The organism is Mesorhizobium sp. M0500, assembly GCF_040321165.1.
Classification (GTDB): domain Bacteria; phylum Pseudomonadota; class Alphaproteobacteria; order Rhizobiales; family Rhizobiaceae; genus Mesorhizobium.
Map to the genome: position 1 here is coordinate 57,672 of NZ_JAMYRB010000005.1, position 337,452 is coordinate 395,123.

General features: G+C 63.2%; 316 protein-coding genes, 2 tRNA genes and 4 pseudogenes. 146 read left to right on the forward strand and 176 right to left on the reverse strand.

Features of this window, described 5'->3' with window-relative positions; translation table 11 throughout:
• The first annotated feature begins 263 nt into the window (after positions 1-263).
• Entirely contained in the window at positions 264-941 is a 678-nt protein-coding gene (locus tag NKI70_RS11740; RefSeq protein ID WP_023676307.1) for a sugar transferase, read from the forward strand.
• A gap of 171 nt (positions 942-1,112) precedes the next feature.
• Positions 1,113-2,360, forward strand: a complete 1,248-nt coding sequence (locus tag NKI70_RS11745; RefSeq protein ID WP_502897741.1) for a polysaccharide biosynthesis/export family protein — start codon at positions 1,113-1,115, stop codon at positions 2,358-2,360.
• A 125-nt stretch (positions 2,361-2,485) separates the two neighbouring features.
• On the opposite strand, the gene NKI70_RS11750 is transcribed toward NKI70_RS11745, so the two are convergent.
• Positions 2,486-3,757, reverse strand: a complete 1,272-nt coding sequence (locus NKI70_RS11750) for an O-antigen ligase family protein (RefSeq protein WP_352697117.1) — start codon at positions 3,755-3,757, stop codon at positions 2,486-2,488.
• A 328-nt stretch (positions 3,758-4,085) separates the two neighbouring features.
• Here NKI70_RS11750 and NKI70_RS11755 point away from each other — a divergent pair, with 328 nt between their 5' ends.
• Positions 4,086-4,838 carry an SDR family NAD(P)-dependent oxidoreductase gene (locus tag NKI70_RS11755; protein WP_023676304.1) on the forward strand — a complete coding sequence of 251 codons (753 nt, stop codon included), beginning with the start codon at positions 4,086-4,088 and terminating at the stop codon, positions 4,836-4,838.
• 41 nt (positions 4,839-4,879) lie between these two features.
• On the opposite strand, the gene NKI70_RS11760 is transcribed toward NKI70_RS11755, so the two are convergent.
• Together NKI70_RS11760 and NKI70_RS11765 are read right to left on the reverse strand one after the other, a co-directional pair.
• Positions 4,880-5,461: a DUF1349 domain-containing protein gene (locus NKI70_RS11760; protein ID WP_023676303.1), complete on the reverse strand. Its 582-nt coding sequence runs from the start codon at positions 5,459-5,461 to the stop codon at positions 4,880-4,882.
• A 37-nt stretch (positions 5,462-5,498) separates the two neighbouring features.
• Positions 5,499-6,935, reverse strand: coding sequence for an aldehyde dehydrogenase family protein (locus NKI70_RS11765; RefSeq protein ID WP_031211677.1), 1,437 nt, complete (start codon positions 6,933-6,935; stop codon positions 5,499-5,501).
• A 177-nt stretch (positions 6,936-7,112) separates the two neighbouring features.
• On the opposite strand from NKI70_RS11765, the gene NKI70_RS11770 reads away from it, so the two are divergent.
• Positions 7,113-8,144, forward strand: a complete 1,032-nt coding sequence (locus tag NKI70_RS11770) for a hydroxyacid dehydrogenase (RefSeq protein ID WP_352623309.1) — start codon at positions 7,113-7,115, stop codon at positions 8,142-8,144.
• A 25-nt stretch (positions 8,145-8,169) separates the two neighbouring features.
• Here the strand turns inward: NKI70_RS11770 and NKI70_RS11775 are convergent, their stop codons facing one another.
• From NKI70_RS11775 to NKI70_RS11815, 9 genes are all read right to left on the reverse strand, one after another.
• Positions 8,170-8,655 (reverse strand): hypothetical protein, encoded by a 486-nt coding sequence (locus NKI70_RS11775; protein WP_023676299.1) that lies wholly within the window; start codon positions 8,653-8,655, stop codon positions 8,170-8,172.
• Between the two features lie 103 nt (positions 8,656-8,758).
• Complete coding sequence (locus NKI70_RS11780; RefSeq protein ID WP_352697119.1) at positions 8,759-11,590, reverse strand: nitrate reductase; 2,832 nt, start codon at positions 11,588-11,590, stop codon at positions 8,759-8,761.
• A 3-nt stretch (positions 11,591-11,593) separates the two neighbouring features.
• On the reverse strand, positions 11,594-11,923 hold the full coding sequence (gene nirD, locus NKI70_RS11785) for a nitrite reductase small subunit NirD (RefSeq protein ID WP_023676297.1): 330 nt from the start codon (positions 11,921-11,923) through the stop codon (positions 11,594-11,596).
• A gap of 65 nt (positions 11,924-11,988) precedes the next feature.
• Complete coding sequence (gene nirB, locus NKI70_RS11790; RefSeq protein ID WP_023676296.1) at positions 11,989-14,439, reverse strand: nitrite reductase large subunit NirB; 2,451 nt, start codon at positions 14,437-14,439, stop codon at positions 11,989-11,991.
• A 19-nt stretch (positions 14,440-14,458) separates the two neighbouring features.
• Positions 14,459-15,760 carry an MFS transporter gene (locus NKI70_RS11795; RefSeq protein WP_352568357.1) on the reverse strand — a complete coding sequence of 434 codons (1,302 nt, stop codon included), beginning with the start codon at positions 15,758-15,760 and terminating at the stop codon, positions 14,459-14,461.
• 58 nt (positions 15,761-15,818) lie between these two features.
• Positions 15,819-16,157, reverse strand: coding sequence for a hypothetical protein (locus NKI70_RS11800; protein ID WP_352568359.1), 339 nt, complete (start codon positions 16,155-16,157; stop codon positions 15,819-15,821).
• Positions 16,158-16,409: 252 nt separating this feature from the next.
• Positions 16,410-17,207, reverse strand: a complete 798-nt coding sequence (locus tag NKI70_RS11805; RefSeq protein ID WP_352577823.1) for an ABC transporter ATP-binding protein — start codon at positions 17,205-17,207, stop codon at positions 16,410-16,412.
• 11 nt (positions 17,208-17,218) lie between these two features.
• Entirely contained in the window at positions 17,219-18,115 is an 897-nt protein-coding gene (ntrB, locus tag NKI70_RS11810) for a nitrate ABC transporter permease (protein WP_352577824.1), read from the reverse strand.
• An 84-nt stretch (positions 18,116-18,199) separates the two neighbouring features.
• Positions 18,200-19,516 carry a CmpA/NrtA family ABC transporter substrate-binding protein gene (locus NKI70_RS11815; protein WP_352623312.1) on the reverse strand — a complete coding sequence of 439 codons (1,317 nt, stop codon included), beginning with the start codon at positions 19,514-19,516 and terminating at the stop codon, positions 18,200-18,202.
• Here NKI70_RS11815 and NKI70_RS11820 point away from each other — a divergent pair.
• Positions 19,503-19,631 (forward strand): hypothetical protein, encoded by a 129-nt coding sequence (locus NKI70_RS11820; protein ID WP_352448433.1) that lies wholly within the window; start codon positions 19,503-19,505, stop codon positions 19,629-19,631. The genes NKI70_RS11815 and NKI70_RS11820 overlap by 14 nt on opposite strands.
• 243 nt (positions 19,632-19,874) lie before the next feature.
• Here NKI70_RS11820 and NKI70_RS11825 read toward each other — a convergent pair whose 3' ends face one another.
• Together NKI70_RS11825 and NKI70_RS11830 are read right to left on the reverse strand one after the other, a co-directional pair.
• Positions 19,875-21,113 carry a CmpA/NrtA family ABC transporter substrate-binding protein gene (locus NKI70_RS11825; protein WP_352591068.1) on the reverse strand — a complete coding sequence of 413 codons (1,239 nt, stop codon included), beginning with the start codon at positions 21,111-21,113 and terminating at the stop codon, positions 19,875-19,877.
• Positions 21,114-21,115: 2 nt separating this feature from the next.
• Positions 21,116-21,715: an ANTAR domain-containing response regulator gene (locus NKI70_RS11830; RefSeq protein WP_023676288.1), complete on the reverse strand. Its 600-nt coding sequence runs from the start codon at positions 21,713-21,715 to the stop codon at positions 21,116-21,118.
• A gap of 117 nt (positions 21,716-21,832) precedes the next feature.
• Here NKI70_RS11830 and NKI70_RS11835 point away from each other — a divergent pair.
• From NKI70_RS11835 to NKI70_RS11845, 3 genes and pseudogenes are all read left to right on the forward strand, one after another.
• Positions 21,833-22,138: pseudogene (locus tag NKI70_RS11835) on the forward strand (ABC transporter permease); the annotation flags it as partial.
• A gap of 294 nt (positions 22,139-22,432) precedes the next feature.
• Positions 22,433-23,527, forward strand: coding sequence for a branched-chain amino acid ABC transporter substrate-binding protein (locus NKI70_RS11840; protein WP_352697121.1), 1,095 nt, complete (start codon positions 22,433-22,435; stop codon positions 23,525-23,527).
• A 42-nt stretch (positions 23,528-23,569) separates the two neighbouring features.
• The gene (locus NKI70_RS11845; protein WP_352454712.1) at positions 23,570-26,074 is read left to right on the forward strand and encodes an adenylate/guanylate cyclase domain-containing protein; all 2,505 of its coding nucleotides are present in this window, start codon (positions 23,570-23,572) and stop codon (positions 26,072-26,074) included.
• A gap of 247 nt (positions 26,075-26,321) precedes the next feature.
• Here the strand turns inward: NKI70_RS11845 and NKI70_RS11850 are convergent.
• The 6 genes and pseudogenes from NKI70_RS11850 to NKI70_RS11875 form a co-directional block, all read right to left on the reverse strand.
• A pseudogene (locus tag NKI70_RS11850) lies at positions 26,322-27,214 on the reverse strand (ATP-binding protein); the annotation flags it as partial.
• 143 nt (positions 27,215-27,357) lie between these two features.
• On the reverse strand, positions 27,358-27,660 hold the full coding sequence (locus tag NKI70_RS11855) for a hypothetical protein (RefSeq protein ID WP_156937525.1): 303 nt from the start codon (positions 27,658-27,660) through the stop codon (positions 27,358-27,360).
• A 191-nt stretch (positions 27,661-27,851) separates the two neighbouring features.
• On the reverse strand, positions 27,852-28,478 hold the full coding sequence (locus NKI70_RS11860) for a hypothetical protein (protein WP_352645387.1): 627 nt from the start codon (positions 28,476-28,478) through the stop codon (positions 27,852-27,854).
• 239 nt (positions 28,479-28,717) lie between these two features.
• On the reverse strand, positions 28,718-30,217 hold the full coding sequence (locus NKI70_RS11865) for a helicase HerA domain-containing protein (RefSeq protein WP_352645389.1): 1,500 nt from the start codon (positions 30,215-30,217) through the stop codon (positions 28,718-28,720).
• Positions 30,218-30,367: 150 nt separating this feature from the next.
• Positions 30,368-32,434 carry a PAS domain-containing hybrid sensor histidine kinase/response regulator gene (locus tag NKI70_RS11870; RefSeq protein WP_352568366.1) on the reverse strand — a complete coding sequence of 689 codons (2,067 nt, stop codon included), beginning with the start codon at positions 32,432-32,434 and terminating at the stop codon, positions 30,368-30,370.
• Between the two features lie 52 nt (positions 32,435-32,486).
• Entirely contained in the window at positions 32,487-38,198 is a 5,712-nt protein-coding gene (locus NKI70_RS11875; RefSeq protein WP_352697427.1) for a HAMP domain-containing protein, read from the reverse strand.
• A gap of 287 nt (positions 38,199-38,485) precedes the next feature.
• Here NKI70_RS11875 and NKI70_RS11880 point away from each other — a divergent pair, with 287 nt between their 5' ends.
• Positions 38,486-38,791 carry a hypothetical protein gene (locus tag NKI70_RS11880; RefSeq protein ID WP_352697124.1) on the forward strand — a complete coding sequence of 102 codons (306 nt, stop codon included), beginning with the start codon at positions 38,486-38,488 and terminating at the stop codon, positions 38,789-38,791.
• 223 nt (positions 38,792-39,014) lie between these two features.
• Here NKI70_RS11880 and NKI70_RS11885 read toward each other — a convergent pair.
• Positions 39,015-39,090, reverse strand: a tRNA-Ala gene (locus NKI70_RS11885).
• Positions 39,091-39,253: 163 nt separating this feature from the next.
• Complete coding sequence (locus NKI70_RS11890) at positions 39,254-39,643, reverse strand: TIGR02300 family protein (RefSeq protein WP_023676282.1); 390 nt, start codon at positions 39,641-39,643, stop codon at positions 39,254-39,256.
• A 194-nt stretch (positions 39,644-39,837) separates the two neighbouring features.
• On the opposite strand from NKI70_RS11890, the gene aroA reads away from it, so the two are divergent.
• The 3 genes from aroA to rpsA all read left to right on the forward strand — a co-directional run bounded on the left by aroA (position 39,838) and on the right by rpsA (position 44,023).
• On the forward strand, positions 39,838-41,196 hold the full coding sequence (aroA, locus tag NKI70_RS11895; RefSeq protein WP_352578583.1) for a 3-phosphoshikimate 1-carboxyvinyltransferase: 1,359 nt from the start codon (positions 39,838-39,840) through the stop codon (positions 41,194-41,196).
• Between the two features lie 273 nt (positions 41,197-41,469).
• A complete protein-coding gene (gene cmk, locus NKI70_RS11900) occupies positions 41,470-42,120 on the forward strand; it encodes a (d)CMP kinase (protein WP_352724619.1) in 651 nt (216 codons plus the stop codon).
• Between the two features lie 205 nt (positions 42,121-42,325).
• A complete protein-coding gene (gene rpsA / locus NKI70_RS11905; RefSeq protein ID WP_023676278.1) occupies positions 42,326-44,023 on the forward strand; it encodes a 30S ribosomal protein S1 in 1,698 nt (565 codons plus the stop codon).
• Between the two features lie 104 nt (positions 44,024-44,127).
• Here rpsA and NKI70_RS11910 read toward each other — a convergent pair whose 3' ends face one another.
• The 3 genes from NKI70_RS11910 to NKI70_RS11920 are packed head-to-tail and all read right to left on the reverse strand — an operon-like array spanning position 44,128 to position 47,318.
• Positions 44,128-44,835, reverse strand: a complete 708-nt coding sequence (locus NKI70_RS11910; RefSeq protein WP_023676277.1) for an SDR family NAD(P)-dependent oxidoreductase — start codon at positions 44,833-44,835, stop codon at positions 44,128-44,130.
• A gap of 57 nt (positions 44,836-44,892) precedes the next feature.
• The gene (locus NKI70_RS11915) at positions 44,893-46,473 is read right to left on the reverse strand and encodes a 5-guanidino-2-oxopentanoate decarboxylase (protein WP_352724620.1); all 1,581 of its coding nucleotides are present in this window, start codon (positions 46,471-46,473) and stop codon (positions 44,893-44,895) included.
• Positions 46,470-47,318, reverse strand: a complete 849-nt coding sequence (locus NKI70_RS11920) for a dimethylarginine dimethylaminohydrolase family protein (RefSeq protein WP_031211670.1) — start codon at positions 47,316-47,318, stop codon at positions 46,470-46,472. The genes NKI70_RS11915 and NKI70_RS11920 overlap by 4 nt, the downstream gene beginning before the upstream one ends.
• A gap of 217 nt (positions 47,319-47,535) precedes the next feature.
• On the opposite strand from NKI70_RS11920, the gene NKI70_RS11925 reads away from it, so the two are divergent.
• The 5 genes from NKI70_RS11925 (at position 47,536) to NKI70_RS11945 (ending at position 52,006) form a co-directional block, all read left to right on the forward strand.
• Positions 47,536-48,345, forward strand: coding sequence for an ABC transporter ATP-binding protein (locus tag NKI70_RS11925; protein WP_023676274.1), 810 nt, complete (start codon positions 47,536-47,538; stop codon positions 48,343-48,345).
• 51 nt (positions 48,346-48,396) lie between these two features.
• Entirely contained in the window at positions 48,397-49,191 is a 795-nt protein-coding gene (locus NKI70_RS11930; RefSeq protein ID WP_352568373.1) for a transporter substrate-binding domain-containing protein, read from the forward strand.
• 212 nt (positions 49,192-49,403) lie between these two features.
• Positions 49,404-50,069 (forward strand): ABC transporter permease, encoded by a 666-nt coding sequence (locus tag NKI70_RS11935; RefSeq protein WP_352578586.1) that lies wholly within the window; start codon positions 49,404-49,406, stop codon positions 50,067-50,069.
• Positions 50,069-50,893, forward strand: coding sequence for an ABC transporter permease (locus tag NKI70_RS11940; protein ID WP_502894420.1), 825 nt, complete (start codon positions 50,069-50,071; stop codon positions 50,891-50,893). Before NKI70_RS11935 ends, NKI70_RS11940 begins: the two co-directional genes overlap by 1 nt.
• 111 nt (positions 50,894-51,004) lie before the next feature.
• The gene (locus tag NKI70_RS11945) at positions 51,005-52,006 is read left to right on the forward strand and encodes an Ldh family oxidoreductase (protein WP_352578580.1); all 1,002 of its coding nucleotides are present in this window, start codon (positions 51,005-51,007) and stop codon (positions 52,004-52,006) included.
• A 57-nt stretch (positions 52,007-52,063) separates the two neighbouring features.
• Here NKI70_RS11945 and NKI70_RS11950 read toward each other — a convergent pair whose 3' ends face one another.
• Positions 52,064-52,336 carry a hypothetical protein gene (locus NKI70_RS11950; protein ID WP_352578579.1) on the reverse strand — a complete coding sequence of 91 codons (273 nt, stop codon included), beginning with the start codon at positions 52,334-52,336 and terminating at the stop codon, positions 52,064-52,066.
• Positions 52,337-52,579: 243 nt separating this feature from the next.
• Between NKI70_RS11950 and NKI70_RS11955 the strand changes: the two genes are divergently transcribed.
• Entirely contained in the window at positions 52,580-53,554 is a 975-nt protein-coding gene (locus NKI70_RS11955) for a complex I NDUFA9 subunit family protein (protein WP_352453681.1), read from the forward strand.
• 21 nt (positions 53,555-53,575) lie between these two features.
• Here NKI70_RS11955 and NKI70_RS11960 read toward each other — a convergent pair.
• Positions 53,576-54,949: pseudogene (locus tag NKI70_RS11960) on the reverse strand (cytochrome P450).
• 184 nt (positions 54,950-55,133) lie between these two features.
• Here NKI70_RS11960 and NKI70_RS11965 point away from each other — a divergent pair.
• The 4 genes from NKI70_RS11965 to NKI70_RS11980 all read left to right on the forward strand — a co-directional run bounded on the left by NKI70_RS11965 (position 55,134) and on the right by NKI70_RS11980 (position 62,209).
• Positions 55,134-55,703, forward strand: coding sequence for an NADPH-dependent FMN reductase (locus NKI70_RS11965; protein ID WP_023676267.1), 570 nt, complete (start codon positions 55,134-55,136; stop codon positions 55,701-55,703).
• Positions 55,704-55,761: 58 nt separating this feature from the next.
• On the forward strand, positions 55,762-58,428 hold the full coding sequence (locus NKI70_RS11970; RefSeq protein ID WP_352724622.1) for a caspase family protein: 2,667 nt from the start codon (positions 55,762-55,764) through the stop codon (positions 58,426-58,428).
• Positions 58,429-58,574: 146 nt separating this feature from the next.
• The gene (gene gyrB, locus NKI70_RS11975; protein WP_352724623.1) at positions 58,575-61,046 is read left to right on the forward strand and encodes a DNA topoisomerase (ATP-hydrolyzing) subunit B; all 2,472 of its coding nucleotides are present in this window, start codon (positions 58,575-58,577) and stop codon (positions 61,044-61,046) included.
• Positions 61,047-61,291: 245 nt separating this feature from the next.
• Positions 61,292-62,209 (forward strand): hypothetical protein, encoded by a 918-nt coding sequence (locus NKI70_RS11980; RefSeq protein WP_352724624.1) that lies wholly within the window; start codon positions 61,292-61,294, stop codon positions 62,207-62,209.
• A 99-nt stretch (positions 62,210-62,308) separates the two neighbouring features.
• Here NKI70_RS11980 and NKI70_RS11985 read toward each other — a convergent pair whose 3' ends face one another.
• The 11 genes from NKI70_RS11985 to NKI70_RS12035 all read right to left on the reverse strand — a co-directional run bounded on the left by NKI70_RS11985 (position 62,309) and on the right by NKI70_RS12035 (position 76,014).
• On the reverse strand, positions 62,309-63,829 hold the full coding sequence (locus NKI70_RS11985; RefSeq protein ID WP_352724625.1) for a hypothetical protein: 1,521 nt from the start codon (positions 63,827-63,829) through the stop codon (positions 62,309-62,311).
• Between the two features lie 92 nt (positions 63,830-63,921).
• Positions 63,922-65,319, reverse strand: coding sequence for an NAD(P)(+) transhydrogenase (Re/Si-specific) subunit beta (locus NKI70_RS11990; RefSeq protein WP_352724627.1), 1,398 nt, complete (start codon positions 65,317-65,319; stop codon positions 63,922-63,924).
• Between the two features lie 6 nt (positions 65,320-65,325).
• Entirely contained in the window at positions 65,326-65,748 is a 423-nt protein-coding gene (locus tag NKI70_RS11995; RefSeq protein ID WP_036238371.1) for an NAD(P) transhydrogenase subunit alpha part 2, read from the reverse strand.
• Positions 65,748-67,022 (reverse strand): Re/Si-specific NAD(P)(+) transhydrogenase subunit alpha, encoded by a 1,275-nt coding sequence (locus NKI70_RS12000; protein WP_352724628.1) that lies wholly within the window; start codon positions 67,020-67,022, stop codon positions 65,748-65,750. Before NKI70_RS12000 ends, NKI70_RS11995 begins: the two co-directional genes overlap by 1 nt.
• A gap of 81 nt (positions 67,023-67,103) precedes the next feature.
• On the reverse strand, positions 67,104-67,328 hold the full coding sequence (locus NKI70_RS12005) for an aa3-type cytochrome c oxidase subunit IV (protein WP_023676259.1): 225 nt from the start codon (positions 67,326-67,328) through the stop codon (positions 67,104-67,106).
• A gap of 173 nt (positions 67,329-67,501) precedes the next feature.
• Complete coding sequence (locus NKI70_RS12010) at positions 67,502-67,651, reverse strand: DUF3096 domain-containing protein (RefSeq protein WP_013528205.1); 150 nt, start codon at positions 67,649-67,651, stop codon at positions 67,502-67,504.
• Positions 67,652-67,770: 119 nt separating this feature from the next.
• Positions 67,771-68,553, reverse strand: coding sequence for an N-acyl amino acid synthase FeeM domain-containing protein (locus NKI70_RS12015; protein ID WP_023676258.1), 783 nt, complete (start codon positions 68,551-68,553; stop codon positions 67,771-67,773).
• Positions 68,554-68,703: 150 nt separating this feature from the next.
• Positions 68,704-71,025, reverse strand: coding sequence for a putative bifunctional diguanylate cyclase/phosphodiesterase (locus NKI70_RS12020; RefSeq protein ID WP_352452207.1), 2,322 nt, complete (start codon positions 71,023-71,025; stop codon positions 68,704-68,706).
• Positions 71,026-71,177: 152 nt separating this feature from the next.
• On the reverse strand, positions 71,178-74,657 hold the full coding sequence (locus NKI70_RS12025; RefSeq protein WP_352590995.1) for an indolepyruvate ferredoxin oxidoreductase family protein: 3,480 nt from the start codon (positions 74,655-74,657) through the stop codon (positions 71,178-71,180).
• 225 nt (positions 74,658-74,882) lie between these two features.
• The gene (locus NKI70_RS12030; protein ID WP_352452209.1) at positions 74,883-75,413 is read right to left on the reverse strand and encodes a hypothetical protein; all 531 of its coding nucleotides are present in this window, start codon (positions 75,411-75,413) and stop codon (positions 74,883-74,885) included.
• Positions 75,406-76,014: a CGNR zinc finger domain-containing protein gene (locus NKI70_RS12035; protein ID WP_352454730.1), complete on the reverse strand. Its 609-nt coding sequence runs from the start codon at positions 76,012-76,014 to the stop codon at positions 75,406-75,408. Before NKI70_RS12035 ends, NKI70_RS12030 begins: the two co-directional genes overlap by 8 nt.
• 140 nt (positions 76,015-76,154) lie before the next feature.
• Between NKI70_RS12035 and NKI70_RS12040 the strand changes: the two genes are divergently transcribed.
• The 4 genes from NKI70_RS12040 (at position 76,155) to NKI70_RS12055 (ending at position 80,666) form a co-directional block, all read left to right on the forward strand.
• Positions 76,155-77,060, forward strand: a complete 906-nt coding sequence (locus NKI70_RS12040) for a branched-chain amino acid ABC transporter permease (protein ID WP_023676253.1) — start codon at positions 76,155-76,157, stop codon at positions 77,058-77,060.
• Between the two features lie 204 nt (positions 77,061-77,264).
• Complete coding sequence (locus NKI70_RS12045; RefSeq protein WP_023676252.1) at positions 77,265-77,849, forward strand: TRAP transporter small permease subunit; 585 nt, start codon at positions 77,265-77,267, stop codon at positions 77,847-77,849.
• Positions 77,849-79,627 carry a TRAP transporter large permease gene (locus tag NKI70_RS12050; protein WP_352620745.1) on the forward strand — a complete coding sequence of 593 codons (1,779 nt, stop codon included), beginning with the start codon at positions 77,849-77,851 and terminating at the stop codon, positions 79,625-79,627. Before NKI70_RS12045 ends, NKI70_RS12050 begins: the two co-directional genes overlap by 1 nt.
• Before the next feature lie 16 nt (positions 79,628-79,643).
• On the forward strand, positions 79,644-80,666 hold the full coding sequence (locus tag NKI70_RS12055; protein WP_352697136.1) for a zinc-dependent alcohol dehydrogenase family protein: 1,023 nt from the start codon (positions 79,644-79,646) through the stop codon (positions 80,664-80,666).
• A 65-nt stretch (positions 80,667-80,731) separates the two neighbouring features.
• On the opposite strand, the gene NKI70_RS12060 is transcribed toward NKI70_RS12055, so the two are convergent.
• Positions 80,732-81,841, reverse strand: a complete 1,110-nt coding sequence (locus NKI70_RS12060) for a TRAP transporter substrate-binding protein (RefSeq protein WP_352469878.1) — start codon at positions 81,839-81,841, stop codon at positions 80,732-80,734.
• Between the two features lie 284 nt (positions 81,842-82,125).
• Between NKI70_RS12060 and NKI70_RS12065 the strand changes: the two genes are divergently transcribed.
• Positions 82,126-82,899 (forward strand): gamma-glutamyl-gamma-aminobutyrate hydrolase family protein, encoded by a 774-nt coding sequence (locus tag NKI70_RS12065; protein ID WP_352620718.1) that lies wholly within the window; start codon positions 82,126-82,128, stop codon positions 82,897-82,899.
• 14 nt (positions 82,900-82,913) lie between these two features.
• Here NKI70_RS12065 and NKI70_RS12070 read toward each other — a convergent pair whose 3' ends face one another.
• From NKI70_RS12070 to NKI70_RS12095, 6 genes are all read right to left on the reverse strand, one after another.
• On the reverse strand, positions 82,914-83,309 hold the full coding sequence (locus NKI70_RS12070) for a hypothetical protein (protein ID WP_352454732.1): 396 nt from the start codon (positions 83,307-83,309) through the stop codon (positions 82,914-82,916).
• A 154-nt stretch (positions 83,310-83,463) separates the two neighbouring features.
• Complete coding sequence (locus tag NKI70_RS12075; RefSeq protein ID WP_352620716.1) at positions 83,464-84,444, reverse strand: 2-hydroxyacid dehydrogenase; 981 nt, start codon at positions 84,442-84,444, stop codon at positions 83,464-83,466.
• The gene (locus NKI70_RS12080) at positions 84,441-85,463 is read right to left on the reverse strand and encodes a LacI family DNA-binding transcriptional regulator (RefSeq protein WP_023676245.1); all 1,023 of its coding nucleotides are present in this window, start codon (positions 85,461-85,463) and stop codon (positions 84,441-84,443) included. Before NKI70_RS12080 ends, NKI70_RS12075 begins: the two co-directional genes overlap by 4 nt.
• A 68-nt stretch (positions 85,464-85,531) precedes the next feature.
• Positions 85,532-86,416 (reverse strand): DMT family transporter, encoded by an 885-nt coding sequence (locus NKI70_RS12085; RefSeq protein ID WP_352620714.1) that lies wholly within the window; start codon positions 86,414-86,416, stop codon positions 85,532-85,534.
• Positions 86,417-86,613: 197 nt separating this feature from the next.
• Positions 86,614-87,021 carry a DUF2000 family protein gene (locus tag NKI70_RS12090; RefSeq protein ID WP_352620712.1) on the reverse strand — a complete coding sequence of 136 codons (408 nt, stop codon included), beginning with the start codon at positions 87,019-87,021 and terminating at the stop codon, positions 86,614-86,616.
• 64 nt (positions 87,022-87,085) lie between these two features.
• Complete coding sequence (locus NKI70_RS12095) at positions 87,086-87,220, reverse strand: hypothetical protein (RefSeq protein ID WP_352635070.1); 135 nt, start codon at positions 87,218-87,220, stop codon at positions 87,086-87,088.
• On the opposite strand from NKI70_RS12095, the gene NKI70_RS12100 reads away from it, so the two are divergent.
• Positions 87,173-87,946 carry an AraC family transcriptional regulator gene (locus NKI70_RS12100; RefSeq protein WP_352724661.1) on the forward strand — a complete coding sequence of 258 codons (774 nt, stop codon included), beginning with the start codon at positions 87,173-87,175 and terminating at the stop codon, positions 87,944-87,946. The two genes, NKI70_RS12095 and NKI70_RS12100, sit on opposite strands and share 48 nt — an antisense overlap.
• Positions 87,947-87,948: 2 nt before the next feature.
• Here the strand turns inward: NKI70_RS12100 and NKI70_RS12105 are convergent, their stop codons facing one another.
• Both NKI70_RS12105 and NKI70_RS12110 read right to left on the reverse strand, forming a co-directional pair.
• On the reverse strand, positions 87,949-88,431 hold the full coding sequence (locus tag NKI70_RS12105; protein WP_254816029.1) for a MarR family winged helix-turn-helix transcriptional regulator: 483 nt from the start codon (positions 88,429-88,431) through the stop codon (positions 87,949-87,951).
• Between the two features lie 203 nt (positions 88,432-88,634).
• Positions 88,635-89,357: an intradiol ring-cleavage dioxygenase gene (locus tag NKI70_RS12110; protein WP_352724629.1), complete on the reverse strand. Its 723-nt coding sequence runs from the start codon at positions 89,355-89,357 to the stop codon at positions 88,635-88,637.
• Between the two features lie 197 nt (positions 89,358-89,554).
• Here NKI70_RS12110 and NKI70_RS12115 point away from each other — a divergent pair, with 197 nt between their 5' ends.
• Together NKI70_RS12115 and NKI70_RS12120 are read left to right on the forward strand one after the other, a co-directional pair.
• Positions 89,555-90,622, forward strand: coding sequence for a CobW family GTP-binding protein (locus NKI70_RS12115; protein WP_352697138.1), 1,068 nt, complete (start codon positions 89,555-89,557; stop codon positions 90,620-90,622).
• A gap of 257 nt (positions 90,623-90,879) precedes the next feature.
• Positions 90,880-91,854 carry a WD40 repeat domain-containing protein gene (locus NKI70_RS12120; RefSeq protein WP_352697140.1) on the forward strand — a complete coding sequence of 325 codons (975 nt, stop codon included), beginning with the start codon at positions 90,880-90,882 and terminating at the stop codon, positions 91,852-91,854.
• An 11-nt stretch (positions 91,855-91,865) separates the two neighbouring features.
• Here the strand turns inward: NKI70_RS12120 and NKI70_RS12125 are convergent, their stop codons facing one another.
• The gene (locus NKI70_RS12125) at positions 91,866-92,318 is read right to left on the reverse strand and encodes a hypothetical protein (RefSeq protein WP_352697142.1); all 453 of its coding nucleotides are present in this window, start codon (positions 92,316-92,318) and stop codon (positions 91,866-91,868) included.
• A 166-nt stretch (positions 92,319-92,484) separates the two neighbouring features.
• Here NKI70_RS12125 and NKI70_RS12130 point away from each other — a divergent pair, with 166 nt between their 5' ends.
• The 3 genes from NKI70_RS12130 (at position 92,485) to NKI70_RS12140 (ending at position 96,103) form a co-directional block, all read left to right on the forward strand.
• Entirely contained in the window at positions 92,485-93,858 is a 1,374-nt protein-coding gene (locus tag NKI70_RS12130; protein ID WP_352697144.1) for an aspartate aminotransferase family protein, read from the forward strand.
• Between the two features lie 14 nt (positions 93,859-93,872).
• The gene (locus NKI70_RS12135; protein WP_352697146.1) at positions 93,873-95,294 is read left to right on the forward strand and encodes a glutamine synthetase family protein; all 1,422 of its coding nucleotides are present in this window, start codon (positions 93,873-93,875) and stop codon (positions 95,292-95,294) included.
• 86 nt (positions 95,295-95,380) lie between these two features.
• On the forward strand, positions 95,381-96,103 hold the full coding sequence (locus NKI70_RS12140) for a UdgX family uracil-DNA binding protein (protein WP_352697429.1): 723 nt from the start codon (positions 95,381-95,383) through the stop codon (positions 96,101-96,103).
• A 1-nt stretch (position 96,104) separates the two neighbouring features.
• Here NKI70_RS12140 and NKI70_RS12145 read toward each other — a convergent pair whose 3' ends face one another.
• The 4 genes from NKI70_RS12145 to NKI70_RS12160 form a co-directional block, all read right to left on the reverse strand.
• Entirely contained in the window at positions 96,105-97,370 is a 1,266-nt protein-coding gene (locus tag NKI70_RS12145) for a glycerate kinase type-2 family protein (protein WP_352697148.1), read from the reverse strand.
• Between the two features lie 175 nt (positions 97,371-97,545).
• The gene (locus NKI70_RS12150; protein WP_352724630.1) at positions 97,546-98,052 is read right to left on the reverse strand and encodes a heme-degrading domain-containing protein; all 507 of its coding nucleotides are present in this window, start codon (positions 98,050-98,052) and stop codon (positions 97,546-97,548) included.
• A gap of 75 nt (positions 98,053-98,127) precedes the next feature.
• Positions 98,128-99,441, reverse strand: coding sequence for a guanine deaminase (gene guaD / locus NKI70_RS12155; RefSeq protein WP_352697151.1), 1,314 nt, complete (start codon positions 99,439-99,441; stop codon positions 98,128-98,130).
• A 1-nt stretch (position 99,442) separates the two neighbouring features.
• Positions 99,443-100,660, reverse strand: a complete 1,218-nt coding sequence (locus NKI70_RS12160; RefSeq protein ID WP_352697153.1) for a urate hydroxylase PuuD — start codon at positions 100,658-100,660, stop codon at positions 99,443-99,445.
• A 140-nt stretch (positions 100,661-100,800) separates the two neighbouring features.
• Between NKI70_RS12160 and NKI70_RS12165 the strand changes: the two genes are divergently transcribed.
• The 4 genes from NKI70_RS12165 to dps all read left to right on the forward strand — a co-directional run bounded on the left by NKI70_RS12165 (position 100,801) and on the right by dps (position 104,695).
• Complete coding sequence (locus NKI70_RS12165) at positions 100,801-101,721, forward strand: LysR family transcriptional regulator (RefSeq protein WP_352697155.1); 921 nt, start codon at positions 100,801-100,803, stop codon at positions 101,719-101,721.
• Positions 101,722-101,796: 75 nt separating this feature from the next.
• Positions 101,797-102,810 carry an LLM class flavin-dependent oxidoreductase gene (locus NKI70_RS12170; RefSeq protein WP_352724631.1) on the forward strand — a complete coding sequence of 338 codons (1,014 nt, stop codon included), beginning with the start codon at positions 101,797-101,799 and terminating at the stop codon, positions 102,808-102,810.
• Positions 102,807-104,060 carry an LLM class flavin-dependent oxidoreductase gene (locus tag NKI70_RS12175; protein WP_352697159.1) on the forward strand — a complete coding sequence of 418 codons (1,254 nt, stop codon included), beginning with the start codon at positions 102,807-102,809 and terminating at the stop codon, positions 104,058-104,060. Before NKI70_RS12170 ends, NKI70_RS12175 begins: the two co-directional genes overlap by 4 nt.
• A gap of 146 nt (positions 104,061-104,206) precedes the next feature.
• Positions 104,207-104,695, forward strand: coding sequence for a DNA starvation/stationary phase protection protein Dps (dps, locus tag NKI70_RS12180; protein WP_023676226.1), 489 nt, complete (start codon positions 104,207-104,209; stop codon positions 104,693-104,695).
• A gap of 43 nt (positions 104,696-104,738) precedes the next feature.
• Here dps and NKI70_RS12185 read toward each other — a convergent pair whose 3' ends face one another.
• The 5 genes from NKI70_RS12185 to uraH form a co-directional block, all read right to left on the reverse strand.
• Positions 104,739-105,236, reverse strand: a complete 498-nt coding sequence (locus NKI70_RS12185; protein WP_352697161.1) for a hypothetical protein — start codon at positions 105,234-105,236, stop codon at positions 104,739-104,741.
• 66 nt (positions 105,237-105,302) lie between these two features.
• Entirely contained in the window at positions 105,303-106,280 is a 978-nt protein-coding gene (xdhC, locus tag NKI70_RS12190) for a xanthine dehydrogenase accessory protein XdhC (RefSeq protein ID WP_352697430.1), read from the reverse strand.
• Positions 106,281-106,342: 62 nt separating this feature from the next.
• Entirely contained in the window at positions 106,343-108,694 is a 2,352-nt protein-coding gene (gene xdhB, locus NKI70_RS12195; protein WP_352697163.1) for a xanthine dehydrogenase molybdopterin binding subunit, read from the reverse strand.
• On the reverse strand, positions 108,694-110,175 hold the full coding sequence (xdhA, locus tag NKI70_RS12200) for a xanthine dehydrogenase small subunit (RefSeq protein ID WP_352697165.1): 1,482 nt from the start codon (positions 110,173-110,175) through the stop codon (positions 108,694-108,696). The genes xdhB and xdhA overlap by 1 nt, the downstream gene beginning before the upstream one ends.
• A gap of 1 nt (position 110,176) precedes the next feature.
• On the reverse strand, positions 110,177-110,551 hold the full coding sequence (gene uraH / locus NKI70_RS12205; RefSeq protein ID WP_352697167.1) for a hydroxyisourate hydrolase: 375 nt from the start codon (positions 110,549-110,551) through the stop codon (positions 110,177-110,179).
• A 173-nt stretch (positions 110,552-110,724) separates the two neighbouring features.
• Here uraH and puuE point away from each other — a divergent pair, with 173 nt between their 5' ends.
• The 13 genes from puuE to NKI70_RS12270 all read left to right on the forward strand — a co-directional run bounded on the left by puuE (position 110,725) and on the right by NKI70_RS12270 (position 125,196).
• Positions 110,725-112,158, forward strand: a complete 1,434-nt coding sequence (gene puuE / locus NKI70_RS12210; RefSeq protein ID WP_352697169.1) for an allantoinase PuuE — start codon at positions 110,725-110,727, stop codon at positions 112,156-112,158.
• A gap of 63 nt (positions 112,159-112,221) precedes the next feature.
• Positions 112,222-113,070 carry a bifunctional allantoicase/(S)-ureidoglycine aminohydrolase gene (locus NKI70_RS12215; protein ID WP_502896636.1) on the forward strand — a complete coding sequence of 283 codons (849 nt, stop codon included), beginning with the start codon at positions 112,222-112,224 and terminating at the stop codon, positions 113,068-113,070.
• Positions 113,067-113,573: an ureidoglycolate lyase gene (locus tag NKI70_RS12220; protein WP_352697172.1), complete on the forward strand. Its 507-nt coding sequence runs from the start codon at positions 113,067-113,069 to the stop codon at positions 113,571-113,573. Before NKI70_RS12215 ends, NKI70_RS12220 begins: the two co-directional genes overlap by 4 nt.
• Entirely contained in the window at positions 113,570-114,163 is a 594-nt protein-coding gene (locus tag NKI70_RS12225; RefSeq protein ID WP_352697174.1) for a nucleoside deaminase, read from the forward strand. The genes NKI70_RS12220 and NKI70_RS12225 overlap by 4 nt, the downstream gene beginning before the upstream one ends.
• Positions 114,164-114,248: 85 nt before the next feature.
• Complete coding sequence (locus tag NKI70_RS12230; protein WP_352568401.1) at positions 114,249-116,231, forward strand: CocE/NonD family hydrolase; 1,983 nt, start codon at positions 114,249-114,251, stop codon at positions 116,229-116,231.
• Positions 116,232-116,385: 154 nt separating this feature from the next.
• Positions 116,386-117,972: an ABC transporter substrate-binding protein gene (locus NKI70_RS12235; protein WP_023676219.1), complete on the forward strand. Its 1,587-nt coding sequence runs from the start codon at positions 116,386-116,388 to the stop codon at positions 117,970-117,972.
• 16 nt (positions 117,973-117,988) lie between these two features.
• On the forward strand, positions 117,989-118,948 hold the full coding sequence (locus NKI70_RS12240; RefSeq protein ID WP_023676218.1) for an ABC transporter permease: 960 nt from the start codon (positions 117,989-117,991) through the stop codon (positions 118,946-118,948).
• An 11-nt stretch (positions 118,949-118,959) separates the two neighbouring features.
• Positions 118,960-119,787: an ABC transporter permease gene (locus NKI70_RS12245; protein ID WP_023676217.1), complete on the forward strand. Its 828-nt coding sequence runs from the start codon at positions 118,960-118,962 to the stop codon at positions 119,785-119,787.
• Positions 119,787-121,472, forward strand: coding sequence for an ABC transporter ATP-binding protein (locus NKI70_RS12250; protein WP_023676216.1), 1,686 nt, complete (start codon positions 119,787-119,789; stop codon positions 121,470-121,472). The genes NKI70_RS12245 and NKI70_RS12250 overlap by 1 nt, the downstream gene beginning before the upstream one ends.
• A 93-nt stretch (positions 121,473-121,565) precedes the next feature.
• Positions 121,566-122,405, forward strand: a complete 840-nt coding sequence (locus NKI70_RS12255; protein WP_084641081.1) for an alkaline phosphatase family protein — start codon at positions 121,566-121,568, stop codon at positions 122,403-122,405.
• Between the two features lie 133 nt (positions 122,406-122,538).
• Entirely contained in the window at positions 122,539-123,102 is a 564-nt protein-coding gene (locus NKI70_RS12260; RefSeq protein ID WP_023676214.1) for a sigma-70 family RNA polymerase sigma factor, read from the forward strand.
• Entirely contained in the window at positions 123,099-123,767 is a 669-nt protein-coding gene (locus NKI70_RS12265; protein WP_352568403.1) for an anti-sigma factor, read from the forward strand. The genes NKI70_RS12260 and NKI70_RS12265 overlap by 4 nt, the downstream gene beginning before the upstream one ends.
• Positions 123,757-125,196, forward strand: coding sequence for a S8 family serine peptidase (locus NKI70_RS12270; protein ID WP_023680216.1), 1,440 nt, complete (start codon positions 123,757-123,759; stop codon positions 125,194-125,196). The genes NKI70_RS12265 and NKI70_RS12270 overlap by 11 nt, the downstream gene beginning before the upstream one ends.
• Positions 125,197-125,201: 5 nt before the next feature.
• On the opposite strand, the gene NKI70_RS12275 is transcribed toward NKI70_RS12270, so the two are convergent.
• Positions 125,202-125,696 (reverse strand): DUF8737 domain-containing protein, encoded by a 495-nt coding sequence (locus NKI70_RS12275; protein WP_352697176.1) that lies wholly within the window; start codon positions 125,694-125,696, stop codon positions 125,202-125,204.
• Between the two features lie 81 nt (positions 125,697-125,777).
• Here NKI70_RS12275 and NKI70_RS12280 point away from each other — a divergent pair, with 81 nt between their 5' ends.
• Positions 125,778-126,686, forward strand: a complete 909-nt coding sequence (locus NKI70_RS12280) for a LysR family transcriptional regulator (protein ID WP_023680218.1) — start codon at positions 125,778-125,780, stop codon at positions 126,684-126,686.
• Between the two features lie 72 nt (positions 126,687-126,758).
• Here NKI70_RS12280 and NKI70_RS12285 read toward each other — a convergent pair whose 3' ends face one another.
• Entirely contained in the window at positions 126,759-127,781 is a 1,023-nt protein-coding gene (locus NKI70_RS12285; RefSeq protein WP_031213013.1) for a substrate-binding domain-containing protein, read from the reverse strand.
• Between the two features lie 362 nt (positions 127,782-128,143).
• Between NKI70_RS12285 and NKI70_RS12290 the strand changes: the two genes are divergently transcribed.
• The 6 genes from NKI70_RS12290 to NKI70_RS12315 all read left to right on the forward strand — a co-directional run bounded on the left by NKI70_RS12290 (position 128,144) and on the right by NKI70_RS12315 (position 134,890).
• A complete protein-coding gene (locus tag NKI70_RS12290; RefSeq protein ID WP_352452249.1) occupies positions 128,144-129,499 on the forward strand; it encodes an ABC transporter substrate-binding protein in 1,356 nt (451 codons plus the stop codon).
• 227 nt (positions 129,500-129,726) lie between these two features.
• On the forward strand, positions 129,727-130,740 hold the full coding sequence (locus tag NKI70_RS12295; protein ID WP_023680221.1) for a carbohydrate ABC transporter permease: 1,014 nt from the start codon (positions 129,727-129,729) through the stop codon (positions 130,738-130,740).
• A 1-nt stretch (position 130,741) separates the two neighbouring features.
• Positions 130,742-131,896 (forward strand): carbohydrate ABC transporter permease, encoded by a 1,155-nt coding sequence (locus tag NKI70_RS12300; RefSeq protein WP_023680222.1) that lies wholly within the window; start codon positions 130,742-130,744, stop codon positions 131,894-131,896.
• Positions 131,897-131,900: 4 nt separating this feature from the next.
• Positions 131,901-133,565, forward strand: coding sequence for a beta-galactosidase BglA (gene bglA / locus NKI70_RS12305; protein WP_352697178.1), 1,665 nt, complete (start codon positions 131,901-131,903; stop codon positions 133,563-133,565).
• Between the two features lie 27 nt (positions 133,566-133,592).
• Complete coding sequence (locus NKI70_RS12310; protein ID WP_352697180.1) at positions 133,593-134,705, forward strand: ABC transporter ATP-binding protein; 1,113 nt, start codon at positions 133,593-133,595, stop codon at positions 134,703-134,705.
• Positions 134,702-134,890, forward strand: a complete 189-nt coding sequence (locus NKI70_RS12315; RefSeq protein ID WP_352724632.1) for a hypothetical protein — start codon at positions 134,702-134,704, stop codon at positions 134,888-134,890. The genes NKI70_RS12310 and NKI70_RS12315 overlap by 4 nt, the downstream gene beginning before the upstream one ends.
• Here NKI70_RS12315 and NKI70_RS12320 read toward each other — a convergent pair.
• The 10 genes from NKI70_RS12320 to NKI70_RS12365 all read right to left on the reverse strand — a co-directional run bounded on the left by NKI70_RS12320 (position 134,887) and on the right by NKI70_RS12365 (position 142,790).
• Positions 134,887-135,126 (reverse strand): DUF680 domain-containing protein, encoded by a 240-nt coding sequence (locus NKI70_RS12320; protein WP_352590877.1) that lies wholly within the window; start codon positions 135,124-135,126, stop codon positions 134,887-134,889. The genes NKI70_RS12315 and NKI70_RS12320 overlap by 4 nt on opposite strands.
• Positions 135,127-135,192: 66 nt before the next feature.
• Entirely contained in the window at positions 135,193-135,399 is a 207-nt protein-coding gene (locus NKI70_RS12325; protein ID WP_023680226.1) for a DUF680 domain-containing protein, read from the reverse strand.
• Between the two features lie 71 nt (positions 135,400-135,470).
• A complete protein-coding gene (locus tag NKI70_RS12330) occupies positions 135,471-135,674 on the reverse strand; it encodes a DUF680 domain-containing protein (protein ID WP_352697184.1) in 204 nt (67 codons plus the stop codon).
• A 441-nt stretch (positions 135,675-136,115) separates the two neighbouring features.
• Positions 136,116-136,862, reverse strand: coding sequence for an FAD-binding oxidoreductase (locus NKI70_RS12335; protein WP_352697186.1), 747 nt, complete (start codon positions 136,860-136,862; stop codon positions 136,116-136,118).
• A complete protein-coding gene (locus NKI70_RS12340; protein WP_023680229.1) occupies positions 136,859-137,470 on the reverse strand; it encodes a molybdopterin-dependent oxidoreductase in 612 nt (203 codons plus the stop codon). The genes NKI70_RS12335 and NKI70_RS12340 overlap by 4 nt, the downstream gene beginning before the upstream one ends.
• A 133-nt stretch (positions 137,471-137,603) precedes the next feature.
• Positions 137,604-139,142 (reverse strand): DegQ family serine endoprotease, encoded by a 1,539-nt coding sequence (locus NKI70_RS12345; RefSeq protein WP_352576266.1) that lies wholly within the window; start codon positions 139,140-139,142, stop codon positions 137,604-137,606.
• 357 nt (positions 139,143-139,499) lie between these two features.
• Positions 139,500-140,225: an MBL fold metallo-hydrolase gene (locus tag NKI70_RS12350; protein WP_352590860.1), complete on the reverse strand. Its 726-nt coding sequence runs from the start codon at positions 140,223-140,225 to the stop codon at positions 139,500-139,502.
• A gap of 16 nt (positions 140,226-140,241) precedes the next feature.
• Entirely contained in the window at positions 140,242-141,408 is a 1,167-nt protein-coding gene (locus tag NKI70_RS12355; RefSeq protein WP_023680232.1) for a diphosphate--fructose-6-phosphate 1-phosphotransferase, read from the reverse strand.
• Between the two features lie 79 nt (positions 141,409-141,487).
• Positions 141,488-141,808 (reverse strand): putative quinol monooxygenase, encoded by a 321-nt coding sequence (locus NKI70_RS12360; protein WP_023680233.1) that lies wholly within the window; start codon positions 141,806-141,808, stop codon positions 141,488-141,490.
• A gap of 217 nt (positions 141,809-142,025) precedes the next feature.
• Positions 142,026-142,790: a L,D-transpeptidase gene (locus NKI70_RS12365; RefSeq protein WP_352619396.1), complete on the reverse strand. Its 765-nt coding sequence runs from the start codon at positions 142,788-142,790 to the stop codon at positions 142,026-142,028.
• A 187-nt stretch (positions 142,791-142,977) separates the two neighbouring features.
• Between NKI70_RS12365 and NKI70_RS12370 the strand changes: the two genes are divergently transcribed.
• The 3 genes from NKI70_RS12370 to xylB all read left to right on the forward strand — a co-directional run bounded on the left by NKI70_RS12370 (position 142,978) and on the right by xylB (position 146,582).
• The gene (locus NKI70_RS12370; protein WP_352697189.1) at positions 142,978-143,601 is read left to right on the forward strand and encodes a LysE family translocator; all 624 of its coding nucleotides are present in this window, start codon (positions 142,978-142,980) and stop codon (positions 143,599-143,601) included.
• Between the two features lie 9 nt (positions 143,602-143,610).
• Entirely contained in the window at positions 143,611-144,936 is a 1,326-nt protein-coding gene (locus NKI70_RS12375) for a tetratricopeptide repeat protein (protein WP_352724633.1), read from the forward strand.
• A gap of 191 nt (positions 144,937-145,127) precedes the next feature.
• Positions 145,128-146,582: a xylulokinase gene (gene xylB, locus NKI70_RS12380; RefSeq protein ID WP_352697431.1), complete on the forward strand. Its 1,455-nt coding sequence runs from the start codon at positions 145,128-145,130 to the stop codon at positions 146,580-146,582.
• 209 nt (positions 146,583-146,791) lie between these two features.
• On the opposite strand, the gene NKI70_RS12385 is transcribed toward xylB, so the two are convergent.
• Entirely contained in the window at positions 146,792-147,154 is a 363-nt protein-coding gene (locus tag NKI70_RS12385) for a nuclear transport factor 2 family protein (RefSeq protein WP_352451610.1), read from the reverse strand.
• A gap of 110 nt (positions 147,155-147,264) precedes the next feature.
• Between NKI70_RS12385 and xylA the strand changes: the two genes are divergently transcribed.
• On the forward strand, positions 147,265-148,590 hold the full coding sequence (gene xylA / locus NKI70_RS12390) for a xylose isomerase (protein WP_352568437.1): 1,326 nt from the start codon (positions 147,265-147,267) through the stop codon (positions 148,588-148,590).
• A 130-nt stretch (positions 148,591-148,720) separates the two neighbouring features.
• Here the strand turns inward: xylA and NKI70_RS12395 are convergent, their stop codons facing one another.
• On the reverse strand, positions 148,721-149,353 hold the full coding sequence (locus tag NKI70_RS12395) for a TetR/AcrR family transcriptional regulator (RefSeq protein ID WP_352697192.1): 633 nt from the start codon (positions 149,351-149,353) through the stop codon (positions 148,721-148,723).
• A gap of 93 nt (positions 149,354-149,446) precedes the next feature.
• Between NKI70_RS12395 and NKI70_RS12400 the strand changes: the two genes are divergently transcribed.
• Together NKI70_RS12400 and NKI70_RS12405 are read left to right on the forward strand one after the other, a co-directional pair.
• Positions 149,447-150,103, forward strand: a complete 657-nt coding sequence (locus NKI70_RS12400; RefSeq protein ID WP_352576282.1) for an O-methyltransferase — start codon at positions 149,447-149,449, stop codon at positions 150,101-150,103.
• A gap of 166 nt (positions 150,104-150,269) precedes the next feature.
• Entirely contained in the window at positions 150,270-150,479 is a 210-nt protein-coding gene (locus NKI70_RS12405; RefSeq protein ID WP_023680243.1) for a hypothetical protein, read from the forward strand.
• A gap of 86 nt (positions 150,480-150,565) precedes the next feature.
• Here the strand turns inward: NKI70_RS12405 and NKI70_RS12410 are convergent, their stop codons facing one another.
• On the reverse strand, positions 150,566-151,546 hold the full coding sequence (locus NKI70_RS12410; RefSeq protein ID WP_352724635.1) for a GlxA family transcriptional regulator: 981 nt from the start codon (positions 151,544-151,546) through the stop codon (positions 150,566-150,568).
• A 76-nt stretch (positions 151,547-151,622) separates the two neighbouring features.
• On the opposite strand from NKI70_RS12410, the gene bcoG reads away from it, so the two are divergent.
• From bcoG to NKI70_RS12445, 7 genes are all read left to right on the forward strand, one after another.
• Entirely contained in the window at positions 151,623-152,534 is a 912-nt protein-coding gene (bcoG, locus tag NKI70_RS12415; RefSeq protein ID WP_352451615.1) for a 3-dehydrocarnitine:acetyl-CoA trimethylamine transferase BcoG, read from the forward strand.
• A 31-nt stretch (positions 152,535-152,565) separates the two neighbouring features.
• Positions 152,566-153,195 carry an HD domain-containing protein gene (locus NKI70_RS12420; protein ID WP_352620667.1) on the forward strand — a complete coding sequence of 210 codons (630 nt, stop codon included), beginning with the start codon at positions 152,566-152,568 and terminating at the stop codon, positions 153,193-153,195.
• The gene (locus NKI70_RS12425; protein WP_352620665.1) at positions 153,192-154,265 is read left to right on the forward strand and encodes a carnitine 3-dehydrogenase; all 1,074 of its coding nucleotides are present in this window, start codon (positions 153,192-153,194) and stop codon (positions 154,263-154,265) included. Before NKI70_RS12420 ends, NKI70_RS12425 begins: the two co-directional genes overlap by 4 nt.
• Positions 154,266-154,269: 4 nt before the next feature.
• Positions 154,270-155,433 (forward strand): acyl-CoA dehydrogenase family protein, encoded by a 1,164-nt coding sequence (locus NKI70_RS12430; RefSeq protein ID WP_352640926.1) that lies wholly within the window; start codon positions 154,270-154,272, stop codon positions 155,431-155,433.
• Between the two features lie 64 nt (positions 155,434-155,497).
• Entirely contained in the window at positions 155,498-157,576 is a 2,079-nt protein-coding gene (locus NKI70_RS12435) for an acetate--CoA ligase family protein (protein ID WP_352724636.1), read from the forward strand.
• Complete coding sequence (locus NKI70_RS12440; RefSeq protein WP_023677592.1) at positions 157,569-158,351, forward strand: carnitinyl-CoA dehydratase; 783 nt, start codon at positions 157,569-157,571, stop codon at positions 158,349-158,351. The genes NKI70_RS12435 and NKI70_RS12440 overlap by 8 nt, the downstream gene beginning before the upstream one ends.
• A gap of 216 nt (positions 158,352-158,567) precedes the next feature.
• Complete coding sequence (locus NKI70_RS12445; protein ID WP_352620659.1) at positions 158,568-159,506, forward strand: alpha/beta hydrolase; 939 nt, start codon at positions 158,568-158,570, stop codon at positions 159,504-159,506.
• Between the two features lie 46 nt (positions 159,507-159,552).
• Here NKI70_RS12445 and NKI70_RS12450 read toward each other — a convergent pair whose 3' ends face one another.
• The 3 genes from NKI70_RS12450 to NKI70_RS12460 form a co-directional block, all read right to left on the reverse strand.
• Entirely contained in the window at positions 159,553-159,819 is a 267-nt protein-coding gene (locus NKI70_RS12450; RefSeq protein WP_352464611.1) for a hypothetical protein, read from the reverse strand.
• Positions 159,820-159,914: 95 nt separating this feature from the next.
• Positions 159,915-160,700 (reverse strand): DUF899 domain-containing protein, encoded by a 786-nt coding sequence (locus NKI70_RS12455; RefSeq protein WP_023677589.1) that lies wholly within the window; start codon positions 160,698-160,700, stop codon positions 159,915-159,917.
• A gap of 157 nt (positions 160,701-160,857) precedes the next feature.
• Positions 160,858-161,412 (reverse strand): autotransporter, encoded by a 555-nt coding sequence (locus tag NKI70_RS12460; RefSeq protein ID WP_352568452.1) that lies wholly within the window; start codon positions 161,410-161,412, stop codon positions 160,858-160,860.
• A gap of 99 nt (positions 161,413-161,511) precedes the next feature.
• On the opposite strand from NKI70_RS12460, the gene NKI70_RS12465 reads away from it, so the two are divergent.
• Entirely contained in the window at positions 161,512-162,258 is a 747-nt protein-coding gene (locus NKI70_RS12465; protein ID WP_352568454.1) for a GntR family transcriptional regulator, read from the forward strand.
• Between the two features lie 162 nt (positions 162,259-162,420).
• Here the strand turns inward: NKI70_RS12465 and NKI70_RS12470 are convergent, their stop codons facing one another.
• The 5 genes from NKI70_RS12470 to NKI70_RS12490 form a co-directional block, all read right to left on the reverse strand.
• Positions 162,421-164,079 (reverse strand): FAD-binding dehydrogenase, encoded by a 1,659-nt coding sequence (locus NKI70_RS12470; RefSeq protein WP_352568456.1) that lies wholly within the window; start codon positions 164,077-164,079, stop codon positions 162,421-162,423.
• A gap of 55 nt (positions 164,080-164,134) precedes the next feature.
• On the reverse strand, positions 164,135-165,121 hold the full coding sequence (locus NKI70_RS12475) for a Gfo/Idh/MocA family protein (protein WP_352484691.1): 987 nt from the start codon (positions 165,119-165,121) through the stop codon (positions 164,135-164,137).
• A 146-nt stretch (positions 165,122-165,267) separates the two neighbouring features.
• Positions 165,268-165,843, reverse strand: a complete 576-nt coding sequence (locus tag NKI70_RS12480) for a YceI family protein (RefSeq protein WP_352568458.1) — start codon at positions 165,841-165,843, stop codon at positions 165,268-165,270.
• Positions 165,844-165,911: 68 nt separating this feature from the next.
• A complete protein-coding gene (locus NKI70_RS12485; protein ID WP_352568460.1) occupies positions 165,912-166,490 on the reverse strand; it encodes a cytochrome b in 579 nt (192 codons plus the stop codon).
• 60 nt (positions 166,491-166,550) lie between these two features.
• Positions 166,551-167,441: a LysR family transcriptional regulator gene (locus NKI70_RS12490; protein ID WP_352568462.1), complete on the reverse strand. Its 891-nt coding sequence runs from the start codon at positions 167,439-167,441 to the stop codon at positions 166,551-166,553.
• Positions 167,442-167,546: 105 nt separating this feature from the next.
• Here NKI70_RS12490 and NKI70_RS12495 point away from each other — a divergent pair, with 105 nt between their 5' ends.
• Positions 167,547-168,542 (forward strand): aldo/keto reductase, encoded by a 996-nt coding sequence (locus tag NKI70_RS12495; RefSeq protein ID WP_352697211.1) that lies wholly within the window; start codon positions 167,547-167,549, stop codon positions 168,540-168,542.
• A gap of 270 nt (positions 168,543-168,812) precedes the next feature.
• Here NKI70_RS12495 and NKI70_RS12500 read toward each other — a convergent pair whose 3' ends face one another.
• The 9 genes from NKI70_RS12500 to infC all read right to left on the reverse strand — a co-directional run bounded on the left by NKI70_RS12500 (position 168,813) and on the right by infC (position 176,549).
• A complete protein-coding gene (locus tag NKI70_RS12500; protein WP_352697213.1) occupies positions 168,813-169,415 on the reverse strand; it encodes a nucleotidyltransferase family protein in 603 nt (200 codons plus the stop codon).
• 108 nt (positions 169,416-169,523) lie between these two features.
• Positions 169,524-169,895, reverse strand: coding sequence for a hypothetical protein (locus NKI70_RS12505; RefSeq protein ID WP_352568468.1), 372 nt, complete (start codon positions 169,893-169,895; stop codon positions 169,524-169,526).
• A gap of 28 nt (positions 169,896-169,923) precedes the next feature.
• Entirely contained in the window at positions 169,924-170,517 is a 594-nt protein-coding gene (locus NKI70_RS12510) for a prolyl hydroxylase family protein (protein WP_352568469.1), read from the reverse strand.
• A 10-nt stretch (positions 170,518-170,527) separates the two neighbouring features.
• The gene (gene pheT / locus NKI70_RS12515; protein WP_352576304.1) at positions 170,528-172,936 is read right to left on the reverse strand and encodes a phenylalanine--tRNA ligase subunit beta; all 2,409 of its coding nucleotides are present in this window, start codon (positions 172,934-172,936) and stop codon (positions 170,528-170,530) included.
• 106 nt (positions 172,937-173,042) lie between these two features.
• On the reverse strand, positions 173,043-174,128 hold the full coding sequence (gene pheS, locus NKI70_RS12520) for a phenylalanine--tRNA ligase subunit alpha (RefSeq protein WP_352451635.1): 1,086 nt from the start codon (positions 174,126-174,128) through the stop codon (positions 173,043-173,045).
• Between the two features lie 96 nt (positions 174,129-174,224).
• Entirely contained in the window at positions 174,225-174,626 is a 402-nt protein-coding gene (rplT, locus tag NKI70_RS12525; RefSeq protein ID WP_006201247.1) for a 50S ribosomal protein L20, read from the reverse strand.
• A 147-nt stretch (positions 174,627-174,773) separates the two neighbouring features.
• A complete protein-coding gene (gene rpmI / locus NKI70_RS12530; RefSeq protein WP_006201248.1) occupies positions 174,774-174,977 on the reverse strand; it encodes a 50S ribosomal protein L35 in 204 nt (67 codons plus the stop codon).
• A 191-nt stretch (positions 174,978-175,168) separates the two neighbouring features.
• Complete coding sequence (locus NKI70_RS12535; RefSeq protein WP_352697215.1) at positions 175,169-175,810, reverse strand: methyltransferase family protein; 642 nt, start codon at positions 175,808-175,810, stop codon at positions 175,169-175,171.
• Positions 175,811-176,012: 202 nt separating this feature from the next.
• Positions 176,013-176,549, reverse strand: a complete 537-nt coding sequence (gene infC / locus NKI70_RS12540; protein WP_023677573.1) for a translation initiation factor IF-3 — start codon at positions 176,547-176,549, stop codon at positions 176,013-176,015.
• 215 nt (positions 176,550-176,764) lie between these two features.
• On the opposite strand from infC, the gene NKI70_RS12545 reads away from it, so the two are divergent.
• A complete protein-coding gene (locus NKI70_RS12545; protein WP_023677572.1) occupies positions 176,765-177,532 on the forward strand; it encodes an alpha/beta hydrolase in 768 nt (255 codons plus the stop codon).
• Between the two features lie 2 nt (positions 177,533-177,534).
• Here NKI70_RS12545 and NKI70_RS12550 read toward each other — a convergent pair whose 3' ends face one another.
• The gene (locus tag NKI70_RS12550) at positions 177,535-178,548 is read right to left on the reverse strand and encodes a 1-aminocyclopropane-1-carboxylate deaminase (protein WP_023677571.1); all 1,014 of its coding nucleotides are present in this window, start codon (positions 178,546-178,548) and stop codon (positions 177,535-177,537) included.
• Positions 178,549-178,718: 170 nt separating this feature from the next.
• Between NKI70_RS12550 and NKI70_RS12555 the strand changes: the two genes are divergently transcribed.
• The 4 genes from NKI70_RS12555 (at position 178,719) to NKI70_RS12570 (ending at position 181,035) form a co-directional block, all read left to right on the forward strand.
• On the forward strand, positions 178,719-179,183 hold the full coding sequence (locus NKI70_RS12555; protein ID WP_023677570.1) for an Lrp/AsnC ligand binding domain-containing protein: 465 nt from the start codon (positions 178,719-178,721) through the stop codon (positions 179,181-179,183).
• Between the two features lie 258 nt (positions 179,184-179,441).
• On the forward strand, positions 179,442-179,930 hold the full coding sequence (locus NKI70_RS12560; RefSeq protein WP_023677569.1) for a DUF2852 domain-containing protein: 489 nt from the start codon (positions 179,442-179,444) through the stop codon (positions 179,928-179,930).
• Between the two features lie 100 nt (positions 179,931-180,030).
• Positions 180,031-180,789 (forward strand): M48 family metallopeptidase, encoded by a 759-nt coding sequence (locus NKI70_RS12565; protein WP_023677568.1) that lies wholly within the window; start codon positions 180,031-180,033, stop codon positions 180,787-180,789.
• Between the two features lie 3 nt (positions 180,790-180,792).
• Positions 180,793-181,035: a hypothetical protein gene (locus tag NKI70_RS12570; protein WP_352697217.1), complete on the forward strand. Its 243-nt coding sequence runs from the start codon at positions 180,793-180,795 to the stop codon at positions 181,033-181,035.
• 320 nt (positions 181,036-181,355) lie between these two features.
• Here NKI70_RS12570 and NKI70_RS12575 read toward each other — a convergent pair whose 3' ends face one another.
• Positions 181,356-181,574, reverse strand: a complete 219-nt coding sequence (locus NKI70_RS12575; RefSeq protein ID WP_023677566.1) for a hypothetical protein — start codon at positions 181,572-181,574, stop codon at positions 181,356-181,358.
• A 167-nt stretch (positions 181,575-181,741) separates the two neighbouring features.
• Here NKI70_RS12575 and NKI70_RS12580 point away from each other — a divergent pair, with 167 nt between their 5' ends.
• The 6 genes from NKI70_RS12580 to NKI70_RS12605 all read left to right on the forward strand — a co-directional run bounded on the left by NKI70_RS12580 (position 181,742) and on the right by NKI70_RS12605 (position 187,353).
• A complete protein-coding gene (locus NKI70_RS12580; protein WP_023677565.1) occupies positions 181,742-182,401 on the forward strand; it encodes a phosphoribosylanthranilate isomerase in 660 nt (219 codons plus the stop codon).
• A 33-nt stretch (positions 182,402-182,434) separates the two neighbouring features.
• Positions 182,435-183,685: a tryptophan synthase subunit beta gene (gene trpB, locus NKI70_RS12585; protein WP_352576311.1), complete on the forward strand. Its 1,251-nt coding sequence runs from the start codon at positions 182,435-182,437 to the stop codon at positions 183,683-183,685.
• Between the two features lie 2 nt (positions 183,686-183,687).
• Positions 183,688-184,527: a tryptophan synthase subunit alpha gene (gene trpA, locus NKI70_RS12590; RefSeq protein WP_023677563.1), complete on the forward strand. Its 840-nt coding sequence runs from the start codon at positions 183,688-183,690 to the stop codon at positions 184,525-184,527.
• Between the two features lie 37 nt (positions 184,528-184,564).
• On the forward strand, positions 184,565-185,491 hold the full coding sequence (accD, locus tag NKI70_RS12595) for an acetyl-CoA carboxylase, carboxyltransferase subunit beta (RefSeq protein ID WP_352634867.1): 927 nt from the start codon (positions 184,565-184,567) through the stop codon (positions 185,489-185,491).
• A 55-nt stretch (positions 185,492-185,546) separates the two neighbouring features.
• On the forward strand, positions 185,547-186,872 hold the full coding sequence (locus tag NKI70_RS12600; RefSeq protein ID WP_352472565.1) for a bifunctional folylpolyglutamate synthase/dihydrofolate synthase: 1,326 nt from the start codon (positions 185,547-185,549) through the stop codon (positions 186,870-186,872).
• A gap of 61 nt (positions 186,873-186,933) precedes the next feature.
• The gene (locus NKI70_RS12605; RefSeq protein WP_352568479.1) at positions 186,934-187,353 is read left to right on the forward strand and encodes a VOC family protein; all 420 of its coding nucleotides are present in this window, start codon (positions 186,934-186,936) and stop codon (positions 187,351-187,353) included.
• A gap of 47 nt (positions 187,354-187,400) precedes the next feature.
• On the opposite strand, the gene NKI70_RS12610 is transcribed toward NKI70_RS12605, so the two are convergent.
• The 13 genes from NKI70_RS12610 to NKI70_RS12670 all read right to left on the reverse strand — a co-directional run bounded on the left by NKI70_RS12610 (position 187,401) and on the right by NKI70_RS12670 (position 205,583).
• Positions 187,401-187,682, reverse strand: a complete 282-nt coding sequence (locus tag NKI70_RS12610; protein WP_254815949.1) for a cupin domain-containing protein — start codon at positions 187,680-187,682, stop codon at positions 187,401-187,403.
• Between the two features lie 132 nt (positions 187,683-187,814).
• Positions 187,815-188,138, reverse strand: a complete 324-nt coding sequence (gene trxA / locus NKI70_RS12615) for a thioredoxin (protein WP_023677558.1) — start codon at positions 188,136-188,138, stop codon at positions 187,815-187,817.
• A 73-nt stretch (positions 188,139-188,211) separates the two neighbouring features.
• Positions 188,212-191,724 (reverse strand): double-strand break repair helicase AddA, encoded by a 3,513-nt coding sequence (addA, locus tag NKI70_RS12620; RefSeq protein ID WP_352724637.1) that lies wholly within the window; start codon positions 191,722-191,724, stop codon positions 188,212-188,214.
• Positions 191,721-194,858 (reverse strand): double-strand break repair protein AddB, encoded by a 3,138-nt coding sequence (gene addB, locus NKI70_RS12625; protein WP_352568481.1) that lies wholly within the window; start codon positions 194,856-194,858, stop codon positions 191,721-191,723. The genes addA and addB overlap by 4 nt, the downstream gene beginning before the upstream one ends.
• On the reverse strand, positions 194,855-195,613 hold the full coding sequence (locus tag NKI70_RS12630) for a nucleotidyltransferase family protein (RefSeq protein ID WP_352568482.1): 759 nt from the start codon (positions 195,611-195,613) through the stop codon (positions 194,855-194,857). The genes addB and NKI70_RS12630 overlap by 4 nt, the downstream gene beginning before the upstream one ends.
• A gap of 41 nt (positions 195,614-195,654) precedes the next feature.
• Positions 195,655-197,166: a tRNA (adenosine(37)-N6)-threonylcarbamoyltransferase complex ATPase subunit type 1 TsaE gene (tsaE, locus tag NKI70_RS12635; protein WP_023677554.1), complete on the reverse strand. Its 1,512-nt coding sequence runs from the start codon at positions 197,164-197,166 to the stop codon at positions 195,655-195,657.
• A gap of 8 nt (positions 197,167-197,174) precedes the next feature.
• A complete protein-coding gene (locus NKI70_RS12640; protein ID WP_023677553.1) occupies positions 197,175-199,736 on the reverse strand; it encodes a sensor histidine kinase in 2,562 nt (853 codons plus the stop codon).
• Positions 199,737-199,924: 188 nt separating this feature from the next.
• Positions 199,925-201,325: an adenosylhomocysteinase gene (ahcY, locus tag NKI70_RS12645; RefSeq protein WP_023677552.1), complete on the reverse strand. Its 1,401-nt coding sequence runs from the start codon at positions 201,323-201,325 to the stop codon at positions 199,925-199,927.
• Between the two features lie 412 nt (positions 201,326-201,737).
• A complete protein-coding gene (locus NKI70_RS12650; RefSeq protein WP_023677551.1) occupies positions 201,738-202,034 on the reverse strand; it encodes an HPr family phosphocarrier protein in 297 nt (98 codons plus the stop codon).
• Entirely contained in the window at positions 202,031-202,432 is a 402-nt protein-coding gene (locus NKI70_RS12655) for a PTS sugar transporter subunit IIA (protein WP_254815942.1), read from the reverse strand. Before NKI70_RS12655 ends, NKI70_RS12650 begins: the two co-directional genes overlap by 4 nt.
• A 164-nt stretch (positions 202,433-202,596) precedes the next feature.
• Entirely contained in the window at positions 202,597-203,043 is a 447-nt protein-coding gene (locus NKI70_RS12660; RefSeq protein WP_352568484.1) for an HPr kinase/phosphorylase, read from the reverse strand.
• 31 nt (positions 203,044-203,074) lie between these two features.
• A complete protein-coding gene (locus NKI70_RS12665; protein ID WP_023677548.1) occupies positions 203,075-204,859 on the reverse strand; it encodes a sensor histidine kinase in 1,785 nt (594 codons plus the stop codon).
• A gap of 22 nt (positions 204,860-204,881) precedes the next feature.
• Positions 204,882-205,583, reverse strand: coding sequence for a response regulator transcription factor (locus NKI70_RS12670; RefSeq protein ID WP_023677547.1), 702 nt, complete (start codon positions 205,581-205,583; stop codon positions 204,882-204,884).
• A 342-nt stretch (positions 205,584-205,925) separates the two neighbouring features.
• Here NKI70_RS12670 and NKI70_RS12675 point away from each other — a divergent pair, with 342 nt between their 5' ends.
• From NKI70_RS12675 to NKI70_RS12685, 3 genes are all read left to right on the forward strand, one after another.
• A complete protein-coding gene (locus NKI70_RS12675) occupies positions 205,926-207,536 on the forward strand; it encodes a phosphoenolpyruvate carboxykinase (protein ID WP_352724638.1) in 1,611 nt (536 codons plus the stop codon).
• A gap of 79 nt (positions 207,537-207,615) precedes the next feature.
• On the forward strand, positions 207,616-208,053 hold the full coding sequence (gene arfB, locus NKI70_RS12680; RefSeq protein WP_023677545.1) for an alternative ribosome rescue aminoacyl-tRNA hydrolase ArfB: 438 nt from the start codon (positions 207,616-207,618) through the stop codon (positions 208,051-208,053).
• A gap of 131 nt (positions 208,054-208,184) precedes the next feature.
• On the forward strand, positions 208,185-208,802 hold the full coding sequence (locus NKI70_RS12685; RefSeq protein WP_023677544.1) for an alpha-ketoglutarate-dependent dioxygenase AlkB family protein: 618 nt from the start codon (positions 208,185-208,187) through the stop codon (positions 208,800-208,802).
• Here the strand turns inward: NKI70_RS12685 and NKI70_RS12690 are convergent.
• The 14 genes from NKI70_RS12690 to hisB all read right to left on the reverse strand — a co-directional run bounded on the left by NKI70_RS12690 (position 208,765) and on the right by hisB (position 220,033).
• Positions 208,765-210,378: a hypothetical protein gene (locus NKI70_RS12690; protein ID WP_023677543.1), complete on the reverse strand. Its 1,614-nt coding sequence runs from the start codon at positions 210,376-210,378 to the stop codon at positions 208,765-208,767. The two genes, NKI70_RS12685 and NKI70_RS12690, sit on opposite strands and share 38 nt — an antisense overlap.
• Before the next feature lie 91 nt (positions 210,379-210,469).
• On the reverse strand, positions 210,470-212,044 hold the full coding sequence (locus NKI70_RS12695) for a hypothetical protein (RefSeq protein ID WP_352724640.1): 1,575 nt from the start codon (positions 212,042-212,044) through the stop codon (positions 210,470-210,472).
• Complete coding sequence (locus NKI70_RS12700) at positions 212,034-212,429, reverse strand: GtrA family protein (protein WP_023677541.1); 396 nt, start codon at positions 212,427-212,429, stop codon at positions 212,034-212,036. Before NKI70_RS12700 ends, NKI70_RS12695 begins: the two co-directional genes overlap by 11 nt.
• Before the next feature lie 7 nt (positions 212,430-212,436).
• Complete coding sequence (locus NKI70_RS12705; protein WP_023677540.1) at positions 212,437-213,207, reverse strand: class I SAM-dependent methyltransferase; 771 nt, start codon at positions 213,205-213,207, stop codon at positions 212,437-212,439.
• Complete coding sequence (locus NKI70_RS12710) at positions 213,207-214,214, reverse strand: glycosyltransferase family 2 protein (RefSeq protein WP_051406152.1); 1,008 nt, start codon at positions 214,212-214,214, stop codon at positions 213,207-213,209. The genes NKI70_RS12705 and NKI70_RS12710 overlap by 1 nt, the downstream gene beginning before the upstream one ends.
• A gap of 77 nt (positions 214,215-214,291) precedes the next feature.
• Positions 214,292-215,251, reverse strand: coding sequence for a type I pantothenate kinase (gene coaA / locus NKI70_RS12715; protein WP_023677538.1), 960 nt, complete (start codon positions 215,249-215,251; stop codon positions 214,292-214,294).
• An 18-nt stretch (positions 215,252-215,269) separates the two neighbouring features.
• Positions 215,270-215,596 carry a phosphoribosyl-ATP diphosphatase gene (locus NKI70_RS12720; RefSeq protein ID WP_352645299.1) on the reverse strand — a complete coding sequence of 109 codons (327 nt, stop codon included), beginning with the start codon at positions 215,594-215,596 and terminating at the stop codon, positions 215,270-215,272.
• Between the two features lie 36 nt (positions 215,597-215,632).
• Positions 215,633-216,427: an imidazole glycerol phosphate synthase subunit HisF gene (hisF, locus tag NKI70_RS12725; protein WP_023677537.1), complete on the reverse strand. Its 795-nt coding sequence runs from the start codon at positions 216,425-216,427 to the stop codon at positions 215,633-215,635.
• The gene (locus NKI70_RS12730; protein WP_352634852.1) at positions 216,424-217,260 is read right to left on the reverse strand and encodes an arginase family protein; all 837 of its coding nucleotides are present in this window, start codon (positions 217,258-217,260) and stop codon (positions 216,424-216,426) included. Before NKI70_RS12730 ends, hisF begins: the two co-directional genes overlap by 4 nt.
• A gap of 3 nt (positions 217,261-217,263) precedes the next feature.
• The gene (gene hisA / locus NKI70_RS12735) at positions 217,264-218,007 is read right to left on the reverse strand and encodes a 1-(5-phosphoribosyl)-5-[(5-phosphoribosylamino)methylideneamino]imidazole-4-carboxamide isomerase (protein WP_023677535.1); all 744 of its coding nucleotides are present in this window, start codon (positions 218,005-218,007) and stop codon (positions 217,264-217,266) included.
• 2 nt (positions 218,008-218,009) lie between these two features.
• Positions 218,010-218,300, reverse strand: a complete 291-nt coding sequence (locus tag NKI70_RS12740; RefSeq protein WP_023677534.1) for a DUF1330 domain-containing protein — start codon at positions 218,298-218,300, stop codon at positions 218,010-218,012.
• A gap of 3 nt (positions 218,301-218,303) precedes the next feature.
• Positions 218,304-218,954: an imidazole glycerol phosphate synthase subunit HisH gene (gene hisH / locus NKI70_RS12745; RefSeq protein WP_023677533.1), complete on the reverse strand. Its 651-nt coding sequence runs from the start codon at positions 218,952-218,954 to the stop codon at positions 218,304-218,306.
• 1 nt (position 218,955) lies between these two features.
• Positions 218,956-219,429, reverse strand: a complete 474-nt coding sequence (locus tag NKI70_RS12750; RefSeq protein WP_023677532.1) for a DUF2628 domain-containing protein — start codon at positions 219,427-219,429, stop codon at positions 218,956-218,958.
• Between the two features lie 4 nt (positions 219,430-219,433).
• Entirely contained in the window at positions 219,434-220,033 is a 600-nt protein-coding gene (gene hisB / locus NKI70_RS12755; protein WP_352634850.1) for an imidazoleglycerol-phosphate dehydratase HisB, read from the reverse strand.
• Positions 220,034-220,259: 226 nt separating this feature from the next.
• Here hisB and hslV point away from each other — a divergent pair, with 226 nt between their 5' ends.
• From hslV to NKI70_RS12780, 5 genes are all read left to right on the forward strand, one after another.
• Positions 220,260-220,811 carry an ATP-dependent protease subunit HslV gene (hslV, locus tag NKI70_RS12760; protein WP_023677530.1) on the forward strand — a complete coding sequence of 184 codons (552 nt, stop codon included), beginning with the start codon at positions 220,260-220,262 and terminating at the stop codon, positions 220,809-220,811.
• On the forward strand, positions 220,801-221,343 hold the full coding sequence (locus NKI70_RS12765) for a GNAT family N-acetyltransferase (RefSeq protein WP_352634848.1): 543 nt from the start codon (positions 220,801-220,803) through the stop codon (positions 221,341-221,343). Before hslV ends, NKI70_RS12765 begins: the two co-directional genes overlap by 11 nt.
• 4 nt (positions 221,344-221,347) lie before the next feature.
• Positions 221,348-221,944 carry a DUF2585 domain-containing protein gene (locus tag NKI70_RS12770; RefSeq protein ID WP_352634846.1) on the forward strand — a complete coding sequence of 199 codons (597 nt, stop codon included), beginning with the start codon at positions 221,348-221,350 and terminating at the stop codon, positions 221,942-221,944.
• Between the two features lie 4 nt (positions 221,945-221,948).
• Entirely contained in the window at positions 221,949-223,262 is a 1,314-nt protein-coding gene (gene hslU, locus NKI70_RS12775; RefSeq protein WP_352454824.1) for an ATP-dependent protease ATPase subunit HslU, read from the forward strand.
• A gap of 182 nt (positions 223,263-223,444) precedes the next feature.
• A complete protein-coding gene (locus NKI70_RS12780; protein ID WP_352576350.1) occupies positions 223,445-224,404 on the forward strand; it encodes a DUF1402 family protein in 960 nt (319 codons plus the stop codon).
• 34 nt (positions 224,405-224,438) lie between these two features.
• Here NKI70_RS12780 and NKI70_RS12785 read toward each other — a convergent pair whose 3' ends face one another.
• From NKI70_RS12785 to NKI70_RS12795, 3 genes are read right to left on the reverse strand one after another with little or no spacing between them, the layout of a single operon-like run.
• On the reverse strand, positions 224,439-225,668 hold the full coding sequence (locus tag NKI70_RS12785; protein WP_352635044.1) for an NAD(P)/FAD-dependent oxidoreductase: 1,230 nt from the start codon (positions 225,666-225,668) through the stop codon (positions 224,439-224,441).
• A gap of 2 nt (positions 225,669-225,670) precedes the next feature.
• On the reverse strand, positions 225,671-225,985 hold the full coding sequence (locus NKI70_RS12790) for a MocE family 2Fe-2S type ferredoxin (protein ID WP_352454826.1): 315 nt from the start codon (positions 225,983-225,985) through the stop codon (positions 225,671-225,673).
• 40 nt (positions 225,986-226,025) lie between these two features.
• Positions 226,026-227,153, reverse strand: a complete 1,128-nt coding sequence (locus tag NKI70_RS12795; protein ID WP_352701749.1) for a fatty acid desaturase family protein — start codon at positions 227,151-227,153, stop codon at positions 226,026-226,028.
• Positions 227,154-227,290: 137 nt separating this feature from the next.
• On the opposite strand from NKI70_RS12795, the gene NKI70_RS12800 reads away from it, so the two are divergent.
• From NKI70_RS12800 to NKI70_RS12830, 7 genes are all read left to right on the forward strand, one after another.
• Positions 227,291-228,322 (forward strand): LacI family DNA-binding transcriptional regulator, encoded by a 1,032-nt coding sequence (locus NKI70_RS12800; protein ID WP_352724641.1) that lies wholly within the window; start codon positions 227,291-227,293, stop codon positions 228,320-228,322.
• A 309-nt stretch (positions 228,323-228,631) separates the two neighbouring features.
• A complete protein-coding gene (locus NKI70_RS12805; protein WP_352451673.1) occupies positions 228,632-229,573 on the forward strand; it encodes a sugar ABC transporter substrate-binding protein in 942 nt (313 codons plus the stop codon).
• A gap of 114 nt (positions 229,574-229,687) precedes the next feature.
• Positions 229,688-230,764: an ABC transporter permease gene (locus NKI70_RS12810; protein WP_292655972.1), complete on the forward strand. Its 1,077-nt coding sequence runs from the start codon at positions 229,688-229,690 to the stop codon at positions 230,762-230,764.
• Positions 230,765-230,766: 2 nt separating this feature from the next.
• On the forward strand, positions 230,767-231,534 hold the full coding sequence (locus NKI70_RS12815) for an ATP-binding cassette domain-containing protein (RefSeq protein ID WP_254815918.1): 768 nt from the start codon (positions 230,767-230,769) through the stop codon (positions 231,532-231,534).
• Between the two features lie 68 nt (positions 231,535-231,602).
• Complete coding sequence (gene iolG / locus NKI70_RS12820) at positions 231,603-232,604, forward strand: inositol 2-dehydrogenase (protein ID WP_352724642.1); 1,002 nt, start codon at positions 231,603-231,605, stop codon at positions 232,602-232,604.
• 23 nt (positions 232,605-232,627) lie between these two features.
• Entirely contained in the window at positions 232,628-233,422 is a 795-nt protein-coding gene (locus tag NKI70_RS12825; protein ID WP_023677517.1) for an SDR family oxidoreductase, read from the forward strand.
• A 474-nt stretch (positions 233,423-233,896) separates the two neighbouring features.
• Positions 233,897-234,988, forward strand: coding sequence for a 3-deoxy-7-phosphoheptulonate synthase (locus tag NKI70_RS12830; RefSeq protein ID WP_352724643.1), 1,092 nt, complete (start codon positions 233,897-233,899; stop codon positions 234,986-234,988).
• Positions 234,989-235,201: 213 nt separating this feature from the next.
• Here the strand turns inward: NKI70_RS12830 and NKI70_RS12835 are convergent, their stop codons facing one another.
• Positions 235,202-236,311 carry a Gfo/Idh/MocA family protein gene (locus tag NKI70_RS12835; RefSeq protein ID WP_352724644.1) on the reverse strand — a complete coding sequence of 370 codons (1,110 nt, stop codon included), beginning with the start codon at positions 236,309-236,311 and terminating at the stop codon, positions 235,202-235,204.
• Between the two features lie 152 nt (positions 236,312-236,463).
• On the opposite strand from NKI70_RS12835, the gene NKI70_RS12840 reads away from it, so the two are divergent.
• Positions 236,464-237,309 carry a MurR/RpiR family transcriptional regulator gene (locus tag NKI70_RS12840; RefSeq protein WP_023677514.1) on the forward strand — a complete coding sequence of 282 codons (846 nt, stop codon included), beginning with the start codon at positions 236,464-236,466 and terminating at the stop codon, positions 237,307-237,309.
• Here NKI70_RS12840 and NKI70_RS12845 read toward each other — a convergent pair.
• Positions 237,306-238,196 carry an AraC family transcriptional regulator gene (locus NKI70_RS12845; RefSeq protein ID WP_023677513.1) on the reverse strand — a complete coding sequence of 297 codons (891 nt, stop codon included), beginning with the start codon at positions 238,194-238,196 and terminating at the stop codon, positions 237,306-237,308. The genes NKI70_RS12840 and NKI70_RS12845 overlap by 4 nt on opposite strands.
• Positions 238,197-238,334: 138 nt before the next feature.
• Between NKI70_RS12845 and NKI70_RS12850 the strand changes: the two genes are divergently transcribed.
• From NKI70_RS12850 to phnN, 9 genes are all read left to right on the forward strand, one after another.
• Entirely contained in the window at positions 238,335-239,063 is a 729-nt protein-coding gene (locus NKI70_RS12850; protein WP_352620620.1) for an SDR family NAD(P)-dependent oxidoreductase, read from the forward strand.
• Positions 239,064-239,263: 200 nt separating this feature from the next.
• Positions 239,264-241,198, forward strand: a complete 1,935-nt coding sequence (locus NKI70_RS12855; protein ID WP_352724645.1) for a bifunctional 5-dehydro-2-deoxygluconokinase/5-dehydro-2-deoxyphosphogluconate aldolase — start codon at positions 239,264-239,266, stop codon at positions 241,196-241,198.
• A 34-nt stretch (positions 241,199-241,232) separates the two neighbouring features.
• The gene (iolD, locus tag NKI70_RS12860) at positions 241,233-243,077 is read left to right on the forward strand and encodes a 3D-(3,5/4)-trihydroxycyclohexane-1,2-dione acylhydrolase (decyclizing) (RefSeq protein WP_352724647.1); all 1,845 of its coding nucleotides are present in this window, start codon (positions 241,233-241,235) and stop codon (positions 243,075-243,077) included.
• Positions 243,078-243,121: 44 nt separating this feature from the next.
• Complete coding sequence (iolE, locus tag NKI70_RS12865) at positions 243,122-244,039, forward strand: myo-inosose-2 dehydratase (protein ID WP_352697239.1); 918 nt, start codon at positions 243,122-243,124, stop codon at positions 244,037-244,039.
• 27 nt (positions 244,040-244,066) lie between these two features.
• Positions 244,067-244,285 carry a hypothetical protein gene (locus NKI70_RS12870; protein WP_023677508.1) on the forward strand — a complete coding sequence of 73 codons (219 nt, stop codon included), beginning with the start codon at positions 244,067-244,069 and terminating at the stop codon, positions 244,283-244,285.
• A gap of 2 nt (positions 244,286-244,287) precedes the next feature.
• The gene (iolB, locus tag NKI70_RS12875) at positions 244,288-245,100 is read left to right on the forward strand and encodes a 5-deoxy-glucuronate isomerase (RefSeq protein ID WP_352568506.1); all 813 of its coding nucleotides are present in this window, start codon (positions 244,288-244,290) and stop codon (positions 245,098-245,100) included.
• A 148-nt stretch (positions 245,101-245,248) separates the two neighbouring features.
• On the forward strand, positions 245,249-245,956 hold the full coding sequence (locus NKI70_RS12880; protein WP_352568507.1) for a DUF1045 domain-containing protein: 708 nt from the start codon (positions 245,249-245,251) through the stop codon (positions 245,954-245,956).
• A gap of 79 nt (positions 245,957-246,035) precedes the next feature.
• Positions 246,036-247,175, forward strand: coding sequence for an alpha-D-ribose 1-methylphosphonate 5-triphosphate diphosphatase (locus NKI70_RS12885; protein WP_352464729.1), 1,140 nt, complete (start codon positions 246,036-246,038; stop codon positions 247,173-247,175).
• Entirely contained in the window at positions 247,172-247,801 is a 630-nt protein-coding gene (gene phnN / locus NKI70_RS12890) for a phosphonate metabolism protein/1,5-bisphosphokinase (PRPP-forming) PhnN (RefSeq protein WP_352455997.1), read from the forward strand. Before NKI70_RS12885 ends, phnN begins: the two co-directional genes overlap by 4 nt.
• Before the next feature lie 91 nt (positions 247,802-247,892).
• Here the strand turns inward: phnN and NKI70_RS12895 are convergent, their stop codons facing one another.
• The 4 genes from NKI70_RS12895 to NKI70_RS12910 all read right to left on the reverse strand — a co-directional run bounded on the left by NKI70_RS12895 (position 247,893) and on the right by NKI70_RS12910 (position 252,217).
• Positions 247,893-248,423 (reverse strand): DUF2231 domain-containing protein, encoded by a 531-nt coding sequence (locus tag NKI70_RS12895; protein WP_352472336.1) that lies wholly within the window; start codon positions 248,421-248,423, stop codon positions 247,893-247,895.
• A 153-nt stretch (positions 248,424-248,576) separates the two neighbouring features.
• Complete coding sequence (locus tag NKI70_RS12900; RefSeq protein WP_352724648.1) at positions 248,577-249,572, reverse strand: ABC transporter permease; 996 nt, start codon at positions 249,570-249,572, stop codon at positions 248,577-248,579.
• A gap of 23 nt (positions 249,573-249,595) precedes the next feature.
• The gene (locus NKI70_RS12905) at positions 249,596-251,140 is read right to left on the reverse strand and encodes a sugar ABC transporter ATP-binding protein (RefSeq protein WP_352724649.1); all 1,545 of its coding nucleotides are present in this window, start codon (positions 251,138-251,140) and stop codon (positions 249,596-249,598) included.
• A 114-nt stretch (positions 251,141-251,254) separates the two neighbouring features.
• The gene (locus NKI70_RS12910; RefSeq protein WP_352724650.1) at positions 251,255-252,217 is read right to left on the reverse strand and encodes a sugar-binding protein; all 963 of its coding nucleotides are present in this window, start codon (positions 252,215-252,217) and stop codon (positions 251,255-251,257) included.
• A gap of 606 nt (positions 252,218-252,823) precedes the next feature.
• Between NKI70_RS12910 and NKI70_RS12915 the strand changes: the two genes are divergently transcribed.
• On the forward strand, positions 252,824-253,930 hold the full coding sequence (locus NKI70_RS12915; RefSeq protein WP_352724651.1) for a LacI family DNA-binding transcriptional regulator: 1,107 nt from the start codon (positions 252,824-252,826) through the stop codon (positions 253,928-253,930).
• A 69-nt stretch (positions 253,931-253,999) separates the two neighbouring features.
• Complete coding sequence (locus tag NKI70_RS12920; RefSeq protein WP_352724652.1) at positions 254,000-255,142, forward strand: alpha-hydroxy acid oxidase; 1,143 nt, start codon at positions 254,000-254,002, stop codon at positions 255,140-255,142.
• Between the two features lie 46 nt (positions 255,143-255,188).
• Here NKI70_RS12920 and NKI70_RS12925 read toward each other — a convergent pair whose 3' ends face one another.
• The 3 genes from NKI70_RS12925 to NKI70_RS12935 form a co-directional block, all read right to left on the reverse strand.
• Positions 255,189-255,503 (reverse strand): antibiotic biosynthesis monooxygenase family protein, encoded by a 315-nt coding sequence (locus NKI70_RS12925; protein WP_352697242.1) that lies wholly within the window; start codon positions 255,501-255,503, stop codon positions 255,189-255,191.
• A gap of 647 nt (positions 255,504-256,150) precedes the next feature.
• Positions 256,151-256,227, reverse strand: a tRNA-Arg gene (locus tag NKI70_RS12930).
• A 325-nt stretch (positions 256,228-256,552) separates the two neighbouring features.
• Positions 256,553-258,040, reverse strand: a complete 1,488-nt coding sequence (locus tag NKI70_RS12935) for an ATP-binding protein (RefSeq protein ID WP_352568512.1) — start codon at positions 258,038-258,040, stop codon at positions 256,553-256,555.
• Between the two features lie 334 nt (positions 258,041-258,374).
• Between NKI70_RS12935 and rpmH the strand changes: the two genes are divergently transcribed.
• The 5 genes from rpmH to yihA all read left to right on the forward strand — a co-directional run bounded on the left by rpmH (position 258,375) and on the right by yihA (position 262,150).
• Positions 258,375-258,509 carry a 50S ribosomal protein L34 gene (gene rpmH, locus NKI70_RS12940; RefSeq protein WP_008833937.1) on the forward strand — a complete coding sequence of 45 codons (135 nt, stop codon included), beginning with the start codon at positions 258,375-258,377 and terminating at the stop codon, positions 258,507-258,509.
• A gap of 23 nt (positions 258,510-258,532) precedes the next feature.
• Complete coding sequence (gene rnpA / locus NKI70_RS12945) at positions 258,533-258,886, forward strand: ribonuclease P protein component (protein WP_352539960.1); 354 nt, start codon at positions 258,533-258,535, stop codon at positions 258,884-258,886.
• 13 nt (positions 258,887-258,899) lie between these two features.
• The gene (gene yidC / locus NKI70_RS12950; RefSeq protein WP_352568513.1) at positions 258,900-260,711 is read left to right on the forward strand and encodes a membrane protein insertase YidC; all 1,812 of its coding nucleotides are present in this window, start codon (positions 258,900-258,902) and stop codon (positions 260,709-260,711) included.
• Positions 260,712-260,855: 144 nt separating this feature from the next.
• Positions 260,856-261,494 (forward strand): CatB-related O-acetyltransferase, encoded by a 639-nt coding sequence (locus NKI70_RS12955; RefSeq protein WP_023677492.1) that lies wholly within the window; start codon positions 260,856-260,858, stop codon positions 261,492-261,494.
• A complete protein-coding gene (yihA, locus tag NKI70_RS12960) occupies positions 261,491-262,150 on the forward strand; it encodes a ribosome biogenesis GTP-binding protein YihA/YsxC (protein WP_352472343.1) in 660 nt (219 codons plus the stop codon). Before NKI70_RS12955 ends, yihA begins: the two co-directional genes overlap by 4 nt.
• Before the next feature lie 21 nt (positions 262,151-262,171).
• Here the strand turns inward: yihA and NKI70_RS12965 are convergent, their stop codons facing one another.
• Positions 262,172-262,918 (reverse strand): TetR/AcrR family transcriptional regulator, encoded by a 747-nt coding sequence (locus tag NKI70_RS12965; RefSeq protein WP_352588537.1) that lies wholly within the window; start codon positions 262,916-262,918, stop codon positions 262,172-262,174.
• A 143-nt stretch (positions 262,919-263,061) separates the two neighbouring features.
• On the opposite strand from NKI70_RS12965, the gene NKI70_RS12970 reads away from it, so the two are divergent.
• Both NKI70_RS12970 and NKI70_RS12975 read left to right on the forward strand, forming a co-directional pair.
• Positions 263,062-264,240 carry an HlyD family secretion protein gene (locus NKI70_RS12970; protein WP_352588540.1) on the forward strand — a complete coding sequence of 393 codons (1,179 nt, stop codon included), beginning with the start codon at positions 263,062-263,064 and terminating at the stop codon, positions 264,238-264,240.
• Positions 264,241-264,306: 66 nt separating this feature from the next.
• The gene (locus tag NKI70_RS12975; protein ID WP_352588947.1) at positions 264,307-265,860 is read left to right on the forward strand and encodes a DHA2 family efflux MFS transporter permease subunit; all 1,554 of its coding nucleotides are present in this window, start codon (positions 264,307-264,309) and stop codon (positions 265,858-265,860) included.
• A gap of 126 nt (positions 265,861-265,986) precedes the next feature.
• Here the strand turns inward: NKI70_RS12975 and msrB are convergent, their stop codons facing one another.
• The 4 genes from msrB to NKI70_RS12995 form a co-directional block, all read right to left on the reverse strand.
• Positions 265,987-266,487 carry a peptide-methionine (R)-S-oxide reductase MsrB gene (msrB, locus tag NKI70_RS12980; protein WP_352588543.1) on the reverse strand — a complete coding sequence of 167 codons (501 nt, stop codon included), beginning with the start codon at positions 266,485-266,487 and terminating at the stop codon, positions 265,987-265,989.
• Positions 266,488-266,661: 174 nt separating this feature from the next.
• Positions 266,662-267,219, reverse strand: coding sequence for a fasciclin domain-containing protein (locus NKI70_RS12985; RefSeq protein WP_023677486.1), 558 nt, complete (start codon positions 267,217-267,219; stop codon positions 266,662-266,664).
• Between the two features lie 204 nt (positions 267,220-267,423).
• Positions 267,424-268,128, reverse strand: a complete 705-nt coding sequence (locus NKI70_RS12990; protein WP_023677485.1) for an anti-sigma factor — start codon at positions 268,126-268,128, stop codon at positions 267,424-267,426.
• Positions 268,125-268,664, reverse strand: a complete 540-nt coding sequence (locus NKI70_RS12995) for a sigma-70 family RNA polymerase sigma factor (RefSeq protein WP_023677484.1) — start codon at positions 268,662-268,664, stop codon at positions 268,125-268,127. The genes NKI70_RS12990 and NKI70_RS12995 overlap by 4 nt, the downstream gene beginning before the upstream one ends.
• 126 nt (positions 268,665-268,790) lie before the next feature.
• Between NKI70_RS12995 and NKI70_RS13000 the strand changes: the two genes are divergently transcribed.
• The gene (locus NKI70_RS13000) at positions 268,791-270,287 is read left to right on the forward strand and encodes an amidase (protein WP_352724653.1); all 1,497 of its coding nucleotides are present in this window, start codon (positions 268,791-268,793) and stop codon (positions 270,285-270,287) included.
• A 96-nt stretch (positions 270,288-270,383) separates the two neighbouring features.
• Positions 270,384-271,277, forward strand: coding sequence for an acetylglutamate kinase (gene argB, locus NKI70_RS13005; RefSeq protein WP_023677482.1), 894 nt, complete (start codon positions 270,384-270,386; stop codon positions 271,275-271,277).
• A gap of 19 nt (positions 271,278-271,296) precedes the next feature.
• Here the strand turns inward: argB and bchE are convergent, their stop codons facing one another.
• Both bchE and NKI70_RS13015 read right to left on the reverse strand, forming a co-directional pair.
• Positions 271,297-272,835 (reverse strand): magnesium-protoporphyrin IX monomethyl ester anaerobic oxidative cyclase, encoded by a 1,539-nt coding sequence (gene bchE, locus NKI70_RS13010; RefSeq protein ID WP_352724654.1) that lies wholly within the window; start codon positions 272,833-272,835, stop codon positions 271,297-271,299.
• Positions 272,836-272,937: 102 nt separating this feature from the next.
• On the reverse strand, positions 272,938-273,414 hold the full coding sequence (locus NKI70_RS13015) for an Lrp/AsnC family transcriptional regulator (protein WP_023677481.1): 477 nt from the start codon (positions 273,412-273,414) through the stop codon (positions 272,938-272,940).
• Positions 273,415-273,554: 140 nt separating this feature from the next.
• Here NKI70_RS13015 and phhA point away from each other — a divergent pair, with 140 nt between their 5' ends.
• Positions 273,555-274,388, forward strand: a complete 834-nt coding sequence (gene phhA, locus NKI70_RS13020; RefSeq protein WP_352697248.1) for a phenylalanine 4-monooxygenase — start codon at positions 273,555-273,557, stop codon at positions 274,386-274,388.
• Here the strand turns inward: phhA and NKI70_RS13025 are convergent.
• Positions 274,383-274,883, reverse strand: a complete 501-nt coding sequence (locus NKI70_RS13025) for a MarR family winged helix-turn-helix transcriptional regulator (protein WP_023677479.1) — start codon at positions 274,881-274,883, stop codon at positions 274,383-274,385. The genes phhA and NKI70_RS13025 overlap by 6 nt on opposite strands.
• Positions 274,884-274,976: 93 nt before the next feature.
• Between NKI70_RS13025 and NKI70_RS13030 the strand changes: the two genes are divergently transcribed.
• A complete protein-coding gene (locus NKI70_RS13030) occupies positions 274,977-275,144 on the forward strand; it encodes a hypothetical protein (RefSeq protein WP_352455979.1) in 168 nt (55 codons plus the stop codon).
• 49 nt (positions 275,145-275,193) lie between these two features.
• On the opposite strand, the gene NKI70_RS13035 is transcribed toward NKI70_RS13030, so the two are convergent.
• Positions 275,194-275,955 (reverse strand): GGDEF domain-containing protein, encoded by a 762-nt coding sequence (locus NKI70_RS13035; protein ID WP_352568520.1) that lies wholly within the window; start codon positions 275,953-275,955, stop codon positions 275,194-275,196.
• A 161-nt stretch (positions 275,956-276,116) separates the two neighbouring features.
• Here NKI70_RS13035 and NKI70_RS13040 point away from each other — a divergent pair, with 161 nt between their 5' ends.
• Entirely contained in the window at positions 276,117-276,824 is a 708-nt protein-coding gene (locus tag NKI70_RS13040; RefSeq protein ID WP_023677476.1) for a pyrimidine 5'-nucleotidase, read from the forward strand.
• A 34-nt stretch (positions 276,825-276,858) separates the two neighbouring features.
• Here NKI70_RS13040 and NKI70_RS13045 read toward each other — a convergent pair whose 3' ends face one another.
• A complete protein-coding gene (locus tag NKI70_RS13045; RefSeq protein WP_352724655.1) occupies positions 276,859-277,698 on the reverse strand; it encodes an LOG family protein in 840 nt (279 codons plus the stop codon).
• A 145-nt stretch (positions 277,699-277,843) separates the two neighbouring features.
• Between NKI70_RS13045 and dapD the strand changes: the two genes are divergently transcribed.
• From dapD to NKI70_RS13065, 4 genes are all read left to right on the forward strand, one after another.
• Positions 277,844-278,698: a 2,3,4,5-tetrahydropyridine-2,6-dicarboxylate N-succinyltransferase gene (gene dapD, locus NKI70_RS13050; protein WP_352620596.1), complete on the forward strand. Its 855-nt coding sequence runs from the start codon at positions 277,844-277,846 to the stop codon at positions 278,696-278,698.
• 30 nt (positions 278,699-278,728) lie between these two features.
• Positions 278,729-279,106, forward strand: coding sequence for a DUF805 domain-containing protein (locus NKI70_RS13055; protein ID WP_023677473.1), 378 nt, complete (start codon positions 278,729-278,731; stop codon positions 279,104-279,106).
• Between the two features lie 21 nt (positions 279,107-279,127).
• On the forward strand, positions 279,128-279,916 hold the full coding sequence (locus NKI70_RS13060; protein WP_352568523.1) for a hypothetical protein: 789 nt from the start codon (positions 279,128-279,130) through the stop codon (positions 279,914-279,916).
• Positions 279,917-280,251: 335 nt separating this feature from the next.
• On the forward strand, positions 280,252-281,352 hold the full coding sequence (locus NKI70_RS13065) for a GGDEF domain-containing protein (RefSeq protein WP_023677471.1): 1,101 nt from the start codon (positions 280,252-280,254) through the stop codon (positions 281,350-281,352).
• Here NKI70_RS13065 and NKI70_RS13070 read toward each other — a convergent pair.
• Positions 281,342-282,373 (reverse strand): 2-dehydropantoate 2-reductase, encoded by a 1,032-nt coding sequence (locus NKI70_RS13070; protein ID WP_352568524.1) that lies wholly within the window; start codon positions 282,371-282,373, stop codon positions 281,342-281,344. The genes NKI70_RS13065 and NKI70_RS13070 overlap by 11 nt on opposite strands.
• A gap of 129 nt (positions 282,374-282,502) precedes the next feature.
• Here NKI70_RS13070 and dapE point away from each other — a divergent pair, with 129 nt between their 5' ends.
• Both dapE and NKI70_RS13080 read left to right on the forward strand, forming a co-directional pair.
• Positions 282,503-283,702, forward strand: a complete 1,200-nt coding sequence (gene dapE / locus NKI70_RS13075) for a succinyl-diaminopimelate desuccinylase (protein WP_352568525.1) — start codon at positions 282,503-282,505, stop codon at positions 283,700-283,702.
• A 2-nt stretch (positions 283,703-283,704) separates the two neighbouring features.
• A complete protein-coding gene (locus NKI70_RS13080) occupies positions 283,705-284,313 on the forward strand; it encodes a hypothetical protein (protein WP_023677470.1) in 609 nt (202 codons plus the stop codon).
• On the opposite strand, the gene truA is transcribed toward NKI70_RS13080, so the two are convergent.
• Genes truA through def form a run of 4 tightly spaced genes read right to left on the reverse strand, consistent with a single transcriptional unit; the run spans position 284,295 to position 287,052 of the window.
• Positions 284,295-285,050: a tRNA pseudouridine(38-40) synthase TruA gene (gene truA / locus NKI70_RS13085; RefSeq protein ID WP_352568526.1), complete on the reverse strand. Its 756-nt coding sequence runs from the start codon at positions 285,048-285,050 to the stop codon at positions 284,295-284,297. The two genes, NKI70_RS13080 and truA, sit on opposite strands and share 19 nt — an antisense overlap.
• 18 nt (positions 285,051-285,068) lie before the next feature.
• Positions 285,069-285,578 (reverse strand): GNAT family N-acetyltransferase, encoded by a 510-nt coding sequence (locus NKI70_RS13090; protein WP_352568527.1) that lies wholly within the window; start codon positions 285,576-285,578, stop codon positions 285,069-285,071.
• Positions 285,575-286,504: a methionyl-tRNA formyltransferase gene (gene fmt / locus NKI70_RS13095; RefSeq protein ID WP_352568573.1), complete on the reverse strand. Its 930-nt coding sequence runs from the start codon at positions 286,502-286,504 to the stop codon at positions 285,575-285,577. The genes NKI70_RS13090 and fmt overlap by 4 nt, the downstream gene beginning before the upstream one ends.
• 17 nt (positions 286,505-286,521) lie before the next feature.
• A complete protein-coding gene (def, locus tag NKI70_RS13100; RefSeq protein ID WP_023676950.1) occupies positions 286,522-287,052 on the reverse strand; it encodes a peptide deformylase in 531 nt (176 codons plus the stop codon).
• A gap of 103 nt (positions 287,053-287,155) precedes the next feature.
• On the opposite strand from def, the gene NKI70_RS13105 reads away from it, so the two are divergent.
• Entirely contained in the window at positions 287,156-288,418 is a 1,263-nt protein-coding gene (locus NKI70_RS13105; protein WP_352568528.1) for a DNA recombination protein RmuC, read from the forward strand.
• 39 nt (positions 288,419-288,457) lie between these two features.
• On the opposite strand, the gene NKI70_RS13110 is transcribed toward NKI70_RS13105, so the two are convergent.
• The 3 genes from NKI70_RS13110 to NKI70_RS13120 form a co-directional block, all read right to left on the reverse strand.
• Positions 288,458-288,862 (reverse strand): GFA family protein, encoded by a 405-nt coding sequence (locus tag NKI70_RS13110; protein WP_023676952.1) that lies wholly within the window; start codon positions 288,860-288,862, stop codon positions 288,458-288,460.
• 67 nt (positions 288,863-288,929) lie between these two features.
• Positions 288,930-289,892 carry a cation diffusion facilitator family transporter gene (locus tag NKI70_RS13115; RefSeq protein ID WP_352568529.1) on the reverse strand — a complete coding sequence of 321 codons (963 nt, stop codon included), beginning with the start codon at positions 289,890-289,892 and terminating at the stop codon, positions 288,930-288,932.
• A 122-nt stretch (positions 289,893-290,014) separates the two neighbouring features.
• A complete protein-coding gene (locus NKI70_RS13120; RefSeq protein ID WP_352501143.1) occupies positions 290,015-290,824 on the reverse strand; it encodes a transglutaminase-like domain-containing protein in 810 nt (269 codons plus the stop codon).
• Between the two features lie 215 nt (positions 290,825-291,039).
• Here NKI70_RS13120 and NKI70_RS13125 point away from each other — a divergent pair, with 215 nt between their 5' ends.
• Entirely contained in the window at positions 291,040-291,165 is a 126-nt protein-coding gene (locus NKI70_RS13125; RefSeq protein WP_013528464.1) for a hypothetical protein, read from the forward strand.
• 154 nt (positions 291,166-291,319) lie between these two features.
• Positions 291,320-291,633 (forward strand): annotated as a pseudogene (sugE, locus tag NKI70_RS13130) (quaternary ammonium compound efflux SMR transporter SugE).
• Positions 291,634-291,715: 82 nt separating this feature from the next.
• Here sugE and NKI70_RS13135 read toward each other — a convergent pair.
• Complete coding sequence (locus NKI70_RS13135; protein WP_023676956.1) at positions 291,716-292,144, reverse strand: DUF6481 family protein; 429 nt, start codon at positions 292,142-292,144, stop codon at positions 291,716-291,718.
• Between the two features lie 231 nt (positions 292,145-292,375).
• Between NKI70_RS13135 and NKI70_RS13140 the strand changes: the two genes are divergently transcribed.
• The 3 genes from NKI70_RS13140 to NKI70_RS13150 all read left to right on the forward strand — a co-directional run bounded on the left by NKI70_RS13140 (position 292,376) and on the right by NKI70_RS13150 (position 295,889).
• Positions 292,376-293,437 carry an LLM class flavin-dependent oxidoreductase gene (locus NKI70_RS13140; RefSeq protein ID WP_352635034.1) on the forward strand — a complete coding sequence of 354 codons (1,062 nt, stop codon included), beginning with the start codon at positions 292,376-292,378 and terminating at the stop codon, positions 293,435-293,437.
• A 133-nt stretch (positions 293,438-293,570) separates the two neighbouring features.
• Entirely contained in the window at positions 293,571-294,731 is a 1,161-nt protein-coding gene (locus tag NKI70_RS13145) for an AI-2E family transporter (protein ID WP_023676958.1), read from the forward strand.
• 156 nt (positions 294,732-294,887) lie between these two features.
• Positions 294,888-295,889, forward strand: coding sequence for an LLM class flavin-dependent oxidoreductase (locus NKI70_RS13150; protein ID WP_352634785.1), 1,002 nt, complete (start codon positions 294,888-294,890; stop codon positions 295,887-295,889).
• A gap of 156 nt (positions 295,890-296,045) precedes the next feature.
• On the opposite strand, the gene NKI70_RS13155 is transcribed toward NKI70_RS13150, so the two are convergent.
• Complete coding sequence (locus NKI70_RS13155; protein WP_352634783.1) at positions 296,046-296,669, reverse strand: L,D-transpeptidase; 624 nt, start codon at positions 296,667-296,669, stop codon at positions 296,046-296,048.
• Between the two features lie 254 nt (positions 296,670-296,923).
• Positions 296,924-297,943, reverse strand: a complete 1,020-nt coding sequence (locus tag NKI70_RS13160; protein ID WP_023676961.1) for a LacI family DNA-binding transcriptional regulator — start codon at positions 297,941-297,943, stop codon at positions 296,924-296,926.
• 217 nt (positions 297,944-298,160) lie between these two features.
• On the opposite strand from NKI70_RS13160, the gene NKI70_RS13165 reads away from it, so the two are divergent.
• From NKI70_RS13165 to NKI70_RS13175, 3 genes are read left to right on the forward strand one after another with little or no spacing between them, the layout of a single operon-like run.
• Positions 298,161-299,744: a sugar ABC transporter ATP-binding protein gene (locus NKI70_RS13165; RefSeq protein ID WP_352691417.1), complete on the forward strand. Its 1,584-nt coding sequence runs from the start codon at positions 298,161-298,163 to the stop codon at positions 299,742-299,744.
• On the forward strand, positions 299,741-301,054 hold the full coding sequence (locus tag NKI70_RS13170; protein ID WP_023676963.1) for an ABC transporter permease: 1,314 nt from the start codon (positions 299,741-299,743) through the stop codon (positions 301,052-301,054). Before NKI70_RS13165 ends, NKI70_RS13170 begins: the two co-directional genes overlap by 4 nt.
• A complete protein-coding gene (locus tag NKI70_RS13175) occupies positions 301,051-302,016 on the forward strand; it encodes a substrate-binding domain-containing protein (protein ID WP_254815861.1) in 966 nt (321 codons plus the stop codon). The genes NKI70_RS13170 and NKI70_RS13175 overlap by 4 nt, the downstream gene beginning before the upstream one ends.
• A gap of 68 nt (positions 302,017-302,084) precedes the next feature.
• On the opposite strand, the gene NKI70_RS13180 is transcribed toward NKI70_RS13175, so the two are convergent.
• From NKI70_RS13180 to NKI70_RS13205, 6 genes are read right to left on the reverse strand one after another with little or no spacing between them, the layout of a single operon-like run.
• A complete protein-coding gene (locus tag NKI70_RS13180; protein WP_023676965.1) occupies positions 302,085-302,546 on the reverse strand; it encodes a MarR family winged helix-turn-helix transcriptional regulator in 462 nt (153 codons plus the stop codon).
• Entirely contained in the window at positions 302,543-303,127 is a 585-nt protein-coding gene (locus NKI70_RS13185) for an amino acid synthesis family protein (RefSeq protein WP_023676966.1), read from the reverse strand. Before NKI70_RS13185 ends, NKI70_RS13180 begins: the two co-directional genes overlap by 4 nt.
• Positions 303,120-303,995 (reverse strand): UPF0280 family protein, encoded by an 876-nt coding sequence (locus NKI70_RS13190; protein WP_023676967.1) that lies wholly within the window; start codon positions 303,993-303,995, stop codon positions 303,120-303,122. The genes NKI70_RS13185 and NKI70_RS13190 overlap by 8 nt, the downstream gene beginning before the upstream one ends.
• Entirely contained in the window at positions 303,992-305,536 is a 1,545-nt protein-coding gene (locus NKI70_RS13195) for a 6-hydroxynicotinate reductase (RefSeq protein ID WP_352588604.1), read from the reverse strand. The genes NKI70_RS13190 and NKI70_RS13195 overlap by 4 nt, the downstream gene beginning before the upstream one ends.
• Positions 305,533-308,289: a molybdopterin-dependent oxidoreductase gene (locus NKI70_RS13200; RefSeq protein WP_352697251.1), complete on the reverse strand. Its 2,757-nt coding sequence runs from the start codon at positions 308,287-308,289 to the stop codon at positions 305,533-305,535. Before NKI70_RS13200 ends, NKI70_RS13195 begins: the two co-directional genes overlap by 4 nt.
• Positions 308,289-309,149, reverse strand: coding sequence for an FAD binding domain-containing protein (locus NKI70_RS13205; protein ID WP_352697253.1), 861 nt, complete (start codon positions 309,147-309,149; stop codon positions 308,289-308,291). Before NKI70_RS13205 ends, NKI70_RS13200 begins: the two co-directional genes overlap by 1 nt.
• A 272-nt stretch (positions 309,150-309,421) precedes the next feature.
• Between NKI70_RS13205 and pncA the strand changes: the two genes are divergently transcribed.
• Together pncA and NKI70_RS13215 are read left to right on the forward strand one after the other, a co-directional pair.
• Positions 309,422-310,021 (forward strand): bifunctional nicotinamidase/pyrazinamidase, encoded by a 600-nt coding sequence (gene pncA, locus NKI70_RS13210; RefSeq protein ID WP_352697255.1) that lies wholly within the window; start codon positions 309,422-309,424, stop codon positions 310,019-310,021.
• Between the two features lie 40 nt (positions 310,022-310,061).
• The gene (locus tag NKI70_RS13215; protein ID WP_352724656.1) at positions 310,062-311,489 is read left to right on the forward strand and encodes a sodium:proton antiporter; all 1,428 of its coding nucleotides are present in this window, start codon (positions 310,062-310,064) and stop codon (positions 311,487-311,489) included.
• On the opposite strand, the gene NKI70_RS13220 is transcribed toward NKI70_RS13215, so the two are convergent.
• The 8 genes from NKI70_RS13220 to gcvA (NKI70_RS13255) all read right to left on the reverse strand — a co-directional run bounded on the left by NKI70_RS13220 (position 311,490) and on the right by gcvA (NKI70_RS13255) (position 320,536).
• Positions 311,490-312,209, reverse strand: coding sequence for an ABC transporter ATP-binding protein (locus NKI70_RS13220; protein WP_352697259.1), 720 nt, complete (start codon positions 312,207-312,209; stop codon positions 311,490-311,492). It abuts the gene before it with no gap.
• Positions 312,202-312,930 (reverse strand): ABC transporter ATP-binding protein, encoded by a 729-nt coding sequence (locus NKI70_RS13225; protein WP_352588619.1) that lies wholly within the window; start codon positions 312,928-312,930, stop codon positions 312,202-312,204. Before NKI70_RS13225 ends, NKI70_RS13220 begins: the two co-directional genes overlap by 8 nt.
• Positions 312,927-313,889: a branched-chain amino acid ABC transporter permease gene (locus NKI70_RS13230; RefSeq protein ID WP_352588621.1), complete on the reverse strand. Its 963-nt coding sequence runs from the start codon at positions 313,887-313,889 to the stop codon at positions 312,927-312,929. The genes NKI70_RS13225 and NKI70_RS13230 overlap by 4 nt, the downstream gene beginning before the upstream one ends.
• Entirely contained in the window at positions 313,886-314,767 is an 882-nt protein-coding gene (locus NKI70_RS13235) for a branched-chain amino acid ABC transporter permease (RefSeq protein WP_352455934.1), read from the reverse strand. The genes NKI70_RS13230 and NKI70_RS13235 overlap by 4 nt, the downstream gene beginning before the upstream one ends.
• A gap of 221 nt (positions 314,768-314,988) precedes the next feature.
• Positions 314,989-316,293: an ABC transporter substrate-binding protein gene (locus NKI70_RS13240; RefSeq protein WP_352455933.1), complete on the reverse strand. Its 1,305-nt coding sequence runs from the start codon at positions 316,291-316,293 to the stop codon at positions 314,989-314,991.
• Positions 316,294-316,455: 162 nt separating this feature from the next.
• Positions 316,456-317,895, reverse strand: coding sequence for a hypothetical protein (locus NKI70_RS13245; RefSeq protein ID WP_352724657.1), 1,440 nt, complete (start codon positions 317,893-317,895; stop codon positions 316,456-316,458).
• Between the two features lie 169 nt (positions 317,896-318,064).
• Complete coding sequence (gene pncB / locus NKI70_RS13250; protein ID WP_254815847.1) at positions 318,065-319,369, reverse strand: nicotinate phosphoribosyltransferase; 1,305 nt, start codon at positions 319,367-319,369, stop codon at positions 318,065-318,067.
• A 192-nt stretch (positions 319,370-319,561) separates the two neighbouring features.
• On the reverse strand, positions 319,562-320,536 hold the full coding sequence (gene gcvA / locus NKI70_RS13255) for a transcriptional regulator GcvA (RefSeq protein WP_023676980.1): 975 nt from the start codon (positions 320,534-320,536) through the stop codon (positions 319,562-319,564).
• 183 nt (positions 320,537-320,719) lie between these two features.
• Here gcvA (NKI70_RS13255) and speB point away from each other — a divergent pair, with 183 nt between their 5' ends.
• The 4 genes from speB to NKI70_RS13275 all read left to right on the forward strand — a co-directional run bounded on the left by speB (position 320,720) and on the right by NKI70_RS13275 (position 324,046).
• Positions 320,720-321,781: an agmatinase gene (gene speB, locus NKI70_RS13260; RefSeq protein WP_023676981.1), complete on the forward strand. Its 1,062-nt coding sequence runs from the start codon at positions 320,720-320,722 to the stop codon at positions 321,779-321,781.
• Between the two features lie 136 nt (positions 321,782-321,917).
• Complete coding sequence (locus tag NKI70_RS13265) at positions 321,918-322,727, forward strand: transporter substrate-binding domain-containing protein (RefSeq protein WP_352568544.1); 810 nt, start codon at positions 321,918-321,920, stop codon at positions 322,725-322,727.
• Between the two features lie 6 nt (positions 322,728-322,733).
• Complete coding sequence (locus NKI70_RS13270) at positions 322,734-323,402, forward strand: amino acid ABC transporter permease (protein ID WP_352568545.1); 669 nt, start codon at positions 322,734-322,736, stop codon at positions 323,400-323,402.
• A complete protein-coding gene (locus NKI70_RS13275; protein WP_023722520.1) occupies positions 323,399-324,046 on the forward strand; it encodes an amino acid ABC transporter permease in 648 nt (215 codons plus the stop codon). The genes NKI70_RS13270 and NKI70_RS13275 overlap by 4 nt, the downstream gene beginning before the upstream one ends.
• A gap of 16 nt (positions 324,047-324,062) precedes the next feature.
• On the opposite strand, the gene NKI70_RS13280 is transcribed toward NKI70_RS13275, so the two are convergent.
• Positions 324,063-325,466 (reverse strand): MATE family efflux transporter, encoded by a 1,404-nt coding sequence (locus NKI70_RS13280; protein ID WP_352568546.1) that lies wholly within the window; start codon positions 325,464-325,466, stop codon positions 324,063-324,065.
• Between the two features lie 67 nt (positions 325,467-325,533).
• Between NKI70_RS13280 and NKI70_RS13285 the strand changes: the two genes are divergently transcribed.
• On the forward strand, positions 325,534-325,692 hold the full coding sequence (locus NKI70_RS13285) for a hypothetical protein (protein ID WP_352724659.1): 159 nt from the start codon (positions 325,534-325,536) through the stop codon (positions 325,690-325,692).
• A gap of 8 nt (positions 325,693-325,700) precedes the next feature.
• A complete protein-coding gene (locus tag NKI70_RS13290; protein WP_352456011.1) occupies positions 325,701-326,282 on the forward strand; it encodes a histidine phosphatase family protein in 582 nt (193 codons plus the stop codon).
• A gap of 14 nt (positions 326,283-326,296) precedes the next feature.
• Here the strand turns inward: NKI70_RS13290 and NKI70_RS13295 are convergent, their stop codons facing one another.
• From NKI70_RS13295 to gcvA (NKI70_RS13335), 9 genes are all read right to left on the reverse strand, one after another.
• A complete protein-coding gene (locus NKI70_RS13295; protein ID WP_352568547.1) occupies positions 326,297-327,883 on the reverse strand; it encodes an FGGY-family carbohydrate kinase in 1,587 nt (528 codons plus the stop codon).
• Positions 327,880-328,563: an HAD family hydrolase gene (locus NKI70_RS13300; protein ID WP_352455927.1), complete on the reverse strand. Its 684-nt coding sequence runs from the start codon at positions 328,561-328,563 to the stop codon at positions 327,880-327,882. Before NKI70_RS13300 ends, NKI70_RS13295 begins: the two co-directional genes overlap by 4 nt.
• 15 nt (positions 328,564-328,578) lie before the next feature.
• Positions 328,579-330,057 carry a mannitol dehydrogenase family protein gene (locus NKI70_RS13305; RefSeq protein ID WP_352455926.1) on the reverse strand — a complete coding sequence of 493 codons (1,479 nt, stop codon included), beginning with the start codon at positions 330,055-330,057 and terminating at the stop codon, positions 328,579-328,581.
• Between the two features lie 71 nt (positions 330,058-330,128).
• Entirely contained in the window at positions 330,129-330,899 is a 771-nt protein-coding gene (locus NKI70_RS13310) for an L-iditol 2-dehydrogenase (RefSeq protein WP_023676990.1), read from the reverse strand.
• Positions 330,896-331,900, reverse strand: a complete 1,005-nt coding sequence (locus tag NKI70_RS13315) for an ABC transporter ATP-binding protein (RefSeq protein WP_023676991.1) — start codon at positions 331,898-331,900, stop codon at positions 330,896-330,898. Before NKI70_RS13315 ends, NKI70_RS13310 begins: the two co-directional genes overlap by 4 nt.
• Before the next feature lie 51 nt (positions 331,901-331,951).
• The gene (locus NKI70_RS13320; protein ID WP_023676992.1) at positions 331,952-332,776 is read right to left on the reverse strand and encodes a carbohydrate ABC transporter permease; all 825 of its coding nucleotides are present in this window, start codon (positions 332,774-332,776) and stop codon (positions 331,952-331,954) included.
• 207 nt (positions 332,777-332,983) lie between these two features.
• A complete protein-coding gene (locus NKI70_RS13325; protein WP_031195183.1) occupies positions 332,984-333,856 on the reverse strand; it encodes a carbohydrate ABC transporter permease in 873 nt (290 codons plus the stop codon).
• Between the two features lie 114 nt (positions 333,857-333,970).
• Positions 333,971-335,281: an ABC transporter substrate-binding protein gene (locus NKI70_RS13330; RefSeq protein WP_352568548.1), complete on the reverse strand. Its 1,311-nt coding sequence runs from the start codon at positions 335,279-335,281 to the stop codon at positions 333,971-333,973.
• 214 nt (positions 335,282-335,495) lie between these two features.
• Entirely contained in the window at positions 335,496-336,407 is a 912-nt protein-coding gene (gene gcvA, locus NKI70_RS13335; RefSeq protein ID WP_352568549.1) for a transcriptional regulator GcvA, read from the reverse strand.
• 110 nt (positions 336,408-336,517) lie between these two features.
• Here gcvA (NKI70_RS13335) and NKI70_RS13340 point away from each other — a divergent pair, with 110 nt between their 5' ends.
• Complete coding sequence (locus NKI70_RS13340) at positions 336,518-336,703, forward strand: hypothetical protein (RefSeq protein ID WP_254815832.1); 186 nt, start codon at positions 336,518-336,520, stop codon at positions 336,701-336,703.
• Between the two features lie 75 nt (positions 336,704-336,778).
• Here NKI70_RS13340 and NKI70_RS13345 read toward each other — a convergent pair.
• Positions 336,779-337,452, reverse strand: a 674-nt coding sequence (locus NKI70_RS13345; protein ID WP_352724660.1) for a sugar-binding transcriptional regulator, incomplete at its 5' end; no start/stop codon positions are given.

The following is a 337,452-nucleotide window of genomic DNA, read 5'->3' on the forward strand; positions in this document are numbered from 1 at the left end:
AATTCTAAATGACGGCAAAGCTCCACAGGAGGGTATAAAGAGCGATTCGCCTAAAATCAGCCCAAAAATTGGACTAGCTTTTCCAAAATTGCCCATAATCTGTCTCTTTTGCGACATAAATGGGAAATTTTGTGCAGGACGAGTTTATTATTTAGTCAGTTCATGACGCGACTATTACAGCCGTCTGAGAAATTGTGTGTTGCGCTGCAACATTTTTTTGGTATCGTGCGGTAAACCATCCGTTCAACGTATGGAGTTTACGCATGAGGGACGTAGCCAAGCCGGCCGATGCGGATTTTTCGCAGGCCGGCGTCGATTTTCCGCCACCGATTGGCGGCCTGCTCAAACGCAGCTTCGATATTGTCGGTTCGCTGATCGGCCTGGTCGCTCTCAGCCCGCTGTTCGTAATGATAGCGCTGCTTGTCAGGTTTTCCGATGGCGGGCCGATTTTCTATGGTCACAGCCGAATCGGCCGCGGAGGACGGATTTTTCCGTGCCTCAAGTTCCGCACCATGGTTCCAGACGGCGAGCGGGTGCTTGCTGCCTATCTCGCCGCGAATCCGGAGGCCAACGCCGAATGGATAGCGACCCGCAAGTTGAAGAACGACCCGCGGATCACGCGCGTCGGAGCGGTGCTGAGGAAGCTCAGCCTCGATGAGTTGCCGCAGATCATCAACATCCTGCAGGGGGATATGAGCCTGGTCGGGCCTCGTCCCGTGGTGCGCGATGAGCTGGAGATATATGGCAATTCGGCCGTCTATTACCTGAAATCGCGCCCCGGCCTCACCGGGCTTTGGCAGGTCAGCGGACGCAACGATGTTTCGTATGACAGCCGCGTCGCATTCGACAGGCACTATGTCGAGAACTGGTCGATGTTCGAAGACATTCGCATCATCATCAAGACCGTACCTGCGGTCTGGATGTCGCGAGGCTGCTACTGACGGCCGCTTGCTGGCCGTGCATCGAGGAGCGACTGTCCAGAATTCGGGCCCAGAACTCAGGCCCCTAACTCAGGCATCGGCAGCTCATCGGGCGGGGCAAACCAGATCGGAAACGCTCAGTTGAAAGCAGATATAATCGATATCTTTTGCACCGGCATTCTCTCCAGACGCATGCGGCGAGTACGGCTTTTGACGACTTGCCTTACAATGGCGACCGGCCTGACGCTGTCGCTAGCCCTGCCACAGTTTGCCTTCGCCGACGACTATCGCCTAGGAGCACAGGACAAGCTGACCATCCGCGTGGCGGAATGGCAGACCGTCGAAGGCACGTTCCGTGACTGGTCGGCCATCAATGGAGAATACACGGTCGGCCCCGCTGGAACCTTGTCGGTTCCCTTCGTCGGCGAGATGCCCGCATCCGGCAAGACGACTTCGGAGATCGCGGCATCGCTCGGTGAGGCGCTGCAGCGCAAGCTCGCTCTGGCCGACAAGCCGGAGGCTTCCGTCGAAATGGCGCAGTACCGGCCATTCTACATCTCTGGCGAGGTGCAATCGCCCGGCCAGTATCCTTGTGTGCCTGGGTTGTCCGTGCTGAAAGCGATGAGCATTGCCGGCGGAGCCCGGCGGAACCCGGAGAGCGGACAGCGCTACGACCGCGACCTGATCAATGCCAAGGGCAATTTCGACGTACTACAAGACCAATTGGTCAGGCTGACCGTCAAGCGCGCCCGCATCGAAGCGGAACTAGCGGACAAGCCGACATTCGCGGTGCCGAAAGAGGTGGCCGACGATCCGAAGCTGCCCAGCATCGTTGCCGATGAGACGGCGATCCTGGCGGCCGACCAGAAGAAACTCAAGCTGCGCTTGCAGGCGCTCGACGATTTGAAGGCACTGCTGCAAAGCGAGATCGATTCGCTGCAGAAAAAGATCGTCAACCAGCAGAAGCAGGTTGATCTGGCGAAGGAGCAGCTCAACGGCATCGGCTCGCTGGCGCAAAAGGGGCTGGTCGTCAACACGCGGGTTTTGAACTCGCAGCAAACCATCGCCGACCTCGAGGGCCAGATCCTGGATTACGAAACGGCGATTCTCACGGCCAAGCAGTCGATCAGCAAGGCCACCCAGGACGCCATCGATCTCGAGAACACCCAGAACTCCAGCCTCGCGACCGACCGGCAACAGACGGAAGCCGATCTCAACGAGGCGACGCTGAAGCTGAATATGGAAAAGGCTTTGATGTCCGAAGCCTTGTCGGGCAGCCCCATGCCGCAATTCTACGGCAGCAACCAACCAGCGGCCTTGTCATTTTCCCTGGTGCGGGTGGTCGACGGCAAGACCAGCGAAATCACCGCCGATGAAGACACGCCGGTGCTGCCAGGGGACGTGATCAAGGTCAAACCGGCGCCCCTGGCCATCCAGTAGCTTCTTTCCACCGGAGCAAAGCACCAACCCCGCAGGCAGCGGTCTGCGGGTTTTTTGCGTTTGGGATCTTATGGTTCAGAAAACAAGGCGGCCTTCGGGCAACGAACCGCCTGGATCCGCCCGCTCTAGCCTCCCACCGCGTCCGGCTCCTCGAGATGGTTCACGGCGCTCCACCGGGAAGGAGCGACGGCCGGCACCCTCACCAGCTTGAAGTAGCTGTAGTACAGCAGGAACGATCCCATGATGTAGGGATTGAGGGTCTCGACCTCGACGAAGGATCGGATGAACAGAAGCACCATGACACCGGCAAGAATCACGGAGTCGGCTTGCCATGTCCTGAATATCAGCGCCGAGACGTGACCCCAGAGCGTGCGCACGATGATCAGCGAAAGCAGTGTCGCGCCGACGAAGCCGAGTTCCACCAAGGTCTCGATGTAGGTGTTGTGGAAGTGGAAGCCGCTTCGCGCGGCGATATAGAATTCGTTCCACAGCCGCTCGGCCTCGGAGAAGCCCTGCACCCAATAAGCCGCGTAGCCGACGCCGAGGATGGGCGATTGCTGCGCGGCATTCCAGCCCTGTTGCCAGAGGTAGGTTCGTCCGGTGAGCGTCGAATCCTTGCCGAAAAGGCCAAGGACAAAGTCCATCAGCCCGAGATTCAGCGCAATCACGGTGCAGGCGACCAGCCCGCCCGCACCGATCATGAAAATCACCCGGCGATGGCGGAGCGAAAGCAGCTTGCCGATGGAAAGCAGGGCGACCAGAGCGAGAACCGCGGGGGTAGATGCCATCGAAGTGGCGGAATGCGACACCACCAGCAGATAGCCCGATAGAAGGACAATCGGTACGATCAACAAACAGCTTATCCGGCCGCGCCTGAGAAAGGCGAGGTAGACAACGCAGAAATAGATGCCAAGCGATGCGACAAAGCCGATCTGGTTCTTGGAGCTGAACGCGCCGACGAAATTATACGTCCCATCGAGAACGTCGTAGGAATAGCTCGCGACCTTGAGCGAGTAGAGCAGGACGACGAAGATCCCGATCAGGGCGCCTATGGTCAAGGTCCGGACGCTGATGGTGCGCGCGGCAATGTAGGCGCAGGCGATATGGGAGCAATATTGGACGGCCGTCCTTGCCGTTGTGCCGGGAGCTGCCGACCAGAACACCGAGAAGCAGACATAGGTTGCAAAGGCCAGCGGAAGCCAGGCGCTGGAAGCGTGCCTTAATATCTTGCGGTAGTCGACCAGGATGAGCGGCAGCCAGACTGCATAGTAGGCCAGGATCATGGCCTGGCCGAAAATGGTCGAGTAGGAGAACGCCCAGATCGAGACGGCAACGGCAAAGCTGCCATAGACCGTGTTCTTGTCCGGATCGATCAACAGAGATTTTGGAATCTTCATCTCGATAGCGGTTTTCCGTCCTTGCAGCTCAATGCCGATTTCATGGGCCGCTCGTGGGCCGATTCGTCGGATCGATGGGAGCCTCGCCTGCAGGCGCTCGCATTGTGCAATGCAATATAACCCATCCGGCGCCGCCTGTCACCCGGATGCCAACCGGGCGCGTCGTTCCAGCCGTTCTCTCCATACCGGGCGAGACGATTTGGCCAGAAGGCAGTGCCGTACAATTGACCGGTGCTGGCCCATCATAAGCTGTTCTGAGGTTGCAAGTCCGCGCTTGAACTTGTCCGCCGTTGACTTCACATTCGCCGCCCATTGGGAGGAAGACCACATGCCGATGAGTTTCGCGGGACGATTTGCCGGACGATCTGCTGTTATCACCGGCGGCGCCTCAGGCATCGGCCTGGCCGTCGCGCAAAGGATCACTGACGAAGGCGGGCGTGTTTCGGTCTGGGATCGCGATGCCGCCCAGATCGAGCAGGCCAAGGCCATTGTTCCAGGCCTGCACAGCGTCACCTTAGACGTCGCCGACCCCATAGCGGTCGAAGCCGCCGCCGGAGAGACGATCGAAGCGCTTGGCGCGGTCGATGTCCTTGTCACCAGTGCTGCCATCACCGGGCCGAACATGACGACCTGGGAGTATTCGGTGGAGGATTGGCGCCGGGTCACCGACATCAACATCAACGGCGTCTTCTTCTGCAACAAGGCGCTGGTCCCGCATATGCTCGAACGCAATTACGGCAGGATCATCAACATCGCCTCGATTGCCGGCAAGGAAGGTAACCCGAACGCCTCGGCCTACAGCACCTCCAAGGCGGCGGTGATCGGCATGACCAAATCGCTCGGCAAGGAACTGGCCAAGACCAAAGTAACGGTGAACTGCGTCACGCCGGCGGCCGTGCGCACCGCGATCTTCCAGCAGATGAGCCAGCAACACATCGACTTCATGCTGTCCAAAATACCGATGGCGCGGTTCGGCGAGGTCGAGGAGGTGGCGGCGCTGATTTGCTGGATCGCGTCCGAGGAATGCTCGTTCACGACGGCGGCCGTCTTCGACGTCTCCGGCGGCCGGGCGACCTACTGAGGCGGGGCCGGACGCAAACCGCCCGACCGGATCGCGGCGCCTCAGTCGTGAAGCTCCCGCGAGATCGGCGGGCCGATCGAAAAATCGCTGAATGTCACTTCGAAGCCCTCGCGCTGCGGCGAACAGCACATCATGCCGACATCGACCGTTTTCGACGGCGGGAAATAGGCAAGCCGCACCGGTTTCCAGTGCTTGTCAGATGCGTCGCGATACTGGACGCGGATCGTCTCGGCATGGCGGGTCATGCGGATCCTGACCCCGTCCGGATCGGCCGGAATGCTGGCCAGCGACCAGTCGGAGGCATCGTTGGTGACGACGACGGAAAAATACATCAGCCCGTCGGTGTATTCGATGCCGGCCTTGATCCAGTGCGTCTCGCTCAGGCGGACCATAAGCCCGGCCTGATCGTAAAGCACCTCATAGTGCCCCTTGACCGTGACTTCGGCGCTGAAATCGCCCTCGACCTCACGATAGAGGAAATGGCCATTGTCGCGCCAGAAGCCGTAGAACGTCTCGCGCCAGAAGTCGGTCTCCTCACCGGTCCGTACATGCACCGTATTGTTGCCGAAGGCGTGGTGCGGCGGCGGATTGAGCCAGGTCAGGTCCGTATTCTCAGATGCCATCGACTTGCTCGCTGCCTGGCTGGTCTGCCGCCTTTTCTTAGCCGGCAAACGTGTAAGCGGTCTTCACCGTGGTGTAGAACTCTGCGGCATAGCGGCCCTGCTCGCGCGGGCCGTAGCTCGATCCCTTGCGCCCGCCGAAAGGCACATGGAAGTCGACGCCGGCCGTCGGCAGATTGACCATGACCATGCCGGCTTCCGAATTGCGCTTGAAGTGCGTGGCATGCTTGAGGCTCGAGGTGCAGATGCCGGACGTCAGCCCGAACGGCGTGTCGTTGGCCACCGCCAGCGCCTCGTCATAATCCTTGACGCGGATGACGTTGGCGACCGGGCCGAAAATCTCCTCGCGCGAGATGCGCATGGCGTTGGTGGTTTCGGTGAACAGCGCAGGCTGCAAATAGAAGCCGCGGGTTTCGCGATCGAGCCGCTCGCCGCCGAAGGCGAGATCGGCACCTTCCTGACGTCCGATGGCGATATAGTCCTCGTCCTGTTTGAGCTGGCTCTGGTCGACAACCGGCCCGATCTGCGTCTTGGCATCGAGAGCGTCGCCGACGATCAGCTTGGCCATGCGGTCCTTGAGCACCTCGACGAAGCGGTCGTGGATGCCGTCCGTCACCACCAGCCGGGACGACGCCGTGCAGCGCTGGCCGGTCGAGAAGTAGGCACCGTTGATGGCGCAGTCGACGGCGACGGCAAGGTCGGCATCGTCGAGCACCACAAGCGGGTTCTTGCCGCCCATTTCGAGCTGGAACTTGCGCATGTGCTCGACGCTGGCGGCGGCGACGCGCTTGCCGGTGCCGACCGAGCCGGTGAAGGTGATGGCGTTGAGGTCAGGACTGTCGAGCATGGCCTGGCCGACCACCGAACCTTTGCCCATCACCAGGTTGAGCACACCCTTGGGCAGCCCGGCGCGGTGCAGGATGTCGACAATGGTCCAGGCGCTCTCCGGAACGAGTTCCGCCGGCTTGAAGACGATGGTGTTGCCGTAGGCCAGCGCCGGAGCGATTTTCCAAGCCGGAATGGCGATCGGGAAATTCCACGGCGTGATGATGCCGACGACGCCGACCGCTTCGCGGGTGATCTCGACGCCGACGCCGGGCCGCACGCTTGGCACCAGCTCGCCCGACAGGCGCAACGCCTCGCCGGCGAAAAAATCGAATATCTGGGCGGCCCGCACAGTCTCGCCGATGCCCTCGACCAGTGTCTTGCCTTCTTCGCGCGCCAACGCCCGGCCTATTTCATCTTTCCGCGCGGTGATCTCGTCCGACGTCTTCCTCAGCACCGCATGGCGTGCCAGCAGGCCCGATCGGGACCATGCCGGAAATGCCGCTTTCGCCGCGGCGATGGCCTGCCGAGCATGCTCCGCGCCCCCCGATGCATATTCGCCGACCACGTCGTCGAGATTGGACGGGTTGATGTTGCGGGAGCCGGCATCGCCTACCCACTCGCCATCGATGAGGTTCTTTCGAAACGGGATCATGTTGCTGTCTTCCTTGTCGTCCTTCGATCGCCGTCTATCTGGACCACCGACCGCCGCACCGCAAGGCCGAAGAAGGCAAACTTCTCCTTCTCGACAGGCATGTGATAGGTGTCGGGGGCGGGAAAAGACGATTCTTGTGTGGTGCGACGCGGATCGCACGGGAGGTAAAGTATCATGTCCGACAGCGCCTTGCCGCTGGTGATCAGCGCACCCGAACCGCGCACGCTCGACCTGATCTTCACGCCGGCTGCGCTGGCGAAATTTCGATCGAAATACCGCATCGTCGAAACATCGCCTGAAGGTGTCGCGGCGCTGCCGGCCGATATCCTTGGCGAGGCGCGCTACATTGTCGGCCAGCCGCCGATCACGCCGGAGACGCTGGAGAAAATGAAGGCGCTGCGCTGCGTCTTCAATGTCGAGAGCAACCTTATCGACAACATGCCGTACGAGGCGCTGTTTTCGCGCGGCATCCATGTCGTCACCACCGGGCTGGTGTTTGCAGAGCCGGTGGCCGAGCTCGGCCTTGCCATGGCGCTCAACCTCGCCCGCGGAATCGTCGACGCCGATCTCGCATTTCGTCAGGGCAAGGAGCTGTGGGGCGGCGACGGCAACCGGACGGCGCGGCTTCTTTCCGGCGCGGATGTCGGCATTATCGGCTTCGGCGATCTTGGCCGTGCGCTCAACCGGCTGCTGTCAGGCTTTCGCACGCGGACAAAAGTCTTCGACCCGTGGCTGCCGCCGTCGATCCTGATCGAAAACGGCGTCGAGCCGGCCTCTCTTGACGACGTTCTGTCGAACAGCGATTTCGTCTTCGTCGTCGCTTCGGTGACCAGCGAAAACCAGGGCTTCCTCGGCGCCGAGGCGTTTGCCAGGATGCGCAAGGGAGCCGCTTTCATCCTGCTCAGCCGAGCCGGCGTGGTCGATTTCCCGGCACTGATGGACGTCGTCCGCAGCGGCCATATCGTCGCCGCCAGCGATGTTTTTCCTGAGGAGCCTCTGGCCCAGGATCACCCGGTCCGTACGTTGCCGGGGTTCCTGCGCTCCGCCCACCGGGCCGGCGCGCTTGACATCGCCTTCAAGCGGATGGGCGACATGGTGCTGGAAGACATGGACCTGATCGACCGCGGCCTGCCGCCGATGCGTTCGAAGCGGGCCGAGCGTGAGACCGTTTCGCGAATGCGTTCGAAGCCGGTCGACAAGAATTAAGCCGCCTGCCGACGGTCGCACATGCTCAGACGGTGAAGGACCAAAACAGGCAGGCCAGTGTCGCTGCGGCGAAGATGACGAAGAACAGGCTTCTCAACAAGATGTTGCGGCGCAGCTCGTTGATGAACAGATGGCATCCGACGACGCCTGCGACAAACAGGAAGCGCCAGTTCAGGAGTGCGGAGAGCACATCGCGCTGACCGAAAGCAAATCTCGCGGCGAGACATCCAACGATGAGCGCAAACAACACGATGACCGTCCAGAAGATCGCATCGGCGGCATGTGTCAGGACGATGCCAGCGAGCCTGATCGGCAGAACCATCATCAGCAGTGCGCTGAAAAAATAGATCGCCGCGAGCGGAATGAACGTCCCCGCATCGGCGACGTCGCTCAAGCGCTTGGCGCCGATCGCGCCATAGGGATAGCCATGCCTGGCCACCGCCAGGCTGAGCGCCATCAGCAAGGCCGTCAGCACGGCGGCAAGCGCGAATGAGGTCAGGGCTTTGCTCATGAGGCTCCCGTTCCGAGCGAATCGAAGTCAGAACGTTGGTAGCCCATGGTTTGTAAATTGCTAGTAAGCATCATGCAGCGGCGCGGCAGAGTTCCTCGGCGCATCACTCCGCAGCTTGCAGACGCCGCCCGTCGATAATGGTCTTGATCTCGGCGCGGCAAGAGCCGCAATTGGTGCCGGCGTGAAGGGCGGCGCCGATTGCCGCGACGCTGGTACAGCCGCCGCGTACCGCTTCCGCGATCTGGTTGGCACCGACCCCGAAACAGGCGCAGACGATGGCACCGCGGTCGACGCTGTTGCCGCCCGGCCGCCCGGCGACAATCGCCAGCCGCGCCTGCCGATCGGCATGGTCAGCACCAAGTTGTTCGACCGCCCAGCCGCGCGACACCGCTACCGGGGTAGGCGCAAGATAGAACGCGCCGACCAGCCGATTGCCTGCGAAACGGGCGAAGCGATGGTGCCCGCCGGCGATGTCGTGATAGGCGAGCGTCTCGCCTTCGAGGCCGAACAGCGAGGCGGCAAACCCGGTCCAGTCACGGCCGGACTGCAGCGCAATTTCAAGGCGCCAGCCGGCGGGGCAGCGGGCGAGGCTCCAGTAATCGGCGTCGATCGATGCGGGTCGTTCGGCAAGCACGGCGAAGCCGAAGGCAGTGGCGGCGAACCGCTGGATGCGGGCGGCAACGTTCTTCGAGGCCGGCTGACCTGAAATCGCATCGGTCGTCGGCGGGACCAGTGCATCGACACGCGCGCGGGCGGAGATCTGATCGGTCCAGTGCATCGGAACGAATACAGAGCCTTGGCGTTGGCGCACCGTCACCAGCGCGCGGACCAGCACCTCGCCATGGCCAGTCGAGACGCGCACGATGTCGGCATCGCCGATACCATAGTGCTGCGCATCCGCCGGGTGGATTTCGACGAACGGTTCGGCCATGTGCTGCGACAGGCGCGGGCTCTTGCCGGTCCGCGTCATGGTGTGCCAATGGTCGCGGACGCGCCCGGTGTTGAGGACGAGCGGGTAGTCCGGGTTGGTGCGGGTTTGTGCGGCTGGGCGGATGGCAATGAAGCGCGCCTTGCCGTCGGGCGTGTAGAAATTGCCGTTGGCGAAGAAGCGGGTGCTGGCTGAGCTATGTCCAGCCTGAACACCCCCCTCTGGCCTGCCGGCCATCTCCCCCTCAAGGGGGGAGATTGGCGGCTTTGCCGGCACCGCCTTTTCAGCAATGGCAACGATTGGCGAAACCGGTGGCGACATCCAATCTCTCCCCTTGAGGGGGAGATGGCCGGCAGGCCAGAGGGGGGTGCCTTGGCTCGGCGCTGGCCATTGGAATGGCGCCAACTCCTCATACGTCCGTGCATCAATCCCGGCGTACGCGCCTATATCAAAATCGCGAACGCCATCATTCTCGAAGCCCGACAGCGCCGCGTGCTCGGCGAAGATGTCGGCCGGCGACACATGCGAAAAAGCCTCGCCGAAGCCCATCCGCTTGGCGACTTCAGCGATGATCCACCAATCTGGCCTTGCCTCGCCGGGCCTGGCCAAAAAAGCCCGCTGGCGCGAGATGCGGCGCTCCGAATTGGTGACGGTGCCATCCTTTTCGCCCCATGCGGTGGCCGGCAGCCGGACATGGGCGTGGCGGACCGTGTCGGTCTCGCCCAGCACGTCCGAGACCACAACAAACGGGCAGGCCCTGATCGCCGCCTCGACGGCATCGGCGTCCGGCATCGAATCGACCGGGTTGGTGGCCATGATCCACAGCGCCTTGATGCGTCCGTCGGCCACCGCTTGGAACATCTCGACCGCTTTCAGGCCGGGTTTTTCGGCGACGGTTGGGGCATTCCAGAAGCGCTGCACGCGTTCGCGGTGCTCGGGGTTTTCGATCTCCATGTGGGCGGCCAGCATGTTGGCCATGCCGCCGACCTCACGGCCGCCCATGGCGTTGGGCTGGCCGGTCACCGAGAACGGCCCGGCGCCGGGCTTGCCTATGCGGCCGGTGGCTAGATGGCAGTTGATGATGGCGTTGACCTTGTCGGTGCCCGAAGACGACTGGTTCACGCCCTGGCTGTAGACGGTCACCGTCTTCGCCGTCGCGGCAAACAGGCTGTAGAAGCGGGCCAGTTCGTCCTCACTGAGACCCGTGGCAGCCGCGATGCCGGCAAGATCGAGCGCCGAGGCGGCGAAAAGCGCTTGCCCGAAGCCGGTCGTGTGCGCCGTGATATAGGTGCGGTCCAGCGCGTTGTGCTGGCCGAGATAGGCGAGCAGCCCGGTGAACAAAGCGACGTCGCCATCGGGCGCGATCGCCAGATGCATGTCGGCGATGTCTGAGGTCATCGTGCGGCGAGGGTCGATCAGCACCACCTTCATCTCGGGCCGCTTTTCCCGGGCAGCGGCAATGCGCTGGTAGAGTACCGGATGGCACCAGGCGAGATTGGAGCCGACCAGCACGATCAGGTCGGCAAGTTCCAGATCCTCGTAATTTCCCGGAACGGTGTCCGAGCCAAAGGCGCGGCGGTGGCCGGCGACCGACGAGGCCATGCACAGGCGCGAATTGGTGTCGATATTGGCCGAGCCGATAAAGCCTTTCATCAGCTTGTTGGCGACGTAATAGTCCTCGGTCAGCAACTGGCCGGAAACATAAAAGGCGACCGAACCGGGGCCGTGTTCGGCAATGGTTTGCGAGAAGGTCGAAGCGACAAGGTCGAGCGCTTCGTCCCAGTCGGTGCGGCGACCGCGGATCTCCGGGTATAGCAACCTGCCGTCGAGGTCGATGGTCTCAGCCAGCGCCGAGCCTTTGGAGCAGAGCCGGCCGAAATTCGCCGGGTGGTCCGGGTCGCCACGAACGGTTAGTTCACCGTCCGCGGCGACCTTCGCCAGCACGCCGCAACCCACCCCGCAATAGGGGCAGGTGGTCCTCACCTCGCGCGCTTCATCAATCTGCATGGTTCACGCCGCGCGGCTGGCCAGCGCTTCCAGCGCAATGAACAGCCGCTCGCCGTCGATCCGCACCGCAATGGTGCGCACCGCGCCCTCGTCCGCGCCGAGCGCCTTGCCTGTCTCCAGCGAGATCACCCAATTGTGCAAGGGACAGGTCACCGCCGTGCCATGGACGATGCCCTGGCTGAGCGGCCCACCTTTGTGCGGGCAATGGTCGTCGATGGCGAAGACTTGATCGTCGGCCGTGCGGAAGACGGCGATCTTGCCTTCGGGCGTGGCGACGCAGCGCGCGCCGCGACGCGGAATGTCCGAGAGCGTGCCTATCGATACCCAGTTCATGTGGCTATTCCTCTTTTGCGCGTGTTCTTGTCCGAAAACGCATTCCACTTTTCGGGAACACGCGCCTACTCCGCCGCCTGGGCAAAGCCGACCGAAGCCATCGGCCGGAATTCATGCTTGTCCTTGCCGGAAGCACGTTCCGACCATGGGTCGACCTGGGCGAATTTCTGCGAAAAGACGAAGCGGTCGAAATAGGCTTTGCGCTTCTCGCCATCGTCCATGATCTGACGCTTGATCTCAGCTATGCCGACGCGCTTGGCCCATTTGTAGATACGCTCGAGATAGCGGCCCTGCTCGCGATACATCTGCGTCAACGCCACGATATGCTCCAGCGCCTCGTCCTCGGTCTTGACCAGGCCGAGCACTTCGGTGCCCTTGATGTCGAGACCGGCGGCGCCGGCGAAATGGATCTCGTAGCCGCTATCGACGCAGATCACGCCGACATCCTTGCAGGTCGCCTCGGCACAGTTTCGCGGGCAGCCCGACACCGCCATCTTGACCTTGGCCGGGGTCCACGAGCCCCACATGAATTTTTCGATACGGATGCCCAAGCCGGTCGAATCCTGCGTGCCGAAGCGGCACCAGTCCGAGCCGACGCAGGTCTTCACCGTGCGCAGTCCCTTGGCGTAGGCGTGGCCGGAGACGAAGCCAGCCTGGCCGAGATCGGCCCATACCGCCGGCAGGTCTTCCTTGCGGATGCCGAGCATGTCGATGCGCTGGCCGCCGGTGACCTTGACCATCGGGATCTCGAACTTGTCGACGACGTCGGCGATCGCGCGCAATTCGGCGGCGTTGGTGACGCCACCCCACATGCGCGGCACTACCGAATAGGTGCCGTCCTTTTGGATGTTGGCGTGGACGCGCTCGTTGATGAAGCGCGACTGGTAATCGTCGGCGTATTCGTCGGGCCAGTCGCAGACGAGATAATAGTTGAGCGCCGGCCGGCATTTGGCGCAGCCGCAGGAGGTCTTCCACTCCAGTTCCTGCATGACGGCGGGAATGGTCTTCAAGCCCTTGGCCTTGATCAGCCGGCGGACCTCGTCATGGCCAAGCGCGGTGCAGCTGCACATCGGCTGGACCGCCGCGGGGTTGTATTTGTCGCCGATGGTCAGCACCATCAGCTTTTCGACCAGCCCGGTGCAGGAGCCGCAGGACGCCGACGCCTTGGTGTGGGCGCGCACGTCGTCGAGCGAGGTCAAGCCCCTGGCCGTGATCGCGCCGGTGATCTTTCCCTTGCATACGCCGTTGCAACCGCAGATTTCCGCATCATCCGGCAAGGCTGCAACGGCCGCCATAGGGTCCAGTGGGGCGCCTCCCTGGTAGGACTGGCCGAAGATGAGCGTATCGCGCATCTCGGATATGTCGGTCTGCTTCTTCTTGAGGTCGTTGAACCAGGCGCCGTCCGCCGTCTCGCCATAGAGCACGGTGCCGATGATGCGGTCGTCCTTGAGTACCAGGCGCTTGTAGACGCCGGCCGCGGCATCGCGCAGCACGATCTCCTGGCGGTCATCGCCCTCGGCGAAGTCGCCGAGCGAGAACAGCTCGATGCCGGTGACCTTGAGCTTGGTCGGCGTGTCCATGTGGACGAAAGCCGCCGCCTCATTGCCGGCCAGATGGCTGGCGGCGACGCGCGCCATCTCGTAAAGCGGCGCGACCAGCCCGTAGACCTGGCCGTTGACCTCGGCGCATTCGCCGATTGCGTAGATATCGGGATCGTTGCTGCGCATGCCGGCGTCGACGACGATGCCGCGATTGACCGCAATGCCGGCTTCCTTCGCCAGCGCCGCATTCGGCCTGATGCCCACCGCCATGACGACGAGCGTTGCGGGAATGACTGTGCCGTCGGCAAGCTCCACCCGCTCCACCTTGCCGTTGCCGGTGATCGCCTGGGTGTTGGCCTTGGTGATGACCTTGATGCCGCGCTGCTCGACGGCGCGCTGCAGGAGATATCCGGCGGCCGGATCGAGCTGACGCTCCATCAGCGTCGGCATGACGTGCAGCACGGTGACGTCCATCCCTTGCGCGTTCAGACCCGCAGCCGCTTCCAGGCCGAGCAGGCCGCCGCCGATGACCACCGCCTTGGCCCGCGACTGGGCGGCAAGCATCATCGCCCGGACGTCATCGAGATCGCGATACGTGAGCACGCCGGGCAGATCATGGCCTGGCACCGGAATGATAAACGGCACCGAGCCGGTGGCGATGACGAGCTTGTCGTAGGGCTCGGTCACGCCATGATCGGAGGTGACGGTCTTTGCCTGCCGGTCGATGGCGACGATCTTGTGGCCCTTGTAGAGGGTGATGCCGTGCTTGATGTACCAGCCGTCGCCATGGATGATGATCTCCTCATAGGCCTTTTCGCCCGACAGAACCGGCGAGAGCATGATGCGGTCGTAGTTCACGCGCGGCTCGGCGTTGAAGATGGTGACCTGGTAGCGCCCAGGCGCCTTTTCCAGGAGGTGCTCCAGCATGCGCCCGGGGGCCATGCCGTTGCCAATGATAACGAGTTTCTCGGTCATGTCCTGATCCACTCCGGTCTCACTCAGCCGCGTAGGAAAGGCCTGAAGCTTCGTCAGACGCCGTGCGCTCCATCCGCCGGATGGAAGAATGCATCCAGGCAAAGCAGGTGGCGACGATGACGAAGAGCAGCATGAAGCAGCTCGACCAGACGCCGGTGAGGTCGTTGAGCACGCCGAAGGCGATTGGCAGGATAAAGCCGCCGAGCCCGCCAATCATGCCGACAACGCCGCCGACCGCGCCGACACTCTGCGGATAGTAAGCCGGGATGTGCTTGTAGACGGCGGCCTTGCCGAGGCTCATGAAGAAGCCGAGCACACAGGCAACGGCTATGAAGGCCAGCGGGCCGATCTCGAAATGGAAGGCGATCGGCCCGCTGATACCGCGCACGACGTAGTCTGCCGAGGGGAGAGACAGAACGAGAGTCGCGACGGCACTGACAGCGAAGGTGCAGTAGAGCACGGTCCGGGCGCCGATCCGGTCGGAAAGCACGCCGCCATAGGCGCGGAAAATACTTGCCGGAATTGAATAGGCCGCCCCGATCATGCCGGCGGTCGCAAGCCCGAAGCCGTAGACGCCGATCAGGTAGCGGGGCAGCCACAGCGAGAGCGCCACGAATGCACCGAAGGCGAAGAAATAATAGAAGGCGAAGCGCCAGACCTGCAGGTTCTTGAGCGGCGCGAATTCCTGCAAGAAGCTTCTCGCGGGCGCTGCCTTGCCGGCGCGGCGCTCGCGGATGACTGGATCGTCGCCGGTCGTGAACCAGAAGACGGCGGCCATGACGACGAGTGCTGCCGCCCAGATCAGCGCGACCGACTGCCAGCCCCAGGAGAGAAGCACGAACGGTGCCAGGAACTTGGTGACCGCGGCGCCGACATTGCCGACACCGAAAATGCCAAGCGCCGTACCCTGCTTGCCGGCCGGGAAGAAGCGCGAGACATAGGCGACACCGACGGCGAAGGAACCGCCGGCGAGCCCAACGCCTAGTGCGGCGACCAGCATCTGCCCGTAGGTGTGCGCAAAAGCGAGCAGAAAGGTCGCGACCGCCGCCGCAAGCATGGTCGCGGTGTATACCAGCCGTCCGCCAAAACGGTCGGTCCAGACACCGAGCACCATACGGACGAGCGAGCCGGTGAGGATCGGCGTGCCGACGAGCAGGCCGAACTCCGTCTCGTTCAGCCCCAGCTCCTGCTTTATGCGCACGCCGATGATTGAAAAGATCGTCCACACCGCGAAGCAGACGGTGAAGGCGATGGTGGACATGGCAAGCGCCTGCCGGGGAGCGCTGTCCTGGCTGGGCGCGGCTGGGAGATTTGCGGTCATTTTCTGGCTCCGGTTTGCGGCGTGGGAGGCACCGCCCTTGTCTGTTCGTTCGCGACTGTCAGCGGCGCAGCATCGGCGAACTGGTTGAAACCGACCTTTGCGCGGTCACTTCGAGACCCTTGCCGTCAGTCTTGGCGCCGGCGGGAAAGAGGAGGAGCGCGGCGGTGAACAGCGCCGCCGTCAGCGCGCTGACGGCCAGAAAATCGCGGCGCGTGAAGTCCGCGAGGGAAGCGCCAGTTCCAATCCGTTTCGTCATCGTCGTCTCCGGTTGGGCGCCGCTTGGGACCAGCGCCGTCGATTGCGTCAAAACAAAAAAGCCGCCGGCCAGGTCTTCGCGTCCGGGGTTCCGGGAGCGCGTGTGGACCTGAGCGGCAGCTTTGCCTGTGGCGCCCGCCATTGGACGCCGTTTCACTTGGCCCTTGCGGACCCTACATTTTGGAAAGCAGGAAGCGTGCCAATTCGACAGCGCTCTTAATTATCGAATGAAATCAATATGAACCGCAGCCGCGCGACTTTTGACCAAGCTCGGCAGCGGATCAAAGATTAGTCAAAATGCCTTGCACAGCAGCATAATATTTGTGCAATGCGGTAGATTGCCCATTGCCGATGCAGATTGCCAATGATGATGACGAGTTTTCCCGCTATGGCCTTACTCCGCGGCTTCGACGAAGCGGTGGCGTTCGTAGAGGAATTTCAGCACCGCCTCGCGGCAGCGCAGGAAGGTGCGGTCGGAGGAAAGCTCGATGCGCCGGCGCGGCCGGGCCAGCGGCACGGCAAGAACCTCGCCGATGGTGGCCGCCGGGCCGTTGGTCATCATGACGATGCGGTCGGACAACAGCACCGCCTCGTCGACATCATGGGTGATCATGATCGTCGTCGAGCCGAGCCTCGAATGGATATCCATCACCGCGTCCTGCAGATGCGCGCGCGTCAGCGCGTCGAGCGCCCCGAACGGCTCGTCGAGCAGCAGGATCTTCGGCTCCATGGCCAGCGCCCGGGCGATGCCGACGCGCTGCTTCATGCCGCCCGAAATCTCGGCCGGACGTTTGTCCTTGGCATGCGCCATCTGAACGAGATCGAGATTGCGGATGATCCATTCATGCCGCTCGGCCCGGCTCTTGCTCCGGCCAAAGACCTTCGTGACTGCCAAATTGATGTTTTCGTAGACGGTGAGCCATGGCAGCAGGCTGTGGTTCTGGAACACCACGGCGCGTTCCGGGCCGGGACTATCGACCTCCTTGTCATCCAACAGAACCGCGCCGGCCGAGACCTTGGTCAGGCCGGCGATCAGGTTGAGCAAGGTCGACTTGCCGCAGCCGGAATGGCCGATGATCGAGACGAATTCGCCTTTGTCGATGGTCAGCCGGATGTCCTTCAGCACGTCGCTGACCTGGCTGCCGCGGGCGAAGGATTTGTCGATATGGTCGAGTTTCAGATAGGCCGTCATCGTCCCTCTCCTCACTTTGCCGTTGTGCCGCGGGTGACGAAGGCGCCGACCGCCGCGACCAGGCGGTCGAGGCAGAAACCGGTGACGCCGATATAGGCGAGCGCGACAATGATGTCGGGCAGCCGCGACGAGTTCCAGGCATCCCAGATGAAGAAGCCGATGCCGACGCCGCCGGTCAGCATTTCGGCGGCGACGATGGCCAGCCACGACAGGCCGATGCCGATGCGCAGGCCGGTGAAGATGTAAGGTGCCGCGGCCGGCACCATGATCTTCACGAAGAATTCGAGCTGGTTGAGCCTGAGGATGCGGGAGACGTTGCGATAGTCCTCTGGAATGTTACGGACGCCGACGGCGGTGTTGATGATCACCGGCCAGATCGAGGTGATGAAGATGACGAAGATCGCCGACGGGCTGGAATCGCGGAACGCCGCCAGCGACAGCGGCAGCCAGGCGAGCGGCGGTACCGTGCGCAGGATCTGGAACACCGGATCGAGACCGCGCATCGCCCAGATCGACTGGCCAACCAGCGCGCCGAGCGCGACGCCGACGACAGCCGCAAGGCCAAAGCCGATGGCGACGCGCTGCAGCGAGATCAGCACCCGCCAGGCGAGTCCAATGTCCTGCGGGCCATTGTTGAAGAACGGATGGGCGATCAGGTCATAGGCCTCGTTCCAAACTTGGCTTGGCGGTGGCAGGCTGGCTGTGGGCGACGAACAGGCGACCTGCCAGACGACGAGCATAATGGTGATGACGATGACCGGCGGCACCAGCGTGCTGGCCAGCTTGCCTGCGATCGCGGCCGGGTCGAAGCGGCGCCGCGCCCTGGCGGTGAAGGCGATGATTTCGGCGGGCTTGGCAGGCGCGGGGAACGGCTTCACCTTGCGGTCCTCGATGGCTTGGATAGACATTTCTCGAACGTTCCTTTGGCATTTGGCGACAAGCGGCGCCGTTGCGCTTGTGGCGACAAACGGCGCGAGCGCCGTTTGCACCGTTCAGGCCGATGCCTTGATCTTCAGGCTGTCGAGATAGGCGGACGGGTTCTCCGGATCGAAGACCTTGCCGTCGAAGAAGGTCTCGACGCCGCGCGATGAAGACGCCGGGATATCGGCCGCGGCGACACCAAGATCCTTGGCCGCTTCTCGCCACAGATCCTCGCGATTGACCTGGGCGACCAGCGCCTTGATGTCGGTGGTCGGCGCGAACTTGCCCCAGCGGATGTTTTCGGCGAGGAACCAGCTGTCGTGGCTCTTGAAGGGATAGGACACGCCGCCCTGCCAGAACTTCATGTAGAGATCGGTGCCGTTGGCGACGCGGCCATTGCCGTAATTGATGTCGCCCTTGAGGCGGCCGATGATGTCGGCAGTCGGCACGTTCATCCATTGCCGCTTGCCGATGATGGCGGCCATCTCGTCCTTGTTTTCCTTGGCTTCGCACCATTGCTGGGCTTCCATGACGGCCATCAGGATCGCCTTGGTGGAGTTCGGGTACTTGTCGATGAAGGCGGCGCGCAGGCCGAGCGCCTTTTCCGGATGGCCCTTCCACAGTTCGCCGGTGGTGGCGGCGGTGAAGCCGACGCCCTGGTGGACGAGCTGCTCGTTCCACGGCTCGCCGACACAGAACACGTCCATGTTGCCGACCTTCATGTTGGCGACCATCTGCGGCGGCGGCACGACGATGGTCGAGACGTCCTTGTCGGGATCGATGCCGCCGGCAGCCAGCCAGTAGCGCAGCCAAAGATCGTGCGTGCCGCCCGGGAAGGTCATGGCGGCCTTCACCTCCTTGCCTGCGGCCTTTTTCGCAGCGAAGGCGTCCTTCAGCTTGGAGGCGTCGAGGCCGACACCGGTGCCGGCATATTCCTGGGCGACAGAAATGCCCTGGCAGTCGTAGTTGAGCCGGGCCACGATCGCCATCGGCAGCGGCTGCTTGTTTTGAGTCACCTTGCCGGTGTGCATCAGATAAGGCATCGGCGTCAGGATATGGGCGCCGTCAATGCCGTTGGCTTCGCCGCCGAGCACCAGATTATCGCGCGTCGCCCCCCAGGAGGCCTGCTTGAGCACCTCGACGTCGGGCATGCCGAATTTCTCGAACAGGCCTTTCTCCTTGGCAATCATCAGCGGCGCCGCATCGGTCAGCGCTATGAAGCCGAGCTTGGCGCCGGTGACTTCCGGCGCGGCGGGCGCCGCATAGGCGCCGGAGGGCAGCAGCGCACGCGCCGCGGCCAGCGTTGCCGCGGTGGCCGCGCTGATCCTCAGGAAATCGCGGCGGCTGATCGCCGTTTGGGCGGAATGGCTATTGGTGCTTTTCGTCATCGTCATCTCCGGTTGGGCGCGGCTTGGGATCGGCGCCGTCGATTGCGTGTTCGACCAAAACAAAAAAGCCGCCGGCCAGGCCGCGCGCGTCCGTCCATCCGGGATCGCGTGTTGACCTGAGCGGCAGCGTTGCCTGTAGCGCCCGCCATTGGACGCCTATTCCGTGACCCGAGAAGAGTCTGCCTATTGCAACGCAGGAACCGTGCCAGTTTCGGAATGGATGACAAACATCAACGAGATCAACGACATGCCAAAATCGTCGGCGCGCCGGCCCGCTGGGCGAGCAAGCCAAAGATTGTTCATTAGCGCAGTTGCACGCACATTTTTTGTGCAGCGCACAAGAATGCCGCCGAAATGATCAGACTTCGGCGCGCGCCAATTTCTGGCCGGCAATGTAGGCGTCGATCTCGTCGGGATCGAAGATCTGGCCATCGAAGAAACCATCGGGACCGAGCACCAGGCTTGCCCCCGCCGAACCGACCGGAGTCGCGGCCTTCAGCGCGCCCTCGACCTTGGCATTGGCACCGGGAAGCGCTACGCCAAGCGGCTTCAACGCCGAGCGGTAGAGATCGGGGCGGTAGCAGTCGCGGGCAATAGCGAGGTTTTCCGGCGTGTGCGCGACATGCCCCCAGCGCACCATCTGCGTGTAGAACCACAGCGCATGGCTCTTCCACGGGAAGTTCGCCGCCTTGTTGAAGGGCAGAAAGAAGTCGCCGACACTCAGTTCGGCGCCGCCGCCGAGCGCCAGATGCCCGCTGAGGATCGGCATCTGCAGCGCCGGCGCAAGCCCGAGGAAGGCCGGCTGCGCCATAAGGGCCGCGAGTTCGTCACGGTTTGCCGGATCCTGGCACCAGCGCGCCGCGTGATGAAGCGCACGCAGCAGGGCTGAAAGCGCGTCCGGCTCTCTTTCCGCCCATGCCTTGCGCACGCCGACGACTTTCTCGGGGCTGGTCTTCCAGATGGCCGCCTTGACCGTGGCGATATGGCCGGTGCCCGCGACGACCGAGGCGCTGTTCCAGGGTTCGCCGACGCAGTAGCCGTCGATCCTGCCGGCGGCGAGTGCGTCGGCCATGAAGGGGGGCGGCACGATGACGATCTCGATTTCACGCGACGGGTCGATGCCGCAGGCGGCGAGCCAGTAGCGCAATTCGTAATTGTGCCCGGAATGCGGATGGACGACGGCGAAGCGCAGCGGATCGCCGCCGCCATTCGCCCGTTCGCGAATCAGCGCTCGCAATGCCTTGCCGGCCCGCGCCGGATCGAGATCGGGTTGGGCGCCGTGCGCGGCCATGCCGGCCCAGACCTCGTTCGAAACCGTCACGCAATTGCCGCCGAGGCCGAGCGAGAACGGCACGACCGTATCGGAGGCGAGCGGCGTCAGCCCCAGATTGCAGGCGATCGGCATCGGCCCCAGCATATGCGCCAGGTCGAAATGGCCGATGGCGATGCGGTCGCGGATGTTGGCCCAGGATGTTTCCCGGTTGAGCGTCAGGTCGATGCCTTCACGCAGGGCGAAGCCGATTTCCTTCGCCGCGACTAGGACAGCGCTGTCGAAGAGCGGCATGAAGCCAGCATTGATCCGGTGCTCGGCCGCCATTCTCAACTCTCCTCGGGATCCAGCAGGCCTGCCGCCGTTACCAGGCTCTGGGCGATCTCGGCGATCTTGCGGTTCTGGTTCATGGCGGTCTTGCGCAGCAGCGTATACGCCGCGTCCTCCGACAGGCCGCGCGACTTCATCAGGATGCCCTTGGCTCGATCGATCACCTTGCGGCTTTCCAATTCGCTGCGGGCTTCTTCCAGTTCGCGCGCCATGCGCGAAAACGCATTGAAGCGGCTGATTGCCATGTCGAGGATCGGCTTGACCCGCTCCTGACGCAGGCCGTCGACGACATAGGCCGACACTCCGGCTTCCACCGCTGCTTCGATCGAAGCCTGATCGGAGCGGTCGACGAACATGGCGATCGGCCGCTTCACCACGCGCGAAAGCTGGAACATGTTTTCGAGCATGTCGCGGTTGGGATTTTCGAGATCGATGACGATCACGTCGGGTTCGATCTCGGCGATCCGCCGCGCTATGCCGGCGACGTCATGGATGACCGTGACCTGCTGATGCCCGGCCTCCCGCAATCCCGCTTCGATTATCGAAGCGCGGATGTGGTTCTCATCGATCACCAGGACAGTGAGGGATTTGCGGATCATGCCGCATTTTGCGCAGGCGAGACGATTGTGCAATGCGGCATCGCGAGATTCACGGAAACAAAGCCGGCGTCCAGGCGCCGCCTGAGGAATTGGACGCGACGGCCAGCGTCGCGGGCGGCGGTCGGCGACAACGAACGGGCAACGCGCCTGTCCGGCGTCCGCTGCTGGCAGGTGATCACGGCGCTCTACGTTATCTCGAGCGTGCTCGTCGGCACTGCACTACATCGGCCTGATCAAGGCCGTCGCTCGCCGACCCGCTGGTGCTGCCTTGGGTGGCCGCCGCCGTCGTCGGCGGCACCTCGATCTTCGGCGGCCGCGGCGGCTGCACCGGCACAATCAACGGCGCTGATCCCCACCGCGCTGACGACGCTGCTGACGATTTTGCAGATGCCGGAAGGGGCGTGGTGGATATTGTTTGGGTAAATCGTGCTGTTTGTGACGGCGGCTTATTTGCGGATTGTGGAGGAGAGATAGGGGGAAGCTGAGGCGGGGGGCTGCTTTGACCCAATCACGACGCTCACTCCGGTCAGTGGTAACGTCCGGATTTGGCGCGCGATTCCGACCTCAGCGAACGAGTTATGACACGCCATTCCAGTGTATGATTGCTTCGCCAAATTGGGGTGTGCGCTGCAATAGCAGCCCGAGACAGCCGCGCTTGCGGAAGGGGCTGTCGGCTCTGACGGGATTGGCGTAAGCTGCAGTTAAGGGGGTGCACACATGCACCGCATCATCGCCATAGCGATCTTAGTTCTCGCGGCCGCGTTCAGCTCAGCGCGGGCGGAGGTGCTGATCGGTGTCTCGGCTGCGATGACGGGACGGCTCGCCTGGATCGGCGAGCAGGGACAGCGCGGCGCGGAGATGGCAGTGGCCGACGTCAACACGGCGGGCGGCGTGCTCGGCCAGAAGGTGAGGCTCATCTCGGTCGACGACTTCTGCGATCCCGAGCAAGCTGTGGCGGCCGCCAAGAAGCTGGTGGCTGACGGGGTCGTGCTCGTCGTCGGGCATTATTGCTCCGGGGCCTCGATCCCCGCATCAAAAGTGTACGAGGAGGCGGGCGTCGTTGAGATATCCCCAGGCTCGACCAATCCGCAGCTGACCGAACAGGGCCGTGCCAATGTCTTTCGCACCATTGGCCGCGACGACGCGCAAGGTTTCATCGCCGGCAACTACCTTGCCGATCGCTGGGGCAACAAGAAGATTGCGATCCTCCACGACAATTCGACCTATGGGAAGGGTCTCGCTGACGAGACCAGGAAGCAGCTGAACAAGCGGGGCGTGACTGAGGCCGTTTACGACGCATACATTCCCGGGAAGGACGACTATTCGGCCGAGGTCGCTACGTTGCAGACCGCCGGCGTCTCCGCCTTATATGTGGGTGGGTATCATGCCGAGGTTGCGCTGATTGCTCGCGCTGCACACGACAGTGGCTACACGGTTCAGCTCATATCCGGAGATGCTTTGGCGACCGAGGAATTTGCCCTGATCGCCGGCCCCGCGGCGGAGGGGACCCTCTTCACGTTCCCGGCGGACCCGAGGCGAAGCGCCGAAGCGGCCGCGGTCGTTGAGCAGTTCCGTGCGGAGAATTTCGAACCCGCGGGCTACACGCTGTTGAGCTACTGCGCGGTCCAGGTTTGGGCCCAGGCAGTCTCGAAGGCAGGTTCGCTGGAGCAGAAGGCCATCATTGCGGCACTGCACGAACAGGAATTCGACACCGTCATCGGCCGGGTCGATTTCGACGACAAGGGCGACCTCACGAAGCAGAGTTGGGTTTGGTACGTCTGGCGCGGCGGAGAGTACGTGCCGGTTGAATAGGGTTCGCTGATCGCCGGCGTGCCGGCTGAGATGTCTAGTCTGATGCAGACCAGTGTGGCCGGACTGTTCCGACTCGCCGAGCTTGAACGCCTCGGCATACGCGGCCGGCTGTTGCTCGCCTTTTTCGGGATCAGCGCCCTTGCGGTGCTGGCAACCGCTGCGGCGCTTTATGCCTTCCTCCAGGTTGGCGACGTCGTGGACCGAATTACCACGGATCGAGTGCCGTCGGCGCTCGCCTCCCTCCAGCTGTCGCGCCAGGCCGAACGGGTCGCTGCTGCCGCGCCATCGGTGCTGGCAGCGACAAGCAGGGCTCAGCACAGCGAGGTCTCGGCTGCCGTCGCGCTCGAGATGTCCCGCCTCGAGGCCCTGCGCACGGACCTCCGGGATGCCACGTTGGGCACAGTGCCTTTGGCCGAGATCGAGGAAGCCGCGATTGTTCTGAGGCGCAACCTGAAGGAGCTCGACTCTCTTGTTGTCGCCCGGCTCGACGTGGTCGCCCGCAAGGAGGAGCTCCTGAACCGCCTCGCCGCGACGACGACCGGAAGCCAGCGCCTTGTGGCCACCGGCATCCTAGTAATGGATTCCAGGCTCCCGCAATGGCGGGCGGTCGCGGCCGACACGTCGCTGTCGCCCGATCGACGCGCAGCGGCGATGGCCGACCTGGTCCAGGCGATTGCGGCTTACATTCCCCAGCAGAAGGCGCAGCTGGAGATCTCGGCGGTCAACGACGCGCTGGTGAAGGTCGCGAACGCGCCGACGCCGGGCGACCTGGCGTTGATCCTTTTTCCGCTACGCCGTTCGCTCACTGCTCTTGAAAAGGTTTCCACGGAGATCGACGAAAAGCTGCGGACCCGCTTCCGGCAGCGTGTTGACGAGTTCAGGGGTTTGACCGACGGCGAGGACAGCATCCCCAAGGTGCGGGAGGACGAGTTTGCTGTCCTGGCACAGGGCGAAAGGCTTCTGGCCGAGAACAATCGACTGTCGCGCAATCTCACCGCTGGCGTCGATCGCCTGGTCGCCACGGCAGATCAGGAGATCGCTGCGTCCGGTCGCGAAGCCGCGCTCGTCCAGCGCTACGGCACCGCGGTTGTACTCGGCTCCGCCTTTCTCAGCCTCCTGAGTTCGGTTCTGGTTGTCTGGCTCTATGTCGACCGCAGCCTCCTCGCCCGACTGGGGGCCGTGAGCCAAGGCATGCTCGCGATTGCGGGGGGCAATCTTCGTGCGCCGCTGCCAGCCGCGGGCAGCGACGAAATCGGGCGCATGGCCGAAGCGCTGAGACTCTTCCGGGATACTGCTGTCGAGGTCGAGGAAAAGAACCTGCGCGACGTTGCGGAAGCTCGTCAGCGGCTCATCGATGCCATCGAAAGCATCTCCGAAGGATTCGCTCTGTACGACTGGGAGGACCGGCTCGTCCTCAGCAACAGCCGCTACCGCGAATTGCTCTACACCGGTCTGGAGACCGAACTGACGCCCGGCACGACATTCGAGCAAATCATTCGCCGATCCGCTGAGCGCGGCTACATCAGGGACGCCGAGGGGCGGGTCGAGGAGTGGGTCGCCGAGCGCCTCTCGCGGCACCGCAACCCTGGCGAACCTTGGGTGCAGAGGCGAGGCGACGGGCGATGGGTCATGGTCAGCGAGCGGCGGATCAGCGCCGGCGGCACGGTCGCCGTCTATTCGGACATCACTGAGCTGAAGCAAAGGGAGGAGAACCTCGCCGAGAAATCCGTGGTTCTGGAGGCGCTTTCCAGCAAGCTGGCGAAGTATCTGGCGCCCCAGGTGTATCGCTCGATATTCACCGGCCGCCAGGAGGTCAGGATCGCCAGCCAGCGGAAGAAACTGACAATATGCTTCTCCGATATCGCCGGCTTTACCGAGACCACTGACAAAATGGAATCCGAGGATCTCACCCAACTCCTCAATCACTATCTGACGGAAATGTCGAAAATTGCTTCGGATCACGGCGCGACGATCGACAAATATGTCGGCGACGCGATCCTGATGTTTTTCGGCGATCCCGAGACTCGCGGCGTCAAGGAGGACGCGCTGGCTTGCGCGCAGATGGCACTTGCAATGCAAAAGCGGATTAGCGAGCTTGCCGAAGTCTGGCGGGACATGGGGATCGAAACACCGCTGCGCTGTCGCATCGGCATCCATACCGACTACTGCACCGTCGGTAACTTCGGCAGCGAGGACCGGATGGACTACACGATAATCGGCGGCGCCGTGAATCTCGCCTCGCGCCTGGAGCAGGAGGCGCCGCCGGGGGCCATCCTCATTTCCTACGAGACGTTTGCGCAAGTGAAGGACGCAATCGACTGTGAGGAACTGGGGCAAGTCCAGGTCAAGGGGATCGCCTATCCCGTCGCCACCTACCGCGTCATCGATCTGAAGGCCAATTTGGCGGCCGCTCGTCGTGCTGTTCGAACGGAGCTGCCGCACTTCAGGTTGGAACTTGAACCGGAGCTGATGTCCCCTGACGAGCGTGGCGATGCCGCCAATGCACTTCGAGACGCGCTGGATCGGCTTCGTCACAAGCCTGGGTAGTAGGGCTTGGTCCACAACGACCCCTCCCAATGGACACAAGGAGTGGGATGTGGGACGCCGCTCATTGGCGCTATCGATGCGAAGGCCGCAGAACGGTCGCGGTCAGTCTTCGAACTCGGGCGGAACGTCCGCATCGGAGCCGAGACTTAACATTCACGGCATCACTGGCAAGGCCGGATATGGCGCAAAACAAACTTAGCCCCCTGCATGATAAGCGGTGCTTTCCCAGAGTGAGTTCGTTCCCCCTTCACACCAAACTCCTCTGCTCCGCCTCCTCCGCATTGGGATCCCCCGGCGCAGTCGCCCAGGCGAGTTCAACCAGCGTCACCGTCCGCCTTCCAGTGCTATCAAGCTGGCAGACGATGAGGCCTTGCTCCTCGATATAGGTCAGCAGGCGCCGGGCGCGGCGCAGCGAGTGCGAGCCGTAGGCGCGGGCGATTGCCGCGTCGCTCGGGCAGGGCCAGCCCTCCTTGGCGGCGCGAGCGATCATCATGAACACGCCTTGCATGTCCTCGGGCAGCAGCGAGGCGCGCGCCGAAACGTCCTGCCAGGCGTCGTCGCCTGCCATGTCGGAGCCGAGGCCGGCGCGGGCGCGGGTCAGCATGCGGCGGAACTCGGGCAGGTCCGGCACGACGGAGGCGAGGCCCTCGATGCGGCAGCGGACGACGAACTCCTGATAGAGCACGCCGATGACGCGGAAGCCGGCGTCGGGTTGCGCCAGCACGGCGCGCAGAACCCGGTCGACGCGCTCGCGCCGCTCCGCCAGATCCTCGGCGCTGATCGGCGGCTCCACCGGTCCGGGGCGGATTTCCAGCGCCGCCGATTTTGCTGCCATCAGCTGATCGAGCAGGTCGGCGACGAGCGGCGCTGCGGCCGCACGGTTTCCGGCGGCGGCGCCGCCAGGATGATCGCGCGGGCATCCTCCAACGCCGCTTCCGGCAGCGGCATCAGGCGCGGGGTCGCGTTGCGCGGACTCGTTTCGGTCGGGCCGATGCGCAAGCCGAGCGGACGGCGCGACAGCGCCGGGCCGAGCGCCATGAACTGCCCGCGCTCGAGGTCGCGAAAGGCCTCGGCCTGGCGGCGCTCCATGCCGAGAAGGTCGGCGGCACGCGCCATGTCGATATCGAGAAAAGTCCGGCCATCGGGGCTCTGCTTGGCTTGCCGGTCACACAAACACGATAGGGTTTTTCTCGCGCCGTGCCATGCGGATCAATTCCGATAGTCCATCGGCAAATTCCCGAACCCATGCGTCGGTGCTTGATTCGATCAGCCGCAATTCGCGCTCAAGCTCGACAAAGCTCGGCTCCTCGATGACGTCTCCGACACTGCAGGCTGAAAAAAAGGACAATCCGTTCCAAGGCCGAGCCTTCGCCGAGAAGGCCGGCAATCGCCTCTCTAAGCGCGGCGACGTGGGCGATGTTTCCGACACACCAGTCGCACACCGTGACCACGTCCCAGGTGAGATTTACGCCCTCGGGATGGATCACCTCGCATTCGCCCGTTGTCGGTTCCCGCTGAAAGCGATAGCCGGGGAATTCCCGCTCCATGGTCGAAGCGCTTTTGAAAACTGCAACGTCGAGACCCATTCCGATCCTCCGGCTAGCCCCAAGCCAAAGCAGGCGCGCAGCACTACTCCGGCAGCCCCGCCACCCGCATGGCGTCGGTCACGATTCCTTGCGGGTGCTGCCGCCACGAATCGATCATAAATGGCCTCGCGCCATCAGGCGAAACACATCTAGGTTAGCGCCTACCAAGAAAACACTTGGCGTGAGCGGACTTAGCGATCGGGTAACTCAGCCCAAAGCTTCTTCGCGAAGCCCCGTTCGTCGAGTTCCCACAAGTCGTCTGCTATCTCAGCTTGGCCGTTGCGGCATCGATAGGAATAAACGGTATCGTGACCCGTCGCGACGGCTGGAACGTCTTTCGCGTTTGGATTCTGCCGACAGAACTCATCCGCACCAGGATTGTCGCGTGCCGCATTCATCTTGGTGCAGGGCAGGTTGGCGCCGACGAAGCAGACCATGACCTTGCCGTCCATGCAGCGATATTGGGCCTGTGCCCGCAGTTCGGAATCGTCCGGCGCAATTTGAGCGTCCGGAGCGAGCGCCTTGAACGCCTGGACCGTCTCGTCATGAAGCGCGGGCGAATAGTCCTGGATCGTGTCGTCGTTGTGCACCTGGCGGCACAATTGGTGCATGTCGGCAGCCTCCGCTTTCGTGACGCCGAGCGCGGCAAGGCTGAGCAGGGCTCCAACCAGCCATGCCGCAGCGCCGGTGTTTGAAAAACGGGACATTTTCATCGCAAAACCTCCTTCGAAAAATGCGCATGAAACCGCTCGCGACTTGGCGCCGCAGAGCAGACACTTGAGCAAGAGTGTCAGGATAGCGCGCAATTTGACCGCCACCAGCCAGTAGACAGTCCCACCGACGGCGGCGCAGAATAGCCACCATCAGGATTTTCTCCGCCCGGGAGACGGCATGGATGCCATCAGAGCGCATGTACCCGATCATCACTGCGACCGCCCCGGCAATCTAGAGCCGTAGCGGCTTTCTGCCGATCAGCCGCCGCGGGACCTCGATCCCGATCGCGAAGATCAGCATAGCGTACAGCGCAGCCAATGCGCCGAGCAGCGTGGCGCCAGTCTCATACAGCCAAACTCCCCTGCTCCGCCTCCTCCGCATTGGGATCCCCCGGTGCCGTTGCCCAGGCGAGCTCCACCAGCGTCACCGTCCGCCGGCCGGCTCCGTCGAGCTGGCATACGATCAGCCCCTGCTCCTCGATATAGGTCAGCAGGCGCCGGGCGCGGCGCAGCGAGTGCGAGCCGTAGGCGCGGGCGATTGCCGCGTCGCTCGGGCAGGGCCAGCCCTCCTTGGCGGCGCGAGCGATCATCATGAACACGCCTTGCATGTCCTCGGGCAGCAGCGAGGCGCGCGCCGAGACGTCCTGCCAGGCGTCGTCGCCCGCCATGTCGGAGCCGAGGCCGGCGCGGGCGCGGGTCAGCATGCGGCGGAACTCGGGCAGGTCCGGCACGACCGAGGCGAGGCCCTCGATGCGGCAGCGGACCACGAACTCCTGATAAAGCACGCCGATGACCCGGAAGCCGGCATCGGGTTGCGCCAGCACGGCGCGCAGCACCCGGTCGACGCGCTCGCGCCGCTCCGCCAAATCCTCGGCGCTGATTTGCGCCTCCGCTGCTTCCGGGCGGATTTCCAGCGCCGCCGACTTCGCCGCCATCAGCTGATCGAGCAGATCCGGCGACGAGCGGCGCTGCGGCCGGACGGTTTCCGGCGGCGGGGCCGCCAGGATGATCGCACGGGCATCCTCCAACGCCGATTCCGGCAGCGGCATCAGGCGCGGGGTCGCGTTGCGCGGGCTTGTATCTGTCGGGCCGATGCGCAAGCCGAGCGGACGGCGCGACAGCGCCGGGCCGAGCGCCATGAATTGCCCGCGCTCGAGGTCGCGAAAGGCCTCGGCCTGGCGCCGCTCCATGCCGAGAAGGTCGGCGGCGCGCGCCATGTCGATATCGAGAAAAGTCCGGCCCATGAGGAAATTGGAAGCCTCGGCGGCGACGTTCTTGGCAAGCTTGGCCAGCCGCTGGGTGGCGATGATCCCGGCCAGCCCGCGTTTGCGGCCACGGCACATCAGATTGGTCATGGCGCCGAGCGAGAGCTTGCGCGCCTCGTCCGAAACCTCGCCGGCGACGGCCGGCGCGAACAGCTGCGCCTCGTCCACCACCACCAGCATCGGGTACCAGTGGTCGCGGGCGACCTCGAAAAGCCCGCCGAGGAAGGCGGCGGCGCGCCGCATCTGGTTCTCGGCGTCGAGCCCCTCGAGATTGAGCACCGTGGAGACGCGGTGGATGCGCGCCCGCTCGCCGGCGCTCTGCAGGCCGCGCTCGGTATGCTCCTCGGCGTCGATCACCAGATGGCCAAAACGGTCGCCCAGCGTCACGAAGTCGCCTTCGGGGTCGATGATGGTCTGCTGCACCCAGGGCGCGCTCTGCTCCAAGAGCCGGCGCAGCAGGTGGGACTTGCCGGAGCCCGAATTGCCCTGCACCAGAAGCCGCGTCGCCAGCAGTTCCTCAAGATCCAGCGCCGCCGGGGCGCCTGCGCTCGTCTGGCCCATCTCGATCGCAACGGTCATGTCTCGACTCTCCTTGCGGAGAGGGCTTATCAACCGCATCACAGCCCGTCGAGCGCGCCATGGCCGGCGCTCCGTGTTGCGCACAGGCTGGATGTCGCGGACGATCGAGGATACGGAACGTACCGTTTCGATTCGATAAGGCTTGTCTCTTCAGGTCGAAAACCGGTACCCGCCTTTCACCGGCTGGGCCTGCCTGGCTTTCTGCGAGCCGGCGCGCGCGGCCGCCGCAAGAATGCTCTCCATCAGGTCCTTTTCGCGCAGCGGTTTGCCGAGCAGCGGCACGTCGGGGGGCCGGTCGGCGATCGCGTCGGCATCGGCATATCCCGTTATCATCACCGCCGGCCAATCGGACCGCAGATTCCGGGCGAACCGAATGACCTCCAGGCCCGAGACGAGCGGCATGGCAAAATCGGTGACGATGACATCGAAATCGTACGGCGCCCGCTCGATCATCGCCAGCGCTTCGGCACCGCCCCCGGCACAGGTAACCGCAAAGCCGTGTTGGCGAAGCGATTGCGCCGTCAGTTCCCGTAGTACATTGCTGTCGTCGATCAGCAGGACCGATGGATAGTCCTCGCCGGCATTCCCGACGCTGTCGTCGGCATCGGACTTCTCGGCGATTTCCACCGGGCGCTCGATTGAACGCGGCAGCCAGAGCTGGACGGATGTTCCACTGCCGACGGTGCTTTCAATGCGAAGCGTGCCGCCCGATTGCTTGACGAAACCATGCACCGTGCTCAGACCGAGGCCAGTGCCTTTGCCGACCGGTTTTGTGGTGAAGAACGGTTCTACGACCTTGGCGAGAATGTCAGCCGGTATGCCCGACCCCGTGTCCTTGACCGTGACCACGACATAGTCGCCCGCCGAAATATCCTCGGCTGCACTGCCTAGCGTTCGATTTTGCGCCTCCACGATTATCGTGCCGCCGGACGGCATGGCATCGCGCGCGTTGAAGACCAGGTTCATCAGCGCGAGCTCCAGCTGGCTGGCATCGACATGCGCCGGCCACACAGTGTCGTCGACAAGCCAATCGAAACGGATCAGGCCGCCCAGGACCGGGGCCACCAACCCGTTCATTGTATCGCCGAGCGCGGCGAGGCGCACGGCCTGCGGCCGCAGCGTCTGGCGGCGCGAGAAGGCAAGCATGCGGTTGACGAGCTCGGCGCCTTGTTTTGCCGACCGGCGTGTCAGTTCCAGAACCTGCCTGGTCTGTCCGTCGAACTCGGCATGGCGCTCGAGCAATCCCAATCCGCTGAGAATTGCGGCAAGCAGATTGTTGAAATCATGCGCCAGGCCGCCGGTAAGCTTGCCGATCGCGTCGAGGCGCTGCGACTGCAGCAGCTGGTCCTCAAGCTCGCGCCGCTCGGTAACGTCCAGCAATGTGCCGAGGATCTCGGGGTTCCGGCCGTCGGAGCCATTCGACAGGACGCCCTGGTCGAGAAAAATCCGGTAATTGCCGTCGGCGCATTGCCAGCGGAATTCGCAGGTGTAGGAGCCGGTGGCCTTGGCTGCGAGCAGGACCTCCCTCACTCTCGGCAGATCGTCGGGATGAACGCGGCTCAGGCCGAAGCCTGGATCGGCGGTCAGCCGTTCCGCAGGAAAGCCGGTCAGGCGTTCGACCCCTTCGGTGACAAAGCTGGCGCCGAACGGCGGCTCCGCCGCCCTTGCGTGGAAGCAGACCGGAAGAGAGCTCAAAATGGCATGCTGCCGCTCCTGTGCGCTGCGCAGCGCCCGCTCGGCCTCGAGCTTTTCCTTCTGCGCCTGCAGTGCCTGGGCCAGCAGCCGTTGCTCGGCAGCCGCCTTTTGCTGGATTTCGAGCGTCTTCTCATGAAGTTCGACGAACACGGCAACCTTGGAACGCAGCATGGCCGGGTCGAAAGGCTTGAACACGTAATCCACCGCGCCGGCGTCGTAGCCGCGCAGCATGTGCGCGTCTTCCTTGTTGATGGCGGTGAGAAAAATTATCGGCGTTCGCCTGGATTGCTCGCGCTGGCGGATCAATCCCGCGGTCTCGTAGCCATCCAGCCGGGGCATCAGCACGTCCAGCAGGATGACTGCGAAATCCTCCTTCAGCAGTGCGCGCAACGCCTCTTCGCCCGACTGCACGCAGACGACTTCACCGATAGGGGCCAGAACCTCGCCGATCGCCAGCAGATTGCGCTCGTCGTCATCCACGGCCAGGATGCGCGCCTTTGCCGGCCCCGCTGCCGGCGCCATGACCTCCAGCTTCCTTGCTCCGTTTCTCGACAGCTTCTGCATCGAGCGGCCGTCAGTTCACTGCCATGAGCGTCTTTTCCGGACCATGGACACGGGATCGCGAACGGCCGATCCAGACACGCAGCAATGCCAACAGCAGATCGAGGTCGACAGGCTTGGCGATGTAGTCGGAGGCGCCGGCGTCGAGGCACTTCTGCCGGTCGCCCTTCATTGCCTTGGCTGTGACCGAGATCAACGGGATATGGGCGATCGCCGGCATGCTGCGGATCTGCCGCATCGTCTCGTAGCCATCCATTTCCGGCATCATGATATCGATCAGTGCCGCATCGATATCCGGGCTCTGCTCCAGAAGCGCGATACCTTCCCGGCCGCGCTCCGCATGCAGCACCTGGATGTCATAGGTCTCGAGAACGCTGGTAAGCGAATAGATGTTGCGGATGTCGTCGTCGACGATGAGGACCTTTGCGCCGGCGAGGTCGAATTTGTCCGGCTGTTCGGCTGCCGCACCATCGTTTTCGTGGCCTCGCCCGGGGAGTGTTGCCGACATCAGGAGAGCCAGCTGCGCGAAATTCTCCGCCCGCGGAACATCCGCCAATGCCGGATGCAAGGCGAGCGACTGTTGCAGCGCTTCCGGATGAGGCGCAAAGAACAGCAGTCGCGACACCGACTGCCCGAACAGGATGGCAATCTCATCCAGCATCTGGGCGTTGTCCTTGGCCGAGCGGCCAAAGCCGAGCACAACGGCATCATAGTTGGCGATGCCGATTTCGTCCGCATTCGCTGCGACGCGGCCGATCGCCGTAACCGAGGTGACGCCGTCGCGGATCGCCTCGATCAGCGAAAGGCGGCGCTCGGGATCGGGATCGGCGATCAGGACGCGGCTCTGGACGCGGAGCTTTCTGGAATGAATATCCTGGAAGACCTTCATCAGTTCGTCCGACGATACGGGCTTGGTTGAAATGCTGGATGCACCCTTGCGGGCAAGCACCTCGATGTCTTCGGCGCCCGAGATGACATGAACGGGAATGTCCTTGGTTTTCGGGTCATGGCGAAGCAGATCGAACAACACCCAGCCGTCGATATCCGATAGTCCGAGATCGAGCGTAATCGCGTCGGGAACCAGCTTGCGTGCCAAAGCCAGCGTGCCGGAGCCTGCGGTCGACAGGACGCCTTTCAGCCCGGCCGAACGTGCAAGGCCGAGCAGCAAACCGCCGAAGGTCGGGTCGTCCTCGACGATCAGCACGACCCGATCTTCCGACGAGATCGTGTCGCGGTCATCGAGCAATTCGGAGGACGGCGGGCTCGGCTGCGCTGTCGTCGCGGCCACCTCCATCGCCGGCAGCAACGCCGCTTGCGGGGCCAAGGCCATCCGGGGTCCGTCGAATGGAATGACCAGAGTGAACGTCGAACCCTTGCCCGGCGTGCTCTCGACCCGCAATTCGCCGCCGAGCAGCCGGGCAATCTCCCGGCTGATCGAGAGCCCAAGCCCGGTGCCGCCATATTTGCGGCTTGTGGTGCCGTCGGCCTGCTGGAAGGCCTCGAAAATTAGCTTCTGCTTGTCTTGCGGAATACCGATGCCGGTATCGCTGACCACGATCGCGAGCGCCTCCATCGGTTGCGCCGAACCGTTGTGACGGCCCGTCTTTTCGGCCCGGAAATTCAAGCGGACCTCGCCTTGCGAGGTGAACTTGAAGGCGTTCGACAAAAGGTTGAGCACGATCTGCTGCAAGCGCTTCTCGTCGGTGCGGACGGTCTCCGGCAGCTCGGGGTCGACATTGATGGTGAAGCCAAGTCCCTTGTCGGTCGCCAGCTGCCGGAAGGTTCGCTCCATATGCTGGCGAAGATGCACCACGGGCATATCGTTGATATCGATCGAGACGGTGCCCGATTCGATCTTCGACAGGTCGAGGATGTCGTTGATGAGGCTCAAGAGGTCGGTGCCGGCCGAATTGATGGTGCGCGCGAACTCGACCTGCTTGTCGTTGAGATTGCCCTGCTGGTTGGTTGCGAGCAGGTTTGAAAGGATGAGCAGCGAGTTCAGCGGCGTGCGCAGTTCGTGGCTCATATTGGCGAGGAATTCCGACTTGTATTTCGAGGTAAGCGCCAGCTGCTCGGCCTTCTCCTCCAGCGCCCGCCGCGCCATCTCGATTTCCAGGTTCTTGTTCTCCACCTGCTTCTTTTCGTTCTCGAGCAGCTGCGCCTTTTCCTGCAGCTCCTCATTGGTGGCGTGCAGCTCCTCCTGCTTCTTGGTCAGTTCGGTCTGACGCGCCTGCAATTCCGAGGTCAGCAGCTGCGACTGCTTGAGCAGGCCTTCGGTGCGCATGGTGGCGGCGATGGTGTTGAGAACGATGCCGACGGATTCCATCAGCTGGTTGAGGAACGACTGGTGCGTGTCGCGGAATTCGCTGAACGAGGCGAGTTCGATGACGGCCTTCACCTCGTCTTCGAACAGAGCCGGAAGAATGATCACGTTCGCCGGCGCGGCATTGCCAAGGCCGGAGGTAACGCGCAGGAAATTCGGCGGCACATTGTCCAGCATGATGGCGCGCTTGTCGGCGGCACTCTGCCCGACAAGCCCTTCACGCAGATCGAGGCGTTGCTTGATTTCCGCCTTGCTTTCGGCGCCATAGGAGGCGGCGAGCTCCAGATAGAATTCATCCTCGTCGCGGTTGGTCACATAGAACACGCCATATTGCGCATTCACCAGCGGGGCGAGTTCGGACATGATGAGGCGCGAGATCGTGGCCAGGTCGCGCTCGCCCTGCAGCATGCGCGAGAAGCGGGCGAGATTGGTCTTCAGCCAGTCCTGCTCGGCATTCTTCAGCGTCTGGTCCTTCAAATTGCGGATCATCTCGTTGATGTTGTCTTTCAGCGCCGCCACCTCGCCGGAGGCCTGGACGCTGATCGAGCGGGTCAGATCGCCCTTGGTCACCGCCGTCGACACCTCGGCGATGGCGCGCACCTGGGTGGTCAGGTTGGCCGCGAGCTGATTGACATTGTCGGTCAGGTCGCGCCAAAGGCCGGCAGCGCCGGGCACCCGGGCCTGGCCGCCGAGCTTGCCTTCGATGCCCACTTCGCGGGCGACGTTGGTCACCTGGTCGGCGAAGGTCGCCAGCGTCTCGATCATGCCGTTGATGGTGTCGGCGAGCGAGGCGATCTCGCCCTTGGCATCGACCGTCAGCTTGCGCTTGAGATTGCCTTGCGCGACCGCGGTCACGACATCGGCGATGCCGCGCACCTGGTTGGTCAGGTTCGTCGCCATCAGGTTGACGTTGTCGGTCAGGTCCTTCCAGGTGCCGGCAACGCCCTCGACCCGCGCCTGGCCGCCGAGCTTGCCCTCGGTGCCGACCTCGCGGGCGACACGCGTCACTTCGCCGGCAAAGGAGTTCAGCTGGTCGACCATGGTGTTGATCGTCGATTTCAGCTCCAGGATCTCGCCCTTGACGTCGACGGTGATCTTCTTCGACAGGTCGCCGCGCGCCACTGCGGTGGTCACCTCGGCGATGTTGCGGACCTGGCCGGTCAGGTTCTCGGCCATCGAATTCACATTGTCGGTCAGATCCTTCCAGGTGCCGGCAACGCCGCGCACCTGCGCCTGGCCGCCGAGCTTGCCTTCGGTGCCGACCTCGCGCGCAACGCGCGTCACCTCCGAGGCAAAGGAATTCAGCTGGTCGACCATCGTATTGATGGTGTCCTTGAGCTCGAGGATCTCGCCGCGCACATCGACCGTGATCTTCTTCGACAGGTCGCCCAGCGCCACTGCCGTCGTCACCTCGGCGATGTTGCGCACCTGGCCGGTCAGGTTGGCAGCCATCGCATTGACATTGTCGGTCAAGTCCTTCCAGGTGCCGGCAACGCCGCGCACCTGCGCCTGGCCGCCGAGCTTGCCGTCCGAACCGACCTCGCGCGCCACGCGCGTCACCTCGGAGGCGAAGGAATTCAGCTGGTCGACCATCGTATTGATGACGTCCTTGATCTGCAGGATCTCGCCCAGCGCATCGACGGTGATCTTCTGGGTCAAATCGCCGGTCGCAATTGCCGTCGCCACCTTGGAGACGTCGCGCAACTGCACGGTCAGATTGCCGGCCATGGCGTTGACGTTGTCGGTCAGGTCCTTCCAGGTGCCGCCGACACCCTCGACATGCGCCTGGCCGCCGAGCTTGCCTTCCGAACCCACTTCGCGCGCCACACGCGTCACTTCGGAGGCGAAGGAGTTCAGCTGGTCGACCATCGTGTTGACGGTGTCCTTGAGCTCCAGGATTTCGCCCTTGACGTCGACGGTGATCTTTTTCGACAGGTCGCCGCGGGCGACGGCGGTCGTCACCTCGGCGATGTTGCGGACCTGGCCGGTCAGGTTGGCGGCCATCAGATTGACGTTGTCGGTCAGGTCCTTCCAGGTGCCGCCGACGCCCTTCACTTCGGCCTGGCCGCCGAGCTTGCCCTCGGTGCCGACCTCGCGGGCGACGCGCGTCACTTCGGAGGCGAAGGAGTTCAATTGATCGACCATCGTGTTGATGGTGTCCTTGAGCTCGAGGATTTCGCCCTGCACGGCGACGGTGATCTTCTTCGACAAGTCGCCCGAAGCGACCGCAGTCGTCACCTCGGCGATGTTGCGCACCTGGCCGGTCAGGTTCTCGGCCATCGAATTGACGTTGTCGGTCAGGTCCTTCCAGGTGCCGGCGACGCCGCGCACCTGAGCCTGGCCGCCGAGCTTGCCCTCGGTGCCGACCTCGCGGGCGACGCGCGTCACCTCGCCGGCAAATGAATTCAGCTGGTCGACCATGGTGTTGATAGTCGATTTCAGCTCGAGGATCTCGCCCTTGACGTCGACGGTGATCTTCTTCGACAGGTCGCCCAGCGCCACAGCCGTCGTCACCTCGGCTATATTGCGCACCTGGCCGGTCAGGTTCTCGGCCATCAGGTTGACGTTGTCGGTCAGGTCCTTCCAGGTGCCGCCGACACCTTCGACGCGCGCCTGGCCGCCGAGCTTGCCTTCTGTACCGACTTCGCGCGCGACGCGCGTCACTTCCGAGGCGAAGGAATTGAGCTGGTCGACCATCGTGTTGATGGTGTTCTTGAGTTCGAGGATTTCGCCTTTCACGTCGACGGTAATCTTCTTCGACAGGTCGCCGGAAGCGACGGCGGTCGTCACCTCGGCGATGTTGCGCACCTGCCCGGTCAGGTTCGTCGCCATCGCGTTGACGTTGTCGGTCAGGTCCTTCCAGGTCCCGGCCACACCTTTCACGCGGGCCTGGCCGCCGAGCTTGCCTTCGGTGCCGACCTCGCGCGCCACGCGCGTCACTTCCGAGGCGAAGGAGGCCAGTTGCCCGACCATGGTGTTGACGATCTTGCCGATGCGCAGGAATTCGCCGCGCAGCTGCCGGCCGTCGATTTCGACCATCATCGTCTGCGACAGGTCACCCTTGGCCACCGCGCCGATGACGCGCGCCACTTCGGCCGTCGGCTGAACCATGTCCTCGATCAGATCGTTGACGGAACGGACGCTCGATTCCCAACTGCCGGTGGCGTTGCGGACACGGCCGCGTTCGCCGATCCGGCCATCCTTGCCGACGACCTTGCTGAGGCGCTCAAACTCGCGCGTGACCTGATCGTTGAGCTCGACGATTTCGTTGAAGGTGTCGGCGATCTCCGAATCGAGGCCAGAATAGATATTGTCGATGCGAACGGAGAAGTCACCGCTCCGAAAAGCCTTCAGCGCGTTCAGTATTTGACGGTGGTCCAATTGCCTTGTGGATGCAAGCACGCTCACAGCGCCCCTCCCAGCTCACGGATTTCTTGAATGTCCTGGTGAAACTGTCCCCTGCGGCCGACACAACTCCCCGCAAGCGCAAGAACGCGGCATGCTCGATTTGGTTCCAGACGAAATTGCCGCTATGCGGCAGGAATTTCGCAGTCGCATTCACGAAATGACGAGCAACAAAGATCCATAATGATTGTATCGATCAATATTTCTGCCCAACGGAACATCTCGAAAAAACTCTCGTTGGTATAGATCGCGATAGAGCGATGCAACTCTATGGAGACACTAAGATGATGAAAATTCTCTCTGCATCCCTACTTGCTATCGGCCTGGCCACATCTGCCATGGCACAATCCATGGGCTCCGGGACCGGTAGCGCCGATGGCAATACCGGCGTCAACACAGGCACTTCCGCCGGCAACACCGGGACCGGCAGCGCAACTACCCCGAACACGATCGATCCGAACGCAACGAACTCTACCACGCCGCAGACAAACGGTATGGAGGACCGCTGCAAGGATACGGCGGGCATCGATACCGACAACAACACCCCCAGCGGCGCTATGACGTCGGATATGCAGAACTGCAACAAGTAACGGAGTTTTGCGCAGCGATCATTTCAGCCCGCTGCCTGGTCGAGTCCCGGTGCTCGCGGTTCAAACCACAGCCAGAAAAATGCACAGACCGGGCACGGGCTCACTACTTCTGAATGGATCGGCGAGCCCAAGTAGGGCGGCCGATTACAGTAGTCTCAGCTAGGTTCTGCGACGGCCAGCCCGGACGGGCGGGCGGGCGTTCTGCTGATTTCGCGGAGAGAACTGGTGGAGCCAATCGGAATCGAACCGACGACCTCTTGAATGCCATTCAAGCGCTCTCCCAACTGAGCTATGGCCCCACTCCGGCAGTTCACCGGCGCCGTTTCCGGCGAAGAGATCCGGCGCGGGTTCTAGACCGCGCCGTTAGTGAAGGCGGCTTCTAACCCCGCCTTCAGTCAATATCAAGCCTTCAAGAACCGCTTTTTCTAGGCAGCGCCGCGAAAGCCGGCGAATGCGGTTCGCTCAGACCTCGTCGTCGTCTTCGCCGACGCCGATCATGTCGGCAACGTCGTCGTCTTCTTCCTCCTCGTCGGCGAGGAACGTGTCATCCTCGTCATCGCCAAGGTCAACGTCGTCTTCGTCATCGCCGAGATCGGGAAGCTCGTCGGCCTTCGCGTCCTCGTCCGCCTCTTCGAGCGAGACGACCTCGACGCCCTCTTCCTCCTCGGCGTCCACTTCCTTCTCGGCAACTTCCTCTTCCTCCTCGAGAGCGGCGATCTTGCCTTCTTCGAAATAGGAGCGCGGATAGCTCTTGCCCGTGTAAGGCGAGACGATCGGGTCCTTGTTCAAGTCATAGAATTTTCGACCCGTCTCCGGGTCGATGCGTTTGGTGCCAAGTTCGGGTTTTGCCACAGCAAGCCTCGTCGATGAAAGTTTGGTCCCCTTAACCAGAGTTTACGGCGCTGTCAAAGCGAAAAGCCGGCGTCCCAAAAAGCTTGAATTCGAAGGCCTTCATACCAAGGGGATGACCATTTCGGTACGCCATGATAGGAGACCCCGCAAACCAGCAGAAAATGGCCGGCCGCCGGCGTTTCCAGGAAAGAACCATGTCGCACACTGCCGCCCCGAAGCAGGCCACCGCCCGCAAATCATCTGGCCTTTCAGGCGCGGCACGGGTGCCGGGCGACAAGTCGATCTCGCACCGCTCGTTCATGTTCGGTGGCCTGGCCTCCGGCGAAACCCGCATCACCGGGCTGCTGGAAGGCGAGGACGTGATGCGTACGGGCGCTGCCATGAAGGCCATGGGCGCCCATATCGAGAAGCATGGCGCTGAGTGGGTGATCCGCGGTACCGGCAACGGCGCGCTGCTGCAGCCGGTAGGCCCGCTCGATTTCGGCAATGCCGGCACGGGCTCACGCCTCACCATGGGCCTGGTCGGCACCTATGACATGGAAACCACCTTCATCGGCGACGCCTCGCTGTCGGGCCGGCCGATGGGCCGGGTGCTCGAACCGCTCCGCCAGATGGGCGTGCAGGTGCTGAAGGCGACGCCCGGCGACCGCATGCCGATCACGCTGCACGGGCCCAAGCACGCCGCGCCGATCACCTACCGCGTGCCTATGGCATCGGCGCAGGTCAAGTCGGCGGTGCTGCTGGCTGGGCTGAACACGCCGGGCATCACCACCGTCATCGAGCCGGTTATGACGCGCGACCACACCGAAAAGATGCTCAAGGGGTTCGGCGCCAATCTGTCGGTCGAGACCGACGAGCGCGGCGTGCGCCACATTTTCATCGAAGGCCAGGGCAAGCTCACGGGGCAGACGATCGCGGTGCCTGGCGACCCCTCCTCGGCCGGCTTTCCGCTGGTGGCGGCGCTGATCGTGCCGGGTTCGGACATTATCATCGAAAACGTGCTGATGAACCCGACCCGCACAGGCCTTCTGCTGACGCTGCAGGAAATGGGCGCCCGGATCGACATTCTCGACCGCCGCAATGAAGGCGGCGAAGAGGTCGCCGACCTGCGCGTGCGTTACTCCGAGCTGAAAGGCGTCACCGTACCGCCCGAACGGGCGCCGACGATGATCGACGAGTATCCGGTGCTTGCCGTGGCGGCCAGCTTCGCCGAGGGCGAAACGCTGATGCTCGGGCTGGAAGAGCTGCGCGTGAAGGAATCCGACCGGCTGTCGGCAGTGGCCGAAGGGCTGAAGCTCAACGGCGTCGATTGCAGCGAAGGCGAGGCCTCGCTTGTCGTGCGCGGAAAACCCGGCGGCAAGGGCCTCGGCCAACACCCCAACGGACAGGGCACCATCGTCCAGACCCATCTCGACCACCGCATAGCCATGAGCTTCCTGGTGATGGGGCTGGCGACGGAAAAACCGGTGACCATCGACGATCAGGCGATGATCGCAACGAGCTTTCCGGAATTCATGGGACTGATGAAGGGGCTGGGCGCGGAGATCGAGTAGCTTGATGGCAATCAATAGCCTTGGGGGTTGGGGCCAAACTGCAACGTCGGCGGGACAGCGCCCCCCTCTGTCCTGCCGGACATCTCCCCCACAAGGAGAGAGATTGGCAGCTTCGGCGCTCCGCTCAATCCTGCGACGTAGACAATTGGCGAAAGCCGCGATGGCCGCCGATCTCCCCCCAAGTGGGGGAGATGTCCGGCAGGACAGAGGGGGGCGCGAAGGATCGCCACGCCTATCTGGATCATTGCGCTTTTCGATTCCGGTGGGCGGCCAATGACCTCAACTTTCACCATCGCCATCGACGGACCTGCCGGTGCCGGCAAAGGCACCCTTGCCCGGCGGCTGGCCGATCACTACCGGCTGAACCTGCTCGACACCGGTCTTACCTATCGCGCGGTGGCGCATTCGCTGCTCCGGCTCGGCCTGCCGCTCGACAATGTCTCGGCCGCTGAAACCGCGGCTCGCCAGGTCGATCTGGCAAAGCTCGACCGCGCCGTGCTGGCGGCACACGCGGTCGGCGAGGCGGCTTCGAAAGTGGCTGTCATCCCGTCGGTCCGGCGCATACTGGTCGACAAGCAGCGCGACTTTGCAAAAACCCCGCCGGGTGCGGTGCTCGACGGCCGCGACATCGGCACCGTCGTCTGTCCCGATGCCGACGTAAAACTCTATGTCACGGCCAGCGCCGAGGTGCGGGCAAAGCGGCGGCTGGACGAAATCGAGAGCATCGGCGGCACTGCCAATTTCGATGAAATCCTTGCCGATATCGTGCGCCGCGACGAGCGCGACATGGGCCGCATGGACTCGCCCTTGAAGCCGGCCGCCGATGCGCACTTGCTCGACACGTCGGAAATGGCTATAGAGGCCGCGTTTCTGGCAGCTCAGGTGATCATCGACGACGTCCTGGCCAAGAGAAACGAAGCCTGAGCCGGGTTTTCCTGCCGCCGCCGATTGGCGGCGACAACAAGAATTCCCATATCGGGTATGAACCAGCCTGCCAGCATTCTTCATGCGCCGGAATTGCCGCTCAAGGGCGGCCAAGGGCTTTTTGCCCGGAACGCCGGCAGGCCAACGCAACGCTAACCCACGGCGCCCGCCCCGCGACAGATTGCGGGGCATTCCAGGAGAAACTATGTCAGTTGCAAATCCCACTCGCGATGATTTCGCGAGCCTGCTCGAAGAATCATTTTCCGCCGGCCATTCCGGCGAAGGCCAGGTCGTCAAGGGCATCATCACTGCCATTGAAAAGGACATGGCCATCATCGACGTCGGCCTCAAGGTCGAAGGCCGCGTGCCGCTGAAGGAATTCGGCGTCAAGGGCAAGGACACGACGCTCAAGGTCGGCGACACGGTCGAGGTCTATGTCGAGCGTATCGAGAACGCGCTTGGCGAAGCCATGCTGTCGCGCGAAAAGGCCCGCCGCGAAGAGAGCTGGGTCCGTCTCGAAGAGAAGTTCACCAAGGGCGAACGCGTCGAAGGCGTCATCTTCAACCAGGTCAAGGGCGGCTTCACCGTCGACCTCGACGGCGCTGTGGCCTTCCTGCCGCGCAGCCAGGTCGACATCCGCCCGATCCGCGACGTCTCGCCGCTGATGCACAACCCGCAGCCCTTCGAGATCCTCAAGATGGATCGCCGCCGCGGCAACATCGTGGTGTCGCGCCGCACCGTGCTCGAGGAAAGCCGCGCCGAACAGCGTTCGGAAATCGTGCAGAACCTCGAAGAAGGCCAGGTGGTCGAAGGCGTCGTCAAGAACATCACCGACTATGGTGCGTTCGTCGACCTCGGCGGCATCGACGGCCTGCTGCACGTCACCGACATGGCATGGCGCCGCGTCAATCATCCGACCGAAATCCTCAATATCGGCCAGACGGTCAAGGTGCAGATCATCCGCATCAACCAGGAAACCCACCGCATCTCGCTCGGCATGAAGCAGCTCGAGAGCGATCCGTGGTCCGAGATCGGCACCAAGTTCCCGATCGGCAAGAAGATCAAGGGTACCGTCACCAACATCACCGACTACGGCGCATTCGTCGAGCTGGAGCCGGGCATCGAAGGCCTCATCCACGTTTCGGAAATGTCGTGGACCAAGAAGAACGTGCATCCCGGCAAGATCCTGTCGACAACGCAGGAAGTCGACGTGGTGGTGCTCGAAGTCGATCCGGCCAAGCGCCGTATCTCGCTCGGCCTCAAGCAGACGCTGGAGAACCCGTGGGAGGCCTTCGCGCGCAGCCATCCGGTCGGCAGCCAGGTCGAGGGCGAGGTCAAGAACAAGACCGAGTTCGGCCTGTTCATCGGCCTCGAAGGCGACGTCGACGGCATGGTCCACCTTTCCGACCTCGACTGGACCCGTCCGGGCGAGCAGGTGATCGAAGAGTACAATCGCGGCGACATGGTCAAGGCGCAGGTGCTCGACGTCGACATAGACAAGGAGCGCATCTCGCTCGGCATCAAGCAGCTGGCCAAGGACACGGTCGGCGAAGCAGCGACGTCAGGCGAACTGCGCAAGAACGCAGTCGTCACCTGCGAGGTTATCGGCGTGAAGGATGGCGGCCTGGAAGTGCGGCTGGTCGACAGCGGCATCGAGACCTTCATCAAGCGCTCCGACCTCAGCCGTGACCGCGACGAGCAGCGCCCCGAGCGCTTCACCGTCGGCCAGAAAGTCGACGCCCGCGTCATCGCCTTCGACAAGAAGACCCGCAAGCTGCAGGTCTCGATCAAGGCGCTGGAAATCGCCGAAGAGAAGGAAGCGGTCGCTCAGTACGGCTCAACCGATTCCGGCGCTTCGCTGGGCGATATTTTGGGTGCCGCGCTGAAGAAGCAGGGCAGCTAAGCCAACACCGCGCCTCGCGCGGGTTATAAACGAAACAAAAAGCCCCGCCGGAACGATCCGGCGGGGCTTTTGCTTGTGACCTTTGCTTGCGACGGACCGCAGGCTCAGGCCCGGCCGTAGAGTGGCACCAGCGTGCCGCTGATCGCCATGTTGGCCGGCGAGGCAAGGTAGGCAATGGCCTCGGCCGCCGCTTCAAGGCTGACCCATCTGCTGAAATCTGCGTTCGGCATGTCAGCCCGGTTGGCCGGCGTGTCGAGCGTCGAAGGCGCCACGGCGTTGACCAGGATGCCGTTGCCCTTCAGCTCTTCGGCTATCGCCACGGTCATCGCGGCGACTGCCGCCTTGGCGGCGGCGTAGGCCACCTTGCCGGAGCCGCGCCGCGGATCGAGCCCGGCTCGCGCGGTGACATTGACGATGCGGCCCGGCACGGAAGATCCCAGCATCGAGCGTATCGCCGCGCGGCAGCACAGAAAGGTGGTGCGGGCATTGGTGTCCATCATCTCGGCGAAGGAGGCGGGTTCGATCTTCTCGACCGGCGCCGCGGTGAAGCCGCCGGCAAGATGCACCGATGCCCATAAATCTGGAACGCTGGCATAGAAGGCGTCGACCTTGGCAGGGTCGGCAAGGTCGACATTGTGCGCCAGCCTGACGCGGTCATGCGCCGGAAAGGGAAAATGCGCAGGCGCGGCAGCGTGGGCATTGGGCACATGGCAGATCGCGCCCTGCTCCAGCAGTTTTCCTACGACTGCGCCGCCAAGGGCACCGGTGCCGCCGGTCACCACGATATGTCTGCCGTCCAGTGTTTCCGTCATATTCGACCGCTCCGTCATTGCGCGCCGCCGATGCGGAAGGTCGCGCCTTTCGCGCGATCACTCAACCGAAATCTCGATGACGTAAGGTCGTCCAGTCGCCCGCGCGCGCCCAAGCGCGTCCGCCAAGCCGCCGATGCCGGAAATCCGCTCGGCGGCAATGCCGTAGGCTTCGGCCAATTTGCAGAAATCCGGCGGTGCCGGGGAGACGCCGACCGGCTCGACGCCGACGTCGAGCATCGAGGTTTCGATCTCGCGGTAGCCACGATTGTTCCAGACTGTGAAGATCACCGGCGCCGCAGCGTCGAGCGCGGCGCCCAGTTCCGGCAGGGTGAACTGGAAGCCGCCGTCGCCGGTGAGGCAAACGACCGGCGCCTCAGGCCTGGCAAGGACGGCACCGATCGCCGCCGGCGGGCCATAGCCGAGCGCGCCGAAGCCGGTGGCCGCGTTGAACCAGCCGCCCGGCCGGTCGTGATCGTAATAGAGGTTGGCGGCGTAGACCGGCTGGGTCGAATCGCCGACGATGATCGCGCCAGGCAGCGCATCGCGGATCGTCTCGACGGCGCGCAGTTGCGCCTGCATGGCCGGGCCAATCTCGGCAAAGGCCGCCTGCCGCGTCGCGGCGGCGCGGGCTGAACCATCATCCAATGGCGTCTCGTGCGTGCCGAGTTCGGCACGCAGCGCCTCGAGCGCCGCTCCGCAATCGGCCTGGATCGAAATCCGCGCAGGCCGGCGGGCAAGCTGGTCGGCGCCGATGTCGATGCGGATCAGGTTGGCGGGCAGGACAAAACCGCCGTCGCCATAGCCATCATAGTCGGTCGGACCGAATTCGGTGCCGGCGGCAATGACCAGGTCGGCATCGGCGATCAGCGCACGCACCGCCTTCAGGCTGGGGCTGGCCGGCACGCCGAGTGGATGACGATAGAGCAGGCCGCGCGCATTAGCGGTCTGGACGACCGGCGCTCCCAGCCTCTCGGCCAGCTGCTGCAACGGCGCTTCGGCGGCCTTGGCGCCGCCACCGGCGAGGATAAGCGGCCGGCTGGCAGACGCGCACAGCCTTGCCGCCTCTGCAATCGCCGTCACATCCGGCCCGAGCGGCGCTGAATTCCGCAGCAGCGGCACGATGCCGTTGGCCGGCATGGTCATGACATCGGTCGGGATCTCAATATGCACCGGACCCGGACGCGAGGATGAGAACAGCGCAAAGGCGCGGGCGAGCACGCCGGGCAGTTCGCCGGCCTCGGTGACACGGTGCGAAAACAGCGCCACCTTCTCCATCATGCCGCGCTGGTCCGGCAGTTCATGCAGATGGCCAAGGCCTTTGCCCAGCGTCGGTGTGGCGTTGACGCCCGAGATTACCAGCATCGGCACCGAATCGGCGCGCGCCTGACCCATGGCGGTGATGGTGTTGGTCAGCCCCGGCCCGGTGATGACGAAGGCGATACCCGGCCTGCCGCTGGCGCGCGCATAGCCGTCAGCCATGAAGCCGGCGCCCTGCTCGTGGCGCGGCGTGACGTGACGGATCTTCGATCGCGCAAGCCCGCGATAGAGCTCGACCGTGTGTACGCCGGGAATGCCGAAGACGGTGTCGACGCCGTGCGCTTCGAGCAAGGTGATGAGCGCTTCGCCGATGGTCGTCATTGTCTTAGCACCGGGCGCGTGAGGCAGGTAGGGCCGCCCTCGCAGGCAATGCACAGCGCATCGGCCTCGAATGTCGAGACCGTACAGCCGGCGGCTTGCATGGCAGCCGCCGTCTTCGGAAAACCGGCAACGGCGATAACCTGGCGCGGCGCGGTCGGCAGCACGTTCAGGCTGAGCCCATTCGAGACGAAGAATTCGTCGGCGTCGCCCTCGACCAGCCGAATGCCGCGTTCGCGCAGCATCTGGTGGAAGGCGACCGGCAGGAGGGGCGCATAGACCAGCGCCAGATCGTCTGCGAGCGGGCTGATCACCGACATCAGATGCAGGCAGGCCTCCTCGCCCTGCCAGAGCGGCAGGTCGAAGCCATAGACCTGGATGCCCTTGGGTGAAAGCAGGTTGGAGAGCTGCTGGATGCCGTGCTGATTGGTGCGCACGCCGCGGCCGACGGCCAGCGTGTTTGCATCCACCCACACGCAGTCGCCGCCCTCGACCTGGCCGGGAGCCTCGATACGGCCGAGGATGGGGATGCCCATGCGCCCGTAGGCTGCCTCGTGCAGGCCGGGCTCTCGCCGGCGCAGCGCCTTGCCCATGGCAAGGATGACCGCGCCATGGTCGGTCATCAGCGACGGATCGTGGGTAAAGACCGAATCGGCAAGCCCGTCATCGGCGTCGCTCAGCCATTCGATATCGGCGCCTGAGACAGAAATCAGCCTGGCCAGTGCATCATGCTGGGCCGCCGCTTTTTGTGGATCGAAGCCGGGGCCATAGTGCCACTCCAGCGCTTCGGCCCGACGCATGGCGCTGGCGGCGGAGCGCATCAGCACGCGCTGCAGCAGCCCGGCCATCGACTGCGACCCGTATGCTTTGCCCACTAAGTTCTCCTGAAACGCGCCCCTCCTGCCAATAGCCACTCGGCAGGCCGTGATCAATGGTCCAAAAACTGCGGTTGACGGAGGCAAGCGGAACGGTCCATCTTGAGAATCGGAACGCTGTCCAGTGACGGGTAATGGGTAAAAAATTCCAGCAAGGACTGCCTCGGCTGCTCCGCGGGGCGCCGCGACGATGACAGCGCCGGCCACCGCCCTGAAGCATACGGCGCAGAACGGCGCTGCCGAAGCCATCCACGTCGAGAACCTGCACAAGAATTTCGGCAAGCTGCATGTATTGAAGGGCGTTTCGCTGTCGGCGCGCGATGGCGAGGTGATCGCCATCATCGGCGGCAGCGGCTCGGGCAAATCGACGCTGCTGCGCTGCATCAACTGCCTGGAGAACCCGACCAGCGGCATCATCCGGGTCAATGGCGAAGAGATAAAGCTGAAGGCCGACAGCTACGGCCACACCGTGCCCGCCGACCGCAAGCAGATCGAACGCATCCGCTCCAAGCTCGGCATGGTCTTCCAGAACTTCAATCTGTGGAGCCACATGACGTTGATCGAGAACGTCATCGAGGTTCCCGTGCATGTGCTCGGCGTCAAGCGCGATGTGGCGATCGGCGAGGCGGAAAAATTGCTCGCCCGCGTCGGCCTGGCCGAAAAACGCGACGTCTATCCCGCCTATCTGTCGGGCGGCCAACAGCAGCGCGCCGCGATTGCCAGGGCGTTGGCCATCAACCCGCGCGTCATGCTGTTCGACGAGCCGACCTCGGCGCTCGATCCGGAGCTGGTCGGCGAGGTGCTGAAGGTGATCGGCGACCTGGCGCGCGAAGGCCGCACTATGGTGCTGGTCACCCATGAGATGAAGTTTGCCCGCGAGGTCGCGACGCATGTCGTCTACCTCCACAACGGGCTGGTCGAGGAAGAAGGGCCGCCGGAACAGATCTTCGGCGCGCCGAAATCCGAAAGGCTGAAGCAGTTCATCCGCAACATCAGTTAAACTGTGGGCGGACGAAAACCGGGAACAACAACAAAACTGGGAGTCATGACGATGAAGATTATTCTCAAGACCTTTGCCGCAGCGCTGCTGCTCGGCGTTGCCGCGATGGGCGTGGCCAAGGCCGATCCGGTCAAGATCGGCGTCGCCGCCGAACCCTATCCGCCCTTCGCCTCGCCGGACGCTTCCGGCAAATGGGTCGGCTGGGAGATCGAATTCATCGATGCCGTCTGCGCCGAGGAGAAGCTCGACTGCGTCATCACCCCCGTCGCCTGGGACGGCATCATTCCGGCGCTGACGACCAAGAAGATCGATCTTATCGCCGCCTCGATGTCGATCACCGCCGAGCGCGAGAAGACGATCGCCTTCTCGGACAAATATTACAACACCCCGACTGCGATCATCGGGCCGAAGGACCAGAAGTTCGGCTCAACACCGGAGGACCTCAAGGGCAAGATCATCGGCGTCCAAGTCTCGACCGTACACGCCGACTACGCCAAGAAGCACTTCGCCGACGCGGCGGAAATCAAGGAATACCAGACCCAGGACGAGGCCAACCAGGATCTTGCCGCCGGCCGGGTCGACGCGGTGCAGGCCGATTCCATTGCCCTCGACGCCTTCCTGAAATCGGACCAGGGCAAGCAATGCTGCGATCTGAAGGGCATGGTCGCGCCGGATCTGGCCATTCTCGGGCCCGGCGTCGGCGCCGGCGTCCGCAAGGAAGACTCCGAGTTGAAGGAAAAGATCAACGCCGGCATCAAGGCCATCCGCGCCAACGGCAAATATGACGAGATTTCGAAGAAGTACTTCGACTTCGACATTTACGGTGCCGACACGCAGTCGAACTGACGGCCTCATCCATGAGCGATTAACCACGCGGCCCCGATAGAGCCGCGTGGTTCGTCGAAATCCATCGACGCGAGCTTCCGCGGGCGGAGATCGCCGGCGGTTTTAGCGCCAGCAATTCGAGGGCGACGCTGATCAACGCATTTGTTCCGGCTTGGGCCGCCTCTGCCATCGCGCTTCTCTCGCCCGTGCCGCCGGGCTGGGGTGGAACGCTCATCGTCGGGCTGCTCCATACGATCGAGATCGCGGTCGGCGCCACCGGTCTCGGCCTTTTGATCGGCATCGGCGGCGCCTCCGGCAAGCTGTATGGTGGTCCGGTGGTGCGCGATCTCCTGGCAGTCTATACGACCGTCGTGCGCGCCGTGCCGGAGCTGGTGCTGATCCTTCTGCTCTATTACGCCGGCACCGACCTGATCAATCAGATGCTGACGGCAATGGGCTATCAGCGCATGGACATTAGCGGGCTGGCGGCCGGCATTGCCGTGCTCGGCTTCGTCCAGGGCGCCTATTCGACCGAGGTGATCCGCGGCGCGATCCTTGCCATTCCGCAGGGCCAGATCGAAGCCGCGCGCGCCTATGGCATGTCTCCCGGCCTGCTGCTGCGGCGCATCACGCTGCCGGCGATGCTGCCGTTCGCCATACCCGGCCTTGCCAATCTCTGGCTGATCGCCACCAAGGACACCGCCCTGCTGGCGGTCGTCGGCTTTTTCGAGCTGACATTGGCGACACGGCAGGCGGCCGGCGTCACCAAAGCCTATCTGACATTCTTTATCGCCGCCGGCGCGATCTACCTTCTGTTGACGCTGGTTTCGAATCTGATCATCGGCCGTATCGAGACATGGGCCCGCCGCGGCATGCCGTCGCTCAAGGAGGCCCGGTGATGGCTGACCCGGCGATGACTGGCGAAGCGGCGGCCGTCGAGATAGCCGCACGCGCTTCGCTGTGGCTGAAGCCGCATCGTATCGTGCTGATCCTGATCGCGCTGGGGCTGGTTTTGGCGGCGGCCGTCTTCATGCGCTGGGACTGGCTGCCTAAATATTACGGGATAGGACTGCTCGGCATCTGGCGCGCGCTGTGGATTCTTGCCGTCACTTGCACGCTGGGTTTCCTGCTCGCCGTGCCGCTCGGGCTGGCGCAGGCTGCGGGCTCGTTCTGGTTCGCGGCACCCGCCAAGGTCTTCTGCACCGTCATCAGAGGGACGCCGCTGCTGCTGCAGCTCTGGTTGCTCTATTACGGGCTGGGCTCGCTGTTTCCACAATATCCATGGATTCGCGAGTCTTGGATGTGGCCCTATCTGAGGCAGGCATGGCCCTATGGCGTCCTCGGGCTGACGCTGTCCTTCGCCGGTTATGAGGGCGAGGTGATGCGAGGCGCTTTCGCCGGCGTGCCGAAAGGCCAATTGGAAGCCGCCCGCGCCTTCGGCATGAGCCGCTGGAGGATTTTCCAGCGAATCTGGCTGCCGCAGGCCTTCTACCGCGCGCTGCCGACACTGACGGGCGAAACCGTGCTGCAGCTGAAATCGACGCCGCTGGTGGCGACCATCAGCGTGATCGATATATTCGCCGTCTCTTCAAAGGTGCGTCAGGATACCTACCTCACCTATGAACCCTTGCTGCTCCTGGCGTTGATCTATATGGCGATCACCGGCATCCTCGTCTTCACCCTGGGCAAGATCGAGGCGCGGATTCCGAACAAGATTGGTTAGGTGAATGGTGAATAGTGAATAGTCAGTAGTGAGTAGCCCGTAGTGTTACCGGCTAAGTCCCACTCACCATTTACCATTCACCCATTCCCTCAGATATCCATGGCAATCACAATGCAACTCAGTCTCGACCAGGCGACAGGGCTGTGCCGGATGGCCGCACTTGGCGCTGGCGCCAACGAAGAGGCGGCGCAGTCGCTGGCTGCCTCGATCGTCGCGGCCGAGGCGGAAGGACTGTCGATCGTCGGGCTTTCGCACTTTATCGATTATCTTGAAGCACTGGAGGCCGGCCGTATCGACGGCAACGCCGATCCGGTGATCACCAGGCCGGCGCTCGCGGTCTATCTTTCCGATGCGCGCGGCGGCTTAGCGCATACCGGTTTCGACCGCACGATCGATGACCTCGCCAAGGCGGCGCGGCTGTTCGGCGTCGCCATCTTTTCGCAGAAGAATGCTTATACGTGCGGCGCGCTCGGCTATTTCACCGGACGGCTGGCCGCGCAGGGATTGGTGTCGTTCGCCGCCACCAACGGCCCGGCCGTGCTTGCCGGCTCGGGCTCGGTCAAGCCGGTCTACTGCACCAACCCGATGTCCTTTGCGGCACCCGCCGCGGACGGGGCGGCGCTGGTCATCGACCAGTCGTCGAGCGCCACCGCCTTCGTCAACATCCGCAAGGCGGCCGAGGACGGCAAGAAGATACCCGAAGGCTGGGCACTGGATGCCAGCGGCAATCCGACCACGGACCCGGCAGCTGCCATGAAGGGCGCCATGCTTGCCTTCGGCGGCCAGCGCGGCGCCAACATCGCGCTGATGGTCGAGGTGCTGGCTGCGGGCCTGTCGGGCGCCAACTGGTCGCTCGATGCGCCATGGTTCAGCGGCGGGCCGGACAGTCCGGGGACCGGCCTGTTCGTGCTTGCCGTCGAGCCCAAGCTGCTCGATCCGGACTTCGAAAAGCGGATGAAGGATCAGCTCGACCGGCTGCGGCGGCGCTATGGCGTGCATGTGCCGGGGCGTGCCCGGGCCGAGGCCGCGGAGAAGGCGGCGGCGCGCGGCATAAGGGCGCCGAAAGCCGTGGTGCAACGCATTTCCGAATTCGCCGGGCGCTATTCGTCCTGAAGAAATTCGTTTGTCCGATGAGCGGCTGACGGGGCCGGCCGATCCGGCAGCGCGAGCCTACTTCCCGCAATGATGATCGTTGATCGCGTTCACCGCATTCGCGTCCGGTCCTACCCTGTTGTAGGAGCAGGGTTCGGCGGCCGTCGTGAACAGGTGGTTGTCATAGTAGCGCGGGCCACCGAACAGAATGTCGATGATGTCGCCGTTGGCGGGAACGTAGCGTTCGGGTTGAGCTTGGTGGTGATGCCGGTTTGCCGCGAATGCCGAGGCACCAATGCTGCAGCCTGTTGCGAAAGCCAGAGCGAAGATCGCAACGCGTTTTGTCGTCATCGGCAATATCCTCCATTCGGAATCAAATCATACATCTAAAATCGCCGACCGAACAAAGGTTCCTGTTCCTAATGGAGTTGCCGTAAAGCCGGGCCTCGGCGGCGTTTTCTGCCATTTCGAACGGATCCGGAAAATCATGCTTCAACAGTGCCGGGCGACCGATGGTCGCCCTTTGCCTTTGGCGCGAAACCGACTATGAAACGGCTTCAATCAAGCCATCTGGATAGCCCGCCGGAGCCAGCCATGACCGAAATCCTTCAGACCCCAAAGCTCGTCGTCGTTTTCGGCGGCTCCGGCTTTGTCGGTCGTCATGTCGTGCGGGCGCTGGCCAAGCGCGGCTACCGCATCCGGGTTGCCTGCCGCCGGCCCGATCTCGCCGGTCATTTGCAACCGCTTGGCAATGTCGGGCAGATCCAGCCGGTGCAGGCCAATGTCCGGGTCCGCTGGTCGGTCGACCGCGCCGTGCAAGGCGCCGACCATGTCGTCAATCTGGTGGCGATCGCGCATGAGGCCGGCCGGCAGAAATTTACTGCCGTCCACGAGTTCGGCGCGCGCGCTATTGCCGAAGCGGCGCGCGCCGTCGGCGCCGGCCTCACCCACATCTCGGCTCTGGGAGCGGACCTCCACGCGCAATCGGACTACGCGCGTACCAAGGCGCTCGGCGAAAAGGCCGTTCTTGAGACGGTCCAAGACGCCGTGATCTTGCGGCCATCGATCAATTTCGGGCCGGAGGACGGTTTCTTCAACCGCTTTGCCAACATGGCCCGCTTTTCCCCAGTGCTGCCGCTGATCGGCGGCGGGCAGACGAAATTCCAGCCGGTCTATGTCGGCGACGTCGCCGAAGCGGTGGCGCACTCGGTCGACGGCAAGGTCCAGGGCGGCCGGATCTATGAACTCGGCGGGCCGCAGGTGCTTACCTTCAAGGAATGCATGCAAGAGCTGCTTGTCATCATCGAACGCAAGCGGTTTTTGCTGCCCGTGCCATGGTGGCTGGCGAACCTCCAGGCATCAATTCTCGGGCTGCTTCCCAATCCGTTGTTGACCAAGGACCAGGTCCTGCTGTTGCGCCAGCACAATGTGGTGTCGGAAGCCGCCGTCAAGGACAACAGGACGCTCGCCGGCCTCGGGATCCAGCCACGGTCGATCGGAACCATTCTGCCCAGCTATCTCTGGCGCTACCGCGCCGCCGGCCAGTTCCAACGCAAGTCCGCCGCATAACACGAACGGACGTGCGGTTGCCTACGAGCCGCGCCGGGTGACCTGCATCGGCAGGCCGCCTTGCGGCTGCGTCGTCAGCTTCTGCACCGGCCAGGGGTGGGTTTCCGCGGTGGCGTCGAAACGGTAGCGCGACAGCATGATCGCCAACGCGATGATCGCCTCCTGCATGGCGAAGCTGGCGCCGATGCAGACGCGGGGGCCGGCGCCGAACGGCAAATACTGGAAACGATCGATCTTTTCGCGGTTTCCCGGATGGAAGCGTTCCGGCATGAAAGCGTCCGGCCGGTCCCACAATTTCCGATGGCGGTGGACGACCCACGGCATCACCAGCACCGCGGCACGCCGCGGTACGTAGAGGCCGTTCCAGGTTTCGGGTTCGATCGGTTCGCGGTTGATCGACGGCGCCGGCGGATAGAGCCTGAGCGCCTCGTCGAAGGCGGCGCGGGTGAGCGGCATGTCGTCGAGCCATTTCGTCGGGTCGGGCTCGCGCGCCAACACCGCATCGATCTCGTGCTCGATCTTTTCGCGCTCCCACGGCGCTTCGGCAAGGCAGTAGAGCGTCCAGCCGAGCGCCCTGGCCGTAGTCTCGTGGCCGGCACCGATGAAGGTGATGATGTTGTCCTAGACCTCGGCCCGGGTCAGCCCGCCCGGTCCCTCCGCCTTCAACAGCAGCGTGAGAAAATCCTGCGGCACCGTGTCCGAAGCGCGCCTCAGCCGCGCCTCGCGCATCTGCACCGTGTCGGTTACGATCTTGCGGAAGTAGGCCATGGTCTTGCGGCCGCGGATGCGGGTCAGGCGCGGCAGCCAGTCGGGCGCACGCAAAAGGTCGAGCGGATCGACCCGGCCCATGGTCTCGAACAGGCGATCGATCTCCTTGGCGAAGCTACCGGGCTCGCCCGATATCTCGCCCGAAAACAGTGTCTCGGCCAGGATGTCGAAGGTGAGCAGCGTCATGTCGTGGGCGATGTCCGACGTGCCACCTTGCTCGTAACGGGTGACGAATTCGAGCGTGCGTTTCAGCATCGGCTCGGCGAAGCCGAAGATGTGGCGCGGCGTGAACACCGGCGCCATCGCCTTGCGCGAACGCCGCCACACTTCGCCTTCGGCGGTCAGCAGGCCGTCGCGCAGGATTGGCCGCAATATCTTCTGACGCACCGTCGCCATCTTGTAGTTCTTGGCGTTATCGACGAGCACATGGCGGATGAGGCCGGGATCGTTGGCGATGACCAGCGGCCCGCCGACGCCGGTCACCGAAATCCAGGGCTCGTTATAGGTCGGCTCGCCCCACAGTTCGAGCGGATTGCGGTAGACGATGCGGATCATCTCCAGCGTCGAGGGCGGCGCTGTGCGCGGCTTCGGCGCCGGCGGGACGAAGGGGACGGGCTGACTGTCCATGGCTTGCTCCGCTGACACCTCAATGTAGTGGCGGGCAAGGCAGGCGTCCATGTGACCGGACGACAAGGCGAAGCATCCGCTCTCTGGAATGTGACCGGGGCACCGGAAAGTGCCTGCTTGCTGTGTCCGGCTGCGTGTCTTAGGTGGCAGCACCACAGATGCCACTAACCGGCGGGAGCCTGCCTTGAAGCACCAGTTGAACGTCATCATCGGCAGCACGCGGCCGGGCCGCGCCGGGCCGGTTTTCGCAAATTGGCTGGAGAGCTTTGCGCGCGAGCACGGCAAATTCGAGCCGGTGCTCACCGACATCGCGGCCTTCAACCTGCCGGTGCTGGACGAGCCGCATCATCCGAGACTGGGCAAATACGAAAACAGCCACACGAAAGCCTGGTCGAAGGCAATCGACGCCGCCGACGCATTCGTCTTCGTGGCGCCGGAATACAATTATTTCGCCGCCCCCGCGATCGTCAACGCGGTCGACTACCTGCTCAGGGAATGGCGATACAAGCCGGCCGCCATCCTCAGCTACGGCGGTGTCTCCGGCGGCCTGCGGGCGGCGCAGGCGGTCAAACCGTTGCTGACCTCCGTCGGCGTCATGCCGATCCCGGAAGGCGTGGCGCTGCCGATGTACCAGAAGCTGCTCGACGAGACCGGCGCCTTCTTGCCCAGCGAGCAGGTGCTCGGCGGGGCCAGGACCATGCTGGACGAGTTGTTCCGCTGGAGCGAAGCGCTGAAGCCGATGCGGGTCGGCTGACAACGCGAACGGCCGGGCTTGCCGATGCCGTAACTTGCTCATGCCATAAAGAGATGGAATGCTCCGGCAAATGACCGGGCCGGGGCGGTTCGATTTGCGTTTTCTGTTTGCCTTGCTGCTGATCCTCTCGACGGCCTCCGCTGCCGTGGCGGAGCGGCGCGTTGCGCTGGTCATCGCCGAGAACGACTATCGGCTGATCCGGCCGCTCGCCAATCCCGTCAATGACGGTGAGGTTATGGAAACGGTGCTGAGGAAGCTTGGTTTCGAGGTCTTCCTCGAAACCAACCGCGACCTGCGGCGCATGCGCCGGGCGCTCGACGATTTCCGCGAGGATGCCAAAGGCGCCGACGTGGCGCTGGTGTTCTTCTCCGGCCACGGCGTCGAGATCGCCGGCGAGAATCGGCTCCTGCCGGTCGATGCAGACGCGTCGTCGCTCGCTACGCTGGAAAGGACCAGCCTGCCGCTGGAGGTGATCCGCGCGACCGTCGCCGCCACCAGCAAGGTCGGATTGATCGTGCTCGACGCCTGCCGTAGCGATCCGTTCGCGGCTACGGGCGGCGAAGGCCGCGGCGCGACGGCGCTGGCAAAAGACGTCAGCGACAAGGTCCGGCCGGGCCTTGGCCGCATCGGGCGGGCAGAAAACATCCTGTTTGCCTTTTCGGCGGCGCCCGGCGAGACCGCCGCGGATGGGACGGGCCAGAATTCGCCGTTTACCGCGGCGCTGACGAAATACCTCGGCACCGAAGGTCTCGAGATCCGCTCCGTGCTGACGCTCGTGCAGCAGGAGGTCTACGACCTCTCGCGCGGTAAGCAATTGCCCTATGTCGAGAGCGGCCTGCCGCAGCTGTTCTTTGCCGCCTCGGCCAAGGAGAAATTGCCGGAGCGCGAACGCTTGTTGCTGGCCATGGCCGAGGTGACGCCCGCGATGCGCGGCGAGGTGGAAAAGATCGCCAGCGACGCCGATATGCCGCTGGCGCCGCTCTATGGCGCGTTGATCAGTTCCGATGCCGGCCATCTCTCCGCAAACAGTCTGAACACCAGGCTGCGTGAGGCAGCCGACGCCTTCGTCAAGGTGCGGAGCGAAATGCAGACGCTTGGATCCGACGATCTGCGGGTGGCAGCGTTGCGCCGGCAGGCCGAAGAGCAGCTTTCGCTGGGAGCGTTCGATGCCGCGCGTAAAAAGCTCGCCGAGGCAGCCGAGATCGACAATGTCTCGCGCAACGCGCTGAAGGCCAATTTCGTCAGCCGCACGCTCTCCGAAGCCGCGACGCGCTATCTGTCCGGCGGGGCGGCGCGCGCCGACCTCGACTACGCTACAGCCATCAGGGACTATGAGTCCGTGCTCGCGCTTTATGACGAAGCCGGACAGGTGGTGCTGTCGCTCGACGACGCCGACCGCTTGATCCGCACGCTGGACGAGCTCGGCAAGCTCTATACCACGGTCGGCAATATCGATGCGGCTGGCCGTGCCTTCGAGGCGCTGCAAGCCGATCTCGAGCGGCGGTCGCATCATGAAACCGATCCCAACGTGAAGCGCGACTTCGCCGTCAGCCACGTCAAGCTCGGCAACGTGCGGATGGCGCAAGGCAATCTGCCGTCAGCGCTGCAGAATTATGAGACCGCCAAGACCATTCTGCAGGGCCTGACCGAGGCAGAACCGGACAATCTGGAGTGGTTCGGCGACCTCGCCATGGCCGACGACAAGATCGGCAACGTATTGGCGACCCAAGGCGATCTGGCCGGCGCCGCAGAGGTCTACCAGGAAAGCCTGTCGATCAAGAAGCAGCTCGCCGCCGGAGAGCCCGACCGTGCCGAACTGCAGCGCGACCTGACCATCACCTACGATGAGATCGGTCACCTTGCCCATATCGCAGGCCAACTGGACAACGCACAGGCGGCCTATGAAGAGAGCCTGAAGGTGCGGCTGGCGCTGGCGGCGGACAAACCGGGAGACGCCGACCGGCAGCGTGACGTCTCGGTCAGCCACGATACGATAGGCGACCTGCTGCGCGAACGCGGCGACGCCGCCGGGGCGCTGGCGGCCTACAAGGAAGGTCTGGCGATCGTCAAACAACTGGCGAAACGCGATCCGGACGACACCGAGTTGAAGCGCGACCTGTCGGTCGGCAACGCCAAGATCGGCAATGCGCTGAGCGACCAGCAGAATTGGCCGGCGGCACTTTCGGCTTATCGTGAGGCACTTTCGCAGGCCAGCGCGCTCGCCGCCGGCGACCCGAACAACACCGAATGGCAGCGCGACCTGTCCGTGTGCATCGAGAAAGTCGCCGGCGTCCTGGCGATACAGGGCGACCACAAAGGCGCGCTGAAAGCCTATCTGGACAGCTACGCGATTGCGCAGAGGCTGGCCAAGCTCGATCCCGCAAATTCCGACTGGCAGCGGGACTTGTCGATAACGCTGTCCGAAGTCGCCACGCTGCGCCTCAGGCAGCGCGACGTCAGGGGCGCCCGGCAAGCCCTTCAGGACAGCCTGGCCATTCGCGAGAAACTTGCCCGGTCCGATCCGGACAACGCCACCTGGCAGCGCGACCTGGTGGTCGCCTATATCGACTACGCCCAAGTCGCAAAGGACCCGAAGGCTGTGCTTTCCAAGGCGCTCGACATGACGCTCGAGCTCGACCGGAGCGGGCGGTTGGCACCGCGCCACAAGTTCATGATCAAGTTTTTACGTGAGCGGCTGGCCAGGATCGAAGCCAGGCGCCGGTAGCCGGCTCACGCGATGGTCATTCCGTTCCGAAATGCCTGCAAACCTTGGAAAAACCGCCTTTTGCGCCTATATCTACGACATTAGAAATGCGCGATTCGAAGCCGATTTTTCGCGCTCTGCACACGGCATCAATCAGACAGGTTTTCATGAGCGACCAGACCGACATCGCCAACGGCGTTGAAGCCGAATACGGCGCCGATTCCATCAAGGTTTTGAAGGGCTTGGATGCCGTTCGCAAGCGGCCGGGCATGTATATCGGCGATACCGACGACGGCTCGGGCCTGCACCACATGGTCTATGAAGTCGTCGACAACGCCATCGACGAAGCACTGGCCGGCCATGCCGACCTGGTGACGGTGACGCTCAATCCGGACGGATCGGTGACGGTCATCGACAATGGCCGCGGCATTCCGACCGATATCCACACCGGCGAAGGCATTTCGGCGGCCGAAGTGATCATGACGCAGCTGCATGCCGGCGGCAAGTTCGACCAGAACTCCTACAAGGTGTCAGGCGGCCTGCACGGCGTCGGCGTGTCGGTCGTCAACGCCCTGTCGGCCTGGCTGAAACTGAAGATCCGCCGCAACGGCCAGATCTACGAGATGAGTTTCACGCATGGCAATGCCGACGCGCCGCTGCGCATCACCGGCAGTTATGAACAAGACAAGGTCCCCGGCACCTATCAGGGGCGCAGCGGCAGCGAAATCACGTTTTTGCCGTCGTCCGAGACTTTCACCATGGTCGAATTCGACTACGGTACGCTGGAGCATCGGCTGCGCGAACTCGCCTTCCTGAACTCCGGCGTGCGCATCGTTTTGACCGATGCCCGCCATGCCGACATCATGCGCCATGAATTGCACTACGATGGCGGCCTCGAAGAGTTCGTCCGATATCTCGACCGGACGAAGAAGCCGTTGCTCGACAAGCCGATCTCGATCCGCGCCGAGCGCGACGGCATCACGGTCGAAGTCGCCATGTGGTGGAACGACAGCTACCATGAAAACGTGCTGGCCTTCACCAACAACATCCCGCAACGCGACGGCGGCACGCATTTGGCAGGCTTCCGCGGTGCGCTGACGCGCCAGATAACCGGCTATGGCGACTCCTCGGGCCTGACCAAGAAGGAAAAAGTGGCGCTGATCGGCGATGATTGCCGCGAAGGGCTGACCGCGGTGCTGTCGGTCAAGGTTCCCGACCCGAAATTCTCCTCGCAGACCAAGGACAAGCTGGTGTCGTCCGAGGTCCGCCCGGTGGTCGAAGGGCTTGTCAACGAAGCGCTCGGCACCTGGCTCGAGGAGCACCCGACCGAGGGCAAGGCGGTCATCGAGAAGGTCATCCAGGCCGCTGCCGCGCGCGAAGCCGCGCGCAAGGCACGCGACATCACCCGCAAGAGTTCGCTCGGCGTCACCTCGTTGCCCGGCAAGCTGGCCGATTGCCAGGAGCGCGATCCGGCGAAATCCGAGATCTTCATCGTCGAGGGCGACAGCGCCGGCGGCTCGGCCAAGGGCGGCCGTTCGCGCCAGAACCAGGCCATTCTTCCGCTGCGCGGCAAGATCCTCAATGTCGAGCGCGCCCGCTTCGACCGCATGCTCGGCTCCGACATGATCGGCACGCTGATCACCGCGCTCGGCACCTCGATCGGCAAGGACGAGTTCAACGCCGACAAGCTGCGCTACCACAAGATCATCCTGATGACCGACGCCGATGTCGACGGCGCCCACATCCGCACCTTGCTGCTGACCTTCTTCTTCCGCCAGATGCCGGAACTGATCGAACGCGGTCATCTCTACATCGCGCAGCCGCCGCTCTACAAGGTGACGCGCGGGAAGAGCTCGCAATACATCAAGGACGAAGCCGCCTTCGAGGAATTCCTGATCGGCTCCGGGCTGGAAGAAGCGTCGCTTGCGCTCAGCACAGGCGAGGTGCGGGCCGGGCAGGACCTGCGCAGTGCCATCGACGACGCCTTGGCTGTCCGCCAGCTCATCAACGGATTGCACACGCGCTATAACAGAGGCGTGGTCGAGCAGGCAGCGATTGCCGGCGCGCTCAACCCGGAGATATTCACCGACCTCCGCCGCGCCAACGAGACGGCCGAGCGTGTTGCCCGTCGTCTCGACATTATCGCCGAGGATACCGAGCGCGGCTGGATCGGCCGCATGTCGACCTCGAACGAGGGCATTGGCGGCTATGTCTTCGAGCGAACGGTGCGCAGCGTCAAGGAGTTCGCGCATCTCGACCTGGCGCTGATCAATTCCGCCGACGCACGCCAGCTCGACCGCTATGCGCCGCGCCTGGCGGAAATCTACGGCGAGCCGCCGGTGCTGCGCCGCAAGGATGTCTCGGAAACCATTTCGGGGCCGCTGGCACTGCTCAATGCCGTGTTTGCCACCGGCCGCAAGGGCCTGACCATGCAGCGCTACAAGGGCCTTGGCGAAATGAACGCCGAGCAGCTCTGGGAAACGACGCTCGACCCGAATGTGCGCTCGCTGTTACAGGTCAAGGTCAATGACGCGACTGATGCGGACAGCTTGTTTTCACGGCTGATGGGCGACGAGGTCGAGCCAAGGCGCGAATTCATCCAGGAAAACGCGCTGTCGGTTGCCAATCTGGACATCTGAGCCAAGGCCGAGATACCCAGCCAGCAGGCATGAAGTGCATTGGTGCGCCTTGGCGCACCAATACGGCTGCTGCAACGCAACAAAGATCACCAGGACCGCCGGAACGGAAAGGCTTTCAAGGCATTGTAGTCGATCACAATCGCCGCAGGAGGCATCCATGGGACGTGGCATTTTGCTCTGGCTTCTCGGAGTTCCAATTCCGATCATTATTCTGATCATGCTGTTCGCACGGTAGGGAGGCTTCGATGCAGTCCACCGTAACAGCTGTCGACGTTTCCGCCCCGACGGAATCCGCTTCCACTGCTGTCAGCTGGGGGCCAATCGTCGCCGGCGCCTTTGCTGCGTCAACGCTTACCTTCATCTTGATGCTGCTCGGCTCCGGGCTTGGGCTGAGCATGGTGTCGCCATGGTCCGGCTCGGGTGCGTCAGTCACCACTTTCGCCGTTTCCACCGGCGTCTGGCTGATCGTCGTGCAGTGGCTGTCGTCGGCCCTGGGCGGCTACCTCGCCGGACGCCTGCGCACCAAATGGGTCGGCATCCACACCGATGAAGTCTTCTTCCGCGATACCGCTCACGGCTTCCTGGCCTGGGCGCTGGCGACGCTGCTCGTCGCCGGCGTGCTCGGCACGGCGCTTTCGGCCGCGATAGGTACCGGTGTCCAGGCTGCTTCGACTGTGGCATCGGGCGCGGCAATGGGCGCTTCGGCAGGTGCTGCTGCAAACGCGGGTAGCGCCTCGACTGACAACGCCACATCGTATTTCGTCGATACGCTGTTCCGCCCGGCCGATCCGGCAAGGCTCGCTGCCGCCAATCCGGAGAGCGACGCTGCGGCAACGGCGCAGGCATCGCGCATTCTAATCGCGAGTGCCGCAGCAGGCGAAATATCGGCCGACGACAAGACCTATCTGTCGCGGCTCGTGGCCGCCCGCACAGGCCTGTCCGAAGCGGATGCCACCGCTCGCGTCGATACGGTAATCGCCAGAGCGCAGGACGCCAAGGTCAAGGCCCAGCAGGTGGCCGACACCGCCAGAAAGGCAGGCGCCACCTTCTCGCTGATTGGCGCGCTGTCGCTGGTCGTCGGGGCCTTCATTGCCAGCGCGGCTGCAGCACTTGGCGGCAGGCAGCGCGACGACGAGGAAGCGATTTTCCTGACCAATCGTTGATCGGTGACTAAGCGAACTCGGTCCGCTTCGGGAAGATTACGCCCGAAGGGGACCTTGCTTTGAACTGCCGCCGCGACATTGTCGTGCGCTGCTCGCCGCCTACAGCTCAGCTTCCAGTTTGCGGCCGAGATCGACCGCATCGCGCAGCACGGCAAGGTGCGAGCGCGGCTGTACGCCGGCCGGCGCGTTGACCTCGAGGCCGCTCGCCGTCAGCGACCAGTAGAGCCTGTGCGTGAAGACGCGGCCGCCCGAGCCGCGCAGCTCGACCTGGATGTTTTCCACGCCGGGACCAAAATTTTCCGTCATCCGCCCTGAAATCGGGTCGCCGGTCAGCCAGCCATTGCCCCTGTCGAAAATATTGGTCCAGCGCGTCGCGGCAAACACCGCGCCATGATGCACCGCCCGCTGCGGCTTGCCGGAATGGCTGCGCCCTTCCTGGTAGAGCATGGTCCCGCCCGCCGCCCTGTCGGCGATCGGCGGGCATGCCGAAAACAGGCGCTCGGCGATGCCGCGCCTGAGTTCGGCGAGGTTGTAGGTCACTAGAAACTCGCTGTGGGTCAGCGGACTGCCGAGCGTGACGAAATCGCTGATCTTCCACGGCAGCGGATGATCGGCGTCGCCGACGCGAAGCTGCCGGTAGAGCTCCCATTGGCTGCGCCGGAATGCGGGGAGGTCATCGAGGCTGTCGGGCCAAGCGGAGGCATCGGCGGCCAGCGTCGCCTTGTCGACGGCGTGGATCGCCTTCAGCCTCGCTTTGTCGCGAATGGCTTCCAACTTTCTAGGCCTGAAATCGGCCCACAATATCTGCAACAGATCATAGGCGATGATCGACCCGAGGCTGTGCGAGACCAGCACGATGCGGTCATAGGCATCGTCCATCATGAGACGCTTCAGCAGCTTGAGGCCACGCTCGCGGACCAGCGCCCGCTTCTCGACCGTTGCCGCTTCGGCCCGCACATAGGCGGCGACGTCGCCGAAATAAGGCAAGCCAAACTGGTCCACCGACCAGATGACGAACGACGCCAGAACCGTGACAAGCACACCGGTCGTCCAGGAGATGTAGCCTTGCCAGGTCGACGTTGCGAGCGCCAGCGCCGCGCCGAGGACGACGATGGTGGCCAAAAGCGTGACGACATAGAGTTTGAGCACATCGCGCGGAATATCGGCCGGCTTGCGCCAGAGCAGGGTCGTCACCCAGGCAGCAAGGTGGCTTCGGGTCGTGCCCTGGGTGATGTCGGCCCAGTAAAGCTCATAGAAATCGGTGCGGCGGCCATCGACATCATAGGGCGTGGTGATCCGGCGGAGTTCGTGCGAATTGGTCCGGCTGTCGGGCGTGATCCAGCTCTGGTTGATCTTCGCACCCATCGGGTCGGCCGGATCGGGGACATGGGCATAGAACGGTGCACGGGCCGGATCGTGGCTCCATACGGCCTGGACAAACTCCCTCAACGTGTCCATGGGCCGCTGCTCGCCCATGCCGTGCACGACCACTACCGCCTGGCTGCGCTTGCGTGGCGCCTTCTCTGCTGCGGTCAGATCGGCAGCCGGCGATGCAGTAGAACCAGGGTCGGGCACCAGCACCTCCACGATGACGCCGTTAGCAAGACGACGGGTCGGCATCGTAGCTTCAGAACCGGTAACAGCCAAGAAAGAGCCCGGCGCGGAGCCGGGCTGTATTCGACGATCGGCAGTGAGTTGGCAGCGACGCCGTTTCAGTGATCCATCGCTTTGACGATCTCCTCGGTCATCTTCTTGGCGTCGCCGAGCAGCATCATGGTGCCGTCCTTGTAGAACAGCGTGTTGTCGATGCCGGCATAGCCGGAGCCGAGCGAGCGCTTGACGAACAGGCAGGTGCGCGCCTTGTCGACGTCGAGGATTGGCATGCCGTAGATAGGTGAGGACTTGTCGTCACGAGCCGAGGGATTGGTGACGTCATTGGCCCCGATGACATAGGCGACGTCGGCCTGCGCGAACTCAGAGTTGACGTCCTCCAGCTCGAACACTTCGTCATAAGGCACGCTGGCTTCGGCCAAGAGCACGTTCATGTGGCCGGGCATGCGGCCGGCAACCGGGTGGATGGCGTATTTGACGTCGACGCCGTTGGCCTTGAGCTTGTCGGCCATCTCGCGCAGCGCGTGCTGCGCCTGGGCGACGGCCATGCCGTAGCCCGGCACGATGATGACCTTTTGCGCATTCATCATCAGATAGGCGGCATCCTCGGCCGAGCCCTGCTTGACCGTGCGCTCGATGCCATCGTTGGCAATAGCTGATGTCTCGCCGCCGAAGCCGCCGAGGATGACCGAGATGAAGCTCCGGTTCATGCCTTTGCACATGATGTAAGACAAGATGGCGCCCGACGAGCCGACCAGCGCGCCGGTGATGATCAGCGCCAGATTGCCGAGCGTGAAGCCCAGGGCGGCCGCGGCCCAGCCCGAATAGGAATTCAGCATCGACACGACCACCGGCATATCGGCGCCACCGATCGGGATGATGAGAAGCACACCCAGCACCAGCGAGGCGGCAACGATCAGCCAGAACACCACCTTGGACTCGGCGGTGACGAGCAGCACGATCAGCACGATCAGCGCAATGCCCAGGGCCGCGTTGATGAAGTGGCGGCCACCGATCATGATCGGCTTGCCCGACATGCGGCCGTCAAGCTTCAAGAAGGCGATGACCGAGCCGGTGAAGGTGATGGCACCTATGGCAACGCCGAGGCTCATCTCGATCAGTGCCTGGGCATGAATATCGGCGACGGTGCCGATGCCGAAGCTTTCCGGTGCATAGATGGCGGCGGCCGCCACCATGACCGCGGCAAGACCGACCAGCGAGTGGAAGGCGGCGACCAGCTGCGGCATCGAGGTCATGGCAATGCGCCGTGCCGTGACCGCACCGGCCGAGCCGCCTATCAGCAGCCCGAGCACTATGAGGCCGAAGCGCCCGGCCGAAGGGGTTGCCAGCGCCAGCGTCGTGGCGATGGCGATGCCCATGCCGATCATGCCGTACATGTTGCCCTGGCGGCTGGTGGTCGGATGCGACAGGCCGCGCAATGCCAGGATGAACAGGATGCCGGAGACCAGATAGAGAAAGGAGGCGAAGTTGGCGTTCATAGCGGCCTACTTTTCCTTCTTCTTGTACATGGCCAGCATGCGCTGGGTGACGAGAAAGCCGCCGAAGATGTTGACCGATACCAGCATCAGCGCAACGAAGCCGAAGCCGGTGGCAAGCCCTGAGGCCGAGATGCCGACGGCCAGCAGCGCGCCGACGACAATGACGGAGGAAATGGCGTTGGTGACCGCCATCAGCGGCGTGTGCAGTGCCGGCGTGACGGACCACACGACGTAGTAGCCGACGAAGATCGCCAGGACAAAGATGGCGAAGCGAAAGACGAAGGGATCGATGGCACCGCCGGACAGCGCGTGAGCGGCGTCACCCGCCGCCTCGGTGCCGGGCGCGGCCGCCAGGTTCTGCACCGCGAGCCGCACGGCAGCTGTCGCCTGGTCGAGCTGGTCGAGGGCTTTCTGCAGAGTCTGATCCATCACGCGATCCCTCCGGTGGTCTTGGGCTTCCTCGAAGCGGCCGTTTTCTTCGCAGCCGGCTTCGCCGAAGCCTCGGCAACCATCGTCCTGGCCGGAATGGCCGGTGGTTCGACATATTGGCCCTTTGGCGGCTCCTGCTCAGCCTTTGCGAAAGCCGGATGCACGATCTTGCCAGCATCGGTCAGCATCGTCGCCTTGACCAGTTCGTCGTCGTGGTTGATGGCAAGCGTCTTCGCCGCCTTGTCGACCAGCGTCTCGAGGAAGGCATAGAGGTTCCTGGCATAGAGAAGCGAAGCGGAGGCGGCGACGCGACCGGGAACGTTGAGATGGCCGACGATCTTTACCCCGTTGGCCGTGGTCACCACCTTGCCGGCTTCGGCGCCCTCGACATTGCCGCCGCGCTCGACCGCGAGGTCGACGATCACAGAGCCGGGTTTCATCGAGGCGACCATCGCCGCCGAGACCAGCTTCGGCGCCGGACGGCCGGGGATCAGCGCCGTGGTGATGACGATGTCCTGCTTGGCGATGTGCTCGGCGGTCAGCGCCGCCTGCTTGGCCTGGTATTCCTTCGACATTTCCTTGGCGTAGCCGCCGGCTGTCTCGGCCGCCTTGAACTCCTCGTCCTCGACGGCCAGGAATTTTGCGCCGAGCGAGGCGACCTGCTCCTTGGCGGCCGGCCGCACGTCGGTGGCGGTGACCACGGCGCCGAGGCGGCGCGCGGTGGCGATGGCCTGCAGACCGGCGACGCCGACGCCCATGACGAACGCCTTCGCTGCCGGTACGGTGCCGGCCGCCGTCATCATCATCGGTAACGCCCGGTCATATTCGGCAGCCGCGTCGATCACCGCCTGATAGCCGGCGAGGTTGGCCTGGCTGGATAGAACGTCCATCGACTGGGCGCGGGTGATGCGCGGCATGAACTCCATGGAGAAGGCAGTAACACCGGCCTTGGCAAGGGCAGCGACGGCAGCGTCGTTGCCGTAGGGATCCATGATCGCGATGATAGCGGCGCCGGACTTGTAGCCCTTCAGCTCGGCGTCCATGGGCCGGCGCACCTTCAGCACGACATCGGCCTTGGCAGCATCGCCGACCTTGCCGATCGCGGCGCCCACCCGGGCGAACTCCTCGTCGGGAATGCGCGACGCTGTGCCGGCGCCGGTTTCGACAATCACGTCGAAACCCAGTGCCGCCAGCCGCTTCACCGTGTCGGGGGAGGCCCCGACGCGCGGCTCGTTCGCGTCGAGCTCACGAGGGATGAAAACCGTCTGTCCCACCGCATGATCCTTTCGGCCGGAACCCTGTTACCGCAAGACACCGACCGACCCCGGCGGCGCCTTCGACAAAGGTTGGAGGAGTTATCGGAGAATAAAGGCGCCGATGGCCAGGATCAGCACGAACAGGATAGTCCCCGAGAAGAAGCCGCCCACAAAGAAGCCGAACGCCATGGCAAGAAGCACGGCGGCGCAAAATAGCGACCCATATTTGGCCAGCATCACAAAGCCGGCATAGGTGCGGTCGTGCTCGGCATAGTCCATCTTCGCGCCTAGTTCGACAGGACCGGTCGGCGTGTGTTCAGCCATTGGAATACCCCTTCGAAGACATCTTTCAGGCACATAGCGAAAAGCCGCGTTAAGGGCAATGGCGCTATTGCCGCATCGCCGCAGCCAACAATCTCAAGCAAAACTTGAAATCGCTGCGCGAAGCGCGGCGATACCAATCACAATGGATGGCAGGTCCGCTATTGCCGATGTCGTTAGCCGGCGAGATGCGGGAACAGACCGAGCAGGCCGACAACGATCAGATAAAGGGCGACGATATAATTGAGCAGCCGCGGCATCACCAGGATCAGCACGCCTGCAATCAGCGAGATAAGCGGGGTAAGGGCGAGCGTGGAAATGGTCATATCGGTTCCTTTGATCGGATCGCTATCGAAGCGATGCTTGGCGGATGCCGGCCATGCCGACCTACCACCAGCACCCTTGCCCAGAACGCCGAAGCGACCGGAAGGCTCCATGGGCTCGTTCAGGCGGCTTCGCGAAAATACTTGGCGGTGGGCAGGATGGTCAGCGGGGCGAGTTCGCCGGCACCGGGCGTATCGAACAACATGCGCTGCTCCATTGGCGTCGAACGGAAGAACGGAAAGCGAGCGTAGGTTTCATTCTTGATCGCCAGGACATCGGCTTGATAAAGCAGCGCGAAACAGTTGATCACGCCGGCATAGGGCCGCGCATCGCCAATCGGTCGCGCCCGATAGATGCGCTTGTAGAAAGCCGCATGGTCCTCGCGGATCATGGATATGCAATAAGGCGCGCCGAAATGGAAGCAAGCCATGCCCGCAAGGCGCAGCGTCACATACGGGATCTGCGGGTAAAGCCGTGACCATTCGGCGTCCACGGCAAAACGGCTCGGGTCGATAAAGACTTCGCCGGCCGCCAGACGCGGCATCAACAAGTCCTTGTAGACGCTGAGCGCTGGTGATGTGGCGTTATCAGCAGACACGTTATGCAGGCGCATTGTGCTGACCAGCCGCCCCTCGATGTAGATTCCGAACGTATGGCAATTGGGCAGTTCGTCAAACTCGTCATGGACCTGACGGGACGCATTCTCGGGCACCAGATCGTTCATCCGATAGGAATTGTAGCGCAGCCTGTAAATGCTTTCGAAGTCCTCGCCGCTTTCACATCGTCGGTACTCCGTCCGGTCAAGCAGCGCATAAACATGTTGCGCGAAGCTGGACATGGTCTCGGACGCATCTTTCCCACCAGCGCCCGCCGCATGGCCGAGCGAACTCAACTGGGCACACATGAACTCTATTCCCCGCGATTACCGCCACCAGCCGACACTACGGACGGGTCATGAGATGTAAAGATGAAAATAAGTAGGAGCTCGTTTACCGCTCGTTAAGGTTAATAATTAATAAAATTATACTAAAATACGCGGTTTTTCAGCGCGAAGTCAGCGCCGCGGCGCCTTCCTTGCCGTCTGGATGTCCTTGGCGAAGGGCCAGACGGTGCTCGACATCGTCTCGATGCCGGACGCGCTGAGTGCCGACCCGAACAGAAAGCCCTGGACCAGGTCCGGCTTGACCTGCAATGCCAGGATCTTGAGCTGTTCGAAGGTCTCGACACCTTCGACGGTAACCGAAAGTCCCAGCGGCCGTGACAGGTTGACGATGCCCTTGAGCAATTCGAGCGACCGGCTGTTCTGAGTGACATCCATCAGGAACGAGCGGTCGATCTTGATTTTGTCGAGCGGCAGTTTGTGGAGATAGCTGAGGCTCGAATACCCGGTACCGAAATCGTCGAGCGCAATGCGCACGCCGAGCCGCTTCAACTCCTCGATATATTGGCGTGTCAGCGACTTGTCGTCGAGCAGCGCCGTCTCGGTGACCTCGATCTCCAGACGTCCGGCGGAGAGACCGGATTCAGCCAGTGCGTCGCGAACCTTCTGGATGACATCACGGTTGCGGAAATCCTTGGCCGAGAGATTGACCGACACGCTGGTCTGGGCCGGCCATTTGGCGCATTCCGTGCAGGCCGCATGCAGGACGAAGGTGCTGATGTCGGAAATAATCCCCATTTCCTCCGCCAGCGGAATAAAGATACCGGGGGAAATCGGCCCGAGATCGGGATGATCCCAGCGGCACAGCGCTTCGCAACTGGCGATACGCATCGTGCTCATCGCCACGATCGGCTGATAGACCACCCGCAATTCGTTGTTTTCCACGGCGCTGCGCAGGTCCGCCTTCATCAGCTGACGGCTGCGGAAGGCAGCATCCATGGAGGCCTCGAACAGCCGCCAACCGTTCTTGCCAAGCTCCTTGGCCTTGTAGAGTGCAAGGTCGGCTTTGACGATCATGGCGTCAACGTCGGTATCCTTGACCCGCGACAGCACCGCGCCGCCGGAGGCCTGGATGCGTAATCCGTGGCCGGCGACATCGACCTCGCCCTGTAGATTGACAAAGATCTCATCAACCTGGCCGGTCAGGTGGCTTTCATCCTCGATGCGCTCGAAGAAGATCATGAACTCGTCGCCGCCGAAGCGGCTGACGGTGATCCCTGGCCCAGCGACTGCCGCCAGCCGCTCGGCAACGGCGTAGATCAATCCGTCGCCGACCGGATGGCCGAGCGTGTCGTTGACGCTCTTGAAATCATCGAGATCGAGCACCACCAGCCCGCAGAGACGCTCGGGATCCCCTGAGGCCATGGCTTCCACCACCAACTCGTGGAAGTAGGCGCGGTTGGGCAGGCCGGTGAGACTGTCGTAGCGCGCCATGAAGCGGATCTTGTCTTCCGCCTCGACCCGGGCGGTCACATCCTCGAAAGTGACGACGCCCAGTTCCTGGCTGCCTTCGCGCGCCGAAAATTCATAGTGCTGGCCGTTGGTGAGCGAGACCAGGACCTTGCGGTCGCGGCCCTCGCGCAACGCACGCGTCAGCTGGGCTTCGATGTAACGGCAATCTTTCGGCGCCAGCATGCCGCCTGCAGCGCCGCGCATCAGCAGACCGTGGATCGAGCGGCCTAGCAGCGCATCGGCCGATTTGAGCGACATCAGGTGCGCGGCTTCGGCATTGGCCACCGCCACCCGGCCGTCGGGACCAAGCATGACAAGGCCATGCGACATGGTGTTGAGCGCGCGGTTGAAACGCTGCGCGATGCGGTTCGCCTTCTTTTCCTCCGACAGGGCGGTAAACAGGACTTCGCGGACGATGTCGGCGAACCGCTTGATCGCAAACAGAAAAGGGGCCGACATCAGACCGAGGATGATGTGGTAGATATCGCCGCGCAGGATAAAGCCAAGCGATATGGGCCATGTGGTGGTTATGATAAAAATCATAACCATGCGCGGCGACCCATAATTGCGGCCGGCAATCGACGTGACCGATGCCAGAGTGACGCAGACAGAGGCTATTTCGGCATAGTTGTCGTGGCTGTCATTTGCCAGATAGATACTGACGAAACAGAACGCGCCAAGCATGAAACCATGCATCGAACCGAAAATTATGTAATCGTTTTCGCGATCATGGGCTTCTTCCCACGTCGTCGGGGAAGGAAGTCGCCCGTATTTTCGGATGTTGCGAAGGCGCAGAGTACCGACAATGATGAGCCCAGCGGCAACTAGAAGATACGCCAAGTCCATGGTCTTCCAATAGACCAGAATGACGAGGAGTGTCTGCGCAACAAGGCCGATCGACAGCGTGAACCCGTCGCGAAACAGCGTTTCCACGAACGGAATGTAAACGTCGACCGGAATCTCGTTTTTTCGTCTCAGATTCACGCCTGGATCCCAACCCTGGGGAACCCAGCAGTGTCACATTGGCCTTAAGAAAGGTTTAGAGCAGCGGTTCGGGCTCTATTGGCGTCCATTGGTGACGCAGCGGAAGCAGGGAAACTACAGTTCAGGTAAACAAGGAGTATCACAGCGCTGAATTATTCGGCGGCTTGAAGTTGCGGCCGCAGCGGCGCCGTCGAGAGGCGGTCGAGCAGACGCTGGCGTTCGCCGGCGGCTTTTTCGGCACTGGCCTGCTTGACGTGGCCAAAGCCGCGGATGAGCGCCGGTACCGAAACAAGCGCGGCAGCAACCTCGATCTTGCCCGGCGCCAGCGCGCCGGCGACAAGCTCCAGGTCGGCTTCATAGAGGGCAAGAAGCTGCCGCTCCATACGCCTCTCGGCGCTGTAGCCGAACAGGTCGAAAGCGGTACCGCGCAGCCCCTTCATCGCCGCCAGCAGGCGGAACCCGTTCATCATCCACGGGCCAAAGCTCGATTTCTTCGGCTTGCCGTCACTGCCGCGCCTGCCCATGATCGGCGGTGCGAGATGGAATTCAAGCTTGCCGTAGCTCTGGAACTGCTTTGCGAGCTCTGCGGCAAAGGAGCCGTCCGTATAAAGCCGCGCCACCTCGTATTCGTCCTTGATCGCCATCAGCTTGAACAGGTTCTTTGCGGCAGCCTCGGTCACCACGGTCGAACCGCGCACAGCATTGGTTTCGGCCTTGCGCAGCGCCGCCAGTCTGTCGGCATAGCGCTTGCCATAGGCGGCGTTCTGATAGGCGGTCAGGAAGGCGACGCGGCGAGCAATTATATCGTCCAGCGTCTCGGCAATGGCGGCATGCTGCGTGGCCTTGCCCGGCTGGGCGAGAAGGCTGCGCACGAAATCCGGCTGGTGGGCGGCGCGGCGGCCCCAGCGAAATGCCGCGATATTCATCGCTACCGCCTCGCCGTTGAGCTCGATCGCCTTTTCGACCGCCTCCGCCGACAGCGGCAAGCCGCCATGCTGGAAGGCGAATCCGAGCATGAACATGTTGGCACCAAGCGAGCTGCCGAACAGCGCGGTGGCGGTGCGGGTGGCGTCGAAGACATGCGTCCTGTCGTCGCCCGCGGCCGTTCTTATCGCTTTCTTCAGCCGCTCGACGGGCAGCGAGAAATCGGCCGAACGGGCGAACTCGCCCGGCATGATCTCGGCAGTGTTGGCGAGGAAGATGGTATGGCCTTCGCGCACCGCGGCCAACACCTTCTTGGCACCCGAAACGACGAGATCGCAGCCGAGCACGAGATCGGCCTTGCCGGCCGATACCCGAATGGCGTGGATGTCGTCCGGCGTGCGGGCGATGCGGACATGGGTGAACACCGAGCCGCCCTTCTGGGCGAGGCCGGCCATGTCGATCATGCCGCAGCCCTTGCCTTCCAAGTGCGCGGCCATGCCGAGCACCGCGCCTATTGTGACGACGCCGGTGCCGCCGACACCGTCGATGATCGCCGCCCAGCCTTGTTCACCGAGCGTAAATTGCGCCGGCGCCGGCACCCCCGCGAGCGGGTCGGCCGCGCCGGCTATGCCTTCGGCTTTCCTGATTTTGGCGCCGTGGACGGTGACGAAGGAGGGGCAGAAACCGTTGACGCACGAGAAGTCCTTGTTGCAACTCGACTGGTCGATCTTGCGCTTGCGGCCGAATTCGGTCTCGACCGGCTGGATCGAGACGCAATTCGACTGCACGCCGCAATCGCCGCAGCCTTCGCAGACCAGCTCGTTGATGAAGATACGCTTGTCGGGATCGGGGAAGGTGCCGCGCTTGCGGCGGCGACGCTTCTCGGCGGCGCAGGTCTGGTCGTAGAGCAGCACCGAGACGCCTTTGACCGAACGCAACTCGCGCTGGACGAGATCGAGGTCGTCGCGGTGATGGATGGTGGCGCCGGCGGGAAATTCCACCTTGCCGGTATATTTGTCCGGCTCGTCGGTGACGATGGCGATGCGCTCCACGCCCTCGGCGCGCACCTGCCTTGCGATCATGTCCACCGTCAGGCCGCCCTCGTGCGGTTGCCCGCCGGTCATCGCGACGGCGTCATTGTAGAGGATCTTGTAGGTGATGTTGGCGTCGGTCGACAGCGCGAAGCGGATCGCCAGCACACCCGAGTGGTTGTAAGTGCCATCGCCCAGATTCTGGAAGATGTGCTCGCGCTTCGAGAACGGCGCCTGGCCGACCCACTGCGCGCCCTCGCCGCCCATGGCGGTGAAGCCGACGGTGTTGCGGTCCATCCACAGCGCCATGAAATGACAGCCGATTCCGGCGGCGGCGAGCGAGCCGTCCGGCACCTTGGTCGAGGAATTGTGTGGGCAGCCGGAGCAGAAGAAGGGCGTGCGCGAGGCGATGTCTGACGTGTCGGCCAGCATCGCCTGGAACTGGCGCAACTTCGCCACCCGCGCGGCGATTTCTTCCGACGGGCCGATCGTTCGCAAAATCCTCTCGCCGAGCGCGATGGCAATATCGTTGGGGTCGAGCGCGCCCTTGGCCGGGAACAGCCAGTCGCCGCGCTCGTCCTTCTTGCCGACGATGATCGGCTGCGTCGCGGTGCCGTAAAGGTTCTCGCGCAGTTGCACCTCGATCAGCGAGCGTTTCTCCTCGACGACGACGATGGTATCGAGGCCGCGAGCAAAGTCGGCGATGTGCTGCAGGTCGAGCGGCCACGGGCAGCCGACCTTGAACAGCCTGATACCGATGCGACTGGCGGCCGCTTCGTCGATGCCGATATCCTCCAGCGCCTGGCGAACATCGAGATAACTCTTGCCGATGGTGACGATGCCAAGCTTGGCGCTGCTGCCGCCCGAATAGACGATCCGGTTCAGCCCATTGGCGTGGATGAAGGCCGAAGCGGCGGCGCGCTTGTGTTCATGCAGCCGCTCCTCCTGGCCGAGCATGTCGATCTCGTTACGGATATTGAGGCCGCCGGGCGGCATGTCGAAGTCCGGCACGATGATGTTCAGCCGTTCGAGCGCGGCATCGACCGAGGCCGTCGATTCGATGTTGTCCTTGACGCATTTGATCGCCGCCCAGGTGCCGGCAAAACGCGACATGGCAAAGCCGTAGAGGCCGTAGTCGATGATCTCCTGGACGCCGGCCGGATTAAGGATCGGCACCATGGTGTCGACGAACAGGAACTCGGTGGCATGCGCGTTGGTCGAGGATTCGGCCATGTGGTCGTCACCCATCAGGGCCAGCACGCCGCCATGTTTCGACGACCCGGCGAGATTGGCGTGGCGGAACACGTCGCCGGAGCGGTCGACGCCCGGACCCTTGCCGTACCAGACCGAAAAAACGCCGTCATGGGTACCCTCGCCCAGCAATTCGGCCTGCTGCGAGCCCCAGCAGGCGGTGGCGGCGAGCTCCTCGTTGAGACCGGGCTGGAAGACGATGTCCGACTGCGCGAGCTGGTTCCTGGCCTTCCACAGCTGCATGTCGAGGCCGCCGAGCGGCGAGCCGCGATAGCCGGAGACGAAACCGGCGGTGTTCAGGCCAGCCCGGCGGTCGCGCTCGCGCTGCATCAGAAGCATGCGGATGACTGCCTGGGCACCCGACAGGAAGATGCGCTCCTTTGCCAGGTCGAACTTGTCGTCGAGCGCGACATTGTGCAGCGTCATCAGGCATTTCCTGTGCGGAGGCCGCGCCTGGTGGTGCGCGGCCAACGTCGGAGTCGAGTGCCCACAGTCTTTCTTCCCTTGCCGGGGAGGTCAAACAAAATCGAAGGTGCCAGGCGGTCCGCAACAAACGATCCGTGCGCGGCCGTGTGGCGCCACGAAACGCCTGTCGGGGAGGATGGCCGAGCATGAAAAATTCCGGCGGCGGTCAGTGCCGCTGGTGATGCATCATGCAGCCTTTGGGCAACTGGGCTTCGGTTCACCGGGCAGCTTGCCGTCGACATGGCCGGCCAAGTCCTTGTTGAGCTCGTAGACTGGCCCGACCACCAGAGGCCGGTCGGGCAGGACCGACTGGTCGAGCGAGGACGTCAGAGTGGTCGCGAAACTCTGCAGCAACTTGCCGCTGGAATCCTCGATGCGGATCGACACCGCATAGGGCTTGTCCTTGACAACGCAGGTAAGCGGCGGGCTGGTGAGCGTCACATGCGGCAGCTTCGGCCATATTTTCTGGGTGACGATGATCGGATCACCACCGGCCGGGTTCTGGAAGGAGACCACAGCGACCTGCCCCTCACCCACCGGCCGCAGCGGATTGAGGGTGATGACATAGGTGGCGATACCCAGCCGGTAGTTGAACTCGAACAGCTTCCCGGAAATGGCGAACAGCTGGTCCTTGCCGGAATCACGGCAGGCGCCGAGCGCGGCCGCCGCGAACAACGCCGCGACGACAATCATCGCGCGTGAGAATCTTCTAGACATTGGTGACCTCCCTGGCCGCGGTCCGGCGGCGATAGTGTCGGTTTGCCTTCTGGCGGTTGCCGCACACCGCCATGTCGCACCAGAGGCGGCTGGAATTGCGGCTTTTGTCGACAAACAGCCAGCTGCAGTTCGGACATATCCGCAGCCTGGCGATGGTGTCGCTACGCAGCAGCGACAGCGCCGAGACCGCAAGCGCGGCCTCGAAGGCAATCGGCGTCGCCGGATCACCGAACGGTTTTCCAGGCGTGCCGATTTCGGTGCGGCTATGAGCAAGGCCATCGGCGCAGGCTTCCAAGAATTTCGGCATATCGCCGGTCGCGATCGCACCTTTCGATACCGCGCCGCGAAACAGCCGATCGGTCGTCTCCCGGATCGACAGCACCACCGGTGCGATCTTTTCAGGCGCCGGCGCTACGAGCCGCCTGCCGCCGAGCTCGGCGGCGCGAAAGGCACTCGCGGCTTCGGCAAAGCGGGCGATCTCGGCCGGATCGTCGAAACGGTCGAAAGTTTTCTTCGGATCGTTCCGCAAAACGACGGTGTTCGCCGTATCGAGCGCCAGCATGCCACCGGTAAAGCGGTGCGGAGTCCAGGATACTGTCATATGGCGAATCTAACTGATAACTCGCGTTTGACAAGTTAGATTCCGGGTGCAACGCTCGTCACTGAGGCGATCGCCGTACTGAGAATATCGTTCGTCCCAAACCTCTGCCCCGATTGCGGGGCATGCATAGAGGGTCTTGCATGCTCTATTTCTTCCAGCAGGTTCTGAACGGGCTGCATTCGGGCGCGCTCTACGCATTGCTTGCCTTCGGCTACGTGCTGACCAACGGCATCCTGCACCGTACCAATCTTGCCTATGGCGCGCTGTTCGCCTTTTGCGGGCATACGATGATCCTCACCGCGGCGTTCGGCTATCAGGCGCTGTGGCTGACGCTGTTTGCATCGGTCGCGCTCGGCGTAGCTGCGGCATTCCTTTATGCGGCGCTGCTCAGCCATGTCCTGTCGCGAAGTATCTTCGAACCGCTGGCCGACCGCTCGCCCAACGCCATCGTGGTGACGACGCTCGGCATATTGCTGGTCTTGTCGGAAGCCAGCCGCATCGCCGCCGATACCCATGACCTATGGTTGCCGCCAATGCTGGCCCAGACCATCGTCTTCGCGCAGAATGCCAGCTTCAAGGCGACGTTGACGCTGATCCAATTGCTCGATTGCGCCGCCGTACTGGCGGCCATAGCGCTGGCTGCTTGGGGCTTCGCATATTCGAGCTTCGGCCGGAGCTGGCGCGCCGTATCCGACGATCCCAAGGCGGCTGCGATGTGCGGCGTCGATGTCCGTGCGGTGTTTCGGCGTGCGGTGCTTTTCGGCGGCCTTTGCGCGGCACTGGCTGGCGTGCTCGCCGCCTTCTACTACGGTAACATCAGCTTCGGCACAGGGTTGGTCTACGGGTTGAAAATCCTGTTCGTGACCGCAGTGGGCGGCTATCTTTCGCCTTTGCGGGCGGCACTGGGCGCCGCCGCTTTCGGCATGGCCGAATCGCTATGGGCCGGCTATTTTCCGCTCGAATGGCGGGACGGCTGGATGTACCTGTTCCTCGTCGCCATGCTTGTGCTGATCGGCGCCGGCCGCGACCAACAGAAGATCGCCTGAGCCGCACCCGACTTTGCTTGGGTGAAAGCGCCGCATGTCCTTGGACATGCAAAGGATGCGGCAGCATTTTGCCGCCCGTCATCTCACAACTGTGTTTATGCGGGCTGTCCCGTGTTGACCCGCCGGACCACGCACTGCATACCGTTGGTCCACAGCGACGCGACGGACAGGGAACCGCCGCGCTCTGACACAAGGGAGGAATGCATGGCAGGGCTTCTCGCTCTTTCCAGAACCATTGACCGTTTGAACGAATTCATCGGCAAATGGGTTTCGTGGCTGATCCTGCTGGCGATCCTGGTAAGCGCCGCCAACGCCGTCATCCGCAAGGTGTTCGACATGTCCTCGAACGCCTGGCTGGAATTGCAATGGTATCTGTTCGGCGCCGCCTTCATGCTGGCCGCCGCCTACACGCTGAAGCAGAACGACCATATCCGCATCGATATCGTCTACGGCATGTTCTCGCGCCGCGTGCAGCACTGGATCGACCTTTTCGGTCACGTCTTCTTCCTGATGCCGTTCGTGACGTTGATGGTGGTCTATTTCGTTCCCTATGTGTCGCTGTCGTATCGCAGCGGGGAGATGTCGAACAATTCCGGCGGGCTGATCATCTGGCCGGCGAAGGCGATCCTGCTGGTCGGCTTTTTTCTGCTCGCGCTGCAGGGCATTTCAGAAATCATCAAGAAAATCGCCATCATGCGCGGTCAGATGGACGATCCCACTCCGTTCATATCGGTGCATGAGCAGGCCGAGCTAGAAGCCAAGGCGCTCGTCGAAGAGGTGCGCTCGTGATCGAGTTCATCGCCCAGAACATGGCGCCGATCATGTTCGCCTCGCTGGTCGTCTTCCTGCTGATCGGCTATCCCGTCGCCTTCTCGCTCGCCGCCAACGGCCTGATGTTCTTCTTCATCGGCGTGCTTCTGTCGCCCTATTCGGGCGGCTCGATCAATCTCGCCTGGCCGTTGCTGCACGCGTTGCCGGATAATTTCTATGGCAGCCGGGTGATGTCGAACGATACGCTGCTGGCGATCCCGTTCTTCACCTTCATGGGCATCGTGCTCGAACGATCCGGCATGGCCGAAGACCTGCTCGACACGATCGGCCAGTTGTTCGGACCTGTCCGTGGTGGCCTCGCCTATGCCGTGATTTTCGTCGGCGCGCTGCTCGCCGCGACGACCGGCGTGGTGGCGGCCTCCGTCATTGCCATGGGTCTGATTTCGCTGCCGATCATGCTGCGCTACGGCTACGACCGGCGGCTCGCATCCGGCGTCATTGCCGCGTCCGGGACGCTCGCCCAGATCATCCCGCCGTCACTGGTGCTGATCGTCCTGGCCGACCAGCTCGGCCGCTCGGTCGGCGATATGTATAAGGGAGCGCTGATCCCCGGGCTCATTTTGACCGGCATCTACATGCTCTACATTCTGCTCATGTCGATCTTCCGGCCGAAGTCGATGCCGGCCCTGCCGCTGGAGGCCCGCACGCTCGGCCACGGCGTGCTGTCGCTGCTGGCGGCGCTGCTGGCGGCGGTGGTGGTTTCCTATGCGGCGTATCGCTACCTTGCGCCGAACCATGGCGGCAACGCCGATATCCTCGGCGCCACCATCGGCGTCATCTTCATCTATGTCGTGGCGATCGTCGACCAGCGCCTGAAGATCAGCCTGATGTCCAGACTGGCACAGCAGGTGATCATCGTGCTGATCCCGCCGCTGGCGCTGATCTTCCTGGTGCTGGGCACCATCTTCCTTGGCATCGCCACGCCGACGGAAGGCGGCGCCATGGGCGCCGTCGGCGCGCTGGCAATGGCGGCGATGAAGGGGCGGCTGTCGCTCGACGTGGTCAAGCAGGCGCTGGCCTCGACGACCAGGCTGTCGTCCTTCGTTCTGTTCATCCTGATCGGCGCGCGGGTGTTCTCGCTGACCTTCTACGGCGTCAATGGCCACATCTGGGTCGAGCACCTGTTGACGTCGCTGCCGGGCGGTGAAGTCGGTTTCCTGATTGGCGTCAACATCCTCGTCTTCGTGCTCGCCTTCTTCCTCGACTTTTTCGAGCTTGCCTTCATCATCGTGCCGCTTTTGGCGCCAGCGGCTGACAAACTCGGCATCGACCTGATCTGGTTTGGCGTGCTTTTGGGCGTCAACATGCAGACCTCCTTCATGCATCCGCCCTTCGGTTTCGCGCTGTTTTATCTGCGCTCGGTCGCCGCGCGCGTGCCCTATCTCGACCGACTCACCGGCAAGCAGATCGCGCCCGTCACCACAGGGCAGATCTATTGGGGCGCAGTGCCCTTCGTCTGCATCCAGGTGATCATGATCGGCCTGACCATCGCCTTCCCGCAGATGGTGATGCACTACAAAGGCACTGTCGTCGATCCTGGCACCATCAACTACCAGGTGCCGGAAACGCCTGGCATCGGCTTGTCGCCGCTTGGCACGCCGCCGGCCAACGGCGGCACTGCCCCAGCCTCACCTTCCACACCGGATTTGTCGCAGCCGCCGAGCTTCGACGAAAAGCCGCCCGCGAAACCGGCGGCGCCGGCGATCGATCTGTCGCAACCACCGAGTTTCAACTGAGGAAGGCCCGGCAGCCATGAAGGCGGTTCGGTTGGAGCGAGTGGGCAGCCTCGCCGTGTGCGAGGCCGAGAAACCGACCGCCGGGCCGAACGATCTGCTGGTGCGCATCGAGGCGTGCGGCGTCTGCGGCACCGACAGGCATCTTTTCCATGGTGAATTCCCGTGCACGCCGCCGGTGACGCTCGGGCATGAATTCTCCGGCATCGTCGAGGCGGTCGGACCTGGCGTATCCGGCTTTTCCGTCGGCGACCGCGTCACCGGCGATCCCAACATTGCCTGTGGCCGATGCGAGCATTGTCAGGCCGGCCGGGTCAATCTCTGCGGCAATCTACGCGCCATCGGCATCCATTGCGATGGCGGCTTTGCCGAATATCTTGTCCTGCCACAGAAACAGGCCTTCGTCTTGCCAGGCGATCTGAAGCCTACGCATGGTGCTTTCTGCGAGCCGCTCGGCTGCTGCCTGCATGGCGTGGACCTTGCCGCGATCAAACCAGGCTCGTCGGTCGCGGTGCTCGGCGGCGGCGTGATCGGCCTGCTCACCGTTCAGCTGGCAAAGCTCGCCGGTGCGACGACCATTATCTTGTCGACCCGTCAGGCCTCGCGGCGGGCTCTTGCCGAGCAATTTGGCGCAACGGCGACGCTCGATCCCAGCGCCTTCGATGTCATCGATGCGATCGTCGGCCGGTCGGGTTTGATGCCGGGCGGCGTCGACGTGGTGTTCGAATGCGCCGGCGTGAAAGACACTGTTGAGCAGGCGATGCGGCTGGCCAAAGCGGGCGGCACCGTCGTCGTCGTCGGCGTGATGCCGCAAGGCATGAAAGTGGCGTTCGAACCGTTCGATCTCCTATTCCGTGAGTTGAAGGTCCTGGGTTCCTTCCTCAACCCCTTTACCCATCGCCGGGCCGCCGATCTTATCGCCTCGGGGGCGATCGAAGTAGATCGGCTGATATCACGACAAGTCAGCCTCGACGAGGCGGTGGCGATCATTGCCAACCCGCCGGCGGCAGGTGAGGTCAAAGTCGTGGTGGTGCCCGGCTGATCGCAAATGAATGCACTACGGCCCCAGTGTCCCGAAAGGAACGCTGGCGCCGCGGAGCAACAGGATCAGAGCTTGCTGTTGCGCTGCTGGACCATCATGAAGGTGTCATAGTTGTACTCGGCCACCTGCGCCCAGAGATAATGCTCCTTGCGGAACGCCTTGATCGAATCCCAGATCTTCTTGAACGGCGCGTTCGAGGCTTCCATCTCGGCATAGACTTCGTTGGCCTTTTCGAAACAGGCGGCCATGATCTCCTGGCTGAATGGGCTCAACTTGGCACCGCCGGCAACCAGCCGCTTCACCGCCGCCGGGTTGAGGTAGTCGTATTTCTGCAGCATGTTGGCATCGGCCGCCTGGGCGGCAGTGTGCACCAGCGACTTGTAAGCCGGCGAAAGTTCGTCGTATTTCGCCTTGTTGAACATCAGATGGACGGTCGGTCCACCTTCCCACCAGCCGGGATAGTAGTAATAGGGCGCAACCTTATAGAAGCCGAGCTTCTCGTCGTCGTAAGGGCCGACCCATTCGGCGGCGTCGATCGTGCCTTTTTCCAACGCCGGATAAATGTCGCCACCGGCGATCTGCTGCGGAACCACCCCGAGCCTTTGCACCACTTTGCCGGCAAAACCACCGATACGCATCTTGAGGCCGGAAAGGTCGGCGACCGTTTTGATCTCCTTGCGGAACCAGCCACCCATCTGCACGCCGGTATTGCCGCCCGGCAGCCCGAACAGACCCTGCGTCGCCAGGAACTCGTTGAACAGATCGATGCCGCCGCCATGATAGTGCCAGGCGTTGATGCCGCGCGCGTTGAGCGAAAACGGAACCGCCGCTCCCAGCGCCCACGTCGGGTCCTTGCCCCAGTAATAGTATGCCACGGTATGGCAGGCCTCGACCGTGCCGGCTGTGGTGGCATCGGCGGCCTGCAGGCCGGGAACGAGTTCGCCGGAGGCGAAGACCTGGACCTGGAAGTTGCCGTCGGTCGCCTCCGACAGCATCTTGGAAAACACTTCGGCGCCGCCATAGATCGTATCGAGCGACTTCGGGAAGGACGACGCCAGTCGCCAGGTCACTTTCGGATTGGACTGGGCGATGGCCGGCGCGGCAAGTGTCGCGGCAGCGGCCGCAGCGCCGAAACCGGTGGTGCCGGCCTTGCGGATGAACGAACGACGATCCATGAAGTTCCTCCCTTTTGGATCCACTGACCGACATTCGGGACACTTCGGCGCCCGGATCGGCTTCGAGCCGACAATACACAGGCAAGGAGTCGAGTCCAGCACGGTAGCCCGGTTTGAGCGCCGCATTTCGGGGAAATTCACGGCGTTGGGCCAGATCTTGCAACTATAGTCTAAGGTCGATTAACTGGCCTACGCGACACGCCGAAACTTGCCATGGAAATGCGCCTTCGGATCGCCTATTTTGCAGGCAGATAATTCGTTGCACCCGATGGGATCCGGACCAAATGCACCAGCCGCTCGTCGCCGTATCGACCGATGTCCGCCAGTTCGACAATTACACCTGGCATGCCGCGCCACAGCAATATCTCGAAGCGGCGCTTTCGGGTGCAGGCGTGTTCCCGCTGCTGGTACCATCCTTCGCCGACCGGCTCGACTTCGACGAACTGCTTTCCGCCGTCGACGGCGTCATGGTCACCGGCTCCAAATCGAACGTTCATCCCTCGCTCTATGGCGGTGACGCCAGCGAAGCCAATGGTCCCTACGACCCCGCCCGCGACGCCACCACGCTGCCGCTGATCCGCCGGGCGGTGGAGCGCGGGGTGCCATTGCTCGCCATCTGCCGCGGCATCCAGGAGATGAATGTGGCGCTGGGTGGCACGCTGGCCACCGAAATCCAGGAACGCGCCGGTTCGCTCGATCATCGTGCGCCGGCAAGCGACAATCAGGACGAACGCTTCGCCATCCGCCAGAGCGTGGCGATAAAACCCGGCAGCTGCCTGGCCGGGGTCTTCGGCGCCGGCGACATCATGGTCAATTCGGTGCATCGCCAGGCCATCGACCGGCTTGGCCCAAAGCTGCAGGTCGAAGCGGTCGCCGCCGACGGCACTGTCGAGGCGGTTTCGGTGCGCGATGCACGGGCTTTCGCCGTCGGCGTCCAGTGGCATCCCGAATACTGGGTCAAATCGGACAGTATCTCGGTAAAGATATTTCGCGCATTCGGCGATGCGGTGCGCCTGCATCAGGCGGCGAAATCGGGTGCGCGCGCAGCCGCGGAATAGTCCTGCCGCGCTCGCTAGTTGCCGGCCGACGCCAGCGTCAGCAGCGGCAGCGCCGGCGCGTAGGATTCGTAACCATCGCCGTCGGCGACTGAGAACATGACGATCGGATCGGTGCCGTTGGCGCTGAAGGTGACCGTGCCGTCATCCTGCTCTCGCCAGAACTTCGCCTGCTCGACGCCGGGCAACACCCGGCGGCAATTTGCTGCGACCGTCAACAGCGACAGACCTTGCGAAATCTCGGCGCCGCGGCTGACCGCACAAGACCCCTCGTCGCCATGGGCTACCAGCCTGTAGTTGCCGGATGAAGGCGGTGACTCACTGGCTGCACGGCTTTCACCGCTACCGGCGTAAAACAGCTGGGCGCTGCCGAACAGCACAGCGACTGCCATCAATGCAGGAAGCGTCTTCATCCTGGTTCTCCGCGCATTTCAAGCGCGCCGGTTCGAAGAGATCAGGGAGGCGCGCTTCATCTTGCTGTCATGTCCTGTCAGGCGGACATACACCGCGAAGGGACCAGAATGATTCCGAAGGGTTAAGCTGAAGTTAATAGATATGGCAGCCCGCTTACGGCCTTGCCTTGACATTTGCCGTCTCCGGCACCGGCGTCAGCGCCTTTCGCTGCGAAAACCACGAGACCAGATTGTCGACGCACAGGTCCGCCATGGCGCGGCGGGTGTGCTGCGAGGCTGAGCCGACATGCGGCAAAAGCGAGGTGTTGGGCGCGGCAAGCAACGCCGCTGGCACATTCGGCTCGTCGGCAAAGACGTCTAGCCCGGCAGCGGCGATGCTGCCGCTGGCAAGTGCGGCGGCAAGGGCTGGTTCGTCGACCGTGCTGCCCCGGCCGATGTTGACAAAGACGCCGTTCGGCCCAAGAGCCGAGAGAATTTCGGCATTGACGGCCTTTTCCGTCGAAGCCCCGCCGGGCGCCACCGAGATCAGTGTGTCGACCGCCTCGGCGAGACCTTTCAGCGTCGGGTGATAGTCATAGGACAGGCCTTCGACGCGGCGCCGGTTGTGATAGGCAATGGGCAGCCCAAAAGCGTCGAGCCGGCGGGCAATGGCGAGGCCGATGCGGCCCATGCCAAAGATACCGACATGGCGCCCGCGCAAGGTCAGCCGGCTCAGCGGATAGTTGCCGTTGCGCAGCCAGCTTCCGTGGCGTAGCCAGGCCTCGGCGCGCGGCAGTTCGCGGATGGTATTGATCAACAGGCCGAGCGCCGTATCGGCGACCTCTTCGGTCAGCACATCCGGTGTGTTGGTGACCATGATGCCGCGCTGTGCGGCGTGGCGGACATCGACCGAATCATAGCCGACGCCGAAATTGGCGATAATCTCGAGCTTTGGCAGCGCGTCCATTAACGCGGCGCTTATGCCGCCAAAGGCGGCTATGCCGCGCACCGTAAGGCGCATCTCGTCGGTGACCAGCGACGGATCGGCGCGTTCGATCCGGACGCGGCTGAACACCCCGTCGATGCGGCCGACCGCATGATCGTTGAACTGGCCCGGCACCAGAATGGCGACAGCTTGCTGTTTGGTTTTTGTCATGCACGTTCCACCGGTTTGCCGGTCGACTGGCGCACATGCAGTTCCGGCTTGATCAGTTCCTGCGACGGCCGCACCGTCTGTCCGTTGAGTTTGTCGAGCAGCGCGCTGGCGGCGCGGCGGCCAACCTCGCGCTGGCCGTTCCAGACGGTGGTTAGCGCAGGCGTCGCGATCGCCGCCTCCTCGAGGTCGTCATAGCCGGTAACGGAGATGTCGATGCCCGGCACCAGACCAGCGCGCGCGATGCCGTTCATCAGGCCGATGGCGACGAGGTCATTCCAGCAGCAGGCCGCGGTCGGCCTGTCCTTCAGCGCCAGGAACTGCCCGGCAGCCTCGAAGCCGGCCTGCTTGGTGCGCGGGCCGGCGATGCGCCAGGACGGCCTGACCTCAAGCCCTGCCGCCTCCATGGCGTTGACATATCCCTGATAGCGGTCGCGGCCGGTCGAGGTCTGGTCGGTACCGCCGATCATTGCGATGCGCTTGTGGCCAAGCGAGATCAGATGATTGGTAGCAAGCCCGGTGCCATAGGCATCGTCGCCGCGAAACACCGGCACGTCGGCACCTTCGACGGTGCGTGCAATCAGCACTGCCGGGAGACCGTTCTCCTCGGCCATGATTATGTCTTCGGGCGGCGTGCCGATGGCCGGCGACATGATGACGCCGTCGGCGCCGAGTTGCAGAAGCGTGTCGATGAAGGTGCGTTGTTTCTCGAGCTGGTCGTAGTGGTTCGACAGGATGAAGGTTTGCCGGCTGCGGTCGAGTTCGCTCTCGATCGAACGCAATATCTCGGCAAAGAACGGGTTCATGATGTCATGGACGACGACGCCGACAATACCCGAGCGCGAGGTGCGCAGGCTGGCGGCGCGGCGGTTGTAGATATAGCCGATGGCGCGGGCATGTTCCTTGATGCGATCGCGGGTGCCGCCGGCGACCAGCGGGCTGTCGCGCAAGGCCAGCGAGACCGTGGCCGTGGACACGCCGAGCGCATCCGCGATGGTGGAAAGCTTGATCTTCTGTGCCAGCGGCCTGCGCTCCCGAAGCAATTTAAACTGTTTAAAGGCCGGCTCTTATGCCATCGATCCCGCGCAAATCAAAGTTTTTTTGCCAGCGCTTCCGCCTCCGCGTCCAGCGTCGCGCGGTTGCGCAAGCGAAGCCGGTGCTCGCGGTGAACGATGTAGAGGCCGCTGGCGACGATGACTGTGGCACCGACCAGCGTCCAGCGATCGGGAAACTGGTTGAAGACGATCAGGCCGGAGATGATCATCCAGATCATCTGCGAATAGGGATAGGGAGCCAGGGCCGTGGTGGTGGCAAGGCGATAGGCCTGCACAAGAAGCCAATGACCGATGGCGCCGAAGACGCCAAGCATCAGCAATATGAACCAGTGCCAGCCATCCTGCGGCAGCGAAGGCGAAAACGGCAGTGTCGGCAGCAGCAGCACGGCCGGCGCCAGCGCCGAAAACAGGATGAGGCTTTCCGAGGTTTCCGTAGCCGACATGCGGCGCGTCATGATGACGTAGAAACTGTTCGATAGCATCGAGCCGAGCGCAAAGAGATGGCCGACGCCAAAAACCCCGATGCCCGGCCGGGTGATGATGAGGACGCCGACAAAGCCGCTCATGATCGCCAGCCAACGCCGCCAGCCGGCCCATTCCCCTAGCAACGGACCGGCAAGCGCGGTGATCACCATCGGGCCGAAGAAGTAGATCGAGGTGGTTTCCGCCAGCTGCAGCGTCCGCAGCGCGAGAATGTTGCATATCGTCGATCCGAACAGGAGCAGACCGCGCGTGAGATGCGCCGGCAGGTTGGCGGGACGAAAGCGCAGCGGCTCACGCCATCCGTGCAGAAAGACGCCGACGATCAGCACATGGACCGCGAAGCGGGTCCAGGCGACGATCAGCGCCGAGACGCCGGCCAGCACAAGGTACTTGCTGCTGGTGTCGAGGAAGGTGAAAAACACATAGACGGAAAGCATGCACAGGATCGCCGCCGGCGATGTCGCGCTTTCGTCTTGTCTTGGGGGAGCATTCAATTTCAGGCCGGACGGGAAGCAAGGCGGTCCCTCACCAATGCGGCAATTGTCGCCTGCGGGCAAGCCAAAACAGTCTGGCACAACGACAGCCGCCGACAGGCTCAGTTTGTTTCCCAGTGGCCGACCTAGTGGCCGACGACTCAGGCGTGCATGCGGGCGCCCTTGGTGATCTTGTCGACGAGCTTCTTTTCGGCGCGAAGCGCGATGCCGACCACCTTGGCATCCTCCGGCGCAAATTCGGCAAAGACGGCGCGGTTGGCCAGATCATACCCGGTCGAAAACATATCCTCGACATAGAGCGAAACCGTCACACCACGCTCCAGCGCCCGCCGCTGGATCGCGCCGAGCGTCTGGCCGTCCGCCGAAAGCACGATGACCGGCTGGATCGACAGCGGGTTGTAGATATTGCCGGCGCGATCACGGTAGGGGTGGCCGATAATGTCGGGAAATTGCGCGACGATGCCGCTGGTCAGAAAGGCGGTGACATTGAGCTTTTGCCAGACGGGAAGATCATCCTTGAGCACGATTGCAAATTTCGTATCGAACATGCGACAGTTTCCAATCCGAAAAGGGGGCCAATCCGAGGCTGCGAGTGAAGCGATGGCGCACGATCTAGACCGGGAAGCCTTTCAGGGTCTTGGACGTTTGTGCGTGGATGCAGCCGAGAACTGCATCGTACCGGCACCCGGTGCTGCCGGGATGGAACGCATCGAGGCCCGGTTCCACGGCAATGCCTTCGATCTCCATCGCCACGACACCTATGCGATCGGGGTGACGCTTTATGGCGTGCAGCGCTTCCGCTATCGCGGCCAAACGCATCAGAGCCTGCCTGGCCAGATCATTATCCTTCATCCCGACGAACTGCACGATGGCGGTGCCGGCACCGAAGACGGCTTGCGATACAGAATGCTCTATTTGGAGCCGTCCCTGATGCTCGATTGTCTCGGCGGCGGATCACTACCATTCGTCGGGAATGCCGTGGTGACAGACCGCGATCTCCGGGCGACGCTGCTTTCGGCGCTCGGGCCGTTGAATCAGGAACTGGACGAGCTGTTTGTCGTCGATTTCATGACGCAGCTTATGCAAAGCTTGGCCCGGCACGCCGGTCAGCCGACGAAACCGGTAGCGAAAACTGCGTGGCGCGCCGCCAGCCTGGCGCGCGACTATCTGGAGGAAAATGTCGCGCGGATCGTACGTTCGGATGAATTGGAGGCGATAACCGGATTGGACCGTTATGCCCTGTCGCGGCATTTCCGCGCCACCTTCTCCACCAGCCCGCACCGGTTCCTGTTGATGCGCCGGCTTCAACGAGCCCGTCGGATGATCGAAGCCGACGAGCCACTGGCGCAAATCGCCATCGCAGCCGGCTTCAGTGACCAAAGCCATTTCAATCGGCATTTCAAAAAGGCGTTCGGCGTCACACCGGGACGCTGGTCGGCACTGACGCGACGGCCGTCAGCGGCGAACGCGTGACCTTATTCAAGCATCTTGTCCTCGATATCCAGTTCGTCATCTGGGAGCACCATTTCGCCGTTCGACAGGTTCGCCTCGACGCGGGCAAGCAGCTTGAACAGCGCTTTCTGATCCTTCTTGTCGAGACCCTTCAATGCCTGCTTTTCGGTCTTCTTCACCGACTTCTCGATGGCGTGGATGATTTCGCGGCCGGTGTCGGTGAGGAAAATATGCGCCTGGCGGGCATCGGCGGACGAGGCCCGCTTCTCCAGAAAGCCCTGCGCCTGCAGCCGGTTGATGGTCTTGGTGATGGTCGGCGGACGCACGCCGAGGCGGCCGGCAAGGTTGCCGGGCGTCTGCCCGTCCTCGCGGTCGAGCGCCAGCATGATCTGGTCCTGGCCGGCATAGAAACCATGCGCCAGAAGCCGGGCGGCGAGCGCCGTGCGCGCCAGCCGCGCCGCCGAATGCAGCCGGCTCATTGTTGCAGTCTTGTCCGCCTTGGCCATGCTCATCCCTCCTCGGCCGAACCGGAGCGGACAGCATAGAAGCAGGCCGCCGATTGGCAATGACGATCGAAAACATTCCGGCTCGGAAAATAGCTTTGCCGGCAAGCTTCGCGGTGTTCGCCGTGGCTAATGCCAGATGTTTATTTCAGTTAGATGACAAACGACTTTCCGCAATGGCTGGATGGGGACGTGACGAGGTGTTCTCAACCGGCTTTCACCGCGACCACCATCAACGCCTGATAGGCGTCCGCCATTTCCCGCAGCGCTGCCTGCGACAGCGGCCCGGCCTGCCGCGCAATGCCGTCCCGCGCGTTCGATGTATCGTGTTTGCCGGGGCGATCTTTATAAGGCGCGACGGTGGCGAATATCTGCTCGCTGAGGCTGTCGGGGAAGAACATCTGGCCGGTCATCACCGAGCGGTCGTCGGGGAAGATCTTGAAATGGATGTGGGTGGTGCGGCCGCGATACCAGCCGGGATAGATGGTGGCGAAAGAAGCGATGCCGCTTTCATCGGTTCTCTGCCAGCCGCGGAGAAAGCTCTGGCCGGACGTGTCGATATCCTGCCCGTCGCCCTGTCCGGGATAGCCGGAATAGCTGCCTTGGGCGTCGCAATGCCAGATATCGACGCGTGCGCCGGGAAGCGGCTGGCAGGCGGCGTCGACGATTTGCAGCCGCACATTGAGGCCGATGCCCTTCTTGCCCTCGGTGATATCGGCGCGTTCGAGCTTCGGGTCGAAATAGAACGGCCCTTCGGTGACCTCGGGCGTGATGGCGCAGACGCCGGCACCGGCTTCGAACAAAGCAAGCCCGGCATAGGGCGAAACCTGCCCGGCCCTTGCACCGGCGGGCAGGAATATGCCGCCAGCGGTAACCGCAACGAGACCGAGCGCCTGCCGACGGCTTAGTGGCAACGACTTGTCGGACATCTGGCGCCTCTTCAACGCGAACAGCTCCGCAAATGACCCCGCCTATCTAGGGCCCGCTGTCAGGCGGCGCCAATGAAAGTTCGGTAATGTGAGGAAAGTTCGGCAATACCAGCCCCTCTTTGGCCCACCGGTTTGCCTCGTGCAAAAGCCGAGCACACATCCTATATGGAGCCGACAATCCCTATTCGAGGCACAATATGAGCGACGCACAGACGCAGATCCCCGTAACCGTCCTCACCGGCTATCTCGGCGCCGGCAAGACGACACTGCTCAACCGCATCCTTTCGGAAAACCATGGCAAGCGCTACGCCGTCATCGTCAATGAATTCGGCGAGATCGGCATCGACAACGAGCTGATCGTGGAATCCGACGAGGAAATCTACGAGATGAACAATGGCTGCGTCTGCTGCACCGTGCGCGGCGACCTGATCCGCGTCGTCGAAGGCCTGATGCGCAGGCCTGGCCGCTTCGACGCCATCATCGTCGAGACCACAGGCCTCGCCGATCCCGTGCCGGTGGCGCAGACCTTCTTCATGGACGACGACGTGCGTTCCAAGACCAGGCTCGATGCGGTCGTGGCGCTGGTCGACGCCAAGCACCTGCCGCTGCGTCTGAAGGATTCCCGAGAGGCCGAGGACCAGATCGCCTTTGCCGATGTCGTCGTACTCAACAAGACCGATCTGGTCACCCCCGAAGAGCTGAGCAAGGTGGAGGCGACGATCCGCGCCATCAACCCGGCGGCACGAATCCATCGCACCACACGCGCCAGCGTGGCGCTGTCCGAGGTGCTCGATCGCGGTGCGTTCGACCTGTCCCGGGCGCTGGAGAACGATCCGCACTTCCTCGAGGCGCATGACGATCACGACCATCATGATCATGATCATGACCACCATCACCATGATCACGACGGCCATGATCACCACGATCATGACGGGCATCATCACGCGCATCCTTCCGACATCCATGACGTGTCGGTGCAGTCGGTGTCGCTGCGCGGCGGCGAGATGGATCCGAAGAAATTCTTCCCCTGGATCGAGAAGATCACCCAGATGGAAGGCCCGAACATCCTGCGGCTGAAGGGTATCATCGCGCTCAAGGGCGATGACGAGCGCTATGTCATCCAGGGCGTGCACATGATCATCGAGGGCGACCACCAGCGCGCCTGGAAGGATGGCGAGAAACACGAGAGCCGGCTGGTGTTCATCGGCCGCGATCTCGACGCCGAGCGGCTGAAGAAGAGTTTCGAGGCCTGCCAGGCGGCTTGATTTCCAGATCTTATAACGTTAGCGCTGCCCCTTCTGTCCTTCTCCCCTTGTGGGAGAAGGTGGCCGAGCGAAGCTCGGTCGGATGAGGGGTGCTCCAGCTTGGCATCGACGGCGCTCGTTCCAGCACCCCTCATCCGTCTTGGCGCTGCGCGCCAATCCACCTTCTCCCACAACAAGGGGAGAAGGTCGCGTCGAACCTAGCCACGCTTTCCTCCAATGGCGGCAAGGCGACCAAACAATCTAATGGAACAGTTCGCATGCCCACCGTCGCCCCGCTTGATCTCGAAGGCCACTGCGTTGCCGCCGTCTTCCTCGGCGACGTGCCGCATTTCGCGCTGGCCGACGGCGCGATCCACCGGCTCGACCATGGCCACAAGACGGTGCAGGCCAATGACGGGCTGCTCGCCGCCTTCCATGACGTGGCCAACGACCGGCTGATCACCGGCGGCGAGGACGGCAAGGTCTTTGCCGTCACCGCTGGCGGCGAGGCCGGGGAATTGGCGAGCGCCGGCAAGAAATGGATCACCAGCGTCGCTGCAGGGCCGCAAGGCGCCATCGCCTTCGCGTCGGGCAAGACCGCCTATGTGCGCTTTGCCGACGGCAAGACGAAAGAATTCGCGCATCCGCGCTCCGTCGAGGGACTGGCCTTTTCGCCCAAGGGTATGCGCTTTGGCGTCGCCCGCTACAATGGCGCGACGCTGCATTTCCCGGCGGCCGAGGGCAAGCCGGTCGAGCTCGAATGGGCCGGCGCGCATACCGGCATCACTTTCTCGCCGGACGGCGCCTTCCTCGTCACCACCATGCAGGAAAACGCGCTGCATGGCTGGAAGCTCGCGGACGGCAAGCACATGCGCATGAGCGGCTATCCCGGCAAGGTGAAAAGCCTGTCATGGGCGCCCAAGGGCAAATGGCTGGCCAGCTCCGGCGCGCCGGCGGCGATCGTCTGGCCGTTTTCGGGCAAGGACGGCCCGATGGGCAAGGCGCCGCTGGAGCTCGGCACGCGCGGCAACGCCATGGTGACCACCGTCGCCTGCCATCCGAGCCAGGATGTCGTCGCTGTCGGCTATGACGACGGCATGGTGATGGCGGTGCGCTTCGCCGACGCCAAGGAGGTGCTTCTGCGCCGGCCCGGCAAAGGCGCCATCACCGCGATGATGTGGGACAGGCAGGAGCGCCGCGTCGCCTTCGGCAGCGCTGCCGGCGACTGCGGCGTCATCGATATTTCGGCTTAGATCGAGAAAAGTTACTCGGCTCCGCAGGATACCTTGCCGTTGAGTTCAACCGGCTTGCCATCCTTGTCCGTGTCCGCCGCGGCGTCATAAATAGCCAGCGTGTATTGGCCGTCATAGACGCCTTCGTCGCTGGTCTTGGTCAGGATTGTCAGTTCGACATAATTGTAGGTGTCTGCGACCTGGTGTTCGCGGTAGATGTTCAGCCGCAATTCCTTACCGTCGAGCCAGTATTGCGTCAGGTTTGAATCCTCGAAGACCGTCTTGCGCAGACTGTCGCCGGCCGGCCGCGCCTTGATTTCGAGATCGCCGCGAAAGTTGAAGGTCGGCCCACCCATGCCCCTTGTAACGCCAGCCTCGACCTGGAATTCCACGGCCGTGTCGTCGGCGGAGCACCAGATGCCGCCGCTCGCCAAGGCCGTGCCGACCGACGACAGCAGCACTGCCGCGCAGATGATTCCCCGCATTTTCTTTCCCCAAAGGCACGAACCCTGCCCCATTGATCCCCTAAGAAGCTTCGGGGTCAAGCATCCGTTCTCTTCACCATAGTTGCTGAACCATTGTGGGGCAGCCGCGCGGCCAATTGCCGTTCCGGACACCAACTGGCTAGAGTGACGCACGAAAGAGGCGCTCATGTCGGATCATTCGAAGACTTCCATCGGTGGCATCAACACCCGCATTCGTTCGCTGCGCGAGGCCGAGGCGGAAACCTTCCGCAAGGCGCGGCCGAAATCGGCGGCGAAGGCCGGCAACGGCCTGCCCGGTTTCTTCGGCGGCGTGCCGATGCACTGGATGAACGACTGGCCGACGCCGTTCCCGATCCTGGTCGACAGTGCCAAGGGCGCTGCGATCACCGACATCGACGGCAATCGGCTGGACGATTTCTGCCTTGGTGACACCGGCTCGATGTTCGGCCATTCGCCGCCGCCGGTCGCCCGCGCCATCCGCCGGCAGGCCGGACGAGGACTGACCTATATGCTACCTTCCGAAGACGCGCTGGCCATCGGACCGTTGCTGCAGCAGCGCTTCGGTTTGCTGTCGTGGCAGATCGCGACGACGGCGACCGATGCCAACCGCTTCGCGCTGCGGGTTGCCCGCGCCGTTACCGGCCGGGAGAAGATACTGGTCTTCAACGGCTGCTATCATGGCTCGGTCGACGAGACGATGGTGCGGCTGGTCGCCGGGAAAGCGGTGAATCGACCGGGACTGGCCGGCGAATTCCGCGACCTGACCCGGGCGACAGATGTCATCGAGTTCAACGATTTGCCGGCGCTCGAGGCGGCACTCCGGGGCAACGATGTCGCCTGCGTCATCGCCGAGCCGGTGCTGACCAATTCCTGCATGGTGCTGCCCGAAGCCGGCTTTCATGATGGCTTGCGGCGTCTCACCCGTGCGACCGGCACGCTGCTTCTAATCGACGAGACGCATACAATTTCGACCGGTCCCGGCGGCTATACAAGCAAATACGGGCTGGAGCCGGACCTGTTCGTGCTGGGCAAGCCGATTGCCGGCGGCGTACCGGCGAGCGTCTGGGGCATGAGCGAAGACGTTGCCGCCCGCTATGCCGCTTATATCAGCCGGAAAGAGCCCGGCTACTCCGGCATGGGGACAACGCTGTCGGCCAATCCGCTGCAATTCGCAGCGATGCGCGCCACGCTCGAATACGTCATGACCGACGAGAACTACAGCCATATGGACCATCTGGCGCGGCGGCTCGACGCCGGGCTGACCGCCGTCATCGATCGCTATCGTCTGCCCTGGCATGTTGCTCGCGTCGGTGCCCGTGTCGAGTTCATCTGCGCGCCGGGCCCGCTGAGGAACGGCGGCGAAGCGGAAGCTGCGCACGTGCCGGAGCTCGAGGCGGCAATCCATGTCGCGCTGGTCAATCGCGGCGTGCTGATCGCACCCTTCCACAACATGATGCTGATCTCTCCTGCGACCAGCGCCGCCCAGGTGAACCGGCTGATCACTGCCTTCGGCGCGGTTGCGGCAAAGCTTACGGCGTGAGACAAGCTTGCGGCATGAAACAAGCGCCCAAGCAAAGTTTGAACCTGGTCACGACATCCCCTTCCGGCTCGACGCCCGCCGAGGCGCAGGCCTTTCTCGACGCTCATCCCGAGATCGAAGCGTTCGACATCGTGCTGACCGACGCCAATGGCGTCGGGCGCGGCAAGATCGTGCGCCGGCATGAGTTGATGAGCATCTTCGAGGGGGGCCGGCACATGCCGATCTCGATCCTCGGCCTCGACATCACCGGCGAGGATGTTCACGAGACCGGGCTGATCTGGACGACGGGCGACGGCGACCTGCGGGCGTGGCCGATCCCCGGCACACTGGTGCCGCTGTTCGCCACCCAGCCGCCGCGCGGCCAGGTGCTGATGGCGATGTACCATCTCGATGGCCAGCCGATGTCGTCCGACCCGCGGCTGGCACTCGCCCGCCAGGTAGACATCCTCGCGGCCAAGGGCCTGCATCCGGCCGGCGCCTTCGAGCTCGAATTCTTCCTGCTCGCCAACGAGCGCGATGCCGAAGGCAAGGTGCAGCCGGCGCACGCGGTGCTTGACGGACGCCGCTCGGCCAAGACGGAGGTCTATTCCGTCGACCATCTACACGGCATGGAGCCGCTGTTTTCCGACATCTACGCCGCAGCCAAGGTGCAAGGCATCCCGGCCGAGACGGTCATCTCGGAATATGCGCCCGGCCAGTACGAGCTGACGCTCAACTACCGCAAGGATGTGATGCGGGCGGCCGACGATCTCGTGATGCTCAAGCGACTGGTGCGGGCGCAGGCGCGCCGTCATGGGGTCACCGCTTGCTTCATGGCCAAGCCGATCGAGAAATATGCCGGCTCGGGCATGCATTTTCATGTCTCGCTGCTGGACGATGCCGGCAAGAATGTCTTTGCCGAAACCGGCGGCGAAAGCTGGTCTCTGCCGCTGCTGCGCAGCCTCGGCGGACTGATCCAGACGATGGCGGAATCGATGCTGGTCTTCGCGCCGCATGCCAATTCATGGCGGCGCTTCGTCTCGCAATCCTATGCGCCGGTGGCGCCGACCTGGGGCGTCAACAACCGTTCGGTGGCACTGCGTGTGCCGGCCGGCGATGCCAAGAACCGCCGCATCGAGCACCGGCCATCGGGCGTCGACGCGAATCCTTACCTGGTGGCGGCAACGGTGCTGGCCGGTGTCGTCAAAGGCCTCGACGAAGGCCTCGATCCCGGTCCCGAAACCACCGGCAATGGCTACGAATCGGCCGTCACGCGCACGACGATGCCGGTCGACTGGCGTGCCGCGATCGAGGCGGCAAGGGCGTCGACCTTCCTCAAGGGCGCATTGGGCGAAGACCTGCACCGGACGTTCGTGGCGATCAAGCAATCGGAATATCTGCGCGTGGCGCGCACGGTCAGCGAACTGGATTATCACCTCTATCTGCACGAGGTGTAGGGCATCACATCGTCGGCCATCCGCCGTCGAAGGCCCATGCGGAATAATTTCAACGGAACCTTCGGCGGGCTTTGCTCATTGCGTGTCTGATTGCAGGAGCGAACAAGGCCGCCTTAGTCATGATCGCCAGGATGCAGACAACCCCGACGCCGCACCATGCCAAGGTGCAGGCAAGACGCTTGCCTGCAAGCAAGTCTCCGGAAACGACAGAAATCGACGCCAGGACGATTCCTGAACTGCGCGAAACGGCCAAGATCTGCCGCCGCTGTCCGCTATGGCACGACGCCACGCAGACCGTGTTCGGTGAAGGCCCTGATAAAGCCAAGGTGATCTTCGTCGGCGAACAGCCGGGCGACCAGGAGGACCTGGCGGGCAAGCCCTTCGTCGGTCCGGCGGGCAAGGTGTTTGACGCGATCCTGGACGATGCCGGCGTCGATCGGCTGAAAGTCTACGTCACCAACGCGGTCAAGCATTTCAAGTTCGAGCCGCGCGGCAAGCGGCGCATCCACTCCAAGCCGAACGCCGGCGAGGTGCAGGCTTGCCGCTGGTGGCTCGACAAGGAAATCGATCTGATCAAGCCCAATCTGGCGGTGGCGCTCGGCGCAACGGCGGCGCAGGCGCTGCTTGGCAAGGTGGTGCCGATCATGAAGATGCGCGGGGCCGTCGTGGAGCGCGACGATGGCTTGCGTGTCTTCGTCACCATCCACCCGTCCTTCATCCTGCGCATTCGCGAGCCGGCGGACAAGCAGGCAGAACGCGACCGGTTCCTGCAGGATATGAGAGCGGTGAAAAAGCTGATGGCCGCCTGAGCTATTTGATCAATATAGCCCGGAGATCGTTGACGTTTGTGCCGGTCGGACCGGGTACGAAAAGGTCATCTACGGCACTGAATGCCGTCCAGGCGTTGTTGCCGGCAAGCATGGCCTTGGCATCGACGCCCGCCTTACGCATCCGCGACACTGTCGAGCCGTCGGCGAAGGCGCCGGCATTGTCTTCCGAACCGTCAATGCCGTCGGTGTCGGCGGCCAGTGCGTGGACGCCCGCCATGCCGCTGATCCCAATGGCGAAGGCGAGCAGGAATTCCGAGTTGCGGCCGCCTTTGCCTTTCGCGCGCAAGGTCACGGTCGTCTCGCCGCCCGACAGGATCAGCACCGGTTTTGCGAATGGCCGGTTGCGCGTCGCCACTTCGCGCGCGATTGCAGCGTGGACGCCGCCGACCTCACGCGCCTCGCCCTCGATGGAATCGGAGAGAATGACCGCTTCGATACCTTGGTACCCGGCTTCGGCCGCAGCCGCTTCCAGCGATACGCCGGCCGAGGCGATCAGATGTACCTCGTTGCGCGAAAAACGCGGATCATCGACGCGCGGTGCATCGGCGGCCGGCGAATTGATGTGCGCCATCACTGAAGCCGGTAATTTCATGTCATAGGCGGCGATCGACGCTAATGCATCTTCGCGGCTGCCGGAATCGGGAACGGTCGGGCCGGAAGCGACCAGCGCCGGGTTATCGCCCGGAATGTCGGAGACCACCAGCGACACCACCTTGGCTGGATAGGCAGCGGCCGCCAGCCTGCCGCCCTTGATCGTGGAAACATGTTTGCGGATGGTGTTCATCGCGGCGATCGGCGCGCCGGAGGCGAGCAGCGCCTCGTTGACAGCGACCTCATCGGCCAGCGTCAGACCTTCGGCAGGTGACGGCAGCAGCGCCGAGCCGCCGCCCGAAATGAGCGCCACGACGAGGTCGTCCGCAGTCAGTCCCTGGACCTTTTCGAGCAGCCGTCGCGAGGCCTCCAGCCCCGCGGCATCCGGCACCGGATGCGCCGCCTCGATGATCTCGATGCGCCGGCAGGCCGCGCCATAGCCGTAGCGGGTGACGACCAAACCTTCGATCGGCCGGTCCCACACTTTCTCGAAAGCCGCCGCCATCTGCGCCGAGCCTTTTCCTGCACCGATGACGATCATCCGTCCCTTCGGCCTTGCGGGCAAATGATCCTTGATCGTCCTCTGGGGATCGGCGGCGGCAACGGCGGCGTTGAAGATCGAAATGAGAAAGGACTTGGGATCGAGCGCGGTCATACTGAGCTACCACGGACGCTGTGCGAGCTTCTGCGGCGTTTGCGCTGCCCCTCACCCTTACCCTCTCCCCGTATAGAGACGGGGAGAGGGGATCGCCAGCGTTGGAGCGTTTCCCTTCTCCCCGTCACTACGCGGGGAGAAGGTGCCGGCAGGCGGATGAGGGGCAGCGCCAACGTCACGATGTTGCCTCCGGCGGCAGGACCAACTCCTGGCTATCGACGCCCAAGTAGCTACACAGCGTATCGACGACCACTCCGTGGTCCTCGCGCTCCGGTAGACCGGAGACGGCGATCACGCCGATGACGCCAGCGCCCTTGACAGTGATGGGAAAGCCGCCACCGGCCAGCACATAGTCGGCAACGTCCAGCCCCTCGCCGGGCTTGAAGCTGCGGTCGGGGCGCTGCTGCTCCAGCACAATGCGGTAGGTGCTTTTCAGGAACCGCCGCACGACGTTGATCTTGCGCCGCGCCCAGTCCGGATTGGAGGCGTTCGAGCCGGGCATTGCCGCATAGAACAACGGCCGGTCGAAAGTTCTGATATCGACGATGATCGGCAGGTTTTCCTTGAGAGCCCGGTCGCGGATCGCCGAGCCGATCTCGAAAGAGACGGCTTCATCGAAGGCCGAAAAGACAAGCGTGGCTTCCTGTTTCTTGATCAGAGCGATGTCGTCCGCAACGGCCATGTCGTTCCCCTTGTCGATCTCGCCTGTTGCTTTGGCGGATGGCTGCCGCCCGGTCAAGCCGGCCGCATACGACGGCTAAACCGCTATATCCGCCTTGGCCGCCCGGCCGGCGACATAGACCTCGCGCACGGCGCGGTCGTCGCCGAGCGTCTGCAGCAGAAACAATTCCTCGGCGAGCGTGTCCGCCGTCTCCACCCGCAGCCGCATCGCCGGCGTGGCGCAGGCGTCGAGCACGATGATATCGGCGTCGCTGCCTTCCTCCAGGGTGCCGATCTTTTCCGCAAGCGACAGCGCCTCGGCATTGCCGCGGGTCAGCTGCCAGAAGGACTGGAACGGATTGAGCTTCTCGCCGTTCAGCGCGATCACCTTGTAGCCCTCGTCCATGGTGCGCAGCATCGAATAGTTGGTGCCACCGCCGACATCGGTGGCGGCGGCGATGCGAAGCGGCTTCTCGCGGCGGCTATAGCGCTGATAATCGAACAGGCCCGAGCCGAGAAACAGGTTGGAGGTCGGGCAGAACACCGCCACCGAGCCGCTATCCGAAAGCGCATCCGCCTCGCGTTCCGACAGGTGGATGCAATGGCCGAACAGGCTTCTGCGCCCGAGCAGCCCATAGTGTTCGTAGACGTCGGTGTAGTCCCGCGTCTGCGGGTACAATTGCTGCGTGAAGGCGATCTCGGCGTGGTTTTCCGACAGATGCGTCTGCATGTGCAGATCAGGATATTCGCGGCAGAGCGCGCCCGCCATCTCCAATTGCTCGGGCGACGAGGTGATGGCGAAGCGCGGCGTGATGGCATAGTGCTGGCGCCCCTTGCCGTGCCACTCATCGATCAACGCCTTGCTGTCGTCATAGCCCGATTGCGGCGTGTCGAGCACGCCGTCCGGCGCGTTGCGGTCCATCATCACCTTGCCGGCGATGTTGAGCATGTTGCGGTCGTGCGACTCGGCAAAGAACGCCTCGGCAGATTCCTTGTGTACCGAGCAATAGGCCGCGACTGTCGTGGTGCCATGCCGCAATACTTCATCCAGGAACAGCCTGGCGATACGGCGGCCATGCTGGGCGTTCTGGAATTTTGTCTCTTCCGGAAAAGTGTAGGTGTTCAGCCAGTCGAGCAGCTCGGCGCCGAAGGAAGCGATGACCTGCATCTGCGGAAAATGCGCGTGCGCATCGATGAATCCGGGCAGCAGCAGATGCGGCCTGTGGTCGATTTTTTTTGTTCCCTCGCCCGCCTTTTTCTCGACCTCGGCATAGGCGCCCGCGGCAACGATCCTGCCGTCGCGCATCAGCAGGCCGCCATCTTGCTCGTAATGCCAGGCGGAATGGTCGTCGATGGTTTCTGGCCAGCGCAAAAACGACAGCGTGCGGCCGCGCAGGAGCGTGCTGGTCATGCTATTTCCCCGCGCCTTCGAACCAGGCTACCAGCAGTGCCCGTTCCTTGTCGGTGATCTGGGTGACGTTGGCGGGCGGCATGGCGTGGCTGCGGCCGGCCTGCAGGTAGATCTCGCCGGCGTGCTCGGCGATGCCGGCATCGGTGTCGAGCATCACGCCCTTAGGCGCGTGGTAAATGCCCGCGTAGGACGGGTCCGCCGCATGGCACATCGAACAGCGGCCAAGCACCGTATCGCGCACGGCGGGAAAATGCGCCGAGGCGACGTAGACCTGTGCAGCCGACGAGGCCCTCACCTCGCCGGTCAGCAGCTTCGGTGCCGTCGACAGCCAGATGATGACGACGAACAGGACGGCGGCCGCCAGCCAGGTCCAGGTCGGATTGCCTTTGCGCGCATGCCTGGTGTTGAAATAGTGCCGGATCAGCACGCCGATGATGAACACCAGCGAGGCGATGACCCAGTTGAACTCTGTGCCGAACGCCAGCGGATAATGGTTCGACAGCATCAGGAACAAAACCGGCAGCGTCAGGTAGTTGTTGTGCAGCGAGCGCTGTTTGGCGATCTTGCCGTATTTCGGATCGGGCTTACGGCCGGCGATCAGGTCGGCGACGACGATCTTCTGGTTGGGGATGATGACCATGAAAACGTTGGCCGACATGATCGTCGCGGTGATGGCGCCGAGATGCAGGAAAGCGGCGCGGCCGGTGAACAGGTGGGTCAGGCCCCAGGCGATGAACACCAGCACGCCGTAGAGCACCAGCATCAGGCCGGTGTCGCTGTTGCCAAGCGGCGAACGGCACAAGAGATCGTAGACCACCCAGCCGACGCCGATCGTCGCCAGCGACAGCAAGATGCCTGTAGGCACCGACATGGCAAGGACATTCGGATCGATCAGGAACAGGTCCGCCCCGGCATAGTAGACGACGCACAGCATGGCGAAGCCCGACAGCCAGGTGGCGTAGGATTCCCACTTGAACCAGGTCAGATGCTCGGGCATCTCAGCCGGCGCCACCAGATATTTCTGCACATGGTAGAAGCCGCCGCCATGCACCTGCCATTCCTCGCCGAAGGCTCCGGCAGGCATGCCCGGACGCTGGCGCAGCCCGAGATCGAGCGCGACGAAATAAAAGGACGATCCAATCCAGGCGATACCGGTGACGACATGCAGCCAGCGCACGGCGAAACTCAGCCAATCCCAGAATATCGCGAAATCCATCATGAAAAAATCGTCCCTGCCGATCCACTGACTTTACGGACTGGAGCGCAAACGGAAAGAGCCGAGCTGCACGATGACTTTCAAAAAAATTTGGAAAATACTAGGCTCGTTACACGCTGCCACATGAGAGCCACGAAAGCCGCATGGCCTATCTCGACAACATCGCCGTTTTCGTCCGCGTCGTCGAGCTCGGGAATTTATCGGCGGCTGGGCGCGACATGCGCATTTCGCCGGCAGTCGCTTCCAATCGCATCAAGGAGCTCGAGAAGCATCTCGGTGTCAGGCTGTTCAACCGCACGACGCGGCAGTTGATGCCGACCGAGCACGGCACGGTGTTCTACTCCGGCGCCAAGCAGGTGCTGGAGGCGGTCACCGAGGCCGAAGCTGCGGTCAGCGCGTTATCCGGGCAGCCGCGCGGCACCATAAAGGTGACAGCGCCGCTCGGCCTCGGGCGGCGGCTGGTGGCATCCGGCATCCCGGATTTCCACGACAGATACCCCGATATCGAGGTGCGGCTCCGGTTATCCGACCACAATGTGGATATCATGAAGGAAGGCATCGACGTTGCCTTCCGGCTGGGCATCATCGAGGATTCCAGCCTCAGGATGCGCGGCATCATGGAATGCGAGCGCATTCTGGTGGCGGCTCCGCAATATCTGGAAGCGCGCGGCGAGCCCACCGAGCCGCAGGAGTTGATCGGCAAGAAGCACGATTGCCTGATGCTGCGCTATTCCGGCGCGCGCGAATATGTCTGGACGCTGCAGACGCCGAACGGACCGCAAAAGTTCGAGGTGCACGGCCCCTACGATACCGATGATGGCGACGTGCTGACCGGCTGGGCGCTGTCCGGCCGCGGCATCATCAACAAGCCGCGCTTCGAGGTCGAGCCGTTTATCCGCGACCAGCGGCTGAAGGTGATCCTGAGCAACACGCCGCCGACGCCGGTGCAGTTCGCCGCCGTCTACCCTCATAAGAAGCTGCAGGATCCGAAGGTGCGGCTGCTGCTCGATTTCATGGCCGAGCGCTGCCAGCGGCTGATCAGGGATATTCTGGCCGGCAAATGATCGCCGGCTGGCCGGTTGCTTTCCGTCCAGCCGGCGAGATAATTCTCAAGGAATCTCGCTCAACAGGGAAAAGCGATGGCCAACGGCGCCACAATGTGTCTCGCCGTTTCACTGTCTCCGGAAGCCGCCCCTTCCCATCCGCCCGACGCCGGCTCGGACTTCAGTCTGCTGACGCGGTTCGTGCAAGAAACCGAAGCGGCCGGTCTGGATATGGTGTTGCTCGCCGATTCCGCGCCGGTTGCAGGCGGGCCGAACCGGCAAATGCGCTTCGAAGCAACGACCTTGGTGGCGGCGCTGGCGACGGTGACAAGCAGGATCGGCCTTGCCGCCGCGGCGTCGACGGTCGCCCACCAGCCCTACAACCTCGCACGCCGTTTCGCCTCGCTCGATATTATCAGCCATGGCCGCGCCGGCTGGAACGCGAGCATGTTTCCCGATCCGCGCGAGGCGGCCAATTTCAGCCGACCGGAAGGGTTTTCCGGCGACGATTTCCGCCTGCGCGTCGAGGAATTCATCGGCATCGTGCAAGGCTTGTGGAAAGGCTGGGACGCAGACGCGCTGCTGTTCGACAAAAGTGGCGGCCGCTTCTTCGATCCTGAAAAGATGCATTTGCTCGACCACAAGGGCGAATATTTTTCCGTGCGCGGGCCGCTCAACGTGGCGCGGTCGCCGCAGGACACGCCGGTGCTGGTCATGTCCGGCCTGTCCGAGCCCGACACGGATATCGCCGCCCGCACCGCCGATGTCGTCCTGCTGGATGAGGCATCGATCGAGCCGGCGAAGGCTGGCGATCTGAAGCGCCGTGCGCTTGCCTTCGGGCGCAGTCCGGAGGCGCTGAAAGTGCTGATGAACGTTACCGTCAGCGCCGAAATAACCGCCGCGCCGGACCTGTTTGCGGACGGGCTCGAAGAGTGCTTTCGCTCGAAAGCCTGCGACGGTTTCAACATCGCCATGCCGTTCACATCGGCGCTCGACGATTTCGTCGGTCTCGTGCTGCCGGAGCTTCGCCGCCGCGGCCTTGTCCGGTCCGGCTACAGCGCGGCGACACTGCGCGCCCATCTCGGGCTTGCAGGGGAGGATCGGCAATGAGCGCCGGTCGAGGCCAGATGAAGCTCGGCGCCTTCCTGTGGGCGACAGGCCACCACATCGCCGCCTGGCGCCATCCGCAAGCGGATGTCACGGCCGGCATCGACATCGATCATTACATCCAGCTGGCGCGGACGGCGGAAGCAGCCAAATTCGACATGATCTTCTGCGAGGACGCCGCCGGCGTGCGCGAGGCCAATGGCAACATCGCCAGCCAAACGTCGCGCTCGATCGGCTTCGAGCCGATAAGCCTGCTTGCCGCGCTCGCCGTCCAGACGGAGCGCATCGGCCTCGTCTCCACGGCGTCGACGAGCTATAACGAGCCTTACGGACTGGCGCGGACCTTCCTGTCGCTCGACCATCTGAGCGGTGGCCGAGCCGGCTGGAACCTCGTCACTTCGGCGAGCCAGATCGAGGCCGCCAATTTCGGCTCGACCGGACTGCGCCCACATGCGGACCGCTACGAACGCGCGCGCGAATTCGCTGCCGTGGTTACCGGCCTTTGGCGAGGCCAGGGTGGACACGAAGGCAGAAGTTTTTCGGTGCGCGACCCGCTCGATCTGCCGCGCTCGCCACAAGGTGCGCCGGTCATGGTTCAGGCAGGAGCGTCGGACGAGGGCCGCGATCTCGCCGCCCGGACCGCCGATGTGGTGTTCACTGCGGCGCAAACATTCGAGGAGGCAAAGGCCTTCTACGACGACCTCAAGGGACGGCTGGCGCCCCATGGGCGCGAGCCGGAGGACGTCAAGATCATGCCCGGCGTCGCGCCGGTCGTCGCGGCAAGCGAAGCGGAAGCCCGGGCAAAACATGATGAACTGCAGGAGCTGATACCGGACGATGTCGGCGTCGCGCTGCTTTCCAGCTATCTCAGCATATCCGATCTCGCGCGCTATCCCATCGACGGACCGCTGCCCGAGCTGCCGGCCAGCGAAGGCATGCAGAGCCGGCAGGCGCTCGTCATCGAGCAATCCCGCCGCGACAAGCTGTCCATCCGCCAGCTTGCCCGTCATTTCGCCGGCGCGCGCGGTCATTGGCGCGTCGTCGGAACTCCGGCCCAGATCGCCGACCAGCTCGAGGCACGCTTCGAGGGCGGCGCGGCAGACGGTTTCAACGTCATGCCATCCTATTTTCCCGGCGAACTCGAAGCCTTTGCCACGCTTGTCGTGCCGGAGCTGCAGCGGCGCGGGCTTTTCCGGAAGGATTATGAAGGTAGCACGCTGCGCGACCATCTGGGCTTGAAAACGCCGGCGTAAAACGACGAGCGGAACGAAAGTCGGAGATCGCCGTTTTGGGATGCTGTGCCGCGGCGATGAGGGCGTCTGCGCGCATATTCGATTGACCATCCCAAACTTCGCCCTCTTTTCAAACCACGCGGACGCAACCGCCACAGGAGCCGATCATGGATGCCATCGCCACCCGCAATGACCTGCAATCCAATGCCAAGAAAGAGTGTATCGATCTTCTCAATGCCCGCCTCGCCGACGCCATCGATCTGGCCTTGATCACCAAGCAGGCGCACTGGAACGTCAAGGGACCGCAATTCATCGCCATCCACGAGATGCTCGACACGTTCCGCGAGGAGATCGACGGCCATGTCGACACCATTGCCGAGCGCGCCGTACAGCTCGGCGGCACGGCGCTCGGCACCTCGCAGGAGGTGTCGAAGGCGACTATGCTGGAGGCCTATCCGACCGACATCCACAAGACCCGAGACCATCTAGCGGCGCTGATCGACCGCTATGCCGCAACCGCCAAGCGGGCACGCGCGGCGATCGACGAGGCGGCTGGCGCGGGCGATGCCGACACCGCCGACATCTTCACCGCCTATTCGCGCTCGCTCGACAAATTGCTGTGGTTCCTTGAGGCGCACACGCAGGAGAAGGAATAGCTCTTTTTGGACGGCGCTATTTGCTCGGCGCGCCGGGGTTCGATTAGAAATTCCTCTCGAACTTCGGCACCTCAAGCTTCACCCGGCGATTTAGCTCATCGTGTCCGCCCTGGAACGCGGTGTAGCCAATGCTGATTTTCTTGGAACGAAGCTGGAAATCTCCTGTCCATTTGCGACCAGCCCATTCGATGTCTTCCCACCGAATAAATCGAGGCGGCATGAATGGCTGCCGGATTCCTATTCCCTCGACATTCCAAAAGACTACGCGAACATAAAAGAACCAAATCCACCCGATCAGGCTCAGACCAAAGCCAACCAGTAGACCAAAAATCCAGGGAAGTTGCTCGCTCGGTGTTTCGCTGTGTCCGGCAACCACAACGACCGCGATAAAGCCCGCAAGCAGGACCGCAAACACATGCACAAACCAGGTGGCGCGGAGTGTTTGCTCGCCGGCGTGTCGCGCAGCGGGCGTTCGCGATCCTATTGTAGACGCCAAGAAAACTGCAAAAGCAGCCAGAAGAGCTATGACAAGCTGTTTCATCAATATGCGCTGCTCGTGTTTTTCTCGGCCTTACGCGCCAACTGCTCCAGTCTTTCGTTCATAGCATCAAAAAGTCTGCGACGATGATGCGGTCGACCGACCACCGCCCGGTGATTGGGAATATTTTGGCCCGTCGACGGGTAAATAATACCTCGCCAATGCCGTTATGATTTCGGCCGCGGCGAGCGCTGCAATGACTTGCGGACGCTTGTCTTTCACCGCATCGCCGCCGATCGGCGAGACGAGGCGGGCAAATTCCGCCTCGCTTCCGTCCGCCGACTTAAGGAACCAGTTCCGGAACGTCGCCTTCTTGGTTCTGGAGCCGATCATGCCGACATAGGCGGCATCCCGGCGTTTCAGCGCCTCGGCGATGATCAGGAAGTCCAGCGCATGGTCATGTGTAAGGACGACGAAGGCGGATCCAGCCGGGGCTTCGCGCACCATCGCCTCAGGCATCGGCGTCAGCTTGGTTTCGACCGCTTCCGGCATGCCTTCGAGCGCCTCGGCTCGCGTCTCGACAACGACGACATGCACCGGCAGCAAGGCCACCGCGGAGGCCAGCGCCTGGCCGACATGGCCGCCGCCGAAGATGTAAACATGCGGCAGGTGCGCCGCCTCGGCCTCCGCCTCCGCAACAAGCTTGGCCTCAAGCGCGGGGTCGACCAGCCGGATCAGCAGCTCGACTCTGCCGCCGCAGCACTGCCCGATCTCCGGGCCGAGCGCGATGTCGAGCGTGGCGACAGCGTTGCGGCCAGCCCCCTTCTCCCCGTCACTATACGGGGAGAAGGTGCCGGCAGGCGGATGAGGGGCGGCGCCAACCTCGCCAGGGCCTGCGGCAGATCGACCAAGCATCTGCCGCGCTTTGTCGGTCGCCATGTATTCGAGCTGGCCGCCGCCGATCGTGCCGAAAGTGGCCGATCCCGAGACGAGCATGAAGGCACCCGTCTCGCGCGGCGTCGAACCTTTTGTCCCGGCCACCTCAACGAAGGCGACCCGGCCGGCGCCGGCAAGAAAGGCTTTCAGGCTCTGCACTTTCGCGTTCATCATTCGCGTTCCCTATCGGGAAATATAGAGTTTTTCGGCCTGAATTGCACGTTTTCCGGGATTCAAGCGCCGGTCCTGGCTTCCCGCTTCAGCCGTTCGATCGCCATCAGCACACGCTCCGGCGTGGCCGGCGGGTCGAGGCGTGGGCAGATCTTGTGGCTGGCAACGCTCGCAACTGCGTCCGACAGCGCATGCAGCACCGACATTGCGAGCGGAAAGGGCGGCTCGCCGACCGCCTTGGAGCGGTGCACCGTCGGCTCGCCTGCTTGCGCCCAGTCGGCCAAAGTCACATTAAAAATCTTCGGCCGGTCCGACGCGAGCGGGATCTTGTAGGTCGATGGAGCATGGGTACGCAGCCGCCCCTTGTCGTCCCACCACAGTTCCTCCGTCGTCAGCCAGCCCATGCCCTGGATGAAGCCGCCCTCGATCTGGCCGAGGTCGATGGCGCGGTTCAGCGAGCGGCCGGTTTCGTGCAGGATGTCGGTGCGCTCGACGACATATTCGCCGGTCAGCGTATCGACCGAAACTTCCGAGCACGCGGCGCCATAGGCGAAATAGTAGAAGGGATGGCCCTCGCCCTTGTCGCGGTCCCAATGGATTTTCGGCGTCTTGTAGAAACCCGCCGCCGAAAGCTGGATGCGCGCCATATAGGCCTGCCTGACGAGATCGGCGAAGGCGATCTCCTGGTTGCCGATGCGCACGCGGTTGGGCAGGAACAGCACCTGGTCCCGCGGCACCTGGTATCTCTCGACGGCAAAATTGATCAACCGGTCCTTGATCTGGCGGGCGGCATTCTGCGCCGCCATGCCGTTGAGGTCGGAGCCGGAAGACGCGGCGGTGGCCGAGGTATTCGGCACCTTGCCGGTCGTCGTCGCGGTGATCTTGACCTGATCGAGGTCGATCTGGAACTCTTCCGCCACGACCTGCGCCACCTTGACATAGAGGCCCTGCCCCATCTCGGTGCCGCCGTGGTTCAGATGCACCGAACCATCGGTATAGACATGCACCAGCGCGCCGGCCTGGTTGTAGTGGGTGGCGGTGAACGAGATGCCGAACTTGACCGGCGTCAGCGCCAGTCCGCGCTTGATGAAGGGGCTGTTGGCATTGAAAGCATCGATGGTGCGGCGGCGCCTCGCATAGTCGGAACTCGCCTCCAGTTCGGCGACGATGCGGTGGATGATGTTGTCCTCGACCGTCTGGTGATAGGGCGTGATGTTGCGGTCGCTGGTGCCGTAGAAATTCTTCTTGCGGATTTCGAGCGGGTCCTTGCCGACGGCAAACGCGACTTCGTCGATGACGCGCTCGGCGCCGACCATGCCTTGCGGGCCGCCGAAGCCGCGAAAGGCAGTGTTCGATACCGTGTTGGTGTAGAGCGGCGCCGATTGCGCGTGCACCGCCGGCCAGAAATAGGTGTTGTCGCAATGGAACAGCGCGCGGTCAGTGACCGGGCCGGAGAGGTCGGCCGAGAAGCCGCAGCGCGCCGCGAACATGAAATCTACGCCCAGAATATTGCCCTCGTCGTCGAAGCCGACCTCGTAGTCGACGAGGAAATCGTGGCGTTTGCCGGTGGCGATCATGTCGTCGTCGCGGTCGGGCCGGATTTTCACGGCCCGATGATGTTTCTTCGCGGCGATAGCGGCCAATGCCGCAAACTGATTGCCTTGCGTTTCCTTACCGCCGAAAGCGCCGCCCATCCGGCGGATTTCCACCGTCACCGCGTGGCTCGGAACACCGAGCGCGTGGCTGACCATGTGCTGGATTTCGCTCGGGTGTTGGGTCGAGGAATAGATGGTGACGTCGTGGTCCTCGCCGGGGATGGCCAAGGCGATATGGCCTTCGAGATAGAAATGCTCCTGGCCGCCTATGCGCATCTTTCCCTTCAGCCGGCGCGGCGCCGCCTTGATCGCAACCGCTGCATCACCGCGCTTCAGCGTCAGCGGCGGCGTGACCAGCTTATCCATCCGTGGATCGAGCTCACCGACATCGGCGACGAACGGCAATTCCTTGTATTCGACCTTGGCCAGCCTCGTTGCACGGCGCGCCTGCTCGCGGGTTTCGGCAATGACGCAGAAGATCGGCTGGCCAAAGAATTGCACCTTGCCGTCGGCCAGCACCGGCTCGTCGTGACGGCCGGTCGGCGAAATGTCGTTCTCGCCTGGCACGTCGCTCGCCGTCAGCACGTCGATGACGCCGGGTGCGGCGCGCACCGCCGAAAGGTCCATGCTGGTGATGGTGGCATGCGTCGCCGTCGAAAGCCCAAGGCAGCCATGCAGCGTGCCGGCCGGTTCCGGCATGTCGTCGATATAGACGGCCGTGCCACTGACATGCTTGTGCGCGGAATCATGGCGCTGGTCGGTGGCGACGCCGCCGGCGATTTTTTTTGCCTTCAGGTTTGGGGTGGCGTGCTTGTTCATCATGCCGCCTCGTGCCGTGATACCTGGATCGGCGCCCGGGTGCCGGTGGTTTCGGCAAAGAAGCGCAGCAGCAGGTTGCGCGCCGCCAGCGCCCGGTATTCGGCGCTTGCCCGCATGTCGGTCAGCGGCGTGAAATCGTCGGCATACGCGGCCATCGCCGCCTCGACCGTCGCTTCCGTCCAGGGCCTGCCAAGCAATGCCTTTTCGACGCCAAAGGCTCGCTTCGGCGTTGCCGCCATGCCGCCATAGGCGATGCGCACATCCGCCACCGTGCCATGCTCGGCGAGCTTCAGGAAAAACGCGCCTAGCGCTGCTGTGATGTCTTCGTCGCGGCGCTTGGTGATCTTGTAGACGGCAAATTTCGTCTCGCTACCCGGCACCGGAACATGCACGGCCTCGACGAATTCGCCGGGCTGCCTGTCCTGTCGGCCATAAGCGATGAAAAAATCCTCGAGTGGGATCGTCCGCAGCTTGTCGCCGCGGCGCAGCGTCAGGCGGGCACCGAGTGCGATCAGCGGCGGCGGCGTATCGCCGATCGGCGAACCGTTGGCGATATTGCCGCCGATGGTGCCCATGTTGCGCACCTGATCGCCGCCGATTCGATCGAATAGCGGGCCGAGCGCCGGGATGCGTTTCGCCAGCGTCGAGAAGGCTTCGCTATAGGTGACACCGGCGCCGATCGAGACGACGCCCTTGTCCTCGGAAATCCCGCACAGACCATCGAGATTGCCGATGAAAACCGCCGGCGCAATATCGCGCATGTGCTTGGTCACCCAAAGGCCGACATCGGTCGAACCCGCGACGACAGTGGCGCCCGGCTCCTTGACGAGTACGCTGGCCAGATCGTCGGCATTGGCCGGCACGATCAGCCGCTTGTTGCCGGAGCCGATCTCGATGCGCGAACCGTCCTTCATCGCTTCGAGCTTGGCCGTGACTGCCTTGCGCTCCGCCGCCAACGGATCCTTTGCCGCCGTGCCGTAGCTGGAGATGGCACGTGCGGCGCGCATTATCGCCTCGTAGCCGGTGCAGCGGCAGAGATTGCCTTGCAGCGCCTTTTCGATGGCGGCGTCCGACGGCTCCGGCGCCCGCATCCACAGAGCATAAAGCGACATGACGAAACCCGGTGTGCAGAAGCCGCATTGCGAGCCGTGGAAATCGACCATCGCCTGCTGCACGGGATGCAGTTTTCCTGCGTCGCCGCGCAGATGCTCGACGGTCACGACATGTGTGCCGTCTAGCGAGCCAAGGAAGCGGATGCAGGCATTGACGCTTTCATAGACCAGTGTTCCACCGGAGAGCCTGCCGACCAGCACCGTGCAGGCGCCACAGTCGCCCTCGGCGCAACCTTCCTTGGTGCCGCGCAGCGAGCGGTCGAGCCGCAACCAATCGAGCAGGGTCTGGTCGGGTGCAACCGTGCTGAGCGCGACGTCCTCGCCATTGAGGATGAACCGGATTTCGTTGCGTGTCTTGATCCCGGCCATCTCAGCTTCCCCGGTAAGTCGAATAGCCGTACGGGGACAGAAGCAGCGGCACATGATAGTGCACCGGCTCGGCCATACCGAAGCGGATCGGCACATGGTCGAGGAAGGCCGGTTCCGGCAGTTTTGTCCCTTGCCGGCGCAGATAATCGCCAGCCGCAAAGACCAGCTCGTATTCGCCGGTACGGAATTCCGCGCCGGCAAGCAGCGGAGCATCGCAACGGCCGTCATCATCGGTGACGACCGTTTTCAGATGCGTCCGGGCCTGACCGTCAAGATGATAGAGCTCGATCGACAGACCGGCCGCCGGTTTGCCGGCCGCAGTGTCGAGGACGTGGGTCGTCAGGCGCCCGCCTTCGGCTTTCGACGTTTCCGCCACTGGCTGCTCCATTCCCTGAACGGTCGAACACTATTCATGAATTGTGCGCCAATTAAAGGCGATGCATAAGTCCCGGTCGAGCGGAGCGCGACAAAAACACTTTCAAAAATTTCGGGGGAATGCGCAGGCACTCCTTTCGACTATCCTGATCACAATTTCCGGCAGGAGCGAGAATGCGTTACGAACGAGACATGCGCGGCTACGGAGCCAATCCGCCGGATCCGAAATGGCCCGGCGGCGCGCATGTCGCGGTGCAGTTCGTCGTCAATTACGAAGAGGGCGGCGAGAATTGCGTCCTGCACGGCGACAAGGCTTCGGAGGCTTTCCTGTCGGAGATCGTCGGCGCCGCGCCCTGGCCCGGCCAGCGCCACTGGAACATGGAATCGATCTACGAATACGGCGCCCGTTCCGGCTTCTGGCGATTGCTGCGCCTGTTCAGCGCGGCGCAAGTGCCGGTCACCTGCTACGGCGTCGCCACGGCCCTGGCGCGTTCGCCCGATCAGGTTGCGGCGATGCAGGAGGCCGGCTGGGAGATCGCCTCGCACGGGCTGAAATGGATCGACTACCGCGACCATGCGCCAGAAGACGAGCGCCGCGACATGGAAGCGGCGATCCGGCTGCATTATGAGGTCACAGGCGCGCGGCCGACCGGCTGGTACACCGGGCGCACCTCGATCAACACGGTGCGGCTGGCGGCGGAAGAGGGCGGCTTCGACTATGCGTCGGACACCTATGACGACGAACTGCCCTACTGGTTCGAGCATGTGGCACCGGACGGGTCGGCGAAGCCGCAGCTGGTCATCCCCTATACGCTCGACGCCAACGACATGCGCTTTGCCACGCCGCAAGGCTTCAACTCGGGCGACCAGTTCTTTGCCTATCTCAGGGATAGTTTCGATACGCTCTATGCCGAGGGCAAGGCAGGACGGCCGCGCATGATGAACATCGGCCTGCACTGCCGCCTCGTCGGCCGGCCGGGCCGGGTCGCGGCACTGAAGCGCTTCATCGACTACGTCAAATCACACGACAAGGTCTGGCTGGCACGGCGCATCGACATCGCAAAACATTGGCAGGAGACGCATCCGTTCCGGTTGCCGGCGCTGCGCCCGTCGAAAATGGAATTCGAGGCCTTCGTCCATACATTTGGCGGCGTGTTCGAGCATTCGCCGTGGATTGCCGAGCGCGCTTATGAGCTGGAGCTCGGCCCGGCGCATGAAAGTGCCGGCGGCCTGCACAATGCGCTCTGCCGCGTCTTTCGCGCGGCAAGCGAGGCCGATCGGCTTTCCGTGCTCAATGCGCATCCCGACCTTGCCGGAAAACTGGCGCAGGCCAAGCGGCTGACGGCGGAATCGTCGAGGGAACAGGCTTCGGCCGGCCTCGACGCGCTGACCGACAAGGAGCGCGAGCTGTTCGCAAAACTCAATGCCGCCTACGTCACCAGTTTCGGTTTCCCCTTCATTATTGCGGTGAAAGACAAGACCAAGGGGGAGATCCTGGCCGAGTTCGAGGCGCGTATTGGCAACAGCCACGATGTCGAATTCGAAACCGCCTGCAGACAGGTCGAGCGCATCGCGCTGCTTCGTCTCAAGGACATGCTTCCGCAATAGGCTTTGGCTGCCGCGATAGGCCTTGGCGTCCGCAACAGGCTTGAATTTATGGATATGATGAAAATGGCCGAGCGAACCTATTATGCGCCGCAGGGCGGACATCCCGGCCAGAGCGAATTGCTGACCGGCCGCGCTGTGTTCACACAGGCCTATGCCGTCATCCCCAAGGGCGTGATGCAGGACATCGTCACCAGCGCCTTGCCGTTCTGGGATGGGACACGCGTCTGGGTGCTGTCGCGGCCGCTGTCGGGTTTTGCCGAGACGTTTTCGCAATATATCGTCGAGCTCGCGCCTGGCGGCGGCAGCGACCACCCTGAGCTTGACGCCGCCGCCGAAGGTGCGCTGTTCGTGGTCGAAGGCGAGCTAAGCGTTTCGCTTGCCGGCAAGAAACATAGCTTAATGCCGGGCGGCTTTGCCTTCCTGCCGCCGGCGAGTGGGTGGACGGTGCACAATGAAAGCGGCGCCGCCGTCCGCTTCCACTGGATCCGCAAGACTTATGATGCAGTCGACGGCATCGAGCCGCCGCAAGCGTTCTTCGTCAACGAACAGGAAATCGCGCCGACGCCGATGCCGGGTACCGAAGGCCGATGGGCGACCACGCGCTTCGTCGATCCGGCCGACATGCGTCACGACATGCATGTCACCATCGTCACGCTCGAGCCGGGCGCGGTCATTCCTTTCGCCGAGACGCATGTCATGGAGCACGGGCTCTATGTGCTGGAGGGCAAGGCGGTCTATCGTCTCAACCAGGATTGGGTCGAGGTCGAGGCTGGCGATTATATGTGGCTGCGCGCCTTCTGCCCGCAGGCTTGTTATGCCGGCGGGCCAGGCAAATTCCGCTATCTCCTCTACAAGGACGTCAACCGCCACGCCAAGCTTGGCAGCGCCGGCGTCGCGAGACCTACACCATGACCCGCATCGTCGCGCGGCCGCTGACCCGCGAGAATTTCGCCGAATTCGGCGACGTCATCGATATGGGCGGCGACAACCACTATCCGATCAATGGCGGCAAGGCCGAGCGCTACCATGACCTCGCCACCGCGGAAGCACGAGGGCCGAATGCGCGCGTGCTGATCTCGATGGTGCGTGGCACGCCCTATGAGCTGCCGTTGAAGCTTACCATGGTGGAGCGCCATCCGTTTGGCAGCCAGGCCTTCATCCCGCTGTCACCACGGCCGTTCCTGGTCGTCGTCTGCCATGACGGCGAGGGGGGCCCGGGCGAGCCGCAGGCCTTCATCACCGCGCCCGGGCAAGGCATCAACTATCCGCGCAATTTGTGGCACGGCGTGCTGACGCCGATCGGCGAGCCGCAGGACTTCCTGGTCGTCGACCGTGGCGGTGACGGCTCCAACCTCGAAGAGTGCCACTTCTCTCACGCCTACGAGATACATCTTCCCGATGGGAGCCGGTGGTGACCGACATTTCGCTGATCGACCGCCTGCTCGATGTCATAGAGCACGACATCGTGCCGAAGACGGCCGAGGGCGTCGCGCATGGCAACAAGTTGTTCGGCGCGGCGATCCTGCGCAAGGACGACCGTTCGCTGGTGCTTGCCGAAACCAACAACGAGACCGAAAACCCGCTCTGGCACGGCGAGGTGCACTGCCTGAAGCGCTTCTACGAAATGCCGAAGGCCGAGCGCGTCGATACCAAGGACGCGATCTTTCTTGCCACGCACGAACCTTGCTCGCTCTGCCTGTCGGCGATCACCTGGACCGGCTTCGACAATTTCTTCTATCTGTTCAGCCACGAGGACTCGCGCGACAGCTTCGACATCCCGCACGATTTGAAGATCCTGAAAGAGGTCTTCACCCTCGATCCCGGCGGCTACAATGCCGAGAATGCCTATTGGAAGAGCTTTTCGATCCGCAAATTGGTGCGCTCGCTGCCGGACCCCGAGCGCGGTCGGCTGGAAGCGCGCATCCACACAATATCAACGCGCTATGACGAATTGTCCGGCGCCTATCAGGCCGGCAAGGACGAAAACGACATTCCGCTGAATTGACGCGGATTGACCAGCCGAATTCGTTGACTGGCCCATGACGCGCTCTCACGGGCTCCATCATCTGGCGCTCCTGGAGTTCGCCCGCATGAAAATCGTCACTGAATTCCCCCGAAAGATCGTCGAATTTCCGGATATGGGGATCATCATGCCGGACGGCTGCCGGCTGTCGGCGCGGGTGTGGATGCCGGCCGATGCTGCCGACGACCCAGTGCCGGCAATCCTCGAACACCTGCCCTATCGCAAGCGCGACGGCACGATCTATCGTGATCAGCTGACGCATCCCTATTTTGCCGGCCACGGCTACGCCTCGATCCGCGTCGACATGCGCGGCAATGGCGATTCCGAAGGGCTGATGGACGACGAATATTCCGAGCAGGAATTGCAGGACGCTTGCGACGTCATCGCCTGGGCGGCGGACCAGCCCTGGTGCAACGGCAATGTCGGCATGATGGGCATTTCGTGGGGCGGCTTCAACTGCCTGCAGGTGGCGTCTAAGCAGCCGCCGGCGCTGAAGGCGGCCATCAGTCTCTGTTCGACGGTCGACCGCTATGCCGACGACATCCACTACAAGGGCGGCTGCCTGCTGATCGAGAATTTCGGCTGGGCCTCGACCATGCTGTCCTATTCGTCAAGGCCGCCGGATCCGTTGCTGGCCGGCGACAACAGATGGCGCGACCTGTGGCTGACCAGGCTGGAGAACCAGCCATTCCTGGCACCGCTGTGGCTGAAGCACCAGCATCGCGATGCCTATTGGAGGCGCGGCTCGATCTGCGAGGACTATTCCGCCATCCATGCCGCGGTGCTGTCGATCGGCGGCTGGCATGATGGCTATCGCAATACGATTTCCCATCTCGCCGTCAATATCGAGGCGCCGGTCAAGGGCATCGTCGGCCCGTGGATCCACAAATACCCGCATTACGCCGCGCCCGAACCGCGCATCGGCTTCCTGCAGGAGGCCTTGCGCTGGTGGGACCGCTGGCTGAAGGACATCGACACCGGCGTCGAGGCCGACCCCGCCTACCGCGCCTATGTCATGGACAGCGTGCGTCCGGCACGCTGGCATCCCGAGCGGCCGGGCCGCTGGGTCGCTGAATCGGAATGGCCGTCACCCAACATCAAGACGCAAGAGGTTGAGCTTATCGCTGAAGGCAACCACGCTATCGTCGCTTCGCCGCAAAGCTGCGGCCTCGCCGGCGGCGAATATTTCCCCTTCACCTTCGGCCCGGAACTGCCGGGTGACCAGCGCCCCGACGATGCGCTGTCGGTGTGCTTCGACCAGCCGGTGCTGACCGAAACGGTCGACATTGTCGGTGCTCCCGAAGTTGTGGTCAGCGTCTCGTCGGACCGGCGCCAGGCGAACATCGCGGTTCGGCTGTGCGACGTCCATCCGGACGGGGCATCGGAGCTGATCTCGTACGGCGTGCTCAACCTGACGCATCGCAACTCGCACGAATTTCCCGAAGCGCTGGTGCCCGGCGAAACCGTCAGCGCCCGGGTGGTGCTCGACCAATGCGCCTATCGCGTGCCGGCCGGCCATCGCTTGCGCGTTGCCGTTTCGAACGCCTACTGGCCGATGATCTGGCCGTCGCCGGAGCCGGTCCGGCTCGAATTGTCGGCCGCGACATTGATGCTGCCGGTACGCCCGCCGGCGACAGGCGACGAGGTCACCTTCCCCGCTCCCGAAGGTGCTGCGCCCTGGGCAACGGAGACGCTTCGGCCCGCCAATTCCGAGCGTCATGTCGATCGCGACGAAAAGACCGGAATGATTACGCTTTCCATCGTCGACGATTTCGGTGAGGTGCGCGACCTGGAGCATGGCCTCGCCAATGGCAGCATCGCCAGAGAGACATGGGCGATCCATCCCGACAATCCGCTGTCAGCCTCGGGCAAGACGCATTGGACCCAGACGCTGTCGCGAAATGGATGGTCGGTGCGCACCGAAACCTTCGCCGAAATGCGGTCCGACGCGCAAAGCTTCGTGGTTAGCGCCAGAATCGAAGCCTACGAAGGCGAAAAACTGGTCTTCGAGCGCAACTTCGAGGAGAAAATCCCGCGCGCACTGCTTTGAGCGCTTATAGCGATTGGTCCAATTGCGACGCACGATTTACGCCACGGCATGTCGCATTCGGTCTTGCTTACCGCTTTCCCTTACGGTCATTATTCTCCCGATAGAAATGAGAAAAACGACCATAAGGTCGGACCAGCAGAGTGAGGAACTCAACATGTCAAACGAACTGGAATATCTGAGCCGGCGCGTTGCGTCCGGCAAGCTGAGCCGTCGCGATTTTCTCGGCCGGGCAGCAGCGCTTGGCGTCACCGCAACCATCGCCAATTCGCTGCTATCCAGCGCTTCCCGCGCGGCGGGTCCGGTCAAGGGCGGCACGCTCAAGGCCGGCCTGGTCGGTGGCGAGTCCACCAACAGCCTCGATCCGGCGCTGTTTATGACGCAGGTGCCGTTCGCCTTCGGCAAGATGTGGGGCGAACTGATCGTCGAACTGTCTCCCGAAGGCAAGCTCGAGAACCGCATCGCCGAGGAGATCGGCTCGTCGGACGACGCCAAGACCTGGACGCTGAAGATCCGCGATGGCGTCGAGTTCCACAACGGCAAGAAGGTGACCGCAGAGGACGTGGCCGCCACCCTCGAACGCCATTCGGACGAGAAGTCAAAGTCCGGTGCGCTCGGTTATATGAAAGGCATCGAGAGCATCAAGGCCAGCGGCAAGGAAGTGGTGCTGACGCTGAAGGAGCCGAATGCCGACCTGCCCTACCTGCTTAGCGACTATCACCTGATCATTCAGCCGAATGGCGGCAAGGACAAGGCCGATGCCGGCATCTCGGCGGGTCCTTACAAGGTCACCACCAACGAGCCCGGCGTGCGCCATGGCGGCGAGCGCTTCGCCAATTATTGGCAGGGCGACAAGATGGGCCATGCCGACCAGATAGAGATCATCGTCATCAACGACGCCACGGCGCGCACGGCCGCCCTGCAGGGCGGCCAGGTCCACATGATCAACCGCGTCGAGCCGAAGATCGTCGATCTGATCAAGCGCGTGCCCGGCGTCACCATCCGCAACCATTCGGGACCCGGCCACTACGTCTTCATCATGCACTGCAACACCGCGCCGTTCGACAACAACGATTTGCGGATGGCGTTGAAGCTGGCGATCGACCGCGAGGAGATGCTGAACAAGGTGCTGCGTGGCTATGGCTCGCTCGGCAACGACTTCCCGATCAATGCATCGTACCCGCTATTCACCGAAATCGAGCAGCGCAAATACGATCCCGACAAGGCCAAGTTCCACTACAAGAAGTCGGGCCATGACGGTGCCGTCCTGCTCCGGACGTCGGACGTCGCCTTCCCCGGTGCCGTCGATGCTGCACAGCTGTTCCAGCAGAGTGCTGCCAAGGCCGGCATCACGCTGGAGATCAAGCGCGAGCCGGGCGACGGCTATTGGTCGGAAGTCTGGAACAAGCAGCCCTTCTGCGCCTCCTACTGGGGCGGCCGGTCGACGCAGGACCAGATGTACTCGACTGCCTATCTGTCGACGGCCGACTGGAACGACACACGGTTCAAGCGTCCGGATTTCGACAAGATGGTGCTGGCGGCTCGCGCCGAGCTCGACGAGGCCAAGCGCAAGGCAATGTACCACGACATGGCTGTGATGGTGCGCGACGAGGGCGGCCTGATCCTGCCGATGTTCAATCAGTTTATCGACGCGACGGGCGCCAAGGTTGCCGGGTGGGTGGATGATCCGCATCAGGAGTTGATGAACGGATATGCTCTGGCGAAGTGCTGGCTCGAAGCCTGAGCCCGGCCTTGCGGATATGTCCTCACCCATCGTGAAACTGGTGGCCCAGCGCATTGCGCTGGGCATTCTGCTGCTGTTGGCCGTTTCGGTCCTGATCTTCGCCGGCACCCAGATCCTGCCCGGCGACGTCGCGCAAGCCATCCTAGGACAGTCGGCGACACCGGAGTCGCTCGCCAATCTGCGCGAGCAGCTCGGCCTCAATGATCCCGCTTACATCCGTTATTTTCGCTGGCTCGGCGGCATTCTGACCGGTGATCTCGGCACGGCGATGTCGAGCGGTCAGGATATCGCAACCTCTATCAAGGGAAGGCTGTGGAACACGCTGTTCCTCGCCTTCTGGGCGGCGGTCGTCGCGGTGCCGCTGGCGATCATCCTCGGGCTGATCGCGGTGCGCTACCGCAATGGCTGGGTCGACAAGCTGATCTCGGGACTGGCGCTGGCCTCGACGTCCTTCCCGGAATTCTTCGTCGGCTATGTGCTCGTCTTTTTCTTCGCGGTGCAACATCAATGGTTTCCCGCCATTTCCACTGTCTATGACGGGATGCCTTTCGGCGAACGCATTCAGGCCATCGCACTGCCGGCGGCGGCGCTGACCCTGGTGGTGCTAGCCCATATGATGCGCATGACGCGCGCCGCGATCCTCAATGTCATGCAGTCGGCCTATGTCGAAACCGCCGAACTCAAGGGGCTTTCGGCCTTCGCGGTCATCCGCAGGCATGCCTTCCCCAATGCCATTGCGCCGATCATCAACGTCGTGATGCTCAATCTCGCTTACCTGATCGTCGGCGTCGTCGTGGTCGAAGTTATCTTTGTCTATCCAGGCATGGGCCAATACCTCGTCGACCACGTCACCAAGCGTGACGTGCCGGTGGTGCAGGCGGTCGGGCTGATCTTCGCCGCCGTCTACATCAGCCTGAACATCATCGCGGACATAGCGGCGATCATCGCCAATCCGCGCCTCAGACATCCGAAATGAGGGGGGCGGGTATGCTCGTCATCAAACGCATCCCCATCCCGGCATTGGTCGGCATCGTGCTGACGGCGCTGTTCGTGCTGGCAGCAATTTTTGCGCCGTGGATCGCGCCGCATGGCAATGCCGAGATCGTCAGCGACGTCCCTTGGGAACCGATGTCGGCGGCGCATTGGCTGGGCACCGACAATCTCGGCCGCGATCTGTTGTCGCGCATGATCTACGGCGCCCGAATCACCCTGTTCATCGCGGTGCTGGCGACCGCGCTGTCGTTCTCGCTCGGTGCCATCCTCGGCTTCTCGGCCGCGGTGTTCGGCGGCTGGTTCGACACGCTTCTGTCGCGTCTCGTCGATCTCCTGATGTCGATCCCGACATTGATCATGGCCCTTGTCGTGCTGTCGGTGCTGCCATCCAATCTGGTGACGCTGATCCTGGTCATGGGCGTTCTGGATTCGACCCGCGTCTACCGCCTGTCGAGGGCGGTCGCCGTCGACATCAACGTCATGGATTATGTCGAGGCGGCCAAATTGCGCGGCGAAGGCAGCGGCTGGATCATCTTCCGCGAGATCCTGCCCAATGCGCTGTCGCCGCTGGTTTCGGAACTCGGCCTGCGCTTCATCTATGCCGTACTGTTCCTGTCGACGCTGTCCTTCCTCGGCCTTGGCGTGCAGCCGCCTAGCGCCGATTGGGGCGGCATGGTCAAGGAAAACAAGGACGGCATCGTCTTCGGCATAGGCGCCGCCCTCATTCCGGCGGCGGCGATCGCAGCGCTGGCGATTTCCGTCAATCTCGTCGCCGACTGGGTGCTCAACCGCACGACAAGCCTGAAGGGAGGACGCGGGTAATGGCTGACAAGCAACCGAAGCCCGGGCAACCGAAGCCCGGGCAACCGAAGTCCGGCGTGCTGCTCGACATTCGCAATCTGCGCATCGAGGCCACGGTATACCCGCCGGGTGAGGCGCCGAAGAACATCGTGCTGGTGCACGATGTCTCGCTGACGCTGGAGAAGGGCAAGGTGCTTGGCCTGATCGGCGAGTCCGGCGCCGGCAAATCGACCATCGGCCTGTCGTCGATGGGCTACGGCCGCGGCGGCGTGCGCATCACCGGCGGCGAGGTCATCCTCAATGGCCGCGACATCCTGAAGGGCGGCAACGAAGGATTTCGCAAATTGCGCGGCCGCGAGGTCTGCTATGTCGCGCAATCGGCGGCAGCCGCCTTCAATCCGGCGCACAGGCTGATGGACCAGGTGGTCGAGGCAGCACTCCTGCACGGCACGGCGACGCGGGCCGAAGCCGAAAAGCGCGCCGTGGCGCTGTTCAAGAAGCTCAGCCTGCCGAACCCCGAAAGCATCGGCGAGCGCTTCCCCCACCAGGTCTCGGGCGGTCAGCTGCAGCGCGTGATGACGGCAATGGCGCTGTGCTCGGAACCCGACCTGATCGTCTTCGACGAGCCGACCACGGCGCTCGACGTGACGACGCAGATCGACGTCTTGGCGGCGATCAAGGATGCCATCCGCGACACGCATGTCGCGGCGCTCTACATCACTCACGACCTTGCCGTCGTCGCCCAGGTCTCGGACGAGATCATGGTGCTGCGCCACGGCCGGCTGGTCGAATGGGGCGGCACCCGCCAGATCATCAAGGAGCCGCGCCAGGAATACACCAACGCGCTGGTTTCGGTGCATGAGATCGAACACCAGGAGCAGAAGCCTGGCACGAGCCCGTTCCTGTCGGTCAAGAACATCACCGCCGCCTATGGCCGCAGTCACATCAAGGTGCTGAAGAACGTCTCGATCGATATTTTCCCCGGCCAGACGCTGGCGGTGGTCGGCGAGTCCGGCTCCGGCAAATCGACACTGGCGCGCGCCATCACCGGCCTCTTGCCGCCCGAACAAGGCACCGTCACCTTCGACGGACGGCCGCTCGCCAACCGGCTTGCCGACCGGCCGAAAGAGGATCTTCGCCAACTGCAGATGATCTACCAGATGGCCGACGTGGCGATGAACCCGCGCCAGACGGTCGGCACCATCATCGGCCGGCCGCTGGAATTCTATTTCGGTCTGCGCGGAAGGCAACGTGACGCCCGTGTCGCGGAACTGCTCGACAAGATCGAAATGGGCAAAGGCTATGTCGACCGCTATCCGGCCGAGCTTTCGGGCGGCCAGAAGCAGCGCGTCTGCATCGCCCGCTCGCTCGCCGCAAAGCCGAAGCTGATCATCTGCGACGAGGTGACCTCGGCGCTCGATCCGCTGGTCGCCCACGGCATACTGGAGCTGCTCCTCGGGCTGCAGAAAGAGGAAAACGTCGCCTATCTGTTCATCACCCACGACCTGGCCACGGTCAAGTCGATCGCCGATTCAATCGCCGTGATGTATCGCGGCGAAGTGGTGCGCTACGGCGCCAAGAGCACCGTGCTGACGCCACCCTTCGATGCCTACACCGATCTTTTGCTATCGTCGGTGCCAGAAATGGAGATCGGCTGGCTAGAGAAAGCGATCAAGGGACGGCGCATGGCCAGCGCGGGGAACTAGCGGGCCGCCCTTTGCGCCCGACGATCCTGTCCGGGCGTGGATTGAACGGCAGGCCCGCCCTGACTTTTCCGATTAAGCCGCATGGAGGCGCCCTTGGCGCTCAACACAAAACTATTGCTCATCATCCTCGACGGCGTGCCTTACCGGAACTGGCGACGGCTGATGGGCAATCTCGAAGGCTGGGTGCAATCAGGCGAAGCCCGCGTGTGGAAGATGCGCTCCGTGCTGCCGTCGACCTCGGCATCCTGCTATGCCTCGATCCACACCGGCGTGCCGCCTCAAGTGCACGGCATCCTGTCGAACGAGAACCGGTTTCGCGTCGAACAGCCGGACATCTTTTCCGAAGTCAGCAGGGCCGGCGGCAAGACCGGTGCGGTCACCCACTCCTACTGGTCCGAATTCTTTCGGGCCTATCCGTTCGACCTGGTCGAGGACATGGAGTTCGACCAGCCGGGCAGGCCGATCAGCCATGGCCGGTTCCACACCATGACCGGCTACAATGCCAGGAACCAGATGACGCCGAGCGACGTCGACCTGTTCGCGACGTTGACCATGCTGACCAGGCGCTACGGCATCGACTACGGCATCCTGCACAGCTGCACGCTGGACTCGATGGGCCACCGCTTCGGCCATGACTGCCACGAGATGGATCATGCCGTCTATGCAATGGACGCCATGCTCGCCGGCTTTCTGCCGCGCTGGCGGGAAGCCGGCTACGAGGTGATCGTCACCGCCGATCATGGCCAGACCGATCGCGGCCATCATGGCGGCCACGACGAGGAGATGCAGGATTTCGCACTTTACTACTTCGGATCCGGCGAGGGTCCGGAAGCCAATACGCTGCTCGATCAGCTGCAGCTCGCGCCGACGGTGCTTGTGCGCCTCGGCGTGCCGGTGCCGGCGACGATGAAGGCCGAGCCATTCCTGAGCTGAGCGCGCGCCCTCTTCTCCCTCTGGCAACGCTCCCGCTCTTCAGTTAGCCTCCGCAAATATACGGGCGGATGCGGTGAACCTTTTTGGGCCGATCAGCGACAGAGCAGGCAGGAGCCAGGCGGCTCGACCGGCGATGACGGCCGCGGAGACCGATCGCGCGCTTGTCGAGCGGGTCGCGAAAGGTGACCGTGCCGCCGTGCGGCTCCTGTTCATGCGCCACCACGCGCGGGTCTACCGCTTCGTGGCACGCCAGACGGGATCGGAACTGATGGCCGACGATATCGCGAACGAGGTGTTCCTCGAACTCTGGCGGCAGGCACCGGCCTTCGAGGGGCGCTCGGAGGTCTCGACATGGCTGCTCGGCATTGCCCGCTTCAAGGCGCTGTCCCTGCTGCGCAAGAAGAAGGAAGACTGGATCGACGACGATGACGCGGCCCGGGTCGCCGACGGCGCCGACACGCCGGAAGTCGTGACGATGAAGGAAGACAAGGCCGCCGCCTTGCGACGCTTTATCGATGCCATGCCGGAAGAGCACCGCACGGTGATCGACCTTGCCTATTATCACGGGCAATCGGTGAGCGAGATCGGCGAGGTACTCGGCATCCCGGTCGCAACGGTCAAGACCAGGATGTTCTACGCCCGCAAGAAACTCGGCGAAGCCCTCAAGGCCGCCGGTTACGACAGGGGGTGGCCATGAGCGCCGCTGAAAAAATGTCACGCCGCGACGAAATGGAAATGCTGCTGCCGTTTTATCTGAACGGCTCGCTGGAGGGCACCGAGCTCGAAGCCATCGAGGAATGGCTGGCGAGCGATCCGGCGGCGATGGCCGCACTAGGCGAGGCCGAGGCCGAATTCTCCGGCACCGCTGCCGCAAACGAGGCAATCCGCCCGCCGGCCGATGCGCTCAGCCGCTTTGCCAAGGCGCTCGACGCCGAGGCCGGCCCGTCCCGCGCGCCTGCGGCATCGTCCTGGCTGGCGCAAGCCTGGAGCCGCTTCATGGCGGTGCCGGTCGGCGTCGCCTGGGCCGCGGCCGCGGTGCTGCTGGCCCTGGTCGTCGCGCAATCCTTTGTGCAGACCGGCAACAGAGGTGGCGATTTCGAGATTGCCGGATCGGAAGACGACCTGGCCAAAATGCCGTTTGCACTTGTGAAGTTCAAACCGGATGCGAAGCTGTCCGACATCATCGCTTTTCTCGACCAGAACCAATTGAAGATCGCCGGCGGGCCGACCGCCGACGGTGTCTTCCGCCTCGGCGTTCCGGCCAAGACCGCCGCCGACTATCAGAAGCTGCTTGGCCTTATTGCCGCCCAGCCTTTCACCGAAGCTGCGCTGGAGGGAAGGAAACCGGCTGATGGCGGCTAAGGCGGTCATTCGATTGACGGCAGCGATGACAATCTTCGCCGCGTCCGCAATGGCGCAGACCAATGACCCGAACCTCACCCAGGCTGAGATCGACTGCCTGAACCGGGGAAATGCTGCCAACGCCGACTGCGCCAAGGATGGCGGCGCCGTGAAGGATGGCGGCAAAGCGCTGGCTCCTGGAATAACGGGCGCGGTGTTTCTTCCGGACTTGATTGTCGACCTGTTCCCCAATCCTGCCGTAGTCACCGAGGCGCCTATACCTCCTGGCAATACTGCAACCCCACCCGCCGTCGCGCCGGCAATACAGGCTGCCGCGCCGGGCGGTCCGGTCGTAGCACCCACCGATCTTGTCGCAACCGAGCCGCCGCGCGCCGTGATCGGCGATTTCGTGCCCGACGAGGTGCTGGTCACGGTCAATGGCGATGCCGGCGCGGTCCAGCAGATCGCGGCCTCGTTCGGCCTCGAGATACGCTCGCAGCGGCAGTCGCGGCTGCTCGGCAACACGCTGGTGCGCTTCGGCATTCCCGATGGCCGCCCGGTCGGCGTCGTGCTGGCGCAACTTGCCGCCGACGGCCGTACTTTGCGGCGTGAGGCCAACCATGTCTACTCGCTGCAGCAGGCGGCCAGCATCGTCAATTATGCGTTCGAGCGCATTGCGCTCGATGCCGACAAAGCCAGCGGCGAGAATGTGCGCGTCGGCGTCATCGACACCGGCATCGATGACGGCAATCCGGCGCTCTCCGGCGTCATCGCCGGGCAGTTCGATGCCATGCCCGACGTGCCGATCAAGGCGCGCGACCACGGCACTTCGGTCGATGGACTGATTGCCGGCACCGGCGCGTTCAAAGGCATGGCGCCGGGTGCCAGGATCTATCACGCCCGCGCCTTCGAGGGCGGCAAGTCGACCATGGACGTCATCCTTTCGGCGCTCGACTGGGCGGCGGAGCAGGATGTCCGCATCATCAATATGAGCTTCGTCGGTCCGAAGAACGACCTGCTCGGCATCGCCTGCCGCAATGCGCGCGCGTTTGGCATCGTGCTGGTTGCGGCCGCCGGCAATAACGGACCGAAGGCGCCCTATGGTTATCCGGCCGCCTTCGACGGCGTGATGGCGGTGACGGCCACCGATGCCAAGGACGGGCTGATGCCGCAGGCCAATCGCGGCGCCTATGTCTTCATCTCCGCTCCCGGCGTCGAGATGGTGGCGCCGAGCGGCGCCGGCTCGGACGTGGTGACCGGGACGTCCTTCGCCGCAGCGATCGTGACCGGCGCCGTCGCCAACCTGTTCCATGCCGCACCCGACCGTTCGGCCGACTGGGTCGAGAAAGCACTTGCCGCCACCGCCAGGGATCTCGGCCCCAAGGGGCGGGACAATGATTTCGGCTTTGGCCTGCTGAATACCAAGGCGGCCGAGGCGGCGAAGGAATAGCCCGCTCAAGTCGCGTTTTGCTGAGGACGTAGCAGAAAATAGAATGCGGCGATGTGCGTTATCATCAGCAGCGGTACGTAGATGATCGGGATCGCGTAGGTGGTGCCCAGTTCGCCTGCGCGTGCAGGAAGGCCGATCTGGACGGCATGGTAATAGTCGACGATGAGGTCGACCGTCCCTGCGACATTGAAGGCGACGACCAACGGCCAGAAGAGCGGGCGTATCCTCACCGTGAGCAGCGCCAGCATGGCCAGCACGCCAGTCGCGAAATCGCCGTAGGCGGCGAATACGGCGAAGTCGGTGGGCAGATTGGGGCTTACGACACCTGGAACCATGAAGACGAGCCCGAAGAAGCGGAAGCTGTGCAGCGTAGCGATGGCGCGTTGCGCCGCGACCCGGTCCATCGACCTGAGCCACGGCAAACCGTACGCGCCGAAGCAAAGCAGCCACGCGACATAGCCGAGAGCAAGATGGGTTTGGAACACCATTTCCGTGGACATTTGGCCTTCTCTCAACAGTTGATTCACGCGGCTTTAAGCCCGCTACCGCAATTCGACTATCCGGTGTAATCACAACAACCTATGAAGCAGAACTACACAGTCCGACATGGTGCGCTGGAGGGCGTCGAGGCGTTCCTGGCCGTCGCCAGGCGCCTCAGTTTCCGCCGTGCCGCCGCCGATCTCGGCGTGACGCCATCCGCCGTGAGCCAGACGGTGCGCGCGCTGGAAGCCCGCCTGGGCACGGCGCTGTTCGTCCGCACGACGCGGAGCGTTGGTTTAACCGAGCCTGGCCAGCGGTTCCTCGACCGTGCCGGCCCGGCGTTCGAAGAGCTTGTCGCGGCCGGCGAGGCCGCCCGCGATATCGGCCAGCGGCCGACCGGTCTGCTGCGCCTGTCTGTGCCCCGCGCTATCGTGCCGCTGATGTTGGAGCCGCTGATCGCGTCGTTCTGCCAAGCCTATCCTGAGATCGAACTGGAGATCGCCGTGAGCGACCAGATGGTCGATCTCGCGACCGGCGGGTTCGATGCCGGCATCCGCCTCGGCCAGCTCATCGCCGCCGACATGGTCGCGGTGCGGCTGACAGCGCCGTTCTCGTTCGTGGTCGTCGGCAGCCCTGACTATTTTGAGCGCCACGGCCGTCCCGAGCGTGTCGACGACTTGCGCCACCACGCCTGCTTACGCTTGCGCCGCTCGAATGGCAGCATCGCGCCCTGGTCGTTCATCGACGGCAACGGCGCGATCGAAGCGGTCGTCTCAGGCCCGCTGATCGCGCACGACTATTCGACGTTGGTCGGGGCTGCGATGCGGGGCGTCGGGCTGGCGCAGACACCGCGACCACTCGCCGAAGGTCTGATAGCCGAAGGAAAACTCCAGTCGGTGCTGGACAGCGTCGCCACGACGACGCCGGGTGTCTTCCTTTATCATCCCGGCAAGCGCCAAGTCCTGCCGAAGCTGCGCGCCTTCATCGATCACCTCAAATCCGCGGCCTGAGACCAGGACGCACCCGCTGGTGCTGGCCAACAGCCGCCAAGAGTCGACCTCGGCCGTTCAGAGTGATTGCCTCTAGGCCGGCGCGCCGGCGACCGATCCCCTGACCACCAGGTCGACCGGCCAGACTTCGCCGCGAGCGCCCTCCTCCAGGCCGGAAATCCGCGCCGCCAGCCGTTCGGCGATGCGCGCGCCGGCGAGGCGGATCGACGAACGCGTCGTCGACAGCGGCACCGAAAAATTTTCCGGCTTCAGCCAGGGAAAGACGTCGTCATGGGCGATCAGCGACAGGTCGCCCGGAATGGTCAGGCCGAGATCGCGCACCGCGCGCACCACGCCGAGCGCCATGATCAGGCTGGAGCAGGCGATCGCCGTCGGCGCGTCACTTTGTTCCAGCAAGCGCCGGGCGGCGCGGTAGCCGTTCTCCTCGGTCATGGTGAGCGAACAGACATGCTGATCACGAAGCACCAGGCCGCTCGCCGCAAGCGCGCGGCGCACGCCGCGCTCGCGATGGATGGCGAAGGTCTCGCGATCGTCGCCGTTGATCAGCGCCAGACGCCTATGACCGAGCTGAACGAGTAGCCGCGCCGCCTCGTGGAAGGCGCCCTCATTGTCGATGTCGGTGAACGGATAGTCGAAATCGAAGCCTTCGCTGCGGCCATGGACGATGAAAGGAATGCCGAGCGTATTGACCAGCGCCACCCGCCGGTCGGCCGGCCTCGGCGACGAGATATAGACCGCGTCGACCTGCCGGTTGGCGACAATGCGGCGGTACGTCGTCTCCTGGTCGTCGGCATCGGCCGGTGACAGCACCAGGTCGAGCTCGTGCGAACGCGCATAGTCGCCGAGGCCGGACAGGAACTCGACGAAATGCGGGTCGATGTCGACGGTCGTCCCCGTCGGCAGAACATAGCCGATCATGCCGGTCTTGCCGGTCGCCAGCCGACGGGCGCTCGGATTGGGGCGATAGCCGTGACGCTTGGCGGCATCGACCACCCGCCGGCGCGTTTCCTCGTTGACTTCGGGGTAGCCGTTCAATGCGCGGCTCACCGTAGTCTGCGAAAGCGCCAGCATGTGGGAGAGCTGCTTGAGGTTCACCGGAGGCCTCCAAACCTCAAAGCGCTTTTAATCTGAATCGAGCTGGCCGCTACGAACCGCGTTGCCGAGCGCACTGACCATACGCACGGTTCGGACCGGTTTGAAGCCGAATTTGCTGCTGCACCGCCAGAAAACTGTGCTGCAGCGCACTTTTGCCGGCACTCGGCCGCAGAAATTAAATCGATTAGTCTGGCTTTCTCTTGACTCCGGATCAATTCAGTGGCGTGATCAAAATCACCAAAGCGCTTTGGAAGACTCTACGAAAGGTTGCAGTTCCTTTCCGACTGAGTCACAGTCCTGCAGCGCCGGCGGACGGAATGGAGGTTTCGTTCGGTGTTTGTCACCACTGGGAGGGAATACCGATGAAGAAAATGCTTCTGCTGGGCGCTGCGTTTGCCACGCTTGCGCTCGCCATGCCGGCGCAAGCCGAATTGAAGTTCAAGCCGGGCGAAGATCCCCGTTTCAACTGGGCGAACTACGAAGAGCTCAAGAAAGTCGACCTCAAGGGCGAGACGCTGACGATCTTCGGACCGTGGCGCGGCGAGGACGAAGGGCTTATCCGCACCGTCCTCGATTACTTCTCCGAAGCCACCGGCGCCGAGATCAAGTACTCCTCGTCGGAGAATTACGAGCAGCAGATCGTCATCGACACGCAGGCCGGCAGCCCGCCCAACATTGCCGTGCTGCCGCAGCCGGGCCTGATCCAGGATCTGGCATCGAAGGGCCTTTTGACGCCGCTCGGCGACGACACGGCCAACTGGGTCAAGGACAATTACGGCGCCGGCCAATCCTGGGTCGACCTCGGCACGTTCAAGGACAAGGACGGCAAGCCCGGCTTCTTCGCCTTTCCGTATAAGGCCGACGTGAAGTCGCTGGTCTGGTACTCGCCGGACAATTTCGAGGAAGCGGGCTACAAGGTGCCGAAGACGCAGGAAGAGCTTGCCGAGCTCGAAAAGAAGATCATCGCCGACGGCGGCACGCCATGGTGCATCGGGCTTGGTTCGGGCGGCGCCACCGGCTGGCCGGCGACCGACTGGGTCGAAGACATCATGCTGCGCACCCAGACGCCCGAGACCTACGACAAATGGGTGAAGAACGAAATTCCGTTCAACGATCCGGCAGTGGTCAACGCCATCGACATTTTCGGCAAGATCGCGACCGACGACAAGATGGTCGAGGGCGGCGCCAAGGCGGTTGCGGCGACCGATTTCCGTGACAGCCCGAAGGGCCTCTTCTCGGTGCCGCCGAAATGCTATCTGCACCACCAGGCATCGTTCATCCCGACCTTCTTCCCGCAAGGCACCAAGATCGGCGAGGATGCCGACTTCTTCTATTACCCGCCCTACGCCTCCAAGCCCGAGCTCGGCACTCCGGTGCTCGGCGCCGGCACGCTGGCCATGATCACTAAAGATAGCAAGAGTGCCCGCGCGTTCATCGAATTCCTGAAGCTGCCGCTCGCTCATGAGATCTGGATGGCACAGGGCGGCTTCGTGACGCCGTTCAAGTCGGTCAACAAGGACGCCTATGCTAGCGACGCGCTGAAGAAGCAGGGCGAGATCCTGGCCAACGCCTCGACCTTCCGCTTCGACGGGTCCGACCTGATGCCGGGCAAGATCGGCGCCGGTGCGTTCTGGACCGGCATGATCGACCTGGTCGGCGGCAAGTCCGCCCAGGACGTCGCCACTGACATCCAGAAAAGCTGGGACGCGATCAAGTAAGCGGCCGGCTTGAGTTCCCAATGTGATGTGGTCCGGGCCTCAAACGGCCCGGACCTTATCCGGTGCTTGGCGTCGCGTCGATTGTCGTGAGTACAACGCATTCCGGCATGACGCGCGCCCAGTGACCTGCTTTCCGGCTGGTCGCGCTCCAGACAACTGAATCGGCGCATGATCCCGTCGCCAAAGCCATTCTCGACTGGCGGATCCGTGCGCAGGGGGAGGGACCCATGGCGGCTCAGATTTTTTCGGCGATATTCGTCATCATCATCGGCGTGGGCGGCTGCGTCGCCTATTTCTGGGGCGCCAACAAGGCACTCGACACGATCTTTCCGGCACGCGGCGTTTCCGGCAAGGCGGCGATTAACAATCTGCGCCGGCAGGGGGTGATCCGACCCTGGCTCTTCGTCGGCCCGGCGATGATCATCCTCACCATCTACCTGATCTACCCGGTGGTGGAGACGCTGAGGCTGTCGTTCCTCGATCGCGGCGGCGCCCATTTCGTCGGCTTGGCCAACTATCAATGGGCGTTCGGCGACCGCGAGTTCCGCAACTCGATCCTCAACAACATCATCTGGCTGGCGGTGGTGCCGGCCGCCTGCACCTTCCTCGGGCTGATCATCGCCGTGCTCACCGACAAGATCTGGTGGGGCACCATCGCCAAGAGCCTGATCTTCCTGCCGCTGGCGATCTCGTTCGTCGGCGCCAGCGTCATCTGGAAATTCATCTACGAATATCGCGGCGACGGGCAGACGCAGATCGGTCTGCTCAACGCCATCATCCAGTATTTCGGCGGCCAGCCGCAGGTCTGGATCTCGCTGCCGTTCTGGAACAACTTCTTCCTGATGGTCATCCTGATCTGGATCCAGACCGGCTTTGCCATGGTCATCCTGTCGTCGGCCTTGCGCGGCATTCCGGAAGAGACGCTGGAAGCCGCCGTCATCGACGGCGCCAACCCTTTCCAGATCTTCTGGAAGATCATGGTGCCGCAGATCTGGGGCACCATCGCCGTGGTCTGGACCACCATCACCATCCTGGTGCTGAAGGTTTTCGACATCGTGCTGACCATGACCAACGGCCAGTGGAACAGCCAGGTGTTGGCCAATCTGATGTTCGACTGGATGTTCCGCGGCGGCGGCGATTTCGGCCGCGGCGCCACCATCGCCATCATCATCATGATCGCGGTCATTCCGATCATGGTCTGGAACATCCGCCAGGCGAACAAAGAGACGGAAGGGCATTGAGATGGCCGCGTCGACCGGAAAGTCCTTTGTCAGCCGTTTCGGCGTCCACATCGCCGTCTTCATCTTCGTTGCGATCTGGACGATCCCGACGCTCGGCATTCTGGTCTCGTCGCTGCGCGACAAGGATCAGATCATCGCTTCGGGCTGGTGGAACTCGTTCACCAGTTCCAGCCAGACGGAAGCCGGCCGGCTGCCGCCAGCCTCGGCGCAGGTCGAGAAGGAGGGCAAGTTCGTCCTGCAAGGCAATATCTTCGGCGACGGCCCGGCCCGCAACATCAGCGCCTTCGGCGTCAAGTCGGCCGCGCCGACGCAATATCCCGCCGGCACGACAGCCGATCTCGGCGACGGCGTCACCCTGCAGCTCAATGCCGACGGCAGTTTCGTCATGACCTCGCCGAAGGCTTTCGAAAGCGAACGCGGCCAGCGCGTCTATTACGCCTCGTCGGCGCCGCCGAAATTCACCACCGACAATTACGACACGGTGCTGTTTTCGGAAGGCATCGGCCGCTCCTTCATGAACTCGCTGACCGTCACCATTCCGGCGACCGTCATCCCGATCCTGATCGCCGCGTTCGCCGCCTACGCGCTGGCCTGGATGCGCTTTCCCGGCCGGGCGCTGCTCATCGCCGTCATCATCGGCCTCCTGGTCGTGCCGCTGCAGATGTCGCTGATCCCGCTGTTGAAGCTCTATAACGGCGTCGGCAGCTTCTTCGGCGTGCCGTCGAAGACCTATCTCGGCATCTGGCTGGCGCATACCGGCTTCGGTCTGCCTTTCGCCATCTATCTGTTGAGGAGCTATATCGCCGGCCTGCCACGCGAGATCATGGAGTCGGCGCGTATCGACGGCGCCAGCGATTTCGAGATCTTCGTCAAGATCGTGCTGCCATTATCGTTCCCGGTGCTGGCCTCGTTCGCCATCTTCCAGTTTCTCTGGGTGTGGAACGATCTGCTGGTGGCGATGGTTTTCCTTGGTACCGAGGGCGACCAGATCGTGCTGACCGCCAAGCTCAATGCGTTGCTCGGCTCGCGCGGCGGCGACTGGGAGATCCTGACGACATCGGCCTTCGTCACCATCATCGTGCCGCTGATCGTGTTCTTCTCGCTGCAGCGCTATTTCGTCCGCGGGCTGCTTGCCGGCTCGGTGAAAGGAGGTTGAGATCATGCAATCCGCTTTGAAGGCCACCCCGAAGCCAGATCTCGCTATAGATCGCGACTGGTGGCGAGGTGCCGTGATCTACCAGATCTACCCGCGCAGCTATCAGGATTCGAACGGCGACGGCATCGGCGACCTCAGGGGCATGATCGGCCGGTTGGCCTACATCGCCTCGCTCGGTGTCGACGCCATCTGGATCTCGCCATTCTTCAAATCGCCGATGAAGGATTTTGGCTACGACGTGTCGGATTATTGCGATGTCGATCCGATGTTCGGCACGCTGGCCGACTTCGACGCGCTGACCGCAGAGGCGCATCGGCTTGGCCTCAAGGTGATGATCGACGAGGTGCTCTCGCACACCGCCGACATCCATCCCTGGTTCAAGGAGAGCCGCTCGAGCCGGAGCAATCCAAAAGCCGACTGGTATGTCTGGGCGGATGCCAAGCCGGACGGCACGCCACCCAATAACTGGCTGTCGATCTTCGGCGGCTCGGCCTGGCAGTGGGACACCAGCCGCCAGCAATATTACCTGCATAATTTCCTGGCCGAGCAGCCCGACCTCAATTTCCACAGCCGCGCGGTCCAGGACGCGCTGCTCGACGTCACCCGCTTCTGGCTGGAGCGCGGCGTCGACGGCTTCCGCCTCGATACCATCAATTTCTATTTCCACAGCCAAGGCCTGGAAGACAATCCGCCGCTGCCACCCGAGCAGCGCAACGACCAGACGGCGCCGGCCGTCAACCCCTACAACTACCAGGACCATCTCTACGACAAGAGCCGGCCTGAAAACCTCGGCTTCCTCGAACGCTTCCGCGCCTTGCTCGACGAATACCCGGCGACGGCCGCGGTTGGCGAGGTCGGCGATTCGCAGCGTGGGCTGGAAGTGGTGGCGGCCTATACGGCCGGCGGCAAGCGCGTGCATATGTGTTACTCCTTCGACTTCCTGGCGCCGGAGAAGATCAGCGCGGCAAAGGTACGCTCGGTGCTGGAAACCTTCGGCAAGGTGGCCAGCGACGGCTGGTCGTGCTGGGCCTTCTCCAACCATGACGTGATGCGTCCCGCCTCTCGCTGGGCAGCCGGCGAGCCCGACCCGACCGCCTACCTCAAGGTCATCTCGGCGCTGCTGATGTCGTTGCGCGGCTCGGTCTGCATCTATCAAGGCGAGGAGCTCGGGCTCAGCGAGGCCGAGCTCAGCTTCGAGGATCTGCAGGACCCATACGGCATCCGCTTCTGGCCTGAATTCAAGGGACGCGACGGCTGCCGTACGCCGATGGTTTGGGACGGCGCCGCCCGCAATGGCGGCTTCTCGACGGCAAAGCCCTGGCTGCCGGTGCCCAGCAAGCACCTTGCGCAAGCCGTCAATGTGCAGCAAGGCGACGACGGCTCGCTGCTCGAGCACTACCGGCGCTTCCTGGCTTTCCGCCGCGCCCATCCGGCACTGGCCAAGGGTGATATCGAGTTCATCGAAAGCGAGGGCGACACCGTCGCCTTCACCCGCCGTGAAAGCAACGAGCAGATCGTCTGCGCCTTCAATCTCGGAGCAAAGCCGGCCGAAGTCGATCTTGGCGGCCGCTCATTGCAGCCCTTGCCGGGACACGGGTTTTCGGGACAGACTGGCGCCGGCACTATCCGCCTCGGCGGCTACGGCGCCTGGTTCGGGCGTATCGACTGAATTCAAGGAAGAACTGGAGGGTACACCATGGCCGATGTCACGCTAAGGCAAGTGAGGAAATCATATGGCAATCTCAACATTCTGCACGGCGTCGACCTCGACATAAAGTCGGGCGAATTCATCGTCTTCGTCGGCCCCTCGGGTTGCGGCAAGTCGACCTTGCTGCGCTGCATCGCCGGGCTGGAGGAGATCACCTCGGGCGAGCTCAAGATCGACGGCGAGATCGTCAACGACGTGCCGCCGTCAAAGCGCGGCATCGCCATGGTGTTCCAGTCCTATGCGCTTTATCCGCACATGACCGTCTACGACAACATGGCCTTCTCGATGAAGATCGGCAAGGAAAGCAAGGCCGAGATCGACAAGCGGGTGCGCCAGGCGGCCGAGATCCTGCAGCTGACCAAATATCTCGACCGTCTGCCCAAGGCGATGTCGGGCGGCCAGCGCCAGCGCGTCGCCATCGGTCGCGCCATCGTGCGCAATCCCAAGGTCTTCCTGTTCGACGAGCCGCTATCCAACCTCGACGCGGCGCTGCGTGTCGCCACCCGCATCGAGATCGCCAAGCTCAAGGAGTCGATGCCGGCCACAACGATGATCTACGTCACCCACGACCAGGTCGAGGCGATGACGCTGGCCGACCGCATCGTAGTGCTGAAGGAAGGCCATATCGAACAGGTCGGCACGCCGATGGAGCTCTACAAGCGGCCCGGCAATCTGTTCGTCGCCCAGTTCATCGGCTCGCCGGCGATGAACATCCTGCCGGCGACGATCGACAAGACCGGCAACCCGACGGTCGTCAGCCATGTCGGCGGCCGCAAGGCAACGGTGCCGATCGCAACGCCTGCGTCGGCGAAAGGTGCTGCGGTGAGCTTCGGGGTGCGGCCGGAGGATCTGATGATTGCCACCGGCGCCGACTATTTGTTCGAAGGGACGGTCGATTACGTCGAGCAGCTCGGCGAGGTCCAGCTCGTCTATGTCGACATCGGCCGCGCCGACCTGCCGCTGGTGACCAAGCTGCCGGGCAATGTCGAGGTCAAGCGCGGAGCGACGCTGCGGGTGACGGCGGACGCCGGCGACCTGCATATTTTCGACGCGGACGGGCGCTCTTTCGCGCTCCATGAAGCAGAAGCAAAGGCGGCTTGAAGCAGGCGTTCTTCCGCCATGCAAAAAACAAGAGCGGCGGGCATGGCCCGCCGCTCTTGTCTGGAATTCCAGTTCGGCCGTTAGAGCGGTTCATCGTTTCACGGAACGCCGAACCGCTCTACCTCTTTGTTTTGACGCAATTCCGGACGGAAAACCGTTTCACACTTTTCCTGGAATTGCTCTAGTTGTTGCCGAAGAGGTTGCGGTCGGCGCCCTGAGGCGCGGACTTGGGCACATCGCCAGACGAATTCAGCAGCTTGTAGACCGGCGAGTTGCTGTCACGCACCGAATACGTCTGCGTCTTGTCGACGTTGACGGTCGACTGCTTGTTGATGTCGGTCCCGCCAACATTGTCGTTGCGGGCATAAGCGCTGCCGGCGGCAATCAAGAGAGCGGCGGCAGTAAGAACAATCTTTTTCATTTGGATACTCCTGGATTTTCGAATCAAACGGCGGGCATGCCGCCGCCTTGATGGTGGGATCGGCTGTTAGTTGTTGCCGAAGAGGTTACGGTCGGCGCCCTGGACAACCGGCTGCTTTTCAGCCTGGTCCGACGTCTTGACGGAAGCCGTGTAGGAGCTGTCGACCGAGACAGCAGGCTGGTTGGCTCCGTTGGAACCAAAGTTGTCGCTGCCCGCGAAGGCGCTGCCGGTGATGGCCAAAACGGCGGCGGCAGCAAGAACGATCTTTTTCATCTTAATACTCCTGAATTTTTCAGATCCCCGGACGGCGGATATGCCCGCCGCCCTGATGCTGGGATCGGCTGTTATTTGTTGCCGAAGAGGTTACGGTCGGCGCCCTGGACAGGCTGCTGGTCAGCATGAGCCGGCTTCTGAATGGAAGCCGTATACGAGCTGTCGACCGAAGCGGCAGGCTGGTTCGCACCCTTGGAACCAAAGTTGTCGCTGCCAGCGAAGGCGCTGCCGGTGATGGCCAAAACGGCGACGGCGGCAAGAGCGATCTTTTTCATTTTAGTACTCCAGTATCTCAGTTTTTCCGTCCGTCCAGCGGCGTGTCTTGGGAGGAATTCGCGTCGTTCGGACAGCCCCGATGTGGGAAAGGCGATGGCCAGTTTCCAATCACGAAGTTGTTTGGTGTGGACCAAGAATCTACACCTTGAAATTGTGCCAGAGATTCCCTCCGCCACAATTTTATTGCTAAATATCACGTAGATAGCCCATAGTATCGGTCTGGCTGCAAGGTGACTTGGGAGGCAGCGTTCACAGCGTCCTGCACGCATTGTCAACAGAAACGAACCGTTCGGTTCGATTTTTTAAACCGATAAAAGTCGCAGCCGAGGTTCTTTGTCGAATCGTTAACCATTTCGGCCAAACGTGGCGTCGCCGTTCTGCCTGTTTTCGGCCTGTTTATGCCGGGCAGCGAAGGCAGCAACCGGGCAAGCAGAACCGGGTCAGACCCCGTAGCGTTCGGTGCGGATGAGTGCCGCAGGCACACCGGCATCGATCAGTGCCTCGGCGGCGGCCGTCACGAATGCGTTCGAGCCGCAGACAAAGGCGAGCTTCGGCGGCGCGGGCAGCCTCGTCATGGCTTGCACCATCATCGCGGCGTCGACCCGCCGCGCATGATCTGCCGGACGGCGGGCCGGCTCGCGCGTCAGCGTCAGCACCAGGTCGAAGCCATCCCGGCGCTCGGCGAGGTCGATCAACTCGTCGCGAAAGATCACCTCGTCCCAGACCCGCGCCGAAAACACCAAGGCGGCGGCGACCAGCGATCCCCGCATCGCCCGGTGACGGACCATCGACATCAGCGGCACCACGCCCGACCCGCCGCCGACGAGCAGGAGCGGTCCGCCATCGCCGTCGGACCAGACGAAATGGCCGCCGAGCGGCCCGCGCAACTCGACCTCGTCGCCCACCGCCGCGATGTCGTGAAAGAATGGCGAGACCTCGCCGTCCTCGAGTTTTTCAATCGCCAGCTCGATGGTCTCGCCGGTCTCCGGCGCCGAGGCGATGGAGTAGGAGCGGCGCGCCTGATAGCCGTCAGGTGCCGTCAGCCTGACGTCGACATGCTGTCCGGCCCGGTAGGCGAAGGGCCGCGAGGGCTGCAGGAAAAAGCTGGTGACGCGCCGCGTGCGCTTTTGGATGCGGGTGATGGTGACCGTCTGCCAGGGCGACTGCGCCGTCGGTGCGTCGCTCATGGATCGTTCGTGTAGCGCTGCTCGCGCCACGGATCGCCATAGATATGATAGCCTCGCAACTCCCAGAAACCCGGCTCGTCACGCTCTGTGAACTGCAGCCCGTTCAGCCATTTGGCCGATTTCCAGAAATAGAGATGCGGAACGAGCAGCCGGGCCGGGCCGCCATGATCGGGGGTGATCGGCTTGCCCTCGTAAAGCAGTGCCACCATCGCCTTGCCGCCGGTGAGATCCTTCGTTGGCACATTGGTGGAATAGCCGTCGAAACCCAGCGCCAGCGTGAAGGCGGTGGGCGGCTCGATGCCGGCGTCGGCAAGGATGTCGTCGACCAGCACGCCCTGCCACGCGGTGTCGAACTTGGTCCATGCGGTGACGCAATGGATGTCGCGCGTCATCTTGGTCAAGGGCAGCGCGTTGAACTCGGCCCAGTTCCACTTCTTGATCGGCCGCGGCCCGTGCTTAAGCGTAAACGACCAATCCTCGGTGCGGACATGCGGCGTCGGGCCGGCCGACAGGACCGGGAAACCTTGCTCGAGATATTGCCCCGGCGGGATACGTGCATCCGTATCCGTCGGCGGCTTTCGTCCGGAAGAGAAGCCTCGGGTAACCATCGAGAATATCCGTTTGCGCAAGGTCCAATCGACCTTTGTCAGTTTTCTCGAAGACGCGTGCGCGGGCAACCGAAATCTTGGCTCCGGCCTGGCGGCAATGCTCTACATCGATCTTGGCAGCGCGGCGCCCGCTTCAGCCACTGGCGAAGGGGACGGCGACGAACATCTGGGCGTCGCCACGCTCGACAAGCAGCAGCACCGATTTCTTGCCAGATTTGGCAGCCTGCACAATCGCCTGGTTAGCCTGCCTGGCGTTCCTCACCGGATGCTGGTCGACGGCGACGATGATGTCGCCGGGCTGGATGCCGGAAGCCGATGCCGCCTTGTTCGGGTCGACGCGCTCGACCAGCGCGCCGTGCTGGTTGCCTGCCAGGTTCATTGCCTGGCGCACATCCGGGGTGACGTCCATCAGGCCGAGACCGAGCGCCGGTGCGCGAAGGCCCTGCTCCGTCGACGGCTGACGCCGATCGCCGGTCACCGATCCCGTTGCCATGTCGTCTTCGTTGCGCCCGACCTCGACGGAGATCTGCAGGCTTTGCCCCTGGCGCCAGACATTGAGGGTTTCCCTCGTGCCGGGCGCAACGTCGGCGACGGTGCGCGACAGATCCCTTGGATCCTTTATGTCGCGGCCGGCGAAACTGGTAATGACGTCGCCGGTCTCGATGCCGGCTTTGGCGGCCGGCGATCCGTCGCTGACCTGCGCGACCAGCACGCCGGCTGCGTGATCGAGGCCGATGGCGCTCGCCATGTCAGGCGTCACCGGCTGGATCTGGACGCCGAGATAACCGTACTGGATGGAGCCGCCCTTCATCAGCTTGGCGACGACCTTTTGCGCCTGGTCCGAGGGGATGGCGAAGCCGACGCCGACGCTGCCGCCATTCGGCGAAAAGATCGCCGTGTTGATGCCGACGACATTGCCGTTCACATCCGTTAGCGGGCCGCCGGAATTGCCCCGGTTGATCGGTGCGTCGATCTGGATGAAGTCGTCAAACGGCCCGCTATGCAGGTCGCGGCCGCGCGCCGAGACGATGCCGGCCGTGACCGTAGTGCCAAGGCCGAAAGGATTGCCGAACGCGAGCACCTGGTCGCCCGGCATGAGCTTGTCGGAATCGCCCCATTTGATGATCGGCAAGGGCTTGCCGGCTTTGACCATGAGCACGGCAAGATCGTTCTTGGCGTCATGACCGATCAATTTGGCGGGAAGCTCGGTGCCGTCGTCGAGCGTCACCTTGATCGACTGGGCGCCGTCGACGACGTGATTGTTGGTGACGATGGTGCCGTCGGCGCCGACGATGAAGCCTGAGCCGAGGGCCTCGGTGCGCGGCGCCTGTTCCGGCGGTGTCTTGGGGGCGGGCTGTCCCTGGTCATCGAAGAAATGGCGGAAATAGTCGTCGAAAGGCGAGGTTCCGCCAAAGGGAGAGGCGTCGCTCATGGTGTCCGGCTGTTGTACTTTCATGACCGTCGCGATGGTCACCACTGCCGGTTTGTCGGCCGCCACGACCGGAGCGAACGAACCGCTGGGCGCCGTCATTCCGGTGACAGGTGGGGTCACTGTTGCCGCCAGGACATCATTCAGCCTGGGAGCGAGGGGCAGGGCGAAGGGGCTGACGATCAGCGCGGCGCCCAGCAGAGCGGCGACGCGATGTCTGCGAAGGGTCTGGATTGGTGACATGGCCGTTGTCCGGGCGAGAGATTGATCGGGCGCCGCAGCGTTCCGTCACCGGAATGCTCTATCGGCGTGTCGGCCTTGCCTGTCTCGCCTGGCACGGCGGCCGACCGGATCGACAGCCCCGCATCTAGGGCGCCGATCGTGGTTTCCAGATAATATTACGAAGATTTAATTTCCGGCTGGCAGCCGCCTTGCCGGGCTGGCGCCGAAACCCGAAAACAAAAACCCGCCTTGCTGCGGGTCGTTGGGGCGAATCAGCACCATACCCAGATTACTAGCATAGCTGCCGGCACAAAGCAAGAACAAAATAGCTGCGCAAGACAAATCGCTTCAGATTTGCGCCGCCTCAGCCGAGGCCTCCTATTCGCCTTTCCGGTCGGTCCGGCTGAGATAGGTGGTGGCGATCTCGCGCATCCGCCTGCCGTCGAAGCTCGGTCCATGGCCGCCATGGCCGATCCGGATCGGCAGCTCGAGCAGGCGCTGCATCGTGCGGCGATAGGCGGCACGATCCGAATCCGGCAGGTCGTCGATCAGCATGGCGTCGTAGATGGCGTCGCCGGCGAAGAACAGGCCGTCAGCCTCGTCGAACAGCGCGATCGAATCCGGAGAGTGGCCGGGCAGATGCAGGACGCGGAATTGGCGGTCGCCGAGGTCGATCCTATCGCCCTCGTCCAGGGTCCGGGCCAGAGGCGCCGGCTGAATCCTGTAATCGGCCGCCTTCCAGCCCTTTGCCGGCAGCCTGGAGACGGCGCCTTCCAGATCATGGAACATGTAGGCGTAGGTCACCGCTTCATCCATGCTGTCGAACTGTGCGGCGCTGTGGCGCGGCCCTGCCCGCAACGGAAACTCGTGCAGCGAGCCGACATGATCGAGATGGATATGCGTGGCGACGACGAGCAGCGGCTTGCCGGACGGCGTGTCGATCTGCGGCGCCAGCGGGCAGATCCCCATGCCGGTGTCGACCAGCAGGTCGACATCGCGGCCGCGCAGATGCCAGATGTTGGCGCGCACGAATTCGTGCACGAAGGGCTCGGTCAGCATCGTCGTCTTGGCGTCGACGATGGTTTTGCTGAACCAGCTGTCCATCAGATCAAGGCCGGCATCAGACGAACGGCTTGCCGACCTTGTACTTTTGCGGGACCAGCCGCTTCAGATAGGCCATCCCCGCATCGGACAGCCGGTTGACATCCGGCAGCATGAAATCATCCGGCATATGGCGCGTCTTGCCGGCGACGTTCTTCAGCGGCACCTTCTTCAGCACGGTTTTCTTGCCGTCATATTGCAGCGCCACCGAACCGCCCCCCTCGTCGGCCACCGTGACCGCGAAGGCACCGGCATCGAAGGCCTCCTGCGCGTCCACCGCGCTGATGGCGCCGACATAGCCGCGCGGCATATAGCCGAGCGCATCGACGCGCGCCCGCTTGCCCGGCAATCCTTCGGCGAGCGCGCGCTCCAAGGCTGCCGGCAGGTCGCTGCCCGACAGCTTGACGTTGCCGTGCTGGTCGCGCTCCAGCCTTTCCGGCGGCACCAGGCTTTCGACCAGCGCTTTGCCGTCGGCGGTGCTGACGCCTTCGGAGACGGCAACGATGCAGCGCTTGTGGCGGTCGAGCGTTGCACGAACGTCGTCGATGAAGCCCGCCGCGGAGAACGGCCGCTCCGGCACGTAGACGAGATGCGGGCCGCTGTCCTGATCGAGCTGCCAGGCCGCGGACGCGGCCGTCAGGAAACCGGCATGCCGCCCCATGACGATGCCGACATAGATGCCCGGCAGAGCGCGGAAATCGAGATCGACCGAAAGGAATGCTCCAGCGACGAACTCGGCCGCCGACATGAAGCCGGGCGTGTGATCGTTCTCCTCGAGATCGTTGTCGATGGTTTTCGGCGCGTGGACGAAGGCGATCTTGCCGCCGGCGGCGTCGGTGAGGATCTGCTGCGTGCCCGAGGTGTCGTTGCCGCCGATATAGATGAAGGCATCGGCGCCGGCGTTCTTCAAGCCGTTGAGGATGAGGTCGCAATAGGCGGCATCCGGCTTGTCGCGCGTCGAACCAAGCGCGGCGCTCGGTGTCGCCGCGATCAGCCGCAGGCGGTCCTCGGGGATGGCGGAAAGATCGACGTAATTGCCGTCACGAATTCCGCGCACGCCGTGGATGGAACCAAGCACCTTGGCGCCGGGATGCCGCTTGCGGATTTCGAGCGTGGCGCCCACCACGGTCTGGTTGATGACGGCGGTCGGGCCGCCGCCTTGCGCGATGACAAAAGTTCCGGCCATTGTTCACGTCTCCCGGGCGGTGAAAATCGCAGGCACATTCGCCTGTCTTGCGGCATCGCGCAACGGCAGAGGCAGTGGGTCAGTTTGAAATCGGGCCACTCTTCGCCTGCAGCGCGATAGGATCCGTTTCGATGAGCCGAAGTGACCTGACCATACTCGCCGTCTGCGCCTTGTATTTGAGAAAGTGCGACGTGGTCAGGTGGGCCTCATAGGCCGCCTGATCGGCGTAGCATTCGATCACGCGCACCTTTTCAGGCGTGCCTTTTACTGCCACCGCATGAAGGAAAAGCACGCCCGGCTCGACGCGTACAGAAGCCTCAATCTCTTCGGCAAGCAGGGCCCTGTAGCTGCCGATCTGCTTAGGATCGATTTCCAGTTCGGCTATCCTGACAATCGGCATCAATTGCTTTCTTGCTTCTTGCAGGGACCACGCATGGTCGGCTTCTCCGCTTCGCTCGCCTCGATCAGTGCAACGATGTCGCGATCTCCCAAAACTTGTCAGTCACACGAGTGGACATGGCTGGGCAAGGCGAAGCGTCGCATGAATTCGCACAAAATGTAGTACATGGGTGTGCAGCGCTAGCCGGCAGAGTAATCGCTCGAGCCTTGGCCGCCGGTCAGACGACGACGACCGGATTCTTCTTGGAGACGCGGCTGTAGAGGTCGATGATGTCCTGGTTGATCAGGCGCACGCAGCCCGACGACATCGCCTGGCCGATGCTCCACCATTCGGGCGAGCCGTGGATGCGATAGCCGGTGTCGCTGCCGTTCTGATAGATGTAGAGGGCACGCGCGCCGAGCGGATTGTCGAGGCCGCCCGGCTGTCCGCTTTGCCATTTCACCAGTTCCGGCCTGCGGGCGATCATCTCGGGCGGCGGGGTCCAGACCGGCCATTCCTTGCCGTACTGGATGTTGGCGCGGCCGGACCAGCGGAACCCGTCCTTGCCGATGCCGACGCCGTAACGGATCGCATCGCCGCCGGGCTGCACCAGATAGAGCAGCCGTTCCTGCGAGTGAACGACGATGGTGCCGGGTTGCTCGCCGGTCGGATCGACGACGATCTGGCGGCGGAACTCCGGCTTGACCTTGAGATAGGGCACTTCCGGCACATTGAAGCCACCGTCGGTGAGCGAAGCGTACATCACGTCGGGGCTGGTGATGTTCTTGTCGACGCTGATACTCGGACGGATGGGCCGGATCGAGCCGGTGGTGACGTCGTCGAGCTGGAGCGACGGCAGATCCAGCGTCTGGCTGCAGCCGGCGATGCCGAGCAGCGCCAGCGCACCGGCGCCGGACAGCACCGTGCGACGGGAAAGCTGTATTTCGGTTTCGATTGCGTCGCCATTGTGCGGCAGCGACAGACCGTGCGGCAACTCACGCATTTACCCAAACCCTACGCTATCGGCGGGAAACACGGTCCGGCCGGATAGCAGGCATTTTCACCAATCATGGTTGAAAAAGCGTGAAGGCCGGCCGCCTGGCATTAACGAGAGGCTTTTTCGATTTTGCCTCTTTACATCTTCGCGAGGCCAAGGATTTATCCTCTTCTTTGAGCTCAAGGAGAAGAAAATGTCCTTCGAAAACTGGGCCGCTTTTGCCGCCGCCTCGGCAGTCCTTCTGGTCATTCCAGGTCCGACCATCCTGCTGGTGGTGTCCTATGCGCTCGGCCAGGGCTGGCGCATCGCGCTGCCGATGGCAGTCGGCGTGGCGCTCGGCGACTTCACCGCGATGACATTGTCGATGCTGGGCATCGGCGCGCTGCTGGCGGCGTCGGCCACCGTGTTTACCGTGCTGAAGGTGATCGGCGCCGGCTATCTGATCTATCTCGGCATCAAGCTGTTTCGCGCCGGCGGCGCGCTCCGGGCCGAACCGCGCACCGATGCGGTGTCATCGGCGAAAATGACGGCGCACGCCTGGCTGGTTACCGCGCTCAATCCGAAAAGCATCACCTTTTTCGTCGCCTTCCTGCCGCAGTTCCTCGACCGGCATGCGGATTTCTGGACACAGATGCTGATCTTCGAGACGACCTTCCTGGCGCTCGCCTTCGCCAATGCCTTCGGTTATGCGCTGATCGCGGCAAGGGCGCGCAACGTGGTGCGCAATCCAAAGGCGATCCGCATCTTCAACCGCACCGGCGGCACGCTGCTGGTCAGCGCCGGGATCGCGACAGTGGCGATGCGCTCGGGCAACTGAGGACAGACCATGGCGGTGAGCGATGCATTCGGCCTGACACTGTCTGGCGCGACGGAGGCCGGGCTCTCGTCCTACAGCCGGGCTGTTCGCGAATTGCAGTGCTTCATCGGCGATCCGGTCGGTTCCATTGACCGGGCAATCGCCGAAGATCCCGGCTTCGTCATGGCGCATGTGTTCAAGGGTTATCTCTTTGGCCTTGCCACAGAGCGCGAAGCGACGGCGGTGGCCAAGGCATGTCACGAGGCGGCGTTGCCGCTTGCCGCGACGACACGCGAGCAGGCGCATGTCGCCGCCCTTGGCCACCTTGCGGAGGGACGCTGGCACGAGGCCGCCCGCGTGCTGGAGGATATCGCCATCGAGTTTCCGCTCGATGCGCTGGCGCTGCAGACCGGCCACCAGATCGACTTCTTCACCGGCAATGCGCGCATGCTGCGCGACCGCATCGGTCGCGCGCTGCCGTCCTGGCACAGCGACATGCCGGGCTATCACGCCATACTCGGCATGCAGGCCTTTGGCCTGGAGGAAATGGGCGATTACGCGCGCGCCGAAAAACTTGGCCGCACGGCGGTCGATATCGAGCCGCGCGACGGCTGGGCCCAGCATGCGGTGGCCCATGTCATGGAGATGCAGAGCCGGCAGAAGGACGGCATTCTGTGGATGCGCGCCAATCCCGAAGCGTGGACGCGGGAAAGCTTCCTGCAGGTGCATAATTGGTGGCATCTGGCGCTGTTCCATTATGATCTCGGCGAGACCGACGAGGTGCTGGCGCTCTACGACGGGCCGATCTATGGCGAGCGCTCGACGCTGGCGCTCAACATGGTCGATGCCTCGGCGATCCTGTGGCGGCTGCATCTCGGCGGCGTCGATGTCGGCGAGCGCTGGACGGCACTCGCCGCCAACTCGTTGCCCAAGGCGAGCGCCGGCCATTATGCCTTCAATGACGCCCACGCGATGATGGCGTTTGTCGGCGCCGGCCTCGAAGCGCCGGCCCGCGGCTTGCTCGAGGCGCAGCGCGAGGCGATGCGCGGCAAGGACGACAACGCTGCTTTCACCAGGGATGTCGGCCATCCCCTGACGCTCGCCATCAAGGCGTTCGGCGAGGGCAATTATGCCGGGACGATCCGCTTGATCCGGCCGATCCGGGCAATCGCCCATCGCTTCGGCGGCAGCCACGCCCAACGCGACGTCATCGACCTGACGCTGATCGAAGCGGCATTGCGTTCCGGTGATGGCGCGCTGGCGAGGGCGCTTGCGGCGGAACGCGCGCTGGCACGGCCGGACAGCCCGTTGTCGGCACTGTTTTCACGGCGTGCAACCGCTCTCGCGGCGAATTGACCAAGGCCACATCTTGCCTTAAAAACTGCCCCGGCCAGATTTTTTCGAGCGTCGAAAAAATCTTCGCGTGTTGACCGGGGTGCGTTTCCGGCGGCACGATTGCCGGGATATCTTCGCCGCCCGTGTCACAGGACTGGGCAGGGAAGCAAGAAAGACCGTCGCCGCCAGGCATGACGGACATGGGAGGAAACATGTATCTCGGCCTCGATCTCGGCACGTCGGGCGTCAAGGCGCTGCTGATCGATGCAAGGCAGAGCATCGTCGGTTCCGGCCATGCACCGCTCGACGTGTCGCGCCCGCATCCCGGCTGGTCCGAGCAGAACCCGGCCGACTGGATCCGCGCCTGCGAAGCGGCGGTCGGCGAGCTGCGGTCAATGCATGCGAAGGAACTCGCGGCGGTCAAAGGCATCGGCCTTTCCGGCCATATGCATGGCGCCACTCTGCTCGATGCCGCCGATCAGGTGCTGCGCCCCTGCATCCTATGGAACGATACACGCAGCCACGCCGAGGCGGCCGCGCTCGACGCCGACCCGCGCTTTCGCAAGCTAACCGGCAACATCGTCTTTCCCGGTTTCACCGCGCCAAAGCTGGCCTGGGTCAAGAACAACGAACCGGCTGTTTTCGCCAAGGTGGCAAAGGTCCTGCTGCCGAAGGACTTTTTGCGGCTCTGGCTCGCCGGCGAGCATATTTCGGAAATGTCGGATTCGGCTGGCACGTCGTGGCTCGATGTCGGCAAACGAGCCTGGTCCGCCGAACTGCTCGCCGCCACATCGCTCGACGAAAGCCAGATGCCGTCGCTGGTCGAAGGCACGGCCAAGGCCGGTGCCTTGCGCGCCGAACTGGCCGCGAAATGGGGCATGCAGGCGGGCATCCCGATCGCCGGCGGTGCCGGCGACAATGCGGCTTCGGCCTGCGGCATGGGCACGGTCGGCGCCGGGCAGGCGTTCGTCTCGCTCGGCACGTCCGGCGTGCTTTTCGCCGCCAACGCGTCGTATCTGCCCAACCCGGAAAGCGCCGTGCACACATTCTGCCACGCACTGCCCGGCACCTGGCACCAGATGGGCGTCATCCTGTCGGCAACCGATTCGCTCAACTGGCTGTCGGGGATCGCTGGAAAAAGCGCCGGCGAGTTGACCGCCGAACTCGGCGATGCGCTGCAGGCGCCGGCCGGTGTCTCCTTCCTGCCGTACCTGTCAGGCGAGCGGACGCCTCACAATGATTCCGTCATTCGGGGCGCGTTTACCGGGCTTGCCCACGAATCCGGCCGCGCGGCGCTGACCCAGGCCGTGCTCGAAGGCGTCGCTTTCGCTTTCCGCGACAGCCTCGAAGCTCTGGCCAAAGCCGGCACGACGCTGACCCGGGTGACGGCGATCGGCGGCGGCTCGCGCTCGCGCTATTGGCTGAAGGCCATCGCCACAGCGCTTGGCCTGCCAGTCGATATTCCAGCCGACGGCGATTTCGGCGCTGCCTTTGGCGCGGCCCGACTTGGCCTGATCGCGGCGACCGGTGCCGATCCGCGCGCCGTCTGCGCGGCGCCGGCGACCGACGCCACGGTGGAACCGGTCGCCGCACTAAGCGATGTCTATGCGGATGCCTATCAGCGCTACCGGGCGCTTTATCCGGCGATCAGGGCTGTAACCGCGTGAGCCGGCGCTTACCCCCGTCTGGCCTGCCCTCTTTGCCACCACTTGGCATCTCTCCCTCAAGGGTGGAGATCAGCAGCATCGACGGCTATGCCAGTCTTGCAAGATCGGTGATTGGCGAAGGCGGAAAGGCCAGCCAATCTCCCCCCTTGAGGGGGAGATGCCCGGCAGGGCAGAGGGGGGTGCTTGGCCCCCGCTTTGCCGAGATTTCCTCACTGTGCCGGCACCTTGTCGAGAAAGCCGGTGACGCTTTTCAGCCGGCCATTTTCGATGACGCCGATATCGGTGCCTTCGATGACGGATTCGGTGCCGTCCGGCCCGAGGTTCCAGGAGAAACGGATGGTATCGGCGAAGCCGTCCGGCTTGCCTTTCAGCGAGAACCTGAAGCCGGCAAAGCGCTGCTGCACGCCGTCGATCAGCGCCGCGATGCCGTCATGGCCGTCGCCCCGCATGATCGGATCGCGATAGCCGACGTCCTCGGTGAAGGTCGCCTCGAGCAAGGCTTTTCTGCGCGCGGCGTCGCTCTCGTTCCAGGCGGCGATGTAGTTTTCGGCAATGGTGTTGAGATCGGTCATGGTCTGTCTCCTTCGTTGGGTGGCTTTGACATGAGCCTTTTCGACCAGCGTCAGCGCGAAACCAATTACGCCTGAGGTAATCAGGCCGAACCATGCGAGAGGAAAAGAACATGAGCAGCGGTTTTTTCGGCGACATCCAACAGATCAAATACGAGGGACCGGATTCGACCAATCCGCTGGCCTACCGGTTCTACAATCCCGACGAGATCGTCGCCGGCAAGCGGCTGGAAGACCATCTGCGCTTTGCCGTCGCTTATTGGCATTCCTTTGCCTGGCCGGGCGGCGATCCGTTCGGCGGTCAGACGTTCGACCGGCCATGGTTCCCCAAGGCCGGCGGTACCGACACCATGGAGCTGGCCAAACTCAAGGCCGACGTCGCCTTCGAGATGTTTTCGCTGCTGGGTGCGCCTTATTTCTGCTTCCACGATGCTGACGTGCGGCCGGAGGGCCGGGACTTTTCCGAAAGTGCGGCGCGGCTCGACGAGATCGCCGATTACTTCTCGGGAAAGATGAAGCAGACCGGCGTCAAGCTGCTGTGGGGCACGGCCAACCTGTTCTCCAACCGCCGCTTCATGTCGGGCGCCGCCACCAATCCCGATCCGGACGTCTTTGCCTATTCGGCGGCGACGGTGAAACACTGCATCGACGTCACCAAGCGTCTGAACGGCGAGAACTACGTGCTGTGGGGCGGCCGCGAGGGCTATGAGACGCTGCTCAACACCGACCTTGCCCGCGAGCAGGAACAGGCCGGCCGTTTCCTCAATCTGGTCGTCGATTACAAGCACAGGATCGGCTTCGAAGGCACCATCCTGATCGAGCCGAAGCCGCAGGAGCCAACCAAGCACCAGTATGATTACGACGTCGCCACCGTCTATGGCTTCCTCAAGCGTTTCGGACTGGAGAACGAGGTCAAGCTCAACATCGAGCAGGGCCACGCCATCCTGGCCGGCCATTCGTTCGAGCATGAACTGGCGCTGGCCAACGCGCTCGGCATTTTCGGTTCGATCGACATGAACCGCAACGACTACCAGTCGGGCTGGGACACCGACCAGTTCCCCAATAATGTGCCGGAGATGGCTCTGGCCTACTACCAGGTGCTGCAGGCCGGCGGCTTTAAGACCGGCGGCACCAATTTCGACGCCAAGCTCAGGCGCCAGTCGCTCGATCCGCAGGATCTGCTGATCGGCCATATCGGGGGCATGGATTGTTGCGCCCGCGGCCTCAAGGCAGCGGCACGCATGGTCGAGGACAAGGCGCTGTCCGCCCCGCTCGCCGAGCGCTATGCCGGCTGGGATTCGACCGAGGCCAAGGCGATGCTTGCCGGCAAGCGTACGCTCGAGGAGGTCGCTGAGCGCGTCGTCAAGGAGAAGATCGAGCCGCAGCCCAGATCCGGCCGCCAAGAGCTACTCGAGAACATCGTCAACCGGTACGTCTGAGGCGTACCCGGTTCGCGGCCGCATTGTTCGAACGGCCGCGGATAAAGGCGGCTTTCCGCGGGGCTGAAACCAACAAGGTTTGCCCCGTGCGAAACTTCGCCCTGCTTGCTGACCGGGCCTGGCATTTGCCTTAGCCGTGATCGAAGCCTCTCAGGTAGGCGCAGAACATGTCGGCCATGGCGTCGGCGTAGGCTTCAATCTCCGCGGGGGTTCGGGGCAACTCCGAGAACTGCTTCCCCACCGTGCTGAGCGTCGTCATGACCAGATCGCCGGCCAATTCGCGAGTCGCTTGCGCGGCGTTGGGCAACGCTTCCTGCATGAAGAGCTGGATGGTGCGGTCTCCGGACGCCCTTGCCGTCTGCGCCTCGGGCGCGTCGCGGTAAAGCGGTGCGGCGTCGTCGAGCGCCACACGCACAGCAGCCTCGTCACACTCCGAGCGGAGGAAGGCGTGGACCAGGTCGCGCAGCCGGTCAAGCGGCGGTTTCCTGATATCCTCGAGGATATCGCGCAGCAAACTGGTCGTCTGCCGCCATTCGTCGCTCTGGAGCCGGAACAGGATCGCCGCCTTGTTCGGAAAATACTGATACAGCGATCCGACACTGACGCCGGCCTTCTCGGCCACCCGCGCCGTGGTGAAGCGCTGCGCGCCTTCTTTCGCCAAAACCTGAACAGCAGCCTGCAAAATCGCAGCGACGAGCTCCGTCGAGCGGGCCTGCCTCGGCTGTTTTCGCGAGGAAATCCGCGGACTTCGGTGATCGCTCATTGAGAGCCGCGCCAATGCGATTAGTGAATGCGAATGATTAGTCGTATTTTGAGTGCCGCACAAGAACGCATTCAATTCCGACTGGAGACCGATATGACCACACTGACGACAACGCCGCTCGCGCCCCTGCTGGACCGCCTGTTCGAGGAAGCCGCTGCCGCAACGAGCCCCGCGGTGGCGGAACTCTCCGCCGAGGAGCGGAGCCGCCTCATTCGAAGCAAGACCGAATACCTCGATTTCTATGGGCGGCTAAAGGACCTCTGGCTTCCCGTCTCGCGAGAGACCGGCATGCTGCTCTACATGCTGGCACGAGGCAGCGGCGCAAGGACGATCGTTGAATTTGGAACCTCGTTCGGCATCTCGACCCTGCACCTTGCCGCAGCCTTGCGGGACAATGGCGGCGGCCGCCTGATCACCAGCGAGTTCGAGCCATCCAAGGTCGCGCGCGCGAGGAGTAACCTGACAGCAGGCGGTCTCATTGACATGGTGGAAATCCGCGAAGGAGACGCGCTGCAAACATTAAGCGTCGATCTTCCCGAAAGCGTCGACCTGCTTCTGCTCGACGGCGCCAAAGCGCTCTATCCCGAGATCTTGAGTCTGGTTGAAAGCCGCCTCAGGCCGGGCGCCTTCGTCGTTGCCGACAACGCAGATCTTTGCCCCGAATACCTCGAGCGGGTGCGCTCGACCGGGAGTGGCTACATGTCCACGCCGTTCGGCGAGGATGTTGAACTGTCGATGCGGCTTGGCTGAAGCACTGCCTGACCTGCCGGAACGATCGTGCCCAAGATGGGCGGCGGCGGACAAAACTTTGCCCGGCATCGCCCATCAATCGCCTCGCTCTTGCCTTCAAACAGCCGTCACGAACCTCCTATAGTGTGGTTCGTGGCGGGATTCAGAAAGAAGGAGGCGAAACGATATGCAGCACGAACGCGAAATCGACGCCCTGCTCTCATCTGGCGAGGCTGGATCGATCATCGACCGGCTGATGGCGCTGCCGCACCCGAAACAAGGTGCGCTGAGTGCAAACGAATGGGATCGCGCGGTCGCCAGCCGCTTCGAGACCCATCTTGCGAGACAGATGCGCTCGCAGATCGACGGCAGCAGCGACCGCCAGGACGCTGCCTGATCTACCTTTGTCTATGCATGTCGTTATCCCAAAACCGCTCCGCACCCTCGGGTCAAGCCCGTGGCCAAGCTTTTGGGCGACATGCATTATCCCCGACGCAGCCTGACCGGCGCTTCGCCGAACGCTCTTGAAAACGCTCTGGAAAATGCCGCGGCGGACGAAAACCCCGTTCGCCCGGCAATGTCCGCCATGGCGATGCGCGTGTCGACCACCAGCCGGCGCGCGGCGCCGAGGCGCAGCCTGAGGTAATAAGCGCCGGGCGTTTCGCCGATCGACTTGCGAAAGATGCTTTCCAGCGTCCGTGCCGTCACCCCGGCGCGCTTTGCCACGGCGGCGATAGTCAGCGGCTGGTCGACATGCGCTTCCATCAGCCGAATGGCTTGCGCCAGCCTGGGATCGTAGCCGTCGAGACGGCCGAGCGAGACCAGCGGTTGCGCGTCCGTCGCGGCGCGCGCCTGGTCGTAGATGAAGACGCTCGCGACATCTAGCGCCACGGCCATGCCGAGCCGCGTGCGGATCAGATGCAGCATCAGGTCGAAGGTCGGCGAGGCGCCGCCGGTGGTGAACACCGGGCCATCGATGACGTAGCGGTCGGGGCGCACGTCGACGCCGGGAAAGGCCGACGAGAAATCCTCCATGTCCTCCCAGTGGGTGGTGGCGCTGCGCCCCTCCAGCAGACCCGCGCGGGCAACCAGCCAGGTGCCGGCCTCGACGCCGCCGCAGGCGCGTGCCGCGCGCGCCGCCCGGCGCAGTCCGGACAGCAGGGCCGATGTGGCGTAGTTCTGCGTGCCGAAGCCGGCGACGACGACCAGCATATCGGTTGTGTCAGCCGCATCGAAGCGGCCGCTGACCACCACCGGCAGGCCGCATGTGGTGACCGGCGCCTCGCCTGTCACCGAGACCAGCCTGAAATCGAACAGCGTCTCACCGGCAATGCGGTTGGCGGCGCGCAACGGATCGACGGCCGACGCGACGCACATGATCGACGAGCCGGAGAATACCAGCAGCGTTACCTTGAGCGGCAAACGCTCGGCCCGAAAGATCGTCGGTTTTTCGTTTTTGGTCACACGATCTTCGTAAAACGCAAAACAGTTTCCGGCAAGTCAGGCATTCTTGCCCTACGTTCTATTGGGAGAGAGTCCGATGCCGTTAGCGATGAACCGTGAGGTTTTCATTACCTGTGCCGTGACCGGGTCCGGCGGTTCGCAGGACCGCAGCCCGCATGTGCCGCGCTCGCCCAGAGAGATCGCCGATTCGGCCATCGAGGCGGCAAAGGCAGGTGCTGCAATCGTGCACTGCCATGTGCGCGATCCCGAGACCGGCAAGCCTAGGCGCGACGTGCATCTCTATCGCGAAGTAACCGAGCGCATCCGCGCGGCAGACGTCGACGTGGTGCTGAACCTGACCGCCGGCATGGGGGGTGACATGGTATTCGGCCCGCCGGAGAAGCCGCTGCCGCTGAACGAAAAAGGCACGGACATGGGCGGCGCGAGCAACCGCATGGAACATGTGCGCCAGTGCCTGCCGGAAATCTGCACGCTCGATTGCGGCACGATGAATTTCGCCGAGGCCGATTATGTCATGACCAATACGCCCGGCATGCTGCGTGCCATGGGCGGCATGATGACGGCGCTCGGCGTCAAGCCGGAGATCGAGGCCTTCGACACCGGGCATCTGTGGTTCGCCAAGCAATTGGTCGAGGAAGAAGTGCTGAAGCCGGACGCGCTGGTGCAATTGTGCATGGGCGTGCCGTGGGGCGCGCCGGACGACCTCAACACCTTCATGGCCATGGTCAACAATGTACCGTCGACCTGGAACTGGTCGGCCTTTGCCATTGGCCGCAACCAGATGGCCTATGTCGCGGCCGCGGTGCTGGCCGGCGGCAATGTCCGCGTCGGACTGGAGGATAATCTCTGGCTCGACAAGGGCGTGCTGGCGACCAATGCGCAGCTGGTCGAGCGGGCGGTCAGCATCGTGTCGAATATGGGCGCCAGGGTCATCGGCCCGGACGAAGTCCGCAAGAAGCTGAACCTGACGAAGCGCGCACCGCTTTGAAAAGCCGGTAGCCGGTTGGGAGGAGCCGCCGATGAAGACCGTGAAATTCACCGCCATGAAGGACGGCGACCGCGAGGACTATGCGTTCCTCACCGAGCACGAGATCGACTATGCGGTAAAGACCGGCGAGCGGCTGCTCGACGCGCTCGTCCAGCTTGATGCGGGCCTCTCGGGCTACAAGATCACCCGGCTCGGCCATTCACTGCAAGCGGCAACACGGGCCTGGCGCGACGGCGCCGACACCGACTGGATTGCCTGCGCCTTGCTGCACGATATCGGCGACATCTACGCGCCCTATAACCACGACGAGTATGCGGCGTCGATCCTGAAGCCTTTTGTGCGCGAGCAATGCACCTGGGTGGTGGAGAAGCACGGCGATTTCCAGCGCCTCTATTACGCCCACCACCTCGGCGGTAATCCACACGCCCGCGACCGTTTCGCCGGGCACATCTACTTCGACGATTGCGATGAGTTTTGCGAACGCTGGGATCAGTCGAGCTTCGATCCCGACTACGAGACATTGCCGATCGATTTCTTCCGGCCCTTCGTGCTCGAAGTGTTCGCGCGCAAGGCCTATGACGCATCCGTGATCCGTGCCGGCGAGCGTGTCGCCCTCACCGACCCCGCAACAGCCCGCACAAGAACCGGAGCTTCCGCATGAGCATCATCAACAAGGCGGCCGCCATCGGCGGCGGCGTCATTGGCGCCGGCTGGGTGGCGCGGCTGCTGCTCAACGGCATCGACGTGTCGATCTTCGATCCCGACCCCGAGGCGTCACGCAAGGTCGGCGAGGTGATGAAGGGAGCGCGACGCGCCTACAAGCAGATGCTGCCCGGCGGCCTGCCGAAGGAGGGCAAGCTTACCTTCGCCAAGACGATCGCCGAGGCGGTGGCCGACGCCGACTTCATCCAGGAAAGCGTGCCGGAGCGGCTCGACCTGAAGCACCGCGTGCTGGCCGAGATCGACCTTTATGCGCCGGCCAACGCCATTGTCGGATCCTCCACCTCCGGCATCAAACCGACCGACATGCAGGTGGCGATGAAGAAGCACCCGGAGCGGCTGGTCGTCGGCCATCCGTTCAACCCCGTCTATCTGCTGCCGCTGGTCGAAATCGTCGGCGGCGAACAGACCTTTCCCGAGGCGATCGAAGTCGCCAAGGAGATGTATGCCTCGATCGGCATGAAGCCGGTGGTGATCCGCAAGGAGATCGAAGCGTTCGTCGGCGACCGGCTGCTCGAAGCGGCCTGGCGCGAGGCGCTGTGGCTGGTCAAGGACGGCATCTGCACGGTCGAGGAGCTCGACGACATCATGCGCTACGGCTTCGGCCTGCGCTGGGCGCAGATGGGCATGTTCCAGGTCTATCGCGTCGCCGGCGGCGAGGCCGGCATGCGCCACTTCATGGCGCAGTTCGGCCCGTGCCTGAAATGGCCGTGGACCAAGCTGATGGACGTGCCGGAGTTCAACGATGAGCTGGTCGAGCTGATCGCCACGCAGTCGGACGACCAGGCGCACGGTCTGTCGATCCGCGAGCTCGAAAAGATCCGCGACGACAATCTGGTCGCCATCATGGAGGCACTGTCGAAGCAGAACAAAGGCAAAGGCTGGGGTGCCGGCGCCCTGCATAAGGACTACACCAGGCAGCTGGCCAAGCTCGCGGCCAAGAAGCCCACCGCCTCCAAGGCGGCCGAAAAGGCAAAGGCTGAAAAGCCGAAGAAAAGGAAGAAAGGCTGAGACCATGGATTTTGGTCTTTCGGAGGAGCAGAAGCTCATCGTCGAGACGACGCGGGCCTTCGTCGAGAACGAGCTTTACCCACATGAGCGCGAAGTGGAGCGTACCGGCGTGCTGCGCCGCGACCTGATCGAGGAGATCAAGGCCAAGGCGATCGAAGCCGGCCTCTATGCCGCCAACATGCCGGCCGATGTCGGCGGCGCCGGGCTCGATACGGTGACCTGGCTGCTCTATGAAAAGGAACTCGGCCGCGCCAATTACGCGCTGCATTGGACCTGCGTGGCGCGGCCTTCGAACATCCTTCTCGCCGGCACGCCGGAGCAGCGCGAAAAATATCTGTTTCCCTGCATTCGCGGCGAGAAATGGGATTGCCTGGCAATGACCGAGCCGGGCGCCGGCTCCGATCTGCGCGGCATGAAGGCAACCGCCGTGCAAGACGGCGACGACTGGGTGCTGAACGGCACCAAGCATTTCATCAGCCATGCGGACCTCGCCGATTTCGCCATCGTCTTCATGGCCTCGGGTGAGGAAGGGTCTTCGCGTGGAAAACGCAAGAAGATCACCGCCTTCTTTGTCGATAAGGGCACCAAGGGTTTTACGGTGCGCGACGGCTACCGCAACGTCTCGCATCGCGGCTACACCAATGCCATCCTCGAATTCGACGATTGCCGGTTGCCGGCGAGTCAGGTTCTGGGCGAGGTCCACAAAGGCTTCGACGTCGCCAATTCGTGGCTTGGCGCAACGCGCCTGCAGGTCGGCGCCACCTGCCTCGGCCGCGCCGAGCGGGCGCTTGGCCACGCCGTCGAATACGCCGCGCAGCGCCAGCAGTTCGGCCAGCCGATCGGCAAGTTCCAGGGCGTGTCGTTCAAGCTCGCCGACATGGCGACCGAGCTGAAGGCCGCCGACCTGATGGTGTTCGAAGCCGGCTGGAAGTACGATCAGGGTACCGTCACCGACCAGGACATGGCCATGGCCAAACTGAAGGCCACCGAGATGCTCGCCTTTGTCGCCGACGAGGCGATCCAGATCCATGGCGGCATGGGGCTGATGGACGATTTGCCGCTCGAGCGCATCTGGCGCGACGCCCGCGTCGAGCGCATCTGGGAAGGCACCTCGGAAATCCAGCGCCACATCATCTCGCGGGCGCTGCTGCGCCCGTTCGGGGGCTAGAGCATGATCCCAAAAAGTGGAAACCGGTTTTTGGAAAAGATCATGCTCCAACGAAAAGATGACGATGCACAAACTTGAACGTCTTTTGCGCCCACGAACGATCGCGGTCTTCGGTGGCGCGCAGGCTGCCGCCGTCGTCGCGCAATCGATCAAGATGGGCTTTGCCGGCGAGATCTGGCCGGTGCATCCGAGCAAGGCCGAGGTCGCCGGCCGCAAGGCCTATCGCTCGGTGGCCGAATTGCCCGGTGCGCCGGATGCCGCTTTCGTCGGCGTCAACCGGCACTTGACCATCGAAGTGGTCAAGGCACTGGCCGAGCGCGGCGCCGGCGGTGCGGTCTGCTTCGCCGCCGGCTTCCTCGAAACCGAGGCCTATGACGAGGACGGCGAGCGGCTGCAGGCCGAGCTGGTCGCGGCGGCGGGCCAAATGCCAATCATCGGGCCGAACTGCTACGGGCTCATCAACTATGCCGACGGCGCGCTTTTGTGGCCCGACCAGCATGGCGGCATCAGGCTGCCAGAAGACGGTCGCGGCGTTGCCATCATCACCCAGTCGTCGAACATCGCCATCAATATGACGATGCAGAAGCGCGGCCTGCCGATCGCCTTTCTGATGACCGCCGGCAACCAGGCGCAGACCGGGCTTTCCGAAATGGCGCTCGGCCTGATCGAGGACGACCGTGTCACCGCGCTCGGCTTGCATATCGAGGCTTTCGATTCGGTAGCCGGCTTCGAAAGGCTGGCGGCACGGGCGCGCGAGCTGAAAAAGCCTGTCATCGCCATGAAGGTCGGCCGCTCCGAGCAGGCGCGGCAGGCGACCGTTTCCCATACCGCGTCGCTGGCCGGCTCGGACGCAGCGTCCGGCGCCTTCCTGAAGCGGCTCGGCATCGCTCGCATCGATTCGATCCCGGCCTTCATCGAGGCGCTCAAGCTGCTGCACGTCACCGGCCCCCTGCCCGGCTACCGGCTGTCGTCGATGAGCTGTTCGGGCGGCGAGGCGTCGGTGATGGCCGACAGCGCCGAAGGCCGCTGGGTGACGTTTCCGCCACTCACCCCCGAGCACCGCGCGCATGTCAAATCGACGCTCGGGCCGCTGGTCGCGGTGGCCAACCCGCTCGACTACCACACCTTCATCTGGAACAACGAGCCGGCGATGACCGCCACCTTCACCGCGATGGTGTCGGGCGGCTTCGACCTCAACATGCTGGTGCTCGATTTCCCGCGCCCCGACCGCTGCTCGGACACCGACTGGTGGGCGACGCTGCGCGCCTTCGAAGTGGCGCTGAAGACCAACAGCGCGCAAGGCGCGATCGTCTCCTCGCTGCCGGAGAACCTGCCCGAGGAATACACTGCCGGCCTGATGGCGCGGGGCATGGTGCCGCTGTTCGGCATCTCCGAAGCCATGGACGCCGCCCAGGCGGCGGCCTTCATCGGCTGGGCCTGGCGCGAGCCGCAGGCGCAGCCGATCGACACTTCGGCGTCCGGCGCGCCGGTCGGCGACCATGTCACGCCGGACGAGGCCGAGGCGAAGGCGCGGCTCATCGAGGCCGGGCTCCCCGTGCCGAAGGGCGAGCGCGCCGGCAACGCGGTCGAAGCTGTCATCTCCTCGATGGCGCTCGGCTTCCCGGTGGCGCTGAAGGCCCTTGGTGTCATCCACAAGTCCGAGCTCGACGCGGTCCGGCTCAATTTGAGGGATGCCGAATCCGTCAGCACCGCCGCCCACGATCTCGGCCCGCTCGGCACGGGCCTTTATGTCGAGCGCATGGTGCGCGACGGCGTCGCCGAGCTGCTCGTCGGCTTCACCCGCGACCCGATGTTCGGCGCCGTGATGACGCTCGGCACCGGCGGCGTGCTGGTCGAGCTGTTGCGCGACAGCGTCACGCTGATGCTGCCGGCGACCCGCGACGATATCGAGGCCGCTTTGCGCGGGCTGAAACTGTTCCCGCTGCTCGACGGCTATCGCGGTCGGCCGAAGGCCGATGTCGCAGCGGCAATCGATGCGATATCGGGCATTGCCGCTTTCGTGCAGCAAAACGCCGGCGAGATCGAGGAACTCGACATCAATCCGCTGATCGTCTGCACCGAAGGCAAGGGCGCCTGGATCGCCGATGCGCTGCTGGTGCTTGGAGACAAGAAGAATGTCTGAAATCATTTCGACCCGCCGCGAAGGCGCTGTCCTCGAAGTCACGCTCGACCGGCCCAAGGCCAATGCCATCGACCTGAAGACGTCGCGGCTGATGGGCGAGATTTTCAAGGCGTTTCGCGACGATCCCGACTTGCGCGTCGCCATCGTCAAGACCGCCGGTGACAAGTTCTTCTGCGCCGGCTGGGACCTGAAGGCCGCAGCCAGCGGCGACGCGGTCGACGGCGACTATGGCGTCGGCGGCTTCGGCGGGCTGCAGGAACTGCGCGACCTCAACAAGCCGGTGATCGCCTGCGTCAATGGCATGGCGGTCGGCGGCGGCTTCGAACTGGCGCTATCCTGCGACCTCATCTATGCATCGGATCACTCCTCCTTCGCCCTGCCCGAAATCCGTGCCGGCACGCTGGCCGATGCGGCGACGATCAAGCTGCCTAAGCGCATCCCCTACCATGTCGCCATGGACCTTCTGCTCACCGGCCGCTGGATGGATGTCGCCGAGGCGCATCGATGGGGCCTGGTCAACGAGGTGCTGCCCAAGGAAAGACTGGAGGACCGCGTCTGGGAAATCGCACGGCTGCTTGCCAGCGGCCCGCCGCTGGTCTTCGCCGCGATCAAGGAAACGGCCAGGGTCGCAGAATCGCTGACGTTCCAGGACGCCATGAACCGGGTGACGCGCCGGCAACTGTCGACGGTTGACGCACTCTACGGCTCGGAGGACAATCTCGAGGGCTTTCGCGCCTTTGCCGAAAAGCGCGATCCGGTGTGGAAGGGGAAGTAGTGGTATTGCAGGAATGATGGCGCTCACCCCCCTCTGTCCTGCCGGACATCTCCCCCTCAAGGGGGGAGATTGGATGTCATCATCGCTTTCGCCAATTGTCGACGCCGGAGAAAAGGCGGTTTCGCCGAAGCTGCCGATCTCCCCACTTGAGGGGGAGATGGCCGGCAGGCCAGAGGGGGGTGTTCACGCGGATTCATTGCGATCCATTCAGCGCCCATGACCGACTACAAAACCCTCATCGACGCCGAGACCTGGGCCTTCATCGAGCGGACTAACTCCTATTATCCGCCCGATACGATCGACTACACCGTCGCCGAGCAGCGCCAGATCTATAACCGGATGTGCCGCGAGTTCTTTGCCGGCTATCCCCAAGGCGTCACGGCGGAAACCACCGCCATTGCCACACCTTGGCACATTCCGATCCGCGTCTACCGCGCCCCGGCGCCGGAAGCGGCGGCGATGGTGCTTTATTTCCATGGCGGCGGTTTTATCCTCGGCGGGCTCGACAGCCATGACGACCTCTGCGCCGAGCTTTGCAGCCGCACTGGCTACGAAGTGGTTTCGGTCGACTACCGGCTGGCACCTGAACACCTTCATCCGGCCGCCTTCGACGATGCCATCAGCGCCTTCGAATGGGCGGCGGCGACTTACGAGCGTCCTGTCCTGCTCTGCGGCGACAGTGCCGGCGGCAATCTCGCCGCCGCTGTCAGTCACGCAACGCGCGGCCATGCGCGCAAGCCGATCGGCCAGATTCTGGTCTATCCCGGCCTTGGCGGCGACAGCTCCGCCGGTTCCTACGTCACCCACGCGGAAGCGCCGATGCTTACCGCGCGCGACCTCGTTTTCTACAGGGACATCAGGACCGGTGGCGAGGATCGCACCGGCGATCTCACTCTGTGGCCGCTCGCCGACGCCGAGTTCGCCAATCTGCCGCCCACCGTCGTGATCACCGCCGAATGCGACCCGCTGTCGTCGGACGGCGAAGCCTATCGCGACCGCATCGTTGCCGCGGGCGGGCGCGCCTGGTGGCTCGAGGAGCCGGGGTTGGTGCATGGCTATTTGCGCGCCAGGCACACGGCCGGCCGCGCCCGCTCGAGCTTTACCCGGATTGTCGATGCGGTAGCGGTTTTGGGAAGGGGCGAGTGGATATGGTGAGGGATGTCTTCCCGACCAGAACGGGCCTTTGTCGGCCGGTACAGCTCTATTTGCGGCGGCGTCGCCGGCCGGAAACCTGCTTCAGCCAAGGTCCTAAATGAAAGCCGCTCATCAGCAGGTACATCGGGACCATGCCGCCCAGCGGTGACGCCTCTTGCCCGGTCGAGCACATCATGTCCGGCGCGCCGCCGAGAAGCGTCAGCAGCGCCATGGTTGCGAAGGTCGGCGCGGCCGCAAAGGACAGCCAATCGGCTGCACTATGGCCGGCCGGGGTCGCATCGCCGGTGGATCCGCCTGCATGAATCTCGCTCATGTCCGTAGTCCTACATAGCGAGCGGGATGCGGTCGAACCGTGCATCCCGCTCCATCCATTTGCCCTAGCCGCATTTCCGCGACGCCAAAGACGTTCTATTCGGTGCGGTTCCGGAACGCGGCCTCTCCGGCGTCCGACACCTCGACCCACTTTTTGTCGGGAACGGCTTCGGCGCCGTAATTGTCGTGCCAGTTCCACCACTTGTACGTCGGCGTCTGCGGATAGCCCTCGGGCGAATCCTCCCAAACCTCCTGGCGGCCGAGCGGCGACAGGTCGAGATAGCTCCATACGGTCCCCATCGCCTCGTCGCCGCGGTTGTTGATGAAGTAGGTACGGAACACGCGATCGCCATCGCGGATGAACACGTTATGGCCGTGCCATTCGTCAACGCCGAAGTCGGCATCGAAGCTGTCGGTGATGGTGTACCAGGGCATCTTCCAGTCCATCCGCGCCTTCAGCCGCGCAATGTCGGCCTGCGGTGCGCGCGAGGCGTAGGCAAGCGTGGTGTCGCGGGCGTTCAGATGGGCAAGATTGCCGACCTGGTCCGCCCCCAGCGAGCAGCCGCGGCAAGCGTGGTCGGGCCAGCCGAATACGCCGGGCTCGAAGAAAGCGCGGTAGACGATCAGTTGACGGCGGCCCTCGAACAGGTCGAGCAGGCTCACCTTTCCGTCAGGCCCTTCGAACGTATAGGTCTTCTCCACCGCCATCCACGGCATCCGCCGGCGCTCGGCGGCCAGTGCGTCGCGAGCCCGGGTCACGGTCTTCTCCTTCACGAGCAACTGCTGGCGCGCGGCCTCCCACGCGTCAGGCGAAACGACCGGTGGTGTCTTCATCGCGAGCCGCGTCGTCTGCTCGCCTGTGCCATTCTGATGTGCCGTCATTGTGCATCTCCCTTGCTGGTTTGTCGCCGCAGGCGCGACGGGTTGGGTCGTGAGCCAGGATAGGGGCGATAGCGGATTGGCGAGAGTGACAAGTGTGACGCGATTCCGACGGGTCCGCTGATCACGGCCAATTTCGCCGCCGGCGACGCCCCTGCGCTCATTCGTGCCCGGACTGCTGAATGGGCCGAGCGCCGGCCAGATAGCGGTCATTGTCAAACGGCTCGGCCTGGTTGCTATCCGGACTCCACAGCTGCCGGTGGGTTCGGGTAAGATCGCCGAGGTAGACATGCAGCGCACCCGATCGCGCACCGCTCGTATTCGCAACCGCATGAACGGTATTTGACGCCATGTGCACCACGGCAGGCGCTGCGATGTCCTGCCTTTCGGGAACATCGAGTTCGCTGCCGGCAACGGGATAGATGAAGTTCGTCTCGCTGCCCTTGTAGATGCCGATCAAGGCATCCATCAGGTGGTTGTGAGGCGGGTACTGCAGGCCGGGCGACAGAGTGATGTGATAGATCGTCAGGTTCGGACTCGCATGCAGAAGCACCTCGTCGTCGTCTTCTTCGTGAGCGAGTGTTCCCGATGCGTGAAAGCGGTTGGTGTAGTCGCCCAGGACCGTCCTTACCGCTTCGAGGGGATCTGGCCCTTTCGCTGCATTGACGATATCATCGGCAACGGCGTAGAGGGGCGAGTTGGCGGGTAAAGGCATATCAGTTATCCTCCCTGAGATGCTCAGATTATCAATCTGAGATGCTCACGCTAGCGAATGCTGATGCCAGCGTCAACGGGACAGCCAGACGGACAGAATATGAAAACGACGAAGTTGACCGCCGAACCGGCGAGGCCGGCCACGGTCGAGGCGACAGCACTGTCAGCCGCCGACGTCCTTCGCAGGGAACAGGCATATGAGCAGCTGAGGAACGACATCATTGCCTGCGTGTTGCGCCCCGGCGAAGCGCTGACGGAGAAACAGATCGGTGATCGATACCAGATCAAAAAGGCGACCATCCGCGCGGCCTTGGCCCGCCTGATGCAGGAAGGACTGGTCAGGAGCGAGCCGCGCCGCGGCTACGTCGTTGCAACGCTCAGCCTGCGGGATGTCAACGAGATCTTCGATGTCCGCAGCTTGATCGAGCCGGAAGTGTTCAGGGTGGCGGCATCGAACATGACCGAGCGCGGGCTCGAGGATGTCAGGCTGGCAGCGCAAAAAGTGCTGAAGCCGGAGACGTTGCGCAGTCACGTCGCATTCCTTGCGGCCGACCGTGCCTTTCGTCTGGCCCTTGCGGAGCTCTCGGGAAATTTACGACTGGCGCATCTCCTGGACCAGATACTCGACCAGTCGGCGCGGGTTCTCCACCTCGGCTTCAAGTCCCGCGACTTCACCCAGTTGATCATCGGCCAGCAAAAGGAGCTGGTCCTTGCCTGCGAGGCAGGCGAGGTTTCCGCCATCGTCAAACTTGCCCGTTCGCAGTGCCTGTCTCTCAAGAAGCAGGTGCTCGAGGCTTTGCTTGCCGGTTCCAAGCTTCAAGACGTCAATTTGCAGCCCTTCGCCTAGAGCGGTTCCGGTTCTCCTGGAACCGGCAACCCGCTCTAACCATCTGTCTTGCCGCATTTATGCGGACGCCAAATGATTCCATTTGGCTGCAAAATGCTCTAAGGGAAGTTGGCCATTCGGTGCAATCGCCACCTTGGCGCAACGGCTGTCCCCGGCCTTGTTTTATGCCACAATCCGCGCGGCCGCCCGTCCGGCACTGCGGCCGGAAAAGATGCAGCCGCCAAGAAACGTGCCTTCGAGCGCTGCATAGCCGTGCATGCCGCCGCCGCCGAAACCGGCGGCCTCGCCCGCTGCGTACAGCCCCTCGACTGGTTGGCCGCCGGCGCCCAGCACGCGGCTGTCGAGGTCAGTCTCCAGCCCACCGAGCGTCTTGCGGGTCAGGATGCTGAGCCTGACGGCAATCAGCGGGCCATTGGCGGGATCGAGCAGCTTGTGCGGTCTTGCGGTGCGGATCAGCCGGTCGCCGAGATAGGCTCGCGCGCCGCGCAACGCAGTAATCTGCATGTCCTTGGAGAACGGATTGTCGAGCTGCCGGTCGCGGGCGCGGATTTCGCGCTCAACCTGCGCCAGTTCGAGCAGCGGCTCGCCGCCGGCCACTGCGTTCATGCGGGCGACCAGCGCCGGCAAATCAGGCTCGACGATGAAATCCTCGCCCTTCTCCATGAACGCCTTGACCGGCGCGGGCACGCCGCTGGTGGCGCGGCCGAGCACCTGGCGCCAGCTCTTCCCCGTCAGATCGGGGTTCTGCTCGGAGCCCGACAGCGCGAACTCCTTCTGGATGATCTTTTTGGTCAGGATGAACCAGGAATGATCGAAGCCGGTGCTCATGATGTGGCTGAGCGTGGCCAACGTGTCGAAGCCGGGATAGAGCGGGACCGGCAGGCGCTTGCCGCGCGCATCGAGCCACAGCGATGACGGGCCGGGCAGGATGCGGATCGCATGATCGGTCCAGATCGGTGCCCAGTTCCTGACGCCCTCGACATAGTGCCACATGCGGTCGCGGTTGATCAGCCGGCCGCCGGCGGCTTCGGCGATCGCCAGCATGCGGCCGTCGACATGATCGGGAACGCCAGTGATCATGCGTTTCGGCGGCGCGCCCATCCGCTTCGGCCAATTCTCCCGGACCAGCTGGTGATTGGCACCGATGCCGCCGGAGGCGACGATGACGGCCTGCGCCTTCAGCTCGAAATCGCCGGTGATCTCGCGCGAGCTCTTGCGGCCGCGCTCGGCATCGCTCGCCGCCAATAGGTCGCCGCGCACGCCGTCGACGACGCCGCCCGTCCGCGTCAATTCGTTGACCCGGTGACGGAATTTGAAGCGGATCAGCCCGCGTTTCTCGGCCTCGCGCACGCGCTGCACGAACGGCTCGAGCACGCCAGGGCCGGTGCCCCAGGTGATGTGGAAGCGCGGCACCGAATTGCCGTGGCCGACGGCATTGCCGCCGCCGCGCTCGGCCCAGCCGACCACCGGAAAGAATTTCAAGCCGCGCTGCATGAGCCAGGAGCGCTTCTCGCCGGCGGCGAAGCCGAGATAGGCCTCGGCCCAGCGGCGCGGCCAGAGATCTTCCGTGCGGTCGAAGGCTGCGGTGCCCAGCCAGTCCTCGAGCGCCAGCTCATACGAATCGCGGATGCGCATGCGCCGTTGTTCGGGCGAATCGACGAGGAAGATGCCGCCGAGCGACCAGAATGCCTGGCCGCCAAGCGACTGCTCCGGCTCCTGCTCGACAATGATGGCCTTCTTGCCGGCCGCAGACAGTTCGGCCGCCGCGACAAGGCCGGCAAGGCCGGCGCCGACAATGATCACATCCGCATCGTCGGACATCTATTTGGCCATGATCTCGTCCAAAAACCGGTCCCGTTGTGGGATCATGGCCGGCCTAGACTGTTTCCCAGCCTTCCTTCTCGCCGGCGCGGAAGATGGCATCGATGACCTTCTGGTTGAGCACCGATTCTTCCAGAGTGAAGACGCGGTCCTTGCCGCCCTGCGCAGCCCGCGCGAAGGCCTCGACTTCCAGCCGGTATTGCTGCGTGCCGGGAAAGCGGAACACCTGCGCCTCGCTGTGGTTCTGGTTGTGCAGCTCGACGCGGTGATGGTCGTAGAGCCCGGCGTTGAACGGTGAGAACACCTCGATGAAGCCCTTCTCGCCGTGGAAGACCATCACCTGGCGTGCCGCCATCTGCGTCGACAGGTAAAACGACAGCTCGAAGTCGCCGAAATCGGCGCGGATCGAGGAATAGATGTCGGTGCCGAACGTCTTGTCGCGCTCGATCGTCGCCTGGACGCGCAGCGGCTCCTTGCCGGTCGAAAAGCGTGTCGACACTGTCGGGTAGACACCGATGTCGGGCAGCGCGCCGCCGCCGAGATCGAGCTTGTTGCGCATGTTGTTGGGGTCGACATTGTAATAGGAGAACGCGCCCTGGACATGGCGCAGCCGGCCGATGGCGCCGTTGGCGATCAGCTCGCGCACCTTGATCCATTGCGGATGGTAGACGACCATGAAGGCTTCGCAGACCAGCACCTTCCTGGCATCGCGCAGCTTGATCAGCGGCGGAATGTCCTTGGCATCGAGCGCCAGCGGTTTTTCGACCAGAACATGCTTGCCGGCCTCGATCGCCTTGGCCGTCCATTCGACATGCTGCGAGGTCGGCAGCGGAATGTAGACGCCGTCGATGTCGCTGGAGGCGAGCAGCTCCTCATAGGAGCCGAACGCGTGGCGCGCACCGAAGCGTTCGCCCAGCGCCCGCGCTTTCGACAGATCGCGGCTGGCAATCGCGGACAGCACGCCGTTCTCCGCCTCGACGATTGCCGGCAAAAGCTGCTCGCGGCCGATCTTGGCCGTCGACAAAACACCCCATCGGAACATCAGATTTCTCCTCTCGATTGCAGGCCTGGAGGTTTGCCTGAAATCGGCGGAAAAGCCAATGCGGGAGCATGGCGGCGAACAGGGCGATCATCTGCGGCTTGTCCGGATGCCGGCGCTGCCCTTGCGGAACCCCGGTCCTGCAAAGACTATCCCCGCTTGCCGGTCAGCGTCATGTCGAAGTCGACGACGTTGGAATAAATCGGCGTGCCGACATCCATGCCGTAGCGCGACCGCAGCACCTTGCCGGTGACGTGGAATTTTATCGTGCCCGCCTTGAGGCCGCCGAGATCGGCGGTGAATTTTTCCTGAAAGGTCTTGCCGCGCGCCGTCAGCCTGCCGGTAACCAGGGCTGACGTGTCGCCGGTCCGTTTGACGCTGGTCGAACGGAACTGGATCTCCGGATTGTCGGCCGCGTCGAACACCGCGTCCGAGCGAAGAAAGGCATCGATGCGGCTTTGGCCGGTACCGACGCTTTCGGGGAAGATGGTGAAATTGACCTGGGACCGGCCGACATCGCTGTTGTCGATCAGGATACTGCCCTTGAAGCGGGCGAAGGCGCCGTCGAGCCCGCCGCCGCCGAGCTTGCCGATGGAGAAGTGGATGCTGGAACTCCCCGGGCGGATGATGTAGCTGCCGGCCGCGTCGCCGAGGGCAACGGCGGCGAAAACAGGCATGGCAAAACAAGCGGCGGCGGCCGCAAATCCGAAGATGCGCGCGTACATGGAAATGGTCCTCTTGGCAGGCAACGCTTTCTTGCGTCCTCGCCCCATCAACGAATGAGCCGTCCGCTCTATTCCCTGTCGTGATGTGACGAAGCCGTGATCATGCGCGTCAGCACGGTATCCCTCAGCCAGAAATGATGGCGCAGCGCTGCGGCGAGATGCAAAGCGACAAGTCCGATGCCGGCATAGGCGAGATACCAGTGCGTCGCTGCCCAGAAGCTTTCTGCCGTGTCCGATTCACCGAGCGGCAGATTGGGCATGACGAACAGATTGAACGGCACGCTCGGGATCTCCAGCACCGAGACCGAGACCAGCGCCCAGCCGGACAACGGCAGAGCGAGCTGAAACGCATAAAGCGCGAGATGGACCAGCGGCGCCGCACGGCGCTCGAAAGGCCCGACCGAGCGCGGCAGCGGCGGGGCCGGTCTGCCTAGGCGCCAGGCGATGCGCAGGATGACCAGTCCAAGCAGCAGGAAGCCGAAGGATTTATGCAGCTGGATCAGCTCGAAGGCGGTGCGCTGGCTGGACAGCCGCACCATGACGAAGCCGAGCACGAACTGGCCGATAAAGAGCGCCGCGATCAGCCAGTGAAGGATGATCGCCGTCCAGCCGTAGCCGGCCGTCTGGTTTTTGGGCAGTGCTGACATGGTCGGTGAACGAATGCCAGGTCGGCTTTCTTCCACCTCTCCCTTGTGGGGAGGGTTGGCTTACTCGCCGACCTTGAAAAAATCGACAAAGGCCCTGAGCGCCGGCCGCATCTGGCGGCGGCTGGGGTAATAGACGAAGAAGCCGTCGAAGCGCGGGCACCAGTCCTCCAGCACGCGAACGAGCTTGCCGGCGGCGAGCGCGTCGCGGACATAGTCCTCGAACACGAAGGCGAGCCCGGCGCCGTCGACTGCGGCGTTGGCAATCAGATGGTCCTCGTCGAGGATCAGCGGCCCTTGCACCGGTATCTCGATCTCCTCGCCGTTTTGCTCGAATTCCCAGCGGTAGAGAATGCCGCTGGAGAAGCGGAAGCGGATGCAGCGGTGAGCGGCGAGATCGCGCGGATGCTGCGGCTTGGGCATGGTCTCGAAGTAGGCTGGCGCGCCGACCACCGCGCCGCGAAGGTCTGGTCCGATACGCACCGCGATCATGTCGCGCTGCAGGCTCTCGCCCAGTCGCACACCGGCATCGAAGCCGCCCTCGACCACATCGGTGAAGCGGTCCTCGATGACGATCTCCAGCACGATGTCGGGATAGGCAGCAGCAAAGGCGCTGAGCCTTGGCGTCAGCGCCAGATGGGCGGCGGTTCGCGGCACCGTCAGCCTGAGATTGCCCGCCGGCCGGTCGCGCGCCTCAATCGCCGATTCCAGCGCCAGGTCGATTTCCGACAGCGCCGGCCTGAGGCGCTCGAGCAGTTGCGCGCCCTCCTCGGTCGGAGCGACGCTGCGCGTGCTGCGCGCCAGAAGGCGCACGCCGAGGCGCGCTTCGAGGCTGGACACCGCGTGGCTGACCGCCGATGGCGCGATTGCCAGTTCCTTGGCGGCGCCGCGAAAACTGCCGCATTGGGCGACCATTGCCAGTACCGCGAGCTGTGAAAGATGGGTTCGCTTCATTGATCTATTTCTTGGAACAGCCCGTGCAAATGAGAGCCGATTATCGAACTCGGCGCAAGACGCTATCTCTGCGGCATCACAACCATCACAACAAGGAGACACGTGATGCAAACCCGCAAGCTTGGCAATAAACTTGACGTCTACCCGGTCGGCCTCGGCTGCATGGGGATGAGCTTTGCCTATGGTGGCCAGCCGGAGGCGGAGGCGATTGCCACGCTGCGCCATGCCGTCGAGATCGGGGTCAATTTCTTCGACACGGCCGAGGTCTATGGCCCTTACGAGAACGAAATCCTGGTCGGCAAGGCGCTGAAGCCGGTGCGTGACAAGGTGACGATCGCAACCAAATTCGGCTTCAAGATCCTCGAAGAAGGCAGCGGCATGGAGCGCATGGCCGGTGTCGATAGCCGCCCGGAGCATGTCAAGGCGGTGGCCGAAGCGTCATTGAAGCGGTTGGATACGGAGGTGATCGATCTCTATTACCAGCACCGCGTCGACCCCAACGTGCCGATCGAGGATACGGTCGGCGCCATGGCCGAGCTGGTGCGCGAGGGCAAGGTGCGGGCGCTCGGCCTGTCGGAGGCGAGTGCGGCGACCATCCGCCGGGCGCATGCCGTGCACCCGATCGCCGCCGTGCAGAGCGAGTATTCACTGTGGAGCCGCGATCCGGAGGGGGAAGTGTTTGCCGTCTGCCGCGAGCTCGGCATCGGCTTTGTCCCGTATAGCCCGCTCGGCCGCGGCCTGCTCACCGGCACGATCGCCAAGCCCGATGTTCTCGGCGCCGACGACTGGCGCCGCGGGTTGCCGCGCTTCCAGGCCGACGCCATGGCGGCCAATGCGGCGGTCGTCGCCGTGCTGGAAAAGATGGCCGCCGGGAAGGGCGTGACGCCGGCGCAGCTGGCGCTCGCCTGGGTGCTGCATCAGGGCGACTTCATTGTCCCGATCCCTGGTGCCCGCAAGATCCGACATCTCGAACAGAATACGGCGGCAGCCGATATCGTACTGAGCCAGGCCGAGGTGGCATCCATCGGCGACGCCCTGTCGCCGGAAAAGGTGGTCGGCAAGCGCTATACCGAGGAGCTGCTGGCGCTGGTCAACGGGTGAACGGCAATCGACGGCGCAATCGAAACGGGGCGTTTCGGCACCCCTTTTTGACTAATACGGTGCGATGCAAAGCGTTGTGAGACCTCGGCGCGAGGCACCCCCTCTGTCCTGCCGGACATCTCCCCCTCAAGGGGGGAGATTGGCAGTTCCCGCGCCCTCCCCGCCCTTCCGGCGCCGGTGATTGGCGAAAGCCGAGGCGACATCCGATCTCCCCCCTTGAGGGGGAGATGCCCGGCAGGGCAGAGGGGGGGTGCCTCGCGCCGACATTTCCTACCAAGGCACGACACTGATCTCCGGCCAGTTCTCCCTGGCACGCGCGCCCTTCATCTCGTGCGTCTGCCGATTATCCAGTGCACGGTTCGGGGTAACGCGAAACGAGAAGATGTCGTCGAGCCCGAACGGCGCCACGAGCGCGAGTTGCCCATCGATGCCGAATCTAACGCCGACCGCATGGGTTTTCGAAGCGAAATAGGACAGCGCCTCGGCGGACGACGACAGTCTGGGATAGGAACCGCCAAAGCGCGCCTCAAACCACAGATGCACCCGCGCCTGGTTGCGCACTTCGACCGGCAGCGTCAGTCCTTCGAACTGCTTCGCCGCCCGGCGGATGACCGTGTCCTCGGCTTCATAGGACAGATCGCTCTCATCGAAATAGAACAGGTCGACATCCCGGATGCCGTACCCCGAGGGCTTTCCGGTCAGGTGATTCCAGACGCTGTTGTAAAGCGCGCCGGACACGACCAGCCAGTCCCGCAGGTCAAGCGCCCGCACTCGCGACAGCGTCTCGCCAATCAGCGGATCGGCCGAGACGATATCGAGAAAGGCTGCACGCTGTTCCTCAAAGGGCAGCCCTGAATAGCGCAAATGGTCCATCGCCCTTTGGACGGCGATTCGTCACCTGCCGGCAACCCCTCTAGGTCCTCAGCGCGCCATGCGTTGTGCAATTATCGGAAAGGGCGTCGTGACGCCCATTTCTGCAGGCTAGTTTCCCTCCCGCCCAAGGCTCATTGTTCGGTCGGTCTCGGACCAGAAGACTGGCTCCTCGATTGACGGCCATTCTTCGCCATACACAAAGCCTTCGATCGCATCTAGCTTTCCTTCAATCTCATCGAAGAACAGCACCATGCCGCAAAGAAGCTGGTCAGGTCCAACGCACGCTACCCGAAGCGAACTGAACACTCGACTCTCAAAGCGCAATTCCGGGGGAACCGATGAGGGAGTGACTCTGGTCATGAATCCTACAGGATCGCGGCTGCGTACTTTGACTTTCAGCGCACGCATCATGTCAGGAGAAACGCCGGCGGAACGGCAGAACTCCTTGACGAAAAACACTTCCAGCGGGGTCAGGTGCATTTAGCTCAGCGGCAGAACGGACAGCGTTTCATTGGCGCTTGTACATCACGTCCGTCCGGATGACGTACTTGCGCCCCGACAGCACCTCGTCGCCGCGATGCTCGATCGGATGGTAGAACGCCAGTGCCATTCCTTTCTTCGGCTTCACCAGAAGACTGCTACCGGCATAGCCCGGCATCTCGCCGCGAAACGAGGTTCCTCCCCCTTCAAATCCATCTGATAGATAAATCATGAACGTGAACTGACTGCGCTCCAAGGCGTGGCGCTCGAAATAGCCGTCATGGTGCCAATCGAACTTCTGGCCCGGCCCATAGCGATAGAAACGGAAACGCTCATTCAGCCCGGTCAAGCGCCAGTCGCCGAGACCACGATAGAGCAGAGGCCGCGCCCGTGCGAAGAGCAAATCCGCAAGGTCCTCGTCATCGAAGACAACCCGGTCGTTATTGCGAAGCTCCTTCAGGACGGTGGCGCCGCCGGAGCTGTTCACCTTGGCCGCCTCGAAACCGCGCCGTTCACTGTCAGCGATCAGATCGGCGCATTCCTGGTCATCCAAGAAGCCGTCGATCGTCCCGATGTGAGTTGCCAGCCAGGTGATGGAGAGTTTGCTGGTGTGAACCATCATCGCATCCGTTCTAGGTTCTGAGCACGCCGCCGGTCTGCTTGCCGACATTCTCGACGATGCGCTTGGCCAGCGCCTCGAAATCGTCGTCGGTCAGCGTCTTTTCGACCGGCTGGATCGACACTTCAATGGCGATCGATTTTTTCGCCGCGCCGAGCGCTGCACCCTCGAAAACATCGAACACCGAGACGCCGGAAATCAGCTTTCGGTCGGCGGCAAGGGCGGCGCGAACGAGTGTGCCGGCTTCGACCGCCTTGTCGACAACGAAGGCGAAATCGCGCTTGACCGCCTGGAAGGCGGACAGATCAAGCCTCGGCTTCGTCCGCGTCGGCTTGGCCTTCGGCTCGGGCACCGCATCGATGAACACTTCGAAGCCGCAGAGCGGGCCGGAGACGTCCAGCCCCTCCAGTGTCTTCGGGTGGAACTCGCCAAACGTGCCAAGGATTACCTTCGGCCCAAGCTTGATCGTGCCGGAGCGGCCGGGATGATACCAGGCCGGGCCGCCAGCCTCGATCTGCAGCCGCTCGACCGGCGCGCCGCAGGCTTCGAGTGCTGCGATCGCATCGGCCTTGGCATCGAAGACGCCGACGGCGCCGGCGTTGCCGGCCCAATGGCGGCCGGAGCCCTCGAGCTTGGCGGTGCCGCGCCGCACGCCGGCGGCAACGCGCCGCTGCTGGTCGGCGCCGTCGCCCTCGTAAGTGCCCGACACTTCGAAAAGCGCGATATCGCCGATGCCCCTGTCGGCATTGCGCTGTGCTGCCGCAATCAGCCCCGGCAGCAGCGACGGCCGCATGTCCGACATATCGGCGGCGATCGGGTTGGCAAGCTTCAGCGCCTGCTGGCCGCCGCCGAACAATTCGGCGTGTTTTGCCGGAATGAACGACCAGGTGACGGCCTCCATCATGCCGCGCACGGCAAGTGCCCGCTTGGCGGCGCGGGTGCGGATCTGCAGCACAGTCAGGATCCTGGCGTTGACCGCATCGTGCGAACCGAGCGGCTGCGGCGCGATGTTGTCGACGCCGTGGATGCGCATGACCTCCTCGACCAGGTCGGCCTTGCCGTCGACATCCGGCCGCCAGGACGGGACCGCCACATTGACGACATCGCCCGTGCCCTCCGGCCTGAAGCCGAGGCGGGCAAGAATGTCGAGGCTTGTCGAGCGCGGCACTTCGATGCCGGTCAGCCGCTTCACTTCCGACAATGGGAACGAGACGATCTTCGGCTGATGGCCGGCATAGCCGACGACTCGGGTTTGGGCCGGCGTACCACCGCAGAAATCGAGCACCAGCTTCGTTGCCAGCTCCAAGCCGGGAACCATCATTTCCGGGTCGACGCCACGCTCAAACCGATAGCGCGCGTCGGTGATGATGCCGAGTGTGCGGCCGGTGCGGGCGGTGGTGATCGGGTCCCAAAGCGCCGACTCGATCAGCACGTCTGACGTGTTCTCGTCGCAGCCGGAATGCTCGCCGCCCATGATGCCGGCAATCGATTCGATGCCGTCCTGGTCGGCGATGACGCACATCTCCGGCGTCAGCGTGTATTCGCGGCCGTCGAGCGCCAGCACCTTTTCGCCGTCATGCGCCCGGCGCACGGTGAGATTGCCGGTGACCTTCGCAGCGTCAAAAACATGCAGCGGCCGACCGCGGTCGAAGGTGACGTAATTGGTGATATCGACGAGCGCGCTGATCGGCCTCAAGCCGATGGCGAGAAGCCTTTGCTGCAGCCATTTCGGCGACGGTCCGTTCTTGACGCCGCGTACCAGGCGCAGCGCAAAGCCGGGACAGAGCTCCGGCGCTTCGATCGTCACCTTGACCGGCGTCTCGCCCTTGCCGGGGATCGGCTCTATCGGCGCGATCTTCAGCGTGCCGAGCCCGCTCGCCGCCAGATCGCGGGCGATGCCATGGACACTGGTCGCATCCGGCCGGTTCGGCGTCAGATTGATCTCGATCAGCGGGTCGTCGAGATGGGCATAGGCGGCGAAGCTGGTACCGACCGGCGCATCGGCCGGAAGGTCGATGATGCCGTCATGCTCCTCGGACAATTCGAGCTCGCGCTCGGAGCACATCATGCCGTGGCTTTCAACGCCGCGGATCTTGCCGACGGTCAGCGTCACGTCGATGCCGGGAATATAGGTGCCCGGTGCTGCAAAGGCGCCGATCAGGCCCGCGCGGGCGTTCGGCGCTCCACACACGACCTGCACCGGCGGCTTGCCGTCGCCGGTGTCGACGGTCAGCACGCGAAGCCGGTCGGCGTCGGGATGCTGGACCGCCGTCAGCACCTTGGCGATGACGAAGGGGGCCAGGCTCGCCCGGTCGTCGACATGCTCGACCTCGAGGCCGATCGAGGTGAGACGCTCGACGATTTCCGCCAGCGAGGCGTCGGTGTCGAGATGATCCTTGAGCCAGGAGAGGGTGAGTTTCATGACTGTGTTCCGTCTGGTCTGGGCACGCTGCACTTGAAGCTATGCGTCCGCGCGTCGCACATGTGCAGGAAGGCGAGCTGCCCGCGGATTTGCTGCGGCCCGGTCGTCACGCGCTCAAGCCCCCGAACAGCGTCGGCATGTCAAGCGGCCTAAAACCGTAATGCGACAGCCAGCGCACATCGGCGTCGAAGAAGGCGCGCAGATCCGGCATGCCGTATTTCAGCATGGCGATGCGGTCGATGCCCATGCCCCAGGCGAAGCCCTGGTATTCGTCGGGATCGAGCCCGCCGTAACGGAGCACATTGGGGTGGACCATGCCGCAGCCGAGGATCTCCATCCAGTCCGAGCCCTCGCCGAAGCGCACCTCGCCGGGCCGCGAACGGTCGCACTGGATGTCGACCTCGAGGCTGGGCTCGGTGAACGGGAAGAAGGACGGCCGGAAGCGCATCTTGACGCTCGGCACTTCGAAGAAGGCCTTGCAGAACTCCTCCAGCACCCATTTCATGTTGGCGACGTTGGCCGATTTGTCGATCACCAGCCCCTCGACCTGATGGAACATCGGCGAGTGGGTGGCATCGGAATCCTGCCGGTAGGTCTTGCCGGGAATGACGATGCGGATCGGCGGCTTCTGCATCTCCATGGTGCGGATCTGCACCGGCGAGGTGTGGGTGCGCAAAAGCTTGCGCTCCCCCTGCTCGTCCGGCTGGAAGAAGAACGTGTCGTGCATCTCGCGCGCCGGGTGGCCTTCCGGGAAGTTCAGCGAGGTGAAATTGTAATAGTCGGTCTCGATGTCCGGACCTTCGGCGATGGCAAAGCCGAGATCGCCGAAAATCGCCGCGATCTCGTCGATAACCTGGCTGATCGGATGGATGCGGCCGCGCTCGGCCGGCGATTGCCTGACCGGCAAGCTGACGTCGACCTTCTCGGCGGCAAGCCGTGCCGTGATCGCCACATCTTTCAGCTCGGCGCGGCGCGCCGAAAGTGCCTCGGTGACGCGGTTCTTGAGGCCGTTGATTGCCGGGCCTTTGACCTGTCGCTCCTCGGCGCTCATCGAGCCGAGCGTCTTCAGCATCTCGGAAACCGAGCCCTTCTTGCCAAGGGCAGAGACACGCACCGCCTCGATCGCCTGCTCGTCGGCGGCCGAGGCGATCTCGGCCATCAGGGAATTTTCGAGAGTTTCCATGTCACTCATGTTCCAGATCCGATTGGAAGCAAAGAAAAACCCGCGCCAGCCCTGCCAGCGCGGGTTTCCCAAATCAAGTGTCGAATAGCTTGGGAAGCGCTGGTCTTAAGCGACAGCGCTTTCAAAAGCATTCGGCGTGGTGTTCTTCAGGTATTCGAGCGCGACCTTGGCCTTGGCCACGAGTGCGGCGAAGGCCTGCGGCTCGTGGATGGCCATGTCCGACAGGATCTTGCGATCGATCTCGATCCCGGCCTTGTTGAGACCGTCGATGAAACGGCCATAGGTCAGGCCATGCTCATGCGTCGCCGCATTGATGCGCTGGATCCACAGCGCGCGGAACGAGCGCTTGCGGTTCTTGCGGTCGCGATAGGCGTACTGCAGCGACTTTTCCACCGCCTGCTTGGCGATGCGGATGGTGTTCTTGCGACGGCCGTAAAAACCCTTGGCGGCTTTCAGGACCTTCTTGTGCTTGGCGTGCGAGGTGACGCCTCTCTTTACGCGTGCCATGTCATGATCTCCTTAAAAGCAATTCCAGGAAAGTGCCTGGCGGTTTTCCGTTCGGAATTGCGTAAAAACAAATGCGTGCCCAGACCGAATGCTCTTATTTTGGCGCATGATGTTTCCAAAAAGTCTGCAACTTTTTGGCATCATGCCCTAGAGGCCGTTCGGCAGAAAATTCTTGATGACCTTCTTGCCATCCGGTTCAGCCAGAACCATCGTGCCGCGGGCATTTCGAATGAACTTGTTGGAACGCTTGATCATGCCGTGACGCTTGCCGGCCGCAGCCGACAGAACTTTACCCGTACCTGTGATCTTGAACCGCTTCTTGGCGGCCGATTTGGTCTTCATCTTGGGCATTTTGCTACTCCGTTTATATGCGCACCAATGCGCTTTTTGTTCGCTTCAGGCCGACCAAAGCCCGAAAAGCAAATGAAACCGCCACGGCATGCCCTGCCGGGCGGTTTTTTGGGAACGGCGGTCCTATACGTCAAAGCGGGCTGGCGCGCAACACCCCGTGCTCAGCAACACTGTATTCAGCAACACTGTACTCAGGGGAAACGGAACAGCACCGGCAATATGCCGGACTGCTGGGCGCCGTCGATCAGTTCGAAAGCCGGCAAGGCAACGAGGAAGACCAGCCCGTCCAGCAGCGTGGTTCGCAGCAGGCGCGGCTTGAAGCTGCCGGTGTCGCCTTCCTGATACAGCGATAGTTTCGGGAAGAAGCGCGGCACTTTCGCCAGGTAGGCCTGGTATGGCGCGCCGAGAACCTGCTTGAGGAATTTCTCCTCGCGCAGGATAACGATGTAAAAGGCACCCGCGCAGAGCGCTCCAAAGCCGATCGTGGCGGAGATGGAGCCGATCTGTGCGCCGACACCGGCGGCAGCTAAAGTGGAGAAAAGGTAGAGTGGGTTGCGCGTAATCGAATACGGTCCGCCGGTCACCACTTCTGAGGATTTGCGTCCACCGATGTAGAGCGTCGACCACAAGCGTCCGACGACGCCGAGAAAGATCAGCACGACGCCGACCATTTCGATCGTTTCATGCACTGGCGTATCGGGCGGGAAAACCGACTGGCCGAACAGCAGCGCCGCAAACATCACCACGATCAGAACGGCAAGTACCATCCTGCGCGTGTGCTGATAGCTGCCCAGTCCATATCTGGCTTCCGAATGCTTGACTTCATTGACCATGTCGGGAATCCGATCGTCGAGGGAACCAGAGCGTCTTTGCTCTCGCCGGCGATCGCAGCGTCTGGCCAAGAAAACAGGCGCCCCGCCGATCGCCGGGACGCCTTGCAACATGATTCAGGCGGATTTTATGCACGTCGCCCAAAAGTGCGCAGCGGTTTTGCGACAACGACATGCACAAAACAGAACTAAAGCGCAACGCGCTTTAGCGGGGCGCCAGCACCATCATCATCTGGCGGCCTTCGAGCTTCGGTTCGGCTTCGACCTTGGCGATGGGCGCCACTTCCTCGCGAACCTTGTTCAGAAGCTGCATGCCGAGTTCCATATGCGCCATCTCGCGACCGCGGAAGCGCAATGTCAGCTTGACCTTGTCGCCTTCCTCGAAAAAGCGCCGGACGGCCTTCATCTTGGTCTCATAGTCGTGGCTGTCGATGTTCGGGCGCATCTTGATCTCCTTGATCTCGATGACCTTCTGGTTCTTGCGCGCCTCGGCCGCCTTCTTCTGGTTGGCGTATTTCAGCTTGCCGAGATCGAGGATCTTTACGACGGGCGGCACTGCATTGGGCGATATCTCGACCAGATCGAGCCCCGCCTCTTCGGCGAGCAGCAATGCATCGTTGATGGAGACATCGCCGCGGTTCTGGCCTTCGGCGTCGATTAGCTGGACCCGGGGAACCCGGATGTCACGGTTGGAGCGCGGGCCTTCCTTGGTGGGCGCCGCTGCTTTGAAAGGTCTGCGAATGGTCGTGGTCTCCTTGAGCCGTTTCGTTAAGGGGTTCTTCAGTTCAGAATTGCGAACGCGCAATGTGGTGAGCGCGCGGTCGGAGTCAATAGCACAGCATTCTCAGGAAATCACCTGCTCGATGGAATGCTCCTCTGCACCAAGCGAAGAAAGTGGCGGAGCACTTTTCGTTGAACCCCCGCTTGTGCCAAAAGACCGGCGTGAGGGAATACACCATGACCACCACCCCGATCTTCCTGGACGTCGACGGGACGAGCATCGCCGTCAGGCATGCGGCAGGTGCCGAGCCCGGCATCGTCTGGCTCGGCGGCTACAAATCCGACATGCTGGGCACCAAGGCCGAAACGCTGTCGGAATGGGCGCGCAAAGAAGGTCGCGCCTTTCTGCGCCACGATTATTCCGGCCACGGCGAATCGGGTGGCGCCTTTGCCGACGGCACCATCTCGAAATGGCTGGGCGAGAGCCTGGCGGTTTTCCGCCGCTTCACCCAGGGCAGGCAGATCCTGGTCGGCTCCTCGATGGGCGCCTGGATCGCGCTGCGCATGGTGCAGGAATTGCGCAAGGCGGGCGAAAACAGCATCGCAGGTCTTGTGCTGCTGGCCCCGGCGCCCGATTTCACCGCTGAACTGATCGAGCCGGTGCTGACCGGAGCGCAAAAGCGCGACCTCAGGAAAAAGGGCTTTTTCGAGGAGCCGTCGGACTATTCAGCCGAGCCTTACATCTACACGCGCGCGCTGATCGAGGACGGCCGCAACAACCGGGTGATGACCGGGCCGATCGACACGCACTGTCCGGTCCACATCCTGCAAGGCCTTGCCGATCCCGACGTGCCGTCGAGCCATGCGTTGAAGCTGGTCAGCCTGCTGCCGGCCGACGACGTCACGCTGTCGCTCATTCCCGACGGCGACCACCGCCTGTCGCGGCCGCAGGATCTCGACATGCTGGTGCGGGCGGTGGACGCCATGGTGCGGCAGGCGGGATAGATTCAGCCGTTGCGGAACGCATAAGCATATCCGTTGATGGCCGGAGCGCCGCCAAGGTGGGCGTAGAGCACTTTCGATCCCTTGGGAAAATAACCCTTGCTCACGAGATCGATCATGCCCTGCATGGATTTTCCCTCATAGACCGGATCCGTGATCATGCCTTCAAGACGCGCGCAGAGACGGATTGCTTCCTTCGTCTCCTGCGAGGGGACGCCGTAGACCGGATAGGCATAATCTTCGATCAGGACGACATCGTTCTCATCGAGCTCCTTGCCGAGTTCGACCAGCGTCGCGGTGCTCTGCGCGATCTTGAGCACTTGCGCCTTGGTCTGCGCCGGGGTGCAGGATGCGTCGATGCCGATCACCTTGCGCTCGCGGCCGTCCTTGGCGAAGCCGACCAGCATGCCGGCGTGAGTCGAACCGGTGACGGTACAAACGACGATGTAGTCGAAGGCAAAGCCGAGCTCCTTCTCCTGCGCGCGGACCTCCTCGGCAAAGCCGACATAGCCCAGGCCGCCATATTTGTGTACCGAAGCCCCGGCCGGAATTGGATAGGGTTTGCCACCCTTGGCCTTCACATCCGCGATTGCCTGTTCCCAGCTTTCCCTAATCCCGATGTCGAAACCCTCATCGACCATCTGGACATCAGCGCCCATGATCCGGCTCAAAAGGATATTGCCGACGCGATCGTAGACGGCGTCCTCGTGGGGCACCCAGCTTTCCTGCACGAGGCGGCACTTCATGCCGATCTTCGCCGCGACGGCCGCCACCATGCGCGTATGGTTGGATTGGACGCCGCCGATCGACACCAGTGTGTCGGCGTTTGAGGCGATCGCGTCCGGGACGATATATTCGAGCTTGCGCAGTTTATTGCCACCGAAGGCAAGGCCGGAATTGCAATCCTCCCGCTTGGCATAGAGATCGACCTTCCCGCCGAGATGACCACCAAGCCGCTCCAGTTTCTCGATATGGGTCGGCCCGAATGTGAGCGGATAACGTTCGAATTTCTCGAGCATGAGAGTGCCCTCGCTTGTTCCATTCATTGCGGTGTGGTGCGATGAACACTATCAGCTCTGCCTTGAAATGTGCTCTCAAAGATCGAGCCCAGAATATCCAAAATATCGCTTCATGGCATTGAAATGTCATATATATTCGATTCTTAATCCGAATAACGGAAGAATCTTTCATGCGCGCAGCGCTCGACCGGATCGACCTGAAAATGTTGCGCCTGCTCCAGGGCAATGGGCGACTGACCAATGCGGAGCTGGCGCAGTCGGTCGCTGTTAGCCCGGCGACGTGCCACCGCCGGACGCAACGCCTGTTCGATGAAGGCTACATCAGCCATGTCAGGTCGATGGTGACCCCGCAGAAGGTCGACAGAGGCGCGTTGGTGATGGTTGGCGTCGTACTCGACCGTTCGACCCCGGAGAGTTTCGCGGAATTCGAAAAGGCCGTCGCCAAGCTGAAATTCATCCTCGACTGCCATCTGGTGGCAGGCGACTTCGATTATTTTCTGAAGATCAGGGTTGGTGACATGGCGGATTTCAACCGAATCCACGGGGACCAATTGATCGCACTGCCTGGCGTTCGCCAGACCAGAACCTTCTTCGTGATGAAAGAGGTCGTCGACAATGCGCCTCTGGATTTTTGAACGGACGGCTTCGAAGCGTCAAACCATTGCACTCAGCCAGCAGACGCGATCGGCGCTGGATTTTCACTACAGAACCGTCGGCGGCATTGCCCCCTTACGGGGCCTGACTGCTCTTTTCCTCGAAATGCTCAAAAAGCGATAATCATTTCAGCCGCTTGTCCGGTTTTGACGGTCGCTGTCTTGAATCGCCGTTTTCTCCATCCCATTTCGATTTCACGCAGCCGGATTTGGCTGTCTCCAACTGAAGGATTGGGAGAAATGAACACATCTGCATTGATCCGTCCGGCCTGGACGCCGGCGACCATCGCGTTGATGGTGATCGGGTTCATGGTGTTCTGGCCGCTCGGCTTCGCCATGCTCGCCTACATCATCTGGGGCGACCGGCTCGAGGGCTTCAAGCGTGACGTCAATCGCGCCACAGACGGCATCTTCGCCGGCTGCCGCCGCGGGTCCGACAAGGCCGCGCGCTGGGGCCATGGCTCCGCCCGCACCGGCAACGTCGCTTTCGACGACTGGCGCGAAAAGGAACTCGAGCGGCTTGCCGAGGAACGCCGCAAGCTCGACGAGATGCTGAGCGAGTTCGACGAATATGCCCGCGAATTGCGCCGCGCCAAGGACCAGGAAGAGTTCGACCGCTTCATGGCCAACCGCAACAAGTCGACGTCGCCCACGACCGGTGGGTCAACCGGCTCGACGACGAACAACAAACGCGGCGGTAATTCCACGCCAGGCCTGCTCGACGAGTAAAGGTCCTTGCCCCGATAAATAATTCAAAAACGGCGTCGCGTCAGCGGCGCCGTTTCTTTTTTGTTCTATTCGTTTCCCTCGAATCGCGTATCGTCCCGGCATGTCATTCGGCTTCTTCCGCACCCCGGCGAAACCCAAGCCCACGCCCGTCGTGGAGCGCGAGCATTGCGTTGCCGGCCGCACGCTGCCGCTCAAGATCGTCGAGAACGACCGCGCCCGCCGCCTGACGCTGCGCATCGACTCCGGCGGCCGCGGCCTGCGCATCACCGTGCCGCCGGGGCTGCGCCGCGGCGAGGTGGAAAAATTCCTCGACCGCCATCAGGACTGGCTGGAGCAAAGGCTGGCCAAGGTACCCAACCGGCCACAGGTGCGGCCCGGCATCAAGGTACCGGTGCGCGGTGTGCCGCATCGCATCGTCCATGAACCGTCGAAACGCGGAACCGTCACGCTGTCGCGCGACGAGCGCGGACCGCTGATGATCGTGCATGGCGAACGCGTGCATCTGCCGCGCCGCATCGCCGATTTCCTGAAGCGCGAAGCCAAGCGCGAGATCGAGGCGCTGGTGACGAAGCACAGCGCGGCGATTGGCAAGCGGGCCAAGGCGATCCGCTTCAAGGATACGTCGAGCCGCTGGGGGTCCTGCACGTCGGACGGCAATCTGTCGTTTTCCTGGCGCATCATGATGGCGCCGCGGCCGGTGATAAACTACCTCGTCGCGCATGAGGTGGCGCACCTCAAGGAGATGAACCACGGCCCGAAATTCTGGAAATTATGCGAGCAGCTTTGCCCGGACACCGAGCGCTGCAAGGACTGGCTCAAGCGCAATGGCGGCGCGCTGCAGGCGATCGCGTTCGAGTGATTGATGCCTGCGCGGATGGAATACCGGCTGATTGGAGCGGGCTGGGCGATGTGCGATGTCACGGTTGGGGACCTTCAGGCGACCGTGGCGGCGTCTTATCTGGGCGATGCCCTCAACGAGTTGCTTGGCGCCACGCTGAACGCGCTGAAAGGCACCAGGTATTCGGTCGCACGCTTCTGTGATGAGCCCGGTGAGTATCGCTTCGTCCTGGTGCCAGAAGGCGCTTTTGTCAGAGTGCAGATGTGATGAGCCCGGTGAGTATCGCTTCGTCCTGGTGCCAGAAGGCGCTTTTGTCAGAGTGCAGATACTGGAATTTTCAGAAATCTGGTCTGACGAGCCAGACGACTTCGGCGAGGTGAAACTTGAAGCCACATGCGGGTTGCGAGAGTTCGCAGAAGCAGTTCTCAGTGCCGCGCGTGAGGTTTTGAACACACATGGCCTCAAAGGTTACAAGGAAAACTGGCGCAAACATGACTTTCCGTTGGAGGCCATGAACAACCTAAGTTGCGCGTTGAGAGGAGGAACACTCCATTGACAGAGTGCGCTTTTGATCAGGGCTTAATTGCTCAATCGTCATTGGCCGCGTTCAACTCCTCCGGCCGCAGCCCCTCGTCGGCGTGGCGCGGCCAGGGCAGGAAATCCTTCTCGAAGCCATCGTTGCTGAAATAAGCCAGCGCCCGGTGCGCCTCGGCGCCGTTGAAGGCGGCCTTGTCCATCAAATGAGCGATGACCTCATGGGCCTGCGCCAGCTTTTGCCTGAGTTCCGCGACGGTCTTTTCCGGCATGATCTTTGTTCTCCCGCCTTTGTGCCTGAGCAAGGCAGCGCGTTGCGTTCTTAGATTAGCAAGGTAGCGCGTTGCGCTCTTACATTAGCAAGGTAGCGCGTTCCGCGCTGGCGGCAAACAGGATGCTTTTTCTCGACTCTTTGGCCGTTTCGTGCCAATCCCGCGCCATGGCGCTCGACATCAAGATATGCGGGTTGAAGACCGACAAGGCACTGGCCGCGGCATTGGCCGGCGGCGCCAGCCATGTCGGCTTCATTTTCTTTGCCAAAAGCCCGCGCTATGTCGAGCCGGCGGAAGCTGGCCGCCTGCGCGAAGCGGCGCGCGGCAGGGCCAAGGCGGTTGCGGTGACGGTCGACGCCGGCGACGCGTTTCTGGATGAGATCGTCGAAAAAATGCAGCCCGACATGCTGCAGCTTCACGGCGCCGAAACCCCTGAGCGGGTGGCCGAGGTGAAGGCGCGCTACGGCTTGCCGGTGATGAAGGCGCTGCCGGTCAGCGAGGCTGCCGATCTCGAGCAGGTAAAACCCTTCGTCGGCATTGCCGACCGCTTTCTGTTCGATGCCAAGCCGCCTAGGAATTCGGAATTGCCGGGCGGCAACGGTCTTGCCTTCGACTGGCGCATTCTTGCCGGCCTTGACGCCGGCGTCGATTACATGCTTTCCGGTGGGCTCAATGCTGGAAATATCGGCGACGCCGTTCGGCTCGTGAACCCGCCCGGAATAGATATTTCTTCGGGCGTGGAAAGCGCGCCGGGCGTCAAGGAACCGGCGCTGATCGAACAATTTTTCCGGGCCGTCGGGGCAGCACGCGACAACCGCGCCGCCTGACCACGCTTCAAACCGCAGACCAGGAGATCGGCGATGGATAAGCCGGCGATACCGAATTCCTTCCGCACCGGCCCCGACGAGCAGGGCATGTTCGGCATTTTTGGCGGTCGTTTCGTTGCCGAAACGCTGATGCCGCTGATCCTCGAGCTGGAGCGGCACTGGAACGAGGTCAAGAACGACCCGGATTTCAAGGCCGAGCTGACCGATCTCTCGACGCATTACGCCGGGCGGCCTTCGAAGCTCTATTTCGCCGAAGGCCTTACCCGGCATCTTCGCGGGGTTTCCGCGGCTAAGGGCCTCGGGGGCGGCGCAAAAGTCTATTTCAAGCGCGAGGACCTGAACCACACTGGCTCGCACAAGATCAACAACTGCCTCGGCCAGATCCTGCTCGCCAAGCGCATGGGCAAGACGCGGATCATCGCCGAGACCGGCGCCGGCCAGCATGGCGTCGCGTCCGCTACAGTGGCGGCGCGCTTCGGGCTTCCTTGTATCGTCTATATGGGTGCAACCGATGTCGCCCGGCAAAGCCCCAACGTCTTTCGCATGAAGCTTCTGGGCGCCGAGGTGCGGCCGGTGACCGCCGGCCACGGCACGCTGAAGGACGCCATGAACGAGGCGCTGCGCGATTGGGTGACCAATGTCGAGGATACCTATTACCTGATCGGCACCGCCGCCGGCCCGCACCCCTATCCGGAGCTGGTGCGCGACTTCCAGTCGGTGATCGGCACCGAGGCGCGTGCCCAGATCCTCGAGCAGGAAGGCCGGCTGCCGGACACCATCATCGCTTGTGTCGGCGGCGGCTCGAACGCCATCGGCCTGTTCCATCCCTTCCTGGATGACAGGCAGGTGCGCATCATCGGCGTCGAAGCCGGCGGCCGCGGGCTCGACGGCATCGAGCATTGCGCCTCGATGAGTGCCGGCGCGCCCGGCGTGCTGCATGGCAACCGCACCTACCTCCTGCAGAACGCCGACGGCCAGATCATGGACGGCCACTCGATCTCGGCCGGCCTCGACTATCCCGGCGTCGGGCCGGAGCACTCATGGCTGCGCGATTCCGGCCGCGTCGACTATGTGCCGATCCTCGACGACGAGGCGCTGGAGGCGTTCCAGCTGACGACACGCGTCGAGGGCATCATTCCGGCGCTGGAATCGGCCCATGCCATCGCGCAGGCGGTGAAGATCGTGCCTGATATGGACAAGGACCAGATCGTCATCGTCAACCTGTCCGGCCGTGGCGACAAGGACGTGCACACAGTGGCCAATATGCTGGGCATGGAGATCTGATCATGGCCACTCGCATCGACCGCCGCATGGCAAAGCTGAAGGCCGAAGGTCGACCGGCACTCGTCACCTATTTCATGGGCGGCGACCCGGACTACGACACCTCCCTGTCGATCATGAAGGCGCTGCCCGGCGCCGGCAGCGACATCATCGAGCTCGGCATGCCGTTTTCCGATCCAATGGCCGACGGCCCGGCGATCCAGGCGGCCGGCCTGCGGGCGCTGAAGGGCGGCCAGACACTGGTCAAAACGCTGAAGATGGCCTCGGAATTCCGCGCCGGCGACAGTGAAACCCCGATCGTCTTGATGGGCTATTACAATCCGATCTACATCTACGGCGTCGAGCGCTTCCTGAGCGATGCGCTGGCCAGCGGTATAGACGGGCTGATCGTCGTCGACCTGCCGCCTGAGATGGACGAGGAGCTTTGCATCCCGGCACTCAAGGCCGGCATCAATTTCATCCGGCTGGCGACGCCGACCACCGACGACAAGCGCCTGCCCAAGGTGCTGCAGAACACGTCGGGTTTCGTCTACTACGTCTCGATGACCGGCATTACCGGTTCGGCGCTGGCCGACACCGGCAAGGTGGCGGCAGCGGTCAAGCGCATCAAGAGCCATACCGACCTGCCGGTCTGCGTCGGCTTCGGCGTCAAGACCGCCGAGCAGGCGCGCACCATCGGCGCGTCGGCCGACGGCGTCGTTGTCGGCACCGCGATTGTCAATGCCGTCGCCAACGTGCTCGGGCCGAAGGGCGAAAAGACCGCCGATCCGGCCGAGGCCGTCGCCACGCTGGTCAGCGGGCTTTCGCAAGGGGTTCGCGCGGCTCGCCTTGCTGCCGCCGAATAATCTTCCTACGTCTTCTTAAGGGACAGGAGCCGAAGCGATGAACTGGATCACCAATTACGTCCGTCCGAAGATCAATTCGATGCTCGGCCGCCGCACCGACATGCCGGAAAACCTGTGGATCAAGGATCCCGAGACCGGTGAAATGGTGTTCCATAAGGATCTGGAGCAGAACCAGTTCGTCATTCCGTCCTCCGGCCATCATATGAAGATATCGGCAAAGGAACGGCTGAAATTCTTCCTCGACGACGGCAAATACGAGACGCTGGAAAACCCCAAGGTCGTTCAGGATCCACTCAAGTTCCGCGACGAAAAGCGCTACATTGACCGGCTGAAGGATGCCAAGGCCAAGACCGGCATGGAAGATGCCATCATCAATGCGCTGGGCACGGTCGAGGGCCTGCCGGTGGTGGTGACGGTGCAGGATTTTGCCTTCATGGGCGGCTCGCTCGGCATGGCGGCCGGCGACGCCATCGTGCATGGTTTCGAGGTCGCCTTGCAGCGCAAGCGGCCGCTGATCCTGTTTGCGGCCTCCGGCGGCGCCCGCATGCAGGAAGGCATCCTGTCGCTCATGCAGCTGCCGCGGACCACGATTGGCGTCGACAGGCTGAAGGAGGCTGGCCTTCCCTATATCGTCGTCCTGACCAACCCGACGACCGGCGGCGTCACCGCCTCCTATGCCATGCTGGGCGACGTGCATATTGCCGAGCCCGGCGCCCTGATCGGCTTTGCCGGCCCGCGCGTCATCGAGCAGACCATCCGGGAAAAGCTGCCCGACGGCTTCCAGCGCGCCGAATATCTGATGGAACACGGCATGGTCGACATGGTGGTGTCGCGGCTGGAGATGCGCCAGACGGTTGCGCGGCTGCTGAGAATGCTGCTCAAGCTGCCGGAAGAGCAAAAACCGCAGGAGCCGGAAATCCTGCCGCCGTCGGTGATCCCGGTCGAAGCCCGGCCGCACGCCTGACGCATTCGCCACGAACCGCGATTGCGCGCCGTCCGTGGCGCGCCTAGGATTCGCCATGACCACGCTTGCCGCCGACCGCGAAATCGAAAGCCTGATGGCGCTTCATCCGAAGGGCTTCGACCTTTCGCTCGACCGCATTTCGCGGCTGCTCGAGCGGCTCGGCAATCCGCAGGACCAGCTGCCGCCGGTCATCCACATCGCCGGCACCAACGGCAAGGGCTCCTGCGCTGCTTTTTCACGGGCGCTGCTCGAAGCCGCCGGCTACCGCGTCCACGTCCACACCTCGCCACATCTGGTGAACTGGCACGAGCGCTACCGGCTGGCCGCGGATGGCGGCGGCAGGCTGGTGGACGACAAGGTCTTCGCCGAAGCCATCGCCCGCGTCGCCAAAGCCAATCAAGGCCAGAAGATCACCGTCTTCGAAATCCTCACCGCCGTCACCTTCCTGCTGTTTTCCGAACATCCGGCCGATGCCGTCATCCTCGAGGTTGGCCTTGGCGGCCGCTTCGACGCCACCAATGTCATCGCCGAGCCGGCCGTGTCGGTGATCATGCCGGTGTCGCTCGACCATGAAGCCTATCTCGGCGACCGCGTCGAGCTGATCGCCGCCGAAAAGGCCGGCATCATCAAGCGCGGATGCCCGGTCGTCATCGGCGCGCAGGAAAGCGAGACGGCCCAGCAGGTGCTCATCGAAACCGCCGAGCGGCTCGACTGCCCCGCCTTCGTCTATGGCCAGGATTTCCTTGCCTATGAGGAAAACGGCCGCATGGTCTATCAGGACGAAGACGGATTGATGGACCTGCCGCCGCCGCGCCTGCCGGGGCGCCATCAATTCGCCAATGCGGCGGCGGCGATCGCGGCGGTCAAGGCAGCGGGCTTCGAGATCAGCCACCGCGCTGCCGAGAAGGCGATGGCGAATGTCGCCTGGCCGGGCCGCATGCAAAAGCTGCCACAAGGCCGGCTGAGTGAACTGGCGCCGAAGGGCGCCGACATCTGGCTCGACGGCGGCCACAATCCCGGCGCTGGCGTGGTCGTCGCCGAGGCGCTGGCCGAGCAGGAGGAAAAGAACCCGCGTCCGCTGTTCCTGATCTCGGGCATGATCAACACCAAGGACCAGAGCGGCTATTTCCGCGCCTTCAAAGGGCTGGTCCGGCATGTCTACACCGTGCCGGTGAGCCTGAGCGACGCGGGCGTGCCGAACGACGAGCTGGCGACCCGCGCCATCGAGGCCGGCCTGTCGGCCGAACCGGTCAGTTCCGTCGCCAATGCGCTGATGCTGCTGCGCGACACATGGGACGGACCGCCGCCGCGCATCCTGATTGGCGGGTCACTTTACCTGGCCGGCGCGGTGTTGGCCGAAAATGGTACGCCGCCGGTTTGAGGCGTGCTTCAGCCGGGCCACGGTGACGCCACACTTGTCAGACCACCGCGAGGAGCCAATCATGATCAAGGTAAAGCAGCTCGCACACGTTTGCATTTTCGCGAATGACCTGGAGATGACGCGAAGCTTCTATCGGGACGTCCTCGGCATGGACACCCAGTTCAATTTCCTGCGCGACGGGAAGATTTTCGGCTTCTACCTCAATTGCGGCAGCCGTAGCCATGTCGAGGTGTTCCAGAAAGACGGCGCCAGCTATGGCGACTTGAACCAGATCAACCACTTCTGCCTCGAAGTGGAAAACATCGACGCCGCGATCATCCATCTGAGGTCAAAGGGCGTTGATGTCACTTCCAAGAAACGCGCGTGCGATGACACCTACCAGGCTTGGATCCGCGACCCCAACGGCGTGAAGATAGAACTGTTCGAATATACTGAGAAAAGCGCACAATTCGTCGGCGGCGATCGTATCGCGGATTGGTGATCGCGCCTCGCCGGACAATTGTAGCGGCGCAGCCGATGGTTGGTGGACTACTTCAGCTCGACCTCGATGAAGGCGAATTCGCCATCGTTTGCGCTGATGACGTCATGTTCGACGCCCTCGTTGCGGAAATACGGCGAGCCCTTCTTCATCTCGGCAAAGGATTCGCCATCCTTGGTCAGGAGCTTCACCTTGCCGTCGGTCAACGGCACGATCACATAGTCGTGGCCATGGCGATGCCAGCCGGTGTTGTCTCCCGGGGCGAAGCGGTATTCGGTGACGATGACGCGCTCATTGTCGATGAAGACGGTGGCCTTGGCGGATCCGGTCATATCGCTTCTCCTTTGAATTCAGAAGAGAAGAATACCGGGCGGCAAGCCGCGAGTGCCAGAGCGGCCCACCAATGACGCCAGCAAAAGAAGGCCCGGCGCGAGGCCGGGCTTTTCTGCAAAATTTTGATCGGATCAGGCGAGGCTGCCGTTGATCCAGTGCGACAATGCCGTTTTCGGCGCAGCACCGACCTTCATGTCGGCGACTTCACCGCCCTTGAAAATCATCAGCGTCGGGATCGAGCGTACGCCGAACTGCGCGGCCAGCTCAGGATTCTCGTCGATGTTGAGCTTGGCGATCTTTATCTTACTGCCGAGTTCGATGGCGATGTCCTCGAGCGCCGGGGCGATCATCTTGCACGGGCCGCACCATTCCGCCCAGAAATCGACCACGACCGGCTCCTTGGCGTTGAGCACGTCGGCCTGGAAATTGCTCTTGTCGACCTTGACGGTGGCCATGCTGAGATCCTTTCGATTTGTTCGTCGCACCAAATGTGGTGGTGATCGCGTCCGTCTTCAAGCAAGTGTTGTGTCACGCTCCCGTGAGTCTAGCAAGCGCATCGTCCAAGGCCGCCGCCGGCAGCTCGATCAGCCGCGGCGCCTCGGTGAACAGCAGCGCCGCCGAGACCTCGCGTCCCGGATAGAGCGGCTGAAGCAGCGCGCGATAAAGTGCTAGCTGCAGAACATAGGCTTGCGGCACTTCGGCGAGCGTAGCTGGCGCTGGCCGATTGGTCTTGTAGTCGACGATCGAAACCTTGTCCGGCGTTACTGCCAGCCGGTCGATCTTGCCGGAAATCGAGCGCAGTTTGCCCCTTACCTCCAGGCTGCCCATGATGGCGACTTCGGCGCGCGAGTTTGGCGCAAACAGCGGCGCGAAGCGGCTGTCGGCAAGAATTCTGAAAACGCCAGCCAAGGCCTTGTCGTGCTCGTCGTCGAGCCATTCCGCGCCGGCTCTTGCCAGATAGCGTTCGGCGGCATCCCGGCGTTTTCCCTCGGCGATGCCGGGCAGCATCTGCAGCAATTTGTGCAGCGCCAGCCCGCGCATGACGGCAAAGCCGGGCTCGGCGTCGGCATCCAGTACCGGCGAACGCGTGTCGGCCACCGCTTGCCGCGCCTCCTCGATCAGCACCGAGGCGCCGGACGGCGAGAGCGGCCGCGGCAATTCCTCGAAGGGCGGCAGAGGCCGGAACAGGGTTTCAAGCAGTGGTGCAAAGCGTTCCGCCTGTCGTGCCTCATTCACTGCCGCCAGTGGCATGGGCGGCAGTTTCGTCACCTGGAAACGATGCACGGTCTCGCCAGTGGCGGGATGCCGGCGTTCTTTGCTCTCCGCGGCACCGACCAGTGCGCGGCTGACGATCGAATGCCAGGTGCCGGTATTCGGCGCCCGCTTGCCATGGTAGCCGCAGACGATCAGCCGATCCTCGGCGCGGGTCATGCCGACATAGAGCAGCCGGCGGTATTCGTCGTCGGCGAGCTCGCGGGCGCGGGCCGATGCGGCGCGTGAAAACCCATTGGCGACATCGCTGGCCGAACGCCAGAGATAGCCCTTGCCCTCCCAGCAGTCGCCCGAGCCTTCGAACGGCATCAATCTCGGCAGATGCTGGTCGCTGAACGGCGCGGAGCCGCCATCGACAAGGAATACCACCGGCGCTTCCAGGCCTTTGGCGGCATGCACGGTCATGACGCGAACCTCGTCGCGGGTCTGGTCCATTTCGCGCTTGATCTCGGGGCCGGCGTTTTCCAGCGTCGACAGGAAGGATTCCAGCCCTGGCAGGCCGGTTCGCTCCTCGGCCAGGCAGAAATTCAGGAATTCGTCGAGGATATCGCCGGCCTCCGGACCGAGCCGCGCGATCATCTTCTTGCGCAGGCCGTCGCGGGCGAGAGCTGCGGCATAGAATTCGAACACCGGCTTGAATGCGGCCTCGTTCGACCATGTGTCGAGCCGGCTGACGACGGCGGCCAACGCCTCGCTTTCGCCGACATGCCGGCGCAGCGAGGCGATCAGCGAGACGCCCGACGGCCTCTGGGCAGCAAGCGCGAAAAGCTGCTCTTCCGAAACATCGAAGATCGGGCTGCGCAGCACGGCGGCCAGCGACAGATCGTCCTCGGGCTGGATGAGAAAATGGCCAAGTGCGATCAGGTCTTTCACCGCGACGTGGCCGGGCAGGCTGAGCCGGTCGGCGCCGGCCACCGGAATGTCGCGGCGCTTCAGCGCCCGCGTCAGCGCATGGACGAAGCGATCGCGCTTGCGCACCAGCACCAGCACGTCGCCGGGGCGGAGTTTCTTGCCGCGGCCTTCGATGACCTCACCGTTGCCGATCCAGCCGGCAATCGTTGCGGCGACGTTTTCAGCGACGCGGACTGCCGGCGCGTGGGCATGGTCGACCGCTTGCGTCCAATCGTCTGGTTCCTCGACGACGTTGGCGCCGATCGACGGCCAGACCTCGACATGACCCGGCGCATCGGTGCGGATCGCCTTGTGGTCGAGCGGATCAGGATCGTGGCTGATGCCGCGCCGCACGTTCGGGTCGGCAAAGACCCGGTCGACGGCGGCAAGAACATCTTCGGTCGAGCGGAACGACCAGGTCAGCTTGAGATCGGCGAAGGCGGCGGCGGCGGATCTAACTTTGCCGGCAAACAAAAGCCGGCTGTCGGCAAAGGAATCCGGGGCGGCTCCCTGGAAGGAATAGATCGACTGCTTTTCGTCGCCGACAGCAAAGATGGTGCGGTGGACCGCGTCGCGTGCGCCGAGCCCGGCAAAGAACTCCTCTGCCAGCCGCTTGACCACCTCCCACTGGTCGGGACTGGTGTCCTGCGCCTCATCGAGCAGGATGTGGTCGATGCCCTGGTCGAGCTTGTACTGCACCCAAGGGCCGGCATCGGGCCGTGCCAAAAGGTTGACCGTACGGGTGATCAGGTCGTTAAAGTCGAGGAAGCCGCGGGCGCGCTTCAATTGCTCGTAACGGGCGATCAGCCAGTCGGCGATGGTCAGCGCCGCACGCGTGCCTTCCAGCATCCTGAACAAGGCCAGCCGGTCGGAGATTTCGAGAATGGCGTCGACCGCCGCCAGATAACGTTCGGCAAGATCGGGTAGCCGGTCAAGCAATGCCCTTTTAAATGTCTTTGCCGGATCGTAAGGCTCGCCGTCGGCCCTCAGGAAAGCCTTGGAGAGCAAATTCAGGCGACGTACCGGATCCTCCTCGGCAAAGGCAAGGCGGGCGTATGGCAGCAGATTGTTCAGCACGATGCGCGCATCGGCGGCCTCGGCCGCCCGTGAAAAGATGACGAGATAATCCGGCAGGAAGCCGGGCAGCGGCCAGACCGAGGCGGCTATACCTTCGGCCGTCTGGCCGGCGCGGAAATGGAACTCGTCGAACAGCGCCTGAAAACCATCGCCGCCGGCCGCGGTGATGAACGCACGCAAACCATCGCGCTTGCGCACGATCTCGGCCAGCAATGCGTCGAGCCCATGCTCGCCGCCGCGCTCCAGCACGGTGGCGAAGGCGTCGGACAATGCCGCATCGCCTGCAACGCCGCCCGAAATCATGTCGCGGCGGGCGGCGGCAAACAGCGATGCCTCCATTTGCGGATCGAGCATTTCGAAATGCGCAGGGATATTGGCTTCCAGCGGGAACTGATGCAGCACCGATTCGCAGAAGGCGTGGATGGTCTGGATCTTCAGCCCGCCCGGTGTTTCCAGAGCCTCGGCAAACAACCGCCGCGCCCGGCGCATGGTTTCGCGGTCGGGCTGGCGGCCGTCCAGCGCCTCTATCCGTGTCGAGAGCTCGGCATCGCCCAGGGCCGTCCATTGCGACAGGGTCGAAAACACCCGGTTCGACATGTTGGCGGCGGCGGCACGCGTATAGGTCAGGCACAGGATCTTGGACGGATCGGTGCCGCGCAGCAACAGCCGGATAACGCGCTGGGCGAGTACATGGGTCTTGCCGGATCCGGCATTGGCCGACACCCATGCGGAATTGCGCGGATCGGAGGCGCTTGCCTGACTGGCGACAGTGTCGCTTGGAATGGGATAGGCCTTTTTCATGCCTCCCCTCCCTCGTCGTCGGCATCGCCGCCGGCCGACCATTCGAGCACGCGGGCGAGATGGTCGTAATCGCCGTCGGTCTCACCCTCGCGGAACGGCAACGCCCGCGACAAATACCCGGTCGTCGGGTCGGCATAGTGGATCAGCAGCTTTTCCAACCTCGCCCAGGCCTCTTCGGCGAGATCGGCGGCGGTTCGCGGCTTGCGGTTGTATTCGAGGATCGATTCTTCGAACACCTCGCCATTCGGCCTCAGCCGCACGAAAGCCAGTTGCGACGGCTCACAGGCGCCAAGCTCCTTGAAGGCGCCGCGACGCAGCAGCGCGCCCTCCAGCGCCAGTTGCGGCGCGAGCAGCGTGTGCGCCTGCGCTTTGGATGGCGAGGAGCCGGTCTTGTAGTCGAGGATGTCGGCCATGCCGCCAGCCAGCAGATCGATTCGATCAGCGTAGCCGGACAGGGTCACGCCGGATCGGCCGACACCGGTCTTTTCGGCGCGTTCCTCGGCGTGCCGCCGTGCCACGGCGGCGGCCCGGCCGCGCTCCCATTCGATGATGCCGGCGGCAAGCTTTTCAAAACGCGGCCACCACACCGCCTCGACATCGGCCGGCAGGGCCGCCTCGGCAAAGCAGGAGCGGCCTGCGGCGATGAGCCCGTCCAGCGCCTCCGGCGCGCGCGGGTCGGCCACCCTCGCCGAGAAGAGGTGCAGAATGGCGTGAAACAGCGTGCCACGCTCGGCGGCGCCCGGATCGCGAATGACCGGATCGAGCGGCATCAGGCCGAGTATCCTTCTGGCATAGACCGCATAGGGATCGCGGCGTAGCGTTTCGATCTCGGTGACCGAGAAGTGGTGCGGCCGCGCGGCGAGCGGCGGTTTCGGCTGCGGCCTCGGCGCAAAGTCCTGCTTTTCGCCGGCATCGAGCGCACGCGCCCAGGCAAGCAGTTCGTCGCCGCGCCGGCGAAGTGCAGCAGCGTGGTCCTCGCCGACGAATGTAAGGATGCGCTGCAGCCAGCGCGAAGGTACCGACGGTCCGTCGCCGGAGCGGCCGGAGCGAGCCAGCACCACTTTTTTGGCGCCCATGGCCATCTGGAAATCATGGGCGGCAAGGCCGATGCGCCGCTCGGGCGGTTCAAGATCGATGCCGGTCTTCATCAGCCGCGACATGAAGCGGTCGCTCTCCGGCTTGCGCGGCCACACGCCTTCGTTGAGCCCGCCGACGACCAGCGTGTCGACATCCTGAAGCCGCGCTTCCAGCACACCCCAGATGGCGATGTTCCTGTCGGTGCCCTGCGCCGGCTTGACCGTCTCGGGCGCGATCAGCGCCTCCATGACGTCAGGCCATTCGTCAGCGGCGAAGGAGAACGACACCGAGGCCGCGACCAGCCCGCGCAAGAGCTCGGCGAGCTTTTCGCCGGCATCGCCCGCATAGAGTTCGCTCAGGCTGCCGTCAGCGGCGCGGCCGAGACTTTCGAGCGCAACGACGCTGGCGCGCACAAGGGTGGCAAGATCGGCATTCTCGTCGCCGCGAAAAGCAACCAGCGGCGCCAGCGCGGCCGTTAGCCGGATCAGCAGGTCGCGCGCCTGTTCGATGCGCCTGACCGAAAGCCGCGGCCACCAGAAGGGTGGGCGGCGATTGCCGCCGCCGTCGAATTCGAGGAGCCGGGTGTCGAAGAGCTGCGGCAGCGACGCCACGTCCGGACGCCCTGTGCCGCCGCGCAGCCCCACGAGTTCGACGATTTCGGCCGCATAGCGCACGCTTGCCCGCTCCAGGCCGAGGCCAAGCAGGGGATGCTTGAGCAGCGACAGCAGGGCGACGGGGTCGCCCGGGCGGAAGGCTGCCTGAAGCGCCAGCCTGAGCAGGCTGGCGGCTGGTGTGTTGATCAGCGGCGTGCCGCCGGAATCGTCGGCGGCAACGCCGAAGCGCAGCAGCTCGACTGAGACGCGCCGCGCCAGAGCGCGGTCGCCGGTGACGAGTGCGGCGCGCTGGCCGGGCCATTCGACGGCCTGTTTGAGCGCGACGGCGATCGCCACGGCTTCGTCGCGTTCGCTGGCGGCTTCGAGAAGCGTCACATCGGCGAAGGCCTCGGCAATATCGCCGGCCCTAAAGCGAGCGCGCGTCTCGGCCCAGAGCTCGGTGGTCTCCGCCGGGCGCAGCGCTTCGCCGACAAGTGCGGCGCGCAGCGCAAGCGGTCGCGGCGCAACAGCAATCTCCTCGACATCGGCGCGCGGCACGCCGATCTTGCCGATCAACTTTGCCAGGCCGTATTGCGGGTGGCCAAGCACGGCTGGGCGCGCGCCCGGTGTGGTGATCGCGACAAAGGACGGCTCGTCCAACGCCCGGTCGAGCCCGGGCAGCACGACGGCGCCATTGGGCAGACCGGCGATCACGGCAAGCAGCTCGGCCGTGGCGGGAATGGAGCCGGTGGAACCGGCGGCGATCACCGGTCCGGCTGGCGGATTACGCTTCAGCCGCGCCGCCTCCAGCCTTATCAGGGCATTACGATGCGCGGCCGGATTGGAACGATGGCGTTCCTCGAGCAGGTTCGGCCAGTTCTCCGTCACGATGGTCAGGAAGTCGAGTGTCACCTGCCACCAGCCTGCAAGATTGCCGGTTACAAGGTCGGCGAGCCTTGCCCAATCCGTGCCTTCGGTGTCGATCTCATCCATCAGGCGTGCAAGGTCGCGCGCCAGCCAGATGGCGTCGGCGGCGGAGGCCGGTATGACAATCTCCTCGTCGAACAATGCCGCGACATGTGCCGGCAGGCGGCGTTTCCACGCCCGCACCAGCGGCGCAAGCAGCAGAAGACGCTCGACCGCGGCGATCGGCGGCGCAAGGTCGATGGCGACCGAAGCTCCTGCCTCGAAGGCGGCTTCATCTTCATCGAACTCACCAAGCGGGCGGATGACCGGCAGGATCGCCGAGCGGCTTCCCGAGCGCGAGAGAGCATCGACGAAGACGCCGCGAAGCGCCCGCGCCGCACGGCGCGTCGGCACATAGATGGTGAGATCGGCCAGCGCCAGCGGATCGCCGTCATAGGCGAAGCCGGGAACCAAGCGCCCCGCAAGCAGCGCCTCGGCCAGCGTCGGCAGGAACGGCGCTCCGGGCGGGATCGAGAAAACGCGGCGGGAGCCGCTCATTTCGACTCGGTAAGAGCGCCGGGTGCCTCAGCAACAGCATTGGGCGTGCCGGCAAGCGCGGCGGCGACCGCTGCTTCCGCCCGCGAGATCGCGTCAGGTGTGCCGACAGTAATCCAGTGGCCCTGCATTTTCATGCCGAACAGGCGGCCGGCGGCGATTGCCGCATCGAAATAGGCGTTGAGAGAGTGTGGACCGGCCGGCGCATCCTTGAAGATGCGCGGATGGACGATTGCGGCGCCGGCATAGATCAGGCCGGCGGGATCGTTGTTCGCACGCCGCAAGGCGCCGTCCGGCGCCACCAGGAAATCGGTGCCGCCGCTATGTCCGGTTGCCGACTGGAGATCCGCAAGCATCAGCAGAATGTCCATTGTCGCGCCCTCCCATGCAAGCGCAAGACGCCTGAGATTGGAGACGCCGCTGTCGATCCAGAAGGTGTCGGCGTTGAGTACGTAGAAGGGCACCCCTAAACTGGGCAATGCCTTGACGATACCACCGGCGGAGTCAAGCAAGCCCCTACTCTCATCCGAGATGACGATTCTCGGCGCACTGCGGCGGGCTACATGGTCCACGATCTGTTGCGGGAGGTAATGGACGTTGACGACGGCCTTGGCGACGCCGGCTTCGGCTAGGCAGTCCAGCCCCCAGTCGAGCAATGTCTTGCCGGCGACCTTGACCAGCGGCTTCGGCATGGTGTCGGTGATCGGCCGCATGCGCTTGCCGAGCCCGGCGGCGAGCACCATGGCGGTCGTCGGCATCGGCTGCTCATCCGACGCCTTCGGGCCCAAATCCTTAGCCGTCAAATCGAGCGTTCCTCCAGCAAGCCGTGGGCGATGTAGAAATCCTGCAGCCCGGCCAGCGCCGGATGCGCCAGTGCCCGGCGAAGATAGTCGCGGATGCGCGGCAGATGCTTCAGATAATAAGGCTTGCCGTCGCGTTTTTCGAGCCGCACGAAGATGCCGAGGATCTTGGAATTGCGCTGTGCGGCCATGATTGCATAGGTTTCGCGGAATTCGTTCTCATCGAAGGCACCGGCAGCGCGTCGCGCGGCGATGTAGGCGGCGAGCGTGTGCTTTTCGATTTCGGGTGAGATAGTGACGCGCGCGTCCATGGCGAGCGAGGCGACGTCGTAGGCGGACGGCCCGATCAGCGCGTCCTGGACATCGACGACGCCGAGGCGATCGTGACCGGAACGGTCAGCGCGCCAGATCAGGTTGGGTGAATGGAAATCGCGCAGCATCAGCGTGTATTCGCGCCCCTCCAGCCGATCGAGCACCGCACTCCATTCGCTGCGGTAACCGGCGCGCAGCGCCTCTCTAGGCGGAGCGCCTGATATCGCCGGGACATACCAGTCGACCAACAATTCGGCCTCGATCATCATGGCGTCGCGGTCGAAAGGCGGCACCTCATGGAAGACGCCGGGGCCGGCCTGCATGCGGGCCGGCCATGTTTTGCCGTGCATCATGGCAAGCAGTTCGGCCGCCGCAGCGTAGCGCTCGGCCACCGGCTGGCCGCGCTTGTCGAGAAACCCTTGGGAACCGAGATGCTCCAGCAGGAGAAAACCCTGGTCGAGATCCTGGGCATAGATTTCCGGGACGCTGACGCCGCCGGCCCGCAAGGCCCGGTCGATGGCGACGAACGCCGAAACGGATTGCGCGGTGTGAGCGATCTCGGCATAGGGTTTGCCGTCGCGGACTGGCGGTCCGAGCACCAGCCTTGGCGAGTTCATCAGCACCCGCGGCGGAAATCTGGCGAGCGTGACGATCTCGTAGGAGCGAGCCGAGGCATCACCGATGAAATGTCGTCGCTGCGCTTCGCCCCAACCGGCCTGCCCGAGAAAATCGCGCATTGCCAGCGATCGCGCCGCGCGCTCGAAGGCGGCGCCCTCTCCCGATAGTCTCGCCAGTCGGCCGTCGCCCTGCTGGAGAAGTTCGACCAGCACCGAGGTTTTCGGCAGATATGCCTCTGCCCGCTCCGGCCATTCGACCAGCGCGGCGCCTTGCGTCAGCGCCTCGTCGAAGCCCAGCTCGTCCAGCTCGGATGCCGTGCCCAAGCGGTAGAGATCGAAATGATGAACCGGCACACGCGTGTCGTAGCTCTGGACCAGCGTGAAGGTCGGGCTCGGCACGTCGAGTCCGGCATCGTCGGCCAGTGCCTTGATCAGCGCCCGTGCCAAGGTCGATTTGCCGGCGCCGAGATCGCCCTTGAGGGCGAGCACGTCGCCAATGCGCAGCGACATGGCGAGATCCTCGCCGAACCTTGCCGTCGCAGCCTCGTCGGCGAGAAAACGCTCCAGCACCAATACCGCCATCGAACGCGCTACTCGGCCGCCGCGCGGATGCCGGACGGCGTGTCGGGAAAGGCGCAAACAACCGTGGTGCCCTTATCCCTGCCGGTCTCGATGCGGACGCTGCCGCCATGCAGTTCGACAAAGCTCTTGACGATCGACAGGCCGAGCCCGGCGCCACGGCGGCGGCCGCCATTGGTGCGCGGCTCGAAGCGCCGGAACACTGAGTCAAGCAGGTCCGGCGGCATGCCGGGGCCGTCATCGTGAACGGAAAATTCCACGCCGTCGGCAAGTTGGCGGCAGGCGAGCGTTATGGTGCTCGCCTCCGGCGCGTAATTGGCGGCATTGCTGAGCAGATTGTAGAGGATCTGGCGGACGCGGATCTCGTCGCCGTGGAAGGTTTTCGGCGCGGCCGCCGCGTCGATCCTAAGCTTGATCGCATGTTCCTCCAGCCGGTCGGCGACCAGTTCGGCGGCAGCCGTAATGGTTCGATCGATGTGAACTTCGGAAATGTCGAGTTCCATGATGCCGGCATCCACCGTCGCCAGGTCGAGGATGTCGTTGACGATGGTGAGCAGGACCGAGGAAGACGAGCCGACATGCCCGATATATTCGCGTTGCTTCTGGTTCAGCGGACCAGTCGACGGCAGTGAAAGAAGCTCGGTAAAGCCGATGATGTTGGTGAGTGGCGAGCGCAGCTCATAGGAGACGTGCTGCACGAATTCGTTCTTGATCTGGTCGGACTTTTGCAGCGCCTCATTCTTGTCCTTCAGCGCCCGCTCGACATTGACGCTGTCGGTAACGTCGACGAAGGTCATCATCACCTGGCCGTTGGGCAAAGGGATGACGGCGTAGCGCAAAACGGTGCCGTTGTTCAATTCGGTTTGGCCGTGGCGGTCGCGGCGCTCGTCGTCGAAGCCGGTGATGGCGGCAACGAACCCGCCCCACGGACTGTCGACGGCACGGCGGTCGCAAAGGTTGCGGATCGTCGAGACATGGACGTTGGGTTTTGAGGCATCGGCATCCAGCCCCCACAATGCCGCGAACGCCGGGTTCGACAATCTCAGCTTGCCGTCGGGGCCGAACACAGCGACGCCTTCGGCGAGGTTGTCGAGCGTCTCGCCCTGGACCCGGACGGCGGTCTGGTAGCGGCTTTCAAGGTCCATCTTCTCGGTCAGGTTCTCGAACACCCAGGTGACGCCGCCCTTGGGCTGCGGATTGGCGACGACGCGAATGGTCTTGCCGTCCGGCAGATGCCACCAATGCTCCTGCGATTCAACCGCGCGGTAAGCGCCGAGCAGGCTCTCTTTCCAGCGCCGCCATTCGGGCTGCTCGGCGATCCTGCCTTCGCTGCGCAGGCGGTCAAGCAGCAAGGCGTTGTCCGGCGCGCTGTGCAGGAAGCCGCTGTCGAGGCCCCATAGCTTCTGGAACGCCTGATTGAAAAACCGCAATTTCTCGTCGGTGTCGAAAATCGCCACGGCGGTGTTGAGCTGATCGAGCGTGTCGGCGTGGCTCTGCATGGTCCGCTCATATTCGGCGCGAATGGCCTCGATAGCGCTGATGTCGCAGGCAAGACCAGCCGAACCATCCGCCCCGGCAAAATCGGTCACGGCAAACATACGGCGGTCGCCTTCGATGACCGTGGAGAGCGTCTGTTCAAAGACCGCGCGCGACTTGTGCTGCGCAGCGATCGTGTCGCGCGCCTGGCCGCCGAGGAATTCCTTGCCATCGCGGACCGCCGCTTCGGCATTCTCGGCCTCGACCGCTTCGGCATAGGCGCGGTTGACCCATTTCAGCCGCCCGTCGACAGTACGCAGCCATGACGGCATCTTGAGCGCATCCAGAAGACCGATCAGCGTCTCATGGTCGGCGGCTAAGCGTTGGTTCTCGATCTTCAGCCTGGCCTGGCTTCGCTGTGTCTCCGAAAGCGAGACGAAGCGAACCAGCACATGCGCCGCACTCTTGCGGCCGTGAACCTCGAGCGGCTGGCCGGCCTGCGATTCGATGACCAGATCGAACGGCTTTGCCTTGTCCCGCAGTGCCGCTACGGCATGTTCGAGTGCGGCCGCCGAACGCGGCATCAGCCAGCGGCCGAAAGCCAGGAAGGCCGCCCGGTCCTCCGGCGCGCCGCTCTCGATCGGCAATGTCCCGACAAGTTCGGGCTTCTTGTTCTCGGCCGCCCATACCACCACGCGCTGATCGCGAGAATGGAGCAGCGCCTCCGAGCGCTGCAGCGCGGCATTGACGTCGGCGATGCGGGTCCTGAGCTCGGCATTTTCCGCCGCGGTGCGCGCCCGTTCGCGGATCAGAAAGATGGCCGACAGCAATGCCGCCCCCATGACGCCGACGAACATGGCGAGTTGCATGACCTCGACCGTGCTGACCGACAGCCCGGCCTTTTGCGCCACGCGGGTTTGGGCATGTGCAGTAAAGCCAAGCAGCGGACCAACCAGCGCGGAAGAAGCAAGCAGCACACCGACACGGCTGCCGGCGCGCCATAGAAGGCTGCCGCCTCTGGCAGCGGAGCCCGTGATCGAATCGTTATGGCCGCCGGAAACGGCCTGTCCCGCGCAAGGCGGGTTATCCCCCGGCATGTCTTGGTCCTCTTCGCCGCCTGAATGCAAGACCGCCCTGATGCGTGCGCCCGGGCCTCGTCCCCGGACCGCGAATCAGCACCATAGCGCTTGCGCGAATCGGCGTGAAGAATCAATCAGCGCAAAAATAAAGCCGGGCGAAAAGTCAATTGCCCGGCTTCAATATCTAGTGGCAAGTTTCGCCGTGGTTAATAGCGGTAGTGTTCCGGCTTGAACGGTCCCTGCGGAGTGACGCCGATATAGGCGGCCTGTTCGCCGGACAGTTCGGTCAGGCGGGCACCGAGCTTGTCGAGATGCAGGCGCGCGACCTTTTCGTCGAGATGCTTCGGCAGGACATAGACCTGGTTCTCGTACTGACCGGGCTTGGTGTACAACTCGATCTGGGCCAACACCTGGTTGGTGAAGGACGCCGACATGACGAAGCTCGGATGGCCGGTGGCGTTGCCGAGGTTGAGCAGACGGCCCTCCGACAAAAGGATCATCCGCTTGCCGTCCGGGAAGGTGATCATGTCCACCTGAGGCTTGATGTTGGTCCACTTCAGATTGCGCAGCGAGGCCACCTGGATCTCGTTGTCGAAGTGACCGATGTTGCCGACGATCACCATGTCCTTCATCAGGCGCATGTGGTCGAGGGTAACGACGTCCTTGTTGCCGGTGGTGGTGATGACGATGTCGGCCGTCGGCGCCGCGTCCTCGAGCGTGACCACCTCGAAACCGTCCATCGCCGCCTGCAGCGCGCAGATCGGATCGACCTCGGTGACCTTGACGCGGGCGCCGGCGCCCTTGAGCGAAGCCGACGAGCCTTTGCCGACGTCGCCATAGCCGCAGACAACCGCGACCTTGCCGGCCATCATCGTGTCGGTGCCGCGGCGAATGCCGTCGACAAGCGATTCCTTGCAGCCATATTTGTTGTCGAATTTCGACTTGGTGACGGAATCATTGACGTTGATCGCCGGGAACGGCAGCAAGCCTTTTTTCTGCAGCTGATAGAGCCGGTTGACGCCGGTCGTCGTCTCTTCAGTGACGCCGCGGATCGCTTCCTTCTGCTTGGTGAAGAAGCCGGGCGATGCCTGCATGCGCTTTTTGATCTGGGCAAACAGGATCTCTTCCTCTTCGCTGCCCGGATTGGACAGCACATCCTCGCCGGCCTCCGCGCGGGCGCCGATCAGGATGTACATGGTGGCATCGCCACCGTCGTCGAGGATCATGTTGGAGGTGCCGCCATCGGCCCACTGGAAGATCTTGTCGGTGTAGACCCAATAGTCCTCCAGCGTCTCGCCCTTGACGGCAAACACCGGAATTCCGGCCTCGGCAATGGCCGCGGCGGCGTGGTCCTGGGTCGAGAAGATGTTGCAGGAAGCCCAGCGGATATCGGCGCCGAGCGCCTTAAGCGTTTCGATCAGCACCGCCGTCTGGATGGTCATGTGCAGCGAGCCGGTGATGCGCGCGCCCTTGAGCGGCTTCTTGTCGCCGAATTCCTCGCGGCAGGCCATCAGGCCCGGCATTTCGGTTTCGGCGATCTCGATCTCCTTGCGGCCCCAGCCGGCAAGCGCGATGTCTGCGACCACATAGTCCTTGCTACCCGTCATGGCAGTGCTCCGATGCGAATTGATTGCGGGACGCGCCCGCCCCGAAGGCGTGTCGGAGGGCGCGAGTTGCCGGCCTGACTAGCAGATCGGGAGTCGGACGACAATGGGATATAAAGAAATCTTTATCCGTGCATGTCTTCAGCTACGGCGGCCATGAGAGCGCGCAGAAGGGGTGCTGTCCAAGGTGGCCGTCCCTCAGACCTCAGATCGGCAACACTTTCAAAGCCGGAAACAAAAAACCCGCCTCGGCGGGCGGGTCTTCGGGGCCAATTGGCACCATAGCGAGATTAGTAGCATAGCTGCCGGCACAAAGCAAGAACAAAATACGCGACGGTCGCGCAAAAAAGCGATTTCCTTCACCGCCGCAAGGTTGCGCCCGAACATGCCGCAGCAGGTGCCGTCGGCGAAGCCGTCAGCACTCCTCGCCGAAACGGGAAGCAACCAGTTGCTCCAGCGCATCGATGACCTCTTCGGCCTCCGGGCCGGTGGCGGTGACGCGGATCGAATAACCGGGGCTCGCCGCCAGCATCATCAGGCCCATGATCGAGGTGCCGCCGACCTTGACGCCGTCCTTCTCGACCTGGACCGTGGCGTTGAAGCCGCTGGCGATTTGAACGAACTTGGCCGAGGCGCGCGCATGCAGGCCGCGCTGGTTGACGATCGGAAAGTCGCGAACGATCTTGTCCTTTTCCGGCAACAGGGCACTCATTTGCTGCTCAGGAGCTGACTGGCGACATTGATGTATTTACGGCCGGCAGCCTGCGCCTCATCCAGCGCGGCCGTCATGTTGTCGCCTTTGCGAACGCTGGACAGCTTGATCAGCATCGGCAGGTTCATGCCGGCAATGACCTCGATGCGCCCGGATTCCATCACGGAAATGGCGAGGTTGGAGGGCGTGCCGCCGAACATATCGGTCAAAACGATGACGCCTGATCCCGTATCGACGCGGCCGACCGCGTCGATAATGTCGCGGCGGCGCTGTTCCATATCGTCGTCGGCACCGATCGCCACGGTCTCGAAATTGTCTTGTGGCCCAACGACATGTTCCACGGCATTGCGGAACTCGGCGGCCAGTTGACCGTGCGTTACAAGCACGAGTCCGATCATTCTTTGGTGGCTCCCGTCATCGCCGCTTCACAGGCGCATTTTATGCTCGCCGACCGTTCCAGGTGGCGGGAGCGCTATCTTGTCGACGCAAGGCCTGTTGACAAGCCCAAAATTGCGCCGGCCCAAGCCAATTTGACGCATTGCAGCAAAAAATCGAAATCGGATCACAGGAAAGGCGCAATCGACAGGCGCGACATCACTGCCGGCAAGGCCGCCGCTACATTGCGCCCGGCAAGATCAATGCGCGGCACTGGTACGCCGACAACGAGTTCGCTGCAGTCTTCCTGGAAGCGGGCCATTTTGCCGGCTGGCACCAGCCGGATAATGAGGTCGATCACGCAGCTTGGCTCGAACCGTATCGGTTTGGGGCCGAATCCCGGCACCTCGACGAGGCCGGCTATGCTGGCTGGTGCGCGGCAGACCAGCCGCCCGTCGCAATCTGCAGCATAGAGCTGGTCATCGCCGATCAGCCGGGAAAACAGCCCACGCTGGCTGCAATGATCGATCAAGGCGAGCGCCAGCGTCGTCTTGCCCAAGCCGGACGGTCCGGTGATGAGAATGCCGCGATCACCTATCAGGATCGCGGTGCCGTGAATATTTTCAGGCTGCACAATAGGACCAGGCGTGATTGGAATTCATCCGTCAGCCTTCCGCCGGCAGCGTCACCACGAAGCGCGCGCCCTTGATCTCGCCAGGCTTGGTGCCCGGGATGTTCTCGGCGCTCAGCGTGCCGCCATGGGCTTCAACGATCTGCCTGGATATCGACAGGCCAAGGCCCGAGTTCTGACCGAACGCCTCGCCGGCCGGCCGATCGGTATAGAACCGCTCGAAAATGCGGTCGATGTTATCGGCACGGATACCGGGTCCATTGTCGTCGATGGTGACGATGTTGAACTTGCCGGCGCGCGCCAGCGATATGGTGATGTGGCCACGTTCCTCGGGAACGAACGAGCGGGCATTCTCGATCAGGTTGGTGATCACCTGGCCGATCCTCAGGTCATGACCGACGACGAAGTAGCCTTTCACGCCCTGTGGCAGTTTGGCGACCTTGAATTCGATCTCGACCGCCTTCTTGTTGCGCGTGGCCTCGCGCGAGACGGCGACCAGATCGGTGATGAACTTCTTGAGGTCGACGGTTCCCGCATCTTCCCGCGCCAGCTCGGCATCGAGACGGGAGGCATCGGAAATATCGGTGATGAGACGGTCAAGCCGCCTCACATCGTGCTGGATGATATCCATCAGCCGGCTGCGCGAATTGTCGTTCCTGGCCAGCGGCAATGTCTCCACCGCGCTGCGCAGCGAGGTAAGCGGGTTCTTCAACTCGTGCGAGACATCCGCGGCAAAACTTTCGATCGCCTCGATGCGGGCGTAGAGCGCATTGGTCATGTCGCGCACGGCGATCGACAGATTGCCGATCTCGTCCTGGCGGTCGGAGAAGTCGGGGATTTCCTCGCGGTTCTTGACGCCGCGGCGAACCCTGACCGCCGCCGCGGAAAGCCGGCGCAGCGGGTTGGCGATGGTGGAGGCCAGCAGCATCGACAGGATGGCGGTAACCAGGGCGGCAATGCCGAACACGCGCAGGATCGCCTTGCGCTCGGCCGCGACGATCTTGTCGATGTCGCCGCCTTCGGTCGACAGCATCAGCACGCCGAGAACGGCACGGAAGCGCTGGATCGGCACCGCCACAGAAACGATCTGCTCGCCCTGCTCCGAGATCCGCACGATCGTCGACGGGCTGCCGGTAAGCGCCTTGACCACTTCCGGAAACGCGGCGCCGTTGCCACCCGGCTGCTCGCGATAGACGGGCAGCTGCTTGTTGCGGAAGAAATCGAAGACGAATTTCTGGATGCGCTCCAGAAGGTCTGGCTGTTCCTCTTCGACCGGCGGCAGGTCGTAGCGAAGGATCTGGCCGCGCGAATAGAGATGGCGGGAATCGAGCAGCAGGTTGGCGTCGCGGTCGTAAATGCGGGCGCGGGTGCGCGTCGGCGAGATCAACCGCCTGAGCACCGGCGCCACGCGCTCCGGATTGATCGGGAAATCGAGGTTATCGAGCTGATCGGAGCCCGGGCCGAGGCTTTCGCCGGCCTGTAACTCGAGCAGCTTCTCCGGATCGATGCTGATCGAATCGGTCTCGACCGTCGCCGAGGCGGCGATCGCGCCGGCGATGATCTCGCCTTGAGTCATCAGGCTCTCGACACGGGCGTCGATCAGCCCGTCGCGAAAGGTATTGAGATAGAGAATGCCGGTGACCAGGACGGCAAGGCCGGCAAGGTTGAGAAAGAGGATACGCCGCGTCAGGCTGGAAAAGATGTGATGGCCGAGAAACCGGCGCATCGGCACCGTAATTTTCGACACGAAGGCGGGCAGAATCCGCGGCGGGCGCCTGGCGGCGCCCGACCGTCTCACTCGCTCTACTTGCACTGCCATCGAATAGCAGCTCCCGCTCGACTCAAGCTTCGCGGAACCGATATCCGACTCCGTAAAGGGTTTCGATCATTTCGAAGTCATCATCAACGGCCTTGAACTTTTTGCGTAGCCGCTTGATGTGACTGTCGATGGTGCGGTCATCGACATAGACCTGCTCATCATAAGCCGAATCCATCAGCGCATCACGGCTTTTTACAACGCCCGGACGCTGGGCCAGCGAATGCAGGATGAGGAACTCGGTGACGGTCAGCGTCACCGGCTCGCCCTTCCAGGTGCAGGTGTGGCGCTCCTGGTCCATGACAAGCTGGCCGCGCTCAAGCGACCGGGCCTGCTGGTTGGGCGCCTTGGCAGCCGCCTCGCGGGTGCTGGCGCGTCGCAGCACGGCGCGGACGCGTTCGACAAGAAGACGCTGCGAGAAGGGTTTGCGGATGAAGTCGTCGGCGCCCATCTTGAGGCCGAACAGTTCATCGATCTCATCGTCCTTGGAGGTCAGGAAGATCACCGGCAGGTCGGATTTCTGACGCATCCGGCGCAGCAACTCCATGCCGTCCATGCGCGGCATCTTGATGTCGAGGATGGCGAGGTTCGGCGGGCGCGCCGCCAGTCCCTCCAGCGCCGATGCCCCATCCGTGTAGGTTTCGACCCGATAACCCTCGGATTCGAGGGCGATCGAAACCGAAGTCAGAATGTTGCGATCGTCGTCGACAAGCGCGATTGTTGCCATTTCAAGCGGCTCCCTCATGAGCTGTCCCTTCTTTCGTCGAGAAGGGGCTTTTGCAGGACAAATTAGGTACAAAATGTGGCATAGGCTGTATCCGCTGTCACGCGCGGCATGTCGACGGCCACAATTGTACCTCGATATGGATTGGACGAATGAACATCGCCAATCCTTTGGGCAACCATCAGTGTTTTTGCACATATAAACGATTTAAACAACTTTCAAAATATTTAAATCGATTAATGATTTGATATCATTCGCCTTTTCTGGTTTTGACGTTTTTAGCTCCTGCAATGGGAGTTCCGGAATTCGCCGGTAAAGACGCGGTAAATCGAAGAAGGGACACCCATGTCGGAAGCCGGCAAACGCAATCCTGCATGTGCAATCGATCGGATCGGCCTAAGAACCACGGGCGTGGTGCGCTATAATTTCGGCGCGGCCGCGCTCTACGAGGAGGCAATCCGCCGTGGCGAGGCCCGACTCACCGCGCATGGCGCGCTTGCCGCCGAGACCGGGCAGCACACCGGCCGCTCGCCCAGGGACAAATTCGTGGTGCGCGACGAAAGCACCGCGCCGCATGTATGGTGGGACAACAACAAAGCGATTTCGCCGATCCAGTTCGATACGCTGCTTGCCGATTTTCGCGCCCACGCGGCTGGAAAGGACCTTTATGTGCAGGACCTGGTCGGCGGCGCCGACGAGGAGCTGAAGCTGCCGACCAGGGTGATCACGGAGCTTGCCTGGCACTCCTTGTTCATCCGCAATCTGCTCATCCGACCGGCCGCCGCCGAACTCGAGCATTTCATGCCCGATTTGACGATCATCGACCTGCCGTCGTTCCGCGCCGATCCCACCCGCCACGGCACGCGCGGCGAAACGGTGATTGCCGTCGATCTTTCGCACATGATCGTGTTGATCGGCGGTACCTCGTATGCCGGCGAGATGAAGAAGTCGGTGTTCACCATGCTCAACTATCTGCTGCCGGCAAAAGGTGTGATGCCGATGCACTGCTCGGCCAATGAAGGGCCCGTCGGCGACGCGGCCGTTTTCTTCGGCCTTTCCGGGACCGGCAAGACGACGTTGTCGGCCGACCCGTCGCGCACGCTGGTCGGCGACGACGAGCATGGCTGGGGACCGCACGGCATCTTCAATTTCGAGGGCGGCTGCTATGCCAAGACGATCAAGCTTTCGGCCGAAGCCGAGCCGGAGATCTTCGCCACCACCCAGCGCTTCGGCACGGTGCTGGAGAATGTGGCGCTCGACGCAGGCCGCGTGCCGGATTTCGACGACGGCGGGCTGACCGAAAACACACGCTGCGCCTACCCGCTCCACTTCATCCCCAACGCCAGCAAGACGGGGCGCGCCAGCCACCCGAAGAACATCATCATGCTGACCGCCGACGCATTCGGTGTGATGCCGCCGATCGCGCGGCTGACCCCGGCGCAGGCCATGTACCATTTCCTCTCCGGCTATACCGCCAAGGTGGCGGGGACCGAGAAGGGCGTTACGGAACCCGAAGCGACATTTTCGACATGCTTCGGCGCACCGTTCATGCCGCGGCATCCGTCGGAATACGGCAATCTGCTGCGCGAGCTCATCGCCCGCCACGGCGTCGATTGCTGGCTGGTCAACACCGGCTGGACCGGCGGCGCCTACGGCACCGGCAAGCGAATGCCGATCAAAGCAACGCGGGCGCTGCTTGCGGCGGCGCTCGACGGCTCGCTGAAAGCGGCCGACTTCCGCACCGACGCCAATTTCGGTTTCGACGTACCGGTGACGGTTGCCGGCGTCGACCGCGCCATTCTCGACCCTAGATCGACCTGGATCGACAAGCCCGCCTACGACCGGCAGGCGGCAAGGCTGGTCGGCATGTTCGTCGACAATTTCGAAAAGTTCGAAGCCCATGTCGACGCCACCGTGCTCGGCGCCGCACCACGCATGCAGATAGCGGCTGAATAGCCGTCGCCCCTGGTGATGCTTCAAGGCCCGGCTTCGATCGGGCCTTTTCTTTTTTCGCCTGCCGCGCCATGAGTGCGGCATGAACGCCGACGACAAGATCATCATTACCGACGATGCGGTGATTAATCCGGGCGACCTGCACGAGGACTTCATCCGTTCGTCCGGCCCGGGCGGCCAGAACGTCAACAAGGTGGCGACGGCAGTGCAATTGCGCTTCGATGCCGCCAATGCGGCCGGCCTGTCGGAGCGGGTGCGCGAACGGACCATCAAGCTTGCCGGCCAGCGCGCCACCAAGGACGGCGTCATCGTCATCGAAGCCGGACGCTTCCGCACCCAGGAGCAGAACCGGGCGGACGCCCGGGCGCGGCTGACGGCACTGGTCGCCAAGGCCGCCGAACCACCACCACCGCCGCGCAAGAAGACAAGGCCGTCCAAAGGCGCGGTCGAAAGACGGCTCAAGAGCAAGGCCGGGCGCGGCTCGATCAAGAAACTGCGCGGCCGGGTCGGGGATGAGTGACAGCCAAAGCGGCTTCGGATCTCAGATCGCCGGTTAAAGCGCGCAGCCACCGTCGGAGGCGGCTTTCGGGTCGCCGTTTTCATTTGACGGTGGCATTCTGATTTCTCCAGACCAACGGATTAAGCGACGCGATGCTCGTACTGCCCAAAGGCGTCCGCCATATGCCCGGCTACCTGTCGCGCGCCATGCAGGAAGTGCTGGTGGAAGATATCCGGCAGGTCGTGCAGAAGGCGCCGCTGTTCGTGCCGGCGATGCCGCGTACCGGCAAGGAGATGAGCGTGCGCATGACCAATTGCGGTCCGCTGGGCTGGGTCACCGACAAGGAGCACGGCTATCGCTACCAGCCGACCCACCCGGTGACCGGAAGGCCTTGGCCGCCGATCCCGGAGATGCTGCTCGAACTGTGGCGGGATGTATCTGCCTATGCGCACCCGCCGGAAGCCTGCCTGGTCAATTTCTATTCGCAGGATGCCAAGATGGGTCTTCACCAGGACCGCGACGAGAGCGATTTCTCCGCGCCTGTCGTCTCGGTGTCGCTCGGCGACGATTGCCTGTTCCGGGTCGGCCAGACGACGCGCGACGGCGCCACCAAATCGTTCAGGCTGAGGAGCGGCGACGTCGTCGTGCTTGGCGGCGAAGGGCGGCTCTGCTTTCACGGCGTCGACCGTATCTACCCGTCGACCTCGGCATTGCTCAGGAGTGGCGGCCGCATCAATCTGACGCTGCGACGGGTGACGATGCCGAAATAGGCTGTTCGGGTGGCCGGTGGCCCGGGCGGACATAATCGTCGCGCAGATAGATGCGCTCGGTCTCGTCCTCGATAAGAATGCGGTAGTGCGCCAGGATGGCGTCAAAGCCAAAACGCCCCATCAGTTGGCTTGTCCACATTGTGTTGTTTTTCTTGAAGACGACGATATCCGGGCGCAGACGCGCGAACTCTTCGCGTTTGCTTTCGACGTAGCGCGCCATGATGGCTCGGTAACGCGTGGCTTCGGCGGTGTCACCCGAGAGAGCTGCCTGCCGGGACAGGGAAAGTGCGAACGCTCCAAGCCAATCGCTGACGTGGGTCGAAACGAACTGCCCATCGATCATACGGTTCAACGGATGTCCCGAGGAAATATCCGAACTGACCAACGCTACGGTCGGCCGATCGGTGGCGGCGCGAATTGCGGCAACCAGTGCCGGCCCTGGTTTCTGGGTGCTCCAATAGGGCAAGAAAGCGATTGCCACCGCCGCCAATGCCCAAGCTCGCGAAGGAGCCGTCACGAACGTCAACAGCTTCGACGGCTGCTGCACGATCCTGGGCAGTGCCAGCAGGCAGAAAATGGCTGCCACAGCGCAAAAGATCGCGGGATAGGCATGATAAGACCAGCCTTTGGCTTGGTAGAACAGGGGAAACATGCCGGCGATCGATGCAGCCAACGCTACCGCCGCCAGCTCTGGAAACCGCCTGGCCGGCCACAGCCACCAGATCAGGAAGACAAGGAAACACCACGAGAAACCGTAGCCGATCACAATCGGCCAAAAGATGCCGATCTTTGCATAAACATCCGCCAAGAGGGGATAGATGTCGCGCACGAATTCCGGATGGATCAGCGTGACCGTGCTGAGATAGACAACGCAGATTCCGCCAATGACCCAGTGTTCCAGGGCGAAGATCGATTTCAGACTGCGCCGGCGCACTGCAACGACCAGCGCCGGCGCCAACACCATGATCGCATAGTAGGGCTTGACCAGCAGCAGAATGCTGCCCGACAGGCCGGCGAGTACGGCGAGCCCGGGGTCTGGTTGGGCAGCTGCATCTCTGCGCGCGCGCCAGGCATGAAGCGCAAGCAGCGGCATGAAAAGTGCCATGCCGATATGCTCCCGCTCGCTGAAGGCATTTCCGGGGAAGACCACCAACATTGCGCAAAACGCTGGCCCCAGTGCAAACAATGATGCAGTTTCGGTGAAACCCGCACGCTTGACGATCACGCCCGAGAGCGAAAGTCCGATAAGCACGGCAAGGTATGTCCAGGCCTCAACCAGGATTTCCGGGGCGGTGCCCAGCAATCTGGCCGCAGCCACTGGCGGCAGATAGAGCCAGACGCTGAATGGGGGATTGGTCTCGTAGATTTGCGAGTAAAGCCGCTCACCGGACAGCATACGCTCGCAGACCGTGATCAGCCAGCTAGTGTCGGGAACAGTCCCCCAACGTCGCTGCCAGAAGATCGAGAAGACGGTGACTGCGGCAATGGCCAGGACATTGCGGCTAGGAAGCAGCGACGCCGCAATATCCCGGTCGCGCCAGCGGCTCAAGCCGCCAATGTCGTTCGAGACGCTCATGCTGTTGCACCGAGGCTCTCGAGATCGAGCCATATGTCGTCCAGCGGAGCGATTGGATCCAGCCGTGTCATGGGTTTCCGGGGGCTCCTGCTCAATCGGTTTGGAGCGGCGCAGGCGCCGTGTAACGCAGATAGACAGTGATTTCCGGCTCGGCGTGCAGCAGACGATAGTCGGCCAAGGCGACCTGGATCCGCTTGTCCTGCAGCATCAGGGCAGTCCACGCGGGCGAGCCTGACAGCACGATATCGGGCTTCTTCGCTGATATCTCGGCGGCGTTTTCGCCGATCACCCGATCGCGGATGCTTTCAAGTTCCGGTCTCCGTTCGAGATCGCCGGTGACGCGGGCGAGCGTGTCCGCGTTGGAGACCGCCCAGGCGCTCGGATGGCGTGATGTGAACCTGCCGCCGACCAGCCTGGCGAGGGGATGGGCAACCTGCATCTGGTCGGCAATCGACATGATGGTCGGGGTTTCGACCGTTGCGCGGATCGCGGCGACAGACCGGGCGATCGGGCCGTTATCCGTCGTCAGCGCCGCGTACTGTGCCCTGACCGCTATTTGCAGCACCAGCACGCAGCCGAAGATCAGGGCGGCCTTGCGAACGAAGCCTGCACTGCCGAATGTGCCGAACCGCACAAGCTGGATGCCAAATGCAAGTGTCGCAACAACGACCATCGGCAGCGCGTGATTGGGCCAACCCTTGCCCATGACGATGAAGGCCGGAATGAACCCCAGGGCGGTCAGGAGCGGAATCCTGACGTCCCAGTTCGTCTTTCTCAGGCCGCCGGCCGCAAGCACGGTGGCGGCGGCCAGAAGCAGCACCACTTTCGGCCAGTTTGCCAGCATATCGGCGGCAGAGGCCCTCAACGGAAGATAGACCTCCCTGACCAAGGGCAGGACGTCGCTGACGTAAGCGCGGTCGAAGAGCGCGATGGACGCGATATAGGCGGCCACGATCGCAGCGCCCACCAGGTTCTCTGCGACGAAGAGCGGTCTCAGCGACCGCCTTTCAAGCGCAAGACAGAGCGACGGCAACATGAAGGCCAGCACAAAATGGGGCGGCTTGACCATGACCACGACCGCCGCGCCGAAGCCCGCGACCATGTGCTCCAGGCGCGAGCCCGCGCTGAAATCCAGGTTCCGCTGACGTGTGCATTGCAACGCCACCCAAGGCAGAATGGCAACCAATGCGAAGTGCTCGCGTTGGCCGAATTGATCCGGCATGAAACACAGGATCAAAAACAGGGCCGCCGCTGCCGCCCACAGCGCATGGGGCTGCCGATAGACCGGTTCATCGCGCGCGAGAATGTGGACGGAAACGGAAAGACTGGCCAGGCTCAGGCAAACGACGCCAAGCGTCAGCCAGAATTCCGCACGCATGCCAGTGAGCTTTTCCAGGAGCATGAACGGCATGTAGAGCCAGATCGAGAAAGGGGGGTTGGTCTCCACGATGTCGGTGTTGAGCCGCTCTCCGCCAAGCAGGCGGTCGCAGACGACCAGAAGCCACGACACGTCAACATTGGTCGGAATTGCAACGGTCGATAGCCAGACGGCGTATGTGACGACCAGACTGGCCAGCAGCAACGGAGCACCCGCTACGCCCACAAAGGGCGAGAAGCGGTTGGCGCCGGGCAGCAGTTCACTGAGGGATCGCGCGCTAGAGACCACGAAACACCCACCGCCCGAGGACGACATAGTTGATGACCGGCACGGCAATGCAGGTGAGCAGGATCGGGATTGCGGCAGGGACGCCGAGCATCTGGGTCAAAAGCCCCGGCAGGGCGATCGCGACGGCGAGGCCGGAAGCGGTGAGCAGGAGGAAGCGGGGCAATTCCATAGCGTGGCTGCCGCCCGAGGTGAACGTGAAATATTTATGCCCGGTGTAGGAGAACAGCGCGGCGACGGCGTAGGCCGCAAACGATGTGAGCGCCGCCGGCAGGGCCGCCGTTGCCTGTCCACGCGACAGCAGAAAAGCGCAAACGGCGTAGATCAGCGTCGACGCGATGCCAATCAGCGCAAAGCGCGATAGTCGACGATACGAGCCGGTGCCCATGACGCGGTCAAGCTGCCAATTTCTCGTCGAGGCGAGCGGTTTCGACGGCGCTGTCCTCGCGGAATACCGCCAGCAGCGAAACCCCGAAGGGCAAGCTTGCATTTGGTATGATGCGGCCTTCCGCCGAAAAGACTGCCTTCATCGCCGCATTCAGTGGTTTTGGCGGCGTGGCATGGCCGGCTGGCAAGGCCGACTTGCGCAACCTGTCCACCAGTCGTGCCAGCGCCGCTACCGGGAAGAGCGCGGCATTTGTGTAGCTCAGCCGGTCGATCGCGAAACCAGCCCTTTCGATTCGTTCACGCAGCAGATTGCGTGAATAGCGCCGCATATGATGCAGCCCCACATCATGCGTGCTCCACAACCATTGGTGTGCGGGCACAGTGAGGACCACGCTGCCGCCCGGTTTCAGCACTTGGCGGATCGCGGCAAGCGACGCCTCGTCTTCGGCGACATGCTCCAGCACGTCGAACAGGCAGACGAGGTCGCAGCTTTGCGGCGCGACAGGAATGTTGTCCGGCAGATGTCCGGCGAGGAAGTCGCGGCCGGTCTTTTCCCAGGCAATCCTGCGCGCGAGATCGCTCATCTCGACTGCCGTCACTGCGCCGAACTGCTCCAGCATCCGGATGTTGCCGCCGGTGCCGGCGCCGATCTCGACGATGCGCGCGTTTTCAGGCAGGCCGATGCTGCGAATGACCGCCTCGGCGATGGCGCGACGCCCGCAGAACCACCAATGCTCGTCTTCGGTGGCGGCCATCTGTCGGTAGGCGTCGATCTCCATCAGCTCATTCCCTCATATTTGCGGCGCACGATGTAGATCGGACGCTGCTTGATCTCGGCGTAGACCCTGCCGAGGTATTGTCCGATGATGCCGATGCCGAGTAACTGGATGCCGCCAAGGAAAAGAACACTGACCAGCAGGGAGGCGTAGCCGGGCACATCAACGCCAAAGATCATTGTCTTGGCGACGATCAGCAGGCCGTAGAGGAACGACAGCGCGGAAATCGTCGCGCCGACATAGGTCCAGATTTCAAGCGGAGCGGTGGAGAAGCTGGTGATGCCTTCGAGCGCGAAGTTCCACAGCTTCCAGCCGGAGAATTTCGACTGGCCGGCGATGCGCTGATCGCGGACATATTCGACGCTTGCGGTGCGGAACCCGACCCAGGCGAACAGGCCCTTCATGAAACGACGGCGTTCGGGCAAAGACCGCAGCGCCTGGATGACCTGGCGGTCGATCAAACGGAAGTCGCCGACATCGTGCGGGATCTTCTGCTGCGCGATCCAGTTGTGAACGCGGTAGAACATCGAGGCGGAGCGCTGCTTGAGAAAGCTGTCGCTCGACCGATTGGCTCGCTTGGCCAGAACAACCTCAAAACCCTCGCGCCACTTTTCCACAAGCAGCGGAATGACATGCGGCGGATCCTGCATATCGACATCCATCGGAATCGCTGCATCGGCATCGCAGCTGTCGAGCCCCGCGGTCATCGCGGCTTCCTTGCCGAAATTGCGTGAAAGGTCGATTACGTGGATGCGTGGATCGGTTTGTTGGGCTTCGATCAGCTTTTCGAGCGTCGTATCGCTGCTGCCGTCGTTGACGAAGATGAACTCGAGGGCAACGCCTTTGTCCTTCAGCGGCGCGGTGCTTTCGCATACCGCCTTCAGGAATGGAGCAATTGCGCCTTCCTCATTGTGGACAGGCACGATCAGGGCAATCGTTGCGCCGCCGCTGCCCGGACGTGCGATGCGGTCAGCTGCCGGCTGATCGATGTTTAGGAATGGCGCATTCATTTGTTTGCCGAGCCCGCAGATCAGGCCCGACAATAGAAAGACTGGGTTAAGATGACTTTAAGGAATGTCCCGGGATTTCACAGTTTCCTAAGCGCCACTTCCTCGACCAGATGGTTGGCGCCCTTGCGCAGGATGAGATCGGCACGGGCGCGGGTCGGCAATATATTCTCGCGCAGATTCTTCAGGTTGATGTTGGTCCACAGGCCCTCGGCGATGGCGCGGGCCGCATCCTCGGAAAGTTGCGAATAGCGGTGGAAGAAGGAGGCCGGGTCGCGGAAGGCGGTTTCGCGCAGCCGCATGAAGCGGGCGATATACCAGTGATGGATCAGCGCCTCCTCGGCATCGATATAGATGGCGAAGTCGAAGAAATCCGACAGGAAAGGCACGATCTTGCCGTCCTTGGGCAGCTTGCCCGGCTGCAGGACATTAATGCCTTCGAAGATCAGGATGTCGGGCCGGTCGATGGTCTGGAACTCGCCCGGAATGACGTCATAGGTCAGGTGCGAATAGACCGGCGCGCGGACGTTGCGCTGCGCCGATTTGATGCCAGACAGGAAGCGCAGCAGCGCGCCGACGTCGTAGCTGTCCGGAAAGCCCTTGCGCTCCATCAAATTGTTGCGGCGCAGGATTTCGTTCGGCAGCAGGAAACCGTCGGTGGTGACCAGGTCGACCTTGGGACTCGACGGCCAGCGCGCCAGCAGCTCCTTTAGCACGCGCGCCGTGGTCGATTTGCCGACCGCCACGGAACCTGCAATGCCGATGATGAACGGTGTCTTGGCCGCGTCCAGCGCGTTGAAGAAGGCCTGGCGTTGCCTGAACAGGAGTTGACTGGCTTCGACATGAGCCGACAACAGCCGTGACATCGAAAGATAGATGCGCTCGACCTCGTGGAGATCGACCGGATCGTTCAGCGACCGCAGACGACGGACCTCGTCCTCGGTGAGCGTCATCGGCGTATCGGCGCGGAACCGCGACCATTGCTCGGCCGAGAAGAAACGATAGGGTGAATACTTCTCGGTAGGAGCGAGCTGGTCCATCGAGTTCCTCCGCAGCGATCAGCCCCGGTCCAGCCGAGACGCCTTTTCGGCGATGCCCGAACGACCGGTGCGGCGTTCAAGCTCGTTGAGCACATCGCTCAGCGGAATGTCCGCTATGCCGAGAACGACAAGCCAATGATAGATGAGATCGGCGCTTTCCGAAACAAGCGCGTCCCGGTCGGCGCTGACGGCTGCGATCACCGTTTCGACCGCCTCTTCGCCGAGTTTCTGCGCTGCCTTGCTCATGCCGCGCTGAAAGAGCTTGGCCGTCCACGAATCCGGATCGCCGGAACGTGCGCGTTCGCCAATAATCTTCTCCAGTTCGGAGAGCGAGAACTCGGTCATGACGGCGTTTACAGCCTCTTCTTAGCCGGAAAGGCTCTAGGACCGATTACCCGGCGAGTCCAGCCGCATCGGCAGTCCGGCCTGAGCCATGTGCAGCTTGGCTTCGGCGATGCTGTAGGTGCCGAAATGGAAGATCGACGCCGCCAGCACCGCGCCGGCATGGCCGTCGCGAATGCCTTCGACAAGGTGGTCGAGCGTGCCGACGCCACCGGAAGCGATGACCGGCACGCGTACGGCATCGGCGACCGCGCGGGTAAGGGCTATGTCGTAGCCGGCCTTGGTGCCGTCGCGGTCCATCGATGTTAGCAGGATCTCGCCGGCGCCGAGATCGACCACTCGCCGAGCGAACTCGACGGCGTCGATGCCGGTCTTCTCGCGGCCGCCATGGGTGAATATCTCCCAGCGATCAGCCTCGCTCGCAGCGGACACTTTCTTGGCATCGATGGCGACGACGATGCACTGGTTGCCGAATTTGTCGGCAGCCTCGGCGACAAAATTTGGGGTCTTCACCGCCGCCGTGTTGATCGACACCTTGTCGGCGCCGGCCAGTAGCAGCTTCCTGATGTCGGCGACCTGACGGACGCCACCGCCAACGGTCAGCGGCATGAAACATTGTTCGGCGGTGCGGGCGATGACATCGAAAATGGTCTCGCGGTTTTCCGACGAGGCGGTGATGTCGAGAAAGCAGAGCTCGTCGGCGCCGGCCGCGTCATAGGCTTTTGCCGCTTCGACGGGATCGCCGGCATCGACCAGGTCGACGAAATTGACGCCCTTGACGACACGGCCGTTCTTGACGTCGAGACAGGGGATGACGCGGGCTTTCAGCATCAGATCCTCTCGATCGCCGCAAGAAAGTCGACAAGCAGCTGGCCGACGACGGGCGGAACTTCGGACTGGGAATCAAAGGCCGGGTCGTAGGCCGAGAGCGTCACGCCGACGATTGGGATTGACCTGGCCAGTCCGCAGGCAAGCTGCCGTAGCTGTTCCGGACTCGGGCCGCCCGGGTGCGCGTAGCGGTTCACCTGCAACACATCCGGATCGAGGACATCCAGGTCGAGATGCAGATGCGCCCGCACAGTCCCTGTCGCCGTGAGCTTTCCGATCATATCGAGTGCACCGGCACATTCGGTGCGCACGATCGGCAAAGTTTCCAGCAGTCGCTTTTCGTCGGGATCGAGGTCGCGGGCATCGACCAGCATGCAGCGCGCCGGGTCTATCGGCCGGAACGCCGGAATTGCTGCCGCCATCGGATGCCAGCAGAGCCCGAGCGTCGCCGCCAGCGCCATGCCGTCGAGAAAGCCGTAGGAGGACGTCTCCGGCGTGTTGAGATCGCCATGCTGGTCGATCCAGATGATCGAATCCGCAACTTCACCGGCGACCGCACCGGCGGCGGTCAGGCAATTTCCAGCAAGGATAATGGGGAAGCGTCCTCCATCGCGGGCGAGGTTAACCCTGGTCGCGACGGCGTTGCAGACGGCGAAGCCGGTTGCAATTTCGCGCCCCTGCTCGTCTCCGACCTTGCCGATATCTTCGACGGCGACGTCATGGCCAGCCACGGTCAGGGCTTCGACCAGCCCACCGCCGATGATGGCGTCCGGCCCCTGGCCGCACCCTTCGTGATAGTGCCCGCTGTCGTAGGGAGCAACGATAATCGAGACCTTCACGTTTCACACCCCTGCCATCGGTTTGCCACGCAGGATCGCCAATGCCTCGGCCGGGTCGATGCGGCCGTCGTAGAGGGCGCGTCCGGAGATCGCGCCTTCGAGCTTGCGGGCATCGGGCAGGGTCATGCGCACGATGTCGGCGATCGAGGCGAGCCCGCCCGAGGCGATAACCGGGATCGACACCGCGTCGGCGAGATCGATGGTGGCGTCCCAGTTGATGCCGGTCAGCACACCGTCGCGGTCGATATCGGTGTAGATGATGGCGGCGACGCCGGCACCCTCGAATTTCCTCGCCAGTTCAATGACGCCGAGGCTCGAGGCTTCAGCCCAGCCTTCGACCGCGACCTTGCCGCCCTTGGCGTCGATGCCGACGGCGATCTTGCCCGGGAATGCCTTGCAGGCCTGCCTGACCAGATCCGGATCGCGCACCGCCACGGTGCCAAGAATGACGCGGGCCAGCCCACGGTCGAGCCAGTCCTCGATCTGCGCCAGGGTGCGGATGCCGCCGCCGAGCTGCACCGGATTGCTCGTCGCCTTCAGGATGGCGCCGACCGCGGCGCTGTTGACGCTCTGGCCCTTGAAGGCGCCGTTGAGGTCGACGACGTGCAACCATTCGAAGCCCTGCTCTGCGAAGGCGCGCGCCTGAGCGGCGGGATCGTCATTGTAGATGGTGGCGGTCGCCATGTCGCCATGCCTGAGGCGCACGCATTTGCCGTCCTTGAGGTCTATCGCCGGAAACAGAAACACCTTCAGGCGCCTTCGACGATGACAAAGTGGCCGGTCGAGCCGGCGAGCCTGTACTTCAAGGCCTCCTGGTATTCAGGCGAGCCGTAGCATTCCAGCGCCTTTTCATAGGATTCGAATTCCACCAGCACGTGGCGATTGCCTGCCGGTCCTTCCGGGCTGGTGTACCGCCCGGCGCGCACCGGGAACTTCGCGCCGTATTTCGCGAAAGCCGCGGCATTGGCCTCGATGTACTGCTTGTAGATCTCGGGATCGTGGACATCGACCATTGCCATCCAATAGCCCTTCTTGCTCATGGTTCAGGGCCTCCAGCCTAGGAAATTGGTGATCAGCGCCAGGCCCAGCGCCTGGCTCTTCTCGGGGTGGAATTGCGTTCCGGCTAGGTTGTCGCGGGCGACAGCGGCCGTTACCGGGCCGCCATAGTCGGCAACCGCCAGCACCTCATCCTCCTTCCGTGCATCGAGATGGTAGGAGTGGACGAAATAGGCGTGCAGTCCCTTGCCACCCGTCGCAATGCCGGAAAACAGCGGATGCTTGCGCTTCAGGTCAATCGTGTTCCAGCCGATCTGCGGGATCTTCAGTGTCGGATCGGCCGGCGTGATCTCCTTGACGTCGCCGGCGACCCAGCCAAAGCCCTTTGTGACGGTCTTTTCCAGGCCTCGCTCCGACATCAGCTGCATGCCGACGCAGATGCCGAGGAACGGCCGAGCCTTGGCGATCGCCACCTCCTCGACCGCTTCCCACATGCCGGCGACCGCACGCAGTCCAGCGGCGCAATCGGCATAGGCACCGACGCCGGGCAGGACGATGCGGTCGGCGGTCCTGACCCGCTCGGCATCGGCGGTGAGTTCGATCGCGGCGGCAATGCCGGCTTCATGCGCAGCACGCTCGAAGGCCTTGGTGGCCGAGCGCAGATTGCCCGACCCGTAATCGATGATCGCCACCCTCATCTCAGGGCTTTCCCGGAATATGGTTCAGCCCCAGCGCCAGGCCCATCTGCGCCGACCGGGCATGTGCTGCGTCTGGGACGATGCGTTGCACCGTCGGTTGTTCATCCGACTGAGCATCGGCTTCCAATGCATAGCGGACGTCTGCGTCGTCGAGCCTGTCGGCCTCGACCACGCCCCATTCATGCCAGCCGCGACGGCGCAGGGCTGCGATCCGCAAGCCCTGCCCTTCCAGTCCGACAAAGAGCATGACAAGCAGGGATAAAAGCGAGCCGGCTGTTTCCAGGTCCAGCCTTTCGCCCAGCATCGAGAGCAGGCCCATGGCGACAAACGCCAATGCCGCCTCGACCCACAGCCGGTGCCAGGCCAGCCACAGCGGCGGCACTAGGAAGCCGAGCCAGGCAAAGCCGTCACGGATAAAGGTAGTGTCCACGCTTTCGCTGCGGCCTGGCGGCTCCATTACGACATAGATGGCCATGGCGTTACCCTTTCAGGGATCCCTTGGTGGAGGGAACCGCGTCCGGCTGGCGCAGGTCGCGCTCAAGTGCCGAACGCAACACACGCGCCACGGCCTTGAAGCAGGTCTCGGCGACGTGGTGGTTGTTGGCGCCGTAATGATTGGTGACATGCAGCGTGATGCCGGCATTCTGCGCCAGCGCGTGGAAGAATTCGCGCACCAGCTCGGTGTCGAACGTACCGATCTTCGGCGACGAGAATGAAACATTCCAGACCAGAAAAGGCCGGCCGGAGACATCGATTGCCGCCCGCGTCAGTGTCTCGTCCATGGCGAGATCGATCGAGGCGTAGCGCATGATGCCGCGCCGCTCGCCCAATGCCTTGGCCAGCGCCTGGCCGAGCGCAATGCCCGTATCCTCGACCGTGTGGTGGTCGTCTATGTGCAGGTCGCCCTTGGCCCTCACGGTCATGTCGATCAGCGAATGGCGCGACAACTGGTCCAGCATATGGTCGAAGAAGCCGACGCCCGTCGAAATGTCGGATTTGCCCGAGCCGTCGACCTGAACCGATACGGCGATGTCGGTTTCCCTGGTCTTGCGGCTTATCTCGGCGGAACGGGGCGCCATGACCTCATCCTTGTCTCAGATTTTGCACGATTCAGGCGTTCACATGCCTGAAAACGAAAGCCTTCTAGCAGCATGATCCGGCGATTGCCAGTTACCGCTGCGGAGCCCGATCCGACCCGGTGGATGGCCGGTTTGCAATCGTCCGGCCTATGCATACATATGGCCGATCAAGTCACTCGTAACGCGCCGATCGCCTCGATGGGATCGGTGCTTATCGGAGCAGAAAATGTCGAATGAACTGACCATGCATGCCACGACCATCCTGACCGTGCGCAAGGGCGGCAAGGTGGTGATCGCCGGCGACGGCCAGGTCAGCCTCGGCCAGACCATCATGAAAGGCAACGCCAAGAAGGTGCGCCGCATCGGCAAGGGCGGCAACGTCATCGCCGGTTTCGCCGGCGCCACCGCCGATGCCTTCACTCTGCTCGAGCGGCTTGAAGCCAAGCTCGAACAATATCCCGACCAGCTGACACGCGCCTGCGTCGAGCTTGCCAAGGACTGGCGCACCGACCGCTATTTGCGGCGGCTGGAAGCGATGATGCTGGTGGCCGACAAGTCGGTGTCGCTGGCGCTGACCGGCACCGGCGACGTGCTGGAGCCCGAATTTGGCGTCATGGCCATCGGCTCGGGCGGCAATTACGCGCTGGCAGCGGCACGCGCGCTGGTGGACAGCGACAAGGGCGCAGAGGAGATCGCCCGCAAGGCGATGCAGATCGCGTCAGACATTTGCGTCTACACCAACAACAACTTCGTCGTCGAAACCCTCGATGCCGCCTGAGCGGAGCCTCCGCTATGGTTTTCGGCCGGTGACCCAGAGGGACCTGCCGATGATCGCCGGCTGGCTTGCCGAGCCGCATGTCGCCGAATGGTGGAACGACCCAGAGACCGAGATTGCGGAGATCCGCGAGCATATCGACAGCATTTCGGTCGAGCCGCTGATTATCGAGCTCGACGGAAAGCCCATCGGCTATTTGCAGAGCTACGATCCGCATCTGGAGGACGGCCATCCCTATAGCGACCAGCCGTTCGGCACGCTCGGCATCGATCTGTCGATCGGCGTGCCGGAGCTTGTCGGGGTCGGCCACGGCTCGGCGATCGTCCGGCAGTTCGTCGAGCAGCTTTTCGAGGAAGGTACGCCGCGCGTCATCATCGACCCGGACCCCGCCAATGCACGGGCTATCCGTGCCTATGAAAAGGCCGGTTTCACGGCTATCGATCGCAGGAAGTCGGAATATGGCGATGCCGTGCTGATGGCGATTGATGCCCCAGAGGGTGATGCCGAACAGGGTGACGCAGAAGAGGGGCAATAGCAGCATGAGCGTATCCAGCGACAAAACCGTCTCGGCCTACTACGACAGTTGGCGAATGGGGCTTCTGCTGGTTCTCGGCCTGGTCATCTTCCAGGCCGGGGTCCTCTACGGCATGGGGCGGACGCCGATCTGTACCTGCGGCTACGTCAAGCTGTGGCACGGCATTGTGCAAAGCTCGGAGAATTCCCAGCATATTTCGGACTGGTACAGCTTCTCGCACATCATTCACGGCTTCCTGTTCTATGCGCTGGCGTGGTTCGTTTTCCCGCGCTCGCCGATCGGGCTCAGGCTGGCCTTTGCGGTGGTTATAGAGGGCGGCTGGGAGCTGCTCGAGAACAGCCCTTTCATCATCGATCGCTATCGCGCCGGCACGATCTCGCTCGACTATTATGGCGACAGCATCATCAATTCGGTGTCGGACACGCTGGCCATGGTGCTGGGGTTTGTCATGGCGCGAAGGCTTCCTATATGGGTGATCGTAACCCTCGCCCTCATCTTCGAATTCGGTGTCGGCTATCTCATCCGGGACAATCTGACACTCAACGTGATCATGCTGCTGCATCCGTTCGAGTCCGTTCGGCAGTGGCAAAGTGGAATTTAGTGACATGAGCACCTTCTCTCCTCGCGAAATCGTTTCGGAACTCGACCGCTTCATCATCGGCCAGAAAGACGCCAAGCGTGCCGTGGCGATTGCCTTGCGCAACCGCTGGCGCCGCCAGCAGCTCGAGGGCCAGATGCGCGAAGAGGTGATGCCGAAGAATATCCTGATGATCGGCCCGACCGGCGTCGGCAAGACCGAGATTTCGCGCCGCCTGGCACGCCTTGCCGGTGCGCCTTTCGTCAAGGTCGAAGCCACCAAGTTCACCGAGGTCGGTTATGTCGGCCGCGATGTCGAGCAGATCATCCGCGACCTGGTCGAGATCGCCATCGGGCTGGTTCGCGAGAAGATGCGCGAGGACGTCAAGGCGCGTGCCCACATCAACGCCGAGGAACGGGTGCTCGAAGCGCTCGTCGGCAAGACGGCGAGCCCGGCCACCCGTGACAGTTTCCGCAAGAAGCTGCGCGACGGCGAGCTCGACGACAAGGAGATTGAGATCGAAGTGGCCGATACCGGCAATGGCGGCATGCCCGGCTTCGAGATCCCCGGCATGCCGGGCGCCAATATCGGCGTGCTCAACATCAACGATATGCTGTCGAAAGCGATGGGCGGCAAGAAGACCAAGTTGCGCAAGACGACCGTCAAGGAGTCCTACGGGCTGTTGATCAGCGACGAGTCCGACAAGCTGCTCGATCAGGACGAAGTAGTGCGCAGGGCACTCGAATCGACCGAGAATGACGGCATTGTCTTCCTTGACGAGATCGACAAGATCGCCTCGCGCGAAGGCGGCATCGGTGCCGGTGTTTCGCGTGAAGGTGTGCAGCGCGACCTGCTGCCGCTGGTCGAAGGCACCACGGTTGCGACCAAATACGGACCGGTGAAGACCGACCACATCCTGTTCATCGCCTCGGGTGCGTTCCACGTCGCCAAGCCCTCCGATCTGCTGCCGGAATTGCAGGGCCGCCTGCCGATCCGCGTCGAGCTGCGGGCGCTGGAGAAGGGCGATTTCGTCCGCATCCTCACCGAGACCGAAGCCAGCCTGATCAAGCAGTATATCGCGCTGATGAAGACCGAAGGCGTCGATCTGGTCTTCACCGACGACGCCATCGATTCGTTGGCCGGCATCGCCGTGGACCTCAACGCCAGCGTCGAGAATATTGGCGCCAGGCGGCTGCAGACGGTGATGGAACGGGTGCTGGACGATATCTCCTATGACGCGCCGGACCGCAACGGCACCTCGGTGACCATCGATGCCGCCTATGTCGAGAAGCATGTCGGTGACCTCTCCAGAAACACGGACTTGTCGCGTTTCATCCTGTAGGAGACGCTTCATTCTCGAAGAGGGTCGGGGAATTGCTCCCGGCCTCCCCAATTTGGCCCAGCATTCCCGATGTGTGGCCAAATGGAAGCATCCGGCAAGCTTTCGTCCCGTCGGGTGCAGGCGTCTCTCGACTCCCGGTGGAGCATTACCTAGTTTGCCGGCGACTATTTGGGCGGCGGCGCATGAAAAAACTAATCCTCGTCATTTTGGGGCTGACGCTGGCGGCAGCCATGTTCGCCGCACAAGCGGCAACGATGGTGCCGCCGGGCAACCGCAACACCGAGCAGCCCGACATACCGGGCGCTTCGAGCCGGCGCACCCAGGCGACCAACACCACCTTCCAGGCGAAATACCGCAAAGTCTTTGCGCTGCTCCAGAACGATGCCGAGCTGCGCGGTAAGATCAAGCAGGCAGCCGCGGCCTATGACATCGACCCAATGCATATCGTTGGAGCCATCGTCGGCGAGCATACCTATAATGTCGATGCCTATGACCGGCTGCAGACCTATTACGTCAAGGCGATCTCGTATCTGTCGAGCAAGCTCTCCTTTGCCTATGATGGCGAGGACATCACCGATTTCGTGCAACGGCCGCAATTTGCGAAATGCGCAGGGAAGTCCGACAGCTACGATCTGTGGGAGTGCCGCGAACAGGTGTGGAACCGGTCGTTCCGCGGCAAAACCGTCAACGGCGAGAGCTTTCCCAACGACCGCTTCGGCGCCACTTTCTTCCAGCCTTATTATGCCGGCCAGACTTTTGGCCTTGGCCAGCTCAATCCGCTGACGGCACTGCAGATGAGCGATCTCGTGCACAAGGTTTCCGGCCTGCCGGAACTCGACGTCGGTGACCCCAATGCGGTCTACAAGACGATCATGGACCCTGACCTGACACTGCCTTATGTCGCGGCGACGATAAGGAAGTCGATCGACGCCTATAAAAGCATTGCCGGCTTCGACATCTCAGGCAATCCCGGCATCACGTCGACGCTCTACAATGTCGGCAATCCCGAACAGCGCGCCTATGCGCTGAAAGCCGAGAACGACAAGCGCCGCGCTGCGGGCGAGCCGGAAAAGCTGCCCGAGGAAAATTACTATGGCTGGCTGGTCAACGACAAGCTGCCGGAGCTGAAAGCGCTGTTTTAGCCGAACGCGTTCGGCCAATTATCCACGCGGCGGATCAAGCCGCCAGCAGCGATTTTAATTTGACCGCCTGCGAGACTAGCGCTTCCGGCGCCGGCCTTGCCTGCTTTGCAATCAGCATCTCGGCCAGCCTTATGTCGCGGGCGACCGCGTTGCCTGGGCCGATGCCGCTTGCCGCAACCAGCCTGCCGTCCTCGGCGAGGTGGAACAGGATGAAGGCGCCGTAGCCGAGGTCGCGGCGCACGATGCTGCGGCCTTCGTCCGACAGGCCGGCGATCTGCAAGGTCAGGCCGTACTGATCCGACCAGAACCACGGCACCGCCGCATGGGACTCGCCGGCGCCAAGCATATTCCTTGCGGCGAGCGCGCCCTGCTCCTGTGCATTGCGCCAAGCTTCGAGCCGCACGCGCCGGCCGCCATAGATGGCGAGCGGAAACGAACAGCAATCGCCGGCGGCAAAGATATCCCGGTCGCTGGTGCGAAGCTCGGCGTCGACGGCGACACCATTGTCGACGGTCAGCCCCGCCTCCGCGGCAAGTCCGGTCACCGGCACGGCGCCGATGCCGATCACGGCAAGATCGGCGACAATGTCGTGTCCACCGGCGAGCGCGATGCGCACTTCGGCGCCATCATCGGCAATGGCGGCGATGCCCTCGCCGCACAGGATTTTCACGCCTTCGGCTTCATGCGCCTGATGGATGATCTCAGCGATCTCGGCCGGCACGCCGCGCATCAAGATGCGCGGCTGCGCCTCGATAACTGTGACCGCCGCACCCAGTCTGCGTGCCGCCGCGGCAAGCTCAAGCCCGATGAAGCCGCCGCCAATGATGGCGATGCGATTTCCGGCGCTGAGATGGGCGCGAATGGCCAGCGCGTCGTTGAAGGTCCGGAGGTAGACGCAGCGCCCGCCAAGGCCCGGCATCGGCAGCTTGCGCGGCACCGAACCGGTCGCCAGCAGGAGCTTGTCGTAGGCCAGGACGGAACCGTCCGAGAGGCGCACGACATGCGCCGCGCGGTCGATCGCCACCGCCTGAACCGAATGGATATGCCTGATCGATCTTTCGGCCAGGATCGCGTCGGTGGCGATTGCCTTGAGCAGCGGCGCGTCGGCAACCATCGCGTCTTTCGACAGCGGCGGCCGCTCATAGGGCAGATGCGGCTCGTCGCCGACCAGCGTCACCGGTCCATCATAGCCGAGCTCGCGCAGCGCAAGGGCGGCGCGCCCGCCGCATTCGCCGGCGCCAATGATGACCATTCCCTTCGTCATCATCAACCGATCCGGACAAGGACTTTGCCGGCGTCGACCTTGACCGGATAGGTCCTGAGATCGACGCAGACCGGCGCGCCCCTGGCAGCCCCTGTCTTGTAGTTGAAGCGGCCATTATGCTTCGGGCATTCGATGATATCGTCCATCACCAGCCCGTCGGCCAGATGCACCTTCTCATGCGTGCAAAGCCCGTCGGTGGCGAAATACCCGTCGTCGGGGCTGCGATAGATGGCAAAGGTGCGGCCGCCATGGTCGAAGCGCATCACGTCCTCTTCGTCGATGTCCTCGGCGTCACAGGCCTCGACCCAGTCGCTCATTTACGGGTCCCTCGATGTTTGATGCCTTGGCATGGGCTTGTCATTCAGCAGCCACCGCAACAGCAGCGTTATCGCTGTGGAAATCCTCGCGATAGGGCCTCGCCGTCGGCGGCAGTTCGCGCTTGATGAAATAATCCTCATTGCGCAGCTGGCGCAGGAAAGCCGGTATCATCTCGCGGTAGCCGGCCAGGATGGACGGTGTCGGCGCCGGCAGATCGTGCTTGATCAGTTCGTGCAGCCTGGGCAGCGCATGATAGGGCACCATGGGAAACATGTGATGCTCGACATGGTAGTTCATGTTCCAGTAGATGAAGCGGCTTATCGGGTTCATGTAGACGGTGCGGCTGTTGAGCCGGTGATCGGTGACGTTTTCAGCCAGGCCGCCATGCTGCAGCAGGCCGACCATGACATGGTGCCAGGCACCGTAAAGCCTGGGCAGACCGACCAGCATCAGCGGCAGGAACGAGCCGGTATAGAGCGCCAGCGCAATGGTCGCGGCATAGATTGTCGTCCAGATGCGGGCAATGCGAATTGCCTTCGGCTGCTCCTGGTCGGGAATGAAGGTTCTTTCGGCCGGACTGACGATACCGGCTGCATTGCGCAGCATGTCGCTCATCGCCTGCCAGGCGTCGAGAATGCCGACGAAGTTGAGCACCACGCGCAGCAGATCGGGCGGACGCATCACCGAGATCTCCGGATCGCGGCCGACGATGATGGTATCGGTATGATGGCGCGTGTGGCTCCAGCGCCAGGTCACGGGATTGCGCATGATCATGAAGCAGGCGATCTGATAGACCACGTCGTTCATCCACTGCGTCCTGAAGGCGGTGCCGTGGCCGCATTCGTGCCAGCGTGAATCGGTGGAGGAACCGTAGAGGACGCCATAGACGAAGAAGAACGGCACGCACCACCAGCTGCCCCAGAACCAGGCGGCGCCGGCGCCGCTGAGGATCATGGTGCCGAGCCAGATGATGGTATCGCGGATCGCCGGGCCGTCGGAGCGCTGCATCAGCTCCTTCATCTGCTTGCGCGGCACGTCGGTGTGATACCACTCGGCCGCCGCCAGCCCGCTCTCGACGGCAAGCTTCGCGTCGCGGCCGATCAGGCTGTAGTCGCGTCGGGACGCTGCTGCGGAGCTCGTATTCCCGGTTCGGAGTCCAATATCCACCATAGCGGAGGCCTCGATCATGTTCGGTCAGCGTTCAAAATAACGCCGAGCCCTGATAGGCTCAATATCACAAAGATAGTTTCTATCATTTTCCATCAGAATGGTGTAAAAGGGCCAAACAGTGGAATGAGGCAGCGATGGCGAAACGGCCGACGATCACCGACCTGGCGCGCATTTCGGGGGTCAGCGTTGCCACCGTCGACCGGGTACTGAACAACCGCTTGCCGGTGCGCGAGGAAACCGCGCGCCGCGTCTATGAGGCCGCGACCAGCATCGGCTATCACGCAGCCGGATTGATCAAGCAGCGGATGCGCCATGAATTGCCCGAATACCGGCTCGGGTTCCTGCTGTTGAGACGGGAGGACGTCTTCTACAGTGAATTTGCCCGCGAGCTTGAACTGGCGGTATCGCAGTCGCCGCGCTTTCGCGGCGTGGCCACCATCGACTTCGCCGCTTCGCTGGCGCCGGACGAGATCGTCGAGCGGATGCGCAAGCTGGCCGCCAAATCCAGGGCCGTCGCCCTGGTCGGGCCTGATCACCCGACGCTGACGGTCGCCGTCGAGGCTCTCAAAGCCAATGGCGTACCGGTGTTCTCCCTGCTTTCCGACTTTGCGTCCGGTATTCGCGAGGGCTATGTTGGCCTGGACAATCGCAAGGTCGGCCGAACCGCTGCCTGGATGATCTCGAAGGCCGCGAAGAGACCTGGCAAGGTTGCCCTGTTCGTCGGCAGCCATCGCTTCCACGGCCATGAGCTTCGCGAGATCGGTTTTCGCTCCTTCTTTCGCGAGCAGGCGCCGGAATTCACTCTCCTCGAGACGTTGGTCAATCTGGAAGCGAACCAGATCACGCATGATGCAATGATCGAGCTTCTGGCCCGCCACCCTGATCTCGACGGTTGCTATGTCGCCGGTGGCGGCATGGAAGGCGCGATCTCGGCGCTGAGGGAGGCAAAGCCGGCTGAGATGCCGGCGGTCGTCTGCAACGAGATCACGCCCGACTCCCGCGCGGCGCTGGCAGATAATTTCCTGACCATGGTGATCTCGACGCCACTGGCGGCGCTTTGCCGCGAGCTTGTCGGGCTGATGGCGCATGCCATCGAGACCGGCGCTGCGAATGCGCCGGGCCAGACCTTTCTGCCCTTCGACATTTATCTGCCGGAAAACATCTGACGTCGCGGTCATCGGCGGCAGACATGATGTAATCTATCAGAACGCTTTCAGGCCTGGCTTGCGTTAGCGTCCGTCTAAAAGCGCTCGAAATGCCGAAAATCCATTCCTCATGGCGAAATCTCGCTTGACGCCCAAGCGAAATGGAATAAATATTTCACCAACTGAGAATTTTGGTTCTTTCGTTCCGGAAGATCTGTTTCAGGCAAATGCCTCCGGAACTAAAAATGGCAATCGGGAGAGAATTCCCTGCGAGATCGGGGATTCCGGGTAGATCGGTGCAGCCGGACACCAATGTGGAGGAGAAATAAAATGAAAAAACTGCTTTTGGGCGTCGCGTTCGCGGCGCTGATGAGTTCGTCCGCCTTTGCTGCCAAGATCGGCGTGTCGATGGCGTTGTTCGACGACAATTTTCTCACCGTGCTGCGCAACGGCATGATTGAACAGGCCAAGGGCATGGACGGCGTCGAGCTGCAGGTGGAGGATGCGCAGAACGACGTCGCCAAGCAACTCGACCAGATCAAGAACTTCGCCGCCTCAGGCGTCGACGCCATCATCGTCAACCCAGTCGACACCTCGGCGACTCAGGCGATGTCGGACGCAGCCGCCGCTGCCAAGATTCCACTGGTCTATGTCAATCGCGAGCCGGTCAACGTCGACACGCTGCCCGAAAACCAGGCCTTCGTCGCCTCGAACGAAGCCGATTCCGGCACGCTCGAGACCAAGGAGGTCTGCCGCCTGTTCAAGGAGGCCGGCAAGACTGAAGCCAACGTCTATGTGATCATGGGCGAGCTGTCGAACCAGGCAGCGGTGCAGCGCACCAAGGACATTGACGACGTGATCGCCACGCCGGAGTGCAGCTTCATCAAGATCATCGACAAGCAGACGTCGAACTGGAAGCGCGAAGAAGCGCAGAACCTGATGACCAACTGGCTGTCGACCGGCAAGCCGTTCGACGGCGTCATCGCCAATAATGACGAAAGCGCCATCGGCGCCATCCAGGCGATGAAGGCCGCCAACATCGACATGAAGTCGGTTGTCGTCGGCGGGGTCGACGCTACCCAGGATGCGCTTGCCGCGATGCAGGCGGGCGACCTCGATGCGACGGTGTTCCAGGACGCGGCCGGCCAGGGTGCCGGCGCGCTTGACGCAGCGCTCAAGCTGGCGAAGGGCGAGAAGGTCGAGCACAAGGTCTACATCCCGTTCCAGCTGGTCACGCCGGCAAATATCGACAAGTTCCTGAAGAAGAACTGAGGCGGACCTGTCCGATACGGAGCGGCGCGCCAAAGTAAGACAGCGCCGCTCCGCTTTTTCCCTCTCGGCCTGAACAGCGCCGAGTGGAGACCGTGGCTGACGGAGGAAGCACGATTGGCACAGACATCTCACGGCGTCGGCGGGCTCAGCTATGATGCGAAACGGCGCGCATGGCCGGCCGAATTCAACGTCTTCCTGGCGCTCGTCATCCTGGTCGGCGCTTTCGAGCTGATCGGCCGGGTTTTCCTGGGCGACAGCTTCCTGTTCAACACCCGCGACAATATCGATGCGATCTTCAACGAAGCGCGCCTGCAGATCATCATCCTGCAGGTGTCGATAGTCGGCATCATTGCCATCGGCGTGACGCAGGTGATCATTACCGGCGGCATCGACCTGTCCTCAGGTTCGATCGTCGGCGCCACGGCGATGATAGCCATGAGCTTCGCCCAGGTGGCGACCGTCAATGGCAACCCGAACCCGAAGGCGATGTTCATCGCGCAGGGCTGGACCGACCTGCCGGTGATCGTGCCCGTGCTGGTCGCGATCGGCTGCGGCCTGCTGGCCGGCCTGGTCAACGGCGCTTTGATCGCCTACACGCGCATCCCGCCGTTCATCGCCACGCTCGGCATGATGGTCACCGCGCGCGGCATCGCCAAATGGTGGTCAAAGGGGCAGCCGATCTCGTTTCCGACCGAGAGTTTCGCCGCCATTGGCAAGGGGCTGATGCCGGTCATCATTTTCATATCGCTCGCAGTGCTGTTCCAGCTGATCCTGAGTTACACCAAATATGGCAAGCACTGCTATGCAATCGGCTCCAATGAGGACGCCGCGCGCATGTCCGGCATCAACATCGCCAACCACAAGATCCTCGTCTACGTCATTGCCGGCGTCCTCGCCGCGCTCGCCGCCGTGGTGCTGAGCTCCAAGAATCTCACCGCCCAGGCCGGCATGGGTGTAATGTACGAGCTCGACGCGATCGCCATGGCGGTTATCGGCGGCGTCTCGCTGTCGGGCGGCCGCGGTTCGATTATCGGGACAGTGATCGGCTCGCTGATCTTCGGCGTCATCATCTCCGGCTTCACCTTTCTGCGCCTCGACGCCTATTATCAGGAGATGGTCAAAGGCGTGATCATCGTCGGCGCAGTCGTACTCGACCAGTGGCGCCAACGCCTGCGGGCGATGAGGGCTTGATCATGTCAGACATCGTCCTGAAGACCGAAAACCTGACCAAGTATTATGGCGGCGTCCATGCGCTGGAGGGTGCCAACTTCGAGCTGCGCAAGGGCGAGCATGTCGCCATCATGGGCGACAACGGCGCTGGCAAATCGACCTTCGTACGCCAGATCACCGGCGTCGAGCAGCGCACCAGCGGCAGGATGTGGTTCGACGGCAAGGAAGTGAATTTTGCCGGCCCCATCGAAGCCCGCGAGGCGGGCATCGAGACGGTGTTCCAGAACCTGGCGCTCGCCGACGACCTCGACGTGCCGTCGAACCTGTTCCTCGGCCGCGAGCGGGTGCTTTTCAATCTCGGGCCCTTCTCGATCCTCGATCGCAAGTTCATGCGCAAGGCGACCGAGGCAGCCTTGGTCCGGACAGCGGTCAAGATCCCCAATCTTTCCAATACTATCCGCCACATGTCGGGCGGCCAGCGCCAGTGCGTAGCAATTGCCAGAACCGCGACCTTTGCTTCCAAGCTCATCATCATGGATGAGCCGACGGCGGCACTCGGCGTGCAGGAGACGATGCAGGTCGAAAACATCATCCGCACGCTGAAGGAGAATGGCGAACCGCTGATCCTGATCTCTCACAACATGCGCCAGGTGTTCGACCTGGTCGACCGCATCGTCGTTTTCCGGCGCGGCCGCATCGTCGCCAATTTGCGCAAGCAGGACACCGACGGCAACGATATCGTCTCCTACATCACCGGCGCCAAGACCGGGCAGGCGGAACTTGCGGCGTAACGGCCAACGCCGAGCCACAGGCGCTAACACGCCCTCCCTTCCGAACCATTCTCAAAGGAAAACTCTTCATGCCTCTTCGCTTTGCTCTTCTCGGTGCCGGCCGTATCGGCAAGGTCCATGCTCGCGCCGTCGGTTCCAATCCTGAGGCCAGGCTGGTCGCAGTTGCCGACGCCTTCGAGAAGGCGGCGACCGATCTGGCCTCTGCCTATGGCGCCGAAGTGCGCAGCATCGATGCCATCGAGAAGGCCGGCGATATCGATGCGGTCGTCATCTGCACGCCGACCGATACCCATGCCGATCTGATCGAACGCTTCGCCAAAGCGGGTAAAGCGATTTTCTGCGAAAAGCCGATCGACCTCGACGCCGCCCGGGTGGAACGTTGCCTGGCCGTCGTCGACAAGGCCGGCGCCACCCTGATGGTCGGCTTCAACCGCCGCTTCGATCCGCATTTTGCCGCCGTGCGCAAGGCGATCGACGACGGCGCCATCGGCACTGTCGAAATGGTGACAATCACCTCGCGCGATCCCGGCCCGCCGCCGCTCGACTATATCGGCCGCTCGGGCGGCATCTTCCGCGACATGACCATTCATGATTTCGACATGGCGCGCTTCCTGCTCGGCGAGGAGCCGGCGGCGGTCAGCGCGCATGCTTCGGTGCTGGTCGACAAGAAGATCGGCGAGGCCGGCGACTTCGACAGCGTCAGCGTCATCCTCGAAACTGCCTCCGGCAAGCAATGCGTTATCTCCAACTCACGCCGCGCCACCTACGGCTACGACCAGCGCATCGAGGTGCATGGCTCGAAAGGCATGATTGCGGCCGAGAACCAGCGGCCGGTGTCGATCGAACTGGCCAATGAGAAAGGCTATACGCGGCCGCCGCTGCACGATTTCTTCATGACCCGTTATCTCGACGCCTATGCTAACGAGATCGCTGCCTTCATTGCGGCAGCGACGTCAGGCAAGAAGGCGGCGCCGAGCGGCAAGGACGGGCTGGTGGCGCTCAGGCTGGCGGATGCGGCGCTGAAATCGGCCAAGGAAGGCAAGACCGTCCGCCTCGACAAAACAATCTGACTATCAAGCACAGGAGCAAGGCGATGAACGGTTCAGCCGGTCGCAATTCCGAAACACGCGCCATCGTTACCGGCGGCGCACAAGGCATCGGCTTTGCCGTCGCCGAAGCGCTGGCCGATGAGGGCTGCCGGGCGCTGGCGCTGATCGGCCGCTCGCAGGAGAAGGGCGACAAGGCTGTCGCCATCCTCAAGGGGGCAGGCGTCGATGCCATCTTCATCAGCGCCGACGTCTCAAAAGTGGCCGACTGCAAGCGTGCGGTCGAAACGGCGATTGGCCATTTTGGTACCGTCAACGCGCTGGTCAACGCCGCTGCCACCTCGGCTCGCGGCTCGCTGGTCGAGACCTCCGAGGATCTGTTCGACCAGATATTCCAGACCAATGTGCGCGGCCCGTTTTTCCTGATGCAGGGCGTGGTGGCGCATTTGCTGGCGCGCCAGGTACCGGGCTCGATCGTCAACGTGCTGTCGATGTCGGCGCATTGCGGCCAGTCGTTCCTGGCGCCCTATTCGTCGAGCAAGGGAGCGCTGGCGACACTCACCAAGAATGTCGCCAATGCCTATCGCGGCAATCGCATCCGCTGCAATGCGGTGCTGCCCGGCTGGATGGACACCGAGGGCGAGGCGATCGTGCAGAAGAAATGGCACGACGCGCCGGAGGACTGGTTGGAGAAGGCCGAAGCCGCGCAGCCGATGGGCCAATTGGTGAAACCGGCGCAGCTTGCCCGGTTGATCAGCTATATGATCAGCCCGCAGTCCGGCGTCATGACCGGGTCGCTGGTCGACTACGATCAGAGCATCGCCGGGGCGTCACCGGAATAACGCCGGCAAGTCTAGCGGAACGCCGCCCATCACTTCGTCATCCACGGGCGGAGCAAGGAGCGCAGCGACGCGGCGCAGACCCGAGGATCCATGCCGTGACATCTAGGCGTCGCTACAATGCAGAATTTAGTTCCGCAGCACTCCTTGGCCAAGGCAACGGCATGGATCCCAGGGTCTCCGCGACGGAGCTCCGCTCCTGCTTCGCCCTGGGATGACGAAGTTCGGGGGGCTTCAGCCAATCGCGAATGGGCTGGAGTAGACCTCCTCCTCACCAGGCACGTGACAAGCGCCTCCGCATCGACTATATCAGCCCTCATGATCAACCTGACCGCCACATATTGGTACTTTATGAGCTCGCTGGCGGCGGGAGGATTGCGCTCGATCTGAAGATTGCAGCAACAATATCCGAACAGCCGCCAGACCTGGCGGCTTTTTTGTTTCAGCCGGCAGGTCTCCCAAACAGGAGCATAAGCCGTGTTGACGACCACAGACGATCTTCGGGTCAAAGAAATAAGGGAATTGAGCACGCCGGACGAGGTGATGCGGGAGATACCGCGCACGCTGACGGCGACGCGGACCGTTGCCGCGTCACGCAACGCGATCCACGCCGTGCTGACCGGCACCGACGATCGGCTGGTGGTCGTCGTCGGCCCCTGTTCGATCCACGACCCGGCCGCCGCCGTAGACTATGCCAGCCGTTTGGCATCGCTGCGTGAAAGCCTGTCGGACCGGCTGGAGATCGTGATGCGGGTTTATTTCGAGAAACCGCGCACGACGGTCGGCTGGAAGGGCCTGATCAACGATCCCGACCTCGACGGCAGCTTCAACATCGACAAGGGGTTGCGGATGGCCCGCAACGTGCTCTCCGCCGTCAACAATCTCGGCCTTCCGGCGGCCACCGAATTCCTCGACATGGCCACCCCGCAATATATTGCCGACCTCGTCGCCTGGGGCGCGATCGGCGCACGCACGACAGAGAGCCAGATCCATCGCGAGCTGGCGTCAGGCCTGTCCTGCCCGGTCGGCTTCAAGAACGGCACCGACGGCAATCTGCGGATTGCCGCCGAAGCGGTGAAGTCCGCCGCCCAGCCGCATCATTTCATGGCGGTGACAAAGGGCGGGCGCAGCGCCATCGCGACGACCACCGGCAACGAGGACTGCCACGTCATCCTGCGCGGCGGTATTGTGCCGAATTATGACGCGGCAAGCATTGCTGCTGCCTGCGCTGAGCTCGGCCGGATCGGCGTGGCGCCGCGGCTGATGATCGATGTCAGCCACGCCAACAGCAGCAAGAAGCCGGAAAACCAGCCGCTGGTGGCGGCTGACATGGCGGGCCAGATCGCGGCGGGCGACGAGCGCATCGTCGGCATCATGATCGAGAGCAACCTCGTCGCCGGCCGGCAGGACGTCGTGCCCGGCAAGCCGCTCGTCTATGGCCAGAGCATCACCGATGGCTGCATCGACTGGGCAACCACCGAGACGGTGCTTTACGGCCTTGCCGACGCCGTCGAGCGGCGCCGGTCGGCGAGACGTGCCATGATCGCCGATCGCCCGGGAGCCGCCTGAGGCAGCCAATGCCGGCCCTGTCCCTTCTCCCCTTGTGGGAGAAGGTGGATCGGCGCGCAGCGCCGAGCCGGATGAGGGGTGCCGGAAGGATCTCGGCGTGAAAATTTGAGGGATTTGAAGCGCTTATTTCTTTGCTGTAGCGATCCGTCCAACACCCCTCATCCGACCGAGCTTCGCTCGGCCACCTTCTCCCACAAGGGGAGAAGGGGCTTACTACCGCACCTCCATCCAGCGCTGTTCCGCGAACGAGCGCGCCATCGCGTGCACCGTGCGCTCGATCTCCAGGCCTTCGTCGAAATCGATGATCCGCGCCGGCTTGCCGGCAAGCCGCGTCAACAGCTCCCGGCATTCGATGATCTTGAGATCATTAAAGCCAAGGCCGTGACCGGGCGCCGGCAGGAAGGCGTCATAAGGCTTATGATGCGGCGCCACCAGGATGGTGCGGTAGCCTTGCTCGGTCGGCCGGTCGGCCGTCAGATAGAGTTGGAACTCATTCATCCGCTCCTGGTCGTACAGGATCGAGCCCTTCGAGCCAAAAATCTGGATGGCGATCCGGCCTTTGCGGCCCCAAGCCGAACGGTTGACCAGCAGCGTGCCGGCGATGCCGTTTTCGAGATGCATCAGGATGCTGGCGATGTCGTAGGTCTCGACCGCGCGGCGCCCGCCCGAGGCGACGCGGCGGTCGGCATAGGGTTTGGCCATGTCGCACATGACGCGGGCAACGCGGCCGAACAGTACGGCGATGAGCGACAGCGGGTGCACGGCGAAATCGTCGAGCGCGCCGTAGCCGGACGCCGCCTCGTGCTTCCAGAAGAACAGCGCCTCCGGATCGGCCATGAAGTCCTCGTCCATCTCGATACGCAGATGGTTGACCTCGCCGATGATCTTCTCGTCGAGCAGCGCGCCGATATGGCGGATCGCTGGGTTCTGAATATAGTTATAGCCGAGCGCGGCCACCTTGCCGGACTTTTGGGCCGCCGCAGCCATTGCTTGCGCCTCGGCGAAGCTCGGCGCCATCGGTTTTTCACACCACAGATGCTTGCCGGCTTCGAGGATGGCGATGGCCATTTCCGGGTGGAACTGGTTCGGCGTGGTCAGCGAAACGACATCGACTTCCGGGTCGTCGACGACGGCGCGCCAATCGCCGGAGGCCTTGGCGAAGCCGAATTCGCTGGCACGGCGTTTGGCAAGGTCCTCGTTGACCTCGCCGAGATGGACCAGCCTTGGCTTGTCCACATCGGGAAAGACGGTGCCGACCGCGTTCCAGGCGATGGCGTGGCACTTGCCCATGAAACCCGTGCCGATAAGACCTACCCCGACCATCTGCCTTGCCTCCGTGTGCGCAAATTGTGTGGATGAATTAGTCCATTTTGTCTGGAGATGGAACGCTTGTCTCATTTTTTATGGTGTTCTTGCACAGGCCCGCTATGATGGGGCACAGAGGGAACCAGACGATGAGCCTGGGCGGAGCGACGATGGACGAACGGGTGCCGCGCGATTTCGAGACGCTGCGGGCGACGATCCTGGAGCGGCGCCACAGCCTGCCGAAACGTATCGCCCAGATCGCCGCCTATGCGCTCGACAACCCAGACGATATCGCCTTCGGCACCGCTGCCAGCATCGCCGCTTCCGCCGGTGTCCAGCCTTCGACCCTGATCCGCTTTGCCCAGCAGCTTGGTTTTGATGGTTTCACCAGCCTGCAGTTGGTGTTTCGCGAGCGCCTGCGCGAGCGCAACTCATCCTATGATGAAAGGCTGGCGGCATTGCGCGCCAAGGCCGAGGAAGGCGCCGGCCACCGCGCGATTTTCGACGGTTTTGTTGCCGCAGCCAGTACCTCGCTCAACGACATTTCGCGCACGCTGAATGAAGACCATTTCGAAGATGCGATCACCGTGTTGGCCAAGGCCGAAACCATTTACGTGCTGGCCAAGCGGCGCTCCTACCCGGTCGCCTCCTATATCGCCTATGCATTGGGCAAGCTCAAGATCCGCAACCAGCTGATCGAATCGGCCGCCGGCCTCAATGCAGAGATGATCGGCTTTGCCTCTCCAAGGGACGCCGTGATCGCCATCAGCTTTTCGCCCTATGCCCCGGCCACCATCGAGGAGGCGCGCGTCATTTCGGAGCAAGGCGTGCCGATCGTGGCGATTACCGACAGCTCCTTTTCGCCACTCGCCCAATTCGCCAGGGTCTGGTTCGAGGTCGCCGAGGCCGATTTCGCCGGCTTCCGCTCGCTGTCGGCGACGATGGCTTTGGCTATGGCGCTGACCGTCGCGGTCGGCGAGAAGCGGCGCGATACTGGCAAGAAGCGCAAGCCTTAGATCACCTCTATTGCGGTTTCGCCTTCTGCCGAAAGCCGCGCTGCGTCGCGGGCAGGCGGCGACCCGAACTGGCGGGCATACTCCCGGCTGAACTGGGAAGCACTCTCATAGCCGACGGCGAAGGCGACACGTGCGACGTTGCCCGGCTGGGCAATCAGCAGATGGCGGGCTTCCAGCAAGCGGATTTGCTTTTGATACTGGATTGGGCTCATGGCCGTCGCCGCCTTGAAGTGACGATAAAACGCAGCACTGCTCATACGGGCAATCTCGGCCAGATCGCCGACCCGGACCGGCTGATGGGGATGCGAACGGATCCAGGCGATCGCCCGGCCAATCCGGGACAGATGGCCATCGGCGCGCGCAAGTTCACGAAGCTTTCCGCCTTGGGGGCCTTGCAGGAGCCGAAACAGCATCTCTCGCTCGATCATGGTCGCGAGCACGGAAATCTCCGCTGGCCGGTCAAGCAGCCGCATCATTCGACGCAACGCGTCGAGCAGATCGTCATCAGCGGGAGAGGTGGAGAAACTGTCGCCACTGAGGGCCGGCGCGTGCTCGACGAGGAGCGCGGCGACGGCCTGCAGGTCAAGGGTCAAGCCAATGGCCAGGTAAGGACGCGCCGCGCTCGCTTCGATTATCTGGCTGATGGTGGGCGTCTCGACAGTATAGATGAAATAGCTGGCCGGATTGTAACGAAGAGCTCGGTCGCCGATCAGAACCGTCTTCGCGCCCTGCAGTACGAATAAGATCCCCGACCCCCACACCCCTGACAATGGCGGCGTGGCGACTTCGCTGCGGCCGATCGAAACGCGGGGAACCGCCGTTCTTGTTCGTCGCCCGCGCGCATGGCGGCCGGCGATCTCGATCAACTCCTGCAGCGCCTTGCTCATTGCGCCAGCATCGCGCATTCGCACCGGCGGCGCAACAGCGTGAGAGGATTAGGCAAGAGCCGGAGAATTTCCGGCGCGCAACGCCCGCTGCCTCGCACCATTTGTGGGTCTTCCACAAGAAAAATGGAGACACCGATTATGAGAACATCGAAAAGCGCGCTGGTGACCGGCGCCAACAAGGGTATAGGCCATGAAATCGCCCGGCGACTGGCGACCATGGGCTTCAAGGTCTGGCTCGGCGCCAGGAGCGCCGAACGCGGCATGGCGGCGGCGCAGGCATTGCGCGCCGAAGGCCTCGACGTGGAGTGGCTTGAGCTGGACGTCACGCGGGATGACAGGGTGAAGGCGGCAGCCGAGGCATTCAGGCAGGCCAGCCCCTGCCTCGACGTGCTGGTGAACAACGCCGGCGTCGCCATCAATTACGACCTGCCGCCGAGCCAGCAGCGGATCGCCGACATCCAGGCCACCTACGACGTCAATGTCTTCGGCCCGATCCGCGTGACCCAGGCATTCCTGCAGCTGCTGCTAGCAGCACCTGCTGCCCGGATCGTGATGGTGAGCAGCTCCACCGGGTCCATCGGCCGGGCGCTCGATCCCGCCACTGCGAACCACGCCGTTAACATGATGGGCTACGGCAGCTCCAAGACAGCCTTGAATGCCATCACGGTGGCGTTCGCCAGGGAGCTCGCGCCCCAGGGCATCAAGGTCAACGCCGCGGCGCCCGGCTACACTGCCACCGATCTCAACGGGTATAAAGGTCACCGCACGGTGCAGCAGGCGGCCGAGATCGTCATTCACCTGGCGACCTTGGACGCCGATGGCCCGACCGCCGGGTACTTCAACGATGATGGCCCGCTTCCTTGGTAAATCAGCTGGTTTCAGTGGTAGACACTTGACGTTCGTCTGACTTCAAAGTTTCTGAACGCGCGAGCCTTGCACAGCACTTTTCAGTCTTGGGAATGCTCGTTCCATATTGACTATGGATTGGAATTATTATTTCATATTGCCGGCGCCACGCTGCCGCTCGCGCGTGTTACCCAAGACAACAAAGCCGATGGGAGGTTCGAATGGGCGAAGCCGTGGAAGCGAAATATTCGCCGCTCGACATCATCACCATCGGCCGCGCTTCCGTCGATCTCTATGGTCAGCAGATCGGCTCGCGCCTCGAGGACATTACTTCCTTTGCCAAATCGGTCGGCGGCTGTCCGGCCAATATCGCGGTCGGTACTGCCAGGCTCGGCCTGCGCTCGGCGCTGCTCACCCGCGTCGGCAATGAGCAGATGGGCCGCTTCATCCGCGAGCAGCTGAACCGCGAGGGCGTTTCGGTCCAAGGCCTCAAGACCGATCCGGAGCGGCTGACCGCCCTGGTGCTGCTGTCGGTCGAGGATGAAGGCGTCTCGCCGATGATCTTCTATCGCAGCGATTGCGCCGACATGGCGCTTTCGGAAGACGATATCGATGAGGCGTTTATCGCTTCGGCACGCGCGGTCGTCGTCACCGGCACGCATTTTTCACGGCCCAACAGCGACGCCGCCCAGCGCAAGGCGATCCGTGTCATGAAAGCCAAGGGCGGCAAGGTGGTGTTCGACATCGACTACCGCCCCAACCTCTGGGGTCTCGCCGGCCACGCCGAAGGCTTCGAGCGCTATGTGAAATCCGACCGCGTCTCGGCGCAGTTGAAGACGGTGCTGCCCGATTGCGATCTCATCGTCGGCACCGAAGAGGAAATCATGATCGCCTCGGGGGCAGACGATTGCCTGAGCGCGCTGAAAACCATCCGCTCGCTGTCGGCGGCAACCATCGTGCTGAAACGCGGCGCCATGGGCTGCATCGTCTATGACGGGCCGATCAGCGACGACCTCGAGGACGGTATCCTCGGCAAGGGATTTCCAATCGAGGTCTACAATGTGCTCGGCGCCGGCGACGCCTTCATGTCGGGCTTCCTGCGCGGTTGGCTCGGCGAGGAAGGCCTGGCGACAGCGGCGACCTGGGCCAATGCCTGCGGCGCCTTTGCAGTGTCGCGGCTGCTCTGCGCACCGGAATACCCGACTTTCGAGGAATTGCAGTTCTTCCTGAAAAACGGCAGCAAGCATCTGGCGCTGCGCAAGGACGAGGCGATCAATCACATTCATTGGGCGACCACGCGCCGGCGCGACATCCCCTCGCTGATGGCGTTCGCCTGCGACCACCGCGTCCAGCTGGAGGATGTCGCGGCAAAAGCCGGCGCCGATCCGTCGCGAATCCCAGCTTTCAAGGTGCTGACGGTCAAGGCTGCGGCCAAGGTCGCGGCTGGCCGCGCCGGCTACGGCATGCTGCTCGACGAAAAATACGGACGCGAGGCGATGTTCGAATTCGCCCACCATTCCTTCGCCTGGCTCGGCCGGCCGGTCGAGTTGCCGGGTTCGCGGCCGCTTCGCTTCGAGTTCTCGCAAGACATAGGTTCGCAACTGACCGAATGGCCGGTCGACCACTGCATCAAGTGCCTGTGCTTCTATCATCCCGACGATCCCGCGGCGCTGAAGAGCGAACAGCAGCAGAAACTGCGCGCTTTGTTCGAGGCCGCGCGGAAAGTGGGCAGAGAACTTCTGGTCGAGATCATCGCCGGCAAGCACGGCAGGCTCGACGACATGACCATCCCGCGCGCGCTCGAGGAACTCTACGCACTCGGCATCAAGCCCGATTGGTGGAAGCTCGAACCGCAGGCATCGGCCGGCGCATGGGCAAAGATCGAGGCGGTGATCCTGAAGAACGATCCGTGGTGCCGCGGGATTGTGCTGCTTGGCCTCGAAGCGCCGCAGGATGAATTGGAAGCGGCCTTTGCTGCCACCGCCAAGGCGTCTATCGTCAAGGGCTTTGCCGTCGGCCGCACCATCTTCATCAACGCGGCCGAACAATGGCTTGCCGGCAAGATGTCAGACGATGAAGCGGTTGCCGACATGGCATCTCGCTTCGAGAGACTGACCGAGGCATGGCTTGCGGCGCGCGGCCGCAAAGCAGCATAAGAAGGCGCGGCATAAGGACTGCGGAGGAACCGACATGACCAAGACAATCCGCCTGACGATGGCGCAGGCGCTGACCCGCTTTCTTGCTCGACAGATGACCGAGATGGACGGGAAGAAAGTGCCGATCTTCGGCGGCGTCTGGGCGATCTTCGGCCACGGCAATGTCGCCGGCGTCGGCGAGGCGCTCTACCAGGTTCGCGACGAACTGCCGACCTTTCGTGCCCATAACGAGCAGGCAATGGCGCATGCGGCGATCGCCTACGCCAAGGCCAATTTCCGCCGTCGCTTCATGGCCGCGACCAGTTCGATCGGCCCCGGCGCGCTCAACATGGTGACCGCTGCGGCACTTGCGCATGTAAACAGGTTGCCTGTCCTGTTTCTGCCAGGCGACGTCTTCGCCAATCGCATTCCCGATCCCGTCCTGCAGCAGGCCGAGGATTTTTCCGACGGCACGGCGACGGTCAATGACTGCCTCCGCCCGGTTTCGCGCTATTTCGACCGCATCACCCGGCCGGAGCAGATCATGCCGGCGCTCAACCGCGCCATGCAGGTGCTGACCGATCCCGCCGAATGCGGCCCGGTGACTCTGGCGCTGTGCCAGGACGTGCAGGCCGAGGCCTATGACTACCCCGAGAGTTTCTTTGCCGAGCGACTCTGGACGCCGCGACGGCAGCGCCCGGACCGCAACGAACTGGCGGCCGCAGTCGCGGTACTCAAAGCGGCGAAAAAGCCGCTGGTGATCGCGGGCGGCGGCGTACTCTATTCGCAGGCGTCCGAGGAGTTGGCAAAACTGGTGCAAGGCGCCGGCATTCCAGTTTGTGAGACGCAAGGCGGCAAATCCTCGCTCCCGGACGATCATCCGTTGAACATGGGCGCGGTCGGCGTTACCGGCACTTCGGCGGCCAACAGGCTGGCCGAAGAGGCCGACGTCGTGCTTACCGTCGGCACCAGACTGCAGGATTTCACCACCGGCTCCTGGGCATTGTTCAAGCATGCCGGCAGGACCATCATCGGGCTCAACGTGCAGCCTTTTGACGCCGGAAAGCACCAGGCGCTGCCGCTGGTCGCCGATGCGGCGGAAGGGCTCGCCGAACTCGCTGCGGCGCTGAAAGGCTGGAAAGCCCCTTCAGACTGGACCGACAATGCGATCACGGGCAAGAAGAACTGGCAAGCGGATGCCGACAAGGTGACGGCGTCGACCAATGCCGCCTATCCGTCCGACGCGCAAGTGATCGGCGCAGTACAGCGCGCCATGGGCTCCGGCGTGATACTGCTTCATGCCGCCGGCGGCCTGCCGGGCGAATTGCACAAGCTCTGGCGGGCGGGCGGGCCCGGCTCCTACCATGCAGAATACGGCTTCTCGACAATGGGCTATGAAATCGCCGGCGGGCTTGGCGTCAAGATGGCCAAGTCGGACGAAGAGGTCGTGGTGATGATCGGCGACGGCTCTTACCTGATGCTCAATTCCGAGATCGCGACCTCGGTGATGATCGGCCTCAAGCTGACCATCGTGTTGCTCGACAACCGCGGCTATGGCTGCATCAACCGGTTGCAGATGGCGACCGGCGGCGCCAACTTCAACAATCTGCTGAAGGACGCCCGTCACGAAACCTTGCCCGAGATCGACTTCGCCGCGCATGCTGCGAGCATGGGTGCGATTGCCGAAAAAGTGCCATCGATCGCCGGGCTGGAAACGGCGCTGGCGCAAGCGAAGAAGAACACGCGAACGACCGTGCTGGTCATCGACACCGACCCGCTGGTTTCGACCGAGGCCGGTGGAAGCTGGTGGGATGTCGCAGTGCCGGAAGTCTCGGCACGGCCGCAAGTGAATGCGGCGCGCAAGAAATATGAGGAAGCGCTGAGCGGGCGGGTTCTTTAGCCATCCGCGAACGCGCCTCGAATGTCTGAAACTGGAGTGACGACTTGAAAGCCAAACTGGGCATGTCCCCCATTGCATGGTGGAACGACGATCTTGCCGAACTCAGCGATGATGTGTCGCTGGAGGAGTGCCTGCGCCAGTCGCGCTCGGCTGGCTTCACCGGCATGGAAATGGGCCGCCGCTTTCCCAACGATCCGGAGATCATGCTGCCGATCCTGAAAGAGGCCGACGTGACGCTTTGCGGCGGTTGGTTCTCCGGGACGCTGGTCAATGAGGATATATCGGGGAATAAGGATCGCATCCAGCCGATGATCGACCTGTTCAAGGCGGTGAATGCGCCCTGCATCGTCTATGGTGAAGTCGGCCGCTCCATCCAGGGCGACCGCTCCAAGCCGCTCGCCACCAAGCCGAGGCTTTCGGACGATGAGATGAAAGCCTACGCCCGGCGGCTCACGCAGTTCGGCGAATGGTGTGCAGAGCAAGGCATGCCGCTCTCCTACCATCATCATATGGCGGCAGTAGTTGAGACCGAGCCGGAGCTCGACGCTTTCATGCGCTATTCGGGCGAAGGCATTCCGCTGCTGCTCGACGCCGGTCACCTGGCCTTTGCCGGCGGCGATGTGCTGCGCGCGATAAACAACCACCACCGGCGCATCAACCACGTGCATGTGAAGGACGTACGCATGGAGGTGATCCAAAAGCTGGATCGCAACAAGCAATCGTTCCTCGACGCGGTGGCACTTGGCGCCTTCACCGTGCCGGGAGATGGCTCGCTGGATTTTGGCGCCATCGTCCAGAGGCTCGCCGACCATGGCTATGAAGGCTGGTTCGTGGTCGAGGCCGAGCAGGATCCGAAGAAGAACCCGCCGCTCAAGATGGCGCAGGTCGGCTACAAGGAATTGATGCGGGCTATGACGGCGGCCGGCTATACGGTGGAGACACAGGGCTTTCCCAATGCTTGAGAGTTCGCGAGGAAAGGTGTTGATCCGATGAAAGACTCCGAGCACCCGTTTTTCCGGCCGCTGTGGCGGCGCGTCGCCGTTGTCGCGGTCTGCCTGGTCTGGTCGGTGATCGAATTCGCCACCGGCACGCCGTTCTGGGGCGTGATCGCGCTCGGCTTCGCCGGCTATGCCGTCTGGCAGTTTTTCTACCTCTACAAGCCGGCTGACGAGGACGAGCCATCGGCAGACGCCAAACCGAAGGAATGACCATGTCGAAACTGCTCGTCAAAGCCAATAAGGGCCACGGCCGCATCGCCCATGTGACGCCGCAAAGCGCCGGCTGGACCTATGTCGGCTTCGATCTGCATCGGCTCAGGCCCGGCGAGAGCGCTTCCGGGCAAACCGCGGATCGTGAGGTCTGCCTGGTGTTCGTCACCGGCAAGGGCAAGGCCAAGGCCGGCGGCAAGGATCTCGGCTTGCTCGGCGAACGCATGTCGCCCTTGGACGGCAAACCTTGGTCGGTCTATGTGCCGCAGGGGTCGGAGTGGTCGGTGAGCGCCGATACCGATCTCGAACTTGCCGTCTGCTCGGCGCCAGGACTGGGCGGCGGTCTGCCGGTCCGTGTCATCGGGCCCGACGATCTCGGCCAGGAGGTTCGCGGCAAAGGCACCAACACGCGCTATGTCACCAACATCCTGCCGGAGGGCAAGCCGGCCGATTCCTTGCTGGTGGTTGAGGTCATCACACCCGGCGGCCACACATCGAGCTATCCGCCGCACAAGCACGACCAGGACAATCTGCCGGCTGAATCTTATCTCGAGGAGACCTATTACCACCGTCTCAACCCGCCACAGGGCTTTGCTTTCCAGCGCGTCTACACCGATGCCGACGAGAACGGTGCTCGTTCGCTCGACGAGGCGATGGCGATCGAGGACGGCGACGTCGTGCTGGTCCCCAAGGGTTATCACCCCTGCGCAGCCTGCCACGGCTATGATCTCTATTATCTCAACGTCATGGCCGGACCGAAGCGGACGTGGAAATTCCACAACGCGCCCGAGCACGAATGGCTGATGAAGGCCTAACCATTTCCCCTTCGCCCCAACCGCTGGTCCAAGCGAAAAATCGTCGGCTAACGACCCGGCTGTGTGGTTTTGTTACCGAAAACGCCGCAAAGCTTCGTCAATTCGTCATGGAAATCACCTATGGCAGCGGGGCTGACGAGGACTTTCGATGCGCTACGCGATCTATTTCACCCCCCGACAAGACGAACCGCTGGCACGGATCGCCGCCAACTGGCTCGGCCGCGACCCATTCGGTGCCGCCACAAAGCCGGTCGAGGCTGCGGGCGAGTTGTCGGCGGCAGAAGTTGCCTTCCACACCGCCTCGGCGCGCCGCTATGGCTTTCATGCGACACTGAAGGCGCCCTTCAGACTGGCCTCCAACGAGACGGAAACGTCGCTTCGTGCAGCACTCGACGATTTTGCCGAGGCGACGCCGGTGGTTACGATCCCGCGCCTCGTCGTCAGCCAGATCGACGGCTTCTTCGCGCTGTTGCCGGAAGTACCGCCGCCGGCGCTCAACCGCTTCGCCGACGACGTGGTGCGCGACTTCGACCGCTTCCGCGCGCCGTTGACGGAAGCCGAGATCGAACGGCGCAGCCCCGATTCGCTGAAGCCCGACGAGTTCCGCAATCTGTGCCAGTGGGGCTATCCCTATGTCTTCGAGACGTTTCGCTTCCATATGACGCTGTCCGGCCGGGTGTCGTCACAGGAAAGCCCTCGTCTTCGCCTAGCAATCGACAGCCTGTTTGCGGACGTGCTGCAACGGCCGGTGGCGGTGGACGCGCTGACGCTGTTTGTGGAAACTGAACCGGGTGCGCCGTTCATGGTGCTGTCGCATCACGCGCTCGGGCGCCGCCCGGCCAGAAGAACTGCCTAAATGACTATTTGCTTTAACCGCATGGTGCGAAGCCAATTCATTTTCAATTGGCTGCAAAATGCTGCAAGGACTGCCTGAAATGACTGCCGAGACCGTTCTTGACAATGCCCGTATTGTGCTGGCCGACCAGATCGTCGAAGGGTCGATCGTGCTGCGCGATGGGGTGATCGCCGCCATCGATCCCGGCGCTGGCCGCAGCGGCGAGGACATGGGCGGCGACTTCATCATCCCTGGCCTGGTCGAGCTCCACACCGACCATCTCGAAGGCCATTACGCGCCGCGGCCGAAAGTGCGCTGGAACCCGATCGCAGCTGTGCTCGCGCATGACGCCCAGGTGGCGACCGCCGGCATCACCACCGTGCTCGACGCCTTGCGTGTCGGCATGGACGAGGATGCCGACCTGACGGCCGCCGACATACGCAAGCTGGCCGACGCGATCGAGGACAGCGTGCAGCAGGACCGGCTCAGGGCCGACCATTTCCTCCATCTGCGTTGCGAGGTTTCGGCGCCGGACTGCCTCACGGCCTTCGCCAATTTCGACGGCGACGAGCGGGTCAGGCTGGCGTCGCTGATGGACCATGCGCCCGGACAGCGCCAGTTCGTCAATTTGGAAACCTACGCCTATTACTACCAGCGCAAGCTGAAGCTGACCGATCACGATTTCCAGAAATTCTGCGAAAAGCGGATGGCGGAATCGGCGAGGAATTCGAGCCCGAACCGCAGCTTCATCGCCGCTGCCTGCCAAGAGCGCGGCATCGTGCTCGCCAGCCATGACGACGCAACCGTCGGCCATGTCGACGAAGCGATCGAGCAAGGTGTGCGCGTCGCCGAGTTCCCGACCACTGAGGAGGCGGCGCGGGCTTCAAAAGAGGCAGGGCTCGGCGTATTGATGGGCGCGCCGAACGTCATGCGCGGCGCGTCGCATTCGGGCAATGTCTCGGCCCGCACGCTGGCCGGCGATGGCCTGCTCGATATCCTGTCGTCGGACTACATTCCCTTCAGTCTGATCCAGTCAGCCTTCTTCCTCGGCGACGTGGTCGAGGGCATTTCCTTGCCACAGGCGGTGGCGATGGTCTCGAAGAACCCGGCCGAGGCGGTCGGCCTCAGCGATCGCGGTGTCATCGAGCCCGGCCGGCGCGCCGATCTGGTTCGCGTGCGCGTCGACGACCATGTCCCGGTCGTCCGCACGGTCTGGCGGCAGGGACGCCGAGTCGCATGATGGTGTCGGCATCGGTCGAGCGTGAATTGTCCGCTACGGGATTTCCGATCCGCGACGGTGTCTTCGTCGCCGTCGTCGGGCCGAGCGGTGCCGGCAAGGACACGGTGATCGGCTATGCGCGCGCCGTGTTTGCCGACGAGAGCCGGCTGGAGTTCGTGCGCCGGGTGATCACCCGGCCGAGCGATGCGGCCACCGAGGATCACGATACGCTAGCCGATGCTGCCTTCGTCGAGGCCGAAGCGGATGGCGCCTTCGCCATTTCCTGGGAGGCGCATGGCCTGCGCTACGGCATCCCGGCCGAAGTCGACTGGTCAGTCTCCAACGGCCGTGTCGCGATCGCCAACGTCTCGCGCGCCATCATCCCGGCGCTGCGGGAGCGCTACGCCAATCTGGCTATCGTCGAGATCACGGCTACACCGGAGATCCTGGCCGAGCGGCTGGCATTGCGCGGTCGCGAGTCGCGCGGCGAAGTGCTGGCACGGCTGGCGCGCAGTGCCAATGTGGCGCTGTCCGGACCGGGTGTCACCTCGATCGACAATAGCGGCCCTCGTGAAGCCGCCGGCGAGCGCTTCGCCGAGGTGCTGCGCAAGGCCATGGCCTTCTCCGACATGTCGGGCCTTATCTAAAGTAGCGCCCATCCGATGCATTCGGTATGGGCGCTACTTGTCTAACCGATATCTTTTTGGAAACCGGTATCCACTTTTCGGGATTATGGCCTCATGCGGCGTGCCGGTCCCGACCAGCGTGACGAGTATCCGTGGCAGTGGTTGTCGAAGGCTTCGCTGGCGCATCCGCTGGTGTATCCAGAACTGCAACGTGGTGCCGATACACCATCTCCCAGCCCTTCCAGCCGGTGAACAGCAGTATGCAGACCACTATGAACGACAAGAGCGCACCCCATGGGCGGACCGCGGCTTCGGCGCCTTGCGCATAGCGAAGGTAGAAATTGATCAGTGCCACAACGACCGCGGTCAAGTTGCCCAGCATGTGGTACCAGGCGTCGGACAAGGCGCGAATGCGCGGCTCGTTGAGGAAGTCGATAAAACCGGCTGTCGCAGCGAGAAGGGCCATTACTATGGCTGCCCCGATCAGCCACATCGATGCTCGTGCCCAGAAGGCATCGGCAGTCCCCCAGAAAACCAGGTCGGTGACAAACGCACCGACAAGAAACGCGACAGGAAAAGGTATCAGCATCGGGTGGAGGGGGTGAGTTCCTACTTTGGCGGTACTAACTGGATTCGTGGGCATGGAACGCCTCCGCGCAGCAAAGCTTAAATAAACGCTCAGATACGGGTTTCGTTCCAAATAGAGACCGACCTGAACTGCTGTCGCGAAGCTCCGGCTGACTCTTTCACGCCACCTGCCATGGCAGTCGGCGTATTTCATCCAGCTATTTTTGCGTCACTCAGCGGCAGCACCCGCCACGCCCTTGCGTGTGGCTCCCAGCATCCGCCGCCGCGCCCTGAACACGCCCCATTGCTGGTCGACCAGCACGCCGATGAGGATCACCCCGCCCATGACGGCGAAGTTGAGCGAGGACGGGATGCCGAGCAGGTTGACGAGGTTCTGCAGCTCCTGCAGCAGCACGGTGCCGAGCAGGACGCCGATCAGCGAGCCTTCGCCGCCACGCAGCGAGAAGCCGCCGAGCACCGCGGCCGCGATGGCATAGAGCTCGTAGAACTGGCCGTGGCTCGCCGGCGAGATCGAGCGTGTGTACATGGCGAAATAGATAGCTGACAGCGCCGTCAGCACGCCGCAGATGACATAGGCGGCCATGACGATGCGGCCGGTGCGGATGCCGGAATATTTTGCCGCTTCCTCGTTCTTGCCGATGGCATAGAGATAGCGCCCGAACACCGACCGGTGCAGCACCACCCACATGACGACGGCGATGACGATCAGTGCGATGAAGCTGTTCGGCACGCCCCAGGACCGCCCCGCCGTCAGGAACTCGAGTTCCGGGAAGTTCTGTCCGAAGGCAAAGCCGGCGGTGCCGTCGGCGGTGTAGAAGCGCGCCACGCCGCGATAGATCAACAGGCCGCACAAAGTCACCACGAAAGGCTGCAATTTGAGCCGGGTGATCAGCCAGCCATGCGCCAGCCCGATGATGCCGCCGAGCACCAGGATCAGCGGCAGGGCGACCGGCCAGGCCATGCCGCGCGTGGCGATGAAGTCGATGAACAGCACGCCGAGCAGCGCAACCACCGAGCCGACCGACAATTCGATGCCACCGGTGATGATGACGAAGGCTTGGCCAATCGACAGGATGCCGAACAACCCGATCAGGTTCGAGGTGTTGGCGAGATTGATCGGCAGCAGGAAGCGTGGGTTGATGATCGCCACCACCGCGCCGACCACCAGGATCAGGATCAGCAGGCCGAGATCTTTCTTGCTCATCGTCTTCTCCCAATGCCTGCGAACTACTTCGGCTGCTTGCCGACCGCCAGCAGCAGCACGTTTTCCTGGCTGAACCGGTCCTTGTCGAGAATGCCGGAGATCTGGCCTTCATGCATGACGGCGATACGGTCGGAAACGCCGATCACCTCCTCCATGTCGCTGGAGATCATCAGCACGGCGACGCCGGCATCGGCCAACGCCCGCATCAGCCCGTAGATCTCGGCCTTGGCGCCGATGTCGATGCCGCGGGTCGGCTCGTCGAGGATCATCACCTTCGGCTTCATCGCCAGCCATTTGGCCAGCACGACCTTTTGCTGGTTGCCGCCCGACAGCGTGCCGGTGCGCGTCTGGACGGAGGGCGCCCTGATGCCGAGATTGGTCTTCTGCTTCTCGGCGGTGGCGGCCTCGGCGCTGGCCGAGACCAGCGAGCGCCGCGAATGCGCCGGCAGATTGGGCAGCGAGATGTTCTGGGCAATCGACAGGTCGAGCAGGATGCCGGTCAGCTTGCGATCCTCGGGGACGAGGAAAATACCGTTGGCCACTGCGTCCGCAGCCGAACCTAGAACCAGATCTTTTCCGTCAAGCTGGAACGAGCCGCCAAAGCTCTTGTCGATGCCGAACAGGACGCGCGCCAGCTCCGTCCGGCCGGAGCCGACGAGACCGGCGAGGCCGAGGATCTCGCCATGCCTGACATCGAGGTCGACGGGCCGGTCGGGATAGGCAGCGGTGCGAATGGCCTTGACCGACAGCGCGACAGAGCCCGGCGGGCGCGCCGATTCCGCGGCCTTCTCGCGCTCCTTCAGCATGCGGCCGATCATCAGCTTGACCATCTGGTCGTGATTGATGGCGCTCTTCGGCAAGGTTCCGGCGAGCATGCCGTCCCTGAGCACGACGACGCGGTCGGCGACGCGCTCGACCTCGTGCAGGCGGTGCGAGATGAAAATGACGCTGATGCCGTCTGCCTTCAGCGCCTTGATGACACCGAGCAGCTTGTCGGTTTCGGCGATCGGCAGGCTCGATGTCGGTTCGTCGAGGATGACCAGCCGCGCCTTGATCGACAGCGCCTTGGCGATCTCGACCATTTGCTGCTGGGCCAGCGACAGCGCCGACACCGGCGTATCGGCCGAGAAATTGGCGCCCACGCGTTTGAGCAGCGGCGCCGCCAGCGCTCGCAGCCTGGCGCGGTCGACCAGCCTGAACGGGCCGGCGCGCAGCGGTTCGCGGCCGAAGAAGATATTGGCGGCGACGTCGAGGTTCTCGAACAGGTTGAGTTCCTGGTGGACGAAGGCGATGCCCGAACCGATGCTGGCCTCGACGGTCAGACTGTCATGGGCGACGCCATCGACGGTGATGGTGCCGGTGTCCGGCCGGGTCACGCCGCCGAGGATCTTCATCAGCGTCGATTTGCCGGCGCCGTTTTCGCCGACCAGGCCGATGACCTCGCCGGGCCTGACCTCGATCGAGAACCCGTCCAGCGCGACAACGCCGGGATAGGTCTTGCGCACGCCGTCGAGGCTCAGGAACGGAGCGGCCGTGGATGCAACGATGGATGGATCGGAATAATTCATCACGCCTGACAGCAGCCGGTGAGCCGTTTTGGCCTCAGACTGACGGGCCTTGCGAGGCGCGTCAATAGAATCGCCGGCTCAGGGCGAACCCTTGCGCCGGCGCAACTTATTCGCTCAGTTTCCCGACATCGCCTTGAGGTTGGCGGCGTAGGCGTCGACATCGTCCTTGCCGATGATCTTGGTCGGCACGATGATCAGGCCATCGGCGGGAACGCCCGACTTGTCGCCCTCGAGATAGGCGGCCATCAGCTTCATGCCCTGATAGGCCCATTCGAAAGGCTGCTGTACGACGGTGGCGGCGACGGTGCCTTCCTTGACGCCGCCCAGCGTGATCGGATCGTCGTCGAAGCCGACGACGGTGATCTGGCCGAGCTTGCCGGCATCGCGCAGCGCTTCATAGATGCGCGGCGTGTTGTAGGAGTAGAAGCCGACCATGCAGGTGACGTCGGGGCTGGCGACCAGCGCGTCCTCGACGTTCTTCTTGGCGCGGGCCTGGTCGATGTCGTCGCCACGCACGTCGACCAATTCGATCTTGGTGCCGGCGAGGCCGTCCTTCATGCCCTGGATGCGTTCCTTGGCATTGTCGGCGCCGAGCAGGCCAACGAAGCCGAGGCACTTGCCGCCGTCGGGCATTGCCTTCTTGGCGATCTCTGCCGCCTGCTTGCCGGCATCGACATTGGAAGAGCCGATATAGGCGACACGCTTGGTCTGCGGTGCGTCGCTGTCAGTGGTGAACAACGCCGTTTCCGAGGCGATCTTGTTCAGCCCGTCGGTCGACGTCTTGGGATCGACGGCCGAGACCATGATCGCCTTCACACCGGCCGTCACCAGATCGTCCATCAGGCGCTGCTGGATGGCGACCGAGGACTGCTCCGGATATTTGAGTTCGAGATTGTAATTGGGCAGTTCGCCTTGAGCCTTCTTGACGCCGGCTTCGGCAGCCTTCCAGAAATCGGAAGCGCCGTTGACGACGAAGGCCAGTGTCGGCTTGTCGTCGGCCCGCGCAATTGCCGTGACGGACAGGCCGAGCAGCAGGGCCGCGGCGGCGACGGACGTATTTCGTATCACAGATTTCATGTTCAACCTCCCATTTGAATCAGTCGTGTCGCTGATGTGAATTTGCGGATTGCGGCTTGGACGCCCCTCCTCCTCAAGGGTTCCGGCAGCGAAAGAACGGCGCCAATCCAGCCACGATGCAAACTCTAGACACTCGTTTGCGGTTAGTAAATAGTCCGATTTGTCTGACATTTTCGTGATTGCGCGACGCATTTACGCCGGCCCGAGAGCCGCCAGACATCGCGTCGCACGCTCGATTTGCCGCGCCCAGCATGATCCATGCCGGGCATGACAAATTGACTTTAGAACGTTGCGAGTTATTAGTAAACAGTATTAGTTTCTTGGTTGGAACGTCGCTTGCCATGAGCGGCAAGGCCTTGGCCGCCGCGTGGAGCAGAGAGACGCCAGGGGATCGAGCGGACCGTCGATGGCTTGCGCAGCGGCAGAAATCCGCGAGAAATCAAGCTTTGTGGCGAGATTGTCGTTTGCGCCGCCGTATGGCGGGCGATGGGATTCGATTGATAATAATGATAAATTTGATTTCCGTTTATAAACGCGGCATGTCGGACCGGCTTGCCGCCCGCGACGCGATCCGGTTAGACGGGCCGGGGTGGGAAACATGAAACCATGAGCGAACCGACGGATCTCAGCGATCCCGATGTCTCCAGGCGGCGCAAGCCGTCGGGGAAAAACCCCAAGGGCCGCGTTACCATGACCGACATCGCCAGGGCGGCAGGCTGTTCGCAGGCGACGGTTTCGTTCGTGCTCAACAACACGCCGGGCATCAGGCTGTCGCAGCAAACCCGAGAGCGGGTGATCGAGACGGCGCGAACGCTGGGCTATTCGCCGCCCGTGTTTTCTGCCTTGCGAGCCCCGGTTGCAGCATTCGACGGGCTGGATGGCGTGATCGGCTTCGCCGTCGACCAGTTGGCGACCAGCCCGGAGGCGGTCGTCGCCATTGAAGGGGCGCGGCAAGCCTCGTGGAACGCCGGCAATGTAGTGTTGGTGGCGCAGACCATGGGCGACGAGGTGATGGAGCCCCGGGCCATCGCGGCACTGACCAAGCGGGGCATTTCGGCACTGATCTACATGACCATTTTCACCCGCGAGATCGTCGCGCCGGACTATCTCTACGGCCTCGACATTCCGGTCATCCTGCTCAACTGCTACACCGCCGACTATGCCTTCCCCGCCGTGGTGCCGAGCGAGATCGCCGGCGGCCAGAGCTCCACCCGCCACTTGATCGGCCATGGCCACCGGCGCATCGCCACCATCACCGGCGAGCCCTGGATGCAAGCGGCGCAGGACCGGCTGAAGGGCTACCGCCGGGCGCTGGCGACGGCCGACATTCCGTTCGACCCGGCGCTGGTCGTCGAAGGCGACTGGTCGGCGAGCGCCGGCTATGCCGCGACCGTCAAGCTCTTGGCGCTGAAGGACCGGCCGACCGCGATCTTCTGCCAGAACGACCGCACCGCGATCGGCTGCTACGAGGCGCTGAAGGAGGCCGGCCTGCACATCCCCCGGGATATTTCGGTGATCGGTTATGACGACGAGGAGATCGCGCGGCATCTGTTCCCGCCGCTGACGACGTCGATCCTGCCGCATATGGCGATGGGACAATGGGCGATCGAGCAGCTCGAAGTCCCCGCTGCTCCCGGTCGTGGCCGCTATCCCATCACCAAGCTCGAATGCCCGCTGGTGGAGCGGGAGTCGGTTGGCGCTCTGGCGGGCTGAGGCGAGAGCGCCGGCGATCGACAATGGCACAGGCTTGACATCGGGCCCGGCATATACCCGATTGATTTCATGAGATTGCAAAGCTGCTACAATTTTCAGGACTTCCGCCGGCTGGCAAAACAGCGCCTGCCAGGTCCGATCTTCAATTATATCGATGGCGGCGCGGACGACGAGACGACGCTGCGGCGCAACACGGCGGCGTTCGAGGACTGCGATCTCGTCCCCAACGTCCTTGCCGGCGTCGGACAGGTCGACATGTCGGTCACCGTCATGGGCCAGAAGCTGGCGATGCCGGTCTATTGTTCGCCGACGGCTCTCCAGCGACTGTTTCACCATAGCGGCGAGCGCGCCGTCGCCGCGGCGGCGGAGAAGTTCGGCACGATGTTCGGCGTCTCGTCGCTCGGCACGGTCAGCCTGGAGGAAGTCCGCAAGCACAGGACGCCGCAGGTCTATCAGTTCTATTTCCACAGGGATCGCGGCCTGAACCGCGCCATGATGGAGCGCGCCAAGACGTCCGGCGTCGACGTGATGATGCTGACGGTCGACAGCGTCACCGGCGGAAACCGCGAGCGTGACCTGCGGACCGGCTTTTCCATCCCCTTTCGGCTTACGCTCGGCGGCATGATGCAGTTCGCGATCAAGCCGAGATGGGCTATCGACTATTTGACGCACGAAAAGTTCAGCCTGCCGCAGTTGGACGGCCATATCGATCTCGGCGGCGGCGCGCTTTCCATCAGCCGCTATTTCACCGAGATCCTCGAGCCGTCGCTGGATTGGAAGGACGTCGAAGACATGGTCCGCTTCTGGAACGGCCAGTTTTGCCTGAAGGGGATCATGAGCGTCGCCGATGCCAGAAAGGCGGTCGACATCGGCTGCACCGGTATCGTTCTGTCAAATCATGGCGGCAGACAGCTGGACGGCTCGCGCAGCCCCTTCGACCAACTGTCGGAGATTGCCGACGCGGTGGGCGACAAGATAGACGTGATCATCGACAGCGGCGTCCAGCGCGGCACGCATGTGCTGAAGGCCCTGTCGTTGGGCGCCAAGGCCGTCGGCGTCGGGCGCTACTATCTCTTCCCGCTGGCAGCCGCCGGACAGGCCGGCGTCGAACGGGCGCTCGGCCTGATGCGAACCGAGATCGAACGCGACATGCGGCTGATGGGATGCAGGTCGGTGGCAGAGCTTTCCAGGGGGAATGTGCGGTTTAGGTAATAGAGCCGGGAAGTGGCGCACGGCATAAGCTTTTCGAAGTGCGAAACTATACCGACCTGCCGCTGCTCCTGCCGTCCGTTTCGAAGACAGCCTCGCCGGAAACAGCATCCGTATATCCGCCCTCAAGCTGCTGCAACGTATGGCGGAACCGATCAAGATTGCCCAGCATTTTGTGCCTGGCATCGACCATGTGCTGAAAAGTGTCCCACTCTCCAATCGAGAAGAAGGCGCCATCTCCCGATTTGATGAGAGCCATTTTTCGCAATCCCTCGAAATTGCGCGGAGCGCTGCTGAACAGTTCGACGAATTCGTCTTCACTACCCGGCTTGACCCAGAAGCGGACGCTGTTGAATGCCGTCATGTACGTTCCCCCGTGAAAGAACTGAAAACCTCGAATATGCGAGGCCCTAACGCACCTCGAACCCTTCGAACAGGTGTACAGGAAAATCGGAAGGTTGGCTTCAGTCACCTCTGGCCGAAAGCCCCGTTTCTGGCGCTATTTTGCCAGGAAGAGGACGACGCTCGATCTCAATCGGTACGCCCTTCCGACCGGCAATGAAACGCGCTGTTAACGCCGTTCGCGGGTGACAGGATGTTGGCCGCAGTTCGAAGGTATAATCTGCGTCTCGCTGTCAGTTGCGGAGGCGAAAATGAATTTGCTTCGGATTGCGCTCTTGTGCACGGCCATGATCGACGTTGGAATGCCGGCCGTTCGCGCTGAGGATCGGCCTGTGCCGCAGAACAATAAAGCCGCAACAACGCAGCCGCCCGTTCATTGTGAAGGCCAAAATTGTCTCCCGCCGGCGAAAGATCCCGTGCAGGAATGCACTGGCCAGGATTGCACGCCAGGCCCGCCGACTGAACCGGGCCCGGAGATTAAGCAGGCCGACTGAGCAGCATTAGCTGACGATCCCCTTTTTGGCATGGATGGCGCTCAGCCCTCGCGACTTTCCGGCCACCGGTGGTAGATTCTGTTACTTATGTTCCCGGGGGTAGGCATGAGTTTATTGGCGCGCCCGAAGAGATTCGAACTCCTGACCCCCAGATTCGTAGTCTGGTGCTCTATCCAGCTGAGCTACGGGCGCGCAACAGGCCATGCTTTGCATAGCCCCGCGATCCGATCCTGGCGACCGGCCGCGAATGTGAGCTGTTCCCTAGCGACTGAATTTGCGAAAAGCAAGCCGATCCTGGCCAAAAGTTTTGCCGTCATGTTTTGCCGTCATGCGCCGGCCGGCGAAGGCAAGATCGCGTCACGCGGCGGCCGAGCCGATAGGTCGTCGTCTTGGATCAGTCATTTGCCAATCGGAACGGCCCGTAACGAAAGACGCCGTTGCACGGCGGCCGAGCCGATGGCTCGTAGCCTCGGACCAACCATTTGCGAATTGAAACGGTCCGTAACGAAACGGTTCGTTACGCCGGGCGGCGCAGTCCGTTGCGGGCCTGGTCGAGCCGGACCGGCTGGTCGGGAATGGTGACCGCGAATGTGGTGCGGCCGCCGATGCTTTCGACCAGCTCCACCGTGCCGCCATGGGCGCGGATCAATTCATGGGCGATCGCCAGGCCAAGGCCGGTGCCGCCGCTGCGGGCCGAGCCGCGGAATGCCGCGAACAGGTTTTCTCGCGCCTTTGGCGGCAGGCCGGGGCCGGTGTCGGTGACGACGATGCGGCTGACGCTGCCGATGCGCTCGGCCGATATGGTCAGGCGGCGCACCACGGCGCTCTCGGTGTCGGCCGCCATCGCCTGCACGGCGTTGCGGCTAAGATTGGTGAGCACGCGGAACAGCTGGTCGGAATCGGCGTCGACCTCGAGCACCGGATCGACGGCGTTGACGAATTCGATGCCGCATTCGATGTCGAGCAGGCCCTGGACGTCCTCGACCAGCTGGCGCAGCCGCAGCCTGCGGCGCGACGGCGGCGGCTCCTGGGTGCGGCCATAGGCCAGCACGCCCTCCGAGTAGGACACCGCACGGTCGAGCGCGCGCAGCAGTTTTGGTGCGAAGGCCTGCACGGTCGGGTCCTTGACCTGGCGCAGGCGGTCCGACATCAGTTGCGCCGAGGCGAGGATGTTGCGCATGTCGTGGTTGATCTTCGACACGGCCAGGCCGAGATCGGCCAGGTGCTTCTGCTCGGTCAGCATCTTCTGCAGCCGCTCCTGCATCTGCGACAGCTCGCGTTCGGCGACGCCGATCTCGTCGGCCCGGGCGGCGGGGTGAATGATGCGACCGGGATCGTCGGGCGCCTCGGAAAAGGACAGCATCGAGCGTGTCATCGTCCTGATCGGGCCGATCATGATCAGGTCTATCGCGGCGTAGACCAGCATGGCGGTGAACAGCGAGATCAGCAGCGAGACGAAGGCGACGTTGCGCGAATAGATCAGCATGGCATTGCGCAGGCGGTGGTCGGGCATGATCAGCTCGAATTCTTTGTCGCTGTCGCCGACCGGCCCGAAAACGCGCAGCATCCGCTTGCCGCCGAAAAACAGCGTGTCCAGCGCGCCGGTCATACCCTTGATCATGCCGACATTGGCGATATCGATATGCTCGTCGACCTGCGGCGGCATTTCGGCCACGACCAGAAGCCGCGAGACGCCGCCGTCGCGCACGGCGATCGCCTTGGCGCCGATCGCCATCAGTACGTCGTTCTGGGCGGCACGCGACAGCGAGGCAGGTTCGCCCTGCACCAGGACGATGGAAACCGCGGCGGCGGTGCTCAGCCTCTCCTTCAGCCAACTCAGCCTGTAGCTGGCGATCCAGGGCACGAAGATGAGGATTTCGGCCAAGAGCACGAAGACGATGGTGAGCAGCAGCAACTTGGTCGACAGGCCGCGCGCCAGCGGCACCCTGCGGGTGGCCGCCTTCGCCTGGGCGATGCGTTCGTCGGTTGCTGGGACTTCACTCATGCTCGTCGTCACGGCTGCCTGTCATCACGGCTGCTTGTCTTAGGGACTGCTCGTCTTCACGATCGCTTGATCGGGTGAGATTAGGCGATTGCGGCTTTTTTGCCAAATTCATCCTTGGCCGAAGCCGGACAAAGGGCCGCAAGACTTCGATGCCGGTCCGACAATGCCGGCCCGACACGCTGGATTGACTTCCAAAACCCTTCTTTCTATAAGCCCGCTCACGCTCGGGCCATTCGTCCCGGCGCGGTTTCGATCGCGCCAAAACCGGCCCGGCAAAGCTCCTGTTACAAAGTGACAGAATCAAGAAGGGCCGCACCCCGCGGTATTTAAACAAATGAAGCGTACTTACCAGCCGTCCAAACTCGTCCGCAAACGCAGGCACGGTTTCCGTGCCCGCATGGCCACCAAGGGTGGCCGCGGCGTCGTCGCAGCCCGCCGCAACCGCGGCCGCAAGCGTCTCAGCGCCTGAGCACCAAGCGAGAGACAAGATCGTTGCCCGCAACCGGCAAGCCAACGGGTGCCCATCCCAAGCGGCTTCTGAAGCGCGCGGAATTCCTGGCTGTCCGCCGCGGCGAAAAGCGCCGCGGGCGGCTTTTCCTCGTCGAGGTCCTGGGCCGCGGCGACAGCGAGGCGCCGCGCGTCGGCTACACCGTCACCAGGAAGGTCGGCAACGCCGTCGTTCGCAACCGCATCCGGCGGCGGCTGAGAGAGGCCGTGCGCACGCATGCCGCGGATGACATGGCGCCCGGCAATGATTATGTCATCGTCGGGCGCGAAGACGTGCTTACCACTCCGTTCGGCCAGTTGAAGGCCGAACTCTCCCGCAGATTGCGTGGAACACGATAGGCCAAGGGCTTCGATGGAAAACAACCGCAACTTCTTCATCACCATCGCACTGTCGGTGCTGATCCTGGCGCTTTGGCAATATTTCTATGTGATGCCGCGCAGCGAGATGCAGCGCGAAGCCGCCCGCATCGAAGAGCAGCGCGTGGCGGAGCAGAAGAAGGCTGCCCAAGGCACCAGCCCGGGCGCCAGCGAAACACCGGTGCAGCCGGGCGCCATTCCGAGCGCGCCTGGCGGCGACGCCGTGACGCCGGCCAGCCGCGACCAGGCGATTGCCTCGACCAGCCGCGTCAAGATCGACACGCCGAGCCTCGAAGGCTCGATCAACCTCACCGGCGCGCGTCTCGATGATCTCAAGCTCAAGCACTACACGGAGACGGTCGACAAAAACTCACCCAAGATCGCGCTGCTCAATCCTGAGTCGCTGCCGAACGGATATTTCGCCGAGATCGGCTTTGTTGGCGAAGACAAGGTGGGAACGCTGCCGGGACCCAAGACCGTTTGGAACGTCGACGGCAATCCGACGCTAACGCCGGCTACACCAGTGACGCTCACCTTCACCAACGACAAGGGCCTGACTTTCAAACGCTCATTCTCGGTCGACAACGACTACATGTTCACCGTTTCCGACACCGTGCAGAATTCCGGTAGCAGCCCTGTCTCGCTGTTCAATTACGGCCGCATCACCCGCTTCGACAAGCCGGCGGTCGCCAGCATCTATGTGTTGCACGAAGGCCTGATCGGCGTCACCGGCAGCGAAGGCCTGCAGGAACACAAATACGCCGATCTCGAGAAAAACAAGCAGTACACACCGAGCAAGTCCAAGGACGGTTGGCTGGGCATCACCGACAAATACTGGGCGGCGACGCTGGTGCCGACAGAGGCGCAGGAGTTTCAGCCAAACTTCGCTTATTACGAGGACGGCCGTCATCGCTATCAAGCCGACTTCCGCACGGACGCGATTGCGCTGCAGCCCGGCGAATCCAAGACCATTGAATCGGAGATCTTTGCCGGCGCAAAGGAAGTCAACAAGATCAATGCTTACGAGAAAGATCGCAAGATAAGGCTTTTCGAAAAGCTGATCGATTGGGGCTGGTTCTGGTTCATAACTCAGCCGATGTTCTCGCTGATCGACACGCTTTACAAATTCTTCGGCAATTTCGGTCTGGCGATCCTCGCCACCACCGTCATTGTCAAGGCGCTGTTCTTCCCGCTCGCCAACAAGTCCTATGCGTCGATGGCGAACATGAAGAAGGTGCAGCCCAAGATGCTCGAGATCCGCGAGAAATACGCGGACGACAAGATGAAGCAGCAGCAGGCGATGATGGAGCTGTACAAGACCGAAAAGATCAATCCGCTCGCCGGCTGCTGGCCGGTGGCATTGCAGATCCCGGTGTTCTTCTCGCTCTACAAGGTGCTCTACATCACCATCGAGATGCGGCACGCGCCGTTCTTCGGCTGGATCCAGGATCTGGCGGCGCCGGACCCGACGTCGATCTTCAACCTGTTCGGACTGATCCCCGTTACCTTGCCGCACATGCTGATGATCGGCGTCTGGCCGCTGATCATGGGTGTGACGATGTTCCTGCAGATGCGCATGAACCCGACGCCGCCGGACCCGACGCAGGCTGCGATCTTCACCTGGATGCCCGTGATCTTCACCTTCATGATGGCGGGTTTTCCGGCCGGCCTGGTCATCTACTGGGCCTGGAACAACACACTGTCGATCCTGCAGCAGGGTGTGATCATGAAGCGGCAAGGCGCCAAGATCGAATTGTGGGACAATCTGGTCGCGCTGTTCCGCAAGAAACCGTCGCCGGCGGAATAGCCGGCACTCCGACTATGCGAGACCAAAAAGCCCCGGTTCGTCCGGGGCTTTTTGCACAAGCTGCCCGCCTGGATTAAGCGATTGGTACTGCCGGACGGATCGCGCTATTTTGACCTGGCTGGCAGTTGCTCGACGGAGCTCGATATGACCGGACCCAATCCATCGATCAAGCATCCGATCCCGTTGCACACGCGCGTCGGCTTTCTGAAACCGCTGGTGACGGCGCCGAATATCGAGATTGGCGACTTTACCTATTATGACGACCCTGACGGACCCGACAAATTCGCCGAAAAATGCGTGCTGCATCATTATCCGTTCATCGGCGACAGGCTGATCATCGGCAAGTTCTGCGCCATTGCCGAGGGTGCGCGCTTCATCATGAACGGCGCCAATCACGCCATGTCCGGCTTTTCGACCTATCCGTTCAACATCTTCGGCCATGGCTGGGAAGAAGGTTTCGACCCGGCGACATGGTCGAAGGAGGTGCGCGGCGATACAATCGTCGGCAACGACGTCTGGATCGGCATGGAAGCGGTTATGCTGCCCGGCGTGAAGATCGGCGACGGCGCCATCGTCGCGGCAAAGTCGGTGGTGACGCACGATGTGCCGGCCTATGCGATCGTCGCTGGTAATCCGGCCAAGGTGGTGAAGATGCGCTTCGACGACAGGACCATCCGGCGGCTGCTGGCGCTGGCGTGGTGGCACTGGCCGGTGGAAAAGATCAGCCGCAATCTCGATGCCATTCGTGGCAGCAACATTTTTCTTCTGGAGGCAGCGGTTTGAACGCGTTGAACAAGACCACGATCGGCATCGAATTGTTCACGCGAGCCTGGATCTTCATCCGCGGCGTGCCGGCGATGAAATTCCTGCCGCCGGAGGGTCCACCCGAGATCGCCTTTGCCGGCCGCTCCAATGTCGGCAAATCGTCGCTGATCAACGCGCTGGTCAACCAAAAGGGGCTGGCGCGCACCTCCAACACGCCGGGCCGTACCCAAGAGCTCAACTATTTCGTGCCTGGCGGATTTTCGGGAGAAGGCGCCGATCTGCCGCCGATGGCGCTGGTCGACATGCCAGGCTATGGCTACGCCACGGCACCGAAGGAAAAGGTCGACGAGTGGACGAAGCTCGTCTTCGACTATCTCAAGGGCCGGGTGACGCTGAAGCGCGTCTACGTGCTGATCGATGCCCGCCATGGCATCAAGGCCAAGGACGACGAGGTGCTGTCGCTGCTCGACAAGGCGGCGGTGTCGTATCAGATCGTGCTGACCAAGACCGACAAGATCAAGGCGGCGGGGGTACCGCGACTGGTCGAGGAAACGCTCCAGAAGATCAAGAAACGCCCGGCGGCATTTCCCTTCGTGCTCGCCACGTCGTCGGAAAAGAGCGAGGGCCTCGAGGAATTGCGTGCGGCGATCGTGCTCGCCGCCAATGGCGGATAGGCCACCGACCCTGGCAGCCTGTCAGGCGGGGCTGGAGGCCCGTTCCTGCTCAAGCTGTTCGGTGCCGTAGGCCTTCAGGAACACATCGACGCCCGACCTGACGATGTGTTCGATCTCGGCCGCACTTGGCGCCTTGGTGCGATAGGCGAAAATGCACTGGCGGAAAAGGCCGGCCAGGCACAGCTCGGTGAACTGATAGGCGGCAAGCTCGACGTCGTCGATCTTCAGCAGGCCGCGTTCGATAGCCATGTTGAGGAAAACGACGACCCTGTCATGGCCGCGCTTCGGGCCGCGTTCGTAGAACCGGGCACCAAGCTCCGGGATGCGTTCCGACGCGCCGATCACCGTCCGCTGCGCCAGGATGACCCTCGCCGAAGTGATCTTCATGGACAGCACGATGCCGAACTTCACCAGCGTCTGGCGAAGGTCGCCGATCTGGTCGAGCACTTCGTACATGTTCTTGAAAATCGTGCCGCGCTCTTCCTCGATCAGCGCTTCGAACAGCTCTTCCTTGTTGGCGAAGTAGACATAGATGGTGCCCTTGGACACGCCGGCCTCGCGCGTAATGTCGTTCATCGACGCGGCTTCGAAGCCCTTGTCGATGAAGACACGGCGCGCACCCTCGATGATCTGGCTGCGCTTGACCGGGTCTTGCCCCGCGGCTGGGCGGCCGCGCGGCAGACTGTCCAGCAGATCGCACTGGTCCTTGCCGGCGCTGGGCAATGGGCCTGAATCAGGCAAAGGAGCGGCCTTGGGGGCTTCGGCCATAATGTCACACCTCGTAAAATAATTCGAACCATCCGGTTCGATTGCTCTTGATATGGGCCTCTTTAAGCGCTAAGTCAACGTCGAGATCGAACCGAACGGTTCAGTCTGACGAAATTCAGCGCCAATTAATTTAGAGAGATATCATGTCCTCGAACGCGCCCACCAGTGCCGAAGTCCGCCCCTTCCCCAGTGCCAAGGTCCAGCCTGCGATCGAAGCGCCGGAAACCCCTCTCAAGCCCGCCGACGTCACCCCGCTGGCTCCCGCCAAGAAGAAGCGCTCGATGCGCTCGATGTTGCTGCCCATCATCGGCCTGGCCCTGCTGGGCGCCGGCGCCTGGTATGGCTATGATTACTGGACCGACGGGCGCTTCATGATCACGACCGACGACGCCTATGTCCAGGCCGACACGGCGTTCATCTCGCCAAAAATCTCGGGTTATGTCGATCAGGTCAAAGTGACCGAGAACCAGCAGGTGAAGGCCGGCGACCCGCTGCTGATCGTCGATGACGGCGACTACAAGATAGCCGTTGCCCAGGCCGAGGCGCAGATCGCCACGTTGAGCAAGACGCTCGACCGCATCGATGCCCAGACCGAGGCGGCGCGCGCCTCGCTCAAGCAGGCGCAGGCGCAGAAGACCGCCGACCAGGCCGCGGCCGATAATGCGAAGCGAGCTCAGGTTCGTGCCGCCCAGTTGCTCAAGACCCGCGTCGGTACCCAGGCCCAGTTGGACGATGCCCAGACGGCGGTCGAGCAAGCCAATGCCGCACTAGCCGGCGCCGACGCGCAGATCGCGGCGGCTCAGGCGAATATCGGCGTGCTCCAGGCGCAGCGGGCGGAATCGGCAAGCACGCTGGCCTCGCTGCAGCTTGCCCACGACAAGGCGGTGCGGGATCTGTCCTTCACCGTGCTGCGCGCACCCTATGACGGCGTGGTCGGCAACCGCTCGGTCGAGCAGGGCGACCTGATCAGCCCCGGACAGAAGCTCGCCGTCATCGTGCCAATGGACAAGCTCTACATCGTCGCCAACTTCAAGGAGACCCAGCTTGCCCGGCTGATGCCTGGTGAAAAGGTCAGAGTGTCGGTCGACGCGATCGACGGTCAGGACATCGAGGGTACCGTGTCGTCGCTGGCCCCGGCTTCGGGAGCAGTGTTCTCGCTGCTGCCGCCGGAAAACGCCACAGGCAATTTCACCAAGGTGGTGCAGCGCGTTCCGGTTCGCATAGACGTGCCCGCGGATGTGCTGAAGACGGGCAAGCTTCGCGCCGGCCTGAGCGTCGTCGTCGCCGTCGACAGCCGCACGGCGCCTTCGGCATCGAAGTAAAGCGGAACCGGAGCAAAGGTCATGGCGACCGCAACCCTAACTGCAGGATCGGCGCCGACGCCAGCCATGCCGGCGCCGGTTGACCACATCTCGACACGCCGCGTCATCGCCTTCCTGGCAATGGTGTTCGGCATGTTCATGGCCATCCTGGACATCCAGATCGTCTCGGCCTCGCTGGCCGAGATCCAGGCGGGCCTGAGCGCCAGTTCGGACGAGATTCCGTGGGTGCAGACGGCGTATCTGATTGCCGAGGTGGTGATGATCCCGCTGTCGGGCTTCCTCAGCCGGATGCTGTCGACGCGGGTGCTGTTCACAATCTCGGCGGCAGGTTTCACCGCGGCCAGCGCGCTGGCGGCGACCGCAACCAATATCGACCAGATGATCGTCTACCGCGCCGTGCAGGGCTTCATCGGCGGCGGCATGATCCCGAGCGTCTTTGCAGCCGCCTTCACCATCTTCCCGCCGTCGCGTCGCGCCATCGTCTCGCCGATGATCGGCCTGGTGGCGACGCTGGCGCCAACCATCGGCCCGACCGTCGGCGGCTATATCAGCCATGCCATGTCCTGGCACTGGCTGTTCCTGGTCAACGTCGTGCCCGGCATTCTGGTGACGACGGCCGCCTGGTCGCTGATCGACTTCGACAAACCCAATCTCAAGCTGTTCAGCAAGTTCGACTGGTGGGGGCTTGCCGGCATGGCCGCCTTCCTGGGCTGCATGGAATATGTGCTGGAGGAAGGTCCCAACAACGACTGGCTGCAGGATCAGGCGGTGTTCATCTGCGCCGTCATCATGACCTTCGGCGCGGTGCTGTTCTTCTGGCGCGTGTTCACCGCCGAGGAGCCGATTGTCGATCTGAGGGCTTTCAGCAATATCAATTTTGCCTTCGGCTCGCTGTTCTCCTTCGTCGTCGGCATCGGCCTCTACGGTCTGACCTATCTTTATCCGGTGTTCCTGGGGCGGATCCGCGGCTACGATTCGATGATGATCGGCGAGGCGCTGTTCGTCAGCGGCCTAGCCATGTTCTTCACTGCGCCGATCTCCGGCATCCTGTCGAACAAGATGGACCCGCGCATCATGATGATGATCGGCTTCTTCGGCTTCGCCACGGGGACCTGGTGGATGACGCATCTAACCGCCGACTGGGATTTCTATGAACTGCTGATCCCGCAGATCCTGCGCGGCTGCTCGATGATGCTTTGCATGGTGCCGATCAACAACATTGCGCTCGGAACCTTGCCGCCGGAGCGGCTGAAGAATGCGTCTGGCCTGTTCAACCTGACCCGCAATCTCGGCGGCGCCGTCGGCCTGGCAGTCATCAACACCGTGCTGATCGACCGCAATGCCTTCCACTACGCCAGGCTCTCCGAGCACGTGCAATGGGGAAGTGCCGCTGCGCAGCAGAAGCTGCAGAACATGACGCTCAACTTCGAGCAGACCGCCGGGCTCGACGCCTCCAAGGCGGCCATCTCCAAACTGTCAGGCATGGTCCAGCAGCAGGCGTCGCTGCTGTCGTTCATGGACGTATTCTTCATGCTGACGGTTTTGTTCGCGACGCTTGGGCTCTTCACCCTGGTGATCCGCAAGCCAGCCGCTCAGGGCGGCGGTGGCGGAGGCCATTGAGGCGCGCTGGATCCCCCGCCTGGCGCCCTCGCGCATGACCCCGAAATGCGATTTTCGGGGTCATGCGCAAAATCAACCATTACGAAGTCCTCTCGCGCTCCGACAAAGTCAGGGTCGCAGCCGTCCTCACGCCGTCGCCGGCTTGAAGGTCAAGGCAACGCCATTGATGCAGTGTCGCAACCCGGTCGGCGGCGGACCGTCGTCGAATACGTGGCCGAGATGGCCGCCGCAGCGGCGACAATGGACCTCCGTGCGGGTCATGCCCAAAGACCTGTCCACGGTCTTGCCGACGGAATTCGGGATTTCCTGCCAGAAGCTCGGCCAGCCTGTGCCGGAATCGAACTTGGTCTCTGACGAATAGACCGGCAGGCCGCAGCCGGCGCAAGCGAAGATGCCTTTGCGGTGCTCGTTGAGCAGCGGACTGGTGCCCGGGTATTCCGTGCCCTCCTTGCGCAGCACATTGAAGGCCGCGTCGGACAGGATGGCGCGCCACTCGGCTTCGGTCTTGGTAACCTCGAAAGTCTCAGCCGCGCCTGCATCCTGGGCTCCGCCCATGCGCAGCGCGGTGGCGCCTGCGACAACGCCAATGGCTGCCGCACCACTCAAAAGAAGCTCGCGACGGTTCATGGCCATTCCTCCTGTCATTGCTTGTGCCAAATTCGACCGCCACACGGAAATCAAAAGCCGGTGACGATCGCTGTCCTCAAAGCGGGACTCCGCGCCTATCCACATCTTGCGTGAACGGCGCGGAGTGTGCGCAGGGAGGCCCTTAGCGATATCTTCGCCGGCAGCGTGCGTTTGTTACATCTTCGGCAGGAGAACCTTGTCGACGACGTGGATGACGCCGTTGGACTGCTCGACATCGGCGATCGTCACATTGGCGACGTTGCCGTTCTCGTCGGTCACGGTGACCTTGCCGCCGTCGGCCTTGAGCGACAGTTCGCAACCACCGACCGTCTTGACCTTGTGGGTGCCGCCGTCGTTCTTCACCATCTTGGCCACGTCGGCGGCCATCGCTTTGGCGCCGATGACATGGCAAGTCAGGATCTTGACGAGCTTGTCCTTGTTTTCAGGCCTGAGCAGCGTCTCCACCGTGCCGGCTGGAAGTGCCGCAAAGGCCTCGTTGGTCGGCGCGAACACAGTGAAGGGGCCAGCGCTTTGCAGCGTATCGACCAGGCCGCCTGCCTTGACGGCAGCGACCAGCGTCGTGTGGTCCTTCGAGTTGACAGCATTTTCGACGATGTTTTTCTGGGCATACATGGCGGCGCCGCCGACCATCGGATTTTGAGCATAGGCAATGGTGGCGAGCGCGGATATGGCGACCGTGCCGGCAAGCAAAAGGGTGGCGAATTTACGCATGATTTCAATCTCCTCGGGTTATCGTTCCCCTCATTTGGGAACGCAAGGAGATACGCGATAGAAATGCTGGAGTTTCGTCCTCTCCGCAAAAAAATATTTGTCGCTGCAATTTGCCCGGCGCGGATCGACAGCCGCCAACAAGCTTTGCAGGCGTTTCAATCGCGGGAGATAGATTTCAGGTCTGCTTCCGGAGATGAGAAGCGGTCAGATGCTCTTCAGATCGCCCGCTGCGACCACCGGTCCAGTCGGCTGGCCGGTCGGTGAACCGCCGGCAGGCTCAACGCTGACCGCAAGCACGGCGCCTTTCGCCAATTTCTCCTGGACGGCGGGCGGGATGGCCAAATGCGCGGTCGCACCGGCCGGGATGACGCCCATCGACACCGGCGCCTTCTTGCCTTCGATCATCCACAGCTCGAAGTCCTTGCCGGCGGCCCGCTCGCCGGAAACGTGGGAAAGACCGACCTCGTGACGGGCGGCATCGTAGACGACGAGATATTTGACGTCGCTGCCTTCGGCCGCCAGCGAGGCGACAAGCCGCGCCTGCGGCGGTTCGGTGGACGGGCGGAAGTAAGGCACGGCGATGTAGATCGCCAGCGCCGCAATGGCGGCGGCGGCAAGACCGCGCCAGAAGCCAAGGCTCGACCACAGGCCGGCGCGCGGCTCTGCAGCGAACAGCCGGCGGTCCAATGCTTCCTTGACCCTGATCGGAGGCTCTGTCTCCGGATAGGCGGCGGCCATCGGCGAAAGATGCGCCTCCCAGGCATCGACAAGGCGCGCGAAGGCGGCGTCCGCATCGATGCGGCGCGACGCGATCTCGCGTTCATCGGCGGCCAGAACGCCAAGAACGTATTCGGCGGCGAACAGGTCGTCGCCCCCACGTTCCGGTCCATTGTCGTCAGCCAGCGTCATCTTTCCAGGCATTCTCTCAGTTTCAACAGGCTGCGGCGCAGCCAGGTCCGCATCGTGTTCAGCGGTACGCCATAGCGCTCCGCCAGTTCGGCATAGCTTTTGCCATCCAGATAGGCGCCCCGGACGGCCGCCGCCCGGTCCTTCTCCAATTCCTTGAGACAATGGTAGATGCGTTCGGACTCACCGCCCGCCACGGCCATGGCCTCCGGCCCCGGCGCCGGATCGGCCACGTCGAGCGCGGCATCGATATAGGCGGCAGGCTCTCGCCGCGCCCTGATCCGATCGATCGCATGATTGCGCGCAATGGCCACCAGCCAAGAGATCGGGCTCAGATCCGAAACGGCGAAACGGTCCGCCTTCGTCCATATCTTGACGAAGACCTCTTGAAGCGCCTCTTCTGCATCTCCCCGATCCTTCAATACACGAAGGCAGACGCCGAAAAGTTTCGCGCTGGTCTGCCGGTAGAGCAGATCGAACGCAGCCCGGTCCTTCATCGAAGTCCGGACAATCAGGTTGCTGATGTCCTGCGGCGTCATCCGCCGCCAAATTAGGCGATTGCAATGTATTTGCAACGACTGAAATGGTCTTGCGCACCGGCAGCGCCAGCGTCGATTGCCAATGAAATCGCCGCCCGCTAGCTTGCAATGAGCGGGAGGGCGACCATGTCGATCGAGCGGGTTCTGTGGGAGCATGACGCAACCGGCCAGGTCGCACTCGTGCACAAGGGAGAGATTACACCGCAAGATCTCGTCGATGCGGCGATCGCCCGGGCCGAGGCCACCCACCCGGAGATCAACGCCATCGCCGAACCGCTCTATGAGGCGGCGCGGGCGCGGGCGAAAACCGTCGATCGCAAGCTGCCGTTTGCCGGAGTGCCCTTTGCGCTGAAGGATCTTGGCATCGCTATGAAGGGCGTGCCGACGCATGGCGGCAGCCGCATCCCGGCCTTCACCCCCGATTTCAGCTCGGTGATGACGGAGCGCTATCTGGCCGCCGGCCTGATTCCGATCGCCACCAGCACCGCACCCGAACACGGGCTGAGGCTGGTGACCGAATCGGCGGCTTTCGGCATCACCCGCAACCCATGGGACACCGCGCATACGACCGGCGGTTCCTCAGGCGGTGCGGCTGCGCTGGTCGCGGCCGGCGTCGTGCCGGTGGCACATGCCTCGGATGGCGGCGGCTCGATCAGGGTGCCTGCGGCTTGTACCGGGCTGATCGGGCTGAAAACCTCGCGCGGCCGCGTACCCTTGACGCCGCTCGTCACCGAAAGCTGGTACGGCTTCGTCGTCGACCATGCGCTGGCCCGCTCGGTGCGCGATACGGCCCTGCTGCTCGACCTGACCCACGGGCCCGACCCGCTGTCGCCCTACGCGGCACCCTCGCCGAACGGCAGTTTCACTGCGGCCGCCGGGCGCGATCCGGGCAAGCTCAAGCTCGCCTTCTATCGAAAATCGCCGCTCGGCCTGCCGATATCGGAAGAGACGTTGAAAGCTCTGGATGCGGCGATCGGGCTGGCGCGCGAAGGCGGACACAGCGTCGAGGAGATCGACCTGCCCTATATCGATCGCGATTTCATCGCCGATTTCGCCAGAACCGTCGCTGCGGCGGTGGCCGGCACGATGCGTGGCGAGGCCTTGCGCGTCGGCCGCTCCATCTCAGGCGACATCGAACGCGCCACGCGCGTGATGAGCCGGTTCGGTGAAATTCTCTCGGCCGGCGAAATCTATGCCGGCCTGCAGCGGCTGCACGCAACCTCGCGCCGGCTTATCACCGAAACCGCGCACTATGATGCAGTGCTGATGCCTGTCATCGCGCACCCGCCGCTCGCCTGCGGCACCATGGACCCGAAAGGCGCCGACGAATTCATCGAGAATGTTCTGGACAGACTGCGCCTCGCCGGCCTGCTGAAGTTCAAGCCGCTATTCGGCCAGCTGATGGACAAGAGCCTGTGGTTCACCCACTGGCCGGCGATCCAGAACGTCAGCGGGCAACCGTCGATCACGCTTCCGGTTTACGTCACCGATGCCGGCCTGCCGCTCGGCGTCCAGGCCGCCGGCCGCCCCGGCGACGAGGAAACGCTTTTGTCGTTCGCCGCGCAGATGGAAAGGATCTCGGGCTGGCTGGGCCGACGGGCGCCGCTGCAGCGGCCGGCATAGGCGGTGATTTGATCGATCGTGACAGCAAAGCCGTTTGCCCCCTCGTCCAATTCTCGCTAAGACGCCGCCGTTCATGCCAAGCTGGGAACCACGCCGATGACGGATGTCGCCGCCACCGCCGAAATGCAGGCCGCGCTGCTTTCAAGGGCGCTGCCCTATATGCAGCGCTACGAGAACAAGACGGTCGTGGTGAAATATGGCGGCCACGCGATGGGCGACATCGCGCTCGGCAAGGCTTTCGCCCGCGACATCGCACTTTTGAAACAATCCGGCGTCAACCCGATCGTCGTGCATGGCGGCGGGCCGCAGATCGGCGCCATGCTCAGCAAGATGGGCATCGAATCCAAATTCGAGGGCGGCTTGCGCGTCACCGACCAGAAGACCGTCGAGATTGTCGAGATGGTGCTGGCCGGGTCGATCAACAAGGAGATCGTCGCGCTGATCAATGCCGAGGGCGAGTGGGCGATCGGGCTGTGCGGCAAGGACGGCAACATGGTGTTTGCCGAAAAGGCGCGCAAGACCATGATCGATCCGGATTCCAACATCGAGCGGGTGCTCGACCTGGGCTTCGTTGGTGAGCCTGTCGAGGTCGACCGCACATTGCTCGACCTCCTGGCGCGGTCCGAAATGATCCCGGTGCTGGCGCCGGTGGCGCCCGGCCGCGACGGCCATACCTACAACATCAACGCCGACACTTTTGCCGGCGCCATCGCCGGCGCCTGCCAGGCGACGCGCCTGCTGTTCCTTACCGACGTGCCCGGCGTGCTCGACAAGGACAAGAAGCTGATCGACGAGTTGACCGTGGCCGAGGCCAAGGCCCTGATCAAGGACGGCACTGTCTCGGGCGGCATGATCCCCAAAGTCGAGACCTGCATCGAGGCAATCGAGCGCGGCGTCGCAGGCGTCGTCATCCTCAACGGCAAGACGCCGCATGCGGTGCTGCTCGAGCTGTTCACCGAACACGGCGCCGGCACGCTGATCGTGCCGTGAGGCCGGGTGTCTGAGGGGCTCAGGCGTTTGGCGAAATAGCGGTCACGGACTGACGCGACAGGCGTTCGACAACCATCGATTCCTCTTCCTCGTCTTGCGGCGCGCCCCAGAATTCGGCGAGCGTCGGGCCATTTTTCAGGCGGCGGTCGCGGACCAGAAAGCCCCAGACTTCGCGGAACCAGACGCGGCGGCCCATTTTGGTGTACCAGCGCATCGAATGCCGTTGCTCCGGATCCTTGTGGAACAGGATGCGCGCCAGCGCCTTGGGCCGCGACTGCACGGCCAGTTCGATCAGCTTGATGGCGAAGAACAACATCCACGGCTTGAGGCGCGTCATCCGCAGCACCTGGTGCTTGTAGTCCCACAGGCGGGCGTCCAGTTGGATCACCTTGCGGTCCCTGGCAATCCTGAAGAACGGCGTCCAGCGGTGCGGCGTTACATAGAGCGCCTGGATCTGGTCGGGGTCATAAGCGATCAGCTGGCGGAAGCCGCGCCAGAGGTCGCGCAAACTTTCGTCCTCGAAACCGGCCACCCAGGTCGCCATCGACAAGATGCCATTGAGGCGCAGCAGCCGTATCGCCTCGCGGTCGGATGAGGTGCTGCCGCCCTTGCGGATCAATGCAAGCGTCTGCTCGTCGGTATTTTCCATGCCAAGCAGCCAGCGGATGACGCCGGCCTGGCGATAGAGATGCAGGCTGTCGGCGTCGCGGACGATGTCGTCGGCGCGGGTGGAGCCGACGATCAGCACCGGCACATTCTCGGCGATCATCGCATCGAGAAAGGCGCGCCAGGCTTTTTTGGACGACGTCGGGTTCTCGTCGGCAAGGTTGATCAGCTCGACGCCTTGCTCGCGGTATAGCCAGGCAATCTCCCGCGCGAACTTCCCGGGGTCGCGGTGCCGCCAGCGCGTCCAGAAGCCGCGCTGGCCGCAATAGTTGCACAGATGCGGACAGCCTCGCGAGAACTGCATGACTACTGCGCGCTTGCCGCCCCAATAGCTGTAGCGACTGAAGTCGATCAGTTCCCAGCCGATGCGGTAATCGTCGAAATTGGCGATCGTCCTTGCCGGCCGGGTGGCAAAAGGACGGCGCAAATCGTCAGGAAAAGCGATCCCCGCCACGTCCGACAGCGGCTTGCGTTTCTCAAGCGCTTCGACCAGCGCGACGATGGTCGCCTCGCCCTCGCCGCGCACGATGAAGTCGAAGACCTTCGTTTCGGCCAGTATGTCGCGCCAGTGATAGGTCGGAAACACGCCGCCATAAATCAGGATTGTCGCTGGCTCGATGTCCTTGACCATGCCGGCGATCAGCAGGGCTGTCGGATGTGCAGAGGTCGAGCCGGAATGGCCGATCAGAATGCAGTCGGGATGGTCGCTCAAGGCGTCCCAGACCAGCGTGGCAAGCGGCATCGGCCCGAATTCGGCATCGACGAGCCGCACCTCGTGTCCCGCGTCGATCAGCGGACCGCCCAGTGCCAGCAAACCGAGCGGCGGCAGATGGTCGTCCGGCACACGGCTGCCGATGGCGGTATGCGGCGGGTTGATCAGGACGATTTTCATGGCGGGCCTTATGCAATGGCGGTCCGCATGTCGTAGTCGGCGATCTAGCTCTGGAGATTGGCCAGCTTCAGCAGTTTGTGTGCAGCTTTTCCGCAGAAATGCCTATCGTCTGAGATGTGCCAGCGGCACATGGCCGGGCCCCTTGATGTTCTGCAGCACAAGCTGCGTGTGTACGTCGCGCACGCCTTCGAGCCGCATCAGCCGGTGCATGACGAAGGCATTGAGCTCGTCGACCGACGGCACCATGACATGCAGCAGGAAATCGTAGTCTCCAGTCATCGTCCAGCACGACGACACCTCGTCCATGCGCTGCACGGCGGCGATAAAGGTTTCTGGCGAGCCGTCGCTGTGGGTTACGAGGCGCACCTGGATGAACACTTCGACCATCAGCCCGACGGCGCGGCGGCTGAGCACCGCAGCAAAGCCCTTTATGATGCCCGCCTGCTGAAGGGCCTCGAAGCGCCGCGCGCAAGGTGTCGTCGACAGCCCAATCTCCTGCGCCAATTCGGAGACCGGCTTGCGCCCGTCGCGCTGCAGGATGTCGAGCATCTTGATCTCGAATTCATCAAACTGAGGCATTTTCACTCTCCCAAAGCTCGATCGTGGAGTCTTTTACCTCCAACCCCGCATTTGAGCCACCATCAAAGCTGATTTGCCTCGCGCCATCCCGCTAGAATTTCCGGCAATCCGTTGATCATGATTTCCAGGGAGAGCAAGCCATGACAATGAACGTTGCCGACTATGCCCGCGAATGCGCGGCGCGAGGCCTTCGCGGCGATTATTCGGTCTGCCGTGCCGATTTCACCGTGGCGCAGGGCTACAATTACAGCGACGAAGAACAGGCGGTGTGGCGCACGCTGTGCGACCGCCAGACGAAGCTGACCAGGAAGCTCGCCCACCACTCCTACCTCGACGGCGTCGCGGCGCTCGGTCTTCTCGACAAGATCCCGGATTTCGGTGCGGTCAGCGAGAAGCTGCGCAAGTTCACCGGCTGGGAGATCGTCGCCGTGCCGGGGCTCATTCCCGCCGCGCCGTTCTTCGACCACCTCGCCAACCGCCGGTTCCCGGTCACCAACTGGCTGCGAACCCAAAAGGAGCTCGACTACATCGTCGAGCCCGACATGTTCCACGATTTCTTCGGTCACGTGCCGATCCTGACGCAGCCGGTCTTTGCCGACTTCATGCAGATGTATGGCAAAAAGGCCGACAGCGTGATTGCGCTCGGCGGCGACGAGATGATCACCAGGCTTTACTGGTACACCGTCGAATACGGGCTGATACGCGAGCCGGGGCAGCCGCTGAAGGCTTTCGGTGCCGGGCTAATGTCATCCTTCACCGAGCTTCAGTTCGCGGTCGAAGGCGGCGAGGCGCACCATGTCCCCTTCGACCTGGAAACCGTAATGCGCACCGGCTACGAGATCGACAAGTTCCAGCGTGCCTATTTCGTGCTGCCGTCGTTCGACGCCCTGCGTGATGCTTTCGAGACCGCCGATCTTGCGGCGATCGTGGCGCGCCGCAAAGGCGAGCCAGCGCTCGACCCGGCGAGCCTATAGGCTGTCGGCTGTTTCCAACGCCTCGGCCTTCAGCCGGGCCAGTTGGTCGCGCTGAAGGTCGAGGGACGCCGTGACGAAGCGCAGGATCGTGGCGAGCTCAGTGTCGCTGAATGTGGCGATCACCTTTTCCCCCTCCTGCGCGATCGCGCCATAATAGCGCGTCGATAGTTCTCGCGTGAGTTCCGTCGCCTCTATGACCACCTTGCGCCTGTCCTCAAGGCTGCGCGTTCGTGTCAGCAGGCCGCGCGCCTCCAGCCGGTCGATCAGCGCGGTGACCGCGGCCGGCGTCAATCCTGTTGCGGCCGCGACCTCGCCAGCCGATCGCGGGCCGCCATAGAGCAGCGCCAGGCAATGGCGTTCCGCCATACTCAGCCCAAGCCTATCGCCCACTGCCTCGTCATAAGCCTGCGTCGCGTCCTGCCAGCCCATAATGGCAAGGCTGATGGCGGTCTTCATGTCGGCCCGATTCATGCTTGACGAATTTATTTCGACCATCTAACTATCAATCTGCCTAACATTACGTCCATTATAGTAATATGCTGCATCAGGCGCAAGGCAAGGCCTGTCGCAGCCTGCAAGGAGTGAAACATGAATCAGACCCCGACGCGCGGCCCACTCACACCGGCCGAGGAGTTCAAATATGCCAAGCTGGCGATGGAGTGGTATGGCTGGGGCTCTCCCATTGGCCTTGGCATCGCTCTGGTGGCGGTGGCGGCGGCCGCCCTGCTGTTCCGCATCGCCATCTTCGGATTTTGACAGTCTGGCAGCGGCGCGGTTGAATGCAGCAGAAGGCTTAGGGCCGAGCTCAGGCGGCTTCGGAAATATCGCGGTCGATGATCGACAGATTGCGGCCGCGATGCTTGGCCTCGTAGAGCCGCTGGTCGGCGGCGCGCATTAGCTCCGACACTGCGGCGTCTCTGCCGCAGGTGATGCCGCCAATACTGACTGTCAGCGGAACCGTTCGTTCGTCGACGGGCCGGAAACGGATACGCTCGACTTCACGCCGGATGCGCTCGGCGACGCGCCTGGCCTCGTGTTCGGTGGCACCAATCAGAAGGGCGCAGAATTCCTCGCCGCCGATGCGGCCAAGCACGTCGCCGCTGCGCACGCCACGCTCTATCGCGTTTGCGATCAGGAGCAGCGCATCGTCGCCGATCAGATGGCCGTAGCTGTCGTTGATGGTCTTGAAATGGTCGGCATCGACGATCAGCAATGCCCCGCGATCGGATTTGCGCCGGGAGCCGTCGAGAGCGGCAAAGAAACTTTCGCGGTTGAGCATGCCGGTCATGTCGTCGCGGCTCGCCTTTTCCGCCAAACGCCTGTGCGCGGCGGCGAGTTGGGCATGGGCGCGGGCGAGCTCGCGATGCGCGGTCTGCAACCTTTCGCCCTGCCAGAACGTATAGGCGCCGACGCTCCAGGCAAGCGCGAGCGGGCACACGGTGGATGTCAGCCAGATGGTGCGATTGATCGGAAACCCCATTGCCGGCACGACGATCAGCGTCAGCAAAAGCGAGACCGCGACGGAGGCGAAAGCGATGGCGGCAGACTTTAGAAATATGCGATTCATCGCTTGCTCCCACTGGTCCGTCTTGGTTCCAACAAAGCGCTGAATGTCACCTTTCGGCGATGCTTAAGATTTTAATCATGGCACCATTTTTACCACCCAGGGCGCGCATAGGTTGTGGATAAACCTCCTGTTAGAAAGATCGTTTCGTGCCATAAGGACGTATGACCACACTTCCCGACCCCGCCCGCTTTGCCCATGTCACCGACTGGGTGTTCGATCTCGACAACACGCTTTATCCGCATCATTCGAATCTGTTCTCGCAGATCGATGTGAAGATGACCGCCTACGTCGGAGAATTGCTGACGCTGCCGCGCGAGGAAGCACGCAAGCTGCAAAAGGAGCTCTACCGCGAATATGGCACGACGCTGAACGGATTGATGACGCGCCACGGCATCGACCCCGACGATTTTCTCGAGAAGGTCCACGACATCGATTATTCCTGGCTGGTTCCAGATCCCGTCCTAGGCACCGCCATTCGCCAGCTTCCCGGCCGTAAATTCATCTTCACCAATGGCGATCGCCGGCATGCCGAACGCACCGCGCGGCAGTTGGGCATTCTCGAGCATTTCGATGATATTTTCGATATCGTCGCAGCCGGACTGAACCCCAAGCCGGCGCGGCAATCCTATGAGAAATTTGCCGAACTCCACGCCGTTACCGGGCAAAATGCGGTGATGTTCGAAGATCTTGCCCGCAACCTGTCGGTGCCGAAATCGCTGGGCATGACCACAGTGTTGGTGGTGCCGCGCAATTTCGAGCCGACCTTCTCGGAAATCTGGGAACGCGACCCGGCCAACGAGGACGATGTGGACTTCGTCACCGACGACCTCGCCGGCTTTCTCACGGCGATCGTGGAAGTCCCTGCTTGAGGCAGCCGGCGCGCTTCAAGTCCTTGCTTGCATGTCAAAGTTTATAGAAGCGGCTGACGATCCCCCAGGCCTCGTCGGCAGTGTCGACGAAATCGATGATATCCTGGTCGCCGGGCGTGATCGTGCCTTGCTCGGCGAGGAAATCGAGGTCGATCGCCCTTGCCCAGAAAGCCTTGCCGAACAGGATGACCGGCACGCGTTCCATGCGGCCGGTCTGGATCAGGGTCAGCGTTTCGAAGAACTCGTCCATCGTGCCGAAGCCGCCTGGAAATACCGCAACGGCCTTGGCACGCATGACGAAATGCATCTTGCGGACCGCGAAATAGTGGAAGTTGAAGCAGAGTTCCGGCGTCACGTAGGCGTTTGGCGCCTGCTCGTGCGGCAGCACGATGTTGAGACCGATCGACGGCGCGCCAACATCGTCGGCGCCACGATTGCCGGCCTCCATGACGCCCGGCCCGCCGCCGGTCACCACGACGAATTCGCGAAAGAACGAGGTGGCCGATTGCTGCGAGCAGAGGCGGGCGAATTTGCGCGCCTCCTCGTAATATTTGCTGTTTTGCTCGAGGTTCTTCTTCTGCGTCTCGTTCTTGGCCGCCCAGGCTTCGCCGCCGGGCTCGGGAATGCGGGCGCCGCCGAACAGGATGACGGTCGATTGGATGCCGCGCTCGGCCAGGATCATCTCCGGTTTCAGCAGTTCGAGCTGCAGCCTGACCGCGCGCAACTCGCGCCGCGTCATGAAATCGGGATCGTTCCAGGCCAGCCGGTATGTCTCCGCGCGCGTTTGCGGCGTGTCCGGCACGCTTCTCGACCGCTCCAGATCCTCGTCCGAATGCGGCAGCGGCGTCCATCCCGTCTTTTCCATGGGAGTCATATTTGCTTTACCCGTCCAATCATTCACCTGCGCCGTCCCGTGACGCTGCCGCGATTGACCCTCCCCAAGCCTTCACATAGGGTCCGCGCGACTTTCAAACAGGTTAAGGCGCCGGCCCTTAACAGCTTGGTAATGGAGCGAATTCATGTCGAAGCCCGATCTCGCGAGCCTCGAGGAGATTATCGAGAACGCCTTCGAGGAACGCGACACGATTTCGACCGCAACCCGCGGCGAGACGCGCGAGGCCATCCAATCGGCGCTCGACCTGCTCGACCGGGGCGTCGCCCGCGTCGCCGAGCGGCAGGCCGACGGCAAATGGCACGTCAACCAGTGGCTGAAGAAAGCGGTGCTGCTGTCGTTCCGGCTCACCCCGATGGAGATCATAAAGGGCGGTCCCGGTCAGGCGGTATGGTGGGACAAGGTGCCTTCGAAGTTCGACGGCTGGAGCGCCGTCGATTTTGAGAAGGCGGGCTTCCGCGCCGTGCCGTCGTCGATCGTGCGCCGCTCCGCCTATGTCGCGCCCGGCGCCGTGCTGATGCCGTCCTTCGTCAATATCGGCGCCTATGTCGACAGCGGCACCATGGTCGACACCTGGGCTTCGGTCGGCTCCTGTGCCCAGATCGGCAAGAATGTGCATCTGTCGGGCGGCGTCGGCATCGGCGGTGTGCTGGAGCCGATGCAGGCCGGCCCAACCATCATCGAGGACAATTGCTTCATCGGCGCCCGTTCCGAAGTGGTCGAAGGCTGCATCGTGCGCGAAGGCTCGGTGCTCGGCATGGGCGTCTTCATCGGCCAGTCGACCAAGATCGTCGACCGCGCCACCGGCGAGATCTTCTACGGCGAGGTGCCGCCTAATTCCGTCGTCGTCGCCGGCTCGCTGCCGGGCAAGCCTTTTCCAAACAACGAGCCCGGCCCCAGCCTCTACTGCGCCGTCATCGTCAAGCGGGTCGACGCCAGAACCCGTTCCAAGACATCGATCAACGAATTGCTGCGCGATTGATCTTTCTCAACGAATACGGACGGAATTCGCTTGCCTGACAGATCAGACCTCATCTGGCTTTTCTTCAGAACTTCGGGCCGCGTCAGCCGCGCGGCCTATTTTCTGGGAGGACTGCTGGTGGCCATCATACAGGCCCTCCCACTCTACCGTTTCACGCTGGTTCCGGAAGGCACTACCGAGAGCAACATGTGGTCGTTCATTTTCTTCATCGCCTTCATTGCCTCGCTTTGGTCGAACGTGGTGCTGGCGGTGAAGCGGTTGCACGACCTCGACAAGCCGGGCGTTGCGGCGCTGGTGCTGTTCGTGCCGGTTGTCTCGATTATCGCTTTCCTCGTGCTTTGCCTATTTCCCGGGCAGCCGGGACCCAACCGCTACGGCAAGCGCACCAACGCACCGGCCGAACCCTGAGCGCCGATCGGATATTTCGTCATGCGCTACCGCTCGCTTGATTCGAAACTGATCCTCGAAACCGCCGAACGGCTGGAAGAGCGCGTCGCCGAGCGTTTTCCCGATGCCGGCTTGCGCGGCGTCGCCGCCGAGCTCGTGTCGCTGTCGCGCGATCTGGCAAAGGCAGCCAAGGCGCTGGAGGCGCCGATCTGGTGGCTGCGCGGCCTCATCATCGCCGCCTTCGTCGTCGGAGCGCTGATGTTCCTGTTCGTCGGCACAATCCTGCCGCTCGGCCGCATCTCGGGAAACCACGATGCCTTCCAGTCGATGCAAGGCATCGAAGCCTCCCTCAACATGATCATCCTCGCGGTGCTGGGCTTTCTGGCCCTGATTCGCTCCGAGGAGCGGATCAAGCGCAAGCGGGTGTTTCGCCAGCTCCACGGGCTGCGTTCGCTGATCCACGTCATCGACATGCACCAGCTGACCAAGGATCCGGCAACGCTTTCAGCCAGTTTCAAGCCGACTGCGCATTCGCCAGCCCGCATCACCAACGCCGCCGACCTTGCCCGCTATCTCGACTACTGCTCCGAGATGCTGTCGATCACCGGCAAGATCGCCGCGCTGTTTGCGCAGTCGGTCAATGACGCCGTGGTCATCGACGGCGTCAACGACATCGAGAACCTGGCTTCGAGCCTCTCGCGAAAGATCTGGCAGAAGATCACGCTGATCGAAACCCCTCATGGGCAGCCGGCACGTGCGGCGAAGACCTATCCCGAGCCGGGTCCGCCGCGTCGGCCTGCAGTCCGCAGACAACCGGGGCCGGCAAGCTAAAACCGGCCATCCGGCGGCAGATCCGCTAGAACGGTTCATCGTTTCGCAGAAACGCCGAACCGCTCTATCTTTTTGTTTTGACGCAATTCCGGACGGAAAACCGCTTCACACTTTTCCTGGAATTGCTCCAGAGCGGCGGAACGGGGAGTTCCGAAAGCCCGGTTTTGCGCCGGATGCTCTAAGCGAATGTTAATCACCCTGGCCCAGCATGCCGGCGAAGACTGTGTCGACCGGCACGGAGCGCTCGACTGGCAAGCGACCTATCCCTGACCACCAACGAGCCGCGCAAAACGTGGAGCGCCGCCGCTCGCCTGTTTGCCTGGTTCTCTTCGCCGATGAAATTGGAACCGGAAGCTGTCCGCGCCCGGCTTCTCGACACCACCTTCGAGCGCAAATTCGCGGTCCTGTTCGGCACCATCAGCGTTCTGTTGGTTGCGGTCAGCGCCGCTCTTGCCACCGGGGATTGGTGGCCCTACGCCTGGATTGCCGCCGACCTGATGCTTTTCACCGTCCGCGTTCTGCTGATGCGGGAATGCGAGCAGGCCCGCAGGCGCGGCTCGAAAGGGCCGCTGGCGGGCCTGATGGCAGCCAGCGGCGTCTGGTCGGTCGTTTTCGGCCTCGGCTGCTATGGCTGTGTTGCCAGCGGGAATATGGCGCTTTCCGTACTTGCCGCCTTGAATGTCGCAGGCGTCGTCGGCGTGGTGTCGTCACGCAATGCGGCGACCCCGCGCTTCGCCATATTCGTCATGTTGGCCGTAAGCCTGCCTTACGTGGTCGGTGCATTGTTTTCTGCGGCGCCCGGAATGCCGATCGTCGGAATTCAAACGCCGTTCTATGTGGCCGGCGTCATCATCGTGCTGCTTCAGAACCACGCAATCAATGCCCGCATGATCCGCGCCGAACTGGACAATCGCGACCTGGCCATCAAGGACGCGCTGACCGGCCTGCCAAACCGCATCTTCCTGCAGGAGAAATTGCGCGACATGTGCCGCGACCTTGCGGCGCCGGCCGCCAATGGCGGCAAGCCGTTTGCAGTGCTCAGCATGGATCTCGACGGTTTCAAACAGGTCAACGACCGTTTTGGCCACGCCGTCGGCGACGTGCTGCTGCGCAAGGTGGCCGAACGATTGAAGCGCGGCTTCCGTCCGGGGGACGTGGTCTTCCGTATCGGCGGAGACGAATTCGTCATTCTTTTGCCCGCAACCTCGGAGATCGAGGCCACCTACCTGGCAAAGCGGGCCATCGAAAAGGTCTCGGTCCCCTTCGACCTCGGGGTCGGCTCCGCCATCCATGTCGGCTTGAGCGTCGGCAGCGCATGCGCACCCGCCGACGGAGGCGATCCGGAAATCCTGCTCACCTGTTCCGACCATGCGCTCTACGAGGCCAAGCGCACCGGCAAGGGCCGTTACTGGGCGCCTGTGCGGGCTACGATCTGACGGTCGCGACAACGGCTTCCGGCGTCTGGCAGGGCGATCCGCGCCTCTTCTGCTCGGCCGCGCGCACCAGTGCCGTAACATGCTTCAGCAACGGCGCCGGCGTGCCGGCCTTTTCGGCCAAACGCAGGACCGCGCCTTGCAGTTCGCCGATCTCCGTCGGCCGGCGGCGCTGAAGGTCATCCCACATCGACGAACGCGCGGCAGGGTCGATGGCAAGCATCCGCCGCGCCAAGAACTTGAACAGCCAGTCGGGCAGGCGAAGCACTTTCGGCAGCAGCGCGGGACGCAGGCCGGCGATGCGAGCGGGTTCGATGCCCGTCGCCATCATTGCCGCCAATGCTTCGTCGATCTGGCCGGCCAGGATCAGCCGCCAGCGGCGATCGGCAAGCTCTGCCGCCAGCGGCAGGCCGGAAAGCGCCACCAGCGCGTTGTTGAGGTTGAGCAGCAGCTTGCCCCATAGCACCGCTTCGATGTCACCATGCGTGGCAACGGCAAAGCCCTCAACGTCAAGCAGTTCGTCAAGGCCTGTCGGACCCTGTTCGATCATCACCTTGCCGCCGCTGGCGCGGTGCAGACGAAGCGGCAATTCGCCCTCCGCCGATTGGACCACGTTGAACGGCACCATGCCCGCGAGCACCCGCCGGGCGGCGAGATGGGCTCGCAACTTATCGGCATTGTCGACGCCGTTCTGCAGACTGAGTACCACCGCATCCGGTCGGGCATGGGCCGCAATAAGCCCGGCCATGTCCTGCGTCGCGCCGCTCTTGACCGTTAGCAGGATGACATCGGCACCGGGGAATGCCGCGGCCGGATCGGCGGTGACCGACAATGCCTCCGGCTTGACGGATCGGTCGCGGCCATCACGGTCGGTGATGCGCAATCCACCTTTTTGCAGCGCCTTCTCGATGCGAGGCCGCGCCAGCAGAACCACCTTTCGTCCGGCAAGTATCAGGCAGCCGCCGGCGTAGCATCCGATACTGCCGGCACCGGCGATTACGATCGTCCTGCCATGCGTGATCATGCGATGGCCCTGTCCTGGTCGAGAGGCCTGGCCGCAACTATACGGCATGAAAACCATAATGTCGGCGGCATGGCTGGCCCTTATGTCTGGCCGTGACAGGCCTTGCGCTTTCGACTATCGCTTTTGCCCATGACGCTGCCTACCGATCCGACCAGAAATCTGGCTGCTCTCATCCGCTGCGCTTCCGTGACGCCCGCCGAAGGCGGTGCGCTGAGCGCGCTGGAAGAAATGTTGAAGCCGCTCGGCTTTGCCGTCGAGCGCCCGGTGTTTTCCGAATCCGGCACACCTGACATAGAGAACCTTTACGCGCGGCGTTCCGGCAACGGCCCGCATCTGATGTTTGCCGGCCATACCGATGTCGTGCCGGTGGGCGATGAAACAGCCTGGACGCACCCGCCCTTTGCCGCCGACATCGCCAATGGCGAGATGTTCGGCCGCGGCGCCGTCGACATGAAGGGCGGCATTGCTTGTTTCGTCGCGGCGGTAGGGCGACATATTGCGCAGAAGGGCGGCCCGAAGGGTTCGGTCTCGCTGCTGATAACCGGCGACGAGGAAGGGCCGGCGATCAACGGCACGACGAAACTGCTCGAATGGGCGGCTGTCAAGGGTGAGAAATGGCATGCTGCGATCGTCGGCGAGCCGACCAATCCCGACGCGCTCGGCGATATGATCAAGATCGGCCGGCGCGGCTCGCTCTCCGGCACGGTCGTCGTCAACGGCCGCCAGGGACACGCCGCCTATCCGCAGCTAGCCGACAATCCCGTGCGCGGCCTGGTGACGCTGGTCGACGCCTTGCTTGACCCCGTCTTCGACAACGGAACAAGGGATTTCCAGCCGACCAATCTTGAGGTCACCTCCATCGATGTTGGCAACCCTGCCACCAACGTCATCCCAGCGAAGGCGGCGGCTACCTTCAATATTCGCTTCAACGACACATGGACCGTCGAGACGATCCAAGCCGAGATCCACAACCGCCTCGACCGGGCGGCGAAACGCAAGAAATACCGCGCCGGCAAGAAGACGCCGGTCGACTACGAGATCGTCTGGCGCGACGGGCCGAGCCATGTTTTCCTGACACGCGACGACAGGTTGATCGAGACGCTTGGCGGCTCGATCATGGCGGTGACCGGCAGAGAGCCGGCGCTCTCCACCTCCGGCGGCACCTCCGATGCCCGCTTCATCAAGGATTATTGTCCGGTGGTCGAATTCGGCCTTGTCGGCAAGACCATGCACATGGTCGACGAACGCGTGGCGATTGCCGACCTCGAGACGCTGACGCAGATTTATCTGCGCTTCGTTGAAGACTGGTTTGCGCAGGACATATCCTAGTGATGCTTTCAGCGGATGAAACCTACGCTTCGCTTGCCGGTGCCTGGCGGCTGATGCTCGGCAAGGCCGACGGATTTCGCCTGCTCGACCTTTCGGCGGACGGTTTCTGGAACTCCTTTTTTGCCATCGTCGTCGCGGCGCCGGCACTGATCGTCGGCTGGGTCGGTATTGCCAACGAGATCGGCGATCCCAACGCATTCGTCGGCCGTTTCAGCATGTTGATCCGCCTGGCCACCGTCGATATCGGCGCCTGGGTGCTGCCGCTCATAGGCCTCGCCCTGGTGGCGCCGCGGGTCGGCGTCGGCGGCCGTTTCGTCCATTATGTCGTGGCCAGCAATTGGGCCTCGGCGATCATCGCCTGGATGATGCTGCCATCGGCGTTGATCCGGCTTTTCCTGACGTCGGCCAACGAAGTCTCCGGACTCGTGTCGCTGCTGTTGTTCGCGCTGTCGATGGTCTTGACCTGGCGGATGACCAACGTTGCGATCGGCAGGGGTGCGGCCGCCGGCAGCGCCGTTTTTGCCGGCATGTTCGTGGCGTCGCTGATCGTCCTGTTCGGCCTGCAGGCGCTGCTCGGGATCAGCGTTCCGGATCAGCCAGGCGTCGGATAATCGACGCCGACGAGAAACAGCCCGTCGGGCGGCGCCACCTGACCGCAGGCGGCACGGTCGCGCGCCTCAAGCGCCGCCTTGAGGTCGGCAACAGTCCAGCCGCCTTCGCCGACACGTTTGAGCGAGCCGACCATCGAGCGCACCTGGTTGTGCAGGAATGACCGCGCCGAAGCGCGGACCTCAATGAAATCGCCCGCCCGGCTGACATCCAGCCGGTCGAGCGTGCGGACGGGGCTGGTGGCTTGGCACTGGGTCGAGCGGAAGGTGGTGAAATCATGCCGGCCAAGCAGCACCTTTGCCGCCTCGTGCATGGCACCGGCATCGAGCTGCTTCGGTACCCACCAGATCTTGCCCTTGTCGAGCGCCGCCGGCGCGCGGCGATTGACGATGCGGTAGAGGTAATGGCGGCCGATCGCCGAGAAACGCGCATCGAAGCCATCCGGCACGACGGCGGCCTTCAGGATGGCGATGCGCACCTTGGCCGCTTGCAGATGCGCGTTGACTGCGTCGCGCACCTTGTCGCCGGGCCATGCCTTGATCAGATCGACATGCGCCACCTGAGCGGTCGCATGGACGCCGGCATCGGTGCGGCCGGCGGCGCGCAGCGAAACCTGCTGACCACAGAACTTCTCGATCGCCTGCTCGATCGCCTGCTGCACCGATGGCTGGTTGGCCTGGCGCTGCCAGCCGGCGAAGAGACTGCCGTCATATTCGATGTCGAGGCGAAAACGCGGCATTCCCGGATCGAGGCGAAATCAGGCGGCAAGGGCTGAGCCGAAGGCCGAGGCGTAGACCAGCCTGCCGGTCTCCGGCGCCTCGCCCCAGGCAAGCGCCTGCAGGGCTTCGCCCTGATAGTCGCTGTCGAATTTCGCGGCACGGGCACGGCTGTAGCCGAAACGCCCATAATAGGCCGGATCGCCGAGCACCACGGCGAGCGTCTCGCCGGCAGCTTTCAGGCGGATATGAGCCTCGCGTACCAGGGCACCGCCGATGCCGGTGCCGTGGAACGACGGCTCGACCGCTAGAGGCGCCAGCGCCACCGCCGGGAAACTCTTGCCGCCATTCTGCACGAAGAGCCGTGAAAACAGGATATGGCCGACCACTTGCCCGTCTTCGTCCGCCACCAGTTCGACGACGGCATCACCGCCGGTGACCAGCGCGTCGACCAATCCGGCCTCCGTCTGCTGGCCGAACGCGTGTTCTTCGACAAGGCGGATCGCCTCGCGGTCCCGCGGCGTCGCCGCGCGTATGGACATCATGCTCATGACAATTTCATTCCTTTTTCGAGCTTGGCCCCGCGCAGAAACTCCTGCGCGGCAATGGGCCTTGCGCCCGCACGTTGAACTTCGACCAGCCTGATCGCGCCTGACCCGCAGGCGACCGTCAGACGGTCATCGAGAATTCCTCCCGGTTCGCCGGCGCCTTGCGAGAGCGTCGAGCGAAGCAGTTTCAGCCGTTCCACGCGGCCGCCGATTTCGGCCTCGCACCATGCACCGGGAAAGGGCGACAGGCCGCGAATCTGGTTGTGCACGTCGCCGGCAGGTCGCAGCCAGTCTATGCGAGTCTCCGATTTATCGATTTTCTTGGCGTAGGTCACCCCCACCTCCGCCTGTGTGGTAAATGTCAGCGTATTCCGCTCCAGCCGTTCGAGCGCTTGCACGATCAGCGCAGCACCGAGGACCATCAGCCGGTCGTGCAGATCGCCGGCCGTCATGTCGGGTCCAATGGGACATTTTTCAACCATTGCCACCGGCCCGGTGTCGAGGCCTTCCTCCATCCGCATCACCATAATGCCCGTTTCGGTATCGCCGGCCATGATGGCGCGCTGGATAGGGGCAGCGCCGCGCCAGCGCGGCAACAGCGATGCGTGACCGTTGAGGCAACCGAGCCGCGGCGCCTCGAGAATGGGTTTGGGTAGAAGCAATCCGTAGGCGACGACCACGGCGACGTCGGCGCGCAAGGCGCGGAACGCCTCCTGCTCCGCCTCGCTCTTCAGCGACACCGGCGACCGCACCTCGATGCCAAGCCGCTCCGCCTCGCGCTGCACCGGCGACGGCGTCAGTTCGAGCCCGCGCCGGCCGCCGGCGCGCGGCGGCTGCGTGTAGACGGCCGTCAACCCGTGCCCGGCCCCGGCAATCGCCCGCAGCGTCGGCACGGAGAATTCAGGCGTACCCATGAAGATGACACGCAGGGGCATTTCGTCGACGCCTACCCCACCATCTTGCCCGGCGCCTTGTCCCTGGCGAGCTTCTTGAATTTCTTGACCACCATGTCGCGCTTCAGCTTGGAGATGTGATCGATGAACAGCACGCCGTTGAGGTGGTCGATTTCATGCTGCAGGCAGGTCGCCATCAGCCCCTCGGCCTCGATCTCCTGCAGCTTGCCGTCGCGGTCGAGAAACTTCACCCGCACCGCCGCCGGACGCTCGACCTCGGCATAGTAATCCGGGATCGACAGGCAGCCTTCCTCGTAGACCGAACGCTGGTCGGAGCTTTCGAGGATTTCGGGATTGATGAAGACGTGCGGTGCCGGCGTCTCGTCCTCCTTGGCCAGGTCGATCACCAGCATGCGCAAGGGTTCGCCAACCTGGATCGCCGCGAGGCCGATACCGGGCGCGTCATACATGGTGTCCAGCATGTCGCCGGCCAGTTTGCGCAGATCGCCGTCGACACGCTCGACCGGTTTTGAAACCTGGCGCAGGACGGGATCGGGGAGGATGATAAGCGGCTTGATCGACATGGCGTCTCACCTAAGACCTCGCAGGAAAAGCGTCAACCGGGGCGCCTTCGGGTCGTTCACGTTTTGATCTGTGCCGGCAGACCGAATCATCTATGCTGTCGACATGAACGATCTGGCCACCATCCTGTCCGAACCTGTCGCCCGCCTCGGCGCCACCACGATCACGCTCGGCCAAGCCCTGGGTTTCGGCGCAATGCTGTTCCTCGGCCTGTTCGTGGCGCTCGTCGTTGCGCTCTGGCGATCGGCCAAGGCGCGTGCAGTGGCGGCCGCCGAAGCCGCCGACCACGCCCGCGACGCCGAGGTGCGGATGGCTGGTATCTTGGCAAGCCAGGCGGAAATGCAGGGCCGCATGGGCGCCATCGCCGAAGTGTTCGGGGCGCGCCAGGCGGAACTGACACAGTCGATCGGCCAGCGTCTCGATGCCATGACCGGCCGCCTGGGCCAGACCATGACCGAGCAGACGAGATCGACGCATGAGAGCCTCGCCAAGCTGCAGGAACGGCTGGCGGTCATCGATATCGCGCAAGGCAACATCCAGTCGCTGGCCGGCCAGGTCGTGCAATTGCAGGCGATCCTTTCCAACAAGCAGACGCGCGGCGCCTTCGGCCAGTCGCGCATGGAAGCCATCGTCGCCGACGGATTGCCGCACGGCGCCTATGAATTCCAGGCGACCTTGTCGAATGGCAGCCGGCCCGACTGCCTGGTGAAGATGCCGAACGGCGCACCGTCGCTTGCCATCGACGCAAAGTTTCCGCTCGAGGCGTGGAATGCCATCCGTGCCGCCGAAGGCGCCGACCTGCAGAAGTCCGCTGCACAGGCTTTCCGCCGCGACATCGAGGTGCATGTCCGGGATATTTCCGAAAAATACCTGATCCAGGGCGAGACGCAGGACACCGCCTTCATGTTCGTGCCCTCAGAATCGGTGTTCGCCGAAATCCATGAGAATTTCGAGGCCGTTGTCCAAAAGGCGCATCGATCGCGGATCGTCATCGTCTCGCCATCGCTTTTGATGCTGTCGATCCAGGTCATCCAGGCAATCCTCAAGGATGCCCGCATGCGCGAGCAGGCACACCTGATCCAGGGCGAGGTTATCCGGCTGATGGAAGACGTCTCCCGGCTCGACGAGCGGGTGCGCAAATTGCAGACGCATTTCGGCCAATCGGCCAAGGATATCGACGACATTCTGGTCTCGACATCGAAGGTGACCAGGCGCGGACAAAAGATCGAGGCGCTGGAGTTTGGCGTGCAGCCGGCGGAGGACACCGCTGGTTCGAATGGCAGCGGAGCAAAAGCGGAAAGCAGCCCGCGCGTCGCCGATTCGAAAACCGGGCAGTTGAGGCTAAGGGTCGTCGAAGGCGACGATTGAGAGCTACGCCGGAACCGGAGGCTTCGCCCGGGTCTGGCGCTACTGCTCCTCGATGATGGTTGTGCCTTCGAATTCCGGCAGCCAATGCAGCGCCGAGCGGTGCCAGATCTGCTTTCTCGGCACCAGTTGCTCGCGCTGCCGTGCCGTGCCGACCCTGATACCGTAAACCTTCGGTCCCTCGCCCGCCGACGTGGCGTAGAGATGCGAGCCGCACTCACCGCAAAATGCCTGGGCGCGCTTGGCGCCGCTCGAACCGGTCTTGATGTAGATCTTCGGCGTGCCCTTGGTGATCCTGTAATTGTCCTCGGACGCCGGCACGGTGACGCGAAAGGCCGTTCCGGTTAGCTTCTGACAATCGATGCAGTGACAAATGGTGGTCTTTTCCGGATCGACTTCGGCCTCGTAAGTGATAGCGCCACAATGACACGCGCCGTCGATTTTCATCTTCGTTCCTCCTGGAGCTTTTGCCCGCAATCATAACCGGGACTGCCCGATGGCGCAGCCATTTTCCTCAGGCCGGTTCCCCTCCGGACGCCGCCAAGGCCTTGCTCCGGCGTTCCCAGGTGCCGGTGGTCTGCGGCTTGACGAACAGCCGCGTCACCTCCGGCATCTCCGCTTTCAGCCGCGTCTCGAGGCGCTCGACACAGGTCTCTATCTCCGGCGCCGACAAATGATCCTCGAACTCGATGCTCAAAGCGGCGACGATCTCCTGCGGACCCATATGCAGCGTCAGCACGCCATTTGCCCGTTGCACCGCCGGGTCCTGCTGGACGATGGCCAGCACCTCTGTTTGCACCTCGGGCGAGGCCGGCTCGCCGAGCAGCAGGCTCTTGCTTTCGCGCGCCAGGAAGATCGCGGTCCCGCCCAGGATGAGCGCGATGCCGATCGACGCGGCGCCGTCGAGCTTCGGCATGTCCAGCAGTTCCGCCGCCGATATCCCGGCGAAGGCGACAACGAGGCCGAGAAGTGCCGCGCTGTCCTCGAAGAGTACGGTGTAGACACTCGGATCCTTGCTGAGCTGCACCGCCTCAAGCCAGCCGTGGCTGCCTTTTTGGTGGCGGAATTCCTTCAGCGCCACCAGCCAAGAGGTGCCTTCGAAGAGAAAGGAAAGGCCAAGGACAGCGTAGTTCACCTTGGCGTTGGCGATCGGCTCCGGCGCCATGATGTGCGTCACGCCTTCGTAGAACGATATGCCGGCACCCAGTGCAAAGACGAGGAGCGCGACGATGAAGCTCCAGAAGTACAGCTCGCGGCCATGGCCGAGCGGATGCGTGCGGTCGGCCGGCCGGGAGGCACGGTGCATGCCGTAAAGCAGCAGGCTGCCATTGCCGGTATCGACGAGCGAGTGGACGCCTTCCGAGAGCATTGCCGAGCTGCCCGTGAACAAGGCAGCGGCAAATTTGGTCAGTGCGATCGCAAGATTTCCGGCGAGCGCCGCATAGATCACTTTTTTCGACCCGCCATGCGCCGCCATGGTGTGCTGCCTTGGTTGATGCACCGAGATTGGCGGAGCGCCCGCCCACGCTCCACAGCTCTCACAACGCCCGAAGTGCCCAGTTGTTCACAAGGTCAGTTGTTAAAAAGGGCGGCGCGGGGCTATTCGACGACCTCGTCCGTCCAGACCTTGAAGCCAGCCAGCGCGCCCGGCCCAAAAATGTGGGTCAGCGGCACATCGGCGGCATCGCGTCCGGAGGCAATCAGGATGCGGCCGATGCGCGGCGCGTTATTGCGCGGGTCGAACGCGTGCCAGCGGCCGCCGAGATAGACCTCCATCCAAGCGGCGAAATCCATGTCCGACCACGGCTTTGGCAGGCCGATATCACTGATATAGCCGGTGCAGTAGCGGGTCGGAATGTTCAGGGCGCGGCAGAAGGCAACAGCGAGGTGAGCAAAGTCGCGGCATACACCACTCTGCTCGCGATAGGCCTCGGCGGCGGTGCGCGTCGGCCGTGCATTGAAATAGTTGAAGACGATGTGGTTATGGACGAAGTCGCAGACCGCCTGGACGCGCGGAATGCCGAGCGGGGTGCTGCCGAACAGCCGCCACGCTTCATTCGACAGCACGTCGCTCTCGCAATAACGGCTGGGCAGCAGGAACAGCAGCGTCTCCGATGGCAGATCGCGCACCTCGTGCTGCCACGCCGTCAGCTCGCGCGTCTCGAAGGAGCCGGGGTCGCGGATCACCGCGTCGGTGCCGAACGCAAAGCGCCCGGCCGGCGCAACGAAACGGTTGCACCAATTGCCGAAACTGTCGCGGTAGCTTTCGATCGGCACCGGCGGGTTCGACGTCAGGAAGTCCGGCCGCTCAAGATCGGATGCGCGCGAATAATGGACGTTTAGCATCGCGATCAGCGGTGTTTCCTGCGGGAAGTCGAAGCTCATCTGGCAACCGATGTGGATCCGCATTGTCGTCCTGACCGGCCTGCCTGATCATCAGCCGGCGAAACGCAAGGGCTGATGCTGCAGTGCGAAGAAGACCATGGCACGGACCGCTGCGGTTTACGAGGGAATTAGAAACCGGTTGACAGCCATCGGCCAGGGCGACTGCACGGCAGCGGCCTCTTGCAGTCGAGCGTTTTCTCTTGTTTCACTTCGCCAGACATCAACTGGAGGAACGAATCATGGCTAAGGGTGCGATGAAGGCAGGCAAGGAAGCCCGCAAGCCGAAGAAGGACGCGAAGAAACCCGCTCCGGCGCCGGCCCTGAAGGCACCGCCGGTGAAGGCGATGAAGCTGAAGGACAAGTAGGGCCGCAGCTACCGTTTCGGCTTATTTCGACCGGCCGCAAACGCGGCCGGTATGATTGTTCATTAAGCTCACGCGCATCCCCTATGGATGCGGCGAAGGCAATTTTTGCGCTTTTCAAGAAATCGGCCGGAAGCCATCGAAACGGAGCGTTCCGATGTCGTGGATTTTCCTGTTGTTCGCCGGACTGTTCGAGATCGGCTGGGCGATCGGCCTCAAATACACCGACGGATTCTCGAAGCCGCTGCCGACCGTCCTGACGGTAGCCTCGATGATCGTCAGCCTGACCTTGCTCGGCCTGGCGCTGAAGGCGTTGCCGGTCGGCACCGCTTACGCGGTGTGGACCGGCATCGGCACCGTCGGCACGGCGCTGTTGGGATATGGCTGCTCGGCGAGCCAGCGACGGCGATCAGGCTGGCCTGCATCGCGCTAATCGTCTGCGGCATCATGGGACTGAAGCTCGCGGCTTAGCCGATTCTGACGGACGAGCGCGTTCGGGGCCGCTGCAAGGCGGCCCTGATTCTTGAATTCGGCTGATCAGTGCCGGAAGGCGCTATCGCGCGGAGAAGCCGGGCGGCGTCCTGCCGGTGCGCTGCTTGCGCGCCGCATAGCGTGCGTCACGCTTAGCCTTGCGTTCGGCCTCGTCGGCAAGAAAACGGGCGATCCGCTCGTTCTCTTCAGCTTCCCGGATCTTCGCTTCGGCCTGTGCGGCTTCTTCCGCGGCGATGCGTGCCGCTTCGGCAGCTGCCTCGCGCTCGGCCTTTTCGGCCGCTTCGCGCGCCAGCTTTTCCTGCTTCAGCCTGGCCTTTTCGGCCTCGCGTATCGCGCGGGCCTCGAGGATCGCCTTGCGCTCGGCCTGTCGTGCCAGCACCGCTGGATCATCTGGCGCCGGCTTTGCCTTGAAGCGCTCCAGAAGCGCCTTCTTTGCCTCGTTTGCGGCATTGCGCCGCTCGAAAACGTCTTTTTCCCTATAGATAGCCAAGTCCACTTCCCTGAAGTCAATTTGCGAGGCTTACATACGCGCGAAAACCGAGAGTTCAAGCGCCAAAACGGTATGCCAGCCATGAAATTCTGATCTGTTGCAGCCGGGAGACGCCATTTCGATTGAATTCGGCTGAAACGGACATGCACTGTTCACCATCCGGCCCTCTGGCGGCGCGGCGGGCGGGTCGCTACCTCTAGCGCGAAAAACAAAACGCCAGGATGACACATGATGGAACTCGGTCTCTATACCTTCGCCGACGTCAGCCCGGAAACGGGGCCAGGCGCCATCGGTGCGCATGAGCGGCTGCGCAACCTGATCGAGGAGATCGAACTGGCCGACCAGGTCGGCCTCGACGTGTTTGGGCTGGGCGAGCATCACCGTCCCGATTATGCCGCTTCGGCGCCAGTCGTGGCCCTGGCCGCGGCGGCCGAACGCACCAAGCGCATAAAGCTGACCAGCGCGGTCACCGTGCTTTCCTCCGACGATCCGGTTCGCGTTTTCCAGCAGTTTGCGACGCTCGACCTTTTGTCCGGCGGCCGGGCCGAGATCATGGCCGGGCGCGGTTCGTTCATCGAATCGTTTCCGCTGTTCGGCTACGAACTCGAAGACTATGACGAGCTCTTTGCCGAAAAGCTCGAACTGCTGCTCGCCATCCGCGATCATGTCAAGGTGACCTGGTCGGGCAGTCTGCGCGCGCCGATCAACGACCGCGGCGTCTATCCGCGGCCCTTGCAGGACAAATTGCCGATCTGGATCGCCGTCGGTGGAACACCGCAATCCGTCGCCCGCGCGGGTGTGCTCGGGTTGCCGCTGGCACTGGCGATCATTGGTGGCGAGCCGGCGCGGTTCGCACCGCTGTTCGACATCTACAGGGATGCAGCCAGGCGCGCCGGCAACGATCCGGCAAGCCTTGCCACCAGTCTCAACGTGCACGGCTTCATTGCCGACACCACGGACCAGGCAGCCGACGATTTTTACGGGCCGCAGGCCGAGGTGATGAACCGCATCGGCCGCGAGCGCGGCTGGGGGCCGACATCGCGGGCGCATTTCGACCAATCGCGCGGCCCAAACGGCGCGCTGTTCGTCGGCAATCCAGAACAGGTGGCCGAGAAGATCATTGCCCAGCACAGAATATTCGGCAACGACCGCTTCCTGCTGCAAATGGCGATCGGCACCATGCCGCACGCCAAGGTGATGAAGGCCATCGAACTCTACGGCACCAAAGTGGCGCCGATCGTGCGCCGGGAAACTGCGAAGGCCGTTCCCGCCGTGGCGGCGCCGGTTGCCTGATTCCCGGTCACCTGATTCATTGCCAAGGCCGCGAGGCGGCCTTGCCGGTGACGCCAGCTAACGGAACCTTGAAGCGACAGAGGCGTTTTCGCCAACGGTCTGCACCAATCGCGGTGTGCCGCCGAGGGTCAGAATGAAAGCCGAACCCGACGCTTCGGGCGCAAGCGCTGCCGAAAGCCCGGATCCGCGCGTCGAGGCGCGGGCGGATGCGCATCTGATGCGTTCGCTGCTCGTCGGCATCTTCATCCTCATGGCGATCTACGCGCTTTACTTCGCCCGCGCCTTCTTCATGCCGGTCATTCTGGCTTTCCTGCTGGCGCTGACGCTGACGCCGATCGTTCGCTTCCTGCGCAAGCATGGCATGCCCGATGTCATTTCAGCGACACTGTTGGTGCTGCTTTCGTTCTGCCTCGTCGCCGTCGCGGGATATCTGCTCAGCGGCCCGGTCATCGACCTCATCAACAACACCTCGACGATCGGCCAGCAGCTTACCGAACGGCTGGCACAACTGCGCCGTCCGTTCGAACGGATCGTGGAGATTTCGCGCCAGATCGAGGGCCTGACACAGACATCCCAGGAGCCGGGCGTTCAGAGGGTGGCGACGGCGCCATCCGGTATTCTCTCGCAGGCCGCCGGCAATGTGCTGTCGGCCGGCGCCAGCGTTACCATCGTCTTCGTCCTGTCGCTGTTCCTGCTCGCCTCGGGCACGATGTTCTATGAAAAGATCGTCCAGTCCTTCCCCAGTCTCAGCGAAAAGAAGCGGGCGCTGCGCGTCGTCTACGACGTAGAACGTGAAATCTCGCATTATCTGCTTACTGTCACGGTCATCAATACATGTCTCGGCGTGGTCATCGGGCTCGGCCTGTGGGCGCTCGGCGTGCCCAACGCGCAGGTCTGGGGCGCGGCAGCGGCTCTGCTCAATTTCCTGCCATATATCGGGGCGCTGACCACCATCACGCTGGTTACGATCATCGCGCTGATAAGCTTCGACACGATTTCCTATGCGCTGCTGGCGCCGGCCTTCGTCCTTATGTGCGATGTCGTCGAAGGCCAGTTCGTGACGCCGACGGTGGTCGGCCGCCGTCTCGAAATCAACGCAGTGGCGATCCTCATCGCCATCGCCTTCTGGTCGTGGCTGTGGGGTTTTGTCGGCGCGCTGCTGGCGGTGCCGCTGCTGGTCGTCATCAAGGTGTTCTGCGATCATTTCGACGGTCTCAGCCATGTCGGCAATTTCCTGGCGGCGCAACACACGGCAGCGATCGAGGACGAAGAGATTCCCGAGGTGAAAAAGTAGCGGCTTAAAGGGTCAAAAGCGTCCCCCCGATGGTGCAGATCACGACCTTGCATCGGTCGCACGTCCGTTGTGCCCTCAGCGCTCCATCAACATTTTGAATTTGCCGCCTCGGCAACGGCTTCCTACATCCCTTCGGCCCACAGGAAACCCGCGCCGATGACCGTTCTTTCCGTTCTCGACCTGTCGCCGATCGTCGAAGGCAGCAACGCTTCACAGTCACTCGCCAATTCGCTCGATCTCGCCCGTCATGCCGAGCGGCTGGGTTACCGGCGCTATTGGCTGGCAGAGCACCACAATATGCCGGGCATCGCCAGCGCCGCCACCTCGGTGGTCATTGCCCATGTGGCCGGCGGCACCAATACGATACGCGTCGGCGCCGGCGGCATCATGCTGCCCAATCATTCGCCGCTGGTCATCGCCGAGCAGTTCGGTACGCTTAACGCTCTGCATCCCGGCCGCATCGATCTCGGCCTCGGCCGGGCGCCCGGCACCGACATGGCCACGGCACGGGCGCTGCGCCGTAACCTCGACGCTGGCGCCGACAATTTCCCGCAGGACGTCGTCGAGCTGATGGGCTATTTCCAGCCGGCCGAAGACGGCCAACGCATCCGCGCGGTGCCCGGCGAAGGCGAAAAGGTGCCGATCTGGATTCTCGGTTCCAGCCTCTACGGCGCGCAGCTTGCCGCCATGCTCAGCCTGCCCTACGCCTTCGCCTCGCATTTTGCGCCGGCCGAGCTCGACCATGCTCTGGAGATCTACCGCTCGCGTTTCCAGCCTTCGGAGCAGCTCGACAAGCCTTATGTGATGCTCGGCCTCAACGTCTTCGCCGCTCCTTCCGATGCCGAGGCGCGGCTGTTGTTCACCTCGCTGCAGCAGGCCTTCGTCAATCTGCGCACCGGCCGGCCCGGCCGATTGCCGCCGCCGGTCGAAGGATATGAGCGCGACCTCGATCCAATGGCCAAGACCATGCTCGGCCAAGCGCTTTCCTGCGCCGTCGTCGGCTCCCCGGAAACGGTCAGGCAAGGCATCGAGGCGTTTGTGCGCCGCACAGGGGCCGACGAGCTGATGGTCACAGCGCAGATTTTCGACCATGCGGCGCGGGTGCGCTCGTTCGAGATCCTGGCCGACGCTCACAAATCGCTGTCGGAAGCTGCCTGAGAGTTGGTTCGCCACTTGCCACTGTTGCGGGCAAGGCCGGCCTTAGGCAGGGAACATCGCGAACAGGTGTGCGAAGACATAGCGAACATTTCGCGCGTTTTACGCGGAGGTTTTCGATCCGTCATGCTCGTCCGTTAGCGGGAAACGCGGCGTCCACTAAATAACGATCACCTTGGTGCCGATTGTGGCGCGGTCATAAAGATCGATGATGTCCTGGTTCATGAGGCGAATGCAGCCCGCAGACACGGCTTTGCCGATGGACCACCATTCGGGGCTACCGTGCAGGCGATATCCAGTGTCACCCTTCTCGTTGAAAAGATAAAGCGCCCGCGCACCGAGCGGGTTCACGAGTCCGCCCTCCATATGGGCCGGTATGATGCGGCCTCGCTTCTGCTCGCGTACAATCATGGCGGACGGCGCGCTCCAATCCGGCCATTCGCGCTTCCTCGCAACGTGAGCAGTGCCATGCCACTCGAAGCCCGCCTTGCCGACGCCGATGCCGTAGCGCAGTGCCTGACCGTCTCCTAACACGTAGTAGAGGAACTTCGCTCCTGTATCGACAATGATGGTGCCCGGCGCCTCTTCAGTCGCATAAGGCACTGTCTGCCGACGGAACTTTTGGTCAACCTTGTAGATCGGAACCGGCGGAACGCGAAAACCGGCGTCGGTGAGGCCGCCATAGGCCGAGGGGAAAGTCTTTAATGCGCCGCCGGTGGTGCAGCCGAAGAATGCGACCATCCCAGCAAGTACCAGCCCGATTAGGATCGATCTCACGCGCATGACTCAAGCCGGCGCCCGTGTGGGCGATCAGCCGCATCTCGTCATATTCCTAAACCGACATGCTTCGATTGCCAAGATTTTCCTGACTGTCGGCTGGCTGATTGTTGGCCACTTGGCTCGATCGGCGCCGCGTCCTTCAATTGCTCGGTTTTCGAAAGACGAACGCCCGTAGTGGCTGCGAAGGCCCGGGGTCGGCAGGACAGAGGGAGCGCTGTCCGTCCGGCATTGCAAAGTTTCTGAACAGAGCCCAAGCGCTACGCGCTGACGCTCTGCGCGATCGCACCTGGCGGACGGCATGAATTGCGGATCATCAAGCGTCCCTTGAGCGTCAGTTTGCGCGGCGGCGCATCCCTGTTTCCGGCGAGCCGGTCGAGCAGCAGATTGGCCGCCTGTTCGCCAATCGCCTGCACCGGCTGGGCGACCGTGGTCAATTGCGGCCGGAACACATCCGACCACGGAAAATCGTCGAAGCAGGCGACCGAAATATCCTCCGGACAGGACAGGCCGATATCGCGAATGGCCTTCATGGTGCCGATCACCATCGGGTTGTTGGCCGAAAAGATGGCGCTCGGCCGGTCGTGCAGCGAAAGCAGCTGCATGGTTGCGTTGTAGCCATCGACTTCGTGGAAGTTGCCGAAGCGGACGAGTTCGGTCTCGGCCGGCAGGCCGGCGGCCTGGAGGGCCTCGCGGTATCCCGCCATGCGGTCATGCATCGGCGAGATATCGAACGAGCCGGAGATGTAGCCGATGCGCCGATGGCCGAGATCGATCAGGTAAGTGATGGCGTCGAACACCGCGCGCTGATTGTCGAGAACGACGGCATCGGTGTCGACACCCTGGCAAACACGGTCGAGCAGCACGACCGGCACATTGGCGTCGTCGACAATCCGTTTGAGGATCGCGCCGTCACCGACACGCGCGACGATCAGTCCGTCGACCATGCGGTCGAGCAGCAGCCTGATCTGGTCGTCCTGCGTGTTCAGGTGCTCGTCGGTGCAGCACAGCATGACGGCGTAGCCGGCCCTGTCGAAAGCCTGCTGGATGACCGAAACGACGTCGGTAAAGAACGGATTGGTGATGTGTGGGACGGTGAGCCCGATGGTGCGTGTGGTGCCCATCTTCAGGCTGCGGGCAATGGCGTTGCGCTTGTAGCCGATGTCGCGGATCGCCTGTTCGATGCGCTGGCTGAGCTCGGGGCTGACGGTCGCGGTGCCGTTGATCAGCGCCGATACGGTGGCCACGGAAACACGCGCGGCCTCGGCCACATGAAGCATAGTCGGAGCAGTGAATTTGCGCTGCTTTTTTCGTCCTGACGCTGTCATTTTCGAAACGTTTCACCACTCCACGGTAGCAATACGTACGGAATCTTATGATTTTGCGCAAGAATTGAAATGGAACAATCTCAGGCTCCAGATATTGCCTTGACATGATCGAAACGTTTAGATTAGCGTTTGAGGTGTTCGGTGACGACGGAGGGAGGCCGTCCTTGTCATGCAGCACGGCAATTCCATCCCTGCGCAAGGCGTTATGGCGGACGGCTCGGCTGTCGTACTGAGCGCCGAGCACATCTCCAAGTCCTTCGGCGGTATCGCCGCGCTTGTCGATGTCGGCTTCGAACTGCGGCGCGGCGAGGTCCATGCGCTGATGGGCGAGAACGGCGCCGGCAAGTCGACGCTGATGAAGATCCTGTCCGGCGTCTACACGGATTATAACGGAACGGTCAGTATCGATGGCCACCCGGTGCGCTTTACCGGCGTCCGCGAAGCCGAGCGCGCCGGCATCGCCATCATCCACCAGGAGCTGAACCTCGTCCCCGAACTCAGCGTCGCCGACAACATTTTTCTCGGCCGCGAGAAGCTGATCGCCGGACTGATCGTCGACCGCAAGGCGAGCAGCCGCGCCGCCGGAACGCTCTTGCAAAGGCTCGGCATCGAGCTCGACCCGGATGCGCGCGTCGGTGCCTTGCGCGTCGGCGAACAGCAGCTGGTCGAGATCGCCAAGGCGCTGTCGATGTCGGCGCGCATTCTGATCATGGACGAGCCGACCTCGGCGCTTTCGCCGGCCGAATGCCAGCGGCTGTTCCGCATCATCCGCCAGCTCGCCGACAGCGGCGTGGCGATCGTCTACATTTCGCACCGCATCGACGAGGTTATGCATCTGGCCAGCCGCGTCACCGTGTTTCGCGATGGACGCCACGTCCTGACGCAGGCGATGGACAAGCTCGACGAAGACGCCATAATTTCGGCGATGGTCGGGCGAAACCTGCTTGCTTCCTCCCAGGAACACCGCATTCCCGGTGGCAACACCGTCCTTTCCGTAAGCGAGCTGTCGCTGTCGAAGCCCAATCGCCATGGCTGGCGCACCGTGCTCGACGGCGTCAGCTTCGATCTTGCCGCCGGAGAAATTCTCGGTATCGGCGGATTGCTGGGCTCGGGCCGTACCGAAATCCTGGAAACCATCTTCGGGTCCAGCGGCGGCCGTGCCGGCGGTGAGATCTGGCTCGATGGCGAGGCAGTAGAAATCCGTTCGCCGCGCGACGCACGCCGGCTCGGCATCGCCCTGGTCACCGAAGACCGCAAGACGCAAGGCCTGCATCTCGAGGCCTCGATCACCGACAATGTCGCACTGCCGCTGGTCGGCGCGCTGGCGCGGTTCGGCCTGCGCTCGCTGGCCGGCGAGCAAGGGCTGGCACGGGACGCCGTCAAGGCGCTCGGAATTCGCTGCGAGACCGTCGAGCAGCCGGCCGGCACGCTGTCCGGCGGCAACCAGCAGAAGGTCGTCATCGGTAAATGGCTGGCGACGAGGCCGCGGGTGCTGCTGCTCGACGAGCCGACGCGCGGCATCGATGTCGGTGCCAAGCGGGAAATCTACGATCTCATCTTCAAGCTGGCGCGAGACGGGCTGGCAATCGCCGTCATCAGCTCGGAATTGCCGGAGCTGCTGCATCTTTCCGACCGTATCCTGGTCATGGCCGACGGCCGCCAGACGGGAATCCTGTCCCGCGCGCAAGCCAGCGAGGAGGCCATCATGCGGCTTGCGGCGCCGCGACGGACGATGACGAGGCCTGCCGCATGAGCATTTTGCATATCCTGTCCCGGACGAAGCTCTATTGGGGCCTGATCGCCATCTTCCTGATCGGCGTGCTCGGCTCGCCGATCAGCTCCAAGGGCAACAACATCTTCCTGTCCTACGGCAACCTGCTCGATGTGCTGCGCCAGGTGTCGACCACCGGGCTGATTGCCACCGGCATGACTGCGGTGATCATCACCGGCGGTATCGACCTTTCCGTCGGCTCGCTGATGGCTATCTGCACGGTCGTCTGTGCCATGCTGCTGACGGTCCCCGGCGTGACGCCGGCGGTGGTGCTGGGGGTGCCGACAGTTGCCCTGGCAGCCCTTTGCCTCGGCATTCTCGTCACTCGTTTCATCCTGCTGAACATCGAAAAATCCCGCGCCGGCGCGCAGGCCACGCACGACATCAGGTTGGACAGCGTTCGCGGGCTGGTGACGCCCGGCATTGTCGGGGTGATCCTGTGCAGTCTGGTGCTGTGGTTCCTGCTGCCGCAGGTGGGCTCAAAATTCGGCGTGCTCGGCGTGCTGCTGGTGGCGCCTTGCGTCGGCCTGCTGTTCGGCGCGCTCAACGGCTTCATCATCGTCGCCGGGCGGCTGCAGCCCTTCATCGTGACGCTGGCGATGATGGTCACTGCGCTCGGCATCGCCCGGCTGACAGCCGGCCAGAACAATGCGGTGCTGCCGGTCTACACCGGCTCGAATGCCACCGCCGATTTCGAAATGCTGCGCTCTCTGGTATTCGGCGTGATCCCGATGCCGGGCCTGTTCTTCCTCGGCGCCATCCTGATCTACGGCGCCGTGCTGCGCTTCACCCCGTTCGGCCGCTATGTCTATGCGATCGGCGGCAATGAGGAGGCGGCGCGGCTGTCGGGCATCGCCGCAGGCCGCGTGAAGATCGCCACCTATGCCGTGTCAGGGCTGCTGGCCGGCATCGCGGCGGTGCTCTATGTCGCGCAGTACCGGCAAGGCAAGCCGGACGCCGGCGCCGGGCTGGAGCTCGACGCCATTGCCGCCGTGGTCATCGGCGGCACCAGCCTGATGGGCGGACGCGGCAGCCTCACCGGGACGTTCTGCGGCGTGCTGATCTTCGGGCTGCTCTCCAACATCCTGCAACTGCACAACATCAATTCGAACCTTCAGCTGGTGCTGAAGGGGATGATCATCATCGGTACCGTGCTCGTACAGGAGCGCAGTGCCGGTGATCTTCTCTTCTATCTGCGACTGCCCGGCGGGCAAGCGCACAAGGAAACGGCCGCGGCAAAGCGGCCGTCGCAAGAGACCGCGTCTCTGAATATTGGAGGAAACAAGAAATGAAACGACGTGAATTGTTGAAGCTCGCCGGGCTGACAGCGGCACTCCTGACCACGACCGCCATGCTTGCCGGCGGCGCCCATGCGCAGGACAAGAAGTGGAAGATCGGCTTCTCGCAGGTGACGACCATCGAACCCTGGCGCGCCCAGTTCAACAAGGACATCCTGGCCGAAGCGGCCAAGCATCCGGAAGTCGAGCTGATCATCACCGACGGCGAGGACAAGACCGAGAAGCAGGTCGCCGATGTCGAAAACCTTATCCGTCAGGAGGTCGATGCGCTCTTGGTATCACCGAAAGAATCCGCCGGCCTGACCGGTGTCGTGCAGCAGGCGATCGATGCCAAGATCCCGGTCTTCGTGCTCGACCGCAACGTCGAAACCAACGACTACACGCAGTTCGTCGGCGGCGACAACAAGCTGATCGGCCGGGCTGCCGGTGAATATGCCGTCGAGCTGCTTGGCGGCAAGGGCAAGGCCGCCGGCAACGTCGTCGAGATCTGGGGCGGCATGGGCACCCAGCCGGCACACGACCGCCATGACGGCTTCCATGAATTCACCGATAAGGAGCCAGGCATAAAATACCTGCTCGACCAGCAGTCGGGCGACTGGAAGCAGGACCAGGCCTACAACATCATGGCGACGGCGTTGCGCAACAACGAGAAAATCGATCTTGTCTACGGCCACAATGATCCGATGGCCTATGGCGCCTATCTTGCCGCCAAGGACGTCGGACGTGAGAAGGACATCAAGTTCATCGGCATCGACGGCCTGCCCAATGAAGGCGTGCAGCTGGTCGCCAATGGCGAGCTGACGGCGACGTTCACTTATGTGACGCCGGGCGCCGAAGGGCTGCGGCAGGCGATCAAGTTCCTGAACGGGGAGAAGGTGGAAAAGACCATCACCCTGCCGACGCAGAAGATCACCAAGGAAAATGCCGCCCAGATCCTGAAGGACAACGGCCTCTGAGACGAGGCTTTCCTGCCGGGCGTTCAGCGCCCGGCAGGAACAACAACCAAACGCCGGCAGGCAGCAGATTAAGCCAGCTTGGCCAGCAGCTTCATGAAAATGGCCGCTTCCTTGGCGGAAAGCGGCGCCAGCGTTTCCTGCGTAATCTCACGGGCAAGCGGAATCAGCCGCTCGATCGCGTCGCGCCCCTCGGCGGTCAGATTGACCAGCAGGCGCCGTTTGTCGATTTCGTGTTTGCTAAGTTCGACAAAGCCACGCGCTTTCAGCCGGTCGATGACGCCCTTCACGGTGGCCGCATCCATGGCGATCAGGCTGCCAAGCTGGTTCTGCGAGGTCTCGCCGACGTCGCGCAATTTGGCCAAAGCGGCAAATTGCGGCGGCGTCAGATCGGCGATGTGTGCGGCGAAGATCGAGACATGGCGCTGATGCGCCTTGCGCAGGATGAAGCCGACCTGCTCCTGCAAGCGATAGTCGTTTTCGTCAGGCTCCTCGGCCTCGACCAGCTCGAGCAGATTGTCCTCGGCGCTCACCGCAGCCCATCCCATGCCTTAATGTCCTTGGCCGCCAGCCCACCCATGCGGTCGTGCACGCGCGGGCCGCAGGTCATGGCGAGGCAAAACAGGATCTCGTCGGGACGGGGGCCATCGCTAATGCCGATTTCCATGGCATCGAAATGGCTGCGCACATAGGCGGCGTTGATGTGGCCGAGCGGCACATCGAGCCGCGCGCCGAAGCCGCCGACCTTCTTCGCCGAGGGCACGATCGCCTTGGCGTCGCCGAGCCGTTCGCGCATGGCATAGCCGCCCGGCACATGCCACAGCGCGCCATGCTCCAGCTCGCCCGCCATGCCGACGATGGCGCCCTTGCCGTAACCGTCGATCTGTTTGACGTCGCCGCCCAATGCGGCAATAAGCCTGTCGGAGAGCAGCAGCCCGAGCGGCTTCAAATCCTCCATGGCGCTCTGCAGTTCCTCGACGTAACGGCCGGCGAACGGGTTCTTGACCACAGCCATTGCCGCGGCACGGCGCCGCGGCACCTTCGCCACCGGCCCGCCTTCGTGAAAAATCTCTTCGGTCAGCACGGCGATCTTGCGGATCGGAAACTCAGGCATGAGCAATTTCCCTCTCTAAAACTTTATTGGCGAGCGCCATCGGACCTGCGATGCGCGCCTGACCGCCGAGGAAAAGCGCCGCGGCGGCAATCAGGCCGCGCCGCCGAAACTCCTCGGCAACGGCAAATCCGCCTTCCAGCGCAATAGCGATTTCAGCGGCGGAAAGCAGCCCCACGCCCTGCGTCACCAAACGGTCGCCGAGATCGCTGTCAGGTGCGAGATCGCGCGCCCGTACGCGCCTAACGGCCGGATGACCGGGCAGGTCGACGGCGTTGGCGATCAAGGTCGCGGCGGCATCGGCTTCAGCACCCGTTCGCGCCAGCACCGTGACCGCGTCGGCGATGCCCAGCGAAAAGGAGCGGCCGCGCCAGCCGCTTGTCGCGACACCGCGGATCCCGTCTTCGGGGCGGATCGTGAGACGATCTACCAACCCATGACCTGTCCCGGCAATGGCAAGCGTCATCGACTGCCCGTGGCCGAGATAGATCGCGCTGTCGCCGCCATTGTTGACATAGGCGCGCTCGAGCCGGCGGCCGGCAAGCAGCGCGCCAAGCACTTCGTCGGCTACCGAGCCGGCGACGGCCGCCATCGGTGTGATGAATTGTTTCGCTAGCGGAACGACCGCCGCTTCCATGCGGCGCGCCGTCGGGCCAGCGAAAGCACGTGGCCGCGAGGCGGCCGGGCGCCGCAGTTCGGGCAACTCTTCGACCAGTTCGGGCAGGATTGTCTGGAAGCGCGCCACTGCCTGACGATATGCGGCGCTGCATTCACTCGCCTCGCCGAATGCCTCGACGATCAGGTCGATCGGCCCATGATTGAGGTGAAGCCTCCGGCCGTCCTCGAGCCAATGCGCCTGCGGGCCGTTCATCGCCCGGCCCCGTTTGCGGCCGCGCGACGCAACTGCGCCAGCGGCGGCCAGGGATTGTCACGGGGTGCGGCCGTGCCGCGGCGCGGATTGAGATATTCGCCGCCCTTGGCCAGGATATCGTCGACGCTGCGGATTTCGCCTTCGTAGCCGCCAAGCCTGACATAATCGTCGCGGCGCATGGTGAACTCGATCGGCGCCACCAGCGCCGGGGTCGGCACATAGCCGAAGGCGCCTTCCGGCACGCGGGTGACGTCGACCATCAGCGTGATGCCGCCGCCCGGCCAGACATAGACCGGCGCGCCGCCGACCGTCACATAGGTCGTCAAGCCCTGCACCGAGCGGGTCAGATTGACCGGGTTCTCGGTGACGCCGGCGCGCAGCGAGCCGCCGGCGCCGCCGACGAAAAGCACGGTGCAGAGCGCCGGCTCGCAATTGTCCTCGATCAGTTCGACCGACTTCCGCAGCCGCTCCGGGAACGGTTTCTGGACCGGCTTCAGTTCGTCGTCGAGCTCGTAATAGGCGAATTGCTCGCCGGTGGTCGAGACCATCAGCAGCGACATGCCGGGGCGCGCACCCTTTTTGGCGTTCCATTCACCAAGGATCGACAGCGGGTCGGAAATGCTGGTGCCGCCCCAGCCGAGGCCGGGCTCCGACACCTTGAAATAACGGCCCGGCGTCGAACGGCGGCCGATGATCTTGATGCCGGTATCCTGCCAGCCAAGCACCTTGCCGGCCTGATGCTCGGAGACGACGCCGGTGATGTGGTCATCGACCACCACCACCTCGTCGACAAGGCCGCGCCATTGGGTCGCGAACATGCCTATGGTAGCCGAACCGCAGCCGACGCGCATGCGCTGCTCGAGCTTGCCGTCGATGACCGGCGGCTTGCCGGCTTCGACGATGACGGTGGCGCCGCCGTCGATGACGAGTTCAACCGGTTTGCGGTTGCACAGGGCGAGCATGGCGTCGCAGGTGGCGCGCCCTTCAGCCTTCGAGCCGCCGGTCAAATGATGTACGCCGCCCAGCGACAGCATCTGCGAGCCGTATTCGCCGGTCGTGACATGGCCGATCGCCTCGCCTTGGGCACGGACCGTCGCCGTTTCGGGGCCGATATGACGGTCGGTGTCGATCTTCACCTTGACGCCGCAATAGGAGAAGATGCCCTCGGTGACGACGGTGACCAGATCGACGCCCTCGACCTCCTGGCTGACGATGAAGGGCGCCGGCTTGTAATCGGGATAGGTGGTGCCGGCGCCGATGGCGGTGACGAAGCGGCGGCCGGTGTTGACCAGTTCGCCGTCCCATGCCTCGCCTTCTTCGGCAAAGGGTACGATTGCGGCGCCGGTCTCGGCCGCGTGGTCGAGGATGGTCAGTGGATCCATCCGCACGATCCTGCCGCCAACATTGCCGTAGCGGTCGCAGGCGCCGGTGCGGCCATCGGCGATGTAGCACATGACCGGACAGGCATCGCAGCGGATCTTCTCGGCCACCAGCTTCTCGCCGGGATCGTGTGTCTCGAAGCGTTCGGCAAGCTCGCTCATCGGCGCGCCTCCTTGTCGAGGATGGCGGCGCGGATGCGGGTCGGCGTCGCCGGAATTTTGGTGACCAGCACACCGGTGGCGTGGCGGATGGCGTTGAGGATCGCCGGCGCCGTCGGGATCAGCACATGCTCGCCCAAACCCTTGGCGCCGAAGGGTCCTTCCGGATCCGGAACTTCTATCAGGATGGTCTCGATCGGTGGCACGTCGCCGATCGTCGGGATCAGATAATCGTGCAGGTTTTCGGTGCGGCCGGGGATGAATTCCTCCATCAGCGCCATGCCGATGCCCTGGGCGATGCCACCCTCGATCTGGCCCTCTGCCAGTAAAGGGTTGATGGCCTTGCCGACATCGTGAGCGGCGGTGATTTTTATAAGCTTCACGGTGCCGAGCCTGAGGTCGACCTCCAGTTCGGCGATCTGGGCGCCATAGCCATAGACGGCATAAGGCTTGCCCTGGCCCTTGGCATCGAGCGGCAGCGTCGGCGGGTCGTAGCTTTCCTCGGCGCGGAAGACAAAGCCTTCGGCGTCTACCTTCAGCGAGGAAAGATCGATGCGGCGCGTCGCTTCGCCTTCCCCGATGCTCAGACTTGTGCCGTCCAGCGCAATCGCCGCCTTTTCCGAGACATTGGCGAAACGCAAGATCTCATCGCGCAAGGCGCGGCCGGCCTTTTCGGCGGCCTTGCCGGTGACGAAGGTCTGGCGCGAGGCCGATGTCTTGCCGGCGTCGGGGGTGATCGCCGTGTCGGCGCCTTTCAGCCGCAGCTTTTCAAGCGGAAGACCCAACGCGTCGGCGCAGATCTGCGCGATGACAGTGTTCGAACCTTGCCCGATATCGACCGCCCCCTGATGCAGCACGACTTCGCCCGATGCCGAGATGCCGACCTTGATGGTCGACGGATTGGGCAGCGAGGTGTTGCCGCAGCCGTACCAGCAAGAGGCGACGCCGACGCCGCGTTTTTTTTCGCTGCTGCTACGGGCGTTGAACGCGTCGGCGTCAGTTAGGGCACGCCGCCAATGTGAGCGCAGGGCCTCGAGGCAGTCGGCGATGCCGACGCCCGACTCGAGCCGCTGGCCGGTGACTGTTTCGGATCCGTTCCGAAGGCAGTTCTTCAGGCGAAAGTCGAGCCGATCCATGCCGAGCTTGTCGGCTAGCTCGTCATAGAGGGTCTCCTGCATGATCGTCGCCTGCGGTACGCCGAAACCGCGAAAGGCGCCGGCAATCGGGCCGTTGGTGTGGATGGCGCGGCCTTCGGCGCGATAGTTCGGCGTGGCATAGGGGCCGGAGGCGTGCACCGGCACGCGGTTGGCGACCGTCGGCCCCCAGCTGGCATAGGCGCCGGTGTTGAAATCGCCGGCGAAGATCATGCCGGTGACACGGCCGTCGGCATCGGCGCCGATGCTCGCTCTCATCAGAGCCGGATGGCGCTTGGTGGTCGAGATCATCGATTCGGTGCGGCTGTAGGCGAGCGCCGCCGGCCGGCCGGTTTTCATGGCGACGAGGCCGATGAGCGGTTGCAGCGAGACGTCGAGCTTGGAGCCGAAGCCGCCGCCGGTGGCGGTCGGCACGATGCGCACCTGTTCCGGGGCAAGGCCGAGCACTTTTGCCGTGTCGTCACGGTCCATATAGGGCGCCTGCGTGCAGGCGACGACGACCAGCGTGTCGCCGTCCATGAAGGCATAGCCGGCTTCCGGTTCAATATAGGCGTGCTCGACATAGGAGGTGTCGATGGCGCCGGAAACGACGAAAGCCGCACCGGCGAGCGCGGCTTCGGGGTCGCCACGCTCGACGAAGCCGGAGGTGAGCAGGTTCGAGGGCCGGTTTTCATGGACCAGTTGCGCACCGCCGGCCTGCGCTTCGCCAGTTTCCAGAAAATGCGGCAACTCGGTCCAACTGACAGGGAAATCGGCAAGGTCGAGATCGAGGATAGCCTCGCGTTCGCCGGCGACCAGCGCCACCGCCTCACCGCGAAAGCGCGAAACCCCTTCGGCCAGCGCCGGCTGGTCGGCGAAGGGCGCGATGACGCCGAAACAATTCTTTCCCGGAATGTCGGCGGCGGTGAAGACGCCGGCAATGCCAGGACGGGATTTCACCCAGCTGCCGAGATCGCCAAAAGTGAAAGCGGCATGATAATGCGGCGAGCGGACCACCAGCACCGACAATGCGTCGGCCGGGAATGAATCACCGCCGAATTTTTCGCCGCCAGTGACTTTCGGAAGGCCATCGAGGCGGATCGGGGAGGAGCCGACGGCATGGCCAGAGGATGGCATGCGCTGATCGAGGCCGTCGGCGTGGCGCCAAGCATCCATCACCGCGGCGACGATCTTGCGGTAGCCGGTACAGCGGCAGAGCACGCCGCCCAGCGCATCCTGCGTTTCGGCCTCGCTCGGGCAAGGCGTCCTGTCCAGGAGTGCCGTTGCGGCGACCAGCAGGCCGGGCGTGCAGGCGCCGCATTGCGCTGCGCCATGTCTGAGGAACGAGGCCTGCAGCCCCGACAGCCGGCCATTGGCGAGGCCTTCGACGGTCGTCACCACGGTGCCGGAGGCGGAAGCCGCGGGAATCAGGCAGGCGCAGACCGGCTCGCCGTCGACCAGCACCGTGCAGGCACCGCAGTCGCCGGCATCACAGCCGATCTTAGTGCCGGTCAGCCGCAACTCGTCGCGCAGCACCGCGGACAGCCGCCGCACCGGCGACACACAAACGCTGACGGCGGCGCCGTTGACTTCGAAGGCGATGTCGGCGCGCTCCATGCCCATCAGGCCGCCGCCCTTTCGTCGGGAACAGCGCCCATCGCACCAAGCACGGCGCGGGCGACGATCTCGCGCGCAGCGTCCAGCCGATATTCGGCGCTGCCGCGCACGTCGCCGATCGGCGACAGCTCGTCCATCGGTGCGGATTGGATCGCAGTGGCCAGCGCGTGGCCGACGGGCCGGCCGCGTAGCGCCGCCTCGACACCCGCCAGGCGCCTGGCGACAACCGAGCAGGACCCCACGGCGACGGCCGCGTTCCTGACTATACCATCTTCGACAGCCAGGCGTGCGGCGGCCATGGCGATGGAGATGACGAGATAACGCCGCGCGCCGAGTTTCACGAAGACGGAGCTGCCGGCGGTCGCGGGTTTGGGAATGCGGATTGCCGTGACCATTTCGCCGGGCTGCAGTGCGGTGCGACGGTTGCCGAGGATGAATTCTGCAAGGGGCAGATGCCGGGTCGCCACAGCGGAACGCAGTTCGACTTCGGCATCGAGCACCAGCAGCGCCGGCACGCCGTCGGCGGCCGGCGAGGCGTTGCAGAGATTGCCGGCAATCGAGGCAACGTTCTGGATCTGCACCGAGCCGACTTCCCGCGCCGCCTGCTTCAGCGCGTCGAAAGCCGCCGGCAGAGGATGGCGGACGAGATCGGTCCAGGTGGTGCGCGCGCCGACGAGCCAGTGGTTTTCGGCTTCGGCAATGCCGCGCAATGCCACCAGGCCATTGATATCGAGGATATTGTCGCGGAAAGGCTTGCTGCCCTGTGCCGGATAGAAGTCGGTGCCGCCGGCGAGGATGCGCCATTGCCCTTCGCCCAGCAAAGCGAGGGCGTCGTCGACCGTGGTGGGTTTTGCGTAACGGATCACGCTTTGCCTTCCCAGAATGGGCTTCCCGAGAGGGGATCCTGCCGAAAGATTTTCCCGAGCATTCAAGACAGGAAATTCATTCGTATGCAAATGATATCAAGCCGGCAGGAATTGTCAAAGCCAGAGTTTGCACGGCTGTTGGCACCGGTGCACCCGGAACGCATTTGTTATGCCATGAGAGGTTGACGCAGCCGGCCATCTGGTCAAGTTTCTGCGTCCGGTCGCGTTTTCATTGGAGCCTAAGCTCAAGACCAAGAAAATAAGGAGGCTCCATGGCCGACGAAGCGCTTGTCGTTATCGACCTGCAGAACGATTTCTGCCCGGGTGGCGCCCTTGAAGTGGCCGGTGGCGACGAAATCGTGCCGTTGGTCAATGACCTGATCCGGCGGACCGAGCACGTCCTGCTGACGCAGGACTGGCACCCTGCCGGCCATTCGAGCTTTGCCTCCAGCCACCCCGGCAAGCAACCGTTCGAAACGATCGACGTGCCTTATGGCCACCAGACGCTGTGGCCGGATCACTGCATCCAGGGCAGCCTGGGATCGGATTTCCATTCGGGCCTCGCCTGGAGCAAGGCCGAGCTGGTGATCCGCAAGGGGTTCCGTCCTGCGATCGACAGCTATTCCGCATTCTTCGAGAACGACCGGACGACGCCGACCGGCCTTGCCGGCTATCTCCGGGATCGGAACATCGAGACGCTGACCCTGGTCGGCCTGGCGACGGATTTCTGCGTCGCCTTTTCGGCGCTCGACGCGGTCAAGCTCGGTTTTGAGACGTCCGTGCGGCTCGACGCCTGCCGCGGCATCGATCTCAACGGCTCCGTGGAGAGGATGCTGGGCCGGATGCGCGATGCCGGCGTGACACTGATTTGAACGTCATCCAGCCGAACCTGACAGACTTTTGAGGGGCTTCATGCGGTTTGCGGCGTTGACGGCAAGTGCTGCACTTATTGCAGCAATCTTTTCTCCGAGAGCGGTTCTCGCGGCCGAAGCGCACGAATTGCCGGGCGCCGCCATGTCGCTTTGGTGGGTGCTGCCGTTTGCCGGGCTATTGCTTTGCATCGCGACCGGCCCGCTGCTGTTCCATCATGCTTGGGAGCACCATTACAGCAAGATCGCTGCCTTCTGGGCAGCGTTGGTGATCGGGCCGCTGGCCATCGCCTTCGGCATCCCGTCCGCCACGCAGGCGGTGCTGCATGCGCTGCTCACCGAATACATGTCGTTCATCATCCTGCTGTTTGCGCTGTTCACCATTTCGGGCGGTATCTTCGTTGCCGGCAACATACACGGCACGCCGCTGGTCAATGCCGGGCTGTTGCTGGGAGGGGCGCTGCTTGCCTCGATCATTGGCACAACCGGCGCCTCGATGATCCTGATCCGGCCGCTCATCCGCGCCAACGACAACCGGCGCTTCAACGCCCATGTCGTCATCTTTTTCATCTTCCTGGTGTCCAACATCGGCGGGTCGCTAACGCCGCTGGGCGATCCGCCGCTGTTCGTCGGCTTTCTGCGCGGCGTCGATTTCTTCTGGACGACAGTTCACCTGCTGCCCGAGACGCTGTTCGTCGCCGGCGTGGTGCTGGCTGTTTTCCTGGCGATCGACATCATCATGCATCGCCGGGAGGAAGGCGCGCCGAAGATCAAGGATCCGACGCCCGACAGCAAGGTGCGCATTCGCGGCCTGGCCAACATCCCGCTGCTGGCCGGCGTAATCGCCGCGATCCTGATTTCCGCTGCCTGGAAGCCGGGAGTGAGTTTCTCTTTTCAGGGCGTCAGCCTCGAGCTGCAGAACCTGGTGCGCGACGCCGCCATCCTGATACTGGCCTTCACCTCGCTTGTCGTCTCGCCGAAGGAATTTCGCGGCGCAAATGCCTTCAGCTGGGGGCCGATCGCCGAGGTGGCGAAGCTGTTCGCCAGCATCTTCATCTGCATCGTGCCGGTCGTCGCCATATTGCGGGCCGGCCTCGACGGCGCGCTGGCGCCGTTGGTGCTGCTGGTCAGCTCGCCGACCGGCGCACCCGACAATCTCGCTTATTTCTGGCTCACCGGGGCGCTGTCGTCCTTCCTCGACAATGCGCCGACCTATCTGGTGTTCTTCGAACTGGCCGGCGGCGATGCGCAGCATCTGATGGCCGAGTTCGCCTCGACGCTGGCGGCGATCTCGGCCGGCGCGGTGTTCATGGGCGCCAACACCTATGTCGGCAATGCGCCGAATTTCATGGTCTATGCCATTGCCAGGCATCGCGGCATCAAGATGCCGAGCTTCTTTGGCTATATGGCGTGGTCGGGCGCCGTGCTGATCCCGACGTTCCTGCTTGCCGGCTTGCTGTTCTTTGCCTGATCATCCGACGCCGACATAGCGACGGACCGCCGAGGGATCGGCACGCAGTTCCTCGACATCGACCGTCTCGCGGTTGCGGCCGTTTTCGATGAAACAAACGCGGTCGGCGACCGACAGCACGGCATCGACGCGCTGCTCGACAAGAATTGTCGACACGCCAAGCGCACGCAGCTTCGATACGGTTTCGCGGATCTTGGCGATCATCGATGGCATCAGCCCTTCGGTCGGCTCGTCGAGCAGAAGCACCTGTGGTTCCAGGCACAGGGCGCGGGCCATGGCCAGCATCTGCTGCTCGCCGCCGGATAGCGTGCCGGAACGCTGCCTGAGGCGCTGGCGCAGCAGCGGGAAAAGATCGAGCACGTTTTCGCGCGTCGCCTTGCCCTTGTTGCGGGCCATCAGGCCGATCTCGATGTTTTCACCCACCGTCATCTCGGCGAACAGCCGCCGGCCCTGCGGCACGTAGGCGACGCCGGCCTTGGGCACCTCGTGCGCCGGCAAGCCGGTCAATTCCCGCCCTTCGAGCCTGATCGAGCCGGCGGCTGCCGGCACCAGGCCCATGATCGCCTTCAGCGTCGTCGTCTTGCCGGCGCCGTTGCGGCCGAACAGGCAAAGCACCTCGCCCTCGTTCAGAACCAGATCCAGCCCATAGAGCACCTGGACCTCGCCATAGAAGCAATCGAGCCCGGAAACGGTCAGTGCCTTGGACTGGACCTCAGTCATGGGTGGTCCCCAGATAAGCGTCCTGCACCGCGGCATTGGCGCGGATCTGCTCGGGCGTGCCTTCAGCCAAAATCCTGCCGGCGTTGAAGACGGTGATGCGGTCGGCGAGCCGCATGACCACCGGCATGTTGTGCTCGATCAAAAGCACGGTGGCGCTATCGGCGATCTCGCGCACCAGCTCGATGAAATTGTCGATCTCGCTGTCGGCCAGCCCTTGCGTCGGTTCGTCGAGGATCAGCAGCCGCGGCTTCAGTGCCAGTCCCATCGCCACTTCCAGCAACCGCTGGTGACCGTAGGACAATTGCCCGGCCGGCATTTGCGCGCGGTCGGCAAGGCCGGTACGCTCGAGCGCGGCCATGACGCCGGTGTGAACCGCGCCCTTCGAGCGGCCGTCGGTCAGCGTGCGCTGCACCGGCAGGGCAACATTGTCGTAGGCGCTGAGATTGGCAAAGACGCTGGTGATCTGGAACGTATAGGCGATGCCAAGGCGAACCCTGGCGTAGGCAGGCAGGCTGGTGATATCGGCGCCGTCAAAGATGATCGTGCCCGACGAGGACTGGATGCGGCCGCTGACCAGGCTGACGAAGGTGGTCTTGCCGGCGCCGTTAGGGCCGATGATGGCGCGAATCTCGCCCGGTATCAGCGCGAAGTCGACGCCGTCGACGGCACGCAAGCCCCCGAAACTGCGCGACAGGCCTTTGGTGGTGAGCAGCGGCATCATGGCAACCACCCGAGCCAGCGCTGGCGGATGCTGCCGAGAACGCCTCTCGGGAAGAACAGCACCAGCAGGATGAGCGCTATGCCGACGATCAGCAGATAGGCCGAGGTGTAGCCGCTGGCGATGTCGATGACATAATACATGAACAGCGTGCCGATCAGCGGACCGAGCGTGGTGGCGGCGCCGCCCAGCAGCACCCAGAGCAGCGGCAGGATGGAATATTGCACCGAAGCGAAGCTCGAGCCGACATAGCCGAACAGCAGCGCATAGGCCGCGCCGGAAGCCGCGCAGATGCTGCCTGAGATGACGACGGCGGCGAGCTTGTTGGAAAATGTATCGTAGCCAAGCATTTTGGTCCGCTCTTCGTTCTCGCGGATGGCGACCAGCACGCGACCGTAGCCGGAGCGGACTATCGCCAGGCTTATGAGCAGCACGATCGAGAACAGTGCCAGCGCGCTCATATAGCGCACGGTCGGGTTGGTGAGGTCGAGTGACGTGCTGCCCAGGACAAGGACACGCATCGGCTGCGGCACGACCATGCCCTGGTCGCCACCGGTCCAGGCAGCGAAATAGAGGATGACGAGATAGAATACCTGCGCGAACATCATAGTGACGATCATGAAGGCGACGCCGAAGGTGCGCAGCGCCAGCAGCCCGATCCCCAGCGCGAGAAGCGCGCCGCAGGCAAGCCCGGCTGCGAAGGCGGCCGGCACGCTCCAGCCGAGATGGATGACGGCAAGGCCGGCGCCATAGAGCCCGGCTGAAAAGAACATGGCATGGCCGAGGCTAAGCAGCCCGACATAGCCGAACAGCAGATTGTAGCCCATGGCGAAGACCGCCAGCACCATGATGCGGGCGAGCAGGCCGTGATGGTATTCCGGCAGGACGAAGCTAAGCCCGCAAAGCAGGGCGATGGCGCCGAGGTGCAGCGCATATGGCTTTGCCGGCGAAGCATCCTTCATCGCGATGTCGTCCCGAACAGGCCCTGCGGCCGGAACACCAGCACCATGGCGACGAGCAAGGTGGCGATGATCTTGGCCAGCGTCGGTGAGAAGAACACCGAGATGATGCCGTCGGAAAGGCCGATCAGCACCGCGGCGACGACCGTGCCGCGCAGCGAGCCGAGGCCGCCGATGATGACGACGATGAACGACAGCAACAGCGGGTCCTGCCCCATCAGATAGTGGGCCTGGCTGATCGGCACGATCAGCACCGCGGCGACAGCAGCCAGCATGGCGCCGAGCGCGAAAACACCGGCATAGACTCTGGTCACCGGGATGCCGAAGGCCTGCGCCGTCTCGCTGTCATATTGCGTGGCGCGCATGACGAGGCCGATTTTCGTGCGCGTCAGCACCAGCCAGGTCGCGACCAGCAGCAGCGCCGACGCGGCGATGATCGACAGCTTGTAGCCGGAATAACCGAACCACGGCAGGAGGATGCGGTAGCTGAACGGCGGCTCCACCGGCCGCGCCTCCGGGCCGTAGAAGGTCAGTGCCAATTGCTGGATGATGTAGAGCATGCCGATAGTGGCGACGATGGTGGCTTCCGGATTGTAGTTGAGCCGGCGCAGCACCAGCCGTTCGGCGAGCAGCGCGATCAGGCCGACGATCAGCGGCGCCAGCACCAGGGCGGCCAGGAAGCCGAGCGCCGGATGGCCGGATATCGCCGTTGAGATCGCCCAGGCAAGCACCGCGCCCAGCATGAAGAACTCGCCATGCGCGACATTGACGACGCGCATGACGCCGAACACCAGCGACAGGCCAAGCGCCGTCAGCGCCAGCACGGCGGAGGTGACGAGGCCTTCGAGAGCGGCGAGGAGCAGGTGAGGTCCGAAGTGCATCGGTTACACACCCATCGCAGGTGCGAGGCGCACCCCCCTCTGTCCTGCCGGACATCTCCCCCTCAAGGGGGGAGATTGGCAGTTCCCGCGAAGGCGGCCACCTACCGGCCTTTGCGATTGGCGAAAGCGCTGGTGACAGCCAATCTCCCCCCTTGAGGGGGAGATGTCCGGCAGGACAGAGGGGGGTGGGCCGAAGCGCACTGTGCTTAATGAAACCAAGCTCACAGCGTCTGCGTCGTGTAATCCCCCTCAGGCTCATAGAGGCCGTCCTCGATCTTGGTCTTGTGGACGACATTCAGCCGGCCGCCTTCGACCTTGGAGATGTTCTGGATACCAAAGCACTGGTGGATCTTGCCGTTGAAGGTTTTCGGTCCCTGCGGATGCTCGGGCCCCTCGGCGAACTCGGTCAACGCCTCGGTCGCCTCGACCAGCTTGGCGCGGTCTTCCGGGCCCTTGTAGCCGGCATCCTCCATCGCCTTCTTGACGACGTAGAGCGTTTCCCAGCAGCCGAACATGTGCGCGGCGGTGGAGACGTCCTTGGGGTCGCCGACGGCGGCACCATTGTCATCGATGCCGACGGCGGCGCGGTAGGCCTTCTGTGCGGGGGAATCATCGGGCTGCGCGTAGCGCGGCGAGCCTTCCCAGAAATGGCTACCGTCGAGGAATTCGAGGCCGGGGCTGTTGATGTCGGTGGCTTCGAGCGAATCGATGAAGCCGAACAATTGCGGCCGATTGGAGCCGTAGAACTCGCCGAGCTCCTTGACGAAGGTGAGCACCGCCGGGCCGACCATGACGTGGTAGATCACCTCGGTCTCCGCGGGGATCTGCGGGAAATATTTGGTGAAGGAGGATTCCGTCGGCGGAATCGCGATCTGCGCAATGACCTCGGCGCCTTGCGCCTTCAGCGCCGGCGGCAGGTAGTCGCGATGGTCATAGCCGAAAGCGAAATCGGGGAAGATCTGCGTCACCTTCTTGCCGGCATTGGCGGCAATCCACGGTGCCATCGACTGGATCTGGCTCTTCACATCGGTGATGCCGGGCTGGAAGACGTAGCGGTTCAATTTGGTCGAGGCGACGTGGTGGCCTTCGCTGACAACGAAATAGGGCATCTTGGCCTCGCCGGCGGCCGGCGCCGAGCCGATGACGACATGCGAAAACAGCGTGCCGTAGACGATGTCGGTCTTGTGCTGGGAGGCGAACTTGCCGACGACTTCGGCGCCCCGGCCGGGATCGGTGCCGTCATCCTCGATGATCACGTCGACCGGCCGGCCGTTGATGCCGCCGGCTTCGTTGATCGCCTTGACGGCAGCCGCTGTGGTCTTCTCGTACCAGCGGCCATAGGCGGCGCCGATGCCGGTGCGGTGCGACTGGAAGCCGATCTTGATCGGCGCCGAGCTCTGCGCCTGGCTGTAACGCACGAAACCCGGCGCGACGGCAAGACCGGCGCCGGCGGCAAGGCCCTTCAGCGCCGTGCGGCGGGTGAGAGCGGATCTGGAGAGATCGAAAAACCCATTCTTGTCAGTCACGGCAGTTCCCCTTGTTTTTGAGCTTTGACCAATGGCTGTAGCAGGCAGGCCACTCTTGTTAAGAGGGGCGAAAATTGCATGTGTACAAACTAAATCACCAAAGCTCTGACGTGGCAAGCGAGCTTTCCCCAAGGTTCGATTGGCGGGCATCGCACACCTCGTTCATCCGGCGCTCGGCGTCGCAAGCAGCCATAGGCCGAGGACGGTGTAGGCGATCATCAGCACGGTGAGCGGGAACTGGCTGAGCGCGGCGCAAGCCGGAATGGCGTGCAGCCGCCAGGCCAAGCCATGGGCGACAAGCACAGCAAGCATGTGGCCGGCTATGATGACGCCGGCCTGGAGGTTCCACAGCCACCACGCCGAACCGGCACCGGCGACGACGCCGGCTTCAATTGACATGTCGGCGGTACCGAACAGGTTCCAGCCCAGCGCAAACGGGTCGGAGAGACCGGCAATCGCATATTGGCCGTCGACCAGCAGCGCCGTCAGATAATGCGCGAAGTGGTAGGCGAGCGCGATCGGTACGATCGACCAGACCAAAAGCCCGGCGGCGTGACCGAGCGAATGCTTGCTGCCGGCAAGGTTCTGGCCAAGAAAGACGGCGAGCGCGAACACGGCCGCAAGCACGGCAAAGCTCAGCACAAGGCCGAAGCTGCCGATGCCGATCAAAGCGGTGCGTCCCGGAAACTCCAGCGGATTGATGCCGAACCAGCCTAGCCAGAAGAAGGTTTTCGACAGGCCGTCGAAGGACACCGACGACAGCGCAAGCAGCAGGAAAGCGACGCCGCTGCGCGGTAGCGGCGCGGCACCGAGCAGCTTGGCGCCCGGCCAGCAGAGTTTTAGCCGGCCGTCTGCGCTACGTTCGACGATGGCGAAGCGCGCCACCATGGAAAAGAACACGGTCAGGAACTCACCGCGCAGGGTCCAGTCGCGGTAGCCGAAGACCTGCATGGCGGCGAAGCTCAGCAGCCAGTAGAGGCCGGCGGCCCAGGCCAGCCGCGCCGGATCGTCGGGCGCAGGGTCGATCAGCTCGAACCAGGCGAAGGCGAAGAACAGCAGGAAAGCCGGCCAATAGCCGAGCCGTTGGGGGAGCAGATACGGCTGCGTTCTGCCGGACAGGCGCGAGGCGACGCGGCATGGCCCGTACCAGGGGTTGAGCCACGACCAGAGATCGCCGCCGAGCCCCTGCAACAGAGCCAGGCCAACCCAGAGAAGCATCCATACGGTCAGCGGCATCGGATTGGAAAGCGGATCGCGGCTGCCGAACAGGCCGGCGGCAATCAGAATTGCAAAGCCGGCAAAGGATACCAGGCTGACGGCAGTCCGCGCGCCGTCGCCGAAGGTAAAAAGCGGCAGGCGTTTGCGCCAGAAGCGGTCGAGGGAGTCCGGCGGCAGTAGCGCCAGGACAAGGAAACTGGCGGCAACCGAGAGCGCGCCACCGACGACGTAGTAGCCGGTGGGGAGGAGCAGGACGTGGCCGCGGTCGGAGGCGTGGGCGAAGGCGGGCGTGGATGGGAATGCCAAGGAAGCGACGAGGCCGGGAAAGGGCCTGATTGCAGAAATGCAGCGCTCTACGGCGCCCCCCTCTGTCCTGCCGGACATCTTCCCCTCAAGGGGGGAGATCGGCGGTTCCGCCGTCGGCTCTCCTTCTGCAACTTTAGCGATTGGCGAAAGCAGCAATGAGGGCGCAATCTCCCCCCTCGTGGGGGAGATGTCCGGCAGGACAGAGGGGGGCGCGAAGGAACTCATACTACGCAAGAGTTCCCCTACCTCACACCTTCACCAACTGCTCCACGCGGTCCTTCTGGCCGAAGATGCGCAAATAGCGCTCGATCTCTTTCTCGTCGCCTGTCGACTTGGCCGGATTGTCGGAAAGCTTGACCGCCGGCCTGCCGTTGGCTTCGGTGACCTTGCAGACCAGCGAGATGGCGTCTAGCCGGTTGGTCTCGGTCGGCGCGCAGCCCTCGAAATCGTTGGTCAGGTTGGTGCCCCAGCCGAAGGACATGCGCACCTTGCCGCGGAAGTGGCGGTAGGTTTCCTCGATGGTCTCGACCTCCAGCCCATCCGAGAAGATGAGCAGCTTCTGCTTGGGGTCCTTGCCCTTTTCGCGCCACCAGGAAATGATTTTCTCGCCGCCTTCGATCGGCGGCGCGCTGTCGGGGCGGAAGCCGGTCCAGTCGGCGACCCAGTCCGGTGCATCGCGCAGGAACGCCGCGGTGCCGAAGGTGTCCGGCAGTACGATCAGCAGGTTGCCGCCGTAGTAGCGCTGCCAGTCCTGCAGCACGTTGTAGGGCGACTGTTTCAATTCCTTTTCCGAATTGGTGAGCGCGGCGAACACCATCGGCAGTTCATGCGCATTGGTGCCGAGCGCCTCGAGATCGTTGTCCATGGCGAGCAGCACGTTGGAGGTGCCAGTGAAGGCCTCGCCGATGCCCTCCTTCAACGCTTCGACGCACCAGCGCTGCCACAGGAAAGAATGACGGCGGCGGGTGCCGAAATCCGAGATGCGGATGCCGGGCAGCGCCTTCAGCCGCTCGGTCTTGGCCCACATCTTGGCCTTGGCGCGGGCATAGAGCACGTCGAGCGCGAACGGCCCGAACGCCCGCATGGCCGCGCGAGATCGAAGTTCATTGATAATTGCCAGCGCCGGGATCTCCCACAGCGTCGTGTACATCCACGGACCGCTGAAGGCGAGTTCGTATTGACCGTCGCGCTTGGAAAGCTCGTATTCGGGCAGCCGGAAATTTTCCAGCCAGGCGAGGAATTCCGGTTCGAATATCTGCTTGCGGCCATAGAAGGTGTTGCCGCCGAGCCAGATCATCTCTTTCTTAGAGAAGCGCAAGGTGCGGGCATGGTCGAGCTGCTCGCGCAGCTCCGTCTCATCGATCTCCTCGGCAAGGCGGACCGAGGTGGTGCGGTTGATCAGCGAGAAGGTGGCGTCGACCTTGGGATACATGCCCCAGATCATCTGCAGCATCAGAAGCTTGTAGAAATCGGTGTCGAGCAAGCTGCGGACGATCGGGTCGAGCTTCCAGGTGTGATTGTAGACGCGCCGCGCTATATCGGTCTTTGCCATCGCTCAATGCGCCTTCGCTGCTCGCTCTAGCTTTTGTCTAGCGCAATTCCGGACGGAAAACCGCTGCGCACTTTTCCTGGAATTGCTCCAAATGCCTCTTAGCATCGAATTTTTGAACGCGCCTCCCGCTTTGCGGGCTGGCCCGACAAAAAGAAGCCGCTGCGGCAAGCGGCGCCTACGGCAGTTTCGGCCTCAGGATGCGGTCTTGGCGCCGACCACCTTGAGCGCTGGACGCTTGCGGCGAATGCCGATGCGGCCTGCCACCGGCGCGTCGGCGCGGCGGTCGGCCTGCTCTTTCTCGGCAAACAGCCAGTCGATGAACAATTGCACGATCGGCGCCGACCGCATCTCGTTGCGGCAGACGACGTAGAAATCGTCGACGGCCGGCACGGAAAGACTGAACGGGGCGACAAGCAGGCCCCTGGCGAGCAGTCCGCTTGCCGTCACCGTATCGCCGAGCGCCACGCCATGGCCGTGGACAGCCGCCTCGGTCGCCATGCGCGCATCGCCGAGATGATGGCGGCGGCCGCGCTCCAGGTCCAGCGCGTCGGCGGCGGCCAGCCAGGTATGCCATTCGCGGCCGTCGTCGCCATGCAGGAAGACGTGATCGGCGAGGTCGCGGACGGTGCGGATCGGGCGGTTGTTGATCAGCGTCGGGCTGACCACCGGGAACAGTTCGAGGCCCGACCATTTGCGCATCCAGCAGTCGGTCCAGCTGCCGTCACCATAGTGCACGCAGACATCGATATGCGGTGCGCGGACGTCCTTGGCATCATTGGATGGGATCAGCGTCAGCCTGATATCCGGATATTGCGAGGTGAAGCTGCCCAGCCGCGGGATCATCCACAGCAACAGTAGCGCCGGCACGCAGGATACAGAGAGAACGCCGGTGCTGGCCGGCCTCGTCATGCGCTGCGTGGCGGCGGCAATGCCGTCGAAGGCGGTCGACACCGCCGGAAGCAACTCGGCGCCGTGTGGCGTCAGCTTCACCCGCTGACCGGCACGCTCGAACAGCTTGACACCCAACGATTGCTCGAGCGCCTTGATCTGATGGCTGATGGCGCCGTGGGTGACGTTGAGCTCAGCCGCCGCCTTGCTCAGCGAGGCGTGGCGCGCCGTCGCCTCGAAGGCGCGCAGCGGGTTGAGCGGTGGCAAACGCTTGGCCATTTGGACCCTAGGCTCTGTGAGATTTTCTCACAGATAACACACTAACAATATCAATTGATTTTTCAATGCAGCTACGGGACACTTTGCCTAGGCATTGCATCACGACGTGAAATCTGCAGGCAGCCGACGGCTGCGGCTATCGGGGCCGCTGTCCGCGCGCCGCACCAGCCATGGAGGACCGACATGGGTTACGACCGCGGCAAGCTCGAAGCGTTGCGCCGCAAATACGGCGAGAGCCATGGCGGCGAAATGTTCGACCCGAAATTCCAGCGTGTCGCCGACAAGATCTTCTCCAAGACCGGCACGCGACTGGCGCCCTATTCCGGCATCCCGACCTTCCTCGCGGCGCCCTATCGTGAAATCGCCGCCGACAATCCGGATTTCGGCGATCTGCAGGTGGCGATGATCGGTGTGCCGATGGATCTGGGCGTCACCAACCGGCCGGGCGCCCGTTTCGGGCCAAGGGCGCTGCGCGCCATCGAGCGCATCGGCCCCTACAACCATGTGCTGGAATGCGCGCCGACGCATGAGCTGAAGGTCGCCGACATCGGCGACGTGCCGTTCCAGAGCCGCTACCGGCTGGAGACCAGCCATGACGACATCGAACGCCGCACCAACCAGATCGTCGACGCCGGCGTCCTGCCCTTGTCTGTCGGCGGCGACCATTCGATCAGCCACCCGATCCTGAAGGCTGTCGGCAAGAGGGCGCCGGTGGGCATGATCCATATCGACGCGCACTGCGATACCAGCGGCCTGTTCGACATGACCAAGTTCCACCATGGCGGGCCGTTCCGCAACGCGGTGCTGGACGGCGTGCTCGACCCGAGCCGCACTATCCAGATCGGCATTCGCGGCTCGGCCGAGTATCTGTGGGAGTTCACTTATGAGTCCGGCATGACCGTCGTGCATGCCGAAGAGGTGACCGGCCTCGGCATTCCCGCCATTATCGAGAAGGCGCGCAGGATAGTCGGCGACGGCCCGACCTATGTCTCCTTCGACATCGACAGCATCGATCCGGCCTTCGCACCGGGCACCGGCACGCCGGAGGTCGGCGGGCTGACGACGCGCGAAGTGCTCGAGCTGCTGCGCGGCCTGAAGGGACTCAACATCGTCGGCGGCGACGTGGTCGAGGTGGCACCGCAGTACGACGCGACCACCAACACGGCGCACGCCGGCGCGCAGGTGCTGTTCGAGATCCTCAGCCTGATGGTCTTCAGCCCGGCAATCACCGGCAAGGCGGGCTGACACGCTCGACCATGATCCCGAAAGTGGGAACCGGTTTTCGGAGAAGATCATGGTCCACTAGAGAATCCAAAGGCGACCGCCGCGCTGGAGCCGGCGGTTGCACTCAAACAAACAAGCTTCCAGCAGGGGAATGACAATGACACTTCACATGAAACTCAAATCGTCCATCGCCGCCGTGCTGATGCTCGGCGCGACCGGTTTTGCTTTCACGACGCAGGCCGTCAATGCCGACGCGATCGACGACATAGCCAAGGCCGGCGCCATCAATGTCGGCATCTTTTCCGACTTCCCGCCCTTCTCCTCGGCCAGCGCCGACATGAGCATCAAGGGCTACGACATCGACGTGGCGCAATCCATCGCCGACCAGCTCAAGGTCAAGCTCAATCTGGTCAGCGTGACCGGCCAGAACCGCATCCCGTACCTTACCGACAAGCGCGTCGACCTGCTGATGAGCGTCGGCTATTCCAAGGAGCGTGAGCAGGTGATCGATTTCGCCGCCGCCTACGCGCCCTATTACATCGCCGTCATCGGCCCGGCAGCTCTTGCGGTCAAAGGCAAGGAAGACCTCGCCGACAAGTCGATCGCCGTCAATCGCGGCACGCTGGAGGATACCTCGCTGACCGAGGCGGCACCGGCCTCGGCCGACATCCGCCGTTTCGACAACTACAATTCCGTCATCCAGGCCTTCATTTCGGGTCAGACCCAACTGATGGTGGTCGGCAACGATGTCGGCGCCCAGGTGCTCGCCCGGCAGGAGGAACTGAAGCCGGAGCAGAAATTCCAGCTTCTCACCTCGCCCTCGCATATCGGCCTCAACAAGAAGGAAGACCGCCTCAAACAAGCGGTCAACGATGCGGTTGCCAAGATGCTGGCCGACGGCAGACTGGACGAAAGCTCGAAAGCCTGGCTGAAGACGCCGCTCGATCCCGCCAATCTCAAGGATTGATGGCCGGTGAGCTATAGCCTCGACTTCGGCTGGCTTGCCGGGGCGACAGGGGCGATCGCGCGCGGCGCGGCCACGACGATCCTGTTGATCGCTGTCACCACGCTGGCGGGAACGTTGCTCAGCATCCTCGGCGCCGCAGGGCGGCGGAACGGTCCGCTCCTGCTCAAGCGGGCGATCGGCGTCTATGTCGAGGTGATCCGCAACACGCCGTTCCTGGTGCAGCTATTCTTCATCTTCTTCGGGCTGCCCAGCATCGGCGTCAAGCTCGATCCGGTGCTGGCAGCCATGCTGGCGATGACGCTCAACATGGCCGCCTATACGATCGAGATCGTTGGCGCCGGGCTCGACGCGGTGCCGCCCGGGCAGACGGAAGCGGCACTGGCGCTTGGGCTCAGGCCGCGCCAGGTCTTCATCAAGATCGTGCTGCCGCAGGCGCTCAAGGTAATCTATCCGGCGCTGACCAGCCAGATCGTCATCATGATGCTGGAATCCGCCGTGGTATCGCAGATCGCCGTTCGCGAGCTGACCTATGAAGCCGACATGCTGCAGGCGCGCACGTTCCGGGCTTTCGAGACCTATTTCATCGTGACGATGGTCTATCTCATCCTGTCGATTGGGCTGCGCCGGCTGCTGGTCGGCGGCGGGCGCCGGCTTCTCGGAGCCGGCGTGTCATGATCGAATTCACCTTCTGGGACATTCTGCGCAACCTGCTGCTGGCGGCGCGCTGGACGGTGCTCTTGTCGCTGGCCGCCTTTGTCGGCGGGGCCGTGGTCGGCATGATCGTGCTGTTCTTCCGGATCGCCAAGAATAAATGGGCGCGCCGGTTTGCCTCCGGCTATATCGCGCTTTTCCAGGGCACGCCGCTGCTGATGCAGCTCTTCCTGATGTTCTTCGGCTTGCCGATGCTGGGCCTGCGCATCGAGCCGTGGACCGCGGCGGTGCTTGGCCTGACCTTCTTTGCCAGCGCCTATCTCGCCGAGATCTGGCGCGGCGGCGTCGATGCACTGCCGCGCGGCCAGTGGGACGCCGGCGCCAGCCTCGGCCTGCACTATCTGCAGGAACTCCGGCTGATCATCTTGCCTCAGGCGTTTTCGATCACCCGCGCACCGACCGTCGGCTTTCTGGTGCAGCTGATCAAGTCGACCGCGCTGACGTCGATCATCGGTTTCGAGGAGCTGGTGAGGACATCCAACGCGATCAACAATGCGACCTTCGAACCGTTCAAAGTCTATGGGCTGGTAGCGCTGATCTTCTTCGTCATGTGCTTTCCGCTGACGCAATACGCACGTTCGCTCGAGCAGCGGGCGGCGGCCCGCTGAGCGGGCGACCAGCAATTCAACGCCCGAATACCAGCGGCGGCGCGATCCTGTCACGCCGCAGCCAGCGCCCTAGCAAGAGCGCCGCAACCACCGCCAGTCCCGACGACAGGCCGATCCAGATGCCGACGCCGTTGAAGCCGAAACGGAAGGCCAGCAGCACGCCGAGCGGCAGCCCGACGCCCCAATATCCGATCGCGGCATAGATCATCGGCACCTTGGTGTCGTGCAGGCCGCGCAGCATGCCGCTGGCGACCGCCTGCGCACCGTCAAAAACCTGGAACAGCGCGGCAAAGGCGAGGAACGACACGGCAAGCGCCACCACCTCGGCATTAGCCGGATTGCCCAGATCGATGAAGGCGCCGATCAAGAGATGCGGCCACAGGATCATCACTAGCCCCATCAGCGCCATGAAGGAGACACCGACGACATAGGCGGTCCAGCCAGCCCGGCAGACACCTTCCGGATTGCCGGCGCCGTGGGCAAGTCCGACGCGCACCGTCACCGCCTGGTTGAGGCCGAGCGGCACCATGAAGGTGATCGAGGCGATCTGGATGGCGATCGCATGGGCGGCAAGCGAAGCCGCATCGATCAGGCCCATGAGAAAGGCCGCCGCGTTGAAGATCGTCACCTCGAACGCCAGCAGGCCGGCGATCGGCAGGCCGAGCCGCAGCAGGCCCTTGAAGCGCGGCCAATCGGCGCGCCAGAAGCGTCCGAACAGACGATAGCGCCGGAATTTCTTCTCAAGCATCACCACCGCCGCCATGCCGGCGAACATCAACGTGCTGGACAGAGTGGTGGCGAGGCCGGAGCCGGCGATGCCCATCGATTGGATGCCGAGATTGCCGAACATGAACAGCCAGTTGAAGAAGGCGTTGCAGGCGACGGCAACGAAGACGATGATCAGCGCCCAGCCCGGCCGCTCCAGCGCCGAAATGAACGAGCGCAGGACGATGTAGCCGAAAAAGGGCAGCACCGCCCATTCGAGCCAGCGCAGATAGATGCCGGCCTGGTGCGCCAGCGCCGGTTCCTGACCCATGGCCAGCAACACGCTCTCGCCGTGCCAGAGAAGGGCCCATATCGGAATGCAAATGAGGATCGCCAGCCACAGACCCTGGCGCACGGTGCGGCGCAGGTCGCGCACCGAGTGCCGGCGACGGCCGAGCTCGGTCGCCATCATCGGCGAGGTCGCCAGCATCAGGCCGAGCCCGAAGATGAGCGGCATGAAGTAGAGATTGGCACCAAGCGCACCGCTGGCCAGCGTGTCCGGCCCCAGCCGCCCCATCATCATGACGTCGGTAGCGGTCATCGCGGTCTGGCCGAGATTGGTCAGCACCATCGGCCAGGCGAGCGCCAGCATCGCCCTGATTTCCCGACGCCAAAGGTTTTCCGGCGCGCGAGCGTCGGCTTCGATCGCAGACATTCTAGTTTTCCGCCTATCCGATTGCGGCACGTCGGCAAGAGCCGGAAGCCGCGTCTCAGCGCGGAAAATGGCCAAGATCGGCCGGATTCCGCATTACGACGGGTTTGTCTATCAAATGGGCACCGGTGGCAAGAGGCTGACTTGCGGAAGGGTTAAGCCAGTCGGTTCAATGCAGGCTATTGGAGAGGCTATGGAAGCCGCTATGGTCGCGGCAGAATCCATTTGAAAGGCAGCCTGATGAGCGCGTTTCCCGAAATCTATCTGGTTCGGCATGGCGAGACGGAATGGAGTGCGTCCGGAAAACATACCGGCCGAACCGACATACCGCTGACGCCGGCCGGCGAGGAAGCGGCAAGGCGGATCGCTGAGCGGCTCAAGGGCCTGTCCTTCTCGGCGGTGTGGTCGAGCCCGTCGCAGCGCGCCTTCAACACCTGTGCGCTGGCCGGCTTCGGCTCGTCAGGCGTGAAGAAGGACGATCTGGCGGAGTGGGATTATGGTGCCTATGAGGGATTGACCACCAAGCAAATCCTCGCCGAGCGCCCCGGCTGGCGTCTCTTTCGCGACGGCTGCCCGAGCGGCGAGTCCGCCACGGATGTCGGCTCGAGGGCGGACCGGATCGTCAGCCAGTTGCGCGAGGTCGGCAGCAATGTCCTGGTCTTCTCAAGCTCGCATTTCCTTAGGGTGCTGGCCGCACGCTGGCTCGGCCTGCCGCCGCAAGCCGGCGCGTTTTTCGTGCTGGATACCGCCAGCATAAGCGTGCTCGGTTATGAGCACGACCTTGACGAGCCGGTCATCCGGCGCTGGAACCAGAGATAGCAACCGATCCCGATTTATCGGATCGCGTCCAGCGCCTGCCTTTGCCTGTGCATTTCGAGAAACACGCGGTAGTCGCGATCGAACCGGCCGGCGGCAGCCGGATTGGGCTCTCGCGTCCTGCCGCCCTGTTGCATGGCGACGCAGGCAGCGTTCAAATCGGGAAAAAGCCTGGCCGCGGTGGCGGCAATCATGCCGGTGCCGAGCAGCACCGCCTCGTCCGCCAGCGGCTCGACCACCGTGCAGCCGGTTGCATCGGCATAGAGCTCCATCAACAGCGGGTTCTTGGTGTGGCCGCCGGTGACGTGCAGCGTGTCGATCAGATAGCCGTTCTCGTTCAGCGCTTCCAGCACATGACGGACGCCAAGCGCGATGCTGACGGCGGTGCGCCAGTAGAGCTTGCACAGACTGTCGAAGGAGGCATCCAGCGTCAGCCCGCTGATGACGCCGACGGCATGCGGGTCGGCGAGCGGCGAGCGGTTGCCGTGAAAATCGGGCAGTACGTGCAGCCTTGCGGCGAGGTTTTCGCCCTCGGCGGCACGCAACTCGGCGACGCGGTGGGCAATCCTGGCATGCATGGCGGCATCCGGCTCGCCGCCGGCGCCATGCCAGCGGATGATGTGGTCGAGCAGCGCGCCGGTGGCCGACTGGCCACCTTCCGACAGCCACAGGCCGGGAAGGGCTGCGCCATAATATGGGCCCCAGACACCGGCGAAAGGCTGCGGATCGGGCGACATCGCCATGACGCAACTCGACGTACCGGCAATCAGGGCCAGATGGCGGCCGATGTTCGTCGCGTCACCGGCGAAACCGCCGAGCACGCCAAGCGCGCCGGCATAGGCATCGATGACGCCGGCGCCGACCCGGCATTTTTCGGTGAGGCCAAGCTCCGTCGCGGCTTGCGCGCCGAGCGGGCCGATATCGGCACCGACCGGGCTTGCCTTTTCCGGCAGGTTGCCGTGCTCAAAGATATCGCCGAGCCCGACGGCTTCGAAGAAGTCGCGCCGCCAGCCGGTCGCTTCATGGGCTAGATAGGTCCATTTGGCGGTCAGCGTGCATTGTGAACGGGAGAGCGAGCCGCTTGCCTTCCAGGTGAGGAAGTCGGTGAGGTCGAATAGATAGCCGGCTTCGTTCCATGTTCCGGGCAGGTTGCGCTTCAGCCACATCAGCTTCGGCGTCTCCATTTCCGGCGACATGACGCCGCCGATATAGTCGAGCACAGCGTGGCCGCTTTCAGTGCATTCGTCGGCCTCGGCAATTGCGCGATGGTCGAGCCAGACAATGGTGTCCCAGCGCCTTTCACCAGTGACGGACACGCTGAGCTGGCCGCCATGCCGGTCTCGCACCACCAGCGAGCAGGTGGCATCAAAGGAGATGCCGACGATATCCTCGGCCCGCACGCCCGCCTTTTCGCGGGCAGCGCGGACGGCCATGCACACCGCCGACCATATATCCTGCGAATCGTGCTCGGCATGGTCGGCCTTCGGCTGTTGCATGGCGATCGGGTGCTCGGCGCGGCCGAGCAAGGCGCCACCGGTGTCGAGAATGCCGGCACGAGCGCTTCCGGTGCCGACATCGACCGCGCAAACGAAACTGTTGGTCAAGGTGTTCTTGCTCTCGCTCCCAGGCCTGCAATCAGATCGGGCAATTGCAGCATGTCAGCGAATATAAAGTCCGGCTCACTCGACGCAAGCCGCGCTTTCAATGCCGGGTTGCCGGTGTGCGAGCCGCCGGTGAAGGCAAGGACGCGCATGCCGGCCGCCCGCGCCGCTTCGATGCCGGCCGGGCTGTCCTCGACGACGAGGCAGTTTCGCGGGGCCGCTCTCATTTTATCTGCTGCATGGAGAAAGAGATCGGGCGCCGGTTTGCCCCGCGCCACCATGGCGGCGCTGAACAAATGCGGCTCCAGCAGCCCAAGCAACCCGGTGACGTCGAGCGCATAGCGGATGCGTTCCAGGGTGCCGGAGGAGGCGACGCAGCACGGTACGCCGAGCCTCGGCAGGACCTGTGCGATACCTGGCATCGGTTTCAGCTCCTCGCGGAATCTGCGCATCAGTTCGGAGCGCATCTCGGTCAGATGCTGGTCGGTGAGATCGAGCCCGAAGTCGCTTGCGAGGATTTCGCGGACGCTCTTCATGCTCTTGCCGAGGAAGTGCTCGTAGGCAATGTCCTCGCTGACGTTGCCGCCGGCAAGCGCGATCATCTCCAGCAATGCCGAGACGGACAGCATCTCACTGTCCACCAGCACGCCGTCACAGTCGAAAATGACCAGTTCAGGCGTCATCGCGCTGGATCGGCTTCAGAGGTCGCCGGCGAGATAGCGCGTCAGTGTCGCGCGCGCGCCGTCCGCCCACAGCAGTCTCAGCGCTTGGCCGAAGGCTTCAGCGAACGGCGGCGAGCGGCCGACATCGCCATAGATGTCCTCCATGGCAAGCCAGGCGGCAGGCATGTCCCTGGCCGCCTTGGCCGTCGCCTGCAACCGGCCCCAGTTCGGGTCGTTGGGCTCGGTGACGGCACCGGAATCCGTCGTGCCGAAGCAGTAGCGACACCAGAGCGCCGATTCCAGTGCAAGGCCGGTGACACTTTTGCCAGCCTTCAGCCGGTCGGCGATGGTCGGAATGATGAATTTCGGCTGGCGGTTGGAGCCGTCGAGGCAAAGCCGGCGTATGGTGTCGCCGATCTTCGGATTGGAGAAGCGGTGCTCGATGAGCTGGTAGTAATCTTCGAGGTCGGTGTCCGGAACCGGCGGCACGGTCGGGATGATTTCGTCATGCTCGAGCTTGTCGAGGAAGCCGCGTACCAGCGGCTCCTGCATCGCCTCATGGACGAAATGGATGTCCATCAGCCCGGCCGGATAGGCGATGGTCGCATGGCCGCCATTGAGGATGCGGATCTTCATCAGCTCATAGGGCGCGACGTCGCTGACGAACTGCACGCCGACCTTTTCCAGCGGCGGGCGGCCGTCGGTGAAACGGTCCTCCAGCACCCATTGCTTGAACGGTTCGCAAAACACCGGCCAATTGTCGTCGAGGCCGAACTCGCTGGAGAGAATGCCGCGCTCGCGGTCGGTGGTGGCCGGCGTGATGCGGTCGACCATGCCATTGGGAAAGGCAACGTTCTCGCTCACCCAGTTTGCCAAACCTTCGTCGATCAGCCGCGCAAGGCCGATGACGCCATCTGAGGTGACGTGGCCGTTATGGGGGATGTTGTCGCAGGACATGATTGTGAAGGGCACGATACCGTCGGCGCGGCGGCGCAGCAGCCCGGCGAGGACGAGGCCGAAGACGGTCTTCGGCGTCGCCCCCGGCTCAGCGTCGGCAACGATGTCGGGATGTGTCGGATTGAAGACGCCGGATGCCGGATCGATGAAATAGCCGCCCTCGGTAATGGTCAGGGAGACGATCTTGATCGCCGGATCGGCAAGCCGCTCGACGATTGCGGCCGCATCGCCCGGCACCAGGAAGTCGATCATGACGCCGGTGACGCGCGCGCTCATATGGCCGCTGTCCTGCTCGACCACGGTGGTCAGCCAGTCCTGCTCCTGCAACTTGCCGCGGCCGACCTTCTCGCCCTCGAAGACGCCGGCGCCAACAATGGCCCAGTCGTGGCCGACACCCGAATTGAACAGGTCGTCGAGATAGACGGCCTGGTGCGAGCGATGGAAATTGCCGACGCCGAAATGCACGATGCCGGCCTTGAGCGCGGCGCGATCATATTTCGGGCCGGCGACCTTGGGCGGCAGCTTGGCGAGGATGGAAGAAGAGAGTTTCACGGTCATCTGCTTTTACCCTTTAGCGGGACGGCTCTTCCCCCCGTGGAGGAGACGGGGGGAAGAGCGCCTTCGCCCCCTCAACTCATCCACTGGCCGCCATCGACATTGTAGGTCTGGGCGACGATGTACTCGGCCTCATCGCTGGCCAGGAACACCGCCATGCCGGTGAGGTCTTGCGCCGTGCCCATGCGGCCATAAGGCACGGCTTCGCCGACCAGCCTCTTCTTCTCGCCCCTCGGCCGGTTCTCGAACTTGGCGAACAAGGCATCGACATGGTCCCAATGCTCGCCGTCGACGACACCCGGGGCGATGGCATTGACGTTGATGCGGTGTTTGATCAGGTCGAGCCCTGCCGACTGGGTGAGCGAGATGACCGCCGCCTTGGTGGCGCAGTAGACGGTGACCAGCGCCTCGCCGCGGCGCCCGGCCTGGCTTGCCATGTTGATGATCTTGCCGCCCTTGCCCCGGGCAATCATCGAACGGGCGGCGGCCTGCAACGTAAACAGCGTGCCGGCGACGTTGACCGAAAACAATTTGTCGTAGCTTGTCTTGGTGATCTCGACGATCGGCGCCAGGTCGAACAAAGCAGCGTTGTTGATCAAGATATCCAGGCCGCCGGCCCTGGCTTCGACTGCCTTGACGGCCTCATCGATAGACGCGAGATCGGTGACGTCGAGCTTTACCGCGTAGGCGTTGCGGCCGATTTCCGAAGCCGTCTTCTCGGCGGCTTCGAGATTGATGTCGCCAATCGCGACCGTCGCCCCTTCGCGCATGTAGGCTTCGGCAAACGCCCTGCCGATGCCGCGCGCCGATCCGGTAATCAGCGCCGATTTACCCCGGAGCCTCATTGCAGCATCGCCTTCCCGTCGGCGCCGAAACGATGCAGCTTGGCCTTTTCCGGCGTCAGGTAGATCGTGTCGCCGTGATGGGCGGCCAACTCGCCGTCGGCACGCACCGTCAGCTGCCCGACACCATCCGCCTGGACGTGCAAAAACGTGTCGGAGCCGAGATGCTCGGCAACCCCGACCGTCGCCTTCCAGTCGCCTGACGTCTTCGAAATGTTCATATGCTCCGGGCGGATGCCGACCGTCTTGGCGCCATATTTGGCGGCCGGCGCGCCTTCGATCAGGTTCATCTTCGGCGAACCTATGAAGCCGGCGACGAACAGGTTCTTCGGCGTCTTATAGAGCTCCATCGGCGAGCCGACCTGCTCGATATTGCCGGCATTGAGCACGACGATCTTGTCGGCCATGGTCATCGCCTCGATCTGGTCGTGGGTGACGTAGACCATGGTTGTCTTGAGCTGGTGATGCAGCTCGCTGATCTCCAGCCGCATGGTGCCGCGCAGCGCCGCGTCGAGATTGGACAAAGGCTCGTCGAACAGGAAGGCCGACGGCTGGCGCACGATGGCGCGGCCGATGGCGACGCGCTGCCGTTGGCCGCCGGAGAGCTGGCCGGGGCGGCGGTCGAGGTAGTTGGTGAGGTTCAGGATCCGCGCGGCGTCCTTCACCTTCTTGTCGATGGTCGCCTGGTCCTCGCCCGCCATCTTCAGCGGGAAGGCGATGTTCTTGGCCACCGTCATGTGCGGGTAGAGCGCATAGGACTGGAACACCATAGCCAGCTTGCGCTTGGCCGGCGCCTCGCCGGTGACGTCGCGACCATCGATGATGATGGTGCCGCCGCTGGTATCCTCGAGACCGGCGATCAGACGCAACAGGGTGGATTTGCCGCAGCCCGACGGGCCGACGAAGACGACGAACTCTCCGTCCTCGATGACGAGATCGAGGCCGGGGATGATGGACGTCGCCCCGAAGGATTTGGAGACGTTCTTGAGCGTGATGTTTCCCATGGTTTCCTCCCCCGAAGGGCTATCTTTTCGTTTTGCGTCAGGCGATGCCCGCTACTTTACCGCACCGAATGTCAGGCCTCGGACCAGCTGCTTCTGGCTGAACCAGCCCATGATCAGTATCGGTGCGATCGCCAGCGTCGAGGCGGCCGAAAGCTTGGCCCAGAACAGCCCCTGCGGGCTGGAGAAGGAGCTGATGAAAGCGGTGAGCGGCGCGGCCTCGGTGGTGGTCAGCCGGATCGTCCAGAACGCCTCGTTCCAGGCGAGAATGATGTTGAGCAGCATGGTCGAGGCGATGCCGGGGACCGCCATCGGCGTCAGCACATAGATGATCTCGTTCCAGAGCGATGCGCCGTCCATGCGCGCCGCTTCCAGGATCTCGCCCGGGATCTCGCGAAAATAGGTGTAAAGCATCCAGACCACGATCGGCAGGTTGATCAGCATCAGCATGACCATCAGGCCGATGCGGCTGTCGAGCAGACCGGTATCGCGGAAGATCAGATAGATCGGAAACAGCACGGCGACGGCCGGCATCATCTTGGTGGAAAGCATCCACATCAGGATGTCCTTGGTGCGTTTGCCCGGCGAAAACGCCATCGACCATGCCGCCGGTATGGCGACGAGCAGAGCCAGGATGGTCGAGCCGACCGACAGGAACACCGAGTTCAGGAAGAATTTGAAATAGCCGTTCTGCGCCTGGACCTCGGAATAGCTCTCCGTGGTTCCCGACGGGAACAGGTTGAAGCCCTGGATAGCCTCCTGCTCCGACTTGAACGAAGTGATGATCGTATAGAGGATCGGGAAGAAGATCAGCAGCGCGACGATCCAGGCGGCCGCGGTAGCAATCGTCTTGTGCTGGGTGGTGACTGCACGTGCCATGGTCAGGTCCTCCCTATCGGCGATGTTGGCGGCAGGGTCGACCCCCACTCCGGTTTGCTGCGCAACCCACCTCTCCCCCGATCGAGGGGGTGGAGGAAGGGCGCGGTTTCGATGCAGGCCTTTCCTCTACCCCGGGCAGGGGGAGAGGTGTCCCGCGCAGCGGGACGGAGTGGGGGTGGTTCAGCGCACGTGCCATCTTATCCTCCCTTATTTATCCAGGTTCTTGCCGACAGCGCGCATGGCGAAGAAGGCAACGATGTTGGCGAGAATGACGGCAATGATACCGCCGGCGGACGCCTGGCCGATTTTGAACTCCAGCAATGCCTTCTGATAGACGAGGAAGGGCAGGTTGGTGGAGGCGTAACCCGGGCCGCCATTGGTGGTGACGAGGATCTCGGCATAGACCGACAGCAGGAAGATCGTCTGGATCAGGATGACGACGGTTATGGCGCGCGACATATGAGGCAGCGTCAAATAGATGAAGCGGCTGATGAAGCCGGCGCCGTCCATTTCGGCGGCTTCCTTCTGCTCGCCGTCGAGCGACTGAAGCGCGGTCAACAGGATCAGCGTAGCAAACGGCAGCCATTGCCAGGCAACGATGATGATGATCGCCAGGAGCGGATGCTGCCCGAACCAATCGATCGGCTGCCCGCCGAAGAAGCGCGCAATATCGGCGAAAACCCCGTACTGCGGATGCATGATCATGTTCTTCCAGACCAGTGCTGCCACCGGTGGCATGACGAAGAACGGCGAGATGACAAGGATGCGGACGATGCCCTGTCCCCACATCGGCTGATCGAGCAGAAGGGCGAGCAGAATACCGCCGATCACCGTGATCAAAAGCACGCTGACGACGATGGTGAGCGTGTTGAGGATCGACTGCAGGAATGCCGGGTTGGAATAGAACAGCGCGTAGTTCGAAAACCCGACGAAGCCGTCGCGCATCGGATTGAGCGGGTTGTATTGCTGGAAGGAAAACCACAGCGTGAATGCCAGCGGCACAATCATCCAGACCAGCAGCAGCACCACGGATGGCGCCATCATGAAACGGGCAAGCGAACGGGTCTGCTGAGTAGCCATGACGGTCACCCTTCGAGGTCGGCCAAGTTTTTCAGCGGTGTGAAAGCTGGCCGCCCGAACTGGGATTCGGGCGGCCGTTGCCGGTCGCCATTGGCAACCGGCACCCGGAGGAGCTTACTTGATGTAACCGCCCTCGGTCATCGTCGCGGTGGCGGCGTCCTGCGCCTGCTTCAAGGCATCGTCGACGCTCGACTGGCCGGCAAGTGCCGCCGAGAAGAGCTGGCCGACGGTGGTGCCGAGACCCTGGAACTCAGGAATGGCGACGAACTGGACGCCGACATAAGGCACCGGCTTGACGGTCGGGTGCGTCGGATCGGCGGAGTTGATCGAGTCCAGCGTCATCTTGGCGAAAGGTGCTGCCTTCTGGTATTCGGGATTGGCATAGAGCGACGAGCGCGTTCCCGGCGGAACGTTGGCCCAGCCTTCCTTCGAGGCGACGAGCTCGGCATAGTGCTTGCTGGTTGCCCAGGCTACGAACTTTTGAGCGGCGTCGGCCTTCTGCGTGCCGGCGGGGATGGCTAGCGACCATGCCCACAGCCAATTGCCGCGCTTGCCGAGGCCATTGTCCGGCGCCAGCGCATAGCCGACCTTGTCGGCGACGGTGGAGTTCTTCGGGTCGGAAACGAAGGAGGCAGCGACGGTAGCGTCGATCCACATGCCGCATTTGCCCTGCTGGAACAGCGCCAGGTTTTCGTTGAAGCCGTTGGACGACGCGCCCTCGGGGCCGTCGGCCTTCATCAGGTCGACATAGAACTGCAGCGTGTTCTTCCATTCGGGCTGGTCGAATTGCGGCTTCCAGTTCTCGTCGAACCAGCGCGCGCCGAACGAGTTCGACATGGCGGTCAGGAAGGCCATGTTCTCGCCCCAGCCGGCCTTGCCGCGCAGGCAGACGCCGTTCACGCCGTTGGCGCGGTCGGTCATCTTGTCGGCGGCCTGCTTGATGAAGTCCCAGGTCGGTGCATCGGGCATCTTGAGCCCGGCCTTTTCCATCAGGTCCTTGCGGTACATGACGAAGGAGCTTTCGCCGTAGAACGGGGCTGCGTAGAGCTTGCCGTCGACCGACAGGCCGCCGGCTATGGCCGGGATGATGTCCTTGACGTCGTAATCGTCGCCGAGTTTGTCGAGCGGCAAAAGCCAGTTCTGCTTGGCCCAGATCGGCACTTCATAGGTGCCGATAGTCATCACGTCGTACTGGCCACCCTTGGTGGCGATGTCGGTGGTGACGCGCTCGCGCAGAACGTTTTCCTCGAGCGTGACCCACTGCAGCTGGACGTCGGGATTCTTGGCGGTGAAGTCGTCGGTCAGCTTCTGCATGCGGACCATATCGCCATTGTTGACCGTGGCGATGGTGATGGATTCGGCATGCGCGGCGAAAGCGAGCGCGCTGGCCGAGAACAGGCCTAGGGTGAACGTGCGAAGTTTCATCAAAATTCCTCCCATAAACCAAGATGAGCATTTGCCTTGGCTGTGAGCAATTACTCACTTGCGATGAATTATGTCAAGACGGATTCGTTGCTGCAGCGCAGCACGCCGGGTCTTGTGCAGCGGCAAGCCTGGGACGTTTGCGGCATGTCTGACGAAGGATTCGGCCGGGCTGATTGGGCCCGGCGCTTTGCTATCGGGCTTGCTGGGATTCAGCCTACTGGCAAGCGATTTCACTCAGGATCCAATCGCGGAAGGCGCGGATCTTCGGCACGTTGCGTCGTGCCGTCGGATAGACCAGCCAATAGGCGTGGCCGTCGTCACCGACCAGATCAAAGGGCTGGATCAGGCGGCCGTCGGCAAGTTCGGTCTTGAACAGCGCCTTGGTAACGATCGCCACGCCGTGGCCGGCAATCGCGGCATTGGCCTCGTAGGCCTGCGCGCCCATGCTGGTGCCGGGACGCCTGGCCAGATCCTCGACCGGCAGGCCGGCGGCGGCAAACCAGTCCCGCCACCAGATGTCACCCGGGTCGAGGATCGGCAGCCGCAGCAGGTCGGCCGGCTCCTTGACTCCGCCGATGCTTGCCGCGAGCTTTGGACTAAGGACCGGCGTGAAATCGGCCCTGAAAAGCATATGGGTCTCGACGCCCGGCCAGTTGCCACCGCCGGAGCGGATGGCGATGTCGATATCCTCTCTGGCAAAGTCGACAACCCTGTTCGAAGTATCGACGCGCACCGCCAGCGACGGATGCGCGACCTGGAACGAACCGAGATGCTGCGCCAGCCAATTGGAGGCAAATGTCAGCAGCGTCGAAACGCAAAGCAAGCCGTCGGCGCCGGTGCGCGCGGCGGCATAGGCGCCGCTCAACAGCGCGAACGCCTCGCTGACCGCGGGCGCCAGGCGCTGGCCGGGTTCGGTCAGCACGATCTGTTTTGGCTGGCGCAAGAACAGGGGCGCGCCGATGCGCTCCTCCAGAAGCTTGATCTGATAGCTTGCCGCCGCCTGCGTCATGCCAAGCTCCTGGGCGGCCTTGGTGAACGAGAGATGCCGCGCCACCGCCTCGAACACCCGGATCGCCTGAAGCGGAGGAAGCTGCGAAACCAGCTGTCGTGAATTGAGCTCCGGCATAAGCCCTCCTTATGGGCAGTGATCGACGTTTGATTGGCGGCACCGGCCGGTCCTACCGATATTCCGTATTGAAGATCAATTACGCCTAGGGATAGCGAAGGCTGACGATCATGACCACAATACAGGAAAAGCTGCTTCTTGCTCCAGCCCATGGCTGGTTTTCACGGTTGGCGCGGGGATTGGCAAGGCACGCGGCGCGGAAACGGGCCTATCTCGACGTCCGGGAGCTGCCGCCGCATCTGCAGCGCGACATGGGCTTTCTCGACGGCAACGATCCTTGCGGCCGGCACCAGTAGTGACGCTCGTTTTATCGGGGATTCAGATGCGTTTCGATTTCACATGATCGTTTCCGACCGCCAGCGGCTCGGAGATCATGCGCCCGCCAGCAAGGCGGCGGCGGTCCGCTCATCGGTGATGAGGCCGTTGACCAACCGCCGGTTGACGGCGGCGAAGATGCCCGGCAGCTTGCGGTCGCCCATGGCAAGCGCGATCACCAGCGACTTTTCGCGCGACGGCAGCGGCGCCGACGACACCCGATCATTGGTGATGCCCTCGATCATGCGGCCGTCACGATCGAATACCCAGCCGACGATCTCGGCGACGCCGCCGGCCTTCTGCAGCGCCTTTAATTCGCCCTCCGAAATGAAGCCGTCTTCGTAAAGCGGCGCTTTCGGGCCGAGATCGCCGATGCCGACAAAGGTGACGTCGGCCTCGGCCGCAAGCGCCAGCGTCGGCTGGATCATCGGCTGGCTGAGCAGCATCTCGCGCTCCTCGGGCGAGGAAGCGATGACCGGCAAAGGCATCGGAAACGAACGCGCCTTGACCCTGTCGGCCATGGTGAAGATGACGTTGTAGAAGGCCGCCGAGCCGTCCGGCGAGATGTTGCCGGTCAGCGACACCACTTTGTGCTGCGGGCATTCCATCGGCGGCAGTTGCTCGATCGCGGCCTTCAGCGTGCGGCCGGTGGCCGTAGCCATGGCGATAGGCCCCGGCGCCCGCCGCCGCCGGGTGATATACGCCCCCCCCCCCGAGGCGCCCCCGCGGG

Bases quoted from the DNA above. Each gene is read 5' to 3' on its own strand.
- NKI70_RS12970 (WP_352588540.1), top strand. From the start codon at position 263,062: ATGTCCTCGAACGCGCCCACCAGTGCCGAAGTCCGCCCCTTCCCCAGT.
- NKI70_RS11955 (WP_352453681.1), top strand. From the start codon at position 52,580: ATGACCGAAATCCTTCAGACCCCAAAGCTCGTCGTCGTTTTCGGCGGC.
- arfB (WP_023677545.1), top strand. From the start codon at position 207,616: ATGAACGCCGACGACAAGATCATCATTACCGACGATGCGGTGATTAAT.
- NKI70_RS12455 (WP_023677589.1), bottom strand. From the start codon at position 160,700: ATGACGGCACATCAGAATGGCACAGGCGAGCAGACGACGCGGCTCGCG.
- NKI70_RS12325 (WP_023680226.1), bottom strand. From the start codon at position 135,399: ATGAAAAAGATCGTTCTTGCTGCCGCCGCCGTTTTGGCCATCACCGGC.
- NKI70_RS12385 (WP_352451610.1), bottom strand. From the start codon at position 147,154: ATGACCGATCTCAACACCATTGCCGAAAACTACATCGCCGCCTGGAAC.
- rpsA (WP_023676278.1), top strand. From the start codon at position 42,326: ATGTCAGTTGCAAATCCCACTCGCGATGATTTCGCGAGCCTGCTCGAA.
- NKI70_RS12630 (WP_352568482.1), bottom strand. From the start codon at position 195,613: ATGCCGACGACCGCCATGGTGCTCGCCGCCGGGCTCGGCAAGCGCATG.
- NKI70_RS12685 (WP_023677544.1), top strand. From the start codon at position 208,185: ATGCTCGTACTGCCCAAAGGCGTCCGCCATATGCCCGGCTACCTGTCG.
- NKI70_RS12640 (WP_023677553.1), bottom strand. From the start codon at position 199,736: ATGCCGGGGGATAACCCGCCTTGCGCGGGACAGGCCGTTTCCGGCGGC.
- NKI70_RS12135 (WP_352697146.1), top strand. From the start codon at position 93,873: ATGAAACAAGCGCCCAAGCAAAGTTTGAACCTGGTCACGACATCCCCT.
- NKI70_RS13125 (WP_013528464.1), top strand. From the start codon at position 291,040: ATGGCTAAGGGTGCGATGAAGGCAGGCAAGGAAGCCCGCAAGCCGAAG.
- NKI70_RS12850 (WP_352620620.1), top strand. From the start codon at position 238,335: ATGAGAACATCGAAAAGCGCGCTGGTGACCGGCGCCAACAAGGGTATA.
- NKI70_RS13150 (WP_352634785.1), top strand. From the start codon at position 294,888: ATGACCGTTCTTTCCGTTCTCGACCTGTCGCCGATCGTCGAAGGCAGC.
- msrB (WP_352588543.1), bottom strand. From the start codon at position 266,487: ATGAACCGTCGCGAGCTTCTTTTGAGTGGTGCGGCAGCCATTGGCGTT.
- NKI70_RS12580 (WP_023677565.1), top strand. From the start codon at position 181,742: ATGGCGCTCGACATCAAGATATGCGGGTTGAAGACCGACAAGGCACTG.
- NKI70_RS11740 (WP_023676307.1), top strand. From the start codon at position 264: ATGAGGGACGTAGCCAAGCCGGCCGATGCGGATTTTTCGCAGGCCGGC.
- NKI70_RS12125 (WP_352697142.1), bottom strand. From the start codon at position 92,318: ATGCGGGGAATCATCTGCGCGGCAGTGCTGCTGTCGTCGGTCGGCACG.
- NKI70_RS12025 (WP_352590995.1), bottom strand. From the start codon at position 74,657: ATGACGCTGCACAATGTCGCGCTCGACGACAAGTTCGACCTGGCAAAG.
- NKI70_RS13040 (WP_023677476.1), top strand. From the start codon at position 276,117: ATGACCACACTTCCCGACCCCGCCCGCTTTGCCCATGTCACCGACTGG.
- NKI70_RS12260 (WP_023676214.1), top strand. From the start codon at position 122,539: ATGACGGCCGCGGAGACCGATCGCGCGCTTGTCGAGCGGGTCGCGAAA.
- NKI70_RS13245 (WP_352724657.1), bottom strand. From the start codon at position 317,895: ATGTCCGGCAGGACAGAGGGGGGCGCCGTAGAGCGCTGCATTTCTGCA.
- accD (WP_352634867.1), top strand. From the start codon at position 184,565: ATGAACTGGATCACCAATTACGTCCGTCCGAAGATCAATTCGATGCTC.
- NKI70_RS12340 (WP_023680229.1), bottom strand. From the start codon at position 137,470: ATGGTTACCCGAGGCTTCTCTTCCGGACGAAAGCCGCCGACGGATACG.
- NKI70_RS12310 (WP_352697180.1), top strand. From the start codon at position 133,593: ATGGCCGATGTCACGCTAAGGCAAGTGAGGAAATCATATGGCAATCTC.
- NKI70_RS12130 (WP_352697144.1), top strand. From the start codon at position 92,485: ATGTCGGATCATTCGAAGACTTCCATCGGTGGCATCAACACCCGCATT.
- NKI70_RS12365 (WP_352619396.1), bottom strand. From the start codon at position 142,790: ATGCGTGAGTTGCCGCACGGTCTGTCGCTGCCGCACAATGGCGACGCA.
- NKI70_RS12575 (WP_023677566.1), bottom strand. From the start codon at position 181,574: ATGCCGGAAAAGACCGTCGCGGAACTCAGGCAAAAGCTGGCGCAGGCC.
- coaA (WP_023677538.1), bottom strand. From the start codon at position 215,251: ATGGACCAGCTCGCTCCTACCGAGAAGTATTCACCCTATCGTTTCTTC.
- NKI70_RS12150 (WP_352724630.1), bottom strand. From the start codon at position 98,052: ATGGCCGTTGCGGACGACATCGCTCTGATCAAGAAACAGGAAGCCACG.
- NKI70_RS11920 (WP_031211670.1), bottom strand. From the start codon at position 47,318: ATGGCCGGGCTGCTGCAGCGCGTGCTGATGCGCTCCGCCGCCAGCGCC.
- yidC (WP_352568513.1), top strand. From the start codon at position 258,900: ATGGAAAACAACCGCAACTTCTTCATCACCATCGCACTGTCGGTGCTG.
- NKI70_RS12880 (WP_352568507.1), top strand. From the start codon at position 245,249: ATGCGCTACGCGATCTATTTCACCCCCCGACAAGACGAACCGCTGGCA.
- NKI70_RS13155 (WP_352634783.1), bottom strand. From the start codon at position 296,669: ATGCGCGTGAGATCGATCCTAATCGGGCTGGTACTTGCTGGGATGGTC.
- NKI70_RS12765 (WP_352634848.1), top strand. From the start codon at position 220,801: ATGCCGCCTGAGCGGAGCCTCCGCTATGGTTTTCGGCCGGTGACCCAG.
- NKI70_RS11970 (WP_352724622.1), top strand. From the start codon at position 55,762: ATGCTCCGGCAAATGACCGGGCCGGGGCGGTTCGATTTGCGTTTTCTG.
- argB (WP_023677482.1), top strand. From the start codon at position 270,384: ATGACGGATGTCGCCGCCACCGCCGAAATGCAGGCCGCGCTGCTTTCA.
- NKI70_RS12925 (WP_352697242.1), bottom strand. From the start codon at position 255,503: ATGACGGCATTCAACAGCGTCCGCTTCTGGGTCAAGCCGGGTAGTGAA.
- NKI70_RS13320 (WP_023676992.1), bottom strand. From the start codon at position 332,776: ATGGCACGTGCAGTCACCACCCAGCACAAGACGATTGCTACCGCGGCC.
- NKI70_RS12895 (WP_352472336.1), bottom strand. From the start codon at position 248,423: ATGCCCACGAATCCAGTTAGTACCGCCAAAGTAGGAACTCACCCCCTC.
- NKI70_RS12650 (WP_023677551.1), bottom strand. From the start codon at position 202,034: ATGAGTGCCCTGTTGCCGGAAAAGGACAAGATCGTTCGCGACTTTCCG.
- hslV (WP_023677530.1), top strand. From the start codon at position 220,260: ATGTCGAATGAACTGACCATGCATGCCACGACCATCCTGACCGTGCGC.
- NKI70_RS13110 (WP_023676952.1), bottom strand. From the start codon at position 288,862: ATGAAAATCGACGGCGCGTGTCATTGTGGCGCTATCACTTACGAGGCC.
- iolD (WP_352724647.1), top strand. From the start codon at position 241,233: ATGACCAAGACAATCCGCCTGACGATGGCGCAGGCGCTGACCCGCTTT.
- NKI70_RS12405 (WP_023680243.1), top strand. From the start codon at position 150,270: ATGCAGCACGAACGCGAAATCGACGCCCTGCTCTCATCTGGCGAGGCT.
- NKI70_RS13330 (WP_352568548.1), bottom strand. From the start codon at position 335,281: ATGAAACTTCGCACGTTCACCCTAGGCCTGTTCTCGGCCAGCGCGCTC.
- NKI70_RS12035 (WP_352454730.1), bottom strand. From the start codon at position 76,014: ATGACAGTATCCTGGACTCCGCACCGCTTTACCGGTGGCATGCTGGCG.
- xdhA (WP_352697165.1), bottom strand. From the start codon at position 110,175: ATGGCCGGGATCAAGACACGCAACGAAATCCGGTTCATCCTCAATGGC.
- phhA (WP_352697248.1), top strand. From the start codon at position 273,555: ATGACAATGAACGTTGCCGACTATGCCCGCGAATGCGCGGCGCGAGGC.
- NKI70_RS11910 (WP_023676277.1), bottom strand. From the start codon at position 44,835: ATGACGGAAACACTGGACGGCAGACATATCGTGGTGACCGGCGGCACC.
- NKI70_RS12435 (WP_352724636.1), top strand. From the start codon at position 155,498: ATGCACAAACTTGAACGTCTTTTGCGCCCACGAACGATCGCGGTCTTC.
- NKI70_RS12015 (WP_023676258.1), bottom strand. From the start codon at position 68,553: ATGTGTGCCCAGTTGAGTTCGCTCGGCCATGCGGCGGGCGCTGGTGGG.
- NKI70_RS12345 (WP_352576266.1), bottom strand. From the start codon at position 139,142: ATGTCACCAATCCAGACCCTTCGCAGACATCGCGTCGCCGCTCTGCTG.
- NKI70_RS12280 (WP_023680218.1), top strand. From the start codon at position 125,778: ATGAAGCAGAACTACACAGTCCGACATGGTGCGCTGGAGGGCGTCGAG.
- NKI70_RS13280 (WP_352568546.1), bottom strand. From the start codon at position 325,466: ATGTCTGCGATCGAAGCCGACGCTCGCGCGCCGGAAAACCTTTGGCGT.
- NKI70_RS12510 (WP_352568469.1), bottom strand. From the start codon at position 170,517: ATGATGGTTCACACCAGCAAACTCTCCATCACCTGGCTGGCAACTCAC.
- NKI70_RS11770 (WP_352623309.1), top strand. From the start codon at position 7,113: ATGTCCGACAGCGCCTTGCCGCTGGTGATCAGCGCACCCGAACCGCGC.
- NKI70_RS12740 (WP_023677534.1), bottom strand. From the start codon at position 218,300: ATGAGCAAGAAGGGCTATTGGATGGCAATGGTCGATGTCCACGATCCC.
- NKI70_RS12055 (WP_352697136.1), top strand. From the start codon at position 79,644: ATGAAGGCGGTTCGGTTGGAGCGAGTGGGCAGCCTCGCCGTGTGCGAG.
- pheT (WP_352576304.1), bottom strand. From the start codon at position 172,936: ATGAAACTCACCCTCTCCTGGCTCAAGGATCATCTCGACACCGACGCC.
- NKI70_RS12785 (WP_352635044.1), bottom strand. From the start codon at position 225,668: ATGACGAAGGGAATGGTCATCATTGGCGCCGGCGAATGCGGCGGGCGC.
- guaD (WP_352697151.1), bottom strand. From the start codon at position 99,441: ATGACCAGCACGCTCCTGCGCGGCCGCACGCTGTCGTTTTTGCGCTGG.
- NKI70_RS11925 (WP_023676274.1), top strand. From the start codon at position 47,536: ATGACAGCGCCGGCCACCGCCCTGAAGCATACGGCGCAGAACGGCGCT.
- NKI70_RS12245 (WP_023676217.1), top strand. From the start codon at position 118,960: ATGCTCGTCATCAAACGCATCCCCATCCCGGCATTGGTCGGCATCGTG.
- NKI70_RS12010 (WP_013528205.1), bottom strand. From the start codon at position 67,651: ATGACCATTTCCACGCTCGCCCTTACCCCGCTTATCTCGCTGATTGCA.
- rpmH (WP_008833937.1), top strand. From the start codon at position 258,375: ATGAAGCGTACTTACCAGCCGTCCAAACTCGTCCGCAAACGCAGGCAC.
- NKI70_RS13065 (WP_023677471.1), top strand. From the start codon at position 280,252: ATGAAATTGGAACCGGAAGCTGTCCGCGCCCGGCTTCTCGACACCACC.
- NKI70_RS13115 (WP_352568529.1), bottom strand. From the start codon at position 289,892: ATGGCGGCGCATGGCGGGTCGAAAAAAGTGATCTATGCGGCGCTCGCC.
- NKI70_RS11855 (WP_156937525.1), bottom strand. From the start codon at position 27,660: ATGGGTCTCGACGTTGCAGTTTTCAAAAGCGCTTCGACCATGGAGCGG.
- NKI70_RS12750 (WP_023677532.1), bottom strand. From the start codon at position 219,429: ATGGCCATCTATGTCGTAATGGAGCCGCCAGGCCGCAGCGAAAGCGTG.
- NKI70_RS12910 (WP_352724650.1), bottom strand. From the start codon at position 252,217: ATGAAATCTGTGATACGAAATACGTCCGTCGCCGCCGCGGCCCTGCTG.
- NKI70_RS12300 (WP_023680222.1), top strand. From the start codon at position 130,742: ATGGCCGCGTCGACCGGAAAGTCCTTTGTCAGCCGTTTCGGCGTCCAC.
- NKI70_RS12175 (WP_352697159.1), top strand. From the start codon at position 102,807: ATGAGCGCCGGTCGAGGCCAGATGAAGCTCGGCGCCTTCCTGTGGGCG.
- NKI70_RS12075 (WP_352620716.1), bottom strand. From the start codon at position 84,444: ATGACAAAAACCAAACAGCAAGCTGTCGCCATTCTGGTGCCGGGCCAG.
- NKI70_RS12985 (WP_023677486.1), bottom strand. From the start codon at position 267,219: ATGCGTAAATTCGCCACCCTTTTGCTTGCCGGCACGGTCGCCATATCC.
- NKI70_RS13215 (WP_352724656.1), top strand. From the start codon at position 310,062: ATGCGGTTTGCGGCGTTGACGGCAAGTGCTGCACTTATTGCAGCAATC.
- NKI70_RS12965 (WP_352588537.1), bottom strand. From the start codon at position 262,918: ATGGCCGAAGCCCCCAAGGCCGCTCCTTTGCCTGATTCAGGCCCATTG.
- NKI70_RS11800 (WP_352568359.1), bottom strand. From the start codon at position 16,157: ATGGCGGGCGCCACAGGCAAAGCTGCCGCTCAGGTCCACACGCGCTCC.
- iolB (WP_352568506.1), top strand. From the start codon at position 244,288: ATGTCGAAACTGCTCGTCAAAGCCAATAAGGGCCACGGCCGCATCGCC.
- xylB (WP_352697431.1), top strand. From the start codon at position 145,128: ATGTATCTCGGCCTCGATCTCGGCACGTCGGGCGTCAAGGCGCTGCTG.
- NKI70_RS11980 (WP_352724624.1), top strand. From the start codon at position 61,292: ATGCAGTCCACCGTAACAGCTGTCGACGTTTCCGCCCCGACGGAATCC.
- NKI70_RS13035 (WP_352568520.1), bottom strand. From the start codon at position 275,955: ATGAATCGCATATTTCTAAAGTCTGCCGCCATCGCTTTCGCCTCCGTC.
- nirD (WP_023676297.1), bottom strand. From the start codon at position 11,923: ATGAACTGGGTATCGATAGGCACGCTCTCGGACATTCCGCGTCGCGGC.
- NKI70_RS11915 (WP_352724620.1), bottom strand. From the start codon at position 46,473: ATGACGACCATCGGCGAAGCGCTCATCACCTTGCTCGAAGCGCACGGC.
- NKI70_RS12495 (WP_352697211.1), top strand. From the start codon at position 167,547: ATGCAAACCCGCAAGCTTGGCAATAAACTTGACGTCTACCCGGTCGGC.
- NKI70_RS11950 (WP_352578579.1), bottom strand. From the start codon at position 52,336: ATGACGACAAAACGCGTTGCGATCTTCGCTCTGGCTTTCGCAACAGGC.
- NKI70_RS12170 (WP_352724631.1), top strand. From the start codon at position 101,797: ATGGCCAACGGCGCCACAATGTGTCTCGCCGTTTCACTGTCTCCGGAA.
- NKI70_RS12030 (WP_352452209.1), bottom strand. From the start codon at position 75,413: ATGTCTAGAAGATTCTCACGCGCGATGATTGTCGTCGCGGCGTTGTTC.
- NKI70_RS13225 (WP_352588619.1), bottom strand. From the start codon at position 312,930: ATGATGCCGCTGCTCACCACCAAAGGCCTGTCGCGCAGTTTCGGGGGC.
- NKI70_RS13000 (WP_352724653.1), top strand. From the start codon at position 268,791: ATGTCGATCGAGCGGGTTCTGTGGGAGCATGACGCAACCGGCCAGGTC.
- NKI70_RS13195 (WP_352588604.1), bottom strand. From the start codon at position 305,536: ATGAGCGAGCTTGCCGAACGCTTCGAGACACACGATCCCGGCGAGAAG.
- NKI70_RS12070 (WP_352454732.1), bottom strand. From the start codon at position 83,309: ATGAAGACGCTTCCTGCATTGATGGCAGTCGCTGTGCTGTTCGGCAGC.
- NKI70_RS12425 (WP_352620665.1), top strand. From the start codon at position 153,192: ATGAGCATCATCAACAAGGCGGCCGCCATCGGCGGCGGCGTCATTGGC.
- addA (WP_352724637.1), bottom strand. From the start codon at position 191,724: ATGAAAAAGGCCTATCCCATTCCAAGCGACACTGTCGCCAGTCAGGCA.
- NKI70_RS13200 (WP_352697251.1), bottom strand. From the start codon at position 308,289: ATGGGCATGGAGCGCGCCGACATCGCCTTCGAAGTCAACGGCGCCGCC.
- NKI70_RS12265 (WP_352568403.1), top strand. From the start codon at position 123,099: ATGAGCGCCGCTGAAAAAATGTCACGCCGCGACGAAATGGAAATGCTG.
- NKI70_RS12920 (WP_352724652.1), top strand. From the start codon at position 254,000: ATGAGATTGCAAAGCTGCTACAATTTTCAGGACTTCCGCCGGCTGGCA.
- NKI70_RS12095 (WP_352635070.1), bottom strand. From the start codon at position 87,220: ATGGAGATCGAAGGCATTGCCGTGGAACCGGGCCTCGATGCGTTCCAT.
- NKI70_RS11760 (WP_023676303.1), bottom strand. From the start codon at position 5,461: ATGGCATCTGAGAATACGGACCTGACCTGGCTCAATCCGCCGCCGCAC.
- NKI70_RS12885 (WP_352464729.1), top strand. From the start codon at position 246,036: ATGACTGCCGAGACCGTTCTTGACAATGCCCGTATTGTGCTGGCCGAC.
- NKI70_RS12065 (WP_352620718.1), top strand. From the start codon at position 82,126: ATGCACCAGCCGCTCGTCGCCGTATCGACCGATGTCCGCCAGTTCGAC.
- NKI70_RS12665 (WP_023677548.1), bottom strand. From the start codon at position 204,859: ATGGCAGTGCAAGTAGAGCGAGTGAGACGGTCGGGCGCCGCCAGGCGC.
- truA (WP_352568526.1), bottom strand. From the start codon at position 285,050: ATGCCGCGTTTTCGCCTCGACATCGAATATGACGGCAGTCTCTTCGCC.
- NKI70_RS12705 (WP_023677540.1), bottom strand. From the start codon at position 213,207: ATGGAGATCGACGCCTACCGACAGATGGCCGCCACCGAAGACGAGCAT.
- NKI70_RS12990 (WP_023677485.1), bottom strand. From the start codon at position 268,128: ATGACGCTGGCTGACGACAATGGACCGGAACGTGGGGGCGACGACCTG.
- NKI70_RS13070 (WP_352568524.1), bottom strand. From the start codon at position 282,373: ATGATCACGCATGGCAGGACGATCGTAATCGCCGGTGCCGGCAGTATC.
- NKI70_RS11995 (WP_036238371.1), bottom strand. From the start codon at position 65,748: ATGGATCAGACTCTGCAGAAAGCCCTCGACCAGCTCGACCAGGCGACA.
- NKI70_RS12565 (WP_023677568.1), top strand. From the start codon at position 180,031: ATGTCATTCGGCTTCTTCCGCACCCCGGCGAAACCCAAGCCCACGCCC.
- dapE (WP_352568525.1), top strand. From the start codon at position 282,503: ATGACGCTGCCTACCGATCCGACCAGAAATCTGGCTGCTCTCATCCGC.
- NKI70_RS12475 (WP_352484691.1), bottom strand. From the start codon at position 165,121: ATGTTCCGATGGGGTGTTTTGTCGACGGCCAAGATCGGCCGCGAGCAG.
- NKI70_RS12230 (WP_352568401.1), top strand. From the start codon at position 114,249: ATGAAAATCGTCACTGAATTCCCCCGAAAGATCGTCGAATTTCCGGAT.
- NKI70_RS12535 (WP_352697215.1), bottom strand. From the start codon at position 175,810: ATGGTCAATGAAGTCAAGCATTCGGAAGCCAGATATGGACTGGGCAGC.
- NKI70_RS12720 (WP_352645299.1), bottom strand. From the start codon at position 215,596: ATGACCGAGTTCTCGCTCTCCGAACTGGAGAAGATTATTGGCGAACGC.
- NKI70_RS12490 (WP_352568462.1), bottom strand. From the start codon at position 167,441: ATGAAGCGAACCCATCTTTCACAGCTCGCGGTACTGGCAATGGTCGCC.
- NKI70_RS12145 (WP_352697148.1), bottom strand. From the start codon at position 97,370: ATGACCGCGCTCGATCCCAAGTCCTTTCTCATTTCGATCTTCAACGCC.
- rpmI (WP_006201248.1), bottom strand. From the start codon at position 174,977: ATGCCCAAGATGAAGACCAAATCGGCCGCCAAGAAGCGGTTCAAGATC.
- rplT (WP_006201247.1), bottom strand. From the start codon at position 174,626: ATGGCACGCGTAAAGAGAGGCGTCACCTCGCACGCCAAGCACAAGAAG.
- NKI70_RS12450 (WP_352464611.1), bottom strand. From the start codon at position 159,819: ATGAGCGAGATTCATGCAGGCGGATCCACCGGCGATGCGACCCCGGCC.
- NKI70_RS11880 (WP_352697124.1), top strand. From the start codon at position 38,486: ATGATGAAAATTCTCTCTGCATCCCTACTTGCTATCGGCCTGGCCACA.
- NKI70_RS11845 (WP_352454712.1), top strand. From the start codon at position 23,570: ATGCAGACCAGTGTGGCCGGACTGTTCCGACTCGCCGAGCTTGAACGC.
- NKI70_RS12900 (WP_352724648.1), bottom strand. From the start codon at position 249,572: ATGAGCAAGAAAGATCTCGGCCTGCTGATCCTGATCCTGGTGGTCGGC.
- NKI70_RS12560 (WP_023677569.1), top strand. From the start codon at position 179,442: ATGAACACATCTGCATTGATCCGTCCGGCCTGGACGCCGGCGACCATC.
- bglA (WP_352697178.1), top strand. From the start codon at position 131,901: ATGCAATCCGCTTTGAAGGCCACCCCGAAGCCAGATCTCGCTATAGAT.
- NKI70_RS12115 (WP_352697138.1), top strand. From the start codon at position 89,555: ATGAGCGACGCACAGACGCAGATCCCCGTAACCGTCCTCACCGGCTAT.
- NKI70_RS11990 (WP_352724627.1), bottom strand. From the start codon at position 65,319: ATGAACGCCAACTTCGCCTCCTTTCTCTATCTGGTCTCCGGCATCCTG.
- NKI70_RS13025 (WP_023677479.1), bottom strand. From the start codon at position 274,883: ATGGTCGAAATAAATTCGTCAAGCATGAATCGGGCCGACATGAAGACC.
- NKI70_RS12780 (WP_352576350.1), top strand. From the start codon at position 223,445: ATGAAAAAACTAATCCTCGTCATTTTGGGGCTGACGCTGGCGGCAGCC.
- NKI70_RS12465 (WP_352568454.1), top strand. From the start codon at position 161,512: ATGAAAACGACGAAGTTGACCGCCGAACCGGCGAGGCCGGCCACGGTC.
- NKI70_RS12825 (WP_023677517.1), top strand. From the start codon at position 232,628: ATGAACGGTTCAGCCGGTCGCAATTCCGAAACACGCGCCATCGTTACC.
- NKI70_RS12445 (WP_352620659.1), top strand. From the start codon at position 158,568: ATGACCGACTACAAAACCCTCATCGACGCCGAGACCTGGGCCTTCATC.
- NKI70_RS12165 (WP_352697155.1), top strand. From the start codon at position 100,801: ATGGCCTATCTCGACAACATCGCCGTTTTCGTCCGCGTCGTCGAGCTC.
- NKI70_RS12790 (WP_352454826.1), bottom strand. From the start codon at position 225,985: ATGAGCGACTGGGTCGAGGCCTGTGACGCCGAGGACATCGACGAAGAG.
- NKI70_RS12915 (WP_352724651.1), top strand. From the start codon at position 252,824: ATGAGCGAACCGACGGATCTCAGCGATCCCGATGTCTCCAGGCGGCGC.
- ahcY (WP_023677552.1), bottom strand. From the start codon at position 201,325: ATGACGGGTAGCAAGGACTATGTGGTCGCAGACATCGCGCTTGCCGGC.
- NKI70_RS12240 (WP_023676218.1), top strand. From the start codon at position 117,989: ATGTCCTCACCCATCGTGAAACTGGTGGCCCAGCGCATTGCGCTGGGC.
- NKI70_RS13045 (WP_352724655.1), bottom strand. From the start codon at position 277,698: ATGACTCCCATGGAAAAGACGGGATGGACGCCGCTGCCGCATTCGGAC.
- NKI70_RS13325 (WP_031195183.1), bottom strand. From the start codon at position 333,856: ATGGCTACTCAGCAGACCCGTTCGCTTGCCCGTTTCATGATGGCGCCA.
- NKI70_RS13315 (WP_023676991.1), bottom strand. From the start codon at position 331,900: ATGGGAAACATCACGCTCAAGAACGTCTCCAAATCCTTCGGGGCGACG.
- NKI70_RS12505 (WP_352568468.1), bottom strand. From the start codon at position 169,895: ATGCACCTGACCCCGCTGGAAGTGTTTTTCGTCAAGGAGTTCTGCCGT.
- NKI70_RS12370 (WP_352697189.1), top strand. From the start codon at position 142,978: ATGTCCTTCGAAAACTGGGCCGCTTTTGCCGCCGCCTCGGCAGTCCTT.
- NKI70_RS13235 (WP_352455934.1), bottom strand. From the start codon at position 314,767: ATGCACTTCGGACCTCACCTGCTCCTCGCCGCTCTCGAAGGCCTCGTC.
- xylA (WP_352568437.1), top strand. From the start codon at position 147,265: ATGAGCAGCGGTTTTTTCGGCGACATCCAACAGATCAAATACGAGGGA.
- NKI70_RS12570 (WP_352697217.1), top strand. From the start codon at position 180,793: ATGCCTGCGCGGATGGAATACCGGCTGATTGGAGCGGGCTGGGCGATG.
- NKI70_RS12375 (WP_352724633.1), top strand. From the start codon at position 143,611: ATGGCGGTGAGCGATGCATTCGGCCTGACACTGTCTGGCGCGACGGAG.
- gyrB (WP_352724623.1), top strand. From the start codon at position 58,575: ATGAGCGACCAGACCGACATCGCCAACGGCGTTGAAGCCGAATACGGC.
- NKI70_RS12800 (WP_352724641.1), top strand. From the start codon at position 227,291: ATGGCGAAACGGCCGACGATCACCGACCTGGCGCGCATTTCGGGGGTC.
- nirB (WP_023676296.1), bottom strand. From the start codon at position 14,439: ATGACCGAGAAACTCGTTATCATTGGCAACGGCATGGCCCCCGGGCGC.
- NKI70_RS12235 (WP_023676219.1), top strand. From the start codon at position 116,386: ATGTCAAACGAACTGGAATATCTGAGCCGGCGCGTTGCGTCCGGCAAG.
- hisB (WP_352634850.1), bottom strand. From the start codon at position 220,033: ATGGCGCCCCGTTCCGCCGAGATAAGCCGCAAGACCAGGGAAACCGAC.
- NKI70_RS12085 (WP_352620714.1), bottom strand. From the start codon at position 86,416: ATGCTTTCCGTCTATGTGTTTTTCACCTTCCTCGACACCAGCAGCAAG.
- NKI70_RS11930 (WP_352568373.1), top strand. From the start codon at position 48,397: ATGAAGATTATTCTCAAGACCTTTGCCGCAGCGCTGCTGCTCGGCGTT.
- NKI70_RS12005 (WP_023676259.1), bottom strand. From the start codon at position 67,328: ATGGCTGAACACACGCCGACCGGTCCTGTCGAACTAGGCGCGAAGATG.
- NKI70_RS12835 (WP_352724644.1), bottom strand. From the start codon at position 236,311: ATGGTCGGGGTAGGTCTTATCGGCACGGGTTTCATGGGCAAGTGCCAC.
- NKI70_RS12430 (WP_352640926.1), top strand. From the start codon at position 154,270: ATGGATTTTGGTCTTTCGGAGGAGCAGAAGCTCATCGTCGAGACGACG.
- NKI70_RS11805 (WP_352577823.1), bottom strand. From the start codon at position 17,207: ATGACGGCCTATCTGAAACTCGACCATATCGACAAATCCTTCGCCCGC.
- NKI70_RS11870 (WP_352568366.1), bottom strand. From the start codon at position 32,434: ATGGCGCCGGCAGCGGGGCCGGCAAAGGCGCGCATCCTGGCCGTGGAT.
- NKI70_RS12360 (WP_023680233.1), bottom strand. From the start codon at position 141,808: ATGCCGATTGTCAGGATAGCCGAACTGGAAATCGATCCTAAGCAGATC.
- NKI70_RS12335 (WP_352697186.1), bottom strand. From the start codon at position 136,862: ATGAGCGACGCACCGACGGCGCAGTCGCCCTGGCAGACGGTCACCATC.
- NKI70_RS11780 (WP_352697119.1), bottom strand. From the start codon at position 11,590: ATGCAGATTGATGAAGCGCGCGAGGTGAGGACCACCTGCCCCTATTGC.
- gcvA (WP_352568549.1), bottom strand. From the start codon at position 336,407: ATGCCGGAGCTCAATTCACGACAGCTGGTTTCGCAGCTTCCTCCGCTT.
- NKI70_RS12870 (WP_023677508.1), top strand. From the start codon at position 244,067: ATGAAAGACTCCGAGCACCCGTTTTTCCGGCCGCTGTGGCGGCGCGTC.
- NKI70_RS12105 (WP_254816029.1), bottom strand. From the start codon at position 88,431: ATGGCCAAGGCGGACAAGACTGCAACAATGAGCCGGCTGCATTCGGCG.
- NKI70_RS12555 (WP_023677570.1), top strand. From the start codon at position 178,719: ATGCGCGCAGCGCTCGACCGGATCGACCTGAAAATGTTGCGCCTGCTC.
- ntrB (WP_352577824.1), bottom strand. From the start codon at position 18,115: ATGTCTATCCAAGCCATCGAGGACCGCAAGGTGAAGCCGTTCCCCGCG.
- NKI70_RS13105 (WP_352568528.1), top strand. From the start codon at position 287,156: ATGAACGATCTGGCCACCATCCTGTCCGAACCTGTCGCCCGCCTCGGC.
- NKI70_RS11830 (WP_023676288.1), bottom strand. From the start codon at position 21,715: ATGATCCGCAAATCCCTCACTGTCCTGGTGATCGATGAGAACCACATC.
- NKI70_RS12120 (WP_352697140.1), top strand. From the start codon at position 90,880: ATGCCCACCGTCGCCCCGCTTGATCTCGAAGGCCACTGCGTTGCCGCC.
- NKI70_RS13120 (WP_352501143.1), bottom strand. From the start codon at position 290,824: ATGCGGATCCACATCGGTTGCCAGATGAGCTTCGACTTCCCGCAGGAA.
- aroA (WP_352578583.1), top strand. From the start codon at position 39,838: ATGTCGCACACTGCCGCCCCGAAGCAGGCCACCGCCCGCAAATCATCT.
- NKI70_RS12600 (WP_352472565.1), top strand. From the start codon at position 185,547: ATGACCACGCTTGCCGCCGACCGCGAAATCGAAAGCCTGATGGCGCTT.
- NKI70_RS13160 (WP_023676961.1), bottom strand. From the start codon at position 297,943: ATGCTTCATGTGGCCGAGGCCGCGCGTGTTTCCGTGGCCACCGTATCG.
- NKI70_RS13080 (WP_023677470.1), top strand. From the start codon at position 283,705: ATGCTTTCAGCGGATGAAACCTACGCTTCGCTTGCCGGTGCCTGGCGG.
- NKI70_RS13015 (WP_023677481.1), bottom strand. From the start codon at position 273,414: ATGCCTCAGTTTGATGAATTCGAGATCAAGATGCTCGACATCCTGCAG.
- NKI70_RS13170 (WP_023676963.1), top strand. From the start codon at position 299,741: ATGAGCATTTTGCATATCCTGTCCCGGACGAAGCTCTATTGGGGCCTG.
- NKI70_RS13060 (WP_352568523.1), top strand. From the start codon at position 279,128: ATGCGCTACCGCTCGCTTGATTCGAAACTGATCCTCGAAACCGCCGAA.
- NKI70_RS12060 (WP_352469878.1), bottom strand. From the start codon at position 81,841: ATGGATCGTCGTTCGTTCATCCGCAAGGCCGGCACCACCGGTTTCGGC.
- NKI70_RS12480 (WP_352568458.1), bottom strand. From the start codon at position 165,843: ATGTACGCGCGCATCTTCGGATTTGCGGCCGCCGCCGCTTGTTTTGCC.
- NKI70_RS12710 (WP_051406152.1), bottom strand. From the start codon at position 214,214: ATGAATGCGCCATTCCTAAACATCGATCAGCCGGCAGCTGACCGCATC.
- gcvA (WP_023676980.1), bottom strand. From the start codon at position 320,536: ATGGCCAAGCGTTTGCCACCGCTCAACCCGCTGCGCGCCTTCGAGGCG.
- trpB (WP_352576311.1), top strand. From the start codon at position 182,435: ATGGATAAGCCGGCGATACCGAATTCCTTCCGCACCGGCCCCGACGAG.
- NKI70_RS12290 (WP_352452249.1), top strand. From the start codon at position 128,144: ATGAAGAAAATGCTTCTGCTGGGCGCTGCGTTTGCCACGCTTGCGCTC.
- pncB (WP_254815847.1), bottom strand. From the start codon at position 319,369: ATGGCAAAGACCGATATAGCGCGGCGCGTCTACAATCACACCTGGAAG.
- NKI70_RS12215 (WP_502896636.1), top strand. From the start codon at position 112,222: ATGGCCGAGCGAACCTATTATGCGCCGCAGGGCGGACATCCCGGCCAG.
- NKI70_RS13140 (WP_352635034.1), top strand. From the start codon at position 292,376: ATGGAACTCGGTCTCTATACCTTCGCCGACGTCAGCCCGGAAACGGGG.
- NKI70_RS11745 (WP_502897741.1), top strand. From the start codon at position 1,113: ATGCGGCGAGTACGGCTTTTGACGACTTGCCTTACAATGGCGACCGGC.
- dapD (WP_352620596.1), top strand. From the start codon at position 277,844: ATGTCGAAGCCCGATCTCGCGAGCCTCGAGGAGATTATCGAGAACGCC.
- NKI70_RS12330 (WP_352697184.1), bottom strand. From the start codon at position 135,674: ATGAAAAAGATCGCTCTTGCCGCCGTCGCCGTTTTGGCCATCACCGGC.
- NKI70_RS12815 (WP_254815918.1), top strand. From the start codon at position 230,767: ATGTCAGACATCGTCCTGAAGACCGAAAACCTGACCAAGTATTATGGC.
- NKI70_RS12955 (WP_023677492.1), top strand. From the start codon at position 260,856: ATGACCGGACCCAATCCATCGATCAAGCATCCGATCCCGTTGCACACG.
- NKI70_RS12690 (WP_023677543.1), bottom strand. From the start codon at position 210,378: ATGAGCGTCTCGAACGACATTGGCGGCTTGAGCCGCTGGCGCGACCGG.
- NKI70_RS12500 (WP_352697213.1), bottom strand. From the start codon at position 169,415: ATGGACCATTTGCGCTATTCAGGGCTGCCCTTTGAGGAACAGCGTGCA.
- NKI70_RS12460 (WP_352568452.1), bottom strand. From the start codon at position 161,412: ATGCCTTTACCCGCCAACTCGCCCCTCTACGCCGTTGCCGATGATATC.
- NKI70_RS12840 (WP_023677514.1), top strand. From the start codon at position 236,464: ATGGACGAACGGGTGCCGCGCGATTTCGAGACGCTGCGGGCGACGATC.
- NKI70_RS12905 (WP_352724649.1), bottom strand. From the start codon at position 251,140: ATGAATTATTCCGATCCATCCATCGTTGCATCCACGGCCGCTCCGTTC.
- NKI70_RS12395 (WP_352697192.1), bottom strand. From the start codon at position 149,353: ATGAGCGATCACCGAAGTCCGCGGATTTCCTCGCGAAAACAGCCGAGG.
- NKI70_RS13145 (WP_023676958.1), top strand. From the start codon at position 293,571: ATGAAAGCCGAACCCGACGCTTCGGGCGCAAGCGCTGCCGAAAGCCCG.
- addB (WP_352568481.1), bottom strand. From the start codon at position 194,858: ATGAGCGGCTCCCGCCGCGTTTTCTCGATCCCGCCCGGAGCGCCGTTC.
- NKI70_RS13285 (WP_352724659.1), top strand. From the start codon at position 325,534: ATGGCCAAGATCGGCCGGATTCCGCATTACGACGGGTTTGTCTATCAA.
- NKI70_RS12995 (WP_023677484.1), bottom strand. From the start codon at position 268,664: ATGACGCCGCAGGACATCAGCAACCTGATTGTCCGGACTTCGATGAAG.
- NKI70_RS13340 (WP_254815832.1), top strand. From the start codon at position 336,518: ATGACCACAATACAGGAAAAGCTGCTTCTTGCTCCAGCCCATGGCTGG.
- NKI70_RS13165 (WP_352691417.1), top strand. From the start codon at position 298,161: ATGCAGCACGGCAATTCCATCCCTGCGCAAGGCGTTATGGCGGACGGC.
- NKI70_RS11985 (WP_352724625.1), bottom strand. From the start codon at position 63,829: ATGCCGACCCGTCGTCTTGCTAACGGCGTCATCGTGGAGGTGCTGGTG.
- NKI70_RS12440 (WP_023677592.1), top strand. From the start codon at position 157,569: ATGTCTGAAATCATTTCGACCCGCCGCGAAGGCGCTGTCCTCGAAGTC.
- NKI70_RS12700 (WP_023677541.1), bottom strand. From the start codon at position 212,429: ATGGGCACCGGCTCGTATCGTCGACTATCGCGCTTTGCGCTGATTGGC.
- phnN (WP_352455997.1), top strand. From the start codon at position 247,172: ATGATGGTGTCGGCATCGGTCGAGCGTGAATTGTCCGCTACGGGATTT.
- NKI70_RS11840 (WP_352697121.1), top strand. From the start codon at position 22,433: ATGCACCGCATCATCGCCATAGCGATCTTAGTTCTCGCGGCCGCGTTC.
- NKI70_RS12805 (WP_352451673.1), top strand. From the start codon at position 228,632: ATGAAAAAACTGCTTTTGGGCGTCGCGTTCGCGGCGCTGATGAGTTCG.
- NKI70_RS12355 (WP_023680232.1), bottom strand. From the start codon at position 141,408: ATGGCCGGAACTTTTGTCATCGCGCAAGGCGGCGGCCCGACCGCCGTC.
- trxA (WP_023677558.1), bottom strand. From the start codon at position 188,138: ATGGCCACCGTCAAGGTCGACAAGAGCAATTTCCAGGCCGACGTGCTC.
- NKI70_RS12110 (WP_352724629.1), bottom strand. From the start codon at position 89,357: ATGTCCGACAAGTCGTTGCCACTAAGCCGTCGGCAGGCGCTCGGTCTC.
- NKI70_RS12975 (WP_352588947.1), top strand. From the start codon at position 264,307: ATGCCGGCGCCGGTTGACCACATCTCGACACGCCGCGTCATCGCCTTC.
- NKI70_RS12295 (WP_023680221.1), top strand. From the start codon at position 129,727: ATGGCGGCTCAGATTTTTTCGGCGATATTCGTCATCATCATCGGCGTG.
- NKI70_RS13300 (WP_352455927.1), bottom strand. From the start codon at position 328,563: ATGACGCCTGAACTGGTCATTTTCGACTGTGACGGCGTGCTGGTGGAC.
- xdhC (WP_352697430.1), bottom strand. From the start codon at position 106,280: ATGAACGCGAAAGTGCAGAGCCTGAAAGCCTTTCTTGCCGGCGCCGGC.
- hslU (WP_352454824.1), top strand. From the start codon at position 221,949: ATGAGCACCTTCTCTCCTCGCGAAATCGTTTCGGAACTCGACCGCTTC.
- NKI70_RS13305 (WP_352455926.1), bottom strand. From the start codon at position 330,057: ATGACCGTGAAACTCTCTTCTTCCATCCTCGCCAAGCTGCCGCCCAAG.
- NKI70_RS12655 (WP_254815942.1), bottom strand. From the start codon at position 202,432: ATGATCGGACTCGTGCTTGTAACGCACGGTCAACTGGCCGCCGAGTTC.
- NKI70_RS11940 (WP_502894420.1), top strand. From the start codon at position 50,069: ATGGCTGACCCGGCGATGACTGGCGAAGCGGCGGCCGTCGAGATAGCC.
- NKI70_RS12675 (WP_352724638.1), top strand. From the start codon at position 205,926: ATGTCGGAAGCCGGCAAACGCAATCCTGCATGTGCAATCGATCGGATC.
- puuE (WP_352697169.1), top strand. From the start codon at position 110,725: ATGCGTTACGAACGAGACATGCGCGGCTACGGAGCCAATCCGCCGGAT.
- NKI70_RS13030 (WP_352455979.1), top strand. From the start codon at position 274,977: ATGAATCAGACCCCGACGCGCGGCCCACTCACACCGGCCGAGGAGTTC.
- iolG (WP_352724642.1), top strand. From the start codon at position 231,603: ATGCCTCTTCGCTTTGCTCTTCTCGGTGCCGGCCGTATCGGCAAGGTC.
- NKI70_RS13230 (WP_352588621.1), bottom strand. From the start codon at position 313,889: ATGAAGGATGCTTCGCCGGCAAAGCCATATGCGCTGCACCTCGGCGCC.
- def (WP_023676950.1), bottom strand. From the start codon at position 287,052: ATGTCGATCAAGCCGCTTATCATCCTCCCCGATCCCGTCCTGCGCCAG.
- NKI70_RS12670 (WP_023677547.1), bottom strand. From the start codon at position 205,583: ATGGCAACAATCGCGCTTGTCGACGACGATCGCAACATTCTGACTTCG.
- NKI70_RS12250 (WP_023676216.1), top strand. From the start codon at position 119,787: ATGGCTGACAAGCAACCGAAGCCCGGGCAACCGAAGCCCGGGCAACCG.
- NKI70_RS12275 (WP_352697176.1), bottom strand. From the start codon at position 125,696: ATGTCCACGGAAATGGTGTTCCAAACCCATCTTGCTCTCGGCTATGTC.
- pheS (WP_352451635.1), bottom strand. From the start codon at position 174,128: ATGAGTGACATGGAAACTCTCGAAAATTCCCTGATGGCCGAGATCGCC.
- NKI70_RS12270 (WP_023680216.1), top strand. From the start codon at position 123,757: ATGGCGGCTAAGGCGGTCATTCGATTGACGGCAGCGATGACAATCTTC.
- NKI70_RS13175 (WP_254815861.1), top strand. From the start codon at position 301,051: ATGAAACGACGTGAATTGTTGAAGCTCGCCGGGCTGACAGCGGCACTC.
- NKI70_RS12855 (WP_352724645.1), top strand. From the start codon at position 239,264: ATGGGCGAAGCCGTGGAAGCGAAATATTCGCCGCTCGACATCATCACC.
- NKI70_RS12220 (WP_352697172.1), top strand. From the start codon at position 113,067: ATGACCCGCATCGTCGCGCGGCCGCTGACCCGCGAGAATTTCGCCGAA.
- NKI70_RS13185 (WP_023676966.1), bottom strand. From the start codon at position 303,127: ATGCCTGAGTTTCCGATCCGCAAGATCGCCGTGCTGACCGAAGAGATT.
- trpA (WP_023677563.1), top strand. From the start codon at position 183,688: ATGGCCACTCGCATCGACCGCCGCATGGCAAAGCTGAAGGCCGAAGGT.
- NKI70_RS12350 (WP_352590860.1), bottom strand. From the start codon at position 140,225: ATGGACAGCTGGTTCAGCAAAACCATCGTCGACGCCAAGACGACGATG.
- NKI70_RS11750 (WP_352697117.1), bottom strand. From the start codon at position 3,757: ATGAAGATTCCAAAATCTCTGTTGATCGATCCGGACAAGAACACGGTC.
- NKI70_RS12770 (WP_352634846.1), top strand. From the start codon at position 221,348: ATGAGCGTATCCAGCGACAAAACCGTCTCGGCCTACTACGACAGTTGG.
- bchE (WP_352724654.1), bottom strand. From the start codon at position 272,835: ATGAAAATCGTCCTGATCAACCCGCCGCATACCGCCATCGGCAGCCGT.
- NKI70_RS12400 (WP_352576282.1), top strand. From the start codon at position 149,447: ATGACCACACTGACGACAACGCCGCTCGCGCCCCTGCTGGACCGCCTG.
- bcoG (WP_352451615.1), top strand. From the start codon at position 151,623: ATGCCGTTAGCGATGAACCGTGAGGTTTTCATTACCTGTGCCGTGACC.
- NKI70_RS11815 (WP_352623312.1), bottom strand. From the start codon at position 19,516: ATGACGAAAAGCACCAATAGCCATTCCGCCCAAACGGCGATCAGCCGC.
- NKI70_RS12470 (WP_352568456.1), bottom strand. From the start codon at position 164,079: ATGTCCGACGATGCGGATGTGATCATTGTCGGCGCCGGCCTTGCCGGC.
- NKI70_RS12040 (WP_023676253.1), top strand. From the start codon at position 76,155: ATGCTCTATTTCTTCCAGCAGGTTCTGAACGGGCTGCATTCGGGCGCG.
- pncA (WP_352697255.1), top strand. From the start codon at position 309,422: ATGGCCGACGAAGCGCTTGTCGTTATCGACCTGCAGAACGATTTCTGC.
- NKI70_RS12610 (WP_254815949.1), bottom strand. From the start codon at position 187,682: ATGACCGGATCCGCCAAGGCCACCGTCTTCATCGACAATGAGCGCGTC.
- cmk (WP_352724619.1), top strand. From the start codon at position 41,470: ATGACCTCAACTTTCACCATCGCCATCGACGGACCTGCCGGTGCCGGC.
- NKI70_RS12320 (WP_352590877.1), bottom strand. From the start codon at position 135,126: ATGAAAAAGATTGTTCTTACTGCCGCCGCTCTCTTGATTGCCGCCGGC.
- NKI70_RS11775 (WP_023676299.1), bottom strand. From the start codon at position 8,655: ATGAGCAAAGCCCTGACCTCATTCGCGCTTGCCGCCGTGCTGACGGCC.
- NKI70_RS11945 (WP_352578580.1), top strand. From the start codon at position 51,005: ATGCAACTCAGTCTCGACCAGGCGACAGGGCTGTGCCGGATGGCCGCA.
- speB (WP_023676981.1), top strand. From the start codon at position 320,720: ATGGGTTACGACCGCGGCAAGCTCGAAGCGTTGCGCCGCAAATACGGC.
- NKI70_RS12485 (WP_352568460.1), bottom strand. From the start codon at position 166,490: ATGTCAGCACTGCCCAAAAACCAGACGGCCGGCTACGGCTGGACGGCG.
- NKI70_RS13275 (WP_023722520.1), top strand. From the start codon at position 323,399: ATGATCGAATTCACCTTCTGGGACATTCTGCGCAACCTGCTGCTGGCG.
- NKI70_RS13190 (WP_023676967.1), bottom strand. From the start codon at position 303,995: ATGAACGGCCCGCAGGCGCATTGGCTCGAGGACGGCCGGAGGCTTCAC.
- dps (WP_023676226.1), top strand. From the start codon at position 104,207: ATGGATGCCATCGCCACCCGCAATGACCTGCAATCCAATGCCAAGAAA.
- hisH (WP_023677533.1), bottom strand. From the start codon at position 218,954: ATGAGGGTGGCGATCATCGATTACGGGTCGGGCAATCTGCGCTCGGCC.
- NKI70_RS13265 (WP_352568544.1), top strand. From the start codon at position 321,918: ATGACACTTCACATGAAACTCAAATCGTCCATCGCCGCCGTGCTGATG.
- tsaE (WP_023677554.1), bottom strand. From the start codon at position 197,166: ATGGCGGTATTGGTGCTGGAGCGTTTTCTCGCCGACGAGGCTGCGACG.
- NKI70_RS12545 (WP_023677572.1), top strand. From the start codon at position 176,765: ATGACCACCACCCCGATCTTCCTGGACGTCGACGGGACGAGCATCGCC.
- NKI70_RS12845 (WP_023677513.1), bottom strand. From the start codon at position 238,196: ATGAGCAAGGCGCTGCAGGAGTTGATCGAGATCGCCGGCCGCCATGCG.
- NKI70_RS12045 (WP_023676252.1), top strand. From the start codon at position 77,265: ATGGCAGGGCTTCTCGCTCTTTCCAGAACCATTGACCGTTTGAACGAA.
- NKI70_RS11795 (WP_352568357.1), bottom strand. From the start codon at position 15,760: ATGACCGCAAATCTCCCAGCCGCGCCCAGCCAGGACAGCGCTCCCCGG.
- NKI70_RS12935 (WP_352568512.1), bottom strand. From the start codon at position 258,040: ATGAGTGAAGTCCCAGCAACCGACGAACGCATCGCCCAGGCGAAGGCG.
- NKI70_RS13310 (WP_023676990.1), bottom strand. From the start codon at position 330,899: ATGAGGCTCCGGGGTAAATCGGCGCTGATTACCGGATCGGCGCGCGGC.
- NKI70_RS12550 (WP_023677571.1), bottom strand. From the start codon at position 178,548: ATGCTCGAGAAATTCGAACGTTATCCGCTCACATTCGGGCCGACCCAT.
- xdhB (WP_352697163.1), bottom strand. From the start codon at position 108,694: ATGAACAAGCACGCCACCCCAAACCTGAAGGCAAAAAAAATCGCCGGC.
- NKI70_RS12420 (WP_352620667.1), top strand. From the start codon at position 152,566: ATGAAGACCGTGAAATTCACCGCCATGAAGGACGGCGACCGCGAGGAC.
- NKI70_RS11825 (WP_352591068.1), bottom strand. From the start codon at position 21,113: ATGGCGGCCGAGCACCGGATCAATGCTGGCTTCATGCCGCTCTTCGAC.
- NKI70_RS11755 (WP_023676304.1), top strand. From the start codon at position 4,086: ATGCCGATGAGTTTCGCGGGACGATTTGCCGGACGATCTGCTGTTATC.
- NKI70_RS12605 (WP_352568479.1), top strand. From the start codon at position 186,934: ATGATCAAGGTAAAGCAGCTCGCACACGTTTGCATTTTCGCGAATGAC.
- NKI70_RS11865 (WP_352645389.1), bottom strand. From the start codon at position 30,217: ATGACCGTTGCGATCGAGATGGGCCAGACGAGCGCAGGCGCCCCGGCG.
- NKI70_RS13090 (WP_352568527.1), bottom strand. From the start codon at position 285,578: ATGAGCATGATGTCCATACGCGCGGCGACGCCGCGGGACCGCGAGGCG.
- NKI70_RS12185 (WP_352697161.1), bottom strand. From the start codon at position 105,236: ATGAAACAGCTTGTCATAGCTCTTCTGGCTGCTTTTGCAGTTTTCTTG.
- NKI70_RS13220 (WP_352697259.1), bottom strand. From the start codon at position 312,209: ATGACTGAGGTCCAGTCCAAGGCACTGACCGTTTCCGGGCTCGATTGC.
- NKI70_RS12160 (WP_352697153.1), bottom strand. From the start codon at position 100,660: ATGATGGATTTCGCGATATTCTGGGATTGGCTGAGTTTCGCCGTGCGC.
- NKI70_RS12090 (WP_352620712.1), bottom strand. From the start codon at position 87,021: ATGTTCGATACGAAATTTGCAATCGTGCTCAAGGATGATCTTCCCGTC.
- NKI70_RS12100 (WP_352724661.1), top strand. From the start codon at position 87,173: ATGGAACGCATCGAGGCCCGGTTCCACGGCAATGCCTTCGATCTCCAT.